Source organism: Fischerella sp. JS2, assembly GCF_032393985.1.
Classification (GTDB): domain Bacteria; phylum Cyanobacteriota; class Cyanobacteriia; order Cyanobacteriales; family Nostocaceae; genus Fischerella.
In genome coordinates this window covers 288,358-749,730 of sequence record NZ_CP135918.1, presented here as the reverse complement: position 1 = coordinate 749,730, position 461,373 = coordinate 288,358, and the positions used below count along the sequence as shown (strand labels likewise).

General features: G+C 40.6%; 377 protein-coding genes, 3 tRNA genes, 3 rRNA genes, 11 pseudogenes and 1 riboswitch (2 of these 395 cut by a window edge). Of the genes and pseudogenes, 190 read left to right on the top strand and 204 right to left on the bottom strand.

What is annotated here, in order from left to right; translation table 11 throughout:
* From RS893_RS03200 to RS893_RS03180, 5 genes are all read right to left on the bottom strand, one after another.
* Positions 1-186, bottom strand: partial view of a CHAT domain-containing protein gene (locus RS893_RS03200; RefSeq protein ID WP_315789832.1) — the 5' end (the start) only. Its footprint begins 2,634 nt before the window's first position; the window shows 186 of its 2,820 coding nt (coding positions 1-186); its start codon is at positions 184-186; its stop codon lies beyond the left edge, outside the window.
* Between the two features lie 235 nt (positions 187-421).
* Positions 422-4,771 carry a filamentous hemagglutinin N-terminal domain-containing protein gene (locus tag RS893_RS03195; RefSeq protein WP_315789831.1) on the bottom strand — a complete coding sequence of 1,450 codons (4,350 nt, stop codon included), beginning with the start codon at positions 4,769-4,771 and terminating at the stop codon, positions 422-424.
* An 81-nt stretch (positions 4,772-4,852) separates the two neighbouring features.
* Positions 4,853-7,345, bottom strand: a complete 2,493-nt coding sequence (locus RS893_RS03190; RefSeq protein ID WP_315789829.1) for a filamentous hemagglutinin N-terminal domain-containing protein — start codon at positions 7,343-7,345, stop codon at positions 4,853-4,855.
* Positions 7,346-7,614: 269 nt separating this feature from the next.
* Positions 7,615-10,671: a filamentous hemagglutinin N-terminal domain-containing protein gene (locus tag RS893_RS03185; protein ID WP_315789828.1), complete on the bottom strand. Its 3,057-nt coding sequence runs from the start codon at positions 10,669-10,671 to the stop codon at positions 7,615-7,617.
* A 233-nt stretch (positions 10,672-10,904) separates the two neighbouring features.
* Positions 10,905-12,890 (bottom strand): ShlB/FhaC/HecB family hemolysin secretion/activation protein, encoded by a 1,986-nt coding sequence (locus tag RS893_RS03180; protein ID WP_315789826.1) that lies wholly within the window; start codon positions 12,888-12,890, stop codon positions 10,905-10,907.
* Between the two features lie 158 nt (positions 12,891-13,048).
* Between RS893_RS03180 and RS893_RS03175 the strand changes: the two genes are divergently transcribed.
* The 8 genes from RS893_RS03175 to rrf all read left to right on the top strand — a co-directional run bounded on the left by RS893_RS03175 (position 13,049) and on the right by rrf (position 24,148).
* A complete protein-coding gene (locus RS893_RS03175; protein WP_315789823.1) occupies positions 13,049-15,073 on the top strand; it encodes a protein kinase domain-containing protein in 2,025 nt (674 codons plus the stop codon).
* A 221-nt stretch (positions 15,074-15,294) separates the two neighbouring features.
* Positions 15,295-16,443 (top strand): alanine--glyoxylate aminotransferase family protein, encoded by a 1,149-nt coding sequence (locus RS893_RS03170; RefSeq protein WP_315789821.1) that lies wholly within the window; start codon positions 15,295-15,297, stop codon positions 16,441-16,443.
* A 218-nt stretch (positions 16,444-16,661) separates the two neighbouring features.
* Positions 16,662-17,456: a DUF3891 family protein gene (locus tag RS893_RS03165; protein WP_315789820.1), complete on the top strand. Its 795-nt coding sequence runs from the start codon at positions 16,662-16,664 to the stop codon at positions 17,454-17,456.
* A gap of 311 nt (positions 17,457-17,767) precedes the next feature.
* Entirely contained in the window at positions 17,768-18,466 is a 699-nt protein-coding gene (locus RS893_RS03160) for a hypothetical protein (protein ID WP_315789818.1), read from the top strand.
* Positions 18,467-19,007: 541 nt separating this feature from the next.
* Positions 19,008-20,493 (top strand): 16S ribosomal RNA (locus RS893_RS03155).
* Positions 20,494-20,810: 317 nt separating this feature from the next.
* Positions 20,811-20,882 (top strand) — tRNA-Ala (locus tag RS893_RS03150).
* A 219-nt stretch (positions 20,883-21,101) separates the two neighbouring features.
* Positions 21,102-23,909: ribosomal RNA gene (locus tag RS893_RS03145) — 23S ribosomal RNA — on the top strand.
* 121 nt (positions 23,910-24,030) lie between these two features.
* Positions 24,031-24,148 (top strand): 5S ribosomal RNA (gene rrf, locus RS893_RS03140).
* The 16S, 23S and 5S rRNA genes sit together here with 1 tRNA gene alongside, the layout of an rRNA operon.
* Positions 24,149-24,283: 135 nt before the next feature.
* On the opposite strand, the gene leuA is transcribed toward rrf, so the two are convergent.
* Both leuA and aroF read right to left on the bottom strand, forming a co-directional pair.
* On the bottom strand, positions 24,284-25,984 hold the full coding sequence (leuA, locus tag RS893_RS03135) for a 2-isopropylmalate synthase (protein ID WP_315789816.1): 1,701 nt from the start codon (positions 25,982-25,984) through the stop codon (positions 24,284-24,286).
* 780 nt (positions 25,985-26,764) lie between these two features.
* Positions 26,765-27,639 (bottom strand): annotated as a pseudogene (aroF, locus tag RS893_RS03130) (3-deoxy-7-phosphoheptulonate synthase).
* Positions 27,640-28,517: 878 nt separating this feature from the next.
* Here aroF and RS893_RS03125 point away from each other — a divergent pair.
* Positions 28,518-29,009, top strand: a complete 492-nt coding sequence (locus RS893_RS03125; protein WP_315789814.1) for a hypothetical protein — start codon at positions 28,518-28,520, stop codon at positions 29,007-29,009.
* Here RS893_RS03125 and RS893_RS03120 read toward each other — a convergent pair.
* Positions 28,995-30,014, bottom strand: a complete 1,020-nt coding sequence (locus tag RS893_RS03120) for a nucleotidyltransferase domain-containing protein (RefSeq protein WP_315789812.1) — start codon at positions 30,012-30,014, stop codon at positions 28,995-28,997. The genes RS893_RS03125 and RS893_RS03120 overlap by 15 nt on opposite strands.
* Before the next feature lie 655 nt (positions 30,015-30,669).
* Between RS893_RS03120 and RS893_RS03115 the strand changes: the two genes are divergently transcribed.
* From RS893_RS03115 to RS893_RS03100, 4 genes are all read left to right on the top strand, one after another.
* Positions 30,670-31,482, top strand: coding sequence for a pentapeptide repeat-containing protein (locus RS893_RS03115; protein ID WP_315789810.1), 813 nt, complete (start codon positions 30,670-30,672; stop codon positions 31,480-31,482).
* A 119-nt stretch (positions 31,483-31,601) separates the two neighbouring features.
* Positions 31,602-32,429, top strand: a complete 828-nt coding sequence (locus RS893_RS03110; protein WP_315789808.1) for an SDR family oxidoreductase — start codon at positions 31,602-31,604, stop codon at positions 32,427-32,429.
* Between the two features lie 21 nt (positions 32,430-32,450).
* Positions 32,451-33,359 carry an alpha/beta fold hydrolase gene (locus RS893_RS03105; RefSeq protein ID WP_315789806.1) on the top strand — a complete coding sequence of 303 codons (909 nt, stop codon included), beginning with the start codon at positions 32,451-32,453 and terminating at the stop codon, positions 33,357-33,359.
* Positions 33,360-33,615: 256 nt separating this feature from the next.
* Positions 33,616-34,680 carry a DUF6765 family protein gene (locus tag RS893_RS03100; RefSeq protein ID WP_315789804.1) on the top strand — a complete coding sequence of 355 codons (1,065 nt, stop codon included), beginning with the start codon at positions 33,616-33,618 and terminating at the stop codon, positions 34,678-34,680.
* 86 nt (positions 34,681-34,766) lie between these two features.
* On the opposite strand, the gene RS893_RS03095 is transcribed toward RS893_RS03100, so the two are convergent.
* Complete coding sequence (locus RS893_RS03095) at positions 34,767-35,861, bottom strand: M28 family peptidase (RefSeq protein WP_315789803.1); 1,095 nt, start codon at positions 35,859-35,861, stop codon at positions 34,767-34,769.
* A gap of 214 nt (positions 35,862-36,075) precedes the next feature.
* Between RS893_RS03095 and RS893_RS03090 the strand changes: the two genes are divergently transcribed.
* The 4 genes from RS893_RS03090 (at position 36,076) to ftsH2 (ending at position 40,948) form a co-directional block, all read left to right on the top strand.
* Positions 36,076-36,149, top strand: a tRNA-Asp gene (locus tag RS893_RS03090).
* A 310-nt stretch (positions 36,150-36,459) separates the two neighbouring features.
* Positions 36,460-37,902: a glutamate--tRNA ligase gene (gene gltX, locus RS893_RS03085; protein ID WP_315789801.1), complete on the top strand. Its 1,443-nt coding sequence runs from the start codon at positions 36,460-36,462 to the stop codon at positions 37,900-37,902.
* A 313-nt stretch (positions 37,903-38,215) separates the two neighbouring features.
* Positions 38,216-38,719, top strand: a complete 504-nt coding sequence (locus RS893_RS03080) for a hypothetical protein (RefSeq protein WP_315789799.1) — start codon at positions 38,216-38,218, stop codon at positions 38,717-38,719.
* A gap of 342 nt (positions 38,720-39,061) precedes the next feature.
* Positions 39,062-40,948 (top strand): ATP-dependent zinc metalloprotease FtsH2, encoded by a 1,887-nt coding sequence (gene ftsH2, locus RS893_RS03075; RefSeq protein ID WP_315789797.1) that lies wholly within the window; start codon positions 39,062-39,064, stop codon positions 40,946-40,948.
* Positions 40,949-41,204: 256 nt separating this feature from the next.
* On the opposite strand, the gene RS893_RS03070 is transcribed toward ftsH2, so the two are convergent.
* Positions 41,205-42,257: a glycerol-3-phosphate dehydrogenase gene (locus RS893_RS03070; RefSeq protein ID WP_315789796.1), complete on the bottom strand. Its 1,053-nt coding sequence runs from the start codon at positions 42,255-42,257 to the stop codon at positions 41,205-41,207.
* A gap of 137 nt (positions 42,258-42,394) precedes the next feature.
* Here RS893_RS03070 and RS893_RS03065 point away from each other — a divergent pair.
* From RS893_RS03065 to RS893_RS03050, 4 genes and pseudogenes are all read left to right on the top strand, one after another.
* Positions 42,395-42,541: pseudogene (locus tag RS893_RS03065) on the top strand (transposase); the annotation flags it as partial.
* Between the two features lie 46 nt (positions 42,542-42,587).
* On the top strand, positions 42,588-43,454 hold the full coding sequence (nadC, locus tag RS893_RS03060) for a carboxylating nicotinate-nucleotide diphosphorylase (RefSeq protein ID WP_315789794.1): 867 nt from the start codon (positions 42,588-42,590) through the stop codon (positions 43,452-43,454).
* A 200-nt stretch (positions 43,455-43,654) separates the two neighbouring features.
* Positions 43,655-44,950 carry a sodium:proton antiporter gene (locus RS893_RS03055; RefSeq protein ID WP_315791852.1) on the top strand — a complete coding sequence of 432 codons (1,296 nt, stop codon included), beginning with the start codon at positions 43,655-43,657 and terminating at the stop codon, positions 44,948-44,950.
* Between the two features lie 663 nt (positions 44,951-45,613).
* Complete coding sequence (locus RS893_RS03050; protein ID WP_315789792.1) at positions 45,614-46,147, top strand: universal stress protein; 534 nt, start codon at positions 45,614-45,616, stop codon at positions 46,145-46,147.
* A 180-nt stretch (positions 46,148-46,327) separates the two neighbouring features.
* On the opposite strand, the gene RS893_RS03045 is transcribed toward RS893_RS03050, so the two are convergent.
* Complete coding sequence (locus tag RS893_RS03045; RefSeq protein ID WP_315789791.1) at positions 46,328-47,137, bottom strand: SDR family oxidoreductase; 810 nt, start codon at positions 47,135-47,137, stop codon at positions 46,328-46,330.
* A gap of 424 nt (positions 47,138-47,561) precedes the next feature.
* Here RS893_RS03045 and RS893_RS03040 point away from each other — a divergent pair, with 424 nt between their 5' ends.
* Positions 47,562-48,566: a sensor histidine kinase gene (locus tag RS893_RS03040; protein ID WP_315789790.1), complete on the top strand. Its 1,005-nt coding sequence runs from the start codon at positions 47,562-47,564 to the stop codon at positions 48,564-48,566.
* Between the two features lie 70 nt (positions 48,567-48,636).
* Here the strand turns inward: RS893_RS03040 and RS893_RS03035 are convergent, their stop codons facing one another.
* Complete coding sequence (locus RS893_RS03035) at positions 48,637-49,539, bottom strand: c-type heme family protein (RefSeq protein ID WP_315789789.1); 903 nt, start codon at positions 49,537-49,539, stop codon at positions 48,637-48,639.
* Positions 49,540-49,889: 350 nt separating this feature from the next.
* On the opposite strand from RS893_RS03035, the gene RS893_RS03030 reads away from it, so the two are divergent.
* The 4 genes from RS893_RS03030 (at position 49,890) to RS893_RS03015 (ending at position 59,792) form a co-directional block, all read left to right on the top strand.
* Positions 49,890-50,744, top strand: a complete 855-nt coding sequence (locus tag RS893_RS03030) for a phosphate/phosphite/phosphonate ABC transporter substrate-binding protein (RefSeq protein ID WP_315789788.1) — start codon at positions 49,890-49,892, stop codon at positions 50,742-50,744.
* Between the two features lie 342 nt (positions 50,745-51,086).
* Positions 51,087-52,178 carry a sensor histidine kinase gene (locus tag RS893_RS03025; RefSeq protein ID WP_315789787.1) on the top strand — a complete coding sequence of 364 codons (1,092 nt, stop codon included), beginning with the start codon at positions 51,087-51,089 and terminating at the stop codon, positions 52,176-52,178.
* Between the two features lie 352 nt (positions 52,179-52,530).
* A complete protein-coding gene (locus RS893_RS03020) occupies positions 52,531-57,156 on the top strand; it encodes a LamG-like jellyroll fold domain-containing protein (protein ID WP_315789785.1) in 4,626 nt (1,541 codons plus the stop codon).
* 83 nt (positions 57,157-57,239) lie between these two features.
* Positions 57,240-59,792, top strand: coding sequence for a LamG-like jellyroll fold domain-containing protein (locus RS893_RS03015; RefSeq protein ID WP_315789784.1), 2,553 nt, complete (start codon positions 57,240-57,242; stop codon positions 59,790-59,792).
* A 248-nt stretch (positions 59,793-60,040) separates the two neighbouring features.
* On the opposite strand, the gene RS893_RS03010 is transcribed toward RS893_RS03015, so the two are convergent.
* Complete coding sequence (locus RS893_RS03010) at positions 60,041-60,667, bottom strand: 2-phosphoglycerate kinase (protein ID WP_315789783.1); 627 nt, start codon at positions 60,665-60,667, stop codon at positions 60,041-60,043.
* A gap of 419 nt (positions 60,668-61,086) precedes the next feature.
* Between RS893_RS03010 and RS893_RS03005 the strand changes: the two genes are divergently transcribed.
* From RS893_RS03005 to RS893_RS02990, 4 genes and pseudogenes are all read left to right on the top strand, one after another.
* Positions 61,087-61,299: a UPF0175 family protein gene (locus RS893_RS03005; protein ID WP_315789782.1), complete on the top strand. Its 213-nt coding sequence runs from the start codon at positions 61,087-61,089 to the stop codon at positions 61,297-61,299.
* 218 nt (positions 61,300-61,517) lie between these two features.
* Positions 61,518-62,582: pseudogene (locus RS893_RS03000) on the top strand (transposase); the annotation flags it as partial.
* 114 nt (positions 62,583-62,696) lie between these two features.
* On the top strand, positions 62,697-63,029 hold the full coding sequence (locus RS893_RS02995) for a hypothetical protein (RefSeq protein WP_315789779.1): 333 nt from the start codon (positions 62,697-62,699) through the stop codon (positions 63,027-63,029).
* The gene (locus RS893_RS02990) at positions 63,026-63,190 is read left to right on the top strand and encodes a DUF3368 domain-containing protein (protein WP_315789777.1); all 165 of its coding nucleotides are present in this window, start codon (positions 63,026-63,028) and stop codon (positions 63,188-63,190) included. Before RS893_RS02995 ends, RS893_RS02990 begins: the two co-directional genes overlap by 4 nt.
* 106 nt (positions 63,191-63,296) lie before the next feature.
* Here RS893_RS02990 and RS893_RS02985 read toward each other — a convergent pair whose 3' ends face one another.
* The 6 genes from RS893_RS02985 to ilvD form a co-directional block, all read right to left on the bottom strand.
* On the bottom strand, positions 63,297-63,725 hold the full coding sequence (locus RS893_RS02985; RefSeq protein WP_315789776.1) for a type II toxin-antitoxin system VapC family toxin: 429 nt from the start codon (positions 63,723-63,725) through the stop codon (positions 63,297-63,299).
* Positions 63,718-63,972 (bottom strand): YlcI/YnfO family protein, encoded by a 255-nt coding sequence (locus RS893_RS02980; protein WP_315789774.1) that lies wholly within the window; start codon positions 63,970-63,972, stop codon positions 63,718-63,720. The genes RS893_RS02985 and RS893_RS02980 overlap by 8 nt, the downstream gene beginning before the upstream one ends.
* A 224-nt stretch (positions 63,973-64,196) precedes the next feature.
* A complete protein-coding gene (locus RS893_RS02975) occupies positions 64,197-64,946 on the bottom strand; it encodes an SDR family oxidoreductase (RefSeq protein ID WP_315789772.1) in 750 nt (249 codons plus the stop codon).
* A gap of 251 nt (positions 64,947-65,197) precedes the next feature.
* The gene (locus tag RS893_RS02970) at positions 65,198-65,788 is read right to left on the bottom strand and encodes a TetR/AcrR family transcriptional regulator (protein ID WP_315789770.1); all 591 of its coding nucleotides are present in this window, start codon (positions 65,786-65,788) and stop codon (positions 65,198-65,200) included.
* A gap of 263 nt (positions 65,789-66,051) precedes the next feature.
* On the bottom strand, positions 66,052-66,327 hold the full coding sequence (locus RS893_RS02965) for a GNAT family N-acetyltransferase (RefSeq protein ID WP_396336451.1): 276 nt from the start codon (positions 66,325-66,327) through the stop codon (positions 66,052-66,054).
* A gap of 240 nt (positions 66,328-66,567) precedes the next feature.
* The gene (gene ilvD / locus RS893_RS02960) at positions 66,568-68,253 is read right to left on the bottom strand and encodes a dihydroxy-acid dehydratase (protein WP_315789768.1); all 1,686 of its coding nucleotides are present in this window, start codon (positions 68,251-68,253) and stop codon (positions 66,568-66,570) included.
* 166 nt (positions 68,254-68,419) lie between these two features.
* On the opposite strand from ilvD, the gene RS893_RS02955 reads away from it, so the two are divergent.
* Positions 68,420-69,331 (top strand): LysR family transcriptional regulator, encoded by a 912-nt coding sequence (locus RS893_RS02955; protein ID WP_315789767.1) that lies wholly within the window; start codon positions 68,420-68,422, stop codon positions 69,329-69,331.
* A gap of 117 nt (positions 69,332-69,448) precedes the next feature.
* Here RS893_RS02955 and RS893_RS02950 read toward each other — a convergent pair whose 3' ends face one another.
* Complete coding sequence (locus RS893_RS02950) at positions 69,449-69,868, bottom strand: pentapeptide repeat-containing protein (protein WP_315789766.1); 420 nt, start codon at positions 69,866-69,868, stop codon at positions 69,449-69,451.
* Positions 69,869-70,441: 573 nt separating this feature from the next.
* Between RS893_RS02950 and RS893_RS02945 the strand changes: the two genes are divergently transcribed.
* Complete coding sequence (locus RS893_RS02945; protein ID WP_315789765.1) at positions 70,442-71,335, top strand: NF038130 family PEP-CTERM protein; 894 nt, start codon at positions 70,442-70,444, stop codon at positions 71,333-71,335.
* 563 nt (positions 71,336-71,898) lie between these two features.
* Complete coding sequence (locus RS893_RS02940) at positions 71,899-72,321, top strand: response regulator (RefSeq protein ID WP_315789764.1); 423 nt, start codon at positions 71,899-71,901, stop codon at positions 72,319-72,321.
* A gap of 23 nt (positions 72,322-72,344) precedes the next feature.
* Here the strand turns inward: RS893_RS02940 and RS893_RS02935 are convergent, their stop codons facing one another.
* Positions 72,345-72,524 carry a hypothetical protein gene (locus RS893_RS02935; protein WP_315789763.1) on the bottom strand — a complete coding sequence of 60 codons (180 nt, stop codon included), beginning with the start codon at positions 72,522-72,524 and terminating at the stop codon, positions 72,345-72,347.
* 487 nt (positions 72,525-73,011) lie between these two features.
* Between RS893_RS02935 and uvrC the strand changes: the two genes are divergently transcribed.
* Both uvrC and RS893_RS02925 read left to right on the top strand, forming a co-directional pair.
* Positions 73,012-74,916, top strand: coding sequence for an excinuclease ABC subunit UvrC (uvrC, locus tag RS893_RS02930; protein WP_315789762.1), 1,905 nt, complete (start codon positions 73,012-73,014; stop codon positions 74,914-74,916).
* Positions 74,917-75,755: 839 nt separating this feature from the next.
* The gene (locus RS893_RS02925; protein ID WP_315791851.1) at positions 75,756-75,944 is read left to right on the top strand and encodes a replication restart DNA helicase PriA; all 189 of its coding nucleotides are present in this window, start codon (positions 75,756-75,758) and stop codon (positions 75,942-75,944) included.
* Between the two features lie 108 nt (positions 75,945-76,052).
* Here RS893_RS02925 and rlmN read toward each other — a convergent pair whose 3' ends face one another.
* The 5 genes from rlmN to lgt form a co-directional block, all read right to left on the bottom strand.
* The gene (gene rlmN, locus RS893_RS02920; RefSeq protein WP_315789761.1) at positions 76,053-77,117 is read right to left on the bottom strand and encodes a 23S rRNA (adenine(2503)-C(2))-methyltransferase RlmN; all 1,065 of its coding nucleotides are present in this window, start codon (positions 77,115-77,117) and stop codon (positions 76,053-76,055) included.
* Between the two features lie 282 nt (positions 77,118-77,399).
* Positions 77,400-77,753, bottom strand: a complete 354-nt coding sequence (locus RS893_RS02915; RefSeq protein ID WP_315791850.1) for a phenylpyruvate tautomerase MIF-related protein — start codon at positions 77,751-77,753, stop codon at positions 77,400-77,402.
* Between the two features lie 149 nt (positions 77,754-77,902).
* Positions 77,903-78,382 (bottom strand): flavin reductase family protein, encoded by a 480-nt coding sequence (locus RS893_RS02910; RefSeq protein WP_315789759.1) that lies wholly within the window; start codon positions 78,380-78,382, stop codon positions 77,903-77,905.
* Positions 78,383-78,448: 66 nt separating this feature from the next.
* Positions 78,449-79,255, bottom strand: a complete 807-nt coding sequence (cobM, locus tag RS893_RS02905) for a precorrin-4 C(11)-methyltransferase (protein ID WP_315789758.1) — start codon at positions 79,253-79,255, stop codon at positions 78,449-78,451.
* Between the two features lie 306 nt (positions 79,256-79,561).
* On the bottom strand, positions 79,562-80,419 hold the full coding sequence (lgt, locus tag RS893_RS02900) for a prolipoprotein diacylglyceryl transferase (RefSeq protein ID WP_315789756.1): 858 nt from the start codon (positions 80,417-80,419) through the stop codon (positions 79,562-79,564).
* 679 nt (positions 80,420-81,098) lie between these two features.
* On the opposite strand from lgt, the gene coaD reads away from it, so the two are divergent.
* Entirely contained in the window at positions 81,099-81,614 is a 516-nt protein-coding gene (gene coaD, locus RS893_RS02895) for a pantetheine-phosphate adenylyltransferase (RefSeq protein ID WP_315789754.1), read from the top strand.
* Between the two features lie 65 nt (positions 81,615-81,679).
* Positions 81,680-82,249 (top strand): DivIVA domain-containing protein, encoded by a 570-nt coding sequence (locus RS893_RS02890; RefSeq protein ID WP_315791849.1) that lies wholly within the window; start codon positions 81,680-81,682, stop codon positions 82,247-82,249.
* 143 nt (positions 82,250-82,392) lie between these two features.
* Here the strand turns inward: RS893_RS02890 and RS893_RS02885 are convergent, their stop codons facing one another.
* Positions 82,393-83,205, bottom strand: a complete 813-nt coding sequence (locus tag RS893_RS02885; protein WP_315789752.1) for a carbon-nitrogen hydrolase family protein — start codon at positions 83,203-83,205, stop codon at positions 82,393-82,395.
* 348 nt (positions 83,206-83,553) lie between these two features.
* Between RS893_RS02885 and RS893_RS02880 the strand changes: the two genes are divergently transcribed.
* A complete protein-coding gene (locus RS893_RS02880) occupies positions 83,554-84,147 on the top strand; it encodes a MarC family protein (RefSeq protein ID WP_315789751.1) in 594 nt (197 codons plus the stop codon).
* 25 nt (positions 84,148-84,172) lie between these two features.
* Here RS893_RS02880 and RS893_RS02875 read toward each other — a convergent pair whose 3' ends face one another.
* The gene (locus tag RS893_RS02875; RefSeq protein WP_315789749.1) at positions 84,173-84,955 is read right to left on the bottom strand and encodes an ABC transporter permease; all 783 of its coding nucleotides are present in this window, start codon (positions 84,953-84,955) and stop codon (positions 84,173-84,175) included.
* Positions 84,956-85,239: 284 nt separating this feature from the next.
* Between RS893_RS02875 and RS893_RS02870 the strand changes: the two genes are divergently transcribed.
* Together RS893_RS02870 and RS893_RS02865 are read left to right on the top strand one after the other, a co-directional pair.
* Positions 85,240-85,845 carry a DedA family protein gene (locus RS893_RS02870; RefSeq protein WP_315789747.1) on the top strand — a complete coding sequence of 202 codons (606 nt, stop codon included), beginning with the start codon at positions 85,240-85,242 and terminating at the stop codon, positions 85,843-85,845.
* A gap of 141 nt (positions 85,846-85,986) precedes the next feature.
* Positions 85,987-87,069 (top strand): class I SAM-dependent methyltransferase, encoded by a 1,083-nt coding sequence (locus tag RS893_RS02865; RefSeq protein WP_315789746.1) that lies wholly within the window; start codon positions 85,987-85,989, stop codon positions 87,067-87,069.
* A gap of 642 nt (positions 87,070-87,711) precedes the next feature.
* On the opposite strand, the gene RS893_RS02860 is transcribed toward RS893_RS02865, so the two are convergent.
* The 4 genes and pseudogenes from RS893_RS02860 to RS893_RS02845 all read right to left on the bottom strand — a co-directional run bounded on the left by RS893_RS02860 (position 87,712) and on the right by RS893_RS02845 (position 92,961).
* Positions 87,712-88,911: a VCBS repeat-containing protein gene (locus tag RS893_RS02860; RefSeq protein WP_315791848.1), complete on the bottom strand. Its 1,200-nt coding sequence runs from the start codon at positions 88,909-88,911 to the stop codon at positions 87,712-87,714.
* A 745-nt stretch (positions 88,912-89,656) separates the two neighbouring features.
* Positions 89,657-90,841: a VCBS repeat-containing protein gene (locus RS893_RS02855; RefSeq protein ID WP_315789745.1), complete on the bottom strand. Its 1,185-nt coding sequence runs from the start codon at positions 90,839-90,841 to the stop codon at positions 89,657-89,659.
* Positions 90,842-91,171: 330 nt separating this feature from the next.
* Positions 91,172-92,434 (bottom strand): acyltransferase, encoded by a 1,263-nt coding sequence (locus RS893_RS02850; protein ID WP_315789744.1) that lies wholly within the window; start codon positions 92,432-92,434, stop codon positions 91,172-91,174.
* 143 nt (positions 92,435-92,577) lie between these two features.
* Positions 92,578-92,961, bottom strand: a pseudogene (locus RS893_RS02845) (Uma2 family endonuclease).
* A 252-nt stretch (positions 92,962-93,213) separates the two neighbouring features.
* Here RS893_RS02845 and RS893_RS02840 point away from each other — a divergent pair.
* Together RS893_RS02840 and RS893_RS02835 are read left to right on the top strand one after the other, a co-directional pair.
* A complete protein-coding gene (locus RS893_RS02840; protein ID WP_315789743.1) occupies positions 93,214-94,521 on the top strand; it encodes an aminopeptidase P N-terminal domain-containing protein in 1,308 nt (435 codons plus the stop codon).
* 236 nt (positions 94,522-94,757) lie between these two features.
* Positions 94,758-94,949 carry a hypothetical protein gene (locus tag RS893_RS02835; RefSeq protein ID WP_315789742.1) on the top strand — a complete coding sequence of 64 codons (192 nt, stop codon included), beginning with the start codon at positions 94,758-94,760 and terminating at the stop codon, positions 94,947-94,949.
* A gap of 104 nt (positions 94,950-95,053) precedes the next feature.
* Here the strand turns inward: RS893_RS02835 and RS893_RS02830 are convergent, their stop codons facing one another.
* Entirely contained in the window at positions 95,054-96,106 is a 1,053-nt protein-coding gene (locus RS893_RS02830; RefSeq protein ID WP_315789741.1) for a J domain-containing protein, read from the bottom strand.
* Positions 96,107-96,255: 149 nt separating this feature from the next.
* Positions 96,256-96,444, bottom strand: a pseudogene (locus RS893_RS02825) (TetR-like C-terminal domain-containing protein); the annotation flags it as partial.
* 200 nt (positions 96,445-96,644) lie between these two features.
* Here RS893_RS02825 and fabG (RS893_RS02820) point away from each other — a divergent pair.
* The gene (gene fabG, locus RS893_RS02820) at positions 96,645-97,343 is read left to right on the top strand and encodes a 3-oxoacyl-ACP reductase FabG (protein ID WP_315789740.1); all 699 of its coding nucleotides are present in this window, start codon (positions 96,645-96,647) and stop codon (positions 97,341-97,343) included.
* Positions 97,344-97,490: 147 nt separating this feature from the next.
* Here fabG (RS893_RS02820) and RS893_RS02815 read toward each other — a convergent pair whose 3' ends face one another.
* The 4 genes and pseudogenes from RS893_RS02815 to RS893_RS02800 all read right to left on the bottom strand — a co-directional run bounded on the left by RS893_RS02815 (position 97,491) and on the right by RS893_RS02800 (position 100,145).
* Positions 97,491-98,498 carry a zinc-binding dehydrogenase gene (locus RS893_RS02815; RefSeq protein WP_315789739.1) on the bottom strand — a complete coding sequence of 336 codons (1,008 nt, stop codon included), beginning with the start codon at positions 98,496-98,498 and terminating at the stop codon, positions 97,491-97,493.
* Positions 98,499-98,606: 108 nt separating this feature from the next.
* On the bottom strand, positions 98,607-99,413 hold the full coding sequence (locus RS893_RS02810) for an aspartyl/asparaginyl beta-hydroxylase domain-containing protein (RefSeq protein WP_315789738.1): 807 nt from the start codon (positions 99,411-99,413) through the stop codon (positions 98,607-98,609).
* A 313-nt stretch (positions 99,414-99,726) separates the two neighbouring features.
* Positions 99,727-99,873: pseudogene (locus tag RS893_RS02805) on the bottom strand (type II toxin-antitoxin system HicA family toxin); the annotation flags it as partial.
* A gap of 89 nt (positions 99,874-99,962) precedes the next feature.
* Positions 99,963-100,145 carry a type II toxin-antitoxin system HicB family antitoxin gene (locus RS893_RS02800; protein ID WP_315789737.1) on the bottom strand — a complete coding sequence of 61 codons (183 nt, stop codon included), beginning with the start codon at positions 100,143-100,145 and terminating at the stop codon, positions 99,963-99,965.
* A 270-nt stretch (positions 100,146-100,415) separates the two neighbouring features.
* On the opposite strand from RS893_RS02800, the gene RS893_RS02795 reads away from it, so the two are divergent.
* Positions 100,416-101,888: an amidohydrolase family protein gene (locus RS893_RS02795; protein ID WP_315789736.1), complete on the top strand. Its 1,473-nt coding sequence runs from the start codon at positions 100,416-100,418 to the stop codon at positions 101,886-101,888.
* Positions 101,889-102,108: 220 nt separating this feature from the next.
* On the top strand, positions 102,109-102,558 hold the full coding sequence (locus RS893_RS02790; protein ID WP_315789735.1) for a RidA family protein: 450 nt from the start codon (positions 102,109-102,111) through the stop codon (positions 102,556-102,558).
* Between the two features lie 60 nt (positions 102,559-102,618).
* Here RS893_RS02790 and RS893_RS02785 read toward each other — a convergent pair whose 3' ends face one another.
* The 7 genes from RS893_RS02785 to RS893_RS02755 all read right to left on the bottom strand — a co-directional run bounded on the left by RS893_RS02785 (position 102,619) and on the right by RS893_RS02755 (position 109,957).
* Positions 102,619-103,443: an alpha/beta hydrolase gene (locus RS893_RS02785; protein WP_315789734.1), complete on the bottom strand. Its 825-nt coding sequence runs from the start codon at positions 103,441-103,443 to the stop codon at positions 102,619-102,621.
* A 326-nt stretch (positions 103,444-103,769) separates the two neighbouring features.
* Complete coding sequence (locus tag RS893_RS02780) at positions 103,770-104,675, bottom strand: 3-keto-5-aminohexanoate cleavage protein (protein ID WP_315789733.1); 906 nt, start codon at positions 104,673-104,675, stop codon at positions 103,770-103,772.
* 178 nt (positions 104,676-104,853) lie between these two features.
* On the bottom strand, positions 104,854-106,251 hold the full coding sequence (gene hisS, locus RS893_RS02775; protein WP_315789732.1) for a histidine--tRNA ligase: 1,398 nt from the start codon (positions 106,249-106,251) through the stop codon (positions 104,854-104,856).
* Between the two features lie 77 nt (positions 106,252-106,328).
* On the bottom strand, positions 106,329-106,775 hold the full coding sequence (locus RS893_RS02770) for a DUF3598 family protein (protein WP_315789731.1): 447 nt from the start codon (positions 106,773-106,775) through the stop codon (positions 106,329-106,331).
* A 13-nt stretch (positions 106,776-106,788) separates the two neighbouring features.
* The gene (locus RS893_RS02765; RefSeq protein WP_315789730.1) at positions 106,789-107,379 is read right to left on the bottom strand and encodes a hypothetical protein; all 591 of its coding nucleotides are present in this window, start codon (positions 107,377-107,379) and stop codon (positions 106,789-106,791) included.
* Complete coding sequence (locus tag RS893_RS02760) at positions 107,372-108,787, bottom strand: aldehyde dehydrogenase family protein (RefSeq protein WP_315789729.1); 1,416 nt, start codon at positions 108,785-108,787, stop codon at positions 107,372-107,374. Before RS893_RS02760 ends, RS893_RS02765 begins: the two co-directional genes overlap by 8 nt.
* 126 nt (positions 108,788-108,913) lie before the next feature.
* Positions 108,914-109,957, bottom strand: coding sequence for a nitrilase-related carbon-nitrogen hydrolase (locus RS893_RS02755; protein WP_315789728.1), 1,044 nt, complete (start codon positions 109,955-109,957; stop codon positions 108,914-108,916).
* 294 nt (positions 109,958-110,251) lie between these two features.
* Between RS893_RS02755 and RS893_RS02750 the strand changes: the two genes are divergently transcribed.
* The 10 genes from RS893_RS02750 (at position 110,252) to RS893_RS02705 (ending at position 121,613) form a co-directional block, all read left to right on the top strand.
* On the top strand, positions 110,252-111,112 hold the full coding sequence (locus RS893_RS02750; RefSeq protein WP_315789727.1) for a nucleotidyltransferase domain-containing protein: 861 nt from the start codon (positions 110,252-110,254) through the stop codon (positions 111,110-111,112).
* Positions 111,113-111,350: 238 nt separating this feature from the next.
* Positions 111,351-112,145, top strand: a complete 795-nt coding sequence (locus RS893_RS02745; protein WP_315789726.1) for an alpha/beta hydrolase — start codon at positions 111,351-111,353, stop codon at positions 112,143-112,145.
* Positions 112,146-112,177: 32 nt separating this feature from the next.
* Positions 112,178-112,651 carry a lipocalin-like domain-containing protein gene (locus tag RS893_RS02740; protein WP_315789725.1) on the top strand — a complete coding sequence of 158 codons (474 nt, stop codon included), beginning with the start codon at positions 112,178-112,180 and terminating at the stop codon, positions 112,649-112,651.
* 702 nt (positions 112,652-113,353) lie between these two features.
* A complete protein-coding gene (locus RS893_RS02735; RefSeq protein WP_315789724.1) occupies positions 113,354-114,541 on the top strand; it encodes a tetratricopeptide repeat protein in 1,188 nt (395 codons plus the stop codon).
* Between the two features lie 230 nt (positions 114,542-114,771).
* On the top strand, positions 114,772-115,638 hold the full coding sequence (locus RS893_RS02730; RefSeq protein ID WP_315789723.1) for a Tab2/Atab2 family RNA-binding protein: 867 nt from the start codon (positions 114,772-114,774) through the stop codon (positions 115,636-115,638).
* A gap of 145 nt (positions 115,639-115,783) precedes the next feature.
* On the top strand, positions 115,784-117,094 hold the full coding sequence (locus RS893_RS02725; RefSeq protein ID WP_315789722.1) for a TldD/PmbA family protein: 1,311 nt from the start codon (positions 115,784-115,786) through the stop codon (positions 117,092-117,094).
* 219 nt (positions 117,095-117,313) lie between these two features.
* Positions 117,314-117,991 (top strand): carbonic anhydrase, encoded by a 678-nt coding sequence (locus tag RS893_RS02720; RefSeq protein ID WP_315789721.1) that lies wholly within the window; start codon positions 117,314-117,316, stop codon positions 117,989-117,991.
* Between the two features lie 458 nt (positions 117,992-118,449).
* Positions 118,450-119,319 carry a CemA family protein gene (locus RS893_RS02715; RefSeq protein ID WP_315789720.1) on the top strand — a complete coding sequence of 290 codons (870 nt, stop codon included), beginning with the start codon at positions 118,450-118,452 and terminating at the stop codon, positions 119,317-119,319.
* 9 nt (positions 119,320-119,328) lie between these two features.
* Entirely contained in the window at positions 119,329-120,315 is a 987-nt protein-coding gene (locus tag RS893_RS02710; RefSeq protein ID WP_315789719.1) for a zinc-dependent alcohol dehydrogenase family protein, read from the top strand.
* A gap of 200 nt (positions 120,316-120,515) precedes the next feature.
* Positions 120,516-121,613, top strand: coding sequence for a DNA topoisomerase IB (locus RS893_RS02705; RefSeq protein WP_315789718.1), 1,098 nt, complete (start codon positions 120,516-120,518; stop codon positions 121,611-121,613).
* Positions 121,614-121,662: 49 nt separating this feature from the next.
* Here the strand turns inward: RS893_RS02705 and RS893_RS02700 are convergent, their stop codons facing one another.
* The 4 genes from RS893_RS02700 to psaC form a co-directional block, all read right to left on the bottom strand.
* Positions 121,663-122,148, bottom strand: a complete 486-nt coding sequence (locus tag RS893_RS02700; RefSeq protein WP_315789717.1) for a DUF4383 domain-containing protein — start codon at positions 122,146-122,148, stop codon at positions 121,663-121,665.
* 439 nt (positions 122,149-122,587) lie between these two features.
* Complete coding sequence (locus RS893_RS02695) at positions 122,588-123,223, bottom strand: hypothetical protein (protein ID WP_315789716.1); 636 nt, start codon at positions 123,221-123,223, stop codon at positions 122,588-122,590.
* A 91-nt stretch (positions 123,224-123,314) separates the two neighbouring features.
* Complete coding sequence (glmS, locus tag RS893_RS02690; protein ID WP_315789715.1) at positions 123,315-125,216, bottom strand: glutamine--fructose-6-phosphate transaminase (isomerizing); 1,902 nt, start codon at positions 125,214-125,216, stop codon at positions 123,315-123,317.
* Between the two features lie 388 nt (positions 125,217-125,604).
* Positions 125,605-125,850 carry a photosystem I iron-sulfur center protein PsaC gene (gene psaC / locus RS893_RS02685; RefSeq protein ID WP_009458117.1) on the bottom strand — a complete coding sequence of 82 codons (246 nt, stop codon included), beginning with the start codon at positions 125,848-125,850 and terminating at the stop codon, positions 125,605-125,607.
* A gap of 520 nt (positions 125,851-126,370) precedes the next feature.
* Between psaC and RS893_RS02680 the strand changes: the two genes are divergently transcribed.
* Positions 126,371-126,817 (top strand): molybdopterin-binding protein, encoded by a 447-nt coding sequence (locus RS893_RS02680; protein WP_315789714.1) that lies wholly within the window; start codon positions 126,371-126,373, stop codon positions 126,815-126,817.
* Between the two features lie 29 nt (positions 126,818-126,846).
* On the opposite strand, the gene RS893_RS02675 is transcribed toward RS893_RS02680, so the two are convergent.
* From RS893_RS02675 to RS893_RS02665, 3 genes are all read right to left on the bottom strand, one after another.
* Positions 126,847-127,035 (bottom strand): hypothetical protein, encoded by a 189-nt coding sequence (locus RS893_RS02675; RefSeq protein ID WP_315789713.1) that lies wholly within the window; start codon positions 127,033-127,035, stop codon positions 126,847-126,849.
* Between the two features lie 107 nt (positions 127,036-127,142).
* Positions 127,143-127,292 carry a hypothetical protein gene (locus RS893_RS02670; RefSeq protein WP_396336417.1) on the bottom strand — a complete coding sequence of 50 codons (150 nt, stop codon included), beginning with the start codon at positions 127,290-127,292 and terminating at the stop codon, positions 127,143-127,145.
* A gap of 390 nt (positions 127,293-127,682) precedes the next feature.
* Positions 127,683-128,666, bottom strand: coding sequence for a Rieske 2Fe-2S domain-containing protein (locus tag RS893_RS02665; RefSeq protein WP_315791847.1), 984 nt, complete (start codon positions 128,664-128,666; stop codon positions 127,683-127,685).
* Positions 128,667-128,824: 158 nt separating this feature from the next.
* On the opposite strand from RS893_RS02665, the gene RS893_RS02660 reads away from it, so the two are divergent.
* Together RS893_RS02660 and proB are read left to right on the top strand one after the other, a co-directional pair.
* A complete protein-coding gene (locus RS893_RS02660; protein ID WP_315789711.1) occupies positions 128,825-129,547 on the top strand; it encodes a TetR/AcrR family transcriptional regulator in 723 nt (240 codons plus the stop codon).
* A gap of 57 nt (positions 129,548-129,604) precedes the next feature.
* On the top strand, positions 129,605-130,714 hold the full coding sequence (gene proB / locus RS893_RS02655; protein ID WP_315789710.1) for a glutamate 5-kinase: 1,110 nt from the start codon (positions 129,605-129,607) through the stop codon (positions 130,712-130,714).
* Positions 130,715-130,890: 176 nt separating this feature from the next.
* On the opposite strand, the gene RS893_RS02650 is transcribed toward proB, so the two are convergent.
* The 3 genes from RS893_RS02650 to glyA all read right to left on the bottom strand — a co-directional run bounded on the left by RS893_RS02650 (position 130,891) and on the right by glyA (position 133,910).
* Positions 130,891-131,076, bottom strand: coding sequence for a DUF4278 domain-containing protein (locus tag RS893_RS02650; RefSeq protein ID WP_315789709.1), 186 nt, complete (start codon positions 131,074-131,076; stop codon positions 130,891-130,893).
* Positions 131,077-131,260: 184 nt separating this feature from the next.
* Positions 131,261-132,511: a competence/damage-inducible protein A gene (locus tag RS893_RS02645; protein ID WP_315789708.1), complete on the bottom strand. Its 1,251-nt coding sequence runs from the start codon at positions 132,509-132,511 to the stop codon at positions 131,261-131,263.
* A gap of 115 nt (positions 132,512-132,626) precedes the next feature.
* Positions 132,627-133,910 carry a serine hydroxymethyltransferase gene (gene glyA, locus RS893_RS02640; RefSeq protein WP_315789707.1) on the bottom strand — a complete coding sequence of 428 codons (1,284 nt, stop codon included), beginning with the start codon at positions 133,908-133,910 and terminating at the stop codon, positions 132,627-132,629.
* A gap of 441 nt (positions 133,911-134,351) precedes the next feature.
* Here glyA and RS893_RS02635 point away from each other — a divergent pair, with 441 nt between their 5' ends.
* Positions 134,352-134,549, top strand: coding sequence for a hypothetical protein (locus RS893_RS02635; RefSeq protein WP_315789706.1), 198 nt, complete (start codon positions 134,352-134,354; stop codon positions 134,547-134,549).
* A gap of 87 nt (positions 134,550-134,636) precedes the next feature.
* On the top strand, positions 134,637-135,116 hold the full coding sequence (locus RS893_RS02630) for a Tic20 family protein (protein WP_315789705.1): 480 nt from the start codon (positions 134,637-134,639) through the stop codon (positions 135,114-135,116).
* Here RS893_RS02630 and RS893_RS02625 read toward each other — a convergent pair.
* Positions 135,113-135,892, bottom strand: a complete 780-nt coding sequence (locus RS893_RS02625; protein WP_315789704.1) for a fumarylacetoacetate hydrolase family protein — start codon at positions 135,890-135,892, stop codon at positions 135,113-135,115. The two genes, RS893_RS02630 and RS893_RS02625, sit on opposite strands and share 4 nt — an antisense overlap.
* Positions 135,893-136,325: 433 nt before the next feature.
* On the opposite strand from RS893_RS02625, the gene rpsF reads away from it, so the two are divergent.
* Both rpsF and RS893_RS02615 read left to right on the top strand, forming a co-directional pair.
* Complete coding sequence (rpsF, locus tag RS893_RS02620) at positions 136,326-136,646, top strand: 30S ribosomal protein S6 (RefSeq protein ID WP_016865724.1); 321 nt, start codon at positions 136,326-136,328, stop codon at positions 136,644-136,646.
* Positions 136,647-137,005: 359 nt separating this feature from the next.
* Positions 137,006-137,566 carry an Npun_F5560 family protein gene (locus RS893_RS02615; RefSeq protein WP_315789703.1) on the top strand — a complete coding sequence of 187 codons (561 nt, stop codon included), beginning with the start codon at positions 137,006-137,008 and terminating at the stop codon, positions 137,564-137,566.
* Between the two features lie 417 nt (positions 137,567-137,983).
* On the opposite strand, the gene RS893_RS02610 is transcribed toward RS893_RS02615, so the two are convergent.
* A complete protein-coding gene (locus tag RS893_RS02610; RefSeq protein WP_315789702.1) occupies positions 137,984-138,337 on the bottom strand; it encodes an STAS domain-containing protein in 354 nt (117 codons plus the stop codon).
* 637 nt (positions 138,338-138,974) lie between these two features.
* Between RS893_RS02610 and RS893_RS02605 the strand changes: the two genes are divergently transcribed.
* Positions 138,975-139,604: a DedA family protein gene (locus RS893_RS02605; RefSeq protein WP_315789701.1), complete on the top strand. Its 630-nt coding sequence runs from the start codon at positions 138,975-138,977 to the stop codon at positions 139,602-139,604.
* A gap of 126 nt (positions 139,605-139,730) precedes the next feature.
* Here the strand turns inward: RS893_RS02605 and RS893_RS02600 are convergent, their stop codons facing one another.
* The gene (locus RS893_RS02600; protein WP_315789700.1) at positions 139,731-140,933 is read right to left on the bottom strand and encodes an argininosuccinate synthase; all 1,203 of its coding nucleotides are present in this window, start codon (positions 140,931-140,933) and stop codon (positions 139,731-139,733) included.
* A 131-nt stretch (positions 140,934-141,064) separates the two neighbouring features.
* On the opposite strand from RS893_RS02600, the gene RS893_RS30195 reads away from it, so the two are divergent.
* Together RS893_RS30195 and RS893_RS02595 are read left to right on the top strand one after the other, a co-directional pair.
* Complete coding sequence (locus RS893_RS30195; protein WP_396336415.1) at positions 141,065-141,184, top strand: DUF6888 family protein; 120 nt, start codon at positions 141,065-141,067, stop codon at positions 141,182-141,184.
* 53 nt (positions 141,185-141,237) lie between these two features.
* On the top strand, positions 141,238-141,414 hold the full coding sequence (locus RS893_RS02595; protein ID WP_315789699.1) for a DUF6887 family protein: 177 nt from the start codon (positions 141,238-141,240) through the stop codon (positions 141,412-141,414).
* A gap of 18 nt (positions 141,415-141,432) precedes the next feature.
* Here RS893_RS02595 and RS893_RS02590 read toward each other — a convergent pair whose 3' ends face one another.
* Positions 141,433-142,227 carry a DUF2993 domain-containing protein gene (locus RS893_RS02590; RefSeq protein ID WP_315789698.1) on the bottom strand — a complete coding sequence of 265 codons (795 nt, stop codon included), beginning with the start codon at positions 142,225-142,227 and terminating at the stop codon, positions 141,433-141,435.
* A 555-nt stretch (positions 142,228-142,782) separates the two neighbouring features.
* Positions 142,783-142,995 carry a hypothetical protein gene (locus RS893_RS02585; protein WP_102173843.1) on the bottom strand — a complete coding sequence of 71 codons (213 nt, stop codon included), beginning with the start codon at positions 142,993-142,995 and terminating at the stop codon, positions 142,783-142,785.
* Between the two features lie 293 nt (positions 142,996-143,288).
* Here RS893_RS02585 and rsmA point away from each other — a divergent pair, with 293 nt between their 5' ends.
* From rsmA to RS893_RS02570, 3 genes are all read left to right on the top strand, one after another.
* On the top strand, positions 143,289-144,107 hold the full coding sequence (gene rsmA, locus RS893_RS02580; RefSeq protein WP_315789697.1) for a 16S rRNA (adenine(1518)-N(6)/adenine(1519)-N(6))-dimethyltransferase RsmA: 819 nt from the start codon (positions 143,289-143,291) through the stop codon (positions 144,105-144,107).
* 160 nt (positions 144,108-144,267) lie between these two features.
* On the top strand, positions 144,268-145,215 hold the full coding sequence (gene ispE / locus RS893_RS02575) for a 4-(cytidine 5'-diphospho)-2-C-methyl-D-erythritol kinase (RefSeq protein ID WP_315789696.1): 948 nt from the start codon (positions 144,268-144,270) through the stop codon (positions 145,213-145,215).
* A gap of 30 nt (positions 145,216-145,245) precedes the next feature.
* The gene (locus tag RS893_RS02570) at positions 145,246-145,551 is read left to right on the top strand and encodes a DUF3082 domain-containing protein (protein ID WP_315789695.1); all 306 of its coding nucleotides are present in this window, start codon (positions 145,246-145,248) and stop codon (positions 145,549-145,551) included.
* A gap of 161 nt (positions 145,552-145,712) precedes the next feature.
* Here the strand turns inward: RS893_RS02570 and RS893_RS02565 are convergent, their stop codons facing one another.
* The 5 genes from RS893_RS02565 to argF all read right to left on the bottom strand — a co-directional run bounded on the left by RS893_RS02565 (position 145,713) and on the right by argF (position 151,575).
* A complete protein-coding gene (locus RS893_RS02565; RefSeq protein ID WP_315789694.1) occupies positions 145,713-147,800 on the bottom strand; it encodes an AAA family ATPase in 2,088 nt (695 codons plus the stop codon).
* On the bottom strand, positions 147,797-147,970 hold the full coding sequence (locus tag RS893_RS02560) for a hypothetical protein (RefSeq protein ID WP_180974899.1): 174 nt from the start codon (positions 147,968-147,970) through the stop codon (positions 147,797-147,799). Before RS893_RS02560 ends, RS893_RS02565 begins: the two co-directional genes overlap by 4 nt.
* 269 nt (positions 147,971-148,239) lie before the next feature.
* Positions 148,240-149,754: a DNA phosphorothioation system restriction enzyme gene (locus RS893_RS02555; RefSeq protein WP_315789693.1), complete on the bottom strand. Its 1,515-nt coding sequence runs from the start codon at positions 149,752-149,754 to the stop codon at positions 148,240-148,242.
* 149 nt (positions 149,755-149,903) lie between these two features.
* The gene (lexA, locus tag RS893_RS02550; protein ID WP_315789692.1) at positions 149,904-150,509 is read right to left on the bottom strand and encodes a transcriptional repressor LexA; all 606 of its coding nucleotides are present in this window, start codon (positions 150,507-150,509) and stop codon (positions 149,904-149,906) included.
* 136 nt (positions 150,510-150,645) lie between these two features.
* Positions 150,646-151,575 (bottom strand): ornithine carbamoyltransferase, encoded by a 930-nt coding sequence (gene argF / locus RS893_RS02545; protein WP_315791846.1) that lies wholly within the window; start codon positions 151,573-151,575, stop codon positions 150,646-150,648.
* Between the two features lie 326 nt (positions 151,576-151,901).
* Here argF and RS893_RS02540 point away from each other — a divergent pair.
* A tRNA-Thr gene (locus RS893_RS02540) sits at positions 151,902-151,973 on the top strand.
* Between the two features lie 13 nt (positions 151,974-151,986).
* On the opposite strand, the gene RS893_RS02535 is transcribed toward RS893_RS02540, so the two are convergent.
* Positions 151,987-154,242 (bottom strand): recombinase family protein, encoded by a 2,256-nt coding sequence (locus RS893_RS02535; protein ID WP_315789690.1) that lies wholly within the window; start codon positions 154,240-154,242, stop codon positions 151,987-151,989.
* Between the two features lie 74 nt (positions 154,243-154,316).
* On the opposite strand from RS893_RS02535, the gene RS893_RS02530 reads away from it, so the two are divergent.
* The 3 genes from RS893_RS02530 (at position 154,317) to RS893_RS02520 (ending at position 157,770) form a co-directional block, all read left to right on the top strand.
* The gene (locus RS893_RS02530) at positions 154,317-155,627 is read left to right on the top strand and encodes a proton extrusion protein PcxA (RefSeq protein WP_315789689.1); all 1,311 of its coding nucleotides are present in this window, start codon (positions 154,317-154,319) and stop codon (positions 155,625-155,627) included.
* A 110-nt stretch (positions 155,628-155,737) separates the two neighbouring features.
* Positions 155,738-157,012 (top strand): murein transglycosylase A, encoded by a 1,275-nt coding sequence (locus tag RS893_RS02525; RefSeq protein WP_315789688.1) that lies wholly within the window; start codon positions 155,738-155,740, stop codon positions 157,010-157,012.
* Positions 157,013-157,320: 308 nt separating this feature from the next.
* Positions 157,321-157,770, top strand: a complete 450-nt coding sequence (locus tag RS893_RS02520; RefSeq protein ID WP_315789687.1) for a PIN domain-containing protein — start codon at positions 157,321-157,323, stop codon at positions 157,768-157,770.
* A 40-nt stretch (positions 157,771-157,810) separates the two neighbouring features.
* Here RS893_RS02520 and RS893_RS02515 read toward each other — a convergent pair whose 3' ends face one another.
* The 10 genes from RS893_RS02515 to RS893_RS02470 form a co-directional block, all read right to left on the bottom strand.
* Positions 157,811-158,362: a hypothetical protein gene (locus RS893_RS02515; protein ID WP_315789686.1), complete on the bottom strand. Its 552-nt coding sequence runs from the start codon at positions 158,360-158,362 to the stop codon at positions 157,811-157,813.
* A 147-nt stretch (positions 158,363-158,509) separates the two neighbouring features.
* Complete coding sequence (locus RS893_RS02510) at positions 158,510-158,998, bottom strand: hypothetical protein (protein WP_315789685.1); 489 nt, start codon at positions 158,996-158,998, stop codon at positions 158,510-158,512.
* A gap of 242 nt (positions 158,999-159,240) precedes the next feature.
* The gene (locus tag RS893_RS02505) at positions 159,241-159,648 is read right to left on the bottom strand and encodes a hypothetical protein (RefSeq protein WP_315789684.1); all 408 of its coding nucleotides are present in this window, start codon (positions 159,646-159,648) and stop codon (positions 159,241-159,243) included.
* A gap of 20 nt (positions 159,649-159,668) precedes the next feature.
* Positions 159,669-160,067, bottom strand: coding sequence for a hypothetical protein (locus RS893_RS02500; RefSeq protein WP_315789683.1), 399 nt, complete (start codon positions 160,065-160,067; stop codon positions 159,669-159,671).
* A 170-nt stretch (positions 160,068-160,237) separates the two neighbouring features.
* Positions 160,238-160,582, bottom strand: a complete 345-nt coding sequence (locus RS893_RS02495) for a hypothetical protein (RefSeq protein WP_016865466.1) — start codon at positions 160,580-160,582, stop codon at positions 160,238-160,240.
* Between the two features lie 152 nt (positions 160,583-160,734).
* Positions 160,735-161,085 carry a filamentous hemagglutinin gene (locus RS893_RS02490; RefSeq protein WP_315789682.1) on the bottom strand — a complete coding sequence of 117 codons (351 nt, stop codon included), beginning with the start codon at positions 161,083-161,085 and terminating at the stop codon, positions 160,735-160,737.
* 113 nt (positions 161,086-161,198) lie between these two features.
* Entirely contained in the window at positions 161,199-161,549 is a 351-nt protein-coding gene (locus RS893_RS02485; RefSeq protein ID WP_315789681.1) for a filamentous hemagglutinin, read from the bottom strand.
* A gap of 103 nt (positions 161,550-161,652) precedes the next feature.
* On the bottom strand, positions 161,653-162,003 hold the full coding sequence (locus RS893_RS02480; RefSeq protein ID WP_315789680.1) for a filamentous hemagglutinin: 351 nt from the start codon (positions 162,001-162,003) through the stop codon (positions 161,653-161,655).
* A 103-nt stretch (positions 162,004-162,106) separates the two neighbouring features.
* Positions 162,107-162,457, bottom strand: coding sequence for a filamentous hemagglutinin (locus RS893_RS02475; RefSeq protein WP_315789679.1), 351 nt, complete (start codon positions 162,455-162,457; stop codon positions 162,107-162,109).
* A 103-nt stretch (positions 162,458-162,560) separates the two neighbouring features.
* Positions 162,561-162,911, bottom strand: a complete 351-nt coding sequence (locus RS893_RS02470; RefSeq protein ID WP_315789678.1) for a filamentous hemagglutinin — start codon at positions 162,909-162,911, stop codon at positions 162,561-162,563.
* 524 nt (positions 162,912-163,435) lie between these two features.
* Here RS893_RS02470 and RS893_RS02465 point away from each other — a divergent pair.
* Positions 163,436-163,783 (top strand): helix-turn-helix transcriptional regulator, encoded by a 348-nt coding sequence (locus RS893_RS02465; protein WP_315789677.1) that lies wholly within the window; start codon positions 163,436-163,438, stop codon positions 163,781-163,783.
* 167 nt (positions 163,784-163,950) lie between these two features.
* Here RS893_RS02465 and RS893_RS02460 read toward each other — a convergent pair whose 3' ends face one another.
* Complete coding sequence (locus RS893_RS02460) at positions 163,951-164,628, bottom strand: polysaccharide deacetylase family protein (protein ID WP_315789676.1); 678 nt, start codon at positions 164,626-164,628, stop codon at positions 163,951-163,953.
* A 266-nt stretch (positions 164,629-164,894) separates the two neighbouring features.
* Between RS893_RS02460 and RS893_RS02455 the strand changes: the two genes are divergently transcribed.
* Entirely contained in the window at positions 164,895-165,770 is an 876-nt protein-coding gene (locus RS893_RS02455) for an RnfABCDGE type electron transport complex subunit D (RefSeq protein ID WP_315789675.1), read from the top strand.
* Between the two features lie 30 nt (positions 165,771-165,800).
* On the opposite strand, the gene RS893_RS02450 is transcribed toward RS893_RS02455, so the two are convergent.
* The 12 genes from RS893_RS02450 to RS893_RS02395 form a co-directional block, all read right to left on the bottom strand.
* Complete coding sequence (locus tag RS893_RS02450) at positions 165,801-168,164, bottom strand: hypothetical protein (RefSeq protein WP_315789674.1); 2,364 nt, start codon at positions 168,162-168,164, stop codon at positions 165,801-165,803.
* A 371-nt stretch (positions 168,165-168,535) separates the two neighbouring features.
* Positions 168,536-168,877, bottom strand: coding sequence for a hypothetical protein (locus RS893_RS02445; RefSeq protein WP_315789673.1), 342 nt, complete (start codon positions 168,875-168,877; stop codon positions 168,536-168,538).
* Between the two features lie 219 nt (positions 168,878-169,096).
* Entirely contained in the window at positions 169,097-170,356 is a 1,260-nt protein-coding gene (locus RS893_RS02440) for an FAD-dependent hydroxylase (RefSeq protein WP_315789672.1), read from the bottom strand.
* Positions 170,357-170,391: 35 nt separating this feature from the next.
* Positions 170,392-170,616: a hypothetical protein gene (locus RS893_RS02435; protein ID WP_315789671.1), complete on the bottom strand. Its 225-nt coding sequence runs from the start codon at positions 170,614-170,616 to the stop codon at positions 170,392-170,394.
* 243 nt (positions 170,617-170,859) lie between these two features.
* Positions 170,860-171,615, bottom strand: coding sequence for a YebC/PmpR family DNA-binding transcriptional regulator (locus RS893_RS02430; protein WP_315789670.1), 756 nt, complete (start codon positions 171,613-171,615; stop codon positions 170,860-170,862).
* A gap of 90 nt (positions 171,616-171,705) precedes the next feature.
* Entirely contained in the window at positions 171,706-173,526 is a 1,821-nt protein-coding gene (locus RS893_RS02425) for a CHAT domain-containing protein (RefSeq protein WP_315789669.1), read from the bottom strand.
* 12 nt (positions 173,527-173,538) lie between these two features.
* Complete coding sequence (locus RS893_RS02420) at positions 173,539-173,766, bottom strand: hypothetical protein (RefSeq protein ID WP_315789668.1); 228 nt, start codon at positions 173,764-173,766, stop codon at positions 173,539-173,541.
* Positions 173,767-174,337: 571 nt separating this feature from the next.
* Positions 174,338-175,324, bottom strand: a complete 987-nt coding sequence (locus RS893_RS02415; protein WP_315789667.1) for a tetratricopeptide repeat protein — start codon at positions 175,322-175,324, stop codon at positions 174,338-174,340.
* Positions 175,325-175,339: 15 nt separating this feature from the next.
* Positions 175,340-175,804, bottom strand: a complete 465-nt coding sequence (locus RS893_RS02410) for a hypothetical protein (protein ID WP_315789666.1) — start codon at positions 175,802-175,804, stop codon at positions 175,340-175,342.
* 52 nt (positions 175,805-175,856) lie between these two features.
* A complete protein-coding gene (locus RS893_RS02405; protein ID WP_315789665.1) occupies positions 175,857-176,558 on the bottom strand; it encodes a hypothetical protein in 702 nt (233 codons plus the stop codon).
* Positions 176,559-176,665: 107 nt separating this feature from the next.
* The gene (gene lysS, locus RS893_RS02400) at positions 176,666-178,192 is read right to left on the bottom strand and encodes a lysine--tRNA ligase (RefSeq protein WP_315789664.1); all 1,527 of its coding nucleotides are present in this window, start codon (positions 178,190-178,192) and stop codon (positions 176,666-176,668) included.
* 229 nt (positions 178,193-178,421) lie between these two features.
* Entirely contained in the window at positions 178,422-179,507 is a 1,086-nt protein-coding gene (locus RS893_RS02395) for a hypothetical protein (RefSeq protein ID WP_315789663.1), read from the bottom strand.
* A gap of 1,834 nt (positions 179,508-181,341) precedes the next feature.
* Here RS893_RS02395 and RS893_RS02390 point away from each other — a divergent pair.
* Complete coding sequence (locus tag RS893_RS02390; protein WP_315789662.1) at positions 181,342-182,781, top strand: glycoside hydrolase 100 family protein; 1,440 nt, start codon at positions 181,342-181,344, stop codon at positions 182,779-182,781.
* Between the two features lie 190 nt (positions 182,782-182,971).
* Here the strand turns inward: RS893_RS02390 and RS893_RS02385 are convergent, their stop codons facing one another.
* From RS893_RS02385 to RS893_RS02375, 3 genes are all read right to left on the bottom strand, one after another.
* A complete protein-coding gene (locus RS893_RS02385) occupies positions 182,972-183,574 on the bottom strand; it encodes a hypothetical protein (RefSeq protein WP_315789661.1) in 603 nt (200 codons plus the stop codon).
* Between the two features lie 120 nt (positions 183,575-183,694).
* Entirely contained in the window at positions 183,695-184,720 is a 1,026-nt protein-coding gene (locus RS893_RS02380) for a glucokinase (RefSeq protein ID WP_315789660.1), read from the bottom strand.
* A gap of 232 nt (positions 184,721-184,952) precedes the next feature.
* On the bottom strand, positions 184,953-185,600 hold the full coding sequence (locus tag RS893_RS02375) for a histidine phosphatase family protein (RefSeq protein WP_315789658.1): 648 nt from the start codon (positions 185,598-185,600) through the stop codon (positions 184,953-184,955).
* 515 nt (positions 185,601-186,115) lie between these two features.
* Between RS893_RS02375 and RS893_RS02370 the strand changes: the two genes are divergently transcribed.
* A complete protein-coding gene (locus RS893_RS02370) occupies positions 186,116-187,000 on the top strand; it encodes a prohibitin family protein (protein WP_315789657.1) in 885 nt (294 codons plus the stop codon).
* Between the two features lie 151 nt (positions 187,001-187,151).
* On the opposite strand, the gene RS893_RS02365 is transcribed toward RS893_RS02370, so the two are convergent.
* Entirely contained in the window at positions 187,152-187,820 is a 669-nt protein-coding gene (locus RS893_RS02365) for a phytochelatin synthase family protein (RefSeq protein ID WP_315789656.1), read from the bottom strand.
* 143 nt (positions 187,821-187,963) lie between these two features.
* Between RS893_RS02365 and RS893_RS02360 the strand changes: the two genes are divergently transcribed.
* Complete coding sequence (locus RS893_RS02360; protein WP_315789655.1) at positions 187,964-188,152, top strand: DDE transposase family protein; 189 nt, start codon at positions 187,964-187,966, stop codon at positions 188,150-188,152.
* Between the two features lie 21 nt (positions 188,153-188,173).
* Here the strand turns inward: RS893_RS02360 and ctpC are convergent, their stop codons facing one another.
* Together ctpC and ispG are read right to left on the bottom strand one after the other, a co-directional pair.
* On the bottom strand, positions 188,174-189,457 hold the full coding sequence (gene ctpC / locus RS893_RS02355) for a carboxyl-terminal processing protease CtpC (RefSeq protein WP_315789653.1): 1,284 nt from the start codon (positions 189,455-189,457) through the stop codon (positions 188,174-188,176).
* A gap of 302 nt (positions 189,458-189,759) precedes the next feature.
* Positions 189,760-190,986, bottom strand: a complete 1,227-nt coding sequence (ispG, locus tag RS893_RS02350; RefSeq protein WP_315789651.1) for a (E)-4-hydroxy-3-methylbut-2-enyl-diphosphate synthase — start codon at positions 190,984-190,986, stop codon at positions 189,760-189,762.
* A gap of 458 nt (positions 190,987-191,444) precedes the next feature.
* Between ispG and RS893_RS02345 the strand changes: the two genes are divergently transcribed.
* A complete protein-coding gene (locus RS893_RS02345) occupies positions 191,445-192,476 on the top strand; it encodes an isochorismatase (RefSeq protein WP_315789650.1) in 1,032 nt (343 codons plus the stop codon).
* 77 nt (positions 192,477-192,553) lie between these two features.
* Here the strand turns inward: RS893_RS02345 and RS893_RS02340 are convergent, their stop codons facing one another.
* Positions 192,554-193,438, bottom strand: a complete 885-nt coding sequence (locus RS893_RS02340) for a M23 family metallopeptidase (protein WP_315791845.1) — start codon at positions 193,436-193,438, stop codon at positions 192,554-192,556.
* Between the two features lie 287 nt (positions 193,439-193,725).
* On the opposite strand from RS893_RS02340, the gene RS893_RS02335 reads away from it, so the two are divergent.
* On the top strand, positions 193,726-194,943 hold the full coding sequence (locus tag RS893_RS02335; RefSeq protein WP_315789649.1) for an HhoA/HhoB/HtrA family serine endopeptidase: 1,218 nt from the start codon (positions 193,726-193,728) through the stop codon (positions 194,941-194,943).
* Between the two features lie 85 nt (positions 194,944-195,028).
* On the opposite strand, the gene RS893_RS02330 is transcribed toward RS893_RS02335, so the two are convergent.
* The 3 genes from RS893_RS02330 to ispD form a co-directional block, all read right to left on the bottom strand.
* Positions 195,029-195,376 (bottom strand): DUF760 domain-containing protein, encoded by a 348-nt coding sequence (locus RS893_RS02330; protein ID WP_016867028.1) that lies wholly within the window; start codon positions 195,374-195,376, stop codon positions 195,029-195,031.
* Between the two features lie 302 nt (positions 195,377-195,678).
* On the bottom strand, positions 195,679-196,209 hold the full coding sequence (scpB, locus tag RS893_RS02325; RefSeq protein WP_315789648.1) for an SMC-Scp complex subunit ScpB: 531 nt from the start codon (positions 196,207-196,209) through the stop codon (positions 195,679-195,681).
* Between the two features lie 251 nt (positions 196,210-196,460).
* A complete protein-coding gene (ispD, locus tag RS893_RS02320; RefSeq protein WP_315789647.1) occupies positions 196,461-197,144 on the bottom strand; it encodes a 2-C-methyl-D-erythritol 4-phosphate cytidylyltransferase in 684 nt (227 codons plus the stop codon).
* Between the two features lie 156 nt (positions 197,145-197,300).
* On the opposite strand from ispD, the gene RS893_RS02315 reads away from it, so the two are divergent.
* Positions 197,301-198,260 (top strand): glycosyltransferase family 9 protein, encoded by a 960-nt coding sequence (locus RS893_RS02315; RefSeq protein WP_315789646.1) that lies wholly within the window; start codon positions 197,301-197,303, stop codon positions 198,258-198,260.
* 971 nt (positions 198,261-199,231) lie between these two features.
* Entirely contained in the window at positions 199,232-199,996 is a 765-nt protein-coding gene (locus tag RS893_RS02310) for a hypothetical protein (RefSeq protein WP_315789645.1), read from the top strand.
* 91 nt (positions 199,997-200,087) lie between these two features.
* Here the strand turns inward: RS893_RS02310 and RS893_RS02305 are convergent, their stop codons facing one another.
* Positions 200,088-200,561 (bottom strand): CRR6 family NdhI maturation factor, encoded by a 474-nt coding sequence (locus RS893_RS02305; protein WP_315789644.1) that lies wholly within the window; start codon positions 200,559-200,561, stop codon positions 200,088-200,090.
* A 492-nt stretch (positions 200,562-201,053) separates the two neighbouring features.
* On the opposite strand from RS893_RS02305, the gene RS893_RS02300 reads away from it, so the two are divergent.
* Positions 201,054-201,674, top strand: a complete 621-nt coding sequence (locus RS893_RS02300) for a TMEM165/GDT1 family protein (protein WP_315789643.1) — start codon at positions 201,054-201,056, stop codon at positions 201,672-201,674.
* A gap of 62 nt (positions 201,675-201,736) precedes the next feature.
* On the opposite strand, the gene RS893_RS02295 is transcribed toward RS893_RS02300, so the two are convergent.
* Complete coding sequence (locus tag RS893_RS02295; protein WP_315789642.1) at positions 201,737-202,597, bottom strand: tetratricopeptide repeat protein; 861 nt, start codon at positions 202,595-202,597, stop codon at positions 201,737-201,739.
* A gap of 373 nt (positions 202,598-202,970) precedes the next feature.
* Here RS893_RS02295 and RS893_RS02290 point away from each other — a divergent pair, with 373 nt between their 5' ends.
* Positions 202,971-204,017: a hypothetical protein gene (locus tag RS893_RS02290; RefSeq protein ID WP_315789641.1), complete on the top strand. Its 1,047-nt coding sequence runs from the start codon at positions 202,971-202,973 to the stop codon at positions 204,015-204,017.
* A 73-nt stretch (positions 204,018-204,090) separates the two neighbouring features.
* On the opposite strand, the gene RS893_RS02285 is transcribed toward RS893_RS02290, so the two are convergent.
* Together RS893_RS02285 and malQ are read right to left on the bottom strand one after the other, a co-directional pair.
* Positions 204,091-205,260: a homocysteine biosynthesis protein gene (locus tag RS893_RS02285; RefSeq protein ID WP_315789640.1), complete on the bottom strand. Its 1,170-nt coding sequence runs from the start codon at positions 205,258-205,260 to the stop codon at positions 204,091-204,093.
* 216 nt (positions 205,261-205,476) lie between these two features.
* The gene (gene malQ / locus RS893_RS02280) at positions 205,477-206,982 is read right to left on the bottom strand and encodes a 4-alpha-glucanotransferase (RefSeq protein ID WP_315789639.1); all 1,506 of its coding nucleotides are present in this window, start codon (positions 206,980-206,982) and stop codon (positions 205,477-205,479) included.
* A gap of 108 nt (positions 206,983-207,090) precedes the next feature.
* Between malQ and RS893_RS02275 the strand changes: the two genes are divergently transcribed.
* Together RS893_RS02275 and RS893_RS02270 are read left to right on the top strand one after the other, a co-directional pair.
* On the top strand, positions 207,091-207,516 hold the full coding sequence (locus RS893_RS02275; protein ID WP_315789638.1) for an NUDIX hydrolase: 426 nt from the start codon (positions 207,091-207,093) through the stop codon (positions 207,514-207,516).
* A gap of 126 nt (positions 207,517-207,642) precedes the next feature.
* Positions 207,643-208,038 carry a RidA family protein gene (locus tag RS893_RS02270; RefSeq protein ID WP_315789637.1) on the top strand — a complete coding sequence of 132 codons (396 nt, stop codon included), beginning with the start codon at positions 207,643-207,645 and terminating at the stop codon, positions 208,036-208,038.
* 234 nt (positions 208,039-208,272) lie between these two features.
* Here RS893_RS02270 and RS893_RS02265 read toward each other — a convergent pair whose 3' ends face one another.
* Positions 208,273-208,719 (bottom strand): hypothetical protein, encoded by a 447-nt coding sequence (locus RS893_RS02265; RefSeq protein WP_315789636.1) that lies wholly within the window; start codon positions 208,717-208,719, stop codon positions 208,273-208,275.
* A 218-nt stretch (positions 208,720-208,937) separates the two neighbouring features.
* Between RS893_RS02265 and RS893_RS02260 the strand changes: the two genes are divergently transcribed.
* Positions 208,938-210,434, top strand: coding sequence for an aldehyde dehydrogenase family protein (locus RS893_RS02260; protein WP_315789635.1), 1,497 nt, complete (start codon positions 208,938-208,940; stop codon positions 210,432-210,434).
* A 112-nt stretch (positions 210,435-210,546) separates the two neighbouring features.
* Here RS893_RS02260 and RS893_RS02255 read toward each other — a convergent pair whose 3' ends face one another.
* Together RS893_RS02255 and sfsA are read right to left on the bottom strand one after the other, a co-directional pair.
* The gene (locus RS893_RS02255; protein ID WP_315789634.1) at positions 210,547-210,987 is read right to left on the bottom strand and encodes a hypothetical protein; all 441 of its coding nucleotides are present in this window, start codon (positions 210,985-210,987) and stop codon (positions 210,547-210,549) included.
* Between the two features lie 95 nt (positions 210,988-211,082).
* Entirely contained in the window at positions 211,083-211,943 is an 861-nt protein-coding gene (gene sfsA, locus RS893_RS02250; protein ID WP_315789633.1) for a DNA/RNA nuclease SfsA, read from the bottom strand.
* 35 nt (positions 211,944-211,978) lie between these two features.
* Between sfsA and RS893_RS02245 the strand changes: the two genes are divergently transcribed.
* Complete coding sequence (locus tag RS893_RS02245) at positions 211,979-213,247, top strand: tetratricopeptide repeat protein (RefSeq protein WP_315789632.1); 1,269 nt, start codon at positions 211,979-211,981, stop codon at positions 213,245-213,247.
* A 214-nt stretch (positions 213,248-213,461) separates the two neighbouring features.
* Here the strand turns inward: RS893_RS02245 and fdhD are convergent, their stop codons facing one another.
* The 5 genes from fdhD to RS893_RS02220 form a co-directional block, all read right to left on the bottom strand.
* Complete coding sequence (gene fdhD, locus RS893_RS02240) at positions 213,462-214,307, bottom strand: formate dehydrogenase accessory sulfurtransferase FdhD (RefSeq protein ID WP_315789631.1); 846 nt, start codon at positions 214,305-214,307, stop codon at positions 213,462-213,464.
* Between the two features lie 72 nt (positions 214,308-214,379).
* Positions 214,380-214,715: a DUF6745 domain-containing protein gene (locus RS893_RS02235; protein ID WP_315789630.1), complete on the bottom strand. Its 336-nt coding sequence runs from the start codon at positions 214,713-214,715 to the stop codon at positions 214,380-214,382.
* Positions 214,716-214,748: 33 nt separating this feature from the next.
* Positions 214,749-215,440, bottom strand: a protein-coding gene (locus tag RS893_RS02230) for an IS1 family transposase (RefSeq protein WP_315784082.1) whose coding sequence is annotated in 2 segments (ribosomal slippage) — positions 214,749-215,116 and positions 215,116-215,440 — 693 coding nt in all. Because the reading frame shifts where the segments join, the coding sequence is not laid out codon by codon here.
* Positions 215,441-215,547: 107 nt separating this feature from the next.
* Positions 215,548-216,261, bottom strand: a complete 714-nt coding sequence (locus RS893_RS02225) for an NAD(P)H-dependent oxidoreductase (RefSeq protein ID WP_315789629.1) — start codon at positions 216,259-216,261, stop codon at positions 215,548-215,550.
* Positions 216,262-216,274: 13 nt separating this feature from the next.
* Positions 216,275-217,072 (bottom strand): glucose 1-dehydrogenase, encoded by a 798-nt coding sequence (locus RS893_RS02220; protein ID WP_315789628.1) that lies wholly within the window; start codon positions 217,070-217,072, stop codon positions 216,275-216,277.
* A gap of 184 nt (positions 217,073-217,256) precedes the next feature.
* Here RS893_RS02220 and RS893_RS02215 point away from each other — a divergent pair, with 184 nt between their 5' ends.
* From RS893_RS02215 to RS893_RS02190, 6 genes are all read left to right on the top strand, one after another.
* On the top strand, positions 217,257-218,552 hold the full coding sequence (locus RS893_RS02215; RefSeq protein WP_315789627.1) for an ATP-binding protein: 1,296 nt from the start codon (positions 217,257-217,259) through the stop codon (positions 218,550-218,552).
* 588 nt (positions 218,553-219,140) lie between these two features.
* Positions 219,141-219,836 carry a DUF6875 domain-containing protein gene (locus tag RS893_RS02210; RefSeq protein WP_315789626.1) on the top strand — a complete coding sequence of 232 codons (696 nt, stop codon included), beginning with the start codon at positions 219,141-219,143 and terminating at the stop codon, positions 219,834-219,836.
* Between the two features lie 157 nt (positions 219,837-219,993).
* Positions 219,994-222,717 (top strand): amino acid adenylation domain-containing protein, encoded by a 2,724-nt coding sequence (locus tag RS893_RS02205; RefSeq protein ID WP_315789625.1) that lies wholly within the window; start codon positions 219,994-219,996, stop codon positions 222,715-222,717.
* A 500-nt stretch (positions 222,718-223,217) separates the two neighbouring features.
* Positions 223,218-223,943 (top strand): phosphoadenosine phosphosulfate reductase, encoded by a 726-nt coding sequence (cysH, locus tag RS893_RS02200; protein WP_315789623.1) that lies wholly within the window; start codon positions 223,218-223,220, stop codon positions 223,941-223,943.
* Positions 223,944-224,028: 85 nt separating this feature from the next.
* Positions 224,029-225,345: an exonuclease SbcCD subunit D gene (locus RS893_RS02195; protein WP_315791843.1), complete on the top strand. Its 1,317-nt coding sequence runs from the start codon at positions 224,029-224,031 to the stop codon at positions 225,343-225,345.
* Between the two features lie 188 nt (positions 225,346-225,533).
* Complete coding sequence (locus tag RS893_RS02190; RefSeq protein WP_315789622.1) at positions 225,534-227,015, top strand: pentapeptide repeat-containing protein; 1,482 nt, start codon at positions 225,534-225,536, stop codon at positions 227,013-227,015.
* A 68-nt stretch (positions 227,016-227,083) separates the two neighbouring features.
* On the opposite strand, the gene RS893_RS02185 is transcribed toward RS893_RS02190, so the two are convergent.
* Positions 227,084-229,150, bottom strand: coding sequence for a heavy metal translocating P-type ATPase (locus RS893_RS02185; RefSeq protein WP_315789621.1), 2,067 nt, complete (start codon positions 229,148-229,150; stop codon positions 227,084-227,086).
* 418 nt (positions 229,151-229,568) lie between these two features.
* A complete protein-coding gene (locus tag RS893_RS02180) occupies positions 229,569-230,465 on the bottom strand; it encodes an amino acid ABC transporter substrate-binding protein (protein WP_315789620.1) in 897 nt (298 codons plus the stop codon).
* A 240-nt stretch (positions 230,466-230,705) separates the two neighbouring features.
* Positions 230,706-230,929, top strand: a riboswitch (cyclic di-AMP (ydaO/yuaA leader).
* A gap of 98 nt (positions 230,930-231,027) precedes the next feature.
* Between RS893_RS02180 and RS893_RS02175 the strand changes: the two genes are divergently transcribed.
* From RS893_RS02175 to RS893_RS02135, 9 genes and pseudogenes are all read left to right on the top strand, one after another.
* Positions 231,028-231,387 (top strand): hypothetical protein, encoded by a 360-nt coding sequence (locus RS893_RS02175; RefSeq protein ID WP_315789619.1) that lies wholly within the window; start codon positions 231,028-231,030, stop codon positions 231,385-231,387.
* Between the two features lie 141 nt (positions 231,388-231,528).
* Positions 231,529-231,651: a hypothetical protein gene (locus RS893_RS02170; RefSeq protein ID WP_315789618.1), complete on the top strand. Its 123-nt coding sequence runs from the start codon at positions 231,529-231,531 to the stop codon at positions 231,649-231,651.
* A 3-nt stretch (positions 231,652-231,654) separates the two neighbouring features.
* Positions 231,655-231,789 (top strand): annotated as a pseudogene (locus RS893_RS02165) (ATP-binding cassette domain-containing protein); the annotation flags it as partial.
* 179 nt (positions 231,790-231,968) lie between these two features.
* Positions 231,969-232,598, top strand: coding sequence for a universal stress protein (locus tag RS893_RS02160; RefSeq protein WP_315791842.1), 630 nt, complete (start codon positions 231,969-231,971; stop codon positions 232,596-232,598).
* A gap of 472 nt (positions 232,599-233,070) precedes the next feature.
* On the top strand, positions 233,071-234,408 hold the full coding sequence (locus tag RS893_RS02155) for an ArsB/NhaD family transporter (protein WP_315789617.1): 1,338 nt from the start codon (positions 233,071-233,073) through the stop codon (positions 234,406-234,408).
* A gap of 406 nt (positions 234,409-234,814) precedes the next feature.
* Positions 234,815-235,417: a hypothetical protein gene (locus RS893_RS02150; RefSeq protein ID WP_315789616.1), complete on the top strand. Its 603-nt coding sequence runs from the start codon at positions 234,815-234,817 to the stop codon at positions 235,415-235,417.
* Positions 235,418-235,685: 268 nt separating this feature from the next.
* A complete protein-coding gene (locus tag RS893_RS02145) occupies positions 235,686-237,485 on the top strand; it encodes an OmpA family protein (protein WP_315791841.1) in 1,800 nt (599 codons plus the stop codon).
* Positions 237,486-237,497: 12 nt separating this feature from the next.
* Positions 237,498-238,001 carry a Rab family GTPase gene (locus RS893_RS02140; RefSeq protein WP_315789615.1) on the top strand — a complete coding sequence of 168 codons (504 nt, stop codon included), beginning with the start codon at positions 237,498-237,500 and terminating at the stop codon, positions 237,999-238,001.
* Between the two features lie 253 nt (positions 238,002-238,254).
* A complete protein-coding gene (locus RS893_RS02135; RefSeq protein ID WP_315789614.1) occupies positions 238,255-239,373 on the top strand; it encodes a HAMP domain-containing sensor histidine kinase in 1,119 nt (372 codons plus the stop codon).
* A gap of 204 nt (positions 239,374-239,577) precedes the next feature.
* Here the strand turns inward: RS893_RS02135 and RS893_RS02130 are convergent, their stop codons facing one another.
* On the bottom strand, positions 239,578-239,790 hold the full coding sequence (locus RS893_RS02130) for a chlorophyll a/b-binding protein (RefSeq protein ID WP_016860553.1): 213 nt from the start codon (positions 239,788-239,790) through the stop codon (positions 239,578-239,580).
* A gap of 60 nt (positions 239,791-239,850) precedes the next feature.
* Positions 239,851-240,054, bottom strand: coding sequence for a chlorophyll a/b-binding protein (locus RS893_RS02125; RefSeq protein WP_009457290.1), 204 nt, complete (start codon positions 240,052-240,054; stop codon positions 239,851-239,853).
* 508 nt (positions 240,055-240,562) lie between these two features.
* Between RS893_RS02125 and RS893_RS02120 the strand changes: the two genes are divergently transcribed.
* The gene (locus RS893_RS02120; protein ID WP_315789613.1) at positions 240,563-243,691 is read left to right on the top strand and encodes an MFS transporter; all 3,129 of its coding nucleotides are present in this window, start codon (positions 240,563-240,565) and stop codon (positions 243,689-243,691) included.
* Between the two features lie 574 nt (positions 243,692-244,265).
* On the opposite strand, the gene pstB is transcribed toward RS893_RS02120, so the two are convergent.
* From pstB to pstS, 4 genes are all read right to left on the bottom strand, one after another.
* Entirely contained in the window at positions 244,266-245,072 is an 807-nt protein-coding gene (pstB, locus tag RS893_RS02115) for a phosphate ABC transporter ATP-binding protein PstB (protein WP_102152749.1), read from the bottom strand.
* A gap of 56 nt (positions 245,073-245,128) precedes the next feature.
* Complete coding sequence (gene pstA, locus RS893_RS02110; protein ID WP_315791840.1) at positions 245,129-245,929, bottom strand: phosphate ABC transporter permease PstA; 801 nt, start codon at positions 245,927-245,929, stop codon at positions 245,129-245,131.
* 116 nt (positions 245,930-246,045) lie between these two features.
* On the bottom strand, positions 246,046-246,999 hold the full coding sequence (gene pstC, locus RS893_RS02105; RefSeq protein ID WP_315789612.1) for a phosphate ABC transporter permease subunit PstC: 954 nt from the start codon (positions 246,997-246,999) through the stop codon (positions 246,046-246,048).
* A gap of 185 nt (positions 247,000-247,184) precedes the next feature.
* Positions 247,185-248,396: a phosphate ABC transporter substrate-binding protein PstS gene (gene pstS, locus RS893_RS02100; protein WP_315789611.1), complete on the bottom strand. Its 1,212-nt coding sequence runs from the start codon at positions 248,394-248,396 to the stop codon at positions 247,185-247,187.
* Positions 248,397-249,030: 634 nt separating this feature from the next.
* On the opposite strand from pstS, the gene RS893_RS02095 reads away from it, so the two are divergent.
* From RS893_RS02095 to lspA, 3 genes are all read left to right on the top strand, one after another.
* Complete coding sequence (locus RS893_RS02095) at positions 249,031-249,222, top strand: hypothetical protein (protein ID WP_315789610.1); 192 nt, start codon at positions 249,031-249,033, stop codon at positions 249,220-249,222.
* A gap of 575 nt (positions 249,223-249,797) precedes the next feature.
* Positions 249,798-250,385, top strand: coding sequence for a biotin transporter BioY (locus RS893_RS02090; RefSeq protein WP_315789608.1), 588 nt, complete (start codon positions 249,798-249,800; stop codon positions 250,383-250,385).
* Positions 250,386-250,508: 123 nt separating this feature from the next.
* Positions 250,509-250,982 (top strand): signal peptidase II, encoded by a 474-nt coding sequence (gene lspA, locus RS893_RS02085; RefSeq protein WP_315791839.1) that lies wholly within the window; start codon positions 250,509-250,511, stop codon positions 250,980-250,982.
* A 283-nt stretch (positions 250,983-251,265) separates the two neighbouring features.
* Here lspA and RS893_RS02080 read toward each other — a convergent pair whose 3' ends face one another.
* Positions 251,266-251,985 (bottom strand): hypothetical protein, encoded by a 720-nt coding sequence (locus RS893_RS02080; RefSeq protein WP_315789607.1) that lies wholly within the window; start codon positions 251,983-251,985, stop codon positions 251,266-251,268.
* Positions 251,986-252,426: 441 nt separating this feature from the next.
* Here RS893_RS02080 and RS893_RS02075 point away from each other — a divergent pair, with 441 nt between their 5' ends.
* A complete protein-coding gene (locus tag RS893_RS02075; RefSeq protein WP_315789606.1) occupies positions 252,427-254,700 on the top strand; it encodes a transglycosylase domain-containing protein in 2,274 nt (757 codons plus the stop codon).
* Positions 254,701-254,880: 180 nt separating this feature from the next.
* Here RS893_RS02075 and RS893_RS02070 read toward each other — a convergent pair whose 3' ends face one another.
* Both RS893_RS02070 and RS893_RS02065 read right to left on the bottom strand, forming a co-directional pair.
* Entirely contained in the window at positions 254,881-256,464 is a 1,584-nt protein-coding gene (locus RS893_RS02070; protein WP_315789605.1) for a DUF4335 domain-containing protein, read from the bottom strand.
* The gene (locus tag RS893_RS02065) at positions 256,461-257,087 is read right to left on the bottom strand and encodes a DUF3038 domain-containing protein (RefSeq protein WP_315789604.1); all 627 of its coding nucleotides are present in this window, start codon (positions 257,085-257,087) and stop codon (positions 256,461-256,463) included. Before RS893_RS02065 ends, RS893_RS02070 begins: the two co-directional genes overlap by 4 nt.
* Positions 257,088-257,540: 453 nt before the next feature.
* Between RS893_RS02065 and RS893_RS02060 the strand changes: the two genes are divergently transcribed.
* The 3 genes from RS893_RS02060 to RS893_RS02050 all read left to right on the top strand — a co-directional run bounded on the left by RS893_RS02060 (position 257,541) and on the right by RS893_RS02050 (position 259,592).
* Positions 257,541-258,059: an adenine phosphoribosyltransferase gene (locus RS893_RS02060; protein WP_315789603.1), complete on the top strand. Its 519-nt coding sequence runs from the start codon at positions 257,541-257,543 to the stop codon at positions 258,057-258,059.
* A 114-nt stretch (positions 258,060-258,173) separates the two neighbouring features.
* Positions 258,174-259,220, top strand: coding sequence for an ABC transporter permease (locus RS893_RS02055; RefSeq protein ID WP_315789602.1), 1,047 nt, complete (start codon positions 258,174-258,176; stop codon positions 259,218-259,220).
* A gap of 90 nt (positions 259,221-259,310) precedes the next feature.
* Positions 259,311-259,592: a hypothetical protein gene (locus tag RS893_RS02050; RefSeq protein ID WP_315789601.1), complete on the top strand. Its 282-nt coding sequence runs from the start codon at positions 259,311-259,313 to the stop codon at positions 259,590-259,592.
* A gap of 66 nt (positions 259,593-259,658) precedes the next feature.
* Here RS893_RS02050 and RS893_RS02045 read toward each other — a convergent pair whose 3' ends face one another.
* From RS893_RS02045 to RS893_RS02035, 3 genes are all read right to left on the bottom strand, one after another.
* Entirely contained in the window at positions 259,659-260,648 is a 990-nt protein-coding gene (locus tag RS893_RS02045) for a CAP domain-containing protein (protein ID WP_315789600.1), read from the bottom strand.
* 78 nt (positions 260,649-260,726) lie between these two features.
* On the bottom strand, positions 260,727-262,808 hold the full coding sequence (locus RS893_RS02040) for a type I secretion C-terminal target domain-containing protein (RefSeq protein WP_315789599.1): 2,082 nt from the start codon (positions 262,806-262,808) through the stop codon (positions 260,727-260,729).
* An 85-nt stretch (positions 262,809-262,893) separates the two neighbouring features.
* Positions 262,894-264,777: a choice-of-anchor Q domain-containing protein gene (locus tag RS893_RS02035; protein WP_315789598.1), complete on the bottom strand. Its 1,884-nt coding sequence runs from the start codon at positions 264,775-264,777 to the stop codon at positions 262,894-262,896.
* 820 nt (positions 264,778-265,597) lie between these two features.
* On the opposite strand from RS893_RS02035, the gene RS893_RS02030 reads away from it, so the two are divergent.
* The 3 genes from RS893_RS02030 (at position 265,598) to RS893_RS02020 (ending at position 272,113) form a co-directional block, all read left to right on the top strand.
* Positions 265,598-266,350, top strand: a complete 753-nt coding sequence (locus RS893_RS02030; protein ID WP_315789597.1) for a peptidylprolyl isomerase — start codon at positions 265,598-265,600, stop codon at positions 266,348-266,350.
* A 395-nt stretch (positions 266,351-266,745) separates the two neighbouring features.
* Complete coding sequence (locus tag RS893_RS02025) at positions 266,746-269,685, top strand: peptidase domain-containing ABC transporter (RefSeq protein WP_315789596.1); 2,940 nt, start codon at positions 266,746-266,748, stop codon at positions 269,683-269,685.
* 229 nt (positions 269,686-269,914) lie between these two features.
* On the top strand, positions 269,915-272,113 hold the full coding sequence (locus RS893_RS02020) for an HlyD family efflux transporter periplasmic adaptor subunit (RefSeq protein WP_315789595.1): 2,199 nt from the start codon (positions 269,915-269,917) through the stop codon (positions 272,111-272,113).
* A gap of 104 nt (positions 272,114-272,217) precedes the next feature.
* Here RS893_RS02020 and RS893_RS02015 read toward each other — a convergent pair whose 3' ends face one another.
* The 3 genes from RS893_RS02015 to lpdA form a co-directional block, all read right to left on the bottom strand.
* Positions 272,218-272,469: a DUF5340 domain-containing protein gene (locus RS893_RS02015; protein ID WP_315789594.1), complete on the bottom strand. Its 252-nt coding sequence runs from the start codon at positions 272,467-272,469 to the stop codon at positions 272,218-272,220.
* Between the two features lie 298 nt (positions 272,470-272,767).
* Positions 272,768-273,655 carry an indole-3-glycerol phosphate synthase TrpC gene (trpC, locus tag RS893_RS02010; protein ID WP_315789593.1) on the bottom strand — a complete coding sequence of 296 codons (888 nt, stop codon included), beginning with the start codon at positions 273,653-273,655 and terminating at the stop codon, positions 272,768-272,770.
* A 73-nt stretch (positions 273,656-273,728) separates the two neighbouring features.
* The gene (lpdA, locus tag RS893_RS02005; protein ID WP_315789592.1) at positions 273,729-275,159 is read right to left on the bottom strand and encodes a dihydrolipoyl dehydrogenase; all 1,431 of its coding nucleotides are present in this window, start codon (positions 275,157-275,159) and stop codon (positions 273,729-273,731) included.
* A gap of 403 nt (positions 275,160-275,562) precedes the next feature.
* Between lpdA and RS893_RS02000 the strand changes: the two genes are divergently transcribed.
* Together RS893_RS02000 and RS893_RS01995 are read left to right on the top strand one after the other, a co-directional pair.
* A complete protein-coding gene (locus RS893_RS02000; protein WP_315789591.1) occupies positions 275,563-277,221 on the top strand; it encodes an alpha-amylase family glycosyl hydrolase in 1,659 nt (552 codons plus the stop codon).
* Between the two features lie 162 nt (positions 277,222-277,383).
* Positions 277,384-278,247 (top strand): bifunctional class I SAM-dependent methyltransferase/HIT family protein, encoded by an 864-nt coding sequence (locus RS893_RS01995; protein WP_315789590.1) that lies wholly within the window; start codon positions 277,384-277,386, stop codon positions 278,245-278,247.
* 30 nt (positions 278,248-278,277) lie between these two features.
* Here RS893_RS01995 and RS893_RS01990 read toward each other — a convergent pair whose 3' ends face one another.
* From RS893_RS01990 to RS893_RS01970, 5 genes are all read right to left on the bottom strand, one after another.
* Entirely contained in the window at positions 278,278-278,508 is a 231-nt protein-coding gene (locus tag RS893_RS01990; RefSeq protein WP_315789589.1) for a type II toxin-antitoxin system HicB family antitoxin, read from the bottom strand.
* A complete protein-coding gene (locus RS893_RS01985; RefSeq protein ID WP_315791838.1) occupies positions 278,505-278,726 on the bottom strand; it encodes a type II toxin-antitoxin system HicA family toxin in 222 nt (73 codons plus the stop codon). The genes RS893_RS01990 and RS893_RS01985 overlap by 4 nt, the downstream gene beginning before the upstream one ends.
* A gap of 603 nt (positions 278,727-279,329) precedes the next feature.
* The gene (locus tag RS893_RS01980) at positions 279,330-279,494 is read right to left on the bottom strand and encodes a tetratricopeptide repeat protein (protein ID WP_315789588.1); all 165 of its coding nucleotides are present in this window, start codon (positions 279,492-279,494) and stop codon (positions 279,330-279,332) included.
* Positions 279,495-279,518: 24 nt separating this feature from the next.
* The gene (locus RS893_RS01975; protein ID WP_315789587.1) at positions 279,519-279,920 is read right to left on the bottom strand and encodes a hypothetical protein; all 402 of its coding nucleotides are present in this window, start codon (positions 279,918-279,920) and stop codon (positions 279,519-279,521) included.
* A 257-nt stretch (positions 279,921-280,177) separates the two neighbouring features.
* A complete protein-coding gene (locus tag RS893_RS01970) occupies positions 280,178-280,618 on the bottom strand; it encodes a COP23 domain-containing protein (protein WP_315789586.1) in 441 nt (146 codons plus the stop codon).
* Between the two features lie 442 nt (positions 280,619-281,060).
* On the opposite strand from RS893_RS01970, the gene RS893_RS01965 reads away from it, so the two are divergent.
* Positions 281,061-281,372 carry a hypothetical protein gene (locus RS893_RS01965; RefSeq protein ID WP_315789585.1) on the top strand — a complete coding sequence of 104 codons (312 nt, stop codon included), beginning with the start codon at positions 281,061-281,063 and terminating at the stop codon, positions 281,370-281,372.
* Between the two features lie 67 nt (positions 281,373-281,439).
* Here the strand turns inward: RS893_RS01965 and tftA are convergent, their stop codons facing one another.
* Entirely contained in the window at positions 281,440-282,789 is a 1,350-nt protein-coding gene (gene tftA, locus RS893_RS01960) for a hormogonium tapered terminus morphoprotein TftA (protein WP_315789584.1), read from the bottom strand.
* A 178-nt stretch (positions 282,790-282,967) separates the two neighbouring features.
* Between tftA and dnaG the strand changes: the two genes are divergently transcribed.
* Entirely contained in the window at positions 282,968-284,899 is a 1,932-nt protein-coding gene (dnaG, locus tag RS893_RS01955) for a DNA primase (protein WP_315789583.1), read from the top strand.
* 126 nt (positions 284,900-285,025) lie between these two features.
* On the opposite strand, the pseudogene RS893_RS01950 reads toward dnaG, so the two are convergent.
* Together RS893_RS01950 and RS893_RS01945 are read right to left on the bottom strand one after the other, a co-directional pair.
* A pseudogene (locus tag RS893_RS01950) lies at positions 285,026-285,387 on the bottom strand (helix-turn-helix domain-containing protein).
* Positions 285,381-285,593: a helix-turn-helix domain-containing protein gene (locus tag RS893_RS01945; RefSeq protein ID WP_315789582.1), complete on the bottom strand. Its 213-nt coding sequence runs from the start codon at positions 285,591-285,593 to the stop codon at positions 285,381-285,383. Before RS893_RS01945 ends, RS893_RS01950 begins: the two are co-directional and overlap by 7 nt.
* Before the next feature lie 51 nt (positions 285,594-285,644).
* On the opposite strand from RS893_RS01945, the gene tnpA reads away from it, so the two are divergent.
* The gene (gene tnpA / locus RS893_RS01940) at positions 285,645-286,043 is read left to right on the top strand and encodes an IS200/IS605 family transposase (RefSeq protein WP_315789581.1); all 399 of its coding nucleotides are present in this window, start codon (positions 285,645-285,647) and stop codon (positions 286,041-286,043) included.
* 140 nt (positions 286,044-286,183) lie between these two features.
* Positions 286,184-287,011, top strand: coding sequence for a hypothetical protein (locus tag RS893_RS01935; protein WP_315789580.1), 828 nt, complete (start codon positions 286,184-286,186; stop codon positions 287,009-287,011).
* Between the two features lie 34 nt (positions 287,012-287,045).
* On the opposite strand, the gene RS893_RS01930 is transcribed toward RS893_RS01935, so the two are convergent.
* Positions 287,046-287,330 carry a hypothetical protein gene (locus tag RS893_RS01930; protein ID WP_315789579.1) on the bottom strand — a complete coding sequence of 95 codons (285 nt, stop codon included), beginning with the start codon at positions 287,328-287,330 and terminating at the stop codon, positions 287,046-287,048.
* 6 nt (positions 287,331-287,336) lie between these two features.
* Positions 287,337-287,639 carry a hypothetical protein gene (locus tag RS893_RS01925; RefSeq protein ID WP_315789578.1) on the bottom strand — a complete coding sequence of 101 codons (303 nt, stop codon included), beginning with the start codon at positions 287,637-287,639 and terminating at the stop codon, positions 287,337-287,339.
* 707 nt (positions 287,640-288,346) lie between these two features.
* Here RS893_RS01925 and RS893_RS01920 point away from each other — a divergent pair.
* Positions 288,347-293,914: a translocation/assembly module TamB domain-containing protein gene (locus RS893_RS01920; protein ID WP_315789576.1), complete on the top strand. Its 5,568-nt coding sequence runs from the start codon at positions 288,347-288,349 to the stop codon at positions 293,912-293,914.
* A 32-nt stretch (positions 293,915-293,946) separates the two neighbouring features.
* On the opposite strand, the gene RS893_RS01915 is transcribed toward RS893_RS01920, so the two are convergent.
* The 3 genes from RS893_RS01915 to fni all read right to left on the bottom strand — a co-directional run bounded on the left by RS893_RS01915 (position 293,947) and on the right by fni (position 297,491).
* Positions 293,947-294,198 carry a TIGR02450 family Trp-rich protein gene (locus tag RS893_RS01915; protein ID WP_009460140.1) on the bottom strand — a complete coding sequence of 84 codons (252 nt, stop codon included), beginning with the start codon at positions 294,196-294,198 and terminating at the stop codon, positions 293,947-293,949.
* Between the two features lie 193 nt (positions 294,199-294,391).
* Positions 294,392-296,224, bottom strand: a complete 1,833-nt coding sequence (gene sppA, locus RS893_RS01910; RefSeq protein WP_315789575.1) for a signal peptide peptidase SppA — start codon at positions 296,222-296,224, stop codon at positions 294,392-294,394.
* Positions 296,225-296,441: 217 nt separating this feature from the next.
* Positions 296,442-297,491: a type 2 isopentenyl-diphosphate Delta-isomerase gene (fni, locus tag RS893_RS01905; RefSeq protein WP_315789574.1), complete on the bottom strand. Its 1,050-nt coding sequence runs from the start codon at positions 297,489-297,491 to the stop codon at positions 296,442-296,444.
* Positions 297,492-297,687: 196 nt separating this feature from the next.
* Between fni and RS893_RS01900 the strand changes: the two genes are divergently transcribed.
* Both RS893_RS01900 and RS893_RS01895 read left to right on the top strand, forming a co-directional pair.
* Complete coding sequence (locus tag RS893_RS01900) at positions 297,688-299,127, top strand: 3' terminal RNA ribose 2'-O-methyltransferase Hen1 (protein WP_315789573.1); 1,440 nt, start codon at positions 297,688-297,690, stop codon at positions 299,125-299,127.
* A 477-nt stretch (positions 299,128-299,604) separates the two neighbouring features.
* Positions 299,605-302,256, top strand: coding sequence for a polynucleotide kinase-phosphatase (locus RS893_RS01895; RefSeq protein WP_315789572.1), 2,652 nt, complete (start codon positions 299,605-299,607; stop codon positions 302,254-302,256).
* Positions 302,257-302,459: 203 nt separating this feature from the next.
* On the opposite strand, the gene RS893_RS01890 is transcribed toward RS893_RS01895, so the two are convergent.
* Together RS893_RS01890 and RS893_RS01885 are read right to left on the bottom strand one after the other, a co-directional pair.
* On the bottom strand, positions 302,460-303,635 hold the full coding sequence (locus tag RS893_RS01890) for a serine/threonine-protein kinase (protein WP_315789571.1): 1,176 nt from the start codon (positions 303,633-303,635) through the stop codon (positions 302,460-302,462).
* A 186-nt stretch (positions 303,636-303,821) separates the two neighbouring features.
* Entirely contained in the window at positions 303,822-304,724 is a 903-nt protein-coding gene (locus RS893_RS01885) for a manganese catalase family protein (protein ID WP_315789570.1), read from the bottom strand.
* Between the two features lie 444 nt (positions 304,725-305,168).
* Here RS893_RS01885 and RS893_RS01880 point away from each other — a divergent pair, with 444 nt between their 5' ends.
* Positions 305,169-306,950 (top strand): serine/threonine-protein kinase, encoded by a 1,782-nt coding sequence (locus RS893_RS01880; protein ID WP_315789569.1) that lies wholly within the window; start codon positions 305,169-305,171, stop codon positions 306,948-306,950.
* Positions 306,951-307,240: 290 nt separating this feature from the next.
* On the opposite strand, the gene RS893_RS01875 is transcribed toward RS893_RS01880, so the two are convergent.
* The 7 genes from RS893_RS01875 to RS893_RS01845 form a co-directional block, all read right to left on the bottom strand.
* Entirely contained in the window at positions 307,241-307,978 is a 738-nt protein-coding gene (locus tag RS893_RS01875; protein WP_315789567.1) for a hypothetical protein, read from the bottom strand.
* Positions 307,979-308,427: 449 nt separating this feature from the next.
* Positions 308,428-309,519 (bottom strand): ABC transporter ATP-binding protein, encoded by a 1,092-nt coding sequence (locus RS893_RS01870; protein WP_315789566.1) that lies wholly within the window; start codon positions 309,517-309,519, stop codon positions 308,428-308,430.
* Positions 309,520-309,633: 114 nt separating this feature from the next.
* Positions 309,634-310,518 (bottom strand): carbohydrate ABC transporter permease, encoded by an 885-nt coding sequence (locus RS893_RS01865; protein WP_315789565.1) that lies wholly within the window; start codon positions 310,516-310,518, stop codon positions 309,634-309,636.
* 163 nt (positions 310,519-310,681) lie between these two features.
* On the bottom strand, positions 310,682-312,352 hold the full coding sequence (locus RS893_RS01860; protein WP_315789564.1) for a phosphatidylglycerol lysyltransferase domain-containing protein: 1,671 nt from the start codon (positions 312,350-312,352) through the stop codon (positions 310,682-310,684).
* A gap of 125 nt (positions 312,353-312,477) precedes the next feature.
* Entirely contained in the window at positions 312,478-313,383 is a 906-nt protein-coding gene (locus RS893_RS01855; protein WP_315789563.1) for an alpha/beta hydrolase, read from the bottom strand.
* Positions 313,380-314,333 carry an alpha/beta hydrolase gene (locus RS893_RS01850; RefSeq protein ID WP_315791837.1) on the bottom strand — a complete coding sequence of 318 codons (954 nt, stop codon included), beginning with the start codon at positions 314,331-314,333 and terminating at the stop codon, positions 313,380-313,382. The genes RS893_RS01855 and RS893_RS01850 overlap by 4 nt, the downstream gene beginning before the upstream one ends.
* A gap of 39 nt (positions 314,334-314,372) precedes the next feature.
* Entirely contained in the window at positions 314,373-315,200 is an 828-nt protein-coding gene (locus RS893_RS01845; RefSeq protein WP_315789562.1) for an alpha/beta hydrolase, read from the bottom strand.
* A gap of 177 nt (positions 315,201-315,377) precedes the next feature.
* On the opposite strand from RS893_RS01845, the gene RS893_RS01840 reads away from it, so the two are divergent.
* The 3 genes from RS893_RS01840 to RS893_RS01830 all read left to right on the top strand — a co-directional run bounded on the left by RS893_RS01840 (position 315,378) and on the right by RS893_RS01830 (position 321,507).
* Entirely contained in the window at positions 315,378-316,376 is a 999-nt protein-coding gene (locus RS893_RS01840) for a lysylphosphatidylglycerol synthase domain-containing protein (RefSeq protein WP_315789561.1), read from the top strand.
* Between the two features lie 337 nt (positions 316,377-316,713).
* On the top strand, positions 316,714-319,734 hold the full coding sequence (locus RS893_RS01835) for an alkaline phosphatase family protein (protein WP_315789560.1): 3,021 nt from the start codon (positions 316,714-316,716) through the stop codon (positions 319,732-319,734).
* Positions 319,735-319,893: 159 nt separating this feature from the next.
* A complete protein-coding gene (locus RS893_RS01830) occupies positions 319,894-321,507 on the top strand; it encodes an iron uptake porin (RefSeq protein WP_315789559.1) in 1,614 nt (537 codons plus the stop codon).
* A 188-nt stretch (positions 321,508-321,695) separates the two neighbouring features.
* Here the strand turns inward: RS893_RS01830 and RS893_RS01825 are convergent, their stop codons facing one another.
* Together RS893_RS01825 and RS893_RS01820 are read right to left on the bottom strand one after the other, a co-directional pair.
* On the bottom strand, positions 321,696-323,267 hold the full coding sequence (locus RS893_RS01825; RefSeq protein WP_315789558.1) for an alkaline phosphatase D family protein: 1,572 nt from the start codon (positions 323,265-323,267) through the stop codon (positions 321,696-321,698).
* Between the two features lie 88 nt (positions 323,268-323,355).
* Complete coding sequence (locus RS893_RS01820; RefSeq protein ID WP_315789557.1) at positions 323,356-324,795, bottom strand: alkaline phosphatase PhoX; 1,440 nt, start codon at positions 324,793-324,795, stop codon at positions 323,356-323,358.
* 682 nt (positions 324,796-325,477) lie between these two features.
* Between RS893_RS01820 and RS893_RS01815 the strand changes: the two genes are divergently transcribed.
* From RS893_RS01815 to RS893_RS01775, 9 genes are all read left to right on the top strand, one after another.
* Entirely contained in the window at positions 325,478-326,104 is a 627-nt protein-coding gene (locus tag RS893_RS01815; RefSeq protein WP_315789556.1) for a hypothetical protein, read from the top strand.
* 35 nt (positions 326,105-326,139) lie between these two features.
* On the top strand, positions 326,140-326,511 hold the full coding sequence (locus tag RS893_RS01810) for a hypothetical protein (RefSeq protein WP_315789555.1): 372 nt from the start codon (positions 326,140-326,142) through the stop codon (positions 326,509-326,511).
* Entirely contained in the window at positions 326,465-329,209 is a 2,745-nt protein-coding gene (locus tag RS893_RS01805) for a hypothetical protein (protein ID WP_315789553.1), read from the top strand. The genes RS893_RS01810 and RS893_RS01805 overlap by 47 nt, the downstream gene beginning before the upstream one ends.
* Before the next feature lie 148 nt (positions 329,210-329,357).
* Positions 329,358-330,161: a hypothetical protein gene (locus RS893_RS01800; protein ID WP_315789552.1), complete on the top strand. Its 804-nt coding sequence runs from the start codon at positions 329,358-329,360 to the stop codon at positions 330,159-330,161.
* Positions 330,162-330,221: 60 nt separating this feature from the next.
* On the top strand, positions 330,222-331,343 hold the full coding sequence (locus RS893_RS01795; RefSeq protein ID WP_315789551.1) for a hypothetical protein: 1,122 nt from the start codon (positions 330,222-330,224) through the stop codon (positions 331,341-331,343).
* Positions 331,344-332,168 (top strand): hypothetical protein, encoded by an 825-nt coding sequence (locus RS893_RS01790; protein WP_315789550.1) that lies wholly within the window; start codon positions 331,344-331,346, stop codon positions 332,166-332,168.
* Positions 332,169-332,386: 218 nt separating this feature from the next.
* Positions 332,387-333,064: a hypothetical protein gene (locus RS893_RS01785; protein ID WP_315789549.1), complete on the top strand. Its 678-nt coding sequence runs from the start codon at positions 332,387-332,389 to the stop codon at positions 333,062-333,064.
* 25 nt (positions 333,065-333,089) lie between these two features.
* Positions 333,090-334,724, top strand: coding sequence for a TrbI/VirB10 family protein (locus RS893_RS01780; RefSeq protein WP_315789548.1), 1,635 nt, complete (start codon positions 333,090-333,092; stop codon positions 334,722-334,724).
* On the top strand, positions 334,721-335,308 hold the full coding sequence (locus RS893_RS01775; RefSeq protein ID WP_315789547.1) for a hypothetical protein: 588 nt from the start codon (positions 334,721-334,723) through the stop codon (positions 335,306-335,308). The genes RS893_RS01780 and RS893_RS01775 overlap by 4 nt, the downstream gene beginning before the upstream one ends.
* Here the strand turns inward: RS893_RS01775 and lnt are convergent.
* From lnt to RS893_RS01750, 5 genes are all read right to left on the bottom strand, one after another.
* Positions 335,262-336,866, bottom strand: coding sequence for an apolipoprotein N-acyltransferase (lnt, locus tag RS893_RS01770; RefSeq protein ID WP_315789546.1), 1,605 nt, complete (start codon positions 336,864-336,866; stop codon positions 335,262-335,264). The two genes, RS893_RS01775 and lnt, sit on opposite strands and share 47 nt — an antisense overlap.
* A 61-nt stretch (positions 336,867-336,927) precedes the next feature.
* Positions 336,928-339,510 carry a DNA gyrase subunit A gene (gyrA, locus tag RS893_RS01765; RefSeq protein ID WP_315789545.1) on the bottom strand — a complete coding sequence of 861 codons (2,583 nt, stop codon included), beginning with the start codon at positions 339,508-339,510 and terminating at the stop codon, positions 336,928-336,930.
* A 292-nt stretch (positions 339,511-339,802) separates the two neighbouring features.
* Complete coding sequence (locus RS893_RS01760) at positions 339,803-344,317, bottom strand: ATP-binding protein (protein ID WP_315791836.1); 4,515 nt, start codon at positions 344,315-344,317, stop codon at positions 339,803-339,805.
* Between the two features lie 53 nt (positions 344,318-344,370).
* On the bottom strand, positions 344,371-344,622 hold the full coding sequence (locus tag RS893_RS01755; RefSeq protein WP_315789544.1) for a helix-turn-helix transcriptional regulator: 252 nt from the start codon (positions 344,620-344,622) through the stop codon (positions 344,371-344,373).
* 126 nt (positions 344,623-344,748) lie between these two features.
* Positions 344,749-346,038 carry a chloride channel protein gene (locus RS893_RS01750; protein WP_315789543.1) on the bottom strand — a complete coding sequence of 430 codons (1,290 nt, stop codon included), beginning with the start codon at positions 346,036-346,038 and terminating at the stop codon, positions 344,749-344,751.
* A 234-nt stretch (positions 346,039-346,272) separates the two neighbouring features.
* Between RS893_RS01750 and blaOXA the strand changes: the two genes are divergently transcribed.
* Entirely contained in the window at positions 346,273-347,139 is an 867-nt protein-coding gene (gene blaOXA, locus RS893_RS01745) for a class D beta-lactamase (protein ID WP_315789542.1), read from the top strand.
* 222 nt (positions 347,140-347,361) lie between these two features.
* Here blaOXA and RS893_RS01740 read toward each other — a convergent pair whose 3' ends face one another.
* Positions 347,362-348,378 carry a ribose-phosphate pyrophosphokinase gene (locus tag RS893_RS01740; RefSeq protein WP_009756683.1) on the bottom strand — a complete coding sequence of 339 codons (1,017 nt, stop codon included), beginning with the start codon at positions 348,376-348,378 and terminating at the stop codon, positions 347,362-347,364.
* A gap of 635 nt (positions 348,379-349,013) precedes the next feature.
* Between RS893_RS01740 and RS893_RS01735 the strand changes: the two genes are divergently transcribed.
* The 8 genes from RS893_RS01735 to RS893_RS01700 all read left to right on the top strand — a co-directional run bounded on the left by RS893_RS01735 (position 349,014) and on the right by RS893_RS01700 (position 356,562).
* Complete coding sequence (locus RS893_RS01735) at positions 349,014-350,774, top strand: protein kinase domain-containing protein (RefSeq protein WP_315789541.1); 1,761 nt, start codon at positions 349,014-349,016, stop codon at positions 350,772-350,774.
* A 491-nt stretch (positions 350,775-351,265) separates the two neighbouring features.
* The gene (bioD, locus tag RS893_RS01730) at positions 351,266-352,006 is read left to right on the top strand and encodes a dethiobiotin synthase (protein WP_315789540.1); all 741 of its coding nucleotides are present in this window, start codon (positions 351,266-351,268) and stop codon (positions 352,004-352,006) included.
* A gap of 53 nt (positions 352,007-352,059) precedes the next feature.
* A complete protein-coding gene (locus tag RS893_RS01725; protein WP_315789539.1) occupies positions 352,060-353,295 on the top strand; it encodes a M20 family metallopeptidase in 1,236 nt (411 codons plus the stop codon).
* Between the two features lie 234 nt (positions 353,296-353,529).
* Entirely contained in the window at positions 353,530-354,108 is a 579-nt protein-coding gene (locus RS893_RS01720) for a Crp/Fnr family transcriptional regulator (protein WP_315789538.1), read from the top strand.
* A gap of 259 nt (positions 354,109-354,367) precedes the next feature.
* Entirely contained in the window at positions 354,368-355,147 is a 780-nt protein-coding gene (locus tag RS893_RS01715; RefSeq protein ID WP_315789537.1) for a Coq4 family protein, read from the top strand.
* A gap of 125 nt (positions 355,148-355,272) precedes the next feature.
* On the top strand, positions 355,273-355,971 hold the full coding sequence (fabG, locus tag RS893_RS01710) for a 3-oxoacyl-ACP reductase FabG (protein ID WP_315791835.1): 699 nt from the start codon (positions 355,273-355,275) through the stop codon (positions 355,969-355,971).
* Between the two features lie 118 nt (positions 355,972-356,089).
* A complete protein-coding gene (locus RS893_RS01705; RefSeq protein ID WP_315789536.1) occupies positions 356,090-356,380 on the top strand; it encodes a 4a-hydroxytetrahydrobiopterin dehydratase in 291 nt (96 codons plus the stop codon).
* Between the two features lie 50 nt (positions 356,381-356,430).
* Positions 356,431-356,562 (top strand): hypothetical protein, encoded by a 132-nt coding sequence (locus RS893_RS01700; RefSeq protein WP_315789535.1) that lies wholly within the window; start codon positions 356,431-356,433, stop codon positions 356,560-356,562.
* A 287-nt stretch (positions 356,563-356,849) separates the two neighbouring features.
* On the opposite strand, the gene ilvN is transcribed toward RS893_RS01700, so the two are convergent.
* From ilvN to RS893_RS01680, 4 genes are all read right to left on the bottom strand, one after another.
* Positions 356,850-357,371: an acetolactate synthase small subunit gene (gene ilvN / locus RS893_RS01695; RefSeq protein ID WP_315789534.1), complete on the bottom strand. Its 522-nt coding sequence runs from the start codon at positions 357,369-357,371 to the stop codon at positions 356,850-356,852.
* Between the two features lie 237 nt (positions 357,372-357,608).
* Positions 357,609-358,199, bottom strand: coding sequence for a molybdenum cofactor guanylyltransferase (locus tag RS893_RS01690; protein WP_315789533.1), 591 nt, complete (start codon positions 358,197-358,199; stop codon positions 357,609-357,611).
* Between the two features lie 200 nt (positions 358,200-358,399).
* A complete protein-coding gene (locus RS893_RS01685) occupies positions 358,400-360,457 on the bottom strand; it encodes a thioredoxin domain-containing protein (RefSeq protein WP_315789532.1) in 2,058 nt (685 codons plus the stop codon).
* 314 nt (positions 360,458-360,771) lie between these two features.
* Complete coding sequence (locus RS893_RS01680; RefSeq protein ID WP_315789531.1) at positions 360,772-360,927, bottom strand: hypothetical protein; 156 nt, start codon at positions 360,925-360,927, stop codon at positions 360,772-360,774.
* Between the two features lie 284 nt (positions 360,928-361,211).
* Between RS893_RS01680 and clpP the strand changes: the two genes are divergently transcribed.
* Complete coding sequence (gene clpP / locus RS893_RS01675; RefSeq protein ID WP_315789530.1) at positions 361,212-361,817, top strand: ATP-dependent Clp endopeptidase proteolytic subunit ClpP; 606 nt, start codon at positions 361,212-361,214, stop codon at positions 361,815-361,817.
* A gap of 415 nt (positions 361,818-362,232) precedes the next feature.
* Here the strand turns inward: clpP and RS893_RS01670 are convergent, their stop codons facing one another.
* Positions 362,233-363,102: a hypothetical protein gene (locus tag RS893_RS01670; protein WP_315791834.1), complete on the bottom strand. Its 870-nt coding sequence runs from the start codon at positions 363,100-363,102 to the stop codon at positions 362,233-362,235.
* Positions 363,103-364,227: 1,125 nt separating this feature from the next.
* Here RS893_RS01670 and RS893_RS01665 point away from each other — a divergent pair.
* The 3 genes from RS893_RS01665 (at position 364,228) to RS893_RS01655 (ending at position 368,242) form a co-directional block, all read left to right on the top strand.
* Positions 364,228-366,576, top strand: coding sequence for a ribonuclease R (locus RS893_RS01665; RefSeq protein ID WP_315789529.1), 2,349 nt, complete (start codon positions 364,228-364,230; stop codon positions 366,574-366,576).
* Between the two features lie 92 nt (positions 366,577-366,668).
* Complete coding sequence (locus tag RS893_RS01660; RefSeq protein WP_315789528.1) at positions 366,669-367,331, top strand: flavin prenyltransferase UbiX; 663 nt, start codon at positions 366,669-366,671, stop codon at positions 367,329-367,331.
* 197 nt (positions 367,332-367,528) lie between these two features.
* Positions 367,529-368,242, top strand: coding sequence for a LapA family protein (locus RS893_RS01655; protein ID WP_315789527.1), 714 nt, complete (start codon positions 367,529-367,531; stop codon positions 368,240-368,242).
* Between the two features lie 27 nt (positions 368,243-368,269).
* Here RS893_RS01655 and RS893_RS01650 read toward each other — a convergent pair whose 3' ends face one another.
* Together RS893_RS01650 and RS893_RS01645 are read right to left on the bottom strand one after the other, a co-directional pair.
* On the bottom strand, positions 368,270-368,464 hold the full coding sequence (locus RS893_RS01650) for a hypothetical protein (protein ID WP_102172621.1): 195 nt from the start codon (positions 368,462-368,464) through the stop codon (positions 368,270-368,272).
* 945 nt (positions 368,465-369,409) lie between these two features.
* Positions 369,410-370,813: a TIGR03985 family CRISPR-associated protein gene (locus RS893_RS01645; RefSeq protein ID WP_315789526.1), complete on the bottom strand. Its 1,404-nt coding sequence runs from the start codon at positions 370,811-370,813 to the stop codon at positions 369,410-369,412.
* Positions 370,814-370,925: 112 nt separating this feature from the next.
* Between RS893_RS01645 and RS893_RS01640 the strand changes: the two genes are divergently transcribed.
* The 13 genes from RS893_RS01640 (at position 370,926) to RS893_RS01580 (ending at position 383,966) form a co-directional block, all read left to right on the top strand.
* The gene (locus RS893_RS01640; protein WP_315789525.1) at positions 370,926-371,177 is read left to right on the top strand and encodes a CRISPR-associated protein Csx3; all 252 of its coding nucleotides are present in this window, start codon (positions 370,926-370,928) and stop codon (positions 371,175-371,177) included.
* Positions 371,178-371,382: 205 nt separating this feature from the next.
* Entirely contained in the window at positions 371,383-371,559 is a 177-nt protein-coding gene (locus RS893_RS01635; RefSeq protein ID WP_315789524.1) for a hypothetical protein, read from the top strand.
* Positions 371,556-373,919, top strand: a complete 2,364-nt coding sequence (gene cas10 / locus RS893_RS01630) for a type III-A CRISPR-associated protein Cas10/Csm1 (protein WP_315789522.1) — start codon at positions 371,556-371,558, stop codon at positions 373,917-373,919. The genes RS893_RS01635 and cas10 overlap by 4 nt, the downstream gene beginning before the upstream one ends.
* A gap of 8 nt (positions 373,920-373,927) precedes the next feature.
* Positions 373,928-374,407: a type III-A CRISPR-associated protein Csm2 gene (gene csm2 / locus RS893_RS01625; RefSeq protein WP_315789521.1), complete on the top strand. Its 480-nt coding sequence runs from the start codon at positions 373,928-373,930 to the stop codon at positions 374,405-374,407.
* A gap of 2 nt (positions 374,408-374,409) precedes the next feature.
* Positions 374,410-375,387 (top strand): type III-A CRISPR-associated RAMP protein Csm3, encoded by a 978-nt coding sequence (csm3, locus tag RS893_RS01620; RefSeq protein ID WP_315789520.1) that lies wholly within the window; start codon positions 374,410-374,412, stop codon positions 375,385-375,387.
* Between the two features lies 1 nt (position 375,388).
* Positions 375,389-376,441, top strand: a complete 1,053-nt coding sequence (gene csm4 / locus RS893_RS01615; protein WP_315789519.1) for a type III-A CRISPR-associated RAMP protein Csm4 — start codon at positions 375,389-375,391, stop codon at positions 376,439-376,441.
* 4 nt (positions 376,442-376,445) lie between these two features.
* A complete protein-coding gene (gene csm5 / locus RS893_RS01610) occupies positions 376,446-377,735 on the top strand; it encodes a type III-A CRISPR-associated RAMP protein Csm5 (protein ID WP_315789518.1) in 1,290 nt (429 codons plus the stop codon).
* Positions 377,735-378,514, top strand: a complete 780-nt coding sequence (cas6, locus tag RS893_RS01605) for a CRISPR system precrRNA processing endoribonuclease RAMP protein Cas6 (protein WP_315789517.1) — start codon at positions 377,735-377,737, stop codon at positions 378,512-378,514. Before csm5 ends, cas6 begins: the two co-directional genes overlap by 1 nt.
* 23 nt (positions 378,515-378,537) lie before the next feature.
* The gene (csx2, locus tag RS893_RS01600; protein WP_315789516.1) at positions 378,538-379,800 is read left to right on the top strand and encodes a TIGR02221 family CRISPR-associated protein; all 1,263 of its coding nucleotides are present in this window, start codon (positions 378,538-378,540) and stop codon (positions 379,798-379,800) included.
* A 114-nt stretch (positions 379,801-379,914) separates the two neighbouring features.
* Positions 379,915-380,412 carry a hypothetical protein gene (locus RS893_RS01595; RefSeq protein WP_315789515.1) on the top strand — a complete coding sequence of 166 codons (498 nt, stop codon included), beginning with the start codon at positions 379,915-379,917 and terminating at the stop codon, positions 380,410-380,412.
* A gap of 269 nt (positions 380,413-380,681) precedes the next feature.
* On the top strand, positions 380,682-381,095 hold the full coding sequence (locus tag RS893_RS01590) for a DUF3110 domain-containing protein (protein ID WP_315789514.1): 414 nt from the start codon (positions 380,682-380,684) through the stop codon (positions 381,093-381,095).
* A 168-nt stretch (positions 381,096-381,263) separates the two neighbouring features.
* Positions 381,264-382,190 carry an N-acetylmuramic acid 6-phosphate etherase gene (gene murQ, locus RS893_RS01585; RefSeq protein WP_315791833.1) on the top strand — a complete coding sequence of 309 codons (927 nt, stop codon included), beginning with the start codon at positions 381,264-381,266 and terminating at the stop codon, positions 382,188-382,190.
* Positions 382,191-382,802: 612 nt separating this feature from the next.
* On the top strand, positions 382,803-383,966 hold the full coding sequence (locus tag RS893_RS01580) for a response regulator (protein WP_315789513.1): 1,164 nt from the start codon (positions 382,803-382,805) through the stop codon (positions 383,964-383,966).
* Positions 383,967-384,054: 88 nt separating this feature from the next.
* Here the strand turns inward: RS893_RS01580 and RS893_RS01575 are convergent, their stop codons facing one another.
* The 3 genes from RS893_RS01575 to RS893_RS01565 form a co-directional block, all read right to left on the bottom strand.
* Positions 384,055-384,426: a hypothetical protein gene (locus RS893_RS01575; RefSeq protein WP_315789512.1), complete on the bottom strand. Its 372-nt coding sequence runs from the start codon at positions 384,424-384,426 to the stop codon at positions 384,055-384,057.
* A 170-nt stretch (positions 384,427-384,596) separates the two neighbouring features.
* On the bottom strand, positions 384,597-386,201 hold the full coding sequence (locus tag RS893_RS01570) for a bifunctional pantoate--beta-alanine ligase/(d)CMP kinase (RefSeq protein ID WP_315789510.1): 1,605 nt from the start codon (positions 386,199-386,201) through the stop codon (positions 384,597-384,599).
* A gap of 264 nt (positions 386,202-386,465) precedes the next feature.
* Complete coding sequence (locus RS893_RS01565) at positions 386,466-387,572, bottom strand: septal ring lytic transglycosylase RlpA family protein (RefSeq protein ID WP_315789509.1); 1,107 nt, start codon at positions 387,570-387,572, stop codon at positions 386,466-386,468.
* A gap of 1,074 nt (positions 387,573-388,646) precedes the next feature.
* On the opposite strand from RS893_RS01565, the gene glsA reads away from it, so the two are divergent.
* Positions 388,647-389,615, top strand: a complete 969-nt coding sequence (gene glsA / locus RS893_RS01560) for a glutaminase A (protein ID WP_315789508.1) — start codon at positions 388,647-388,649, stop codon at positions 389,613-389,615.
* A gap of 262 nt (positions 389,616-389,877) precedes the next feature.
* Here glsA and RS893_RS01555 read toward each other — a convergent pair whose 3' ends face one another.
* A complete protein-coding gene (locus tag RS893_RS01555; protein ID WP_315789507.1) occupies positions 389,878-391,563 on the bottom strand; it encodes an ABC transporter ATP-binding protein in 1,686 nt (561 codons plus the stop codon).
* 269 nt (positions 391,564-391,832) lie between these two features.
* On the opposite strand from RS893_RS01555, the gene RS893_RS01550 reads away from it, so the two are divergent.
* The 3 genes from RS893_RS01550 (at position 391,833) to RS893_RS01540 (ending at position 394,318) form a co-directional block, all read left to right on the top strand.
* Positions 391,833-392,207, top strand: coding sequence for a cyclic nucleotide-binding domain-containing protein (locus tag RS893_RS01550; RefSeq protein ID WP_315789506.1), 375 nt, complete (start codon positions 391,833-391,835; stop codon positions 392,205-392,207).
* A 297-nt stretch (positions 392,208-392,504) separates the two neighbouring features.
* On the top strand, positions 392,505-393,035 hold the full coding sequence (locus RS893_RS01545; protein WP_315789505.1) for a hypothetical protein: 531 nt from the start codon (positions 392,505-392,507) through the stop codon (positions 393,033-393,035).
* A 323-nt stretch (positions 393,036-393,358) separates the two neighbouring features.
* Positions 393,359-394,318 carry a HEAT repeat domain-containing protein gene (locus RS893_RS01540; RefSeq protein WP_396336408.1) on the top strand — a complete coding sequence of 320 codons (960 nt, stop codon included), beginning with the start codon at positions 393,359-393,361 and terminating at the stop codon, positions 394,316-394,318.
* 287 nt (positions 394,319-394,605) lie between these two features.
* Here the strand turns inward: RS893_RS01540 and RS893_RS01535 are convergent, their stop codons facing one another.
* On the bottom strand, positions 394,606-394,860 hold the full coding sequence (locus RS893_RS01535) for a DUF4926 domain-containing protein (RefSeq protein ID WP_315789502.1): 255 nt from the start codon (positions 394,858-394,860) through the stop codon (positions 394,606-394,608).
* Positions 394,861-394,973: 113 nt separating this feature from the next.
* Entirely contained in the window at positions 394,974-395,192 is a 219-nt protein-coding gene (locus RS893_RS01530) for a DUF6883 domain-containing protein (RefSeq protein ID WP_396336407.1), read from the bottom strand.
* Positions 395,193-395,315: 123 nt separating this feature from the next.
* On the opposite strand from RS893_RS01530, the gene RS893_RS01525 reads away from it, so the two are divergent.
* The 4 genes from RS893_RS01525 to RS893_RS01510 all read left to right on the top strand — a co-directional run bounded on the left by RS893_RS01525 (position 395,316) and on the right by RS893_RS01510 (position 398,215).
* On the top strand, positions 395,316-396,038 hold the full coding sequence (locus tag RS893_RS01525) for a pyridoxine 5'-phosphate synthase (RefSeq protein ID WP_315789499.1): 723 nt from the start codon (positions 395,316-395,318) through the stop codon (positions 396,036-396,038).
* A 145-nt stretch (positions 396,039-396,183) separates the two neighbouring features.
* Positions 396,184-396,882, top strand: a complete 699-nt coding sequence (locus RS893_RS01520) for a SnoaL-like polyketide cyclase (RefSeq protein WP_315789498.1) — start codon at positions 396,184-396,186, stop codon at positions 396,880-396,882.
* 86 nt (positions 396,883-396,968) lie between these two features.
* Positions 396,969-397,298 (top strand): MgPME-cyclase complex family protein, encoded by a 330-nt coding sequence (locus tag RS893_RS01515; RefSeq protein ID WP_315789497.1) that lies wholly within the window; start codon positions 396,969-396,971, stop codon positions 397,296-397,298.
* Between the two features lie 230 nt (positions 397,299-397,528).
* A complete protein-coding gene (locus RS893_RS01510; RefSeq protein ID WP_315789495.1) occupies positions 397,529-398,215 on the top strand; it encodes a hypothetical protein in 687 nt (228 codons plus the stop codon).
* A gap of 100 nt (positions 398,216-398,315) precedes the next feature.
* Here the strand turns inward: RS893_RS01510 and RS893_RS01505 are convergent, their stop codons facing one another.
* The 3 genes from RS893_RS01505 to folD all read right to left on the bottom strand — a co-directional run bounded on the left by RS893_RS01505 (position 398,316) and on the right by folD (position 400,863).
* Positions 398,316-398,774 (bottom strand): divergent PAP2 family protein, encoded by a 459-nt coding sequence (locus RS893_RS01505; RefSeq protein ID WP_009460306.1) that lies wholly within the window; start codon positions 398,772-398,774, stop codon positions 398,316-398,318.
* A gap of 149 nt (positions 398,775-398,923) precedes the next feature.
* On the bottom strand, positions 398,924-399,850 hold the full coding sequence (gene crtE, locus RS893_RS01500; protein WP_315789491.1) for a geranylgeranyl diphosphate synthase CrtE: 927 nt from the start codon (positions 399,848-399,850) through the stop codon (positions 398,924-398,926).
* A 128-nt stretch (positions 399,851-399,978) separates the two neighbouring features.
* On the bottom strand, positions 399,979-400,863 hold the full coding sequence (gene folD / locus RS893_RS01495) for a bifunctional methylenetetrahydrofolate dehydrogenase/methenyltetrahydrofolate cyclohydrolase FolD (RefSeq protein ID WP_315791832.1): 885 nt from the start codon (positions 400,861-400,863) through the stop codon (positions 399,979-399,981).
* Positions 400,864-401,135: 272 nt separating this feature from the next.
* On the opposite strand from folD, the gene RS893_RS01490 reads away from it, so the two are divergent.
* The 3 genes from RS893_RS01490 (at position 401,136) to RS893_RS01480 (ending at position 403,331) form a co-directional block, all read left to right on the top strand.
* Entirely contained in the window at positions 401,136-401,669 is a 534-nt protein-coding gene (locus RS893_RS01490; protein ID WP_396336450.1) for a DNA-binding protein, read from the top strand.
* Positions 401,670-401,703: 34 nt separating this feature from the next.
* Positions 401,704-402,147 carry an NUDIX hydrolase gene (locus RS893_RS01485; RefSeq protein ID WP_315789488.1) on the top strand — a complete coding sequence of 148 codons (444 nt, stop codon included), beginning with the start codon at positions 401,704-401,706 and terminating at the stop codon, positions 402,145-402,147.
* Between the two features lie 92 nt (positions 402,148-402,239).
* Entirely contained in the window at positions 402,240-403,331 is a 1,092-nt protein-coding gene (locus RS893_RS01480; RefSeq protein ID WP_315789487.1) for an AI-2E family transporter, read from the top strand.
* Here RS893_RS01480 and urtE read toward each other — a convergent pair.
* The 5 genes from urtE to urtA form a co-directional block, all read right to left on the bottom strand.
* Complete coding sequence (urtE, locus tag RS893_RS01475) at positions 403,310-404,008, bottom strand: urea ABC transporter ATP-binding subunit UrtE (RefSeq protein ID WP_315789486.1); 699 nt, start codon at positions 404,006-404,008, stop codon at positions 403,310-403,312. The two genes, RS893_RS01480 and urtE, sit on opposite strands and share 22 nt — an antisense overlap.
* 143 nt (positions 404,009-404,151) lie before the next feature.
* The gene (gene urtD, locus RS893_RS01470; RefSeq protein WP_315789485.1) at positions 404,152-404,901 is read right to left on the bottom strand and encodes an urea ABC transporter ATP-binding protein UrtD; all 750 of its coding nucleotides are present in this window, start codon (positions 404,899-404,901) and stop codon (positions 404,152-404,154) included.
* Complete coding sequence (urtC, locus tag RS893_RS01465; RefSeq protein ID WP_315789484.1) at positions 404,876-405,997, bottom strand: urea ABC transporter permease subunit UrtC; 1,122 nt, start codon at positions 405,995-405,997, stop codon at positions 404,876-404,878. The genes urtD and urtC overlap by 26 nt, the downstream gene beginning before the upstream one ends.
* A gap of 60 nt (positions 405,998-406,057) precedes the next feature.
* Complete coding sequence (gene urtB / locus RS893_RS01460; RefSeq protein WP_315789483.1) at positions 406,058-407,218, bottom strand: urea ABC transporter permease subunit UrtB; 1,161 nt, start codon at positions 407,216-407,218, stop codon at positions 406,058-406,060.
* 70 nt (positions 407,219-407,288) lie between these two features.
* A complete protein-coding gene (urtA, locus tag RS893_RS01455; RefSeq protein WP_315789482.1) occupies positions 407,289-408,599 on the bottom strand; it encodes an urea ABC transporter substrate-binding protein in 1,311 nt (436 codons plus the stop codon).
* A gap of 139 nt (positions 408,600-408,738) precedes the next feature.
* Here urtA and RS893_RS01450 point away from each other — a divergent pair.
* Positions 408,739-408,994 (top strand): annotated as a pseudogene (locus RS893_RS01450) (IS1 family transposase); the annotation flags it as partial.
* A 151-nt stretch (positions 408,995-409,145) separates the two neighbouring features.
* On the opposite strand, the pseudogene RS893_RS01445 reads toward RS893_RS01450, so the two are convergent.
* Positions 409,146-410,168: pseudogene (locus RS893_RS01445) on the bottom strand (tetratricopeptide repeat protein); the annotation flags it as partial.
* Positions 410,169-410,308: 140 nt separating this feature from the next.
* Entirely contained in the window at positions 410,309-411,982 is a 1,674-nt protein-coding gene (locus RS893_RS01440; protein WP_315789481.1) for a fasciclin domain-containing protein, read from the bottom strand.
* 1,156 nt (positions 411,983-413,138) lie between these two features.
* Here RS893_RS01440 and RS893_RS01435 point away from each other — a divergent pair.
* The gene (locus RS893_RS01435) at positions 413,139-413,363 is read left to right on the top strand and encodes a DUF4327 family protein (RefSeq protein WP_315789480.1); all 225 of its coding nucleotides are present in this window, start codon (positions 413,139-413,141) and stop codon (positions 413,361-413,363) included.
* 428 nt (positions 413,364-413,791) lie between these two features.
* On the opposite strand, the gene RS893_RS01430 is transcribed toward RS893_RS01435, so the two are convergent.
* The 3 genes from RS893_RS01430 to RS893_RS01420 form a co-directional block, all read right to left on the bottom strand.
* Positions 413,792-413,974 carry a hypothetical protein gene (locus RS893_RS01430; RefSeq protein WP_315789479.1) on the bottom strand — a complete coding sequence of 61 codons (183 nt, stop codon included), beginning with the start codon at positions 413,972-413,974 and terminating at the stop codon, positions 413,792-413,794.
* A gap of 865 nt (positions 413,975-414,839) precedes the next feature.
* Complete coding sequence (locus RS893_RS01425; RefSeq protein ID WP_315789478.1) at positions 414,840-415,805, bottom strand: DUF362 domain-containing protein; 966 nt, start codon at positions 415,803-415,805, stop codon at positions 414,840-414,842.
* Positions 415,806-415,951: 146 nt separating this feature from the next.
* Positions 415,952-417,367, bottom strand: coding sequence for an aspartate ammonia-lyase (locus tag RS893_RS01420; protein WP_315789477.1), 1,416 nt, complete (start codon positions 417,365-417,367; stop codon positions 415,952-415,954).
* 153 nt (positions 417,368-417,520) lie between these two features.
* Between RS893_RS01420 and pgsA the strand changes: the two genes are divergently transcribed.
* Positions 417,521-418,033 (top strand): CDP-diacylglycerol--glycerol-3-phosphate 3-phosphatidyltransferase, encoded by a 513-nt coding sequence (gene pgsA, locus RS893_RS01415; protein ID WP_315789475.1) that lies wholly within the window; start codon positions 417,521-417,523, stop codon positions 418,031-418,033.
* Positions 418,034-418,306: 273 nt separating this feature from the next.
* On the opposite strand, the gene RS893_RS01410 is transcribed toward pgsA, so the two are convergent.
* Both RS893_RS01410 and RS893_RS01405 read right to left on the bottom strand, forming a co-directional pair.
* Positions 418,307-418,657 carry a DUF86 domain-containing protein gene (locus RS893_RS01410; protein WP_315789474.1) on the bottom strand — a complete coding sequence of 117 codons (351 nt, stop codon included), beginning with the start codon at positions 418,655-418,657 and terminating at the stop codon, positions 418,307-418,309.
* Complete coding sequence (locus tag RS893_RS01405) at positions 418,647-418,937, bottom strand: nucleotidyltransferase family protein (protein ID WP_315789473.1); 291 nt, start codon at positions 418,935-418,937, stop codon at positions 418,647-418,649. The genes RS893_RS01410 and RS893_RS01405 overlap by 11 nt, the downstream gene beginning before the upstream one ends.
* Before the next feature lie 335 nt (positions 418,938-419,272).
* On the opposite strand from RS893_RS01405, the gene RS893_RS01400 reads away from it, so the two are divergent.
* Positions 419,273-419,902 (top strand): ribonuclease H family protein, encoded by a 630-nt coding sequence (locus RS893_RS01400; protein WP_315789472.1) that lies wholly within the window; start codon positions 419,273-419,275, stop codon positions 419,900-419,902.
* Between the two features lie 86 nt (positions 419,903-419,988).
* Here RS893_RS01400 and RS893_RS01395 read toward each other — a convergent pair whose 3' ends face one another.
* Positions 419,989-420,924 (bottom strand): NAD-dependent epimerase/dehydratase family protein, encoded by a 936-nt coding sequence (locus RS893_RS01395; RefSeq protein ID WP_315789470.1) that lies wholly within the window; start codon positions 420,922-420,924, stop codon positions 419,989-419,991.
* A 301-nt stretch (positions 420,925-421,225) separates the two neighbouring features.
* Here RS893_RS01395 and RS893_RS01390 point away from each other — a divergent pair, with 301 nt between their 5' ends.
* From RS893_RS01390 to RS893_RS01370, 5 genes are all read left to right on the top strand, one after another.
* Positions 421,226-422,371: a glycosyltransferase gene (locus tag RS893_RS01390; RefSeq protein ID WP_315789469.1), complete on the top strand. Its 1,146-nt coding sequence runs from the start codon at positions 421,226-421,228 to the stop codon at positions 422,369-422,371.
* A 101-nt stretch (positions 422,372-422,472) separates the two neighbouring features.
* The gene (locus tag RS893_RS01385; protein WP_315791831.1) at positions 422,473-423,306 is read left to right on the top strand and encodes a sugar transferase; all 834 of its coding nucleotides are present in this window, start codon (positions 422,473-422,475) and stop codon (positions 423,304-423,306) included.
* Between the two features lie 612 nt (positions 423,307-423,918).
* Entirely contained in the window at positions 423,919-424,998 is a 1,080-nt protein-coding gene (gene gmd / locus RS893_RS01380) for a GDP-mannose 4,6-dehydratase (RefSeq protein WP_315789468.1), read from the top strand.
* A 22-nt stretch (positions 424,999-425,020) separates the two neighbouring features.
* Entirely contained in the window at positions 425,021-425,965 is a 945-nt protein-coding gene (locus RS893_RS01375) for a GDP-L-fucose synthase (RefSeq protein ID WP_315789467.1), read from the top strand.
* 101 nt (positions 425,966-426,066) lie between these two features.
* Positions 426,067-426,663, top strand: coding sequence for a 5-formyltetrahydrofolate cyclo-ligase (locus RS893_RS01370; RefSeq protein WP_315789466.1), 597 nt, complete (start codon positions 426,067-426,069; stop codon positions 426,661-426,663).
* Between the two features lie 300 nt (positions 426,664-426,963).
* Here the strand turns inward: RS893_RS01370 and RS893_RS01365 are convergent, their stop codons facing one another.
* From RS893_RS01365 to cofH, 3 genes are all read right to left on the bottom strand, one after another.
* The gene (locus RS893_RS01365; protein ID WP_315789465.1) at positions 426,964-428,499 is read right to left on the bottom strand and encodes a family 10 glycosylhydrolase; all 1,536 of its coding nucleotides are present in this window, start codon (positions 428,497-428,499) and stop codon (positions 426,964-426,966) included.
* Positions 428,500-429,052: 553 nt separating this feature from the next.
* Positions 429,053-429,451 carry a photosystem II protein Psb27 gene (psb27, locus tag RS893_RS01360; RefSeq protein ID WP_315789464.1) on the bottom strand — a complete coding sequence of 133 codons (399 nt, stop codon included), beginning with the start codon at positions 429,449-429,451 and terminating at the stop codon, positions 429,053-429,055.
* A gap of 160 nt (positions 429,452-429,611) precedes the next feature.
* Complete coding sequence (gene cofH / locus RS893_RS01355; protein ID WP_315789462.1) at positions 429,612-430,751, bottom strand: 7,8-didemethyl-8-hydroxy-5-deazariboflavin synthase subunit CofH; 1,140 nt, start codon at positions 430,749-430,751, stop codon at positions 429,612-429,614.
* A gap of 648 nt (positions 430,752-431,399) precedes the next feature.
* On the opposite strand from cofH, the gene RS893_RS01350 reads away from it, so the two are divergent.
* From RS893_RS01350 to RS893_RS01340, 3 genes are all read left to right on the top strand, one after another.
* Positions 431,400-432,620 carry a glycosyltransferase gene (locus tag RS893_RS01350; protein WP_315789461.1) on the top strand — a complete coding sequence of 407 codons (1,221 nt, stop codon included), beginning with the start codon at positions 431,400-431,402 and terminating at the stop codon, positions 432,618-432,620.
* 63 nt (positions 432,621-432,683) lie between these two features.
* Complete coding sequence (locus RS893_RS01345; RefSeq protein WP_315789460.1) at positions 432,684-433,430, top strand: class I SAM-dependent methyltransferase; 747 nt, start codon at positions 432,684-432,686, stop codon at positions 433,428-433,430.
* 92 nt (positions 433,431-433,522) lie between these two features.
* Positions 433,523-435,289 carry a glycosyltransferase gene (locus RS893_RS01340; RefSeq protein WP_315789459.1) on the top strand — a complete coding sequence of 589 codons (1,767 nt, stop codon included), beginning with the start codon at positions 433,523-433,525 and terminating at the stop codon, positions 435,287-435,289.
* A gap of 8 nt (positions 435,290-435,297) precedes the next feature.
* On the opposite strand, the gene RS893_RS01335 is transcribed toward RS893_RS01340, so the two are convergent.
* Positions 435,298-435,897: a DUF3318 domain-containing protein gene (locus tag RS893_RS01335; protein WP_315789458.1), complete on the bottom strand. Its 600-nt coding sequence runs from the start codon at positions 435,895-435,897 to the stop codon at positions 435,298-435,300.
* Positions 435,898-436,074: 177 nt separating this feature from the next.
* On the opposite strand from RS893_RS01335, the gene RS893_RS01330 reads away from it, so the two are divergent.
* Complete coding sequence (locus RS893_RS01330; protein WP_315789457.1) at positions 436,075-436,320, top strand: hypothetical protein; 246 nt, start codon at positions 436,075-436,077, stop codon at positions 436,318-436,320.
* A 128-nt stretch (positions 436,321-436,448) separates the two neighbouring features.
* On the opposite strand, the gene RS893_RS01325 is transcribed toward RS893_RS01330, so the two are convergent.
* The 8 genes from RS893_RS01325 to RS893_RS01290 form a co-directional block, all read right to left on the bottom strand.
* The gene (locus RS893_RS01325) at positions 436,449-438,077 is read right to left on the bottom strand and encodes an iron uptake porin (RefSeq protein ID WP_315789456.1); all 1,629 of its coding nucleotides are present in this window, start codon (positions 438,075-438,077) and stop codon (positions 436,449-436,451) included.
* Between the two features lie 152 nt (positions 438,078-438,229).
* A complete protein-coding gene (locus RS893_RS01320; protein ID WP_315789455.1) occupies positions 438,230-438,832 on the bottom strand; it encodes a Crp/Fnr family transcriptional regulator in 603 nt (200 codons plus the stop codon).
* Between the two features lie 544 nt (positions 438,833-439,376).
* Complete coding sequence (locus RS893_RS01315; protein WP_315789453.1) at positions 439,377-441,566, bottom strand: PhoX family protein; 2,190 nt, start codon at positions 441,564-441,566, stop codon at positions 439,377-439,379.
* 538 nt (positions 441,567-442,104) lie between these two features.
* The gene (phoU, locus tag RS893_RS01310; RefSeq protein ID WP_315789452.1) at positions 442,105-442,791 is read right to left on the bottom strand and encodes a phosphate signaling complex protein PhoU; all 687 of its coding nucleotides are present in this window, start codon (positions 442,789-442,791) and stop codon (positions 442,105-442,107) included.
* A gap of 10 nt (positions 442,792-442,801) precedes the next feature.
* Positions 442,802-444,136, bottom strand: a complete 1,335-nt coding sequence (locus RS893_RS01305; RefSeq protein WP_315789451.1) for a sensor histidine kinase — start codon at positions 444,134-444,136, stop codon at positions 442,802-442,804.
* A gap of 41 nt (positions 444,137-444,177) precedes the next feature.
* Positions 444,178-444,930, bottom strand: a complete 753-nt coding sequence (locus RS893_RS01300; protein WP_315789449.1) for a response regulator transcription factor — start codon at positions 444,928-444,930, stop codon at positions 444,178-444,180.
* A gap of 497 nt (positions 444,931-445,427) precedes the next feature.
* Positions 445,428-446,054 (bottom strand): class I SAM-dependent methyltransferase, encoded by a 627-nt coding sequence (locus RS893_RS01295; protein WP_315789448.1) that lies wholly within the window; start codon positions 446,052-446,054, stop codon positions 445,428-445,430.
* Between the two features lie 237 nt (positions 446,055-446,291).
* Positions 446,292-447,656 (bottom strand): APC family permease, encoded by a 1,365-nt coding sequence (locus RS893_RS01290; RefSeq protein ID WP_315789447.1) that lies wholly within the window; start codon positions 447,654-447,656, stop codon positions 446,292-446,294.
* Between the two features lie 328 nt (positions 447,657-447,984).
* On the opposite strand from RS893_RS01290, the pseudogene RS893_RS01285 reads away from it, so the two are divergent.
* Positions 447,985-448,380 (top strand): annotated as a pseudogene (locus tag RS893_RS01285) (hypothetical protein); the annotation flags it as partial.
* Positions 448,381-449,300: 920 nt separating this feature from the next.
* On the opposite strand, the gene hisA reads toward RS893_RS01285, so the two are convergent.
* The 3 genes from hisA to RS893_RS01270 all read right to left on the bottom strand — a co-directional run bounded on the left by hisA (position 449,301) and on the right by RS893_RS01270 (position 450,841).
* Positions 449,301-450,074: a 1-(5-phosphoribosyl)-5-[(5-phosphoribosylamino)methylideneamino]imidazole-4-carboxamide isomerase gene (gene hisA, locus RS893_RS01280; RefSeq protein WP_315789446.1), complete on the bottom strand. Its 774-nt coding sequence runs from the start codon at positions 450,072-450,074 to the stop codon at positions 449,301-449,303.
* A 132-nt stretch (positions 450,075-450,206) separates the two neighbouring features.
* On the bottom strand, positions 450,207-450,497 hold the full coding sequence (locus RS893_RS01275; RefSeq protein ID WP_009454030.1) for a DUF3593 domain-containing protein: 291 nt from the start codon (positions 450,495-450,497) through the stop codon (positions 450,207-450,209).
* A complete protein-coding gene (locus RS893_RS01270; protein WP_315789445.1) occupies positions 450,494-450,841 on the bottom strand; it encodes a DUF2499 domain-containing protein in 348 nt (115 codons plus the stop codon). Before RS893_RS01270 ends, RS893_RS01275 begins: the two co-directional genes overlap by 4 nt.
* A 541-nt stretch (positions 450,842-451,382) precedes the next feature.
* On the opposite strand from RS893_RS01270, the gene RS893_RS01265 reads away from it, so the two are divergent.
* Positions 451,383-451,844 (top strand): TspO/MBR family protein, encoded by a 462-nt coding sequence (locus RS893_RS01265; protein ID WP_315791830.1) that lies wholly within the window; start codon positions 451,383-451,385, stop codon positions 451,842-451,844.
* Between the two features lie 159 nt (positions 451,845-452,003).
* On the opposite strand, the gene RS893_RS01260 is transcribed toward RS893_RS01265, so the two are convergent.
* Positions 452,004-452,636 (bottom strand): pentapeptide repeat-containing protein, encoded by a 633-nt coding sequence (locus tag RS893_RS01260; protein ID WP_315791829.1) that lies wholly within the window; start codon positions 452,634-452,636, stop codon positions 452,004-452,006.
* 483 nt (positions 452,637-453,119) lie between these two features.
* Here RS893_RS01260 and RS893_RS30445 point away from each other — a divergent pair, with 483 nt between their 5' ends.
* The 3 genes from RS893_RS30445 (at position 453,120) to RS893_RS01245 (ending at position 460,344) form a co-directional block, all read left to right on the top strand.
* A complete protein-coding gene (locus RS893_RS30445) occupies positions 453,120-458,417 on the top strand; it encodes a translocation/assembly module TamB domain-containing protein (protein WP_315789444.1) in 5,298 nt (1,765 codons plus the stop codon).
* A gap of 255 nt (positions 458,418-458,672) precedes the next feature.
* Positions 458,673-459,350: a cob(I)yrinic acid a,c-diamide adenosyltransferase gene (gene cobO / locus RS893_RS01250; RefSeq protein ID WP_315789443.1), complete on the top strand. Its 678-nt coding sequence runs from the start codon at positions 458,673-458,675 to the stop codon at positions 459,348-459,350.
* A gap of 256 nt (positions 459,351-459,606) precedes the next feature.
* Complete coding sequence (locus RS893_RS01245) at positions 459,607-460,344, top strand: hypothetical protein (protein WP_315789442.1); 738 nt, start codon at positions 459,607-459,609, stop codon at positions 460,342-460,344.
* Between the two features lie 88 nt (positions 460,345-460,432).
* On the opposite strand, the gene RS893_RS01240 is transcribed toward RS893_RS01245, so the two are convergent.
* Positions 460,433-461,373, bottom strand: partial view of a quinone-dependent dihydroorotate dehydrogenase gene (locus RS893_RS01240; protein ID WP_315789441.1) — the 3' portion only. It continues 199 nt past the right edge of the window; 941 of the gene's 1,140 nt are visible here — the last part of the coding sequence; the start codon falls outside the window, past its right edge; its stop codon occupies positions 460,433-460,435.

Sequence of the window (461,373 nt, the reverse complement as noted above, 5' to 3'; positions counted from 1 at the left end):
AACTAGCTGTTGTGTATCTGGCTGAGTCTGCACAATTTGAGTTGCTTGTGAAACCTTAGCTATCACAGGTGGGGCTGTAGACGCAAAGATAAATAGTAAAACAGCCAGAAATAGCGATCGCTTATGATAAATTCTTTTTAGTTGATAAGTTAAATTACGGTTAAATACACTTCTATTTAGTTTCATCTTATACTCCCAATCGCGTTATTAGTTGTTTGTAGGTAGAGACGCGATGTTCCTCGCGTCTCTACAATAGTGGTTAGTGGCTGTTCACTACTCCACCCTTACCTTAAGCCGCTACGCGTCTTCACACTCCCCATCTCCCCACTCCTCACACTCCCCATACTCCTCACACTCCTCACACTCCACCCTTACCTTAAGCCGCTACGCGTCTACACACTCCTCACACTCCCCACCTTCTTCAAAATGGTGCAGGACAAGATGCACTTACTTTGGTTGTGCGCTGAGGATTGGAGGCATTAGGATCATAGGCTGTGAGAACCACCTGGCCTTTTTCATTAAATACCCATCCTTGGGCAGGAACAATTTGCTTGCTAGTGGATTGGTTCGTTGGTTGGTTAATAGTTGCACTCTGGGAATTGCTACTACTACCAACAGGCTGTAGCAAATCAACACGAATGTTGTCACTGCTGAAGTTGTTGTTCGGACTGGATGGCAAACCACCGCGTCCAGTGATGATAAATGAACTGCCAGAACCTTTCTGACAAGGATTTTGGGCGATTTGATTGCTTGGGTCTGTGAGGTTTTCTGGTAATTCGACTAATCCTTGACTAGGGTCTACATCTGCGGTGTCGATTTGGACTGTACCACTGAACTGTGGCCCCAAATCAGAAGAGGCTGTGATATCACTTTCTGGTGTAAGATTTTCCCGGAACTGAGTCCCAAAGATAGCATCAGCATTAATAATCACCCTTCCCCCAAAGCTTTCTTCTGCCCTAGCACTGATATCACTATTTTCTAAGGCGACGAGGTTGCCAGTATCAATGGTGATATTTCCACCTGTGGCTGTACCTGTGGCATCTGTTCTGATGTTACTATTGCGACGCATAATTAAGTCGCGGGAGTTGAGGATAATATTACCTTGACCGCCTTTAGTGGTAGCGCTAATTAATGCCTGATTGTCTAGCCGGATGTCTTTAGCTGTCGTAATTTCTATGTTACCTGCTTGGCGATTGTCTACTTCACTATTGGTAATCAATTGACCACGGTTCACAAACAGAGACTTAGCGTCAATTTTGATGCTACCTGCATTGCCCTCGCCAGAGGTGCTGGCAGTAATTTGACCGCCATCACTGACAAACAGTGAACCTTTATAAATTTCAATGTTGCCGCCGTTACCTGTTCCTCCAGCAAGCACATTGCTAAAAATACCACTATCAACTCCGGTGATATTAATCCTATCTCTAATATTTAACTTTACGTTTCCAGCATTACCCTTGCCACCACTACGGATAAAGGTATTCAGTTCACCGCTGTTAGTCAAAAATAGTGATCTAGCGGTTATGGTGATGTCTTTGCCATTACCCACACCTCCTGCTTCCACGGTGCTAAAGGCTGCACTGGGGAATCCTACAATATTATCTGTGCCATCAAAAGAGACAGTACCATTAGGAGCATTAATTGTAATACTGCCTGCATTTCCTTCTCCTCTGGTGCTGGCAAATATCTGTCCTCCACCACTGACAAAAAGCGACCCTGTGTCAATTTCGATGTTTCCAGCGTTGCCCTTGGCCTCGCTTTCCACACTGCTATAGATCCCACTGCGGTTAAACAAACCACTGGGTTCAGGTTTGTTACTTATTCCCGCAATTTTGATCGTGTCGCTAATGTTCAGTTTCACATTCCCGGCATTACCAGCACCACCTTCACGTATAAAAGTATTTAACTGACCACCATTGGTGAGTGAGAGTGACCTAGCTGTAATACTAATGTCTCCTCCTTTGCCGTTACCTCCTGCTTCAATGTTGGTGAAGGCTGCACTGGGAAATCCTAAGATGTTATCTGTGCCATCAAAAGAGACAATACCGTTGGGGGCATTAATTGTGATGCTGCCTGCATTTCCTGTGCTATAGGTGTTGGAATTTAGTTGTCCACCACCACTGACAAAAAGTGATCCTGTGGTGATATCAATATTGCCAGCATTGCCTGTGGAACCAGTCTCTACGTTGCTAAAGATAGCACTGCGAATGCCAAAGTCACCGACTCCTGCAATATCAATCTGATCGCTAATATTTAATTTCACATTGCCGGCATCACCTATACCACCAGGATTTATGCCATCTGTACCCCGAACCAAGGTATTCAGTTGACCTCCGTTAGTCAATGAGAGTGATCTGGCAGTAATATTAATATCTCCCCCCTTGCCTTGGCCTCCTGTTTCTACAGTACTGAAAGCTGCACTAGTGGTTAATCCTCGTTTTTCTGTACCATCAAAAGAGACAATACCATTAGGAGCATTAATTGTGATATTGCCTGCATCTCCTTTGCCAAAGGTGCTAGCAGACAATACTCCTCCATTCCTGAGAAAAAGTGATCCTGTGGTGATTTCAATATCGCCAGCATTACCTGTTGACCCAAGATCTACACTACTAAAAATACCACTGTTGGCGTAACGACCATTGGAGGCAAGTATGTCACTTGCTCCAGAAATCTTGATCGCATCACTGATATTCAGCTTGATATTTCCGGCGTTAGGTATATCAGTGGGATTGGTGCTACTTCCATTACGGATAAAGGTATTTAGTTCACCTCCATCTGTTAAGAAAAGTGATTTGGCAGTGATGTCGATGTTTCCACCATCACCATCGCCACCAGTTTCTATATTGCTAAAAATTGCGCTGGGTTTTCCTTGATTATCTGTACCTTGAAAAGAGACTGTACCATTTGGAGCTTTAATAATTACATCTCCTGCATTCCCCTGGCCAAAGGTACTTGAATTTAATTGCGAACCTTCAGTTGCAAAAAGTGAGCCTGTTGTAATGTTAATATTTCCGGCGTTGCCTTCTCCGAAAGTGCGAGACAAAAAATAAGAAGTACCTTGAAGGGTTATAGAATCAGAGATATTTAGTTCAATGTTGCCAGCATTAGGCAAACCTTTATCTCCTACAATCCCAGCAGTATCGGTAAATACTTGAGTACCATTTTGCAAAGAAAGCGATCGCGCATTAATGACAATATCGCCTCCCAATCCTGTACCAATTAAATCAACACCAAAGTTATCTGAGCGACCAGCAACAGAAGTACTGACTCTAGAAGCATTAAATATAACATCAGCGTTGACTGCATCAATGATGATGTCTCCTGCATTTCCAGATGCATAAGTAGCAGCTTGCATGAGGGAGCCGCTATTTACAGAGACAGACTCAGAAGCTTTAATACGGATGTTGCCAGCATTTCCTGACCCAGTTGTGGAAGTAGCTATTTGTGCAAAATTTTCTAAAGTCAGTGATGGTGTATCGATAACAACATCATTAGCACTTCCAGTCGCAAAAGGTCCCACTACACTACCAAAACCGCTCCCTAATTCTGGCAATCCTTGCAAGATTATTTTATCTGTAGCTGTAACATTTACTCTTCCAGCATTTCCTTGTCCAAAAGTTGCAGAACCAATTGCAAACCTACCAATACCTTCCAAGGTATTAGTGTTAATGATTACATTTCCTGCATTGCCAATAGCTGAATTTTGGACTAAATTGCTGATTTCTGTAGAAGAGTCAGCATTACCCGTGATTGTAAACTTATCTGTAGTATTAATGACAATATCACCCGCTTGAGCATTAGGATTGCCAAAACCCGATAAGATACCAGCAAACAGAGTACTACCCCCAGAAATAGCGAAATTACGGGCATTGATGGCTATGCTACCTCCCCCGTCACCAAGTACAGCTACTGTACTACCACTATTAATTGTGACATCTGCTCTCGTCACACCATTAGGAAAGCTGAAGCTACCATCAGGGTTCAATGCAACTGTTCCGGCTTGTCTTAGTCCCCCTAACTCAACTCTTGCGCTTGGTGCTAATACTGTACCGTTGTTGAAAACAACATCACCACCAAGCAAAGCGAAGGTTTTTGTGGGTGCTACTATCAGACCAAAAACGTTTCCGTTGATATTTTGAACTACAGATTGATTAGTAATACTGCCAGGATTATCCCGAAATCGCAAGCCGATAGGAATATTGATCGTTAACTGGGGAACTGATTGCAAGTTGCTGGCACTAAATTCAAAGTTGTCGAATAATACACTGTCGGCTGTAGTGCCAAAAAATGAACCACCACGCAAATCTAGAATCGCACGCGGGCCAAAAGAAATTCCATTTGGGTTAATTAAAAATAGATTGGCGTTACCTAAAACACCAAGAATGCCTTGAATATTTGAGGGATTACGACCTGTAACTCTGGTAAGAATATCGGTAATCCCAGTCGGATTGGAAAAATAAGCTCCCCTTCCTGCATCAACGTTAAAATCTTGGAAAGAATGAAATAAATTTGACCCGCGAGTCGCACCACCAGTAATTAAATCAATCCCTTCAACAACATTAGGATTCACAACAGAACTTTCCGCACCTAAACTGGTATCTGGGGTAAGTTGGGCTGTAGCTTTGTTTACAGGTGCAAAACTGCCCAAAGTAATCAAGGGCAAAGCGAACCAAATAAGCGATCGCCAATTGTATTTTGTTTGGTAGTTTTGATTACAGACAAGCGATCGCTTCTGATTTTTTAGGTAGAAACTATCTAAAATCGGTAGCATTGAAACACCTTAGTGATAATACTCTGGGCAATTAATATCAACAAACACTTATCAATTCACAACTGTTAACTGATAACTGATTTACAAATGTGCAGGACAAGCTACAGTTGTTGGGGAATTGCGTTGAGGAATATTACCTGTAGGGTCATAGGCTGTCAGAACCACCTCACCTTTTTTGTTAAATATCCATCCTTGCGCAGGTATAATATCACGCCTAGCAATGGGAAAAGTTTTTGGTTGATTAATGTTTGCACTCTGAGAATTTTCTCCAGAAATAGCAGGTTTGACTAAATCAACCTGGATATTGTTACCAGTTAGAGTTTCATTAGGACTAGCTGGTAAACCACCTCGTCCTGTGATAATAAATTTACTACCTATACCTCTTTGACAAGGATTTTGAGCGATTTGATCTCTGGGGTCTGGTAAATTATCTGGTAATTCGACTAATGCTTGACTAGGATCAACATCTATGGTGTTTAACTGCACAGTACCACTCAAGCTGGCATTTTGTCGGGAAATAGCTGTGATATCGCTGGTTGGTTGCTTTCTTGGGTCTAAATCTTGGGGGCGTAACCTCTCCCAATCTTGACGAGTGCGTACAAATAGCCCAAAGATACCATTAGAGTTAATGACAACTTTTCCTCCCTGACCTTGATCAGCATTAGCGATGATGTCGTTGTTACCGAAAGGTTGGGCAATTATAAAGCCTCGGTTCTTCGTGAGAGTGTTGATGTAAATATTGCCACCGTTGCCATTAATAGCGGTGGTAGAAATAAAACTTTCACCACTCATGAACAAATAATCTTGCGTATCTAAGTAGACATTACCACCATTACCAGATTCGGCGTTTGCTGTAATGTTGCCTTGATTTGCCATGCGGATAGTATCAGATCTGACTTTGACCTCACCAGCATTGCCACTACCTTGACCATCAACAATGATTTTTGCCCCATCTCGAATAATTAACTTGGGAGTTTTCAGAATCACAGTGCCACCGTTACCTGTTGCCCCATTGCCAACTACACTAGATATGGCACTGCCTTCCCCACTCAATTCTGTAGATTCAGAGGCTGTAATATCTAATGTGGCTGCTTGGCTTTGGCTAAACGTACCTGTAACTAGCTGTCCTCCATCTTTGATTTTTAATCGCCGTGTTTCCAGGGTTAACTTCGTACCTGGGCCTGTACTACTAGCTTGTGCGATCGTACCAATGGCACTGGGAATAGGTGGTAATGTTTCATCTATAACTACACTGCCTTGTATTTCTACTAAATCAGATGCTTTCGCCATAACATTCCCAGCAGCGCCTGTTCCATAAGTATCAGCACCAATTTGCGCTCCACCACTAGCGATGATTCGTTTGGCTTTAATGTTTAAATTGCTACCATTACCAGAACCTTCAGGCGAAACAGCAGTGTATATAGTACTGGGAACTGAATCATTGGTTGAAATTCCACTTACTTCCAAAGTGTCAGCAGCATTAACGCTGACAGTTCCTCCTGGTTGGGAACCCGTGAAAGCAACAATAGCAGACCCATCCGTAAGTTTGATATTTCTCCCTTGGACTTGGATCTCTCCAGCACCTGCTGTACTACTACTATCTATTGATGCTTTTTTGGTCAGGGAAATGTCTCGGAAGGCTGGCACATTTGTATATCCCAGTTGCCAGCCTTTATCTATAGGAGTGATACTGACGAAACTGGAACTATCGACACTTCCAACTTCAATTCTGCCGCCATCTGCAAGCAGATTTCCTCCTTCTAAATTTACATCACCCCCCACAAGGGCAAGGGTTTTACCGGGTTGCACTGCTAAACCTTGAGGAGTTGAGTTTCTGCTAAATTCTAAAAACTCCGGATTGAACTGGAGATTATTACCTGGCCCTTGAACAGTAATGCTTCCAGGATTGTCGCGAAAGCGTAAGCCAATGGGAATGTTGACAGTCAACTGTGGTGGTGCTTGCAGATTGCTGGCACTAAATTCAAAGTTATTGTCAAACACAAAACTATCGGCGGTAGTTGCCAAAAATGAACCATTCAGATCCAGACTGGCATTTGGCCCGAAGAAAATTCCCTTTGGGTTGAGTAGAAATAGATTGGCGTTACCTAAAACACCAAGTCTCCCTAGAATATTCGAGGGATTACCACCTGTGACTCGCGTGAGAATATTGGTAATACCATCCGGATTGGAAAAATAAGCTCCCCTACTTTCACCAACGTTAAAATCTTGGAAAGAATGAAACAAATTTGAGCCGCGTCTTGCACCACCTGAGATGCGATCGCTCACTACATTATTAATCACATCTGGATTGACTACAGAAGTTTCTGTACCTAAACTGCTATCTGGAATGATTTGTGCTGTAGCTTCACCCACAAACGCCAAAATGATGAAAGTGGGTAGAAATAAAGCTATGGCAACTAAAAATTGTGAACTGTTTCTATCCCCGTCCCTGTTAACAGCAGAGTTAATCCCCTTTTCTACTATCAAAAAGGGAGATGGGGAATTAGGTGTGTAATCTGTGCAATTTGGAAGAGCTATGTAATTGTCGAGTAAATTATGTTTTGTACATAGCATATTAAAAGCCCCCTTCTTTCAAGAGATTGATCAATCTCAATAAAAAGCGGTGTTGCACAAAGTAGAGATGTAGACATGTAGACGCGAAGCAGCTTCTCGTAGAGTAGTAGCCTCCCCCAGGGTAGAATGAATCGCTATGAAACCAAGAACACTAAGAGATTCGTTTTATCCTGAACAGAGAAAATAAAATCATCTCCTCAGTATGCAACGCCCAAAAAGCTATTCAGTTATTAGTTAAGTATTCACAAAATTGATAACTGATTCCTGATTCAAAAAGGTGCAGAACAAGTTGCAGTTGCTTGAGAAGTACGTCCCAAACTAGAAACCGTAGGATCATAGGCTGTGAGAACGACTTCACCTTTTTTGTTAAATACCCATCCTTGAGCAGGGACAATCTTTTTGGTGGTAGGATGAGTGACTTGCGACTGATTGATGGTCAGATTTGGGGAATTACTACTACTAGCTATCGGTTCTACTAAATCAACGTGAATATTATTACTGCTGAAGTTGTTGTTAGGGCTGGATGGCAAACCACCCCGTCCAGTTACAATAAATGAACTACCAGAACCTTTTTTACAAGGATTTTCGGCAATTTGATCTGTAGGATCTGTAAGATTTTCTGGGAATTCAACTAATCCCTGACTGGGGTCAACATCTGCGGTTTCAATTTGTACATTACCGCTAAAATCAGACCCAAGAGCAGAATTAGCTGTAATGTCACTTTCTGGGGTAAGTTGTTCTCGAAACTGTGTGCCAAAGATAGTTCCTGCATTAATTAATACATTTCCCCCATACCCCTTGTCAGCATTGGCAGTGATATCGCTGTTTTCTAAGGCTACCAAGTTATCAGTGTTGATAGCGATATCTCCACCCGTAGCCTCACCGTTCGCGTTAGTTCCAATGTTGCTATTGCGACGCAAGATTAGATCACGGGAGTTGAGGGTGATATTACCTTGACCACCTCTAGTTTCAGCGGTAATGAACGCACCGTTATTTAGCCGAATGTCTTTAGCTGCTGTAACTTCTATGTTACCTGCTTGTCCTGTACCTTGACTACCGACATTGATTGCTGCACTGTCGTTAACGAATAAGCGTCCGGTTTTAATGTTTAAGCTTCCCCCTTGGGCTGAAGAATTTGGTAATGTATATGCGTAAATGCCACTAGCAGCGGTATCATTACGGCCTAGCCTAAACTCTGTTGTTCCTCGTCCTATCCTTTTAACTTCTCGGTTGAATACTTGCTCAAAATTAGGATTAGTACCGGAAATGGTAATGCTGTCAGAAGTGTTGAGGGTAATTGTACCTGCATTCCCTGTGCGTGAGGCAGTGTTAAGAATTTTTCCACCACCAGTAAATTCAATTACACGAGCATTGACAGTGATATTCCCTCCCGGAAATGCTCCTTGAGTTGTCGCCTTTAAATTTCCTCCATCTCTTATACGCAAGGTATCAGCGTTAATAATAATGTCACCCGCAGGACCTTGGGCATTTCCTACAGAATTTGTTACCAATGTACTGTATATCCCTTGTGAGCGACTTTGGCTGAATAATTTCTGATCGTTAAATAATGGATGGAGACCAGAGATTTCGGCTGTATCTGTGGCATCAACTTGAATAGTGCCACCTAGCTTGCTATTTAGGTCTGTTGTTGCTGTTATTGTTGAACCGTCAGTAATAAAAACTGACTGTCCGGTTAAAAAGATATTTCCAGCATCGCTAGATTTTGTAACTGTGTTGCGAAGATCAGCAAAGATCACACTAGACTGCACTGATACTGAACCCTTAGATGATCGCAATGTAATATTGCCAGGATTTCCTTTACCATAGGTTGTGGCAGCAAGTTGACTGTTGTTGATTAACCTTACTGAGACATCGCCTTGCAATGATATATTTCCAGCAGCAGCAATATCGTTTTGGCTAATGCTAGTACTGACTAGATTAGCATTATCTAGTAAAATAGAGCCTTTTGCTACCAGTGAAATATTTCCGCCACCTAGTCCTCCATTTCCTGCATTATAAGTGGATATGACTTTATTCTCACGATCCACAATCCCAGGTAAACCTTCCCCAATCAAAGTGATATTACCATCGGCTGTGAGTGAAATGTTGCCACTACGTCCTCTACCAAAACCATTATTGTTATTGTCGTATTTGTAGTTACTAGCATCTAATGCAGGTTTATCTTCTAGACTCGGATTTCGACCTGGAAGTGTATACACAGGATTACTGACATTAATATCTGCCGCTACGATATTAATGTCACCAGCATCACTTTGCCTACCGATAGTACGGGTACGAATCCGTCCACCACCAGTCAGTTCCAAGTAATTGGCTTTGATATTAATGTCACCTGTGTTACCAATAGCATTAAGGTCAGCGATATTTTCTACCAAGCTTTGTCCATTGATTCTAATCGCCTCAGTTGCGTCAAGGATCACATTCCCAGGCACTGAAGTACTAGCTGTTAAGTCTGGTTTAATGCCAGCAGATACAATAGTTCCGGTTTCTAGATTTAAGTTGCGGGTAGTGATATTCACACTGCCCTTTCCTTGATCTGCAACATCAACCCTAGCGGCATTTTTCAGCAGTACATCTGCTCTGGTAATACCAACCGGAAAACTCAAATTACCATCAGGGTTTAATCCTATAGTTCCTGCTTGTGCCAATCCTCCTAACTCTACTTGTCCATCTGGTACTATGAGGCTTCCTCCATCTAAGCTGACATTACCGCCTATTAGTGCCAAAGTGTTTCCAGTTTGTACTTGCAGACGACCATTGTTGATGATATTGCCAGGATGATCTCGAAATCTCAAGCCGATGGGGATATTGATGCTTAACTGCGGTACTGGTTGCGGGTTACTGGCGCTGAATTCAAAGTTGTCAAATACTACACTATCGGCTGTACTAGCAAAAAATGAACCACTTAGGTCTAGACTGGCATTTGCTCCAAAGAAAACCCCTTTGGGATTAAGTAAGAAAAGATTAGCGTTACCTAAAACACCAAGCCTACCAAGAATATTCGAGGGATTACCACCTGTGACTCGCGTGAGGATATTGGCAATACCATTAGGATTGGAAAAATAAGCTCCCCTACTTTCCAACACATTGAATTCTTGAAAAGAGTGAAACAGATTTGCTCCACGAATCGCACCTCCATCAATGCGATCGCTCGGTATACCATTAATCACATCTGGATTCACAACAGAATTTTCTGTTCCACCCAGATTGCCATCGGGAACAATCTGTGCTGTGCTTCTACTTAAAGGTGCAAGACTGCTGCAAGTAACTAAGAGTAAGCTGAATAGCAGTGACCAACTTGATTTCATTCTCAGTTTATAAATCAATGACTTTTGACTAACTTGAAAATAGGAAACAGGGAACGGGGAACAGGGGACAAGGAACAGGGAAGAGGTATTTTTATACTTTGTTATGTGATAAATCACATGAGGGTCTAGCTTGAAAGTCACCTCACCCCGGCTACGCCACGCCTCTCCTTACTAAGGAGAGGGGCTTGGGGTGAGGTTTGTCGTACCTGGCGGTGAAACCTTTCTTTTGACCTTTAAAACGGACTGTAATTAATCGAGAAATACAATCCTTGTTCTTGCAACGTCCTATCTCTGTCATCTACATCGATGAGAGGAAAAGCGTAGTCAATACGGGCGCTAAGTGTATCACCCATCTGCCATTGCAAACCTAAGCCTGTACCAATCAAGGTATTGGGATCGGGAGTGGAATTAGAACTGTCAGAGTTATTCCAACCGACACCAAAGTTGATAAAGGGTACAACTTGCAAAAGCCCTTGAATTTGTCTTGCCCGCAGGACGGGAAATCTCACTTCGGCTGAGGCAAACACGCCGTTATCTGTTAAAAACTCATCCTGTCGATAACCCTTGACAGTTTGCAGACCTCCCAAGCGAATTTGTTCGATGGGTACAAGAGGTCTGGTTGCTAATTGCATTTCTGAACGCAATACCAGCAAGGTATCTGGGGCTAATAAGCGCACATATTGTCCTTGTCCTCGCCAAGCAAGATAGCGACTATCTGGGGGATCGCTGTTGACAGTAGCACCAAGCCACCCTACACCAAGACTAAATTGCGATCGCAAGGCAAAGACTTGTTGTGAGTTGCGTTGTGTGTATTCCTGAAAAAACCGGATTGTGGAGAGGCGTGTTCTGCCTTCCTCATCTGCACCTGCGGACAAGGGAAATTTTTCTCCCAATAATCTGCTTTCACTTTGCTGTCGGGAAAAAGTTAAGCCTAGTGCCAATTCTTGGCCAGGATTTTGGATGATGGGCTGCCGTAAATTCAAATCCAAGTAATAATAGTCACCAGTGATATCAATTCGATCAAAGGGTGGTTCAACTACCTCTACAGCTGTTCTGCCAGTAGCAAAGCCAACAGTACCATTGCGAGGATTAATCGGGAATGTATAACCTAAGTCAAAAGCGTTACTACCATCGCTGTTGATAAATTCAAAGGAAAAGCGATCGCCAAAGCCTAATAAATTACCTTCACTAAGGTTAACACCCCGACGAAAAGTGCCAACACTCGGATCACCAGCATTATCTGCAAAAATATCTACTCTAAAGGAATCTGCCTCTACAACTTTAACTTCTAACAAACTCTGATCTGGACGTGAACCCGTAGATAATTCCGCAGAAATATTGGCTATCAAGGGGTCAAGCTGTAATAATTGCAATGCTTCTAAGAGTTTTTCTCTATTTAAAGGTTTAGAGGTTGCTAAAGCTATGCGACTACGCACATACCCTGGTTTTAACCGCCTCGTACCTGTGACTCTAATATCTTCTACTCCACCTTCAACAATCCGCACCTTGACCACAGCGCCTTCTGGTGACAAAGTTTGTTCGGCTGGGATCACCGCGCCGGAATTAATGTACCCCTCCTTGATATATAAATTAGTGATGATGTTTTCAATTTCTAAAAGTTCAGCAAAAGTTATCGGTCGATTAAGAAATTCGGCTGTTTCTTTGCTTAATTGTTCATCACTAAATGCTGTGTTTCCTTCAAACTCGAATCTTTTAATAGTAATAGTTCCGGGAATTTCTGGACGCTGTGGAGATTCGGGTGGTGGAGATGGAGTTTCTTCTAAAGGAGGTGTAGGTGATGGTTGCGGCCTTGGAATTGGCTTTGGTGGCGGTGCAGGAGGAATAGGAGCAGTGGGGCCAGGAAGTTGCGATAAAATTAAATTTTTATCCAACTCTGTATTTTTCTTGCTTCCGACTAGTTCATGTGAATTATAAGCACCGGGAGGATATAATTTCAGCCCAAAATAAGGATTGAGAAAATAACCTTCGTTCCCAATTTCTGTTTCATGAACCTGGCTGATTTGGCTTTTTACAGCAGCTATGGTATTTTCTAGCTGTTGTGTGTTGATCTGTGTTTCGTGATTTTCTAAAGAAAAGCGCTCAGGATTAGGAGCCTTAGATGGTAAGTTTCCAGCCGAAGCTTTTACAGCCGAGAAAGCTATTAAAACTTCCAACAAGAAACAAACAGTTAAATTCAGTTTCAAAGTGTGGTGGTGCATTAAAACTTGATTAACTTTTATTAATTAAACTTAAATACCATAGAACATGGTTTGTAGCATAGAGAATTATAATAAAATTTAACGAGGTAGTTTAGGAAACTAAAAGGAAATATAGGTAGTTATAAAATATTGCTTTAAATGAAGGAATATATATTAAGATGACGGAAGGCAACAACAAGCTATTATGTGGCCGCTACCAAATCATCCAAGAATTAGGCAGGGGAGGCTTTGGAGTAACCTATCTGGCTACAGATACATTCTCTAATGTATTATGTGCAATCAAGAAACTCGACCCTCTTAATGCTGATCTCGAAACAGCTAAAAGATTCTTTCACAGAGAAGTTAATATTTTAAATACTTTGCAAACTAACCAGCAAGTTCCTAAGTTTTTTGATTATCTAGAAGAAAACAATAATTATTATATTGTTGAAGAATATATAGAAGGTACATCCCTAGCTGACCTAGTTGGTCAAAAATGGTCAGAACAGACAGTAGTTAATTTCTTGCAACAAATTTTATCAGTATTAGCATATTTACATGCAAAGAATATTATTCATCGTGATGTCAAACCTTCTAATTTGATTATTAGAAAGGGAGATAGGAGATTCGTCTTAATTGATTTTGGCTCTGTCAAAAAACTAGAGCAACAATATCCATCATTTCAATCCTCTGTCACACAAACAATGATTGGAACTCCTGGATATGCTCCTTCAGAACAAATGGCAGGCAGACCACGTTTTAATAGTGATATCTATGCATTAGGCTTGACAGCAATTCAACTATTAACTGGGATGCACCCAAGAGAATTAAGATGGAACGAAAAAGACTATATTCTCTTACCTAGCGATATTCAAATTGATGATTCTCTTGCTGTTGTTTTAACCAAAATGGTTCATAATAACCCAGATCAGCGCTATCAAACAGTAGAGGCTGTGATTGAAGATTTAAATAAGACTAAAATTAGTTCACCACCCACTCAACCACCAACTTACTACACATCTAATCATCGAGGGGTACTAGCTAATCTACGATTTCTAAGAATTTGGCAAATTCCAATTGTATTAATATTATTAGCAGGAATCATAACTTGCATAGAGTTTATTCATCCATTTATACGACCTGCATATTACTTATATGAAGCTAATAATTTGCTTGATGAACGCAAAGGAGATGCAGCTCTAGATAAATTTAACTACCTCAAAGAAATCCAGCCCAACTCCCCTGAAGTTTGGAAAGGAAGAGGGGATGCTTTATTCATTTTAGGACGGGATTTTGCCGCATTACAATCTTATAATAGAGCTATTTTTTTACAACCAAAAGACCAAAAACTTTTAGTTAAAATTTTAATTAATAAAGGAAAAGTTTTATATAAACAACAAAATTATCAAGAAGCCTTAAATATTTATGAAAAAGCACTAAAAATTGATAGTAATAATCCAGAAGCTTTGAGCGGAAAAAGTTTATCTTTATTAGCATTGGGTCAAAAACAAGAAGCTTTGCAGTATTTGGATCAGCTAAAACAAATTAGACCTGATGATCCGAGAATTTGGCAAGAAATAGGTTTTGCGATCGAACAATCGCAAGGACGACAAGCTGCTAAGGAATACTTTCAAGAAGCTCTTTCATCTTATGATGATATCCTCAAGGTTAAAAAAAATAATCCAATATATTGGACTGATAGAGGTTCAATATTACTTAAATTAAATCGTCCCCAGGATGCACTTGATTCTTATGAACAAGCACTTAAAATAGATAATAATTTTTATGAAGCTTTAATTGGAAAAGGTAACGCCTTAAACATATTAGGACAACCTAGTGAAGCTCTCTTTGCATTTAGACAGGCTAGTAAAGTCCGTCCACAAGATTATTTAGTTTGGTTTAATCAAGCAATTTTACTCACACAAACTTTAAGAAATCACGAAGAAGCTATTAAAGCTTTTGATCAAACAATCGCACTTAAAGACGATTTTCATCCAGCATGGGTGGGCAAAGCATTAGCATTATTGGAATTAAAACGCTATCAAGAAGCCTTTGAAGCTATTGAAAAAGCTAAAGATTTGCAACCAAAAGATCCAGATATTTGGGATATTCGAGGAGAAATTTTAAAGGAATTAGGAAAACAACAAGAAGCAAACAATTCTCATTACCAAGCAGAAAGACTAAGGAGTGGGATGATGCGTTAACTAAGTAATAGGGAAGATAAGGGGAGATTTGGAGCAATAATTTTGTGAAATAGTAGAAAAACTAATATTAAAGTAAGCGATCGCAATCTCTGCAATAATTCTAGAGAAGAAATATATTATGAATTTGGAGATGATCCAGAGGTAATTCCATGTTCCCTCTTCCTCGTTCCCTTTCAAAGGTATGATGCGTAATAAAGTATGATCTGGCCCAAATAGACATAATGACGCAGACAGTATCAATCAACAATAACCAGCGGTTGCAACTAGAACCTCTTTCCACACCAAAACGCTTGCTGTTAGGTCCTGGTCCCTCAAATGCTCATCCCGCAGTTCTGCAAGCAATGAATACTCCCCCACTTGGACATCTTGATCCAGCTTTTCTCGCAGTCATGGATGAGATTCAATCGTTACTGCGTTATGTATGGCAAACAGAAAATCAACTTACCATAGCTGTTAGTGGTACGGGAACAGCAGCAATGGAAGCAACTATTGCTAATGCTGTAGAACCTGGTGATGTAGTGTTAGTGGGTGTAATCGGTTACTTTGGTAATCGACTTGTAGATATGGCTGGACGCTATGGCGCAGATGTGCGAGCAATTACCAAGCCTTGGGGACAAGTATTTTCCTTAGAGGAATTGCGAACTGCTGTACAAACTCATCGTCCCACAATTTTAGCTTTAGTTCATGCTGAAACCTCCACCGGTGCCTGTCAACCTTTGGAAGGTGTTGGTGAATTGTGTCGTGAATTTGGCTGTTTGCTGCTCATAGATACAGTTACAAGTTTGGGTGGTGTTCCCATCTTTTTGGATGAGTGGGGAGTAGACTTAGCTTATAGCTGTAGCCAAAAAGGCTTGGGTTGTCCACCCGGCGCTTCTCCTTTTACGATGAGTCCCCGCGCAGTAGAGAAATTGCAACAGCGTCAAACAAAAGTGGCTAATTGGTATTTGGATATGACGCTGTTGAATAAATATTGGGGTAGTGAACGAGTTTATCATCACACCGCACCCATCAATATGTATTATGCACTCCGCGAAGCACTACGTCTAATTGCCGAAGAGGGAGTGGAAAACAGTTGGCGACGTCATCAAGAAAACGTAGAATATCTCTGGCAGTCATTAGAAGATATTGGGCTGTCACTACATGTACAGCGAGAGTATCGTCTACCCACTCTCACAACAGTCCGCATTCCTGAAGGAGTGGATGGTAAAGCGATCGCACGCCAGTTACTCTTAGAACATAACATTGAGATTGGTGGCGGTCTTGGCGAATTAGCAGGTCAAGTCTGGCGCGTTGGACTCATGGGTTTCAACAGCCGTAAAAAAAATGTAGACCGACTCATAGAAGCTCTGCAACAAGTATTGCCTAAATAGAATAGGCAGATATGATAAATTTTTGGGGAAAGGTTATACCAGTTCAAAATTAAGAAAGTCAAATCTCTTTTCCCCCTTACCCGTTAACCTTTCCCCCTTACTCTCCCCCTAAGCTAGACTGAAGATAGCAGTGTACCCAGAGACAGCGAGATCATGCTCTCAAGAGGCTGCATAGTTTAGCTCAGGATCGTTGAGCAAATAAACTTGAGTATTGATTCATGTTGCATCGCTTTTCCAAACAGGGACTGATTTGTATTACTCAACCAAATCATGCTTGGCTTTCAGGTCAAATAGCGCAAGTCTGGGGTAATAAACATTTTGGTGATTTTGTCCCTAGAAAAGAAGTTTGTTTTGGCGCAGAACAACATGATATCGGTTGGGTGGTTTGGGAACAAGCTCCTACACTTAATCCTCAAACTGGTTATCCGCATCATTTTACGGAACTTCCCACTCAAGAACATGTAAACATTTGGTCAAATGCTAAACACTTTGCATTCGTATTGGGTAGATATGTAGCATTGCTTGTCTCGCTACATGGAACAGGTCTATATGAAAGGTTTACAAGTTGGCAATACTCACCAACCTCTACTCAGATAGTGGAAAAGTTTCTCAAACAGGAGTATCTCTGGCAAGAACAACTTATCGCTCTTTTGAAAAATGATCCATATTATGCAACATACATTACACCAGAAGCAATTACACGCAACAGGAAGTTGGTAGCAACATGGGATGCGCTTTCAATCATCTTTTGCGAGGGAATGAGTTTACAACAACAATTAATTCACGATGTACCAATACTGAATGGTGAAGCCACACTAGAGTTAACTTTGGTTGACAATCAAGAGAATCACCAACAAATAGTAGTATCTCCCTGGCCTTTCCAGCTCAATGAAGTCACACTAATTTATGAAGGAAAGTTTCTACCCCATACCTTTAGCAATGAAATGGTAATGCGAGAAGCTTTAATGGGTGATTGCTGGGTGACTCTCACCACTACTCTAAAGCCAAATTAGAAGGTAGTGGTTACAGTTTTTTACGTATTTAGCCTCTTTTGCGTTGCTTGATTGGTTTTTTTGCGGTTTTTGATTTACCACGTGTTACCTTCAACTCAGTCTTTGACTGAGGCTGTGGAGGATGATCTTTTGGTGGCCGACACCGTTCACAAAACAAAGGTCTAGAAGGATAACAAGTGCGTTCAACTACCAAGTTGCATCCTTTACATACGAAACGATAGACTCTTTGCCTAATGACGCGAGTGTGAGCTTTAACAAAAACTTCCTTGCTGTCCACCTGTCTATATCCTTTCAAAAACAACGAAACTACTATGGCTGATTTATCTGAGATTCTTAGGTTACTAGAAGCAGAACGCGATCGCTACATCTTAGAAACTGCTGATTTAGAGCGTCGCCTATCTTTTATTCGCAACCAGATGAATGTTCTAGAAGCTCTTCTTTCAGGGTACGCTCTAGAAGAGAAAATGAGTCATCTCCACAAGCGTTTACCTGAATCATCTACACAAGCATATTTGGAGGATAGCCTTCATTCCCTTGAGGAAGAAGAACCAAAGACGCCTGAGCAAGAACAAGAATTAGATAATAAGACAAATTCACTTGTAACCACATTGGCATCGTCATCTACCTCAACGTTAAATTCCAAAGATTCTAAATCTACTACTCCTTTACCGGAACAACCAGATATTTCCGATATTCCCAAACTGACGACTCCTAGAAAACCTGGAACTCTACCTTTACTACCTGAATTTCAAGAATACTCTATACAAAATGCAATCTTGATTTTGATGCGCCGTCGACCAGACCTACATTTTCATATTGATGCTATTGTACGGGACTTATATGGTGACAAGTTAACACCAGAACAGTTAAAAACAGCAAAAACAAATGTTGGCAAGATGCTTTCCACAGGTGTACAGTCGGGAATGTGGTATCGAGTGTTACAAGGACATGGCGTTTACACATTGAAATATGAAAAAGGAGTGACTAGCAAACCGCTACACAAAAAATAATTGATTATTAACCCATACAATCATTCAACATACCTGTGTAAGCTATGAGCGATCACTCCATAAATTTGCATATAAATAAGCAATATAGTCTTTTTCGCTCAGAACCAGTTTGTGTTGCGTAAAATCTATAGACAAGTCACTCATTTTGCATAACTTACATAACTCATAAATTCAAAGAATCTAAGTAGCAAGCAAAAAAAGTAAATGCCAAAATGCCAAAAAAAGGGTAAGGGTAAGGAAAAAAAGAAAAAGAACTGCTATAGTAGTCAAGTGCTGTCGAGCAGTCGGCAGTCTCAAGCAAGTGAGTCAAAGAAAGCAGAAAAAGATTTCTGAAATAGTTGACAAACACAAAACGGATTGCTAAGCTAGATAAAGTGTCAAGTTAAAGCAAGACACCTGAACCTTGAAAAGCAATAGTTTGAAAGCCAAAGTTATATTAATCCTCGTCAAAATATTTGCTTTGGGTTAACAAACCCAGACATATAAGAAAGAAAAAGATTAAGGATTACGGAAGTTTTCTTCCGGAGCCAAAAACTCATTCAAAACGGAGAGTTTGATCCTGGCTCAGGATGAACGCTGGCGGTATGCTTAACACATGCAAGTCGAACGGGGCTTTTCGGAGCCTAGTGGCGGACGGGTGAGTAACGCGTGAGAATCTAGCTTCAGGTTCGGGACAACATTGGGAAACCGATGCTAATACCGGATGTGCCTGTGGGTGAAAGGTTTACTGCCTGAAGATGTTTCGCGTCTGATTAGCTAGTTGGTAGTGTAAGGGACTACCAAGGCGACGATCAGTAGCTGGTCTGAGAGGATGATCAGCCACACTGGAACTGAGACACGGTCCAGACTCCTACGGGAGGCAGCAGTGGGGAATTTTCCGCAATGGGCGAAAGCCTGACGGAGCAATACCGCGTGAGGGAGGAAGGCTCTTGGGTTGTAAACCTCTTTTCTCAAGGAAGAAGTTCTGACGGTACTTGAGGAATCAGCATCGGCTAACTCCGTGCCAGCAGCCGCGGTAATACGGAGGATGCAAGCGTTATCCGGAATGATTGGGCGTAAAGCGTCCGCAGGTGGTTGTGTGTGTCTATTGTCAAAGGGTCATGCTTAACATGATAAAGGCAGTGGAAACTACACGACTAGAGTGCGTTCGGGGCAGAGGGAATTCCTGGTGTAGCGGTGAAATGCGTAGAGATCAGGAAGAACATAGGTGGCGAAAGCGCTCTGCTAGGCGCAACTGACACTGAGGGACGAAAGCTAGGGGAGCGAATGGGATTAGATACCCCAGTAGTCCTAGCCGTAAACGATGGATACTAGGCGTTGAGAGTATCGACCCTCTCAGTGCCGTAGCTAACGCGTTAAGTATCCCGCCTGGGAGTACGCACGCAAGTGTGAAACTCAAAGGAATTGACGGGGGGCGCACAAGCGGTGGAGTATGTGGTTTAATTCGATGCAACGCGAAGAACCTTACCAGGGCTTGACATGTCTGGAACTTCTGTGAGAGCAGAAGGTGCCTTCGGGAGCCAGAACACAGGTGGTGCATGGCTGTCGTCAGCTCGTGTCGTGAGATGTTGGGTTAAGTCCCGCAACGAGCGCAACCCTCGTACTTAGTTGCCAGCACTTCGGGTGGGCACTCTAGGAGACTGCTTAGGTGACAAACCGGAGGAAGGTGGGGATGACGTCAAGTCAGCATGCCCCTTACGTCCTGGGCTACACACGTACTACAATGCTCGAGACAAAGGGCAGCAAGTCGGCGACGACAAGCAAATCTCATAAACTCGGGCTCAGTTCAGATCGCAGGCTGCAACTCGCCTGCGTGAAGTCGGAATCGCTAGTAATTGCAGGTCAGCATACTGCGGTGAATTCGTTCCCGGGCCTTGTACACACCGCCCGTCACACCATGGAAGCTGGTCACGCCCGAGTCGTTACCCTAACCGTTCGCGGAGGGGACGCCGAAGGTAGGACTGGTGACTGGGGTGAAGTCGTAACAAGGTAGCCGTACCGGAAGGTGTGGCTGGATCACCTCCTTTAAGGGAGACCCAACCGATTTTAGATTTAAGATTTTGGATTTGAGATTTGAAAGACAATCAATCCGAAATCGGCTGTTTTCAAAAATCTAAAATTGAGTCATCCTGAGGTCGGTCGCAGGATTGATAGATATATGGCTTTCAAACTATGAAAAGGTTCGGATGATGGGCTATTAGCTCAGGTGGTTAGAGCGCACCCTGATAAGGGTGAGGTCCCTGGTTCGAGTCAGGATACCACCTAAGAAAATGTTGAATGATGAATAATGAATGATGAAGTCAAAAATATCAGAATTCAGAATTCAGAATTTTTCATTTTTCAAGGGGTTTAGCTCAGTTGGTAGAGCGCCTGCTTTGCAAGCAGGATGTCAGGAGTTCGAGTCTCCTAACCTCCACCTGGACTCACAAACTGCACTCACAGATTTGGAGAGAAATCTAGCATCTGAACAAACAAATTCAGGCTGCTGGGTGTAAATCCAGCCAGAACCTTGAAAACTGCATAGAGAAGCGAAAGTAGGTAGTCAGTGAACAGTAATGTCAGTGAACACTAATCAGTAGAAAAACTGGTAAGGTGGGAACTGAAAACTGAAAACTGAACAAACACCAATGTAAGTGGTCAAGCAAATAAGGGCTTGCGGAGGATACCTAGGCACGCAGAGGCGAAGAAGGACGTGGTTACCAACGAAAAGCTCCGGGGAGTTGGAAGCAAGCATAGAGCCGGAGATGTCCGAATGGGGAACCCTAAAACTGCCTATTGAATATATAGATAGGTAAGAGCGAACCGGGCGAACTGAAACATCTAAGTAGCCCGAGGAAAAGAAATCAAACGAGATTCTCCAAGTAGTGGTGAGCGAACGGGGAAGAGCCTAAACCAACGAGTATAACTTGTTGGGGTAGTGGGACAGCGTGATGCGAATCGTAGAGTTAGACGAAGCATTGAAAAGATGCACCAGAGAAAGTGAAAGTCTTGTAGTCGAAAACTTGAAGATAGTAGCTGTATCCCGAGTAGCATGGGGCACGTGAAATCCCATGTGAATCAGCCGGGACCACCCGGTAAGGCTAAATACTCCTGTGTGACCGATAGCGAAACAGTACCGCGAGGGAAAGGTGAAAAGAACCCGATAAGGGAGTGAAAAAGAACATGAAACCGCAAGCCTACAAGCAGTGGGAGGACGATTGAACGTCTGACCGCGTGCCTGTTGAAGAATGAGCTTAGCGAGTTATAAGCACTGGTAGGTTAAGTGAAAAACACCAAGCCAAAGCGAAAGCGAGTCTGAAAAGGGCGGATATATCAGTGTTTATAGACCCGAACCCTGGTGATCTAACCATGACCAGGATGAAGCTTGGGTAACACCAAGTGGAGGTCCGCACCGACCGATGTTGAAAAATCGGCGGATGAGTTGTGGTTAGGGGTGAAATGCCAATCGAACCAGGAGCTAGCTGGTTCTCCCGAAATGTGTTGAGGCGCAGCGGTTGTGAACAACTCGGGGGTAAAGCACTATTTCGGTGCGGGCTGCGAGAGCGGTACCAAATCGAGATAAACTCAGAATACCCGAAGAAGACACAGCCAGTGAGACGGTGGGGATAAGCTTCATCGTCAAGAGGGAAACAGCCCAGACCACCAGCTAAGGTCCCGAAATCATCGCTAAGTGGCAAAGGAGGTGGGAGTGCATAGACAACCAGGAGGTTTGCCTAGAAGCAGCCACCCTTGAAAGAGTGCGTAATAGCTCACTGGTCAAGCGCTCCTGCGCCGAAAATGAATGGGACTAAGCGATGTACCGAAGCTGTGGGATTACATTGTAATCGGTAGGGGAGCGTTCTATACAGGAAGAAGCACTAGCGGCAAGCAGGTGTGGACAGTATAGAAGTGAGAATGTCGGCTTGAGTAGCGCAAACATTGGTGAGAATCCAATGCCCCGAAACCCCAAGGGTTCCAGCCAGGTTCGTCCACTCTGGGTTAGTCGGGACCTAAGGCGAGCCGAACGGCGTAGTCGATGGACACAGGGTCAACAATCCCTGACTAAAGTATGGGAGCATTGCTAGGGACGCATGAGTGGAGGCTACACCCTAACTGGATTGGGAGGAGTTTACGAACCCGAGTAGTCGAAATGAGTGTCAAGAAAAGCTAGTAATGTGTTGAGCATACTTTACCCGTACCCGAAACCGACACAGGTGGGGAGGTTGAGAATACCAAGGGGCGCGAGATAACTCTCTCTAAGGAACTCGGCAAAATGCCCCGTAACTTCGGAAGAAGGGGTACCTGAGAAGTCGGGTCGCAGTGAAGAGATCCAGGCGACTGTTTACCAAAAACACAGGTCTCCGCAAACTCGTAAGAGCATGTATGGGGGCTGACGCCTGCCCAGTGCCGGAAGGTTAAGGAAGTTGGTCAGGGGCAACCCTAAAGCTGACGACCGAAGCCCCGGTGAACGGCGGCGTAACTATAACGGTCCTAAGGTAGCGAAATTCCTTGTCGGGTAAGTTCCGACCCGCACGAAAGGCGTAACGATCTGGATGGTGTCTCGGAGAGAGACTCGGCGAAATAGGATTGTCTGTGAAGATACGGACTACCTGCACCTGGACAGAAAGACCCTATGAAGCTTTACTGTAACCTGGAATGGTGTCCGGGCTGAGCTTGCGCAGGATAGGTGGGAGGCGTAGAGGCATTCCTTGTGGGGGATGTGGAGCCAACGGTGAGATACCACTCTAGTTCAGCTAGGATTCTAACCCGCGACCGTGAGTAGGTCGGGAGACAGTTTCAGGCGGGCAGTTTGACTGGGGCGGTCGCCTCCTAAAAGATAACGGAGGCGCGCAAGGTTCCCTCAGCACGCTTGGAAACCGTGCGACGAGTGTAAAGGCATAAAGGGAGCTTGACTGCAACACCAACAAGTGGAGCAGGTAGGAAACTAGCCTTAGTGATCCGACGGCGCAGCGTGGAATGGCCGTCGCTCAACGGATAAAAGTTACTCTAGGGATAACAGGCTGATCTCCCCAAGAGTCCACATCGACGGGGAGGTTTGGCACCTCGATGTCGGCTCATCGCAACCTGGGGCGGAAGTACGTCCCAAGGGTTGGGCTGTTCGCCCATTAAAGCGGTACGTGAGCTGGGTTCAGAACGTCGTGAGACAGTTCGGTCCATATCCGGTGCAGGCGTAAGAGTATTGAGAGGAGCCTTCCTTAGTACGAGAGGACCGGGAAGGACGCACCGCTGGTGTACCAGTTATTGTGCCAACAGTAGACGCTGGGTAGCCATGTGCGGAGCGGATAACCGCTGAAAGCATCTAAGTGGGAAGCCCACCTCAAGATGAGTACTCTCATGGAGCAATCCAGTAAGGTCACAGGTAGAACACCTGTTTATAGGCTCTAAGTGGAAGTGCAGTAATGTATGAAGCTGAGGAGTACTAACAGACCGAGGGCTTGACCTCACCTTTAACATTGTTTCGCTTCAACATTCTATGCAGTCTTCAGGGTTTTGTTGATTGCTAATTGCTCATTGGTAATAGCTCCAACTAAATATTACCAATTACCAATTACCCATTAGCCTTTCCTGGTGTCTATGGCGCGGTGGAACCACTCTGAACCCTTCCCGAACTCAGTTGTGAAACGCTGCTGCGGCGACGATAGTTGGAGGGTTGCCTCCTGTCAAAATAGCTCGATGCCAGGACTTTTTTTCATACAAAAGCCTCCCCACACCACAAAGGGAGGCTTTTGATTTTGCTCTATTATGACGATATGAAAAAATTGAAAGCTCGATACCGCTCTTTTAGGCTAGAAAAACAAAAGAGCGATCGCCCCTCAATTACCTGTACAACTTTAGTATCTCTGCTTGCATTTCTATATTTACACGCTGTAATGCCCGATTAACTGCACTTAATATTGCCAATATCGAAGCAGTGACAATATTAGAATGGATACCTACACCGTGCAATGAACCTTGCAGCAAATCACCTGCAATTTCAACATAGGCGATCGCATCTGCGTTACTACCACAATTGCGCGATCGCTCTTCGTAATGATGAATTTGCACACCCAAACCCAAAGCATTGACAAATGCGTCAATAGGCCCATTACCTTGACCGTGAAGTGTGGTCATTTTCTCATGCAGTTGCAATCTAACTGAAATATTTTGCACTCCACTGTAATCACCACTTTCAGATAAGTGATGAGTCATATACTTCAGTGGCGTACAAGCTTGCAAATACTCTTGCTCAAATAGCTGCCAAATATCAGCAGAAGACATTTCCTTCCCAGAAGCATCCATTGCCTTTTGTACAACCTGACTAAACTCTATCTGCAAGCGGCGAGGCAACACTAAATCATAATCCCGTTCCAACAAGAAGGCGATCCCACCTTTTCCTGATTGGCTATTCACCCGTACCACAGATTCATAGGTGCGTCCTACATCTGCTGGATCGAGGGGTAGATATGGAACTTCCCACACTGCGTCTGGTTTTTGGACAGCAAAGCCTTTTTTAATAGCGTCTTGATGGGAACCGGAAAAAGCAGTAAATACCAAATCACCGACGTAGGGATGACGAGGATGAATAGGTAATTGCGTGCAATCTTCGATGATTCTCGCTACTTCGTTGATCTGGGAAAAATCTAACCCAGGATGGATGCCTTGAGTATAGAGATTCATTGCCAGGGTGACTAAATCTACATTGCCAGTACGTTCGCCATTGCCAAATAAACAGCCTTCAACTCTTTCTGCACCTGCCATTTGGGCAAGTTCTGCTGCTGCAATTGCACAACCGCGATCATTATGGGGATGAACACTGAGAATCACGCTATCTCTAGGAGTTAAATTGCGATGCATCCACTCTACTTGATCGGCAAATATATTTGGCGTGGCGACTTCGACACTTGCAGGTAGATTGACAATAGCTTTATGCTGTGGTGTGGGTTGCCAGACATCTAAAACAGCATTGCAGATTTCTTGAGCAAAGTCTAATTCTGTGGCTGTAAAGATTTCGGGTGAATATTGAAATTGCCAGTTTATATCTGGTTGTTCTGCTGCCAACTTTGTAAATAGTTTGGCTGCCGAAACAGCCAAATTAATTGTTCCTAGACGATCTAAACCAAAAACAACGCGACGAAATACAACAGAAGTAGCATTATACAAATGCACGATCGCTCGTTTTGCTCCCTTTAAAGCTGCAAAGGTGCGACGAATTAATTCTTCTCTAGCTGGTGTTAAAACTTGAATCGTAACATCATCAGGAATTAATTCCTGTTCTATCAAATATCGAACAAAATCAAACTCGGTTTGTGAAGCGGAAGGAAAAGCGACTTCTATTTCTTTACAACCAATGCTTACCAAAAGCTCAAACAGACGTAACTTGCGCTGAGTATTCATCGGTTCAATCAACGCCTGGTTCCCATCTCTTAAATCAGTACTTAACCAAATTGGGGGATGAGTAATTGTTTTACTTGGCCAGGTGCGATCGCTCAAACTAATTGGTGCAAATGGGCGATATTTTGTAGCAGGATTCTTTAACACGTTCGTTTTTTCCTTGGTTGTTGATCGTTGTTGTGAGGCTTTGTGGCAAAAGGTTTTGTAGAAAAAATAGGGTTATCAGGTTGCCACTTTGTCCAAACCTGAAAACCCATAGATAGTCGTAGTAATGCCTCAATTGTTAGATTTAGTTGCATAAAAATCTCCAAGTGAAAATTTCAAATAGTCTTAGGTACACAAACTCGTAACCCTTAGGCAGCTTTGGTACTACACATAAGAAAGTGCATAGTAGTGAGACTACCGTGCTTGTACAAACTGCAAGCTTCAATACTATCTAAATAGTGAATAACTATTAGCCGATTAAGCAACTAACTCTTATTTGTGTTAAAAAGTTAAATGCTGAGTCTAATTCTCCAGAAGCTTGATTTGAGAATATGTGAAATCTTATTTGCGCGCTAGTCGCAGTAGCAGCCCTAGCCCTAGTAGGAGGCTAGAAATTAGTTGTAGAGATAGCTGCTTGAAAAACATAGTTTTAAACAATTAACACTCACTACAGAGAATGATAAACCTTAGAGAAGAAATCGGTCAAGCTATACTATTTTGGATTTTAGATTTTGGATTGGGAATTGCTTTGTGCATCTAGCTTGGTATCAATCCATCTATCGCCCATTTTTGAAATTGGGATTCACAGCATCTGCTGAGTAGTACTCAACCAAATTGAATAGGCTGCCAGACCCCGACTTTTTTAAAAAGCCGGGGATATGACCTCTCGCAACCCCTCAGAACTTATGTATGTAGTCAAGTAGTACCTAATATTCTCCAATTCTAAGCAGCAGATAAACAAAGAGGGGTAGGTTTAGAACCTACCCCTACTTCTTCTAAAATACTGCGTCCAACTGCTGCTGCTACTGGCTTTAAACTATCAACTAAATCCACCATATCCTCTAAAGACAACGCTTGACGAGCATCGGAAACGGATTTTTCCGGTTCTGGGTGGCATTCAATGATTAAACCATCTGCACCACAGGCAACAGCAGCCCTCGCAACGGGTGCTACTAACTCTCGCTTACCAACTGCATGGGAAGGATCAACCATTACGGGTAAGTGGGTGATTTGCTTCAGTGCTGCTACTGCTCCTAAATCCAACACGTTGCGGGTATAGTTATCGAAACTACGGATACCCCGCTCACACAACACTACATCTGGGTTGCCGTGGCTTAAAATATATTCGGCTGCCATGACAAATTCTTCAATTGTCGCTGCTAAACCACGTTTAAGGAGGATAGGTTTACCAGCTTGTCCTAAAGCTTTGAGTAAATCGAAGTTTTGCATATTGCGACTACCTACTTGCAGCATATCAGCATGAGTAGCAACTACTTCGATTTGAGAGATTGTCATGACTTCAGTTACAACTGGCATATTATAGCGTGATCGCACTTGTGCCAAAATCTTCAATCCCTCCTCGCCCATTCCCTGAAAAGCGTAGGGAGAGGTACGGGGTTTATAAACACCACCACGCAAAGCATTTACTGATGCAGGAGATAGCTTTTGGGCGACAGTTTCCATTTGTTCGGTGCTTTCAACTGTGCAAGGTCCCCAATAATTACTACTTCTTTACCACCAAAAGCAACTGTTTGAGAAATTTTCACAGTGGTTTGATGGTGAGGATGAGGTTTGGCGGCTAATTTGGCATTGATCATCTTCAGGTTCTCCTTAAAAATAGAGTAATGGTTAGTAGTTAATGGTTAGTGGTTGATTGGTAGGGGTACAAAGCTTTGAGTCTGTCATTCCACACAACCAACAAAAAACAAAACCCGGAACCTTGGTGAAGTCCCGGGTGCTGGCGTTTCATCGACATGACACTTTATCCGGAACTTGTTCTGGGCCAAAAGTAAAAGTAAAACCAGCTACCGAAGTAAATCATGACGATGGTATTCTCCTTAAAAAACAAAAACCGCAGAGTTTGCTCTGCGGTTCACCGGGCTGTTTCCATTAGGAAACTAAATTCACTCCCGGTGAACCACCCTAAACCAGTAATAATAGTAGGAATTGCTGTTAAACATCTGCGAGGTGCTTTTTTGAAAAATTTAATTTAGACCTATATCCAAGAAGAATAACAGAGGGTCTGAATATCGTCAATACCCTCTCCGGAGATAGCAAGAAGGATAAGAAGATGAACATATTGAGAGTAGTAATAGAAAAGTATAGAATATTTGTTATTTTACCTACGTAAAATTTAGAGAATCAAGCACATGGCCTCACAATCTCAAAAAACGATAGACTCATTGCAATATTGGGGTTCAAAGTGATTTATATGCTTGCGTAGGTGCTAAGCAGCTTGTTGCTAAACATATCGCTCTCAGAAATTAAGATGCCTGTGTTAGTGTACTGACATAATTCAACAGCAAGTAGTTATTTAGATGGTTAATAGCTAGTAGATAGTGGTTAGTAGTATGTAAGAACACAAAGCTTTTCCTGCATACAGTAGCTAGTAGAGCCAAATAATAAACAACCAACAACTAACAACTACCAACTAACTATTTTGATTAATTCTCGGCTGAATTCTAGTGATTGTATTATGCCTAGCTCCAAATCCAACATTTTAGCCACATCATTTGACTATAAAGGAGTTTATCCCTGTCCAGTTTGTCATGTTGGCAAGATTAGTAATATGCCATTGATGGAGGCAATGTCTTGTGATTTTTGCCATCAGATTTTCACTGTTAATTTAGAACAGCAACAATTAGTTCTACCTTCTAGACAACCTCCTTTAATTTGGCGTTGGAATGGCTTTAACTGGACAGAAGCTCATTTAGAAGGAGTAGAATTTGGTTGGAGTTATGTGGTAGCAGCAATTGCTTTTATATTTCTGCCTACTGCTTTAATTGGGACAGTAGCTTATATTTTTCCGCCACATCCATATGCCCCTTTATCTTGGGTTCCATATATCTGGACAATATTAACTTTTTTGTCACATTTCGCAATTATTGTTTGGCTTTTGATTGAGATTTATCAGATTCCAGTAAGGGCGTACTTGCGAGCTATGCGACAACGTTTAATTGGTCGCTAAATTATAGTAGTGTTGTAATGTCTTTGCTACAGCAAAGCGTATCTCAGTATTGCTACTATTTTGAAGCATTTTTAAAGCAGCTGCGATCGCTTGCTCAGGATAAATTAATTGTCCCAGTTGTTTGACATAGCAAAGCTGTGCAAAAGGTTTTTTTTGAGGTAGCTGGGTAAGCACATACTCTTTGTATTTTGCTAGAAAGTGGTTCTTAAAGCCCAGCGCCTGCTCACACAAACCGCGTAACAGCTGTCGCTGATCTTTTTCTACTGGTACTATATAAGCCCAGCGTTTGCGACAGTAGTCATCAATGGCTTCTACTAATGTTGTCCATTCATCATTAATCCAGATGCGATACTGTGTACTAACCTGACTCTTTTTCCCTGTCACCACATACTGTCCAGCTTTAAGCAATATTAATGCCTGGTCTGGGGAAAGAATATTCAAAACTAAATCTTTAATCCCAGGGTGGCTTGTGCCATCAACAGTATATATCTGACGCCAGTCATAGCCATAAAATTCGCCCTTTGGATCAGGATAATCTAGAGGAAATGTAAGAATTTTGGGGTTTCCACGTACTCGTGCAAACAAAGAGTACTGAGCATACATACTATCCCGGATATGCTCTTGAATTGGCTTTATGGGAACTGCGGCGCGAATATCTTCTCCATACATTAGAAGACTATCACTTTGAAATCTAATTGCACCAACACGAAATAGCTTGGCTTCCCCCACCAAAATCATATCTACAGGTAATGGACTAAATTTTTGACACTCATCTTTAATAAGAGTAAATTTTTGTTTTTCTTCATCCTCAAGAATTTCTTTAAATACAATCACTATATCGATATCACTTGTTGAAACTGCTTCACCCACGGCATAACTACCAACTAAATAGTAACCACGAATGCGATCAGAAAAATATTGCTCAACCAAGCTGATGATTTTGCAAATAATCTGGTCTATTTTTGCAATGCCAGTCGTGTTGATCAGATGAACAGGAGTTTTCATATCTGGCGGTGATGAATTGTTTATAAAACTATGAAAAATTAATTATTCTTGAACTGTCAAATTATTTTTTACTTCAAATAAATACTTTTAAAAATCAATAATTACTTGCTAATTCTGTAGAGATTTTATTGACTTGAAATCAAGTCGATTGATGTAATAATTGCTATTTTCGATGATGACTAATCTCAGTCATAGCAAAATGTTATCCTAGAATTTATGACTAACTCAAGCAAGGTGTAATTTTAGTTTAAAAATTTCTTTTACTGAAATTATCCAAGGATGGCAGCTACTGGCAAAAAATTAACTGTAGGAAATTTTGTATCGTAAGGTACTGTAATTCATCCTAAGATTAAGTAATTTTACTACCAAAATCAAACTATTAAGCGTGTGACGCAGGTAAATCTGGCTTGATTTTTGATAATACAGGCATTACAAAAAATTGATAATCAAGTTGACTAGCTAAAGCAATTGTTACAATTTCTTAGACAATCCTATCAGAGCAGAGCAGTATGACATTGCTCTAACTGTCGCTAAAGCAACGGAAAAACTGCGAATTTTAGCTGAAATATTCCCAATAGCAGAAACACTAGACAAAGAATTTAGCTGATAGTTGGTTGCATCACTCATAATTAAGTTGATTATTACCAAAAGTCTTATGAGAGAGCTGGAGCGGTATTATCGGGTGTTAGAGTTAGAGCCTGGAGCAAGCCTAGAGGAGGTGAACCAGGCTTACAAAGATTTGGCTTTTATTTGGCATCCCGATCGCATCCCCCTAGAAAATCAGCGTCTAAGGGAAAAGGCACTAAAAAAGTTACAAGAAATTAACGAGGCTAGAGAAAAATTGCGCTCTCTCAAAACCAAGCATCAAATTCCCCATCATTCTCATCATTCCCATCACTCCTATCACTCTTATCAGCATCATTCGCCACCATCCCCACCCAAAAAACCGCAAACAAAAACTACCTATCAATCACCTAACCCTCAATCATCAAACTCTCGTTCACCTAACCCTCAATCATCAAACTCTCGTTCACCTAACCCTCAATCAGCAAACCCTTGCTCAACAAACCCTCAATCACCAAACTATGAACCACCCAAGCAAAACCCAGACTTGAGTGGCAAAGATTTTAGCCACGCCAATTTAAGTAATAAAGACTTATCTGGCAGAAACTTGAGTTATGCCAACTTGAGTGGTGCAAATCTCAGTGATGCTTTTATGCATAAAGTCGTCCTCAGAGGTGCGGATTTATCTGAAGCCAACTTGTTTAGAGCTAACTTACTTTTGGCAGATTTGCGAGAAGCTAATCTACGCAATACTAACTTAATTGGTGCTGACTTGAGTGGTGCTGATTTACGTGGTGCTGACTTGACAGGCGCACGTGTTCGTTCTGGCGATCGCTTACTCGTAAAACTGATTGGTGCTAACCTCAGTGGCGCTATCATGCCTGATGGCAATGTTCATGACTAATTATGAGTTAGTGGTTATTGGTTAGTGGTAAACTACATGTTTACTAACTACTAACTACTAATGTACAGACGCGAGGAACATCGCGTCTCTACTAACTACTATCTATTGACAAAAACTCCATGAATATAACAATCATTGGTTGTGGTTATGTAGGTTTTAGGGTTGCTCAATATTGGCAGCAAGAACGTGATTTTATCATCACTGCGACCACAACCACTCCTGAACGAATTGCAGAGCTAGAAACTATCGCCCAACGAGCTATAGTACTACAGGGCAATGACTTTGAAAAGCTAAAATCAGTTATAAAAAATCAAGATGTTGTACTTTTGAGTGTTGGGGCAAAAGGGCCTAATACTTATGAAGAAAGCTACTTACAAACTGCTCGTAATTTAGTTCCAGTTTTAAAACAAACTCCTAGTGTTCAACAACTAATATATACCAGTAGTTGTTCTGTATACGGTGAACAAAATGGTGCATTAGTAGATGAAGAAACACAAGTTGCACCAAAAACTCCTGGTAGTGAAATCCTCTATGCTACTGAGCAAGAATTACTTTCAGGATCTAGTGATCATCTCCGTATATGTATTTTACGTCTTGGAGGAATCTATGGTCCTGGTCGAGAACTAGTGAAAATATACAGCCGAATTGCTGGTACAACTCGTCCTGGTAATGGTGAAGAACCAGCAAATTGGATTCATGTTGATGATATTGTTGCTGCTATAGAGTTTGCCCGTCGTCATCGTTTGCAAGGGATTTACAATCTAGTTGATAATGAAGATATGACAACAAGAGAAGTATCTGATCGTGTATGTGAAATACACAATCTGCCCAAAGTTATTTGGGATTCTTCCTTAAGTAGCAAGCGTCCATATAATGCCAAGATATCAAATCAAAAAATAAAAGAAGCAGGATACAAATTCATTCATCCCCAAATGATTTTTAGCTGATAATCTCAGAAATCCTATCTCATGATTACTCAAAATAAAACAGCATCTTCCACCCAGTTTTACACTTGGCAAAAGTACCGTTGTGCTTACGTAGTTCATCAACCAATCAATACCACACCTACTGGTATACCCCTGCTATTAATTCATCCCATTGGTGTAGGTTTATCGCGGCAATTTTGGCAACGCTTTTGTGATGAATGGCATCAACAACACCAAAACTTAATTTATAACCCTGATTTACTCGGTTGTGGTGAAAGTGATCAGCCCCATATTGCTTATACCCCCAGTGATTGGGCAGAACAATTACAATACTTTTTAAAAACAGTTGTACAAAAACCTGTAATTGTGATAGTACAGGGTGCTTTATTTGCAGTTGCCATTGAATTAGTCAAAAAAGAACCAAATTTAGTCGCAGGGTTAGTATTAGCATCTCCTCCAGCTTGGCCTTTGCTCACAAAAGAATTACCAAAATGGCAACCAAAATTAATTTGGAATCTGTTAGATTCGCCTTTAGGTAATATTTTTTATCGCTACGCCCGCAGAGAAAAATTTTTACGTGATTTTTCAACTAAACAACTTTTTGATGCCAAAGAAGATGTTGATTCAGAATGGTTGAATACTTTGCGTGCAGGCGCACAGAATACTACTAGTCGCTATGCTGTTTTTTCATTTTTAGCTGGGTTCTGGTTACAAGATTATAGTCGTGCGATCGCTACTATTCATAAACCCACATTAGTAGTTTTGGGTGAACATATATCGAGTATTGCCAAAGAAGGTAAAAAACTCGAAGCAGATGCATGGTTATCTGATTATCTTGCAGCTTTACCTCAAGGTCGTGGGATAAAAATTCCTGGTCGCAATGTTTTACCATACGAATCTACGGCTGAATTTGTGAAAGCAATATCACCGTTTATAAATGAATTTTATTGAGACTACAACACTATTAAAACAGCTCGAAGCTAAAGAATCAGAGACTATTTATAAACTCTACTTAAGTAAATCTTAAGTAGAGGGAGGCAAAAAGCGGTGAGTAATTTTATTTTTACTTTATAAATAACCTCTTAGAAGCTTAACTGAAATTTAAATTTAACGAAACAAGAGTTAGTAGTTAATAGTTAGTAGTATTTGTTTTTTGTTGGTTGTTTGGAACCAACAATCAACAACTAACAATCAACAACTAACTGTTATGCAAATTGACTTTCATCATGGTGTCACCTACGTAGTCGCACGACTAGCCGGATTTGAACATAAAGCTGCTAGTATCATTGCATATTGCGCTCAATACGTAGATGATGCCACAAATGCAGGGCTCATCCGCTTTGATAACGGTGCGCTGTTTAGCCGCATCAGTTCCGCCCACAAAATGCTTGATTACCGAAACTTTCAAGAACTGGCAAATCATCGCGTTTGGATTCCCTTTCATTTTCTACCCGGAAATGGTGGCAAAAAACTAGGAGAATATCTGACGAGTAGCTTTATTGACAAGCTTATATGTCGTCCTAACAGCTACGTAGCCCAGGATATGGTGAATGAATGCATTCGTCGCCGTGATAATACTTATGCACTGCATCGGTTTGGGATTACTATGCATGTATATGTAGATACATGGGCACACCAGGGATTTGCTGGTGTAAATCATCGAGTTAATGAAGCTAAAAAGTTGGTTGATGAATACGGCAATCCTGATCGTAGTCTGATGGATCGTCTCAAAAATTACTTTGTCAGTGAAGCTTTACCTTTAGGACATGGGGCAGTTCTCAGTCACCCAGACAAACCCTACTTACGCTGGGGTTACACCAACGGACGGGGTGAGAAAATCACTAGAGATAATCCGAAAGATTTTCTGGAGGCATCTGAGTGTATGTGTCAAGCTATGCAGCGATATATATTAGGCAATCCAGATGCAGATGTACCAGGATTACCCAAATCTGACCGAGATACAATAGCTTTCATGCTCCAAAATATTACTGATAAAAAAGGTAGTATCAGACACCAAAAATGGTTACAAGCGATCGCCGAAGGTAAATTTAGTTTTGGCAAAGAATATGTTACTTATATTCCTAAAGGCAAAAACTCTTGGAAACACCTAGCTCTTGGCACAGAAGAATATATAGACCGAGATAACGAAATTTTTTCCTACCACTCCACCTTTTTAGCTAGCGATTGGAAACTATTTCACGATGCCTTAAAGACACATCATTTTTATATTATTCACGAGTTATTACCTAAGTACGATATCTGTGTTGCGTAACACTAATAAATTCTTTGTGTCTTCGTGCCTTGGTGTTCAAAAACTATTCTTTTTCACCACAAAGACACCAAGACACCAAGAAAAATTCATTTCAAGACTGACATGCTAACAGGAGTATCCAAATTATTATTATTGGCTAACAAAAGATTAGTAGCATTCACAACAACTTGTGCAGCTGCTGTGAAAAAGGAGCGTTCAATATTCAAGGGAGTATCGCTAGCTTGGTGGTAATGAGGAGTACGGAGATTAGCTGTATCTGTTACTAGTACAGCACCTACCCCTTGCAACCAGAAGGGAGCATGATCGCTACGTAGGGTATCTGGCATAAGCAAGCCTTTGAGAGGAACTGGCAATGTAAATATAGGTGGTAGATTTTTGCTCACCTTTGTTAGGGAAGAACGCGCGATCAAATGTGAGTTTTCAAAAGCCTTCAGCAGTGATAAATGTTCTGTATCACCTACTACTGCGAGAAAATCTCCTTTGTCGCTGGGTGGAGTTATTGGTAAATTGGCAGGATATTGCTGGCAACCAGCAGTGTAGCAAGCGTAACCAACCATATCCATAATGATTGCAGCGTGTAAGTTTTGTAAGTTTGCTACTTTGGCTGTAAAAGCTTGACTCCCTAGTAATCCTGCTTCTTCTTTATCAAAAAATGCTAGTTGTAATGTCCGGGGTGTGGGACGAGAACCCAGTAACCGAGCAATTTCCAAAGTTATAGCAATACCGCTAGCATTGTCATCAGCGCCAGGAGAGATAGCAACGGTGTCGTAATGTGCGCCTACTAAAATTGCTCCTGCTGTTTTATCAGTTCCTTGGCGTTCGGCAAAGATGTTAACACCTTCGGAGAAGATTTGCAGTTGGGGTTTCCAGCCAAATTTTTTCAGTTGGGAAATTATATAAGTGCGAGTACGCGATCGCTCTATATTGGTGTAGCGTTTAAAATTCAAGTTTTGAATGTGAGCAAATAGCTTTTGTCCTGACACTTTGAGGGGAGAAGACACAAAGACAACTGGATGCGGGGACGCTTTAAGCTTTTCAGTAACTTGCTTGGCTGGATCTGAATTTTCTGCGTTCACAGTTTCTATCACAGCTGGTTGTTGGTGCTGTTGCCATAACCCACTACTACCTATCGTCGCAAATGCTACCACTACTGCCAGCAGCAACCAAATCCATTTTTTCATCCTTCAACCTTAAATTTGACCGATGATTCCTCAATGGTACAAGCCCCCAGATTTATCTATGGAATTAATTCAAAATCCGTCTTGAAAAGCTTTGAAGTTCCCTCCGTGTCTACAAACTTTTCGCAAAATCCAAAATCCAAAATTGTTTGACTTTTCCAAAAAAAAGCTTGACAATTTCCAATGTATTGGGCATAATTAAAAAGTTGCAAATCAAGGGACTGTAGTTCAATTGGTTAGAGCACCGCCCTGTCACGGCGGAAGTTGCGGGTTCGAGCCCCGTCAGTCCCGTTAAAGCAAGATGCTAGCCACAAAACAGGACTTGAATATATTTATAGAATATTCTAGCTACAATTAGCCTAACAAAAGCACCAGGCGACTTCTAGTCGCGGCTACACACAAAACCTACCTACGTGGGTTTTATTTAAATCATTGGTTTTGGGTTAGTCCGCCTCGGCAGACGCATGTTTGTCTAGCCGTAGACGCGCAGTGACTCCTTTATGCCTGGAAAAGACCACTGCACTAGCTCCTCTGCCCTCTGCCTGCTGGAATAACCTACAATGATCATGCTTTGCCATAATCAATAATTAGCGAATTTGCTGTGACTGTTAAAGTACGTATTGCCCCCAGCCCAACTGGAAATTTACATATTGGTACAGCGAGAACAGCTGTATTTAACTGGTTGTTTGCCCGTCACCACGACGGAAAATTTATATTGCGGGTTGAAGACACAGATCAAGAGCGATCGCGTCCCGAATATACAGAAAATATTCTCCAGGGTCTGCGCTGGCTCGGATTAAACTGGGATGAAGGGCCTTTCTTCCAAACCCAACGTCTAGAGATTTATAAACAAGCGGTACAAAGTCTCTTAGATCAAGGACTAGCCTATCGCTGCTACACCACTGCTGAGGAACTAGAAGCACTACGAGAAGCCCAAAAAGCCAGAGGTGAGGCTCCTCGTTATGACAATCGTCATCGAAATTTGACACCAGAACAAGAAGCTGCATATAAAGCCGAAGGGCGTAGCTTTGTAATTCGTTTCAAAATTGATGATGACCGAGAAATTGTTTGGAATGACTTGGTAAGAGACAAAATGGTGTGGCGGGGTAATGATTTGGGTGGTGATATGGTCATTGCTCGCGCCGCAGCCGATGGTATTGGTCAGCCTTTGTATAACTTTGCTGTGGTGGTTGATGACATAGATATGCAAATTACACATGTCATTAGGGGAGAAGACCACATCGCCAACACTGCCAAGCAAATTCTACTTTATGAAGCCTTTGGCGCCAAAGTACCAGAGTTTGCCCATACACCCTTAATCTTAAATCAGGAAGGGCGTAAGCTTTCTAAACGAGATGGCGTTACCTCTATTTCTGACTTTAAACAAATGGGCTTCACTGCTGAAGCTTTGGTCAACTACATGACATTGTTGGGTTGGTCGCCTCCTGACTCGACCAAAGAAATTTTTACTTTGTCAGAAGCAGCCCAACAGTTTAGCTTTGAACGTGTGAATAAAGCAGGTGCAAAGTTTGATTGGGCAAAGTTAGATTGGATCAACAGTCAGTATATCCACGTAATGCCTGTAGACAAACTGACCGATTTATTGATTCCTTATTGGGAAGAAGCTGGGTATAAACTGACTAGAGGACGGGAAGAACGTTCTTGGTTAGAAAAACTAGTAGTTTTAATTCAGCCCAGTTTGACTCGGCTTGTGGATGCTGTAGCTATGAGCAAACTGTTTTTCACCGATGCAGTGGAATATAGTGAGGAAGCTACTGTGCAACTCAAACAAGAAGGTGTTGCTAGTGCGATTGAGGCGGTGATTGCTGCGCTACAGAACCAACAGGAATTTAACGAAGCCAGCGCCCAAGACATTATCAAGCAAGTAGTCAAACAGCAGAACGTCAAGAAAGGCTTGATCATGCGTAGTTTGCGAGCAGCTTTAACTGGAGACATGCATGGTCCTGATTTGATTCAATCGTGGTTGCTACTGCATGAGATTGGGTTAGATCAGCCGCGCTTGGTTCAAGCAACAGCAAAATAAAAAATTATGAATTCCAAACTCGGAATTTCTCAGCACAAATGCTGAACAGATTGATTCTTGAGTACATAATAAAGGCCTAAAGGGGGTGAATAATATTTCCTGATTAGGGAACATATATAGTAGGGGCGCACAGCCGTGCGCCCTTACCATTATTTAGTAAAAAAAACTTTTTATGACAAAACAGAACATAAAGATGCTATCTGTCGTCTATATTTTTGGTGTCTGGGCAATTTCCCTTAATTTAGGAACTTGGTATGTAAAATAAGTGTCACTAATAACACTGAGAAAATTTTAGACAATCATCTAAATTAAAATGCCAAGAAAATTAATAAATCTGGGAATAAAATTGTCAGTGACGATCACAATGCTGGCGATCGCATCAATAATTAAGACGGTAGCAGTTGCAGACGAAACACCAACACCACCACCCATCTTTGGCGATGTCAGCATCAATCCCAAGTTTCTTCCAGATCCTTTTGAGGTTCGTGGGATGAGTGGGGGTTCATTACCAGGAAATCAAGTTGTTGGTAAAAGCGAAACTTCCACAGGCGCATGTACAGGATTTGTTGATCAAAAACCAGACCATCATCTGGAGTTAGGAAAGAAATTTGACTACCTAAAACTGCAAGTAGACAGCCCTGAGGACACAACCTTGATAATCACTGGCCCTGGTGGCACTTGGTGCAATGACGATTTTGATGGTAAAAATCCTGGTATTGTTGGCGAGTGGCTACCCGGAACTTATCAAATTTGGGTAGGCTCCTACAATAAAGAAGAGTATTTTCCTTATACTCTCAAAGTTACGGAAGCAAAATGAAAATTGTTTGTGGTTAGTGGGTACAGACGCGATGTTCCTCGTGTCTGTACATTAGTAGTTAGTAGTTAATTGATCATTGACTCCCCATTGCCCCTAATCCCCACTCCCCCCATCTCCCACTCTCACTTTCTTTTTTAGTCCTTTGTATTAGAATTAAGTTAAATTTAATTAAGATTCATTTTGGCGACATGGCTATGCCATGTAGATCAGTTAGCTACATGGCAAACTGCGTCAAAATATCAGATAAAACAAAATGGATTTATAAATATCCGTTTTCCAGCGATATCGTGATCGAATGACATCGCTGATTAGTTGTATATCGGCATCTAGAGGCAAAACAAAATGAAATTCTCCTGGAGAGTCCTAGTTCTCTGGACATTGCCAGCTCTGGTAATTGGCTTTTTCTTCTGGCAGGGTGCATTTGCTGGTGCTCCTGCGGATGTGGGTAGAAATACAGCCAGTACACGTATGACCTATGGTCGCTTTCTGGAATATTTAGATGCTAATCGCGTCACAAATGTAGATTTCTATGAAGGCGGCAGAACAGCAATTGTGGAAGCTGTAGATCCGGAACTCGAGAATCGTGTCCAGCGAGTGCGGGTAGATCTGCCAATCAATGCTCCTGAGCTAATTACCAAGCTCAAAGACAAGGGAGTGAGTTTTGATGCCCACCCGATGCGAAATGACGGTGCTATCTGGGGACTTATAGGAAATCTAATTTTTCCAATCTTGTTGATTACTGGATTGTTCTTTTTGTTCCGTCGCTCCAGCAACTTACCTGGTGGCCCCGGTCAAGCTATGAGCTTTGGTAAATCTAGAGCTCGTTTTCAAATGGAGGCCAAGACAGGAGTTAAATTTGACGATGTTGCTGGTATTGAAGAAGCCAAAGAAGAACTCCAAGAAGTTGTTACCTTCCTCAAACAGCCAGAAAAGTTTACTGCTGTTGGCGCACGTATTCCTAAGGGAGTGCTATTAGTAGGGCCTCCAGGTACTGGTAAGACTTTATTGGCAAAAGCTATTGCCGGAGAAGCGGGGGTTCCCTTCTTCAGTATCTCTGGTTCAGAATTTGTAGAAATGTTCGTAGGTGTGGGTGCATCCCGTGTCCGTGACTTGTTCAAAAAAGCCAAAGACAATGCTCCCTGTATCATCTTTATCGATGAAATTGATGCCGTTGGTAGACAACGCGGTGCTGGTATTGGTGGTGGTAACGATGAACGGGAGCAAACCCTCAACCAACTACTGACAGAGATGGATGGTTTTGAAGGTAACACTGGCATCATTATTATTGCTGCCACCAACCGTCCCGACGTATTAGACGCAGCATTGTTGCGTCCTGGACGTTTTGACAGACAAGTAACCGTCGATGCACCAGATATTAAAGGGCGTTTGGAGATTTTAAAAGTTCACGCTCGCAATAAGAAATTAGACCCGAGTGTGTCGTTAGATGCGATCGCTCGTCGTACTCCTGGGTTCACCGGAGCCGATTTAGCCAATTTACTCAACGAAGCTGCCATTCTCACCGCTAGACGCCGTAAAGAAGGCATCACCCTGACAGAAATTGATGATGCTGTAGATCGGGTAGTTGCAGGTATGGAAGGTACACCCCTGGTAGATAGCAAGAGCAAGCGTTTAATTGCCTACCATGAAATTGGCCATGCTTTGGTGGGAACTGTTCTCAAAGACCATGACCCAGTCCAAAAAGTTACTTTGGTTCCACGGGGACAAGCACAAGGTTTGACTTGGTTTACTCCCTCTGAAGAGATGGGTTTAATTACTCGTTCTCAAATCAAAGCTAGAATTACAGGTGCTTTAGGTGGTCGTGCTGCCGAAGACGTGATTTTTGGTCGAGATGAAATTACTACTGGTGCTGGTAACGACCTGCAACAGGTAAGCAACATGGCCCGACAAATGGTAACTCGCTTTGGCATGTCTGACTTAGGCCCTCTTTCCTTAGAAAGCCAGACAGGTGAAGTGTTCTTGGGTCGGGACTGGATGACTCGTTCTGAATACTCAGAAGCGATCGCAGGCCGGATTGATGCACAAGTCCGCACGATTGTGGAAGAGTGTTATGAGAATGCCAAGCGGATTATGCGTGAAAATCGTACTCTCATGGATCGTTTGGTAGACTTGTTGATTGAGAAGGAAACTATCGACGGCGAAGAGTTCCGTCAAATTGTGGCTGAGTATACTGTTGTGCCTGAGAAGCCCCAGTTTACACCGATTCTTTAGGTTGGTTGGGTTTGTAACTTAATAATTTTTAGTTTCCCCACGTCTGTATTTATGGACGTGGGGATATTTATTTGAAAATTGCTGTCAGCAGCGACAGGAATTATGTTTTTTAGGTATCGAACACAGATGTAGACGCGTTCATAGGCTTAAGGCAGGGTACACAGATGCACACAGATGGACACTGATAGATTATTCGTGTGTATTTACGGTGGCTGTGGGTGTTTGCTAGTGGTATAAGCATCAGATTGGGTATTTGTCAACCAACAAAGAATTTGTCCCAGGGAATGTCTACAGGGGCATCATGGTAGACAATATCAATCATCGTCAGCAGTAAAGGCAGGGCTTTAGCGTCTAAACTGCCTTGCTGTATCATATTTTCTACTGTTGGGGCGATCACTAAAGCTAAGGAAGCACCTTCTATAGTATCGTTGGGCATATACTGGGCTTTCGCTTGACTGTAGGGCATACCTAAACCTAAAAGGCGACCCATGCGGCTATTGCGTCCACCCTGACAGGTAACGTACAAATCACCAGCACCAGGAAGGGTATAGATGTTGTGGAGTTTTCCTCCCATCTTTTCTACTAAATAAGCTGTTTCTAACATGCCTTGGGCAAAGATAGCCGCAGCGAGGTTGTGCATTTCGGCGCTGTTCTCTGCTTTGCCTGCTTTTTCGAGGAGTCCAATCACCAATCCGACTGCGAGAGCATAGACATTTTTCATGGCGACACACACTTCTGTGCCAATTATGTCGGTATTTGTCCAAACATGATAGTAAGGTGTACGTGCTAACCCAACCAGCCAGTCTAGTAAGGCTTGATTCTGATTTGTAAATACTACACAAGTATGACGACGAGCAGCTAATTCTTGAGCAATGGAAGGGCCGCCAATAGCAGCAATTTGTACTTGATCCCGATACTCAACAGGCAACCCAACCCGAAGAACATCAGGTAATATAGATAACTTCTTACCATCACCTGCTAATCCTTTTGTTACCATTAAAATAGGGATTTCTGGTGACAAAACATTGCTAAGAACTTCGGCTGCCCATTTGATACCGTGGGAGTTAACGCCAATGATCACTAAATCCGCACCTGTTATTACTTCACCCAATTGCTTATAGGTATAAGCTTTAACGCTTTCAGCAACACGGATGCCCAAGCGCGGATGGGGATAACCAGCCTGAAGCTTAGTAATAATGTCATTATCTAAATGTGTACCTACCAGATGCACGATATGTCCGTTATCTATCAAGGGGACACTGACAGCAGTTCCCATGACCCCAGCACCCAAAATTACTATTTTCGCCATCTTGTTCTATTACTCCACAGTTGCGATTCACAAATGCAACAGCCAGACTAATGTCAGAATACCATCTGATAAATTACTCAATATACAGCTAGTTTGGACATCTTGCCTGCCCTATTCTACGTAAGCTGAGATCAGGGTCAGGTATCGGTTTTATCGATTCAACCAGCTTGAAAGTCTGCCATAATCGTCGTATTTCACGTCATCGGGTATTTAAAGGTTTAGCCAATCGTGGCAAGACTTCTGTGGATTGGTTTTTGGGATTTAAGCTGCATCTTGTTGCCAATGTGCAAAATAATTTAAAGTTTTGATTGTTTGTGTTTAGGATGAATTATGATGTCTTCGACTGCTGTACTACCTCCGTTTATCCTGCTAGATCAACTGCTGCAAAGCTGGTTATTAGAAGATATCGGTAGGGGCGATCGCACAACTCAATCTCTATTAACTCAAGGTAAAATTCAAGGGCAGGCTGAGTGGATAGCTAAAACACCTGGGGTGATAGCTGGTTTGCCAATAGCAGCGAGGGTATTCCAGCTTTTGGATGAAAAAATTAGTTTTCAGATACATACAAATGAAGGTGAATATTGTCAGCAAGGACAAGTAGTAGCGCATATGCATGGGTCTTTAGATGCATTGTTGATCGGAGAAAGAGTAGCGCTAAATTTAGCGATGCACTTGAGTGGAATTGCGACACTGACTCGTCAATATGCAGAAAAAATTGCAGATTTACCTACTAAATTTGTAGATACACGCAAAACGACACCAGGTTTAAGAATTTTAGAAAAATACGCAACTCAAGTAGGAGGAGCAATTAATCACCGCATGGGACTGGATGATGCGGTCATGATCAAAGATAATCATATTGCAGCAGCCGGAGGAATTACAGAAGCGATTTCTCGTATTCGGGAACGGATACCTTATCCATTGACAATTGAGGTAGAGACAGAAAATTTGGAACAGGTGCAAGCAGCTATTGATCATAAAGCTGACGTTATCATGTTGGACAATATGCCTCTAGATATGATGCAAAAAGCGGTGCAAATGATTCGTTCGGTTGATATGAAAGTCAAAATAGAGGCTTCTGGCAATATTACCTTAGAAACTATTCGTGCTGTAGCCCAAACAGGTGTGGACTATATTTCTAGTAGTGCGCCAGTTACACAATCGAAGTGGTTAGATTTGAGTATGAATATTCAATGATGTAACTAGAATATAAGTCTAATTATTTATAGTTATCATCACAGACTAGTTTACTTAGCTAGATATAAAGACGCATATAAAATATATTTCCAAGTAACTATAACTATTGATGAATTTGAAATCTATCCCTAGAGGATTTGATGTCAAAGCGATCGCAAGTAAGCTTGCAAAGCGATGTATTATTTTACTTGCTAGCTTTTATGATAGATATTTATATCAGCGCTTTATTGATTATTGGTCTACTGTTGTTGTTTGTAACTCTAGGTTCAGGTTGGATTGTACGTTTACCTCTTTCTTTTGCCCTCATCTATTTAGTGGTTGGTATTCTGCTGGGTCCTTACGGAATTGGACTGATTCAATTACGTCGTGAGGGAATATTTAATGCTGAAGTACTCGAACGTATAACTGAATTTGTAGTAATTATTTCTGTTTTTAGTTGTGGTTTAAAAATTGTTCGTCCAATAGGTTGGAAAACTTGGAATCTTACGATACGCTTAATTGCATTTTTAATGCCAATTTCCATTTTTGGGTTAGCTGTTGTAGGTAAGTTGTTTTTAGGCATGAATTGGGGAGAAGCAATTTTATTAGGAGCAATTCTTGCGCCCACTGACCCAGTTTTAGCTTCAGAAGTTCAGCTAAATGATACACATGATCAAGATGAATTACGTTTTGGCTTAACTTCCGAAGGTGGCTTAAATGATGCTTTAGCCTTTCCCTTTGTTTACTTCGGATTATATGCTTTAAAAGATAGTAATTGGAATAATTGGTTGAAATCTTGGGTCAGTATTGATTTAATTTGGGCTATTGCAGCTGGCATTATTATGGGATTTGTTGTTGCTAAAGCAGTAGTCTGGATTGATAAAAAAGTCCAAAAGCATCGTCGTCCTGATGAATTAATGGAAGATTTTATTGCTATTAGTACTATTTTAATAACTTATTCATTAACAGAAATAGTTAATGGTTATGGTTTTCTCGCTGTATTTGTAGCTGGACTGGTTGTACAAAGGAGTTACAATAATTCCGAAAAAACTTTAGCAAAATTAGAATTCATAGAAAGGCTAGAAAAGCTGCTAGAAGTAGGAACAATCTTATTACTAGGTTCAATATTATTATTCCGGCCGATACTCAATTACGCTACTCAATCTCTGTTAGTAATAGTACTACTATTCTTGATCATCCGACCTTTGGGGGTCTGGCTCAGTACGACTGGTCAAAGTTCACCTTCTAGACGCCGCTTTCTACATCCAGGAAGTCGCTGGCTAATTGGTTGGTTTGGGATTCGTGGTGTTGGTTCTTTGTATTATCTTGCTTACGCTTTTGGTAAGGGTTTAGAAGGCGAAGTTGGCGAGAAGATTTCCTGGATTACCTACACTACTATTGTGGTTTCTGTGATAGTTCATGGCGTTAGTGCTACTCCGTTAATGAATATATATGAACGTCGGATCGCAAGACATCAAGAAGTTCATGAATCCTCAACAATTGATAAATTTGAGTAATATAAAACACAACCAAATTTCGCATCTTCAATCGCTTCTGTTTGTGTCCTGATCGCATTGGCAAGATAAACGATCCCAGGTACAAATAAAGCAACAAAGACCTGAGCGATCGCAACACGTCTGCACCATACTTAAATTATAAGTTGATCCACACTTTGGATATTACATAGCGATCGCTCGAATCCATACTTCAATTATGCAACTCCGGAAATGGTAATAAGGGTTAGAGGGGTCTGATACTATTGGTGTGTTCCATTCTTTTTTCAAATTGATATAAAATCAGCGCGATCGCTGTTAAATTATTAAAGCTTCTAATTTGCCTATCAACTAACAGCAACCATGCTAACTATTCCCAAGCATTAGTTAACAAATTTGAGGTTTGAAAATTTGAAAATTAGTGTATATCTGACTTCAAGGATGATTTAGATGAGTTAAGAAAACTTCTCTGGCAACGTCTTGAGAAATTAAACACTAATTGTTGCTTCTATTACAGGTGGTTAGAGTTTTATTCTTGATGCTTTATATTGTGCTTTGCTTACCGTAGTGTGCGTGTAATAATCGAGCGGCTCTTTTGTATTCCTCACAAGTTTCTCAAATTATTTCTCTATATATAGGACAAGGATCTTTGAAAAAACTTACCTAGCATCAGTATTAGAGGTTTGTATGTTTAAAAAGATTTTGATTGCATTAGATAGCTCTGAAATGGGTAAACATGTTTTTGAACAAGGCTTTGCTTTGGCAAAGATGACAGGAGCTAGTTTATTGCTACTACACGTTTTATCGAGTGAAGAAGAAGGTAGTCCTTATATACCAGTGTCCACTTTTGATTACTATTCCGGAATGTGGGAGCAAGTCTGTGAGTTTCATCAACAGGAGTGGGACAAGTGGAAACATCAAGGTGTAGAGATGTTACAATCATTCTGCGCTCAAGCAAACACAGCCAATGTGAACGCTGAATTTAGACAAATCTCTGGTACTCCTAGTCGAGTCATTTGTGATTTAGCTGCGAGTTGGGGTGCTGATCTCATTGTCATCGGGCGTCGAGGTCACTCTGGTCTGGCGGAACTCTTCCTCGGTAGCGTCAGTAATTATGTCCTTCACCATGCTCCTTGTTCAGTTCATGTTGTGCAAATTTCCATTGATGATAAAGAAACTGAAGTTGTAAAAGAAGGTGCAAGTGCTTCCACCTCTAGATAATTTTCATAACAATTTTAGTTCTATTGGAAATTAGGCGATCACACTTTGGCGATCGCCTAACTATTCAACTACAAAAACGGGCAATTCAATCTTATCGACCAGAATGGAAGCAAATTTATGAAACATCTCATTATTTTGGATAACGGATCATTCAGCAACACCTAATTTTTTACTTACGTCTCACGCAGACCAAGCTTCCCGGAAGTCAGCGTACAGTGTCAGCCCACCGTCAATAAACAATGTTTGTCCTGTGATGTATGCGGCTTCATCAGATGCTAAAAAAGCTACAGCCGCTGCCATTTCTTCTGAAGTTCCCACACGACCCATAGGTATGTGACTTTCTACAACTGCTTTCTTTTCGGGATCATCTGTCCAAGCTTCATTGATGGGGGTGATAGTTGCTCCCGGCGCGATCGCGTTCACACGGATACCTCGGTTTGCATATTCTAGTGCCAGAGTTTTGGTCATATTTTCCATCCCACCTTTGCTAATGGAGTAGCTGATATACATCGGTCGGGGAATAATTTCGTGAACGCTAGAAACATTTATGATGATTCCGGGACGGTTTTGCGAGAGGAAGTATTTGATAGTTTCACGCGCACATAGATAAGCACCCCGCAAATTTACCCCAATCACTCGGTCAAAGTCTTCGGTCTTCACTTCGTGAGATGGACATTCGGTTTGAATTCCGGCATTGTTGACCAAAATATCAAGGCTACCCAACTTGTCAACTACGTTTTTGACTATTTCCATAATGTCTTCTTCCTTAGAGACATCGCCTTGTACTAGCAGTGACTTCACACCACAATTTTCAATACCTCCACAGGCTTTTTGCATTGCCATTTCTTCGGTATCTTCCGCACCTTCAGGACTTTTGCGGTAATTGATAGCAATATTGCAGCCTTCTTGGGCGAGGCGAATGGCGATCGCTTGTCCAATACCAGAACTTGCACCCGTAATTAAAGCATTTTTACCTTTTAATCCTTTCATTTGACTTGGACTCCTTGCAGAACTTGGTTGACTTGTCCGCATATTTTTCATTTATTGATGGTTTCTGCTGCTTCCGTTTGCCTTCTTGCTTATTGTTATTCGTGGGGAAGAAGTTAGAAAATATTTCTCTGGTTAGAAAGCGATCGCGCCTTTGAGAAGTGACAGTAGATTACACCATCAAACTGCTATTTGTAACTTGCCCAAAAATTGTTGAATTGTCGCGTAAATTCCTAATCTTCTCCAGATAAGTACACAAAGGTTCAATCAAAGTCCCACGGTCATATCTGGATTTTAGGGTGCGTATCCGGAAATCAACCAATTACTCTTGTGGGGTAAGGATAGGACTTTTATCTCAAGGATAAATTCAATTACAAGTAAGCAAGGCAATGTGTGGTGTGAAATAGTCCGTTAGTACTACATGAACATGGTTAATATCGTGGCATCTAGGCATTACACCGAGTTATTAGCGACCCATGAGGAATTACGACAGCATCTTCTGCAAATTGAAGAATTTGCCGCAGTGCAGGAACGCAGACGTATTGCTCGTGAAATACATGATTCTTTAGGTAACGCGCTAACTAGTCTTAACATTCAGCTACAAACTGCTCTCAAGCTTTGGCGTATCGATCCTTCTGAAGCAGAACGGTTTTTAACAGAAGCTCAAAAACTAGGAGCCGTTGCGATTCGTGAAGTTCGTGAATCTGTCTATGCTTTACGTGCAAAAGAAGGTCAACAGCAATCACTAGAAGAACTTATCACTTGTGTTGTTGAAAATTTTCATCAAACCACTGGCATTTTACCTTCTACCAGTATCAGCTTATCTGTTTCGTTACCGAGCAAGGTAGTCACAACTATCTATCGGATTGTGCAAGAATCTTTAACAAATATTTGTAAATATGCACAAGCAACAAATGTACAGATTATAGTGGATACCAATTTAAACAATGTACTGCTTGTTATTAAAGATAATGGTAAAGGTTTTAGCCTATCGCAAAGCAAATCAGGCTTTGGTATCCAAGGCATAAAAGAAAGGGTGACAGCCTTACAAGGAAATTTCAATATTGAAACTGAACCAGGAATTGGTTGCAAAATAACTGTTGAAATCCCCTTAGAAGAACTTCCTCTTTTGGAGACAAAAACACGAAAAACTTTTCAAGAATCTACCATAATACAGGAGAACCAACAAGTTAATTCACCTCAAAAAGAGATATTTATACGCCAATGCGAGCGAAAATTAGCTGAATTAATTGGTCCGATAGCATCATTTCTCGTCCAAAAAGCTATCAAAAATAACCCTCATGTATCCTGTACAGAACTTGTAAAAATCTTGGCAGCAGAAATTCCCAATTTACAAAAATCTCAGAACTTTCAGCAATATTTATTTTCTGATTTAAATCAAGTAGCTTTTGCTGAACTTGGTGATGGGTAATAGGTAATTTGAAGTTGGAATTGAAATAATACTTTATAGATTTTCCTTCTATCTCATAACTAAATTCTACTTAATTATCCTCTTTATGAAGCAGATTGAGAGCTATCTCTAAACTAGATTTCATTCGATTAAAAGCTACTGCCAATCCACCAATTTCATCATTAGATTTTTCCTCAAAATCAGCACTCATATCACCAATGCTGACTTTTTGAGCTAGTTTTTCCATTTTTCTAATTCGCTGAATAATAATTTTTTTGATTAAAAAATTCAGTAAGAAGATTACAGTAGCAAAGATCATAATTAAAAGTCCCATTATTAAAGACCAACTATGAGCAGCATCTTCTAATACATCTTGGGAGGGAACGGAAATGATTTGAGCAGCAACAATTTCATTGAGTTGCCAACCAAAACCATGTTCTGTACCATAACTGGCTAACAAACTCTTAGGAGCATTTTCTATTGTTGAATGACACTTAAGACAACTCTGTTGTTTAATAGCTAATGGTCGTGCTATGTAAAAGACTTCTCCTTGAGGAAGGCTACGAAAACCAGTAATTTCTTTAAGCGTTTGATTGTTACGAAAACTTTCTACGATTTTAGTTTCAAAACGGTCAGCTTTATCTCTTAAATTAGTAGGATTCAGTGTTGCTTCTCTATATATAAAATTTTTATATTCTTCGTCATTGCGAAATTTTTCAAAGATTTTGATGGCAGAGAAAGCAGGAACTGTTTCTGGAATGAATTGTGCTTCGGTTTCCAATCTAGATTCAAGCAGAGGATTTATGCGGTCTTGTGTATATTGTCTAACTGAATTCATTGTACGCATAAGAATGAGAGCTTTAGAGGTCACTTCTTTTTGCGCTCTCTGTTGTAGTAAATGCGACAGTGCAGTACTCGTCATGAAGATACTAATTATAAAAACTAGTATCAAAAGTAAATTTACTTTAGCACCAATTTTTAAGTTTTTTAACATTATTTTTTCTTGTTAAATTGACACATTATTTTAAGATATGGTGATGATTTGATTCATGAGCTTACTTGTGTATACAGGCAATTAGTAATTAGTAAGAAAAGTATTCGAGGTATATCTAGGTTCACAAAAATCAAATAAATACAAATTATATTTTAACTGCTGATTATTTGTGTTTTAAAAATACTTCATACTATTTATTAAATAACATATTGTTTTTGACAAAAATAATTATATCTACTGAATTAAATAACATGAATTCTGATTGGATATAAATCTTGAAATTCATGCAATGAATCTATTAAGCATGTTTTAATCATGAACCTCTATTATTTATTTAATCGTAATTAATAATGTTTAAACTATTTTATCGTCGGAATTTTATCTTATTTCTAGTATCTTTAATAGTGAGTGCTTGTAAAACAAAATCGACACTTGGTGGTGAATTAACTGTTGGTGTCATCAACTATAGCGGTGGAGAAGAGATTATTAGCCAATACGCTAAATTTAATAGCTACTTGGGTGAAAAAATGAAAGCGTACATTCAACTAGAACCTGTTTTCAATGAGAATCAAGCGATCGCACGTTTAAAAGAAGGTGCTTGGTCAATAGCATTTACCCCACCAGGTTTGACCGCTCTTGCAATCTCTCGCTATCAATACACCCCACTTTTTCCTTTAGTTGGTGAAACTAATTTGCGCTCAATTATTGTTATAAGCCAAGATAGCCCACTCAGCGATTTAAAAATGCTAGAAGGTCAAACTCTTGTATTAGGTCAACCAGGTTCAGCAACAGGATATTATTTACCCCTTTACAACCTTTATGGTCTGACATTAGCTGAGATATTATTTGCACCTACACCCAAAACAGTTTTAGAATGGGTAGCCCAAGGAAAAGCTAATGCCGGTGCGATTTCAGTTGCAGAGTTGGAGATTTACGCCTCTGGGTTCAATTCTAGCCAGTTTCGCATCCTCTTCAAAGATCCTCATTCAATACCACCTGGTGTAGTTTTGGTAGGGCCGAATGTAGAACGCAAAAATCAAGAATATATTCGGCGAGTCTTAAATGAATTTCCTGCAAGTTTGGCTCAAGATGTAGGGTATGTACCTAATGGAAAAGTCCCAGATTACGGATATATGATTGAGGTGGTAGAACGGGTAAAGGCGATCGCTTCTCAATTACAAAAAAAACCTGTTCGTTTATTTTGAGTCTAGTTGCAACTTTCGTTGAATAGTTAAGTAAATGTCTCTACTACTTTCGTTGAGTAGAAACTACATACTCTAACAAAAGTCTTGAATTTGTTCTCTGTTGCTGCAATTAGATGAAAAAGATTCAAAATAGGTAGGTAACGAGGTCAGTGTTGGCAGCAGTTGCCATTTCCTATGAGTCTTTCATTTCCTATCCGCTCAAATCCATTTCGCTTTCTACTTTATATTGAATGGGGGTTAGTGGCAACCTGCGCTGTAGCTGACTCCTTAGTGTCAATCGTTTTCTCTCAAACCCCTCATTTATCAATTCCATTCATTGTCATTTTGATTGTCTTCGGTCTCATGGGATCTATGTTACCTGGTGGCAACACATTCTCCAAAGTCGTCTATACAAGCATTGAAATTGGGTTAATCTTGTTTGGGGCTACATTTGGATATCTACAATTTTGGCCTTTGCTGTTGATTGTAGTGTTAATTCGCAGTTGCTTCTTGTTTGAGGAGTCGGGACGTTACTTGTTAGCTACTTTGGTTTTTTTCCTATTTTTGATTTTAAAAGCTAAATCTGTCAGCAGTATTGCTTTTTCCTCATCATTCTCAGAGCAAGGAATATTTTGGTTGAACCAATTGAACCATACATTTCTGTTTGGTGTGGGGTTATTGTTTTTGCTGTCACTAGTGAATACAGTATTTACCGAGCGCCAAGTTCAAGAACAACTGACTATTGCTCACAAGCAACTACAGCAATACGTTGTGCAAGTTGAAGACTTGGCTGTCGTGCGGGAACGCAATCATATTGCCCATAATATTCATGATTCTCTTGGACACGCTTTAGCTGTTCTGAATATTCAACTCCAAAGCGCTCTAAAATTTTGGCAAGTTGACCTAGATCAAGCTCATCGGTATATTTTAGAGTCCAAACAACTCGGTTCTTTTGCCATGCAAGAGATTCGCCGTTCAGTCAATACCTTGCGTGTAGACGTACCAAAAGAGCGATCGCTCCAGATGGCGATCGCTTTCCTCGTGCGAGAATTTCATCATGTTACAGGCATTTTGCCTACCACTCAATTGAATTTAACTTCTGCATTACCTCTAGAGGTGAGCAAAACAATTTACCGTATCATTCAAGAAGCACTAACAAATATTTACAAACATGCAGAAGCAACAGCAGTTCATATTCAGTTAAGTGCAATTCCAGAGCAGGTGTATCTGACTATAGAAGACAATGGCAAAGGCTTTCAATTAGATCAGCAGTCAATGGGGTTTGGACTGCAAGAAATACAACAAAGAGTTACCCTCTCAAAGGGTCAATTCCAGATAGAAAGTGAGCTAGGGACAGGCTGCTGTATTACTGTGAGACTACCTTTATCAGAATTCCCCAGCAATACACCACAGCCACTAGGTTCAAATAGGAAAAATCTCACTCGATTGATATAAAGACAGTGCTGCTGTACATGATATTCATTCGCAGTAATAGTTAAGTCTTAAGTTAAGTGAGTTTCTACTTTGAATTCCTTAACTTTCCTGTATCGACTTTTATCGTTGTCAATTTTATAAAGATAACAGAACACCTGAAATCAAGGATTTGAACTGATGAATCAAGGTTAATCTGTCAGTAAAAGCTTCTGAATATTTGAATCTCTCGATTAATTTGTCAAATTTGATAGAACTTACACATATAAACTTTGTGTAAGTTTTTTCCTTCATGCTGTTTTACTACCCAACAAAACAGAAAACTCATCTAAGTGAAAAGTTTTACATCACATCAACTAGTAACTAGGAAAAAAATATGCAACCACAATGGGATAACTATTTGCAGACATACACTAACAAAGCTTATCAATATACAACACTAGTAGAACATACAGGGGTATTGATATCCTTTGCAATGGGTAGCGATCGCCGAATATATTACACTGTTCTTGACCAACAAGATGAACCTAACCCAATTGATGCGCGAAATTGGTCATCTACACCCCAAGAGTTGATATTTCCTAATGAAATTACCCAAGTTGGGTTTGCGATTCTGCCTAACAAAGTTTTACCAACGGTGAGAAGTAATGGTCAACCTGCAATTAATCGTTTGGAAATCGATTTCTTTCGTTCTACAACCGCTAGACTGACAGCCGATGCGCCATTCCAAGCCTTGAGTGATGGACAATATATTTACATCTTCCGTCAGTCTATTGATGGTAATCATCCTGATAATATTACCGTCACTAATTCAGATAGCTCAACACCGATTCCGATTGTCGATCGCACACTTTTAGTAGATAGATTTATCCTTTCCGGTACACAACTCAAAACAGCTAGAGAAGTTCGCTATCGTCGCAGTCGCCATAAAATTCTCAAAAATGGTGCAAAGGATACTCTCGGCGCTACAGATATGGATAATCGTCCATTTTATGAGCCAACTATGGAGTTAAATTTTATCAGAAATTTGGTTGATGGACGGTTTACAGTTTTACAACTCCCAACGGGTATTCCAGATATTAAACGTTGGCAGATATTTGCCCATAATCAACAGACTAACAGAATTGATGCGTACAATATCGAACGTTCTGCTGATGGCTTTTTCAATACTCAAGGTACAGAAAGTCCAGATGCGTTTGCGAAAATGGGTTATGCAGAAACAGCTATAAAACTGGATGCAGATACCTATATTGCAGGTAAAGCGCAAGTCCTCAACAAACAAGAGTTTAATATTTCCGCTTGGATTAAACCAGAAACTACTGGTGTAATCTACTCAGAAGGAACACCAGCAGCAGTTTTCCAAATTAGGTTGGTAGAAACTCAGTTAAATACTGATGGACAATTTCTTCCTGGTTACGGTATTCAGGTAACTGCTAACTCTAAAACCGTGACTTCTGCTGCCAATGCGATCAAAATGGGGCAATGGAATCATATTAGTATTTCTCTGGCTCCGGCTCCAGATAATATCAATGCACCTGCAAATTCTGGTATGGTGAAAATTCAAGTAGGGGATGCAGTTGTTAATGGTGAAGGGGAAGACAATCAATATTTATTGTTTCCTACCACTGCTGAAACGACAACTTACATGGTTGTGGGGAGAAATGTCGGTTCTTTATACGGTGGTTCCCAACCTGCTTTACCTATTGTTGCAACTGTTGACGAATTATCGATTTGGGAACGGGAACGTTCAGAACTGGAAGTTAGAGAAACGAAAAAGTTCCGCAAGGCGGGGAATGAACCAGGTTTACTTACCTATTGGCAATTTGACGAAGGTAATGGCACAACTGTTTACGATCGCACTGACACACTCAATAATGGTATTGTCGAAGGACAAGCCGAGTGGGTACAATCTGACGCACCTGTAGGCGATAATCCTGGTATCCAACGGACAAGTTTTGGATTTGGCGATCGCACTGTGGCAGGTAAAGGTATCTCGGCTGTGTTGTATTATCAGCAAGAGGAAGTACCTTCAGGACATGATGGCACACCCGCACCCATCAAGCAAAATGCCCGTGTGTTAGTTGCGGTAGCCACAGCACAGGAAAATGATGACAATAAAAAAATAGCTGTTCTGGACTTTGCTGTGAGTAAACGGGGTCGATTATCGCAAATTCCCGATAATATCAATCTACCGTTGATAGACACAAAGACAAAAGACCCGAATACCTTTATCAACCAAATCATTCAATTAGAACAAACAGAAATTCCCAATACCCAACGAGAAATTGATTCTCTCAATAGAGAAATTGCTACGCAACAAGCAACAATTCAAAGATTAATTATAGATAGGACAAACAGTGAACGACTGAGAGCAAATCTCGAAAACGGTACAGGTGTTACAGGATATTCCCAGCCTCAATTTACAGGTGCTAGTCAAAGATTAGGCATCGGCGAACATCCAACATTACGGATTGCGATTAACTCTGTAAAACCAGATCCAGGTTTGTATGTCATCCTCTATGAACAACCAAACTTCCAAGGTGCTTCTCGCGCCCAATATGAGGACGAAAATAGATTAGGTGGCACTTATTTCCTGAGTAATTACATGAGTGCGAGGGTGCGTACTACTGCAAGTTTTCAAAATCAACTGAATACTTACAACTCGCAAATCGACGACTACAACCAACAAATTACCAACATTCAAACGGTAATTATTCCTAACTTAAATAAGCAGCTGATAGCACAAACAGAACATCTGCAAAACCTCAGAGCCAGACTAGCAGATTTACGCGCCCAACTGCAAGGTAAATTTGCTTTCCCCATGCGCTTAATTCATATTGACCCCAATGGGTTGAATTTGGTGGGGGGATTGCTAGATTTTGCTTGGACAAATGATGCACCGCAATTATTTGAAAGTGCTAACGGAATGCTGCGGTTGTATTTCCGAGGTGATGCAGACCAATTTTTTGCTGTTAGTTACAACACCAATGTTGCCCGTGCTAGCATTTTACTTTCTAATAGTGTGCAATTGCGGGAACGTTCTCCAGGATTGGGACGCAGTGAAGTTAAAGTGATTATGGCTAGTGATGCCAATCCTGATACTACTACGGTGAAGATTACCGATGGGGAAGATGCTAATACTTGCAATGTCACTTTAGAAAATAGCTTGCTGCAAATTACCGAAACTTGGCAACGAGTCCCCCGCAACCCGATGGGATTGGCAAGAGTGCTGAGTGGACAGGCGCGGGATGTGGTTTATCTCGGTCGTTTGGGTGCTGCTGTCACAGGCAAAGTTGATACAATTACTCTGGCGGAACCTGCGACTCAACGCTACGAACAAGGTGCAACCCTGGTAATTGGTGTAGGAACTCTCACCTTAAGAAAAGCGATCGCACCAGGGGACAAAGAAGTTAGCATTAGCGAAATTACCTTTACAGATACCTTACCTGCTGGGACAACCATCAACTTGCTGGAATACGATTATGACAGTTACAGCAGCTTCAGCAATACAGGCACGCTGATGAATGCTCCTTATAATCTCAAATTTGGTTCGGTTTTGGTAGAAGTGGCTGGGGTATCCAACACAGGTAACATTGAAAATATTGCTACCCGTCCTCTGACTGGCTTATCTCAACCCAACGCTTGGATTTCTGACACTCCCGGAAATGCGTTGCAAATTCGCAGTGGACATTTAAGCGGCGATACGAACGAGTTATCAAACCAAGGCGACATTTCCCTAGAAGCTTGGATTCGTCCCGATAAAGACATCTCTCGTAACATCACTTGGATTGTCTCCCAAAATTCGCCCACATCTAGATATTCCTTGGGAGTTCAAGGAAAGCCTGTAAATTCTGCCTTCCGATTCAACGGACAAAGTGACTACATCCAAGCCGCTAACCTGAACTTGGCGAATCAATCCTTCACTATCGAATTTTGGGCTAGACGAGATTCCGCCAACCTCAATGCTTTCTTTTCCACAGTTCTCACCCAAGGTAGACCTACCAATAATAACCAACTACACTTCGGTTTCCGCCAAAATGGAGTCTTTACCTTCGCCTTCTATAACAACGATTTAAACACTCAGCCTAATGTAGCAAACGATACTAATTGGCATCACTGGGCTTGTACTTATGATGCCCAAAGCCGCAAACGGATTATTTACAAAGATGGAGAAATGGTAGTAGAAGATATCGCTACCGCCGCTTACCAAGGTACAGGGGCATTACTAATTGGCGTAATTGAGAATCCCAACAAGCAGTTTTACTTCCAAGGTGCAGTTGATGAAATCCGGGTTTGGGGGAAAGTACGTAGTCAAAGAGAAATTAATGACACCAAAAATTGTCGTTTAGATGGCAATGAAGCAGGATTGCGGGCATACTATCACTTTGAAGATGGAACAGCAAGCGATCGCACTGGTAACACTGCCAATGATGGGCAAATTTTCGGCAGTCTCCCCAGAGTCGAATCAGGACTGACAGCTTATAACGTTGTCGCCGGCGTGAGAAACCGCTACCTCAGCACCACTGAACCCATGTGGACAACTACCTGGGAACACATCGCCGCCACCTACGCCGAAGCTTATGCTTTAAGATTTAATGGTGTAGATAATTACCTTGACTGTGGCAATCAAGTGGGCTTGGGTGTAGACAACGAACTAACAATTGAACTGACTGTAACTCTGCCTAACAACAATCAAATGTTCCACCCCTTGTTGCAAAAAGGTAGAATTGGCAGAGACAACCCCGAACTCACTGCTTGGCTATACGTCAGACGAGATTCGGCGACAAACTACAGCCTGTGCTTTGGTTATGAAGATAATCAACAACCACGCCTCATCATTGCTTCTGTTAACGCACCTACCCCTGGTACTCCGGTGAACATCGCCGTCACAGGCAGACAGAGTGATAATGGCTACACAGTTAATTTATACTGGAACGGACAATTAAAGGGAACTGGCTCTAGTAGCGGCAAACCAGTTACCAGTTTACAATCCTGGAAGTAGGCAGGTGTAATGGTATACCTCAAGGGGCAAGCATTGTTAATGGTTATCCCCGTTATCTGTTGGGAACCATCAGCAGCTTGCGGGTGTGGAACCGTGCTTTAAGTATGAGCGAATTGCACCAAAATAATAGCGATCGCGATAAATTAGCAGGTGAGTGGCGCATTAATGAAGGTTCCGGTAACACTACCGCCAATTTAATCGGTAACGATGAAGCCAGAATCATCGGTGCGACTTGGGTTGCTGACCCTGCACCCACAGCTACCAGGCTGGAATTATACATCAACGGTATCCCAGCCCAGGTTAACCCCATCAATGCTGTCACCCTCCCAGAGAATCAGTTTACCTTGGGTCGAGATTTTCGGGGCGCAATTGATGAAGTCCGCATTTGGAAACAATTCCGCACCCAAGAACAAATTCTTGATAACCTGTTTGGACAACTCAAAGGCGAACGAGAAAACCTGCTAGCTTACTACGAATTTGCATCCGATCCCACAACCGCAGGTAGAGTCACTACCGTCAATGACAGCAGCTTACGCGGTCATCACCTCACAGCTAGCAATAATGCCGATATTCAACATATCTTCTCCCGCGCACCTTTGTCTGATGATATTCCTTTAGTCAGGAATGCACTAGGTAGTTTAAGGAACAGATACCAAAGTCAGATTACCAGCCGTCCTGCGATCGCCGAATACGCAGACATCCAAACCGCCAACAACGGCGAAATCACCGGAGTTCATAAACGCTGTTACAGCTTCATTCAAAATAATCATTGGTATCTGTTGACAGGTTACAAAGTCGGCAATTTAATTACCGAATGGATTAGTCAAGTCCAATTTGACCCCCAAATCAAAGGTTTCATCGAAGGTGCGCCCCCCGTTCCCTCGGAAAACTTAACAGCCGGGCCGATTGATGATTCTTCCAGTACCTACATTAATACCACTTCTGTCGAATTTGTCGAGGCTGATAGTGTTTCTTATACCATTTCTGCCAGTAAAGATAGTAGTTTCACCTCCTCCTTTGAAGCATCCATAACTGGCGAAGTTAGTCAAAACATCGATGGTGTAGTTGCTCCTTTGGGTTTTGGATTTATCACCAGAGATGTGATTGCTGGTGGTGTGAAATTAGGTGCTGCAACCAAATTAGATACCGAGTTGAAATGGTCGAGTAACCAGCAACAAAGTAACATCACCAATGTCAGCAAAATGACCACCGTCGGCTTAGGTGGCGCTTGGGAAGATCCAAATATTGACCGACGGCTCAATAAAGCGATGCCTCGCCGTTACCAACCCTCTAACGTTGGTTTTGCCTTAGTAGAATCGGAAACTGCCGATATGTATGCCATCCGCTTGGCATACAACCGCGCCCTAGTCGCCTTCCGCATGGTTCCCAATCCCAATATTCCCAAAGATACCAATATCATTCCTTTCCCCATCAGACCTGGTTACACCAAGCAAGGCACACTCGATGGTGCTGTGGGTTATGACCAAAACGGCAAGGTACTAGATCCAGATTATTCCGAAGCTACTACCTACGGCGAGTACAGCTACTTCAAACCCAGCGAAGCTTACGCCCTGCGCCAACGCATTCAAGAGGAAGAAACCCGCTTGCGTACCTACTACGAAGACTTCCGCACCACACCCCCCGGTGCAACTGGTGTCTTAGCTGGAGGACTCACAGGCGCGATCGCCGGAGCCTCAGTTGCAGGCGCAGCTGCCCCCTTTGTAGCAGCTGCGGGAATTGCCGCCGGTGGTTTAATCGATGCTTTGTCTTCCAACAACGGTTTACCAGAGCAATACAGCAAACGTAACTTAGTCAACAGCTACATCTGGACAGCCGATGGTGGACTGTTTGCCGAATCAACAGAAACCACAGATATACAGCAAGAATCTACCAGTGGAGCTTATAATTTCACCGGTAACGCCACCTTCAGTGCTGCCGCCACTGGAGAAGTAGTTGGTGTCAGTTTAAACGTAGAAACTAAAGCATCCTTTGGTGGTAGCCTCAACCTCACTAAATCCAAAACCAAAGAAGCCAGCCAATCTTTTAGAATTGATCTGAGAAATAACACCCCAGGCGATTTACAGAGATTTAGGCTGGATGAACGGGGTAACTTGGTGCGAGATGAAGCCAGTCGTCCCATCCGCGAATATGATGCCAATGGTAATCCTTTGGATACTCCCGGTAAAGTCAACGCTTATCGCTTCTTGAGCTTCTACCTCACCCCAGATATACAAAATTACGACGCTTTCTTTAATAATGTCGTCGATCCCATCTGGTTAGAGCAGAATAATTCCCCCAATGCTCAAGCACTCCGCCAAGCACAACAACCCGAAGGCGGCCCCGCTTGCTGGCGCATCTTCCATCGCGTTACCTTCGTCAGCCGCATCCTTCCAGAATTCCCCGACCCCACAGCCCCACCTCTAGATCGGGCAATTCAGAATACTGACTTGAGCAGCAGTTACGAATTAATCAAGTTAATTGAGCCATTTCTCCGTAATACTACGGCTAATGCTGGCGAATTTGATGCTGCTGTCAGGAATGCCATCCGAGTTCATTTGCCAGAGTTATCTGAGGGTTTAACTCAGGAGGTGGTGTTGGCGTTAGCTAATTACTTCAATGTGGAGGGAGTGAATTAGTTAACCTAGACAGTAACTATCTTCATATGCTATTGTCTCAGGGCGGTTGAGAGAGCTGCATTTGCGGTTCGTTGAGGTAAAACTCACTCGGCTGCCATTTTTTTGTTCACTTCTATGCCATAGTGACCTAGAAAAGTATATAGCTAGCTTGTTTTGAATATCGTCAAATAGCGACAGCAGAAGAATCTACTATGTTAAATTGAAAACCTGCAAAACGTTAATTTACTGTTAATGAGATTCTTTGTGATTTACGAAATCTCCATCAATTCCATACATTTGTTTGAAAGTTCGTCTGTCATTGACACAAATTCTACATCAATACATATAAATCCAAGAAGCTCAATCTTCTCCCTCATGCGTTGATTGTAGAATAGGGTACGGTCTATAAACTTTTGAATTAGGTGTTTTTCATCCTCACCTACATTATAAAAATTACTTTCACGCTTGATTCGGTTTTGGAAAAGTTGGTCGCTAGCCGTAAGCCAAATTGCTTTAACACCATTAGAGCCAACTAAATTCGCTACAAATTCTGGCCATAACGCAGAGCCTTCAAGTATAAGGTATTCCCTTGATAATTGAAACGCATAAGAATGAACAATAGCTTCGACAATAGGCAACACATTTTTCTCATAATGCGATAATACATCTAAAAAAAGAGCGTCAACAGACCGAATCCTATAATATTCTGCTACATACTCTGGAATCGCCTTTCCATTTGCACCCACCCAAGGACGACCGGGATGCCGAGCAAGTTTATCCATGGAACGATAACTCCAACCAAGCTTCGCAGCCAAAGATAGGCCCAGGGTTGATTTGCCTGCATGAGAGGAGCCGCCAATTAAAATTACTCGTGTTTCATTGATTGATTTATTCATAAACCCTTATCTAATGTTTGTGTTGCAAGAAATTACAAGCACACTAGATATAGTAGGTTAAAGGTTAAAATTTTCCCGTTAAATCGGGAATTCCTGAATAAGTATTTAGGATTAAGTTACGTTAGGTTGCAGTGGTCAAAGTTGAGTTAGGGAACTCTAAAAAATAAATTGTTCCAATTTCTGGACTCAACACAACTGTTTTTTCCCCTGCCCCCTGCTTACACAACGATGGAATATTTTTTGACTTAGAAGTCCCTTATTATTTGGAGTGATCGCGAGCGTAAAAATCCAACAAATTTTTCAATTATTCAGGGATGTACAGCCTCATAACAAAGGCGATCGCGAATTATATATAGCTCGTGAGTTAGTAAACGAGCAATGAGCTACCCTAAAAATATGACTGGTGAGGCAATCCTGCTATGAGTGTCATAATCTCAGACGAAATCCTGCAAGCATCTAGGTTTACTAAGAGTGAGTTTCGCCAAGAAATTGCATTATATCTGTTCCAAACAGGTCGCTTAAGCTTGGGCTATGCCAGCCAACTAGCAGATATGCAAGCAAACGACTTTCGTCAACTGCTGAAGCAGCGAAATATCCCTCTCTATTCTTATATCTTGCACCTCTCTGGATAAACCACTAATACACGAATAGAGGGTGTAAGAAAGTGACACCAGAAGCGAAAATGAGCTTACGTGATACTGAGAAATTAATATAACTGTATTATTTAGGAAATTACGCAAACAAGTAAGGGTGCAGGTGATCGCCAACTTGGAAGACTGCCTGGATTTGCACATCAGATCCGAAATATGAGAAAAAAGGGCGTGAATAGCATTATGGAAAAGCAAGAACAATGAAATCAATTCTTGCCCACGCCCAAGGGTTAGTTTACACCTTAGTGTCGTTGATGCCGTCTACATACCAACAACAAAACCTAGAAGCGATGTTGGGGTTATTTTTGGAGGCGCAAGGATATCCCTTACCTGAACATAGTAGAAGTAAGTCTGCCAGTGCCTTAAGTCGATTTCTCAATATTTACGACTGGTCAACCAAGAGTGTAATTCGCACAATTCGTGCGCGCATCATGCAGGAGATATTGTCCGAGTGCCCAAAGGGGCGCAAACCGTTTTTACAGGTGATGATCGACCTCACAACTGTGGAAAAATTTGGGAAATTCAAGTCTTTTAAGAATTTAATCAGTGTCTATAACGGAAAACGAGGGTTGCATTTGGTTGTGGTGTATTTGGTCGTTGGTCAGTGGCGAGTACCTTGGAATTTTCGTGTTTGGAGAGGCAAGGGAACTACTTCACCCGCACAGTTAGGATTAAAGCTAATCAAGTCATTACCCAAAGCTTTAACCAAACATTTTAAGGTGATGATTTTAGCAGATACTGCCTTCGGAAGTATTGAGTTTCTCCACGGGTTACGTAAGCTTAAATATCACGCCGTTGTTGGAGTACGGATTGACCGTAAATTACTCGATGGGCGTATTTTACGACATTTACATAAACGCGGACAGCAAGTACGATTCGTGGGTTTAAAGTTTCCTGTTACAGTGTCTTGGTATTATCTCAAACGTGATGATGGCAAGTTGGAGAAAAGGTTTATTCTATCTACTAGACCTCTCAAGGCGAGTACTATTAACTGGTGGGGTAAGCGTCGCTGGCAAATTGAGGGTTGGTTTAAAATTGCAAAGCATCGTTTTGGGTTAAACCGCTTCGGTCAAGGAAAACTTTTGGGCGTTTATCGCTGGTTAGTACTTTCGCTAATTGCTTATATTTTGGCGCATTGGGCTTATTTATCGCTTGCCACTACAGATCTACCTGATTGGGGACAAGCTGCACAAATTGCTATTCAAGCTTGCTTGCCAGGATTTCTTGTGTTTTCAATTTTACTGAATCTTGAACGAATGCGTTCTTTCTTACTTAGTCAAGATATTAACATTCATATTTCCAGATGCAAGATATAAGTATTCCTACGACGTTGAAGACTTTGAACTTGACTTGAAGAATCTGCGGGAGTTGGGACGGCTTTGATTGTAATTAGCGATACATCTGCGCTCACGAATTTAGCAGCAATTCAGCACTTGCACCTTTTGCCCCAACTCTACAAACAAGTCATCATTCCCGAAGCGGTATATCGTGAACTTGCAGACATTGATCCTCCCGTTCCAGGAACCCTCGAAGTACAAGCCACTTCTTGGCTAGAAGTCAGACAAGTTGTGAATCGTAATGCTGTTAAACAGCTTCAGCACGAAGTCAGGCTAGATCCTAGAGAATCTGAAGCGATCGCCCTTGCCCTAGAACTCAATGCCGATTTACTGTTGATTGATGAGCGTCGTGGTAGAGCACAAGCCAATGTTTGAGGTTAAGGATTACTGGGTTGTTGGGTATTTTGGTTGAGGCCAAATACCAAAATTTAATTGTTGCTATTAAGCCGTTAATGGATGCCCTAATTACTACGTCGGAGTTTAGAGTATCTTCATCTCTATACAATCAGATTCTAGAGATGGTGGATGAAGCTTGATGTTCAAGGGGATTTTGGACAGTATGGTGATCGCTTCCGTGGTCAAGGTTGAGTTATTCTTTGCTGTGAGCGATCGCACATTAGTATAGACTGTAAGGCGCGATCATTAATCTCCAAGCCTGTAGACGTAAGCGGGTCGGGGTGAAAATAGATTGAGCATCGCATCATCTGCTGTCCAGAAGTTTGCAGACTCTGCCTTGGCACAGGCTAAGAAAACAGCATCATACAGCGTGGGCATTCCATGTTGTTCAGCGAGTTGCCAAGCGTTGAGTCGCAGAGTTTCGGTATCGATGTAGTCAATCGGTAGGCTGATGTAGGCGGTGTAGAGTTGGTCGGCTTCAGTGGAGGTCAGTAGCTTAACTCTCACTTTTTTGCGAAGAACCGAACCCACCTCCACCCAAGCAAAGCATGGTGCTACAAGTCTGGTTTGCTGAGTTAAGGCATTGGCGATCAGTGCGATCGCTTCTGATGTTTGTTCATCTGGGCAGAGGTACTTCATCATCACACTGGTATCGATACACAGTGCCTCAGTCACGTCTACCTTCTCCTTCGCGCAGTTGACGAATTAGTGGTACTGGATCGGGATGAACCCCGGTGCGCTGTTTGACCTGCTCTCGAATGGTTTGAATTTGTTTATGGGCTGCCCAAGCACTACGCCACTTCATTTCTTTTTCCAGCGCTTGAACGACTAGATCGTTGAGAGATTCATCGTCTCGCTTCAATGCCCGGATTTTTTGAAGCAATTGTGCTGGGAAGCGAATTGTTAAGGTTTCACGTTCCATGATTACACCTCATGCAACCAAATTATGATACCATCTTATATAACCTTAATGGATGCCCTGATTGCGATGTCAGAGTTTGGAGTATCTTCATCTCTATACAACTAGATTTTAGAGATGGTGGATGAAGCGTAATTTCCAAGGGGATTGGGGACAGTATAGTGATCGCTTCCAAACTGATTCTGAAAGCGATCGCATTGAAACTTCAGCAACAGTTAAGGACAAGTTTAGACATTCATATAACCACCATCTACAACCACATCTGCTGCTGTCATGTAGGATGACTCATCACTAGCTAGGAATACAACAGCTGAGGCAATTTCTTCAGCTGTGCCAAAGCGTCCTAATGGTGCTGACTGTTTGATATACTCCCCAAAACCGTTGAGTGCTTCTTGGGATAGTCCCATCTTGCCCTGAAAATTGGTTGGGACAAAACCAGGACTAACGGCGTTGACTCTAATTTTGCGATTCCCTAGTTCAGCTGCAAACGAACGGGCAAAAGAACGAACAGCCGCTTTAGTAGCAAAGTATACGCTACCCATTGCTGCACCTTTTTCATTCACGGCTGACGCATTTAAAATCACGCTAGCACCTTCTGTTAGCAATCCCGAAAGCTTCTGCACGGTGAAAAAGACACCCTTCACGTTTACATCAAATTGATCGTCATAGAATGCTTCGTCAATTGTTTCTAGAGGGGCAAATAATCCAATGCCGGCATTGGCAAAGAGAATATCAAGGCTCTCGAATTCTGATTTGACTCGCTCTGCTAAAGTATCGAGATCGTTGAGCGATCGCACATCTGCCTGTACTGGAATCACATTGGAGCCAAGCTTTTGGACTGCTGATTGCAAACGTTCTGCATTTTGCCCAGTAATGATAATTTTTGCTCCTTCTGCGATAAACTGTTTGGCAACCTCAAACCCAATACCTGTACTACCGCCTGTAATCACAGCTGTTTTGCCATTTAAGCGTGCCATAGGGGTAAATCCTTATTGGTGTATTAGGTGAAACTTTAACCGATTGGTATAAGTTTTGTCAAAAAAATTATACCAATTTGAAAAAAGAATGCGACAGATAGACTAACAGAACTCTTATGCACCAAAGAGTTTCCCAATCCGTCTTGAAAAGCTTTAAAGTTCCCTCCGGGACGCTGCTTTGTAGACGCACCCAAGCGGGAAGCCACTCCGTGTCTACAAACTTTTCGCAAAATCCAAAATCCAAAATGGTATTAGCTTACTTTGAGTTGTGCCATTGTTACAGCAACAGCACTTTGCAAAAGTGTTTCATTATCTAATACTCGACTCAAGAGCGCCATGCCTTGGGTCATACAAAGCAACATCCGAGCAAGATCATGTGGCTGTGCTGTAGCACTAAGTTCACCTACTGATTGAGCGCGCATGAGTGCAGTGCAGTAAGCATCTTCTACGAATTGCAGATAACGACGTAAAGTTGCTGCAATCTCGATCTCACTGGTATCAAAGTCTGCAATATTATTACCCAACATACAACCTTTACTTTCTGCTAAGGAATGGTAGTGTTGTAGATTGAGTAAGAATCTTTCAATATTGGCTAGAGGAGAACCAGGAGCTAGAAGCTGATCTCGAATTGATTTCACTTCCGTCTGAAAGTAGTACTCTAAAGCTTTGAGAAAAAGTGATCGCTTGTTGCCAAATGTATCATACAGGCTCTTTTTACCAATTTCCATATGTTCAAGCAATTCAGAGAGGCTCGCCGCCTTATAGCCTCGCGCCCAAAACACTTCCATCGCCTTGGAAAGGGCAATTTCAGGATCAAATTGTTTTTCAGGTCCTCTACTCATAAAATGAGTGTAACACAACTTAAACCAATCAGTCAAAGTTTTGTGAGTTCCTTTAACGTATAGTAGTTTGGAGAAGTAGGACTTACGCAAAAAACTCTCAAACTCATATTTCTCCATGTACTCTGCGTCCTCTGCGGTTTGTTTTTTCGTTAGTTGTGCGTAAGTCCACAGAAGGCTAACAGTTATACCATTTTGAATTTTAGATTTTAGATTGGGAAACTCTTTGTGCCTAAGATTGCTGATCGTTTTCAAACTCTCCATACCTACAACTTCTTGAAGTACCTGGCGATCGCTAACAGCCCAAAACCCAGCTTTTCATAGGTACAACGTGCCGGGGCATGGCCAGGATCGCCTCCGGTCTCAACCATAGCAACGGACATCCCAGCAGCTTTCATCCAATCAAGAGCGAATTCTATTAGAGTGCTGCCAATGCCTTGACGTTGATAGTCTGGATCGACGGCGATCATGTAGATTTCTCCCAAGCTGCTTTGGGAGTGGAGTTTCACGGCTACAAAGCCCACAGTTGAACCAGAGTTGATCGCGACCTACACCTTTGTATCCTCGGCAATACAGACTTCTTCGACAGCATGAAGCTGGCTGACATGCCAACCGTCAGGATAGAATGAGTGGTACACCTCAAAGTCCATCGCTTTCTGAATCGAATCAAAGACCGGAGTCCATGCCCGAAGCGAGAGACTCTTGATGACATCAAGTTGACTCCTGTCGTATGGTTCAATTCGCATTTCGGTATGAACTCCACTTATACGCGGTATCAGCAATTAAAACAAATCCAAATCAGTCACTGCACCAAGACTGCTAGAAGATACCAACTTGGCATACTTGGCTAACACACCCTTAGTATAACGAGGTGGGCGAGGTTGCCAGTTTTGACGACGACGAGCTAATTCTTCATCAGATAGGTGCAGTTGCAATAAACGAGCTTGGGCATCAATGGTAATGGTATCACCTTCTTCTACTAAGGCGATCGCACCGCCCACAGCTGCTTCTGGTGCAACATGTCCGACAACCATGCCGTAAGTACCGCCAGAGAATCTGCCATCGGTGATTAATCCCACAGAGTCACCCAAACCAGCCCCGATAATTGCTGAGGTGGGAGCAAGCATTTCCCGCATTCCTGGGCCGCCTTTGGGCCCTTCGTAGCGAATCACAATCACATCACCAGCATTGATTTTTTTGGCAAGAATAGCATCTAAGCAAGATTCTTCCGATTCAAAAACTCGTGCTGGCCCAGTAATTTTCGGGACTTTGACACCAGTAATTTTTGCTACTGCTCCTTCTGTGGCTAAATTACCTTTCAGCACAGCTAAGTGTCCCTGAGTATACATCGGGTTGTGCCAAGGACGAATCACATCTTGGTTAGCTGGTGGTTCTTCTGGTACTTCTGCTAATACTTCTGCAATAGTTTGACCAGTGATAGTTAAGCAATCACCGTGCAGTAAATCATGTACAAGTAACATTTTCATGACCTGGGGAATACCACCAGCTTGATGTAAATCCGTAGCTACATATCTACCACTCGGTTTCAAATCGCACAACACCGGAACACGGGCGCGGATAGTTTCAAAGTCGTCAAGACAAAGTTCAACGCCAGCAGCACGGGCAATTGCCAAAAAATGCAGCACGGCATTTGTAGAACCTCCCACTGCCATAATCACAGAAATCGCATTTTCAATTGATTTACGAGTGATAATCTGATGGGGTAAAATTTGCTTACGAATTGCTTCTACTAGGACAAATGCCGATTTTTCTGTACTGTCGGCTTTTTCTTCATCTTCTGCTGCCATTGTTGAAGAGTACGGCAAACTCATGCCCATCGCTTCAAAGGCAGAAGACATGGTGTTTGCTGTATACATGCCACCGCAGGAACCAGCACCAGGACAGGCGCGACGCTCAACTTCCAATAATTCACTCTCGTCTATTTTGCCAGCGCTGTATTCGCCTACCGCTTCAAAAGAACTGACTACGGTTAAATCGCGTCCATTATAGTGTCCGGGTTTAATTGTACCGCCATAAACAAAGATAGCAGGTATGTTCATCCGAGCGATCGCAATCATTGCTCCTGGCATGTTTTTATCACAACCGCCAATCGCCAGCACTCCATCCATTGTTTGCCCATTGCAAGCAGTTTCGATGGAATCGGCAATTACTTCTCGCGATACCAAAGAGTATTTCATCCCCTCGGTTCCCATCGAAATGCCATCGCTAATGGTAATTGTGCCGAATACTTGTGGCATTGCTGAGGCATTCTTGATGCCATTTTCTGCCCGTTGCGCCAGTTTGTTGATCCCCATATTGCAAGGGGTAATGGTACTGTAACCATTAGCAATGCCAACAATGGCTTTAGTAAAATCCTGATCTTGAAAACCCACAGCACGCAGCATGGCACGGTTAGGTGATCGCTGTACTCCTTGGGTGACAACCTTGCTTCTCAAGTTTTCTGACATTTTGATATTTCCTTAGGGTTCCTGAATTATTAGATAGCAGAAATCGGAAAAGTATAAAAACTTTCCTTTCTCTTTATCCATTTGTTATGGGAGTATCGTACGTGGATATTTTTCAGATGTCCAATATATATTTGTTGAAAATTAAAACTTTTAAAATATTAAAACTATGGAATTACGACACCTGCGCTATTTTGTTACTGTGGCGGAGGAACTACATTTCAGCCGTGCTGCTGAACGATTACACATAGCGCAACCGCCTTTAAGTCAGCAAATTCAACAACTAGAAACGGAGTTAGGAGTAGAGTTATTTCACCGCAAAACTAAGCGACAGGTGCAGTTGACGGAAGCAGGAAGGGTATTTTTACAGGAGGCTTATCGACTGTTAGCGCAACTTGAACAGGTGATCGAGTTAACGCGGCGCACAGGTAGGGGTGAAACAGGACAATTGCGTGTAGGGTTTATTAGTTCTGTCACCTATGATGTGTTACCTGCCATCTTGCAAGCTTTTCGCCAGCAGTTTCCAGGGGTGGAATTAATATTGCAGGAGTTAACGACAACAGAACAAGAAAAAGCTTTGCAAAATCATCGTATCCAAGTTGGTTTTGTGCATTTACCTTTAGAAGATGACAGCTTTGCGAGTGAGTGCATTCAGCAAGAAAATCTGGTTGTGGCTTTACCTGCAAATCATCCTTTAGCGAAACAAGAAAAAATTGCAGTGCGATCGCTTGGGGATGAATTGTTTATTTTATTTCCGCGTCATTTGGGAATTGGACTTTACGACAAAATTATGGCTTTGTGTGAGCAAGGTAATTTCACACCAAAAGTTGCTCAACAAGCTATTCAAATGCAAACAATTATCGGGTTAGTTTCGGCTGGGATGGGTATTGCCATTGTGCCTGCTTCGTTGCAAAATCTCCAGCGTATGGGAGTTGTGTATCGAGCGATCGCCCAAACAACACCGTTGGTAGAAACAGCTGTGGTGTGGAAAGCAGAAGAAATCACACCTGTACTGTGGCAATTTCTTACTGTTGTTAGGAAAATCACAAGCCGTAAACTAAAGTTCCACCTTAAAACTTAAACTCATTCAATAATGATTTCCATGCCCCAGATTCCATCAGTCGAATCAATCCAAAATCCATAGGCGCGCCTGCTTCGGCTTCAAGGGAGAGTCATCGAAAATCCAAAATTGGATGACTCACGCATGAATTGTGCCATCTGGCATAATCGCACCCTGTAACAAAGTTCCAGTCAGATAAGCCCCATACAGATTAGCTTTTTCTAGATTGGCGGCGGTAAAGTCCGCATCTGTTAAGTCTGCCATTTTCAGATGCGCTCCATGCAGTGTAGCTCCTGTCAGCTTAGCTTCAAACAGATTTGCTCCATTGAGGTTAGCTTCTTTAAGGTTGGCTCCTGTGAGGTTGGCTCTAACCAGAGATGCTTCTCTGAAGTTTACTCCTGTCAAGTTGGCTTCGCTTAAATCAACTTCACTCAGAGATGCTCCTTGGAAATTCGCGCCACTCAGATTTGCTCCATACAAGTAACCACCGATGAGGTTGACACCTTTGAAATTTCTTTCTCCCGACTGATAACGTCTGAGAAGTTCATCTATGTGCATTGCGATCGCTTTAAAACTCCTTTACTTTAATATATAGTGTGGCTCGCATCACAATATGTATCAGTTATTTGTGTTACTTAATATTTCTGCTAGAGAAAATATGATTGTTAGTTAGCAACTGCTTGATGATTCGGTAATGGGTAATTGGGATATATTGCGATCATCAAAAGAGCGCTCCTAAGCTGCGCAAAACTGACGTAACGGAGCATTGTAGTGGGAACATGGAGTGATTATCGGAAGTTGACATTATAAATTAGACCAAATAAATGTGCTATTTGTTACTCTTAAAATATATTTTTAAGTATATATATTTAAAAAATTAACTAAAATAGTTATATTTTTTTGTCAGAAATTAATTGTAAATCTACGGCAGCTTTACCCAATTAGGTCTTCTGGTTTCTTAAACTGTGCTTATAGAAACACGTGGTTGTATTTAGACAAGGCGTAACCAGGGATAGCATCTAGTGAAATTTTGATTACCAGAACCCTACACCTGCAATCAAACCAACTCAAATAAAACATAAAAGGTGTATCTGTATAAAGTTACACTAAAAGCTAATGGAGATTACAGCAGTGAAAAATACAGTAAAAAGACTTTTAATAGGCATTTCTATAGTTGCTGGTATGAGTGCGATCGCTACTTCTCCAGCACATGCGGTTGATTTTACTTTTAATAACTCCAACGAAACCAACACCTATACCGGTGGATCAGATGGAGTATTTATCGGCAAAGACACAACAGCAGCAGCTAAAGCCCTGAGTGATGGTGATGCTTCTTCTAACGTTGAACTTTGGTATAGTAGCGAAACTCCAACTGCTAACGTTGGTTTTACTGCTACAGAAGGAAACTATAGCGCAACTGTTAGTAGTGTCACTGCTGCTGACTGGAATGACTTTAGTTCCCAATGGCTAAATGATCTATTAAATGCCTATCAACCATTTCAGTCTGTCTGGAATGCGTTTTCCGGTACTACCAAATCACTCATTACAAGTTATCTTCCTTCATTAGGGATGGGAGATCCTAACATTGGTGGTTTCCAATTCGGTGAAAATGGCGGTGTCCAATTACAATTGATCGGTCACTTGGATTTGAAGACCAAACTGTTAGATCAAATTAACGCTCTTTTAAAATTACCATCAGCACTGCTTCCACAGTCTCAACGTGCTGATCTCACAAATTTTAAAAATGCCTTAAATGCCTATCAAGGACAAATTGCAGCCAGTGAAATTGCTAAGGTTGTGACTAGTGGTAAAACTTATTATGCTTATAGCTTTAGTGCTGTTGCATCTGGAATTACAGCCTCTGACGATGGCAAATCCTACAGTGCTATTTATAACTGGAGTACACCTGATTACGTTGCTAAAGTGCCTCCGAAATCAGTACCTGAACCCTCTGTCATGCTTGGTTTACTAAGTATTGCTGGTGTTTTTGTGACCCAACGACAGCTAAAAAAAGCACAGACATAATTAAAGCTACCGTTCTTACAACAGAAATTTCTAACAGGAGCAACTAGCTCCTTTTTTTATTTATATCCTTATCATAGCTTGTTTTAGCTTACCATACTCCTATTTTTGCAACCTCTCCTGCCATTTGTGAGTTTATAGTCTATGCTAGTGGAATCTGCTTAGTATCAGGGTGTAAAAAATAGTTATGAGCATTGTTAGTAGTTGGTAGTCTTAACTACTGAAAACAGAGACAAAGTTGCATAGGAAAGGAAAAGCTTTTATCATCCTTCCTGACTAGCTTCAGTCCATGATGGTTGTTAGTACTAGCATTTAGAACACCTATCATGATAAGTTTTAAAAAAATGATAAGATACCACATATTTCTAAATTTTTGCTTAAAATTTTTTATTGCATATTTAAATTGATGTTTTAAGTTAATATCTAGTAAGCATTAGTAATCATGCAGCTAAAGTAATTCGTATAGTATTTGTATCTGCTTTATACTTAAAATCTTCTATTTTAGATATGAAATTATTTAATATGGCAAAATTTATTTACTTTTAACCTACTATCATTAGGTGAAAATGACAGATCAATTAATTAATATTAAACAGCAGTTCCCATCACATAGAGATAAAAGAATATTACTAATCGAAGACAATGACATCAATAGAATGCTACTTAGTGATTATCTTAGTTACTGTAGATATGAAGTCCAAAGTTTGCCTGAAGGATCACAGTTTTTCTCGATCATAGAAAAATTTCAACCTAATTTAATTTTATTAGACCTGAAACTACCAGATATTGATGGTTATTCTCTGCTAGAAAAAATTCAGCAGCGCTCTGATTTACAATACATACCTATATTTATAGTTTCAGCCTTTGCTTTTAAAACAGATCAGGAAAAAGCCATGAAATTAGGCGCTCGTCGCTACTTCGTTAAACCTGTAAACTTAACTGAGTTGATTCTGGCAATTGAAGAAGAGTTAGCTTGCCAGTGTATATAAAAATTTATGTTAAAAATGGTTCCCTACTCATTTTTTTGTCTTGCCATAAATTCTTCAAAATTTTGGCTAAGATTTTGTACAGAGTTACCAATTTGTGATATCTTTAATTGTACTTGTGTTAACATGAGCATTGCCGATTGTAATTCGTTAAGCGTTTCAGCAATAGCATCGCGATATTGATTCTCAAAGTCGTCTATATTCATTTTTGCTCCTAATACAATCAATAAAGAATTAAGGTTAAATATTCACTACGTTTATAAGAGTTATCTCGTCGTTACAATCATTGTCATGGCTAGAGAAATAAGGAAATAAAGCTTATCATTACGAGCTTTTTACCTGATTAAAATAGCATAACTATTTCATTTCACTGCACTAATTTTCAGCTATGAGTGCATATTTTAGATAATACAAATTCTAATTTAATTAGAGATTTTAAAAATCCGTTATTTTGCTTAATGTTTTGTGAAATAACAATATAAAAAATATTCAATATTAAAAGTTTTAGATAATTGTCACTTTATAAAAAATCAGTTTTTACTTTTACTATATCGATCTTTACTTATTATTTAAAAACTCACTGAAATCGAAAATAAAAATTTAATGCTCAGAAAAGCATAATATTCACAGCTAAAAATAGTAATTTTACTTAAAATAAATATAGGTAAATTGTAAAGTTACCAATCTCTGATTGTGACAACATCTACTCAAATACTACCACTACTTAAAGATCCACAACGCCTAGAAAATCGTCTAGCCGAAATTCCACCAGAACCAGGAGTTTATTTGATGCGAGACGGGAGCGATCGCATCATATATATAGGTAAATCACGAAAGCTGCGATCGCGTGTCCGTTCCTATTTTCGGGAATCACAAAAACTCACTGAACGTATTGCCACAATGGTAAGACAGGTGACAGAAATTGAATTTATCGTCACCGATACTGAAGCTGAAGCCTTAGCACTGGAAGCTAACTTAATCAAGCAACACCTGCCATACTTCAACGTACTTCTAAAAGACGATAAAAAGTATCCCTACGTTTGCATCACTTGGTCAGAAGACTACCCACGTATTTATATCACCCGCAAGCGCCAACTTAGTAACCAAAAAGATAAATACTATGGCCCCTATACAGATTCTCACTTATTGCGGGAGATTTTGCGCCTCTGCAAACGGATATTTCCCTTGCGTCAACGTCCCCAACCACTATTTAAAGATCGTCCTTGCTTAAATTTCGATTTGGGACGCTGTCCGGGTGTGTGTCAGTCGCTGATTTCCCCAGAAGAATACCGCAAAATTGTGCAAAAAGTGGCGATGGTGTTCCAAGGAAGAAGCAGTGAACTCATCGACATCCTCACGGAACAAATGCACAAGCAAGCAGAATTGTTAAATTTTGAAGCTGCGGCGCGGTTTCGTGATCAAATTAACGGGCTAAAGTCTTTAAGTGCAGAGCAAAAAGTATCCTTACCAGATGATACTGTTTCTCGTGATGCGATCGCTCTTGCAGCCGACAATCAGCACGCCTGTATTCAATTATTTCAAATTCGCGCTGGAAAATTAGTTGGACGTTTGGCTTTTGTTGCAGAAGTACCCACCCTTTCCTCCCCCTCGAAAGAAGGGGGGTTGATGGGAGCAATTTTACAACGTGTCTTGGAAGAACACTACCAAACTGCCGAAGCGGTAGAAATTCCCACAGAAATTTTAGTGCAACACGAATTGCCAGAACCGGATATTTTGGCTGATGTGCTAACACAGCGTAAAGGTAGAAAAGTGACGATTGTAGCTCCCCAACGTCAAACTAAGGCAGAATTGATTGAGATGGTAGAGCGAAACGCTCAGTACGAATTGCAAAGAATGCAAAAATTGAGCGATCGCAACCAACAGGCGATGGAAGATTTAGCTGCTATCCTTGACTTACCCGAATTACCTCATCGTATCGAAGGTTATGATATTTCCCATATCCAAGGTTCAAATGCTGTAGCTTCTCAAGTTGTATTTATTGATGGCTTACCTGCAAAACAGCACTACCGTCATTACAAGATTAAAAATCCCACAGTTACTGTTGGACACTCGGATGATTTTGCTAGTTTAGCCGAAGTTATAGGACGTCGCTTTCGCAAGTATGCTGAAGATCCGCAACTACAACGGATTGGGAATCCTGACTGGCCTGATTTAATTATGATTGATGGGGGCAAAGGTCAGCTATCATCAGTTGTAGAAGTCTTGCAAGAAATGAATTTATTGGAAGACTTACGTGTGATTAGTTTGGCGAAAAAGCGAGAAGAAATCTTTTTACCGGGAGAGGCTGAACCACTCACCACTGATGCTGAACAACCAGGAGTCCAACTTTTACGACGGTTGCGAGATGAGGCGCATCGTTTTGCTGTCAGTTTTCATCGTCAACAACGCAGTGATAAATTGAAGCGATCGCGTTTAGATGAAATTCCTGGTTTAGGACACCATCGTCAAAAGCAACTTTTGGGACATTTTCGTTCTGTTGATTATATTCGCCAAGCTACACCTGCACAACTAGCTGAAGTTGCTGGAATTGGCCCACGCTTAGCCCAAGAAATTTATGATTATTTTCATCCTGCTTGAGTTGCAGATATTTCTATATAAGTGTGGAAGAAAAGTGATTTTCTCTTACACCCTCACACTTTTAAGTTCATTAAGGAAATAAGAAATGATGGGTAATTGACAATTGGGGAAACCCATTATCCATTACCCATTACCCATTACCCATTACTATTCATTAGATTAGCAAACGCTGCTAATGGCGTTCATCTATTAATCGAAATATTTCCTTAAATTTTCTCACGGAAGTTTAATCACAACTCCCCTAGCAACAAAAAATAGGCACTAGCTATAAATTAACACTTTGTTACTATAACCAATAAAGTGTTAATTTTTTGTCTTTTTGTTACTCACGCTACTTTTTATAAAAGCATTTCATGGAGATATCTATAATATATAGACTATTTTTTGGGTAACAAAGTCTAGACAAACATATAAAGTCAGAAACATCAGGACTATTATCATTTAGTGCCAAATAGATAAGTCACAGTTCAGTGTGAACTGGCTGAATTATACAAATTTTTATTTTTTTTCGCTTTATCCAAGTTTTCACTGAATCTATAAGAAACATCACTACTATAAAGCTATAGTTCTCAAGCCAGAACACTCAGGGATCACCGAATCTATAAGCAGCAGGGATATAAAGAATAATTTTTATATCCAAAGTGGGATGGTTATAGAGTATAAATATTAAGATAATAAAAAAAATACCAAACATCAAAGCTTTATAGTTTAGCTTGATATTGAGCGCAGAAAGAAAATTTGATTTTTGTCAAAAATGTAAAACTAAAAAATTAGTGAATTTGATTATAGACACAGCTTTTACAAACAACCAAGTTATGAGCATAGTTAGGGGTTCTCAAATGCAGACAGTACAAAAAATTCACTGTCCAAATTGTGGAAGTGAAGGTGAAAGACATTATATTTTGGATAGCCAATTAACACGAACGCAATGCCAAAACTGCGACTACTTAATGGTATGTTGCACGCTTACAGGGAAAGTAATTGAAGCTTATGCCCCTGGAATTTATGCACGTCGATCATTAAGTTAGTAGATAGTGGATAGTGTTTAGTGGTTAGTAGTAAAAAACAATCAACAACTAACTACTAATTACAGACGCGAGGAACATCGCGTCTCTACCCACTAACTACTAACAAACCTACTCTTTATTTGCCCGTAATTGTCCGCAAGCAGCATCAGCTTCTAAACCACGAGAATAGCGTACGCTTACAGCGATATGATGTTGTTTGAGGACTTTGACAAAGGCTTGAATACGATCGCGATTCGGGCGTTGATAGTCAACTTCAGAAATCGGGTTATAGGGGATTAAATTGACATGAGTTTGGAATCCCCGCAGTCTTTTTGCTAACTCAACAGCATGTTCTGATAAATCATTAACACCAGCAAGCAGAATATATTCAAAAGATACTCGCCGCCCTGTAATCTCGACATATTCGCGACATTCAGCGAGTAGATGGTCTATTTTGTAGGGGCGGGCGCTAGGAATGAGTTTTTCCCGCAGTGTTTGATTAGGTGCGTGTAGACTCACCGCCAGAGTCACTTGCAATTGATTTTGGGCAAGCTGACGGATGCGATCGCGTATTCCCACAGTCGAAACAGTGATGTTACGCTGTCCAATTCCCACATCTTGATTTAGAGATTGGATTGCAGCCAGGACATTATCTGTATTTAGTAAGGGTTCACCCATACCCATAAATACAATATTGCTAACCCGTTGCTGAAAATCTTCTTGAACACTTAGCACTTGATCGACAATTTCATGACGTGCCAAATTGCGCTTGTAACCACCTTTACCAGTGGCACAGAAATCACACGCCATTGGGCAACCTACTTGCGTAGAAACACAAACCGTCAGACGCTTTTCTGTAGGAATACCGACAGTCTCAATAATAAATCCATCAGCAAGTTTTAAAAGATACTTAACAGTGCCATCAGGGGCTACTGAACGATAATGTATAGTAGAACGTCCTATGGGAATTTCTGTAACTTCTGCACGCCATTGTTTAGGGAAGACAGAAATATCAGTAAGCGATCGCACTCCCTTGTTATAAATCCAATCATGTAGCTGCTTGCCTCGATAACCTGGTTGTCCTTGTTGTTGCACCCAAGCAGTTAACTCCGTTACAGAAGCACCCAGCAACGGTGGAATAGTTATTTTTTGAGTGGGTGACTCAACCTGAGACAAAACAGACGTAGCAGACATAATTAATCACAATTTGACGCTGGCATATATATGCTATCTCAAGCTAAAAGTAAAATGTCTGTAGAGACGCGTCATGGTGCGTCTCTACAATAGATTGTGGACTTATCTGAACCGTATTGACTTAACTAAAGACAAAAACTAAATTTTGGAGAAATCACTTGAAAAACCCGGTTCATCTGATATCTTGTAGCAATTTCAATTAGCCCAAAATCCGAGACAAAATAAGCTTTGGGCTAATATCCTAAGCAGGACTTAGAAGACAAATCAGCAGATAAGAAAAAACTAGCCAAAAGTTGTACTATTCCAGCCCCACAGATAACCTTTGGCATCGTTAAATTCAATGTAAATGCGATTTTTAGATACACCAAGTGCCTGATTAATCTCTTGGCAAAAATCTTGACTCATCGCTTGAGTTTGCTCTGGTTTCATTGTACCCACACTTTTAATTTCTATGTAGCAAACTGGTTCTGTACTACCTGCAAATGTCATCGGAATTCCAGATTCAAAAGCTGTCATCACATAAGACTCTGGCTTGCCAGTGTGCTTAGCTAACTTTGCTGAAAGATTTTTGAGCATTTCTTCAATTTCTGCTTTTTCAGGTGCAGAGACAGAAGTTTGAACTTTAATCAAAGGCATAACTTTTTTAGTTAATTGTTGATTATTGATTGTTGGTTGTTGGTTGTTGGTTGTTGGTTGTTGATTTTTTCTATAAACCACTAACTACTAACTACTAACCACTATTGTACAGACGCGATGTTCCTCGCGTTTCTACTAACCCCTAACCCCTAACCACCATACTGCCAACCAGTCGTTTCCAGTCGTAGCTGTTTACCTTCACGGTGAACACCAGCAGCTATTACTTCACCCACAAATACGGTGTGATCACCTTTCATCACTGCATCAACAACTTGGCACTCTACATATCCCAAAGACTCAGAAATAATCGGACAACCTGTTTCGCCAAGATAAAATTCTACATCTTCAAATTTATTTCCAACGCGACGCATTTGCTTGAAGAACTTTTGTGCTATGTCTTTTTGTCCTTCTTCCAAGAAGCTAATAGTAAATACTCCACTGTTTTTAATCATGTGATGAGAAATAGAATTTTGATTCACACAATTTACAATCAAGGGGGGTTTAAATGAAGCCTGCATTAACCAGCTAGCTGTGAAACCGTTAATTTCTTCCCCATCTTTAACACCACAGATATAGAGTCCGTGGGGTATTTTCAACAGCATCGTTTTTTTTGCCTGTTCGTCAAGCATGAGTTAATCTACCTAATATTTTTTCTACATTGCTAAGTGTAACGAACAGGAGTAACTGTAGTACAGTCATCCTTTGGGACGAAATAAATGAGTATGTTCAGGATGATAGAGGCGCGATCGCCCTATACTTTCTTTGAGTGCAGGGCTGATCACATACAGTGTGGTACGGGTTAAATTTTCTTGATGAGTACAATTAGCCATTTTGTCAAGGGTAACTACCAAAATTTTCTCATCAGCCCAGCCCAAACGATAACAAATTGCTACAGGTGTGTCAGGTGGGTAATGTTCTAGTAATTTGGCTTGGGCTAATTCGATATGACGCGCGCTTAGATAAAGGCACAAACTAGCTTGATGAGAAGCGAGGGAAGCTAATTCTTCTGTTGCAGGAACTTCTGTGCGTCCACTGATGCGCGTCAGGATGATTGTTTGTACTAAACCAGGAACAGTAAGTTCTACTTTGAGTTTGGCAGCAGCAGCTTGAAAAGCGCTAATACCCGGTACAACTTCAAAAGGGATTTCCGCCTCTGCCAAAAGCTGCATTTGTTCGTGGATCGCACTATAGAGACTGGGATCACCAGAATGAAGACGGACAACAGACTGGTGCGATCGCACTCGTTGTATCATCAGTGGCAGAATTTCTTCTAAAGTCTTGTTTGCAGTTGGAATAATTTCTGCATCTTGACGACAAAATTGTAAAATTTGTGGAGGCACTAAAGAATCGGCAAATAAAATTACATCAGCAGCCATCAAGATTTTTTGCGCCTTAATAGTCAGTAAATCAGGATCACCAGGTCCTGCTCCTACTATATATACATATGAATTTAATGAATTTAAGTAATTTTTATTATCTAAACTACTAGAATTATTACGCATAAAAAAATTAGATAATTAACAAAAGAAATTTTTTTTGAGATTTTCTCAGTATCTTTCCGGATCGACTCTCCCTATCTAGTAGAGGTGAATGGTAGATGCACCCTGGTTAAGCCCTAGAGAAAACTCTGGGGCATTTTTTATTTTTTAGTAATTGGTCGTTTGTCATTAGTCATTAGTCATTGGTCATTGGTCATTGGTCATTGGTCAATAGTCAATAGTCAATAGTTATTCACTCCCCCCACTCCTCATACTCCTCACACCTCTCCCCACCTCCCCATCTCCCCATCTCCCCACTCCCCCCACTCCTCAATCTTGAGAAGGCGAAACAACATCTGGTAATGGCCGTTTAGCGATGTATAGCCATGCTAAGCCACTCAATCCCAAAATAATGCCGATTAAACTTACCACTTGTGCGATTCGTAATGGCCCAAGCATCAAGCTATCAGTCCGCAAACCTTCAATCCACAGGCGTCCTAGACTATAAGTTGCCAAGTAAACCATAAATAATGTGCCTGTTTTTAAACGTGGTTTACCCCGCAGCCCTCTAAAAAACAATGTCATCAACAAGGTAAATACCATTAAATTCCACACTGATTCATACAGAAAAGTGGGATGAAAATATTCAAAACTAGCTAATTCTGGTGGACGACGCTCTGGGGGAATATAAAGCTTCCAGGGTAAATTCGTAGGAGCCCCAAAAGCTTCCGAATTGAAAAAATTGCCCCAACGTCCGATTGCTTGCCCTAAAATCAATGAAGGAGCAACTAAGTCTGCCAACTGCCAAAAAGAAACCCGCTTGAGTTTGGCAAAGATTAAAGCTGCCAGAAGACCTCCTAGAATCGCCCCATGAATAGCAATACCACCTTGCCAAATAGCGATAATCCGCTCTGGATGCTGGGCATATTCTGGCCACTCAAACAAAACATAATATAGTCTTGCTGCTGGAATTGCCCCAATCACAAGCCAAATTGACAAATCACTCAGTAACTCTGGATTTACACTACGACGTTTTGCCAGGTATTGCGAAAGAGTCACACCAATTAAGACTGCTGACGCAATTAACAAACCATACCAACGAATAGTAATCGGCCCTATTTTCACAAAAATCGGACCAGGAGATGTAAACAGAAACGCCAAGGGCAAGGCGGAAAAATCCAATGCCATGCAGAAGTACCTAAAAAACTTTGAATATTTAAAGTGTTAAGTTTTTAATTGTTAGTAGTTGATGGATATAGGTTAGTGGTTAATGGATAGTGGTCAACAACCATAAGCTAACTACTAACTACGTAACTACTAACAACTAAAACTACAGCTTAGATTCTAAGTTGTATTAGCTCGATTACAAAGGAAAAAGTTGTCAATCAGACTCACCTATTAAGGTAAAAGCAGCCCATTCTCGAGGACTGGGATACTGCTTCATAGTTGTTAGCAGTGATCGCACCCGGTATACCTAACCCATTTACATCTTCCAGTAAACCGTGAGTTGTCAAATGAATCAACTCGGCTTGAGGCATTTTTTGCTGGATAGTAGGTTCGGTGCGGTGGTGAAGAGTCTCAGCTAGTACGAGAAGGCAAGAGGTAGAAAAAATGTGGGTTGTTATTTCTGCTACACTCCACTAATTTCCGTGATTTTGGATTTTAGGAGTTTTTGGAAAATTTTTTACCATTGAGTAAAAAATAAATTATCTAGCTAATAAGCTGATAAATGCAATCTCTAAGTATTCCCAGCTTTTGGCGTTTTTGGAGGCTATTGTGAGAATTGCTAAAACAAAAAATTACCTCTGTTAATAATGAACTCTGATTAGATATAATCACCTAAACAACTGTGAGGCATCGTTAAATCGTGATTGCCATTTATCCAGGAAGTTTCGACCCCATTACCTTGGGACACCTAGATATCATTCAACGTGGTAGTCGTCTATTTACAAAGGTGATTGTTGCTGTACTGCGAAATCCTAATAAAACACCACTGTTTAGTGTCCAAAAAAGGTTAGAACAGATTCGTTACTCTGTTCAGCATTTACCGAATGTGGAAGCTGATGCTTTTGATGGTTTAACTGTTAATTATGCCCACATGCGGGGAGCTGCTGTCTTACTACGGGGGCTAAGAGCAATTTCAGACTTTGAAATTGAGTTACAGATGGCTCACATCAATAAAACTCTGTCTATAGATATAGAGACTGTTTTTCTGGCAACATCTAATGAGTATAGTTTTTTAAGTAGTAGTGTGGTAAAAGAGATTGCAAGATTTGGTGGCTCCGTTGATCATCTTGTTCCCCCGCACATTGCCCTGGATATTTACCAATGCTACGCCCAAAACCATCCCGTATCGAACCAAGTCAAAACGGAAGTAATTTAGTCCCGCCAGAATTCAGCGATGGAGTACCTGAAGAAGCTATGCGAACGGGAAGCATAGATATTCAAATGGAACTCAATCGTCTAGAAGAAATGATTCTCGCTAGCTTTCACATTCCACTGACGCGGCGCACGTTAGTGGATGAAGAAAAACTACTCGATCAGCTTGATTTTATCCGAATGTATTTACCAACTGCTTTTGCCCAAGCAGCAGATATGTTGCAACAAAAAGAAGAAATTTTGCTACAGGCAGAAGAATATGGACAGCAAATAGTAGAAGCCGCACAAGCTAAAAGAGCGCAAATATTGGATGATAACGATATTCTCAGACAGGCAGAAAGAGAAGCCGCAGAACTACGACGACAAGTGCAACAACAATGTGAATCAATGTTACAAGAGACTCTCGAAGAAATTGACCGTAAACGCCGCCAGTGTCAGCAAGAATTAGAGGAAATGCGACAAGCAGCGATCGCAGAAGCAGAAGCTATCGAACAGGGTGCAGATGAATATGCTGATAGTGTTCTTGAGAATATTGAAGAACAACTTCACGATATGTTGCGAATAGTTCACAACGGCAGACAGCAGTTGCAACCAAATTTACCACCGCCACGAAATTCTCAATTTCCGAAAAATGGGTAATGAAGAAGGCAGGAGGCACCAGGGCAGATGGCAGATGGCAGATGGCAGATGGCAGAAGGATAAATACTAAAATTCATCCTTCTGCCTTTCCCCTACTCTACCTTGAAGCCTATGAGCGCGTCTACACCCTTCATCCTTCCCCCTTAAAATATCCGATGTTGCAGACTAGGCATTTGACGACGAACCTGTTCTAGCCGTGATGGCTTAATTTCTGCGATCGCAACTCCTGGTTTTTCTCCAGCATCAGCTAAAATCACTCCCCACGGATCGATAATCATTGCATGACCGTGGGTTTGACGGCGGTTATAGTTGAGTCCTGTTTGGGCTGGGGCGATGACATAACTAGTATTTTCAATTGCACGGGCTTGCAGTAGCACCTGCCAGTGATCTTTGCCTGTAAAAGCAGTAAAAGCCGCAGGTACAAAAATTACATCTACTCCCTTGGATGACATATAGCGATAAAGTTCAGGAAAACGAACATCGTAACAAACAGAAAGTCCGATATTACCTAGTAATTCATCAGCATAAACTGAAGGTAGTTCTGTGCCAGCCATCACTGTGGTGGATTCTCTGTAAGTATTTCCATCAGGAACATTAACATCAAATAAGTGTACCTTGCGGTAACGCGACAATTCCTGCCCGTTAGGAGCAATAAGTAAAGCAGTGTTATAAACTTTGCCTATGCCTTCTACAGGAATGGGAAAGCCACCACCTAAAATGGTAATTTGATAACGTTGGGCCATCGTTTTCAAAAATGCTTCTGTTTTATATGCGATCGCCTCAGCTTGAGCAAGTTTGTCCTTCTCTTCTCCCATATAAGGAAAATTTTCTGGCAAACCCACTAACTCAGCACCCTGACGCACAGCTAAATCAATTAATTCCTCTGCTTGTGCCAAGTTTTTTTCTAGTTCAGGCACACTTGTCATTTGAATAGCAGCAGCTAAATAAGATTTCATAGATTTAACAAGAATTTAATAGTTAATAGTTAATAGTCAAGGGTCAACAGTCAACAGTCAAGAGTTGGTTGTTGGTTGTTGGTAGTTAGTTGTTAGTGGTTAGTAGAGACGCGATGTTCCTCGCGTCTGTACAATAGTGGTTAGTGGTTAGTAGTTAGTAGTTACTTATTCTTTAAACTACTTACTCCACCCTACGGGAAGCCACTTGCGTGTCTACACACTCCCCACACCCCCACACTCCCCACACCCCCACACTCCCCACACCCCACCTCCTCTTCCCCTAGATGCTTGGAAAAAAACCTACATTCGGGTTAGGTTGTTATAAAATCTTAATAATTTCTGTCTATTGTGGATGCGTCTGTTCTAATTAAAACTTTTGTTGCTGTTTTTGTGCTTGCTGATGCGATCGGCAATGTGCCAGTAGTTTTAGTTCTCACTAAAGGTATGGAACCAGAACAAAGAAATAAGGTGATAGACAAAGCTATTTTGGTAGCAATAGCGGTACTCTTAATCTTTGCTTTTGGTGGTCAATTTATTTTGAGTTACTTGGATATCAGTATGGGGTCATTAAGAGTAGCTGGGGGACTACTACTGTTGTTAATTTCTTTACAAATGCTCCAAGGCGACCTAGATACTCCAGTAATTGACAAAGAACGGGATGTAGCAATTACTCCTTTGGCTTTACCCCTACTGGCAGGGCCTGGTACACTTACTACCGTAATGTTACTAGTGTCAGAGTCTCCCAATCCGCATATTAGCGTGATTGTGGGTATTGTTGCAGCAATGTTCGTCAGTTGGTTAATTTTGCGGCAGGCAAACTTTATTGATCAATGGTTTGGTGCTGAAGGAGAAATAATTGTTACTCAGCTTTTAGGCTTTTTACTGGCAGCATTGGCAGTGGAAATTGGTAGTACAGGGATAAAAGAATTATTTTTGAGTTAAGTGTTGAGTAGCGATCGCTGTATTGCTAACTTGAAGCACTAGTATAAAATCGTAATGCAAATTGCCAAAACTTATTAGCAACAAAAAATAGCAGCAAAGCCAAGACTCCTGCACCAAGCATCCAACTAATTTCGCTACGACCTAGCATAGCTTCTGCTGGTACTGTAGTTAAAAACGCCACAGGTACTACAAAAGTAAAGAAGAAGCGATAAGCCGTGGGATAGGCTACCATTGGATACCTACCAGCTTCCAACAAACCACGCAGTACCTCGGTAACATTATAAATTTTGACAAACCAGATACTGGTAGCTCCCAGCATAAACCAGAGGCTGTAAAGTATGATTAAGCCAAAACACAACGGTACAGTACTTAAGAGGTAGTCACCTATCCTTAGATTCAACTGTGTACCTGCGTAGACAAGCAATATGGAACCAAAAACTAAATCTGGTAGTCCCCAGGGTGAAAGAGTATGGCTAGAAAGCCAAAATTGACTGGGGATTGGTTTTAATAAAACAAAGTCGAGTGTTCCCTCTTGGACATGACGGACAATGCGATTGAGGTTAGGGGCCAGGAAAGTTGCCGAAAAGCCTTGTAACAGAGTAAAAATTCCCAGTACAAGCAAAGCTGCTTCCCATGACCAACCAGCAAAGGTGTAGCCTTGTCCGTAAAATAAAAATAACCCAAATAAGCTGCCTGCTAAATTGCCCAGGCTGCTGAGGGCAGCTAAAAGGAAGTTTACACGATACTCCATCTCAGCTGCGATCGCTGTACTCCAAAATATTCTTAGTAATTTTAGGTATTTTGACATTACTTATACCTGCTTGGGAAAAAGAGTGTGAAGAGTGGGGGGAGTGTAGTTCAGTTATCAAATTCTATTACTCACTGTTAACTGTTAACTGTAGCCTGCGGCAAGCCGCTACGCATCTACACTAATTCCTACCCACTAACAAACAACAACCAACTACTAACCAGTAGCTTCTTTTATTTTTAAAATACAAAATAATATTACTTAAACTTCATACTATTTTTTACTTATAGCAGATCAATCCCCCGTAAAATGTGGATTTAATATTGTTAGCTTTGTGAGCTTATATGAATTTTGATCTGCTCAACCTAATTAAATCACTAGGATACTTTGGAGTCTGGGGAATTATTTTTGCTGAATCTGGTTTATTGGTTGGTTTTTTTCTGCCTGGAGATAGCTTGCTATTTACGGCTGGATTTGTCGCTTCACAAAATTTGCTTAATATCTGGATTTTAATTATTGGTGCTTTTCTGTTTGCAGTACTAGGTGATAACGTAGGCTATGCTACCGGATACAGATTTGGTCGAAGATTATTTCAAAAAGAAGATTCTTGGTTGTTTCATAAGAAACATTTAGTCAAAACTCAAAAATTTTATCAACAGCATGGGAAAAAAACTATTGTTTTAGCTCGCTTTTTACCAATTATCAGAACTTTTGCGCCGATTGTGGCAGGCATTGGTGTTATGCACTATCGGACATTTATGGTCTATAACTTAATTGGTGGTTTAATTTGGACTTTTGGCATTACCTTGCTTGGTTTTTTCTTAGGTAAATCTCTGCCAGCAGAACAGATAGATAAGTATTTATTACCGCTCATTGGTTTAATTATTATTGTTTCGCTGGTTCCATCAGTGCTTCATGTGATTAAAGAAAATAGAGCAGACCGACATTAATCTTTTATCAATTTTACATTGAGCAAACCGTGGGGAAGCCGTAAAAAAGTACAGTAAAGAAAATATAAATTCTTTTAGTGACTGCGTAAATATCTAATTTAAGCAAGATAAATACACAAAGACCTAAATGAAGAGAAAATTATGACTGTACAAACATTACAGCAAATAGATCAAGGTAAAGCAGAAGCCTTTGCTCAAGGAATGTTGGGTATTCTCAACAGTAGCGCGATCGCACTCATGACTTCCATCGGTCATCGTACAGGACTGTTTGACACTTTAGCACAGTTGCCAGCATCAACGAGTGAGCAGATAGCAGACACTACTGGATTGAATGAAAGGTATGTACGCGAATGGTTAGGAGCAATGGTAACAGGTAGGATTTTGGAATATGATCCGAGCGATCGCACTTACTTGTTACCTCCAGAACATGCTTTATTCTTAACACGTTCTGGTGACATCAACATGGCAGCAACGATGCAATTTATCCCCATCTTGGCAACAGTTGAAGACCAAATTATAGAATGTTTTTACAAAGGTGGAGGAGTTCCCTATTCAGCTTATAAGCGCTTCCATCAAGTGATGGCAGAAGAAAGCAACCAAACAGTGGTAGAGGCTTTGATCGATTTTATTCTTCCCCTTGTCCCAGGTTCAATAGAGGCACTACAAACGGGCATTGATGTACTCGATGTTGGTTGTGGTAGTGGTCATGCTATAAATACCCTAGCCCAAGTATTTCCCCAAAGCCGATTTACAGGCTATGACTTTTCCACAGAAGCGATCGCTACAGCCAAAACAGAAGCCCAAAATATTGGTTTAACCAACGTTCAGTTTCAGGTAAAAGACGCTGCTACCATAGACGAAATTGCTCAATACGATTTAATTACAACCTTTGATGCCATCCACGATCAGGCCAAACCTGATGTAGTACTATACAATATTGCCCAAGCATTACGTCCTGATGGTACATACCTCATGCAGGATATTCGCGCTTCTAGTTATGTGGACGGCAATCTTGAGCATCCTGCTGGCCCCTATCTTTATACTGTCTCTTGTATGCACTGTATGACAGTTTCTCTGGCTATGAATGGGGCTGGACTCGGTACTGTCTGGGGTGAGGAAAAAGCACTAGAAATGTTGAAAGCAGCAGGCTTTAACAGCGTTGAAGTTAAACGCCTGGAACACGACATGCTAAATAACTACTACATCGTTAAAAAAATTAGTTAGTAGCTGTAGTGAGGTATCTCAGGCAATATGTGTAAACTATGTGCGCTAACTTTGCGTTATCAACAACCCAATTCGAGTAATATCAAGTTCGCATGATTACTTACAATTCCCTTTTACCTCACCCCGCCTTCGGCACCCCTCTCCTTAGCAAGGAGAGGGGATGGGGGTGAGGTTTTTTATTCTAAGTGATTAACCGAACTTGATATAACTCCCAGATCCCAAATATCAAGCAATTTTCCTCCTTGATCTCTGCGAAGCAATCAAAACCCCAACCAAACAAGACATCTCGTATCGTGTCTGGTTAAACACTTACAGCACTTACTATTTAAACAAAGTACATTTCTCCCTACCCCTCTCCTTAATAAGCCGTGTATACACAACTTGAATTTACCCCCCTTAATCCCCCCGATATTCGGGGGGAAATAAAAGATCCAGTTCCCTCCCCTTTACAAGGCTGAAAGTAGCCGTCATGGCGGGCGGTACCAGGTTGGGAAATAAAAGATCCAGTTCCCTCCCCTTTACAAGGGGAGGGTTAGGGTGGGGTAAAACCAGGATTCATCAGCTATTTCAGACTTATGTGTACATGTAGCTTAGATCAGGCGAGAGTGCGCTGTCTTCGGAGGTTTTTAAACTGAATAACTATTAAAAAACGCTCCATTCAGTACCAACCTGTGGTAGAAAGACACCATTAGCAGTTGTGCCATTCATAAACCAAACTGCAACTTCACCGGTTTCACCATTGCGCCAGAAGACATCTGTCTTGCCATCACCATCATAGTCGCCGATGTTCGGTTGCCAAGATGCACCAGTTGCAGGTAAGAAAGCCGCAGTCCCAATTGATGTGCCATCCATTAACCAAGCGGTGTTTTCACCTGTCGTTTGATTGTGCCAAAAGACATCTGTCTTGCCATCACCATTGAAGTCACCAATATACGATTTCCAAGCCGAATCTTGTTTCGACAAATTACCCTCATTGATGAAGATACCGCTCATCAGCCAAACTTTATTCTCGCCTGTTTCGTAGTTACGCCAAAGGATATCACTGTTGCCATCGTTGTTGAAATCACCAACATTAGCCTCCCAGTTACCTTCCAATTTGCTTAGAGCATATTCTGATGTATTTGTGCTATCCATAAACCAGACTTTATTTTCACCAGTGATGTTGTTGCGCCAAAAGATATCGTTTTTGCCATCACCGTTAAAATCAACCACACTAGAAGTCCAGGTTGTATCAGTGGTAGGTAAAAAAGCGGCAGTTGTGACATTTGTACCATCCATTATCCAGGTGGCATTTTCTCCAGTTTGACTATTACGCCACAAAACGTCACTTTTACCATCACCGTTGAAATCCGCAATGTTGTAAGTCCAAGCTGGGTTTATTGTTTGAACATTAGCTTGAGCAGCAATGTTTGTGCCATCCATCAGCCAAATCACATTTTCACCGCTGTTTTTATTACGCCAAAAGATATCTGTTTTGCCGTCGCGGTTAAAATCGGCATAACTTAAGTCCCAAGATGCATCTACTGTAGTTATAGTAGATGCTCTAGGGTTGCTGCCATCCATCAACCAAATAGCAGTTTCACCAGTTTGAGAGTTACGCCAGAATTTGTCAGCTTTGCCATCTCCATTGAAATCTGCAACAACGGCCGCGTTGCTGAAACTAGGATTAGGATTTGGATTTTTTGCTGCAATTGAAGACTGATTTTCATCATTTATACTTGAAGAACGTCCCAGCTTAAAACTAAGATTGGGAATGGTATTGTTATCAAAAAGATTTGTGGAAGCATATTTTGATGCACTAGTTTCTATAGACAAATTCAAGGAAGAATTGGAGTTAGACATCATATTTGTTTATGGCTAGTACAAGGAGGTAATTCTAGTTAAGAATTTAGAATCTGGAATACCAAATTGTGAATTGTGAATGCACAATTGTTCATCAAATTTTTACTTATATTTAATAATTTTTTTGTCAAAAAATAACATCTAACACTTTTAACAATGTTGTTTATGATTAACATTTTTAAATTCAATAGAAAGTCAAAAATACGTAGATGTGGAACTGTTTTCTATCAGGAAAACCTGATAAAATTTTTAAATTTCTGCCTTCTGCCTTCATTCGACAATTCAGATAAGAAGCGGGTGGTAGATGCCTTTATACTTGCACAAAATTGCGATCGCTCTATCTAGTGGTTAGTCTCAGAACTTTATTCCTGAAATTTTCAAGCACTAAAGTGCTGACTACAAACTTTGAGCTAGTCATTGAAGATATTTTTATCACACATATCTTGCACTTTGTTTTGAAGTACGCCTAGAACTTTAGTTCTAGGCTAATAGCAAAAGTCATCTAAAGATGACTGAGTAGTAGAGTTAAGCTAAAAGCCCTGGAATTTCATTTCTTGACGTTCAAAAATAGGTGCAAGAGTGATTCTCCAAGAAAATAACCCGCTATGAATGAAAATTTTTTGGCAGTGTAGATATTTATTTCGGCGCTTACTGTCAACGAGCAGGTATCAGTTATCAGTTATCAGTTATCAGTTATTAAATTCAATTCTCACTGTTGACTGTTAACTGTTCACTGTTTACTGGACTAAAAGGTATACCATTCTTTGCCAAGGGTAGGTAGAGCTGTAGGAGTAGAGTCAGTACCAGTCACAACTACAACGGCGTTTTCACCTGTTTCGTAATTCCGCCAGAAGATGTCGGTTTTACCATCACCATTGGTATCACTGATACTAGGTGTCCAAGCCCCACTGGGTGCATCGGCAGCAACTGTAGTGAGAACATTGCTACCATCCATGATCCATATCTGGTTTTTGCCAGTTTCCTGGTTGTACCATAAGATATCAGTCTTACCATTACCGTCAAAGTCACCAATTAATGGTTTCCAACTAGAACCTTCGAGCGTAGGTAGAGCAGTATCACTAGCAACGGTTGTACCGTTCATTAACCAAACTTTGTTCTCACCTGTGGCTGTATTGCGCCAGAGAATGTCGGTTTGGTAATTGAGGTCAAAATCACCCAGGGTCGGTTGCCATTCAGTGCCTAGTGTGGGCAAAGATGCACCAGTGGCGTTTGTACCATCCATCGTCCAGACGGCGTTTTCACCTGTGGCTTTGTTGCGCCAGAAGATATCTGTCTTACCGTCGCTGTTGAGATCAACAATGTTGGCTGTCCAGTTGGAATCGACAGTCTGGAGAAAAGACGGAGTGGTTACTTGTGTACCATCCATTAACCAAGCGGCGTTCTCACCGGTTGTTGTGTTCCGCCAGAGGATATCGGTTTTGCGATCGCCATTAAAATCTGCAATCACTGGTGTCCAATCTGGACTTAATGTTGCTAACGATGCTTCAGAGACAACAGCTGTACCATCCATCAGCCAAACCTGGTTTTCACCTGTAGCTTTGTTGAACCAGAGTAAGTCTGTCTTGTCATCACCGTTGAAATCGCCGATTTTAACATCCCACTCTGTACCCATTGTCTTGACAAAATCCGCAGAGGCGACATTTGTGCCATCCATTAACCAAATAGCATTTTCACCAGTCTGAGAGTTACGCCAGAACTTGTCGTTCTTACCATCACCGTTGAAATCCGATACAATTGCCGCACTCGTGAATACAGGATTAGGATTCTGTAGATTTGGAAGATCAAGCTGAGAGTTTGCATCTGAAGAACTCCTATAGCTTGAGTAAGTCTCTGTTTCTAATTGACTTTTGCTTGTGTATTTGTCTGTTGAGATTGGAGCGCTACTAGAAGTAGAAATCTGATCGGACATGGCGTGTGTTTGAGACAAGTGGTCATAAACCTTTTAACTGTTTTTTTCTCTTTGATTCAAGTGTTAGTTAATAACAAATTTATCTTTTTAATATTTTCTTAATAAATGTCATAACCTGCCTAAAATACAAGATTTTACTATCTAATTTTCAAAAAAAATAAGTTCAAAATAATAACTTTTTTAGATTTTAGTACTAATTATAAATAAATTGTCAACTAAATAAACATCTACAAATTATCAACTGTTTTTTTATGGAACCGAATAGTTAAATAATAGACATGTACAAAAATATACTGAGTATTTATAATTTTTATACACTTAATCATCTACTTAATTAGAAGACGAATGATAAATTTTCCATTTTGTTGCTGGTAATTCTACTAAGTAGTATGTGACAGTAGCTAGTATGACTGATATAAACAGTGTTGCTACTAGTCTATGATAAAAAGCTTCTATAGGAGTATTCGATGTAAATATTGAATAAATTTTTCCTAAAATTGGCATATGCCAAATATAAACACCATAAGATAAATTTCCAAAAACTTCTAATAACCGGAGAGGATTTTTCAATACAGAAGCAAATGATAGTTTTTCATTTTTACTGTAAATATGATAATTATCTAATTCAAACTTAAAAATAAAAAAAGATGTGATAATTGCGGTTAATGGCTGAAAAATAAAGATAGTTGTGATTGTTCTCCAGCCACCAGGACGATTAGTTAATTCCCATAATTCTTGATGATATAAGTGATTAGCAGTAAATAGATACAGTAAAATCATCAAGATGATGGCTACATATTTTTGATTCCAAAGTAGCCTGTAATTAAATCTAGATTCTATGTTGTGAGATTTAGGCTTTTGATATTTAATTAGTGTATTTACTAAAAAACCACATAAAAATACATCAAGATTATTAAAGATGGGAGTATACCAATATTTAAATGCATATCCCATTTGGTGGTTTATTTGATGAGAGAAGCTAAGCCAAGATAACGTTTTGATGCAAAAGACTACTAATATAATTAAGATTGCTGTTACAATTACATGCTTTTGTTTGACGACTAAAGATTTGCTCAAATTATATATAAAAGGAACAAGTATATAAAATTGTACTTCTGTAGAGAGAGACCAAAAAACATCATTGAATGCTATAGGTTGAGATGCAATATAAGGATTATATGTAAAAGTACAAACCCGCAGTAGATATCCCCAATTCTCAAATTTCAGAACATCAGGATAAACAAATATAGATAAAATCAAAACAGCAAAATAATAAAGAGGTAAAATTCTAATAGCACGATTACGCCAAAAATTAATTACTCCTGTGACATCGCTAAGATAACGCTCAGTGTAAAAAGCTTTTCCCATTAAATAGCCAGACAAACAAAAGAAAATCCAAACTGCTACTGCACCATGACTAAAGATGAGCCAACTAAAATCATAATGTTGATAAATAAGTGCATTTCTAGGAGGCGCGCAATGGATAATTACTACCATTAAACAGGCAAAGCCGCGTAGAGCCAACAGAGCATCTAATCGATTGTGATTTTGAATAATCTTTGGTAAATACGAGTAATTTATTGATTTTTCCATTGATGCTTTTAAATCGGTGAACAGTTACCAGTGAATAATTTAATTTGATAACTGATAACTGATAACTGACTTAGCATGTTGCCAATTTGGCAAAAATATAGTTTTAAGTTTGTTGGTAGTTAGTGGTTAGCGGTTAGTAGTTTTTAGTATCTTCTACATAACCATACCTGACTTAAATCCAAAGCAAATCCTGGTAGTAAATTTTCTCCATTCAGTGTTTGAGGATTATCTAATTCCTCAATAATATTGCCAGGAGGGTAAATAAAAACCTTGTATTGTTTTATGTCAATCAACCAGCCTAATTGTGTTCCATTTTCGATGTATTCTTGCATCTTTTATTGTAAAATCTGCAAACTATCACTATCAGAATGTAATTCGATGACAAACTCAGGACAAATCGGTGCAAATTTTTTCCGCAACTCTACTGCTATAGCTTGCCAACGTGTAATTTTTATCCAGGCTGCATCTGGCGATCGCACTGCACCATTTGATACAATTTCTGTAGCTACGGGTGAGTTAGTCATCATAAGTATGCAAGTACGCTACCTGTCTTTACAATATCTCTTATGCGATCTAAGTTGCAAAATGGGTGCAAAAGCTTCACTCAATTAAAAATGAAAAGTGTAAAATTTATAATTTAATCCCCTAAATTTTTAATCTTGAATCTTTAATTTTTCAATCCGTAAGGTCATGACGGTGTCAGTAAAAAATACTAACGTGGTTGTAGATAACTAGTATTAAATTTAGACAAAATTAGATAAGTTCTTGATAGTGGAATCATGCAGACAGAATATAAACAGCGTCGGGAAGCATTAATGTCTAAGATTGGTAATGGTACTGCCATCTTTCGCAGTGCGCCAATGGCAGTAATGCACAACGATGTCGAATATAACTTTCGTCAAGATAGCGATTTCTTTTATCTAACTGGGTTTAACGAACCGCAAGCAGTAGCAATTCTAGCACCCCATCACCCACAACATCAGTTTGTGTTGTTTGTGCAACCCAAGGATAGGGAACAGGAAGTTTGGAGTGGTTATCGCTGTGGGGTAGAAGCAGCAAAGGAAAGATACGGCGCGGATGAAGCTTATCCAATTGCGGAACTAGATGAAAAACTACCGCAGTATCTTGAAAAAGCCGATCGCATTTATTATCGCTTAGGACGCGATCGCGCTTTTAACGATAAAATCCTCAATCATTGGCAACGCTTAATGCGGACTTATCCAAAGCGCGGTACAGGACCGATCGCGATCGAAGATACTAGTCCCATTCTCCACAGTATGCGTTTGATTAAAAGCCAAGCAGAATTGGAGTTGATGCACAAAGCAGCTGATATTGCAGTGGAAGCACATAACCACGCTATGCAATTTACTGCACCAGGACGTTATGAGTACGAGGTGCAGGCAGAAATTGAATATATCTTCCGCAAGCGAGGCGCAATGGGACCTGCTTATCCTTCGATTGTTGCCTCTGGTGTCAACGCTTGTGTACTACATTATGTAGAGAATGATCGGCAGATGCAGGATAACGAGTTACTGCTGATTGATGCTGGCTGTGCCTACGAATATTACAACTCAGATATTACCAGGACATTTCCTGTGGGAGGTAAATTTACCCCAGAACAAAAAATCTTATATGAGATTGTTTTGGCAGCCCAAAAACAAGCGATCGCTCAAGTGCAACCAGGTAATCCTTATAATCTATTTCATGATACTGCCGTCCGTGTTCTCACAGAAGGTTTAGTAGAAATCGGCATCCTTAAAGGTGAAATTGACAAATTAATAGAGGAAGAAAAATACAAACCATTTTACATGCACCGCACTGGTCACTGGTTAGGCTTAGATGTGCATGATGTGGGAGTTTACCAGCATGGCGACAACCCGCAAATTCTGCAACCAGGTCAAGTGGTGACGGTGGAACCAGGACTTTATATAGTACCAGATACCAAGCCAGCAGAAGACCAACCAGAAATAGATCAACGTTGGGTTGGTATTGGCATTCGGATTGAGGATGATGTCTTGGTGACTCCGACGGGAAATGAAGTTTTGACTGCTGGCGTACCCAAAGAAATCGAAGACTTGGAGAGTTAAAACTCTACTCACTAACGGGTAATCTATCTGTGTACCCTACGAGAAGCCACCTTTTGGGGCGTCTACATCGGTGTGTATCGGTGGTCGATTTCTAAAACTAACTCAGAAATATAAAGAAAATATTAAGTACATTTACTTATCTACCTTGGGAACGAAGGAGATCAGCAGGGGGCTTTGTCACAATTTAAGTAAAATTAAGATTTTTAAACTTTATTTACTTTAACAAACACCTAATTATGGTCTCACCTTTGAAAAATCCCTTGCCATCGGGAGAGTATGCGGCTAGTAAAGTCCTAATCTCTTTTTATAAGGACAGATGGATTCCCATTACCTTTTGTCGTTTCGTAGATGCGATCGCTTTACATCGTAAGGCAGTACAGTCAGGAAGCGAAATTTTTATTTTTCCACCGGATTGTAAACTTACTTAATGAAAAGAAAACTTTTAATGAAATGCAAGTGAACATAATTTATGGTATTGTCTTGGTTCTACCTTAGCAGGTCACTGAAGACAGCCTTGAGAACTGAATAACTGTTAAAACACTATTCTTGCGCCAAGTTCTTCCAACATCTGTTCCAGCAAATCTTCCATAACTTCCTGTTTCATCTGTTGCAAAATTGTTGGTCCACAGAGAAACTCTTTAATTGTAATTTTCTGCTCTCGAAAATCCCTGACAAAATCGCGGATATGAGAAATAACTTGAATTTCAGATTCAACTTGTCCTAACATCTGATCTATAGGATCAATTCCCTCTTTGGCGATTTTGCGACAATCAGCAACTATCATTCCTTCTGGGGTATTTTTGACTAAACGCAGTTCTCTTTTGATCGTCTCATATTGGGTTTTGAGGAATTCAGTTTCCTGTGCTAAACGATTACATTTGCGGGTTAAATCATCTTCATTGTTGCTATCTACAGATTCTCCCGCTTGATGTTGTCGTTCAATTTCTAAAAGTCGGGCTAAATCTCCTTCTTGGTAAGCTTTATTAATTTCCTTCATAATTTCTGTATGACGCATTTGCGTTTCATCATCAGTCACCTTATCAGGGTGAAATATTTCCGCTAACCTCAAAAATGTATTTCTAATCTTTCTCGATTCATCAGATTTACTTGTAGTGGTAAATTCTGAATGTTGTTGACGCTGATAATTGTTTTTTTGAGAAGAACCAAAAAACTCTTGCTCTTGATCATCTGTTTCAAACAGTTCATCTAATTCTGTGTCTGAATCATCGCGATCGCGTTTTGGACTAATAATTCCCGCCATCTGAAGATTTCGGTAAATTCCTTCAATACTTTTCTTGGTTTGTTTACCAAAATTTCTGGTGGCAAATATTTCATCAAATAATCTATGAATTTCTTCGTCAATTTCTGCAAGTTTTTTAAAGCTGGGAGTACCTCTATGAAATATTTCTGTAGCGAAAGAACGCATCTGTTCAACAAAATTATTCAGTTCCTTCTGTTTTCTCTTAATCTGTTTCAGCAGCCATTGGTGTTCTTTTTCTAGCGATTCTAGACGAATATGAACAGATGAAAGAGCTAGTGTAGTTGTGGCAGTAACAGGAGATCGGGAAGAGGTACGTCTAGCCATAGAATCAATAGGTTAAATTCAAGTTAAAGACTACAACCAAAAGTTATATTTAATAGTTATTAATTTATAATTCCTAATTATTAAACTCGTTTTTCTACCTTACTACTTTATGGCACTATGTAATTTCTGAAAAGTACAATCTTTTATTTTTATTTCAGAATCAGGTTAATAGCACGGCGAATATAGGCTGAAACGGGTTCACTTGTAGGTGAAAACACCATTGCATAAAGCATAATGCCGCTAATCAAATCAAAGACTAAATCACTATCTATATCAGTTTGAATTTCTTGTCTGGCTTTGGCACACTCAATTACAATATGAAAACCTGCTCGTCGTGGTTGTAAGTATTTTGTTTACGATGGTTGTATACTTCAATATTGGCAGTATTGCCAAGATTTTTACCAGCACTAGCTGTCATGTGGTTCAAAAACCGTGGTAGAAAAAAATTCTGGCCCTATTTTAATTACGAACCATTTTTTGAGCGTTCTTTATTAGACATTCGCCGAGAATTTGATATATTGCAGAACTAAACAAACTCATGAAAGGCAAGCACATTTTACTCACAGGTGGGACTGGTGGATTAGGTTTAGGCGTGACACCAGCAGTTTTAGCACAAGGTGCAGCAGCAATCACAATTCCCTATTACAACCCTAAAGAAGTCGAACGTCTCAAGGAAATTATCTCACCTGCTGAGATTGCCAGCATCAATTTTGTCTCTGCAAATTTAGCAGAAGAAGCTTCAGTAGAAAATATCATCAACCAGATGCAAAGGGTAGATGTGTTAATTCATCTGGTAGGTGGGTTTGCGATGGGGAAAACCCATGAATACAGCTTGGAGAATTGGCAACGGGATTTTGATTTAAACTTGACTACAACTTTCTTGGTTTGCAAACATAGTCTCAGGAGAATGTTAGAAAATGGCTATGGACGGATTGTAACTGTTGGTTCTAGAGGTGCTGTGGAACCAACGGGACAACTCGCGGCTTATTGTGCTTCTAAAGCTGGTGTGGTTGCACTAACGAAAGCGATCGCAGACGAAACTAAAGGTACTAATATTACTGCAAATGTAGTTCTTCCTAGTGTTATTGATACTCCTAGTAACCGGGAAGCAATGGGTGCGGAAAATGCTGATAAGTGGGTAAAAGCTGAGTCTTTGGCGCAGGTGATTTGCTTCTTAGCGTCAGAAGCTGCTAAGGATATTCGAGGTGCGGCGGTTCCTGTTTACGGGAATGTTTAAAACCCTTTGTGTCTTGGAGTCTTGGTGTTTCAATATTTTTTCACCACTAAGGCACAAAGACACGAAGTACGATTTTGTAATTATAGGGTTTTTCAACGCAGAGGGGCGCGGAGGGAACGCAGAGGTACGCAGAGTTTTTGGTAATTGTTAAAATTTCACAATGACTTTGCCGGAATTTTTACCACTGAGTAAATATTCAACTGCATTCGGGATGGATTCTATACCGTGAAATTGGGTTGGATCAATGGCTACTTTGAGTTGATTGCTATAGAACAGATTTAACAAGCGATCGCGTGCTTCGTTAGCGTATTCTTGATAAAGAGGCATGAGAAAACCGCGTACAGAGGCAGCTTTCCAAAAGAGTTTATGATAAATACGAGGTTGTGTGACTTGTTCTGAATCTTTGCCATATTCGGAAATAAAACCAACTACAACTAAACGTCCTCGGATTGCGAGATTTTCTACACAAGTATCAAAAACTTGTTTTCCGACACAATCGAAAATTAGGTTAATGCCATTGGGATATTTATTTTTGAGGACTTGATTGAGATTTTCGCTACGGTAGTTGATGATGCGATCGCAACCCAATTTTTGTAACAACTCTGCTTTTGCTTGTGATCCACAAGTACCGATCACATGATTACCTGCTAACTTTGCTACCTGTACCGCAATATGCCCGGTTCCTCCTGCTGCTGCTGTCACTAAAACCACTTCATTACTTTTCATTTTTCCTACTTGTTCTAATGCCACCAAAGCTGATGTTCCGGTAGGCATGAGAGTTAGTACTTCTGGTGTTGCTTGGCGAACTTTGACTACAAGATTGGCATCTATAACTTGGTACTCGCGATAACCTCCTCCCCGTACAGTAGTTACAACAGCATCACCTATTTGAAAATCTTGAATATTATCTCCTACAGCTACGATTTCACCGACAGCTTCTACACCTAAATCAAAAGGAGGAGTTAAGTTCACATAGGGAACTTTACCTTGGCAAAGTAAGGTATCAAAACCAGCATTGATACCAGCAAATTTATTTTGAATTAAAAGTTGATCACTATCAGGTTTGGGAACAGGAGTTTCAACAATTTCAACCGCAGATTTAAAATCTTGGCTAATTTGCTTTGCTATTAACCTTTTGTAGGTTTTTGCCTTCATTTCCAAATCTTAAGTTTAGCTTTTATTTCTATTATAGGTGCGTTACGGTAGATTATTGATTTCGGCTATCTTTTAATTTCTTGATGCCGTAACACACCCGATTTATTGTTAACTGTTCATTGATAAGGCTTTATCCCACTCTAATTGATGAGCTAAACCATACTTGATAAAATCTTCTTCTTTGGCTTTATCACTTTTACCAAAAACACCTAAACTGTAAGGATTATCTTGCATCCTTTGTGTCACTTGCTCTTTTTCAAACTGAATCGCTTCTTCTGTTGACCAATCCGGTTTAAAAAAGTCAACAACCAAGACGGTTCTATCATAATTAGTGTAATTATGCGGACAGTGGGGATAGCTATGATCTAAAACCATGAATTCCCCTTCATGCCAATAAAGCTGATCGTGACATATTTTCATCGCCACATCCCCTTGTGGCACAATCAATCCTAGATAACCACGATTCATGTGAGGATTATAGTTCACATGCAGCTTAATATCTAGGCCTGGATGGAATGTACCAAAATACACATTTCTGAGAATATTATCTTCGCTAAAGTTTACTTTTTCTATGACTTTAGCCAAGTTGGGAAAATATTTCTGTCTTAATGCCAGTGCTTTTTCTGATGCCTCATATAATTCATAATCAGGATATTTTATTTGATGTACTTGAATATATTCTTCAATAAACAAACCTTGAAATAAAATCCCAAAAGCACTATATTTTGCATCACCTTTAGTTTTAATCGTTTTACTTTTAGGGCCCAGAACATCATAAGTGAACTTTAATTCTTCATCAGATGCATTGTGAATAAAGTGTGTAAACTCATCTCTAATCACTTGCCAATTTTCTTGAAGACTTTTGAGAAAAGGAAATTGCTTTGGATTTAAATGATATTCATTAAAAGTTTTCATTTTATTTTCTCCTGAATATTCTTAAATAAGAGAGCATCTATATAGTAAGTATAAAAAATATTTTTAACGATAGAGTTAAGCGGCTGTAAATAACCTCGGCAATGCACTAAGATGTCTTGGTAGTCCGCTACAAGGGGCTTTAACTCAACTGCTATCTAGGGTGAGTCCTGTTAAGATGTAAGTCTCGAAATATAATTTTTCTTGGTATCTTAGAGTCTTGGTAGTGAAAAAAATTTTTTTAAAACATCAAAACACAAAGACACAAAGAAGAAAATAGTCTTGTTTTGTCTCAATGTTTCGCTAATTTTAGACCTCACAGGCTCTCAATGAACTCTTCGACTGTGACTTGCGCTTGCTTAAGAATGCTGCTCAATGTACCAACCTTAAATTCTTGATGCACAGGGACAACGCAACCAATCTCCCCTTCCTCGGTTGCTTTCTTCATTACCACATGACTACCAGTTTGAGGAACTTATTCGAATCCTAAACGTTCAAGAACCCGAATCGCCTCTTTACTTGAGATTCGTGGCAATTTAGGCATAGCTAACTTCAATACTTGTTATATACTTCAGGTAAAGGAAATTCCTCAAGATAAAGTCGTGTCGCCTCTCTCACTCCCTCAACCGCCTGTTCAATAGTTTCTCCCTGATCCACAGTGCCGACTTCTGGACACTCAGCTATGTACATATCCTCTTGTTTGTAGACAATCACTGTAAAGCTGCGGGTTTTCATAATTAACGTCAGCAGTAATTGAGCTTTAGTTAAAACAATGCACCAACTCCATCATGATAAAGCAGGTGTTGTTGAAATTAATCTTGCAACAGCGCATTCTTCTAAATTTTCTCACCCTTATAAAAAATAATTACATATTGATGGAATTGACCTGCGTTTCGATACGATGTTGAAAGTCCTAGCTAAACCAGGATATTTATTCATTACTAGTTAAAATACCAGCACCCGAAGTTCTGGATCTGAATTTTTACAAGGGTTGAGAAGTCTACTGTGTCTGAAGCCCCCCTATTAGATCAAATTGTCAAAAATGTACGGGTAGTTCGTCCCAATTACGATAGTGTCGAACTGCTGGATTTAGGTATTAAGGATGGGAAGTTTGCCCAAATTGCGCCTCATATTAGACCAGATGAAGGCAAAGAAATATTTGATGCCCAAAACTTGCTGGGGTTTCCTGGGGTTGTGGATGCACACATGCATATCGGTATTTATCAACCCCTTGACAAAGATGCAGTGACGGAAACCAAAGCAGCAGCAACCGGAGGCGTGACTACCAGCCTCAATTACATCCGCACAGGTCAGTATTATCTCAACAAAGGCGGCTCTTACAAAGATTTTTTCCCAGAAGTTTTGGCACTATCACAAGGGAATTTTTTTGTTGATTACGGTTATCATATTGCCCCAATTAGCGCCATTCATATCGATGAGATGCAAATGCTATTTGAGGAATATGGGATTGGATCGTTTAAAATCTTTATGTTCTACGGTGGCTATGGTTTGCATGGTCTTTCCGATCAACAAAATCTGTTTTTAATGATTAATAAACAGGAAAGGTATGACTTTGCTCACTTTGAATTTATTATGCGTGGTCTGACCAAATTGAGGGAATTATATCCCGAAGCAAGCGATCGCCTGAGTCTGAGTCTTCATTGCGAAGTCGCCGAAATCCTTAATGCTTACACTAAAATTGTCCAGCAAGACTCCAGCCTCACTGGTTTAAAAGCATACAGTGCAGCGCGTCCACCACATTCTGAAGGGTTAGCCATCTGCATTGCTTCTTACTTAGCGCACGAAACTAATTGTCTTAATATCAATTTATTACACCTCAGTTCTCGCAAAGCAGTGGAAGCTGCTTTAATGATGCAAACAATCTTTCCTCACATCAATTTCCGTCGGGAAGTAACTGTGGGACATCTTTTATTAGATGTAGATACACCTACGGGTAAATGGGCAAAGGTGAACCCCCCCATTCGTTCCCGTGCAGATGTAGAATATCTGTGGCAAGCTGTACTCAATCGTCAAGTTGATTGGATCGTCAGCGATCACGCCTGTTGTTCAGCCGAGAAAAAAGCCTCTCAGAAAGATCCGAATAATATTTGGTTAGCTAAATCTGGCTTTGGTGGCACAGAATACTTGCTTTCCGGTGTTTTTAGTGAAGGTAGCAAGCGTGGCATGTCCTACAATCATATGGCTGAGTTATTAAGCTGGAATCCTGCCCAAAGATTTGGATTGGGTTCAAAAGGTGATATTGCAGTTGGTTATGATGCAGATTTAGTACTATTAGATCCTAGCGAAACCTTTGTTGTCCGTGCTGCTGAGTCCGAGTCACAGCAAGGCTATACGCCGTTTGAAGGGATAGAGTTGACGGGAAAAGTCAAAACAACCTTTTTGCGAGGAAACAAAATTTATGATCGAGGACAGGTTACAGGTACGCCTACTGGACGTTATATCAACTTGAAAAAATAATGCGACACATATATTGCAGGTCGATACATTCACAATGTAAAGCGATGCATTCACAATGTAAGTCGATACATTAACATTGCAGACGGTGTATGTAAAAATTCATCAGCTTCTTCTTCAGGTGCGCGATCGCTTTTATTTTTACCTTTTAAATTGATCTAAACTAGGCTTTACTGCTAAACCTCATACTCTTTCTCAATCAAACATCATAAAGGAATTCGTGATGTCTACTCGCGAAGTGATTATTCCCAAAGGCATGGAAATTCTCTATGAAAAATTTCATTATTGCCCTGGTGTGAAAATTGGTAATACTTTGTATATTTCTGGACAGGTAGGCAGAGACGAAAATTTGCAAATTGTTAAAGGCGTAGAAGCCCAGTTTCTTCAGGCTTTTGAAAACGTCAAAAAGGTGCTGGATACAGCAGGAGTTACCTTTGATGATGTGGTAGAAATGATTACTTACCATGTCACTGGTGATGGCTTAGGAGAATTCCAAGCTGAAGCAGCTGCCTCTGGTAAACCATTACATATCATTCCATTTTTACAATTGTTTATGCAAGTCAAAGACCGCTATTTTACTAATAATTACCCTACCTGGACTGGCATTGGTGTTACTGGTTTATCTACACCAGGATTGATAGTTGAGATTAAGTGTACAGCTGTTTTGTCTTAATAGAAGATTGGCAGTGTGTAATTTTTAAACAGCTTTTGACGTACTGCCCTTTTACTGTATTTAAACATTCACACTATCCAAAAATTCGAGTACTACCTTGGCAATTTCTTCTGGTATTTGGTTCATCATGCAAATAGTTCCGTTTGAGAACTCGACAACTTGACCATGAGGAATTGCTTGAGAGAGAAAATATCTATCTTTTGCTAATGCTAAACCTAATCGCTCAAATTCTTCCATATCATCAATTCCCCAAAGAATAAGAGTTGGATTTTTAATTAAACTAAATCTTTCTGCTGCCTCCATGCAATAATTTCCCACAGCCCAAACTGCATATAAAGGATAGCCAAAACATTTTAAATCATCTAGAACCCATCGATGATTTAACTCAGCAGAACCTATGTACCTTGCACGAGCTAACCATCTTTCCATCAAGTGCGAACCATCTTCTTTAATGACGAAACCTTTATTAAATCTCCTCATTAAATTGGCTTTTCCAACTTCACCAAAGCCAGCCACATTACATATAATTAATTTATTAACACGTTCTGGGTAAGCTACTGCTACTTCTCCAGAAACAAAAGCACCCGTATGGTTTCCTAGAATGTTTGCTTTTTCAATTCCTAGTTCATCAAATAACGCAATTACTGTTTTAGCGTAGTCTGCTATTGAATACAATCTCGGTGGTTTATCGGAATCACCAAATCCCATAAAATCCATCGCTATCACACGGTACTTTTGTGCCAAGATGGGCATTAATTCCCGATATTCGTCACTGCTGCGGGGATTCATATGCAGTAGTAAAAGGGCTTCTCCCTCACCACCAATTCTGTAGTGTATCTGTCCATCTTCAGTATCTAAAAATGCTCTTTTAATACGTTGGTTCATGTTTTACCTACAGTTTTACCTGTAGAGTGAGCATTGCCCACCCTAATTAACTACTTAAGTTTTTATAGCGATTTTAAATCGGATGCAATATATACCTCACCCCCAGCCCCTCTCCTTAGCAAGGAGAGGGGTGGCTGATAGGGTGGGTGAGGTTCCGTTGGTTGTACCACACTCAAACGGTAAACGCTATATTTAACTTTAGTAGAACTTACGCAAAATCTCTCTGAAAGCTTCTTTCTTCGTGTTCTTTGTGTCCTATGTCCTACCCTACGGGAAGCCTATGAGCGCGTCTACGTGGTTCGTTTTTCCGTTACTACTGCGTAGTCCTATTTAGATAATTGAGGTTGTGGTGTCATTTTCAATATTTCCCGCGCCTGTGTTGGCGTTGCTACCTCGCGATCAAGCGTATGTGCCATCTTGACAACCATTTCCACTAATTCGCCATTGTGCGGCTTGCCAAAGCGGCTATAGGGATCGTCTCCTAATCCAATACCAACGTGTCCTCCCATAGTAATTGCCCAGGCTGCCAAACGCATGACATCTCCATTCCAGCACATCACCAACCATTGATCACCTGCGGGAATAGAATCTACAACCGCCTGTAAATTGGGGAGTGTTGGCAGAATGCCACTTGGCATTATTTCTCCTGTGAAGACAAACTCCCAAAAAGTATTCCGTGACAGGAGTCCCATTTCCTGAAAGCAGCGTGCTGTACGAATTTGTCCTACATCCCAACAGACTGTACCCACAAAGATGTTATTTTCTTTTAGTATTTTCAGAACTTCCTGCATATAAGCACGAGAACTTATATGTACTTGATCGTAGGTTTGAAATTGCTTTGTCTGTGGGTTCCAAAAGTCTATATTCAGCGACCCAAACTCTATAGGAACCATATCAACTCCCAGGGTTGGGTCAATTTTCGCTGCTAATATGTGCTTGACGCGATCGCTGACCTGGCTTTGTTTTGTAACATAATTAAGTGTTGGATTGATAATCAAATCAGTCTTTTCTCGAATTCCTTGAATGGCTTCAAGATACACTTCAACATTACTAATCCACTCACCGTTAACTGGATCACGCCCATGCCAATGAAAAATAGAGGCCCCCGCTTCCCAAGCACGAACAGCTTCCCTGATGATTTCCTTTGGACTGTAAGGGCAATTAGGATTATCCTGGCGGTAATCTGAATCATTGCAGCGACATTCGATAATCAACGGTATTTCCCTATTCATCCTCTTTTTCCCCTCAAGTGCATATTTTTTCTAGTTAAGCTTGACAACCACAAGGGTTATCCGGTTTTCTTTGTGTATTTGTGCCTTGGTGGTGAAAGAATCTTTTTTGAAACACTAAGACACTAAGACACAAAGAGGAAAATAGCCATCTTTACTAAGATTAGGGATTCCTTTAAAATTAGCTTCCACCTTGTAGTCTCTGCTTTACTTCGTCTGCTAAATTCGCCAGCGAAACTTCCACTTGTTCCCCACTTTTTAAATCTTTTAGCGAAGATTTTTGCGCTGCTGCTTCATCAGCACCAATAATTACGCAAAACTGAATTCCTTGTTTATCAGCTAGTTGGAATTGTTTACCTAATCCCCGCTTATCAAAGCTGGTGATGACATTAATTCCTGCCTTGCGTAAATCTTGTGATACTTTGAGGTAAAGTGGCATTAATTCTTCTTGCAAATTTACCACCATTACCTGTGCGGTTGTCGGAGCTAAAGTATTTAAAATCCCAGCTTTGATTAAGCGACTCATTAACCGGGTTAAGCCTATAGAGATGCCCACACCAGGCATTTTCTCGCCTAAAAATACTCTCACTAATTCTTCGTATCTACCACCAGAACAAATACTTCCCAAGGCTTCATGTCCTAGCAGAGTTGTTTCGTAAACTGTTCCGGTGTAGTAATCTAAGCCACGAGCAATTGATAAATCAATACAGAAACGATTTTCAGGAACTCCTAAGTTACGAACCCCTGTAATTACTGTTTCTAGTTCGGTAACTCCCAGGTTAAATTGCTCGGCTTCTGGCATGATTTGAGCTAGATGTTTGAGTTTATCTAGCATATCGTTTACTGTGCCTTTAATATTAATAAACTCAATAATTTTCTGGGTTTGTACTGGTGAAATTCCTTCTTTTTCTAACTCCTGTTTGACTTTAGCTTCACCGATTTTTTCTAGGTTATCAATGATGCCGATGCAAGATTTAATTTTGCTTTCTTCAATTTCTACAGATTGAAAGAAACCTGTAAGAATTTTACGGTTGTTGATGCGAATTAAAAAATCACCAATATTGATAGCTGTAAATATTTCAGTGATTATAGCAGGCATTTGAGCATCATAGAGTAAACTCAATTCTCGACGACCTACTACATCAATATCACACTGACGAAATTGACGGAAGCGCCCATCTTTTGCCCGTTCGCCGCGAAACACCACATCCATTTGGTAACGAGCAAAAGGAAAATTTAAATCATTAAGGTGACGAGCAATATATGCTGCTAAAGGAACTGTTTGATCAAATTTTAATGCCCGTGCTTCTGAACCACTTTCTCCTGCTTTCTCTTTTTCTGCTTGGCGATTAGGTGGCAAGATTGGCTCAATACCATAAATAATATTGTCGCCTTGATTACCTTTAGCTTGCAGAACTTCTAACCTTTCAACTGCGGGAGTTTCAATAGGAGTAAATCCGTAACTTTCAAAAACTCTACGGATAGTATCAATTAAATATACTTCCAGGCGTTTTTCGCCGGGAAGAAATTCTGGAAAACCACTAGGAGTAGAAAAGTTAATTTTTTCGCTTTTTGCCATAGATTCAATTTTGTTAGTGGTTAGTGATTGGTGGATAGTAGTTACAAATCAGTTAACTGATAACTGATAAATGATAATCAACGCATCCGTTCCTCTTGAATCAGGGTGCGTTGAAATATTCGATTATCTTTAAACCATTGCCAAGTACGGGCGCGGTAGTTATTGCAAGGACTAATTTGAATCATTTCATACAAGTATGTTCCTGGCATTCCCTTATATGAAAACCACAAAATAATCGTATGATCATCTACTTCCCAAGCTTTGCCTGCAATGCGTTCTGTATCAAACCAAATTGCTCGATCTCGGTAAGTTGCAGGAAATTTATGTTCTTCTTTTCTACCATCAGCCCAGTTATAGCGATTAGTTTGGTAGTAGGAATAAGGGCTATCTACTGGAAATTCACAGGTTAAGTGAGATTGATGCTGATCAAGAATTTTTCCTTGTGTATCAACTAGTATATACGTACCTGTCCAATCTCCTTCATGACGGGCCAAAACGGGCATTTCTTCTCGAATGGAAGACACGATCACCCTCCTTTTATTTATAGCGATTTGGCAATAACCATACAAGCATGATACCTGTGACTAACCCACTTCCAGTCCAACCACTACCATAGGCGATCGCACCTGCCATTTGTGCATTTATTTTCATTGCTATAGTTTGAAATCCCAAAGTAAATAGCGCTGCTAAAGCCCCATTGACGAATCCTCCGACGCTACTACCCAGAATCCACCACCATGCTTGTTGGCAATGACGGCTTAAAACCAGCCACTGGGCTGCTCCCAATATCGCGAAGGTAATAAACTGATTTACAATATTGAACCAGAAAGCTTCCCAAAATTTGCTGACTGCCAATAACATCTCTAAAAGGATGGGATTGAGAATTTCTCTTGTCACAAGCGTTACTGGAATACCCAAGTACCAACCTACAGTAGTAACTAAAACCCACCAGCCTGCTTGTCTTATGTAACGCCGTAAGACAAACCATTGGGCAACTCCAAGAATAGGGCCAGTTAAAACTAAGGTTGCAAAAAACTGGAATCCACCCTCTTCAAAAGCACCAACAACAGCGCCACCTACAGCATTAGCCAGTACCCACCACAACAATAGTTTTCTCTTGTTAACCATCAAACCACCAAGGATCAGAAGCGGAATTTGTTTTAATTAAGAAGGCTTTTTTCCGCACAAACCGCATCAATGCAGCAGTTCCCATGCGCGAACCACCTAAACCGGAGTATTTGAAAGAATTTTTTTCTCCCTCATATATAAGTGCAGTCAGACCTGCATCATTAATACAAATAGCACCTGCATCTATATGTTCGGCAACTGCTAATGCTTCTGCTTCGTCTGCTGCAAATACTGCTGCACTTAGCCCATAAATCGTATCGTTTGCCAAGTTAATTGCTTGTGCTGGTGTCGAAAAAGCCATGACTGGCATGATCGGGCCAAATGTCTCCTCTGTCATTATTTTCATTGTGTGATTAACTTGCGTGAGAACTGTCGGACGACACCACCATCCTCCCCCACTGTCTTCTACTTTACCCCCGCAGTGTACAACTGCTCCTTTTTCTATAGCGTCTAGCAAATGCTCACTAATAATTGCGGCTTGTCTCTCGGCAATGATGGGGCCAATTTCACCACTTTCTAATTTAGGGTAAGCTAATTCCAAACGTTGGGCTTTAGTGACGAGTTGTTCAACAAAAGGTTTAAAGATAGATTCTGCAACATAGATGCGTTCAATGGAAAGGCACGACTGACCGGTGTTGACGACGGAACCCCACAAAAGCGCTGAGGTAGCTAATTCTAAATCAGCCGATTCCAAAACGATCGCTGCATCTTTGCCTCCTAATTCTAAAAAAGCTGGGATAAAGCGTCTTGCAGCAGCTTCTGCAACTTTTCGCCCTGTGGCTACACTGCCTGTAAAGCAAACTAAGTCTACATTTTCGATCAAGTTAGCACCTGTTTGACCTGCTCCTTCTACAAAAGTGAATACCTCCCGTAATGCAGGAACAGCATTAATAGCATTTAATAGCGGTGTCATAAACCGGGGCGCAATTTCGCTGGGTTTCACAACTACAGCACAACCTGCTAGCAGTGCTGGAATCACATCCATAGTTGACAGCAACAATGGCAAGTTCCACGGACTAATTACCCCCACCAGAGGATAAGCAACTGACCTTTGTTGCAGTTTGATAAATGGTACTGCTGTCTGTTTTTCTGTTTCTTCTAGTAACTTTGGTGCTAATTTACACCACTTATCAATATTAGAAAGAAACGAGTCTATTTCTAGTACTGAAATTGACAATCTACCTGTATCAGCAACTAAGGCTTCAGTGAGTTTATCCCGCCCTGCAATAATAGCTTGCTTCCACTGTTGCAAAGCAGTAATTCGCCCTTCTATACCGAGTTGCTGCCAGCCTTTTTGCGCTCTCCGCAAACGATTGCATAGTTGTGCCAAAAGTTTTGGTGGCGGCGGTATGATTACGTAATCATATTTCCCCGTACGGGGATTACGAACATCTATTGGTTTGGTCATTTGTTATTGGTTAGTAGGTACAGACGCGAGGAACATCGCGTCTGTACATTAGTAGTTAGTAGTTATTTCCCGCTCCTCACACCCCCCACACCCCCCACACTCCTCATACTCCCCACCTCCCCATCCTCAAATAACTCCCAATTTGGCTAAACGCTCAATAGTTTGTTGCTGAGTTTGGATGAAGTGTTTGCGGTCTACTTCTTTACCCAGCATGGTGTTTGCAGGATAAAAATTTGACTGACGGTAGCTGTCTGCGTATAGTTCAAAGCGCTGGCGGGAAAGTAAATTATTTAACCCTGGACGACGGCGATCGCTACGCAAAGCTGCTAGGTTGATTTCTGCAAAAGCTGCCATGCTTTCCCCTGCTCCTGTTTCAGCTAGAACTAATCCCCGGTAATCGATAATTTTAGAACCACCATCTGTGGAAGCTTGCGGAATAGGAGTATTGACGATACCAGCAGTATTTGCTGAGACAACGTAGGCTATGTTTTCCACTGCCCGGCAAATTTTAGCAGCTTCTTTAGGCGCACGCTCTTTCCCATAGACTTCTGATGTTGAATGCAGAAAAATCTCTGCGCCTCGCATTGCTAAACATCGCGCTACCTCCGGGTACAAAATTTCTTCTGATGCCAAAGCAGCCAAATTACCTATTTCTGTTTTCGCTACGGGAAAAACACCATCCAAACCATAACAGTCAAGATACTTATCCCAAACATCATGGGGTGTCGGTGCAAACATGGAATTTAAGCGCCGATAACGCAAAACCACTTCACCGGATGGGTTAATTACAAAGCATGTTTGAAAGTACAGGTCTTGAAAATTAGGATCAAGTTCGTAGGCATTACCAGCAATAAAAATTCTTAGCTTCTGAGCAATTTTACTGAGGCTTTCATACTCTGCACCCCTTATTTCTAAACAAGCTTTTTCCGCCCAAACAACAAACGTCTCTCCCATAGGAAAACCTGTGAGAAAGTACTCTGGTAGGACAATTAAACGACAGTCAGAGCCAATAAAAGCGATACTAGCAGCAATTTGTTGTCCTAAGCGCTCAATAGTCTTTTGCATTAAACAACGAGCTTCTTGACGATCGCCTGCTTGGTTAACTGCATAACATGTCACTTGGAGGGCCAAAGCGCGGTATGAGTTGAGTGTACTAGTATTTGCTGCCATAAGATTAATTCTGTGATTTCAACAGATGCCTTTAACCACCCCACAAGAAAAATAGTATCCTTACGGATAACTGAGAGCTTAGCAGTAATGGTTTTATTATGAATGCGATCGCTTTTTTGTCGCTGAGTTTGCTGCAAAACTTTATCAACTTAATGTATTGTAAGGTTTTAGTAAGTCGCTCATTGTACAATAAATTGTTGTGCAGCTAAGGTATGGGTAGGCGTGTGATTTCAAGCTTGTCTGTTAGCACTTCATGTCACATTGTTTTGAATTGGTGGTGAAGATAGAGTCAATATGAACCAGCAATTGCCTCAGTTCATCCACCGCGTTGTTGATCGTTTGCAGTCAGTTCAGGGAGTTACAGCGATCGCTTTAGGTGGTTCAAGGGCGCGAGGCAACCATACACAAAAGTCGGATGTGGATCTAGGAATTTATTATCACCCAGAGAATCCGCTTGATGTGATTGCTCTAAATCACCTCGCCTTTGAAGTTGACGACAACCACCGCGCAAATTTAATCACCCCAATTGGTGAATGGGGGAAGTGGATTAATGGCGGTGGTTGGCTAAAAATAGAGGGTGTCTCTGTAGATTTTCTCTATCGTGATCTGGTTCAGGTTAATCGTGTCATTGGTGATTGTAAACTCGGGCAAATCACAATTGATTACCAACCAGGACATCCCCACGGCTTTGTGTCCTCTATTTATATGGGTGAAGTTGCCAATTGTCTGCCACTTTACGATCCGGATGGCGTTTTAAAGGCTTTAAAGGCTAAGACAACTCCCTATCCGATTCAGCTTAAACAAGCAACTATTAATACTTTTGCCTGGGAGATTAGTTTTTCACTATTCATTGCACAAAAGGCAGTTGCACGCGGTGATGTTGCCTATGCAGCAGGTTGTTGTTTCCGCAGTGTGGCTTGTATGAATCAGGTATTGTTTGCACTTAATGAACAGTACTTATTGAATGAGAAAGGTGCGGTGGCAATTGCCAACAGCTTTGCGCTATGTCCACCGAACTATCAACAACGTGTTGAGTCAGTGTTTGCTGCCTTAGCAGTTGATGCAAAATCAATAATGGATGCGATCGCAATCCTTGATGGTATTGAGCATGATTTGAGTCAATGGTATGGTAATCGTCGGTTAGAGGTGGGGTAGAAATCAAAGCAGGATTTGTCTAACTGAGGTTGAATAAATTTAAGTATGGGCGAGAATATTTGGTGCGATCGCATGGCTGAATATAAGTAATACCAATTTGGAATAAAGAATGCAACACACCAATAGCATCAAACCCCTCCCCAAGATCGGGAAGGTTTAGGGAGGAGGGTAGAGTTATCTATGTCCTTAAACATTTTTTGAATTGGTATAAGTTCTTGTCTGAATGGAGGTTTTTATTTTGCCCAAAGCTCTAGTTAATGAGATTGAATTGTTTTATGACATTTATGGAACAGGTGAACCATTACTATTAATTGCCGGATTTGACTCTGACAGTTCAAGTTGGTCAGTGCTAATGCCATTTTTGGTCAAACATTATCAAGTGATTAGGTTTGATAATCGTGGAGTGGGGCAAAGTTCTGCACCCAAGAGTCTCTACAGCATTCAGCAAATGTCTGTTGATACTATTGCTTTGCTTGACTACCTGGAAATTTCTCAAGTACATGTAGCTGGTCATTCGATGGGTGGCCAAATTGCCCAAGAACTGACACTAGCACAGCCAGAAAAAGTTAAAAGTCTTATCCTGCTATCATCTTGGGCAAAAGGAGACAGTAAGTTTCATGCAATCATAGAATTGTTTGGTGATTTGCCCTCTAAATTAGATGCGGTGCTTTATCAAACTAGCTTATTGCCCTGGTTATTTAGTGACAGATTTTATGCAACTCCAGGGGTAATCGAACAAATTATTAACCAAATCCGGAAGTACCCATTTTTACCAAAACCCCACGCGCTTTATCATCAAAGCCGAGCTATTCTCAACAGCGACACTTCCAAACGTCTTGCCAGTATTTATGCTCCTACCTTAGTGATGGTAGGTCAACAAGATATTATCACACCGATAAAATTTTCTGAACACCTGGCTCAGGGTATCCCGAATGCTGAACTTGTTATGCTTGAACAAGTAGGACATGCTTGTTTTATAGAGTCTCCAGAGATCGTGGCTCAGAAAATGCTCAAATTTTTAACAAAGCACTAGGATGAGTGATGTTACCAATGTTGAGGTATACCATGTCTAGTCTGTCGTCTGTTGAACATAATCCGTTGCTAGGAACTTGGAAACTGATCTCAGCAACAGCCATTAACCCGGACGGAACGATTGATTCTGAGGTATATGGTTCTCATCCAACTGGCTACATCACTTATACTCCTGAGAGGCGGATGATGGTAATTTTTTCTCAACGCGATCGCTTAGCGCTTACTGGAGACATTCGTTCACCCTTTAGCAAAGAAATCAAATCTTTACCACCACAAGAGTGCCTACAGGCATTTTCCACATTCAATGCTTACGCTGGAATGTATACAATAGAGGGCAACACGGTGACGCATCATGTCGAGATAGCTTCTATTCCCAATCGGGTTGGTACAGACTTAGTTCGTACTTTTACATTGAATGGGAATCAAGTTACGCTGCAAACACCACCAACTAAAACTGCTGGGGTCGAAAAAGTCTTTGAACTGGTGTGGGAAAAAGTGGAGTCTTAATCAGGTAGGATTGGGATCAATGTAGTTATTGAGGTTTTGTGTCGTAACGACAGGAGTTTGTGATCTAACGACAGGAGTTTGTGATCTAACGACAGGAGTTTGTGATCTAACGACAGGAGAGTTTGTGATCTAACGACAGGAGTTTGTGATCTAACGACAGGAGTTTGTGATCTAACGACAGGAGTTTGTGATCTAACGACAGGAGTTTGTGATCTAACGACAGGAGTTTGTGATCTAACGACAGGAGTTTGTGATCTAACGACAGCTAAGTAAGTCGTGGGAATAAACATAACTATATTACGAAAAGTAAACACGCTTGTAAGGGCAAAGCATTTGTATGTATATCTTGACATCAAAATAGAATTTACTATTACAAATGCTTTGCCCCTACCCAATGACCAATGACTTTGGACAAATGACGATCCCAACGAGTTAGCTTTATTTGTGCTGACTTACTTATACCAATTAAAAAAAGAATGCAACACATGAATAATTGTGAAACCCCTGCCCAACCCTAAACAAGACCGCTTAGGGTATTGTTAGACGAGTGGGGTTATCTGCCCTTAAATATTTATTGAATTAGTATTAATTGTGAAACAACTATCTTTTAGTTGATCTTGATTTTCGCACAGACTTAAAATTGCTTATATTTACATAATTTTTAAATAAATATACGCTCATCCTATGAAGCTTAGCCTGTGCATGATTGTTAAAGATGAAGAAAAAGCACTACCCAAATGTCTGGGCAGCGTCAGAAATGTGGTAGATGAAATAATAGTACTAGATACAGGTTCAACAGATAGCACCGTGCATCTAGCCAAAAAATTCGGTGCAAAGGTACATGAATTTCAATGGTGCAATGACTTTAGTGCAGCCCGAAATGAAGCTTTAAAATACGTCACAGGTGATTGGGTTCTAGTTTTAGATGCAGATGAAAGTCTGGCACAAAAAGTTGTACCCCAACTGCAAGAGGCGATTCATAGAGAAGAATATTTATTGATTAATCTAGTTCGTCAAGAAGTAGGGGCAGTACAATCTCCGTATTCCCTAGTTTCTCGTTTATTTCGTAATCATCCAGATATTTATTTTTCTCGCCCTTACCATGCTTTAGTTGATGATAGCGTCACCAAGATTTTATCCAAAGAACCACAATGGCAAGTAGGTTATTTGCAAGGTGTGGCAATTCTCCATTCTGGTTATCAAAAAGATACTATTAACCAAAACAATAAATATGCCAAAGCCCAAGCAGCAATGGAAGAGTTTTTAGCCACTCATCCTGATGATCCTTATGTTTGTAGTAAATTGGGGGCATTATATGTGGAAACTGGGAAAATTTCAGAAGGTGTAGAGTTATTGGCCAGAGGAGTAACTACCGCAGAAGACAACTATGATATTTTATATGAACTCTACTATCATTTAGGCATTGCTTACAGTCGAGTACAAAATTTAAAACAGGCTGTTGCCCATTATCAAGCAGCAATTAAATTACCTATTTATCCCATGCTTAAGCTAGGCGCATACAACAATTTAGGTAATTTATTTAAAATAGCTGGAGATTTAAATCATGCCAAAATTGCTTACGAAAATGCTTTGAAGATTGACCCTAATTTTGCCACAGGACATTACAATTTAGGGATGACTTTTAAAGCAATGGGTTTATATACTGATGCGATCGCTTGCTATCAAAAAGCTATAGGGATCAATCCTAACTACGCTGATGCATATCAAAATTTAGGAGTTGTGCTACTAAAATTAGGTAACTTGCAGGCTAGTTTAGCAGCCTTTGGAAGAGCGATCGCTTTACATGAAAAGAATAATCCCCAAGAAGCACTGCGGCTGCGGCAAGGATTGCAAGAAATGGGGTTGATTTCGAGTCAAACTTTCAACTAATAATTTATAAATAAAAAAAATCCTAAGCCTCTACAGGAAGCTTAGGACACTCAATAAATGGATTGCTTCTAAAATAGCAAATTTCAGGAAAAATGTAATTTTTTTTTCCTTATGTGTAGTATTTCTAGACTTCTTCCGTAGTCACAACATCTTAGCCTTTGCCCCGGCACTACACATAGGCTCGTATGATGAAGATATAGAAAAAAGTAGCCAAATTTTAACGGCATCACATGGGCAGTATTTGGGAACTTGATTTTTACTCCCGTCCAATTTTGGACGAAAATCAGAAAAAAGTTTGGGAAGTTCTAGTGTGCGAAAGCCCTTTGGATACGCGCACAAAAGTTGATTCTTTGTTTCGCTATGCTCAGTATTGTCCCAGTACCCAGGTAAACTCCGTATGGCTGCGGACGGCTTTACAAGAGGCAATAGACAAAGCAGGAGAAGCGCCAATTAAAATTCGCTTTTTCCGTCGCCAAATGAATAATATGATTACCAAAGCCTGTAGTGATATTGGAATTCCCGCACAGCCAAGCCGTCGGACTTTGGTACTGAATCAATGGTTGCAGCAGCGAATGGAACAAGTGTATCCCCAAGAACCAGGGTATCAGGGTGGGGTAAATCCCTCGGTACGTTTGGAAGCACCTTTACCTCAACGCTTACCAGATGCATTGGAATGGCAACAGTGGGGATTTGTGACTTTGCCAGGTTCGGAATTTGCGGATATGTCTGAGTGGGAAATTGATTTTGGTGAAGGATTTCCCTTGGAATTAGCACAAGTTTCTCCTGAAACTAGCATTCCTGGAATTTTAATTTTCTCACCCAGAGCGCTACCTCTAGCGGGCTGGATGTCTGGGTTGGATTTAGCTTGGTTAAGATTTGACGACAGTCCACAGGGAGGAAGATTGCTTTTAGAAACAGGTGCTACAGAAAGTTGGGTTTTAGCGAATCTCAAAAATCCTCAAATTTTAGCAGAAGCCAGAAAATTTGAACAAGCCAAGCAAAAAGCCAACGGAGTACATTTTATCGGGGTGCAGTCTGATCCCCAATCAGAATCTTTTGCAGGGTTTTGGCTGTTGTGTGAGATCAATCTGTCCTAAAGTGAATTGGGGAATGGTTAATGTTGGTGGTTGCTGGTTAGTTGTTGGTGGTTAGTGGTTATTTCCCACCCCTCATACCCCTCACACTCCTCATACTCCCCCTATCTCCCCACCTCCCACTCCTAACTCACTGCCAGTACAAGTTATGGTGTCTAAAAAGTTACCAAAAGATACACTTCCAGAACAGCTGCTGGAATTAGCCTTAAAATCCGGAGCAGAAACTGCTGAAGTGTATCAGTCGCGATCGCTGTCTCGCCCAGTATTTTTTGAGGCCAACCGTCTCAAGCAGCTAGAAACTAGCCAAGCTGAAGGTACAGCGTTAAGGCTGTGGTACAACGGGCGTCCAGGACTGGCAGTAGCCTATGGGATTGTGGAACCACAAGCTTTAGTAGAACGTGCTTTGTCTCTGAGTCAGCTAAATCAACCCGAAACCTTGGAATTAAACAGTAACTTCCAGCCCTTTTACCCAGACTTAGGTCAAGATGTACCAGTAGAAAAGTTAGTTGAGTGGGGCAAAGAAACGATCGCCCTCATTCGTGACGTTTACCCAGAAGTTCTTTGCAATGGCGACTGGGAATGTGATGTGGAAACTACTAGACTTGTGAATACTAAAGGTCTAGATTGCTACTACACTGACACTACTCTCAGTTGCTATATCTCCGCTGAATGGGTACGGGGAGATGACATTTTAAGTGTTTCTGATGGTGAAACCGAACGCGGCAACCTGCAACCGCAAAAACTGGCTCAGCAAATTTTACAGCGTTTAGCTTGGGCAAAAGAAAATGTTCCACCACCTCATGGTCGTGTCCCAGTTTTGTTTACTTCTAAAGCTGCTGATATGCTTTGGGGTACTGTGCAAGCTGCCTTAAATGCTAAACGTGTTTTGGAAGGGGCTTCCCCTTGGGCAGAACGCATTGGTAAGTTAGTAGTTTCTCCCTCCCTTACTCTTTACCAAGATCCCCTAGCGGGACCCTACAGCTGCCCTTTTGACGATGAAGGCACTCCGACTCAGCCTATAGTATTTATCCAAAACGGAGAATTACAAAATTTTTACTGCGATCGCACCACTGCTAGTCAGCTTGGTACTTTTTCCACAGGTAATGGTTTTCGTCCTGGTTTGGGTAGTTACCCCACCCCTGGTTTATTTAATTTTCTTATTCAACCCGGTTCGGGATCACTCCCAGAATTGATTGAATTACTTGATGATGGCTTAGTTGTGGATCAAATGTTGGGTGGTAGTGGGATTTCTGGTGATTTTTCGATCAACGTAGACTTAGGCTACCGTGTGCAAAATGGTCAGGTAATAGGACGGGTAAAGGATACGATGGTGGCAGGTAATGTTTATACTGCACTCAAACAATTAGCGAAATTAGGTGGCGATACTGATTGGAATGGTTCTTGTTATACTCCTTCTTTAATTGTGGAAGGATTATCTACAACTGGTAGAAGTAATTGAATTTTTTAATCCAAGCATAGACGTTCAAATTCTCAACCAGTATTGTTTCTGATGCCAAGTTGATTGCACATTAAATAAACTCACTAGAGACACTTGTATAGGAATAGGGGAAAGGAAGGAGAAACGATATTTCAAGTAGTGTCAGCTTTCTATGCGGAAAAGTGGTTAAGAATTGTGAAGCTATAGACTAAGCATGTTTTTGGTGAGAGGAATCTAACTGTGCCAATCAAACGCATCATTGCAGGTTTAAATGAGTTTCATGACAACTATTTCATTACACACCGTGAATTGTTTGAACAGTTGTCTCATGGTCAAAGCCCCGAAGTTCTATTCATCACTTGTTCTGACTCGCGGATTGATCCTTGTTTAATTACTCAAAGTCAGCCAGGAGAACTGTTTGTCATTCGTAATGTTGGTAATATTATTCCTGCCTATGGAACACCCAAAAGTGGGGAAGCAGCAGGCATAGAATATGCTATTGAAGCTTTGGCAATTAAAGATATTGTTGTTTGTGGTCATTCCCATTGTGGAGCCATGAAAGGACTTTTGCAAATAGGCAATTTAGCTCAACAAATGCCTTTAGTTTATGACTGGTTAAAGCAATATGCTGAGCCGACTCGCCGTCTAGTTTTAGACAATTATCCAGATTACCCAAATGAGAAGCTATTGAAAATTGCTATTGAGCAAAACGTTTTAACTCAAATAGAAAATTTAGAAACATATCCAGCAATTCGCTCAAAGTTGCATAGTGGTCAACTGACTCTTCACGCTTGGATTTATGAAATAGAAAGTGGAGAGGTGTTTGCGTACGATGCTCATACTGGTAAATTTAAACTTTTAGACAATCGACCCTTTCCTGTACCAAATCCTCTAATTGGTGTATATTCAGAATCGTAAATTTATTGAAAAAATAATGGCTGATGGGTATTATATTTATAATATCTATTAGCCATTTTAGTTTGAGATATAGGACTTTGATTTTGGAAAAAACTCAGCACATGTTTATTCCTTATTGTCCTCTGTTAACAATCCTCTGTCTCTACGATAATAGTAAAGATTAAGTAGGGTATGTTACGGCTGTGTAAGAATTTGAGCGTCCCAGAGAGTAAAAATTAGCCGTAACGCACCACTGGTCTGGCGGTGCGTGACGCGGTGTTCTAACGCACCCTACAACTTTCTTCGTGTTCTTTGTGTCCTTTGTGAGTCCAGCCCCCTAAAAAGGCAGTTTCCGTTATGTAGACGCGCTTTGCGCGGCTTAAGGTAAGGGTAGGGGGACTAGCGAACCCGAAGGGTGGTTAGTTTTTCCGTTACTACTGTGTAAGTCCTAATTAATTTAAAAACAATGAATCCTGACAATGAAAAGTAAAGACAACCAAAATAAAAAATCTAATTCTTCAAATATAGATGAAATGAGAGTGAGGCCAGCCTCTCAAAAAACAGGAGTTTTACCAAGGTCAATTGGTAGAACATTTAATAAAATTAAAACTGATTTTTCTCCACAGGCAGAAGAGCAGTATCGTAGAAACTTTCGTATTTCTCAACAAAGAACAAGAACAGCAATACGATTTTTAATCATACTTATTGTTGTACCACTTTTAACTCAATATTTATCTAAACAATTATTGATCAGCCCTATTGTTGAACGTGTAAGAGGTGAAAATATATCTCAAATTTTCCTCAATGAGGAGATGGAAGAAAAAGCCCTACAAGAACTAAAATTTTATGAAGAAGAACTGAGATTTGAAAGTTTATTGCGTCAATCTCCTGCACTTTCTTCAGAAGCTATGGAAGCAAAGGTGAAAGACAAAGCCAAAGAAATTGCTGAAAATTCTCGGCAGCAAACTAGGAATGCTATTAGTAATGTGTTTGCTGATTTGGTATCACTAATCGCTTTTGCTTTGATAGTAGCTACAAGCAAAAGAGAAATTGTCATTGTTAAATCATTTATGGATGAGATTGTTTATGGTCTGAGCGATAGTGCTAAGGCTTTTTTAATTATTTTATTTACAGATATATTTGTAGGATTTCACTCCCCACATGGTTGGGAGGTGATTCTAGAAGGAGTGGCAGAACATTTAGGATTACCAGCTAGCAGAAATGCGATATTCTTATTTATTGCTACCTTCCCGGTGATTTTGGACACAATATTTAAATACTGGATATTTCGTTATCTCAGTCGTTTATCACCTTCAGCACTAGCTACATTAAAAGAAATGAATGAGTGATTATTGCTTATGCGTGCAATGCTGTTAGAAGCGCCGCGTCAACCTCTGCGGTTAGTTAATTTACCTGTGCCAAAACCTCATCCCGAACAGGTACTGATTCGCATTCATGCTTGCGCTGTTTGTCGTACAGATTTGCATATTGTAGATGGAGAACTAACACACCCAAAACTACCTTTAATACCTGGACATCAAATTGTGGGTGTTGTAGAAGCAGTGGGAGAACAAGTAGAAAAATTTCATGTCGGCGATCGCGTTGGTGTTCCTTGGTTAGGTTACACTTGCGATCGCTGTCGTTACTGTGTCTCTGGACGAGAAAATCTTTGTGATTATGCCGAGTTCACAGGTTACAACTTAGATGGCGGCTATGCTGAGTATACTGTTGCCGACCACCGCTTTTGCTTTGCCATTCCCGAAGGATATCCCGACTTGCAAGCCGCACCATTATTATGTGGTGGGTTAATTGGCTACCGTGCCTATAGAATGACTGGCGATAGCGAAAAACTCGGTTTTTATGGTTTCGGTTCTGCTGCCCATATGTTAATTCAACTGGCGCGTTATCAAGGGCGTCAAGTCTTTGCTTTTACTCGTTCTGGCGATACTCAGGGACAAGAATTTGCCCGTCAGTTGGGTGCTGTTTGGGCGGGTGGTTCTGACGAGTTACCCCCAGAACCATTAGATGCAGCAATTATTTTTGCTCCTATAGGTAAGTTAGTACCAGCTGCTTTGCGTGCAGTTACTAAAGGCGGTGTGGTAGTTTGTGCTGGTATTCACATGAGTGATATTCCTGCTTTTCCCTACGAAATTCTTTGGGAAGAAAGAGTTTTACGTTCAGTTGCTAACTTGACTCGTCAAGACGGAGAAAAATTTCTCGCCTTAGCACCCAAAGTTCCCATTCACACAGAGGTCAATTTATTTAATTTAAGTGAAGCGAATGAGGCTCTAGATGCTCTTCGTAGTGGTAAAATCGAAGGCTCGGCTGTGTTGGTAATTGATTAGGTGGGTGTAGAAAAATTTCATGTGGGCGATCGCATTGGTGTTTTTTGATTAACCTGAGTTCAACATGCACAGAGAATACTATCGCCTACCAGTCTTAGAGAAGACTATCATATATACGTATCTCTACTTTTATGCTGATTTTATTGAAGTAGGAATTAGCTACAGTTACAGATAAGTAACTGTTTTATATTTTCCCATCTATGCAGCTGAAGCTTCACAAGAAAGTAGTTAAAGAAGTTGAAGCCGCGCTCGTTATTGATCCGGTTGAATCAGCTAAACTGGTAGGACTGCGTTACGTTAGCGACACTACCCCAGGTATTCAACGACAGCGTGTAGGTAAAGAATTTTGCTATTTTGATGCTAAAGGTAAAAAAATCTCTGATCAGGCAGAACTAAGTAGAATTAAAGCTCTTGTGATTCCACCTGCTTGGAGTGATGTTTGGATTTGTCCGCATCCCCAAGGACATTTACAAGCGACGGGAAGAGATGACAAAGGACGCAAGCAGTACCGTTATCATACCCAATGGCGGCAAGTCCGCAGTCAAACGAAGTTTACACGTATGATTGCCTTTGGCCAAGCACTACCTAAGATTCGCCAGCGTATACAACAAGATTTAGCACTGCGAAGTTTGCCAAGAGAAAAAGTATTGGCAACAGTAGTCAAGCTTTTAGAAATTACTAAAATTCGGGTAGGTAATCAAGAGTATGCCCAAACAAATAAATCTTTTGGTTTAACAACCATGAGAGACCGCCATGTTGATATCTCTGGTTCTAAATTAAGATTTAAATTCCGGGGTAAAAGTGGCGTAGATCATGAAATTGATCTGAGCGATCGCCGTTTAGCAAAAATTGTCAAAAGCTGTCAGGAAATCCCTGGACAAGAATTATTTCAGTATCTTGACAGTGAGGGGAATCACCAACCGATTGACTCTGGTGATGTCAATGATTACTTGCGTGAAATAACTGGTATGGACTTTACTGCTAAGGATTTTCGTACCTGGTTTGGCACTGTTCTGGCAGCGCAGGAGTTATATGATTTAGGAACATTTGAATCACAAACAGCAGCCAAAAAAAACGTTACCCAGGCAATTAAAAATGTAGCTCAAGAATTAGGTAATCGTCCTGCAACTTGTCGGAAATATTATGTACATCCAGGCGTAATTGAAGCATATATGGATGGCTCGCTTTTGCCAACTATGGAGCAAAAATTGCAGCAAAAGCAAGCCATCTCATCAACAGAATTAAATCCACAAGAGCAAGCAGTAATTGAAATTCTCTCGCAGGCAGTCTTGGTATAGCTTGAGCAATAACCAAAAACCTGGCTGACTCTAATAGAGTAGGAAAATGTTAAACATTAACATTATGCGATGCACTAGCACCTGCTGCTTTTCTAGGGATAAGCAACCCATAGTAACCAGCAGCGATCGCAGCTAAGGCATTGAGCCAAACATTGTTACCGAACAGAGGCATTAAGCCAAACATCGTTTTACCAAAAGGCAGTAATCCCATGATGGCGATGATGATATAGGCAACTGCAAAAGTCGCGTTGAAAAGTCGCGCACTAGTGGCACTGGTATAGGAAGCAATTCCTAACAAACCCACTGCACAGTGTACAAGGTTATGCAAGAAGTTAGTGGGAAAAAGTCCAAATACGTAGCCAAATCCCGCAGAATAGGCTCCAGGAGCAACATCAGCAGGAATATAAGATGCTGTTGTTCCTGGTAGTGAAACAAAAGCTGGTATAAATCCAGCCAGACCTAGAATGAGATAGAGAATTCCGATAGTTAAAGCACAGTAACGCTCTGTCATTTTTGCCGCGTTAATGTTTTCCATTGTATTACCCCTAATTTGTGGAATAGACCTTTGGTATGAATCTTTAAAAAGAAGGCAGAAGGCAGGAGGCAGAGGGGGTAAGGTTTTTTCATACTTGGTGGTGAAATTTTTTATCGAGACTTCCCTCTTTGTGCCTACCTACAGAAGCTGCTTTGCGTCTACGTACTTCTGCCTTGCTTTTGTAATACTTTCCATTCAACTCAAATACATTTTATTTATCTCTATCAAAAGGAAGGATTGAAAATTACCAATCGGTATCTTTATTTCTATGCCAGACTCAGGTTTTAGGAGTTGCAAAGTTAATTTACTGTGCAACTGTTACGCTACTACTTCACAAGCAGCCGCGATCACTTTTTTAGCTGGATTTTGCCGCCGATGCTCAAAGCCTAAAGTTTTTCTGTTCGGTTTTTTCTGACACGAGCCACTAATAACTACTTTTTTAGGTCAAATCTCTTCTAATCTGAGTTAACGCCTGTTGTAAACCTTCACTGTGAATCCAACCAACAAACCCGCCGTAAATCATTCTGTCACTGCGATCGCCTAAAAAAACATGGTCAACGCCAAGGAGGTTTTGCCAAGTCCTCACCACTGTCCCATCCCTGAGCCTCATAATTGGATGAGAACTCTTAAAATCTCTGTGGTGGGCGCGAGTCATACCAGGGACATTTTCTAAAATAGCGATCGCTTCTTTAGCATCATCTGTTGTACTAAAGTTAACCACCGTTGTACAACCGCATCCGTCAGTGACAGTCGTCTTGAGTCTATCTTTCATGTCACCATCAAACAGCGACAAAGACTCTATCTCTTCTAGCAATTTGCCATGTGGTTCATTCTGTCGGCGCTGGCAATAAATTGCTGTGAGAAAATCCTCAAGACTGACTTTTGCCAAAGCATCGGTAATCAAACCTGTCAGTCCCAAAACTGCAATTCCACCCAATATACCCGCAGGCCCACCCAGAAAAGCTAAAGCTGCTGTAATGGCTGCTGCACCTGTTAAACCTGTAGCTGCCATTGTGATGACTAATATCACACCAGGTAAACCTAAAGCTGCTACTTTTTTGACAATTTCATCCATCAGTATATAACCTCTAGTAAAATGACTTCATAGAAGCGATCGCACTTCTTCAGAAGCCATTTTACTATCAAATATCAAGTATATTTTTACACTATTCTACAGTTACGCTCTTCGCAAGATTACGGGGTTGGTCGACATCTAAACCACGCCGGGCGGCGATATGATAAGCCAGTAATTGTAAGGGAATCACCGTCAGGATGGGAGAAAGTAATTCATCTACAAAGGAGACAGGAATTAAATCATTAAAAATTTCTCCTGCTTCTCCATCTTTAACGGGGGTAACGCCAATTAAGCGAGAATCACGGGCTTTGGCTTCTTGGGCGTTGGAGATCACTTTTTCATAGACACTACCAGGCATAGCGATCGCTACTACTGGCACTTTTGCATCTAGTAAAGCAATGGGGCCATGCTTCATTTCTCCGGCTGGGTATCCTTCCGCATGAATGTAGCTGATTTCTTTTAATTTCAATGCCCCTTCCAAAGCAATCGGGAAGTTTATCCCCCTACCCAAAAAGATAAAATCTGTGGTTTCAGCAAATTCATGTGCTAATTGTTCAGTTAATTTTTCCTGACTTTCCAAAGTTGCTTCTATTTCTTTGGGAATCTGTCGTAATCCTTTGAGGATATCTTCTAAGCTGTCATGGGGGAGGGTTTGGCGACTATAAGCCAAATCCAAAGCTAAAGCGTAAAACGCCATCAATTGAGCAATAAAAGTTTTGGTCGCTGCTACTCCAATTTCAATACCAGCAAGGGTATTAATAATATGGGGAACTATATGCCCCAAACTACTTTCGGGACGATTAGTGATGCCTAACAGTCGCGCTTGATACTTTGGTTCTCGACCCTGGCGACGTTCCTGTTCCATTGCCAAGGCTGCTAGTGTATCAGCAGTTTCACCTGATTGAGTAACGCCAATAGTTAGGGTATTGGGTGTCAGGGGTGAGGGAGCGTAGCGAAATTCAGAGGCATACTGTACCTGAGTAGGAATTTGTGCTAGTTGTTCGAGTAAGTATTTACCGACTAAGGCAGCGTGCCAACTAGTACCACAAGCTACAATTTGAATTTGTTCTATATCTGCGTAAAATTCACTTGGTAAACCAATATTAATTGGAGAATTTCTACTGTTTTCTGGATGCCAATCAGTGTTAAAGTACGCTTCTAAAGTTGCCCGCACTACTCCTGGTTGCTCATAGATTTCCTTGAGCATGAAGTGCTTGAATCCTTGTTTTTCGACCATCATTGGATTCAAACTGAGTAAGCGGGGGTGTTTTTTTAACCTCTGACCAGCAAAGTTGTAAATTTCTACGCCCAAAGGAGTAAGACGGGCCAATTCGCCATTTTCTAGGGGTAGTACTGCCCTAGTATAGGAAATAATCGCTGGAGTATCGGAGGCGCAGAAAAACTCTCCTTGCCCAAAACCAATGACTAGAGGAGCCTGTTGACGAACGACAATTAATTCATCAGGGTAGTCAGCACTGATAATCGCGATCGCAAACGCACCTTGTAATTCGTTAACAGCTTTTCGCACAGCCTCCAAAAACAGAGAATCAGAATCAATCTGTCCCAAGGCCATTTCTTCCTTGAGAAATTGAGCGAGAAGGTGGGGTATAACTTCTGTATCTGTATCTGAGCCAAACTGATGTCCTTGGTTTTTAAGCTGTTCGCGTAGTTCGCGGTAGTTTTCCACAATGCCATTTTGTACCACAGCTACGCGCATTGCTGTATCCATATGGGGATGAGCATTATACTCTTCTGGTTTGCCGTGGGTAGCCCAGCGAGTATGACCAATGCCAATTTGGGCAGGAGTTTGTAAATGTTCTAACTTGGAACGTAGGTTAGATAGTTTGCCTTTAGCTCGGACACAATGAACTTCTTCTTCCCAAATCGTAGCAACTCCAGCAGAATCGTAACCTCGATACTCCAGTTTTTCCAGCCCAGATAAGAGAATTTCTGTCGCCGCTTGAGTTCCTACATAACCGACGATACCGCACATTACTCACACCACTACAATTTTCAGGATGATTAAATCCAGTATAGATGCTAAGTAGGGGGGAGTGAGGAGGTGGGGAGATAGGGAGGTGGGGGGAGTAGAGAAATAATTATTAACTACTAACCACTAACTACTAATGTACAGACGCGAGGAACCTCGCGTCTCTAACTACTAGCCAATGATAAATGACCAATGACAGTTAATATAAATGCTAAGATTTTTTAATATTTATAAAATACTATAAATTTATAGGATAGACATTTTTCACCCATCTGAATAGAGAGGCGATGTAATGTCTACCCTACCCTTTAAAAAAGTTTGCTAATTAATAAAGTGACTGCTCCCACACCGACCTGACACAATTAGGTATGGTGTGGGCTTTTTCTGGCTTTTAATAAGCCAGACCCATGCTGCGAGTTGTTTCCGCTCCTAGATAAACCCGGATGCTCAAGAAGTCAGTGGGACAAGCAGTTTCACACCGCTTGCAACCCACACAATCTTCTGTACGGGGGGAAGAAGCTATTTGTCCAGCTCTACAGCCGTCCCAGGGAACCATCTCCAACACATCTGTTGGGCAAGCGCGGACACACTGGGTGCAGCCAATGCAGGTATCGTAGATTTTTACGGTATGAGACATTAAAAAACTCCTAAATGAGGTGTTCTTCTGGGCGAAAGAATCATATATCAAGGCTTAGTTTACCGCAGTGGCTTAGCTGTCGTAATCAAAAGGCTACATAACTTTAAACAACGTAATAGGATTGGGGAACTCGGGGTCGCCACGACCGTAGGGAGTGGGGATTAGGGGCAACGGGGATTGGGGTGATCGGGAATCTGGAGGATTCCCCGAGTTTTATCGGAACTTGTTCTGGCGATAGGTATAAAGCCTGACGGTATTCTTGCTCAGCCTCTTTCACCTTAGATAAGACACAGAAGCTAGCACAAACAAGTTAACTTGGTGTTTGATTATGCTAGTAATGTAAAGGAAGTAAATGATAGCAAGCAAATTGCCAGCAGTAAATTAATAAATGCTGCAAAAATTAAAATCAAAAAGCTTTTTCCTTTCATAGGATAACAGCTAAGAGATTTTTTATAAAATCAACGGTTGGTAGGATACTACCAAAAATTACCAACAAGATACCAACTGATTTGGTAAAGCTATGCCAAGAAAAGAACAAGGATGGATTACATTTCAAACCTCTGAGGAGGAGCGAAAAATGCTGGAGGAGTTTTGCCAGCAATCTCAACGCACAAAAACAGAGGTTCTACGGGAATTTGTACGCAGTTTGAACAAAGAGTCTCCAGTATCTTCAGTTTCTCTAGCCCCATTACCAACTCTGCCCAAAGAAGAAGATGCTAGCACTCATTCATCAGAAGTTACTACTCAAAAGAAACCATTAAAAGTTAGTTCCCGAAATGTTCTCAAAGGGGTTGTCACCAAAATTGTGAATGGGCCAGTCAATAGTGAAGTAACACTAGAGATTGTTCACAAAGTCCAGCTAACCTCTGTGATCACCAAAGTCTCAAGTGAAGAATTAGAGCTGGTTGTCGGAGGAGAAGCCTATGCTGTAATTAAATCTACAGACATAGTAGTTGCCAAAGATTGATACTCTCCTGAGTATATTTCAGGTAATTCTTAGTTCGCAATTAAAATTACGGCGTTGCATATTTGTGGGATGATTTTATTTTCTCTTTTAATTGAAAAATTCTTGGCGTTCTTGGCGTCTTGGTGAGTCCACTTGCCGTCTTGGCGGTCTCCGTCAGGTAGACGCAAAGCGGCTTCCCGTAAGGGTTGGCAAGGTGGCGAACCCGAAGGGCAGTTCATTATTCATCCTCATTTTATGCAAGCCAAAATTAATGTTAGAGATTGTTTATAAAGTAAATCTTAAGTTTATAGCATCTGTTGAGTTAAACGTCGTAGCATCAAGCGTGTCATAGCTGCACAAATAACAGCCTCATTGATTTCAGGTAACTGCCCATAATCGATGACCAATCGTCGTTGTTGATAAACCAAGCGAAAGTACGTTCAACTACCCAACGATGAGGTAACACCTCAAAGGTTTGACTTTGGCGTTTGACCACTTCTACCTTAGTGCCAAGTAAATTCTCAACTGCCTGAGCAAATCGCTGATCACTGTAACCTTGATCAACTCAAATCAGAACTAAACGAGGTAGAAGCTCGACCAGTTTAATGATTGTCTACTCGGCATCCGTTAAGTCGCTCAGATAACTTTCACCACCCCGCATTGCTCTGTCAGTAATAGTATTATTTATGACTCTTAATCCTTTTGCCTTACACCCTGGTTTTCTTTAACTTCTTTTTATAAACAATCTCTTAGCCTAGCAGTGTTTACTAATTTTTGACTCTATAATCCTTGGTGTCTTTGTGCCTTGGTGGTTAAATATCTCGAACCAAAAGTCACCAAAACACAAAGCTTTTTCGGACTTGAGTGTAGATTCACTTTATAAAAATTATTTAGAAAAGTTAGGTTCTTTGATTTCAGGCCAATTCTCAAAATTTCGTCTTACCCAATCCATCCCAACTTCGTTATTAAGCTTAATTTTCTGAGGAGTATTTGGATAAATTTTTTGCAAAATATCTGTATCTTGTTCGACAACAACTTTGGCAAAGTTAAGAATACTTTTACTAAATATTTTAAATACTGGATGTTTAGGTTTTCCAAACATTAATATATATGTACGTGTTCGCATTTGTGATTCTGGGATAAATAAATGGCATTGGGCTACTTTACCAATCGCTGTTTCACCATGAAAAATGACTAAAGACGGAAAGTGATTTTCTAAATGCGCTTTCAGTTCTTTTGGTAATAACAGCAAATCTGGCTTTTTAATTTTTGCACCTAAGTTTGTCGGTGCTGTTGGCATATTATAAAAAGCGTGAGATTCATGCCCGTTATCGATAAATTGATCAAAGTTTACTTCTGTGATCCGAAAAAGAGGACGATGAGTACCATTTTGATGGTTATAGTCATGCATATTCAGCAGCATAGACAGTAAATCTGTCTTGACGCTTGTGTCTGCTGTATAACCGATAAAGTCATACTCAACAGCAATTTTATTTAAAATATTAGGAATTTGTGCTTTTGGTTCTTGTCCACCATAAGACCAAATAAAATCTCCTTGAATAATTAACTCCAATGGTTGCAGTTGTGATAAGGTTTTCTTTTTTGAACCAGGCAAAATAGTGCAACCTTCACTGTCAAATTCTAAGGCGTGAAACGGACAAACTACTACGCTACTTTTATCTTTTTTTTGCTCACACCAACCTTCTGATAACATTGCTCCCATATGGGGACAGGCGTTTGGTAAGGCGTTAATTTTACCTGTTGCATCTTTCCACAGGACATAGTCTGAGCCGTAGAGAGAAAATTTTTTCGGCTTATTAATCTCCAACATTGATTTATGTGCCATTAACCAGGGAGCGCCAGACAGCATAGATTTCATTTGATTATCCTTTTATTAATTAATTTTTTAATTAGTATGTATCAGTATAGTTTATAGTGTCAAGTATTAATTAATTTTTTAATTAAATCTATAATACCAATGTATCAGGATAGGCTATAAAAGCACGTTCGTAGAGAGTTTTGATAGTAGTGGTTCGTTCAGCTAAAATAAGACACTCGTCTAACAACAGTCGTTCAGTCCGAGATCCGGAGGCGACAAAAAAACATATTTTGGATGCAGCCGAAGCAGAGTTTGCTAAGCGTGGGTTGAGTGGCGCGCGCATAGAGGCGATCGCTAAAGGTGCTGGCGTAACTACAGCGATGATCCACTATTATTTTGAGAATAAAGAAGGGTTGTATAAAACAGTGTTGCAACGTCCGGCAACGGAAATGCATGATATGCTTGAGCAACTTGATCTCGAAAAATTACCACCCCAAGAAGCACTGAAGACTGTAGTGAGGGTAGCGATCGCTTACGAAGCGGCTCATCCTTTTCGGGGAATGCTCTGGTTTCAAGAAGCAAATCAAAATCAAGGCAAATATTTTAAATTAGGCAACTGGCAAAAAACCTTTGCCTTCATTACTAAAGTATTAGAACGGGGTATGGCAGAGGGGATTTTTCGTCAATTCGATCCGTTTCTCATTTGTTTACAAATTGCTGGTATCTGTACTTTTTACTTTAATGCTCATGAGAATATTAAACATCTCACACCAGATGTTGATAGGCTGAGTTCAGAAATGGTTGAAAAATATACTCAAGAAGCAATTAATTTAATTTTGGCAGGAGTGGGAGTTGAGATGGGAGATGGGGGAGTCAGAGGAGTGTGTAGACGCGCAAGCGACTTCCCGCAGGGTGGAGTGGGGGGAGTGTGAGGAGTGGGGGGAGAATAACTTAATGACAATTGACTCTTGACCCTTGACTATTGACCAATGAGCAAAACCATCGTTGTGAAAATCGGCACTTCTAGTCTGACTCAACCAGAAACTGGACAATTAGCAATTTCCACTATTGCAACTTTAGCGGAAACTCTCTCGCATCTGCGGCGACAGGGACATCAGGTAATTTTGGTTTCTTCTGGGGCTGTAGGAGTGGGTTGTGCGCGCTTGGGTTTAACAGAAAGACCAAAAGCGATCGCACTTAAACAAGCAGTAGCAGCAGTGGGACAAGGACGGTTGATCCGCGTCTATGATGATTTATTTACCACCCTGCAACAGCCAATAGCTCAAGTATTGCTGACTCGTAGTGACTTGGTACAGCGTAGTCGCTATCTGAACGTTTACAACACCTTTAAGGAATTGCTGGAACTAGGTGTAATTCCTGTGGTCAACGAAAATGACACCGTAGCAGTAGAGGAACTAAAATTTGGTGATAATGATACTCTATCTGCTTTAGTTGCTAGCTTAGTACATGCAGATTGGCTATTTTTGCTCACTGATGTAGATCGACTTTACTCTGCCGATCCTCGTTTTGTACCTGATGCTCAGCCAATTGCCCTAGTTAGTAGTATCAAAGAATTAGAAGAACTACAAGTGCAAACAGGCACTCAAGGTTCTCAATGGGGTACAGGTGGTATGGTAACGAAAATTTCCGCAGCACGAATTGCCACTGCTGCTGGTGTTCGTACCGTAATTACCGAAGGTAAGTGTCCCCAAAATATAGAAAAAATCTTACAAGGTGAACCAATAGGAACTCATTTTCAACCCCACTTAGAACCAACATCTGCCCGTAAACGCTGGATTGCCTACGGTCTAGTGCCTTCTGGAAAATTGTATTTAGACGAAGGCGCTGTAGTCGCAATTTCCCAAGCAGGCAAATCTCTATTAGCTGCTGGTGTTACTGCCTTAGCAGGCGAATTTGATGCTCAAGATGCTGTAGTGTTATGTGACTCTAAAGGTAACGAAATTGCAAGAGGAATTGTCAATTACAGCAAAGCAGAACTACAACAGATTTGCGGGCGGCACTCCAGTGAAATTCCGGCAATTTTAGGGTATGAAGGTGCAGAAACTGTAGTCCACCGGGATAATTTGGTTTTGACTTAGTACGAAATTGGATAAATCTATAGCGGAATTCTGCTATCTGGTGCGCCAAATTTTGCGTACCTAAAAAACATCATAGCTTTTTTAAACGCAGAGGTACGTAGAGTTAGCGCACCAGGTAGCAGAGTGTAACCGGATTTTTTCGCTACGAATTTATGATATTTTGTACTTGGATATAGTTAACCTATGCAACTTTTATAATTAACACCACGATATTTAAGTTGAAAACATTGTTGGTTTATGGTATTTTTAGCCTGATGAATTTCGTAAGGAACTCCTCGATAATTATATTTTTGACTATTATTTGATACTGGTAATTGAGTAGCTTGAGATTGATAACGAATACCACGATAAGATAGATGCATATTTCCTCTAGAAATTAGTGATTTTTTGATTAGTTGCTATATAACTAATCAAGCTCTTCTGAGGATTTTACGAAAAAATTTTATGAATTTATGTAAACTAATAGAGGACAAAAGATTAGTTATTAGTTGATAACTAATAACTGTATAGACGCGATGTTCCTCGCGTCTCTAACTGATAACTGTCTTACCTTGTCAGCAACTTTCGTCGCAGTTGATCCAAAGCACTACAAGCACTGAGATGACGAATTAAAGATCTACTCCGCCCTGCACCCCAACGATATTCAAAACTCTCCACTTCGCCGTTTGGTTTTGCCAAACCAATGTAAACTAAACCTACTGGCTTAGTCTCAGTCCCACCAGTCGGTCCAGCAATACCAGTAATACTCAGTCCCCAATTAGTGCTAAGACGCGATCGCACACCCAGCGCCATTTGTTCTGCTACAGTAGCACTAACCGCCCCAAATTTTGCTAAATCTTCAACATTGACACCTAAGAGATTAATTTTGACTGAGTTATCGTAGGATATTACTCCACCCCAGAAGTAATCAGAACTACCAGAAATTTCTGTTAACATCTGCCCTAGTCCCCCACCAGTACAGGATTCTGCTACAGCAAGGGTTTCTTGGTCTCTACGCAGTAAATCACCAACAACGGAAGCAAGGGTGTCATCATCAGCACCGTAATAATCCAGTCCAGCAATATCTTGGAGTTGTTTCTGTACAGGGGCAATTAATTCTTGTGCGGCGGTTTCAGAAGCGGCTTTTGCTGAAATCCGTAACTTGACTTCTCCCTTGCTAGCATAAGGGGCTACAGTTGGATTGGTTAAATTAAGATAAGCAGCGACTTTTTCTGCTAAAGCAGATTCAGCAATGCCCCAAAACTTTAACATCCGACTGTAAATAGTTTCCTTACCCCAACCAAGGTTTTGCAAATAGGGTACTGCGGTTTCTTCCCACATCCGTTGCATTTCGCTTGGTACACCAGGGAAGGTAAATATTGTTAATCCTGGTTGGGGTTGCCAGATGATACCTGGTGCTGTACCAGTATGATTAGGTAATATCTCTGCTCCTTTAGGTATCAAAGCTTGCTTGCGATTGCTGGGTGACATTTGCCGACCGCGTTGAGCGTATTTACGGGCAATATCTTCGATAATTTCAGGGTGTTCTACTAAAGGAGTGTTAAAAAAATCGGCAATAGTTTCGCAGGTAAGGTCATCTGGTGTCGGGCCAAGACCGCCTGTAAAAATTAATATTTCTGCTCTTTGAGTTGCTATTTCAATAACATGCTTGAGTCTTTCGGGGTTATCTCCTACGACTGTTTGATAGTAGTGAGGAATCCCTAATTTTGCTAATTGTATTGCCAAATATTGAGCATTGCTGTTAAGGATATTTCCCAACAGCATTTCAGTACCAACACAAATAATTTCTGCACTCATGAGAGGAATTAGGGATTGGGACTAGGAATTGGGGATTAGGAGGACAAGGAGGACAAGGGAGAATGATTTAACAAGTCTCTTCCCAATCCCCGATCCTGATCCCCAATCCCCTATTTTAGGCTAACGCTGGTACAGGAATTATCAAGTGCGGGTACAAGGGGAAGCGATCGCACAGTGCTGCTACCCTTCGCCGACAATCAACAGCAACACTTTCGGAATCTGGGTTTAATAGGCGATCAGCAATAATATTACCAATCTCTGTAAAGTCTGCCACTTCCAGACCCCGTGTGGTCATAGCTGGAGAACCTAATCTCAAACCACTGGTAACAAATGGTGACTCTGGATCAAAAGGAACTGTATTTTTGTTAGTAGTGACATTTACCACACTTAGATACTGTTCCGCTTGTTTACCAGTCATGCCTATGCTACGTAAATCTACGAGAATAAGATGATTGTCTGTTCCATTAGATACTAACTTTAAGCCACGATTTTGGAGTTGCATAGCCAAGGCGCGGGCATTGTCAATAACTTGAGCAGAATAAGTTTTAAATTCTGGTTTTAGTGCTTCTCCAAAAGCTACTGCTTTAGCAGCGATAACGTGTTCTAATGGTCCACCTTGAGTACCAGGGAAAACAGCTTTATCTAGTTTTTTACCCAATTCCGAATCATGGGTCATAATCAAACCACCTCTAGGCCCCCGTAGGGTTTTGTGGGTAGTTGTTGTTACGACATCACAATAAGGGATGGGGTTGGGGTGTAAGCCAGTAGCAACTAAACCGGCAATATGGGCAATATCTGCTAGTAAGTATGCACCAACTTCATCAGCAATACTGCGGAACTTTTCAAAATCAATGACACGAGGATAGGCAGAATAACCACAAATCAAGAGCTTTGGACGCTCCCTTAGCGCCAGCTCTCGAACTTGGTCATAGTCTAGTTGTTCTGTTTGTTGACTAACACCATAATGAACAACCTTAAACCATTTGCCCGACACATTCACAGGTGAACCGTGGGTGAGGTGTCCGCCGTGAGACAAGTCCATCCCCATGATCGTGTCTCCTGGTTCTAGCAGACTTAGAAAGACGGCAAAATTTGCTTGTGCGCCAGAGTGGGGTTGTACGTTTGCATGAGCAGCACTAAACAGTTGTTTAGCGCGATCAATCGCTATTTGCTCTATTTGGTCTATAAATTCACAACCGCCATAGTAACGTTTACCTGGCAAACCTTCAGCATATTTATTTGTCAGTACTGAACCTTGTGCAGCCAGTACAGCCGCAGAGGTAAAGTTTTCACTTGCAATCAACTCCAAATGGTCACGTTGACGTTGTAGTTCTTTGTTGATTAAATCCGCAACAGCAGGATCATAGGAGGAAAGAAAATCTGAATTAGTCAGAGTCACTTTTAGCTGTCCTTAATGGCAATTTGTATCCAAGTAGGTTGTTGGTTATTACTAGTTACTAGTTAGTAGTTAGTAGTTGACCACTAACCACTAACGACATGTTTATTTACGCCAACCTATTTATCAAGTATGAACCATTGCTGGTATTTATTGGTTCTCATGAATTTATGTATTAGTTTTTACTACAAAAAAGATTATCCAACATACAATTAACTTAAAACCTACTAAAACTAGTTTTCTTGGGTTGTTATTAACTGCATATTTTCAAACTAAGTTTGGAAACTGAGCAATAGATATCTGATGGATTTAACAGATAAGTGATCTCGCAAGTGTAGGAGATAGATTGTTAAATACAACTGCTACTAAATTAGAATCTACAATCCACAATATCAACTTTAGAGGAAATACAGGGAACTATTGAGGAGTTTCAGGAGGGATTGGATGCTAGTAATTTTAATGGAGGATCAGATCCTTGCCCCTCAGCAAGTTTGTCAATCTTGTTTACTCGCTGATAGTAGTGGTCAACCTCGTTGGCGTCAAGGTCAACTACGCTGTGGTCATACAGTTAGTAAAATATCTGAGCGTCAACCAGTTCAGTATGAGTGTATGATGGGTTTTCGCATTGTTAATATAGAATGAAGCTAATTTAGTGGAAATAATCAACTACTCAACTGCGTTATTCTAGGTTCATGTGACTATTGAATTTTAACCATAGGAGAGCGCAGTATGACTTGGCGTGGGTCTACAACAGTTAAAGACAGGATTTTTGCTTGTTTGCCTTATTTGCTTCCTGTTGTTGAAGTTTTTGCATATGGTCAATTTTTTCTCACCCAGTTTCCACCTGTGCAATTTTTATTTTTGCCCTTGCTGCCATTATTGAGAATTTATTATGGCGTTCGTTATGCTGGATTGATTATTTTCTTTGCTTTATTTATCTTTGTAGTGCGAAACGAAAAAATCAGTCATTTTATTCGTTTCAACACTATGCAGGCAATTCTGCTGGACATTATAGTTTTCTTGTTTGGTATCCTAACTGATGTTGTTGGATTGCTTCCTGCTGGAGATTTTGCCGTCCAGACTTTATACACTACTGTTTTTCTAGGCATAGTGGCAGCATGTGTATATTCTATGATCCAGTCGCTGTTAGGGCGTTACGCAGAAATTCCCGCCATTTCTGATGCAGTATACATGCAACTACCACGCTAGCTATCAACTACCGCTACTGTGTTTTCCAAGCGACCAATGCCTTCTATTTCTACACGGACGCGATCGCCTATATTTAGAGATCCAACTCCCACAGGCGTACCTGTCAGCACAACGTCCCCCGGTAATAGTGTCATGATCTGACTGATGTAAGACACAAGGTAGTCTGGGGGAAAGACCATTTGGTCTATAGTGGCAGATTGTACAGGAGTAGGCTCTTCATTTAAGAAAGTCTGTAATCTGGCTCCTGGGCTTAATTCACGGACAATCCACGGGCCAAGGGGACAAAACGTATCAAAACTTTTTGCTCGTGTCCATTGACTATCTTTCTTTTGTAAATCTCGCGCTGTAACATCATTGGCGATGGTATAACCCCAAATTTTCATCTGGGCTTCTTTAGGTGTGCAATTAAAAGTGCGATCGCCAATAACTAATGCTAATTCTCCTTCATAGTCTACTCGTTGTGACTGTGATGGATATTGAATTTTTGCTAACGAAGCAATTACAGATGTGGGCGGTTTGAGAAAAATTAGTGGTTCAGCAGGTACCTCAGTTCCCATTTCCGCCGCATGTTCCGCATAATTTTTGCCGACAGCTATGATTTTTGAAGGTGCACAGGGAGCCAATATCTCATAATCATCTGGTTCTAAAATCAAATCCGTAGGTTGACCTTGTAACCAGGGTGGAGCATCCAGCACCTGCACTTTCATGGAAAGTTGTAGCAAACCATAGTAAATCTGCCCTTCTGGATTTTGAACTCGCACAAAGCGCTGCGCCATAACCTTGATTAATACCTCTATTTGTAATCAAATCGCTTCTCAAGTCAATTGTCTACAGTCCAAAGTCTATAAACTCATGACTAACTTTTACCAGTATCAGAAGTGGTGTGCCGAATTACCTAATTAGCAAGGGCAAAAGACATGAGGCGAGTTGAAACTGTATGCAGTTTCAGCTTGATCTCTCGCACATAAAATCCAAAATTGTTATTACTCACCTCCTTGTTGAATCATATTTTAATTTCAGTCTTAAAAAACGCTACACTCAGAAATTGTGTAAAACTCCCAAATATTAAAAATGGGATTTCACACTGCACAACTTTCCTGTATGATCGTAGTTCCTTGTTGCTGTATATACAAATAGGTAATTGTATAAATTAATACGATAAATTCCTATTGAATCAGCAGCCACATAGTCCATAAGGAGATGGAAAACATGCAAACTGTTTATGAAACAATGTACATCCTGCGTCCTGATTTGGGGGATGAACAGGTAGAGCAAATCATTTCTAAGTATGAGAACTTGCTACGGGAACAAGGAGCTGACAATATCCAAAGTCAAAATCGAGGCAAGCGTCGTTTAGCTTATGAAATTAAAAAGCAAAGAGATGGCATCTATATCCAGCTGAACTATACTGGTCCAGGCAAAATGATTGCGGTGTTAGAACGTGCCATGCGTCTGAGCGAGGAAGTGATTCGCTACCTAACAATCAACCAACAGGTACAAGAGCCAAAAGCCTCTACAGAAGCAGCATAGGTGGTTAGTGGTTAGTTATTAGTGGTTAGTGGGTATAGACGCTATGTTCCTCGCCTCTGTACATTAGTGGTTAGTGGTTAGTTGTTGATAGATTATATTGTTTGCTAGAACACAGTAACTAATTACCACTATCCACTATCCAGTACAGATGCAATGTTCCTCCCCTCTCTACCTACTAAGCACTATCTACTAACGACTAACTATTTATTTTCAAAAAAGTAAAAAAAAATTCGTTTTTCCACTTGCCGATTTCTCCGGGAATGCTAAATTAACTAGTACTTGGAAGTACTAGCTAAAAGCAGTACAACCGCGTTTATACCTAAAAGGGGAAAGATTATTCACTGGAGCTAGTTGCCACTGTGAGCCAAACTGATAACTCCAATATTCAAGCTCTCTCTACAGAAGTATCGAAGTTGCGTCAAGAATTGCAACTTCGTGATCAATTAGTGCAACAGCTGTCTCAAGAACTGTTCCGACTGGTGAAGGGTAACACTAACTTTATGCCCCAGCCAGAAATGTCTGAGCGTTATCAAAGTCAGCTTCAAACATTGCGAGAACAATTACAAGCAGTTGAACAACAAGTAACTTTTTATCAAGAACAAATTGCAACTCGAGACGCCGAAATCTATCAGTTGCGTCAGTCGGTGCAAGAACTAACCGATCGCAGCCGGATGTTAGAGCAAGTAGTACAGGAGTTACCACAAATTTATCGTCGTAAGTTTGAAGAGCGTATGGCTCCTGTCAGAGAAAAAGTAGCAATGCTACAACGAGAAAATCGCCAGTTACAAGCTGAACTGCAAAGCGTGAGTTATCGTTTGGCGCTAAAAACCCGTACAACTTCTCACAGTGGTATAGATCTACCAAATTTTCCGCCGATGGCATCCGATGCAAGTAATATTTCTACTGTGCAAAATGCCTAAACTTTAATTTTGGCTACATCAGCATGTGGCAGGGCAATTTTTATGAATATTAGATAATGGTTGTTTTTGGTTATTTAGTAGTACTGATAGCCAAAATACCAATTACTAAGAGAATCAACAGCTCTAGCCAAAAAGTTTACAGGAAAATTTATTCCCACGCTAGCTATTTCGGGTAGTTTATGAGGTGCGAAAGCCAATACTGCAAAGCCACTGCTTGACTGTGCCAATTTTAAATTTTGGATTTTGGATTAAGGTTTTTCGGTTCATACCCCTTTGTAAGGTGGTACAAATCTAAAATCGCAAATCTAAAATCTCCAAGCTGCATTCCTTCATGAATGCAGTAAATCTAAAATCGCAAATTTAAAATCCAAAGTTGATTGACTTAACCATTAGTTTTCATTTTGTGGAGTGGCACTTTTAACGTACCAGCAACATACTGCTTTTGTTCACAAAACCCGATATTTCTTCTTGATTATCAACAATTTCAAATACTAAATCCAGTTTAGTTATTTCTAAAACTAACCTCACAGGTGTTTGTACATTGCACAGTACCAGACGACAACCATTTTGTCGTGCAGCTTTAAAACCATTAACCAAAGCCACTAAGCCAGAACTATCCATAAAATCCACCTCAGCTAAATCAATTACCCAGAGTTGATCACGTTCTGGTAATAATTCAGCCATCTTTTTGCTTAAAGCCATACCACCCTCTAGATCCATACGTCCTTGAGGTTTAAACAAGACAACTTGGCGTTCTGATATGAGAGTCATAAATGTTCTTTGGGTAATTGAATCAATAAGAAAACAAAAAACAGGCATAAAAACTGCTTTCTTGACAACCGTAAAAATATTGTTTATCCAAAAATTTGGTAACTTACAGCAGTACGGTTGAGACGATTTTTTTCAGTATTCATGCCGTATAATTTTGTCTTAACTTTCCCAATATAGGCATAAGCATCTGAGAATTTCAGTAGTATTCGTATCTTTTACAAAATTTTTATATTTAACCTGGTTGTTTATAAATTTTTAATAAAAAGTTTTCGCTGAATTTCAGTAGGTGTACTGATGTGGTATATAGTTAATCTACAGAAATTATGTCTATTTGCGTCAAAACAAATACTAATATATTTCTAGGTAAAAAATAAATTTTTAAAAAACTCCTAATAATTCAAGCTTTTAAGCAGACTTGATCAGAAAATATCATAATTATTTTGTAGCATTTCTATCCTGTGATTTTATTAAGATTTGGATATTATCTATGTCTTGACTGATGAGTTTGATAAAAATTTTTAAGTTTTACAGATACTTGACTAAAGTTTATGTGATTCTTAAAGGCTCGATTGACACAGCATCAAAAAACAAGCCAATATATAGTAAAAGTAAACATTTGTAAAGGCTGCGGTGCTGAATGTCTTTGGAATTTATCTCGTTAGAAAATATCCAAAGGATTGCTCATGAATATGGATACTGGGCAATTTTTTTCGGAATATTGTTAGAGAACTTGGGCATTCCCATTCCTGGTGAAACCGTAACCCTAGTCGGTGGGTTCCTAGCTGGTAGTCATGAATTAAGTTACTGGCTAGTTCTAGGTGATGCTGTTACGGGAGCAGTGATTGGTGGTATTTGCGGTTATTGGATTGGTAGAACTGGCGGTTGGCCAATGCTAGTGCGGCTTGGCAGCCTGTTTCGATTCTCTGAAGCCCGACTATTGAGTATAAAAGAGCAGTTTAGTGAAAATGCAGCAAAAGCAGTCTTTTTTGGGCGTTTCTTAGCCTTATTGAGAATTTTTGCTGCACCTATGGCTGGTATAGCTGAAATGCCTTTTGGAAAATTCTGTTTTTATAACATATTAGGGGCAACTGCATGGGCTAGTGTGATGGTGACACTATCATTCTTTGCTGGTACAGTCGTCTCTTTAGAACAGTTAGTTGCTTGGGTAAGTAAATTCGCGATCGCTGCCTTACTAATTCTTGCAGCTTTTATCATTATTCCCTTGTGGTTAGAGGCTAGACAAGCTAATAACCCAGCAGGAGAGTGATGGAGTGATGGGGAGTGTGAGGAGTGTGAGGAGTGTGAGGAGTGTGAGGAGAATAATATATATATAACAGTAACTAATTCCCCTTGTCCTCCTTGTCCTCCTTATCCCCTTTCTTTCCCCGATCCCCTATCCCCGAATGTGCTGTGCCCAAATCCGAGTTGGCAGACCCCAAACGTAAATGAAGCCTTCCGCTGCCTTATGATCAAATTTGTCATCGGCTCCGTAAGTTGCCAGGTCAGGAGTGTACAAAGAATTTTCCGAATGACGCCCAACGATGGTAGCGTTACCCTTAAATAACTTCACCCGAATTGTTCCAGACACTTGCTCTTGGGTTTTTTGAATAAAAGCATCTAGGGCTGCTTTCAGGGGGCTGTACCACAAGCCGTTGTAAATCATTTGGCTGTAAGTTTCTTCAATACCCCGCTTGTAATGGGTAACATCTGCTGTGAGAGTCAGACTTTCTAAATCACGATGGGCTTGAATTAATATCACCATTGCGGGAGATTCGTAGATTTCCCGTGATTTAATTCCTACCAAACGATTTTCGATCATGTCGATGCGCCCAACACCGTGATTTCCTGCAACTTGGTTGAGTTGTTCGATTAATTCAATGGGTCTTTTTGTTTCACCGTTGAGGCTGGTAGGAATACCTCTAGTAAAACCAATTTCAATATATTCTGGTTCGTTAGAAGTATCAGCGATCGCTTTTGTCAATAAATAAATTTCTTCTGGTGGTTCCATTATGGGATCTTCCAGAATACCTGCTTCGATACTCCGACCAAGTAAATTGCGGTCAATACTGTAAGGAGAAGACTTTTTCACAGGTGCAGGAATGCCAAACTTTTCTCCGTAGGCAATAGTTTCTTCACGACTCATACCCCATTCTCGTGCAGGTGCAAGAATTTTCAGATTGGGGTTAAGGGCTGCAACAGATACATCAAAACGCACCTGATCGTTACCTTTACCAGTACAGCCGTGAGCGATCGCATCAGCACCGTATATTTCTGCTGTTTCTACCAAAACCTTAGCAATTAAGGGACGGGCTAAGGCTGTTGCCAGAGGATAACGATTTTCGTAAAGCGCATTGGCTTGAATGGCAGGAAATGCATAATCTTTTACAAAAGTGTCTTTGACATCTGCCACTAATGACTCACTCGCACCTGATTTTAGGGCTTTTTCTCGGACTGGTTCTAATTCATCTCCCTGGCCCAAGTCTGCTGCGAGGGCAATTACTTCTTCTACGCCCCACTCATGCTTGAGGTAGGGAATGCACACCGATGTATCTACTCCGCCAGAATATGCCAGGACAACCTTTTTGGCACGACTCATCAGCTTCTCCAGTCAAAAACAAATAATCGAGTCAATATTATATCCAATTGACACTCACCTGGCTAAAGCTAGAGTGATTCTTAAGTTTACAAGTACACTAAAACATCAAAAACATAAGTTTTTAGGAAATAATGGAACCGACCATCGACCAACTTAAAGCTTTTTTCCGATTATGCGTTCGCACAAGCAACCTGCTACGGAATATAGAATTAGTTAGATTTGATCAAAGAACAGGCAGAATCGTAGTTTGAATTGGGGAAACCATCCAAGTAGAAATTCTTAGTAATGGAGAGGAGATCATAGGATGAACGACTATTTAAATTTGTCAGAGAAAGAACTACGGGAATATGTCAAAGCCAATCCTCAAGATGAAGAAGCATTTCAGCATTTCCTCAGCATCATAAGAGCCAAGCCAGGGCGGGTAGTGGTCAGTACTGATGAACAACTAGAGGCAGAGCTTAGAAAAAGACTAGCTCCATAAAATAAAAATTCAAAATCATTATCCACTCCGAGGTATACGCTCAATCTCCGCATATCCACTGAAAATTAATCTTTTTCCTTCGGTTTCTAAGCGATTCAACCGCATCTTGACTCCATCCAAGTCAAAGCGATCCAAATCAACCATGTTATCCAGAATTTCGACTAAGGCCATACTCAAGTTTTGGGAAAGTTCTCGCTGTGCTTCTGGTACGTGTTCAAGCTCAATTTCTGGATTGGTAAAAGAAATACGCCGTCGCCTTTCAATACCCACAGCTACAGTCATACTCATGGGTACGAGTTCACCGTTGTTTAAATCTGCTTTTGCCAAAATTCGCAGGCGATTTTCCGGCAATAGTTCTACTTGAACTTCATTGAAAGAGACTGGCTTACCACCAGATAATGCAGTCAAAGCAGGTAAGGATTGGTTCAACAATCGCTTTGTGACTAGTTCTGCTTTGAATGCTTGGTTGATACCTGCTTGTGTCAATACAACTTGAGCGATCGCTTGTGTCGGTTGTCTCAAACGCAGTTTGCCACTTAAAACAGAGCTAAAGTCAATAGCGACAGCATCGGTTTCTATAAAAATTTCTTCAGCAGCAAAATCTCTACGGATAACCAAGCCCCGGCCTTTCATTGTGAAGCTATCAATACTGCCTTGCAATAGCTTGCTGGAAGGGTGACAGCGGACAAAGACTTCTACTGACTCGCTTTTGGTGAACAGGTGGCGAATTGTTTGGGTAGCAACAGTATTGAGCATCTGTTCTCCCCAGTCTGTGCCTTTTGGATTTGTTAAACCAGTAAGTCCGCCGAACATTGGGTTGATGTCTCTAGAAGTTCTTTGTATTTTTGTAACAAATTGTGAAGATAACAGCAACCATCTAGTGATTGATTGTGCTGATGGTTATGTGTGAGATAGTCGCTTGCATTAGATGCCTGTGAGTCAGAATGATAGACAGTTAATACCTTTGCGTGGTAGCTGGAGCAGTTTGTAGTATTCAATTTAGCGTCATTTCCATGCATTAATTATTCTGTAATTATTTATTTAAATAATCATGAATATAGATTTTTTATATAAAAAGTGATGAATTGTTAGTTTTATCAATGTATGATTTTTACTAGGGTAATTATACTGAAAGTAAAATAGTATTTTCAAGTTTTCTCTGGGAAAATATATAGCCAAATTAATTGTAGTGTTGATTTTTCAATATCAGAAGTCAGGGATGTGGACACCGTGAATTTTCACAACTCAAATAGTATTGCGATCTTTACATCTTTATACACTAATAATATTGCGTTACGTTAGTGCTAACGTAACGCATCTTCATAAATGCTAATTTTCTCAAAATGTTAAGGTATCTCCTCACAATAATTAACTCATCTGTTGCTGTAATTTGTCATGCTCTTGCTGCTCAATCTCATAATTCTTACCATCAATCATGTTGACTTGATATTTGGCATCATGCCCTCCAAATATTCCTAAAAAACCTGGGTCTTCTTTTTCTATTTCTACGATTTCAGAAATTGAATCAGGATTAATTTCAACGCTATGGCCATCTGTTGTTTCTACTTTGATTGTTTTCATAGTGCTACACCCCTGTATTGAGACAGATGAAATAGTAATTTATTCCTAATTTTAGGCTAGCTCATGTATAATTTTGCAGAGAAAATCAGCAGAGTATATTTACAATTAAAATATTGGTCAATCTAATATCAATTCAATAAATATTTATTACAATTCACCAATCTGAAACAATACTGGCAAATCTTTAATAGCTTTTGCTACAAGTGCGATCGCTAAGCATAATTGGTGTAGGTGCGTTACGCTGTTGCTAACACGCCTATCGAATCAAAAATACGGTACAAAGAGTAAAATAAATGGTACGACCGCGCAAAGTATTTGCTCAACATTGGCTCAAAAGTGAAAAGGCACTTGCAGAAATTATTCAAGCCGCAAAATTAAAACAGGGCGATCGTATCTTAGAAATAGGCCCCGGTACTGGCATTTTGACTCGCCGTGTATTACCCTTAGTACAATCTTTAGTTGCAGTAGAAATTGACCGCGACTTGTGCGAGCATTTGGCTAAAGAATTGGGTAAGCGCGAAAATTTCTTGCTTCTACAAGGAGATTTTTTAGAGTTGGATGTACCATCTTTACTAGAAGGCTATTCAGCTTTCCAAAACCCCAATAAAGTTGTTGCTAATATTCCCTACAATATCACCGGGCCAATTATCGAAAAACTTCTGGGTACAATTGCTAACCCCAATCCAGAACCATATGATTTAATTGTTCTGTTGGTACAAAAAGAAGTAGCAGAAAGACTCATAGCTAAACCAGGGTCAAAAGCATGTGGGGCGTTAACAGTGCGGGTACAATATTTAGCCGAGTGTGAATTGATTAGTATTGTGCCAGCAAAGGCATTTTACCCACCGCCGAAGGTAGACTCTGCGGTAGTGCGATTAATACCCAGAAAAATTGAACCCGCAGCCCAAGATCCTCGAAAACTAGAGAGTTTGGTAAAATTGGGTTTTGGAGCAAAGCGTAAAATGTTACGAAATAATTTGCAATCAATAGTAGAACGCGATCGCTTGACTCAATTACTGGAACAATTAGAAGTAAATCCTCAAGCTCGTGCTGAAGAACTTAGCATAAGGCAATGGGTTGCCTTAAGTAATCAATTAGAGGTTAATAGTTAGAGACGTGAGGAACATCGCGTCTGTACATTAATAGTTAGTGGTTAATAGTTAGTAGTTAGTTGTCAATGGTCAATGGTCATTGGTCATTAGCTTTTTCCCTTTCCCTTGTCCCCCTTGTCCCCCCACTCCCCCTACTCTCCCCGTCTCCCCATCTCCGAAAATGCGTAGCTATACTCTCATTGCTCCTGCCAAAATAAATTTATATTTGGAAATCATAGGCGATCGTCCTGATGGTTATCATGAGTTAGCAATGATACTGCAAAGTATTGACCTTGCTGACCAAATTGATATCCATGCAGGTAGTACCGATGCTATTTGCCTTCGCTGTGAGCATCCGCAAGTACCAATAGACAAGAGTAATTTAGCTTACCGTGCTGCGGAACTGATGCTAACAGAATTTCCCGATGCTTATGCTAAGTATGGTGGTGTAGATATTACCATTACTAAACGTATTCCTGTTGCTGCTGGGTTGGCTGGAGGTTCAACTAATGCAGCAGCCGTTTTGGTTGGTATAGACTTGTTGTGGAACTTGGGACTCACTCAGTCAGAATTAGAAGATCTGGGAGCGATTTTAGGTTCTGATGTACCGTTTTGTGTGGCTGGTGGTACTGCGATCGCTACAGGTAGAGGTGAACAACTTTCTACTCTGGCTGGTTTAAACAATATATATATAGTATTAGCAAAGTACCGTAGTTTAGAAGTATCGACAGCTTGGGCATATAAAACCTACCGGGCTTCGTTTGGTAGTTCGTACATCAAAGATAAAGCAAGTTTGACAGCGCGTGCTGAGGCTGTGCATTCTGGAGGAATGGTGAAAGCGATTTTGCATCAAGATGTCAAAGAAATCGCCGAAAGACTGCACAATGATTTAGAAAAAGTAGTATTGCCAGCTTATCCGCAAGTTCTGCAACTGCGTGAGATATTTGCTAGTCAGGAAGATGTTTTAGGTACAATGATGTCTGGATCTGGACCGAGTGTGTTTGCACTGTGCGAGTCTAAGCAGCAAGCAGAACAAGTCCAGCAGCGTGTTAGGGAAGCAATACCTGATGAAGATTTAGAATTGTTTGTGACTGAGTTTGTTACACACGGCATTAAGATAGCATCGTAACAGTTATCAGTTATCAGTCGGGTAATTTTTATGAGTGAACCAGAAGAGACTCAAACGCAAGCTAAAGCCACTCCCTTACGTAGTTTAATTGGTGCTGTGATTTCAGGCGCTTTGGCATTTGCTGCTTATTCTCTCATGAGTGCGATCGCGACTAGTTTTGCTGCTAAGCCGCTTCATTCTGATAATGTAATTGTGCTGAGAATTTCCTCTGCTGTGCGTACTTTAGTTTTGGGTATAGCTGCTTTGGGTTCTGGAGTCTTTGCACTTGTTGCTATTGGTTTGGTAGCTTTGGCTATTCAGTTATTTTTCCAACAACTAGCAAAGCATGAGTCCTAAATTTTAAAAATCGAACACCGTGCAAGGCGATGAACACAGATTTACATTTACTTAATTCATAATTCATAGCGACTTCTCTTTAGCAAACACTCTGCGTTCCTCTGCGTTGACTTAGCGTTCCTCTGCGTTTAAAAATATCATATACCGCTTTGTTGTTTAGTTCAGGGTGACGCAACACTGTTACGACTCACCTCAATTACTTCTGTATACTCAAATTCATTGGGGCTTTGTTTAACAAGAGGATATCTTTCTCCTCCCAATTCTATATAATCTTGTTCGCAATCAGGTTTAGAAGAATAGTAAACCAAGATGTATTCTCTACCAATTCTCTGGGCTATTTCTGCTTCTACCTCACCTCGCCATTGAGTTTTAGTTACTAACACTACTAATTGATTGGCTAATTTAGGAATTATCTTCGCAATCTGGCGGCGATTAATCACATCCAAACTACCAAAAGGTGAATCCATGACTATCGGTAAGGTGCTAGTATCTGGAACCATTAACATTTTTCTTTGACTCCACTCCCTTACCCTGTCGATAATACCGCCGATAAAAGATAAGCTGAGAATTTGATTTTCGCCAGTGGAAGCAGCGACGGGTGCTTCTGTACCTGCTGTCTTTTCCACTAGCATCAGTTCGTATTTGTCGCTGATTTTAGGAATGTAAGGTGTAAATGAGATTTCGCTAAATATTTCTTGAACTCGCTTTTCCAATTGCAAGCGAAATTGTTGTTCTTGACGTGCTTTGACTAAATTTAATCTATCAATTGCATCTTGTGTAGCAGCAATCCGGCGCTGGGCTAGGGCTTGACGTTCTTCATTAAATTTTTGTCTAGTAATTTGTTTATTGAAGCTTTCAATTTCGGTTTTGTAGTTGGCTATTTGCTGTTGATTAGCACCTTGTTCTAAGGTTAAATCAGTAATTTTTTCTTCTATTTCATCTAAGCGTTTTTGTAAGTTACGAATTTCTTCACTAGGATCTTTTCGCAACCTTTCTTGGATGTTATCTAAATCTGCTTCGATTTGAGATATAGTTTGTCGTAACTGATTAATTCCTGCTTGTTCTCTATCAACTTCTTCCCAAAATCCTGTTGCTTGTTTATCTATTTCATCAACTTGAGCATTCATCCGAATCGCAGTTTCTTCTACCACTGATGAACCTGCTTTTTCTAGCAAGTTTTTAACATTTGTGTGTGCGTGAGTTCCTTGATGCAATGGAGTACCACAAATACAATGTTGAGAATCGAGTAAATCATGGATGAATTCCCGCGATATGCCAGAAGTTAATTCACCTCGTTGCTTAAAATCTTCAATGATTTCTCGGAAATGAGATGTAGTTTCTGAGAGTAAGACTGTATAACCACGTGTGGAAATCGTTTTTTTCAGCGCATTCCACTTTTTTTTTAGTTCTTCTTGATTTAAAGCTTTTTGTGATTCTAAATCCTGTCGTCTTTCTTGTAATTCTTTGGCAGCGCTAAGTTCTCGCAAACGATTATTAGTTTCTTTTTTAATAGTTTGTTGATATTCTAATTCTTGTTTAATCTCTGTTTGCCGTTTATTAATTCGCTCAATTTCTTGCTCAATTTTAGCTTGCTGTTTGAGAAGCTGTTTAGTTTCGGAATCACCAATAACTTTTAACTCACTTTCGAGAGTTTTTTTAGCTTCGCCTAAATGTCTAATTGAGCGATTAATTACCTCAACTCCCAGTAGAATTTTTGTAGCTTCGGCAATTTCAGCCTTTTTATCAGAACGGACAATATGTTCTATACGCTCTCCATCAAAAAAGAAATATTGATGTAAGCTGTTAGGTAAAATTTGATTAATAATATCTTCTAAGTTTTGATTGGGTGGGACAAAATACCAAGAGCCATCATCTCTGCCTACCCACATACTCAATTCTGTTTTACCAGGTTCCAAGTCACTTTCATTTTTATAAACCCGACAAGCACGTTTAATACGGTAACGTTTATTATCATGTTCCCAGACAATTTCTACCCAACATTCTACAGGTTGCCCAATTTTTGCCTCAGCGATCGCTCGCTTATTTACTAACTGTTCTGCTGAAGCAAAAGCAGCACTAAATTTTTCGTATAATACCCAAGTAAATGCGTTCAAAAAATTAGTTTTACCTGCGCCATTATTACCATGAATTACTGTCGTGTTGCAAATATCTCCATGAGCAAATATGATTTCTGGGGTTTTTCCATAGAAGGAGCGAAAGTTACACAGCTTAATGGAAATGAGCTTCATCGCACAGCATCCTTCACAATCCTTAAAATATCATCATTGATGTGGCTGTTACTTTTTTTATCTAACCTGGTTTTTTCTAATTGCCATACTTGTTCGATGATTTGCCGTACTTCTGGAGGAGCTGTTACTATTGGTTCTTGAACATCATCTATATTGGGCTGATGATTCATTACTTGCTTATTTAGATGACAATGTAATTTTTTATATTTTAATCACGGATAATCTAGCGATCGCATCCGTAGAGGTACTGTCTCTTTTACATCATTGTTAGTGGTTTTTGGTTCGTAGTTAGTAGTTAGTAGTTAGTAGTTGCTTGGTTATTTACCACTCCTCACACCCCACCCTTACCTTAAGCCGCGCAGGGCGCGTCTACACACTCCCACCTCCCTACCTCCCCATCACCCCATCACCCCATCACCCCCTCACCCCATCTCTTCCTTCAAACATCCAATAACCCATATCGCTTTTGCAAATCAAGTAACTTAATTCTTGCTTCACCAGCATTGTCTGCTAAATCAGCAAATTCTACAAAGCGTCGCAATTCTTTTCTTAACAAATTGCGTTCCACTTCTAAAGTTTTTCTGTCTAAATCTGGTGGTAAAACAATCATGTCAAAAATTGTCGCTCGTTCTTTGCCTGGATGAGGACGCAAAACTCGTCCACGTCTCTGGATAAATTGCCGAGGATTACCAGAACTTGCCAAAATCACAGCTGTTTGAATTGCAGGGATATCTACACCTTCATCCAAACAGCGAATTGCCACTAAACCTTGTAATTCACCACTTTCAAATTGGCGGCGTAAAATCTCTCTTTCTTCTAAAGAAGTCTGGGCAGTGTAGGTACTAATTCTGTAACCTAATTCTACTCCTAATATTTTGGCAACTTCTTTAAGTTGGTGCAAATTAGAACGCTGTCCTACTTCTTGAGAACCATCACCACAATAAAAAAGCGTATGACTTGTTTCGCGACGAGTTGCCATTAATTCACGCAACGCTTTTAGTTTATTTGCTGCTGCACCAATTAACCTGGATCTTTGTATCAATAATGGTTTTAAATCTTCAATATCTTCAAAATAATTTGATTCTCCAATTTCTTTTTCTTTGTATAGTAAAGCCTTGCCAATTTTTTGGGTGATTTTTGCATAAGCACGGCTTTCTACTTCAGTTAATTCGACTAAAATCGGATAATAAAGATAATGTACTAAAGCGCCTTGACGAATAGCATCTTTTAAAGTAAATTCTGGTTGGAGAAGCGAACCAAAATAATTAAAAATAGATTGAGTCCCAGTTTCATCAAAATATCTTTCTGGTGTTGCAGATAAAGCTAAGCGCAAACCTACACGACGTGGCAAACTTTCTTCTAATTTGGATGCGCCTAAATTATGAGCTTCATCACCAACAATTAAAGTTTTTTCAGGAAAATATTTGAGTTGAGATTGGAAACCTTCACTAATTAAGGTGGAGTTAGTGGTAATTACTGTGATGAATGGTTGTGAACCAGAATGTACGTTGTAGAGTTGACTAGAAAGTTGACTCTGCCAACTGCGTAAATTTTCAAAAGCCAAGATGGGTTGCAAATTAAATTTTTCACATTCTCGTGCCCATTGAGTGACAAGATGACGATAAGGACACACCACCAATAATGCTTGTAAGTGAATTTGTTTATATAACTCGCAAGCAACAGCAAGTGCAGTAATTGTTTTACCACTACCCGTTGCCATTTTTAGTGTACCTCTGCCGTTATTGGCAAACCAGTTAATGATGGCTTGACGTTGATATTGCCGCAATTGTAAGGATACTGGCATTTGCGGACATCCTGGTAATGGTTGTTGAGTTTGATAATTACCCTTACTTTCACCCACAAATGGTAATTTCAGGCGGTAGTTTCCCGAAGGTTTACTAACTGTGGTTGAAAAAGTAAGTAGTGGGTGGACTTTTGGCTGTGTCAGATACATTGATTCAGATACATTGATGGGGAATTGGAAATTGGGGATTTGAGATTGCGGATTGGGGATTGGGGATTGGGGATTAGGAGGTGGGGTGGTGGGGTGATGAGGTGAAATCTTTCTCCCAATCTCCCCACCATCAAGTTTTCCCTTTCCCCTTAACTATAAATACGCCAGATACCAACAAGGGAACCTTGTACTTGTACCTGCATAGCTGAGACTTCGATGGGATTGTATTTAGGATTGGCGGGTTTGAGAATAACGCGATCGCCGTTTCTGTAAAACCGTTTTAATGTCGTACCGTATCCGTCTACTCTAGCAGCTATGATTGTGCCATTTTTAAGTTGGTCTGGTTCTGGTACGGGACGTAAAAAAACCAAATCTCCATCAACGATAGAATCTTCTATCATGCTGTCGCCCGCTACCCGCAAAGCATAGGTTTGGGGTGGTAAAGGCATATCTGAAAAGTCGAAATGTTCGACAGCATCGGTGAAGGGTTCTATTAAACCACCAGCAGCAATTGTGCCTAAAACCGGTACACCTTGCTTTAATGGATGCAAAATTCTAATTGTTCTTGCTTTACCTTCACTCCATTCAATGTATCCTTTGGCGCGCAGATGTTCTAAACGACTTTGAATTGGTGCTGGCGATTTTAAATTCATCGCTTCCATCATCTGTCGAATAGAAGGAGAATGCTGGTGTTCTCGGATAAATTCTGCTAACCAATCGTAAAGTTCTCGTTGCGCTTCCGTTAGTCTTTCCATAAATTTGTAGGGAGGTAAAAATAAATGTTCCTTAGAACATTAGTACTACAAAAAACCCCCCTACGGGAAGGTAAAAACAACAAAGTTAAAAGTAAAAAGATCTAAATTTTGAATTTTGAATTTGAAGCGGTGACTTTTAACTTGTTGACTCTGCTCCTAAAATACTGGCAAGTAAAGCTTTTTGCACGTGCATACGATTTTCGGCCTGATCCCAAACTCTTGATTGTGAACCTTCAATCACTGCATCAGTAATTTCTTCGCCACGATGGGCTGGTAAACAGTGTAAAACGATCGCTTGTGGATCGGCAAGGCTCAATAGCTGCTCGTTAATTTGGTAGGGTTGAAAAATGGGCAGACGGTCATCTGCTTCTGATTCTTGACCCATACTTGCCCAAACATCGGTGTAAAGTACATGGGCTCCTTTGGTTGCTGTTTCAGGATCGTTGGAAAGAATTACTTGAGTTTTATTATTAGCGATCGCTCGTGCTTTTTCAATAATTGTTGCATTTGGTTCAAATCCATTCGGTGTGGCAACTCTCACATTCATCCCTACCAAAGCACAACCGAGTATTAAAGAATTGGCGACATTATTACCGTCACCGACATAAGTCAAGGTTAGCCCAGATAAACTGCCAAAACACTCTTGAATTGTTAATAAATCTGCTAAAACCTGACATGGATGTTCCAAATCAGTCAAAGCATTAATCACAGGAATTTTGGCATAATGGGCAAAAATATCTAATTCCTGCTGTGCAAAAGTGCGAATTGCTAAAATATCCAAATATCTATCCAAAACTCTAGCAGTATCTTGCACAGGCTCACCGCGACTCACTTGCGTGACATTTGGATTTAAATCTATTACCTGTCCACCCAGTTGATACATCGCCACGGAAAAACTTACCCGTGTGCGAGTAGAAGCTTTGGAAAATAACAGTCCTAAAACTTTATTACATCGTAAATTTAACTGTTGAGATTTCAAATGGATTGCCATTTGCAGGAGTTCTTGAACCTCCTGGGAAGTGAGGTCTGCCAGACTTAATAAATCTCGTCCGCTCAACAATGCCATGCTTCTCGTTTGTAAAGAAAAACTACATTTTTCCGGTTCCATGCACTGCTGTGCAAAAAGTAGCGCTCTAAAACTCTACCAAATATTTTTCTATCTAACCTATAGTTTGAGGCGACCGTGATGGTTAGATTTGTTTATCAATTTTATTAGTGATAAGCACCACTATTTTCGGAAAATTTCATCATCCTTTGGGCGTAAAGTTTGGACAACCTAGTTAAGTTTATCATCATCCTACCCCCATAAAGTTGATAGTTGACAGTTAAGCAGCTTATGGTATAATCAAAAATTAGTGCGATGCTTGAGGTAAATTACCTTAGTAAGGCCATGCCAGCATAGCACAGTGGTAGTGCATCCGACTTGTAATCGGAAGGTCGTCGGTTCAAATCCGACTGCTGGCTTTAGGAAATGGTGTTATGTCACCACTGACTCAGAAACTACCGCTACACAAGCATTTACCAACGGCAACAACGGGCCTAGTTGCTCTTGTCCATTTACAGCTAAATCACTGTGACACAAATAAACTGTCTGGGACACACGGGAGAGCAAATCTGCCAAAATCCTGCGTAGGCGTTGTTCTTCAGCTAATTGTTCATCTTCTGCTGTCCAAGGTTCACCTAACCTCTCTCGCAGAAAGAAAGGCGCACCAAACAAAGTTGCTGCACCACCCTTTGCCCACAGTGGTGAACTCGCATCTAACCAGAAATGCCAGCGATGAGAACGCCGACTTGATCGATATTGGAAGATAGTAGCTAAAGTTACAGCCTTAGCTGCTGCTCCCATCGGACGCATAGGGTAAGGGTTAGCGGTAATTGTGCCACGCTGGAGTAATTGAATAAATTCGGCAATTGTAGCTTGAGGAGACGATGCAGTGAGGGTGAGCTGCGATGTTTTATTTTTCCCTACGTCCTCTGCTTGAGGAATCTGCCGCAGCCTTGTATCAATTTCCCAGTAATGTTGAGTAGTTTCCAGTAATTCCCGCAGTGCTGCCAGTTGGTCGTAGGCTAGATTGCTGCCATCCCACAAAAAGCGCTGAATAGCCCTATCTAATAAAGAAATCGGACTAGGAATTAAACGTAATTCCTGTTGCGATCGCTGTTCCTCTAGCCACTTTAAAATCTCACTGTAGGCTGTAGTCGCTGCATAACCAAGTCGATCCCAACGATCAAACGCTGTCACAGGCAATAAATTTGGGTATTCTGGATGGGGTTGAAAACAGTAATCTGCAATTAAACCAGCACGTACCGGATCAATTTTTGATTGATGGGTTGATGGGGCGAAATCTTTCTCCCCATCTCCGGTTCTCCCCATCTCCCCATCTCCTCTACTCAACACTACTAACATTTCCGCCACAGCATCTCGATCCACTAAGCGTCCCAAACCTGGATATACTAGTGCGAGGACGGTCAGTAAAGCCCGGATGACAGGGGAAGCAATGAGAGGGCGTTGGTCGTTGAGTGATTCTACTGCAATGCCTTGTTTGATGAGAATTTCTGTGAGAGTATAGCGAGCGATCGCATCCAAACCGGGGGCAATTACTGCTACTTGATCTGGTTCTACTTGCTCTTGTTTAATTGCCTGCACAATCACTTCTGCTGTTTGTCGCAACAATTGAGCGCGGGATGTAGCTTGAATCGATTGCACTACTTCCGGTAAGCTCAATAGCGTCATTGGTTCTGTGAGGATTTCTAGCATTGGTGTTGTCAGCCTCTCAGACAGGCTATTGTCAGGTAAGCCAGTTAAGGTTTCTTGCTGACAGTATGCTGACAACTCTTGCATATAATTGGGATCTGCTCCCAAACCCAGACGTACCACCCCATCAGGATTGTAGGTAAACGCTCCTACTGCCCCATCATCTAAGAGCAACTCAAACAGGTGACGTGCTACAGCTGGGTAATCTTGCACGTCATCGGCCAATACTCCCTGATAGCGTTGTCTGAGTCTTTGCTGGTAATTTGGGTCTGTTAACAAGTATTGATTGTAAAGTTCTGTGATGATTCCGTAGGAAAGTAAGCCTCGTTCTAAACACCAGTTACGCCAATCTAGCAGCAAAGCTGACAAAAATTCTGGTTCTAAATTGATAGCACTATCCTCTGGTGCTAGGGCTACTGCTAAAACCCTGCCAATGTCTTCTACTGGTGTGCCACTGTAAGCTGCCAATTGTAATAAGTCGAGAATACGACGTACCAAACGGTACTCATTAGTGCCTGCACGGCGCAAAATTTCCTCATCTAACTGGGGACGCCAGAGTCTAGTTGCTAATTCCTGTTCGGTTTCTGGACGCAATCTCACAGGAAATTGTGCCTTTAGCTTTAAGGATTGAACTAATAAAGGCCAAAATAAAATTACTTCATCCTGAAAAAAACCCAAAGGAGTTTTACATCGTACTGGATATTGTCCTCTGGTTGCTGTAACAATTCTATCTGCTAATTCTCGCCGATTATCGTCATTAGCAGCCAAAATCAAAACCGCTCCTTCTTTTTGATAAGGATACACACGTTTTGGTAAGCGATCATCACTTTTGACTCTACTTTTTTTAGTATAAAATGATTCCTGGTCGCAATTTTCATCTTGCATCCAGCGAGCAAACTGTTCTACCAACCGAGCAGTTTTGCCACTGCGACTCATACCAACAATCCAAACAGAATGAGAAAACACAACTGTCTTCATGTGAATTTGTTTAAGATACCTCTTACGTTAAATTAAGGTTAAAAACACCAAAACAGGCTGGATGATTGCCTAAGATGAATAACTCAGGTTTCGGTCAAAAAATATACTCTTATTTACTGGCGGCATACGAATTATACTTGCGGACACCAGAACGTTCATTGAATAAAGCGTATGAGGCTGCCCTGAAAATTCAAAAAATAGAAAATGAGCATTTTAATGGTAACAAAATAGACTCTAATTCAACTACATACAGCAGCAATGTTATTGATTATTTTGAGGCAGATCTCAAAAAAGAATTAAAAATCATTAGGATGCGGCTAACAGAGTTTAAAGCCAGCCGTTATTTCTTAAGTGATTCAAATCAAAAGGCATTTAGAAAATTAGGTATCGAGCCTCTCAATCCTTCAGTAATTTTAGACAAGCTCAGATTTATCGATGAAATCATAGGAAAATACACCTTTGTTGAGGAAGAACTTAGCCCCCAAAATCGTATTTCCAAACCTATCGATGTCCCAGTTGAATCTCTTGTGCTTCAACCAAAACAAGAAAATATTTCTCGAAAAAACTTAGATAAAGAACCACGGAGTAAAACCGATACAACTGGTGTATTGCCTCGTTCAATATTTAATACTATCAATCGTCTGCAAGCAGAATTAGATCCGCAAGCAGAGCAGAACGTTGTGCAAAATTTTCGTACTGCTCAAAAAAGAACTATCATCTCTGTTAGATTTATATTACTGTTAATAATCGTACCGATTCTAACTCATCAACTATCAAAAGCTTTTGTCGTTGGGCCAATTATTGACCATTTTAGAAACCCTGAGCAAGCGGTTATCTTCCTTAATGAAGAAATGGAAGAAGAAGCACTTCTAGAGTTACAGAGATTTGAAGAAAAAATTAAGTTTGAAAATTTGCTGAGTAATGTTAGTGTTCCTATAGAAAAGATGGAATCTCAGATCAGGGAAAAGGCAGAAGAAATTGCCGGAGAGTTTCGTCAAGAAAGTGCCAATGCTGTTAAAAATGTTTTTGCAGATATTTTATCTGTAATTGCATTTGTCTTTCTTTTACTAACCAGTAAAAGAGAAATCGCTGTTCTCAAAGGTTTTTTTGATAATATTGTTTATGGTCTCAGTGATAGCGCCAAAGCATTTATCATCATTTTGTTTACAGACATTTTTGTTGGATTTCACTCTCCTCATGGTTGGGAAGTGATTTTAGAAGGAGTATCACGTCATTGGGGATTGCCAGCAAATCATGATTTTATCTTCTTATTTATTGCTACCTTTCCAGTTATCTTAGATACTATCTTCAAATACTGGATTTTCCGCTACTTGAATCGTATTTCACCTTCAGCAGTTGCTACCTACCGCAATATGAACGAGTAGAAGAAGTTAGTAGCTAGTAGTTAGTGGATAGTGGTTAATTGTGAAATTCTAATGATTAATTGGTAATGGAAGATAGGAAACAGACGAACTACTAACTACTAACATTTACTATGCACAAAAAACTTGTTGCTATCTGTCTTAGTTTCCCCGTCGTACCATTAATTTTTTTTGTATCCATACAATCTTTAACTTATAGGGAACTCAGTCCACCAGAATGCCGACTAACAAAGTGGGAACTACCTATTTCCCTTAAGACTTCTGATATTCAAAAACAAACATCACCACTACCTTTGTTATCCTTGCAACAACCTTTGTTTCCTTGTTGCGAGGATGATAAGTCTTGTCTAGATGAACAAATATGGGGTGAAAACGGTAAATCACCAGACAAAAAAGGACTTTTAATGGCTGTTGATCGCAGTTTGCAATACTTGCAAACCAAATCTGCTGCTAGTGCATATCAAGGGTATAAAGTACCTGGTATTACCCATGAACGCGTCATCAAAAGTTTGAGACGCTTCCGCCAACTGTTGTTGACATATAAATCTGCTGCTGAATTAAATGCAGCGATCGCTAAGGAATTTATTTTTTACCAGTCTATAGGCAAAGACACACAAGGCACGGTTTTATTTACCGCTTACTACGAACCGCTTTATGCTGCTAGTCGCACTCCTACACCAGAATATCGCTATCCCATTTATCGCTTGCCTCCAAATTTAAAATCCTGGCAAAAACCTCATCCTACACGTTTAGAACTAGAGGGAACAGATGGTTTACAAGGTGCAAAAGGAAAACTACGGGGATTGGAATTATTTTGGTTTCGCGATCGCCTCGAACCATATATCATCCAAATCCAAGGTTCGGCACGGTTGCAACTTCCCGACGGTAGACAAACAACAGTTGGCTATGCTGGTAACACTGCCTACGAATATAAAAGTATCGGTCGTGAACTAGCAAATGATGGCAAACTACCCTTAGAGGGTATGACAATGCCAAAAATTCTTAACTATTTTCAAAAACATCCCCAAGAGTTAAACGTTTACATTCCTCGCGATCCTAGCTTTGTATTTTTCCAAGAAAATCACGGTGCGCCAGCTACAGGTTCCATTAGTGTACCACTTGTCGCTGAGCGTTCAATAGCTACAGATAAATCCCTTATGCCTCCTGGTGCTTTAGCCTTAATTCGTGCTGATTTTCCCTTGATAGAAACCAACGGCAAAATTGAACGTCGTATTGTGAGTCGTTACGTTCTCGATCAAGATACTGGAGGCGCTATTAAAGGAACAGGTAGAGTGGACTATTTTTTGGGTACAGGGAAACAAGCAGGCGATCGCGCAGGTCTTACCGTCAGCAATGGACAACTATATTATTTGTTGCTGAAACCGTAGTTTGGGAGTGTGGGGAGTGTATAGACACGCTCATAGGCTTAAGGTAAGGGTGGAGTTGTGAACAACTAACCACTAACTACTAACAACTAATGTACAGACGCGAGGAACATCGCGTCTCTACCCACTAACAACTAACAACTAACTATTAACTATTGACTATTGACTATTGACCAATGACTAATGAGGAGTTTTGCAAAAATCGGAAATATCATCCTTTCAATTTGTATATAAATATATTCCTAAATAAGTGGGATTAACTATAAAAATCTCACCATCGGCTACATTGGTCGATCAATCGGGGGTTGAAAGTGATCAAGATTATATTTGATGCTGACCTAATACTAGAAGCTTTAATGAATCGTAACGGTTTTGGAGAAGAAGTTAGTAAATTATTAGATAAAGTACATCCATTGATTCAGATGTATATCACAGATATTGGATGGCAAAAAATATACACTTATGTCAGTCGTTTACGAGATAACCAAATAGCAGAAGTAGTAGTTGATTGGTTAAAAGAAAAAATTAAAATTTGTCATGTAGATCAGACCGTTCTCCAGCAGGCACGCACTTCATCTCTTCAGGATTTTGAATCTGCTGTTGAACTGTGTTGTGTTAATTATGAAGAACTAGATGCAGTCGTTACCCATAAGCCAAGTGATTTTATGGAAGCTCCTTATAAATATTGCGTCTGGTCAGTAGCACAATTGTGGATAAGAGCAAACTTAGAAAGTCAACTACAAGCCACTAGGTTTAGCTAAGAAAATTGCAAATTCCCCTTATCTTTCTTAACGTCCCTAACTACTTTTGAGGGGATGATTGCTGTAAGCGTTGTAGTCGAATCGTTGCTTCTTCGATTTGCTTTTGCAATAAAGTTAGATTTGCTTCCATTGTTTTTTTGTGGACTTCCAGTAACTCCGTTTCTTTGCGTATACGAGCCATTCTTGCCTTATGGTCTTCCGTTCGTCCTGGTTGATAGATAATACCAAGATAAATTGTGACATTAGAAGCGTCTAAAGTATTCACACCTGCCGAAAGATTAAAACCAAAGTCATTCTCAGTATTGACGTAGGCATTGGGAAGATAGTTGAGAGGATAAATATTAGGATAATTAATAGTATTGGAGTTATTGTTATTTGAGGAGGTATTGGAGTTAGTTACAGGAACCTGTGGACTCGACTGCAATATTTGATTGAAAGATGATTCATTACCCACAGTAGCTGATTGATTGCTATTGGCTGTTTGAGAATAAACAGGATGAAGGCTTAAAGCTTCTAGCAGCAGTATAAATAAATAACCAAAAATAAATTTTAAATAATTATTTAATACAAACGGCAGCAAACCCTTGTTCATTTTTTTGCGTAATTTTTTACTAAGTAAAGCGTGGCAGAAATCAATACAAGTCAAGAATACGCTTAAATACTAAACGTAATCAGCATTATTCTCTTCTGCTTTCTGCCTTTATGCAATAGGCTTGCTATATTAATTTACCGTGTAGTACTAGCGTACACTTAAGTTGAGAGTGTAATTTAAAAGACCATTTCCACTTGTTTGTTGGGAGGAACTGATACCAGGGCCACTCAGTTCTACACTAACTCCAGATGATGCAGGAGCATAGCGTCCGGAAATCTCAACTATATGCTCTCCAGGCGATAGTAAAGGTGATAGATTAATTTCCGCTTGGCTACTGCTAAGTCGTTTCACAACTTTACCATCTAGAATAATGTCACCACTCAATTGGCTACCAGAAGTACTAATCCGCAAAATATGGGGTTGACGAAGATCAGTAGCACTTAAACTGACTGAGCTTGTTTGGTATCCGGAAGAATAGCTAGACTGCTGACTAAAAGTACTGGAGTTTCTCATATCATCACTATTGCTGTCCACATGAACAGAAGAAGTTTGGATGCTAATGAAATTCTGAGCCAAAGCTGCGGAAATGGTAGTGATAAAAACTAAGCAGCAGGTGATAAATAATAGCTTTTTCATAGCTCAATACGGGTAACAGCAGGTATGGAACTCACCCACCTGCTTGAATGCTTATAGAAAAATTGGGTCTGAACGAACCTGCAAAAAAACCGGGTCTTTAACAATAAAGCGATCGCGCTCAATTCAAAACTATCGCAAAAAACCCAGTTTAGACTTTAGTCAAAACATTAATTAATCCGAAGCTCTTGAACTAGAAGACTTCGGAAAATTTAATATTTAAATTTGTATCTTCTTGATCAGCTTTAACGTGGAACACCAACACCATTAAGAAAGTTGGGATCAGCAGCAGGGTTATATACCTTCACTGGAACGTGAACATCCACACCTACATCTCCTTTACCAGGAATGTTGCTGGTAGCACCTCCACCTACAACTGAATTACTATTTACATTTTGTTGAGCAGAGTTAGGACCAGTATTGACTTGGGTAGATGTATTGGTAACACTGTTACCAACACAATCTTCTCCAAACTGCTGATTTGGATTATGTGTTTGCTGAGCTGGTGCTTTAGAACCGCTAACATCTACTTGTACTGCTACATCAGTGATGACACAACCTAATGCCGATGCAGGACGAGTAAAAGAAGGAGCGAAAAGGGGAGAAACAACAGTCAGTGAGAACAAACCCAGAGAAAGAAACTTAAATTTCATGATGATCGTAACCTCTTGAACTATTTACAGGTAGATGTGGTTGTAGAACTGTAAGTACGGTTAGAGCCGTTAATGGAATTTTGCACAGTTTGTTGTGACCAAGTTCTGCCGGTACAGTAGCTGCGTGTGTTTTTAGGAACCTTAACAGTTTGAGGAACAACAACAGTTTGAGGGATTTTTACAGTCGGAACAGTATAGATACCATTTTTTTGGATACGTACTCCAGAATTAGGCAAGCGGAGAGGATATATGCTTGTTGTTGATCTGGGATTGTTTCTAATCGTAATACCGTTGTTTGAATCGACTATTACCCTACTATTGCCGTTTTGAATGTCAATGTCGCCTGCTGTGGCTATTCCGGCAGGTAATACCATCAGCGCAGAGAGTGCAAGTATGGAAATTGAAAGTTTAGCAGGCATGGCGTGAATACCTCACATATCAGAAAAAACCGATTTTTTGTTTTACCAGGAAAGTCGGTTAACCTTGGTCTTAACTGAGTTGGCGTTGCTGGAATGAGGAAATGGTTTTGTCGCTCTTAGAGAAGACAACGCCTCATCACTTAAGCTTGTCTAGACTTGTATAGCTAAATTTAGCGGCAGTAGCCGTTAGCTATCTTCAGTGCATCTTGAACAGAAAGCTGGTTGGCTTGATTTACAACTGTGTTGAACTCACCAACAGCAACCCCAGTTTGTTGGATATTTTGGTTGGAAACCTGTACATTACCACCTGGTTTGCAGTAACCATTACCAACGCTGGTTGAGTTTTGGATGCTCTGCTGATTAGCATTATTAACAACTGTATTACCGCGACCAGTTGCAACACCTACTTGATCGATGTTTTGCTGGTTTCCCTGAAAATCTTGAGCAAAAGCAGTAGAAGGAGCTATAATCAGGGCAGTAATTACAAAACCAAAAGTTTTAACTTTACTAAACATATTTGTTGACCTCTTGTGTTGTTGTATGTTGTTGATTTAGATTTGGCGTTACTGGCCTTAGGGTTAGTAACGCCTCTTGATTTCTGGCAGTTTTGATTTTTTGATTGGGAGATGCACCTATCAAATCATCTCGCTTCCCAACTTAGTTAACTTTAGTTACAGTTGGTTATGCCGTTAGCAATCTCAGTAGCGGTTTGTTGAGCCAGTTGACCACCAACGTTTGCTACAGTATTAACTACACCAACAGCAGCTCCATTTTGGGAAAGGTTCTGATCAGATATTTGACCGTTGAAGGTAGCTTGGCAAGAAATACCATTCTTAATTTTAGTGATGCCTTGGACAGCTGTTTGTGTAGCTTCGTTAACAATGGTATTAGCAGTACCAACAGCAGCTCCATTTTGAGTTGTGCTTTGTTGGCTGCTTTGAACATCAGCTAAAGCAGCACCAGGAGCAATCATCAAACCAGCAGCTAGTAAACCGAAAGCAAAAGACTTCTTCAACATTGTTTTTAACCTGTATCTACTGTGTACTGTGTGTTATTACTGAGAGAAAGGTTGTGATTTTGTTGTTTGGGGATGGGCTGTGTGCAGCATCATCCCTTCAGCTTCAGTAGAACTTAGTAGCAGTTGTGGAAACCGTTAGCAATCTCGGTAGCGTTTTGTAGAGCAGCTTGGCTACCAACGTTAGCAACGGTGTTAGCAGTACCAACAGCAGCACCGTTTTGTTGCAAGTTTTGACCAGAAATTTGAGCATTGTAGCTACCGTGACAGGAAACACCATTCTTAATCTTGGTGATATCTTGGATAGCTGTTTGGTCAGCTTGGTTAACTACTGTGTTACCAAAACCGGCAGCAGCACCATTTTGAGTCGCGTTTTGTTGGTTGCTTTGAACATCTGCTAGAGCCGCACCAGGAGCAACCATCAAACCAGCAGCGAGTAAACCGAAAGCAAAAGACTTCTTCAACATTGTTTTAGACCTGTGTGTATTGTGTGTTGTGTGTACGTATTGTGTGTTGTTTTGATTTGGGGATGGGCTGTGTGTAGCATCATCCCTTCAGCTTCAGTAGAACTTAGTAGCAGTTGTGGAAACCGTTAGCAATCTCGGTAGCGTTTTGTAGAGCAGCTTGGCTACCAACGTTAGCAACGGTGTTAGCAGTACCAACAGCAGCACCGTTTTGTTGCAAGTTTTGACCAGAAATTTGAGCATTGTAGCTACCAGAGCAGGAAGCACCATTCTTAATCTTGGTGATATCTTGGATAGCTGTTTGGTCAGCTTGGTTAACTACTGTGTTACCAAAACCAGCAGCAGCACCATTTTGAGTCGCGTTTTGTTGGTTGCTTTGAACATCTGCTAGAGCCGCACCAGGAGCAACCATCAAACCAGCAGCGAGTAAACCGAACGCGAAAGACTTCTTCAACATTGTTTTAGACCTGTGTGTATTGTGTGTTGTGTGTACGTATTGTGTGTTGTTTTGATTTGGGGATGGGCTGTGTGTAGCATCATCCCTTCAGCTTCAGTAGAACTTAGTAGCAGTTGTGGAAACCGTTAGCAATCTCGGTAGCGTTTTGTAGAGCAGCTTGGCTACCAACGTTAGCAACGGTGTTAGCAGTACCAACAGCAGCACCGTTTTGTTGCAAGTTTTGACCAGAAATTTGAGCATTGTAGCTACCGTGACAGGAAGCACCATTCTTAATCTTGGTGATATCTTGGATAGCTGTTTGGTCAGCTTGGTTAACTACTGTGTTACCAAAACCAGCAGCAGCACCATTTTGAGTCGCGTTTTGTTGGTTGCTTTGAACATCTGCTAGAGCCGCACCAGGAGCAACCATCAAACCAGCAGCGAGTAAACCGAACGCGAAAGACTTCTTCAACATTGTTTTAGACCTGTGTGTATTGTGTGTTGTGTGTACGTATTGTGTGTTGTTTTGATTTGGGGATGGGCTGTGTGTAGCATCATCCCTTCAGCTTCAGTAGAACTTAGTAGCAGTTGTGGAAACCGTTAGCAATCTCGGTAGCGTTTTGTAGAGCAGCTTGGCTACCAACGTTAGCAACGGTGTTAGCAGTACCAACAGCAGCACCGTTTTGTTCTAAGTTTTGACCAGAGAATTGAGCGTTGTAGCTACCGTGACAGGAAACACCATTCTTAATCTTGGTGATATCTTGGATAGCTGTTTGGTCAGCTTGGTTAACTACTGTGTTACCAACTCCAACAGCAGCACCATTTTGAGTCACGTTTTGTTGGTTGCTTTGAACATCTGCTAGAGCCGCACCAGGAGCAACCATCAAACCAGCAGCGAGTAAACCGAACGCGAAAGACTTCTTCAACATTGTTTTAGACCTCATTTAGTTTTGTGTTGTTTGTGTGTTTTTTTTGGCTAGAGGGTTACACCTTTGACTCCTTAAGCATGTTATTGATTTTTGACCTTGAGGAGTTCTTTTCGGTGTCTCTGTTGTGTTTTTGTTTTGTTAATGAGAGCTACAAAGTCCAATTTATTCATTCCGGATTAGTCTGAAAGATTTTTGGAAAAACTTTGTTTGTGCTTTGTCTACCCTCAGATATAAGGAAATAAAAGACTAAGGATTAAAGACTTAAGTGAATTTGAAAAAGAGCTTTTCAAATTCCTAACGACCTCCTAACGACCTAGTTACCGAAGCTTTTGTCCTTGAACCTCTACCTCATCTCTTGTAGAAATTACTTTTGCAAGAGATTTTAAGATGTTAGTACATCTCATACTTAATAGTTTTAACCAAAGTTATTAGGTGTAGTCAAGAGCTGAGTTAAGTTTTTTAGGCGCTATATTTTTTTTGATGCTACGATCTACGACTATAGGTAAATCAAAAGTGCTGTAGCTGTGAAACGGAAAGCAAAACCAAACATCGCTTTTCTGCGTGAAAAAGCAGGGCTAACTCAGCTGGAGTTATCGCGCCTTGTAGGCGTGACAGAAAGCACTATTCAAAATTGGGAAAGCGGTAGGACTGGGACAGAACAAATAGAAAGAATCATTCGGTTTTGCAAAGCACTGAATTGTCAAGTAGAAGACTTAATTGAGTATGTAAATATGCCCCAAGAGCCAGCTACAAAACCTAGTTCTCTTAGCGATATACATAATATGTTGGGGACAGACGAACCTTCATCAACTTCTAGCCCGAATACGCAAGCTGACCCAACACCACAAGAGTCAAGATTCAAGGGTCAATAGTTAATTGTTAGTGGTTAATGGGTACAAACGCGATGTTCCTCGCGTCTGTACATTAGTAGTTAGTTGTTTACTCCTCACACCCCATCTCCCCATTGCCCGTAATCCCCACTCCCTTGGGGGAGTGGGGGCCGGTGAGTTCCCCATCTCCCTACCTCTCCGCCCTCCCCTTATCTCCTTAGACTTTGCTGCCACAGTGTATCTATGGTTACAAAGTAATAGCCGCGTTTAAGTAATTGGGGGATGAGTATGTTAGTGATTTCAGCTACATCTTCTCCACCGCAAGCACCATCATGCAAAACGATAATAGAGCCGTTTTTTACGTGTTGTAGGACTCGCTGCACAACGGTGGTCACTCCCGGTCTTACCCAATCTTCTGGTACAACACTCCACATTACAGAACGATAATTCCACTGTTGTAATAGGTTTAAAGTTTGAGGTGTAAATAAACCGTTAGGAGGTCTGACATCACGTACTTGTTCTGGTTGCAGTTCGCAGGCATCGTAAATAACAGCTTGGGTTCTTTCTAGGCTGTCTCTGAGTTCACCAGGGGAAAGCAGAGGGAAATTATGATGATAGTAACCGTGCAGTCCAATCCAATGTCCACGATCGCATACTTCTTTCGCTAAGCTGGGTGAACGGTTGACACAAGCACCTAACCAAAAGAAATTTGCTGTAATTTGATAACGATCTAAAACTTTTAATAATCTCGGTGTGTGTTGCGGATGGGGGCCATCGTCAAACGATAAAGCGATCACTTTAGAATTGCAGTCGCCTCCCCACAAACATGTGGGAAAAGTTGGTTTGAGAATTGGGTGTAAAACCGGAAATAAAGGATAAAGCTGCATTATTAATAGACATGCTGTTAATTTCTATTTTACAAAAATTAATTTATCAATAGATGATAATGCGCGCATATTTGTCATTGGTCATTGGTCATTGGTCATTTGTTAGTAGTTAGTGGTTAGTAGTTGTTTGTCTACCTTGTCTGGTTTGTCCTCCTGTCCCTGCATCCCACCTGTTTCTGTAACAAATTCTGTAACAACGACACAGTTCTAGCCTTTACCCGTCTAAATTAGAACAAACTTAAGGGTAGTCCCTTAATTAACGGGTAATGAAGTTCAAAGGTATACGCGATATCCGCGATTATCAAATTCTTTTTCTCTGTTTGTTCCTAGTATTAGGAATTGGTACAAGAGACTGGACATTAAGACCAGAGTTGATTGTACTCATAATAGTCACCTGTTTATCAACACAATGGTTGTTATCATTGGTCATTCGTCATTGGTCATTGGTCATTCGTCAGTCAACAGAATTGATTGATCAAGAACAAAGGACAAATGACAAAGGACAAATCACTAATCTTCGCAGTCCCTTAATTACTGCTTTGGGGCTTAGTTTACTATTGCGGGCTGATCACTGGACGACAATGGTGTTGGCAGCAGTAATAGCGATCGCCAGTAAATTTGTCTTCAAAATTGGCGACAAACATTTCTTCAATCCTGCCAATTTTGGGATTATCTCTGCTTTAATACTTACCCCTGATGCTTGGGTTTCTCCGGGACAGTGGGGTGAGGACTGGTGGTATGGGCTGTTATTTGCTGGAACTGGTGGCATGATTCTCAAGCGAGTCGGACGTTGGGATACCACAGCTGCTTTTTTGGGGGCATATGCTGCCTTAGAAGCCATGCGTAATTTTTATTTGGGTTGGACTTGGGATGTTTACTGGCATCGTTTGATGAGTGGATCTTTGCTACTGTTTGCTTTGTTCATGGTGACTGACCCCCGGTCAATTCCCAATGCCCACATCGCCCGTGTAGTTTGGGCAGTGTGCATCGCTATATTGACTTTTATTTTGCGGAATTATTTCTTTGTTTCCACCGCCGTTTTCTGGGCATTATTTGCTTTGGCCCCATTGACTGTGCTGCTGGATGTGATTTGGCAAGCATCTCGGTTTGGGTGGGAGTTTGGAGAGGTGGGGGATGGGTAACTCGAAGACCCCACTCCTCAGCTTTGCCTTCTAAATATCCAACAGTTCATCTAGTTGCAAAGTTGGTAAATCTTCTGGAATTACACTTCTAACAACAGTGGCTTTGCGGCTTTCTTGTTGGTTGGCTGTGTCTACAGCGATCGCTTCTATGCGGACTTCTAAACAACCTAGAGGAATATGGATTTGAGTAGTCACCTCTAATCCTGAGGCTGTAGGTAGTAGATTGGTAAGTAAACATGGGCCGTCTAGTATCCGGCGCGTTTGGCAATCTTCAACCCATAGTTTGATCGCAATTTTAGGACGTACACAATCTAACTCCACACGTACTCTCACAAATTTTCCACAGATGAGTTCGCCTTCTGGTACATATAGTTGCGGAGTCGGTAAGGGTTCAGGAATTGCGGGTGCGATCGCCATAGAAATTTCTTCTTGCTGTAAGGAACTACCGACTTCTTCTTGCCCATCAGTGTCATCTACGACAATTTCTTTGGCTAACCAAGCTGGTTTTTTAAATTGTCGAATTGGTAATAGGGGAGGTGGGGGAGGAAGGGGGAGTGAGAATTCTTCTGTGGTTTCTTGTTCTTCAGCAGCTTCTAATTCTCTGTTTAATTCTAGAGTTTCAGTATCAACGAGGGACACAGACTGTTGTTGTGATATCTCTTCGTGAGTGGGTAAAGAGGTTTCGTAGTCCTCATACTCAACATCAATGGGTTCAGGCAAAGAGTAGCCATGACTATGCATCCACTTCCTAATCAAAGGTGACATGTTGGAAGTTTCTACTGTTAACAATTCCGAACTGCGTTGAACAACAACTACTACAGAGTCATTAAAAGAACCATCTGGATGTTGTTTATCATCATTTGTTATTAGTTGAGGCTGATCGCCTTCTGCAATCAAAGACGGTTCTAATTTTTCTGGTAGACTGCTTGTGATATTTTTGCGATCGCCTGGTAAACTTTTGATTGGTTTCAGGAATGGAAAAATACTGTCATTCCTGCCTCTTTGCTTGACAATGGCAAAAGAAATTTCTTTGGGCGATGGCTGCAACTGTGTGGGAGTTGCACAAGCAAGGACAATAGCAGTAGTATCCATAGTTGCCGTTTGCTCAAGATGAGCAACAGGATCTGCTTTTTCCAAAGACTCTATTTGTGTTGGGAGTTCACAAACAGCAACAGGAGTTTGCTTTTGGGGAAGCTTGGGCAGTTGTGGTGAACGCAGATGAGATGATTTCTGAGAGTGTGTAACTAATGGTGGCAGAATATTTGCAGCAGTCTGAGTAAATGAAGACTGAGCTATTTTTTTAGATTTAACAATATTAAAAAGTTCTAAATCCAGCTTTACAGATGGTTCTGGTGTGATATTGGTTGGTGGTATTGGTGCTGGTTCTGGTTCTCTGGCTGCTTGAGGAGTACTAGTTGCCAGTAATTGAGTAATGTCGGCTGTGATTGTGAAAGATTGGCTAGCTAACAGTGTAGTTTCACTAGCAGGGGCGAGTGTACCATGCAAACTAATCTCACCCAAAATTAGTTTCGATTCACATTGGGCAGGAATTTCGATTGAAGATTTGATCGCAAATGGCAGTAACTTTTCTGGTAAGGGTTGGCATGTTTGGGCTAATATTTCTAAGCTTTGAGGCGATCGCAATTCAAGGCGTAGTTCTCCAGTAACTAATTTGTGGAGAGTGGATGTTTCTGGAGACTGCACACATCCATCAATACTGATAATTTGTCCCCAACGGGCGATATAGATTTGTTGTTCTAAACTCAGCAGCAGTGGCAATTCTGGGATATCTAGAGGAGAATCTTCTACAACTTCATCTTCTGTAAAAGGTTCACAAGCAGGTAAAGTTAACTCTACTATATGTTGTAATATTTGCTCTGCTGTCTCGCCTTGTAACCAAACTGGGCTGACAGGCTGATTAATAATTGCATCTTCATCGTCAATCGTAGTTATTTCGGCGATTGTGGAGATTTCTTCGTATTCACTCTCCTCATCCCCAAATCTCCGCATCACCCCAGGCAAAACTTGCAATTGCAAACTACGCTGCCAGGGTTTACCGAAAAGATCCGACATTAAATCGCCAGAACATTTTAACTCCCAAAGTCCAGGTTTGAGGTAGGTGAAAGGAATTACCGCCATTAAGCCTTCAGCATTAGTACGGCGCGATCGCTTATAAACACGTCGCTTTGGTGGCACTTCCAGAGTTGAGTAGTGAGTTACCCGCACTTCCACATCAATATTAGCAAGGTTGGAGCGAGCGACAACTCTATACCTACCTTCCGATATTTCTACGTTTGGCGATTCTAGGGTGTGCCACGAGCGATCGCCCTGTTTCTGTATCAGAAATTGCCAGTGTTCCATTGTCAGAGATGCCGAGAACGCAGAGCTACGCATGTAATCATAGCTTTAGTTTGTTTGCCAGTTTACACGATTCTAAGGAGATATTCACATGTTCTGGTTGTGGGTAAAGAAAGTATTTTAGCTCCAAATTAATAAATAGCCACATTTTCTAACTAGACCTTTGCAGGCAGTTGCCCACAGTGGGGACAAGAAAAATCAATCACCTATACACACAGATACACATAGATAAGTTATGGGTGTGCTGCTTGTGTTATTTTCCTCTTGCCACTATTTTCAACACATAAATATTCAATTTTTTATTCAAATTGGATAGATAAAATATATATGGCATTCCTAAATCATTCGTAAACAACAAGCTACCCGGCTTCTTCAAGAAGTCGGGTAGCTGGCTCTCTCAATGTTCACTATTCAAAATTAGACATATAATCTTCATAACTTATGTGAGAATATCCTATATTATTAAAATCTTCAGACTCGATGAATTCTTGTATATATAAAAACGATTCTAATTCTTCCTCTGTTTCAAATCCTAGCTCTTTATAATCTTCTACATCTAATGCTTTAGGAATTAAAAAAGGTTTTTTCTGCTGTTGTTTAAACATTTGAAAAAGCGCAAAGCACATATCATAGCTACCGCTAGTGGTTACTGTGAAGCGGGAGTTATGTTGATTAGGTTCAATTTTAAATACAGGTTCTTCTTTTGGCAAATCTATATCATGTTCACAAGAGAAAAAACTTCTTGCCAACTTAATATGTAATCTTTTTCAACTATAAATTTAGCAATACAATATCCCTTTTTAGGGATAATCTCAAATAGAACACCAATGATAATTACAAAGGCTCAGGTTATAAAAATAAGCTCATATTTAACCTATCCTTGTAATTTAATTTTGAGCATCAGTATTTCTATCGATAAATTCAGAATTTGTAGCAAACACAAAGTGTACTTGCTACAAAGCAAAATTTCAACGTTGCGCTAATTCGGGAGTACGCCCTTTCAAACCAATCATCAATTTGAGAGTGTATATTTTCAGGATTGGTACTCGCTGCATTACCCATAAACCTAAGCGACGAACTAGCATCACGGGTAAGAATGTATTAGAAAACATCCTATCTAACAAATCAGTAAAACCCAAGATAGTCAGGTTTTCCCGTTTCCGCCAACGTTCGTAGCGTTTAAGTATTTTGATATCGCCAATATCTTCACCAGCTTGATATGCTTGTTGGATCACCTGTGCTAGGGCTGCTGCATCCCGGATACCCAAATTTAAACCTTGTCCGCCGACAGGGTGACAATTGTGTGCTGCATCACCTACCAAAGCAAGTCGGTGTTTGACATAGCGATCGCTTTGCATAAGTTGTACCTGAAAAATAAAGCGATCACCTAGCAATTCTAACTTACCCATCTGATTGCCAAAACGACGAGTTAACTCTTTTAAAAATTGCTCATCATCCAAAGCACATAAAGCTTTTGCTTCTTCATGGGGGGCAGTCCAGACAATTCTGCAACGATTTCCCGGCAAAGGTAAAATTGCAAACGGGCCGCTAGACCAAAATTTTTCGTAGGCAGTGTGATTATGTGGTTGCTCTGGTTTGACAAATGCGACAATACAAGATTGCCAGTACTTCCATCCATGAGTTTTAATGCCAGCAGCTTGGCGAATAGGCGATCGCGAACCATCAGCAGCTACTAATAATTTGCTACGGACTGTCCGCATTTCCCCTGCTACTTTTATATCGATTGTGACTATATCTTGGTGAGAACAAGTACTTACCACTTCTGCTGGACATATATAAGTCACATTCTGACAATCTTTGACGAATTCCCGCAGAGGATACAACAGTGCTTGGTGTTCCGCTACATAACCCAAATCCTGCTTGTTAATATCTGCTGTTGTAAATTCCACCACATCTGGGTGATCAGCATCAGAAAGACGGACGCGACGGTAAACTTCAATTTGAGGTAAGATTTTGTCCCAAACTCCAATACCTTGGTAAATTAGCGCCGACAGCATATGTACGGCGTAAGCTTGTCCCTTAGCTACTGCTGCGGATTCTGCTTTTGCTTCAATCAGCAGTACACTCAATTCTGAGTCTTTGAAAGCAGAGGCTAGGGTGAGGCCGATAATTCCGCCGCCGACAATAATTAAATCATAGTCGTATCCCCGTTTGTCTGTGGCTACCTGGTTGGGGGAAAAAGTTTGTGGAAGCTGTGCTTGCGCCATTGTTAAGACAGATTACAGCATTTTAATTCTTATTTTTACGCGATCGCGCCTTGGAGGGCAAGCGGGAGTGTGGGAGGTGGGAGGTGGGGTGTGAGGGGTGTGAGGAGATGGGGAGATGGGGAGATGGGGAGATGGGGAGATGGGGAGATGGGGAGATGGGGTGTGAGGGGTGTGAGGAGATGGGGTGTGAGGAGGAAACAACTAACTACTAATGTACAGACGCGAGGAACATCGCGTTTGTACCCACTAACCACTAACAAAATAAAGAAAAACCCTACTGGTGCATGAGAAACGCAGTAGGGTAAAAACCGTGTTTATGTGTGTTGAAAAGTAAGATAAAGTTACTTGTTATTGATTGTTAATGGTTAGCTATTGGTTGGTTGGCACTACCCAGTTACTAGCATTTGGTCATCAACAATATCAATTTCTCAAACGCATATGACATTGTTGTGTAATTGAGATGAATTTTGTGTTTCAGTTTAGGCAGCAAAAAAAGTTTTTTACTAAACCATAACAATCATTAAGTTTTCTGGCATTTCAAAATTAGCGGTGATGTTTTGGACATCATCCAAGCCTTCTAAAGTATCTATTAATTTCAGTAGCGATCGCGCCTGTTCTATATTATCAATTTCCACGTTATTACTGGGAATCCAACGCAATTCAGCGTCTGTTACCTGAAAATTCTTTTCTTGAAGAGTTTGGTTGAGGTTTTCTAAATTTGTTACCTCGGTAAAAACCTCAGCAGTTTTCTCATCAGTCATTTCGTAAGATTCTGCACCACCTTCTAGGGATGCTTCTAAAAGTTTTTCTTCGTCTTCTACTCTCTCAACAATACAAACGCCTTTTTGGTCAAACATCCAGCTGACACATCCTGTTTCACCGAGATTACCACCATTTTTGCTGAAGGCGGCACGCAAGTCAGCTGCGGTACGATTGCGATTGTCTGTCAAGGCTTCAATTAAAATAGCAACACCTCCAGGCCCATAACCTTCGTAACGAATAGCTTCTAAAGAAGAACCATCACCTGTAAAAGTTCCTGCACCTTTAGCGATCGCCCTTTCAATATTTTCGTTGGGAATACCTGCTGCTTTAGCTTTGTCGATTGCTGTTCGCAGTTGAAAGTTACCTGCTGGATCTGGGATACCACTTCTCGCAGCAATGATAATTGCCCGAGAAAGTTGAGTGAATGTCTTACCCTTTTTAGCGTCTACTACAGCTTTTTGGCGTTTAATATTTGCCCATTTACTATGTCCTGCCATACGTTAAAACAGTTATCAGTTATCAGTTTTAATTATCTCTTGGGTTTGAGTTCATGGATATCAAAAGGCAGAAGCCCATTTGTGTTTACGTTACCTCAATCCTTGGCAAGTAAAAGCTGCCCAAAAGTGAGGATATGCAAAGGGAAATTTTTCAGTATTATTTTTCAGTTTAGTAATCTCAAGCATTACTCCAGCGTACTTTCTATATTCGCGATCGCATTCCAGATATTCAGGTGAATCTACAGGGTATTGTTTTCGCTGATTTCTGGCTTCCTTGCGCTTATATTCTGCTTGTTTGGATAATTTTATCAATTCATCTATCAAATACTCTTTTTTGCTTTCACGCAGTTTAATTTGCGCTTGCCTTAATGCTTCTGGGTGGCTTTTCCCTTCTTTTCGCTGCTGGTAGTAAAATATGGAAAACAGTGCTGTTGCTAAATCATTTACTGACCAAAGAGTACTGACAACGCTTCTTGCCCCTGTACATAAAAAGCCTGTAGAAAGGGTGAGAATATCATCAGTAAGGGAAGGATTACCCAGGTTGGTTTCACAGCAGGAAAGAAACACATCAAAGAGGTTTGGTAGACGCCAGCTTGGTGACATCAATTGCCCCAAAGTAATACTGCCATCACCTAATTTTAATTGAGATTCCAGAGGATGATCGAGACGAGATTGGGCATGATGACAAGAGTGGAGTACCTGGACTTGTTGTGCTAATTGACGATAGTTGTGAAGGGTAGCCTGAGTTTTCCCTTTTAAGCGGCGTTGATCAGGAATAAGGTGTAAACTAGCAATTTGTTCACCTTCAAAACTGGCAAAGGGAAGGTCATTAGTTGCATCCTCTACAGTTCCGTATTGCAGAGAATTTGTATGTAAAGTCTCTAGTTTACCTCGTTGTTGACAAAATTCCAAAATTTGGCAGCTAGGAATGTGGCGAAGCAAGAATTTGTCACTTAAATATTTATTTTCTTCTATAGGTAAAGCTGCAAAAGGAATCTGATGCAACAACAGGTGAGGTACTAAGATAAGTTCTGCTATTCCTTGTAAATGTTGAGATATGAAATTTGATAGTTGCAGACGCTTAGCCAGTTCGCTCAAGATGCTTGTAATTTGACTTTCCCATGTTTGGCGATCGCTTACATAAGACATCAACCATTTTTCACGAATCCAAGCTTGTAAATTCTCCTGTCCTTCTCCTCCACAGGTATGGAGGCTTATTTGGTTCTGACGTAGGACAAATATATGGGTATCTTCCTCAGTGCTGTAAAAACTGAGAATAGCAGTGGTAGGCTGGTCGATTAACTGTTGCATAGCAGTCAACTTTGGCGGACTGACTTGGATTTCTCCTGCTACTACGGGGTCTAATTGCCGTAATTTCTCCCAGACTTGCTGTTTTTCTGCTTCTAGGGCAGCGATAATTTCGTTATCTGCTTCCAAGGCAGCGCGGTTGCGATTACCGACTCCTAACAATTCTCGGTCACTACCAAAATTCTTCTGAGAACGGAAATTATCGATTTGCTTTTGTAGGCTTTCGTACTGTTGCAAAAACTCCTGGACTGCTTGGGGAATTTCGCTGCTTTGGTATAGATCCTTACTTGCCATTAAGTCTACTAGGCGTTTGGAACGGGAACGTTCGACGTATTCCAGGGCTTTATCTATTTGTCCTGCATTGATACAGGCTTGCACCATTTTGTGGTATATATCAATGGATTCTTCTAAAATTTCTTGGCGACGGGTTTCGGAAGTTGCCCAAGTGCGACTGGTTTCTACTGCTGCAATGGCTTGAGCATAGCCAAAGATTGCTTGATCCCATATTTTTTCTATAAAGGCAATATTACCAAGTAATAGTCCAGCTTCATAGCATTGATCTGGAAACGCATTAGGCGTATATATTTGCAACTGTTCTGTCAAACAGTGGATGGCTTAAGCAATATTCTCTGGGCTATTTCCTTGAATTCTTATTAGGTAAGCCGCAGCGAGATTATGTTGAATATCTGCCCATCGTTCAGGAAAATGATCGTGTGTGCATATTTGTAATGCTTGTTGGTAGTGGTAGATTGCTTGTTCAATATTTTCGCTTTTCTCTGGTAGGACGAAATCATCAAGTGTTTCTACCGAATATCCCAAATTACGAGAGCGCGATGATACCAAGCTACCGCCACTTATATCGAGTTCGGTTAATCACTTAATAATAAAACTTCACCCCAACCCCTCTCCTTAGTAAGGAGAGGGGTGCCGAAGGTGGGGTGAGGTTAAACGGGAATTATAAGTAATCATGCGAACTTGATATTACAAAAGAACCTTGGGTTCTAATGCTTCTATAGTAAGCAATCCCCAGTTCCATGTGAGTCCATATCCACATTTGTGGGTTTTCTTCAGGAGTATACTCTTGTAATGCCTGCTGTAAACAGCAAATAGCCTGTTTCGTATTCTCAGCTATATCACCTTCAAGCCGATCAACGTAAACTGTAGCAAGGTATATTTGAATTTCTGCCCATAGCTGTGGATTTTCTTTGCGGATATTTGCTTGTGATGCCTCTATACAATGTTTAAGAGCAAGTTCGAGGTTTTCAGATTTATCACCAAAAATGCGATCACGTAAGGCAACGCCTAAATAGCTTTTAGCTTTTGCCCATTGTTGTGGTTCGCCTTCTGGTGTAAAAACTTGTAATGCTTGCGTAAAGCAATTGATCGCAATTTCAATATTTTCTACTCTATCCCCTCAAATACGACGTAGGTAGGAATTACCCTGATGTTGTTGGATTGTTGCCCACCCTTCGGGACATTTTTCTTGAGTGAATACTTGCAAAGCTTTAGCATAAAAATAGATCGCTTGCTCTAAGTTTTTAGCTCTATCTCCTTGGTGATTAGCATCGTAAAAATCCCCAAGGTGTCTTTGGATATTTGCCCATTTTTCTGGTTCACACTTTTGGATAAATTCTTGTAAATCCTCTGTAAAATTACAGATGAGCTGCTGAGTACCCTCCGGCAGATAGTTTCCTTTGCTAAAAATTTCTTCCCTTAAAACAAAAGTAAGATTATGTGATAGCCTGCCCAAATGTTCGGGAAAACTATCATGAGGAAATGCTTGTAATGCTTCTGTAAAGTGATGAAGGGCTTGTTTAATATTCTCAGAGTGCTTGCCTTGGATGCGATCGCTATAAGCAACACCGAGGTCATTTTTAACTTTTAGCCATTCTTGGGGATGATGATTTTGTGTGTGTATTTCTAATTCTTTCTTCAAACAGTTAATAGCCTTTTCAAGATTCTCTTCTCGTTCACCTTGGATGCGCTTCATGTAGCAGTTACCAAGATTATGTTGAATGTTTGCCCATATTGTTTTAGAAAAGCAAGGGCTTCTAACAAAAACCAATACAACTTCATTTCCAGCAATTGAAATCTCTATACAACTAGCTGTGTCTACCTGCCTAAAGTTTTTCAGCAGGTTAATAAATCCTAAAATGGCATCTGCTGTGTTATATGCCTGTTTAAAATCTTCAGATAATTTAACCTTTGCCCAGCGCCGCAAAACTTCTGCAAAGTAATCATTCAGTTTGTCTAAATTACCTTCTAATAGTGGATAGACAGCTTTCTCAAGATTATTTGGATGTTGTGAAATTATTTTTAATATTTTACACAGTAAATCTACATAAGCTTTGTAATCTTTTTCGCCATGCTTTTGCTTTTTAATACCAAATCCTTTTCCCATATTTATTGAATCAAATTAATCGTCTCCCAAAATCTCTGCCAACTTCTCTAACAATTCCTCTGCTAAATCTAACAAGTCAATTTCATCATCTTCATCACTGATATCACGGTAACTACTACCACTCGTAACGCTTTCTGCTAAAATATTCTTCAATGCAAAAATCTGCTCTTCTTCTTCGCCAAAACTCAAACATTTTTCTAACTCACTAGCAATCTCTGGCAGCGATTTATCCTTTAACTGCTTTCTCACTCTCACAGCCACTAAGTCATCACTTTCTAAGAAGCTAACAACAGATTCTAAAAAAGTGTTTTCTTCATCTCCCCAGGTTTCTAACCAATCGCCATCCACATCTTCACAATACAAATCCGCAGCTGCAAGCCCATATTTAAGTATGTCATCTTGTAATTTGCGTGCCTCTCCTAAATGTCGAAGAAACTTTTCAAATCTACTTGGACGGTCATTTTTAATTTCTCTAACCATGATGACCAAATTTTAGTGAAATATTAATCTTGATAAACACCAGAATTTGTAACTATAAACTGAATTTTAAATATATATTGGTTTTGAGATTATCACTGTTATGTAGGGACAAATTTACTATCTGATTAATAAATTCATTTTTACTAGGATTGTAACTTAAAAATAAACCTCTTTCGACTGCCCAGAAACGCAAAGTTTTTTCCCATGTATCCGATTTTTCTTGAGAATATTTATTAGCGAGGCTAGTAAGTTGAATACACAGTGCCTTCTCTTGCCTACTGCTAACAATTATATCAGTTGCCATTGATAGGTCTGCTATATAGCGCTTGATAACTGTACCGCCACGAACTTCAATACTATTTACAACAGAATTAAGTAAATCAGCATCTTGCTGACAGAACTTTCCAGCCTTTAATTTCCCTCGCCAAACAACAAATTTTGGATCGTTTTCCTTTAACCATTTAGCAAATAATTCTCTAAACCAGTATTTTTCTGTGGCTGTCATTTTTGCATAATAAACTTCTTGCTCCTCTTGGGAACCTAAAGCTTGAATATCAAGCCATATTTGAGAGTCTTTGATAATTTGTTCTAGAAACAGTCTTAAAAATCTTTTAGTGTTACCATTGAGTGAACCAGACTTGACATCTTTCACCCAGCGATTAATTTGTTCTAACCTTTTAGCTAAACTTGGGTCTATCGCAGACGCTTCCTGAATCAGAGATTTTAATGTTTGTTTAATATCTTGTGCTTGCAAAAGATACCAACCTTCGACTTAGATTTTAAATTGGTAAATTCACACTCACCTGGTTTTAAAATTATGACATATTTTGTGGGACAGGTATCTTTACCTGTCCCTCTATTTTAAGTATTTTCCTTAGTTGCTTCTTCTGATTTCTCTGGCTTGAGTAAAGGGAAAGCGATCGCATCCCGAATACTAGCACAGTCAGTCAGCAACATCACCAACCTGTCAATACCAATACCCAAGCCTCCTGTAGGTGGCATTCCGTATTCTAAAGCCGTCAAGAAGTCTTCATCTACTCCTTGGGCTTCTAAATCGCCTGCTGCTTTGCGGGCTGCTTGTTCTTCCAAGCGTTGCCGTTGATCAATAGGATCAGTAAGTTCTGAGAAACTGTTGGCTGTCTCTCGCCCAACAATAAATAACTCAAAACGTTCCACCAAACCAGGCTGAGAACGGTGTGGTTTTGCCAAGGGCGATATTTCTACAGGATAGTCAATCACAAAAGTAGGTTGAACAAGCTTCGCCTCGACTTTTTGTTCAAAGGCTTCATTCAGCAACTTGCCAATTGAATAGCAATTTTTTATACCTTCTAATCCAGCATTTTTACATACTGCTTGTGCCTCTTCCAGAGTTTGGAAAGAATTGAAATCCAAGCCGGTGTATTCTTTTACCAAATCGTGCATAGTTACACGCCGCCAAGGTAGTGTTAAATCAACTGCTTGCCCTTGGTAAGTAATTTGCAACGTGCCGAGTGTTTCTTTGGCGACGGTGGCAATAATTCCTTCCGTGAGCGCCATCATGTCGTTATAGTCGGCATAGGCTTGGTAAATCTCAATCGTAGTAAATTCTGGGTTGTGCCTGGTAGAAATTCCTTCGTTGCGGAAAATCCGTCCCAGTTCAAATACTTTTTCAAATCCCCCAACAATCAACCGCTTGAGATGGAGTTCTGTGGCAATCCGCAAATACAACTCCATGTCTAAAGTATTGTGGTATGTAATAAACGGACGCGCCTCAGCACCTCCTGCTTCTGCTTGTAAAACAGGGGTTTCAATTTCCAAGAAATCACGCTCCTCCAAGTATCTACGGATACCAGCCGTAATTTGAGCGCGACGCCGAAAAGTTTGTCTAACCTCAGGGTTAACAATTAAATCTACATAGCGCTGACGATAACGTTTAGCTACATCCGTTAAACCGTGCCACTTATCAGGCAAGGGCAACAAAGATTTAGTCAGAATTGTATATTGTTTAACGTAAACTGATAACTCGCCCTTTTCAGTCCGTTTGATTGTTCCTCTAGCACCCAGAATATCGCCGACATCTGTAAGTTGTTTGAGATGGTTAAAAGCATCGGCATCAATGTCTGCCATGCCTTCTTGAATGCGATTTTTCTCTAAATAAAGCTGAATTTTGCCGGTTTCATCTTGTAAAGTGAAGAAAGCAAGTTTACCCATGACGCGACGCGCCATGATGCGTCCAGCGATCGCCACATCGATATCTACTTCTTCTCCATTGGCTAAATCAGCAAATTTTTCCTGCAATTGTGCTGCGTAATGGGTAGATTCCCAACGATAGGCGTAGGGATTCATCCCTAATTGTCTCAACTGTTCTACTTTCTCTAGCCGTGTAGTACGGATTTCTTCTTCCGACATAGTTAACGAACTTTCAGGGGGCAAGAATTAATTATAGATGCTGCTAAAGTAGCCAACAGCTGGTGTTGAAAATAGCGATCAGGGATGAACTTAACAGCAAACGCATGATCCATCTGTGTTAATCTGTGTGCATCGGTGTTCGTTCAAATTTTTATCCCCTCTTTTTGGGTGTGATCGCCCTTGGGGTTCTCGCTTGAGAACAATAATATTTGGTGGTCACTGATAACTGTTAAATAATACCCTCAGCTAATTCTTCTTTATAACCCAAGCGCGATCGCTCCTGCAAAAATAAATGCTGCATTTGTTGCAGATAAGGACATAACAACGTCTTCTGTTCTGTATTCAAGTGGCTGATGATTGTTTCTGTCAAAAGTTGACACCATTTTTCTGTCATTTCCCATTGAATGCCTACACCCTCAACAACCATGACACACAACGGTAATAGTTCCGTTTCTATAGATGCCATACTCTTTTCTAAAAAACACAGCCACAGGTAAGCTTGAAACATGTTCAAATCGCGTAGACAAGAGTGTTTAATATCAGGCTTACTCAATTCTCCTCGGCGGCTATGATGATTAGGCAACAACTCCACCAGTTGCTGATAAACAGATTCAGCAATTTTTGGTGTAGCTAATATCATCTGTTCTACAAGATTTAATTCTGGGGAATCTATCTCATATTTGACAGCAGCTGCACAAACTCGTTGCCAAGGTATAGCAACTTGTTCTTCGACAAATTTCAAGTAGGGAGTTAGTAATATTTTTTCTGTTGGTGTAAGTTTTTTCAGGATTAATTGATTAGTAAAATTTAATTGTGTAGTCATAAAGCCAAGGGAACGCCAATCCTTAGAGACTACATGCTGTTCTTGAAATACTAATAATATTGGTTCTAATGAATATGCTAATTCTGTAATTTCCGGTATTCCCAATATAAAAATTCTCTTATTTTCCAATGTCGTTTTTGTAGATATATTAATTTCAACCGAGTGTTTTTCGTAAATGTCAAGTATTTTTTTATAAACACGAAAAGCAAATTGAGTTATGAGCATTGCTTCATTCAAATCTATGATATTAGAAATATAACTGTAAAATGTCTTCGCTTGTATACATCCCATTTGGCAATTAATATTTAATATATTATTCTTCAATTTAGCATAAGTTAAAGCTCGTCCCTCTGGTGAAGCGGTTGTCATCAAATTAGTATGAAGAGATTTTTCTAATGATACATCGGAAAAATTAAGCGTGTAACGCCTTGCCCAAAGCTTAAGCAATCGTTCTACTGAAGGATTTTTAATGATTTCTACTGATTTAAGCATCAATTTTTCCTTATTACATTTATTTTTTATCTTTCCGTAAAATTAATTAAAGTAATGTAGTTAATTGGGAGTATTTTTCTGCAAGATAAGAAATTTGTACTAAATAAATATTGGCAATAAAATATATTAAGTTAAATAGATCGCTAGTATAGGAAAATTATGTAATTTTTTTTTATAACAACTATCAAAATTAATGATGCCACAGGATATTTGTTAAAACTGAGATCTTGCAATAATTACAATAGACCTTTGCACAAATATTTTTGACCCCACCCTAACCCTAAGCGAGATCGTTTAGGGAACTAAATTTTTCCCCCGTTCACGGGGGGATTGAGGGGGTTTTTAGAATTCATGCAAGAGGTCTAATTAGTCGTAAAATAAATTTCACTGCAATAAGACCAATTCATATCTTGCACTTAAGAGATTTTCAGGTGTGAGAATAAATTAGGGTAATTGATTTTAGGGCTAAATTTTAGGCTTGTTATAAATAGTGCAAAATCTTAATTGAAATGGGTCAATTACCAACACTGTTATAGGTTTTTAAAAACATGATCAGAGGCTCATAGCCTACCTCAGAAAACTTTAGGTTTTTTTTAAACAGCTAATATTAGGATGGTTTTGCTTAATAAGCCTTATCTCGTAACATTACAGGAACTTTAAAAAGAATCCGGAAGATTTTCATAAATTTTTCTGAGCAATTGTTTTTTCCTTTACTTCATGTATGTGTAAATTTTTATATGATTATAGTAACAATAGCTACAAAAAAATCTGATATTTTCAGATAATTTAGTTTATTTAATCCAGGTGAGACCGAAAATAGCTATTTGTATAGCTGATAATAAATTTTTGCCTTCCAGATTTGTTGCGATCGCATTCTAAGGATTTGAATAGTATGCCTTATTAAATTGTTGCACTCTCCGCGTCAACAAATCTTTTTCCTTTTCCATAAATTAAGAGGGCTGACATTATTTATCTTCGGGACGTGAGTTTTTTTCACCTCCGGTTAGCTTAGCCTTTGCGTAGAGTAGGGGATTGGTTAGTAAACTTGCTGATTCAGGAGGAATTATTACACCACTGTTTAGCAGATGTAGCAATAGATAATAGCAATGAATAATTAACTCAATAGTTATAATCATCAAAAATCTTTGAAATCTCTCTTAAAGAAGATTTTTGATGAGATTATACTTATAATTGTTTTAAAATAGTTGTTTTAAAACTAGCTAATTTTGCTATTATGTATGTATTTTTTTATGCAATGTCTTGATTTTTCTTGCTTCTTTAGCAAAAGTAGATTATAGCTTCTCAAGTAAAATTGAATACTAATTATTCTAAACATAGAAAAATGATTTTTAAAATTCATATTGCATATTGTAAAAATTCGTTATAATTTTCTATTATGTCGATCTCAGCAAATCGTTTCATTATAGTCAAAGTCACTTCTACATCAAATTAAGTATTTTGCTGAAACAGTATTTAAATTTACAAAATATTTAAATACTACTGGATATATGTTTTTATATAGTAAAAAGTAATTTCTTACTTATAAATTCAAAAAATTAAAAAGTAGATTTAGCTTATATAAAAGAATAAAAGTCTTTGCTATTGATAGTTAATTAGCAAAAATAATTTACTTTCATCCATAAAAGCAATTCAAAAAGCACATGTAAATGCATAAAACTGCTACATATAGCAGTAAGATAACTGTTCTTATTTACGATTTATCCTTATTTTTTATGAAAAAATGTGCTTGTTATGATGAGGATATTGGGAAGAATAAATTAGGGTGTATTTATTATCTAATCAAAAGTACAATTTACATGGAGAATTTGTGGCGATGCAATTAGAAGACAGGGTAACAATTGAAAATGTAGAACAAGAAGCATGGGAAGTTTTAGAAAAATCAATTATGTACTATAACGGTCGTCCAGTAGGAACGATCGCAGCCATTGATAGTACAGTAGATGCGCTCAATTATGACCAATGCTTTATTAGAGATTTTGTCTCTTCCGCTCTACTATTTCTCATTAAAGGTAAAACAGAAATTGTTCGTAACTTTCTAGAAGAAACTTTAAAGTTACAACCAAAAGAGAATCAGTTGGATGCCTATAAACCCGGTCGAGGCTTGATTCCAGCGAGCTTCAAAGTAGTTGTATCTCCAAGTGGTGAAGAATATTTAGAAGCTGATTTTGGAGAACATGCGATCGCCAGAGTCACACCAGTAGATTCGTGTTTTTGGTGGGTAATACTACTACGTGCTTATGTAGTAGCTACAAAAGATTATTCATTAGCATATCAAAGCGATTTTCAACACGGCATCAAGTTAATTATGGAGCTATCTTTAGGGACACGTTTTGATATGTATCCTACCCTGTTGGTTCCAGACGGTGCTTGTATGATTGACCGTCGTCTAGGTATCTACGGGCATCCTTTAGAAATTCAATCTCTATTTTATGCTGCATTGTGTGCTGGGCGAGAACTGCTAGTTTGCCAAGGCAATCAAGATATTGTTACAGCCATTGATAACCGCCTACCTCTTTTACGCGCTCATATTCGTAAACATTATTGGATAGACTTAAATCGCCTCAATGCTATTTATCGCTACAAAGGTGAAGAGTATGGTAAAGGGGCTGTCAATCAATTCAATATATATGTAGATTCGCTTCCTTATTGTGAATTAGATCGGTGGCTACCAAGAACAGGTGGTTATCTAGCAGGAAATGTCGGTCCATCACAGATGGATACCCGCTTTTTCGCATTAGGAAACTTGGTTGCGGTTATTTCTGATCTTGCAAGCGAAGAACAATCGCAAGCCATTATGACTTTAATCGAGAAACGCTGGGAAGATTTAGTCGGAGATATGCCGATGAAAATTACTTTCCCTGCCTTAGAAAATGAAGAATATAGAATTATTACTGGCTGCGATCCGAAAAATATACCTTGGTCTTATCACAACGGCGGCAATTGGCCCGTTTTAATGTGGATGTTGGCAGCAGCCGCAATTAAAACTAATAGAGTGTGTCTAGCAGAAAGAGCAATTGAAATTGCCCAAACCCGCCTCAAGGATGATGAATGGCCAGAATATTACGATGGTAGAAGAGGGCGACTACAAGGCAAACAAGCTAGAAAATATCAAATATGGACTGTTGCAGGCTTCTTATTAGCAAAAGAATTGATTAATAATCCTTCTTGGTTGCCATTAGTCAGCTTTGAACCATTTACAGCAGAACAGATTTCTAGGGCTTGTGAATTTGAACTCAACAGCTTTGACACTTGAATCTACTGAGTAGTTGTTAGTTGTTGGTTATTAGTGGTTGGGAATTAGTAAAAAGTTAACAGTTAACAGTGAGTAATAGAATTTGATAACTGAATAACTGAATCACACTTCCCCCACTCCACCCTGCGGGAAGTCGCTTGCGCGTCTACACACTCCTCATACCCCCCACTCTCTGCGTCAATCCTCATCCTCATTTTCTCAAAACTAATTGGAAAGAATTCAAATATCCATTAATAGTTTTAGATAAAGTCTTGTGTTGCTTTTTGGTTGCGATCGCCATGACTTGATACAAGCGTCCATCAGCAACATACATGCGGTTTTTAGTGATTTTTCCACCAGAGTTGACATACTCGATTTCTTTGCCAGGATGACCGTTGGAACTACGGATGCTACGCTGACCAATTAAATTACTTTGCGTAGTTTTTACAGCCATAGTTTGGGCATTGTTGAGTATGATTTGGGGATTGGTCATTTGACCATAGCTATAGGGAAAGTCGTTGTATGCTACTACATAAGCCACTTCTTGGTTAGCCTGTTGCCCAACAAACAGTTGTAAGTTAATTTCCCCCATGTAGGTTTTTTGAGTCTGAGTCATGGCTTTAGGTCTCCCTGGCATTAAGACAGCGAAGCTACCATCTGGAGCAGTGAATAAATTCCATTCTGACTTAATCGGTTTATTAGGGGCTGGTTTGGTAGGAGACATTGGGCGCTGGGGAGGACGTGCCTCAACGCGTGTAAATCCGCTACATACTAAAGCCACAGTAATTAGGGACAACAACACTCTTTTTGTCATAGTTTTTGCTTTTATACGTGCTAATATTACGTAGGCTGATAGTTTGTTATAACTTAGTAAAATGTCTAAAAGCACCCGTAAAATTGTGTAAAAAGAGCATTGTAGTCCTACGCATATTTACTATAACCTAGCAGCGTAAATAGCAGCACCTATCAAACCAACTTGTTGATTTGTTACAACATGTACTGGTATTTCTTCTAGCAGAGGGCGCATTCTACCTTTATGGGTGAAATTAAATAGGAAATCACCTTTTTGAATTAAAGACAGAATTTTTGGGGCAATACCACCAGCAACATATAAACCACCGTAAGGGAGGAGTTTGAGAGCAAGGTTGCCTGCTTCCGCGCCGTAAGCTTCTATAAATAACTGCATTGTTTGTTCACAAAGGCGATCGCTTCCTTGTAAGGCAGCATTACCAATAGCAGCACCCGGATCGACGCTTTTTTCTTGTTTTCCAGCCTCTTGTTCCCAAGTTCTGACTATTTGGGCAATCTCCGGTGATTCGTCGTCAATTTTGCGATCGCGTAAAAATTGGTAAATAGAAACAATTCCTAACCCAGAAACTACTCGTTCCACAGAAACGCGCTGGATACTATGTTTATCCAGCAAATATTTCAACAGTTGAAACTCTAACTCAGTCCGAGGGGCAAAATCAGCATGTCCACCTTCAGAAGGAAAAGCTTGATAAAAATTTCCCTGTTTGATTAGAAATCCTTGTCCTAAACCAGTACCAGCACCAATAATCCCAATCGGTGCGTTTGGATTGGATTTCCCAGTTTGAAGTGTATAAAAGTCTTGTGCTTCCAAGCCTAAAATCCCATAGGCAACAGCAGTAAAATCATTAATTAAAGAAACATGAGTAATACCAAGTTGTTGTTGCAGACGTTCGGCATCGAGAAACCAGGCTAAATTAGTGAGCTTGGCAGTATTGTGAACTATAGGCCCAGCGATCGCAAAACAAGCTTTTTGGGGTGTCGGCGTATTAGCTGCGACCAAAAACTGTTGTACTATTGGCACTAAATCGAGAAAATCACCACTGCGGTAACGTTGCTCATAGACTGTACGTAAAAGAGGTGCTTCTGTTTCCTCCATCAGTCGTAGAATGGTTTTCGTCCCGCCGATGTCTCCTGCTAGTAGTAAACTCATAAATATAAAGTTAGTAGTTAGTAGTTGGTGGGTACAGACGCGAGGAACATCGTGTCTGTACATTAATAATGGGTAGTTAATAGTTGATTTTTTATCATTAACCACTATCGGTTTTCAATTACCTACAGATTGTTGACTGTTTGTCCATATACGACTATTAACCACTAACCACTATCTACTATCCACCAGCAGTCAGCACGAGAAATTGGTTTAGCTATAATCCTTAACATCCTTAATTAAACCGAACGAATTCCTCTACTTGAGTTAAGTGAGAAGTATCTCCCTTAAGTTCGAGAAACCATTCAGGATGTTGACGCACAACTTTTACTAAACTACACAAAGAAGCTTTAACTTCTGTTACAGCAATTTCCCCAACAAGTCCCATAGCTGCCCCGAGTACGGATGCACCGTGTCCCACCAGTAAAATATTGTCTGGAGAGTATTCTGTAGCTAGACATCTAGCAGTTTGTCCAGAACGCGCCCGCACTTGTTGTTGAGTTTCTGGGTAATTAGCAGCAATGCGGGGTGTGTAGCTAATATCTATTCTAGGAAATAATTTAGTTAGGGCAGGGATAGAGAGTTTTTGTGGGTTCTCTGTCATCCAAGCAGGATTAAGCCATTCACTCAAACCAGTTTCTAGTTTAATTGGTAAATCTAGAACTTCTGCAACAGCGTTTGCAGTTTGTACTGTTCGCAAGAAAGGCGAAGCGAAAATATGGGCAATTTTTTCTCGCTTGAGGCGATTAGCTAGCTGCTTTGCTTGGATGAAGCCATCTTCAGACAAAGGCGGATCGTAACGTCGTTCGGCGGTAAGAAACCAATCAGGGTTAACAAAATCAAGGCGGTTAGCGTGTCTTGCTATCCAAATGATTTGACTCATGGATGGATTACCAAGCTGATATACTTTGCAGGCTGCAAATTAACTATCATCTCATGTTGGGAAATGTCAGGATTGAAAATTTTTGACAAAATGTGATTTTGTTCGAGTATGAAGCAGTAGTTCTTCGTTAAGTTTGAATTTATAGGTTTGTAGTCAGCGCTTTAGCGCTAAAGCGCTGATTACGAGCTAATAAGCATTATTCGTAACAAAATTGACATAGTAGTAGAAGTGTTAATAGACCTCTTGCACAAATATTTTTTACCCCAGCCTCACCCTAAGCGTTTACGGGGAGGAAATTCAATCTTCCCCCCGTTCACGGGAAGATTGAGGGGGCTTGAGGATTCATGCAAGAGGTCTAATCATCTAAGTTTGTCTGAAGAAAAATTTTTACCTAGTTTTGTTGTACATATGTAGCTTGTATTAGCTAGCAAAAGCCTCTTGATGATGTTGCTTACCTAGTGCATATACTGTAGTAGTTAAGTATTGATTGCTTCTTAACTCTACAGGTAATATTTATGGGTTTTATATTTTCTCTTTTAACAAGCCTGATTGCAATTTTTATCTATTTAAACTCTGGCAAAATATATAATGAACGATCGCGCTGGATAATTCGCGGAGTGAGTATTTTAATTGGTGCGATCGCTCTACTCGCTTCTGTTTCCAGACTTTTAGTCATCGTACCACCAGGTAATGTTGGAGTCGCCAGTCTATTTGGTCAAGTCCCTAATGATACATTTAATCCAGGTGTGCATTTGATGAATCCTTTTGCTAAGGTAATCAATTTTTCTACACGCCTCAAAGATATCAAGGAAAATGTCGACGCCACATCTCAGGAAGGGTTGAGTCTCAATCTTGACGTTAGTCTGCAATACAAGCTTGACTCCCAAAAAGCAGCAACAGTATATAAAAATATTGGTACAGACGAAACACAATTAGTCATTTCTCGATTTCGCTCGACAATCCGCGCTATTACAGCTAACTACTCAGCAGCAGCTATTTATTCTAGCAAGCGTCAAGAAATTGTTCAGCAACTCAATCAACAGCTGACTCAACAGTTACTTCCTTTAGGTTTCATTGTAGAAGAAGCTTTATTAAGAAATGTCAAAATGCCTGACAGCTTACAAGCAGCAATTCAAGAGAAACTCAAAGCAGAACAAGAAAATCAGCGCATGAAATTTATTTTAGAAAAAGAACGTCAAGAAGGAGAACGCAAACGCATTGAAGCTAGGGGTATAGCTGATTCCCAAAAAATTATTTCTGATGGACTTAGCAATTCTGTATTGCAATTGCGAGCCATAGAAGCCACTGAAAAATTAGCACAATCATCCAACTCTAAAATTGTCGTGATTGGTTCTGAAAAAGGCACAATACCAATTTTACTTCAACAAGAAACGAAGTAAAATATGGAAACTAAAGAAGTGCTACTAACAGACGAGTTATAAAGTAAACCTTAAATTGTAGGGTGCGTTAAGCGTTGCTATAACTCACCGAGAAAGATGGTGCCCTGCGGCTAATCCTAACTCTCTCAAACTCCAAAATCCTAACTATAAATCATTGTTTCCGGATTACTATCATTCCACGAGAGCGGGTAGCAGATAAATCTTTGTCTACACAAGCTTTGTACATTCTGTCGATGGGACATTTCCAAAAGCGCGTATATTTTTTGGGGTTAGTGTCAGCTATAGTAATCTCCTGGGTTGTTGAATCATAATCGGCTACTAGAGAAAAATGACCGCCTGCAAAGTTAACTTCATGGGCAATGCCAACATTAAAATTTAAAATATGAATGTCTTTGTCATCCTGCACAGCGTTTTCAATTTCTTTGATAAAGGCATCCAAACTTATTGAAACTTTGTCAAAATGTTCGAGTCTCACACTCAAGTCTAATTTTGCTCCATTGACGTAACTGACACAAGTGTCATAAGTCTCAGCAAGAGTCATACCATCGTCTAAAACAGTAGCGATCGGTAATCTAGTAATATAGAAAATATCATCCACAGTTGTGGGATACCCGAGTGCTGTGAGTGCATAAGCAATTGAAGTGATGTTACAGCAATTTATAGGCTGTTGAAATTCACATAGCTTAATACCATTTAAATCTTTTGTAACAACCTTTGTGACAACTTTACCTAAAACTTGGTCAGATGGTTCAAAACCAGATTGCTTAATTGCATCCAAATCTGTTGTGCTATCGGTGGCTATTTGCTGGGAATAAGTCATTGAAAAGATCCTTATATTCAAGCAAGTTTTTGACTCGAGAGCATTACTGTAGTGCTTGCTACTATTAACCATTAACTCATCAAGTCCAACTGATGGCCTAAAGCTTTAAAATTTCTTCAGCAAGCAAATATCTAGTCACAAAAATGAGCAATACACAAAATTTCTATATTGTCAAGCGTCCTGCTGGAAACTGCGAAATCATCCCCAGCAACTTCGTTGCTGGGGATGACAATCCAGAGATTATAGAAAAGTGGGGGCCTTTTGAATCGCAAGGAGAAGCGATCGCTCGCCGTGTAGGACTGATTCGGGCGGGTAAATGCCAACCAGTCTAAAGGCAAAAGTGAAACAACTTTCTAATTTCTTTGTGCGTTTGTGCCTTTAGCTGCAATTTCTTTACCTAACACTTCCACTGCTTTAGCAAACTGCGGGTCTGCAAGAGTAGCAACTTTTTCTCGTTCTTTGATCCACAAGTCTTGTCGCTGTTTATCACTTAAGTCCACTACTATGTTTGGGTCAATCCCATGTTTGTTAATATCTCTGCCCAGGGGGGTATGGTATTTAGCGATCGTGACTGCTAATCCTGAACCATCATCCAAGGGGCGCACAGACTGTACTAGACCCTTGCCAAAAGTCTGACTTCCTACTACGACTGCACGCTTGTTGTCCTGCAATGCTCCTGAAAGAATTTCACTAGCACTAGCACTACCTTTATCTACCAGTACCACCAAGGGTTTGTTCGTTAAAGCCCGTCCATTGGCAATTTCTCGTTCTACCTCACCCTGACGGTCAATTGTAGAAACAATCGTGCCTCTATCCATCCACATCCGGGCAATGTCCACACTTGAGTACAACAGACCACCTGGGTTATTACGCAAATCTAAGACGTATCCAGATACCTGCTTGCTTTCTAAATTCTTGATTGCATCCCGCATTTCTTTGGCAGCATTGGCACTGAACTGTTTCAAGCGGATATAGCCAATATTACCCGCAGGCGTTTGCTTTTGAGAAAAGTCTACCGGATGAATTTCAATTCGCGCTCGTGTAATTGTAAATTCTTTTCTTTGACCCTCACGCAAGATTGTTAAGTTAACTTTACTGCCTGGTTCACCTCGGATTAAGGATACTGCTTCATTAGTATCCATGCCCTCTGTGCTTTTACCATTGATGTAGATAATGGTATCTTTTGCCAGAATCCCAGCCTTAAATGCAGGTGTATCCTCAATTGGAGCAATTACAGTTAACTTTTTCGTTTTTTCATCCAAACCTATTTGGATACCAATACCTGTTAATTCGCCAGAGGTATCAACTTGCATATTTTTGAATTCCTCTGGATCCATAAACCGGGTGTATGGATCGTCTAGCTTCTTCAGCATTTCCCGGATGGACTTATATGCTTCCTCATTGTTTTTGTAGGACTTATTCAGGTACTCACTCCGAACAGCTTTCCAATCTACCTGATTAAAAGTACCGTCTACGTATTGTTTATTAATAATTTGCCAAACTTCATCTACTAATTCCTTAGGACTTTCTTTAAAAAGAGCTTGTCCTTGCGAGTGAATGCCAAGGCTTGTAACTGCAATTGTGGAAAGCGTCACCGCCGTAGCACCCAAAACAAGTCCATTTCTTGTAATTACCATAATGACAGCTGCGTGGCTAGGGACAAAATTTTATATGTCAGTATGCTCAATCTAACACAAGCAAATGGTGTACAGAATGAACATATCTTGTTATTTCTACAAATTTATTTAAGGATTGGGGAAGTGGGGAACTTGGGGCCCCTGGTGGGGATTAGGGGAGGTGGGGAGATGGGGAGATGGGGGAAGTATGAGGAGTGTGTAGACGCGTAGCGGCTTAAGGTAAGGGTGGAGTGTAAGGAGTGTAAGGAGTGTATGATCCTTGTCCTCCTCGTCTCCTTCCCGATCCCCGATCCCTAATTTCTTCACGGTTCTACCCAGCGTCCATCTGCTTTAATCAAATTGATTAACTCCTCTACACCCTGAACTTCTGGGACTTTTTTGATTTCTTCTCTACCACGATAAAGAGAAATATAACCTGGAGTCTTACCGACATAACCATAGTCGGCATCTGCCATCTCTCCAGGGCCATTTACAATGCAACCCATGACTGCAATGTCAAGCCCAGTGAGATGCTTAGTAGCTTCACGGACTTTATGCAATACTTCTTCTAGGTTAAATAAAGTACGTCCGCAGGAAGGACAAGCGACATACTCGACCATTGTTTTCCGCAATCCTAAGGCTTGCAGAATACTGTAGCAGACTGGAATTTCTTTTTCTGGAGATTCAGTCAGCGATACCCGAATTGTATCGCCAATGCCATCAGCTAACAAAGTAGCAATCCCAGCAGTGGATTTAATTCTTCCGTATTCACCATCTCCAGCTTCTGTTACACCCAAGTGTAAGGGGTAATCCATACCCAACTCATCCATTCGCTGTACCATAAGACGATAAGCAGCAACCATCACTGGTACTCGTGAGGCTTTCAGAGAAATCACTAGGTTACGGAAGTCTAAAGATTCACAAATCCGGATAAATTCTATGGCAGATTGCACCATCCCTTCTGGTGTGTCGCCGTAAGTAAACAGCATTCTTTCAGCAAGAGAACCATGATTTACCCCAATTCGCATGGCTTTGCCTTGATCGCGCAAAGAAATTACTAATGGTTCTAGAGTTTCGCGGATTTTTTCACCTATTTCGTCAAATTCGACTTTGGTGTATTCGGTTCTGGTGGGATTTGGTTTTTCAAATACATACAGTCCTGGATTTATCCGTACTTTCTCTATGTGCTTAGCAACTTCTAAAGCAATTTTCATGCCATTGTGATGCACATCAGCAACAATCGGCACATCTTGATAAGTTTTGATTAATTTTTGTTTAATTTCTGCCAAAGCTTTGGCATGAGCCATACTTGGTACTGTAACACGAACAATTTCACAACCTATCTCATGTAGACCCCGAATTGCGGCAACAGAACCATCAATATCAAGAGTATCCTCGTTGATCATAGATTGCACCACTACGGGATGTCCCCCCCCAATGGTGACATTTCCTACTTTTACTGGACGGGTTTTTCGTCTTTTAATTGTTGTGTCAAAAGTAGGTTGACTGGATAAAGTATTTGCAGTAATGGGTGTAGGCAGAGTTTGCATAATCTTTTAGGTAATTTTGCCGTAGCGAAAATATCGGATTTGAAAACGTTCTGTTTCCCAGATTGCCACAGTTCGTGCTTTTTTGGACAAATAATTAGCAAAAAAATGATATCGGGAAATAATGAAAGAAAAAAGCAGATATTGACGATTTTTCTCAATGGTAAAAATATATGTTCTCCATTGTTTTGGCAAAATCGCGATCGCTTGATTTCTGACTTACTAATACTGATTTATAAATGTCATAAGTAGTAACAATAGTTGTTGGTTATCCATCCTGCTTTTATTCCCAAAATTAATTCCGTTTCTCAAGGTGCGACTGTAATTGCTACTGTCTTTTGTAAATGTAAAAAAGAACATGTATTGCTATAAAAAGCACGTGCTTAACCGAGATAATACGTGTTAATTAGATGAAAATGGGAGCCAAAACCCAAATTTTAGCTGCGAATTGTAATTTTTGTATGAATAATCAAACATCCACCCAACTACCCATACCCCTACACTTCAACCCCAAAACCGTGGGCGCAGTCTGGCGCGTATCTTATCAAGAACGCGCCGCAGATGCACAAGCATTGATAAGACAACACAAAATCAAACCCGCATCTGAAGATAAAACTCGGATTTGCTTACTTCTAATTGACGTGCAAAACACTTTTTGCATCCCCCACTTTGAATTATTTGTGGGAGGAAAATCTGGCAATGGTGCAGTAGATGATAATATTCGTTTGTGTGAATTTATCTATCGTAACTTGGGGATAATTACAAAAATTATACCAACTCTAGATACTCATACAGCAATGCAAATTTTTCATCCTATTTTTTGGGTGAATGCTGCTGGTGAACATCCTATTCCTGCTGCAACTAACATGACATCAGCAGATATTGAAAAAAGAATTTGGCAGGTAAATCCTGATGTTGCTTTTAGTCTAGGATTGGATTATGAATTTTTAGAAAAATACGCTTACCACTACGTTAAACAGTTAACTCAAAATGGTAAATATCCTTTAACTGTGTGGCCTTATCATTCTATGTTGGGTGGTATTGGTCATGCTTTAGTTTCTGCTGTGGAAGAAGCAATATTTTTCCACTGTATTGCGCGTAATAGTCAAACGCAATTTGAGATTAAAGGTAATAATCCTTTAACAGAAAACTATTCTGCTTTAAGCCCAGAAGTTTTGCAAGATTTTGATTCTCGTCCTATTGCTCAAATTAATAAAAGGTTAATTCAGCAGTTATTAGACTTTGATGCTGTGATTATAGCTGGACAAGCAAAAAGTCACTGTGTCGCCTGGACAATTGATGATTTGTTAACAGAAATTCAGCAGGTAGATATTAAATTGGCGACCAAAGTTTATCTACTGGAAGATTGTACTTCTGCTGTTGTTGTTCCGGGTGTGGTCGATTACACAGAAGCAGCAGATAAGGCGTTTAAACGATTTGCTGATGCAGGAATGAAAATAGTTAAATCTACCCAATTAATTAATTTTTTCTAACGCAAAGGAACGCAGAGGAAAGCGCAGAGTAGCGCAGAGGAAATCTCTGTGTTCTCTGCGTGGAAAAACTACTCTAATTACTTCAAATATTCTCCTGGATCTTGAGCAACCCAACCCAAAGAAGAGTTAGAACGGATTTCAAAATGAAGATGGGGTTGAGTTATGGTTGGTTGTCCTGTTTTACCGACGGTTCCTAGCAAGTCTCCCTGTTTAACTTGCTGACCAACGCTAACTTTGATACTTTCTAACTGGGCGTAACGACTTTGCAATCCGTTGCTGTGATTAATTATGACTAAGTTACCGTATGTACCACGATCGCCTGCAAAAACGACTGTCCCCGGTGCGATCGCTTTTACTGGTGTTCCGATAGCAGCTAACAAATCAATACCACTGTGAAAGAAAACTTCACTGTTATTTGGGTTAAGCTGCCAACCATAGGGAAATCCTACCTGAACAGCTGATGGTAAGGGATAGCCGCTTATTTGAGTAGAAGTAGAATTTCCACTAGAAGTTGGGGAGGCGGATACATTCGCACGACTTAATGATTGATGAGGTGTAGGGATAAATGCAATTTGAGATGGTGGTTTACAGCCATTTAACTCAAAAAGAGCATCAGCACGAACTTTGTATCTTTGTGCTAATTCTCGCCAAGTTTCACCACGAGCTACTTCCACTACAATACCATTATAGGGAGGGATAAGAATATTGTTACCCGTACTCACCCTACCGTTTTTTAAATCCGGATTCATGGTGATAATAGTATCAGGAGCTAAATTGTAGAGCTGGGCGATGCTCTGCAAGGTTTCGCCACGGGCAACTCGATGGCGCTGGAAGCGTTCCAGGGCTGGAGTTGGGCATTTAGCTACCTGTGCTAGTGCAGGATTTGGGCGTGTGGATACGAGTCCCAAAGCAGAAATCAAGCTAGAGAAAATTATTAGAAGTAGGCGATCGCGAACAGTCATGTATGTTAAGTGGAGCGAAATTAAAGTACTCAACGTCAACAGTTCGGGTATGGTGAGAGCATTCTTGCGATTCTAACTAAATTTTATATTTTGTTGACAGTTAGTTGGTTGTTGATTATTGATTGTTGATTGTTGATTGGTATTAACCAGCAACTACCAACCAGAAAGAATTAACAAAAATCTACAATTTTATCGCTTTGATGATCAAAATTAATCTGTCCACTTGTCTTTTGCTTGACTACACTTAGAAATTAGCATCTGCATTGCTGTCCTTGAGTATAGTGATTATGAAGTTATCAAAGAAACAACTGGCCGTTTATTTTTCATTAGTTGTGGGCGGCGGCGTATTCGGCGGTAGTGCAGTTTTGCTAGCCAGTCCCTTTCTCCTGACACAAAGGCGTACATTTCAGGAACTTAGGAATGTGACAATGGGCGTGCCGTCAGAAACAGTAGTTACCAATGCTTGGGGAAAAAGCATAGAAGCAACTGGGGCTGAAAGTGTTAATTTTATTGCTACAGCCGTGCAAAAAACAGGGCCAGCAGTAGTACGAATTAATGCGACACGCAAAGTAGCAAATCCCATTTCAGAAGCTTTTAAAAATCCTCTCTTGCGGCGATTTTTTGGCGAAGATGAAGAACCAATTCCACAGGAGAGAATTGAGCGTGGTACGGGTTCTGGTTTTATCCTCAGTACGAATGGAGAAATTCTTACCAACGCTCATGTAGTAGCAAATACAGATACAGTTCAAGTTACCCTCAAAGATGGCAGAACTTTTGAAGGAAAGGTAATGGGAGTTGATCCCATGACAGATGTAGCAGTGGTGAAAATTCCTGCCAAGCAATTACCAAGGGTAAAATTGGGCAATTCACAAAATTTGATCCCTGGACAGTGGGCGATCGCGATTGGTAATCCTTTAGGTTTAGATAACACTGTCACTATCGGCATCATCAGCGCCACAGATCGCACCAGTTCCCAAGTTGGTGTACCAGATAAACGAGTAAGCTTTATCCAAACTGACGCCGCTATTAATCCTGGTAACTCTGGGGGCCCTTTATTAAATTCCCAAGGTGAGGTAATAGGAGTAAATACTGCTATTCGTGCTGATGCTCAAGGACTCGGTTTTGCTATTCCGATAGAAACTGCTGCCCGCATTGCTAACGAACTTTTTACTAAAGGGCGTGTAGAACATCCCTTTTTGGGGATTGAAATGATAGACCTTTCTCCTACCAAAAAACAGCAAATCAACCAAGAAAACAGTCTTAACATCCAGCAAAATACTGGTATTGCCATCAAGGGAGTTCTAGAAAAATCACCTGCACAGCGAGCAGGACTGCGCCCTGGAGATGTAATCCAAAAATTTAACGGCAAACCAGTTAAAACTGCTGCTCAAGTACAGAAATTGGTTGAGTCTAGCAGTGTTGGAGACACTCTGCAAATTGAAGTTAACCGTGACGGTAAAATTCAAACCTTTCAAGTACAGTTAGGGGCCTATCCCCAGAAATAGTCATTAGTCCAGAGTCTGAAGTCTAGAGTCAAGAGTTTTTAACTACTGACCATTTGACAATTAACTCTTGACAATTGACTCTTGACTAATGATTATTAGCCAAATGATCTAAGTGCATCCGTTGTTCCATCTGGCGCAGGAAATAGCCAGTCATCATTGCTGATGCTAAAAGACCAGCAAGATTATCCCGGTCTGTTGTAATTTGGACGTTGAAGTTTTCAGCAGGCAGCATCCCAACAAGCCCCTGGACATTTTGCGAAATGATTTGCTTGATTTCGGGGCTGACGGACTGAGCGACGCTGGCCAAAACTTCCGGAGGCTGATGCTGCAAGTATTTGAGTAACTGATTAGACTGTTCCTCAAAATTGTCACTCAGATGCTGGCGAGGGTGTTGTTCAAAATTGTCATTCAAAAAGTCAGGATCAAACACCATTGGCAATTTAAGTTTAGCGGAGTTGCTAATTCTACTCTAAACCATTGTATAGAGTTAAGACATATTTCCTCAGCTTAGTAGTTAGTAGTTAGTAGAGACGCGAGGAACATCGCGTCTGTACAATAGTAGTTAGTAGTTAGTAGTTAGTAGTTAGTAGTTGGTGGTTAGTTATTTCTAATAGCCAATGCCCAATGCACACTCCACCCTTACCTTAAGCCGCTACGCGTCTACACACTCCTCACACTCCCCATACTCCTCCCCATCACCCCACCTCCCCATCTCCCCGCTCCCCAATCCCCAACCTACTCTACTTCCGAGGTCGATTCTAGTTTTAGCTCTAATTGTCGCTGCTGTTGTGGACTAGAAAATGGTGAGGGAAGTTGTTCGATCTGGAAATACTGATGAAACTTGGGTGTCACTTGTAATGAGTAGGAGCGAGAGTCACTATCTCGACGTTTCTTGACAAAACCAAGCTCAACTAATTCTTGTACGTGTTGATATGCTCCTGAGCCACGCAGGTTAATGAGGTCAGTTTGGAGCATGGGACTATTTAAGGCGATCGCTGCTAGAGTCCGCAATGCGCCTACTCCCAATTCTACTGGTATCAGGGTTTGTACTAAATCTTGAAAATCAGACCGCAGTTGCAGGCAGTAGCCGTTTGGGGTTTCTACGACTTCGAGGGCTGTGTCTCGACGAGCATAATCGTCAATTAGGTCAATAATACCTTCTTCGGCAGTAGCGCGATCACACGCGGCATACTCAGCAATTTCGCTGATTGATAGGGGTTTGCCCTTCAAATAAAGAATTGCTTCTATTTTTGTCGCTGCATTCATTGATCAATAGTCACTAGTCAATAGCCAATAGTCAATAGTCAACAGCAAAGGACAACTGACAATTGACAACCGAACAAGGAAACAATAATAAGTGTAAGGACTCTCTTATCACATTTTGAAACGAAAGTCAAGAGAACATTGTTGTTGGGTAGAGACGCGAGGAACATCGCGTCTGTACATTAAGAGTTGGTGGTTGGTGGTCAGTTATTTCCAATACCCAATGCCCAATGCCCGCTCCCTGAGCTTTACTTCTAATCAAATCTAGTTTTGAGGATAAATTCAGCGATCGCTAAATCTTGTGGAGTCGTTACCTTTAAGTTTGTTTCTTCTCCTTGGACAATTTGCACTTGATAACCGCATTTTTCAAACAAAGCAGCATCGTCAGTGACCTCCCAACCCTGAGCGACACCTTCGCCGTGACACTGTTTTAGCAGCTTAACATCAAAACCTTGGGGAGTCTGTGCCGCCCAAAGCTGGCTTCGTTCTGGTGTACTCTGAATTATGCCATTTTCATCTACGACTTTGATAGTGTCTTTGACTGGCACAGCCGCTATTAAACCAAGACAATGACAAATTGCTTCGGCACATCTGTTCAGTAAATCTGGTGTGGCTAGACATCTAGCTCCATCATGGATCAAAACTTGTTCAGCATTAGGTGGTAAGGAGAGTAAGCCATTGTAAACAGATTCTTGGCGGGTGGAACCACCCCTAATTAATTCCACAGGTTTAGTTAACTGTAAATCAGCAATAATTTCCTTAAATTCTTGCCAGTCATGGGGTTGGGAGATAATTCCTACCCAACTAATCTGATCTGATGCTTGTGCAGCTAACAGCGTCCAGGCAATAATTGGTCGCGATCGCACTTGTAAGAGGAGTTTATTGCGATGACTCCCCATCCTTCGTCCGGTTCCGGCAGCTGGAATTAATAAATGCACAGAGTTCCTTAATCTTTAAAAAATGATGAATTATAAATGATGAATAATGAATTATAAATTATGAAATTTTCAGCATTCAGCATTCAGTATTCATAATTCTTACTTAGTCCCTATCTTCCCCTAAAATAGGGAGCGAGTAGGCGTACATTAAATAATATGCGAATAGTAGCCCTTGTCCCTGGTGGAATAAGCGACCAAATTTTATTCTTTCCGACACTAGACGACCTGAAGCGTAATTATCCTGACGCTCAGATAGATGTCGTTGTGGAACCCCGGTCAAAGGCTGCTTACCGGGTGAGCAAGTCAGTGAACGATGTACTGATGTTTGATTATAAAGACCGTAACAGTTTGGCTGATTGGGCTAACTTAGTAGGCATACTTCGCGATCGCGAATACGATGTTGCTATTGCCTTGACGCAAAGCTTGTTAATGGGTCTTTTACTATGGTTGACTGGAATCCCCACACGTATTGGTTACAGAGGCAAGGGAGCAGCTTTTCTCACTAACACCATACCTCTCAAGCAAGAACAATACGCTGCTAATGTGTATCACACTTTGCTGCAAGAGTTGGGCATTAAGTCCCCTTGTCCACAGTTAGCTGTAAATGTACCGAAATTAGATATTGATTGGGCAGACAAAGAGCAGCTAAGGTTGGGAGTTAAAGAAACTGGTTATATTTTGATTCACAATGGTGTAAATGAGTTGCCACCAAATCAAGGTCAAGATAGAACATATCCTGCTGAGAATTGGCTGGACATCATCCAAGATTGCCAGCAGAAGCAACCAGATATACCTGTGGTAGTAGTTCAAGAACCAGGTCAACAAGAGTTTATCGCTAAGCTCAAACAGTCTATACCCGACATAAAAATTACTTCCCCAGATAATATGGGCAAGTTAGCGGCAATGATTGCAGGAGCAAACTTATTGTTGTGTACAGATGGCGCGGCTATGCAGCTAGCTGTTGCTGTTCAGACTTACACTATTGCCTTATTTAGTTCCACAGATCCAGCTAAGTTATTACCCAAAAGTGAGAAAATTATCGCAATCAAATCTCCCACAGGCAAAATAGCAGATATTTCGCCCAAAACCATTTTGGAAAAAATCTGGGGTGATTAGTACTGCTTGGGGTAAAGTCAAAAGTACACTCTTGAGTAGACGCACAGAGTGCGGTTTCCTGGAGGTTTGTTCTGATGAAAAAATTTCACCTTTTGCCCTTGAAAACTCGACTCTTCTGTTCAAATAAAGAGAGGGGTATCTGATAAAATCGGGTGACATCTTGATATTAATATTTTGCTTCATCATTGCGGGGATTTGAACCCCCTTTCTGCTTGTAAGAATAAATCAACAGGCGGAAAGGGGGTTCCATATTCTTTACCCTTCTCTACTGTTGCAAAAGTTACTTTTGTAATACGTGTGTTTAACTGCGTCCATTCTATTTACGTAAAATCACCTTAAAAAAAGTATTTTGTAATACTTGTAAATTTTAGACTTTACGGTATAAGAGTTAAATAAACAACTGTTTTTTCTATAAGCTGATATGTTAAATGAATTGTAGGGAAATATAGATTTAGATTCGTTTGTTAATGTGTATCTCATTCATATAGTTTGTAAACACTTAACATACAGGTTCTTAAATAATTTCCCTATTTTGATATTAAGTAACAATCGTGACTAGAAAAATTTTTATGTCCTAAAGTTTATATATTTAATATTTAACAGAAATATAGAATTAAATTAATTATTGACTAAAAATATTTTGCTATTACTGTATGGTTAAAAATATTAAAAATAATGTTTTTATTAGCTATTTAATTACTTCAAAAAATCTTAAAAACAGCTTGTTTTCATCAAGTGACTATATGAGGTATCTTAATATAAAGAAATTAAGTCATTAGAAATAAAGATTTGCACTAGAACAAAAATTAGTTTCTATTAATTGAGTTCAGTAAAACAGAAGATCCCCAGCTATTTAAAGATTATAGTTACCAAAATTACTTATTGTGATTAGCTTTTCGGTGGATCTAATGCACCATTAACTAGCAAGAGCATCCACCAAGAAAATCATAAAATTTTCAAAGGGAAAACAAATGACGATTCAATTACATGGCTTTACTAGTAGTGCTAAACGTTACATTCAAGTGCAAAGTCAGCCGCATCATATTATAGGCATTTTTAGAAAATTGCTCTGCTTATGTGGGAGTAAGTATGAAAGTGAAATGATGAATACAGAAAGTGCTTATTTTGAGTGTGAAGAAGATGGAACAATTACTTTTTACCAAGCACTAAGTACTGATGAAGTGGAATTAGGGATTTGGACTTATCTAGTATACGAATGTGCAGAAAGTGAAGAAAATGTATTCCGAGATAAATTTATTGATACAAGTATTGATTCTTTACAAAAATTGTTAGCTGGTCAAAAATTGGTTCAAGATGCTGTAGGTATTTATGAATATCTGAAATATAAGTTTTACGAAAATGAATATTTGGATGTTATTCTCCCTTCTGATTGGAATAATTTCACAGGTAAAGCAATAGCTAATATACTTTTGGAAGAATTTAAAGCGTTTAATTCTTCATCTCTGTTTGCAGAAAATGTCGGTAAAAAATATATGAAGACAGTTATAAATAAATTTATTCAACTAGGACGAGAGATTTTAGAAACAGGTAGCACAATAATTGATTTTGAATTACGTCAAAATGATGTATTGAAAAATATTAGAATTGGCGAAATTGCAAATTTAATTATAGAACATAACGATTATCTTCTATGGCAAGAAGCCTTACCTAGTAAATCTAAAGCTGTGGAATACGCTTTCAGTGCTGCTCTAGATTTAATATGTCGAATTCACTAGTTCCAATTTTACTAATGTTGATTTTTTACTTTTAATTTTTACTTAATAAATAACTCTTATTCTGAAATTGATTTTATTTCCAGTCTTATAATTAAAACATTGCAAAAAAACTCTCGTCTAACTCATATCCTAGCATTTGAGCCATCGATTGCAGACGTGATTGACTAGGTATATTATGTTGTTGAAGCCAGTCACTCAAAATAAAAATTTTATGCATCAAAAAGATTTCCAGTGCCTCAGGATTGTACTGAATTCCCTCTTTAGAACTGAACTGATGCGGTACTAGCATAGCTGTGTAACGAGCGAATTCTCCTGTTTTCCAGTCTAGTAAAAATGGTAACCAAGGATAACGGGCGTCGAGGCGAACAAACCACAGCCGCACCTCTGGAATTTCTGGAAGTTCTCGCGGATCGCCCTCTTGTTGGGAATAATTAATATCAAAGCGTAACTGCTGTTCATGGGATGCGATCGCCCCTTCTTGCAGTAATTGCTCAATTAACGTTGCTACAGGAGATAGATCCAAGCGATTAATGGAGTCAGAATTGAGAGCGATAGTAATAGTCATAATTGAAAATGTGAGAACTTTGACTCAAAAGTAACCTCGACAATTCAGACTAGCAGCTTTGTGAGTTTAACGCTAGCAGGAAAAGGGGAACAGGGGAGATAGGGTGTAGACGCGCTCATAGGCTTCCCGTAGGGTAGGGGTGATGGGGAGACAAGGGGACGACTTGGAGGACAAGGAAGAATTTCTTTCTTCTCCCAATCCCTTATCCCCGATCCCCAATCACTAAAAAATTCCTTTACTACAACCTGGGATAGATGTATAATTACTCATACAATCAAGAAGGGGAGTAGCTGCTGGCAAAGTATTAGCCAGCCCATCTAAATCAACATACTGGTGATGAGCCTGGTTTAGATGACAATCAAGCAATAAGCTAGTTGGAAGCGAGACCTTCACTGAGTTCACACAAAAGATTAAAGTGTGAAGTTCAGTGAGGTTTCGCTAGTCTCATTGAGCTTCACACACAGGTAAACGATTTGTCTGGAGCTTGAGAGAGTGCTAACAGCTTTCACCGCCGGTTTATTACTAATTACAGTTTCTGAATTAGGTGATAAAACCTTTTTTATCGCCGTAATTTTGTCCATGCAGCATTCGCGGCGACTTGTATTTGCGGGTGTTGTAGCAGCTTTAGCGGCGATGACAATACTGTCTGTAGGAGTTGGGCAGGCGGTGTCTTTGCTGCCAAAGCTTTACATTTATTATGCTGAAATTGTTTTGTTTATTGCCTTCGGTATTAAGCTGTTGTATGAGGGAAGTAAAACGCCTGCTGCTAACTGCGATACTGAAATTGTAGAAGAAGCAAAAACAGCAGTTGCTGAGGCAGAAAAGCAACTAAAAAATCAAAAAAGTATTTGGGCAATTGTATTAGAAGCTTTTTTATTGACATTTATGGCAGAGTGGGGCGATCGTACACAATTTGCCACCATTACCCTAGCAGCAGCGAATAATCCTGTGGGGGTGACAACAGGTGCAATTTTAGGACATGCCATTTGTGCAGCGATCGCTGTGATTGGTGGAAGAATTTTAGCAGGACGAATTTCGGAAAAAACACTCACCATCGCAGGCGGATTCCTGTTTATTTTATTTGGTATCGTCGCTGCTGTGGAAGGAGCGTGAAAGTAGGGGAACGGGAGGACACGGAGGACACGGGAGTTGTCTCCCTTGTCTCCTCCTCTTCTCTACGGTGTCGGTGTTGACGTTGCAGCAGGAGTGGGAGTTACAGACTCAGAACTTCTTTTATTGATTTCGTCTTTGTACTGAGCTGGTGCTAAAGCTGCGGCTTTATCAAACAGAGATTTTGCTTCATCAGCTTTTCCTTGTTCTTTGACAACCATCGCTTTTGCCAAAACAGGTCGAAAATCATTAGGAGCGCTATTAACTGCCTGATCATACACAGATAAAGCTTGGGGATAGCGTTTTTGGCTAGCGTAAATATTACCCAACATCACTTGTACAGCGACAGTATCCACGCTACCGGGTTCTATTTTATTTGCTTGATCTGATTTAGCAAGGGTATCTTGTAATAACCCGATGGCTGCTTCCGGCCGTTTTTGCGTGAGCAACAAAGCTACCATTCCTTGCAAAGCCTCAAGATTGCCTGGCTTGGTTTCCAAAATAGAACGATAAGCCTGAGCAGCACCTTCCTTATCGCCGATTTGTTGTTTAGCTTGTGCCAACAGCACGCCATACTTAGTTTGCTCTGGATTGAGCTTTGCTAATTTTTCTAAAGGTTCAATTACTGCTTGAATGTTACCTACACCCAAACTTAGCAATTGCAAACGAGTTTCTAACAAGCCTCGTAGTGCTGTTTGATTTTCCGGTTCTCGCTGTAAAACTTGTTCATAACCTCTTGCTGCATCTTCCAATTTTGCTTTTTGATCTGAGGAAGACGAATTTCCTCGGCCGCTAGCGGAATTTCGGCTGGACTGTTGCGTATCATTAAATGCGGCTATGATGGGAACCATAGATACCCCAACAAAAGCTATCACTGCCAACACTAAAACTACTTTGACTAACCAACGATTACGCGGCTGAGACACAAAACCGTCCTTAACTCTAATAAAACTATTATTTACACAAATTGAGAAAATTAAAAAATTGGAAAAGTTTGCGGAATACCGCTAACAAACTGTGAACTTTATAACAAATAGCCATTTGTGATGCTTAAGCAAGAGATGACTTTAAGAGGAGACGCCTAAATTGTAGCTATGGTATGCTTCCGAAACTAGTGTAAAGACGCTAAATTACACATTTAGTATGTATGCGAAAAATCGCGTCTTTCAGTATCATAACAGGGCAAACGATGATGGTTGTTTTGAAAGTAAATATACTTTAAGCAGCCGCACAAACGCTCTTCCCTGTTGCGTTAATAAAATCCCACAATGGGATGTGTCTCCGCCGCAAGGAGTTTTTATGAATTCCGACTTGATGCCGTCCCCTGAATCGTCAAATTCAACAGCTTCTGATGAAGCTAAACCTAGTCAAGAAGCAACTACTACTGATGTAGTAGCAGTCGAAGCATCTCAAAGCGAGACTTCGTCTGTAACGCCAAGCGAAACTGCTAATGATGGGAACTTAGGGAGTCGACAGCAACCGATTCCACCTCCCAGCGAACCGATGCAGTATCGAGCAATTGGCTTAGTCCGAGGTCGTTACATTGCTAGCAGCGAACAATTTACCCAAGGTGTAATGTTGACCGCAGATGGCACCAAATTAGATACTGTGCTACTTGGTCGAATCATGAGTTTAGTCAAAAACCACCTCGATTTAGAGCAAGAGCATCTGTGGGTTGTTTATCCGCGCACACGTCAAGAAAATGACCAATTGCATCTTCAAATTGTAGGAGTATGGGAGCCAGAAAAACTAGCTAAAAGTTCCACAACCGAACAACAGCAAGAGTTGACATTACCAGAGGAGGAAACAGCAAATCCTGATTCACCCGAGAATTTAGAGGAAACATCTCAACAGACCTCACTAGAACCGACACCATCATCAGAAATTTCAGACGGTGGTTTTTCTGTTCGTGGCGAAATAGTTTACCAGTCATACGATACAGAGAACTTGGTAATCAAGATTAAGCAATCTGCCCGTAAGCCAAATGATAAACCCAAGTATTTCAAATTGAAACTCAAGGGTAAGCTAGAAACCAAAGCAGTAGGAAAATTTTGGGACTTGCAAGTCCAGCGACAAGGTGAATCTTTGGTTATAGAAAAGGCGAGTGTGATCGCAGAATTGCCCAGAAAACGCAGCAGTAAACCACCGTTTAAACGTAAAGGTGGAGGCGGGGTAAGCCGCCGTCCTAGTGGTAGAAAGCCATATCCCCCAAGACGAAACGGAGAAGGCTCACCACGTCCAGTCAAAAAAGTGGGTGAATCTCCATCAGCATCGCCACCTCCAAGACCTATACCCAAAGGTTCTGTTCCCAAACCTGTGAAGCGACCGAAACCATCACAGGAGTAAACAGATGGGGAGATAAGGAGATGGGGTGTAATTTTCTCCCCATCTCCCCAAAGCCCCACCACCCTACCTTTTGTTAAAACTCCGTCCACCGATCCTGGGGGAGAAAAGAGCGTTCCATCGAGATTTGGGCGACTGGTTCGGTAAGAGTAAAAGTACCTGCTTGAATCCATTGTTTTAACTCTTGGGCGACTTGCCGAGAGAGGAGTATGCTTACAACGGGTGCAACACGTACTGTTTTGCCTTCAATGATTATGCGTCCTGTTTTTAGTTGAGCGTAACTCACCAAGCCAAAGGTAGGACGTACCCGCCGGGGAATGGAAAAGTCTACGATGGGTGCAACTAAGTCTTGATCACTAACTGCACATCTGGCTACCACTTCCTTACTTAACACGGGAAGGGGTACGCCTACACCCAACATTAAAGAAGGACCATAATTTTTGAAGTAACAACCCCGTACCCAACGAGTATCCATTTGTTTGGCATCACCGATTAAGGCTAAAGTTGCAGCCGGGCCAATAGGTGTACGATTGGGCAAGCGTTTTTGTAAGGGAAAATGCTGCGTTCCTTCCCATGCTACATAGCCAATACCCCCACCCAGGAAAATTCGTGTACCAATACCGACTAGTTGGAGATCAGGGTCGTTGAAGAGAGGGGAAATAGCACCAGGGTTAGAATAAACTGCATTACTCAAACGCGGCTGTAGAGGGCCTAAATAAGTAAAAAGTGGGCGATCGCCTCCATTCACCCCTACAATAAAATTTTGATAAAGATTTCTAGGATTAAATAAATAAAACTGATTGATAGTATCACGGGTGATAGTTGTTTCAAAAGTAGCTCTGGGGTAACAATCTGTGACTTGTCCTTGAGCGCGTACATGTACAGGTTTACCAGCAATCAAATCTTCAATTACATGACCACCGCCTCGTTCTCGGACTTCTTCCCCCTCCATCACCTCTACAGCAGAACTTGCACCCAAGTATAAATCTACAGCACCAAAGCCTGAATAGACTGGCACACCATCCAACCAACAGCGACGAATTTTGATTGGCGGATCAGTATGTCCTAGGTTAATAATTGCACCACTAGATTCCATTGGCTCAAAAGTCCCAGTAGTGATTACATCGACTTCCTGGGCAACTTTTGTGACACCGACTTCTGCAACTCTGGTTTTTAATTCTTCCGCAGTTAATACCACTGCACGTTTACTGCTAATTTTTTCATTAATTTCCGCAATTGTTCGCATATTTCAAGGCACTAGAGACTAGAGGCTAGGAGAAGAAGTCGTGATCGCTTCCACTCCTCGTCTAAGTGAAATTAGGTGGGTTTTACCCACCCTAACTAACCAAAACGATTCCAAAAGGGCAGTACTTGTCTTATACCATTTCACAAAATAATTGATACAAGTTCTCCTCCTTGTCTTCGTACTTGCCAAATGTATCAGACTTGTAGTGAAACGGTATTACCCCTTGTAGCGCCCATAAATCATTACCATCTCCCTAAGACGGTTGCTGTATTCCTCAGTTAAGGCTTCACTTCGATAGCGCCAATCCCAATTGCCATCAGCTTTACTAGGGGTGTTCATGCGAGCATCAGACCCCAAATTGAAGACATCTTGGAGAGGAATAATTGCCTGATGAGCAACAGAACTCATTGCTAGTCGAATCATATCCCAAGCTATTCCGTGGGGACCATTACAGCCAAGGTATTTTTGGACGCGATCGCGTTCATAATCAGAAGCATCATGATAATACCAGCCAATGGTTGTATTGTTATCATGGGTTCCGGTATAGATTACGCTATTATGAACCACATTAAATGGTAAGTAAGTATTGTTAGCATCGCTACCAAAGGCAAAGTGAAGAATCTTCATTCCCGGAAATTCAAAATGATCTCTGAGATCCAATACTGGCTGATCGATGTAGCCTAAGTCTTCAGCAATGATCGGTAGAGTGCCTAACTCTTCACGAATTGTCTCAAACAGAGCGTAGCCTGGAGCTTTTACCCATTTGCCATTGATCGCCGTTTCCTCTCCTGCTGGAACCGACCAATAAGATTCTAAACCTCGGAAATGGTCAATACGAATTAAATCTGCATGAGCGAGGTTTTCACGTACACGTCTGACCCACCAATGAAAACGAGTGGATTGCAAGTAATCCCAGTTGTAGATCGGATTTCCCCAAAGTTGACCCGTTGCTGAGAAATAATCTGGTGGAACCCCTGCGACTTCAGTAGCCTCTCCCGTTTCCGGATCGAGCATAAAATTCTCCGGATGCGCCCAGACATCTGCGCTATTATGGGCAACGTATATGGGAATATCGCCAAGAATCTGAATATTTTGTTCGTTAGCGTAGAGTTTAAGCTCAGACCACTGTCGGAAAAACTCGAACTGTAGGAATTTATGGTAAAATATCTCGTCTGTCAATTGCAGACGCCAATGTTCTAGTATCTCTGGTTTGCGCTTACGCAGTTCTTCAGGCCACTCAGTCCAGGTTGTCGTTCCTTGCGTATCTAGCAATGCCATAAAAAGGGTATAATCTTCTAGCCAACTTGCTTTACCCCGACAAAAACCCTCAAACTCTTTCTGCTGCATAGGACTAGCCTTGTGTTTAAAGTTTTCACAAGCTTTCCGTAACACAGGTATTTTCCAAGCAATGACTTGCTCAAAGTCTATATGATCCAACGGGAAATCTGGAATATCGCGCAGATCATCTTCACTCAACAAGCCTTGATCTTTCAATACATCCGGACTAATCAGCAGGGGATTGCCTGCCATAGCAGAAAAACACATATAGGGTGAATTGCCAAAGCCCGTAGGTCCCAAGGGTAGTACTTGCCACAACTGCTGCCCACTGCGAGCCAAAAAATCTACGAACTTATACGCCTCCAACCCCAAATCTCCGATACCATAGCGACCGGGAAAACTGGTTGGATGTAGCAGAATGCCACTGGATCTAGGAAAAGGCATAAATATCCTGAACTATAGAGAGCAAAGATATCCACTGAATTTAACATGGAACAGTTGTTGACTTTCAGTTATCTGGAAGACCAGATTTGCTGTCACAATTAATGTTTTATGAGTTATCAAAATCCTGTTCCAACTGTTGATATCATCATCGAATTGCTTGACCGACCTCATCGACCCATAGTGTTAATTGAGAGACATAATCCGCCATTAGGCTGGGCCATACCCGGTGGATTTGTTGATTATGGGGAAACTGTGGAAGCGGCGGCGCGGCGTGAAGCGTTAGAAGAGACTGGCTTACAGGTGGAGTTGATTGAACAATTTCATGTTTACTCTGATCCAGCACGCGATCGCCGTAAGCACACGATCAGTATAGTGTTTTTAGCAACGGCAAAAGGGGAACCAAAGGCAGGAGATGATGCCAAAGGGATAAAAATTTTTGAATCTTGGCGTGTACCAGAGAATTTGTGTTTCGATCACGATATAATTTTGCGAGATTATTGGCGGTATCGGCATTATGGGATACGTCCGAGGTAGGGATTGGAGGGATGGGGGGATGGGGAGATGGGGAGTGTGAGGGGTGTGAGGAGTAAGTATTAAATAACAACTAACAACTAACAACCAACAATCAACAATCAACAACCAACAAACAACAGAAGAACTATGAGTAAAAAGATTATTCGTACTGAGAAAGCACCAGCGCCAGTAGGATCGTATAATCAGGCGATCGCTGCTGCTGGGAAGATGATGTTTGTGGCTGGACAGATTGCCCTTGATCCAAATACTGGTGCTATTGTCGGTGAAGGAGATGTCAAAAAACAAACTGAGCAGGTAATGGCTAATTTGGAAGCGATTTTGGTAGCTGGAGGAGCTAGTTTCGCTGATGTGGTGAGAACAACTATATTTTTAGCTGATATGAATGATTTTGCGGCTGTGAATGCCGTGTATGCAAAATATTTTGATGAGGCGACAGCGCCAGCACGGGCATGTGTACAGGTATCGCGTTTACCTAAGGATGTGTTGGTAGAAATTGATTGTATTGCGGTGGTTAGTAGTTAGTTGTTGATGCTTAGGAATCAGTGACAGTTAACAATGAGTAATATAATTTGATAACTGATAACTGATCACTGAACTATACTCTCCCCACACTCCCTAATCCCTAATGCCTTCTACTGATATGATTCGCCCGTAAACCTCGAAAAGCCTAGAATCAAACCTCACGTATAAAAACAAAGCCCGCTTGTGCGGGCTATAGAAAAACAAACAGCTAACAATTAGATATAGTCTCAGTTATTACCTTTGTTGCTGTTGCTGCTGGCGTCTTACATTCTCCCGATATTGGTCTAGTTGTTTCTTTTGTTGGGGAGTTAAAACAGCTTCCATTTGCTGTTGTGAAGACACCAAAATTTGCTGCAATTGGGTTTTTTGTTGTGGGGTAAAATCTAATGCAGCAAAAGCTTGTTGAGGAGGCTGACCTGATTGCATCGCAGTCTTGATTTGATCGCGTTGCTTCTGTGTCAGCACCTTCTCAATACTATTGCGAGCGTTAGCACGAATTTGAGCAATCTTTTGTTGTTGTTGCTGTGATAATTGTATACGGGGTGGTTGTAGTTGTTGGTTTGCTTGTGCAAGTTGTAATGGAACTTTTGGAGCGCTTTCTGCTTGCACAGAGCGCTGGGGCATGACTGTAAAACTGAGGGCAGCTGCTGTGGCTATCAGTGACAGATTTTTGAGTTTCATTTATTGCCTCGTGGATTTCTCCCTTTCGTTTTATTAATTATAGAAACTGATTGTCCCTAACTACGTCCGTAATATTCGCGCCTTCAGTAGAATGAGCGCGTCTACGTTTAGATTTTATCTCCTCGTTGTGGGCAATTGCCCGTGGGGGTATAAGAAAAGGGTAAAAGCCCCCAGATTTATCAGTAGAACTCAATCTAAAATCCAAAATCTAAAATCGAATGGACACTCCACTAACTTGTCGTAATTATATTGATGGTCAATGGTTAAACGCGATTGCGGGAGCTACTTTAGAAAGCCGCAATCCTGCTAACAAGCGTGAAGTCATTGCTACTTTTCCCCATTCCGGCGCAACTGACGTAGAAGCAGCAGTGGTTGCTGCGCGCCAAGCTTACCAAACTTGGCGATTAATCCCCGCCCCAACGAGAGCAGAATATATTTTTAAAGTCGGGGAACTTTTAAGTAAGTACAAAGAAGAACTGGCACAATTAATCTGTCAGGAAATGGGTAAACCCCTAGCAGAAGCACGAGGAGATGTACAAGAAGGTATTGACTGTGCTTTTTATAGTGCAGCCGAAGGGAGACGCTTGTTTGGGCAAACTACACCATCAGAAATGCCTAACAAATTCGCGATGACAGTACGGATGCCCATCGGAGTCTGCGCCCTCATTACTCCCTGGAACTTCCCTATCGCTATTCCCTGCTGGAAAGCCATGCCGGCTTTAGTGTGCGGTAACACTGTTATTTTTAAACCAGCAGAAGATACCCCCGCCTGTGCTACAAAACTAGTAGAAATTTTTGCCGAAGCAGGTTTACCACCAGGAGTCATTAACCTAGTGCATGGGGTAGGCGAAGAGGTTGGAAAAGCCCTAGTTGCTCATCCTCATGTAGATTTGGTATCTTTTACAGGTTCTTCCGAAACGGGTGCAGAAGTTGGTTCCATTTGTGGACACACCCACAAACGCGTCTGTTTGGAAATGGGTGGTAAAAATGCTCAAATAGTCATGGAAGACGCAGATTTAGAACTAGCCCTAGATGGTGCAATCTGGGGGGCATTTGGTACAGCCGGTCAACGCTGCACTGCTACTAGTCGTTTAATTCTGCATCGAGACATCAAAGAAAAATTTACCACTATGCTTAAAGAGCGTACCAGCAAATTACGTCTGGGTACTGGTAGTGATCCAAACACAGAAGTCGGGCCAATCATCAACGAAAGACAACTGCAACGAGTCAACCAATATCTAGATATTGCCCGTGCAGAAGGGGCAAAGGTATTAATAGGTGGAGAAATCACAACAGAGGGAAAACTAAAAAACGGCTACTTCTTTCAACCAACTATCCTTGACGAAGTAACGCCGCAAATGCGAGTTGCTCAAGAAGAAATATTTGGGCCAGTGGTAGCATTAATAGAAGTGAATAGCTTTGAGGAGGCAATATCAATCCTCAACAACACCAAATACGGTCTTTCTTCCTCAATTTATACCCGTGACATCAATCGTGCCTTTACAGCCATGCGCGATATCGAAGCAGGAATCACCTATATCAATGGCCCTACCATCGGTGCAGAGGTACATTTGCCTTTTGGCGGTGTCAAACAAACAGGCAATGGACACCGGGAAGCTGGAACTACCGCCTTAGATATTTTCACAGAATGGAAGACAGTTTATGTAGATTTTTCTGGTAGCTTGCAAAGAGCGCAGATTGACAATCGGGAATAGTACTAACTTGAAAAAGGGTGTGGGGGTGTAAGGGTGTAGGAGGAGTCAAATTTTCAGAGAGTGCAGGGAAAAAACATAGATGTTGTCTACAAAATTTTTTCGGAAGATGGCTTCAACTACGAAAACGAGCAGCGCTCAGCATTAGGGGTGCTGTGAGTAACATCCAAAACATGGGCAATCCAAAGTAAATTGCTGCGTAAATGGCGTTAGTAGTGCGTGTCTTAATAGGCTCAACAGAGAGCCAAGCGTTCATGATGCCTATATTAATTACTCCCAGCAGGAAATGGAGGGCTAGCACAAGAATAGTAAGAATGACAATCCAGTGGGTAGCTAAGTTCAGGCGTTGTCCGCAAACGATAACGACAAGAGCAAGGGTTGTGGCGAGAGTCAGCCAGCGTATACCCATGATGGGGAAGAAGATAATGACTGCCTCATTAGCATTGATTCCAGGATGTTTAAATGGGGAGAGGGGTAATGACCAAAAAAATAGCAGGGCAGTAGTAGCAAGTGAAGTGAACCAGCAACCCCAGAATAAAGTTTGTTTTATAACCATTAGATATTAAAGTTGAAATTGTGCAAAAATTTTTTATCGAACACTGATGCACACTGATACACACAGATGATCACAGATAGATTATTGGTATGCTTTTATATCTTAATGTTAGGTGAGTTCGATGCAACAGAGAATTTAGGTTTCGCTAAACCTAAGTAGCGGATACCTATTGGTGAGATTTCAAAACGACAAGGTAGAACTTCCAAACCTAAGGATATTGCTTGCCGTAATAATTTTCCATATACGGGATCGGCACTATCACCAGGGGCAAATTCTTCACAATCTCCCCGATTAATAAAGTAAAGCATCACTGCCCGGCTTTGGGGAAGGAGTGCCATTAATTCTCGCAAATGTTTTTGTCCTCGTGTTGTTTCTGTATCGGGAAATAAGGCGAGTTTGTCTTGCGCCCAAGTAGTGTTTTTTACTTCTAAATAAATCGGACGATGATGATCTGTGATTAGCAATGTACTATCTTCTTGTGATGATGCTTCTGATAAAGTTGTCCTATCTACGTCGATTAGCAGTGGATTCGCTTGTTGGGCTAGTGTTGCACTTACAGATAGAAAAAAATCTACTCGGCTTTTTTTATCTTGTCCGTAGACGACTTCACTACGAATTTGACTATATTTACCCAACTGAGGGAAAAGATTTTTTTCTAATGCTAATTTAATGATGCGATTAGGCAAACTTGTATTAACACCTACCCAAGTTGGTTCATTATCATGCACTTGAATTAATTCCCAAGTGTAAGCTAATTTACGATTGGGATTATCACTTTTAGAAAGCTGCACTGCATTACCAGGGATACATACTCCTGTCATTGGCCCTGTATTTGGACAATGTGCTGTCACTACCTCCCCAGAAGCAAGTTCAATATCAGCAAAAAAGCGTTTATAGCGTCTGAGTAAGATACCAGGGTATAAAGTTGGGTAATAGTAAAGGTAGTCGGCTGTCATTATTTAGTGGTTAGTAGTTAGCTGTTAGTAGTTATATGAATAATGATTTTTACAATAGGGGATTGGCTAAAGCAAAGCAAAAAGATTATGCTGGAGCGATCGCAGAATTTACAAGTGCTATTGAGATCAACCCTTACTTTGCTGATACTTTCTGCCAACGGGGTTTAGCATACTATGATTCTGGCGAAATTCTTTTGGCTGTTTCTGATTATACGGAAGCTCTGCAACTAAATCCTGAATGTGTCGAGGCTTATTATTGTCGCGCTTTGGCAAGAGTAGCGCTGAAAAATTTGCCGGGGGCGCTTGCTGATGCAGACCAAGTTATTCGTTTCAATCGCGATCACGCTGCGGCTTATAATTTACGGGGAATTATATACCGCAAAATGGGACGTGTTCATGATGCGATCGCTAATTTTAAGTTAGCTGCGGATTTATATCTACAACAAAAGGATAAAGATAACTGTCGTCTGTGTTTGGAAAAAATTAAACAACTGCAACCCAAACAAAATCTTACTGTGGTTCACCAACGCCCTACCCCAACTATACCGATTATGTCACCGCAGGAATATTTCACCCAGTTGTTGGAAAAGGCAGAAAAAGGGGATACTCGCCAAGCATTAGAAGATTTAAACTGGGCGTTACAAGTCGATCCGCAAGATGCACAAGCTTATTGCTGTCGTGGGGTGGTACGTTATAAACAGGGAAACTATCGTGAAGCGATCGCAGACTTTAACCAAGCCCTACAACTCAATTTTCAAGATGCGATTGTCTATCGCAACCGAGGAAAGGCGCGTTTTCAGCTAGGAGATCATCAAGGCGCGATCATCGATTTTAACCAAGCACTGCAAATACAACCAGAGGATGCCTTGCTTTATATTGCCAGAGGCAATGTTTACCGGGCAATGGGTAACTATTTTGGTGCGGTAACTGACTATACTCAAGCTCTAGAAATTCACCCTGGTGATCCTCAAGCTTACTACAATCGCGGTCTTGCTTATGCCCACATGGAAGAAATGCAACGTGCCATAGCCGATTATCAGCAAGCAGCAAGTATATTTTGTGAAAAAGAAGACTGGAAAAATTACGAACACGTCCTTGAAAGTCTCAATAAAATTCAGTCTCCAAGTATTGAATCGAAGCAAATTAAGTATAACCTGCTACAACAACGCTTATTAAGACTAGTCGGGGGATATTGGGAAATAGCCCAACGGTTAATAGATCAAACCAAGAGATACTATCCTGGGATGTCAGAAGAATGGTACATGGAAAAAGTGATTGATGATTTGGAACGCGATCGCGGTTAATACCAATTTGAAAAAAGAATACAACACATGGATTATATAACACCCCAACCTAACCCTCCCCTTTCTAAGGGGAGGGTGGGGTTAGGCGGGTGAAGTTATCTGTAGCAAACATTATTTGAATTGGTATAACTCAAAGTTGCATTCAAAAATAGTAACTGAGACATGGGGTAATTAAGGAGAAGTTTTCTCCCCATCTCCCCACCTCCCTATCTCCCTATCTCCCCACCATCCAGATTCTTTCCCAACCAGAATAAACATTGAATTTTTGTCCCCGCAAAAATCCTATTAAGGTAACTTCAAATTCTCTAGCTACAGAAACCGCTAAACTACTAGGAGCAGAAACAGCACAAATAATCGGAATCCCAGCAACTATACACTTTTGTAAAATCTCAAAGCTAGAGCGTCCACTTACCATAACAATGTGGTTATGCAAAGGTAAGCGATCGCTCAATAAAGCCGAACCGATGAGTTTATCCAAGGCATTATGACGTCCTACATCTTCTCTTACTGCTAACAACTGCCCTTGAACATCAAATAAAGCAGCAGCATGTAGACCGCCTGTTGCTTTAAATATACCCTGAGCTGCTCTAAGTTGGTCTGGCAGACTATAGAGAATTTCTGGTGTCACTTGGGGTTCTGGGGGTATCGGCGTTACACCCCGCAAATGTAAACTTTCCAGACTAGCTTTACCACACACTCCACAGGCGCTGGAGGTGTAGAAGTGACGTTCCAAAGGCTGTAAATTGGGATGTAAGTCTTCTCGTAGTTCTACATTGACAATATTGAAGCGTTGTTCACCATCTATTTCTGCATCTACGCAATAACTCAGACGTTGGATATCTTGGCGGTTGCTAATTACTCCTTCTGTGTACAGAAAACCAGCAGCTAGTTCAAAATCTGCTCCTGGAGTTCGCATGGTGACAGCAATTGTCCGACGTGGAGATAGCAGACGAATTTCTAAAGGTTCTTCTGTGGTGATATAGTCAGAACGCGATCGCATTTTGCCATTTTCCACCACCCAAACTCTAGCTTGAGTTTTACTGCCTTTAGGTTCGCTCATGAGAATTTTTAATTGTTAATTGCTAATTGCTCATTGAGGCAAAAATGTTTTTTTATTCCTATTCATTATTAATTATTGGCCTGAAGTGTGAGAGCGAATGACTTGCTCTAGCACTTGTCGTACTTTATCACTGGGTTCTTCTGGTATCCATTGTGCTTGCCATTGTTCTGGGGAAACTGTACCGTATTTTTCTGGCAAGGGGACATTTTGATAAAAATACAGTTTATTCCCATCGGCAAATTCAACTGCTGCTTCTCCTTCAGCATGAAGACGATTTTCGCTGTCTAGAGAAAGTTTAATAGGGCGATCGCAGATAAAACAAGTTTTCTCGAAGGGGAAAACCAAACCACACTCAGTAACCAGAGATTGCAACACATTCCATCGACTTTCATCATGTTCACAATGCAACTCATTAATGGCGTTGCTGAATAAAGGTATGTTTTAGGCAGGTAAGGGAACAGAACGATATTTGAGGTAGTGCAATAACAATCGAACAGAGTATCTCAGCATTTCCTCGGTTTTGGAATAACATAAAGTTTTACGATGAAGACGAGCCAAATAATGTCTAAGCCTTGTGTTTTCATTTTCGACTCGTGTCATGTAGGTCTTACTCACAATTTGGTCACCATCAGGAACAAAACAAGGGTAAACAGGGTATCCATCTGTGACGTAAAAATAACTCTGCCAACACTGGACAATGTTCCATAACTGTTGGAAAGTAGTCGAACTACGATCACCTAAAACCCAAGCAAGAATACCTTGAGTAAAGTGATTTACCGCCGTCCACAACCAGATTTTATTTTTTTTGAACCAATAAATGTTTCTAATTCATCTAGTTCTCCCACCTGCGGAATTTCCTTTGAATTTGGTGTATCCGCCAATTGTGTACCCACTCGTTTAACCCAATGAATAATGGTAGTATGATGAACGTTTTTCACCCTTTCAATTCCACGAAATCCCATACCATTGACGTACATTTTTAGGCATTCTTGTTTGATTTCATCCGAGTAGCCCCTGGGTGGTTTATAGACATCAATGAATTGACGACCACAATCACAGCAAATGTGATTCTGTTTACCTCTTTTCTTTCCATTCTTACGGTTATGACAAGATCCACAGCGTGGACATTCCATGATTAATTGACCTCAATTCATACCGCTATTATGCAACGCCAAAAAGAGAGAATAATTCTTTTGATGGTTTTAGTTGATTGCTGATCCATAATTTGGTGTTGGGCGACTTAAGTAACCGGGGTAGCTTCCACTTCTCCGGTTTCAGTATTAGTACTAACTTTCAAGACTGTATCCATCGCATCTGTACCCATCCTAGCAGCTATTTCTGGACAGGGCTTGTTGGCATGAATGTTAACTTGGATACTCTCTTGCTTCTCTAGGCTGACTTCTTGTCGCCCATATTTGAGGACAGTTGACATCCAAACTAACTCGTCCATAAACCTTTCCATGCGGCGAATGTAGGTTGGTTTGTCAATCAAATTCCCCGACTGATCAAATAATGTTTGAACGTTGCTAAAGTTGAGGTCATAAAAAATAGTTACCAGCCCCAACTCTCGCATCACAGGTAAGAGATTTTGAATTACTCTTGTACCACCAAAAGGGCCTGAGGAAACACCGCACAATCCAACGGCTTTATGAATATATTCTTTGAGGCAAGTATCAAGTACGTGTTTAAGCAAACCGGGATAACCGTGATTATACTCCGGTGCAACGATAATTAATCCATCTGCTCGCTCCATAGTTGCAGAAAATTCAGGATCTTTGAGCGATTCGCCTGCATCATCAACAGCGATCGCCATATTTCTAATATCAATCAGTTCTGTCTCTAGGCGATCGCGTGCGGCTACTTGCTCAACGATAAATTTAGCAACATGTTCACTTTGGCGACCTTGACGTGGAGTACCAAGGATAACTGGAATAAATAGGGATGAATCTAGCATAGTTTTGTTTCCTCTACTGTTCTTGATAGTTCCAAAGTAGCCCACCATCGACAAAGAAAGTGCTACCTGTAATGTAGTCAGCCTCAGAGGAAGCTAGAAAGGCTACTAAGGAAGCAATATCTTGTGGCTGACCCAAGCGACCAAGAGGAATATTTTGTAATAACGCACCCAACTTTTGCGGGTCATTCAATAGCTTAGTATTAATAGGAGTTTCTATTGCTCCGGGTGCAACATTATTAATAGTAATTCCTAAGGCTCCTAATTCAACTGCCAAGTTGCGGGTCAGCATTTTCATTCCACCTTTACTAGCACAGTAAGCAGTAAAATTAGGAAATGGTAGTTCCTCATGTACCGAACTAATATTAATAATTTTACCAGTGCGCTTAGTTGCAATTAGATGTTTGACAAAAGCTTGGGTGGCAAAGAAGACTCCTTTTAAATTGACATTCATCACAGCATCATAATCTGCTTCTGTAACTTCCCAAAAAGGCGCATGTTTTTCAATGCCAGCATTATTTACCAAAATATCCAACTTGCCAAAATGATTAATACTTTCTGCTATTAGTTGACGTACTTCCTCAACACTACCCAGGTCTGCTTTCAAAGTATAACCATGTGATTTAGGACGAAAAGCCATGTGGCAGCTACCACCAATCTTCTCTACCTTTGCCAAGGTTTCTTCTGCTCCTTCTGGGTGAGAGCGATAGTTAATGACAACATTTGCCCCTGCTTGAGCAAGACGTACAACAATTTCTTGCCCAATTCCTTGACTACTACCAGTAACTAAAGCAACTTTACCTTCTAAACTCATAATTTTCTCCTTAGCTTGAAATTGATTATTGCTCAAATAACTAGTTAAAATTTTATGAATATCTAAGGAAATATATATAAAAGGATGATATTTTTGTTAGAAAATTCTTAGTATTTCCTCAGCAAATTTTCAAATTACTATTTGATTTTAAAAAATAATTTTCTTAATACTGCAATCTGTATTTATGATCAAAGCCCTTGATAATAAAAACTTACAAATCCAAATGTGGCAACGTGAGCGACGAGCGATCGCACTTTTATCCTCTTTAAACTATCGAACTGGAGAACTAACTAGCTATCTGCATGATATAGCCTGTGGAGTTAGTGAGTTGCTAGAGGTAGATTGGTCAGTCGTCACTTTATGTCAGCAAGGTTTTGAGAGGGTACTGGCCAGTAGTATTGACATGGGCGAGGGCGAACACATTTATTCACTGCATGGTTCACTCACCGGCACTGTTATAGAAAGTGGTCATTCCCTAGTAGTGGAAGATGCGAATCAACACCCGGAGTATGGCCAGGCCCCAGAAGGTTATTGTGCTTATTTAGGAATACCGTTGCGGATTGCTACAGGGGAAGTGATTGGCACTATCTGCTCTTTTCATCACCAGCCACGGGAATTTTCCCAAGAAGAAATTCAACTGGGAGAATTGTTTGCTGAACGTGCCGCTACAGCAATTTATAATTATCATTTGTACCAGCAGCAGTGCCAATTCAATCATATTCTAGAGGCTGAAGTAGAAAAACGCACCGCCCAATTACAAGCAGCACAAGCCAGGCTGGTAGAACAGGAACGATTAGCAGCCATTGGTGAATTTGCAGCCATGATTGTGCATGAAATTCGCAATCCCTTGACTACCATGAACATGGGATTAAAGTATGCGAAAAAAAACCTTGTGACTGAAGCGGCGCAAGAGCGATTATCATTAGCACTAAGCGAAGCCAGTCGATTAGAAAATTTGCTCAGTGAAATTTTACTTTACGCCAAGCCCCAAGTGTTGCAACTGTGTGAATTAGATGTGAATGAATTCATTAGTGAGTTACTTATGGCAATATGCGAAATGCCAGAAGCACTCTCACGCCAAATTGAATTTATTCCGGCTTTATCTACACCTCATATCTTGGTTGACAAAGATAAGCTCAAACAAGTGTTTATCAATATTGTCCGCAATGCTTGCGAAGCAGTCTTACCAGGAGATGTCATTAAATGGGAAGTGGATACTTCGTCTCAAGATCAAGTTTGCATCAATGTTTGCAATGGTGGTGAACCTATTCCCCCAGAAGTTTTGTCAAAACTAACTCAGCCATTCTTCTCCACAAAACCTAATGGCACTGGGCTAGGACTTGCCATCACTAAACGCATAGTCAATGCTCATGGTGGGGAATTATCTATTCATTCTGATACTACAAGTGGTACTACAGTGAATGTTCAATTACCCGTGGCTAATCTTGGGGATATTGTTACAGATGGGTTGAAAAGCTAAAAAAACGCTTGGCAAAAAGAGTTTGAGAACTAAATCAACACGTCTAATTACATCCTTTATTAAAAATTTACTATATCTTAATTTAAAAAAATAAAAAATGGCAATTTATGTGTATCAAATCATCACGGTTTCAAAATTAGGACTGCTCGTGCAATTTAAACAATAAATTCACAATATAGATATTTATAAAAACGATTTCTTTACAATTTATTAGGTAAAATTATTTAAGAATAATTCAGTTACATAACTTATTATTTATTTTTCTCATAGAAAAATTTTAGTCTAAAAAAGAAAAAAGAATGGTCATTAAGCCTCTATTTTTTCTGTTTTCTAGAATAAATAAATCTATAAGTTTAGATGTAACTGTAAATCGCAAAACCTAATTTTGTAATGAAAAACAATAACCAAAAAATTGATTTGTAATGACATTTAGTGAATCCTCACTAATTTGAATTAATCAAATCAAATAGTGAGTATAAATATTCATAATGAATAAGTTGAAAAGACTTATTACAGTATTTTTGATGTCTATTTTCTCTTCGGTCTTATAAATTTAATCCACACTTATTATTTGATAACCAAGGAATTATGCAGCTTTATACACCAATTGAAATTGATACAATTCAGCAAGACATTCAGTATTTAGTTGAAGTTAAAGAGTGGGTGAAAAATTTTTTGGCAAAACCCCATCCTGATTTAGGTAGGCGGGGTGCAGTTTGCCCATTTGTTCCTCAATCACTCAAGTCAAATAGCATTCGAATTGCAGTTATTCACGCTAAAAATTTACAGCCCCAACAAATAGAAGAGATTGTGAAAAACTATCGAGATAAGTTCTTAGAGATGGAACCGCGAGATAGAGAAGCTGCCATCAATAAAGCTTTTTTACTTATCTTTCCTGACATTGCTCTAGAAGATGCCGCCACACTAATCGATGGTGTTCAACAAAAACTTAAGCCTGTTTTTGTTGAGCAAGGATTGATGATTGGAGAATTTCATAAGCTTACAGAAACGAGAGGTTTACATAATCCAAACTTCTATCCACTTCGTAGCCCTGTTCCCCTACTAGCTATACGTTTTATGGTTGAATCCGATTTACCTTTTCTGGTTAATGCAGACAATTTACATTTACGTATTAGATATTTGGAAGCTTATTTAAGGCACTTTGAAACACAGATGAAAGACGAAACAAAGTTAAAAACTGCTTATCAAGCATTGATTTTGGCAAGAGAAGCACTAGCAAAAGAAAATTTGGCGGATTTAGACTCCGAGTTTCTCGTAGTCTAGTACAAAATTGCAGAAATTCATAACGAAATTCCTGTAACCAAACTCTGCGACCCTTTGCGCTCTCCTTTGCGATCCTTTGCGTTTAAAAACACTACGAATTAAAGCAAAGACTTAAGATTATTCCAATCAATTTATCTGTATATTAATTTTTGACATTATGAAAATTGAAAGCCAGCAATTATTCCCAAGTTCTAAATTTAATCCATATACTCTGAATTATGACAAAAAGCATCACAGCCAAATAGATGACACCAAATATTTGTGTATTCATCAAATGTTTGAAGCACAGGTAGAAAAATCTCCAGATATGGTTGCAGTGGCGTTAGCAGACACTCCTAGCCTAGACAAACTAACTTACAGGCAATTAAATCAACGAGCAAATCAGCTAGGTCATCACCTACGTAATTTAGGAGTTGGGCCTGAGGTTTTAGTAGGTGTTTGTATGGATCGTTCCTTGGAGATGATAGTGGCATTACTGGGAGTTCTCAAAGCTGGTGGGGCTTATGTACCCTTAGATCCGGCATATCCTCCAGAACGGTTAGCTTTTATTTTGGAAGATACCAAAACACCAGTGATGCTAACGCAGACAAAATTGTTAGGGGACCTACCAGCTAGTGAAGCGCAGGTAATTTGTTTGGACTCAGAATGGGAACTCATTGCTCAGAATAACCCAGACAATCTTGAGAATTGGACAACGCCAGAGAATCTGATCTACGTTATTTACACCTCTGGTTCTGCAGGACAACCAAAGGGTGTAATGATTCCCCATCGTGGTATTAGTAATCAATTACACTGGCGACAAACAAGTTTTGGACTAACCGATACAGATAAGGTTTTGCAAACTATATCTTTTAGCTTTGACCCTTCTGTTTGGCAAATATTCTGGCCGTTATGCTTTGGAGCCAAGTTGATATTACCTCGTCCGGGTGGACACCAGGATAGTGCTTATTTGATCAAAACTATTGGCGAACAACAGATAACTGTTTTAGCAATGGTTCCTTCGATGCTGCGTATATTGCTGGAAGAGAAAGGAATTGAAAGTTGTCAATGTCTGAAGCACATTACCTGTGGTGGTGAAGCTTTACCAGTCGAACTCATAGAACGCTTCTTTGCCCGTCTGAACTTAGATAATGTTCTGTATAACTGCTATGGGCCTACAGAAGCTTCTATTGATGCTACCTACTGGAAGTGTCAACGCAACACTATTTATGTGACTGCTCCCATTGGTTGTGCGATCGCCAACACCAATATTTACATCCTAGACTCTGATTTGCAACCTGTACCTGTTGGGGAACCTGGCGAACTTTATATCGGTGGTATGGGTTTGGCGCGGGGTTATCTCAACCGTCCGGAACTAACAGCACAGAAGTTTATTCTCAACCCTCTGAATTCATCTGAACGCCTTTACAAAACAGGAGACTTGGCGCGTTACTTAAGTGACGGTAACATCGAATTCCTTGGTCGCATTGACCACCAAGTCAAGATTCGCGGCTTCCGCATTGAGTTACCAGAAATCGAGACAAAGCTTTCGCAACACCCTGGTGTACAAACAAGCGTAGTTATGGCCCGTGAGGATATTCCGGGTGCTCAGCGCTTAGTTGCTTACATTGTCCCTAGTGGGGAACAAGCAGTCACTATTGGTGAACTCCGCAACTTCCTCAAACAAACACTACCAGATTACATGCTGCCATCGGCGTTTATGATCCTAGATTCCCTACCTCTAACACCGAATGGTAAAGTAGACCGTCGTGCCTTACCAGCACCAGATCAGAATCGCTCCCAGATGGTAAAAAACTTTGCCACACCACGAGATAATGTAGAATCGCAGCTAGCAGAGATTTGGGAAGAAGTTTTAGGCATTCAGCCTGTAGGTGTTACAGACAATTTCTTCGATTTGGGCGGTCATTCGTTGGTTGCTTTGCGCTTGTTAGGAAAAATCGAACAGAAATTTGTCAAAAGTCTGCCTTTATCAGTATTCTTGCAAGCACCAACAATAGAACAACTAGCTAAAATTCTCCAGCAGGAAGAATCACAAGCCCTTTGGCAACCACTTATCCCAATTCAAACTCATGGTGATAAGCCACCCCTATTCTGCGTACACGGTGCTGATGGTAATGTTCTTGTCTTCCACAACTTAGCCCGTTATTTAGATGTAGACCAGCCAGTTTATGCATTACAACCCCACGGACTAGATGGTAAAAAACCTTTGCAAACCAAAATAGAGGATATGGCATCTGAATACATTAAAGGTATTCGTACTGTCCAACCAAAGGGGCCTTATTTGCTAGCTGGCTTTTCTGCTGGAGGTGTGATCACCTTTGAAATGGCACAACAACTGTTAGCCCAAGGGGAGAAAGTGGCGTTTTTAGGGTTATTTGACACCTCTAGCCCTACATATTTTCATAAATTGTCATTCCATCAATGGATTTCTCGTCATTGGAATAATTTTTTACAAATCGAACCAAAACAGAAATTTAACTACTTATTTATGGGGGTGCAGCAGCGCCTGCAAAAGATTGGGGAGATAGGCAATAGCTTCAGCGTAGGTAGTGTTGAAGAAAAATCACCACCTGTTGTACCTCTAGAACAAAAGATAAATTCAACAGAAGTTGCTTTTTTTGAAACTCAACGACGAGCTGTCAGAGACTATCACCCACAACCATACTCAGGCAAGATCACCCTTTTCCGGAGCCAAGAACAGATTTGGTGGGTTGGAAGCGATCGCAATTTAGGTTGGGGGGGAATAGCTGAAGTGGAGATTCATTCCATCCCTGGTGGTCATGACAATATTGTCAGAGCTAATGTAAAGTTTTTGGGGGAAAAATTGAGCGGCTGTTTGCATTCATGCTGTCAAGAATGTAAAAAGCCCACTCATAACTGAACGGGCTTTTGTAAACTTTGTTTACTAAAATTTTAATCTTTGTCTTAAAACAAACTCATCAACGTAATAACGCTAGCACTAGTTAGTACCACTAATGCTCCCATCACCAGAGACTGATTTAGTTGATTTGGAGTTTTTGAGTCATTCATTTTAAATGATGCCTTATTTTTAAGGATTCTATTTACAATATCAAACTCAGCATATTTATCTACCAAAGTATGGTAAAACTTAAAATAGCTTTACCTATCTTAGTAAATATAACTGTGATTACTAACTATTTAGTGGTTAGTAGTTGTTTACTACTCCACCCTACGGGAAGCCACTTGCGTGTCTACACACCCCACCCTTACCTTAAGCCACTTACGTGTCTACACACCCCTTACACTCCCCACCTCCCAAATCCGCGTAGCAATTACCGAATATCCGACCAAAATATGCGTCTTTTTTAGTGTAAAATCATGGTTACGAAAGCTACGGAACAGTTTGACTAGAAAATAACCATGACCATTTCCACAGTATCTAGGAACCAAACCGCCAATTTAGACTTGGATCAATTGAATCAGAAGTATGAGAATGCTCATCCAAGCGAAATATTGGCATGGTCTGTCGAGAATATTCCCACAGGATTGGTACAAACCAGTGCTTTTAATGTTGATGACATGCTGATCACAGATATTTTATACCGTGAACTCAAGCATCCAGTACCTGTGATATTTCTCGACACCCTGTTTCACTTCCGGGAATCTTTGGAATTGGTGGAAAAAGCCAAACTAGTTTACGACCTAGATTTGAAAGTTTACAAAATCCTTGATGTAGATTCTCGTGAAGCTTTTGCAGCCAAATATGGTGATGAACTCTGGGATAAAGATATTGCTAAATTTCACCACCTCACCAAAATTGAACCTTTGCAAAGAGGTTTAGCAGAACTGAATACTGTTGCTTGGATTACCGGACGCCGTCGTGACCAGGCTGTGACTCGTGCAAATATGCCCATATTTGAAATTGACGGTAATGGTCGGGTGAAAATCAATCCCCTAGCCAATTGGACACGTAAACAAACTTGGGGTTACGTTGCTGAACATGGGGTAATTTACAATCCTCTCCATGACAAAGGTTATCCCAGTATTGGCGATGAACCAATCACAACCCCAGTCGGTGAAGGTGAAGACGAACGCGCTGGACGCTGGCGTGGTTTTGGTAAGACTGAGTGTGGAATTCATATTTAATTATTTGTCATTTGTCATTAGTTATTAGTCATTTGTAATTAGAGTATTAAACAAAGGACAAATGACTAATGACCAAGGACAAGTTATGATTAAAATCCTCCATCTTTCAGACATCCACATGGGAAGCGGTTTCTCCCACGGACGTATTAATCCAGATACAGGTTTAAATACACGGTTGGAGGATTTTGTCAAGACTTTATCTCATTGTATAAACCAAGCGCTAACACAGGGTGTGGATTTGGTCATTTTCGGTGGTGATGCTTTTCCTGATGCGACACCACCGCCTTATGTGCAAGAGGCTTTTGCTGGTCAGTTTCGTCGTCTTGTCGATGCCCAGATTCCCACTGTCTTGTTAGTAGGTAATCATGACCAACATTCCCAAGGGCAGGGGGGAGCAAGTTTATGTATTTACCGCACATTAGGTGTGCCAGGAATTGTAGTAGGTGATACTTTAACTACTCACCGTATTCAAACCCGTAATGGGCTTGTACAAGTCATTACTTTACCTTGGTTGACTCGTTCTACGTTGATGACTCGCCAGGAAACTGAAGGTTTATCTTTAAGCGAAGTCCATCAACTCCTCATTGAACGTCTGCAAGTTGTTTTAGAAGCAGAAATTCGCCGTCTTGACCCGAATATACCAACAATTCTTTTGGGTCACTTGATGGCAGATAATGCTAGTTTGGGAGCTGAGCGCTTTTTGGCAGTTGGTAAAGGCTTTCTCATTCCTTTATCCATGCTGGTGCGACCTTGCTTTGATTATGTAGGTTTAGGACATGTCCACCGCCACCAGAACTTGAATAAATCAAATAATCCACCAGTGGTTTACCCAGGAAGTATTGAACGGGTGGACTTTAGTGAAGAAAAAGAAGATAAAGGCTACGTAATGGTTGAGTTAGAACGTGGTAGTGTTAAGTGGGAATTTTGCCCTTTACCTGCACGGATTTTCCACACTATTGAGGTGGATGTATCAAAGGCAGAAGATCCACAAGCCGCAATTATGAAAGTGATCGCCAAGTATAATATTGAAGATGCAGTCATCAGACTAATTTACAAACTTCGTTCCGAACAGTTAGATTTAATTGATAACGCTGCACTCCACAAAATATTAACTCTAGCTCACACCTACACTATTCAACCAGAATTAGTGAGTCAATTAGCTAGACCGCGCGTCCCGGAATTAAGCGCTAGTAGTAGCATTGATCCTATAGAAGCACTAAAAACCTATCTAAACAATCGTGAAGATTTAAAAGATATAGCAACATCTATGCTGGAAGCAGCGCATAAATTACTAGCTGCGGACGAAGAAAACTGGGTAGAACCCAATTCAGTGGAAGAAAACACCAAGCAAATAAATCAGATAAAACTAGACAACGCACAGCATCAGTTACGATTACTTTGACTACTGTTCTGTGTCATTGCTTCTGAGAGGTTGGGAGGGGGAAGATCCCCGACTTTTTTTAAAAGTCGGGGATCTCGCAAATTATAGGAAGTTTCCTAAGCCGCAATTACATTAACCTAAGTATATGATCATCTGCCGATGGTGTGATTCAATCTACTAATACACAAAAAATATTTAAGTGATTAGCAATGACTTCTAGGCAAATATCCTTAAAGACTATAGCGCCAATAGTAGTTGCAGTAGTTGCGATCGTAGCTGGGTTGTATCTGTTTAAATTGCAACCATCATCAAAAACAGACACAACGGCAGGTTCTAATTCCAAAACTCTTGTACCGCCAGAACTTTGGCGCGATACTCAACTGCAAACTACTCTTGCACAAGCTTCTAGTCGCACTGAGTGGGTTAGTTCTTTGGCACTCAGCACAGATGGCAAAACCCTGATTAGCGGTAGCGATGATAAAACTATTAAAATCTGGAATTTAGAAACTGGTAAGCTACAAAATACTCTTTCTGGTCATAATGCTGCTGTTAATTCTGTAGCAATTAGTCCTGATGGCAAACAAATTGTTAGTGGTAGTGATGATAAAACTGTTAAACTTTGGGATTTAAGTTCAGCTAAAGAGTTACATTCTTTTGCTGAGAATTCTGGTGAAATCAAGTTTGTTGGTTTTAGTGCAGATGGTAAAACTCTCATCAGTGTTAGTGATGAGAAAAAATCTGACAAAGATGACAAAACTAATAAAACTATTAAAATTTGGGATGTTAATTCTTTTAAAAAACTTGAGACTTTCAGTGGTGGTACAGGGACAGTAAATGCTGTTGCTTTTAACCCTAAAACCCAAATTCTGGCTATTGGTAGTAATAATGCTAATACTATCGATTTGTGGTATTTAGCAAATAAAAAGTTAGTAAATACTGTGACAACACAATCACCTAAAGTTGTGGCTGTGGCACTCAGTCCAGATGGTACAACCTTAGCAGCTAGCGGTAATTACGGTGTGGTTGAACTTTGGAATCTTGACTTGGAAAAATTAAAGTTACCTATTGCTAGTTTAGATCCTCAACAAAGGAAAAGTCTTTCTGGCAATTCTGGTACTGTGGAAGCGATCGCCTTTAGTCCAGATGGTAAGACATTATTTACTGGTTCGCGGGATCTCACCGTCAAAACATGGAATGTCAACAATGGTGAGTTAGTTCGGATTCTTAAAAATAGTGCTTGGGTAGAAGCTGTTAACGTCACACCTGATGGCAAAACTCTTATCACTGCTACAGCGCTAGGTGAAATTAATTTATGGCGTCCTTCTAGTCAAGTATATGCACTTAGAAAAGAAGTTGCAGAAAATATAAGTAAATTGTTGTCGACTAGAAGCTGTAAAGAATGCGATCTGAGCGGTGCGGATCTAAGTAATTTAAGTTTAAATGATGTAGATTTACGTTGGGCAAATCTGAGCGGTGCTAACTTAAGTAATACAAATCTCAGTGGTGCGAATTTAGAAAATAGTATTCTGTTTGCAGCTAATTTAGAGCGTACAAATTTAACTAAAGCTAAACTTGAAGGTGCAAATTTAGCAAAAGCAAAATTAACTGCTACTATTATGCCTGATGGCAAAGTTACCCAGGAGCAAACCAAGCAGGAAAATAGTGCATCTGCTGAGGCAGTTAAACAGTAAATTTGTTGTTTGTTGATTATTGGTTGTTAGTTGAAATAAACACCAAACAACAAACAACGAACAACTAGTCAATTTTTCAACAATCGTAAACCACTCAGGGTAACTAACACAGTAGATCCTTCGTGTCCTACAACGCCGATAGGTAAGTTAATTCCACCTAAGAAATTAGCAATCAACAATAAAATAATAAATCCTAAAGCAATAGTGATATTCTGCTTTACTATTGCTTGTGTTCTTTTACCTAAGAGTATAGCTGCTGCGATTTTTTCTAATCTATCTGCCATTAAAACAATATCAGCAGTTTCTAATGCTACATCACTTCCTGCTGTACCCATTGCAATACCTACAGATGCTTGGGCTAGGGCTGGTGCATCATTAATACCATCACCTATCATTGCCACTGTTTTATACTCTTGCTGCAAACGGCGAATTACATGCAGTTTATCTTCTGGTAGTAACTCTGCATATACTCGATCTACTCCCAACTCCCGCGCTACACTTTCAGCAGTCTTTTGGTTATCTCCAGTCAACATGACTATTTGCTCAATTCCCAATTTTTTCAGACCAGAAATAGTTTCTGCTGCTTGCGATCGCACTGTATCGGCAATAGCAATTATACCTAGTACTTGATATTGCTGTAGTGGGATAGTGGGGTGAAATCTTTCTCCCAATCTCCCAATCTCCCCATCTCCCCATCTCTCCATTGCCCCTAATCCCCACTCCCCCAAGGGAGTGGGGGCCCCGAGTTCCCCATCTCCCCATCTCCCAATCTCCCCATCTCCCCATCTTTTTTGTGCTATCCAAACAACTGTTTTCCCTTGTAACTCTAAATTTGTAGCAATCTCAATTAAATTTTTCGGTAAATCTGTAACATATTTTTTGACAAAATCATCTTTTCCAGCTATTACTTCCTGGTTATTAACAATACCTACAATTCCCTGTCCAGGGAAAGCTTGTACCTCTATTGCCGCTTGCCAATCTACGTTTGTTGCTGCTTTCACAATTGCCTGTCCTAGAGGATGTTCGGAACGTGATTCTACAGAAGCAGCAGCTTTTAATACATCATCTTTTGTATATTCACTAGTAGGAATTACTTCACATACTTCTAAGAGTCCTGTTGTGAGAGTACCTGTTTTATCAAAAGCGATCGCTCGTACTTTCCCTATCATTTCCAATTGCGCGCCATTTTTAAACAAGATCCCCTGTTTTGCACCATTGGCAATTCCCGAAAGCAGTGTTGGCATAATTGCAGCCATCAACGCGCAGGGAGAAGCCACCACCAAAAAAGTTAAAGCCCGATAAATCGCCGTTTCCCAATCCCAATTCCCAAGTAAAGGCGGCAAAACTAACAGCAGTACTCCAGCTACCACAATTACCAGCGCGTAGCCTCGTTCAAATCGTTCAATAAATTGTTGAGAAGGAGGCGTTTCTGTTTGGGCTTGCTGTACCAAACGAATTACGCGTTGAATCAAACTACTTTCTGGTTGTTGATGCAGCTTTAACTTCAACGCCCCATACCCGTTTAACGTACCTGCAAATACTTCATCACCCACCGTCTTCTCCACAGGTAAAGACTCGCCCGTAATTGCAGCTTGGTTGAGAGTGCTGTAACCTTCCACAATCACTGCATCTGTGGGAATTAATTCTCCTGGCTTGACAATGATTTCATCTCCTACTTGCAACTGTTTAACGGGAATAACCTCTTCTTTTTCCCAACGCACAACCCTAGCTGTGTCTTGCGTTAAACTCATCAAACTGCGGATACTCCGTTCAGTTCGCTGCATAGCATAACCTTCTAAAGCACCACTAATTGCAAAGATGAGAATCAAAATAGCCCCATCAATAATTAAGTAATACTCTCTACGCCATAAACCAAGCCCAGCAGCACCAAGTGCCGCCACAATCATCAGCAAATCTACATCCAGTTCTTTTTCTTCGATCAGGGTTGTCAATCCCTCGCGGGCGCTTTCGTAGCCACCAATCACATAAGCTATGGGTAGCAGCAGCAACGCCCATCCCAAAAAGCCAAGGTGCAAAGCAAACCATCCACAAAATAAAAACAACCCACACACAAGGGCTGCTACCGCATCTGCATGTTCTTTGGTCAATTGATGCAACCGTTCTGGATAAAGCATGAGAGTCGAATTAGTACTGACTCTCTTACGCTAAACCTTGACATTAATGTTAATGTCAAGGTTTTGTTGGTAGTTAGTTGTTAGTTGTTAGTGGGTAGAGACGCGGTGTTCCTCGCGTCTGTACATTAGTAATTAGTAGTTAGTTGTTAGTTGTGATTTTTGACCAATAATTCCTCTCAGGGTACAAGAAAGCAGATTTATCTGTGGGGTCAATCCAAAATCCAAAATCCCATGACCACTAACCACTAACCCTACTCTTGTAAGAAGACGCTTGCGCGTCTACGGCAAGCGGCTTCTGTAAAGTAAGGGTCCCCCGGCATAAAGAAAGAGGCGTTGGGGATTGGGGGAATGGGGTCCCCTTTGGGGTTGGGGGAGGAACCCCCTGCGTAAGAGTCGCTGACTCACCACTAACCACTAACTATTGAGAAATCTCTTCGCGAGATTCAATCACTATTTGCATGGTTTCAATTGCTAAATCGCGTAAATCATTGTTCAGAAAAACCACACCATTGGAACCAAACCAGCGATCAAAGATAGTGGTATATCGTTTCTCACCATCCACAAATCCTTGCATGAATTTGTAGAGAGTATAGTTAACTGAGTCGAGGAATCTGGAATTATTCTCAGGAACCATACATGCAATCCCTTCTCTAGAGTAAGGGCGATCGGGTACTACTTGAAAAGTATCTGGGTTTTTCGTTGTTCCTAACCACCCTTCTAACAAGATGCTATCTGCTGCAAAAGCATCTATTTTCCCCTGTTGCAATGCAGTATATCCTTCTGCCCGATCTTTTAAGAAGACTAGCTTAGCTTGGGGTTGTACTCGCTTGAGTGCTAATTCGTTGGTAGTTTGACTAAGTACACCAATACGTTTACCAATTAAAGACTCAGGAGAACCTAAATTGCTTCCCTTTTTGACTAATAATTGAGTACCTGTAGCACCATAACTAAGTGAAAAATCTACTTTTTTATCCCGTTCCCAAGTAAAACTACTCGCATCACAAACAATATCAAGTTGTCCATTCAGAATTTTTGGAATCCGTTCTCCTGGTGTCACTGTTACCAATTGCAATCGAATTTTCCTTCCCAGTTCTTTTTCTAATTGTTCTTTAATCAGATTCAACATATCTACGGAATAACCAACCAATTGTCCCTGATTATTGGTATAGGCAAAAGGTATCGCATCTTTGCTTGTGCCTGCTGTCAGTACTCCTGTCCGTGCTAATTTTCCCATCACCGTTTCTGCTTTGGCAACGGCAGGTGTGAATGTTGTTAATAAGAGACTCAAGGTAGTTATTGCCAGTTTTTTATACATATTCCATCTGGGAAATATTGCTTTTTGTCGGCATATTGTACAAGGATGTTCAAAAGTAGTAAAGTCGCTTTATTTTTTTACCTTGGCTTTGTCAATGCCAAAATTACGGATTAAATTTTTGCTTGTCGATTTGAATTATAAATTACGTTTTGTTACACTAAACTTAATAATCAATAATCATATTTACCTTGAGATAGGTATACAATATTAAGAAATTCATGTTACTTTATTGTTTTAAGTAGAGTAAGTCAGCCTAATCTAGCAAATGACAACGCTATCGCTGGAGCGGAGGAACCATATTTTGGGGCGTATCATTACGAAAGGCAAAAGGCAGAAGACAGAAGACAGAAGGATAGGAATTTAGACTTCTTCAGACTTCATACTTCACACTTCATCCTTTCTCAGAAGGGCATCTCTCAGCCCTAGCCCGTCAGCTAACTTCGTAGGCATTGAGAGGAGACTGAAGAGGCAGCATTTTTAATGTTTAAACCTCATCAGCTTCCTTGGCTGGTACTGCTCAGGTTTTTTGTACCTGCACTTGACTCTGTTGAGGTTGCATCTGATGATATTTCAACTGAATTTGGCTGCAAGATTTGCAGTTGCTGGGCAAATAGCTGGGAAAAAAGGTTTTTTCCGTAAATATGGATTGAATGTCAGACTCAACCGGGAAGCAACATCCCGTGACGGGTTAATTTTTGGTCAAGCCATGTGGAATTTTGGGCTGTGTCCTTGGTACGAATACAAACAACAATATGGCGATCGCGCTTTGGAAATTTTTGGTCGTGATTTAAAAGAGGATTACAAAGTCGAATCACCAGAGGTATTTATCGAGAATAAGGGTTTTGACCCCAGTGACCCTATAGGATATCTCAACAGTTTTGAAATTAGAGCCAACACTCCAACTCGTTTTTATATGTCTTAATTGTTGGGATAAAAAATTTATAGCGATCGCAATCTTGATCACTACAACTAATTAACGCCTATAGAGGCTTTAGGTTTGACGAAAAAATCTGCTCATTCACTCTTCAAACTATAAAGAATTCTTCTCAACCAGGAGCATCCCATGATTAAATCTACCTCTTTTGCTACAGATGATAGACATCAATTAAATGTCTCTGCATTTTTGGAAATAGAAAATTTAGTCAAGTCTTATCCAAAAAATTATGGTGGCGAGTTTGTCGCTTGATAAGTTTTAATGACAAATGGCCCAGCTGCTAAAATAGGAGAAATTTTAGAAGTTCCCTTTTCCCATCCACGCGATCGCTCCTATATGCGAAACTCAAAACAATACTACGAACTCCGTAATTATGCGCTAAATTTCTGAGAGCGAAATTTTACGACTGATGAATAGTTTTTTGTTAGTAGATAGTAAATAGTAATTTCTTGTTTGATGTTTGTTGTTTGGTGTTTGGGAAAAACAACTACCAAAAATCAACCATCAACCAGCAACTACCAATATCCAAATTTGATTGCAAAGAAGTGAATGCTGTGAATATCAAGCCAATGTTAATGCGTTTGCAAGACGCGCTCAATAGAGATGAGTTAATTGAGCAAATGTTATTGCACTGTAACCCAATCACATCTTTTTCAGAACAAGTTCAATTCACAAAACCAATCAACTTCATAGTTGGTTATAACAGTTCTCCCAACAGTCATACTGCGTTGGATATTAGTTTATTGATTGCTCATCAAACACGCTTAGCAACAAAATCACATGTTATAGTTCAAGCTGTCTACGTGTTAGAAGAATACCAAACCAATGATTTTTTTGATGTTTTGCCAACACAGGATTTTCAAACTAGTGAATTATGTGAGCAGATTCCAGCATATTGCCCGATCAGTTTACCATCAAAAAATGTTCAAACTCCCGTCTTAACTCAAACAAATAAGTTTGCACAAGCAGAACGTATATTATGGCAAGCACGTTGTCTGGCTGAAGAATGGCAGAGTTATTTTAAAGCTCACCTGCGGTTTGGTTGTGTTGCTGATGAACTAGAGAAAGTAGTTGCATCAGAAGCCGCAACTGTGCTGTTTCTAGGTTGTAAATCAGCCAAACATCCGATTGTGCAAAAACTTGGTTCCAATTTTCCTTGTGCGATCATAGGCATACCTACTAGTATTGATGAAGAATGAAAATAACAGCTTGTAATGAGTACTAATTGACAATAAACTACTACACCTCTACTGCGCTCACTACAAGCTTTTACAATTTTGGATTTAAAATTTTGGATTGGACACCTTATCCGGGTATAGATTCTGTAAATCTATCTGTTACAATCATTTTTCCAATTCATGTTACATATAATTATTAATGAATTGATTCTTATCTACACCTAAAATTACTAAAAACACCTATCTATTTATATTTTTATAATTGCAAATAAAACTTATTTTTTATAATTTGTATTTATATATTTGGCATGAAAAAGTATTCATCATACTATATAAAATTCATCTATATTAGGTAGCTTTTTCGCTGAATATGCTAATTATTAATCAGTTAAAGTAGATGATAATCCGCTTTCAACTTTGACTTAGGTATTCCAGCCACCAGCAAAAAAATAACTGATAACTGATAACTGATAATTTTATCCAGGTGTAGTCTGTGGAAAACTGGCAAACTATTCTGAGTATTTTTACTTTTATCACTGTCATTATTTTAATAATGACAGAGTGGATTCATCTAACAATAGCAGCATTATTAGGCGCTTTGTTATTGGTATTTACTAATGTCATGACTTTACAAGAAGCTATTAGCTATATAGGCAAAAGTCACGGCACACTAGGCTTATTTTTTGGCGTGATGGTACTAGTACGAGCATTTGAGCCAACAAAAATATTTGAGTATTTAGCAACTCAAATTGTACTACTAGCCAAAGGAGAAGGTAAACGTCTTTTACTCGGAATTGTGGCGATTACTACTCCTATTTGTGCAGTTTTACCTAATGCCACAACAGTAATGTTATTAGCACCTTTAATTCCGCCAATAGCTCAAGAAGTCGGAGTTAATTTTGTACCATTACTTATTCTAATGGTATTCATTGCTAATAGCGCTGGATTACTCACAATAGTTGGTGATCCGGCAACATTTATTGTGGGTGATGCTATCAATCTTAGCTTTACAGATTATCTATGGCGCTTAAGTTTAGGTGGAGCGATCGCTGTTATTACTGTAATAGCTACTTTACCATTTTTATTCCGCAAAATTTGGCATACAAAGCTAGAGAATCTAGAACAGTTGCCACATCCGCAAATTAATCATCCACGTATTTTATCAATAGGAGCATTTATAGTAGCTTTTGTACTACTATTTTTTGTCATTGGAGAATCCCTACCAGTGCCGATTTCACCAGCTGCTGTAGCTTTACTAGGAGCAGCTTTAGCAATGCTTTTGTCACATCATAGCAAAATAGATTCTGTTAATAATATTTTACGAGACGTTGATTGGAGTACATTGATATTTTTTATGAGTATCTTTGTGCTAATTGGAGGACTAGAAAAAACTGGTGTCATCCACAATTTATCAGGAATTTTAGGAATTGTTTTGGGAAAAAATATTTTTATAGGTTCACTGGTTTTACTCTTTTTGATAGGAATATTGTCTAGCGTAGTTCCTAATATTCCTTTAGTAGTGGCGATGGTTCCTTTACTCCAACAGTACGTTGTCAATGTTGGATTAGCGCCAACAGAAGTTCTAGCGCCAAACTTTCAAGGACAGTTTCCACCAGAGGTATTACCACTGTTTTATGCAATGATGTTTGGTGCTACTTTAGGAGGTAATGGAACTTTAGTAGGAGCATCGTCTAATATCGTAGCAGCCGGAATTTCTGAACAACACGGACGCCGCATTTCCTTCAAAACCTTTCTGCACTACGGTATCCCTGTTATGTTATTGCAACTATTTACCGCGTCAGTGTACGTGTTGGTTCGCTTTTTACTCTAAACTAGATAGAAAACTAGACAAAAGTCCACGCGAAGAGGATTTTCATCTTGTTTGTGTATTTACAAGTAGGGTTCTACGTAATCACATGCAGATAGGAAGACACGTAGAGACGATTTCAGGAACTCTGTACATAGATGTGTCAATAAACCTCTTGCAAAAATAAAAATAACCCCACACCCATTTTCAAAATAGGTGTAATCTACCTCTTTGTCCTCTTCTTTATTCAGAAACGATATTACGTTAATATATATTTCCAGCTTTTAGAAATACTATATATTGCTGGATTATAGGGTGGTACTCTAGAAAGTGATACTTTAAATCAACTGTAGGGCAATAAAAACAAATTGTCTTCAGGGGTAAAAAAGCTAAAAGCGAAACTAATTTACAACCCAAAAAGGATTAAAATATGAGTTCGATAGAAGGAGAAAATTTTCATTATAATTTTGCAGATTCTGCACCAGGTGGTTTAGTTCCAAGCATAAATCAGCCTACATTAAGTAATAACTTTGGCGACATTAGCAGTTTAGATAAAGTCAGAGATATTCTTTTTGGCGGGCAAATGCGAGAATTAGAAAAAAAATTTACACGCCTAGAAGAGCGTCTCTTAAAAGAATGTAATAGCTTAAGAGATGAAACGAAAAAACGTTTAGATTATTTAGAAAGCTACATTAAAAATGAAATTGAAGCTGTAAATGAGCAAGTAAAAAGTGAACAATTAAAACGAGAGGAAGCTATCACAACACTCAGTGAAGAGCAAAAGAATATCAATAATTCTTTAGAAAGAAAGCTTTCTCAATTTGATGAGCAAACAGCGACAAAAACACGAGAATTACGCGAACAAATTCTCAATCAATCTCAAAGCTTACAGGATGACATTCGGCAAAAATACGAAGAGATTTTAGCGCTGCTGCAACGTGAATCTCAAGAAATACGTGCCGAAAAAACAGACCGTTCCACCCTCGCGGCCATGTTTACAGAATTAGCAATACGGCTGAATTCTCGACAGTAGAAGAAGGACAAGGAGGACAAGGGAGGAGACAGTGGGAAGATTTGTATCAAGAATTTTGTGAAATGGTATGAGTAATTGAATTAAACTATCAGCCAAGAAATAAATTTCTTGGCTCTCAAAAAAATAGGTATAATATCAAGACAAGTGCCTCCCCTGGTAGTGAATACCCACTCAATACCTTCTCACTTCTAGTTGCTAACCCCTATTTATAAAGAAATTTTCACAAAGATGCAACTCAATATAAAATATGAGTTGGGCAATTTTGGCAATGAAAGAATATTCTGGCAATGAATTCATATATCAATCACCTAAAGTTTCTAATGGTAGTAATCCCAAGGAAACTCACAATCGTGTGGAACCTACTGATGAACTAAGCGAACTCCGTAGTTTGCTTTTAGGGGTGGAAACCACACAACTTAGTAAACTATATGAAAGATTAGAAAATCCTCAAATTCAAGCAGAAGATCTTAGTCGTCTGCTTCCAGAAGCTGTAATTCTGCGAACAATGCAAGATAAACAGTTAGCTGAAGCAATAGTTCCCACAGTTGAACAAGCAATTCAGTCTTCTGTTAAGCAAGATTTAAATGTTCTTTCTGAAGCATTTTTTCCCATAATTGGCCCTGCTACTCGTAAGGCAATTAGCACAGTTCTAGGCGAAATGATTCAATCTTTAAATCAAACACTAGAACACAGCATGTCTCCACAAAGTTTTAAGTGGAGACTAGAAGCGCGACAGACAGGAAAGACATTTGCTGAAGTTGTTTTGCTACGTACTCTGATTTATCGAGTAGAACAAGTATTTTTAATTCACAAAGAAACTGGATTATTGCTGCAACATATTTTCGCGCCACAAGTAGCTGCTCAAGATCCTGATTTAGTTTCAGCTATGCTGACGGCTATTCAAGATTTTGTCAAAGACTCTTTTAATGTGGAAAAAGGTGAGGCGTTACAAAGTTTGCAGTTTGGAGAACTCACCATCTGGATTGAGGAAGGACCACAAGCAGTATTAGCAGGTATCATCCGAGGGAATGCTCCCCAAGAACTACGATTAATCTTTCAAAAAGCTATTGAAAATATTCACCTGAAATTGCATAGAGAATTTCATGCTTTTACAGGTGAAACAAAACTATTTACAGCTAGCAAACCATATTTAGAAGAATGTTTAGAAGCTAGGTATAAAGTTCCATCTCAGAAAAATTATATCTATGCATGGAGTTTCTTCAGTGCGATCGCGATCGCACTGGGAATGTGGAGCTTTTTTAGCTTTAGAGAACAATTACGCTGGAATGCGTATCTAGAAAAGCTTAACTCTCAACCTGGTATTGTTGTGGTTAAAGCCAACAAAGGGTATGGAAAAAATTTCATATTTGGAATGCGTGATCCTTTAGCTACAGATCCATATTTATTAATGAACCAAGCTAAAATTAATCCCCAAACAGTGATCAGCCAATGGGAACCTTATCTGTCCTTAGAGCCACAAATCATAGTCAAAAGAGCCACAAAATTACTACAACCTCCCAAAACTATATCACTTAAAGCTGACGAAAATCGCATTCTTTATGCTACAGGAACAGCACCACGTCAATGGATTTTAGAAGCAAGAAAAACTTGGCGTTTTCTTCCTGGTGTAACTCAATATATTGATAAAGATATAGTTGAATCAGAACTACAACAATTAAAATTATATAAACAACAAATTGAGCAAGAAAATTTTTTATTTCTTGAAGGTACTACTGAATTTGTTCCCGGTGGAATTGAGAAATTACAAAATATAGTATTAGCAATCAAAAATTTATCTAGTGTGGCCAAGTCTTTAGGAAAAGATGTGCGTTTTGAAATCATAGGACACACAAATACCACAGGAACAGAGCAAAGAAATATGGTACTCAGTCAAGCTCGTGCTAGTAAAATTCTCGCTTATCTAAATTCCCAGGGCATCAATACTAGGAATTTTACTACTGTAGGTGTAGGTTCAACTGAACCCTTACAAACAGGTCTTACAGAACAAATTCAGCAAGTTAACCGTAGGGTATCTTTTAAGGTATTCTTAATTGATGCCCGTAACTGAAGGACAATACTCATGCTCCAAAAAAAAATTTGCATGGTAGGTGCGTTTGCTACTGGTAAAACTAGTTTAGTAGGGAGGTTTGTTCACAGTATTTTTTCGGAGAAATACCAAACTACTGTAGGTGTAAAAATTGATAAAAAGACTGTAAATGTTCAAGGTCAAGATATAAACTTTATCCTTTGGGATTTATATGGAGAAGATGAATTTCAAAAAGTGCGGATGTCATATCTACGTGGTGCATCAGGTTATTTTTTAGTAGTAGATGGAACTAGAAAGAATACTCTGGAAAAAGCTTTTAACTTACAAATTAAAGTAGAAAATACTATTGGAACTGTGCCATTTATACTTGTACTTAATAAGTGGGATTTGACAGATGAATGGGAAATTAGTGATGTTGAAATTAACGAAGTAGTGCAAAGGAATTGGATTGTGATGAAAACCAGCGCTAAAACAGGTTTAGGCGTAGAAGAATCTTTCCAAATTCTTGCTAATAATATATTAGAAAATCATAGATAAGTAGTTAAGTAAAAGTATAATCTAATAACACAAGTAATAAACCAAATCTGTGTTGATTCGGTTTATTTTTCAAGTAAATATAAAAGTTTGCAGTTGGGTGCATTATAGAAATAAACGAACACAGATATAGACGCGCTCATAGGCTTCCTGTAGGGTACACTCATGGAACACAGATGCAGACCGATAAAATTGTAATTAATCCAAGCAATAAGTGCTATATCAAATCAACAATATTTAATCACAACTACCTATTATGAGTGACTCCATTACGGCAGATGTGTTTGCTGCTTTGAATATTCTAGTCTTGGAACGATTAGACTTTGGCCGCTTTAGAATTACTGGAACTCCACCAGATTGGTTACAACTATTTTGTCGCCATCAAGTCAAATCTGGTATGCAAATTCTCATACCGCAACAAGAGTTTCCCTTTTTAGAAAATTTTCTGATAGACGCAGAAGAGTTATGGAATAGAAATGATAAAAATCAGTTGAAGTCAGGTATATGGTATCAGTTAGATTTATCTGGTAAAGAATATCATTTTGAAGCCACAGCAATTTGTGTTCAAGATACTAAAATTTTATTAATAAAATTATTACATGAAGAATTTGATGAAAAAATAAACCTCATCCAAAAAGCTAGAGAAAATCAACTCAACTACCAATATATTACGAAAGAGAATCAAAAAAAAGATATTTTGATTCACTGTATTATACATGATATTGCTGGGCAATTGAGTGGGATAAATTGCTGTTTAATGTTGTTAGAAACTGAAAACTTAACACCAAAAGCTAGAGAATATTTAGAAATTGGTAAAAAACAAGCATTCCAAGAAGAAATCTTAATTAGAGATATTTTAAATGCATTTTCTGCTGAAGTTAATTCTCTAGAATCTTTTACTGTAGATGCTGATACGGCTCCAAATGTACTAACTTCTGCACAAGAAGTCATCCAACTTTTATCACCTACTTTTATACTGAATAAAGTACAGTTACAGCTTGCCGATAACATTGATCAAACAGCAGATTGGCGGGTAATTGGTGATCAATCACGTTTAAATCGGATTATTGCCAATTTGGCAGAGAATGCTTTTCGTCACAGTCCTATGGGTTCTACAGTTACAATTGGTTTACAGCAAGAAGAAGATTCTATTCTTGTTACTGTAGATGATCAAGGTTCTGGTATACCAGCAGAAAGTGCTAAGTATATATTTGAAAAGTTTTCTCAAGCTGGCAAGTCAGGTAGAGTTGGACTCGGATTATATTTTTGCCGGATGACAGTAGAACGTTGGGGTGGACAAATTGGTTATCTTCCCCTACTTCAAAGAGGTTCTCGGTTTTGGGTTCGGCTATTAAAACCTAAACCAAAGACTTAAGTTCTTAGTAACGGGCTTTAGCCCTTTTTTGAGGATTAAAATCCTTACTACAAACCTTTAAATTGTATAAAATTTAGGATGCGTTAGCTACAGCGTAATGTACCAAGATTTGGCAAAAATGGTACTTTACCAATAGCATTAACACATCCTAAAGTTGGACTCAAGTCCTTAATTTCAATTCAAGGTTAACAGACTACTAGCCTTCTAGTAACCAACAAAGTGTAAAACATCGCGTAAAACACTGTAACCAGCTAAATCCCAAAGCAAATAAGCAAGAAAACCAATCATTGCCAAACGACCGTTCCATAATTCGGCTTGGGGATTTAAGCCAAAGATAAAAGCATTACGATCAATGCCATTGTAAGCATTAGCTACTGGTGGTAAATCTGTAGAAGGACGTTTTTCACGAGTTTCCATTTTTTGTCTCCTTAAAACCAATACTGTTCAATTAAATTGCGTTATTACAAAGAGTTGGTGTTAGTATCCAACAATATGTAATACGTCACGCAACACGCTATAACCAGCTAAATCCCAAAGCAAATAAGCAAGAAAGCCAATCATTGCCAAACGACCATTCCATAATTCTGCTTGGGGATTCCAGCCAAACAAAAAGGCGTTACGATCTTTGCCGTTATATTCTGTAGCAATTGGTGGTAAATCTGTAGAAGGACGAGTTTCCATTTTGCCTCCGAGTTAAATTCTATTGATTGCTTATTTTTTTTAACTATTAGCTATTAGTTATTGGTGTTGATTTAAAGCTGAATAACTAATAACTAATTTGTACTTCCGAACGATTTGTTACATATGTTTACTTTAGCTAGGAATTATTAGCTTGCTGTATTCCTATGGTTACAAAGTCTAGGCACTCCTTATGGACGATAATTCAACCTGTTTTTGAACGCAGGAATATGTCTTAAGAGGATGAAAAATTTTTATTTCTAAATAATTTTTAAAATAAACTTTATTCTAAGTAATATTACTGAAAAGGCTATAATAATGTCAAGCTGAAGTATTAGTGATAAAAACTTATATCTAATGCAGTATATAGTATCAGACCTGAGGCGGATGCTGTAATAGCCTAAATTCCACGATTCTGAGCTAAGGAATTGGGTATGGCGAATGATATAGGAGTAAAATTAGTCAGCAACTTTTTATACCACATAGTTAAAATATAGAGGAAGGAAATAGAATGTTTCAGAGTACGGTAACAATGCTGGAACTCCCCCAGTCCCTATTTTGGATAGCGCAGGTGATAGTACAGCCACAGGATATATCACCAGCACAGGCATCGGTTGCTGTTTCCGGGCCGCGTTTTTTTACAGCTTTAATCTCTGGTGTGATCCTAGCTTTTGCGTTTCAGTTAGTACTAACTAACCTTTCAGTTGCCGCAGGTATTTCCTACTTAGGACGTCCATCTGATTCACATTCAGATCACGAGGAAGTCAGCAGTTTAGGGGGAACGATCCGTAAGATTGGTACAGCAGTAGGAATTTGGACTTTAATCACAGTCACGATCGCATTGGCGATCGCTTGCTTTTTGGCTGTGAAAATGAGTCTAATGATTTTTAGTCCCGGACTAGGGGCAATTCTTGGTTTAGTAATTTGGGGTGCATACTTCCTATTGTTGGTGTGGGTGAGTTCCACCACGGTAGGTTCTTTAGTCGGTAATGTAGTTAACAGTGCCACTTCTGGTTTTCAGGCAATTATGGGAACAGCCACCGCCGCCTTGGGTGCAAAGGCTGTTAACCAGCAGGTAGTAGCCACCGCCGAAGCCGCAGCCGCAGCAGTTCGCCGGGAAATAGGTAGTGCGATCGACCCTACCAGCGTCCGCGAAAAGGTGGAAGATTACCTAGAAATGGTACGTCCTCCAGAGCTAGACTTAAACAAGATTCGCGGTGATTTTGAAAGATTGTTGAGTGATCCGCAAATCAGAGAAATGGCTAAAAGTGGCGATATTCGCAATATAGATCGCCAGAAGTTTATTGATTTAGTCAGCAGTCGCACTGATCTCTCAAAGCGCGATGCTAAGCGGATCGCTGATACCTTGTATAGTGTTTGGCAACAGGTAGTAGGTCAAACTCAGCCCCAAGACCAAATGGCTGAGTTAGTTAATTATCTGAAGTCACTCCAACCAGGACAAGCGAACACAGACGAACTCAACCGCAAACTAGATCAGCTAATTGCAGAAATGCGTTCTGCCAAAGAAGCTGACCAAAAAGCAGCCCAAGAAGCAACTCCAGGCCCGATTCAGCGGACATTACAACAGGGAATCACAGCTTTGAGTGGGATTGTGTTGGGACGGACTGATCTGTCAGATTTAGATGTCGAAAAAATCTTAGGTGCTTTAACCACAGCCAAAGATAAAGTTACTGAAAAAGCAGATCAATTAGGACTACCGACACCAAAACAACCTTACAGTCCGATTCGTGCGGACGTAGAAAACTACCTACTCAACACTTATGCTTGGCAGTTGAGTCAGGAGAAAATTGCCCAGGATTTCCGCGATGTGATCTACGATCCTGCTGCTGACCCCGGAACAGTGCGTCGGGAATTAGAACAACTGTCTCGCAGCGATTTTGTTAACATACTGCAACAGCGTGGTCTTTTGACCCAGACAGAAATTCAGCGCATTGCTGACCAATTAGAAGCTGTGCGGCAAAATGTATTGGTGACAGTCACTGCTGAGGAAGAAAGAGAAATAGTACAGGACTTGCAACGGCGAGTTGAAAGTTATTTACTCGTCACTCCCAAATCAGAATTAACGCCAGAGGGAATTGAACAGAACTTTAAACCACTGTTGCAAGACTCCGACGCAGATTATGAGACCCTGTCGCGTCGTTTAGCATTGTTAGACCGTCAAGAACTGCGGGAGATACTGCTACAACGCAATGATATTAATCCAGAAGAAGCAGACACAATTCTCAACGAACTGGAGAGACAACGCGATCGCGTTTTACTTGAATCTAAAGGACTAGCAGATCAAGCTAAATACCAAGCCGAAACGCTATGGTTGAATTTAGAGTCATATCTGCGTAACACTGGCAAAGAAGAACTCAATCCCAACGCTATTAGAACCGAGTTAAGAAGACTCTTAGAAGACCCGCAGGCTGGAATGGCAGCGATTCGCGCGCGTCTATCTCGTTTTGATCGCGATACTTTAGTCAAATTGTTGAGTCAGCGCCAAGACTTGAGCGAAGACCAAGCTAATCAAATCATCGGCACAGTTGAAGAATCTTGGCATAGCGTTCGCCATGCACCCCAAGCCGTAGCTGATAAAGCTAAACAACAGTACGACTTAGTGACAACTACCATCGCTGATTATCTGCGAAACACTGGTAAACAAGAACTCAACCCCGAAGGCATTCAACGGGATTTGAATCGACTGTTGCAAAATCCCAAAGAAGGAGCGATCGCTCTCCGTCGACGTTTGTCTCAAGTAGATAGAGATACTCTCGTAAAATTACTGAGTCAACGTCAAGATTTATCTGAAGAACAAGTCAATCAAGTTATTGATTCTGTTCAAGAAACAATTCGCAATATCGTGCGCTCACCCCGTCGTTTGGCTGCTCGGACACAACAAAGAGTAGAGACATTCCAGACTTATTTGGAAGAGTACTTGCGGCGGAGTGGTAAGGATGAGCTAAATCCAGAAGGTATTAAACGCGACTTGTATCTGTTATTACATGATCCGCGTGTGGGTATGGAAAGTTTGAGCGATCGCTTAGCTCAATTTGACCGCTCTACAATTATTACCTTGCTGAAATTGCGTGAAGACCTCAGCGATGATGAAGCAGCGCGGATTGCAGATACAATCATCTCTGTCCGGGATTCATTTGTAGAGCAAGTACGGGCAATCCAACGCCGAATTCAAGACGCTATCGACTCAATTTTTGAGCGTATCCGTAACTACCTCAACTCCTTAGAGCGTCCCGAACTGAATTATGATGGTATTAAGCGGGATATTCGCACATTGTTTGATGATCCCCAAGCCGGGTTTGAAGCCTTACGCGATCGCCTGTCTTCTTTCAACCGCGACACCTTAGTAGCAGTCATGAGTTCCCGTGAAGACATCTCCGAAGAAGATGCTAATCGGATCATCGACCAAGTAGAACGAGCGCGTCAAACCGTCTTGCAAAGAGCAGAACGCTTGCAACAAGAAGCACAGCGACGCCTAGAAGAGGTGAAGCACCAAGCCCAAAAGCAAGCTGAAGAAACCCGCAAAGCCGCCGCATCAGCAGCTTGGTGGTTGTTTGCCACAGCCCTAGTATCGGCGATATTCTCTGCAATTGCTGGGGCAGTGGCAGCGATCGCTCCATAATGGATGGATTAACAAAAGAATTACAAGTTGTCTCCGCTAAACCTACTGTAGCCTCTCATAAATGAGAGGCTTTTTTAGGACTTACGCAGCAGTAACGAAAAACAAACTACAAAGAACACAAAGAAATAAGAGTTTGAGAGAGTTTTTGCGTAATACCAATTTGAAAAAAGAATGCGACAGATAAATTCTGTAGAGACGCGATAAATCGCGTCTCATATTCTGAATTTGTCGCAAACATTTTTTGAATCGGTATAAGTTCTGTTTTCAAAAAAACTAACACCGATAAAATCTATATCCATCTGTGTGCATCTGCGAAAAGTTTGTAGACGCTTTGCGGCTTCCCGTAGGGTGCTAGGGCTTGGTCGTACTCTAACGAGAAGCCGCCCTGTGGGCGTCTACGCGAAGCGTCCCGGAGGGAACCTCAAAGCTTTTCAAGACAGTGTTCGTAATTAAGAATTCTCTTGATTCTTGCAAGATATCTATTGAAAAAGCCAGCCCCCTATTTTTACGAGAGAACCAGCTTTGTAACTTAATGATATGCATCCTAATTGCTGTCCTGCTCAAGGTACAGTCCTTAACCAAACTTACCACTTACATATTCTTTGGTAGCTTCTTGTTGAGGATTTTGGAAAATTGCTTCGGTGCGGTCATATTCCACTAAGTAACCAGTACGACCACCTTTTTCTGAGGTCTGGACATTGAAAAAGGCTGTCATATCAGACACACGCGAAGCTTGTTGCATGTTGTGAGTCACAATCACCACAGTATAGCGTTGTTTGAGTTCGTGGATCAGTTCTTCAACTTGCAGAGTAGAAATGGGGTCAAGGGCAGAACAAGGTTCATCCATTAAAATCACATCTGGCTGAACTGCGATCGCTCGAGCAATACACAAACGCTGTTGCTGACCACCAGACAAAGATAAACCACTTTGTTTGAGTTTGTCTTTAACATCGTCCCACAAAGCAGCCTGTTTGAGCGATCGCTCTACTAATTCATCCATATCCCCTTTGTAGCCGTTGAGTCTAGGTCCAAAAGCGATATTGTCATAAACTGATTTGGGGAAAGGGTTGGGTCTTTGAAACACCATCCCAATTTTCCGCCGCACTTCTACCGGGTCGACTTGGGGTGCATAGAGATTTTCATCATAGTAAAAAACCTTACCCTCTGCCCGAAATGATTCAATAAGATCGTTGAGGCGGTTGTAGCATCTTAGCAATGTACTTTTACCACATCCAGATGGTCCAATGAAGGCTGTAACGCGATTTTTTGGGATATCCATCCAGACATCACGTACTGCTAAGAAATTACCGTAGTAGATGTTCAGAGCTTCAGTCCGTAGGACAGTGTCTGTTTGATTGGCGGTGCTTATGTTTGTTACCATAAAATGCTATGATTGCTGACTTAACTTTGGATTGGAGATGTGGAAATAAGCGGAAATCATGTGTATTTTTTGCGACTAGTTGCCAAACGAGCAATGATACTAGTAAGTAGAACCATCAACACCAAAATTAGAGAAGCTGCCCAAGCCATTGATTGCCAGTTTTTGTAGGGAGAGATCGCGAAGTTGTAAACTAAAACTGCTAGGGAAGCTGTGGGTTGAAATAAACCTTCAAACCAGTACTGAGAAAATAACGCGGTGAACAACAGAGGTGCGGTTTCACCTGCGGCTCTAGCGATCGCGAGTGTAGAGCCTGTAACAATCGCTGGTAGAGCTGCTGGTAAAACTACCCACATCACTGTTTGAAAGTTTGTTGCCCCTAAACCAACTGCGGCTTGTCGCAAATCGTCTGATACCAGCTGTAAAGCCTCGTCTGTGGTTCGCACAATAATCGGTAGCATCAATACTGACAGCGCTACTCCCCCAGCAAAAGCTGAATAAGAGCCAATCACCACCACTACAATACCGTAGGCAAATACCCCAGCAATAATCGAGGGAACACCACTGAGAATATTGGTAGCAAAGCGTACCCAGCGAGCTATTTTCCCAGAGCTAAACTCAGTTAAATAAACAGCAGCCAAAACACCTATAGGGATACTGATCAAAGCCCCTATTCCTACCATGATGATCGTACCAATGATGGCATTACCAAAACCCCCTCCTGGGGCCAATGGAGGTGGCGGTAATTCAGTAAACAAACTTGGCCGCAAACTGCTAAAGCCTTGAATAATGACGTAAGAAAGCACTGCAATTAAAGGCACAAGTGCCAAAACTCCACAGATAAATGCTATGACTGTCATCACAATGTTAATGAGCGTCCGGGGTGATGACGAGCGAGCTAAGCTACTAGGGAGTGATGTACCTTGAGATTTGTCTGTATAAGCCATATTTCAACACGCTTCAAAAATGCTACATTCTACAGTCGCTTCACTCGCAAGACTATATACTCAGCCAAAACATTTACTATGAGGGTTAAAACAAACAAAATCAAAGCAGCGTACATTAGAGCAGATATTTGCAGACCACTTGCTTCGGCAAACTGGTTTGCTAGCAAAGAAGAAATGGTATTAGCTGGTGCAAACAATGAAGGGCTGATTCTGTTGGAGTTACCAATTAACATCGTGACAGCCATTGTTTCTCCCATTGCCCGACCTAAAGCCAGCATCACGGCGCTGACGATTCCCGAGAAAGCAGTAGGTAAAATAACTTTGAAAATGGTTTCCCAACGGGTTGCTCCCAGTCCCACAGCTGCTTGACGCAAACTAGAAGGCACAGAAATTAAAGCATCGCGAGAAATTGCTGTAATGATTGGCAAGGTCATAATACTTAAGATGATTCCCGCAGCAAACATTGATGGTCCTGTGGGAACGGTACTAAAAATTGGCAGCCAACCAAAAGAACCGTTCAACGATCTACCAAGGGGTGTAAGCAAAGGAATCAAAACAAAAATTCCCCAAATGCCATAGACTACGCTGGGAATTGCTGCTAGCAGTTCTACCAAAAACACCAGTACTGTCCGTACGGGTAACGGTAGCCAATTTTCGCTTAATAGAATAGCAGTGCCAACACCAATCGGTACAGCTATTAGTAAACCAATAAAAGCACTAACCAGTGTACCGTAAACTTGCGGTAGCACACCGTATATATTGTTAACAGGGTTCCAATTACTTTCACTCAAAAAGCGGAATAAGCCAAATTTTTGGATAGCAGGTAAAGACTCGATACCAACCTCTATGGCTATCCACAATAAAATACCAGCGATCGCCAGAGCCAGTACCCGTGTTACCCAAATAAAGCCTTTATCTAAAGACTTTTCAAACTCAGAGCGTGGTTTAACTGTAAATTTGTTACCTTGGGCAGATGTATTCATGAATGACTTTATCCGTCAACGGTTCAAAAAATGAGAGCGAACCAGACTAATCATAAATTCGGAATTGATGAATTCGGAAATTGGAATAAACCTGTGTTAATCCACGCTAGTTCTTGAAATTTAATAGCTTTAAAATTCAAAGGTTTATATCTCAAAATTCCGAATTCTGAATTCATAACTTGTTGTTATTGTTTATTTCCACCTTGTTGTGGCGTACCTGCACTGGTATTGTCACCTGAACCTACAGCAATTTTGTAGTCAGAACTAATTGCATCCGCAGCCGTAGCTACTTTCTGAACTACGTTTGCAGGTAGAGGAACATAACCTAGTTCAGCAGCATTTTTCTGACCTTCTGTCAAGCCGTACTCAATCATCGCTTCCATGGCTTTGGCTTTTGCTGGATCAGAGTATTTTTTGGCAGTTAAAAGCCAAGTGTAGGTAACGATGGGATAAGATTCGTCTCCTTCTGGATCTGTGATGAAGGCACGGAAATTTTCCGGTAGAGTCACAGCTTCTAGAGTTTTAGATGCCGATTCTTCGGTTGGTACAACAAACTTACCTGCTTTATTTTCCAAAGAAGCATATTTGAGGTTATTTTGTTTGGCGTAGCCGTATTCTACATAACCGATTGAGCCTGGCGTTTGGTTAATTTGGGCAGTCACACCTTCATTACCCTTGGCACCAACTCCCACAGGCCAGTTAACAGTTTTGCCTTCACCTACTTTACTCTTCCATTCTGGACTAATGGCACTCAGGTGTTTTGTAAACACACCTGTAGTTCCGCTACCGTCAGAACGATAAATTACTGTAATTGGTTCGTTGGGAAGTTTAGCGCCTGGGTTAGCAGCAGCAATTTTCGGGTCGTTCCAAGACTTGATCTTACCCAGAAGAATATCGGTATAAACTTGCCGTGGAAGCTTTAACTCTGGAACATCCGGCAAGTTGTAAGCTAACACGATACTACCAGCAGTCATCGGCAACATGAGTACACCCTTATCTGCTGGTACTTTTTGGATTTCTTCATCCTTCATGGCCACATCACTGGCGCCAAAGTCTACAGTACCTTGGATAAATTGCTCAACTCCAGCACCGCTACCAACAGATTGATAGTTAATTTGTAGGTTGGGATACTTTTTGTTTAAGTCAAAAAACCAACGACTGTACAGTGGTGCTGGAAAAGATGCACCAGCTCCAGTTAACGATACTTTGCCACCAAGATCCAATTTGGCAGGACCAGAGGCTGTGGTATCAGTAGCTGCACCAGGAGTCGCGTCGCCAGTGGAAGTGTTATTTTGGGCTTCCTGTCCACCGCAAGCAGCTAGGCTAAATGCCAGTGCTAAGACTGAAATAGTTTTCGTTAGGCGAGATTTATTGATTACTGACGTACGGGAAAGCATGGATTGTAATATTTGGTGTTATTTTTCCAGCTAAGCCCCTACAATATATAACTTTTTGGTAAAGGGAAGGTTAAAGGTACGAGGATTATTATTCTTTTAAGTAGTATTTTTATGAATTTTTTATTTTCTTTACTTAATGGAAGTTATTGCTTGCAATCTATTTTCATTTCAGAACGAATAGTGAATTGGTACTCTTGTATTATTATTGAATATAATTGAATGATTATACAAAGTCAAAAAAGTCATCTTTTTCTAGGATTTATTGAAGACTTAGAAAAAATAAAAATAAGTAAAAATAAATCAAATTTTTCATAAATTACTCTAAAAAATAAAATTTTTGCTGAACAATTATCTTGAATAATATTTATTTTTAGATGATTTTTAATCTATTTTTAGATATTGAATTTAAGTTAATTCTCATTTTAATTTGATTGTTCTCTGTTGATAAAATAGTATTATTTGACAAAAATATGATAGATGTCGCATATTTTGTTTAATTTAACATTAAATAAAAATCAGAACATTAAGATATAAGTTAATATCTAAGCTAAAATTTAGGGAAACGTTTAATCAAAACTTTTATTAAGCAAATAAATTAAAAAAGCAGGTAATAAAACTTGATTGCAATCAACCAATGGAAAAACTTGAGCAAAATGCGATCGCAAAAAAATTAAAATCTCAACAACAAACAAATATTGTGGTCAAGCTAATCACAATTAATAGTATTACTTTACTAAATCAATACTTTCTCTATTTAGAGCTTGCACTAACTTTTGGTTTTACCAAGCAATTTATTTCACTGCAAGAAGTTCAAGTTTGCGATTAGCTGAATAGGTAAATCTTGGAGTCCATTTCCACGCACTTAAGCTATGGGCAAGTGCAAGATATCAACTCCGATTAGCGGCGTTCGCACAGCGTGCCGGAGGCATTTGCCACTAGTAACAGATGAAGGAAACACAATTTTTTTCCTACACCCTTACACTCTTATACCCCCATATCCCCTGTGTTTATTAAGAGCAAACTTTTGCAAAAAGTTTGCTGATTATACAGAAGGCAATCAGACAAAACTGATTTGAAGATCACGCCTGTTGCAGCCAACAGCAGTTAAACTATAATGATATTTCTCAAAAAAAGGATAAAATATAGCATTTATAGAACAATGGTAACACTTTTATTTGAGGCAGTTATGAGTGAGTCATTGCGGTTTTGGCATTGTCTCCATAAACAACTAACTTGCTCCTTGGGTTATTGGTTAGCAGGTTTTTGGTGTGGTGAATATACATCAACTAACAAAGAACAAAGGCTCAAGCTGAATATCTCACAAATCAAGTTTTACTGACGCATTATTGAATTAGTTATGTTTGCTTTTACATCAGAATCTTTTGCACGAGTGTATTGTAAATGCTAGCCGCGTCAAATCAATTGTTATGGTCTATGATTGGCTTACTGCTAACTATGGGTGGAACCTTCTTAGAAGCAAATATTACCACCTTACCTTGGAGTTGGAGTAAGCATGGAATTCACACCTTTTCCCTGGGTGTCACTTTTCAAATTGGTGGGGTCTTACTTGTAGGATGTTTAGGAGGCAAAAATGCTGGTGCCATTTCACAGATAGCTTATTTAGTTATGGGGTTAACTTTGTTACCCGTATTTGCGGCTGGTGGTGGTCCTGGCTATGTTAAGCTATCACAGTTTGGCTATTTACTAGGTTTTATTCCAGGAGCTTGGGTTTGTGGCTTTTTTGCTTTTAAAGCTAGACCTAGACTAGAAGCACTAGCGTTTAGTTGTATTTGTGGCTTGTTAACTGTTCACGTCTGCGGTATTAGTTATTTGATTCTCAGCTATGTTTTGCAGTTGCATAGTACAGAAACTCTGACCTTGATGCAAGCAATCCTTAAATATTCTTGGTTTGCACTACCAGGTCAACTAGCTGTCATCTGTGCTGTCACTGTCATAGCGTATGTGCTACGGCACTTGATGTTTTATTAGTCTTTCGTCATTTGTTATTTGTCATTTGTTATTCGTCATTTGACCAATCACCAATGACCAATGACCAATGACCAATGACTAATGACTAATGACTAATGACTAATGACTAATAACTACTTTGCCATGCGTTTAAAAAATAAATTCTTCTGGATTATTGCCTTTGTTGCTTTTTTTTTAGACCAAATCACAAAATTTTGGGTAGTGCAAACCTTTAGCTTGCAACAAACATTGCCATTATTACCTGGTATATTTCACCTAACTTATGTGACTAATACTGGTGCAGCTTTTAGTTTGCTATCAGGAAAGGTAGAGTGGTTACGCTGGCTATCATTGGGAGTGAGTTTAGCGCTAATAGCTTTGGCATGGTTTGGCCCGCTCTTAAACCATTGGGAGCAGTTAGGGTATGGTTTAATCTTAGGCGGCGCTATGGGTAATGGTATAGACCGCTTTGCTTTAGGCTATGTTGTTGATTTCCTGGACTTTCGACTAATTAACTTCCCAGTATTTAATTTGGCAGATGTGTTTATTAATATTGGCATTATCTGTCTGCTGATTGGCACTTTTCAAAAAACACCAACCTCCAGTCGTAGGAATTAAAAGGGAAAGGGAAAGAGACTGGGGATCAGGAATCGGGCACAAGGGAGACAAAGAGGACAAGGAAGACACGGATATAGATTTCTCCAACACTCCTCACACTCCCCTCACTCCTCACACCTCCTCACCTCCCAATACCCGATCCCCAATTCCTATAAAGATACAAGAGGCCATTTAACATAGCCTCTTGTCGTTCTAAAAAAGCCGCAAATTGTTAAACACGTCAAAGACTAATAAATTTGTATCAGAGTCATCTCATAAACAATGGGAAGCCTGATTTCTGTAACTAGTTACCAGTGCCACTACCACTACCAGGAGTCATTTGAGTTGGACTCGTTGAGTCGGGTGCAGGAGTGATCTGAGTTGGACTCGTTGAGTCGGGTGCAGGAGTAATCTGAGTTGGACTCGTTGAGTCGGGTGCAGGAGTTGTGCTATCCGGAGCTGGAACTGTGCTGTCTGGTGCAGGAGTAATCTGAGTTGGACTCGTTGAGTCGGGTGCAGGAGTTGTGCTATCCGGAGCTGGAACTGTGCTGTCTGGTGCAGGAGTAATCTGAGTTGGACTCGTTGAGTCGGGTGCAGGAGTTGTGCTATCCGGAGCTGGAGTTGTACTATCCGGAGCCGGAGTAATGTTCTCTGGAGTTGTACTGTCAGGAGCCGGAGTTGTGCTATCCGGAGCTGGAGTTGTACTGTCAGGAGCTGGAGTTGTGCTATCCGGAGCTGGAGTTGTGCTATCCGGAGCTGGAGTTGTGCTATCCGGAGCTGGAGTAGTTGTACTGTCTGGTGTTGTAGTGTTGCTGGATGTTCCCTGACAACGGGAATTCAATGGAAAATACTCACACAGAATTTTCATGCCTTCTGGTGAAAGCTTGATTTCTGGAGGTGTATTAGTTGTTTCTGTTTGTTGTTGACTTAGTTCAGGAAATTTGGTGATTTGGGCAGCAGCAATATTGCTGGTTAATGCCAGAGTCAGGGCTGTACCTGTTAGGGTAAGAAATTTCCCCTTCATATTACTTAACCTCAACACCTTCAAAGAATACTCGGCCCATTAAATCAAACAATAGGTTTTATAAAATCTGCCTAAAAGTAGATGTATTTTTTAACATTTACATGTTTCGGTTATTGAGATTGTAAAAATTAAATCATTCTATAATAAACTTTTAGTATAAATAAATATTCTAAATTTAAGCTTTAACTACCGTCATGCAAGCAATTCACGTATTTAAAGGATAAAACTAACAGAAACAAGATCAAATTTTGATACTTCATCCATATGTAAAAAATTTAACGCCCAAAGTCATATTGATATATATTATCTTGATGTCAAGAAAAATCGGGAACAACTCTGTGCTGCCGACGTCTTCATAGCGTTATGAGTACAATGGTGGAATACTAACATCAAGATGGCAATTCGCCGATTTTTCAGTAATATCCGTGGTTTCTATAGCCGATGAGTTCCCCCAAGCCCCCTCAAAAGCCACAAACATTGCTTGGTCAGATAACGCAAGCAGTACAGACAATTCAAGCTCGGGTTGATTTTTCTAAACTAGCACTTAAGCCTAATGCCAGAGTACCAGAACTTTGGGTACAGGATGCGGGGGCGGATAAAGCAGAAGTATATCCGCTGTTGGGCGATCGCTATATGCTGGGTCGCAGTTCCAAATCCTGCGATATTGTTGTCCGCAACCCGGTTGTCAGCCAAATTCACCTGTCACTGTCGCGCGATTCTACTCAACGGCAACCTGTTTTTGTGATCAAAGATGAAAATTCCACCAATGGCATTTATCGCGGTAAGCGTCGGCTCACATCCCTAGAATTACGTCATGGTGATGTTCTCACCTTAGGACCACCAGAATTAGCTGCCTCAGTCAGGCTACAATACGTCGACCCACCCCCTTGGTACGTCAAAGCAGCAACTTGGACTACTTACGGTATTGGCGGTGTAAGCGCCCTGATGGTGCTAGTAATTGGTGCTGAATGGCTAAAATTTTCCGTTAGACCCCTACCTAACCCGACTCGCGCTCCTGTGGTTGTGTATGCAGGTGATGGGGAAACACCATTACGTGAGCCAAGGAACACTGCTCACGTAGACATGAAGCGATTGCAAGATTTTGGTCCGTTTTTACCTGCGGCTGTAGTCGCTTCTGAAGATAGCCGTTACTACTGGCACTTTGGAGTTGACCCCTATGGTATTCTACGAGCTGTGCTGATCAATACCCGTAGTGGTGATGTCCAACAAGGTGCTAGTACAATTACCCAGCAAGTTGCCCGTAGTTTGTTCCGTGATTATGTGGGTAGACAAGATTCTTTAGGGCGCAAAGTACGAGAGGCGATTGTCTCTTTGAAATTAGAAACTTTTTACAGCAAAGACACAATTTTACTGACTTATTTAAACCGAGTATTTTTAGGAGCAGATACTTCTGGATTTGAAGATGCAGCACGGTATTACTTTGACAAGTCAGCTAAAGAATTAACTTTGGCAGAATCTGCGACATTGGTGGGTATTTTACCTGGTCCTAATAGTTTTAATTTCTGCGGCGATAACCAGAGTAGAACACGCATTATAGAGTATCGTAACCGCGTACTGCGGCGGATGCTAGAGGCGGGCAAAATCAAGCAGGATGATTATAATCGAGCCAGGCGATCGCCTGTAGATGTCAACTCCAAAGTTTGTGAACAGCAGGCAAAAACGATCGCTCCCTATTTCTACAGTTATATTTTCCAAGAACTGGAATCGATCTTGGGAAAAGATTTAGCGGGTGAAGGTAACTTTATCATTGAGACTCAGCTTGATATTAGTATGCAACAACAGGCAGAAGCCTCATTACGCAACTATGTAAACAATGCTGGGGCAAATTTTCGCTTTTCAGAAGGAGCAATAGTTACCCTAGATTCCAGTACTGGCGCTATCCGAGCAATGGTAGGTGGTACAGACTACAGAACGAGTCAGTTCAATCGAGCATATCAAGCCAAAAGACAGCCTGGTTCCACTTTTAAAGTATTTGCTTACACTGCCGCCATTGAACAGGGAATTTCACCCGCTACAAGTTATTCCTGCGCTCCTTTAACCTGGCAGGGTTTTACCTATAAACCTTGTCGGGCAGGTTCTGATGTAAGTTTAAGTATTGCTACTGGACTTGCCCAGTCTGAAAACCCCATTGCCTTAAGAGTTGCTAGGCAAGTAGGGCTAAATAAAGTGGTAGAGATGGCAAAGCGTTTGGGAGTCAAATCAAATTTAGATCCAGTACCAGGATTAGTGCTAGGACAAAGCGAAGTCAATGTTTTAGAAATGACTGGTGCTTTTGGCGCTATTAGTAATCGCGGCGTCTGGAACCGTCCCCATGCTATTAGCCGCATTTTAGATAGTAGTGATTGCCGCGATCGCAAGGATTTAAAAACTTGCCGTGTAATTTACTCTTTTGATCAGGATGCCGAAGCCAACAAACGCGTACTGCGAAAAGATATCGCCGATACTATGACTCGCTTACTCCGAGGAGTAGTCACAAATGGTACTGGTGGACGCGCTGCGATCGGTGATTTCGCTGTATCTGGTAAGACTGGTACAACCAACAACAACGTTGACTTATGGTTTATTGGTTATATTCCTAGCCGTCAACTGGTAACTGGCATCTGGCTTGGCAACGACAACAACTCTCCTACATCTGGTAGTAGCGCTCAAGCTGCTCAACTGTGGGGGAGTTATATGGGTAGAGTGATTAGGTAGGAATCGGGGCTTGAGGACACGGGGACAATTAATTCAGTTATCAGTTATCAGTTAGAGACGCGAGGAACATCGCGTCTGTACAGTTATCAGTTATCAAATTATATTACTCACTGTTCACTGTAGCCTGCGGCAAGCCGCTACGCGTCTACACTGATTCATACCTGCTCCCCGATCCCCTCTTTACTGATACCCCTGCCAGGGAGTAATTTCTAGTTTGCCATTGGGCTGAAAGATAACTTGGAAATGAGCCAAAGGTTCTTTGCTAATTGGCACTGATGGATCTGAGGCATTAGATGATTGAAACATTTGTGGCAGGGGTGTTTCTCGAAAGTAATCAAATGCCACTTGGTTGAGTGGTTCATAATCTGCAATGATGCCATCTTTGTTAACTGCTACACGATATTTTAAATCGATTGTATAGCTGGGTTTGCCACGCCAATTTTGACGGATACCATCATACAGTTTTTGGTTTAACTGTTTAACTTGATTGCTATCAGTAATTTTTGCTCCGACAACATCAGGTTTTGTTGTATAACCCCGCCAAGGGCTAACTTGCAGTACGCCATCTCTAGTGAATACGACTCGATATTGAGCGATCGGTTCATTGGTAATGGGAGGGCGAACAGCAGGATTATAAATTAGATTTGGTAAAGGAGTTTGGTTGACAGCTTCATTTGCTCCTGGATTAACAGCTTTGTAACCAACAATCGCACCATCTGCCGCTACACCTACACGAAAGATTAAATCCTCTTTCAGACCTTGGCGATTTTTCCAGTTGGGATGAATTTGGTTATAAACTTGACGGTTTAAAGCACGTAACTGGGATGCATCTGTAATTTCTGGAACAGTAGTTAAAAGTGCTTCTAAATCTTGATTTCCTACAGACGATGAAGTCGGTATAGGGTTAGCAACAGTTGTAGAAGTGGGTGTAGGAGTAAATTCGGGTGTTGCTGCTATCTGTTCATTAACAGTGGGAGTGGGAGTAAATGCTGGAGTCGCAGCTATTTGTGCATTGACACTTGGAGTAGGATTTGTAGCTATAAGTTGGTTAGTAGACTTTGAAGGAGTGGTTGTAGCGGCTGGAGTGGTTGTAGCTGGGGTTGTAGGAGTAACACTTGAGGTTGTAGAGTTAGTTTGTTGCTGTGTCGCTGGTTGTGGTGGAGGGGGAGGTGGTATCATCGCAAAAGCGATCGCTGCTGCTGCCAAACTAGTCACCCCCACAGTAGCTGGTACTGCTTGCTTGAGCAAAACCTCACTAGTCGAGCCATAGCGTTTGGAAACCGGTTGTAATTCCAGTGATAGCTCTGGTAAAGTTTGAGTATCAGCAAAAAATTGATCAACCGCTTCTACCAAATCAAATAATTGCACAGTATTTAAATCTATTTGAATTGGCTGCTTGCCATCATGAGTATGACTAGGCTGTGAAGCTTCCCAATTGGGAACTTCTGAATTTACAAGCAATCGATGTCGATTGTTTTCAACTTTCTGCATTTGCACCAATTCTGAATCGAAATTGTGTGCTTGGGGGTGGGAAACACCACTCAAAAATTCTTGAGCATAGGCACTAACTGTCCTAACCAAACTTTCAAAAAATTCCCTGCCACCCGATAGTGGTTGAGTATAACCTGAAAGATAACATTCTGCATTTACCAATATAGATAATGCTGGACGCAGTTCCTGAAACTGTGCAGCCCTTGTAGCATCACTTAAACCCTCTAGAACTAGCGTACAATTCGGTAGACTATATTTACGTTGAATATTCATTCCACTTCACCGTCAAAAAGACTTATCCAAAACCGCTGCATACCAGCCGTACCGGTACAAAATAGTAATTTACCCAGCAAATCTATAGCCAATTCATCTAATTTTTCATCTGAAGTTAATGCCATTATCCCTGAACGTCGTGGATTCATCCGGCTTTTGAAATGCGCTCTAAATCGTTCTAGGTAATTAGATAATCGCAAATTTTGTTCCAGGGGAATCTGCTTTTCATCCAGTTGTTGGTATATCATAAGCAACTGACGAATCACAACTGTTAAGCGTCGTGCTAAATAGCAAGCAATTACCACCAAGGCTTTGGCTTCCATAATTGTTAAAGAGCGGCGATTATGCGCTCTTCTGAGGGGATTAGTGCTACGCATTCGCCACAAATTTACCCTGTCTTTAATAATTCCTTTCAATTCCAACTCTTGTGCAAATGACAAAATGGCTTCTGAACCACCAAGTTCCAAAGCTTCAATTGCCAGTAAAATTAAGTCAATTTGCACCCTAGTTTTACGAGGGCAGACCTGTCCTTCAATAGCAGGATCAGGTAAAGTATCCAAAATCATCGGCGGTGACTGGGGAATTGGACTGTTATAAGGCGATAAACTAGCGGAGACATTCATTATAAATACCTTGTACGGCTGCGACAGAGTCGGTAAAACTAATTTAAGATATATAGCCTAGTTGGCGTGGCATGTGTTTAGTTGTGATCAGGGCATAGTTGCCCGATATATACATTAACTTACCCGTTCTACCTAAAGTTTTCCGCATACACAAATGCAAGTTTTCCAAGCACAGTTGTTTCTTATAGTTTACTTAGTATCATTTCATTCTTACCTTGGTGTAATTTCCGGTAATCGTCAATGGATGGTATTTATTGCTAATTCAAAGCGTACGACATAATAGTGTACGATTTGTCAGGTATCTGCCCGCCACTGCCCGATGTATTTCCGTCGGGAGAATTGGGTAGTTAAGAAGGTAAAGGATATTCAGTAAAAAAAGGCTGTCATTTTATGACTACAAGCATTTTTGCCCTCTGCCTTCTTGCTCCACCTTCATCTACGCTATCTTTACTTATGAACCTAAAATCTCTGATTCGTGATATTCCAGATTTTCCTAAACCCGGAATTTTATTTCGAGATATTACTACACTACTGCGCGACCCCCAAGGGCTGCGCTACACCATAGATTTGTTTACACAAAAAATTTTAGATGCTGGACTCAAAGCAGATTACGTGATTGGAATGGAGTCGCGGGGCTTTATGTTTGGCACACCTCTGGCTTATCAATTAGGAGCTGGTTTTATCCCTGTCCGTAAACCAGGTAAACTACCCGCAGCAGTACATTCGATTGAATATGAACTAGAGTACGGTACAGATTGCTTGGAAGTACATCAAGATGCTTTGCACCCCCAAAGCCGAGTTTTGATTGTAGACGATTTGATTGCCACAGGTGGAACCGCAGGCGCAACTGCAAAATTGGTAGAAAAAATAGGCTGCGAACTGGTAGGATTTGGGTTTATTATCGAGCTACAAGAATTACAAGGGCGTAAAAATCTGCCAGATGTGCCGATTGTCAGCCTTGTTGAATATTAGTCATTGGTCATTGGTCATTGATTAATAGTTACTACTTGTTACAAATAGCAAAGGACAAAGAACAAATGGCAAATGACTAATGACAAAGGACTAATGACAAAGGACTAATGACAAATGACAACCACAAGAATTTCCCCGGAAGTATTTTGGGATTGGCTAGTAAGGATATTTACTAGCGAAACTTTTCTTTATGTGATCAAAAGATTATTGCAGGCGCTGTTAACTTTGTTTTTAGCGTCAGCGTTGTCGTTTTTTATTATTCAACTTGCTCCTGGAGATTTTTTATCCACACTACAGCAAAATCCAAAAATCGATCCAGCGAGAATTGAACAACTCAGGCGACAATTTGGTTTGGATAAGTCATGGCCAGAGCAATTCTTTCTGTGGCTATGGCGTATTATCACTCAAGGGGATTTTGGCACAAGTTTTGTTTACCAACGTTCTGTAGCGTCACTGATTTGGGAGCGAGTTCCAGCAACTCTATTATTGGCTATCTCTTCTTTGATTGTGACTTGGGTGATCGCTATTCCGTTGGGTATCGTGGCTGCTGTGAAGCAAAATCGCTTTACAGACCGAATTTTACAAGTGATTAGCTATGCTGGACAAGGATTTCCCAGTTTCATCACTGCTTTGTTATTGCTGATTTTTGCTCAATTGACTACTCCCCTATTTCCTGTAGGTGGAATGACCAGCATCAATTACACTGATTTGACATGGTTTGGTAAAATTCTCGATGTCGGCTGGCACATGATTTTACCTACCATCGCCCTCAGCATCACTAGCTTTGCTGGGTTGCAGCGCATTACTCGTGGTGAACTACTAGATGTACTGCGTCAAGATTACATCCAAACGGCTCGCGCTAAGGGGCTACCAGAAAATCGAGTCATTTACGTTCATGCTCTACGGAACGCCATCAACCCCTTAATTACTTTGTTGGGTTTTGAGTTGGCGGGTTTATTAAGTGGTGCATTTATTGCTGAATTTTTCTTCAATTGGCCTGGTTTAGGAAGATTGACGTTGCAAGCAGTACAAAATCAAGATTTATATTTACTGATGGCAAGCTTAGTAATGGGTGCAGTGCTATTAATAGTTGGTAACTTGATAGCAGATTTGTTGCTTAAAGCCGCTGACCCTCGTATTCGTTTAGAAAATTTAAATTAGTTATTTGTTAGTAGTTAGTGGTTAGTAGTTAGTAGTTGGCTATTAACCACTAACCACTATCTATTAACCACTAACCATTAACCAATAACTATGTTTTCCGAAATTTATTATTTGGTAAGGTCACAAACTGACGGTCGTTATCTCACAGCCCATCCCACCTCAGAGGGTGTGAGTTACCTATTAATGTTTCGTGAACACTCTGATGCTCTTAGTTATCTCAACACCCACGCGGGAGAACTAGCGAATCGTTTTGGTGTGGAATCTATTCCTGGTTCCCAGCTAAAAGCTTTGCTCAAACGTTGGGGTTTTGGTGGTGTGGCTATGGTTACTGATCCGTTATTACCAAAAGTTGAATTTTTACAACAAGGTTAAAAGCCAAAAACAGCCAAGAATTAAAGTCCTTGGCTGATAGCATCAATTTATTCCTATTTCCCTGGATTACTTCATGAAGTTACCACTAGTTAATTTAGACACATCTAAGTTTGGCATTACAGAAGAATTATCAAACCCACCAAGTTTTGTATTGTCAAATACGTCAGAACAACTAGTGGTATCACCACCAATATTTATGGGTTTCAGGTAATCAGAGAATTGATTTTGACCGCTATTAACCTGGCCAGTCAGAATTTGACGTAGGTCGCTTCCGTTGTGATTAGTATCAGAACTAGCAATCACGTCTTTGTCTTGTACAGCGCCATATACTAGGCGATCGCGTCCAGCACTAAAAAGAGTATCAAGGATGCTGTTCTTATCACCAACCTTAAAGACATTGTTATCTTTTTCTCCGGGTGATACATTTTTGCCTTGATCACCAGTCAGCATATCGACATCAGCATCACCCATGAGGGGATTTTTTTTATTTCCTCCATTCAATTGATCATTTGTTGGGCTACCCTCGATGACATTATTATCTTGGGTGTCTTGTGGTGGCTGACCCGTTTCGCCACTCACGGTATCAGTATCATCACCAGGTTGAGGTGTTGGTTCAGAAGATCCAGAAGCATCAGAAGATGAGGAATTTGGGATGTAGCTATTAGGATTGAGATCACCACTACCAAAATCCTGAACCCAAAAATTGTCATCAAAACCAACGCCAATTTCAGTATATTTGGAATTGAGAATATTAGCCCGGTGTCCAGGACTGTTCATCCAAGCTGCTACAACCTCTTCAGGAGTTTTTTGACCACGAGCAATGTTCTCGCCCATAGTTTGCGCTTCATAACCAACAGTCTTTGCCCGATCCCACGGTTGAGAACCATCTGGTCCTGTATGACTCAAAACGCCAGTTTCTGACATCTGTTCCGCATATTCGTCAGCAGCATAGTTGAGTTCAGCATTCTCTTTGAGAGGTGCAAGACCATTCTTAGCTCGTTCTTCGTTTGTTAGTTTTACAACTTGTTGTTCAAATGTCATATTGTTTGTTGCCATTTCACTATCCTCACGTATTTCCAAATAGAACTAGCCATGCACCACTGTCAGGGCGCACACCGTGCGCCCTACAAACTATTAACTGAGAACAAAGTTACTGGGGCTTAAACTTGATGCATCAACGTTTGACAACATCATCAAATTCTCAAAACCACCGGATTTTTGACTTCCATCCATATCTAGGCGAACGGCTGTATCACTACCAATCTGTTGAAATTCCAGGTAGTCAGAGAATTTATTTGAGCCGTTATAAGCCGGACCAGACATAATTTGACGCAAGTCGATCGCATCTTGATTGTGGTCAAAATCAGTAATGGTATCTCCTTGGCTTTGCACATCCTGATAGATAAAGCGATCGCGCCCAGCACCACCAGTTAATTCATCTTCTCCTAAGCTAGCGATGATTTGATCGTCACCATCGCCGCCATTGAGAGAATCTTTGCCTTTACCCCCTGATAGTTCATCATTGTTTGAACTACCCATGAGGATATCAACGCCCTGATCGCGCATATATCCCTTGACTTCGGTATTACTCTGGTCATCTTTGCTGTGTGCATTACTTTGACCATTCTTGAGGGTATCACTCCCGTTACCAACAGCTTGTGTGACGGGAGTAGTTGATTGAGAGTTATCACCATTGTTGATAAAATCCTGTATCACCTCCCATTTCGGAGAAGTAGATTGATTAACGTGTTCTAAAGCACCCCAGGCACCCCATTTAGTCGGTGTAACAATGTCAGAGTAGGCGACAAGTTCACTATCGCCACTTAGCTTGTCCCAACCTTTGAGGTATTCTTTATACACTTGCCCCATACGTGGGTCACGGTTAGCCTTGATAAATAAATCAGTGATTGCCTGATTATTCTCTGACCCACTCAGCCCTGTTAGATGCTGTCCACCTTCATAGCCAACCAGATCCAGACCATATTTTTTCGCCTGTTCTGAGTGCTTACTAATGTTGTCTAGTTGTTGGGGTAGTTGTGTTTTGTTCAAGTAGTCAAAGACTTTGTTCAGACCTCCGTCTGATTCCTTAGTCCAGCTTTCTACTTCTGATTGTGCGACCGTCCAATCTTGCTTGTTTGGAGTCACAAATATCCCCAGGTAAGGAGCAATACCGATCGCATCCACTGTAGAATTTGGATCGTACGCTTTCACCTTCTGCATCAGTTGGTCAGTCAACTGTAAGTTACCATTCTGAGCGCCGAGAACCGTGACTACGCGATCGCTATCGTTGCCAAAGACTTTATCCCAGATATCACCCATCTGTTCTGTACGGCGACTGTGCCAGTCTGTCCAATCACCACCCAACTTTTGCCCTTGCTCTTGCGCCCATTGATGTTGACCAAAAACACCATTCCACACTTCGTTGGAATATTCTACATAAACTTTTAGGTTGGGATTGAGCTTTTCTTTGACAACTTTGGCAAAGTTAGCCATGTATTCATCCGAGGCTTGGTGGGGCATATTAAACCAAGGATTAGCCCCGGTACGATTGGCTAAATCAACCATTACTTCTACAGGCACACCCTTATTAAAGTAGGTGTAGGTAGAACTGTCAACTGTCGGTCGATTTTTCCAATCACCCTGTTTAGAGTTGTTGGTACCCATCCAATCCATAAATCGGAGGGTAGAGTAATTGTCAGTTTTATCGACAAAGGTAGGATTAAATACCTGTTTCTGGTAATTTTTTTCCTCGGGTTCAGGTACAAGGCGGATATTGCGAAGATAGTTTCCTGTACCTTTAGGGTCGGTTTCGGTAAGTGATAAGGTTATCCCCTTACTAGAGGGTGTGACATTAATCACATCACGACCAGGTTTAGAAGCATTTGTATCGAGCTTGGCATCTGAGCCATACTCTAACTTGCCCTCGCCATCGTACAAAACTACATATTTACCACTAGGGTAATTTTCTTTAACTCCTGGTGTGGGAGAGATGAGATTGATCAGAGTTTGGACGCTATCATAATTGCCACTGCCTGATTTAGGTAAGGATTTTACCCAACCATTTTCATCTAAATCTAGTTGAATTCCTTGCGGCTTATCTCCTGTTTTGAAATTTTGAGGCATCCAGTCACTGGCCGTTTTGAAGTGATCCAAAAATGGTAATTGGCTAGACCAGTAAGAGACTCCATTCAGGTTTATGCCTAAAGTATTCGCCATGATTATCCCTTTGATTAACGCCAAACGGTTTTATCCCCTACACACCACACTCCTATACCAAAACACTCAAGCACGAAGGTTTTACCTAAGACTGGAACTCATAAGCACCTATATCAACGCCCTTACCTTGACCGCGTTGTTTGCCGTTGTGATCCAGCTTTGCGTAATCAGTGATCGCAGCCGAACCAGTATCAATTGCTGGTGAATTTGCTGTGAGATTGAAATTATTGCCTGCTAAATCGGCAAATCCAACCGAATCCGCCTGAGTATTGTTCTCAGCTTGCAAATTACTCACTCCATTGCCAGTTTCATAGGCTTTTGCAAACTTATTCGTAAATAAGTTATGGTCTAGGGTCACATTCTCAGCATCTTCAACTAAGCCATTACGAAAACTGCTATTCGCGAAGATATTGTTGCGAACCAGAATGTTCTTAGGTTTATAACCACCATAGTTGTCAGAACCATCGATTAAGAAACCTTGAACATTGCCATCAATGGTATTGTTGACAATTTCAACATTACTCACATTACTGCTGACACCAATTCCTTGACCACTATTCACGCCGTCCTTGCCGTTATCAAGAACAATGTTGTTGTAGACACGGATATCAGATACATCCCCTTGATTGGGAACTTCATCTGTAATCACAAGTCCACCAGCAGTATTATTAGCAACAACATTGTTGTAAACATCAATGTTGAACATGTCAGCACGGTTGCCTTCAATATAGAGGGCAGGGCCACCGCTATAACCATCGGGTGTACCGCTAACTATGGCTTGACCAGTAACAGTATTGTCGTGGACAGAACCATTGCGGGAGCCAGTTTTGATATCAATACCTTCGCGATTACCTTCTTTGACAGTGTTATTAGCCACCTCGAAACCATCAACACCCCAGATACTTAGTGATTCTTGTGTACTAGTTGTGAGGTCGAAACCGTCGTTGATATTGCCTTGTTTAGCAGCGTTACCCTTCCATATCCAGCTTGCTCGTTCTACAGTGTTATTTAACACCTTGATATTTTTACTCGTCACCTCGCCTTCGCCACCGTTGTAGTAGGTATCTGGCATGACGATGATCCCAGAAGCACCAGTCTCGTAGGTGTGATTATTTTGCACTGTCATGTTGTAGGCATCACGTAAAGAGATTCCCGCCCAGGATGTGTTCTCAATCCGGAAGCCATCAATTACCCAATTACCTTTGCCAGCTGACTGAATTACTCCTTCCCGGAAAAAGCCACTATTTGGGTCAGGGTCACGCAAGGTAACATCCCCATTGGCTTTAAGTGTGATGTCACCCAACTTACTATCACCAGATTTACCGAGGGTGATGATTTCTGTGTAAGTCCCAGGCTGAACTAGAATTGTGTCACCTGCCTTCACAGGAGATTTTTCATTCACTGCATGGTTTACAGTTTTCCAGGGTTTATCAAGTGTACCTGGATTATCATCGCTGCCATTGGGTGAAACGTAGTAGACATCCCCAGAGTTATGAGACTGACTCGAGTCTGTAGTTGCTGCTAGAACAGCCGGTTTGTGAGTAGAGTCACTAATGATACTCGTGCCTAGAATATCTGAAGTTGTAGTTTCTGGTCGAGTATCAGAAGTGGGCTTGTCTTTGATGCCAGTTAGAACATCTCTATCTATGTTGCCCCTGAGTTTATCATTGTCATCATTGCTTAGGAGTTGTCTATCTTCTGTACCAGAAAATAGATTGCTGTTGTTGCTACTATGTAATCCGTTGTCTTTTATACCCAAGTCTTTGTGCAGCCAAGTACTAACTCCTGAGTTAGGTAAGGATTTTTCCCAACCAGTTTTATCTAAATCCAGTTGAATTCCTTGCGGCTTTTCCCCTATTTTGGAATTTTGAGACATCCAGTCACTAGCAGTTTTGAAGTGATCCAAAAATGGTAATCCGCTAGAGTGGTCAGAAACTCCACTTAGGTTTGTGCCTAAAGTATTCGCCATGATTATCCCTTTAATGAACGCCAAATGGTAGATTCCCTGGGATACCTACGGGAAATTTATCAACAGAGCCAAAGTGAGAATGACTTGCAATTGCTTTCCCCTTATGTACGGAGAAGCTAGTAATCCATCTGTTTTGCTATTAGTCATTTGTATTTACGCACGTATATAAGAACAAGTGACTAATGCAATGCTTGCAGCAATTCTTGAACAAGAAATGGCGTATACGCTCTAAGAGCAGCTTTCCGTAGGATACTTGAACTCACAATATTGTTGCGACAACAGCAAAAAAGCGGTGACTACGAATTTGTTCATTCACTCAGAATAAAAGCTACTGTAGCTTTTTTCGCGCTTGCCTTGTGACGGTCATTCAACTGTCACAAGGCGTCTAAAATACAATTTATACATATATTTTGCATGTTCTTTTATATGGGAATATTGATGTTATTCGACCATTTTGCATAATTAGCTTTTGATATATCTGCCTACCTGGGAACCAAAAACTACTTTAGCAAGTACTTTTAATTACAAAAAAAATATTTTTAATAAAGTTTTTACCGCAAAAAGAGGAACAAGCCTTTGTCAAAAAAATCGCAAATCAGTATAGAATGTAATATTTTGGTAAAGTTTAGCGAGAGTCACGATAAAAAATTGACAAAGTCTTATTAAAAAATTTCCTGATGCAATCAAAAACTCGATGTAAATCAATAGAGACAGGGTCTAACTATAACTATTTATAGATTGACTTTCTGACTAGTCTCGCCTTGGTGAGATGTTTCAGATTTTCAAACATGAGAAAGCCGAATCGCGCAAGCTAGGAATTATGACGATACAAACCTTGCAAGTGGGTAACGAAGTACTTCAGGCAGATCAATTATTGTCTTTGCTACATCGTTATCAGTTGTTGCCGCAGGTATTACGCGCCAAAGTCATAGACGAGGCGATCGCACTTTTGAGTTGCACACAAGCAGACAAGCAAGCAGCGATCGCTAGCTTTATGGCGCGTCATCAACTCACCTCACCAGAGGAACAACAAGCATGGTTGCAACAGCACCAGCTAACAGAAGCAGAAATGCAAGAATTGGCAATCCGTCCGGTGCTGATCCAAAAATTTCAACTTGCAATGTGGGGCAATAAGTTGGAGTCTTACTTTCTGCAACGAAAAGCCAACCTAGATCAGGTTGTATATTCTCTAATTCGCACCAAAGACGAAGGACTAGCCCAGGAATTGTATTTTCGGATTTGTGAAGGAGAACAATCTTTTGCTAGTGCAGCCCAGAAATATTCCCAAGGGCCAGAAGCCCAAACAGGAGGAGTTTTGGGGCCAGTTCCCTTATCTCAACCCCATCCAATCATTCAACAAATTTTATCAGTGAGCCAACCTGGTCAACTTTGGGAACCACGGGCAATAGCTGATTGGTTTGTCATCATTCGCCTAGAAAAATTAATGCCTGCACAGTTAAATGACGCTATGCAGCAGCAGTTATTAGATGAACTCTTTGAAATCTGGATACAAAAACAAGTTCAAACGCGCCTACAATCCTCTAACCATAATATGGAGGCTATGGCAGCGTAAATTATCGATATTACACCTCTTGAAAAGTACCCTTTGCAAGAGTAGGAAAAAGGTTAAAGGGGAAAGGATTTTTCATTCCTTTAACCCTTCCCCCGACTTCTGTAAGAAGTCTATTAACCCAGGTTTATGAAAACCCAAATTACCCATTCCGTGGAGATTTGGAACATTAAATTCAGTGAACATTACTAGCCGCAGTTATCAAGGCGTATGGATAACTGTACAGACGCGATGTTCCTCGCGTCTCTAACTGATAACTGATAACTGTGAAGTGAGGTTGTGAGGAAAGGAGACAAAAAAAATTGCATATGTTCTTCCCATTACCTAATGCGCCACCGACCCCTAAAAGTTAGTGGATAGACCACTAGGTTGTGTGGGAGTTTCTAGGAGAAATTTAGATGAAGCCAGCTATTACCCAAACCGACATCATAAAATTCTTAGCCGATACTCCCCCTTTCAGCAAACTACCGCCAGTTACCTTAGAAACAATTGCAGCGAAATGCCAACTGTTGCAATATCGTACTGGACAGTGGATGTTGGTGAGGGAAAGAATGCCAGCGCAAGTGATGGTAATTTATCAAGGACAAGCGCGGCTATTGGGCTACGACCAACGTAGGGCTGCTCAGGTGAGTTTGACGGTGGTAGAGCCAGGAGAGTTCCTGGGTTGGCTAGGATTATTACGTGGGGTAAGTTGCGAAGCAGCGATCGCTTCTAGTGAAGTCATTGCTATTACTCTGGAAGCAGAAGAATTTCTGCAATTGCTGGGCAAAGAACCAGAGTTTGCCGAAGCAGTGCGATCGCGTCCACAGATCATAGAAGTATTTGATCTCCTGAGTTTGGAACTCCAACGACAAGCAGATGCAGCTACCGATTTAAAAGACTTAGTCCGTCAGCATTGGCAACAAATAACGGTGGTGAATCTGCCACCAGGGAAAGTAGATTCCCAGAAATTTAATGATGACCACATTTGGCTAATCAGCGCTGGTATGTTCGATGGAATGAGCGTTGGTAGCCGATTATTGATAGATAACAACCATCCAGATATTTGGCACAGTGACACCGAAGTCCGTTTAATTGGTATTCCCTGGAAGTCTAATACCAAGAAATCTAGCAAGGACAATACTTCCAGTCTGGCAATTTCCCCCGCCCCAGAATACCCACCTAATCCTGCTGTCGAACATATCGCATCAGCTGACAGCATATTCGTATCAGGACAAGGCCCCCTTGATGTTTCCTTAGCGTGTTTCCAGATGTTACATCGCATCTTAGGGGGTTCTTTTCGCCGGGATTTAATTCGCAAAGTCTTGACAAATCAACTTAAATCGAACAAGCAGATTTCCCTACAAGTAGCAGGGGCCGTTGTGGAAATGATGGGTTTGCAAGCCCAGTTAGTCAAAGTTCCTGCTAACGTCATCAATCGTTTGAGTGCGCCAGCCATCATCTATTGGCAAGAAAGTTTAGCCTTACTGTACAAAATCACAGAACATGAAATCGTTGTCGCTGCCCCAGAAACAGGCATTTCTTATTATTCTCTGGGAGAGTTTGGCAACATCTGGGGACAATCAGGACAAGTCTTGGTTATCGAAAAACCAGAAGAGGAACGTCCAGAAAAATTTAGTCTGCGTTGGTTTTTACCTTCCATCTACAAATACCGCTTGGTATTGATTGAGGTTCTGGTTGCTTCATTTTTTGTCCAAGTATTTGGCTTGGCAAACCCAATCATTACCCAGATCATCATCGATAATGTCTTGATGCAAAAAAGCCTCGATACTCTCGATATTTTGGGGATTTTCTTACTTGTCATTGCAGTATTTGAGGCCATCTTGACGAGTCTGCGTACCTATTTATTTGCCGATACTACCAACCGGATTGATATCCGCCTGGGTTCAGAAGTCATTGAACATCTGTTGCGATTGCCCTTAAGTTACTTTGAACGTCGCCGCGTCGGTGAATTGGCAGGGCGGATTAATGAACTCGAGAATATTCGTTCTTTCTTGACCGGAACAGCATTGACAGTGGTGCTAGATGCGGTGTTTTCGGTGATTTATATCGCCGTCATGCTGTTTTATAGTTGGGTGCTGACACTCGTTGCACTAGCTTGTGTCCCATTGTTTGCCCTGTTGACAACTTTGGTGGTTCCCGTCGTCCAGCGACAATTACGCAAAAAAGCCGAACGCTATGCTGATACCCAATCTTATTTGGTAGAGGTACTCACCGGCATTCAAACAGTCAAAGCCCAGAATATTGAATTGAAATCCCGTTGGCAATGGCGCGATCGCTATACCCGCTACATCAGCGCTGGATTCAAGAACGTATTAACTTCCAGCACCGCCAACTCCATCAGTGGATTTTTAAATCAATTCTCTAGTTTTGTATTGTTGTGGGTAGGCGCTCATTTAGTCATCTCTAATCAACTCACCCTTGGTCAATTAATCGCCTTTCGCATCATTGCTGGTTATGTTACCAGTCCTCTGTTACGTCTGATTCAACTTTCACAAAACTTTCAAGAAGTGGCATTATCCATCGAACGTCTTGGTGATGTCTTAGATACCGCCCCAGAAGTACAGCCAAGCGATCGCCACAATATCCCCTTACCGGAAATTGAAGGCGCAGTCAAATACACAAGCGTTTCCTTTGGTTTCAATCCTGATGATGCTTTGCAACTGCTCAACATTAATCTTGACATTGCCCCTGGTACTTTCGTCGGCATTGTCGGACAAAGTGGTTCCGGTAAAAGTACAATGACAAAATTATTACCCAGACTCTATGAACCATTAACAGGGCAAATCCAGATAGATGGCTATGACATTAGAAAAGTAGAGTTAAATTCCCTGCGCCGTCAAATTGGCATGGTGCTACAAGATACCCTATTATTTGAAGGGACGATTCAAGAAAACATTGCCCTCATTCGCCCAGAAGCAACTACCGAAGAAATCATTGCTGCTGCCAAAGCTGCTGCTGCACACGATTTCATCATGGCACTACCCAACGGCTACAACACAAGCGTAGGGGAACGGGGTTCTGCCCTTTCCGGTGGACAAAGGCAACGCATCGCCATCGCCCGTACAGTTTTGCAAAATCCGCGACTACTGATTTTAGACGAAGCTACCAGCGCTTTAGATTACCAATCGGAACAACAAGTATGTCGCAACCTCATGGAAGTCTTTGGTGGTCGCACCGTTTTCTTCATCACCCACCGTCTGAACACAGTCAAAAATGCCGATGTCATCATCATCATGGATCGGGGTGCGATCGCTGAACAAGGAACCCATGACGAACTCATGGCCATGAAAGGACGATATTACTGTCTCTATCAACAACAAGGACAACAAGAGTAATCAATTGTCAATGGTCAATGGTCAATGGTCAATTGTCATTTGTTAGTGGTTAGTAGAGACGCGATTAATTGCGTCTGTACATTAGTAGTTAATAGTTGGTTATTACTCACACTCCCCACACTCCCTACACCTCCCCATCCCCCTTCCCTTGTCCTCCTTGTCCCCCGTGTCCCCACTGCCCCTAATCCCCACTCCCACTTCCTACACCTCCTCTACATAGAAAAAAACCATGCTTGATCCATCTTTATTGCTGCTAGCTTGTACAAACTGTTCAGAAACGTCACTCAACACCCCTGAAACACCCGCTAATCATTGCGAGCAAATTCTGGTTGATGAAACAACAACTCAATTAAACCCAGATTTGCATACCTGTGTGACTGAACCGGAAGCCACTAAGGTAAGTTTCTCATCATCACAACAACCGAGATTGAAATTTGGTAGTCAAGGCACAGCTGTTTCCCAACTGCAAACTCAGCTGCAAAAATTGGGACATTATCACGGTGCAATTGATGGTAAATTCGGTGTACTTACTCAAGCAGCAGTTATTGAATTTCAGAAAGAGAAAGTATTAGACTCTGCTGAAGGTGTAGTTGATGCTGCAACTTGGCACTCCCTCCAACCATCCCCGCCCAAGGTTACAACTACTAAAACTGACCCTAGAGATAGTTTTGTAGCTCAGAGCAGTCAAGATAGCATAAATTCAAGCGCAAGTCAAGAAGATAATTTTGTAGATCAGAGCGATCGCCAAAACACCAGTCAAAACTCAAATCAAAACAACAATTACCATGTAAATTACTTAGAAGCTGCCCCAAGTCAAACATCTATTTTCTTGCCTTTGGGTGGTTTCATGTTTTTGCTGACAGCTGGGGGATTAGTATTTATTTGGAAGCGTCTGCCAAAAACCCAACGTCAATGGCAATTGCTGTTGCAAGGAAGTACAGCAATTTTCAGTTCGGGAATTACTATACCTCGTGATACACCTGCTGAGACAAACGACTTTGATCAGCCAGTCATTTTAAAACAATCCCGTGTCTGGTCACATGCTATTGTTTGGAGCATTGTCGGTGTGACGAGTTTTGCAGTGGTTTGGGCTTCTACTGCCAAAATTGACGAATCTGTTCCTGTGCAAGGAAAACTCGAACCCAAAGGTTTAGTGAAAGAAATTCAAGCGCCAGTGGGGGGAGTGATCAACAAGATTCATGTTCAGGAAGGACAACGAGTCGAAAAAGGCGATCTATTGGTTAGCTTTGACCCTACAGTTGCCCAAGCAAAATTACGCTCACTGCAAGAAGTTCGAGTCAGCCTAGTACGAGAAAATAATTTTTACCGTACTCAGATGCGAACTTCCACAGCTAATTCTACTAAAAGAGAGTTCCAGATATCACCAGAGTTAGCATCACTCACAGAGAACCGTGTTGCTTTGGTACGGGAAAATGAACTTTATCGTGCAGAATTGCTTGGTGAGACAGCAATACGTAACCTTGATCCAGACTTGCGAGAACGTTTGATTAACAGACAAACAGAAAGAGACTCGCGCATTGCCACAGCACGGCTAGATGTAGAACAATTATCCAAGCAGTTAAATCAAGTGCAAGTCCAATTAACAAGTGCGAGGGGTAGCCTGGCAACAAATTTGGAAATTGCCGATAATTTAGACATGTTGGTGAAAAAAGGAGCCTTTGCTCGTTTACCTTATCTAGAAAAGCGCCAAACAGCAGACGCTAGCAAAGCCGAAGTGAATCGGCTTGTGCAAGAAGAACAACGCCTGCGGCTGGCGATCGCACAATCACAAAAGAAATTAGAAAATGCGATCGCTCTATCTAAAGAAGACTTACTCAGTAAAATTGCTGAGAACGACAAGCGCATTGCTGAAATAGATAGTCAACTTACCAAAGTGATGGTCGAAAATAAAAAACGTATCCAAGAAATTGATGGCGAAATTAGCGAAATTTTTTCGACCTTAAAATATCAAGAAATCCGGGCCACAACTAGTGGAATTGTTTTTGACCTTAAGCCTCGTAGTTCTGGTTACGTCTACAATACCAGCGAATCTATTCTCAAAATCGTGCCGCCAGAAAATCTTGTTGCTCAAGTTTTTATCACCAACAATGATATTGGCTTTGTCAAAAATGGAATGCCTGTTGATGTGCGAATTGATTCTTTCCCCTACACAGAATTTAGTGATATTCGAGGCGAGGTAGTTCGGATTGGTTCTGATGCTTTACCACCTGATCAAAACACTCCCTACTACCGTTTTCCGGCTGAAATTCGCTTATCAAAACAATCGATTAATGTTAACGGCAAAGAAATCCCTCTCCAATCTGGTATGTCTTTGAACGCTAATATTAATGTCCGTAAACGGACTGTAATGAGTATTTTCACAGAAAAATTCTTAGGCAAGATAGAGAGCCTAAAATATACTCGTTAGTCTGGAGTTGTACTAATTCAGCTTACACAGAGTTGGTACAACTTGGTGAAGTTTGCGTTGGTGGGGGTTCACCCCCTACCATACACAGTCTTTGTTGCTTTTACTTATTCAACTGAAGATACGTGTTCGCTACTCAGATGATTAAGTGACCAACGGTGATCAACAGTCATTGATGAACCTTGACAAATTTCTTCTAGATGCTTTTGTTGAACAGCAGCTTTGCGGAGAGTAATAATTAGCTGATTGACTTGATTTCGCAGTTCTGGATTATTACTTACTGCTAACATTGTTTGTCTTTCTAGTAATTGCAGTATGAGTTCGTAGTGGATGGGTGAAGGCAGAGGAATTTGCTCCATGAAGTTTATTTTTTATTTGATCTTTTGATTTCAAATCCAAGACTGTCTGTTAATCAGCGAATTGTTACATAATACCAATTTGCCAAAAGAATGCGACAGATAGGCCATCTTGTAGAGACGCGATTCATCGCGTCTTTATCCAAGGATGTGTTGCAATCATTAATTGAATTGGTATAAGTAGAAGGCAGAAGGAGAAAGACTGAACCTATCTAATTTTGGGCAGAAGCATTTTACGCTTAATTATGTCCACCTACATAAACAATAAATATTTGCTTGAATACTGGCTTGACTCAAGTAATCAATATTTGGTGAAAAGATTAGCGATCGCTAATTTTGGATCTGGTTGTTTAACTAATGATTCACCAATAAGAACAGCAGAAGCGCCTGCTTTTTCTACTACATTCAAGTCATTAGGTGTATGTAATCCTGACTCACTTACAACAAGAATGTTCCGTTCCTGCAAATTTTTACCTCTTGCTGATAAAAGCTCACAAGTGGTTTGTAAATCAACAGAAAAATCTTCGAGGTTACGGTTATTAATACCTACTAAAGAAACACCATCTATAGCTAACACACGGTCAAGTTCTGCTAAAGTATGGACTTCAATTAATGCTGCCATTTTGAGAGCATTGGCAATCTTGACAAAGTATTGTAAATCCTGATCGCTGAGAATAGCTGCAATGAGCAGAATCGCATCTGCACCAAGAACGCGGGCTAGATACATTTGATAGGGATAGATAATAAATTCTTTACACAGCAAAGGTAAATCGACAGCAGTGCGGATTTTAGCTAAATTATCAAAGCTGCCTTGAAAGAATTTTTCATCCGTTAACACAGAAATACAACTAGCGCCACCTTGTTGATATTGCAAAGCGATCGCCACAGGATCAAAATCTTCTCTGATCAAACCTTTGCTAGGAGAAGCTTTTTTGACTTCAGCAATTAAAGCTGGTTTAGTCTTTGCGTCTCGCAGCGCCGCTACAAAATCACGGGTTGGAGGTGCAGTTAAAGCTTGCTTTTGCAACTCTTGTAAGGGTTGCTTTTCCCGCATTTGGTCTACTTCTTCTTCTTTTTGCCAAACAATTTTTTCGAGGATGTTTCTTGGTTCAGCCTCAGGAGTGGCAACTTGATATCTTAAATTAGACACTGCAACAGTTGGATTGGGTGGACGGCGACGGATTTGCATGGGAAATTATGAATTATGAATTATGAATGATGAGTGATGAAGGTTTTATAATTCATCATTCATCATTCAGCATTTAGAGGGCGGCTGCGCGTTTATAAGCTTCGTCTAGCACTTCTGAGAGTGTGGGGTGGGCGTGAACCAAATGGGCGAGGGTGTGGACAGACTGACGATTGGCGATCGCGGCTGAAGCTTCGTGGATGAGGTCGGAGGCGTGCATTCCAAAAATATGGACTCCTAAAACTTCACCGGTGTCTTTACGATAAATTACTTTTGCCATACCATCGGCTTCGCCTTCTGCCAAGGCTTTGGAATTACCTTTGAAGTAACTCTTTGCCACTGCGATTTCAAAACCTTCGTTTGTGGCTTTTTCCTTGGCTTGTAATTCGGTCATCCCGACATAGCTGACTTCTGGGTGAGTAAAGGCGGCTGCGGGGATACTAAGGTAGTCTACTTCTTTGTATTTACCACAGATATTTTCTACTGCCACAATACCCTGAGCAGAGGCAGCATGGGCTAGCATCATTTTGCCAGTGGCATCGCCAATTGCCCACAAATGTGGCACAGGTTCACCCCCACTTAACACAGCCATAGTGTCATTGACGGGAATAAAATTCCTGCGGTCTAATTCTACACCTACTGATTCTAAACCGAGGTTTTGGGTAGCTGGAATGCGCCCGGTTGCCACTAAACAAGCATCGACTTCTAGCACGTCTACATCTTCTTTGGTTTTGAAGTCGGCTAATTCTATTACCACTGGGGAACCCGGGATGACTCTTTTGGCGTATATTCCTACATAAGTTTCAATATCGCGGGGAGTGATTAGCACCCGTTCGGCAAGTTTGGCAATATCACGATCAAATCCAGGCATTAGTTGATCGAGTGCCTCGATCATAGTGATTTCGCAACCCAAAGCCGAGTAAACATCAGAAAATTCCAAACCAATGTAACCACTACCAATAATTGCGACCCAATTTGGTAATGATTCTAATTTTACCCCTTGGTCACTGGTAAAGACTGTTTTGCCGTCTACTTCAATACCAGGAGGGACAAAGGGAACTGAACCAGGAGAAAGAATAATATCTTTGGCGGTGATTGTTTTTTCACCACTGTCTGTTACTATACTCACTTTTTGAGTGCCGACGATTTTGCCCCAACCCCGAATAATATCAACCCCTAAACGCTTGAGGCTGTTGGTTAGGTCTCCTTGAATTTTCGCGACAAGATTGTTAGCGTGGTCGGCGATCGCTTGCCGCTCAAATTTTACACCTGCGACTTGAATTCCCAACGTTTTCAAATGATGGGCGTCTCTGAGTTCCCGTACGCGTCCAGAGGCTGCTAGCAATGCCTTAGAAGGAATGCAGCCTCGGTTGACACAGGTTCCCCCCATATCAGCCGCTTCAATGATTGCTGTCTTCAAACCACAGCTAACGGCGTGCAAGGCAGCTCCATGTCCGCCCACTCCAGCGCCGATAATCACTAAATCATAATCAAATCCTTGACTCACGTTAGTTTCCCCGCGTGCATAGCCCTATATATTCTTAAACTGACCAAGCAATCAGTGCAAGTCTATTTAATTTTAGGCTGTTGGAGCGAATTGGGGAGATGGGGTGGGGAGTAATGTAGAGACGCGATTCATCGCGTCTGGGAGTGTGGGGAGTGTGGGGAGAATAACCAACCACTAACAACTAATGTACAGACGCGATTAATCGCGTCTCTACTAACTACTAACCATTAACGGTGAGATATTAGTAATTATTTATAATTAATTTTGGTTATTTTTTAAATATTTATTTCTGAAGATAGAGGTAATTACTGTTTATTTATTTCTAGGGAAAGATTGGCTATTTTTTTTGAAAATCAGAGAATACTTATGCCAGGATTCACTAATCAAAATAAACTGAAAAATTATGGCGAAGCCAATCGAATTTAATCTATTTGCACCTTATAACAAAGCAGCAGCTTTAATTGGTTCTTTTTGTGATTGGCAAGAGATTCCAATGGAAAAAGGTGATGATGGTTATTTCCGTACAACAGTTGAATTAGAAGATGGAGATTACCAATATAAATTCCGTGTACAGTCAAAATCTTGGTTTTTTGAAGAAGACCAATGGGTTGATGTTACAGATCCATATGCTGTAGATATAGATGAATTAAGTGGTCAAGATAATGGTATCGTACGTATCAAAGATGGACAAAGAATAGTTGATACTTATGTTTGGCAGCATGACGATAAGCCTTTACCTGCTGACCATGAATTAGTGATTTACGAATTGCATGTCGGGGACTTTTCCGGTGGTGAAGATGATCCTTATGCACGCGGTAAGTATAAGCATGTAGTTGAAAAATTAGATTATCTCTGTGAATTGGGTATTAATGCTATTGAGTTAATGCCTGTTAAAGAGTATCCAGGTGATCATAGCTGGGGATACAACCCCCGCTATTTTTTTGCCCCAGAATCAAGCTATGGTTCTACAGCTGGGTTAAAAAATCTGATTGATGAGTGCCACGGTAGAGGAATTCGCGTCATTATGGACGGGATTTATAATCACTCAGAAGCATCAAGTCCATTAACTCAAATTGACCATGATTATTGGTATCATCATTCTCCACGTGACCCTGATAATAGTTGGGGCCCTGAGTTTAATTACGAATTCTATGATGAAAATTTAGAGACTTACCCAGCTCGGAGATTTATTGGTGATACAGTCCGTTTCTGGATTGAAGAATATCATATTGATGGTATTCGCTACGATGCAGCACGGCAAATTGCGAATTATGACTTCATGCACTGGATTGTACAAGAAGCGAAAAAAACTGCTGGTGCAAAACCTTTTTATAATGTTGCTGAACACATTCCTGAAACTCCCAGCATCACTAATGTTGATGGACCGATGGATGGTTGCTGGCATGATAGTTTCTATCACTGTATTAAAGAACATATCTGTGGTGAAACATTTGATATAGAACGACTCAAAGATGTCATTGACTGTAAACGTCAAGGCTTCATGGGTGCTACAAATGTTGTCAATTACGTCACAAATCATGACCATAATCATTTGATGGTTGATTTAGGCGATCGCAACATTTTTGATGAGGAAGCTTTCAGAAGAATCAAACTAGGTGTGGCGATTTTAATGACTGCTGTTGGTGTACCCTTAGTTTGGATGGGTGAAGAGTTTGGTGAGTATAAACCAAAGACTCCAGAATCAGCAAAAATTGATTGGACGCTACTAGGTCATGATTTGAATCGCGGTTTATTTGAGTACTATAAAGGATTAATTAACCTGCGTAAAGAAAATCATGCACTTTACACAGAAAATATCGACTTTATCCACGAAAATCCAGAGGCAAAAGTATTAGCTTATAGTCGCTGGAATGATGAAGGTTCCCGTGTGGTTGTTGTCGCTAATTTCTCAGAAAACTTCCTTGCTGGCTATCATGTGCCTAATTTCCCTAACGGTGGTACATGGCACGAATGGACAGGAAATTATGATGTTGAAGCTGGCGATGATGGCATCATGATTGATATTGGGCCTTACGAAGCAAAAGTGTTTGTTTGGTACTAGGATATTGCTTGCTGTCAATCTCTCAGATCCCCGACTTTTCAGAGAAGTCGGGGATCTTGTTTTTTGTGGACGTGAGGGCGATCGCTTCCTAAAATTGATCAGAACACGTAGTTATAATTAGCGATCGCTTCTTGCAAGTCTTCTTAGAAGCTTTATTTTTTCATGAAAAAGCAAACAAATCAATTTAGCCACCTCACAGCAATCGAAAGAGTTTATCTATCAGTTCCGACAAGTTTTTTATTAGAGAAAAATTTGCTTCAAGGTAAAGTCCTAGATTTTGGTTGTGGCTTTGGCAATGATGTTAAATTATTGCGACAAAAAGGATTTGATATTACAGGTTATGACCCTTATTATTTTCCCCAATACCCAAAGTCAAAATTTGACACTATAATTTGTGTTTATGTTTTAAATGTTTTATTTCCTGAAGAACAAGCAAATGTTCTCATGGAAGTATCGCATCTATTAAAACCAGGAGGGAAAGCTTATTATGCAGTGAGAAGGGATATAAAAAGAGAAGGCTTTCGCGAACATTATGTTCATAAAAAACCTACGTATCAATGTATTGTTAAGCTTCCTTTTCAATCTATATCATTAGATGAATCTTACGAAATTTACGAGTATAGACATTATAATTTCCAGAGAAATTCTTCTAATTATTGCTTATTTTGTAACCCGAATAAACACCTAAAGATACTCACAGAATCAGCAACAGCTTATGCTATATTTGATGGCTATCCCGTCAGTAAAGGTCATGTTTTGGTTATCCCTAAACGTCATGTGAGTAATTATTTTGAGCTACCTTTTCAAGAGCAATCTGCTTGTTGGCTAATGGTTAATAAAGTGCAAGAAATTCTCAGCCAAGAATTTACACCTGATGGGTTTAATGTAGGGATGAACATCAATCGAGATGCAGGTCAAAATATGATGCACGCCAGTATTCATATTATTCCACGTTACAAAGGTGATACTTTTGGTGCTAAAGGTGGCATCAGAAATGTGATTCCCAAAAAAATAGTTTGTAGTTAGCGATCGCTTTCTAATCGATATACTCAAAGTTTATGCAACTTTCAAGGGTTTCTCAGGTAAAACAATTGCTTCTGGTAAAGGCTTCCCCTGCTCTTGATACCATTCAATTAAAGACTCAATCACTTCGTGTCCGTGTTTTGCAGCTTCTTCGTAAGTTTTGCCATGAGTATGAAATTGCTGCCAAGGAAATTCGGGTAAGTGTACTAAGTAGCAATCATCCTCGTCTGACCATTGAATTACCATGCTATAGCGATGGTTCATTGTTCCTCCTCAATTTCTTTTTGGTTTTCTATCTCCTTTAGCTTTTCCAACACCCGATTTACTTGCTTCTCTAAGTATCTTCGCGCATCATCTCCATCTTTGCCAGCAATAGTGACAGGTTCGTCAGGGATGAGTGGATGAGTCCAAAAAGTGTGACTACCTTTGCCAAGACGGTAGACGAACCCAGCTTTCTGTAATATTGCCTTTAACTCTCTAATTTTCTTGGGCCTCTACCTTTAATGTAAATCACTTGATTAATTCTTAATTAAATTAACCTATCACTACTCTTACTAGTAAATCTGAAAGCGATCGCTTGTATTTACCTAAACCAAAAATGGCGATCGCACAATTACACCAAAAATACAGATTCCCGACTTCTCAACAGAAGTCGGGAATCTTGTTTTTCGTCATACACAAAGTTACTAAGACAAATCAAACCTAGAGTTTCAGGTTCTAAACTCGAAGTTTCTCGTTTCAACCTTGGAATTTCATGTTCCAAACAAGAAGTTTCTCATTTCAAGCTTGGAGTTTCATGTTCCAAACAAGAAGTTTCTCATTTCAAGCTTGGAGTTTCAAATTCCAAACAAGAAGTTTCTCATTTCAAGCTTGGAGTTTCAAATTCCAAACAAGAAGTTTCTCACTTCAAGCTTGGAGTTTCAAATTCCAAACAAGAAGTTTCTCATTTCAACCTTGAACCTACATTCTTTGGGAACTGATCGCATAATCAAACGAACATTAATTAAGCCACCTCCCCATCCTCCTGCCTATTGCTGGTACTTTCTAATCAATTCCAACGCTTTTTGATAATCAGCTGTTTTTCCTTATTGTCGAAACAGATCGGCAGCTTTGTGCAAATCAGCAATTCCACCCTGCTTATCTCCTGTTTCAGCACGGGCTATACCTCGGTTTCCGTAAGCTTGGGCATAGTTGGGATTAATTTTGATGGCAGAGTTGAAATCAGCGATCGCCCCTTGCTTATCTCCCAAATAGTAGCGGGCAAAATCCCGATTCTAGTAGGCTTGGGCATAGTTAGGATTGAGGCGAATTGCCTCTGTGTAATCCGCAATAGCACCTTTATAGTCTTTCTTACCAATCTTGTTATAACCTCTGATATAAAAGTCATCCGCTTTCGGCGCAGCAGCAACTACATCTGGCGTAAATATTTGATACTTTTTATTGTTATTGTCTTTCACCACATGATAGGCAGTCAGGACTGTGTAAGTATTACCAGAACGCTTAACAATGATTCTCGAACCGGCAATAGTGGGATTTTGGCTGTCAACAATCCGCACAGTGATTTCTCTACCTATCTTTTCTACCTCTTGTGGGGATATTGCTACTGCTACTTGTGACTGCACCAGTACCATTGACACACCAATCAGCACGGGTGGAAGTGCGTGGTAGTATTTCATTTCCTTACTTTATTTTCTGAGCAAACTTTTTCTGTAATCGAATTACCCAAAAAATCTTCAAAACCTCACGCTGCCCTAGCGGACATCCCTCTCCTTACCAAGGAGAGGGAAAGATTTTTGCTATGCAAAAAGCGAGGGTGAGGTTTAGTCTTATGGTTCCTCTGGTACGCTGTTCAGGTACGTGGAAAAATCAATAGAAATTTGTGTATCGTCGTTATTTTGATCTTGTATTTTTCCAGCCGCTAAAGCACTGCGATCTAAAAGTTTCTCGACAGCCTGTTTAGCATTAGTACCACGCTTGAGGTGAATAACAGAGTATGAGTTGTGCAAGCATCACCTGTATTAATGGCAGCACAAATTACCGGATAACCATTGAGTGTCCCACTAATAATTTTTTTGAGAGTACCGTTGTCATAACTTCTTTGAAATCTTTGTGCTACCTGCTGGCAACGTACTAGAGGAGCCAAATTAGAAGAAAAGTATGTGCTGCTAACCCAACGAATCATCGGTGTGTTTCTACCATCCCAGGTTTTCGCAAATGTTACAGGATAACCCTTGGTCTTGGCACAAAAAAAGGTTGTGCTACTGGCATAACTATGCTGATAGATAATTGCAGTTGTGGTAAATGTAGTCAGCAAAGCGATACCACAAACTCTTGCAACTTTTGTCAACATGGGACTGAGTAACCTGCTGCTCATAAAAAGAGAAGTGCGTGACTAGCTAAAAAAGCGTAGCTCTTACTGTTTTCGGAATATAAACACCTACAAATCATCTTTGCAGCATTTCGGAATTATACTTAAATATAATAGTAAAAATACGAATTATGAACAAAGAAAGTTTGAAGTTGCCTTTTCTAGTTCTGATTAACTGCTTGTCCTTTATCAGTTAGATTGATCGGAGAATCATAGGTACAGGTTTAGTAAATATGACGAGTAAAATAAACCTCACCCCGTCCTATCGGACACCCCTCTCCTTAGAAAGGAGAGGGGGCGGGGGGTGAGGTTTTGTATCTGATTGAGTTGAAAATCACTATAAACTTAAACTCAGTTAAGTTATACCAATCCTAGTTGATTTGTAAAAATTTTCTGGGTAGACAAAACCACCCCAAAAGTTTTATTTGCACTATCTATAACTTACATCATGCGAATTAAATATTTATCAGCTTATATCATTTATTTTCTTGTATTAGTACTCTTTTTCTCTCTTGTATCTTCTGCTGAAGCTTCTGTTTGTCGAGATTTACAAGGACATCAAATTTGCATTATAAGTATTAAACGCAGTGCAAAAAATTATTGGGAATATCGGGCAGTTGTGAGTGTAGATGGAGTCAAAAGACCCCTGGAAATTTACAATTGTCGTCAGCAAAATAAAGTTGAAGAAGATGGAACTATTGTGCCATTTGATGAAGTTGATCCTGGGAAATTAATATGCAGTTATTTTCAAAAAAACTAGTACCAATGACAAATGAAAAATGACAAATGACGATCCTTACGAATTAACTTTATTCGTGTCGATCTACTTACATCAATCCTGCTGATTCATACAGGCGTTTGAGCATTGCCATGATCTTGTCACCATAATTTGAATCTGCTGACCACCGCCCTGATAACTGACTGACCAAGGGGGCGATACCGCGTGTGACGAAGCGAAATCTTGGATCTACTACTTCTTGTACTAGGGGTTCTAAACTAGCGTAAGCTTTTAAGTGTTGGACATGCGCCCTCACTCCAATTCTGGCACTTTCAAAACTTGCTGCCTCTCTGCCTCCACCAATTGTACCTAAACCTGCAAAGTTATTTTGCTCTGGTTTGATATCATCGCCAAAGCGTAAAAAACCAGTTTCTACACACATTTGACAGAAAGCAATGTCATAGTTAACTCCTTCGATCGCGGCTTCTTCCCGATAGAGTTTGGCGATGTCAGGAAACCGCACTAAAGCATTTTCATTATTATTTTTTAAAAATATCTGTAACTGTACTTCTGAGGCATTACCATGAGACATGATTTTGTCAATTTGTCCAGAGCAAATTACTAAATTGGAACGTAAAGATACAGTACGACTCGCACTATCCCAACTGACAGAAACATTAAATTCTCGCAGTTCAATAGCTTTAACATAAACAACTCGACGATAGGTTATACGGCGGACATTGGGTGCTTTGGACAGATCAATCTGCAAGCGATCTACTAAGTCAACTGGGATGTAAGCATTACCGTCAACTAATATCCCTTGCTCGGAATATTTTTGTCCGTTAATGTTAATATTAATTGCTGGATATGTTGCTTCCTCCCCTTCTGAACCGGGGTCAACAGCACGACTCCAAGCAGCAAGTCCATCAGCTATTCCTAAGGCAAAATCACGACGACGGTTTTGTAGCAAAGCCCGATCTTCTGGATTACTCAAAAAACCAACTTGCATTAACAAAGCGGGTGCTTTTGTTTGGCGACAAAATGCTAAACTACCTAAACCCGAATTTGTGTCTGGTTTCACACCTCGGTTAGGTAATTGCGTCACACGGCGTAGCAACCCCATTAATACCAATTCTGCATTGCTTTTGCGTTCATCATTGTTGGCAATGTAAAAAACACTAGCCCCACGCACAATAGGACTGCTAGCAGCATCGGCATGAATTTCTAGTGCTACATCACCCCGACGAACACGAGAATTGATCCAGTCGATAGTTTGCTTGGCACTCAAGTCATCGGGAACCGCTAAAACTTCAAAACTCCGCGCCCTCAGTTCTGTCACAATTAAATCGCGCAATAAAATCATTTCTCTGGCTTCTGTCGTCCCACCAGCAATCGAACCTGGATCAATTCCACCTGTTTCTTTGCCTCCGTGGGCTGCGGAAAGAAAAATACGTCCCATTTTCAGTATTTCCTCTGATAATATTTAAGTGTAAGTAATTGAATACATTATTATTGGCTTGGAAACAAGAATATAATAGCTATCAGGAGTTAGTAGTTAGTAGTTAGTAGTTAGTTGTGGGTTGATAGCCATTAAACTACTATCCACTAACCACTATCCACTAACCTAATGACTAAATATGTACACTCCGCGCCTACACCCAGATACTATAGAGGAAATTAAACAACGGGCTGACATTTACGATGTCATATCGGAATACGTTGTTTTACGCAGGCGTGGTAAAGATTTTGTGGGTTTGTGTCCTTTCCACGATGAAAAATCCCCCAGTTTTACCGTTAGCCCCACCAAGCAAATGTATTACTGTTTTGGCTGCCAAGCGGGGGGGAATGCGATCAAGTTTCTGATGGACTTGCACAAGCATTCTTTTGTGGAAGTGGTGCTAGATTTGGCACGGCGTTACCAAGTTCCTGTGCAAACTTTAGAACCAGAACAAAGACAGGAGTTACAACGGCAATTATCGGAACGATCGCAACTTTACGAAATTCTCGCTTCTGCTGCCCAATTTTATCAACATGCCCTCAGGCAACCCCAAGGACAAGTTGCCCTTGAGTATCTGCAACAAAAGCGGCAATTGCAAGATGAGACTATTGTGCAGTTTAACTTGGGTTATGCTCCTGCGGCTTGGGAAACTCTCTACCGTTATTTAGTTGAAGATAAACGCTACCCGGTGCAGTTGGTGGAGAAAGCCGGGTTAATTAAACCCCGCAAAGAAAGCAGTGGGTATTATGATGTGTTTCGCGATCGCTTAATGATTCCGATCCACGATGTCATGGGACGGGTAATTGGTTTTGGCGGTAGAACTTTAGGAGATGAGCAACCGAAGTATCTGAATTCACCGGAAACTGAGTTATTTAATAAGGGTAAAACTTTATTTGCACTTGATCAAGCCAAAGCTGGTATTTCGCAAATCGATCAAGCCGTAGTGGTGGAGGGATATTTTGATGCGATCACCCTCCATGCGGCTGGAATTAATAATGCTGTTGCCTCTTTGGGTACTGCCCTCAGTATAGACCAAGTACGGATACTATTACGCTACACTGACTCTAAACAACTAATACTGAATTTTGACGCCGACAAAGCCGGTAATATCGCCGCCGAAAGGGCGATCAGAGAAATTGCGGAACTCGCGTATAAGGGCGAAGTACAACTTAAAATTCTCAACTTGCCTGATGGCAAAGATGCCGATGAATACTTGCATACCCATACATCAGCAGATTATCAACAACTGTTAGCGAATGCACCTCTGTGGCTAAATTGGCAGATTCAACAAATTATTAAAGATCGAGACTTGAAGCAGGCTACAGATTTTCAACAAGTCTCACAACAACTAGTAAAATTACTGAAAAATATTAGTAATATTGATACGCTTAACTATTACGTTTCTTATTGTGCAGAAATCTTAGCTTTAGGAGACGCTAGGCTAGTACCTTTGCGAGTCGAAAATCTTTTGACTCAAGTTGCACCTCAAAATAATATTAGGGGTATAGCGCGTCCCCAGTATAGACCAACTCCAGAATTACCTACACAGACAAGTACGAAAACTCCTGCAACTTCAGAAAAAAGTCTACTAGAACAAGCAGAAGCTTTGTTACTGCGAATATATCTGCATTGTCCGGAACACCGCCAAGCCATCAATGAGGCTTTAGAAGAACGAGATTTGCAGTTTAGTCTTTCTCACCATCGCTTTTTGTGGCGACAAATTTTAGAACTTGCATCTGATAGTTTAGAGGATGATTTAATTTCAACGGTGCAAGATAGATGTTTGGAATTTCCTGAGGAAATGGCGTTGGTTTCCCATCTGTTTCAACTCAACGAAAGAAGTAAAAAAGAGATATTACGTACTCCCCAAGTTGTGCAAGCAACTACTGCTTGTATGGAAAGGGTTTTGAGAGAGAAACGCTATCGTCATTTTTTGGAGTTGTGGGAACAAACTGATCCCAAGAAGGAACCCCAGAGATGGCAATCTTATTATCAAGCTTTTTATGCAGAGAAGTTGCGGTTGCAGGAGTTAGATAAACAACGGCAGTTTTCTTTGACTGATTTGTTTTAATGTTGTAGGAAAGCTAGAAATAATCACCTAAAGATGCTTTTTTAACGCAGAGGGACGCGGAGTCAACGCAGAGGTTCGCAGAGTTTGGACGAATTTTATTCGCTACGAATTAGTGAAATGTTGTAATTAGATGAACAGGCTAGGTATACTTTGAAATAATCACCAAAAGCTTTGGCTTGTGCTTTGCTGATCGAAGGTTTACCATTCACAACTTCCGACACTACACCACTTGAGCCAATAATGCTTACTAAGTCAGCTTGGCGGGTTCCACTGGCTTCCATAATATGTTGGAGAATTTCATGAGGTGTAGATTGATCTATCGGGTAATTTTGCGTTTCATATGCTTCAATCAATATCACAAGTAACTTGTGTAGAACTTGCTCTTTAATTGTGCGTTTCTTCTTAAAAGTTAGTTTTTCTACTACTTGCAAAACACGTTCGTACTCTTGTTCTGTCTCAATTGCTATAGGAGTAACCTCAGCTAACAAATTGCAATAAGCATTTTGATCACCAACTTTTGCAAGTCGTTAATAAACCCCACTCTTAAGGGCGAGGTCTCAATTGGTAGCTTCTCGGACTGCTTACAAATAGCCAATGCATCATTCCAAACTACGCGCACACAGCCAAACAACTGAGCTAAAAGCTTTTGTTGTTGGTCTGTTGGGTAGAAACGGAATTGATATCTGGCTTTCATGAGCAATGTTATAATTGGTCTGTTAAAGTATTATACATTGGTCTACAAGAAGTGACAACCCAGTTTCGCAGAGAAAGATACTCTGTTACAGACTTAAAAATTCATTTGGTCTGCGTTACTAAGTATCGTAGGTCTGTGTTCACAAAAGAAAGCCTTGAATTAATTGATAAAACGTTTAGAGAAGTAGCCAAAAAAATGGATTTTCAAGTAATTGAATTTAACGGCGAGGACAATCATGTTCACGCACTTATTGAATATCCGCCCAAGTTGTCCATATCTCAAATAGTTAATGCTTTGAAAGGGGTTTCCAGTCGTAGATATGGACAAGCCGGATACAAAAAACCCCACAAAGAAGCTTTATGGAGTCCTAGTTATTTTGCTGTTTCTGTTGGAGGTGCGCCATTACATATCCTAAAGGAGTACATGAGAAATCAAGAAAAGCCGTCCTAGAAGGACGGGGCTTGTATCCCATTCTTTTGGTCAAAAGTAAGGGTCATTTTTCCATTTACCTTTAACGTAGTCGCGATCGCTGCTGCAAAAGATACTTTTGTAGTATTAGAATTCTAAATAAAGTAAGGAATTTAAACTGTATGCAGAAGGGACGTGTGCTGATAGTTGGTTTAGATGAACCGGAAGTTAGTGCTATTCGCGATCGCCTTGACTGCATGACAGTAGCTTATGAATATCTGCCTAATATTAAACTTGTGGAAGGTAAGTTACTGGTGGAGAGTCGCACACACGCGTCGCGTTTTTTGCCAGTTGATCGGGTGGTTTATCACGGCATTTTCGACAATGATTTTGATTTTTTGACTTTGTTAGCACTGTGGGGTGGCCCTTGTTTACCTGATGCTAACGGTATGATGGATTGTCGGTTACGCCATTCGGGATTAGTTAGGGCGTTACGTGTGACGAAGTTCGGTAATATGCTGCGTGGTATGTCAATCAATGGAGAGACTTGGTATGCTGAATATACTACGGTTGCAAAATGGGGCAACTGGCATTGTGGAGAAAATAAAGCTAAGTTTGCTGGCAGTTGGACACCTCCAGAAACCACTGTTTTTGAGCCTTTTATTGCTGGTGAAGCTGTGCGGGTAGTTTTGATTGGTTCACGTTTTTGGCAAATTCGCTTAACAGGGGATGATTGGCTGAAGTCAATTCATCATCCTGATGCCGCAGAGATGCCTGTAGACGAGGAATTATTGGCAGATACCCGTGAGTTGGCTAAGTATTTTAATTTAGCTACAGTGGGTGTAGATTACATGATCAACACCCAAGGTAACAAATATTTATTGGAAGTTAATCACATTCCCAATGTTACGGTATTTCCTTTTATACGCGAGGCATTTATTGACTTAGTTTCTCAGTGGTGTACTAGTGTAAGTGATGAGAAATTCAGTGAACAGTACCAGCCGCAGTGACTAATAAAATTTGATAACTGACGCCTAATGTGAATTAAAGAGGTTGAGATTGGAAAGTGAGAACATTAATGCCAAAACGTCGGCGAAGCAAAAAACGTAGTGTGTCAGATGCAATCTTGGCAGCAATATGTACACAAAAACCATCAACGGTTTTGTTGAGTAGGCGGTCGGGATTACGGGCAGCGTTTCCGGCAAAGTCACTATATCGCTTGTCACGCTTGAGTCCTAATACTGGTAATGGTTTAGTGTCAACAATGAAATATTTTTTACTTTCCCCAAGCAATTGCTTTACCCAACTGCGACGTAATTTTTCTAACATTCCATCTCATTTGCGTAACCGACGATGAAATTGAGTTTGGTCAAGTAAATTTGGAAACCATTCTTTGTAATTACCTCGGATAAAACCCAGAAACTGTGTTTCTCCTGGAAATGGTAGATAATCCATGACTAGTGCCAGTGTCATGATTTCACTTTCGCTCATACTTGCTTTCACTCCTGGCTTTAGGAGAGTTGTATTTTTTACTTGCTTTTCATAGCAATCATCTACTACAAAGATTGTCGTTAATAGTGTTCTAAAGTCTATGCTAGTCATGGGGGGAGTCTGAAGTGAAAAGCTGGTAACTTTCATCTTCTTACTTCTCCCGCCTTTTTTCTAATTCACATTAGACGTGAATTATGAAAGTTTTAGGATTCATAATTTATTATTTATATTCTCACCTGACAACCAGCCTCTAGTCCCTTGTTTTCTAAGTAGATGTAATTTTATGTATTTATATTAATTTATACAAATACTGTGTCTCAGATTTTATTGAATATACCAGTATTAATATGTATACCGTTTTTACATTTTAGAGATTAAATTGGGTGTAGACAGAGTCGTATAGTTTAATACGCTTTTTCTTGACTTTCTGGTACTAATTTACATGACTTTGTTAACCACTAACGGATTCTTGTTGGAATCTGTATTTGTCAACAATTCCCAACAATTCCAGCTTTAAATCTAAAATTATCATTGATAACTCAAATATCAAAGAATATTAACTATTTTGCTAGCAATCACTAATTGCTGCTCCTAAATTCCACGAAAATGCTTCTTTTTTCTTTACTTAAATCATCGCCATTATTATACTCCAAAGCCAAAATAGGTTTGTATCCTGGTAATGGCATTGCCAGCTAAATGGTGTACCAAATAAACTTTGTTAGATGGGAAAAGGGGAAAGGGTAAGGGAGAAAGAATGATTTTCTATAACCTTTCTGGGAAACAAAACCCGTCTATTATGCGTTGGTGAAACTATTGTGCCTCTCTAACTCGGCTAACAATAAAAGTAAAATCCCATGAGTAAATCTCTTGAGCAAAATTATAAATCTCCAATTAACAACAAGCGTGTATGGTTGCTGATACTGGGTCGTAGTGGCATCGCTTTAGGTGGAATTTTACTAATAGGACTTATTGGTGGTGCTTGGCGATTGTGGAGTTTTATCCAGAAAGATTTAACACCACTAGCACAAAAAAGTCTGACCACTACACTCAATCGTCCAGTTAAGCTAGGAGAAGTTAAGGGATTATCGCTCACGGGAGTAAAGTTTGGGGCTTCAGCTATTCCAGCAACACCCACTGATCCGGATAGTGTTACAGTCGATGCCGTGGAGGTTGGTTTTGAACCGTTACAGTTACTTTTTAAGCGTCAACTGAAGTTGGATGTAACTTTAGTTAATCCAGATGTTTACGTTGAACAGGATCAACAAGGACGTTGGATTACCACTACCATCCAAAGACAAGGTCAAGGTCAACCAATTCAAACAGATTTGGATAAAATAAGGTTCCGCAATGCCCAATTAGTCTTAGTGGCACGCAAGAGGAATCTAGAGGACACGGTGACAGAGGGACAGGGGGACAAGGGTAACACAAATCAAATACTCCCCACGTCTCCTACTCCTAGCGTCACCGCTTCTTCTCCCCTCTCTTCCCCAGTGATATTTTCACAAGTAAACGGAACTGCCCAGTTATTAGAAAACAACCAAGTGATTAGGTTGGATTTGACAGGAAAACCAAACAGTGGTGGCGATGTTGCTTTAAAGGGAGATATCCGCCCAAAGACATGGGCAACGAATTTACAAATACGTGGGCAAGAGTTGCTAGCCTCTGATGTGACGCGCTTGGTCAAGTTACCACTCCTGCTGGAAGCTGGTCGAGTCAATGGTGACTTACAGATGCAGTTTCAAATTGGGCAAACTCAGCCGCCTGTTTTATTTGGTAATGTTGATTTGCAAGCAGTTCAGTTTCAAGTTCCGAAAGTTCCCCAACAATTTTTAAATTCCCAAGGAAAGCTGCACTTTCAAGGCACAGAAATTAAGCTTGACAATGTCATCGGCAGCTACGGCAAAATTCCATTAATTGCCAACGGTATTATTGACACCGAAACTGGTTACAAGTTGGTAGGGCATGTAAATGGCGTCAATGTCGCTGATGTGCAAGAAACTCTCAAACTCAAATTGCCTGTACCTGTAACTGGGGAAGTACAAGCAGATTTGCAGTTTACAGGAAAAACGACCGAACCAATTCTTACAGGTATCGTTACCACTAACAAGTCTGCCCAGATTGATAAAGTTGATTTTGATTCTGCCAGTGGCAAGTTTGAGTTTGCACCAAAAAATGAAGTGATTGTCTTCAAAGATATTCAAGGCAAAGCCAAAGTTGGCGGTGAACTCAAGGGTACTGGTAAGGTTGAGTTGGGTACAGTTCCCCGTTTGAATTTTAATTTATCTGCCAAGAATGTTTCTGGTGATGCGATCGCTCTTCTTTACAATTCTCAACCCGGGTTGAAAGTCGGTACTGTCTCTGCTACAGCCCAAATGACTGGTACTGCTGACAATGTGCAAACAACAGTTCAATTCCAAGCCCCCCAGGCTCAGTATCCTACCACAGGTGAAGTTGTTGTCAATAGCGATCGCACTCTCAATTTCCGTAATGTTGCTCTCAGTGTAGCTGGTGGCAAAGTCCAGGCTGTCGGCAGTTGGAATAACCAGAACTGGCAAGCAGTTGCTGATGCCACTGCTGTACAAGTAGAACGTTTTGTCAACCCCCAACAACTAGAAAATATAAATCTTAATGATGCCCGCTTCAATGGTCGCCTCCTTCTCTCTGGCAGTTCCGCACCTTTTAAACTGGCTAATATTCGTACTGAGAACGCTAAAGTTAAAGTTGCAGATGGCACGGTGGCAATTTCTCAGATCCAGCTAGGGGAAAACAGCTTTTCTGCTAAACTTGTGGCGAATGGTGTGAGGTTGGCGCGGTTGTTGAAACAGCCTGCCCCTGCATTACAACCAGCATTACAAGCTGCGATGGCAGGTACATTCCAAGTATCAGGTAATACAAATAATTTTGACCTGAAAACTTTACGGGGAAATGGCTCAGCCAGTTTAGCTGTCAACACTGGTACAGTTACTGCTACGAATATTCAAGTAGCTAACGGTGTTTATCAGGCACAACTGCAAGCAAAGAACGCACCACTACAACAATTAACACCAATTCCTCAGCAATTACACGGTCAATTCACTGGTCAGTTTAATGTCACTGGTTCTGTAGAGTCCTTCCAACCAGAGACAATCCAAGCTAACGGTCAAGCAAAACTTAATATTGGTGGTGGCAGTTTTACAGCCACAAATGTCCAAGTAGTTAACGGTCGCTATCAGGCTGTAGTTAATGCTGCTGGGGTGGAATTAAATCGGTTTCAGGAGCAGTTAGAAGGTAAATTGGGTGGTAAAGCCCAAGTTGCTGGGAATTTAGGAAGCTCTAAGTTAGCAGATATCCGGGCAACAGGTCAGGTAAACTTTTCCCAAGGGCTAGCTGGTATTGAGCGACCACTGAATGCGGTTGTCGGCTGGGATGGAGAAAAGTTGCTCGTTGAACGAGCAACAGCCCCTGGTTTAAATGCCAGTGGTTATATATTAGCCAATAGCAATCAGGCTGGCATACCGGAAATTACGGAGTTAAATCTTGATGTTCAAGCCCAAAATTACAATCTGCAACAGTTGCCATTAAAGTTGCCTCAGAATGTAGATTTAGCTGGAAAAGCTGATTTTAACGGGAAAGTTACTGGCAATCTGCCTGTACCAAACTTGGTAGGAAAACTGGCACTGCGAGACTTGAATGTTAACAACTTGGCTTTTGAGTCGGTGTTAAATGGTAACATCCAATCAGTGCGAGGACGTGGTTTAAATTTGGATGTCACTGGCAAACGTGACAAAATTGCTCTCAATCTTAATGCGAATAATCGTCCCAATTCCTTTATAGTGCAATGGCAGCAAGCTTCGGCAACTGGTCAAGCACAAGGCGATAATTTGGCGACAAAAGTAGAAAACTTTCCCTTAAAAGTATTGAATTTGCCAGTACCTGCAAATACTTACTTGGGTCAAGGTGAAGTAACAGGTTCACTGAGTGGAGATTTTCTCATTAATCAAAATACATTAGCAGTAGCCGGGGATGTAGCGATCGCTCAGCCGCAAGTAGGTAGAATTAAAGGCGATCGCTTACAAGCTCAGTTCCGCTACAAAGATGGTAGGACAACCCTGACCGATAGCGCCTTCATCAAAGGCAATAGTCGCTATGCTTTTACTGGTGACTTTATACCCACAGCTACAACTCCCCAAATCAAAGGCAAACTAAACATCAGCCAAGGTGAAATCCAAGATATATTAACGACACTCCAGTTTTTTGAACTACAGGATTTTCAACGGGGAACAGCTACCCCAACCTACGGTAAAGCTAGTGACCTCAACACCGTAGCAGTCGGTTCCGCAGGTCAGCCTATACTAGATCAAATTCGCCGCTTTTCCGAAATTAAAGCACTGATAGCACAACAGCAACAACAACGGCGTGACGCTTCTTTAGTACCAGACTTAGCAGATTTAAAAGGGACTTTTAACGGCGAAATTGATTTTGATACTGCCACAGAAAAAGGACTAGCAGCAGATTTTAAATTAAATGGTCAAAACTTTGTCTGGGGACGAAAAAGCGAACCCAACCGCCTATACACAATACAACAAGTGATTGCTCACGGTAGCTTTGAAAATGGTGTTCTCAGGTTACTACCTTTGCGAATTGAATCTCAAGATAAGCTGATCGCTTTCACTGGTAATGTAGGTGGTACAGAACAATCTGGTCAGCTACGAGTGAAAAATTTCCCTCTGGAGGTGTTGAGTAATTATGTCAAGTTGCCAATGGGTGCAACAGGTAATATCAACGCTACAGCAACTTTAGCAGGCAGTGTCAATAATCCCCAGGCGAAAGGAGAATTGCAAGTTACACAAGGAACGCTCAACCAAAAAGGCATAGAATCGGCGACTGCTAGTTTTAGTTATCACGATGGACGTTTAAATTTTGGCAGTAACGTCACGGTTGCTGGCTCTGAACCTGTTACGATTACTGGCAGTGTTCCTGCTAAATTGCCTTTTGCGACTGCTGCACCAAATAACGATCAAATCAATCTGGATGTGCAGGTGAAAAACGAAGGCTTAGCAATTTTAAACTTGTTGACAGATCAGGTGGCTTTTGAGGAGGGAGAAGGGGAAGTCAATCTCACTGTACGCGGCACAAAAGAACAGCCAATCGTGAATGGTATTGTTGCTGTCAAAGACGCTACATTTTCAGCTCAGGCGTTACCAGGAAAATTGACTGATGTCACAGGAAAGGCCCAGTTTGATTTTGACCGTATTAAAATTGAAAGTCTCCAAGGCAATTTTAGTCAGGGCAATGTCATAGCTCAAGGAGAAATTCCGATTTTCACTAACTCACAAAAACAAATAGATAATCCCCTGACTGTGTCTTTGAATAAATTAGCAGTGAATTTAAAGGGACGGTATCAAGGAGGAGTGAGTGGTAATTTGCAGATTACTGGTTCTGCTCTTAGTCCAGCTATTGGTGGTAATCTCAAGTTAGCTAATGGTCAGGTTTTAATCACAGAATCAGCTAACAACGCCGTGAATACTGGCAATAATGACCAAGAAATTAGTTATGCCAAAACAAACAAAACAGAAAAATCTGAAAATAACACTACAGCCACACGATTTAATGATCTCAAATTGGAATTAGACAAAAATGTAGAAGTTGCTTTACCACCAATTCTAAGTTTCCGCGCTACTGGTTCGCTGAATGTCAATGGTTCATTAAATAATCCCGAACCTGAAGGAACTATTCGCCTTCAAGGTGGAGATGTAAATTTATTTACTACTCAATTTAACCTGGCGCGTGGTTATAAAAACAGAGCGGTTTTTAGAGGAGATCAAAACCCTGACTTGGATATCCGCTTGTTTGCTAACGTATTGGATGTCAATCCTTCCCAAGTGACCACCACTCCTTTCTCTTCTGAAATCAGCGATGAAAATATTACGTCCTTTCAACCTGTAAATACTGTGCGTGTCGAAGCCAGAATCGATGGCCCAGCTAGCCAGCTTAACCAAAATCTTGAACTTACCAGCAATCCTCCCCGCAATCAAACAGAAATAGTAGCTTTACTTGGGGGTGGTTTTGTACAAACATTGGGACGTGGCGATAGCACCTTAGGACTTGTAAATTTAGCAGGTTCAGCTTTAAATGTTCAACGAGCTTTTAACCAAATTGGTAATGCTTTTGGTTTAAGTGAACTGCGTATATTTCCTACTGTTGCTTCCGATGATCCAGAGAATCCACAAGTAACAAGAAGAAATTTTTCGATGGATTTGGCGGCGGAAGCTGGGATTGATGTTTCCCGTAATATTTCTTTTTCTGCTCTCAAAGTTTTGACAAGTGATGAAGCGCCACAATTTGGCTTTAATTATCGGATTAATTCTGAGTTTCGCCTGCGTACTTCCACTGATTTATCTGGCGATAACCAGGCGGTGCTGGAGTATGAAGATAGGTTTTAATGCGGTCAAACAATTTGGGATTTTATCTCAAATTAGCTTTGCGACAACTCTTTTTCTAATTCATCCAAAGATTGCCATCCAGGATGCCATTGAGAACGATCTTGTAATAGCTTGGCATTCAGCCAAAAACGAACATTGGGATCACAAGAAGCAACCATTTCAGCATATACCCACTTACCTTGATTTTTACGATTGACAACTTGAAAATGTCGCCAACCATCTACTTTTTTTTGTGCAGTCCACTTAGAACCAACTAAATAAGGAAACTTTTGTTTTTTGGTCATTGATCATGTGTTAGTAGTTATTAGTTAGTAGTTAGTAGTTAGTAGTCAATTTGATTCACCTAACTAAGTATAAAATTGCATAAATTCATAGCAAAATCCCTCTAACCAAACTCTGCGTTTCTTTGTGTTTTCCTTTGCGAACCTTTGCCTTTAAAAACACTACGAATCTGCAAATTCTTACTACGCAAAAAACTTACTCAATTTTCAAATTAAAAGGTAAACGAGCATAGACACCCTGCGGATCATTCATCTTTTGCAGAGTTGCAAGTTCTGCTTTGAGTTTTTGTAATTCACCTGTTAACTGACCCGGTAATTGGAGTTTTTGCTCATGCAAATGCAATGCAGCTTTTGTTTGTTCTGGAACTTTTCCTAAAATACGTTCTTCCAAAGTGCCATATTGGGGATACTCTTGTAATTCCCAGTTATTGCCGAGTTTTGCTTGTGTAGCAGCGTATTCAATAGCAGCATCCAAACCGCCAATTTCATCTACTAAACCAATGCTTTTTGCTGCTGTACCTGACCAAACACGACCTTGAGCAATTTCTGCTACCTTTGTTTCTGGAATTTTGCGACCTTGAGCAACTTTACCAAGAAAAATATTGTAGATTTTGTTGACACTGCGTTGGTAAATTGCCAATTCTTCAGCAGTTTTAGGACGAGAAATAGTTTGACTATCAGCATAACGTCCAGTTTTGACTGTATCCCAAGTGATGCCGTTATTATTAGCTAGTTCTTGAGCATTAAATAGCAGTCCAAACACACCTATTGAACCTGTAATTGTATTTGGTTCAGCAAAAATACGGTTAGAGTCGCTAGCTATCCAATAGCCACCAGAAGCAGCAACATCACCCATCGATACAACAACTGGTTTTTTCTCACGAGTTAAGCGTACTTCCCGTTGCATGACTTCTGCTGCTGTTGCACTACCACCAGGACTGTTGATCCTCAAGACGATCGCTTTGACATCTTTGTCTTGTCGTAGCTTGCGGAAAATTCTAGCAAAGCTATCACCGCCTATTTCCCCTTCGCTACCTTGACCATCAACAATATCTCCCTCAGCATAAACAACAGCAATTTTGTTTTTAGAATTACGTTCTGTACCTAAAGATTTACCTGAGACTTGCGCGTATTCACTTAGGGAAATTTGCCGGAAGGTTTTGTCATCTTTGTCGCTGTCTGTCAACTGTTTGAGATCAGCAACTACTTGATCAAAATAGCCGAGTTTATCCACTAAACCATTGCTTTTAGCTTGTTCCGCCTGTAAGAAGGCTTGGTTATCTGCGATCGCCTGCAATTTCCCGGGAGTAATTTTACGACTGTATCCAACTGCATTACGCCACTCTGTCCAGACATCATTCAATAATTGCTGAGTTTGTTGACGGTTCTCTGGACTAAGCTTATCAAGTACAAAGGGTTCAACTGCTCCCTTGAACTTTCCTACCCGCACTACTTGTACACCAATACCATATTTTTGCAACGCGCCTGCCAAAAACATCGGTTGAGAACTCAAGCCATTGATTTCCATCGCCCCCAACGGGTTCAACACAATAGTATCGGCTACTGAACTTAAATAATATTCCCGTTCTCCCCAGTCCATGCCGTAGGCTATTACCTTCTTACCAGCAGCACGAAACTTTGCTAATGCTTGGCGAATTTCTTTAAAGGTAGCAAAACCTGCTGTGTTGTCACTTCCAGAAATACGAGTCGCATCTAAATAGATCCCAACAATACGCTGATCGCGCCGTGCTTTTTCGATTGCATCCAGAATACTGCGGAGAGACATTTGTTTTTGTTCTTCACCAGATAATACTTGTTGGAGTAGTTCGCTAGAACTTGGTTCTCCATCGGTAATTTTCATGGATAAATCAAAAACTACCATTGATTTATTTTTGACTACTGGTTCTGGATTTTGAGATGCAGCAAACAACAACAACAACAATCCTGTAGTTCCTAAACCAAAAAAAATAAATAATCCCAGGATACTTCCAACCAAACTAGCAAAAGTTTGTTTAATAAAATTCTGCATATAGTCTTTACTCAGTCATTGATCATTAGTTATTGGTCATTGGTCATTAGTCATTAGTTATTGGTCATTAATTATTAGAGATGATCAAAAAACAATCAACCACTAACAACCAACTATCAACCATTCATAACTAATGACTTTATTTTTTAGTTTGATATTTACACCCAATACCCCACACCTATCACTTAAGCTAGCAAATCATAGATGAGTTTTATACTTATTTTATACGCTCTAAACTCCCCGAACACTGTAGTTGCTTGATAGTAGAATTGCCAGTGCAGAATAGCACTGTAGTTATTTCAGCAATTAACACCTCGCCTAAGTCGTAGACAGCAGCTTCTGAGGAAGCGGCTGCTTGCAAAAATGGCATTGCTAAACCAGCTATATCTGCTCCCAGTGCCAAAGCTTTCGCCACATCCAGTCCATGACGTAATCCCCCAGAAGCAATCAAAGGTACTGTTGGTGCAACTGCACGAATGCAGGTTATGCACTCCGCAGTTGGTAAACCCCAATCTGCAAAGGTTCGACCCAAACGCCGTTGTAAGGGATTTTCGGCTCTTTCACTTTCTACTTTTGCCCAAGAAGTGCCACCTGCGCCAGCTACATCAATCGCCTTTACCCCTGCCGCAATCAGCTTTTGTGCCATTGTTGCTGAGATACCATTGCCTACTTCTTTGGCAATTACAGGGACTCTTATTTGATTGCACAAATCAGATATTTTGTCAAGCAATCCTCTGAAATTTTTATCACCTCGAGGTTGAATGCACTCTTGCAGTGGGTTGAGATGTAAAATTAGGGCATCAGCTTCCAAAATCTCAACAACTCGCAAGCATTCATCTAAGCCGTAATCGTAGTTGAGCTGGACAGCACCGAGATTGGCAAACAGGAGAACATCTGGGGCATATTTGCGAACAGCGAAGGTATCAGCCACAGAAGGTTTTTCTACAGCAATACGCTGAGAACCGACACCCATAGCAAATTTATAATGTTGGGCAACTTCTGCTAGACGACGGTTAATCATGCCTGCTTCTGGGGTTCCTCCAGTCATGGAAGAAATTAAAAATGGTGCACCTAACTGCTTTCCTAAAAAAGTAGTACTGAGATCAATATCATTGTGATCAAGTTCCGGCAAACAACAATGGCTAAAACGATAGTCTTCTAATCCATTAGTAGTTTGTTGGAATTGCACATCTTCTTCTAAGCAAATGCGGATGTGATCAGCTTTACGAATTTGAGTAGCGGCGGATGGACTGATAGGCGTGTTCACGAGTAGGTAATTTTCAAGGATGAGGATATTGTAATTTCTATTGTGTCAAGAAATAGAGGTGTAGGGGGGAATAAGGGTGTAGGGGAAAGACCAAGCGAATAAAATTGCCAACAAATAGAAGAATTTTTGTGTAATCGGAGATTTTACAGTAGTAGTAATCATTAAACCTTCTCATGTTCACCTTGACGCAAAGTGAATGCTGTTGACAATTTCCACTACACATCAGCCTGCAACAGAGTTAGGCTACCTACTACATAAACACCCAGATCGTTGCCAGTCCTTTACTCTTGCCTTTGGACAGGCACATGTATTCTATCCAGAAGCAGACCTCCAGCGTTGTACTGCGGCGCTGTTGCTGGAAATAGACCCTGTGAGATTGGTGCGGGGACATGGTTCAACTATCAAGCAATACGTAAGCGATCGCCCATACGTTGCTTCTTCGTTTTTAAGTGTAGCGATCGCCCAAGTTTTCAGTACAGCTCTTGCTGGTCGTTGTCAACACAGACAAGAACTAGCACAAACTCCAATTCCCTTAGTCGCAAGATTACCTGTTTTACCCTGTCGGGGTGGTGAAGCATTTCTGCGGCAATTATTTGAACCTTTAGGCTACTCTGTTAGCGCCACAGGCCATCTCCTTGATGAAAAATTTCCAGAGTGGGGGCAAAGCCAATATTATACAGTTGAGCTACAGCACACCCTCATCCTTAGTGAATTTATCAATCATATCTACGTACTTCTACCAGTACTTGACGATGATAAACACTACTGGGTAGGCGATGAAGAAGTCGAAAAGCTACTGTGTCATGGTGAAGGTTGGCTGCATACCCATCCGGTGCGAGAACAAATTACCAGACGCTACCTCAAACGCCAAAAATATCTAACTCGTGCGGCTTTAGCGCAATTGACCCAGGAAGAAATTCTTGATCCAGACCAGGCACAAGAAAGACACACTCAGGAAGAAGCAGCTGTCGAAAAAGCACTTAGCCTCAACCAACAAAGAATGAATGCTGTAGTCGCTGCCCTCAAGGATCATGGTGCAAAACGGGTGATTGATTTAGGGTGTGGTCAGGGCAATTTACTAAAAATATTGATCAAAGATAGCTTTTTTGAGCAAGTTACGGGTGTTGATGTTTCCTATCGTTCCTTAGAGGTGGCTAAAGAAAAGCTAGATCGTCTGTGCCTACCCCGTAATCAATGGAACCGTTTGCAACTAATTCAAGGCGCACTCACTTACCAAGATAAACGTTTCAATGGTTACGATGCAGCTACAGTCATTGAGGTGATCGAACATCTAGATTTGCCGCGCTTAGAAGCATTTGAGCGGGTTTTGTTCGAGTTTGCCAAACCCATAATTGTAATTGTAACTACACCAAACATTGAGTACAACATCAAATTTGAGAGACTACCTGCTGGGAAACTGCGACATAAAGATCACCGTTTTGAATGGACACGAACACAGTTTCAAACTTGGGCAAAGGGCATCACACAACGCTTTGGTTATAGCGTGGAATTTCAATCGGTAGGAGAAGAAGATGCAGAACTTGGTTCTCCAACACAGATGGCAATATTCAAGCAATACCTAAAAGAAGGCAGAAGCCAGGAGGCAATTAGGGGGATAAAGACCTCTTCTAATTGAAGACCACGCTCATCGTAGATAAGTGTGGAAGTCACCTAACCCAGCTTGTGGCGGCTGTTGGGCATTACCTTAAAATTTCTTCTTCCCTTCTTTCTGCCGTCTGCCATCTGCCTTCTGCCTTCTGCCTTTCTTGATAAAAATTAAGCAAATAACCTGCATAAATTGGTTTACTTGCACCCATATTAAATCTGGAAGAGTAGTTCTTAAAAAACTAACTGTCTTGGAAACTTCCACAAATTAGACCTCTTGCATGAATTCTCAAAACCCCCCTCAATCCCCCCGTGAACGAGGGGAAGATTTAGTTCCCTCCCCGAGATCGACGAGGAGGGTTAGGGTGGGGTAAAAAATCTTTGTGCAAGAGGTCTATTAGAGGGAATGAGGAACAGAGAGTGGAACAGTGGAGGAAAACCACCAACCACTGTAGGGGCGTACAGCTAGCTGTACGCCCCTATTAACCATAAATCAGCAACACGAACTATGAAACTAACTATTCCCGAACTTTCTTTAGTTGTTCTCATCGGTGCTTCTGGTGCTGGTAAATCGACCTTTGCACGCAGATTTTTTCAACCTTTTGAAGTGTTATCCTCAGATTTCTGCCGGGGATTGGTGTCAGATGATGAGAATAATCAGTTTGCAACCAAAGATGCTTTTGATGTCCTGCATTTTATCACTACCAAACGACTTGCAGCCGGAAAATTGACCGTTATTGATGCGACTAATGTCCAACCAGAAGACCGAAAAATTTTTGTTCAGTTAGCACGAAAATACCATTTTTTTCCGGTAGCGATCGCTCTTAATCTACCAGAAGAAGTTTGTCAACAACGTAACCAACAACGCCCCAACCGTCAGTTTGGTTCCCATGTAGTGCGGCGTCATACCCAAATGTTGCGGCGTTCACTGCGGGGGTTAGAACGAGAAGGCTTTCGCTACGTATATATTCTTAACTCAATAGTAGAAATTGATACTGTAGAAATTGAGCGTCAACCCCTGTGGAACAATCGCAAGTATGAACACGGGCCCTTTGACATCATCGGTGACATCCACGGCTGTTGTGATGAACTAGAAACTCTGTTGGAAAAATTAGGGTACGTCAAAGGGGGACAAGGAGGACAAAAAGGACACGGGGGAGAAATTGCTTCCTTATCTTCTCCCACTCCTCATACTTCCCCCACCTCCTCAATCCCCACCCTCTGGGACGCTCTCACCTACTACCATCCCCAAGGGCGCAAAGCTGTTTTTCTGGGTGATTTAATAGACCGAGGTCCACGTATTCTTGATACGGTCAAATTAGTACGAAATATGGTGTTAGCAGGGACAGCTATTTGCGTTCCAGGTAATCATGAAAACAAATTTTTGCGGAAATTACGGGGTAAGAATGTCAAGATAAATCATGGTTTAGAGAAAACTTTAGCAGAGATAGAAGCTTTACCAGCAGAATGGCGTGAACACCATACTAAAGAACTGAAAGAATTTTTAGATACTTTGGTGAGCCATTATGTTCTTGATGATGGTCGATTAGTAGTTGCCCACGCAGGAATGAAGCAGGAATATCAAGGACGAGGCTCAGCTCAAGTGCGAGAGTTTGCTTTGTATGGTGAAACAACAGGAGAAATCGATGAGTTTGGCTTACCTATCCGTTACAACTGGGCAGCAGAGTACCGGGGTCAAGCAATGGTCGTCTATGGACACACGCCTGTACTTGCCGCAGAATGGCTCAACAACACTATTAACATTGACACAGGTTGCGTTTTTGGAGGCAAACTCACAGCCTTGCGCTATCCAGAAAAGGAATTAGTGAGTGTCTCTGCTGTCTGTGCTTACAGTCAACCTGCTAAACCCATTGAAAAGAGTGTGACAGAAGCAATGACAGTCCAGCAGCAACTGGATGATGTGCTAAATATTGATGACGTATTGGGTAAGCGCATTATTAATACCCGCTTAGTACCTCATATAAAAATTCGTGAAGAAAATGCGATCGCAGCTTTAGAGGTAGTTAGCCGTTTTGCAGCCAATCCCAAATGGCTGATTTATTTACCACCTACAATGTCTCCAGTGGAAACATCCCAACAACTGGGATATCTGGAACACCCCCAACAGGCCTTTGCTTACTATCGTCACCAGGGAATTACACAAATTATGTGTGAAGAAAAGCACATGGGTTCCCGGACAGTAGTAATTATATGCCGAGATGAAACAGTAGCTAAAAAGCGCTTTGGTATTGTGAATGAGGGTATTGGTATTTGCTATACCCGCACAGGCAGACGATTTTTTGATCACCCAAATCTAGAAACAGAACTGTTAGCCAGGTTAAATACCTCCCTTACCAACAGTGGCTTCTGGGAAAATTTTCATACTGACTGGGTATGTCTAGACTGTGAACTAATGCCTTGGTCAGCTAAAGCTCAAGGACTATTACGAGAACAATATGCTCCCGTTGGCGTAGCATCACGCCTAGCACTAGGTGACGCTGTAAGCTTGCTGGAGAGGGCAGAACAACGTGGTATAGATGTAACTGTGCAATTGAGCAATTATCAACAAAAAGCCGAGATGGCTGAAAAGTATGTCACAGCTTACCGTCGCTACTGCTGGCCAGTTGAGCATATTTGTGACTATAAACTTGCACCTTTTCACATCTTGGCAACAGAAACAGCCATCCATACCGACAAAGACCATCAATGGCACATGCAGGAAGTAGCAAAAATTGCTCTGTATGACCCCGACCTACTGTTACCAACAGCATATAAGGTAATAGATTTGACAGACCCAAGCAGTGAAGCAGAAGGTGTACATTGGTGGGAAGAATTAACAGCTATGGGAGGTGAAGGTATAGTTGTGAAACCGATGCAATTTATTGTCAAAAGCAATCGAGGAATTATTCAACCTGCGGTAAAATGTCGCGGACAAGAGTATTTGCGAATGATTTATGGTTTAGAGTACTCAGCACCTGAAAATATGCAACGTCTACGTCAACGAGGATTAACACTCAAGCGTTCCTTGGCAAAGCGAGAGTTTGCTTTGGGTGTGGAAGCATTGGAACGTTTCATTACTTATGCACCTCTACGCTGTGTCCATGAATGTATCGTGGGAATTTTGGCGCTAGAGAGTGAACCTGTAGATCCGAGGTTGTGAGGGAGAAGGTGGGGAGTGTGAGGAGTGTGGGGAGTGTGGGGAGTGTGGGGAGTATGGGGAGTATGTAGAGACGCGATTCATCGCGTCTGGGAGTGTGGGGAGTGTGGAAATAACCACTAACTACTAACCACTAACCAATGTACAGACGTGCCATGGCACGTCTGGTACAACCACTAACCACTAACTACTAACAACTAACTAAATTAATCTGGAGAATTATTACCAAGATATTTAGTTCTTAATTCCTCTAACTCCTCGTCAATTTTACTGTGAGGAGTCGGTTGATTTGCTGATGGTTGAGGCGATCGCATTGCTTTGTTATTTGCAGATTGATTACCACCCAAAAACGTAGTCCTGATTTCCTCTAATTCTTTTTCGATGGGATTATGACTAGGAGTGGATATAGAAGTAGGAGTTGATGGAGGTGAACTCACAACTGGTTTGCTGGGTATGGTGAGGGTAGTAGCAACAGACGACTTTTTATTTAAGTCTGTGAGAACTTCATCAGTGGTTTGGTAACGCCGGGCGGGAATGCTTTGGAGCATTTTGTCTAAAATAGAGTTTAACTCTTCGCTGACTGGACTTTTAACGTAACGTTGCCAAATCCAAGTATCGTTATTAATATCGTACAAATCAAAAGGCGATCGCTCGGTTAATAAGCGCACACAGGTAGCACCCAAGCTGTAAATATCACTGGCAAATATTGCTTGTCCCCGTATTTGTTCTGGTGCAACATATTCTGGACTACCAATACTTGTACCAGTGCGGTTAAGGGCTGTGTGGGTAACAAATTTAGAAGCACCAAAGTCTACCAGAACTAAATCCCTCTGCTGTTGATTTTCTTCCCCTTCTAAGGGAAATCGGCGACGAATAATATTTTCTGGCTTGATATCTCGATGAATGACTTGTCTGCTATGACAAAATTGCAAAACTGTTAATAAATTATTAAGCAGTTGCCGAATCTGCGTTTCGTTAAAAGCCCCTTTAACTGCCAATTCTTCTGCTAGATTTTGCCCATCAATAAATTCTTGAACTAGATATTGCCTGTCATCTTGGGTAAAATATGCTAGCAGTTCTGGAATTTGCGGATGTTTCCCTAACTCATCCAGCCGCATTGCTTCCTGATTAAATAACTCTACTGCTTTTTGTACAGTACTAGTGCCTTGGGCTTGGGGATAAAATTGCTTAATCACACAACGCGGTTTCGAGGGTTTATCCTCATCCACTGCTAGGAAAGTTCTGCCAAAACCGCCTTGTCCTATAGGTTTAATGGCGCGGTAACGTTCTTTGAGAAGTAGCTTAGCACCACAAGTTTGGCAAAACTTGCCATTATTCGTGTTTTGGGGTTGGGGACAGCTGGGGTTAAGGCAATAGCTCATACTGAGAACTTGGGGACACCTGTCTTTATTTTGCCTGCTCTAGCCAAACTGTGGTTGGAAAAATCGCAGCTATATTGGACTTGTTACAGAAGGTGGGAAAAGGTAAAGGGGAAAAGGGAAGAAAAATTCCTTTTCCCTAACCTCTATTCGCGGCAACTAACCAGACCTATTGTATGATTGTGAGGATTAGCCAATTATCATGCGATCGCTCTTGTGTTGCCCCTGAGATTCTTTGTTGATAGGCGTACCGTGCAGTCGGGGATCAGGTTGGGGTGGTTGGGGTTCTGGTCCCAAGGGCTGAGGATTTTGGACATATTGGAATTCACCCTTTCCGTCCATTGAAGGCCCTTTTGCCCAACGACCTTCAGCGCTTTCCTTACCTTCAGAATGGTTCCAGAATTGATAAGCAAACTCGCGCTTCTCTAGTTCTAAGGGGAAAGAACTGGGAACAGGAGTATCTTCTAATCCTTCTGATTTTAGATCCTCAATCGCTGCCAGCCACTGATTTTGATGCATTGTGTCACGGGCAATCATAAAACTTAGGGTATCTTTAACTCCCGGATCGTCGCTCATCTCATACATCCGTACTGCCTGCAAGCGTCCTTGGGACTCAGCATGGAGATTAGAACGGAAATCTGCCATTAAGTTACCACTGGCGACGATAAAGCGGCCATTCCAAGGAAAACCTACACTATCAGCAGGCATTGCACCTAAACCGGAAACGATCGCGTGCTGAGGATTCATCGCTGCTGCCATGATTACATCCCGTGGATTAGTACCGCCCATGACTGCGCCCACAACTGCATCTTTAGCACCTTCTTCTTGTACCTTCAGTGGTGCTTTATCCAGCAGGTGAGCAATCATTGTAGCTAGCATCTCGACATGACCGATTTCCTCAGTACCAATGTCGAGAAGCATATCTCTATATTTTACAGGGCCTCGACAGTTCCAGCCTTGAAACAGGTACTGCATCATTACGGTCATTTCCCCAAAGGTACCACCGATGAGTTCTTGAATCTTCATCGCGTAGACTGGGTCAGATTTTTCGGGCGGTTTAAAGTACTGTAGCTTCTTAGTGTGGTAAAACATTATTATTCCTTGTGAATGAATAGGGGTTGACACAAATTTCGGATGTTTCTGGTTTCTTCTGAGTATTTGTATTGCCCCTCTTCACTAGGAAACCGACTATATGCTTTCTCTACATCATCCTATGGTGGAATAAAAAGAATACTCATTTTTATAGGTGTATTTCTTAATTCATCCTCCTATCGTCTTTGAAAAATGCAGAAAGCCGGAGCTAAATGAAGTGTAAAGAAAGGATGGATATCTTACCACAAGAAATCATACTGATAATGTATAATACCTATATTATTTTGTAGGACGTAGTATATTATATATTCAAGCGCCCGTATATTTTCTGAAACAAAGTGTTATAAAATAACAACACTTTATACTATCTACCGACCAATAAATCCGGAGACAGGGAGCATTTACCGAAAATGTAAATATAAATAGTGACTTAGTAAGCAGCTCATGGCCCATCACATGATCGGTAAAGTACTACAAGGACAGTATCAAATCGTCCAAAGTTTGGGTGCTGGTGTGTTTGGACAAACATATATTGCAATCAATGTTGAACAACCAAATCACCCTAAATGTGTAATCAAACAACTCAAGGTTTCTAGCTCCCAACCTGCCTATTTACAATCACTGAGATTACACTTTCTCACAGAGACTGAAACTCTGAGATATTTGGGACACCACGATCAAATTCCACAACTGATTGCTTGTTTTGAAGAAAACGAGCGTTTTTACTTAGTGCAGGAGTTTATTGAGGGACATGCACTCACAACAGAATTGCCCATTAATCAACGCGCGGGTTATCTTTGGACTGAAAGCGAAATTATTCAATTTTTACAAGATGTTTTAGGTATTCTAAATTTTATTCACTCTCAAGGAGTAATTCACTGCGACGTTAAGCCGGAAAATTTAATTAGACGTACGTGTGATGGGAAATTAGTTCTGATAGATTTTGGTTCTATTCAACCAATTAATTTTGGTGTAGATACAGTATTACCAATTTATAGAGTTCCTGTCACTTCATTAGGTTATATTCCCCCAGAACAATTTATCGATCAAACACAGCCCAATAGTGATATTTATGCTGTGGGTATGATTGCGATCCAGGCTTTAACTGGTTTATCTCCATTGCAATTAAAAATTGATCCTCGAAGTAATGAATTTATTTGGCGTTCTCATCAGACTCCAGTCAGTGATTATCTTGCTGTAATTCTCAGCCAGATGATCCGTTATAACTACAAAGATCGTTTTCAGTCAGCAGCTGAGATATTGCGGGCGCTTGAGCAAATGTCTCTCGAATATTCCCCACCGCAAACGATTCAGCTGCAGTCTAATATATTACTAGATTCTACGGACGCAGAAGATCATTTTGTTCGCCCTGATGCATCTGTTAAGTCACCTCCTTTGTTGACAGGAATGCGAGTAGGACTGGTAGCCAATTCTTTGGTAGTGGGATTCGGGGTCTATTCTTTAATGAATTCTCCAGCCTATTCTGAAACGGAAACTTTATATAAAGCAACAGAAGAATTTCAATCAGGAGATTTAGAAAAAGCGATCGCTCTCGCAAAATCTATTCCTACAAATAGTAATGTTTATCCAGAGGCACAAACTACGATTGAAGAATGGCAAAACCAGTGGCAACTTGCTACTGAACAATATTTATTAGCTAAAAAAGCATTAGACGAGGGACAATGGTCAGAGGCCATACATGCTGCTTCTCAAGTACCCGATATTTTATATTGGCAGTCAAAAACAGATCAAATCATTGAGCAAGCCAAAGCCAAAATCGAAACACAAACAAATAATTTATTAGCTAGAGCTTATGAAAAAGCTGCTGTGAAAGATTTCAGTACTGCTTTAACTTATCTACAGCAAGTTCCTAAAGAAACTTCTGCTACTGATTTAGTCAAACAAAAATTAACTGAGTACCATCAAAAGCAACAAATAAGAGCTATCTTTTTGTTACAACAAGCTTATAACAAAGCAGAAATAGGTGAGTTTGAGACGGCTGTAAAATTCCTCCAGCAAGTCCCTCAAAATTCTTCTGTATATGCAACTGCTAAAGCCAAATTGGAAGAATATACACAAAAGCAACGTTTGCAAGCAAAGAATCAAAAGGTAGCCCCATCTAAAGTAATAGCTGCATTATCAAAAGAAACATCAACGCGGGAATCTTTTGACCCCAGCACTTTGCTACAGGAGGTTAACATTGCACCAAATGCAACATCCTTATAACTACTGGATAACTAAATTTTTGTCTGATATCATGTTCGCTTGAATACTTATACTGTTGCGTAGGCTGGTAATAGGTAATTGGTAATCGGTAATGGGAAAAACCAATGACCAACGGCGAAGCATAAGATTATAAGCAATTAGCTAAACTTGATATTAGTTAATTTTAATTATTACAATTGTTCAATCAGAATGAGGACACAGGCTAATGTGTCCTCAATAATTTTATTAAGGGCAAAAATTAGCTAAGTTGCCCATACATAGAAGCTTTTTTAAACAGTAAAATTGCAAGTTTAAATTGAACTTGGCAAGCGTAAATTAAAGGCGATCGCATCTAGATATGGTTCAAAAACAGCCAAATTTTCTAATTTATTGAACTTACCTGTTTGCGAAGCCGGGTTAAAAGCAGTAGCTATCACATAAAGTGCTTTGCCATCAAAAGTAACATAACCTAGATGTTGTTCTTGCACTCCACCTTGGCGCTGTAAACCGACAAAACCATAACGGAGTCCAGGAAGTTTACCAACCTGTACTTGTTGAGACGGATAGCTGGAAAAAGTGATGCGATCGCCATAACTACCTTGACGATCTTTCTCTAATCCAGCGTAGTATTCATTAACCCAAGTATTGAGTGCTGATAATAGCTGAGTTTGGTATTGGGGATTTTGGTAATCTATTTTTTTACTGGGATCTATACCAGCTTGAGTGAGCATCTTTTGAAAATTCGGCTGTTTTTCCAGTGGGTAAATCAGCATCTCTACCGTACCAACACGTTCTCCATTTGCAGAGATACATAGTAGAGGTGCATTACCATCACAAGGTGCAACTTGCCAATCTTTAGGGCTAGCAGTTTTCTGAGCAAGATTTTTCCAAATATTGTTGCCTTTAGGGCTAGAAGTCGTAGTTGGAGATGTTTGCACCACTGCTGGAGAATCACTATTTTTAGAAGAGCCAGAACCAGTAACCTTGAATCCTAAAGGTACTAAAACCAACAAAGCTACACCGATTATTACATGATAAAGTCGCAGCATTTTGACACAAGGAGTATATTAATAGTTACAAAATAAAAGTAACAATAAAATATTGAGATCGGTAAGGGATAATCAAAAAAAGCTAACGAATACAAATGATGAGAATGTACAGAGATTAAATAAACACAATATAAGAAAGTTTGTAGTGAGGACTGTAGCCATAACTACAAACTTTCCAAAGGGCTGAAACCCTTGCTAGAAAATGAAAATCACAGATTGTATATAATTTTAGTTCATATACAAAATACTGTTGTCGAAAACAGTGAATTGAATTTGATTTGTATGATTATTCATCTGATAAAATCTTTGAAATTCAAAAATTCACTAATTTAGCGTAGATATCGATGATGTGGATGTGGGTGAAGAGAATATTAATAATTTGATAGTGGTTAATTGTTTACTCCTCACACTCCTCATACTCCTCATACTCCCCACCTCCTCCCTAATTGTCACTCACTTTTCCTAACCAACGAATCTCCTGACTCTACATCAAACCAATGAATATTTTCATGTGGCAATGTTAACATCATCTCCTCGTTACTTATATTTTGGTCTGGGGGTAACAAAGCACGTACTGTCAAAGGTTCTGCTTGGGAAGCAATACTGACACTCACCAAATTGTGCATTCCCAAGTTTTCTACTAAAAACACACGACCTTTAATAATGTTTGTATCTCCATCTTGAGGAATACGAACGTGTTCTGGACGAATTCCTAAGACTATTTGTGGTGGAATTGTGGGAATATCAGGTAAGGGAATTTGAAAATCACCCAAATCACCCAGTATTGCATGGTGTCCCCGGCAAGGTAGGGTAAGCAAATTCATTTGTGGACTGCCCACAAAACCAGCTACAAATAAATTCGCTGGATGATTATATATGCGTGCGGGTGAATCTAGTTGCTGCACATAGCCGTTATTCAGGACTGCAACTTTGGTTGAAAGCGTCATCGCTTCTGTTTGGTCATGGGTGACATAAACCACTGGCACTTGTTGGGCAGCAAATATTTGCTTGATATCAGCGCGGACTCGTTCTCTTAATAGTGCATCTAGGTTACTCAAGGGTTCATCTAATAAATATACCTGGGCATTACGTACTAATGCTCGACCAACTGCAACCCGCTGTCTTTGTCCACCAGATAATTGCCCAGGTTTACGCTGCAATAATTCTTCTAAGCCGAGAATTTCTGCGACTTCAGCAACTCGGTGTTTAATTTTGGCATGAGGAACTTTTTTCAATTTCATTCCAGAGGCGAGGTTATCGTACACCGTCATGTGGGGATAAAGGGCGTAGCTTTGAAATACCATCGCCATATTGCGATCGCCTGGGCGCTTAAAGGTGATATTTTCGTTCCCAAGGATGATGTGACCGCGAGTGACTTCTTCCAATCCTGCAATCATCCTCAAAGTCGTCGACTTACCACACCCACTTGGCCCAAGCAAAGTCAGAAATTCATTATCATCTACGGTTAAACTAATGTCTTTGACTGGAACAACTTTAGGTGAGTAGGTTTTATTGAGGTTTTTTAATTCTAGAGTTGCCATGATACAGGGGATTGGGGATCGGGGATTGGGCATGAATTAGTGAACAGTTTGATTTGATAACTGATAACTGATAACTGATAACTGGTTAGTTGTCCTCCTTGTCTGCAATCTCCATTAACCCTTGACTGCACCAGCCGTTAAACCTTGGACAATTTTGCGCTGGAAAAACAAAACTAGTAAAACTAAGGGAAGTGTGCCAACCACAGTAGCAGCAGCAATTGGGCCGTAGGGAATTTCAAAGGTTGACGCCCCGCTAAGTTGGGCAGCTGCTACAGGAATTGTTTTCATGTCTTCACGAGTAATGAAGGTCAGGGCAAAGATAAACTCATTCCAAGCAAAAATAAATGTCAAAATTCCAGTAGTCACTAGGGCTGGAATAGTCATAGGCAATAAAATTTGGATGAGCATCTGCCAAGTGCTATAACCATCTATTTTGGCAGAATCTTCTAAATCTTTTGGTAGTTGTAAGAAAAAGCTACGTAACACCAAAATAGTTAACGGTAAATTAATAGCTGTATAAGGAATAATCAATGCTAGATAATTATTACCCAAATGCAACACTTGAACTATTTCTAACAGCCCTTGGAATAATAAAATACCAGGAAATAAAGTCACAATTAAAACACTTGCCAAGATAAATTGATTACCTCGAGGGCGTAACCTTGCCAAAGCATAGGCAGCAGGCGCACCAATGGTTAAAGCAAAAGCTGTAGAGATAAAAGATACAAAAGCACTGTTTAATATATAACGCCAAAAAGGACGACGGCTAAATAAATTTATGTAATGATTCAGTGTTATGCGTGTAGGAAAATAAACTGTAGGCACTTGGGAAATATCCTGATTCACCTTGAAAGAAGTCAGAATTTGCCACATGATAGGTGCTAAACAGAAAATCACCACAAAAGCGATCGCAACCCAAAGTAAAATGCGTTTTCCAGAATTCTTTGTCCTAGCTTTGTGTTGGGGATTAGTAGTAAATTCTTCGCGAATAGCACTCATAAAAGTAGTTAGTAGTTAGTGGGTAGAGACACGAGGAACATCGCGTCTGTACATTAATAGTTAGTAGTTAATAGTTATTTCCCACTCCTCACACTCCACCCTTACCTTAAGCCGCTACGCGTCTACACCCCATCACCCCATCACCCCATCACCCCATTCCCTCCTATGCTCCTGGTTTAAAATAATCGAGGAGGCGATCGCCAGAATCGGCTCGAATTAATGCCACAATAACATCAGGTAAAGCTGCCAAGCTAGGATAAACAAGATAACGGGATTGCCAAATGGGGTGAAACTTATCTTTGTAGGCGTGCAAACCCTGGAAATTATAGAATCGCTCAAGATGCTGATAAAGATAGTGTAATGTCTTCTCCAGACGTCTTGACTGTTGAGTTTCACCAACTCCTGCTAAAGCAGACAGACCCAGATTAAAACTATCGTAACCCTGTTCCTTATAGTGTTGGAACATAGAAATAAATAAGAAATCCATTGTACCGTTTTCTATCGACTTGCGGTGTCGCATTAAGTCATTAGTGATTTCATTGAGTTGGTACTCAGATACAATGTTGGCAAAAGCAATAATTTCACCGTGAGAAGACTGTACCACAGCAATTTCACACTCCTTCAGGTAAGTTTCGTCAAACCAACCTAAAGAAAAATGCTTTTCTGAACCTTGCACCATTTGCAACCACTCGTCACTGACTATTTTTAACTGGCGCAACAAGTCATCAGCAATAGGTGGTTGGTAGAATCTGACCTCATACCCTAGCTTCGTCATGCGATTTAGGGCGCTACGGAGGTTTTTACCTGCTTTTCCTTGTAAGGTAAAGCTTTTGAGGTCAACAATCGCTTCTTCTCCAATTTTTAAAGCTTGAAATCCCAAAGACATGTATAGGTTAATGTCATCAGGTAAAGTTTGGTAAAAAGCAGGATACCAATCGTTACGTTGGCAAAATTGCTGAAAGGCAATTATTGTCTCTCTGCGGTCTGCAATCGGCCCGATGGGATCTCCTAAAGCGATCGCACCTCTTCCTTTAGGAACATAAGCAATTACACTCTGATCAGAAGGACTAAAAAAGTAACTTTTATCACTTAATAAAGCAAATGCGGCTAAAGAAGAACATCCGTAATTTTTGACAATTTCTCTGGCTTTTTGTCGTTGATTAAGGGTAGTTAAATCACGTAAAAATACTGGACGCAATAGCATAATTAATGCATAAATAAAAGTACTGGCTGCAATTATGTATATAGAATTGGCAAAGAACTCACCAAATCGCGTTCTTGGTTGCAGTCCAGCATTATCTTCAGTAAAGAACATTGCTAGAGTTTGAAGTATGGCATCTCTCAAACTAAAATTCACTGAAAATTTGTTGTCTAACAAGTAAAATCCGATAGTTCCATATGCCAAAGTAAACAGTAAAGCAACAATTAATACCCGTACTCCTTTAGCAATTGAAGGACGGTCTGACTGGGCTGTAAAAACATGACGCATCATAATTAATTGCACCAGCAGTAACCCAGACAGCAGGCTTTCTTCATAGTCCAAACCCTTGAGTAAATGGCTGACAATCGAAATAACCAACAAGCCAATGGTCAGTAACCAAGCAACACGTTTGCGACGCAACAAGTTAGTAGCAAGTGTGAATAAAACAAATCCAGTCAAAGCTGCAAATATGTGACCACCAGCACGAATTTCAAAAGGTAAAAATTCCTTCAATAAAAAATTCCGACCATAGAGATTGGGTGTCACTGCTGATACTAAGTTCACCACTGCGACCAAACCCGTAAGCAGTGCTGCACTCCACAGTCCAATTCGAGTTTTTAAGTCATTTGTCATTTGTCAATGGTCATTTGTCAATGGTCATTGCTTTTTCCCCGCATCCCCGCCGCCCCTAGTCCCTAATCCCCACCAGGGGCCGGTGAGTTCCCCGCGTCTTCCACTCTTCCTTGTCTGGTTTGTCCCTATCTCCCCATCTGCTTCTTAAACTGTTCTCCTACATAGGTAAGCGAATCCTTAAGATGCTTATGAAAATAGTTCCAACCGATATCGGGCCCAGATAAACCATGTCCTCCAGGGAAAGCATAAAACACATTTTGTATACCCAACTTGTTTAAGGTTTGATGGAAGGTTTGAGTAGAAGCTAGTAAATCCCTATCATTTTTCCCAGCATCTAAATATACGCGGAGTTGCTTTCTATCTGCGGCTGATAATTGTTGCACAATTTGTTGGGGACTATTTTGTGAACCACTGTCATCAGTAAAGTAACCACTGTGGCTAAACAAAATGTTGAAGTTTTTCAGATAGCGTAATCCAATATTAAATGCTCCCCATCCCCCAGAAGATATACCGCCCATCGCCCAAAATTGTGGTTCTTCTAGAGTACGATAGCGTGACTTGACATGTTGGACTAATTCTGAGCCGATCAAAGTCCCTACTTTTCCATTAGGCCCATCATAATAGTTGGGGTCATATAAAGGGCTAGAACCACGATTATCGTTACCATCTGGTGTAATTACAATTGATGATGGTAATTTCCCACTTTGATAAAGTTCATGTAATATGTCTAAAATGGCATATTTGTCAACATAAGCACGGGCATCATCATGACCGCCGTGCAGTAGAAAGATAACTGGATAACGTTGGCGAGGATTTTTTTCATAGCCTGGAGGTAAAATCACGCCGTATTGACGGGCTTTACCCATTGCTTGGCTGTTGAATGTTTTTAATTGAAACTTTAGCCCAGTATTTGTTTGTTGTTGAGGTGGATCTAGCTGTGGCGCACCCAAAATGAATACATACCAGTAGCCACCTACTGTAAGAATTGCGATCGCGCTGATCATGCCGATGACAATCTTAGATAATTTCATTTTTTTAAAGTTAAATTATCAGCAGTATGTGCTGTTTGTGCTATCCGAAATTGTTCTCCTACAAAAGTCAACGAATCTGCCAAATGTTGACGCCAATAATTCCACGTGTGACCGCCAGGAAACTCATGAAACATGTTATGAATTTTCAGTTGGCTTAATACTTGAGTAAACTGTTTAGCTTCTTCTATCTCTTCGATATCTGATCTCCCGGTATCCAGATAAATTCGCAATCTTTGTTGTGCTTGAGGAGAAATATTTCTGATATGAATTATCGGGCTATTTTGGGGACCGCTTTGATCTTTAAAATAGCCGCTATGACTAAATAAAATTGAAAAATTATTTACATTATGTAATCCTACATTTATTGCACCCCATCCACCAGAAGATAGTCCTCCAATTGCCCAAAAATCGGGATTAGGTAACGTGCGATAGCGTCTTTGGATAATCTTCACCAGTTCAGACCCAATCGCAGTAGAAACATTACCATGAGGACCATCAATATATTGGGGGTCCCAGTAGGGACTAGAACCACGTTTGTCGTTACCGTCTGGTGTAATGACAATACTAGGTGGTAGTTTGCCTGTGGCATATAATTTTTGCAGGGTCATAAGTGCGTTTCCCTTTTGCTCTAACCACCAATCCTTAGGATTACCGTGTCCGCCATGAAGAAGAAAAATTACGGGATAGCGCTGGTTTGAGTTTTTTTCATAACCAAGAGGTAAAGATATGCCATAGGTGCGACTTCCTCCCATCACCTGGCTGTTGTAAGTTTCAATTTTGTAGGTGAGGGGAACAGCCAAATCACTGGCACTTGGTTGTGGTGGTAAAATAGAGAGATTTTTTACTGGTGCAACTGGCGACGGTTTGGCTTGTACGCTTTGCGAGTAATTGCAGCTGAGTAAAGTTAGGGCCGAAATCAATAGCAGAATTTGCGATCGTAAGTATTTCATCAAGCTAGTTTGAGTTTTAATAAAATTTAATTTTGTAAACTAATGTCTATCAGCAATTGAAATCATCCACTTAGCGATCGCATCATTTACTAAGTCCGCCTGTTCTGCCATCACTAAATGTCCCGCATTCGCAAAGTGTAAATGAGTACTGTTAACAAAGTGTCTCGCTAAATCATCTCCCATCTGGCGAGTAAACATTGGGTCTTTGCCTGCGGTAATCACTAAAACAGGAATGTGTAAATTTTTTAGCAAAGGGTGACGGGCAAAAAAGTTATAGTCCCAAAATATTTCTAAGGCTTTGTAGGAACTGAAATCTTTAGGAACTGGATTTTCAGCAAAAAACAGTTCCATGACGTGATTACGGTAAGAGGTAGAGAAAAAATTGGTTATTTGCTGCACACCAGGCAGATAGTAAAGATACCTTCCCCCAAACGCCATAAACTTCATCAAGGGAATTTCCCACCAAGGTGCTAAGTCATGAGTACCACCAGCAATAGCAATTAGACCACTGACTGGATAGTGCTGGGTAAACTCTAAGCCAATCGGAACTCCATAACTGTGGCAGCACAGTATGGGCGAATCAATGTCAAAATAGTGCAATAATCGCTGCAAATCTCGACAATGCCGCCCTATGGAGTAGTGTCTGTAAGGACTAGACTGGCCGTGTCCTGCTAAGTCGTAAGCTAGAACTTGCCAACCTTGATTCTGGACAAATTCGTATTGAGAACGGAAATTAAAGCGGTTTCCTGTACCTCCGTGAATAAAAACCACAGCAGGAGTTGCACCTGGACTATGGCAGACTTGTAAATTTACCCATTGGCGTAGATGAATTATTGAACCGTCTAAGGCATCTTCAATCATAGTCATCAGACTACTTAACCTAACGACTTGCTTATTGGTAAATATTTCTTGCAATTCAAAGCTTACGCAAATGATGTGTCAATAGCGTGTCAATGCAATGGAAAATTTGCGACTGGTTGTAAGGTAAAAGGCAGAAGATAGAAGCACTAATTTTCTTGTCTTTCTCCTCACTCTCTTTTACTTATGTCCAAAAAACCTAAACTCAACCTCAGTTCTCTATTTGGCTTGTTGCTGCTTGTGCTTTCTCTATGGGCTATTAGTAACGAACTGCGCGAGTATAACTACCATGATGTATTGAAGAATTTAGCAGCAATTCCAAAAAATCTCTTAGTTGTGAGTATCGGGTTGACGGCCCTTGGCTATTGTGCGATCGCATTCTACGATATTTTGGGGTTTAAATATATTGGCTTTTCCCTGAGTTGGAAAAAGATTGCATTGACTAACTTTATAAGTTCTGTATTTAGCAATACAATTGGCTTTGCCCTGCTAACTGGTAGTGCAATCCGTTATCGTTTTTACTCAACTTGGGGCATATCATCGTTAGCGATCGCCCAAATCATTGCTTTTGTCAATTTTACCTTCTGGTTGGGAATGTTTGCTTTAGCTGGGTTTATATTTCTTGCTAATCCTTTAACTATTCCCACTCAACTGCATTTACCTTTTGCTACCGTGCGTCCTATTGGTATCATTTTTCTGCTATTAATCATCACTTATTTATTAGGAAGTCTGTTTATTAAACAACCTTTAAGGATTCACTCTCATGAGTTTAAATTTCCTAGTTTTAAAATATCTCTTGCTCAAATAGTTGTTTCTAGTTGTGACTGGGTATTTGCAGCAGCTGTTCTTTATATTCTATTGCCTGCAAATACATCTTTGTCCTATCTTGACTTTTTGGGAATCTATTTACTGGCGATGTTTGCTGGTGTTATCAGCAATGTTCCTGGAGGATTAGGAGTATTTGAAACTGTAATTTTACTGATTCTTTCTTCTCGAGTTTCGGCGGCGGCAATTTTGGGGTCATTACTGGCATATAGGGGGGTTTACTACTTTTTACCTTTTATCGTTGCAGCAGCTTTATTAGGACTATACGAACTACCTCTATTAAGATGGAGTACCTTTAGGAGGTTCTTCCACCACATGATTATAAAAATAAGGATTAGACCAAATTCCAAGAGAAAGTGAGGTTAATAAAAATAGCGATCGCCCACACTTATGTAACGCTTAAAAATGAACAAAATCAATGTAAATAAATACAAAAATTTGTAGCTTTTTTAGTAATTTATTGACTCATTCAGCAACTAAATAACAATATTTAGAATCTAAATTCATAAAATTTATAATTTATTAATTTATAACTTTTTTTATAACTAAAACATAACCGAACAATATCTATGGTTTAACCATTAGCTGTAAATATCTATATCTATAGATTCTGATTTGGAAAGAGATTTCCGTTTGTACTGGTGAGCGATCACCTACGATGACTATTGCGATAATATTTAAAGTATAATTAAACACAATGAAAGTTAGCAAAAATCAAGAATATCTACTAGGTCTGATACTAGCAACAGCCTTGAGTGCAAATATACAATCAGCTAGTGCTAGGACTACCAATCCAGTTGGTAACTTAAAAGATGGTGCAGCTTTATTACCTACAGGCCAGATCATCACACCCGCAGCAGCACCAGGTTCAACTTTTGCTCCTTTAGGCACAGAATTACGTGCAGATGATAATGCTGATGCTGCTGAAGCTGTAACCACTGCCCTCAGTCCTGATGGTAAAACTCTACTGATACTGACAAGTGGTTACAATCAAAATTTCAAGAATGAAAAAACAGGTGATACTTTTACTTATCCTGTGCTAGACCCCTTAACAGGGAAACCAACTGCTGTCAAAACACCAAAGGCAGAATGGGTGTTTGTCTATGACGTCAGTAGTGGTAGCTTAATAAAAAGACAGCAACTCAATATTCCCAATACATACAATGGTTTAGCTTGGGCCCCAGACGGTAAACGCTTCTACGTATCAGGTGGAATAGACGATCGCATCTATGTTTATGCGTTCAATGGTAAAGAATACGCACCAGATGCTCCTTTTATTTTACTGGGTCATAATTCTAACCAAAATGATCCTTTTCCTAAATACGATGGTGGTCTGTTAAAAGATACACCAGCAAAATCCATAGCGACAGGAGCAGTTGTAGCTGGTATTGCTGTTAGTAAAGACGGTAAAACTTTAGTAGCTGCTAATTTCGAGAACGACTCAATCTCAATTATTGAGACTACTACTCGTCAGGTAAGTCAGGAAATTAAGTTTTTTGTGCCTGGTAGTAAAGAAGCTACAGGGGAATTTCCTTTTGATGTAGCTCTTCAGAATACGAAAAGTGGTGCAGTTGCTAAGGTATTCGTCACCAGCCAACGCGATAATGAAGTACTTGCTGTTGATATTGCTTCTGGGACAATTACCCGTATCCCTGTAGGTGATCAGCCTAATAAAATGCAGCTTTCGCCTGACCAAAGTCGCCTGTACGTAGCTAACGGCAACAGTGATTCGATTTCTGTCATCAATACCAGTAACAATAAAGTTATTAAGAATATCTCCCTATCTCGTGCTGGTGACAAATACAAAGGTGCAAATCCTAACTCCCTAGCCCTCAGTCGAGATGGAAATAGGCTTTATGTTACCTTAGGTGGAGAAAATGCTGTTGCTGTCGTAGAATTGCGAAATGGTCGGGTGATTGGACGCATTCCCACTGGCTGGTATCCTAACTCTGTGAGCGTCAGTCAAGATAGTGGCAAACTTTATATTGTCAATGCTAAGAGTAGTAGTGGCCCTAACCCTTCAAATAGCCGGACAACACCAGCAGGACAAGCACGTAATACCACCTTTAGAAATGAGTATAATTGGGCCTTGGAAAAAGCTGGTATTTCAGTGATTCCAATTCCTCATCGGGCAATTTTAGCTACTCTTTCGGTACAGGTATACAAAAACAACGGTTTTAACAATCGTCGGTCAGACCCGATGATGAACTTTCTTCAGAATAAGATCAAGCACGTCATTTATATAGTTAAAGAAAATCGTACCTACGACCAAGTACTTGGTGACTTACCAATTGGTAATGGTGATCCAGAACTTACCCTATTTCCACAACGTATTTCGCCCAATCATCACAAACTTGCTCTTGAGTTTGTTACCTTTGATAATTTTTATGACAGTGGTGAATCTAGTGGTGTTGGTTGGAACTGGTCTACCTACGCTCGTACAACAGACTATACTGAAAAAACCCAGTCAGTTCTCTACGGTAACGCTGGATTTAATGGTTTAACTTACGATTACGAAGGAACTAATCGTAATACCATCCTTAACTTAGAGCAGACTTCACCTCAACCATCACCAGTAACTACCCGCGTTACCGGAGTGATAGATCCGTCTGGTAGTTCTTCCATCTTGCCTGGAAACACAGATGTAAATGCTCCAGAAGGCGATGGTGAACTAGAATCTAATGCTATTGGTGGTTACCTTTGGGATGCTGCATTACGTGCTGGGAAGAAGGTACGCAATTATGGTTTCTTTGTTGATAGTATCTACTACAACACTGACCAAACCGATCCTACAAAACCCATTGCTAACCCCGATCCTAACCAACCACCTTACATTCCCATCTCAGCAAAACCTGCTGCTGATAAAATTCCCCAAGCTCCAGTTGGCAAGGCTGTATTGCAAGATAAAACTGATATTTATTATCGGGGATATGATCAAAAGAACTCTGACATCTATCTATATAACGAATGGGCAAGGGATGTTGAAGAGCATGGTTTACCAGACTTGATGCTAGTGCGTCTGCCTCATGACCACTTTGGTGAGTTTGATAAGGCAGTAGCGGGACTAAATACTCCAGAACTGCAAATGGCAGATAATGACTATGCAGTAGGCTTGCTAGTAGAAAAAATTTCCCGTATGCCAGAGTGGAAAGAAACAGCCATCTTTGTGATTGAAGATGACTCCCAAAATGGTCCTGATCACGTTGATTCTCACCGCTCTCTAGCCTACATTATCTCACCCTACACCAAGCGGGGTGCGCTCGTTAGCACTAATTACAACACCGTTAGCATGTTGCGGACAATGGAGGACTTGTTAGGTATTGGTTATCTTGGTATGAATGATGCCAATGCGGAACCGATGTCAGATGCCTTCACCAAAAATCCCAATTTTGCTCCTTATGTAGCGGTTGTGCCAGGTAACTTATGTGCTGATCCTGTAGACCCAAACTTAGTACCAGCTTGTAAAGATCCAAATGCACAGAAGACAGCAGCCATGCCTATTCTTCGTGATCGAAAGTGGTGGGCCCAGAAAACTAAAGACTTCAATTTTAGAGTTGAAGACAAGCTAGATCCGGAAGAGTTCAACGAAATTCTCTGGACAGGAATTAAGGGAGATGATGTTCCCTATCCAGAGGAACGCAGTCGTGCAAACTTGCGGACAAACCGTGCTCAACTTTTGAAGCGCTGGCAATTAAGTGAAAGTGAAAATCACAAGTAAGTCTTCTGAAAACAAGTAAGAAGGATGAATTTTTCATCCTTCTTTTTTGTAAATGCTGATATAGCTTCAGGTTGTAAAAGTGTGAGGAGATCAAGTTAATAAATGAAAATTAATGTGAGGATATTTATACTCGCTAGCTCTGCTATTGGTATAGTCTTAATGACTGCAAATACAGCTTTTGCAGCAGCTCAGCAAGTAAAAATAAATAACCAAAGAGAAGAAATTCAGAAAAAAGACTTCCCTTTAGTTTCTAATCAAAAATTAGAAATCACGAATAATTTTGAAAATAGTGGCAATCACCCGATGGCTCAGGTGACATCAGTTTCTCAGTTTTCTGATGTCCAACCGACAGACTGGGCATTTGGCGCATTGCAATCTTTGGTAGAACGCTACAGCTGTATTGCTGGCTATCCTAATGGAACTTATCGCGGTAATCATACGTTGACACGTTATGAATTTGCTGCTGGTTTAAATGCTTGTCTTGATCGAATCAATGAATTGATTGCTACTAATACGGAAAGTTTAATAACCAAAGAAGATTTAGCAACCCTACAAAAGTTACAGGAAGAATTTGCTGCGGAACTGTCAACTCTGCGGGGTCGTGTGGATACAGTGGAAGCACACACTGCTGAATTGGAAGCGAATCAATTTTCTACCACAACCAAACTGCAAGGACAAGTTGTTGTTGCTTTAACTGATGTTTTGGCAGGGAATAAAATAAATGGGGAAGAAATTGAAGATAAAAATACAGCTTTAGGAGCGCGATCGCGTTTAGAATTTGTAACTAGCTTTTCTGGTAAAGACACACTCTTCACAAGAATTCAAGCTTCTAATATCAAAGATTCGGAACTTGGCACACCAGAAGGAAAATTCTTTTTTACAGAAGGAGAAGAAGAAGGTACAAATGATGCCTTACTTGATTCCTTGTGGTACAAATTTCCTTTAGGAGAAAATACTTCTGTGATCGCTATTGCCAATGAGGGTGATGCAGAAGATATTACCGAGACCATTAACCTTTTTGATGGAGATGGTGCATTTGGTGCTTTGTCAAGGTTTGGCACTCGCAACCCAATTTATTATCAGGTAAATGGGGCAGGAGTGGGAATCTCCCATAAATTCACTGAAGCTTTGGAACTGAGTCTAGGCTATTTAGCAGAAGATGCTAATGATCCAGAATCAGGAGATGGTTTGTTTAACGGGCCTTATGGTTTGCTAGCGCAGCTAACAATTGAACCAAGCGAAAACTTGGAAATTGGCTTGACGTATATCAATTCTTACAAAAGAACAACAGATACGGGGAGTAATGCAGCTAATTTGAATGTGGAATCTCCTTCAGGAGTGAACTTTACTGAGGTACCATTCTCTAGCAATTCCTATGGTGTAGAAGCATCCTTCCGTGTTGCTCCCAAAATTACCTTGGGTGGTTGGGTTGGCTATACTAGCAATCGTACCTTATCTACATTGGGAGGTAGAGTTGACCGGGGAGATTTCCAAACCTGGAATTATGCTGTTACTCTCGGAATTTCCGACTTAGGCAAGCAAGGAAACTTGATAGGATTGATTTTTGGTATGGAGCCGAAAGTCACTAGTTCCAGCATCAGTGAATTGCCTGAAGACCAAGATACTTCCTATCACATTGAAGGTTTTTATCAGTATCAATTGACAAATAATATCACGATTACACCAGGCATAATCTGGCTAACAGCACCTGATCATAACTCTAATAACAACGATATAGTAATTGGTGCTGTGAGAACCACCTTAAGTTTCTAAATAATTTCAGCTAACCTTATAAGGTCGCATCATAATGATGATGCGATCGCCACCTATTCAGAACGTGTATCCCAACAGAAAAACTGAGAAAATCGATAGATTCTCTCAGTAACGAGGTAGAGGCTTTTGAGTAAGGTAGAGTCTAATTTGTTGGAAATCCCAATTGTGATACCAAATTTCCTTTGTGATTAACTCTGGGGATTTAGTAATTTTTCGTACAAAACCTTACCTGTAATATCGTGAATACGTACTAGTAATTGACCTTGAGAATTCACCTCTGCCAAGCCAAAGGAATGCAGGTTTGGCGGTGGTAAATTTTGGGGAAGTTGAGATGTTGCGGTTTGCGGCGCTCTTACGTATTCATACTTGGGACCAAAACTAGGATCGAGTTCATTTTGACCAAAAGCACCTGCGTGGATTGGACCAACTACAAACTCCCAGAAAGGATTAAAGTCTTTAAATACAGCCCGTTCTGGTTCATAGGAAATAGCTGCTGCATAGTGTACATCTGCCGTAATCACAACGACATTTTTGATCCCTTCATTTTTGATAAATTGCAGCAATTGACTAAGTTGGACTTCCCGACCTAAAACTTCTGGTGAACCTTGACCCCAAGCATCGCGATCGCTCGTTGAGCCTGTGACAATAGAAAAAGGATCATCTGATGAAATGACTTTCCAAGTTGCTTGGGAAGCCTTTAAACTTTTTTTCAGCCATTCAAATTGTTCTTGTCCCAGCATCTCTATGCCATTGGGATTACTGTTCTCAGTGTTGGGTCCTCTATAAGACCGCTCATCTAACAAAAACAGTTCGAGATGCTTACCATATCTATACTTGCGGTAAATCTTGTCACCACGAATCGGACTATATTCAAACAATGCTTGCTTGGCCCTTTCTGCGAGAACATCAGCAGATAGTCCATTGTAAGGTGCTTCTGTTAAAATCTCGCCCGGATACCAGTTATTGACAGCTTCGTGGTCATCCCACTGGATATAAATAGGAGTTTGTGCCAAAAAGCGTCGTAATTTATCGTCCTCTAGGTTATATTTCCAGTTTTCTCGAAATTCTGCCAAAGAGACTGCTTGAAAATCTTTTGGAGGATTATTCACCCAAGTACCGCCCCCAACTTCCACAGGGATGCCTTTTTGGCTGGGAATCTCGTTATCAGCGTAGATGTTGTCACCAAGGAACACGGCAAAGTCTAGCTCAAACCTACGCATCACCTCAAAGGCGACATATCCTCCCTTGATGACATCACCTTCAGTAGTAGTAATTTCTAAGTCGGGGTTACGGCCCCAGCCTTGACCAGCTAAATCTGCTAGCCAGACAAACCGGACTGGACGCGTTTGCACGGGAGTAGGTGCGGTGCGAAAAACGCCAACTCCACCTTGTCGGGCTTTGTTCTGACTATCTTCCCAAAGCACCCGGTAGTAGTAAGTTTGGTTAGGACGTAATCGGGAAATGTCAACTTTGCCAGTATAGTCAGTGTTCTGGCTTACTTGTGGGCCTTTCACAGTCTGCACTAATTTTCGGAACCTACGCAATGTAGTTATTTCCACCACAAGACGAGCATTAGTTTCAGCATTGTTACGCGCCCAGATGATCGCACTGGTGTCAGTTACATCTCCTGATTGTACTGTGTCGCCTTCCTCAGTAGTAAATTTTGCCAGAGCTGGTTTAAGCCATTTAGACCCTATAACGAGACTGGCAGTGATCGTACTGAAAGCTAAAAATAAACGTCGACTGAGGCGAGTTTTCATATTTTTAATCAGTAGCTAAGTATGCGATCGCCCAAACTTTGAAAAGGAAGAAACAGTTTACAGATGCACCCAAAACCGTATGAAGAATTTAGCTTTTACCTAGCCAAGGTCCCCAAATACAATACGTAATGCCAGGATTTTGCATGTTGACAAACAATGTCTGACCATCTGGAGAAAAACAGGCCCCAGCAAATTCGCTTTCGTTGTAGGCATTACGTGCAAACTGATAAAGTTCTCCCTTGGTGTCCACACCAACAACAAATTGTTCACCACCGCCATCTTCGCAAAGGAAAAGGTCTCCGAAGGGAGCTACAGTAATGTTGTCAGGCTCATCAAGTAATTCTCCACTCGGTGCAGCTTCGACTAGCAATGTAACTGTTTCTGCTTTCGGGTCATAAACCCAAACCTGACCGTTACCTACCGTACTATCTACAGCAGGAGGGCCACCTTGAGTAGCAACAAAATAAATTAAACCCTTAGCATACCAGGCTCCCTCACCACGGTAGAAAATTGCCGCGCCTTTAGATTGGGCTTCGTAGCGGACTCCTAATCCCTGGGCTTTGTCCTCGACGTCTGGATCAGGATTCTCAATGGGAACCCACTCTACTTTTAGTGGTACACCAACAGGAACCAACCCAATAGTACCGGCACTATTAGGATTATTTGTCGTGTTGAGGGTAGGCTTGTCTACAACTTTTAGGGCATAAAGCTTGCCACCTTGGACTAACTGTCCAGGTGCATTTGGCTTACCTACAGCAGGAACGAAACGATAAAAACAACTATCTCCACGGTCTTCTGTTTCGTAAATATACCCAGTTGCTGGATCTACAGCCACAGCTTCATGACTAAAGCGTCCCATAGCTTTCAGAGGTATGGGGTCTGCCAAACCAATTTCTGCATTAGCGGGAACTTCAAAGTTGTAACCATGCCGTACAACACCCACATCACCTTTGTTGAAGGTTTCTTCACAACTGATCCAGGTTCCCCAAGGTGTTGGGCCTCCAGCACAGTTACGAATTGTGCCAGCCAAAGAAGCATAATCTCTGACCAATCGCCGGGCTGGCCCAACTACCAAGGTAGTAGTACCACCTGCATTAATTTGGTCATATTTCTTCTCAGATGGTGCAATCACTCCACTGGTATTACCAAACTTATCCTCATCTGGACTTAGTTCGTGGTTCCGAACCAGGATAGTAGTTCCTCTGGGGCCAACAAAAGTTGCCATGCCATCATGGTCTCCTGGAACAGGATTACCATCGCTCATGGTTTGACCAACAATTGAGATCGCAGTGTAATTAAACCCTGGAGGGAGTTCCAACAGTGGAATCCGACTGAGATCACCGATGACGGTACTGGTTAATTCTCTGTAGTTTACAGGCAGCTTGGGTTTAAGCGTACCATAACCGATACCAGTTCTTGCTTGACCACGGGCAACTCTGGCATAGAAAGCTTCTAGGGGAGAAACCACTGTCACACCAGCAGCAGTTACACCAGCCAGAGATAGAAACCTACGTCGTGAAAAAGACACTTGCTCTGAATCCTTGTGATTTCACTCTTTTGAGGTGAAATCTATCAATCCCTGGTTAAATTCAAGTGAAGCGATAGTTAAATAACCCACTATTTTTACATTGCGAGAATTTACATAGTTTAAAAAAAAATTAATAAGCGACAATATGAATGAAGACCCCACGCTCTTTAGCTTCATGAATGCAACCTAATTCTCTGTAAACGATAAAATACTTAGCTGATACCCTAGTTTTGGATAGTCAAGCATGGTATACAGCAAAAGGGAAAAAGAAAAACTCTTTCCTTGAATTTCTTTCCCTATCCTTTTTCCAACTTCTATATGAAGTCTGTTAAACTTCTCAAATGCTAAGTTCCAGCTATGAGTATTGCTAAATTATTCGTGAAAGACAAGATCCCCGACATCTCAAAGAAGTTGGGGATTTGGGCTTTGCAATGATCACAAATCATATAGGATTGCTATATTAATTGCTGAAGTAGAAAACTATTTTGTGGAACCCTGATAGTTCTGAGTCTGTTTGCAAAAATCAATTAACAAAAATTGTGTTTATTTACTATAAATTGAAATTGCGTGTATAATAATTTACATTATTTTAATAATTTAGTTTAAGTTAAACGTTTATTCATGTTAAATTGTGATACCGAAGCCAACAAGTTGTTGTAATGCACAAAAAGGAAATTTACAGATGTTTAGGCAAATTTCTCATCAGAGAAAATTTTTGAAAGCTTTTGATCAAAGGGTAATAAATATACTCTATAAATTGGGTACTATTTTGGAAATATGGCGGATGAGATTGTTAGAGTCTATCCCCTTTTTAATTGCTTGTGCTGTATTTTTAAGTGTAATAAGTCTGAAAAGCCCTATTCTGCTTTTTTGTTTAGTTTTTGGTAGTTTAATCGCAGTTGTCATGCATACAATAGGACAACAAGTCAATCTACCAAAACGATATATTATCTCGTTACAAATGTTAGGGGTAGCTATTATTTTCAGTGCATTTTGGTTAGACTATTTTGCAGACCCAGCACAAGCGCAGTTTTTTAAAAAAGCTGAAGATTTTTTCAAAAATACCCTAACCCAAGGTGCGACGACAGGCAGCAATACTCAAGCAGCAGTTGGTCTAGTATTTAATGTACTACGCGCTCTTTACTTACTATATATAGCTGTTTCTCTAATTGGTGTGATTAATGCAGTTCGGAAAGATGAAGACTGGCAAAGTGTTGCTAGAACTCCCTTATTAGTTGTTGTTGCGGTCACTATTGCTGATGTACTTACTGGCTTCGTTATTGGTGATTCAAACAGTAATAATCAATAAATTATGAAAATATGAATCAAATCTAGAAATTCGCCATGTCTCAAGAATCAGATAAAGAATTTCGACCAGTAAATCAAATTTTAGGGACTCAACCTTCACTAGGTCCAATTCCTGCTGATCAAGTCTTGCCTTGGACAGTAATAGCCTTAACTTCCTACTTTATCATCAATGGAATTTTTGGCGGCATCTTTAGAGATGAGTTTCAAAAATGGTTGTGGACGTTGCTTATTACTGCTTGGGGAATGGCGACTTGGTGGATCTTAACTGGTGGTAGGAGTTGGCGCTTTTTAAGTAAATTTATTGGGGTTCCCACTTGGACTAGAGGCTTTGCTCGTTATCAAAGCTTACTGGAAATTAACCATGAAGCAAAAAATCGGAAAACAAAGCGTCGGCGGCGCCGGAAGTGAAACACGATTCACACCCTTTGAAGACGCTTTACATCTAGCAACAATGCTGCGTATATCGCTTGAGGGACGCGATATCGGTGCTTATACTTTGACAAAAGGAAACCAAAAAGATAGGTTTTGTTTCGTTTTTGGTTTTGACTGTCAAGGAATTCATACGACGTTAAGACCAGAACAAATCAATACAATTCTGAATAATATTGAAGCTGGCTTAAAAGATATTCCTGAAGGTGAAAGAATGACTTTACACTTAGGGTCTTTTAGTTCAGATAAACAGCGACAAAAAGAGTTAGCATCTCTTGTTAAAAAATCTCCATCGCCAGATATTAAATATTTATTGCTTTCCGAAAGAGCAAGGGTTCAAGAATTAACTCGTTCCGGTATCCGTAAACCAAAGTTTTTGCGAATTTATGTAACCTATACAATTGAACCAGATGCTGCCAATACAGATGATTGGATAGAAAAATTATTAGCTAAAGGTGAAACTTGGTGGTTGAAATTTAAAGGTGATTTAGCAGAAGTAGAAAACCAACGCATTGAAACGATTATTACTAACGCTTATAAAAATGGTTTTTGTCGTTGGGAACAACTTTTATCGAACAAAATGGGGTTAGAGATCAAACCTCTAAATACAGAAGAATTATGGGGAGAGATTTGGAGAAGATTTAATGATACCCAACCAATAGATGTTCCCCAATTGTTGACTTTAGATGAAAATGGTCTACATGAACAAGCTAACTCAGACTTAGCTAGTACTAGATTACTAATTGAGAATATACACAGTACGACTTTGCTAATTGAGTCTGATGTACCTAGTGCCGATCGCCGTTGGGTTCATGTTAACAATCACTATATTGGTGTCATGACTTTTCTCGAAAAACCTGGTGGTTGGCCGAGTAAAACTGCTCAATTACGTTATCTTTGGGAATTTTTAGCGAGAGAAAATGTCATAGACACAGAAATTTTTTGTCAGTTGAGTGCAGCGAATCCAGCAATAGTCAAAACTACACTGCAACGGGTACTAAAGCAGTCAAATATGACGGCTTTGTTAGCACAGGAAAAAAGTAGAACTATCGATGTCAACGCTCAATTAAAGTTAAGAAAATCCGTAGCAGCACAAGAGCAATTATACGAGGGAGCAGTACCGATTTATGCAGGTATAGCTATTTTAGTGCATCGTCCGAGTGTAGAGAGATTGGATGAAGCTACAAGATATATCGAAAACTGTTTTCAACGTCCAGCAAGGGTAATTAGAGAAACAGAATATGCTTGGAAAATCTGGTTGCAGACTCTGCCGATTGTGTGGGAGACTCTACTCGCTAGACCTTTTAATCGACGTCAGTTGTATTTAACAAGTGAAGTCCCAGGATTAATGCCTTTGGTGCTAACTAAAGCAGGCGATCGCGAAGGTTTTGAATTAATTGCCGAAGAAGGTGGAACACCAGTTCATTTAGATTTATTCAACCAACATAAAAACTTAGCACTATTTGCTACCACTCGTGCTGGTAAATCAGTATTGGTTTCAGGGATTTTAACACAGGCTTTAGCTCATAAAATTCCTGTAGTAGCATTAGATTTTCCCAAACCCGATGGTACGTCTACCTTCACCGACTACACATATTTTATGGAGGGAAAGGGAGCGTATTTTGATATTTCCAAACAATCAAATAACTTATTTGAACAGCCGGATCTGCGCTTGTTGAATCCAGAAGAACAACGCGATCGCATGTTAGATTATGTCGCTTTCCTCGAATCCGCTTTGATGACAATGGTTTTGGGATCATCTAGCGAGAATCAGCTACTATCGCAAACAGTGCGATCACTCTTAAACCTAGCATTAGGAGCCTTCTTTACTAATGAAAGTATTAAAGCACGATATCAAGAAGCGATCGCAGGTGGATTTGGCAGTTTAGCTTGGCAGAAAACCCCAACATTAAGAGATTTTCTCTATTTTTGTTCGCCAGAACATTTGCAACTAGAATCGATCGCAGGTAGAGTTGAAGACGCCTTAAATCAAATTCAGCTGCGCCTGCGATTTTGGCTTTCTAGTCGCGTAGGTAAAGCAATTTCCGCACCTTCTAGTTTTCCTACCGATGCCCAACTTTTAGTTTTCGCCTTGCGGAACCTTGCAGATAATGAAGATGCAGCAGTGCTATCTTTAAGTGCTTATTCCGCAGCATTACGCCGCGCCTTAAGTAGTCCTGCTTCCATATTCTTCATCGATGAAGCACCAATTCTTTTTGAATTCGACCAAATTTCTGATTTAGTAGGAAGAATTTGTGCCAACGGTGCCAAAGCTGGTATTAGAGTCATCCTCTCAGCCCAAGACCCTGATACAATTGCCAAATCTAAAGCATCATCCAAAATTTTACAAAACCTAACTACACGATTAATAGGTCGAATTCAGCCAGTCGCTGTTGATAGTTTTACCAACATTCTCAAATATCCTCGCGAAATAATTGCCCGCAACGCAACTGAAAGCTTTTTCCCTCGTAAAGAAGGAATTTATAGCCAATGGTTATTAGATGATAACGGGATTTATACCTTCTGCCGCTATTACCCAGGTTACGAACAATTAGCAGTAGTAGCTAACAATCCCCAAGAACAAACTGCACGTCAAAAAGCCATGCAGACCCACAAAGATAAATATGAAGCGGTTTCTGTATTTGCACGTCAATTAGTAGCATTACTACGAGGTTAACTGGACTTATTTGTAGTAAAAGCTAAACCCCTGACTACAAACCTAAACGCAAACAGACAATCCATCTGTGTCCATCGGTGTGCATCTGTGTTCGTATTAAAAAAAATCTACTTCACCCAATAAAAAACCTAAATTATCCAAAGTAATTATGAAAAAAATAATCTTGCTTGCAATACCTCTTTCATTCTTAACAATCCTACCAGCAATGGCAGACCTTGGTCAAGTTTGGACAGACTTTCAATCTTATGCAACTGATTTACAAAACTACCTGAGAAATAACCTTACAGAAACACTACAACCAATAGAATCAGAAGCTCAAATTGCTATTGATAGTTCCACCGGAGAATTAAACATACCCAACCCCAACGCAGCGGTCGAAATCATTCGTGATGGGACAATTTGGTACTACACTTCCGCAGATAAATTTGATAATAATTCGACGGTGAGAGCAAATTTAGTTAGCAATGAACTTAATCGCTTAATTACCCGTGGTGCAGCATCTGGGCTACTTGGTACAAATGGACAACTGAGGTTAAAAACAAAACTAGAATCAACCGAACAAACAATCCAAACAATTGCAGGTTTTAACGAGGAAAATGAAAAACTTCAAGAAGATATAAATAATCAACTTGAAAGTTTTAAAAATGCAATACCTGATCCTGTTCAAAACGCATTAGCTAATATCACTTCACTTTTGGGTATTGGTCAACTGAACTTTTTACTACAAAATAATAAAATGCAAGAGGAAGAAGTCAAAATAACAGGCGAACATTTAGCGCAAACAATGCAAACAAATCAATTTTTACAATACTCCAATTTAAATTTAGCAAATATTTCCCAACAAGTAGAAGAAAATAACCGCGCGCGGAGAGTAGATAATGCTACTGAAGCATCTAGATTATTAAGAAATTCTTCACAAGTAGATTTATTTGGTAGGCAGTTTGAGCAATAACTAAAAACAGAATTTTGTCAAAGCTTAATCTCACCTGTGAGATAAATTAAAAGTAAAAAAATGAAAATTATTTTTTCCCACCTTCATTTTTCATCCTACTCTACGAGAAGCCGCTTACACGTCTACATCTTTCATCCTTCAAAAATTTTTGCCCAATCTAATATCCCTGATATTCCCGATATTCTCAGCAGTGGCTTCACAACTGCCAAAAGTATTTCAGAAAGTTGGGAAAATCAATGGCTAGACTTATTACAAAATAATACTAGCGAGAATTTATATGGAGCATTAACAAATCTAGGCGTATTTTTCGCAGTCGGCACGCTATTGTTTTTCATGATACAATGGCTCAGAGATGTTATCTATAGTGAATATTCCCGTCCAATTTCTGCTTTGATTTGGCCTTTTGTAGTGGTAATACTATTAACCAATACAGGAAGCGGTAGTGTATTATCTAATCTCACACTGGGAATTAGAAATTTCATCAACACAGTAAATCAGCAAGTAATCACCACAGCAGATGTTAATAGAAATTATCAGCAAGCATTAAGTATGGGTGTTGCTGAGGAAGTAGCTGGATCTGTGCTGCGTCCTTGCCAGTCATTAACAGGCGAACAACAAAATCAATGTTTTCAAAGAGCCAGAGAAAAAATAGAGATTCTCTGGCAAACTTATAGAGACTTATATGGTGATAAAGTTTGGATTAATCGCCTAGAAAGTAAGATTAATCAGATCGCATTTAGCACAAATAGCGTACCAGAAAATACATTTAATTCTTTCTTAGGTTCCACAGTCCAGACTAGTATTAAAAATTTTCTCATTTCCTTACAATACGCATTTCAAAATTTAATCGAAGCTACGATGTTGTTAGTAGCGACTTTAGGACCATTAGCTGTGGGGGGTTCTTTGTTACCTGTAGCTGGTAAGCCGATTTTTGCTTGGATGACAGGATTTTTATCGTTAGGAATTGCCAAAATTTCTTTCACAATTATTGCCATATTAACCGCCACGGTAATTGTCAATGGCCCTGGTGAAGATGCTAGTGCTGACCCCGATTTAATGTGGTTTATGATTTTTTTGGGAGTCTTAGCACCGATAGTATCTTTGCTTTTAGCTGGTGCAGGAGGATTTGCAGTATTCAATGCAATTAGTAATACAGCGACGTGGGCAAAAGAGAGGGTATAAATGGTACGCCTATTAGAGAAAAAACAAAGAACAGTAAATCTTTTAACGACATTTGCGATCGCAACTTTAGGTTTGCAGATATTAGCCCTATTTTTATTGACATTACAAGGTTTAAAAATTCGTCAACTTAGTCTTAGAAAACCCGCTGCTTTTATACAATTAATAGCTGGTCAACCGATAACAGTTACTGATGACTTGGCAAGAGATCCTGAGGTAATTCGCCAATTTGTCAGTAAAAGCATGACCTCAATGTTTAACTGGTCTGGTAAACTACCAGCACAAAATGTTGAAGAAGTATCAAAACCCAAACCAGATTTAGGCATACTTATTCCCACATCCCAAGGAATTAGCAAAAAAGTTACCACTAGCAGTTGGATTGCTAGCTTTGCTATATCAGAAGACTTTCGCAAAGGTTTTTTGCGTGAAATAGCAGCGATGACACCGCCAGAAGTTTTCACTAATAATTCCAGTCAAGCAATAACCGCACAAATAGCTATTAAGCGGGTTTACCCTCCGCAAAAAATTTCACCAGGTAAATGGCGAGTGGGTTTAGTAGCTGATTTGATTCAGACAAAAAAATCAGATGGAAGAAAAATTATTACTCCCTTTAATAAAGATTTATTGGTGCGGGCTGTCGATTATTTTCCTTATCCGTTAGATGATACTACTAGTGTTCTGCAAAAGGCAATTTATGGTATCCGTTCGGAGAAGTTAGAAATTTATGAAATTCGGAATTTGTGTTTGTTGGATCAGTATAACAATTTAAGTCAGGAGCAGTTACAGCAATGTGGAATTCAAAATCCGTCTGATAGTTTTGTGAGGTAAGTCAGCACAAATAAAGCTAACTAGTTGGGGCTGTCATTTGTCATTCGTCATTGGTGAGGGTTTGGTACATGTTTACTTTTCGTAACTCGCGTTATGTTTATTCCTACCGACTTACTTAGATAATTGGCAATTATGTCTTTAAAACCTGTGCCAGATCACAAAAAATATCTTGTCTTCCTTCTGCCCTCTGCCTTTCTTCAGTATAGAGTTAATTATCAATGCAGTTACTTAAACAAGAAAATAAAAAGAAAAGTAGTATCTTGCCATTGTTTGCTGTTGTAACCTTTGGTTTAAATATTTTCACATTATTAATACTGATGTTCCACGGTTCCATGTTGCAGCAGCTAAGTAAGCAATTAACACCCCGCAGTTTAGTGCAACTTGCTGATGGTAGTGCTATTACGGTAGATCCGACGCAAAATTTAGAACGGTATCCAGATACTATCCGGCGCTTTGTAGGTGAAACAATAACCTTGATGTTAACCTGGTCTCAGGAGCAGCCACCAGAAACAATATGGGCAATTAGTTCGGAACTGTTAACTAGTGATGTAAAACAAAAATTTCAATCAGAAATTATTAATGCGAATACAGCTAATCAATTTGAAAACCGAGGTGCTGAAAGTGTTTTTGTCATCCAAAGAATTTCCCAACCAGTAAAAATTGCTGATGGGAAATGGAAAGTGGAGTTACAAGGTCATCAATTAATATTTAGCAATTCTGACAGGTTAGGCAGAGCGATCGCCTTTAATAAACAAATCTTAATCCAAGCAATAGATAATCAAAAAATCACATTACCTGATGTACCACTTTCTTGGCATTTAGCAGCTTACCGCCTCGGTGAAGCCAGACTAGAAATTTACAATATATGTGAAATCAAAGATAACAAATGTTCCTGATTAAACTATAGACTAAAGCTTAACTATGACTCGATATTCTATTCCTTCAGAAACTCATCCAGAAAATGTAGAAACTCCCATCAGTGATCATTATCAACCAGAACTAGGATTATCTGATTGGGAACTGCGAATGGCAAAATTGGTTGGCTTTGAACAAGAATCTCCAGTCACCGAAACACAAACAGAAGTAGGAGAAGATACAGCCAACTTACCACAATCATCTTCACCTTCTCCAGAACCGAAAGTTTCTACCAAGCAGTCCTTCTCATCCAATCCTTTTGCGAAGTTAGCCTTAGTAGGGACTACCACTTTCGCCTTAGTTTTAGTAGCTGGCGCTTTTTTGTCCCAATTGATGAGTGCTAGCAATCAAAAACCCAGAAAAACTAATATAGTTGCACCAAAAACGCCCCAAACATCCACTGAAACACGCTTGCAACAACTAGAAGGAGAATTAGAGACTTTAAAAACCAAATTAGCTTTAGCTGAACAAGCACAAGCTGTAAAATTAGCTCAGCAACAATTACGAGTTGGAAAAGTCAAATCGCCACAACCAACTTCTGGGGTGGAGACTGCAAGAGATAATAGACTTAGAGTAGCCCTGCAAAGAACACCTACACCTACAAAAACAGTTTACATGCCGCCACGGGTAATAACGCGTGTCGTCACAGTACCTCAAACTCCACCAAAGTCTACTATCTCAGAAGCAAGAGTTTCACCTTTACCTGTAGTTCCCACACCAGAAACACAACCAACAGTTCAATTTACTCCCGAACCCACACCAGATCCATTGCAGGAATGGGCAAGACTATCGAAATTGGGTAGTTATGGTCAAGTATTAGCGACTGCCACACCCAATAATACCCCCAACAATACTAATACAAGTCCTACTCCTTTAGCTGTCAATAATCCCAAAATCCCACCACGGGTAAATAATTCTCAACCTGAGGATAATACCCCAGAACAATCAACTTCTGTTGTTAGCCAAGCACAAACAAAAAGTCCAAAATCAGTACGAGTCGGAACGAGTGTGAAAGCAGTATTAGCTACTGCTGTTTTTGGAGAAACTACTAGATCAACTAATAATAGAAATAATCAAGATGATGGTGCGAAAAACGTATTTGTAGTCCGCTTACAAGAACCATTAAAATCTATAGATGGTGAGGTAGTATTACCAGCAAAAACTGAGTTATTAACTCAAGTTAACTCTATTTCTGACCAAGGTTTAGTGCAGTTAGATGTAGTCAAATTAGTAAGAGAAAATAATGGCAATTTGACAGAACAAAGTCTACCACAAAACGCCATACTAATTCGGGCCTCGGCAGGTAAACCTCTTGTTGCCAACCAATATAAAAGAGGGACATCCACCACGATGATTGATGCTAGCCAATTCGTATTAGGAGGTATTGGTAAAGCCGCAGAATTGTTTAATCGTACAGAATCGCAAGTCACGACAACTGCTACAGGTACTGTTGTAACGAACAGTAATCCCCGACGCAATCTCTTAGCTGGAATTTTGGAAGGTGGTGTGAGAACAGTGGTTCCGCAAATTACCCAACGTAATCAACAGGCAATTTCCCAAGCGATGCAACGCACTAACATTTGGTTTTTGCCAGCAGGCAAAGAAGTAGAAATATATATCAATCAAACTATGCAGCTATGAAAAATAACATCAACCTGCAATTCAAACCCCCAAATAACCCTCATCTCCTAACTCTAACTTCCTTGATTTTTGCAGGTGCAATCTTAATCATAGCAGGTCGTGCCTTAGCAAATAATGCTGTTCTCCGTTCCATGTTTTCTTGCCAAGCGCAAGGTTTAGGAGGAGTAATACCTACAATCAACGTCTGGTTTCAGCAAGGTACAAATTTAAGTTTTATTCCGGCGGGAGAAACAATTAAAAAAGTTTGGTTAAACGACCCATCCCAGGTAACAATGGATTTTGATGGGCCAATGTGTATGCAGTTTGGCCCAGACCGTAATAATAATGTCGGAGATTGTAAAAATTCAGCAGCAAATGTTATTCAACTCAGACGAATTAAAAAAATCAATATTCCTGGTCTACCCACCACTGATAAAACACTTTTAACAGTAGTTACTGAACAAGGCGGTAAAAACAAGCTATACACCTTTAACATTGTTTATGATACAGGGTCTCCAGAGTATCATACTTTAGCTATTTATCCTGACCCTCCTTCTCCTAGTTCAGCCCCTGCTTGCGTGAGAGTTGGACAGTCAAGAAATTGAACAGCCATACTCCTGTTGCTGATATTAGTAACAACGGCGTTAACCAATCACCCCAACGCACATATAAAGTCTGCGTCTGGCGACGATAAATTGTTTCAGCGTGAACCTCGTAGGTATTATGTTGCGATATCCATACTGTTCTACCGTGGGGATCTACAAAAGCTGAATATCCTGTATTTGTAGCCCGTACTGCCCATCTATCTGTTTCAATTGCCCGCATGATATCCTGGGCATGATGCTGTGCTGGCATGGATGCACTGTAATGAGCATCATTAGATGAGCTGAGGATAAACTGTCCCCCTGCTTGGGCTTGATAGCGAAATACTTCCGGAAAAGCAGACTCATAACAAATGCCTGCGATCGCACGACCGAAAGGCGTGTTAAAAATTTGATTTGGTGAACCAGGAACTTGGTGTTCATCCAAAGGTGACAAGCGACTAATAATACCCCCTAAAAGTTCTTCAAAGGGGACGTACTCACCAATCGGTACTAACTTTACCTTGTCGTAACGACTAAAAACCTCACCGTCACCTGTGACAGTCAGCAAACTATTTGTATAACTTTTTCCCTTTTCGCCAAAACCACCAATCCAAGCCACAACTCCTTGGGAACGCACTGCTGCCACTAAGGAACTACTTATAATGTGACGCTGGAAGAAAGGTAAAGCCCCTTCCGGTGTTAGTACTGCATCAACTCCTTGAGTCACTAAGCTTAGATACCCACTGGTGTATCCTTCTAAAGCGCGACGTAAGCCTTCTTGATAAAGTTTAATGTGGTTAGGAATATTACCTTGAATTATTCCAATCTTGAGGGCTGTGGCTGGTGGTTGAATTAGGGGGCGGGTGTATAAGCTAAGACCGAGTAGGTGTAGGGAGATTAGTAATGCTGTGGCGGTGATGAGATATTTATTAATGAACCGCGAAGACACGAAGGACGCGAAGAAAATTCCCTTTGCGTCCTTCGCGCCTTTGTGGTTTAAACACGCTTCTGCAATCAAGCCATTGACGGCGACGATCGCAGCTGTTACGGCATAAGGCCCTGAAAGTTGCCCAAGATGGATAATTACGAGATTATACGGGCTTTGTGTGTAGGAAAGAGAACTCCAAAATAAAGCTCCCCAACTCCATATAGCCTCGATGCCACACCACAGGGCTGTACCAATCAGAACACGAGCGTAGGGTTTTTGGATAGACTTACAAATTATCCTTATCCCTGTTGCCCACAACGCTACGGATGCAGCGCCCCAAAGGGTGATAAATATCCAGCAAAAAATAGCTATTGCTAGGCTTGCTAACCAAGGAACCCCCATCCATGTCATGGGGTGAATCCCTGTAATCCAGGATAGGGCTATACCGTGATAACCGATACCCCAGATTAAGGCCAAAAGAGGGGGAGATTGCTTTGGGCTGGATGTAGCATTAACTACCAAATACCAGAGAGGTGCTAAGGCTACCCATGCCAAAAACCAGGCATTGACTGGGGCGACGGTAAGCCCCATGAAAATACCACTTAATAAACAGGAACTGTAAAGGATAAAGTTTTTTCTTGGATACTTCATACTTCACCCTACTCTACCTTGAAGCCGAAGAAAGCGCGTCTACACCCTTCATCCTTTATCCTTACTCTGTTTCTGTCGCATCACCAGTATCGGGAGGAACTATCGCTACCCCTGTAATGACATCGTCTTCGTCCAGACGTTGTACACGGACGCCTGTAGCAGAACGAGACTGGACGGAAATCGCATTTACTGCCTGTCTAATGATGATACCGCGACTTGTGACCATCATAATTTCATCGTCGTTGTTGACAATGTGTAAGTTGGCTAGTTGGTCTTTGATTTTGCGACTCTTGAATTTGGTGGCCATTAAACCTTGCCCAGCCCGGTTTTGCAAGCGGAACTGAGCAACGGGTACGCGTTTACCGTAGCCTCCGATTGTAATTACTAATACCCAAGGACCATGATGACCGTTGCCTGGTACTTCTGCGGATTCTTCTATTTCGATATCTTCGGTTTCGATCTCTTCGATTTCTGCCTCTGAGACTGGGGTCAAATTATCTAGAATCGCGGCGGGTAGAATATCCATACCAACCAATTCATCACCATTCTTGAGTTTCATAGCTTTCACGCCACGGGTGGCACGACCCAGAGGACGCAGTTGTTCATGATCGCAGCGGAAGTGAATGGCCATACCTTGACGGGAACCAATGATCACGCTGTCTTCGACTTTTGCCCGTCTTACCCAGCGCAGTTGATCGCCTTCTTCTAGGGTAATGGCTATTAAGCCGTTGGCACGAATATGACTAAAGGCTTCCAATACGGTTTTCTTGATATTGCCACCTTTGGTGAGCATGACCAAATATTCATCGCTGGTAAACTCACTGACAGGTACGATGGAAGTAATTTTTTCTTCTTTGGGAATGGGCAGCATCTGTACAATTGGTGTGCCGCGACTGGTACGGGAACCTACAGGAATTTGGTAGGCTTTGAGGCAGTAAACTACACCGCGATCGCTAAAGAATAACAAGCTATCGTGGTCACAGCAAGTCAAGAAATGTTCGACACCATCATCGTCTTTGACTTTGGCAGCAGCTTTACCTCTAGTGGCGCGGTTTTGGGCTTCAAAGGTGTTGACGGGCATCCGTTTGATATAGCCTTGTTCGGTGATTAAAATGACAGCTTTTTCGTTGGCGATCAGGTCTATATCTTCTAAATCGCCTTCGCCGTGAGTAATGATCGTACGCCGTGGTGTAGCGAATTTATTTTTAAGATACTGAATTTCGGTTTCAATAATGTGCAGTATCCGTTCCCGCTTTGCCAGAATATCTTGCAAGTCGGCGATTTGGACTTGCAATTGTTCATGTTCGTGGCGGATTTTATCTGCTTCTAAGGCTGTTAATCGCCGCAGTTGCATTTGTAAAATTGCATCTGCTTGTGCTTCTGACAACCCATAAGTTGTGATTAACTCTCCTTTTGCTGTCGGTGTATCAGCAGCGTGGCGAATTAAAGCAATAATTGCATCTAGATGAGATAAGGCAATCAACAACCCTTGCAAAATATGGTCGCGTTCTTCTGCTTTGCGCAGTTCATATTGGGTGCGTCTGGTGATCGCTTCTACACGAAAATCCAGAAATACTTGTAAAAACTGCTTGATGGTGAGGATCTGGGGTTCTCCGTTCACCAACGCCAGCATATTTGCCCCAAAATTAGCTTGCAGAGGCGTTTGCTTGTAGAGATTGTTCAGAACTACACGGGGATAAGCATCGCGCTTGAGTTCGATCACAATTCGCATTCCATCGCGATCGCTTTCATCCCGGATATCAGCTATTCCCTCAATGCGTTTTTCATTTACCAACTCAGCGATTTTCTCAATTAACGCTGCTTTGTTGGTTTGGTAGGGCAACTCGGTAATAATAATCGCTTCCCTTTCCGGTCGCCCCCGCATTTCGATGGTTTCAATATTTGCTACACCCCGCATCGTTATCGAACCACGTCCGGTGGTGTAGGCTTCTTTAATTGCCGCAGTACCAAGAATGTGACCACCAGTCGGAAAGTCGGGTCCGTGGATATACTGCATTAAATGGGTATTAGTTATTTCTGGGTTATGAATTAGTGCTACTAACCCATCAATCAATTCACCCAAGTTATGAGGTGGGATGTTAGTTGCCATCCCTACAGCGATTCCGGAGGAACCATTCAATAACAACTGCGGTACTCGTGCGGGTAAGACCGTCGGTTCTTGCTGAGAACCGTCGAAGTTGTTGACAAAATCTACAGTTTCCGATTCGATGTCTTGCAGCAGAGCATCGCTGGTTAAAGCTTGTAAGCGGCATTCGGTGTAACGCATTGCCGCCGGTGGGTCGTTATCTACAGAGCCAAAATTACCATGCCCTTCAATTAAAGGCGATCGCATCGAAAAATCCTGCGCCATCCGCACTAAGGCGTCATACACTGCTGTGTCGCCGTGGGGGTGATATTTACCCAAAACTTCCCCCACAACACGCGCGCATTTACGGAAGGGACGGTCTGAGGTCAACCCCAACTCATGCATGGCGTAAAGGATACGCCGATGGACAGGTTTCAGACCATCCCTGGCATCTGGCAGCGCCCGCCCAACGATGACGCTCATGGCATATTCCAGGTAAGACCTGGACATTTCGTTTCGCAGATCCGTGGGGATAATCCTCTCCTGAGAGGTTGTCATAACCTAAAAAACTCCAATAATGGCTAGTTTTAGCGATTAAAGCGAAAATAAGCAAAATTATTACAAACTAAGCTTGAATAATTGCCATAATTTGTTACAATTTTAGCACATATTGTCTATTTTTGGCTGACAAGCAAGGTCAGCCGTACTTTTAAACTCATGTTTAAACTAGACCCTTACGAGCAATTGCCCACAGCAAGGGGATAAAAAGTCTAACGAACACAGATGCACACCGATGCACGCCGATTGATTATGAGTTTGCTGCAAAGTTAATCCTGTTCCCCGTTCCCAGTTAAAAGTTCCCTATTCCTAAGTAATTTTTACCAATTAATTTGGTAATTACTTCAATTAGTTTGACTGGATCTACTGGCTTAGAAACATGCCTTTGAAAGCCGACTTTGAGCGCCTGCTGGTGGTCAATTTCTGCGGCATAAGCGGTCAGGGCGATCGCCAGAATTTCTCCTCCCTGTTCTGGCGGCAGGGTTCTCACCTGTTCCATTAACATATAACCATCAACGTCTGGCATGCCAATATCGCTCAATAGCACATCTGGTTGAAACTGGGTAAAAGTAACGAGTGCTTCGGTGGCTGATGGGACAGCTGTCACATTTGCTCCATATTCCTCTAGTAGGAAGGCAATAAATTCCCGTGTATCTGCATCATCATCGACTACTAAAATCTTGACACCATTTAAATCTAGGGATTGCCCAGACGGTGGCGTATCATGAAGCGTTGTGTTTTGAGTCAGCATGAGCGGCAGTCTGACTGTAAAAGTTGCTCCTTGGCCTTCACCCGGGCTTTCTGCCTGAACTGTCCCGCCATGTAGTTCAACTAAATGACGGACAATCGCCAGCCCTAACCCTAATCCGCCAAATTTCCTGGTTGTAGCGGCATCTGCTTGGCGGAAGTGATCAAACACGTAAGGGAGGAACTCAGGGGAAATGCCTTTACCTGTATCAGTAACGACAATCTGGGCTTGAGAGCCAAGGCGTCCTAGTCGAAGGTCTACTTGTCCCCCTTGTGGCGTGAACTTGACAGCGTTGGAAAGGAGATTCCAAATCACTTGCTGCAATCGATTTGAGTCACCCATCACTTGGAATTTTGGATTTTGGATTTTGAGTTTAAGATTGTTCGATTGTTCATAGGTTGCGTTAGATTCTAAAACCTTCTGATTATTTCCCAACTCAAAATCTAAAACTGTTAAACGCAAATCAATTGACTTGGCTTGGGCTGCTAGTCGTACTGTTTCCATCGCTGCTTGAATTGTCGAAGCTAAATCGACTTGATCGACCTGAAGGCTGAGCTTGCCCCGCAGAATCCGAGAAACATCGAGCAAGTCTTCAATTAGCCCAGCCTGTAATTTGGCATTGCGTTCGATGACGTTCAAGGCTTGAGCGGTTTTGGCAGCATCAACCTTCTGAGTTTGGAGTAACTTAGACCAGCCCAAAATTGGGTTCAGGGGCGATCGCAATTCGTGAGACAATACCGCCAGAAATTCATCCTTGATCCGATTGGCCCGTTGAGATTCTTCGTAAAGTCGAGCATTGTCTATAGCTGTCGATGCCATCTGAGCCAGTTGTACCAAAATGGCTTCGTCTTCTGTGTCAAACTCTCCCTCGTATTTATCAGAAAGCTGAATTAAACCAAGGTTATTGCCGTTACGACTTGTCAGAGGTGCAGCTAGCCAACCACGCATCGGGGGATGTGCATCCTTTTGTTTACCAAAATTGTGCCAAGCGGGATGTGCCTCTAGTTCTGCCTGGGTCATGCGTATCGGGCTTTGTGTACGGCAAATCAATGTATAAATACCAGAACCATTTGGCTTCTCGTTATAATTACGCCACTGGGCGTATTTGTCTGAAAGGGACACCGTATGAATCGCCTGCGCCCAATTGTTGTCAACCGTCATGCTAGTGACAGATTGGTGTGCTTCAATGAGATCGCGGGCTAGCTCTGTGATCAATTGCAATCTCTCATTTAATGAAAGCGTCGAGTTAATCGTGAGGGATGCCTCAGCCAGCTTTTGTAAACGCCGTGTTTGTTGCTGCTCACGCTCAAGTAGTCTTGCCCGTTCCGCCTCGACGCATTTGCGATCTGTAATGTCTCGAAAATAAACAGCAATACCATCCGGGGAAGGGTAGGCGTGAACTTCCAACCACTTACCTATAGACTGACTAAATTCTTCAAAGATGACGGAAACTTGCTCGTTAATAGCACGATGAAGTTCTTGGTATCCCAGAGTTCCTACTTGCTGTGGAAATACTTCCTCCCAGACTTGCTTTCCAAGTAGTTCTTCGCGAGTTTTGTGTAAAAGCCTTATAGCTTGCTCATTTACGTAGGTATACTGCCATTGGCGATCAAAGGCTACAAAAGCATCAGTAATACTTTCTAGAATCTTGCTGATTTGGTTGTGGGCTGCCTCTGTCTGAATTCGTAGTTCTTGTTCTTGCCGTAATACTTCCTGACGCATTTGAGCCATCTTCAGGTTGGCCTCGACGCGAGCCAACAGTTCTCGGGCCGAGAATGGCTTGATCAGATAGTCGTCAGCTCCAGTTTCTAGACCTTCGATGCGAGATTCTTCTCCAGCACGGGCAGAAAGCAGGATAATGGGGATTTCTCTGGTATTTGGCTTCGCTCGTAGCTCCTGCAACAAGCCCAAACCATCTAGTTTCGGCATCATGATATCAGTGAGGACGAGATCGGGCATCTGCTGATGTACAGTAGCCAAAGCTGCTACCCCATCCGTCACTGCCTCTACTTCATACCCTTGACTTAACAGTAAACGCTTTACATAGTCACGCATGTCAGCGTTATCGTCAGCCAAGAGGATATGGGCTTTTTGTGGTGGGGTGGTGGGGTGGTGGGGTGGTGGGGTGAAATCTTTCTCCCCATTGCCCCTAATCCCTACTCTCTTGGGGAAGTGGGGGTGCCGAGTTCCCCATCCCCCCATTGCCCCTAATCCCCACTCCCTTGGGGGAGTGGGGGTGCCGAGTTCCCCATCTTCTTTCTTCCCATCTCCCAATCTCCCAATCTCCCCATCTTCTTCTGGTAACCAACGTATGGCTTCTTCAACGTAGGAAGCAGCGCTGATTGTTGTTAATACTGATGAACTGCTAGCTTTGATGCATTCCCTGGGCAAGTGAGCATAGCCAGTAGGAATTGATACTGTGAAGCTAGTACCCTGGTCAACAACACTAGTGACATCGATAGTGCCACCGTGCAGTCGCACCAGTTCTTGAACTAATGATAGACCAATCCCCGATCCCTCATAGGTTCGTCCGCGTGCCCCTTGCACGCGATGAAACCGTTCAAACAAATGGGGTATCTCCTCTGCTGGAATACCTGTACCTGTATCTTGCACCTCTAGCTCAATATGATCACGACAATAGCGCAGAGCAACGACGATTTCTCCCTCAAAGGTGAACTTAAAGGCGTTGGAGAGCAGGTTTAGCACAATCTTCTCCCACATCTGCTGGTCTACATACACTTTTTCCGGCAATGGGGGACAGTCTACCACTAGGCGCATCCCTGCTCGTTCAATGGCTGAGCGAAACACAGCCGCTAGGTCTGTAGTTAACATCGCCAGGTCTGTTGGCTCATAGGCTGCCTGGACGCGTCCTGCTTCAATACGGGAGAAGTCCAGCAGAGTGTTAACTAGTTTAAGTAAGCGTAGACTATTGCGATGTACAATCTCCAATTGTTCGCGATCGCAAGGCAGGGGCCCAGAAGGATTAGCCAGTGTCTCCTCCAAGGGGCCAAGCATCAATGTCAGTGGTGTACGAAACTCATGGCTGACGTTGCTAAAGAAAACGGTTTTTGCCCGATCAATTTCTGCTAAAGCTTCAGCACGTTTACGCTCTTCCTCGTAAGCTTGAGCATTGGCAATACTAGCGGCGATTTGAGCTGCAACCAAATCAATGAATCTTTGATAGTTGTCGTCGAAGAGCCTAAATGGATTTAAACCTGCAACTAAGATACCAGCTCTTCCTGTATTTCCAGATGCTGCAATTGGTACAGCCACTGCCTGATGCGGTGGCTGTTGCCAAGCGCCTGTTGGTAGGCTACTAAAAGTTGCTGCCAAATGAGAAACCAGACAGGCTTTTTGCGTTTTGATCACTTCCGCAAACGGCCAAACTGAATCAGAATCAATATCGACTGTCTGTGGAACTGCTGCGTGATCCCGCTCGATACCGCATGTTCCAGCCAAAAAAACGTGCTGTTTATCTGGATCGACCAGATAAATCATCGCAAAAGGTAGGTCATAAGGATTGGTTTCGAGACAAATTGCACTCACCGTACAGGCTTCATCGAATGTCCGCGCATCTGCCGTTTTGGCCGCGAGTTCCCGCAACAGCGCCAATTGGCGTTCGCTGATCATGCGTTGCGTGTCATCTGTGTTGGCACAAATAATACCACCTGTGCCACCTTGATCATTGGGAACTGGACTATAGGAGAATGTATAATAAGTTTCCTCTGGGTAGCCGTTGCGCTCCATTATTAGTAAAAGGGCTTCGTCGTAAGTGCCTTCATTATTCAACATCGCTGATTCTGCCCGAGGCCCAACCTGATCCCAAATCTCTCGCCACACATGGGAAGCCGGCTGTCCAAGGGCTTCTGGATGTTTGCCACCGACGATCGCCTTATAGGCGTCATTATAAAGGTTAATTAGCTCTTCACCCCACCAGACAAACATGGCTTGGCGGGAAGTTAACATAATCCGCACACAAGTCTTGAGGCTCTGTGTCCATTGGGATACAGCACCTAAAGGTGTTTGTGACCAGTCGAGCGATCGCATGAGCATTCCCATTTCGCCACCACCAGCAAAAATTTCTTCGGTGGTAATTGCTCTTCCTTTTTCAGTCACAAGTCTCTGTTCCTTAGTTTTCCAAAGTATTTAACGAGCAAATCCTTACCGTGATTGCCCATTGGCTGCAATAGCTCTTCTATCTGTTTTAACGCAACTGCTAAAGGTTTTGTTCGTCCATTTTCCCATCTATTGACGCTCTGTAACGAAACCCCTAGCTTAGCTGCAAACTTAACCTGTGAGAGTTCAATGCTTACTCTTGTCTTGCAAACTAACTTTACTGAGTTTTGTTGTTCTATTGCAGACATAGAGCCTAAGTAATTTTGTTAACTTTTATGCTCGAAACATACTATGTATTACAGCAGTCCTGCATCTGTCATTAGACACAAAAAAACACTAAAATAATTCACGGCAGTTAACTTTACTCCCATTCACTAAGTATTTTGCCCAGACTTGATTTGAGATGTAATCAAAGGAACTTTAGGAGCAAAAAAGAAACCGAGTAAACTCGCAAACAGAATTGGTGTTAAGGGAGCGAAATTAGTGAGTTTTGACAGCAGTAAGGTTGTGCTAATTGGTGTGCGCGTAACTGCGGCGTTAATAGCAGCCATTACACAAATCATTGATAGAGAAGGATTAATTCCAGGAACAAAAACTGTTATGGCTTTGCCAAGACAAGCACCAATAAAAAATAGGGGGATAATAAATCCACCAGGCCATCCACCTGTGACAGTGACGCCAATGGCTGCCATTTTACCCAAGGCTAAACCCACCAGCAAAACACCAGAAAAGCTACTAGTAACGATAACTGCTAACTGATCGTGGCCAAAATAACGAGTTAGCGGCAATGAGAATGCTAAGATTCCTAGTCCCAGTCCTGCTAAGGCTGTGCGAAGATAAATTGGACCGGGAATACGGGCAAATAAGCGATCGCATCCGTGAAAAATCCCCATAAATATCCATCCTGCCAATGCCCCGATCATCCCAAAGAGGATCGCAAACCAGATATCATTTATACTTTCTAAAGTGTATTGAGGTAAATACCAAGTCGGTGCAATTCCTAAACGTGTAATTAGCGCAAACACCAAGTAGCTAGCACAACTAGAAACAATGGCTGGCATCAGGGCTTGATAGTACTCCACCACATACTGATGGTGCAATATCTCTAAAGCAAACATCGCGCCGCCAAGAGGTGCGCCAAATAAAGCAGTAAAACCTGCTGCCATCCCCGCTAAACTCATATTGCGCACATCTTCACCTTGAAGTTTGAAGCGATCGCTCACCCAAGTGCCAAACGAACCTGTTACCTGTACTAATGGTGCTTCAGGCCCAGCACTACCACCTGCGGAGATTCCGACTAAAGAAGCAAGAATCATTGCAGGATTTTTGTTAATATCCAAACGTCCACTGCGAAAATGAATGTTATCGATAATAACGCCGATTTCTCCGGGATTACCAAGGAAGTGAATCACTAAACCGACAATCAAGCCGGCTAGTGGCATGATTACCAATACACCCCAACCAGGTAATTTTTGTAGTGCGTGAGTTAGTAGTTCTAAAATATTCCAATACAACGCAGCAAATAAGCCCCCTACAATCCCCACTAATACCCAACGCAAAACCCAACGGGAAATCATAAAAGGATTACGCCTTGTGAGTCCGAAGAGTTGCGAAAATGCCCAACGTTGAGTTTGATCTAATCTTTGACGCTGCTTTGGTTGCACTATACTAATTACCGTAGTAAAAGACGAGATAGGAAATTTTGTCGCTTTTTGGGGCAATTGTCATCTACTTAGTGAAGAAAATTTAATTTATCTTTGTCAAAAGGCAGTCCTGACGAAAAAATTTCACCAACAAGCATGAAAAACCTTATCTCCTACCCCTATTCCTGGAGTTGGGTACAGATGGCTTGGTGGCAACAGTGATCATTGATAAGACGCAATTTGTGAGGGGAAAAAATGTTGTTTCATATGTGGCGATCGCGTTCTGTTTTTGTTACTGTGATTGGATGTTTTGTCTTACTGCTGACGATCAGTTTTGGTTTTCGTGTTCTCGCTCAAAATCATTTTACATCACCTGAACATCTAAATACGGTTACGGCTCAAGCACCAAATTTAGGAAGACACTTTCAGGAATTAGGGCTAGAAGGCTCAATCTTAATTTACGACTTGAACAAAAACCGCACTTATGAACACAATCCTCAGCGTAACGCTACAGCAATGCTTCCTGGTTCGACGTTCAAAATTTTCAATGCAATGGTGGCGTTAGAAACAGGTGTTATTCCGGATGATGTAACTGTTTTTACCTGGGATGGAATTAAACGTCCTATTGAGGCATGGAATCACGATACAAATTTACGTCAAGCCTTTAAAGATTCTACTGTCTGGTTTTATCAAGTGTTGGCACGTCGAGCCGGACATCAACGGATGCAAAAATTTATTGATCAAGTAGGCTATGGTAATCGTCAGATTGGTACTGCTGAAGATATTGATCGCTTCTGGTTGCAGGGGCCATTAGAAATTTCACCGAAAGCACAGATTCAATTTTTACAAAGATTATATCGAAACAATCTGCCCTTCTCGCAACGCACAATGGATCTAGTTAAAGACATTATGGTGCGCGAACAAACGCCAGAATATACATTGCGAGGTAAAACAGGATGGCTAAACAGTACTAAACCAGAATTAGGCTGGTTTGTAGGTTATCTAGAACAGAACAAAAATGTCTATTTTTTTGCAACGACAATAGACATGGGTAAACCTTCAGACGCACCTCTGCGGATTGAGATCACACGACGCAGCCTCAAGGATTTGGGCTTACTCTAGTCAAGCCATCACTCTCGACAAAATTTGGTAAAAAAGATAACACCCTGAAAATATATAAATTCATACCAATTTACAAAATGATTGTGAATGGATTGACATAATTCACACACAAAAAGGAATTCCCAATCCAAAATCAAAAATGGTATCAGTTAGTGCAGGCAAAAAAAAGCCTGCGGCATTCTCTTCTGTACAATCGTAACGGTGATGACAGTATTTTTGATGCTAGCGGAACATACTACTTACTGAGCTATCTTCATGAATCCGCCAAATCGTTTCTCCTAAGAGATTTGCCACTGACAAGACCTGTAATTGCGGGAAGCGATCGCCTTCGGGAATAGGAATTGTGTTGGTGACAATCACCTCTTCAAACAAACCGCTTGACAACCGTTCAATTGCAGGAGGGGAGAACACCGCATGGGTAGCACAGGCGTATACTTGACGCGCTCCTTCTTCCCGGAGTAGCTTGGCTCCTTCTGTGATTGTGCCGCCAGTATCAATCATGTCATCTACTAGCACTGCTGTTTTACCCTTGACATCACCGATGACATTCAACACTTCAGCGACGTTGTGAGCTTGACGACGTTTATCAATAATGGCCAAGGGAGCATCATTCAGCTTTTTTGCAAATGCTCTTGCTCTTGCCACACCACCAACATCTGGGGAAACTACCACAATGTCAGACAGTTCTTTACTAACTAGATAATCCAGGATTACTGGTGAACCGTAAACATGATCTAAGGGGATATCAAAATATCCCTGGATTTGGGCTGAATGTAAATCCATTGCCAGAATGCGGTTAGCACCTGCTTGGGTGATCAGGTTAGCAACTAGCTTGGCAGTAATTGATTCTCTGCCTGCGGTTTTTCTGTCAGCACGGGCATAGCCATAATAAGGAATTACTGCTGTGACTTGTCGGGCTGATGCTCGACGACAGGCATCGATCATTATGAGTAATTCCATCAAATGATCGTTTACAGGTTGACAGCAGGGTTGAATTAAATAAACATCACAGCCCCGAATCGATTCCTGAATTTGAATGTAAAGCTCTCCATCCGCAAATCGTTTACGGATCATTGGTCCCAAGTCCATGCCCAAATAACGAGCTACTTCTTGAGACAGGGGTACATTAGCAGAACCAGAGAACAGCCGTAGGCGATGGTTTTCAGCTATTCCTGTTGTAGTTGATGGCAGTTTGAAAGTTGCGGTACTTAGCACAGCAGATCCTCGATGTGCATTCATGGCAATATTATCATCAGATATTTAGATTGTTTAAGAGCAATAGTCCGAAAAAACATCTGTGAGTTTTATTGAAGCTTTCATAAAAACTTGATACATACCTCCATGAAACTACAAGGTTCTAATTTTTTTGTTTTTGTGGTAAACACACTCTTACTAGCTCACACCTGTAGTCGGGATTTTTAGTTGGCTCAAAAAAACCCCAAGTCTTAATAGATTTGTTTAATGAACTACTTAACTTTTATGCACCCTATTCACAGAGATAGAGAAGACTATTCTAGTTTACTTAGTAATCGTTAAGAACACCTATAAATGAATTAATTATGAAAGGCTGAATCTTCTATGATACTAGCTGCAAATTAATACATTAGCAGACTTGCTGGATACTTTTCCATTACCAAGGAAAAAGAAACGAGCAACAAGTCCAGAAAGCAACGGGAACTAAAATAGCAATTTTTTTATCTTTTTTACTATTTTGTACTGGAAAATGAGTGTGAAAATAGACTATAAGCAAGTTTGTTAGGAATTTACTTTAATATTACGTACAAATACAGCAGTTGACAAACTGCTACTGTTGGGTATGATTTTTTGCGGGTGAGTTCCTCCGAGTAGTGCCGTTACACTCAATTAACTAAAAGATGCAACCACCAATTTCAGCTGGTACTGTTCTGCAAAACCGTTATAAGATTGTTCAAATTCTTGGTCAGGGGGGATTCGGTAGAACCTATCTGGCTGAAGACCAGAGGCGCTTTAACGAATTTTGCGCCATCAAAGAATTAATTCCTAACACAATAGACCCTGTCGCTTGGCAGAAAGCACAAGAGCTTTTCCTGCGAGAAGCAGCAATTTTGTATCAAATACAACATCCACAAGTACCCCAGTTCCGGGAAAGATTTGAACAAGATCAGCGATTGTTTTTGGTGCAAGACTATGTAGCCGGGAAAACCTACCGTACTTTGCTGGATGAACGTAAGGCTGTCGGTGGTGCGTTCACGGAAGAAGAAGTATTGCAGTTGGTGCGCTCTTTATTACCTGTTTTAGAACATATTCACACTCGAGGCATTATTCACCGCGATATCTCACCAGACAATATTATTTTACGCGATCTTGACAATAAGCCAGTTTTAATTGACTTTGGGGTAGTAAAAGAACTAGCGACACGATTGCAAGCTGGTAATCCGACAGCACCAGCAACCTATGTTGGCAAATTGGGTTATTCGCCTAGTGAGCAAATGCAAACAGGACAAGCTTATCCCAGTAGTGACCTATATGCACTGGCAGTTACCGCAATCGTATTGCTAACTGGCAAAGAACCTCAGGAATTATTTGATGAAAATCTCCTGAGTTGGAATTGGCAACGTTGGGTAACAGTAAGTCCACACTTTGCCCAAGTTTTAAATCGGATGTTGAGTTTTAGACCAGGCGATCGCTTCCCAAGCGCAACAGAAGTAGCCCAAGCATTGGACTCTCCAGGACAACAAACACCCCTAGTTCCGGCTTCTATCCCAGTTGCATCCAAGCCTGGGTTATCCAATGTACAAACAGTCCCAGTTGGCCGTCGTCCTGAACCAGCATCACCATCTGCACCTGGTACACCAAGTCACACAATTTCAGAACCTAGCACTAGGTCATTTTTGGACAACCCGTTGGCAATTGGATTAATTACTATTGCGGTAGTGAGTATAACAGGATTTGGTTCTTGGGCGCTGGTACGTACTCTTCGTGGTACACCATCATCACAACCAACCGAAGTCCCAACACAAACTTTCCCTTCTCCAGTAGTTCCTGACAATTCTACAACTTCACCCACACCGACAGTTACACCCACCACCAACGAGCCGACAATTATAAGTAGACCCCTGAGTTTAGATGCATCTGGCACAACTCAAGTTGAGGGTACAATCCCAAGCAATCAAACTATCCGCTACACTTTCCGGGGTAAAGAAGGGCAAACTTTAACTGCGGTGCTGGCGCAAGAAAGAGGTGTTGTGTTAACAGTTTTAGGCCCAAATGAAGAACCAGTAGAAACTTCTGCTCAGAATACCACTTTCTACCAAGGCACTTTACCTGTTAGTGGAAAATATGCGATCGATTTAACTTTACCTCCAGGAACTTCCGAAAGCAACTATAACCTCAATATCCAATTAGAAAACCCACCTCAGCCGACACCTACTGAAACCCCCACAGAAACACCAATAGAAACACCCACCGAAATCCCGACAGAGATACCAACACAAACACCTACTGAAACCCCAACACAAACACCCACCGACATCCCAACAACGACACCCACCGATACTCCATTGATACCTATTCCCGATCAAAATCAAAATAATCAGTCTACTGATGACACATCTAACCAAGATGTCAATCCCACAGACATTTTGCCAAGAAGGTAAGTTAGTGGTTAGTAGTTAGTGGTTGGTTTGTAATTACTGTTCATTCGACAAGTCAACTTAATAGACATCTCCGAAAACTAATATCAAACCCTTGTACTGTCTGGGTTAATGCTCATTTTCTGGAGAGATCTAATGATCGTGTATATTGACATTATCAAGAAAGGCTTCGGGCAGATGGCAGATGGCAGCTATGCGAAGATCTAAAGTTTTCGTTCGTGATTGAGACATCTGTACCCTCTGTCAAATAGGTTTAAGACCCCCAGTAAATCTTCGATTTACTGGTCTGCAATGTTCCTGGGGGTCACAAGACGCAAAGCGGCTTGGTGTAGGTATCCCCCTTTAATTCCCTTCTGCCACGGCGTTCTTTGTTCGCCCGCAGCTTTGCAACCCACGCCTCCTCTGCCTCCGTACTTCTGCCTTCTTCAATAAAGGGCTAGCAATAATTCAAATTCAACCTTCCCCTACTAACCACTATCCACTAACTATTACAATTGAACGCACTACTAATTACTGGAACAGACACAGAAGCAGGCAAAACTGTTTTAACCACAGCATTAGCAGCCTATTGGCAAAAATATTGTTCGACCCATAGTTTGGGTATTATGAAACCCGTACAATCAGGAGTGGGCGATCGCGAATGGTATCAACAGCTATTTAGCTTGGAACAATCTCCAGAGGAAATCACTCCACTGTATTTTCAAGCACCTTTAGCCCCCCCAATTGCCGCAGTTAAAGAAAATCGCCACGTAGATTTAGCAGTAGTCTGGCAAGCTTACACAGCCTTGTGTCAGCGTCGAGATTTTGTTTTAGTAGAAGCTTTGGGTGGGTTGGGATCACCTGTAACAGAGGAATTGACAGTAGCAGATTTAGCAGGAGAATGGCGTTTACCTACGGTGTTAGTAGTACCAGTCAGATTAGGTGCGATCGCTCAAGCTGTAGCGAATGTAGCATTAGCAAGACAAACACGAGTCCAACTCGTAGGAATTGTTCTAAATTGCATCCAACCCCGCACAGATGAGGAAATCGCCAACTGGACACCAGCAGATTTAATTCAGTCTTTGACAAATACCCCTGTTTTAGGCTGTTTGCCTTATTTGGAAAACCCAGCAGATATAGACAAACTTGCACAAGTAGCTTCAGATTTAGATTTAGAGCGTTTGTTAGTCAATCCAAAATCACGCCACGTGCTACAACGGAGAGAACCTCCGCAACGCAATGGCTCCAAAATCTAAAATCCAAAATTGTTAGATTCACAATATAAATAACCGACAGCAATTTCAAGAAAATGGTTTCGACCTTTCCCGACTCCACCAATATTGACTTATCTCGTGTTCGCCTGTCAATTCGCTCATTGCAACCGCAATTAGTGGAGTGGCGACGCAGGTTACACCAAAAACCAGAACTCGGTTTTCAAGAAAAACTCACTGCTGAATTTGTCTCCCAGAAGTTGCAAGCATGGGGAATTGAGCATCAAACTGGTATTGCTGAGACTGGTATAGTTGCGATTATCCGGGGTGAAAAACAACCAAAAGCATCCAATCCAAAATCGAAAGTCTTAGCAATTCGGGCGGATATGGATGCTTTACCAATACTCGAACAGAACGAAGTACCCTACCGTTCTCAGCATGATGGGATCATGCACGCTTGTGGACACGATGGACATACTGCGATCGCTCTTGGTACAGCTTATTATCTTCAGCAGCATCGTCAAGACTTTGCTGGGACTGTGAAAATGATCTTCCAGCCAGCAGAAGAAGGGCCAGGAGGGGCAAAACCAATGATTGATGCTGGGGTGTTGAAAAATCCTGATGTCGATGCCATTATCGGTTTGCACCTGTGGAATAATTTGCCTTTGGGAACCCTGGGTGTACGTGCAGGTGCTTTAATGGCGGCTGTAGAAACCTTTAATTGCACCATTTTTGGTAAAGGCGGACACGGCGCTATGCCCCATCAAACTGTAGACTCAGTAGTAGTTGCAGCCCAAATCGTCAATGCTCTACAAACAATAGTGGCTCGTAACGTCAATCCGATTGATTCAGCAGTGGTGACAGTCGGTGAACTTCATGCTGGTACAAAGTGCAATGTGATTGCAGATACAGCGAGGATGAGTGGCACTGTTAGGTATTTTAATCCAGCATTGCGCGGCTTTTTCTCGCAAAGAATCGAGCAAATTATTGCCGGAGTTTGCCAAAGTTTTGGTGCTAATTATGACTTCCAGCAATGGGAACTTTACCCAGCTACAATTAATGATGCAGGGATAGCGGAATTAGTGCGATCGGTTGCAGAGGAAGTCGTAGAAACGCCCGTGGGTATCGTACCAGAATGTCAAACAATGGGCGGTGAGGATATGTCCTACTTTTTGCAGGAAGTTCCCGGTTGTTATTTCTTCTTAGGTTCTGCTAATCAAGAGAAGAATTTAGCCTATCCTCATCATCATCCCCGTTTTGATTTTGATGAAACAGCGTTGGTGATGGGTGTAGAAATGTTTGTGCGTTGTGTGGATAGATTTTTGCATCAATGAAGTCCTGGCGATATTCGTCATCGCGGTTACACAGACGAAACCCGCGCAGGCGGGTTTCAATGATTTGATTCCCAAGTAGAAATTAGACAATTGTGTTGATATTGTGTTGATAATGAGGCTAAAGATCGCTGCATTCCCCTATTTACTCTTGCTTTGCAAAACAACAGGAAAAAGGGAAAATAATTCCAAATCACCACCTATTTTGATGCTACCAGTCCCAAAATGTACGAAAAAATGTTTCAAGCGATAGATCGGCTCGTTGTCCTTAGTGAACAGCAGCGTGAAGACCTCAAAAGGGTGACAACGCCACAAGAACTTCCCAAAGATTCAATATTACTAGAACAAGGGCATATCTGTAATCACCTACATTTTCTTGTCGAAGGGGCAGTTAGATATTATTATCACCAAGATGACAAAGAAATCACTTCCGGTTTTAGATTTGAGGGTGATTTTATTAATTCTTTTTATAGCTTTATTTCTAGAAAACCCAGTAAAGAAAGTATTATTTTAATGTCTGACTGCAAGTTAGTAACGATTAGTTATGACAGTCTACAATATCTTTATAACAAAGATTCAGTGTGGAATAGGCTGGGTCGGTTGTCCATCGAAAGTTATTATATTCAATTAGAAGAGCATTTCTTTTCATTGCAATCTCAGACAGCATCAGAGCGTTACGCTCATTTACTGCAACAATATCCAGATATTCTCAATCGAGTCAAACTAGGACATCTAGCATCGTATTTAGGTGTAACTCAAGAAACACTAAGCCGTATTCGTGCCAAATATCGTAATCGTCAAAGCTGGCGAAATTAATTCTCACTCAGATATCAGCAAAAACATAAATAATTACTCAGAATCTGGCAGTCTTAATTCAGAATATTTTTTTAGCTTAGTTTGATGATTGATATGCTAACCATTATGATTTCAGAATTTACTCTAATTTGAATAACCGCTATTTTTGATATTTGTCAAATTTGATTTATATCAAGAAAATACCCTAGATTTAACCCAATTAGCCAACCTAAGATGAAACTATCAACCAAAGACAAGCAAACGCAAGGAGATAGTCATCATGGGTTTCAAATATATCAGCGAATTGGCAACTCAAGAAAACGTCAATCAACTCTTGACGATGGTAGATATGGTGGTTGGTGGACTCACTGATACAGAAAATGTTTTCGATATTGAAGATGCACTACGTGATAGTGAGCAAATGCAAAAATGTTTGCAAGTTGTGCGCCAACATCCTGCTTCTGCACAAATGCTAGAAGAGCGTTATGTGGGAGCAGAATTTGATTTAGATACCTTGTTGCAAATGCCTAAAGATTCTCTAGGATGGACTTATGCAAAAGTTTTGAGTGCGCTTAATTATGACCCAGATTTTTATCGCAAACGGGAGATTAAATCTGATATTGATTACATCATTCAGCGCGTTCGTAAAACCCACGACTTGCATCATATTTTGACAGGTTTTAGTTTCGATGACTATGGCGAATTAGGCGTAATTGCTGTCACTGTGGGTCAAATTGGTTATCCAGGCTTTGCCTTCATTGATATTGTCGCATTACTGTTAAGTTTCCTCTCAGACAAGCATCAACGTCAAGGTATTGATGTCCCTCTAGAATACGATTTTGACCTGATTTCTCAAGGGATAAAAATTGCTCGGCAAGCACAACCACTGTTCCCGGTGAAGTTTGAAGAAGGACTAGAGCAACCTTTGGCTGAATGGCGTAAAGAGTTGAATATTGTGCCTGTTACTGAAGGACATTGGAGTTGGTATAGCCGTCCTCATTTACGAAATGCAATTGAATTACCCTCGATTACCCAAGAATCTCAACTTGTTGGTGTTTGAACTAACAATAATTAGCTGAAGTTGAGAATTTTGCAACATAGATGGACACGCCTCATCATCAAGCGTGTCCTCAATTAAAGATTGAATGTTAGGGGCATATAATGAGCAATAAACTTTCTTCAATTTTGCAAGATAATCATGTTTTATTAACTGGTGGAACGGGTGGATTAGGGCTTGGTGTTACGCCAACTGTTCTGGCTCACAAACCTGCTTTGGTAACAATTCCTTATACTAACGCGGGAAACGTTGAGCGATTGAAAAGTATTTTGTCTGTTACTGATTTAGATAGCATTAGATTTATTACAGGCAATCTTACAGATGAATCGGCTGTGGAAAATTTAGTCAACGAGATGGAACGGGTAGATGTCCTGATTCATCTCGTTGGTGGTTTTTCAATAGGAAAAACTCATGAATATCCTTATGAAAAGTGGAAAGCTGACCTAGAACTGAATTTGGATCTTGCTTTCCTGGTGCTGAAACATAGTTTAAGACGGATGTTAGAACATGGCTATGGACGAATTGTCACAGTAGGTTCGCGGGGAGCCGTACAACCAGGGGGACAGTTAGCAGCCTATTGTGCCGCCAAAGCTGGATTAGTAGCATTGACACAAGCGATCGCTGATGAAACGAAAGGAACAAACATCACTGCTAATATCGTTTTACCTAGTGTGATTGATACTCCTAGTAATCGAGTAGCAATGAATACAGAGAATGTTGCTCAATGGGTTAAACCCGATTCTCTGGCACAGGTCATCTGTTTCTTGGCTTCAGAAGCTGCTCTTGATATGAGGGGGGCAGTTGTTCCTGTGTATGGCAATATTTAAACTCAATTCTTTACACGAATGTGACTATCCAAATCTGGAATTGGCATTCGTGTAAAAGACAGCATCAACACGAGAGATGTTTTGATAATTTCACCTTTTGATAACCTCAACTCAGACTATGAGCGACTTATCCGTTTTATCCGCAAGTGAACTTGATATTGCTTTGCAAGAACTGAAAGGTTGGAGTGTTGAACAAGGGAAACTCCATTGTCAGTTTCAGTTTCCATCCTTTGTTGAAGCTTTTGGATTCATAACCAGTGTGGCACTGGTGGCAGAAACAATGGGACATCATCCAGAGTGGTGCAACGTATATAACTGTATATCAGTTGATTTGATAACTCACGATGCAGGCGGAATTACGATCAACGATATACATCTGGCTCGCAAAATGAATGAGCTAGCGCAGTAATACGTTATCTATGATTGAGGCTAACTCAGCACAAGCGAGTTTTAATCCCTATGAGTATGTCAGATAATCCTCCAGAAAATCCAATAGTGGAGAAATTGGAGCCGCCAGAAGTCAAACTGACGGCTCCTGCATTATTTGAGATAGAAAGCACTTGGTTGGTAGTAGCAAAAATCGTCGGGTAAATCGGGATTAGGAAGCTTTAATGCAGCGCCATCCAGAAAACACTCTTCGCTGTTATGAGGATTTATGTACTGCACCAACCACAACCACTAGATAGCCAAGGCCTGTTTTCCCTTTGAAGGGGAAACTCTACAAGGGGGCATGGGAATACGAGGTGACAAAAGGGGACAGAGTATTTTACGTTCCTGATGAGCAACAGTTGAAAGTCGTTGTGTACTATGCAGGAAAACACCCTTCCCCTGCACCCACACCTTAATAATTATATTTTGGTAGCTATAGCTACCCCTTGCTATGAAGCCTTGGCTTCCAAAGATTTGAGCAACTCTGTATTCACTCCCGATTCACGAGTTAAGGAAATTTTGCCAGTACGGGCAATTTCCTTCAAGCCAAATTTTTGTAATACCTGGACGATCGCGACCATTTTACCTGGATCGCCGACAACTTCTAAAGTTAGGGAATCTTCGGCGACATCTACCACTCGCGCCCGGAAAATTTGGGCTAACTCGACTATCTCGGAACGGGTATTGCTGTTTGCATTCACTTTGAGTAGCATTAACTCGCGTTCTACACAGGGAGTTTCAGTAATATCCTGCACTTTGAGAACGTTGATCAGCTTGTATAGTTGCTTGGTAAGTTGTTCAATTACACGATCATCACCTGGTACAACCATTGTGATTCGAGAAACTCCTGACTGTTCTGCTGGCCCTACAGCAAGGCTTTCGATGTTAAAGCCACGACGGGCAAATAAACCAGAAATGCGGGAAAGAACACCCGCTTCATCTTCTACAAGTACTGATAGGGTATGTTTCATGTCGCCAAGAGAGGCTAGGGAGAGGATTGTATAGATTTTAGATGCCAAGCCTGGATCATATATTTTAAACTTAAATGCTCCTTTCAAGAAATAAGGCAGAGGGCAGAAGGCAGAGGAGGCGTGGGTTGCAAAGCTGCGGGCGAACAAAGAACGCCGTGGCAGAAGGTAAGAGGATTTGACAGATTTGCCTTGTTGGTTCCATTCATAACAGGTGGCGCTTTGCCAGTGGGGCTGCTCTCAAATTACACTGTTGAAGTTAAAAAGCATCTCCTGATCAACCAAAGGTAATACTTGCACGGGATATTGCTTCAGCCACTCTTGAAACGATCGCCCACCCTGCTGAATATACTTATTTAATTCTGGTAAACAGCGACGGCGATAGAAACCACACAATGGTTCCCATCTATTATTTCTATAAACTAGAGCTGCGATCGCTTCTTCTGGTACTTGCTCTAGTCCAGCTATCCAATGTTGCAAAACTTCTACCCGCAATTTGGGTAAATCACAAGCTAACAGCAACACCCAATCTGTTGTTACCTGCGTGAGTCCTTGGGCAAAACCCACAAGTGGCCCGTGGGTTTTGAGTTCATTACCAGTTTCATCTGGTAAAGGTAATTCTTGAATAAACTGACTTTTGGGTAGTAATAAATGCTGATAACGTTCTGGCCAAGGAGTTACTACGTAAACTTGCTCTGTACAAGTCTCAGCAATTTGACAGATTCGTTGCAACATCGGGACATCTTCAATCGGGATCAAAGCTTTATCCCTACCCATACGCGTACTTTTACCACCCGCTAAGACGATAGCACTCAATTGGTCATTAGTCATTTGTCAGTGGTTAATGGTTAGTAGTTAGTGGTTAGTGGGTAGAGACGCGAGGAACATCGCGTCTGTACATTAGTAGTTATTAGTTGTTTAATACTTACTCCACCCTACGGGAAGCCGCTACGCGTCTACACACTCCTCACACTCCACCCTACGGGAAGCCACTTGCGTGTCTACACACTCCCCACCTCCCCACCTCCAACTCACCCTCTGACCTGACTCTGCTGGACTTGTTGTAACATCTGTTCTACACTTGCTGCTGCTGGTAGGCATTTCAATCCTTGACAAACTAAACCCACACTGCCTTCTGGTAGTTTTGATGCAACTGCAAACACAACACTTGGTAGATACTGAGACATGAGTGAGTGTATTTGCTCAGTTGTAGTGCGAATCAGAGTACTATTGCGATACCAATCCAAGGCTGTAAACAAACTTGGACAGGCTTGTGGACTGCTATTCATTACAGAGCGAAAAGCATTTAAACCTTGCTCTGCTAAATCTAAATAATGTAGGTTATCCGTAAACAGGGCAAGACGTACAAGATTGGCGATCGCTACTCCATTTGCTGATGATGTAGCATTGTCTACATAACTACGTTCGCGCACAATTAAATCTTGACTTGAATCGCTTGATGTGTTATGGTAACCTCCTAACTCCACACTCCAAAGATATTCGTCGAATTCTTCTTGGAGAGCGATCGCTCTTTCTAACCATTTGTTTTGTTCAGGGCTGGAAGTTTGCAAATCTAGCAGTGCTTTGATAAAAAAGGCGTAATCTTCTGATTGAGCTAATACGGTTGGTTGATTTTCATAATTCAGTCGGTGGAAACGTCCATCCACAAACTGATGATCCAGAATGAAATCTGCGGCTGTGGTTGCTAGTTCCAAATAGTCAGGTTCTTGGAAAACAGCATACGCCCTTGCCAAGCCAGAAATCATCAAGCTATTCCAAGCAACTATCATCTTAGTATCTGTCACCGCCGGAATCCGACCAGGCCAAGGATGAGATTTAGCTTCTTGGTTGTTACGTGCTGGAGGAAATGTTGCGAGTGATTCGGGGATGATACCGTAACGCACGACAAATAATTTTTTGAGGACTGTTTCTACAGTTTCGCTTAGTTCCCCACAACGGCGTCTTTGTAAGACATTTCTACCTTCAAAGTTACCATTAGCGGTGACTGTAAATTGTTGTTGTAATTGGGTGAGTTCTTCAGCACTCAGCAGTTGTTCTAGTTCGCTAAAAGTCCAGACGTAAAAGGCTCCTTCTTCTGGTTCTGACTCTCCTGGGGAGGTGAAACTATCAGCATCTTGAGCTGCATAGAAATAACCTTCTGGTGCGGTCATTTCTCTTTTCAGCCATTGAACAGTACCAGCGATCGCTCTTTTAAAAGCAGGCTCTTCTATATCTGCACTCCAAAGATTTGCCAGATACTCCACAATTTGACCATTATCGTAGAGCATCTTTTCAAAATGCGGTACTGTCCAGGTGGGATCAACTGTGTAGCGATGGAAGCCTCCGCCTACATGGTCATAAATACCACCTAATGCTAGGTCTAATCCTCGTTGGGTACAAACTTGTTTACCATCATATTTTGATGCCACTTCAAATCGTGTTCCGCGTAATGCTAATTCTGCATAGGGGATCATGGGGAAACTATTACCATATTGATTAGGAGTAATGATCCCCGTGCTAGTTTCCCAGCCTTTACGTAATAACTCGTTGTCTTGAGTTGCGGTAGTACCTTGTTGCTGCAAGACTGCGGAGGTTAGGAGTGATTCGAGAATTACTGCTTTGCGATCGCGTAGGTCTTGTTTTTCTGTATCGTAGTAGTGGCGAATCGCTTGTAAAACTTGTAAAAAGCCAGGACGACCGTAGCGTGGTTCCACTGGGAAGTAAGTACCTGCGTAAAATGGTACTAAATCATCTGGAGATAAAAAAGCATTTAAAGGCCAACCCCCTTGACCACTCATCATTTGCAAAGCTTGCATGTAAATGCTGTCGATGTCAGGTCTTTCTTCCCTGTCTACTTTGATCGGGATAAAATTGGCATTCATGTACTCGGCAATGCCTGGGTCAGAAAATGCTTCTCCTTCCATGACTGTACACCAGTGGCAGCTCGAGTAACCAATAGAGAGAAATATAGGTTTATTCTGTGCTTTCGCAGTGGAGAGTGCTTCCTCGCACCAAGGCCACCAATCAATCGGATTTTCAGCGTGTTTACGGAGGTAGAGACTCTTAGCTTCAGCAAGGCGGTTAGTCATGATTAGACACTAGTATTTGCCTTTTTTGTTCAGTCTACCTCGAAAGATTTTAGATTTTAGATTTTAGATTAAAAAATGGTAATTAATAATTTTTTGGTAGTTAACAGTTGTTTATTCTCAACAATCACCAACCAATAACTGACCAATCATTCTGAACAAGATACAAGAAAGCAGTATAGACCGTGGAATCAATTCGTATTCCAAAATTCAAAATTCCCAATAAAGCGAACTGATCCGTAGGATCAATCCAAAATCTAAAATCCAAAATTGTCTAACAACCAAATTAACATAAATTTAATGCAACCAGTGATGTTTTACTCTAAAGAACGCAAAAATGAACTAGCCACTGGTATTGACACCGTACCAGAAGGGGGTACAACTTCGCTACTAATTTTAGTGTTGGGGTTGAGTCCGACGATCAGGTGCAGTAAGAAGGTAATGATAGCGGCTTGTACAAATTTTTCTAGCATGGCGGTTTCCTCTGTTTCAGTGGATGTCTTCTACATTAGGGATCGAAGTCTTCTAGATACACCTTGTAGTAAGGATCTACCCCATTAGGTAGATATATCCGGATTTTTCTAAGTAAAATTATGGGATTTTTACAAAATTACGAAAAAATAATACCAATAAATTGCCGAGTCAATAGGTAAGCACCATCTGCCTTATATGACTACACAGTGGCTAAGATGGTTTCGGAAAACAATCAGCCTTTGTAATCGATAGAATGTATCTACACTAGTTACAAGCTGGCTACATGATTCCTATCGTTATTGAACAATCAGGTCGTGGCGAACGCGCCTTTGATATTTACTCACGCCTGTTGCGTGAGCGTATTATCTTTTTAGGACAAGCGATTGATGACAACGTTGCTAACTTGATTGTTGCCCAACTACTGTTTTTAGATGCCGAAGACCCAGAGAAAGACATATATATGTACATCAATTCTCCTGGCGGTTCGGTAACAGCAGGAATGGGTATTTTTGATACTATGAAGCACATCCGCCCAGATGTGTGTACCATCTGTACTGGATTAGCAGCAAGTATGGGTGCTTTTCTCCTTAGTGCAGGTACTAAGGGTAAAAGAATGAGTCTTCCTCATTCTCGGATCATGATTCACCAACCTTTGGGCGGCGCTCGTGGGCAAGCAACTGATATTGAAATCCAAGCCCGCGAAATTCTTTACCACAAGCGACGGCTAAACGAATATTTAGCCGAACATACAGGTCAGCCCTTGGATAAAATCGCTGAAGACACAGAAAGAGACTTCTTTATGTCACCAGAAGAAGCCAGAGACTATGGCTTAATTGACCAAGTGATTGACCGTCATGCAGCTGGTAGCCGTCCAATGGCGGTTGTGTAGTCATAAATGAGGGTAAAAGGTAAGAGTGAAAGGAAATAACAATTTCTTTATCCTTTAACTTTTGCCCTTTCCCCAGACAAGGCTCTTTTATTTTTTGTTTACAAGAGTCTAGACGCCCCTGAAGGCTGGTGAATTTGAAGCTGGGATTCTAAGCAATTAAGCAACCAGAATTCCAGCAGCTACTTTTCAGTAAGTAAAGAGTAATGTAACTGGGATAATTACTTTATAGATATCGCAGCCTTTACTTTACTGGTAAGTCTAAGGATGGTTATTGTATTAATTTTTCTTATTATATACCAGTCTCGTCTGAGATTCCATATTTTTAGTTACAGTTTTAAGTAGTTGTTTGTTATTTGTCATTTGTGATAGTTAGTAACTATTAATCAATAACCAATGATCATTGACCATTGACTAATCAAAATCCCGCTAGCGGGTCTATAGGTGTAGGCTGGGATTCTAAATATTTGAGGAAATCACGTAATTCTTCTGAATCGAGTAAATGGCGCGATCGCTTGCCGTAGGTTTGAATTAAATAGTCTCTACCCTGTTCTGTTGTCCAACCCAAGCGCTGCATTTCCACACCAATTTTGGCGATATCATCTGATTGATCCACAGGTTCACTTTTCTTCTTTTTCCTCGTTGTGGGTGCTGGCGTCGCTACAACTTCTTCGGTTGGGGTATTTTTATTATGACTGCGTTGGGGAAATGGTGTGACGTTACTAGAACTAATCTCTGGTAAAGGTTGATTTTCACTTTGGCTGCTAGAAATTACCCCGAAGTCTTCTGGTTGAATATCCAAGTGCAATTGTGGGTTTGCACTCACAGCTAAGTTCTGCTCAAATTCTTGGCTGTTGGTATCAATTGTGGGCGTTGCAGAAACAGTTGGTGTAATGGGTGTACTTGCTTGTGTTTCCAGATTGGGGGTATCTATGGGAGTTGGGGTGAAAGCAGAGACAGAGACACGCGGATGTAGTGATGTGGGGACATTTTCCTCAGTCTCAGCCACATCACTATTTCTAGTCGTCTTCGCCTCAGTCACACTCTTCGCCTCACTCAAACTTTCCATCTGTACTTGTGGCGTAGTAGTGATTCCCAAAACCATCAAAGCCCTACTTCTGGCTTGATCTTCTGCTTCCTCTACTGTTGAGGCTGCTGCCATACCAGTAGCACGGGTGATACCTTCGATTTGCACGCTTGCCCGAACAATATATTTGCCGTGATCAATTTGCACTAATTCAGAGATTAAACTAGCTGTAGGATACAAGCTCTGAAGTTGAGCTAACATCATAGTTTCACCAAATCTACGTTTGAATTATTAAAGAAACAAGCAGCAGGGAAGAACAAAGAAGCTAAGATACGTAATCAGCAGGATTATTTTACCCAAGTGATAAAGCTGATAACTGGTAACTGTTAATTATTGCTTTTGAATTGCCCACCCATTTTTGTTTGATTATGTTGTGGATTCACTTTTGGGTATGGCTCTATTTTACCGAAGAAAGGCAGAGGGCAGAAGGTACAAGGAAAGAAAGTATATTTTAATACAAAAATTCAGTCCTCTGTTCTCTGCTATATAGTTTAAAGAAAGCGAATTTATTTATGGAAAATCAATAAACCCCTAGTAACTTTATTAAATTCCCTGAATTTATTCGTGAGAATGCCCTTGTGCCATCTGAGGAGAGTACTTCTGTTTTATTTATACTCATCATAGTCAAACCCCGAGTTACCAAAATGCTATTTAAAACTTAAGTACACTGATTGTAAAATTAAGATTTTTGAGTAAATATTGGTTACAACTAACTAAATTTAAGTGTTATTGCTAGTAATGCTATACTATTTAACCAATTTAATATCCAGAAATCTTTTCTGGAAGTACGACTAAATTTACAATAATGAAGTAATGGTTCGTCCTCACAGCTTGTTAAGCTGCTAACCTATTTGTTACTGATTCTACATATGGAACATTTAGGTTGCTCAGCAGTTTCTCCTAGTTAACGATCAGAGTCTAATCGCGGAAAGTACCTTTCAACTAGGCAATCGAACACCTGCGGTTTAAGGTGCGTAGCGCGTTCGGGCAGTTCTACTGAGAGCGATCCAAACACAGCCTCTCAAAAACCCGTTGCCTAAAAACCTAGTACTTCACCAACCCAACTTGGCAGGTGTTGGTTGGGAAAAGGTATGTCGGCTTGACTAAGTGAAAGGACTTGAACGAACTAGTACTCAAAAGATGATTGTGTAGCGCCCTACCTGTTGGGAAGTTCGTTTACCGCTAGTGTCTGTGGGTCGTGAGGTAATCAACCAAGAACCAGATTCAAACAATGGACACTTTGCAAGGGCGGGGGGGAACCCCCACACGCAAATGTTCTTAACTCTCAACAAAAAAAGATGTTTTGACCAAAGGTCGGTTCACTGCATGGAATTTTCAATCGCTACACTCCTTGCCAATTTCACTGATGATAAATTGGTAGCTCGTAAACTTCTAGAAAAGAAACTTGGTTGTGAAGATGAAGATAGTTTACAGAAACTTCACATCATCTTAGAGGTATTAGAGAAAATTGGCATTTTAGTGAAGGAACGCGGTAAATATCGCCGTATTACTGAAGAAGGATTAATAGAAGCTAAGTTGCGTTGTTCCAGCAAGGGCTTTTGTTTTGCAATTCAAGATGTAGAGGGAACTGAAGACATTTACATTCGAGAAAGCCATTTAAGTAATGCTTGGAATGGCGATCGCGTTTTGGTAAGAGTTCTTAAAGAAGGTAGTCGGCGTCGTTCTCCAGAAGGAGAGGTGAAATTAATTTTAGAACGTTCCAACCACACCTTGTTGGCACGGATCAAACAAGTAGAAGGGGGCTATCGTGCCGTTCCTTTAGATGATCGCCTACTATTTGAACTGAAACTGCACGCCAATGGTCTAAAATTGCAAGAAGCGATCGACCATCTCGCCCATGTAGAAGTTCTACGTTACCCACTAGCCCAATATCCCCCCTTAGGGCGAGTTGTACAAATCCTTGGTAGCGATGCAGAAGCAGCAGCTGATATAGATTTAGTCACCTGCAAGCATGACCTTTCCCGTAGTTTTAGCGAAAACGTTCAAGAAGCAGCCACCAAACTACCAAAGAGGATTTTAAAGGCAGATTTAAAAGATCGGCTAGATTTACGTAACAAGTTTACTATTACGATACTGGGTAATAATGTTGACACCAAAACATTAGAAAATGCCTTCTCCTTAGAAACAACTAGCGCTGGCAATTTGCAGCTAGGCTTTCACATCCCTGATGTTTCGCACTATGTGCAGCCAGATGAAGCACTTGATCGGGAAGCACTCAGACGGGGTAGATCAGTGTACCTGGGAGATTTAGTTCTACCAATGTTACCAGAAAATGTGGTAGATCGTTGTTCTCTAGTAGCGGGAAGCGATCGCCTCAGTATCTCTTGTTTAATTACCTTTGATCCAAAATCAAAAGAAGTACTGGAGTGGGAACTTCAACCCAGTGTAGTGAAAGTAGACGCTTCAGTGAATGCTCAGCAAGCAGAAACTATTCTTCTGGGTAAAAAAGTTACTAAAGTGCCTGCCGAAGCAGTAGAAATACTGCAACAGTTGAAAAAGTTACAGATTGCTCTGAAACAACAACGCACTGCGCGCGGCAGTTTGCAGTTAAATCTGCCCACGAATAAAAACCCCTTCTATGATGAAGGCATTCTCGGATGCGTAGTAGAAAAAGATTCACCTGTGCGATCGCTGCTGACAGAGTTTGTGTTGCTGGTGAATCAAATCATGGCCAATCACATGAGTGCTTTAGGTGTTCCCAGCATTTGGCGAGTCCAAGGCGCACCTGATCCCGAAGATGTGCAAGAGATGCTGAAACTGGCGATCAATTTGGGCATTGAATTGTCACTCGAACCAGATATTGAGATCCAACCTCTGGATTATCAACAATTGACAAGGGTGTTTGCCGAGTCGTCCTCGGAACAAGTTTTGACTTATCTGTTGCAAGATACCCTCAAACAAGCAGTTTACAGCACCAATAAAGCACCCCACTTCGGTTTGGCACTGCCAGAATATGTCCACTTCACCGCACCCTTACGACGTTACCCAGATTTGCTGATGCAGAGGGTATATCACTCGCTGCTTGAACACGGACGCGATCGCCGCAACACTCGTGTGAAAGAGCGTGTGAACTTGCGTTCTTCTACCAGCCACGGAGAAATTAACTGGAACGTCCTACCACCAGAATTGCAACAAGAGTTGCAAAGCGAACTGACAAGAGTAATTACCCAAATCAACGACAGAGAAAAAGAAGTCCAAGAAGCCGAAACTGACTTAGAAGGCTTGCAAAGAGCCTCTTTAATGAAACAGCGCATCGGCGAGGTTTTCAATGGTGTAATTACAGGTGTCCAATCCTACGGGTTCTTTGTCGAAATTGAAGTACCACCAAAAGATGGAACTGGTGATCATAACGTACCTTTACGAGTAGAAGGATTAGTACACGTCAGTTCCCTCAAAGACGATTGGTACGAATATCGCGCCAGACAACAAGCCTTGTTTGGACGGAAAAATCGCGCTTCCTATCGATTAGGCGATCGCGTCGCCGTACAAGTTAAAAGCGTCGATTACTACCGTCAACAAATTGATCTAGTTACAGTTGGCAGCGACGGTATTCCCTATCGCCAGGATATCAACGCCAATGGTGAAGAACCAGATATGTATTTACCTGGTGACATGGAACCAGACGATTTAGAATCCTATGAAGAGGATGAATAAAAAGCTGATTAGTGGTTAGTGGATAGTAGTTAGTAGTAAAAAACCACTAACTACTAACTACTAACTACTAACTCTTCTCCAAGAATAGAAACGTGTCAAACAATAACAAGCCACTCATTTTAGGAATTACTGGTGCATCTGGTTTAATCTACGCAGTTCGCGCTTTGAAATATTTGCTGGCGGCCGACTATGAAATTGAATTAGTTGCTTCTAAGTCAACCTACATGGTTTGGCAATCTGAGCAAAATATTCGTATGCCCGTAGAACCTGTTCAACAGGAACAATTTTGGCGACAAAAAGCAGAAGTTGAAACGAGGGGAAAGCTACACTGTCATCCTTGGGGAAATGTGGGGGCTAATATCGCTAGTGGTTCGTTTCGTACTCTAGGAATGATTGTAATTCCCTGTAGTATGAGTACGGTAGCTAAGTTAGCAGCAGGGTTAAGTTCCGACTTGTTAGAACGGGCAGCAGATGTGCAGCTAAAAGAAGGTCGAAAGCTAGTCCTAGTTCCCCGTGAAACTCCTTTTAGTCTGATTCACTTGCGAAACTTGACCACCCTTGCAGAAACCGGAGTGAGAATCGTACCTGCAATTCCTGCTTGGTATCACAATCCTCAAACTATTGAGGATTTAGTTGATTTTGTAGTTGCCCGTGCTTTGGATCAATTCGATATTGATTGTATTCCTATTCAACGTTGGCAAGGTTCTGAAGAAAGGCAGAAGGCAGGAGGCAGAGGGAATATTAGAGAATATTAGATAAGTTGATTGTTAATAATATTAAGAGGCTAGGGTTACGGACTGGAGAATAGAAGCTAGGGGTGAGAGGGTAAGAGCTAGTATAAAACTAATTTCTTAATTCTTTATCTAAATATCTCAATGTCTAATTCTCAATTCTCAGTCTCCAGTTCCTATTGCCCTGATCCCCAGTTCCTAGTCCCCAGTCGCTAATCTCTATGGCTCTTTTCCGATTAATTTTATTAGTAGCAATTATGGGAGGACTAGCGCTGTTATTAGTGCAAAATTGGTCTCCTATCCTCCCATTAGTCTTTTTCGGTATGCAAAGTAAACCATTGCCTTTGGCAATATGGATTTTGTTCAGCACTGCTGCTGGTGCTGCAACTTCTTTGCTGATCTCTGGCTTATTTCAATTGTCGTCTTTGGCAGCACCACAAAAACCAACCTCTTCTGCATCCAAGTCTCGCAGAACTTCAGCGAGTGGTAGTCGTCCCCCACAAGAAAAATATGCTGACAGCTATACCAGCAGCCCTCCACCATCGTCAGCTAAAACTTCATCTCAATCCAATCCAGACGATGATTGGGACATCGACAACAGTGAAAAATGGGATTTTGAGGAGAAATCAGACGCAACAAAAGCTCAAGATACGGAAGTTAGAGACTCGAAAAACTATGAACGCCGACAAGAACCTACAGACAGCTTTCGTTCAGGTTCTTCATATTCCTATAGCTACCGCGAACCTAAAAATTCTGGAGTCGGAAAAACTGAATCAGTTTATGATGCTGACTATCGGGTAATTATTCCCCCATATCAACCACCGAGCGATGATCTATCTGATGAAGATAATCCAAGCGAGAAAAAGAATCAAGCTGATGAAGATGATTGGGGGTTTCTAGAGGATTTTGAGGATGACGATCAGCGTAAGCGTTAATAAATAGAGACATCATCAAGCAAATCTCTACTTGATCCCACAACGCTCACGAGACTCCTGCTTCACCCTACCTGTCATGGCAGCTTCTTGTAAAGTCATAAAAGCATTAAAATCTTCTAGGTCATAGCGTGTACTCAGTAATTGCCGTAGCTGATTTTCAGCTTCTACAGTCAAGTACCCTGTTGATAAAGCCTTTTGCACAACATCTCTAATCCTAATCATGCTTGAATCCTCAAACGACCACACTTAATGTATTTGGCTTATTCAAACCAGATATGCAGGATCTTGGTATTTTTCCAGCATTAAGTTGGCCAGGCTTTTTTCAACTGAAGGAAAAAATAAGTCATTTTTTACACCTTGTATTTAAAAATTGCTGTTTGTGCTAATCACGAAACTCACTAAATATTAAGAATAAGTAGAGCAGTTTATATGTAAGTACCGAGAAAGGCGCATTGTGCTGGTAGAAACACAGTGCTGTATAAAGCTCTATTACTAGTGAGTTTGAGCCACTTAGGTAGACGCACAAAGCTTCGATAAAGTTTCAATTAAGCTCAATCAAATCTTATTAAATTTACCCTAACATAAACCAGATTGATTGATTTATGTGAATTTACTGCAAAGATTGTCATCACTTAAGCAGCCGTAGAGGAACTGCATGAAATAATTGAGAGTGCGATCGCACGCTGTTCGCCAAAATTAATGCAGGAATCTCAAACCTGACACAGTTCCTCAATCACCCGTGAAAACTCCTCAGTCATCAAGTCTGAACTATTTCCACGGTAAACTCGTAAAAGTTTTTGGAAAAACCACAAAGTTATCCGCCAAAGACACCGGCCGGATAGAGGGTAAAGTATGACGCAAGTTATGCAAGTATCTTTTTTTGCGTTCTTGCCAAGTGGTTTTGGGTAAATATTGCATTCAGTACAGCCATTAATGATTGCTACTACTGTATCTCCAAATTTCTGGCAAATTTCTCCACGGGTTTGACTTCCATCTTAATCTTCTATCGCATCGTGTAATAAAGCTGCGATCGCTTCTGCTTCAGTCCCTCATGCTTCTAGCACTAGTGCTGTGACACTTAATAAGTGTGTGACACAAGGAACACCGCTAATTTTGTGGCTTTGATTAGCATAGAGACGGGTTGCATAAACTAGTGCCTCTGCAAATTTATCTGTTAGTTTCAATGTATTCATCACAACGGGAATTTTGATGGTAAAACAGGAATTCTTTTGCTACCTCAGCAGCAATACTTTGTCGTAAATCAAAGGGAAGCAGGACTTCGCATTTAGGATGCCAGGCTCGCAGGCGCATAATGACATTATTATCTCTGTGTTTATAATCTTGGTATCGGATACTTACTTGATAATAGGCATCATTCGGTGAACGATTCGCCAAAATGTTTAGTAATGCCTGCTGTGGTTCCGCTTGTTTAACCTCGCGCCGAATTAGATGTTGTGCTTGCTGGTAAGTAATTTCCTCAAAAGTATCGTGGCGTTCAGTACCTTGAACGTAGCGATCGTGAAATTCTCGCTCAAATCTTAACAGCATCAGTTGAGCAGGCAAATAGAAATCAAAACCCCAGGCTTTGCTCATTGCGACTGCAATATCATCTGGAGTGGGTAAAGATGTCTGTTGATAACGTTGTAGCAAAATATCGGGAAGCTGAGGATTTGTCCAGTCTAAGGGGATCATATTTTGAATGCGATCAAGGCGAAAATTATACCAATTACCTTGTCGTAGGGGACTTTCACCGTAGGCACACAGATAAACTGCTCTCTGCACGTAGTAGATGCATACCGGATAAACGATGCAATCAACGATATCTCCCACCTTAGCGCTGTTGTAGGTTAGCTTGATCGGTGGAACTGGAGTTTTTGTCCAAAGTTGCCTTAACTCGTATTGCCAGTCTTCAACTAAATCAATTGTGCTACGGGGAATGACGTAATCAAGTTTCAGGAAAAAGCGTTGTACACCGTTGATTTTTTGGGAATGGTTTTCAGCGATCGTACTTAAATCTTCCTGAAGAAAATTTAATTCGTAAGTACCAAGTTTTGACAGGTTGACTTCATTATTTATAGTTGTAGGGCGTAACGGTAATTCAGCGACGCGATAATATTGTTGGTTTTTATATACTAACCATCCCAACTCAGCTAAAGTTTCCAAATCAGCTTGGAGGGAACGGCGAGTTACACCAAACAGACGTGCTTTGAGCAATTCATCTAGTTGAGATTTATTTATACCTGCGTGGGAAACAACTGATTCCTTCCACTCAGTTTCCGAAATTCCTGTTCTTGGATCAAATAGCCATTGTGCCATAGTTCTGGCACAGGGACAGTTTTTATCGTGTAGTTTGGGAACAGTTTCACCTTTGGGGTGCGTGGAAGTAAAAAACACATCCCGCCATTGAGCATAGGTAAAAGCGTCATTTAAAGCCAAGCAGTTTTCACCATACAGCGAAGTCAACCACACCCATAAACGAACTGCTCGCTGTAAATTTTGTTTAAGAGAACCGCGTGCTAACCACTGCAACAGTTCTACGCTGGGAATATCTTGAAAAACTTGCTCAAGCACTATTTTAACCTGTCACATCTTGCGTAAATCCTGATTACCTCTAGGTTAATGCTTATTGGAAGTAGCCTCTTCCAGCAAGATATATGATGTATCCATGCAATTAGGCAAGGTAATGACTACTTACAACGTTGAGTTAAGCGAAGATACTTTACGGCTAAATTTTGGTGAACTCACCCAAAATGACCAAATAGTGAAAGATGCGGCGGTACGGTTAGAAGCAATGGTAGGTTCTGGTGAACTCAGAGGTGGACAATTACTTAAGATTAATGGCTCCGTATCAATACCTGTAGCGTTTGTTTTAGCACACAAGATTAGTCATCTTTACGGTGCAATTGGCTATTTTGACCCCAAATTAGGAAAATAAGTGATTTGTATCACACATAATCCTACGTATAATTTGGGAGACTTAACTGATTGATATTTGATTAATAAAAATTTAAGTATAAATACTGTTAATTTCTATGACTTCATATCAGATCAACCTTGAAGGTGACGTTTTAAAAGTCAGGTTTGGTCAACCTGCAAATGGCGACCAAGTAGTGCGAGATGCGGCGGCACGTTGAGAGGGGTTGCGGATAGTTGCAATCATCCACAGCGATCTTGAGGATAAAGAGGATGTGATTGAATTTGAGTCGCCTGTGTTAACTGGTAAAATTCACCGTCTTATGCGAGGAGAGGATGTTTCTGGAAGGGAGATGGTGCAGATGTTGGCAAAAGTTTTAGTAAGGTTGGGTAGTAAACAATGAAACAATTACGTGTTGCTGAAAAAGCTGCTTTGCAAGTCATCCAAGAAGCCATTAGGGTTCTAGCGGTTTGGACAAACTCGAAACTAAAAGAGAAATTATCAAGGTTAATAGCAGCAGGTGATAATGATGATGTAATTAAAAAAGCTGTTGCACAAGCACAGAAATTACTTTCTTGGAATAGCAAAGGCGAACCAAAAGCTTTGCGTCTGCTGTTTGACTCGATAAACTTGGAAAAAGACAAAGAGAAAAAGAGTCAAAATCAGCATCAACATTATTGTCAGCCAGATGTTATTGCCGAGAGAAATCCTAAAATACCTTACCCCCTAGAAAAAGAACCTTCATTAGAAGATTTCATAAAACTGAAATATGAAATTAAACAAGAATTAGATAAACTCGACGACGATAGAGATAGAGATTTAAATAACCTATCTTTGCTGACTTTGATTCTAGAAAAATATGGTTCTTTCATCAGCTTTGGTGATTCGGATGTTGCATTAATAGACATAGCCAGAAGTACTGCTGGGGTTGCTGCTGCATTAGCAAATAATCCTGAAAGCAATAACCTAACTTTAATTGCAGGTGATTTATCAGGTATTCAAAAATTTATTTACACTATATCTTCTGATGGTGCGCTGAAATCTCTGCGTGCGCGCAGCTTTTATTTGGAACTAGTCACAGAAGAAGTAGTACAGCAACTTTTGGAAGCATTAGAATTACCGCGTACAAATGTTATTTATGCAGGTGGTGGTAATTTATATATATTAGCTCCTGCAATAGAATCAGTTAAAATCAATGTTGCAGAAGTTCGTCAACAATTTAATGAATGGCTTTTGGGTGAGTTTCAAGGCAAAAATTTTCTCGCACTTGATTGTTTAGACTTCCCCATCACAGATATTACCACTGAAAAATTTGCCGATTATTGGTCAGAACTGACAAGTAAAAAACTAGCTGTACACAAGTCTCGTAAGTTTGCTGAAAATATTAGCAAATTTCTTCAAGAAAGTGATAGTTACGAGCCTTGTAAAGTTTGTCATCGTGATGATGTGGAATCAGCAGAATTAAAGCAACTTAATAAGAACGAACCTGATTCGGTGCTTGCTTGCGAAACTTGTTGCAGAATGTTTGAGTTGGGAGGACAGTTATTAAAAGTTGAAGTGATAGTGCGATCGCAAAGCGAAAACTTTGAGGATAAGTTTGACACGCTTACCTTTGAACTTCCTGCTACTGATAAACGTGATGCTAAAAATGTTTACTATCATTTATTTCACAGGTGGAAACAAATAGTTCCAGATAATGACACGGCTTTGTTGGTAAATGACTGGAATATAGAGCATTATAAATTCTCCCAGTTTAAGAAATCTTTTCCTTTACTGCTGGGAAACTATGCTCAAGAAAGTAGTGAAGAAAAAGGTTTGATTATCCGTGCTAACGAAATGGCGAAAAAAGCCAAAGGTGTAAATAGACTTGGATACCTGCGAATGGATGTAGACAATTTGGGGAGAATCTTTGCTGAGGGTTTAGGAGAAAATAAAACTTTGCCAAGAATTGCTGGACTTTCGCGTCAGATGAGTTATTTTTTTAAAGTTTATCTCAACAGTTTAGCTGAATTTAGGCAAGAAAATTTCCTTAATAAAAATAAATTAATTGCAGATATTTTACATAAAAAAGCAGAATTTTTAACTCCAAAAAAGCGAGATAATTTACTATTTATCTATGCTGGTGGTGATGATTTATTTGTTAGTGGTACGTGGAATGAAGTGGTTGAATTTGCCTTTGATATCTACCAATGCTTTCGTGCTTATACAGGAAATAATCCAGATATTACGTTATCAGGTGGTATTAGTATTAATGATATTAAATTTCCCCTTTACAAAGCAGCTGAGGAATCAGGAGAAGCGGAAGAAAAAGCTAAAGGTAATGGTAAAGATAGTTTAAGTCTATTTAGCCAAGTATTTAAGTGGAATGAATGGCTGGGAATAGAAGATAACAAGATTATTGATTCGGAAATTCAAAAATATTTACATTCAGAAACTAGACCAAAGCTACTAGGTATATTACCATTTGTCGAGAGATTAGAACAGCAAGATATAGGAGTTAATTATTCCCGTAATTTTGTGCGTAACTTACTCATCACCGCAGAAATACAAGAAAAAGCATTAGAAAAGTTTGAAGACAATAAAAAATCAGAGGAGGCTTTAGGAACTCGCTATTATTTGCATCTACCCAAGATTGCTTATACTTTAGCGAGATTACCCAAAAATGTACTAGATGACACTGAGTTTCGGACTTCCTTAAAAAGTCCATATAATGCGCCTTATTTTCGGGCGATCGCTACTTGGATTGAACTTTTAAACCGCTAGTAATTTATATGCCAGAACCAACTAAATCAAAAGTAACTATTCCACCTCTAAATTCTAGGCAATCAATTCCTCAAACTAACGTCAATAAAACACAAAATATCGTTGAGGAAATTGTTAAAACTATTAACGGCTTACCTGATGGGTTAAAAACATATCCCATTAGAGACTTAGTTAAACATGCTGAAGAATTTGGCCCTTATCTCAAGCAGCAACGATTAGAAACGAACCAAGTTCGCAAATTTTTAGATGCTGTAAATCGCTTAAAAGCCAACTTAGTGGAAACAGGTGAATTTGCAAAAATTAAAACAGAAGTTGTTCTGCTGAAACCAAAATTAGCATATGCCGCAGCTAGACAAAAAGCAGCAAAACCATTAGGAGAGGTGATGTCAGCCGCTATTGACGAAGTTCACAGCAAAGAAGATTTTGAACGGCTAGTTCAATTACTTGAATCAATTATTGCTTATCACAAAGCTGAAGGTGGAAAGTAAATATGCCAGTATCATACGCACAAAAACCCCTTCTTGGTAAATTAACCCTCACCAGTCAAATTTGTGTGGAAACAGGATTGCATATTGGTGGTGGTGGCGAAAATTTGGATATCGGTGGACTGGATAAACCTGTAATTCGCGATCCTCTCACAAAATATCCTTACTTACCTGGTTCTTCCCTTAAAGGTAAACTGCGTTCTATCTTAGAAAGGTTATTAAATAAACCCCTAAATCGTCCAGGAGGAAGCGGTACTTGGCGCTACGAAAGTGACGATTTAAAAGATGGTTTTACTGAAGTAGAAGCAGGTAGATTTATTGCCTACGAAGGTGCTAACACCTGTCAAATTAGTCGTCTATTTGGTTCTACCGGGGGTTCCAAATTTTGGATGCCAATTGAAACTACTAGGGAAGAAGGATTATATGAAGAAAATAAAAATAATCCTACTTCTACAATCAACAATCAAAATTGTATTAGAATCAATCGCGGACGTAACGCACCAGCTCGATTGATTATTCGAGATTGCCATTTAGTACCAGAATCAGCAGAAAAACTCAAGCAAGTTGACACTGGTTTATACATGACCGAGTGGAAATTTGAAAACGGTATTGACCGAGTGACAGCCGCAGCAAATCCCAGACAGCTAGAACGTGTACCTGCTGGCTCAAAATTTCATTTTGAATTAGTTTACACCGTTGAAAATAAAGATCAAGCCATTGAAGATTTGCAAAATATTGCGATCGCACTCGCCATTTTAGAAGATGATGCACTTGGCGGACATGGTTCCAGAGGGTATGGGAAAGTCAGATTTCAGAACTTTCAGTTTTCCTATCGTAGCTTGGCACAGTATCGCCAAATCACCAGCACTCCTCCTGGTACATCAGGTTTACAACCATTAGAAACCATTCCCAACACCCAAGCACTCTTAGATAACTTTGGAAGTTTAAGCGAGTACGTAAATCGATTATTGCCAGGAGATTGATATGAGTGTCTGGAAATTAGTTAAACTCAACTTTGGCTGTAGCCCCGCACATTTTGGGGAAGTGGGAATAGGGATGGAACAAACGAGCGATCGCGTCCGTTCCGATGCTTTATTTAGTGCATGGGTTAGTGTCTATGCGCGGTTATTTGGTAAAAATGCAGTTGAGGAATTATTGCAGATATTTCCTTCAAAAGAGCAACCTGAATTAACTCCCCCTTTCCGTATCAGTTCCACCTTTATTTACCGAGAAGTTGGACAAGAAACAATTTACTATCTTCCCCGTCCCCTGAAGTTCCCCATCAACTATCCTGATAAGGATCTAGCTTTTTTCAAAACCTACAAAAAGCTTAATTATTTGCCTTTAGAAATATGGCAAAGATGGTATCAAAAGGAAGGGTTTCAAGAGAGCGATCGCCAAGAATTAATTGCTCAAACTACTGGTAAATCGGAGGAAAAACTTAAAGAAGCAGGAACCTTTGACTACAAAAAAGCCTTTAAAATTGAAAAATTCCCAAAAATTGCTGTAGACCGTGTTACGAGAGCAACAAACTTTTATCATACTGGTTTTGTGCAATTTGAGTGGGAGAAAAATCCGGCTGGTTTATATTTTCTAGTGCAATTCTCTCCTTCTGGAGAGAAATTAGTAGACAAGCTAAAAGCTGCTTTGTATCTATTAGGAGAAGAAGGACTGGGAGGAGAGCGTTCGAGTGGTGCAGGAAGATTTCAAGTTGAGTGGTTAGAATTACCAGAAACCTGGAAAAAGGTAGTAAATTTTTCTGATGGAAATCATCATGCGTTGATGAGTTTGTTTTGGGATACACCCATAACAACTGACTTTTTAAATCAAGCTAGCTACGACATTCAACAACGCGGTGGTTGGATAGCAGAAAATCAACTCCGACGTAAAATGGTGCGCATGTTTAGCGAAGGTTCGGTTTTTCTTGTACCACCACAAGGAAAGCTAGTAGATGTTACACCCAACGGTTTCAAAAAATATCGAATTTACCGTAGTGGTATTAGCTTAAGTTTGCCAATTAAAGCACAGGATAAATAAGATTATGGTGGTTTCTCTCGAATCTGCTCTCAAGAAACCTGATTTTTATCAATCAAAAAAGATACTAATGACAAGTCCAATTTTACATATTGGCTCATCAGTATCAAGATTATATCCCTTTGAATATGTACAGACAGATAAAAAAGTCTATCTCCCCAATCTAGAAGCTTTAGCAAAGGGTTTATTAGCAAAAGGAAAACGATTTTTCGATGACTATATTCAAGCAATTGAAAAACGCCAAGATATCACAAAACTTTTAAAACAAGCCTTTGGTTCCGAGTGGTGGAAAGCTAAAGATGCAGAAGATTGTCCAATTTTTCCCAAAGAAGCCGTCAGCCAAAAGTTGACATCTGAGAGAATTACAGATTTGCGTCCCATGATTCGGAATGGGATGGGACAATTATTTATTCCTGGTTCTTCGATTAAAGGAGCAATTAGAACTGCGATCGCATATTATCTATTGAAACACGCAGATCGTTTTCAACTACCTTCGTCAAAGCGGGTGAGCGAAATCGAGAAAAAATTGAGAGAAAAATTAGGAAAACTTAATCAACATCAGCAGAAATTTCTCGATGATGAGCTATTCATGGATAGTTTCTTCTCAGAATTCCACCTCACATATCAAGCGATAAACTTTCCTGGTAAAGGGCCAAATACAGACTTTTTCAGAGCTATCAAAATTACAGATTCAGCACCACTCTTAGAAAGCACAATCAAAACTAAGAAAGGTCAAGAAATACCTGTTAACATACCTGTTGTAGCTGAGGTAGTAGTTTCTAGCAGATTTTCGGATTACTTAGCTAAATATAAAGCGTCTATCTATGCTGAAATGGTGCGAAATGTCCAAACAGAGTTCACCATTACATTAGATACAGAAATGCTTTCATGGTTCACACATAAACAGGGGATGAAGTTACCCTTTAGTAACCTGGATGAACTCTTACAAATATGTCAAGAATTTACTCAAGAACAATGGGACTATGAGCATGATTACTGGCAAGAAATTAAGAACAATCCTCAAGCATCAGGTAAAAATTTAGATTTTAATTATATCCGCGAATTTTACGAACCAGAAAAATGTCCCTATAGTTTGAGACTGGGTTGGGGTAGTGGAATGAATGGAACTACGATCGGGTTGTGTCTTGATGATGAACTACGGGAAGATATTCGCGATACGTGTGGTTTAAAAGCACCTGGTTTTGAAGCACCGAAATCTAGGCGAACTGTGAGCAATCGTAATGGAGAAATTAAGTTTGTACCAGGATGGGTTAAATTCAAAAATCTACAAGACTAATGCTAATTCGTTCTACCTGGATATTAAGCGTATCCGAACCGACAATTTTACCCCGTTCCTATAGCTTGGAACTGGTAAAGCAACTGCATCAACAGCTAGGTTTAGAAATGGGAAACGAAGCAATTTCTTCTGTTTCATACTCAGGAATCATCGGTTCATGCTCAACTTCTAGAGACTTTTTCACCTTCCATCCAGAGGAATTTTACAAATTATCTCTGTCTGGATTGCAGGAAGTTTCAGCAAAAACAATTTCTCATCTTAATCTCTCAGATTCATTAGAATTCCTTGGAACAAAATTTAACATCCTCAACCGCGAAGATGAAATCACCAGCTATGAAGAATTGTACACAACTTTAGTAGCGAATGAACCAGAACCAATCCGACGGTTTGAGTTGCAGTTTGTCACTCCCACAGCTTTTTCTCAGGTTGGAACAAATCTACCTCTACCTGTACCAAATTTAATGTTTCGCAGTTGGTTAGAACGCTGGAATAATTTTGCACCTGTTTATTTGGGAGGCGATGAATTAATTGCTTACTTCAGCAATGCGATTTTGCTTAAAAATCACAAAATTCAAACCAAAAGTTGGCAATTACATAGAGGTTATGTGAATGGATTTGTGGGTGATGTAACGCTACAGATGTTTAACCGTGCTGACTCTTTATTGGCAAATGTGGCTAATTTATTAGTTCAATATGCGCGGTTTACTGGTACGGGGATGAAGACACGATTGGGGATGGGACAGACTCAAATTCCAACTTTGACTAATCAGGAAAATTAACTCAATAAAAGGAATTAAGCACAATGGCCAAAATATTAATTTCTCCTATTGGTGTTGGTGGAAGATTTAAAAGTCAAGTTAATTATGACAGAGAGTACCAAGAAGCTTATTACAAAATTGGCGATATATCATATCCTCAAAGTCGATTTATGGCAGCTGTACTATACGAACACTTTAAGTTAGATGGAATTGTTTTCATCGGTACAGTGAAGTCAATGTGGGAAGAAGTATATCGTTTTTTCTGTGAAACAAATGGTGTGCAGAAAAATGATGATTATTGGCTAGATTTAGCTTGCAAAATTGATGAGTTGAAATATGATAGTCCTCTAAATTCTTTAGATTTATCACCAATAGAAGAAATTTTGGGGCAACATTCTAAATGTATATTAATCAAATATGGCATTACTCAAGATGAATTATGGGAAAATTTTGACAGAATTTTTCAAATTGTAGAATGGCTAAACACAGGAGATGAAATATATATTGATATTACTCATTCATTCCGTTCTTTATCCCTATTCCTGTTTTTAACTGTTACCTTTATAAAGGATTTAGCTAGCGAAAAGCAAATTAAAATTTCTGGTGTTTACTATGGAATGCTGGATGTTACAAGGGAACTAAAATATACACCAGTTGTTGACTTAAACCCATTGTTTGAAATGACTTCTTGGATTAAAGGTGCCTATAGTTTACAAAGTTATGGCAATGGTAATTTTATAGCAGAGCTTTTGAAAGCTCAAAATGAAAATCAATTGGCAAATCAGATAGAAGAACTTTCTCAGTCTTTAAATATTAATAATGTCAACGCTATTAAACAAAAAAGTTCTATCCTAAGAAATTCTCTACAAAAATCAGTTCCTAAAACTCCTTTCCAATATTTAAGAAAAACTCTCGAAAGTTTTGTCAAAAAATTTGCACGTTCCTCTGTTGTCAAAGAATCAGAATATCATTTAGAACTAGCTGGTTGGTATTTTGAAAATCAACGATATGCTACTGGATATATTACTCTAGCTGAGGCAATCATTACTTATTTATGCGAAATTGAAAACAAAGATATTAGAAATAAGAATGCGCGAGAAGAAATGAAAAGTTTACTGCATAAAAGAGATATAGAAAATAGTAAATTAGCTCAGTTATATTTTAAAGTTAATCCAATTCGTAAAAGTATCGCTCATGCTTTATTAGAAGAAGGAAACCATGCGCATGATGTCCGTGATGCAATCAATAATTCTAAACACTATTATCAAGAATTGAAAAAAATATTTCAAACAGGGAGAATTGAATAATATATCAGTAGTTAACATTAACTACGTCACATTTTCAAAATAAAATAACTTTTTTAAACAGTGGTTTTATAAAATCATGAGCATAATTTTGAGAGACACTAAACAACAACTACTATGTCCAAAATTCTCCTTGTCACTGTAGGTGGTTCCTTCCAACCTATCATCACCGCTATCCGCAGCCTACAACCCGATCGCGTTATCTTTATCGCTTCTGATGGTGAAAAAGGAAGTAAATCACAAGTTATCGGCGAAGGAACCCCCTGCGAAGTGCGTCGAGGTGCAGAGGTGGTCGAAAGACTACCCAATATTCCCACACAGGTAAATTTAGGAGAAAACTTTCAACCAGAACGAGATTTGATTTTAGTGCAAAATCCCGATAATTTAGCCGAATCCTATGCCAAAATTTCCAGTTGTATCCGCAACTTACAACAAGAAAGCGGACACCAAATCATGGCTGACTACACTGGTGGAACCAAAACTTTGTCCGCAGCATTGGTAATGGCTGCTGTTGACTGCGGAATTTCTCTGTATATTACCATTGCAGCAAGGGATAATCTCGTGAAAGTGGAACGGGGAGAGTTAACCCAAAAGGTAGACACCAGCTTTAAATGATATTTTGTAGTATTGATTCAGAAGGCTGAGGGCTGAGGGCAGTCCCGATGAAAAAAATTCACCACTAAGTATGAAATAACCTCACCCCCTACCCCTCTCCTTACCAAGGAGAGGGGTGTCCGACAGGACGGGGTGAGGTTGCTTTCAACTCAGAAGCCACGAAACCGCGATCGCTACACACCCTAACCAGCTCTCAGGTTAGCTCATAATCTTTTCTTTGGACACCAGCTAGAACTTTAATTAAGAATAGACCCCAAAAAAAAGGAAAGATGATTACACCCATGCGTGTTTTTGTGTTAATCTTCAATGCTGGCACAGATAACGAAGGAATCCACACAGTTCGAGAAGGCGATCGCAATAAAATTCTCATGTTTGAGTCAGAAGACGACGCTACCCGCTTTGCTTTGATGCTAGAAGCCCAAGATTTTCCTACACCCATAGTTGAGTCAATTGATGCTGAAGAGATCAAAGAGTTTTGTCAAAGTGCTGGCTATGATTGGGAAATCGTCACAGAAAATAGTGGTTTGGTGGTTCCCCCAGAAATCAACGTAGAAGAAACCGACTGGAAACCAGACACTGAAACCGAGCAACCACAGACTGATACTCAAGAATCACCATCAGAAGCAGAATTGTCTGATTCGGAACTAGATAGTATTCGTCGCCGATTAGAAGGATTACTATAAATAGTCATTAGTCAATGGTCAATGGTCAATTGTCAATTGTCAATGGTCAAGCGCTCTGCACAGTGTCCCGTAATACCATTTCACTGTTAACTGTTAACTTGTTAACTGATTTATGACCAATGCCCAATGACTAATGACCAATGACCAATGACCAAGGACAACCAACAAATGACTGATTTACAGGAACGCGGACATCTGCTCACAGAACAAGTTAACCCTAATACTCAGAACCTAGATCAACTTAGTTGTTTAGAGTTGGTGGAAATTTTTAATCGCGAGGACGAAAAAGCAGTGGCTGCGGTTGCTGCTGCAAAAATCAAGTTAGCTCAAGCAATTGAACGTACCGCCGAGTGTTTGCAAAAGGGAGGACGGCTGTTTTATATTGGTGCAGGAACAAGTGGGAGGTTGGGAGTATTAGATGCTGCTGAGTGTCCACCAACTTTTTGTACCCCTCCAGAACTCGTACAAGGAATTATTGCTGGTGGTGCTGGGGCGCTACTACGCAGTTCCGAAGATTTAGAAGATCGCTTTCAAGATGGAGAAGCGGCGATACAACAGCGACAAGTAACGCAACTAGATGTAGTAGTTGGTATTACTGCTGGTGGGACAACACCTTATGTTCATGGTGCTATCAATGCTGCTCGTCAAAGGGGAGCAACTACAATTTTTATCGCTTGTGTACCTGCTGAGCAAGTGAGTGTAGAAGCAGATATTGATATTCGCCTATTAACAGGCCCAGAAGTGCTTGCTGGTTCTACTCGCCTCAAAGCTGGAACCGCAACTAAGCTAGCTTTGAATATCCTGTCTACAGGTGTGATGGTGCGCTTGGGCAAAGTCTACGGAAATCGTATGGTAGATGTAGCGGTAACTAATAACAAATTACGCGATCGCGCTTTAAGAATCTTGCAAGACTTGACGGGTTTGAGCCGTGAAGCATCAGATTTTTTATTAGAACGCAGTGGTAAATGGGTAAAATTGGCACTCCTAATGCACTGGACTGGCTTGGATAAACAGCAAGGTCTACAACTACTTTCAGAAAACCAAGGTAATCTCAGAGCAGCGATCGCTAGCGGTAAAACTTACAACAAGTCCTAGAAGTCGGAGTATAGACTTTTAGCTTTTCCTTTAAGTAGTGTTTTGGTATCAATTATTTGATTGGGTGTAAAAATAGATTTTGAGATGCCGTGTTAGTTTGGTCGACTTTGTAGTGAGCGCACGTATGCTCAAGGAAACTGAATTGCTTACTACAAAGCTGTTTATCTATATAATTTTCAGCGACAAACTACCTGTATCTACAAATTAACATAACAACAAAATCAGAATTAATACGGTTATAAACCAAAATATAAAAGTATAATATGATATATATCTTCAGAATAGTTTGATTTTGAACTGAGGAAATCTGTATACCAACACATCAAAATACAGCTGTTTTCAAACTAATCAACCATCCTCATCTTTCTCTAAACCTTTCTTTGTGTGGGAGAAAGACTCACTATTTCTGTTTCCTAAAACAGAGAAGTTGAATTGTTAGGTCTGGTTGTTTAGTGAATTGAAAATTGCTACAACTAGCAAAATCAGTCCAGCAATAGTTATTTTGCTAATTCATTTGATTTGAACTCTAAAAATATAGTTAATTAATACTGTGTAGATAAAAACTTTCTAAAATCAAAATAATTTACCAATGATATTAATCAAGGAAAAAATATGAACCATCCGCTCATGATGGTAGTAGATAAATTAATTAATGAATTGAAACTTTGTAATCAATTACATTATAGTGGCAGATTAAATATTAAAAGTGCCAATGGTCAGAAATGGGTTTTATATTATTATTTTGGCAGAATAATTTGGGCAACCGGAGGTACTCATCCCTTTCGACGTTGGCGACGACAAATTGCTCAACACTGTCCTAGTATTGATGTCGATAAATTATCTTTGCACTCTCAAGAAGTATCTATCGATTACTGGGATTATCATCTGCTAGTTTCTCTATACAAGCAACAAAAAGTTAAGCGCGAACAAATAATATCTGTTATAGAAAACACAATTGCAGAGTTATTATTTGATATCATTCAACAAGCAAATTTTTACTCTATAAGTTGCGATCGCAACCAAGAAATCATCTTAGAAGCACCAATCAGTATCGCAGGTGCAGATATGTCTTTCAAACTGATGCAAGAGTCTTGGAAACATTGGTTAGAAGCTGGTTTGAAGAATATATCACCTAATTTAGCCCCAACAGTACGAAAACCAGATCAACTCCATAAACAGGTAAGTTCAGCAGTATACAAGAATTTTGTGACTTTAATCAATGGCAAATATACTCTATGGGATTTAAGCGCAAAAATGAAGCAAAGCGTACTTACAGTTACCCATTCTTTGCTTCCTTATATATCCAAAGGAACAGTTGAATTAGTAGAAGTTTTTGATTTACCTTTACGAGTTGTTGAAGTTAATAATAACTCTTTAATAAAAAAACTCACAACTGACAATAGTCCACTTATTGCTTATGTCAATAACAACCCTGCGGTTAGTCAAACACTAGAGGATATTCTCATTTCTAATGGATTTAGATTTATTAATATTCAAGATACCATTCATGCGCTATCAATCCTAATTGAGCATAGACCAAACCTGATTTTTTTGAATTTGATGTCGCCAGTTACCAGTGGTTACGAAATCTGCGCTCAAATCAGGCGTGTTTCCCTATTTGCTAATACACCTATAGTTATTTTGACAGACAGCGATAGTCTTTTAGACCGAGTTCGAGCTAAAGTAGTAGGTTCTACAGATTTACTCGCCAAACCTGTATCATCTGACAAAATAATGGGTATAGTACGTAAATACACACAAACCAATTCAAAATAAGTCAATACTAATAGTCATTAGTCCTTTGTCATCTGTCATTTGTTACTTATTTACTAATGACTAATGACTAATAACCAATGACCATTGACTAATCTTCAAGTGATTGTGCTGGTACTTCCACGGCTGTCACATCAATTGTCCCATCGGGTGTAATGCGCTGAAAATGGCCCTGTTGCACTGACAACAGTTCTCCACAATTAGGACATTGTAACTGAGTTTGGTTCAAACCCGTAAATTCGTATCTACAGACGGGACAGCGATCAGTAACTAGGTTACGTTGTAACCACCAACGAAACCCAAAAAAGGCCAGAATAGGCGTGAGCAAAAGTAGCCCAACGATTATCAGCAACGAATTTACCAACCAGCCCAAGCCTAATGATCCTAGTAACCACGCAATTACTATGAGGGTAAGCCAAGGGCGGAGTTGATACAGACTTAACTGAAAGTTTTTAAAGCTCATTTGTTAAAGTATCGTCTTGCTCTTCCTCTAGGATAGCGAGTTTATTCTCAGATTCATTGACTTAATGTAAATTAACTTCTGCTTTGTGGAGTCAATTGTCCAGAGTCAAGTGTCAATTGTCCAGAGTTTTTACAAATGACTATTGACCATTGACTATTGACTAATGACTACTAAAACTGCGATAAGCGTTGCTGATAATAGTCAACAATTTTTTCTGTGACTTCGGTTACTGACAAACCATCTGTGCTAATTTCAACTGCATCTGGCGCTTTCTTCAAAGGAGAAACTTTACGGGTGCTATCTTTCCAGTCACGTTCGGCAATATCTTTTTCTAGCTGTTCCAAAGATATTTCGCTTTGACCTTGTTTTTGATAGTCGTGTAGGCGGCGACGGGCGCGTTCTTGCACAGAAGCGGTTAAAAAGATTTTCACTTCTGCATCGGGGAAAACGTGGGAACCGATATCCCGTCCTTCTGCAACTAAACCACCTTTTTTACCCCACCTTTGTTGTTGTTTGACTAATGCTTGACGCACAGCACTTTGTGCAGCTATAGCCGAAACATTGGATGTCACCGTAATTGAGCGAATTGCTTGGGTAACATCATGATGGTTAATCCACACTTGTACTGGAGATTGTAAGTCTTGCCCCGGAGCCAGTTCAATCACACACCTGCTGGCTAATTCTGCGATCGCACACTCATCATCTAGGGCAATTCCTTCATGCAGTACCAGCCAGGTGACGGCACGATACATAGCTCCTGTATCCAGATATACCAGACCTATTTTTGCTGCTACCTGCCGGGCAACAGTGGATTTACCAGCTCCGGCTGGCCCGTCAATAGCAATAATTGGCTGGCGATCGCGCAAAATGGTGTTATCAATCAAACGTGTAGAACCAAGACGAGCAGCGATCGCGAGCATTCCTTCCTCCTGAACTGTTTCTATTGGCATTAAAGTATTTGGTTCAACCAATTCAATATATTCCACAGATACAGAACTGACCATTGCTATTTCTTGCTGCGCTGCTGCAATGAGCTTGTTGGCATTGCGTTCTCCAGCGCGAAAAGCTGCTTGCGCTTTTTGCAAGCTGCCATACAACACAACTGCTTGCTGTTTTTCTGTAGTAGTCAAATATTGGTTACGAGAACTTATGGCTAAACCAGATGTTTCCCGCACCGTTGCACAAGCAACAATTTCGATCAAAAAATTCAAATCAACTACCAGCTGCTTAATAATAGCTAGCTGCTGACCATCCTTTTGACCAAAATAAGCTCGGTCAGGCTGTACCAAATTGAAAAGTTTAGTCACGATCGTAGCCACACCCTGAAAGTGACCAGGCCGATAACGACCACACAAGCCAGATATCATAGCAGATGACGGGTTGACTTGTGTAACTTTTGATTCTTGTATATTTTTCAGGTCAACTCCCATTTCTTCCGGAGTTGGCGCAAAAACTATATCTACCCCTGCTTGTTCACACAGTTGTAGATCTTGGTCTAAAGTGCGGGGATAGCGGTGAAAATCCTCATTGGGGCCAAATTGCAAAGGATTGACGAAAATACTGACAATAACCGTAGCATTTTCTTGCCGCGCCCGTTGAATTAAACTTAAATGACCTTTGTGTAAGGCTCCCATAGTGGGAACTAGACCAACAGCCGTTAAAGGTCTGCCAGTCACCTCAAATTCTGATGGCCGTTCTTGCTCTATAAGCTGATTTTGCAAACGGCGCTGATCTAAATAGCAGCGTAGTGCCACAATAGTTGTCAACAGGCGCACAAAAATACCCCTAGTCTTGATCTAGCTCTTCCCCGTTAGTTTATATCCGAAAGTGAGGCAAGAGGCTAGTCTAGGGGAACAAAGGAAATGGTAGTTGTTTGTTGGTAGTTGATTGTTGTTAGTTGGTGGTTGTTTGTTGGTAATTGGCATTTGATTGTTGGTAGTTAATTGTTGATGGTGTTACGACATCCAAACATCAAACAACAAACACCAGACAAAAAATACCAAACAACAAACAACAAACAACACCTAACACTAAACAAACTACCTTCCCAGAACTTCAATTCGTACAGGTGCAATACCGCTACCCATCATACCTAAAACGCGCGCTGCGCCTAAAGAGAGGTCAATAACCCGACCACGAATGTATGGACCTCTGTCATTGATTCGCACAACTACAGACCGACCATTGCGGGTATTGGTCACACGTACTCTTGTTCCAAAAGGTAAGCTGCGGTGAGCAGCTGTCATTCCATTGGGATTGAACCTCTCACCAGTGGCGGTTTTATTACCAGAAAAGTCATGGCCGTAGTAGGAGGCTATGCCTTTGAAAGTGTCTTTCACTTTGACGGCAATCTGATGTGGTAGCTTAGCTGGTAGTGATTCTGGTAAACGCGTAGGTAAGTTAGCGATCTGGTTTATAGGCGATGCGTTGCCTATGAGTCGGCGCAAGCGGTTGGTCACTTGCAATGCATCTTGAGCTGGATCGTTGGTTGTATCCGCTAGTTTTGTATTTTGATCAATCTCTACCAGTTCTTGATTGTTAACCTTGATGACGAAGCGATCGCCAGCTTTTTGTTGACCATTTAGTCTTTTGTTCTGGTCTTGCTTGGATGTTGTAGATGCGTTTGGTGCTTTCCAACTGACGATGATTTTACTAGCGTCTACTTTATTTAAAACTAGCTGGTTAATTTTTGCTGCTACTAAACTTGCCCTTTGAATTGGGTCTTCTGTTTTTGAGCTAGTCTGAGTCGCCAAACTTATGCCTGTCCCATTGGTTGCTGCTATTTGAGTGGGACTGCTGGTATCAAGAGCTTTGGATACCCCGTTGACGTTACCAATTTCACCAACTTTTGTTTCTTGATTGGCAACTGATTTCTGCCCTAAAAAGCTGAGAACGGGAATATCGCGGATATAGAGCGTTGCCACTGGGCGACCCGCTACTTGGTGTGTGTGAATCTTGGCGATCACAGCACCTGAAGCAGGGTTCGCTGTTGGGGATTGGTATTCTCCTACCTTTTCCACATCACCTGAAGGCAGAAGTGGTGAGCTTGGAGCAGTTTTCTTAGCTGTTTCTGTACGTCCAACTAAGGGCATCCCCAAAACTGTGCTACACACAGCGACAACAGTCCACAAATGTTTTTGATTCATGCGTCCGAATATTAAAGCTACTGAAGAACGGATACTTTACAGCTCGTGGGTTAGGCATTTAATGAAAATTACCTTCTCCAACAATCGAACTCGTTCCGCTTTCACTTTTTGCTATTAACTGCAACAGATTAACACGAACCTTTGAACTTGGGGATCAGGGTTTTAGCGTAAGACTAGGTAAATTTATCAGAATTAAATTAGTATTTCAAGGTCAAAACCTTTCTCAAAAGCGGATTTTAGCGATGTAACAGTTTTTTTTATTGTTTAGAAATTTTATTAAGAAAACTTGACACGATTTGGTATTCAAATCAATTAAATTGCATATGGGCTTGCCTAAAAAGCTCATTAATGTTATTTAGTTTCTCAAAAATCTGCTTCTCCCATAAATATACTTACAATAAGTAGATATACTTAAGATAAAAAATTATAATTTTTTATAAACTTTAAGTTATCTTTATAACATTTTTTCAGTAGTATTTGCCAATAGCTCATCAAAGGGTAACAATTAGGGGATCGCTGATAATAAAGTCGATATATAGAAGAAGTATTACAGTTATTTTGATATTGACTATCTTTTAATAAATGTGATTTTTGCAACAAGTATCTGGATACACTGAATTATTCAAACGCGGCAGATATGTAGTAAATTAATTTACATATATAGTGGAATATAGAACTGGAAAGTAGTTCCAGTTGCATGAAATATTTTTTACAATAAAAGAAAAAATAATTTTTGAAAAAATTAACCAGATTTGCTGGTGGTATACGAATAATTTGTAACTGCGGCAAAGAAACTTAATATCTTGCTTTGGGTAGTTGAGAACGAGTTATTTTTCAAACTGAGTTGTTAATGGAACAGTGAAGGGTGTAGACACCCTTTGGACTGCTTCTCCAAGGATAGAGTGAAAAATAGCCCACAGATAAACCTAACTGCTTGGCGTAAAAGACGCAGCAAACGCCTAACAATAAACAGTTTTGATCTATATACCTTCTATCTATATGTCCATCAAAAAATAAAAGTGTTTGATCTGATTTTCTTCTAATTTCATCCTTCAGACTTTTGTACTTAGCTTCATGACAAACCAAGAAGAACTAGCAAAAAATCCATCTTCACTACAAGCTTTTATTGATGATTTGTATTCTAAATACGAGTCATTACAGGATGGAGCAGTTGCGAACTACATCCCAGAATTAGCCAAGGTAGACCCGGAGTTGTTCGCCATCAGCATCGTTAATGTGAACGGTGAAATTTACGAAGTTGGGGATTATCAGCAGCTGTTTACGATTCAATCGATATCAAAGGTGTTTGCATACGGACTCGCTCTTATGGATCATGGGCGAGATTATATATTGACCAGGGTAGGTGTAGAGCCAACAGGAGATGCATTTAACGCCATTGTCCTTGACGAACAATCCAAACGACCCTACAACCCAATGGTTAATGCAGGAGCGATCGCTACTACTAGTTTGATCAAAGGGTCGGACGCAACCGAACGTTTAAACCGGATGTTGAATATGTTCCAGAAATACATCGGACATGACGTATTTGTTGATATCTCAGTATTCACCTCAGAACGCACCACCGGACACCGTAACCGGGCGATGGCGCATCTGATGCTCAACTTTGGCATGATTGACAAACCTATTGATGAAGCGTTGGATCTGTACTTCCAGCAGTGTGCTGTGATGGTCAATTGCCATGATTTAGCGGTAATGGCGGCGACATTAGCTCACAAGGGTGTCAATCCCATCACCAATGAACAAGCGATAAAAAGCTGTTATGTCAAAGACATTCTGAGTGTCATGTACACCTGTGGGATGTATAACTTTGCTGGGGAATGGGCATACAAAGTTGGTATTCCTGCTAAAAGTGGTATCTCTGGTGGAATTATTGCCGTAGTACCCAACAAGATGGGAATTGCAGTATTTTCACCACGCCTAGATGCACGCGGTAACAGCGTCCGGGGAGTCAAAGTGTGCGAGGAACTGTCTCAACGTTTAGGTTTGCATTTGTTTGAGTGTTCGCCGTTTGTCAATAGTTAATAGTCAATTGTCAATTGTCATTAGTCAATTGTTGGTTGTTAGTGGGTAGAGACGCGAGGAACATCACGTCTGTACATTAGTAGTTAGTAGTTAGTAGTTAGTGGTTATTTACTCCACCCTTACCTTAAGCCGCTACGCGTCTACACACCCCACCCTTACCTTAAGCCGCGCAGGGCGCATGGCAGGTGACGCCTCTTTCTTTATGCCGGGAGAAGAGTCCACCGCAGTGGCTCGTCTACACACTCCCCCACTCCTTATTCCCTTATGCTCTCGCCAACAAAGGCGCAGCAGCAAGAAGAGTTTGCGTATAGGGGTGTTGCGGGTTGGCAAAAATTTCTTTAGTGGGGCCCATTTCAACAATCTTGCCACTATTCATAACAGCAATACGATCGCACAAGAATCTCGCCAACCATAAATCATGAGTAATAAATAAATACGTTAAATCAAATTCTTCTTTCAACTCCAGCATCAAATCCAATACTTGTGACTGTACGCTAGCATCTAACATGCTCACGGGTTCATCACAAATTAAAAGTTTAGGATGAGTGATTAAAGCACGAGCAATTGCGACTCGTTGCTGCTGTCCTCCTGATAAATCCGAGGGATAACGCTGATAATAAACTTCCGGTGGTTGTAACCCAACTTTTGCCAACATCTGCAAAACCTGCTGTTTTGCTGCTTCAGGAGTTACCAGCTGGTGAATTAATAACGGGTCAGCGATGCTCTGTCCTACAGTCATTGCTGGATTGAGACAAGCATGGGGGTCTTGAAAGACCATTTGCATTTGCCGCCGTTGCAGACGAATTTCTTGCCGAGATAGGTTAGTAATGTCTTTGCCAAGAAACTCAACTTTGCCAGCACTAGGACGAATTAGTTGCAAAATAGTTCGCGATAACGTACTTTTACCACAACCAGACTCCCCGACTAATCCTAAAATCTCTCCTGGATAGAGTTCTAGGTTAATGCCATCAACTGCTTTGATAGTTTGACCTGGCCCTTTAAATATGCGTTCGACAAAATTAGGCTCGATTGTATAGTGCTGCTTTAGGTCTACAACACGTAGAATCGGGGATTGGTCTTTCGAGATGGGCGATTGGGAATCAGGAAAAGACAAAGGAGAAATTTCCCCTTGTCCCCAGTCTTCAGTCCCTTCCACTGCCTGAATATGCAAAGCTGCTTGGAGGAGCGATCGCGTGTATTCGTGTTGGGGATGCCGAAATACGGATTCTGTAGCACCCATTTCTACTATTTTGCCGTTATACATAACGCCAATGCGATCGCAATACTCTGCCACCATTGCTAAATCATGGGAAATAAGCAATAGGGCCATGTTTTCTTCGGCACACAATCGAGTGAGTTCCTGCAAAATCTGGGCTGAGACAGTGACATCTAAGCTGGTGGTGGGTTCATCGGCAACTATCAGCTTTGGTTGCAACAATAAAGCTAAGGCAATTGCTACCCGTTGCCGCATTCCACCGCTAAACTCATGAGGATACTGATTCCAGCGAGTAGCTGGTATATTAACCTTTTCTAAAGTGGCGATCGCTTTTTCTTTCGCTGCTTTGGCTGATAATTGGGGTGAGTGTGCCTTGAGCGTTTCAATACAGTGGTTGCCAATCGTCATTAGTGGATCGAGGCGCGTCATTGGGTCTTGAAAGATTAACGCCACTGCCTCTCCTCGGAATTTTTGCATCTGCAATGGTGTTAAATCAAACACAGACTGTCCTTGAAATGTTACTTGTCCCTCAATCCGAGTAGATGGTGGTAGCAATCGCATTGCAGCCCTTCCCAAAGTTGACTTACCACACCCAGACTCTCCTACCAATCCCATTTTTTCACCTGGTTGAAGGCTGAAAGATACATCATCAACAGCCCATTGAGTCTTTTCGTCACTACGGTGAGGATAGGCAACCCGCAAATTTTCAATAGAGAATAGGGTATCACTCATATGATTTAGCTATCACCAATTCTATCAAGTTCAGATAATTGTTTACAGAGAAAGGCAGAAGGCAGAAGGTTTTGGACATCGGGCATGGGAAAAAACATCAGTATCTTAATTACCAATTACCAATTACCCATTTTTATTTGTTAATGTCTACCGACCTGATTGCAGACAATGTATCAAAATTATTATTAGAGTGTGAAATTTTATTTATAAAATCTATCAAATAAAGCACACTATAATTTAAATTTCTTTGGAAGTGGGGTGACAAAACTATGTTAGAGCCTGTACAAACTATTACAATTTTTCAAAAACAACCTGGTCCCGTCATATTTTCACCCGGTCAAGTCATCTTCCAGGAAGGACAAACAGGAGATTGTATGTATGGTGTCGTAGAAGGAGAAGTAGATTTATTAGTTAATGGTAGGGTTGTAGAGACTATAGAAGCAGGAAATGTTTTTGGTACGGGAGTGCTGATTGGTATTAAAAACAGAACTTATACAGCGATCGCGAAAACAGACTGTAAGCTAGCTTTTTTAGATCAGGCAAGGTTTCTGTTCGCTGTTCAGGAAACCCCTGTGTTTGCAATTGAGGTAATCAGGAATTACTCGGAGCGTTTGAATCGTTTACGGCAACAAGAGATACAGTAAGTGAATAACTCTAGGGCATGAGTGCAACTCGCGCTAGCAATACAAACTCAGTTTTCTTGATATAGTGTTTGTTTTTCATGTCAAGACGAATACTGTAGGCAATGCTCGATAATTAAATCTGCTTCATCTTCATCTAATAGTTTTGGTGCTTTTTGCCAGTTACGGAAATTTCTACATCCAACAGGGCGATCACACATCCAGCTAAGATAACTTTCCAGTCATATTGATAATATGAAAGTCTCAGTTAACTTTAAAACTGTCTTTTATTCAAAATCTCAATCCAGAATTGATTAAAAAATGCTCATATCTGCTGATACGCGGATTTCTTTTCCACTCTCCCTTGTCTACGCTACCTATCGGGATAAGCTAATTGAACTTGTTCCCTACATGCCAAACGTGCGTCAAATTGAGGTGAAATCTCGTCGAGAGGAAGATAAACGAGTTTACAGTATTAACGAATGGCATGGAGGCGGAGACATTCCATTGGCAGCAAGAGCTATACTCAGTGAAGATATGCTCTCTTGGACAGAATACAATACCTGGAACGAAGCTGAGTTTTTGGTGGAGTGGCAAATTAAAACTCACGCTTTTACCGAAGCGGTTCACTGTGCAGGTAAGAACCGCTTTATTGCAGATGGGAATGCCACAGTTATTAAGAGTCGTGGCGAACTTATAATTGACTCCAAGCAAATCAAAGGTGTACCCTGGTTCATCGCGACTAAAGTCGCCAATATAGTTGAAGATTTTCTCAGCAAAAAGGTTGAACCGAATCTATTGCAAATGAGTGAAGGAGTGCGTCAGTATCTGGAAAAACAGACAAAAGGCTAAAAATATTAATTGAGGTAGGGGGGAGGTGGGGAGATGGGGAGATGGGGAGAAATATTTTACCCTATTTCCTGAGTACATAAGCCCATCTACAGAGGCTGTTAAAGGTAATAAATAATACATCTATATTCTATTATTTAATTCTGTGAGGATCATCGCTAAACCCTCTTGGAAAAAGGTTATTTTCAAAAACAGATCACCCTTGCCAACTATATTGAAAATACTGATGTAAAAATTTTTCTCAAAATAATAATTAACATTTTGTTCTGTCTGAAGTTATCGTGGTATCCATGAATTCCACATATATTCTGACTGAAATTTAGTATATGAGGCTATGCCGTTATTCAATTGTGCTGAGTATCTGTTTTACTTACCCGAGTTTGGGCTATGGTTCCCCAAGTACAGCAACACAAAACCTTGAAAGATGGGGCAATGGGGTGATGGCAAGAAAGATTTCATCTCACCACCCCACTCCATCGCTCAAAGTGTTACATTTGAACACAACTTGGTATAAAAATATTTTTGCCAGCCCTAACCCAGAATCCACTACAAATAACAAGCAATCAAAAGAGTACGACTTAATGTGGTGGTTTGTAGTGGCGAGCGCGATTTTGGGAGCTACTGGTGCATTGTTATTTTTAATAAAATTATTGGGCAGCAGCAAAAAAGTTATACCTAGCAAAAGCGATATTTTGTCTTTGGAAGGCTCCACTGATATAGATTCCCAACAACAGATACAGCCCCCACAAGAATTAAATACCACTCTACAAGTATCTACCACATCACAAACAGTAAAATTACTGCCACCATCTCCAATAGAAAACACTTCCCGCCTAGCCAAAGCCAATATTGTTGAAGAATTAATTCAAGATTTAAGCAGTCGTGATCCTATTAAGCGACGCAAAGCGATTTGGGGTTTAGGGCAACAAGGAGACTCCCGAGCGATTCAACCGTTGGTAGATTTAATGATTGATGCCGATTCACAACAGCGGAGTCTAATTTTGGCTGCCTTAGCAGAAATTGGCATCAGCACACTTAAACCGATGAATAACGCTTTGGCTATTTCTCTACGAGATCAAAGCCCACAGGTACGGCAAAATGCTATTCGTGACCTGACTCGTGTTTATGACATGATGGCTCAAATTAGCCAGATTTTATGTCATGCAGTGCAAGATTCCGATCCTGATGTTCAAGCAACAGCACGATACGCCCTTGCACAAATGAATCGCATTCGGGGTTTGCCATCTCAGGATGGCATGTCGGATAATTCGTCGTCAATTAAATAACATAGTTAGTAGTGATGGCTTTAGACCTTGTAGGAAAGTTGTTGAGGTCTAAAGCCGTTATTGATGGATCTACGTTTTGATTAAATGATTTAGAAAAAGCTTCAAAAATAATTAATCGAAGTTCAAGTTTTGCAGTCGAAGGTGCAACAGGAAAAATTTAGTTTTCATCAGGCGATCACAGTGACAATCCCATCTTCTTAGTCAAAGTTCAACCAAAACCTGGCACTGATCAATATGAGTTTGTACGTGCTGATTAAACCTTAAATTGTTCTGTTGCACTAAAAAACTTAGGCAACTGCCAAATCATAGTGCAAAACAAAAAGTTCATCTGCTTTCAATATAGCCATTGCATATTCACACCCTTGAGTGTCAGCAAATTCAACTAAATAATGACAATCTTCTTCATACACTTCTACAATTGTTCCCACTTGTCCTCTTGGCAGACTTTCAATAGCAGTGTCATCTGCTTCCACTAAGGTTAATTGCTCAATAGAAACAGGGTTTAGAGTAGCGACAGTATCCAAAAGTTTAAGTTTTGTCATTATAATTTGAGAAATGCAGTGAGCAAGCGTGGATTTGGATTTTTCGAGGTAATTTCCCAGATTGTACGCAGTCGTATTCCATCTGTATTGGGTACTATCCGATCTACCTTAAACTATTGATCGAATGCAGTGCTATTTTGCTGGATAACTTCACCTTCAATAGCTGCTGTTTGCACAAACTGTCGTAAAATTTCAGCATTTTCACCTGTAATTCCTAAAACCGAAGCGAAAACTCTAGCTTTAGACTTTCCACTAGGATGTTCAGGGTTTAAACAGTAATCTGTTAACTTTTGCATAAAGATTTCTGCTTGCTCCCCATTCAGTAATTTCATTGTTTACAAGATGTCTGAATTACAGAATAGAGATTTTATCAGGCGATCGCATCCTCGACTAACTACCGAACCAGTATTTCCGCTAGAATCATCTCTGGACTGTGGATTAGGGAGAGACTAGGGTTGCCGACACTTGGTGTAAATATTGACCATATTGCCACTATCCGGCAAGCGCGACGGACGGTGGAACCAGACCCAATCGCAGGGGCAGTATTGGCAGAGTTAGGTGGTGCAGATGGCATTACTGTCCATCTGCGAGAAGACAGACGACATATCCAAGAACGGGATGTGCGTTTATTGCGACAGATAGTCAGAACACATTTGAATTTGGAAATGGCGGCTACAGATGAAATGGTAGCTATAGCCCTCGATATCAAACCAGACTATGTGACTTTAGTTCCTGAACGACGGGAAGAAGTGACTACAGAAGGTGGATTGGATGTCGCAGGTCAGATTAATAGAATTGGAGAGGTTGTTGATCAACTACAGAGTGCTGACATTCCAGTAAGTCTGTTTATTGATGCAGAATCAGCACAAATAGAAGCATCTCGGACGCTGCAAGCAAAATTTATTGAATTGCACACTGGTCGATATGCTGAGGCGAAAAATGAAACTAGTCGTCAACAAGAATTAGACCTGTTGGCAGCTGGCTGTGAACAAGCAATCAAAGCCGGATTGCGAATCAACGCTGGTCATGGACTCACCTACTGGAACGTCCACCCCGTTGCTTGTCTTCCTGGTATGGAAGAACTGAATATAGGTCATACCATCATCAGTCGGGCTGTATTGGTAGGTATGGAAAGAGCAGTTCAGGAAATGAAATTAGCTATGCGCGGGAATCAGTAAACAGTGAACTGTTATTAGTTATCATTTACTCTTGACTGATTAACTGGTAACTGGTAATTGAATAAATAGGAAAAGTTTCTGCGAAATCTAAAAATTTAATGGTATTTGCGGTTACAGCAAGTCAACTTTGAAACCAAGGAATTTTATGAGCGCAACACAACCTCAAGACCTTCCGCTTTGGGTACAAGACCGGGATACAGTAATTGCACAAAGCAAAAATGCCCAATGGCGTTACGGTGCCCCTCCTGATTATTCTGATTCAAAAGCAGGCTTAGCCCAGGAGAGCAAGTGCCGCCATTTAGAAGGTTCTCTGGAAGCGATCGTGCAAAACTTAGTCCGAACTTTTGAGATGGAGGTTTCGTTTAAAAGTAATCCCCAAGAGTGGTTATCTGTTGTACAAGACAAGTTTCGCATGAGTAGTAACGGAGGTCAGGCCTACACTGCCGAAGATGTGTTTGCGTCTGGAACTTATAATCTATTCATCGGTGATATAGATAATTACAAAGCTTCTGAGGAAACCTTTGAATCTTCAGGTCAGCTTTTTAAGACTGCGTTTCCAAAAGGATTTTTGTGGGAAGTGCTGGAGGTTTATTCAGGACCACCTAACGTTACATTTAAGTGGCGTCATTGGGGAACTTTCAATGGTCCATACAAAGACCATGCACCCACAGGGGAAACAGTGGAGATAGTGGGCATGAGTGTTGCTCGTGTTACTGATGAGTTGAAAATTCTCTCTGTTGAACATTATTTTGATAATAGCGAATTTTTTAATAGGCTCACAAGTGGCAGTAAACAGACTCATGATGAACAAACAGGCAATACTTCTTGTCCTTTTGCGTCGTAGTTAAAGAGGCTAAAACTGAGATAATTTTCAAGGACATAGTAGATAATACTATGTCCTCATCTTAGCTACTTAAGTAAAGAAAGAAAATGAAAACATACTATTACGTTTTGGCAAGTCAACACTTTTTGTTAGAAGAAGAACCAATGGAAGAAGTGTTGCGAGAACGTACTCGTCACTACCACGAACAAGAAAAGGAAATTGATTTTTGGGTAGTGAAACAACCTGCTTTTCTGGAATCTCCTCAGATGGCACAAGTAAAGGCAAAGTGTCCGCAACCAGCAGTGGCAATCATTTCTACCAATCCTCAATTTATTACTTGGTTAAAACTGCGCCTAGAATACGTCCTCACAGGAGAATTTCAAGCCCCTAGTGAAAGTATCCCCAATCCTTTGGCATCTCTTGCCAGTGTATCTTAGGGTCGGGGATCGGGGAGTGTGAGGTGAGGGGGAACTCACCGGCCCCTGGTGGGGATTAGGGGCAGTGGGGAGTATGAGGAGTATGAGGAGTGGGCATTGAGTATTGAAAATTACCAACCACTAACTACTAACTCTTTACCCATTACCTAACTCCTCTATCTAGAAAATATATGGAACAAATATATGTATTTTTTATCAAAGATGGTGGATAATACTGTGAATTTATTTTTATGTCTAAACCAGTGGTGTATAAATTTCAGAATTCACCAAATATTTTACTAAGTAGTTTCACACTAGCGATCGCCTCGTTTGCTTCCTTCACCTGTTTGGTCGCTGGGATCAATACTGCTTTTGCCCAACAGCAAAAAACTCCCGTTTGTCAACCTCCCAATCCTGGCGAATATGTATTGTTGATAATCAGTCCAACCCAAGATAGTCGAAATCAACTACATCGGGCCTTACCTTCTGAACTTAAGACTACAAACTGTAGATATCTCAACGATATAGTCACTAGAATCGGCGGATTTACTAGAATTGATGATGCCAACCGTTGGGCTAGGTATGTCAACAGCATCGCGGGTTTGTCTGCTATTATTACCACTCGACCAGCAGACGTAGCAGTAGCACCGACTCAAACACTTAGGTTTCAACCTCAACGTTTGGGAAATGGTTTCGCCGTCTTAGTAGATTATTTCAACCGTCCAGAACTGGCAAATCAAGTTAAACAAGCAGTGGGAGGCGATGTGGGTTTTGCAGCTTATGGACAACGCCATTACTTATTAGCGTCCTATACAACTAATCAAAAAGATGCATACAGCACATTAAAAAAACTCTCAGAACGAGGTTTTTTTGCTGTGATTGTGGACAGTAGTAAAGTGATGCTGTTGCGATCGGCAGTGAACATACCACAAAATTAAATTGGTCAATAGTCATTGGTCATTGGTTAACAACTACTAACCACTAACTACTAATGTACAGACGCGAGGAACATCGCGTCTCTACCCACTAACCAACAACTCAATTATAGGCATAACTAGCTAACCAAGAGATGGTGATACCTAATGCTGAGCCTGCTATCACCTGAAATGGTGTATGTCCTAACAATTCCTTGAGGCGATCGCCTGTAAACTCTGGGTGTTCGTGAAACAATTCATCAATCATTTGGTTGAGAATACGAGCTTGTTTGCCAGCAGCTTGACGGACTCCAGCTGCATCGTACATGACAATAATCGCAAATACTGTGGCAAGGGCAAATTCAGCAGAAGCCCAGCCATGAGTTTGCCCCACGCCAACTGCTAAAGCCGTAACCAGAGCTGAATGAGCGCTGGGCATACCTCCAGTTGTGACTAAGACACTTACATTTAATTTCCGATTCTTGACTAGTTCAATGATAAGCTTCAAAGCTTGAGCCATTAAACAAGCTACTAGAGCAACCACCAGCACCCGGTTGTCTAAAATGTTACCTATATCCTGCATGGTATTTTGGTCAGGTTAATAACAGTGAGCAGCAGTTGTGTATGAGGAAGTAATAGATGCAACCAAAAATCCACAATTAACCCAGTGCTGTTTAGCAGAAAATCAGTAAACAGTCAACCAATAACTGATAACTGTTAACTGATAACTGCTTAATGACTACGACTGGTAATAAAGTGAGCTAGTGCCACCAATGGTTCTGCCGCTTTCCCAAACGGTTCTAATTCTGCACAAGCAGACTCAATTAGCTGTTGGGCTTGTTTTTGAGATTTTTCAATTCCCCAGAGGCTTGGATAAGTTACTTTTTTGGCTTTTTGATCTTTGCCCACAGTTTTTCCTAGCTGCTCTTGTGTAGAGGTGATATCTAAGATGTCATCAATAATCTGGAAGGCTAGCCCAATATTCTTGGCGTAGCGAGAGAGTCTTTTTAAATTGTCTTGTGATGTCCCTGCCAAAATTCCACCACAAACTACACTAGCTTCTAAAAGCGCTCCTGTTTTATGGTTATGAATAAAATCCAATGTTTCTGAAGAAATATCTAATTTTCCTTCTGATTCTAAATCGAGTACTTGACCACCCACCAAACCAGCAGCGCCTACTGCACGCCCTAGATGAGCGACTACTCGCAATAATCGCTCTGCTGGCACGTCTTTAGTGTTCTCCGCTACATATTCAAAAGCGTAAGCTAACAAGCCATCTCCAGCCAAAATAGCGATATCTTCGCCATATACCTTGTGATTGGTGAGTTTACCACGACGATAATCATCATTATCCATTGCTGGCAAGTCATCGTGAATCAAAGACATGGTGTGAATCATCTCTAATGCACACGCGGTTGGCATAGCCATGATGATGTTTCCACCAGTCATTTCACAAGTAGCAAGGCAAATAATGGGGCGCAAGCGCTTACCTCCAGCTAAAAGCGAGTAGCGCATTGCTTCATAAATTTTTTCTGGATAACGTACGGAAATAGCCTGTTCCAAAGCTACTTCACATAGCTTTTGTCGTTCTTTTAAATAGGTAATGAGGTCAAAATTTGCTTTTCCTGGAGTTTGTTTCAGGTTATCCGTTGTTACCATCCTTAATTTCCTTAAATTTCTGTTATTTAAGTAACAATTTTAAGGGAAAGAGTCATTGGTCAATGGTCATTAGTCAATGGTCAATAGTTTTTCACAAATGACAATAGACAAATGACAATGGACAATCATCACTCTTTAGTTTTCAAGCGTTGGCTATAGCTATTCACTGTATTTTGCAACAACATAGCTACAGTCATAGGGCCAACACCGCCAGGTACTGGGGTGAGGAATTCTGCCACATGGGCAACTGATTCAAATTGGACATCTCCGACTAAGCGGCTGTTGCCACTGTCATCGGTGACACGATTTATCCCCACATCTACCACAACAGCGCCTGGTTTAACCATCTCGGCCGTAATTATTTCTGGACGACCAACAGCCGCTATTAAAATATCAGCGTTTTTGGTTATCGCTGGGAGATCCTGTGATCGCGAATGGGCAATTGTCACTGTTGCATCAGCCTCTAAGAGCATCAATGCCAATGGTTTACCCACCAAAATACTACGTCCTACCACTACCGCTTGTTTAGAGCGCAAGGAAATTTCATATTCTTGCAACAGACGCATAACTCCTGCTGGTGTACAGCTACGCAAACCAGGTTCACCCCGCACTAATTTTCCTAAATTTACTGGGTGTAATCCATCGGCGTCTTTATCGGGATCAATTTGGTGTAATAAAGAAATAGCATCTAGATGATTGGGTAGGGGCAATTGCACGAGAATACCATCTACCCGTTCATCTTGGTTAAGGTAATGAATAACTTCTTCTAGTTCGGCTTGAGTGGTTTGTGTGGGAAAATGCTTACCAAAAGAAGCCATACCGATTTTTGCACAGGCTCTTTCTTTCCCGCGCACATAGGCAGCAGAGGCTGGGTTATCTCCCACCATTAGTACTGCTAAACCAGGCGGGCGTTCTATGTGGGGTTGTAATCTGGTAATAGTAGCAGACAATTCTTGCTGAATTTTTGTAGCTAGGGCTTTACCATCAAGCAGTTTAGCAGTGTTTGTTTCCATCAGAAAATTAACAGAAATACGCTCTTTTTGGGTGTCGCTGTCTGATGCTGTAGCGCTTTTCAAACAGCATTTGCCATAGGGAACGGGGAACAGGAAGGAGATGAATATCTGTTTTAATCTTTTACCCATTACCCATTTTCTCAGATTGGTTGCTTCAATTGAGAGTGTATTTTGAGTAGTGAAGAACATAGGTAGACTGAAGGGGAACTGACTCTTTGCAAATAGCGACAGATCAACCACTGATGCCAAAATTTCCCCAAAAGGTATCTTTTATGCTACAAGCACATAGATTTTACATTAATTTCAAAAAAGAATGTAATAAATGGATTGACAAAACTCAGGTTTACAAATTGATTTCCAATCCAAAGTCACGCTACATGCTACAACTTTGGGAACCGAAGCAACGCAGTGGTTCTAATATCCAAAATTCAAAATCTTATTACCTTCCTTCCACAGTTTTTTATTTGTGCTTAACTTACTTTCTCATGGCGGGATTAGTAAGTTGTAGTAATTTCAGCTTTTCTGGGATCAACGCTCTTGGTGCAAATGTGACTCCAATTCGAGAACTGCGATCGCAACCAGATAGCAATATAACAGTATACATCCAAGGCAAGGTTGAAAAAATTGCTCCCCTCTTGCAACGACGAGCATATCTAGTAAAAGACGATACTGGTAAAATTTGGGCTATAACTAATCAAACTAATTTACTAGTTGGAGATCAAGTAGTCATTAAAGGTCAAATTCGCTACCGAAGCATTCCGATTGCAGGCAAAGAATATGGGGAAGTGTATTTAGAAGAAAAGTAATAATAATAACGTCACACTATCCCAAGCAAAATTTATGAGTAAGCAACCAATGCATGTAGCGATCGCGATTCTCTACCAAAAAGACAAATTTCTCATGCAACTGCGCGATAACATCCCCAATATTCTCTACCCTGGTTACTGGGGACTGTTTGGCGGACATATCGAACTTGGTGAAACCCCAGACGTAGCAGTGAAGCGAGAAATTTTAGAAGAAATTGGCTACAATCTACCACCAACAGTGTCTGAGTTTGGTTGTTACGACGATAACTCTGTTGTACGTCATGTTTTCCAAGCACCACTATTAGTGGAATTAAATCAACTTGTTCTCAATGAAGGTTGGGATATGGGTTTAGTAACACCGGATGAAATTCACCAAGGACAATGTTATTCCAAAATCGCAAGGGAAGTCCGTCCTCTTGGACCAGTGCATCAGCGAATTTTGTTAGATTTTATAGGACATAGAATGGTTAATGGTTAGTGCTTAGTGGATAGTGGGGAGATGGGGAGTAGTAAGTCATGAGCCACTAACAACTAACAACCAACAACCAACAACTAATATAACAATTCCCAATGTCAGCAAATCAACTTCCGCGATGGTTAACCTTAGCTTTAGCATTTCCTTTGCTCATCTTAAATGCTTGGGTATTGCTTCAGGTAATTAATTATTTTCAACCGTTGGTCAGCATTGTTGTCGCTGCTATTTTATTAGCTTTTATTCTGGATTATCCAATCCGATTTCTGCAAGGAAGAGGAGTACAACGTAATCTTGCCATTGCCGGAGTACTTCTTTTGGCTGTACTAATATTGGTAGCTGTAGGTATTACTTTAGTACCACTCATCATACAACAACTCAATGAACTTGCTAATATTTTACCCACATGGATAGATTCGGGTAGCCAACAACTACAAGCTTTACAAAATTGGGCAACAACTGAACAACTACCAGTTAATTTAAGTGGTTTAATACCCCAATTTCTCGATAGAATATCCAATCAAATTCAAAATTTTACGGGTAGGATATTAGGCTTTGCTTTAGATACTATTGGTAGCTTAGTTAATGTTCTGCTAACAGTGGTACTAACTTTCTATTTAGTTTTAAATGGAGAACACCTGTGGGATGGCATGTTTTTGTGGTTTCCATCTCGTGTCGGCTTACAAGTGCGTCACTCATTACGGGAAGATTTTCAAAATTACTTTATAGGTCAGGTGACATTAGCTACTATTTTGGCATCAGGTATTACCCTAGCTTTTTTGGCGCTGCGAGTTCCTTTGAGTCTACTTTTTGGATTGGTAATTGGTTTTTTTGCTTTGTTCCCTTTTGGAACAGGAATAGGTATTACTATAGTAAGTTCTTTAGTGGCATTAAGTAATTTTTGGTTAGGAGTAGAAGTTTTAATTGTAGCAGTAGCGATCGACCAATTTAACTACAATTTTGTTGCTCCTCGCATTCTGAGTAACTTAACTGGTTTGAACCCTGTTTGGGTAGTAATTTCTTTATTAATAGGTGCAAAATTAGGAGGATTACTAGGACTTTTAGTTGCTATTCCTTTAGCAAGCTTTATCAAAAGTGTTGGCGATAATTGGCGTGAAGGAAAATTCAGTACTGCAACCGATGAAGATGTTAAATACAGTTCCGAAATTCAGACAGCCAAAAACCTTTGAATCACTTCCTGACTTAGTTCGCTGGTAGAACCAGAGGCGACAATACCACCTTTTTGCATAGCGTAATAGTAATCGGCTTGGCGGACAAAGTGTAGGTGTTGTTCTACTAATAAAACAGAAATACCTGTAGTGGCAACAATACGGCGGATTGCGGCTTCAATTTCGAGAATAATCGAGGGTTGAATTCCTTCTGTGGGTTCGTCTAATAAAAGTAATTGAGGTTGTCCCATTAAAGCACGAGCGATCGCTAATTGTTGTTGTTGTCCCCCACTTAAATCACCACCCATACGGGAAAGCATTGTTTTCAAAACTGGAAATAGCGTCAAAATTTCTTCGGGAATTTCTTGATTTTTCGCTGGCTTTTTTCTCGCTTCTAAACCCAATAACAGATTTTCCTTGACCGTCAAACGTGGTATAATTTCTCGTCCTTGGGGGACATAACCAATTCCCATTTTTGCTCTTTGGTCGGGAGATTTGGAATTTATTATTGTTTCAGCCAAGGTAATTGTACCACTACGAGGTTTGAGTAAACCTACAATTGTTTTGAGGAGAGTAGTTTTCCCTACACCATTGCGTCCGATGAGACAAACCATTTGTCCATTTGGAACATTTAAATCGACATTACGAAGAATATGACTTTCGCCGTAGTAAACATCAAGATTAGATATTTGCAACATAATTTTGTATTTATTAGGAAGAAGAAACGAACACAGATGCACACAGATGAACACGGATAGCTTATCGGTGTTCATCTGTGTGTATTGGTGTTCACTTTTAAAAACACAACTGTTGTCAACGCTTACATTTATATCAAACCCTATCATCCATCTTGCGGTTGTCCCAAATAAACTTCAATCACGCGGGGATCGTTTTGCACTTCTTCGATACTACCTTCACACAACACTGAACCTTGATGGAGAACTGTAACTTTTCTGGCTATTTGGCGCACAAACTCCATATCATGTTCAATCACTAAAATTGAATGATTCTGTGCTAACGCTAAAAGCAATTCTCCGACATTATAAGTTTCTTCATCAGTTAACCCAGCCACAGGTTCATCAACAAGTAATAAATCAGGAGACTGTGCTACCAACATCCCAATTTCTAAACGTTGCTTTTCGCCGTGAGAAAGTAAACCTGCTGGAGTATCTGTCTTATTCCTTAAACCAATTGTTTCTAGTAATCCTTTAATGCTATTTTTTTCAGCAGTACTAGGACGAGCAAACAAAGTAGAAAATACATTTTTATTACGATTACTAGTCAGTTCTAGATTTTCGCGAGGTGTTAAATTAAGGTATATTCGAGGAGTTTGGAATTTGCGACCAATTCCTAAACGCGCAATTTGATGTTCTTTAAGGAAACGGAGATTTTTACCTTTAAATAAAACTCGTCCTTTTGTTGGTTGGACTTTACCTGTGAGTACATCGAGAAATGTTGTTTTACCAGCACCATTTGGGCCAATTACTACTCGTAATTCTCCCACATCCATGCTAAAGTTCAACTGATTTAATGCCTGAAACCCATCAAAAGTAACAGTGAGGTTTTCAGTTTCCAAGATTTTGGCGTTCATTCTGCACTTCGGGGTCTTGTTCTAAGCTGGGATAAGTGGCAATTTGAGAAGGACGTTGTAAAAGAGAAATTTTTTGCTTACGCAACCATCCAACTATGCCATCTGGTAGGACTGTGACGACTATTAAAAATAGCGCTCCTTGGAAAAATAGCCAAATTTCATAAAATTGTTCACTTAAAAAAACACGAGCATAATTAACAAGTAAAGCGCCTAATATTGCTCCTACTAAAGTAGCGCGTCCCCCCACTGCAACCCAAATTACCATTTCAATCGAAAAGGCAATATCCATTGCTCTTGGTGATACAGAACCACTTTGCAAAGTGTAAAATGCTCCTGCAATTCCTGCTATTGTTCCTGAAATAGCAAAAACCAACACTTTAAACTCTGTAGGATTGTAACCAGAAAAACGCACCCGACTTTCATCATCACGAATTGCTATGAGTAACCGACCAAAACGTCCACTTGTCAACCAGCGACAAAGAGCATAGGTAGCAACAAGAAAAAATATTGTGAGAATGTAGAAAACAAACTGCGTTTTGGTATCGCTAACTGTTGCCCCAAATAAAGTCGTAAAATCTATTAACCCATTTGTACCATTAAATAGTTTTTGTTGACCGTTAAAGAAATTGAAAAAAACAATTGTCGCAGCTTGCGTCAAAATCGAAAAATATACTCCCTTGATGCGGTTACGAAACACTAAATATCCTAATAATCCCGCCAAGACTGCGGGAATAACTACCACAGCAACAACCGCAACAGGAAACGAATAAAAAGGTCGCCAAAACCAGGGTAATTCCGTTACTCCGTACAAACCCATAAAATCAGGTAACTCACCTTGGGGAACCTGTAACTTTAGGTGCATTGCGATCGCATATCCACCCAAGCCAAAGAAAATCCCATGTCCCAAACTCAACAATCCCGTATAACCCCAAATTAAATCTATACCTAGAGCCACAATTGCTAGCGATAAAAATCGTCCCAACAAATTCAGCCGAAAGCTAGACAAAACTACAGGCATAATCAAAATCAAGATGAGTGCGATCGCCACCACCACCCCCACCTCAAAAAAAATTAACCTTCTCCCCTTCCTTCTCATAACTTCGCGTCCTTCGCGCCTACCCTTCGGGAACCCGCTTCGCGTGTATCGCGGTTCATTCTAAACATCAACAGTACGACCCTTCTGTGGAAAAATACTAGCAGGCTTCCACTGTAAAAATGCAATAATCAACGCAAACACCATCACCCTCGCCATACTCGTCGTCGCAAAAAACGTAAACAAATCTGCCAAAGGCTGAACAGGAGTCAACAACAAAGCCAAAGTCCCAGAACCAATCAAAAAATTTACCGTCCCAATTGCCAACGCTGCCACAATACTACCTACTAGGTTTCCCACACCACCTACAACCACAACCATAAAAGTATCAATAATGTAGTTTTGCCCTGTATTTGGCCCCACAGAACCGAGTAAACTAATCGCACATCCAGCTACACCAGCTAATCCCGAACCCAGCGCAAAAGTCATCGCATCAACTTTTTGGGTTGGAATACCCAAACAAGCACTCATACTGCGATTTTGGGTGACGGCGCGAATCCTTAATCCCCAATTAGAACGCTGCAAAAATAGGTAAATACCCACCACACAAATCACAGTCAAAGCAATAATAAATAACCTAGCAAAAGGCAACTGCACACCACCCAAAGACATACCTCCTCGTAACCAACTGGGTGCAGTCACATCGACATTTTGAGCGCCAAACCAAGGTTGAGTAACAGCTAATTTATAAGTTGCACTTAAAAAATTACTGACTGCCATTGTCACCCCTAAAGAAAGTAACAAGATTACAGTCATAATCCAATTCCGCACTCGTCCAAAGTTGGTGCGGGAATTCAAAACCCATAAACCACCAAAAAATAATAAACAAAACAGAACAATGCTAATTACTAAAACCCAATTTACGCTGCGAACAAACTGTTGCAAAATTAAACTTACACCCCAAGTTGCCAACAGAGTTTCTAGGGGACGATTGTAGAGATAACGCACTACACCTCGTTCTAGAATTAATCCCACGATTGCTGTTAGTAAAAAAGCAAAAATCAGAGCAAAAAATATATAACTTTCAAACCATAATCCACCGAATTGTTTACTAACATTTTGCACCACAAATGTTGTGTATGCTCCCAACATCATCAACTCGCCATGTGCCATATTAATGACACCCATCAGTCCAAAAACAATGGCAAGACCTAGCGCTGCAATTAGCAATACAGCACCGATACTAATGCCATTAAATATGGCATCTAAAAATCCTGCTAGCACATTTCCCCCAAGAACATCAGTTATCAGTTATCAGTTTTACTGTTCACTGATAACTGTTACCTATTAACTGTTAAACCTTGTATTTACCACCTTTATTCGGATCTGACCAATCACAACCATATCCCTTAGTTTCTTTCACAAATTGATTCCAAGGAATTGGCTCAACTGGTGTAGGAGTAGCATAGACAATATTAAACAAACCATCATCTCTTACTTCACCAATCCGCACAATTTTAGATATGTGATGATTTGCTTCCATTGTGACTTTGCCTTCGGGTGCATTTAGGGTTTGACCGTAGGCTGCGGTGCGTACTTTTGCGATATCAGTAGACTTGGCTTTTTCTACTGCTTGTTTCCATAAATAAACTCCGATATATGCTGCTTCCATGGGGTCATTTGTGACTCGCTCATTACCATATTCTTTTTTAAAAGCTTCGACAAATTTCTTATTTTCTGGAGTATCAACTGTCATGAAGTAGTTCCAAGCAGCGTAGTGTCCTTTAAGGTAATCAACACCGATCGCTTTGACTTCTTCTTCAGCAATACTTACAGACATGCTGGGATATTTATCAGGTGTCAATCCTGCACCTTGCAGTTGTTTGAAGAAAGCGACGTTGCTATCTCCATTCAGAGTATTGAAAATTACGCCACCGTTAGGTAAAGTTTGTTTAATTTTAGTAATAATTGGCGTCACTTCTGTGTTACCCAACGGTAGGTAATCTTCGCCGACTGTCTTACCACCTTGAGCTTGCAATTGCGCCTTAATAATTGTATTAGCTGTGCGGGGAAAAACGTAGTCGGAACCTACCAAGAAGAATTCTTTGCCTTTATTTTTAAGTAGCCAATCAACAGCAGGTTCTATTTGTTGATTGGGAGCAGCACCAGTGTAGAAAATACTATTAGAACATTCTTGACCTTCGTACTGCACCGGATACCAAAGCATATGATTTTTGCTTTCAAATACCGGCTTGACATTCTTGCGGCTAGCAGAAGTCCAACAACCAAAAACGACAGCAACTTTATCTTGATCAATTAGTTTGGTGGCTTTTTCCCTAAAAGTATCCCAGTTGGAAGCACCATCTTCGACAATTGCTTCTATTTTCTTGCCTAAGACTCCTCCAGCAGCGTTTATTTCTTTAATTGCTAGCTTTTCAGCATCAACAACGCTTTTTTCACTGATAGCCATTGTGCCGCTTAAGGAATGTAAAATTCCTACTTTTATTGTGTTTCCATCAGCAGCACTGACAGGAGAAGCCGCAGGTGATGTGCCTGAAGCTGGATTTTCTGCGGTATTATTTGAAGAATTGTTGACACAACCCTTTAATACTAAACTTCCTCCCAAGGAGGCGGAACCGTAGACTATAAACTTACGCCGTCTCATATCTAAATTGTTTTGCCCAAATGAATTAGCTAAAAACTTTTCCAAGCATGTTAGTGTTACATTTAACTAGGAAACAGTCTATTTTGATACTGTTTGTTATCAAAGGTTAATAATCGGTTAAAGTTCCTCGAAGCCTACGCGCTGTTTCTTCTACTTTACGGATGGTTGGAAAGTTATCCGAATCTTCATTGAAGCAGGCGACCATATTGTTAGCAAAACATATTTGACTCGTGTTGAGTGAGAAAATACTCGTCTTCAGCACTACCTGACACGGCTATACCCTAAAACCCTGTGCTACTCCAAGTCAGTCAATAGAGATGTTGATGTTGAAGTGTTCACTTCGCTTGCTGTTCCACTTCAGCAACGCCGAAATTTTTTTTATCGGGACTGTGTGAAAAAATTTATTATTTAGTGACTGATAAATAATATAAAAAAATTAATATCCAAAACTTAGAATTTAAAAATATCCAAAGACTCTTCTATTTCTAAATCTAGAATACTCTCTTTGACTTTTTTATATTTTGCTAAATTACCTTCTGTATAATAAATTGATATAGCTTTCTGAAAATCTGCGATCGCTCCTTGTTTGTCTCCTAAACAACAATGAGCGTTACCACGATTATAATAGGCATCAGCATCATTGGTGTTAATTTTGAGCGTTTCTGTATAATCTGCGATCGCTTTTTCATAAATTCCTAATTGATAATGCACTAAGCCACGTTTATAGTATATATCTGCATCATAAGGATAAAGTTCCAAGGCTTGAGTGTAATTAATGAGCGCAGCATAGTACTGTCCTTTGGCACTGCATTCATCACCCAGTTTTATATAAATTAAGTTTAATTCTTCAGTGGGAGAACTTATATTTTCATTTTTTACTGAATATAAAGAAGATTTTTTTAATAAATGATCGGGTAGTTTGTAAATTGATTCTGACTTCAATGTCTGTTTATCATGATCATTTGTAGAGGATTGCAAATGTTCTAAATACCCACGCAAACCACCACCATAGAGAAATTGTTCTATTCCAAAAGAAATCCTCCCAGTTTTGAGCTTAATCATTTGAGTAGGCAGAAAACCAGCTAAAAACAGGTGATACTCGGATTGCGCCTCATTCACTTCCTCTTAAATCAAAACGCAGACTATTGCTGAATTTTTTTCAACTTCTTCTGCACTAATAGACCATCTGACTTTATCCAAGCTACCGTAACGAGATTTCACTTCGATGCCAATTCCTGGATTACTAGTGATCGTAAAATCTGTTTTACCATCTCCGCCAATTCTTTTTTCGTAATCTACTTCTGTAAGTAAATCAGCTAAGCGTTCTTTAACAACTTCCTCTCCTAATTTTCCTTTTAGGTAGCTGACAAAAACATCACGGACTGGGGATACACGTTTATATTTTTCTGCCATCTGCCAACAAAATTCTCTAAGAATTTTTAATCTTTCTCCAGATATTATTGTTATTTCACTATATTGTCCTTCTGTTTGACAATGCAGCAGACAAACAGATGTTAACCTTTTGATGAAGTCTGATTGAAGCGATCGCAGTAAGTTTATCCCATCCATTGAGATTTCTGTGAATCTTTTGGTCAGGTGATTTTATCTAAGATATCAAAATTAGACTCAATTTCATCAATAAAACCCCGCCCCTAAAATTGAGATTAGGGGCGGGGTTATTTAATCATGGGCAATTCGACAATGATTAATTAGAATCTATAACCGATTCCTAACATAATCCCTACATCTGTATCATCTACAAAAGTAGCATTTACAGCACCTGTCACCATAAATTGGGAAGATAAGGGATAATCTACTCCACCAGTGAGTAGTAAACCAAAATCAGTGTCATCACCAGTACCAATAGCTACACCAGCACCCAGATAAGGAGATATAACAGCATCACTTCCACCTATATCAGTTGGTCGGAAAGCAAAGTCATAGGTAATGGGAACTAGAAAGACAGTATCATCCCCAATTACTGCCCCTGGTCGTACTGAGAAATTGTTTGTGAGACCAAATTTGCTAGTTACTGCAAAGTTACCACTGCCAAGAGCCGTATTACCACCTAAACCAATGTTACCAGCAACAGCAATATAGTTTCTTTTCACTCTAGCAGCAGCACCTTCACCTTCTTTTTGCTCACCTTGTGCCAATTCTGGAGGAATCAAAACTTGGTTGATGACGTGAATAACACCATTGGTAGCTTTAACATTCGGTTGAATAACACTTGCATTGTTGACTGCAATCTGATTATTTGCAGTATCAACTTTTACATTTACTGCTTCATCCTCCAAAGTTTTTACTTCACCAGATGTCAGCTTGTCAGCAGGTAGATCACCAGAAACTACGTGGTATCTCAAAATCTTGATTAATGTTTCTCTGTTTTCTGGTTGCTGTAACTGCTGTAGAACATCTGGAGGTAAAGCTGCAAATGCTTGGTCTGTTGGGGCAAAAATTGTATATGGACCTGGCTGTTTCAAAGCATCTGCTAAACCTGCTGTCCTCAGCAAAGAAGTCAGAGTATTGAAACTACCACTAGCTTCAGCTATAGAAACAATATCACCTGTAGTTTGAGGAGTACCACCTACAATATAATTTGCCGCCGCCACATTGCTAGGTAATGGTTGCACCTGTCCAAGTCTCACCAAAGCTTGATACAAAAGTGCAGCCGCATCCGCCCGCGTTAAGCCTCCTTGTGGATTGAGCGTTCTCACATCAGGATAGTTGACGACAAGATTAGCTTGGGTTGCTGCTGCCACTTGATTAACAGCATAGGACGGGATCTGCCCAGCATCTACGTAGGTGTTAGCAAGAGTTTGTTCTACAGAACCACTGGGAGTTAAATTGAGTCCACTGGCTACAGCAGTAATTGCATCTGCTTTGGAAACCGTTTGATTCGGCCCAAACAAGTTATTGGGATAACCTGACAAAAATCCAGCTTCATAAGCAGCCCTAATTGCAGGTGCTGCCCAATAGTTAGCAGGCACATCTCGAAAGCCTTCTGCTGGTAGCTGCCTCACTGGATTGAGCGTAAAAGCTTTCTGGAACATGGCAGCCAGTTCAGCGCGGGTTACAGGTTGGTCTGGTTTGTATGTACCATCCGGATAACCAACAATTACATTTCTTGCAGCTAAGGCTTGAATAAATGGCACTGCCCAATAATCTGCTGGCACATCAGCAAAGCTAGGAGCCGTAGTAGCTGGTGCAGGTGTCGCATTTGGAACCGCAGGTGTCGAATTTGGGACTGTAGGCGTTGGAGTTGGGGTTGTAACCTGAGCTAATACAGGAGCGGAAATCATCATTGGAGTAGCTGTAGTAGCCGAGACTCCCAAAGCTACTAACGCGCTACTTGTTAATGACCAACCAGATAAACTACGCATGAACACTTCCTCCTCAACAACACATCTCGAAAGTTTATCAAACGGGACTTTTACATTGACTTACATAGAAAAAATACAATCATTCTTGTTTTATTTGTGATGATATCAGTTGATTTTGTAAATGAAAACAGAACTTTTTGTTTTGACTTCTTTCAAAAGTTTTTTACCTCTAATTTCAAACATATCCATCAAAAATAATACTATTATTAGGTATAAATTTTTTCTGGTATTTGTTTGCAAGTATTAAGATGCCTAGCCAATAAGTAGTTTCTTTGTTAGATCAGTTACAAACCATATCATCGATTAATAATGATAAAACTAGAAAGTGATAATGGATTACACCTTCTGTACTAGGCAGTTTGTCTAGTCAATACTTATCCATTTACTAATGATACCTGTTTTTGCGTGTCTGCGTCATATATCAAAAGCTAGGAGTAGATATCTACCCAAAGCGAGGGATGATAGGCTCTAAATGTCTGTTATGCTCCTATATATAAAGCAAATTTATCTTTCTTCCACTAACCACAGTAGAACAGTGGAAAAAATTTGCTGTCTAATTCTAAATTTCTTTTCTATAAGTTCTCAGGCATTCAAAATTTAAGTTAAGTAAAGTTTATTAAGCAATAAGTATATTTTGAATGGCATAATTTTAACCAATAGTGACTCGTTAGTTGAAAAATAAACATATAATAAATTCAACTGCTTTCCAAGTATTTAGTAGGCTGATAGTAGTCTTAGCAGAAGGTAGTATTCATAACAATTTAAGATTTGGTACATGTAAGTTAACAGTATTAAGCAGATACAAGGTAAGCTAACTGCTATGTTTCCCTAGTGTCTTTTATATCACTGAATCCCTTAAGCTTTTTAATTTTTATACCTAAGAGGAATACCCTCTGACAAAGGTAATATAACTAAGATACATAACTTATCTGTCCTAAGAGGTAGAAGAAGTATTATCAAATACAAATTTTCTTAGTTAAGTGCAACTAAACTTAGCAAAAAGTAAAAACTAATTTTCATATTTTTATTGATTTTATTGATAACGCTGCTGAGTTCATAATTAAAACAAAAGTTATAATTTTTTTAGCAATCGTTACCCAATTTTAACTAGTAACGTTAATTACTTTGATTTTATAGATAAATAAGGAGATAATTTATGGTAAATACAGCTGTTATATACAATATAGAGTATATTAGGGAAAAAGCGCTTCAGCTTGTTAACCAGGGACTAATTCAACGTAACCAAACTATTTACGTGTTATGTAAATATATTCCTTACCGTGATTGGTTATTTGTAGAGCTTGAGTTGGAAAGAAACGAATTTTTGCTCAGAGACTGCATCATTGATTTGCTAAGTCGTGAAAAGTGGTCAGAAGGCTAAATAATTGATTAAAATATAATTTTTATCAGCGAATGAAAACGTAAAAGCATTTAGAACTGATATTTAGTAAACATAACTCTCTTTGATTTTGCGATCGCCTTGATTTATTAAAAAATCTGATCATTTAATTCCAGTTAGAAATTAGAGAATTTGGACTATTGCTAAATAGTCCAGATTCTTTGCTATCAACTAACCTAAGTAAGTCGGCACAAATTAAAGCTAACTAGTTGGGGTCGTCATTTGTCATTGATCATTAGTAAGGATTTTAGGCTTGTTTACTTTCCGTAACATAGTTAGGTTTATTCCCGCCGATCTACTTACTAGCTGTAACTCACAAAGTAAACATCATCTATGCTTAATCTAAGCTTAATCTAGTAGCTATGTATCTGAGTTGTTCAAAATTGTTTCTAATTCATTTCCAGTATTTTCTACTTCTGTTTGAGGTTGTAAGTGAGAGATGGCTGGGTATTGGGAATATTAGCGGAAGAGTAATTAGCAATAACTAACAAAGGTAAGGTCAGGGTTACCAAACCAATCACAGTTCCGATAATGTCTGCCAAACGATGGGGGGGTACGTTGGTTGAACTGGCAGACTCGCTGTTTGAATTCATAAAAAGTTTGTTTGATTACCTGATTTTGCATTTAGACTCTTTTGTCTAAGTCTAACTACTATTTTAGCTACTTTTTAACCGTAATTTTTTTAATCGTCAAGCACTGCATTTATTTGAGCAACTCCTTGCTCATCTTCTGTATATGCAAAACATGATACTAAATTTTAGATGAGCAGAAATTTGCATAATTGTGTAATTATTATTGCTTGACTTGGTTGTTAAATTATATCATTTTTATATTGGGTATTTGGTAAAATTATAGCATAAAAAAGTACATTTATCAATATTATTAAAGTAAAACTCCGTAACAAAAAATACATTTTGGGGTAAGTTTAGCCCTACAAAAGGATAAAAAATCTAACTTTTTATATTTTCTTTATAGATTTTTATTTTGTAACATTTACTGATATTTATACCGTAGCAACACTGAATATATATTTCAATTTTTTAGATTAGTAAGTACTAGTACTGAAGACTTTCGACAAGTGAGAAGCGTTTTTGAGAGCAAACACTTTAATCCACAAATTTACGCTCAATATATATGAGGATAATGTTTAATATTTAGTAACTTCAATCAGTGATTGTACTCAAAAAATTTAATCTCATCGAAAGTTCCAAACGTTTATTTTTTCTTGTCTATTTTGTCAATCTATAAATAGGTAGATAATAAGTATTTCATGCTCAAGCAACTAAATATATCTCAAGCACAAGTTAGCATGATTGTTAGCAATTAGATTAGGAAAAACATGAAATTAAAAAAACCGCCACTAGTAGAGTAGGGCGGTCTGGTTAAGCAATCGGAGGGTATTTTCAGCTTACTGTGTCAGTTTTGAAATTGCTGTAGCAGAGTTTGCACTTGCTGTAGTTAACATCTAACGTAAGCGCTGATTGGTTCTTTAATAAACTTGATGTAGAGGTGTTTGAACGTAGACTTAATTACGCGAGGCATTCCAAAATCAATGGGAACAAACTTATCTGGTAATCGCCAATCATCTATCCGTAGTGATTCAGGATCTAAATGAGGATAGTGGATAGCGTTAAGGTTTGGACACACTCCCAGACGCATAGATGCAGCAACAGTAGGTACTTCTCTGGCTGGGACATCAAGTATCTCTACCATCGCTCGATCTAAAGCAAATACATCTGGTGATGCGCCTAAAATACCCAAAGAACGAGGTTCACCGCCACTAGGACCATTGCCTTCATGACCGATAATACCGTCTAATATAGTTAAATTCGGGTTAATTGCTCTAGCAGTTTCTACTAACATTTCCCCGAACCTATTAGCATCTTTTCCTGCTTCCATATGCCACCAAGCTTTCATTTTGCCAGGAACGCAACCAAACAAGTTTTTTACACCCAAGGTAAGCACTAATTGAACATGAGATTTGACTTTGGGTAGATTAATTACTACATCTGCTTCCATTGCTTCTTTGGAGAGTAGCAGATGGTTAAACTGCTGACTAACTGTTTGATAACGAACCCCATGAAAATCAATGATTGGAAGATTAAGTTGTTCTAAAATCTGTTGATAGCCATTAGCAACGGCAACTCCCCTGGCGCTACCAAAAGCAGGACTATCACCTAAAAATGCTTTACCGCCAGCTTCAATCACCATCTGTGCTACTACATAAACTAATTGCGATCGCGTGGTACACTCTTTGCCAGGACGTGCGCCTGTGAGCAAATTGGGTTTAAGTAAAACGCGATTCCCTGGTTTCACAAACGCCGCCATTCCTCCGAATGGTTCTAGCAGTGTTTCTAAAGAATCTCTTAAAATATCTGGTTCGTAAGAATTAGCTCGAATGAAACTAACGGTTGGTGTTTGCATATTTGTTAGTGGTTAGTGGTTAGTGGGTACAGACGCGATGTTCCTCGCGTCTGTACATTAGTGGTTAGTGGTTGATGGATTGGTTAATCGCTAATTCTCAAGCAACTACTAACTACTATCTACTATCTACTAACTACTAACAATTGCTATTCAAGGGGTACAATTTGGCTCATTTGTTCCAGATTTAGAACTTTAGCTAACTCTGCTTCACTCATTAGTCCTTTTTCTAAAACAATTTGTCGTAAGGATTTGCCTGTTTCTAAAGATTCTTTTGCCACAGCTGCGGCATTCAAATAACCAATGTGGGTATTTAAAGCTGTTACTAAAGCTAAACTACTTTCTGCATATGCCAAACAACGTTCCCGGTTGGCAGTAATTCCTTGAATGCAGCGTTGTGTGAGTGCAACAATGGTGTTACCGAGAATTTCGATACTATGAATCAAGTTATAGGCAATCAGTGGCATCATCACATTCAATTCTAATTGTCCTGCTTGGGCCGCCAGTGCGATCGCACTGTCGTAACCCATCACCTGAAAACATACCATTGATGTCATCTCTGCCATCACAGGGTTATACTTGCCTGGCATAATCGAAGAACCAGGTTGTACTGGTGGGAGTTGAATTTCTTTTAAACCAGTTTTTGGCCCAGAGTCCATCAATCGCAAGTCATGAGAGATTTTTACTAAATCTTGCGCTAAGTTACGTAATGCACCAGAAACATTGACAAATGATGCCATACTCTGCATTGCCGCCATCAGATGAGAGGCAGGTTGTAGTGGGGTATTAATCAGTTCTGCCAAAGTAGATACTACAAGGGCGCGATATTGGGGATGGGTGTTCAACCCCGTACCCGCCGCACTACCACCCAAACCCAGCACCATCAAATCCCCACTAGCAGTGTAAATTCGGTTTTGATGTTCTGTTAGAATGTGCGCCCAAGCGCGGAAATTTTCACCCAACCGCACTGGTACAGCATCTTGCATGTGAGTTCTACCAGAACGAACGATATCTTGAAACTCTACTGCTTTTGCCTCCAAAGTTGCTATAGCCCCCTCCAAAGCTGGGTGCAGTGTTCTAGACAACGCCAATAAACCACCAATCCGAATTGCTGTGGGAATCACATCATTAGTAGACTGCCCGTAGTTAACATGATCATTAGGGCTGATACGCTTGTAGTTTCCTTTCTCATCGCCAAGAATTTCTAAAGCCCGATTTGCTAATACTTCATTCACATTCATGTGATGGGAAGTACCAGCACCCGCTTGATAAACATCTACCACAAACTGATCACGGAATCTGCCAGCTAAAACTTCATCCGCAGCTTGGACTATTGCCTGAGTAATGTCTTGGGGAATACAACCCAGTTCACCATTCACTATCGCAGTAGCTTTTTTTATTAAAATACAAGCATCTACGTAAGTAGATAAAGGCTTAATGCCGCTAATGGGGAAGTTTTCTGTAGCGCGTACGGTTTGAATGCCGTAGTAAACGCTACTATAAATTTCGCGATCGCCCATTGAATCGCGTTCTATTCTAGATTGAGAATTTTTTTGTTGAGTCATAGTAATTTTGGATTTTAGATTTTAGATTGACTATAGTTGCTTGCAAACTAGTTAATCTAACAATTAACAACCTAAAATTAAATATTATTTATTGGTCTCACCACAAACTAATTAATCTATCAAATAAATCTAAAATCCAAAATCTAAAATTTCATGACTTTACCTAATTGGATTACCTTTTCCCGCCTTTTAGGCTTGCCATTCCTACTTTACGGCTTACATAACCCCACACCAACAGCTAGGTGGGTGTGTTTAGCAATTTTCCTGGTCGCAGCCGGTACTGATTGGCTAGATGGCTACTTAGCACGCAAACTCAACCAAATTAGCGACTTAGGTAAATTTCTTGACCCCCTAGTCGATAAATTGTTGGTACTTGCTCCACTACTAGTATTAATTGAATTAGGACAGGTTCCAGCTTGGGGAGTATTTTTGATACTAGCACGGGAGTTAGCGATCGCTGGTTGGCGTGTCAATCAAACTACAATTACCGGAGCAAATATTTGGGGTAAACTTAAAACTGTTAGCCAAATAATTGCGATCGCTCTTTTAATAGCACCTTTACCAGAAATTTGGCAAATTCCCTCCCTAATTGCTTTTTGGATTTCTGTTACCCTCACTATAATTTCTGGGACAATTTATCTTTTACCGCAAACAAATAGTCATTAAAAGTCAATATGCTTTCTACTTTAATATCTGCGGAATGTGAGTTTGAAAAATAGTTATACAGTAATTAAGGCAAAAAGCCTACAACTGCGACCCCCAAAATCTTGCACCGTATTTAACAACCCTACGTTTCATTTAATTCTTGAAAATAAGAGCGATCCCTACAAACAGATCCCCCAGATCCCCGACTTCTTTGCAAAGTTTGCTTTGCAAAGCCAGATGATTGGCTAGAAGTCGGGGATCTTAAACGCCATGCGATCGCCCTTGTTTTTCTCCTCAATTAAAATCCAAATCTGTATCTAACAACTGCTTTACTTGTAGCTGTAAAGATGGTATTTTACTTTGCACAATATCCCAAATAATCTCGTCTTCCACTTGGAAATAGGTATGAGCAAGAATATCCCGTAAACCAGCAATTTTACGCCACTCTATTTCAGGATAATGATTACGCATATCTTGGGGAACATTTTTCACAGCTTCCCCAATCACTAAAAGATTAAAAATTACAGCATCAAAAGTACGTTCATCTGCAATAAAATCTTCAAAAGTCATACCTTGAGCATAATGCAGTATTTTCGTACAACTTGAAACAATATCTTCTAAATACAATCTGATATTACGTGACATAGATTGCTTCTTGCTCTATAGTTTCACGAATTTGTGGCTTGAGAGCTTTCCAAGTCACCAAATCTACACGAGTTCCCAACTGCTCCTCTAAATATAATTTCACATCCATATAGCGGTCAAAAGTTATCGGTGGTTCTAAATCAACCAAAATATCTACATCGCTATCACCTTGAGCTTCATCTCTAGCTACAGAACCAAATAAAGCTAGGGAATGAACACCTAAATCTTTCAAATTTGTCTGGAGATTTCTGAGAGTAGAAATTACCTGATCTCTTTTCATACAACTACACGCAAAATTGTATTTTCACTAATTATTCTCTCAGTAGCTAGTTACAATAATAATTATACAGTAATTAAAGCAAAAAACCTACAACAGCGACCTGACATAATCTCGCACCGTATTTAACAACCCTACGTTTCATTTAATCCTTGAAAATAAGAGCGTTCACTTAATATCTTGACTCAGAAACTATTTATAAAGTAAATCTTAACTTTGTAGTATCATGACTTGTTGAGAATGGAGCAAGATTTTAGTTCAGCCATATTGTTTAAAAAGTAGAGAATTTAGGAAAACCTGTTCTTGGAAGTGCAAGGTGAAATAATAGGTGAAAAGATATGTATTATATAGTCTTAAAAGGCAGGAAGACAGGGATATTTACAAGTTGGACAGAATGCGAAGAGCAAATCAAAGGTTACAGTAGCGCAGTATATAAGTCTTTCAAAACTATAGTCGAAGCGGAAGCAGCATTAAAACTCACTGATCAGGCTTTAATTTTCCCAACTGAACAAAAGGGGGTAAAGTGGCAGGAAGCAAAAGAAAAAATTGCGCCTGCGAGTGAATTAATCATGGACAGTGTTTGCGTTGATGCCTCATGTATTGGTAATCCTGGCGATGTTGAATACAGAGGTCTGTATACAGCAACACGTGAATTAATTTTTCACAAGCGCTCAATGCCAAATGGTACGAATAATCTTGGAGAATTTCTGGCTATTGTTCATGCTCTTGCATATCTCAAGAATCAAGGAACAGGTATACCTGTTTATTCGGATTCAAAGACAGCTATTCTTTGGGTCAAAAACAAAAAAGTGCGGACGAAATTGGAACGAGGTGAAGATAATCAAGAGATATTCAACCTAACTGAAAGAGCATTAAAGTGGTTAGAAAATAACGAATACAGCAATCTTGTTTTGAAGTGGAATACCCCATGTTGGGGTGAGATTCCCGCAGATTTTGGTCGAAAGTAGAACTTAGTGTCTTGCTATCTTGGTGGTTCAAAATAGAGTGTTATTGAACCACAAAGACACAAAGACACTAAGCTTTTACAACTGTGCTAAACAGATTGGAGTATTTCTTCATCCACAGAAAAATCAATTTCTGCCTTGTTTCGTCCTGACATCAAATAATCATTCTCGAAGGAGTCTTGCAGTCCAGAAATTAGATCATATTCAGGTTGCCAATCTAATTCTGCCATCGCTTTATTTACTGAAGCAAAAAAGTGCTGTGTTCTTAAAGGAAAAGCTTTACGCTTGCCAAAATCAAACTTTTTCGGATCGTAATGGATAATTTTAATTTCATCCGGCGATTTGCCAGCCGCCACAGCACAAGCACAGGCTAAACCATCAAAAGTGACAAAGCGATCGCCTGAAACATTATAAATTTGTCTGAGTGCTTGAGAATTGCCCAAAACTTTGGTCATTGCCGTTGCTAAGTCTTTGACATGACCTAGTTGGGTAATATGTAAACCATTTCCAGGAATAGGAATTGGGCGATCGCGCACAATCCTATCAAAAAACCAAGCTTCCAAATCGTTATAGTTCTTTGGCCCATAAATATAGGTGGGACGAATAGAGGTAAAGGGAATTCCTTGTTGTGTCAGGTAAGCTTCTGTTTCATGCTTACCTTTGTGGCGACTTTTCGGATCAACTGCATCACCTTCAATATGAGGCATTTGGTCTGATTTGAGGTATACTCCAGCAGAACTCATGTAGATAAATTTTTGCACGCGGTCTTGAAAAATTTCTACAAGTGGTTGAGTATCAGTAAGTTCCCGCCCGTTATTATCAAAAATGGCATCAAAATTCTCTTTAGAAAGTTTTTCTTTTAATTGGGTGGCGTCAGTGCGATCGCCTGTAATTTGTCCTACACCCTCAACTGGTAGCGGACGATTCCCACGATTGAAAAGTACTACCTCCTGTCCTTGCTGTACCAGCACTTGAGTCAGGTAGACGCCAATGAATCGAGTACCACCCACAATTAGAATTCGCATAAATCCCCAATTTTTATGTCAGTTGTCATTCTGGGGGCTAGGAACTAGGGATAAGGAGGAGAAGGGAGACAAGGAAGACAAGGAAGAATTTCTCCCTTGTCTCCCCCTTCCCCCTTGTCTGCCTTGTCTTCTCACAATTCCTATCCCCAATTTGAGGTTATCAGCTTGTGGAACCTATTTTGAGAAGATAACATCTTTAATTGAATATGGGGCATTTCCCATTTTCAATTACAACGGGAAACTTTTCAGTTAACCTCATAATTTACGTGTGTTGTTTTCTACCTACTAATTAAAGTTAGCTGTGCCCTTGAAATATGCTTTAGTGCATGAGTGGCTAACACCCAAAGCCACAGGCGGTTCAGAACTGGTTGTGCAGGAAATTCTGAACTTTATTGATGCGGACTTATATGCCCTCATCGATTTTGAATCTCGTAACCCAGAAAGTTATTTATATAAACGTCAGATTGGCACGACGTTTCTCCAAAACTTCCCTTTTGCCCAAAAAGGTATACAAAAATACCTACCTTTTTTGCCTTTAGCAATTGAACAACTCGATTTACGCGGGTATGATGTTGTTCTTTCTTCATCCCATGCTGTTGCTAAAGGAGTTCTAACTTCTCCTGAACAATTACATATTTGCTATTGCCATAGTCCCATGCGCTACGCTTGGGACTTAACGTTTGATTATCTGCGTCAAAGCAAACTCGGTAATGGTTTACCCGGTTGGATGACGCGATATTTATTACATAGATTACGTATGTGGGACGTGCTGAGTGCGAATCGTGTTGATTATTTTATTGCTAATTCTCAACATACAGCTCGCCGAATTTGGCGTTGCTACCGACGGGAAGCAACTGTTATTTATCCACCTGTGAATATTGAAAATTTTTCTTTTTCTCCTGACAAACAAGACTTCTATGTAACTGTTTCCCGATTGGTTAGTTATAAACAAGTATCTCTAATAGTCAGGGCTTTCAACCAAATGCAAAAAAAATTAGTAGTAATAGGCACAGGTCCAGAAATGAAAAAAATTCGTAAAACAGCAAATTCAAATATAGAAATTCTTGGATGGCAGCCTGATGAGGTTGTCAAAAAATATATGGCTCATGCTAAAGGTTTTGTATATGCAGCTTGTGAAGATTTTGGCATTGCCTTATTAGAAGCACAAGCTTGTGGTACACCAGTGATTGCCTATGGCGCTGGTGGCGCTCAAGAAACAGTACGGGATATCCGCATCTGGGGAGAAACAGGAACGGGTATATTGTTTGAGGAACAAAAAGAAGCATCCTTAATTGGAGCTATAGATACTTTAGAAGCCTCTTACAGCAAATTTAATCCCGAATATGTTCACTCACACGCCGCTCAGTTTAAAAGGCAAATATTTGCCCAGCGTTACTTAGAATTTTTACAGACGTGCATCGAAAAAAAATTCTCCAAATGTATGTGAGGTTTGATTTTTGCAGAAGCTTTTGGAAAATTGCTCCCAGAAGCACCTGCGTTTAGCTTTAAGATTGGGACTATGTGTGGTGTGGATTATTAAGGAGTATGATGACTGCCCAGAGCTCACTCCTCTCCGGTAAGCGCTCACGTAGCGCATCCGGGACGGGGCGTTCTTTCACAGACAGCCCCTCTTTGCCTGAAAGACGTTCACCATCTGGTGAAACCAGATTAACGTTGATTGGGCGATCGCGTACGTTCTTAAAACGCGGTCAACCAGTAAAGACGCCTAGAGTTAAACCTAGAGGTCTGTCTTTTCAGGCTCTAAACGGAGAGTTTGCTAAACGACTATTTGATATTGTCTTTTCGCTTTCTGTATTAATTTTGTTCTCTCCCGTTTATTTAATCTTGGCCTTATTGATTGCTTTAAGCTCAGAAGGCCCCATTTTTTATGTCCAAGAACGGGTTGGTAAAAATTACAAGCCTTTCAATTGTATAAAATTCCGCACAATGGTGACAAATGCTGACGAAATTCTCATGCAAATAATGGATACATCGCCAGAGTTGCGGCAAGAGTTTGAAAACAATTTCAAGCTCAAACATGACCCTCGAATTACAACGATCGGTAAATTTTTACGAATTACCAGTTTGGACGAATTTCCTCAATTTTGGAACGTTCTCAAAGGGGATATGAGCGTTGTTGGGCCACGACCATTAGTCGCGGAAGAATTACCAAAATATGGTTATTACATTGATCAGATTTTAACTATTCGACCCGGAATAACTGGATTATGGCAAGTCTCTGGTCGCAATGACATCCCTTACCCTCGACGAGTCCAAATAGACCTGCATTATGTGAAATTTAGGAACTTTTGGCTCGATCTATGGATAGTTTTGAAAACGATTCGTGTGGTAATCATGCCCAAAGATAACGGAGCTTACTGAAAAATTAGCACACCCTGATTTTGTGGGGCAGTTAATGCCCCAAATGCAAAATAAAGTTTACTCATACCAATTTTTGATTTGAGATTTTGCGAAAAGTTTGTAGACGCGCTTTGCGCATCTACAAAGCAGCGTCACGGAGGGAACTTCAAAGCTTTTAAAGACGGATTTTAGATTGGGAGTCTTTGATAAAAGGCTATTCCCGGAATTTCAAACAATAGTAACTGTCACAATTTGATTTTAGAGAAAAACTTGGATTTAAAAATAGGATAGTTTATATTTATAATTGGAAATAAATATTCCATCATAAAATCAATGTAGTTTTTACTTGGAATTGTCTCTATTATTTCCACTTTATAAATTCTTCACAATTGCAAAAATATATAAATTTTTAGTAAAAAATTTTAGAAAAAATAGATATGATCAAGGAATTTTATCAGTTTTGATTACAAAAGTACCTGAAAATAATTTAGAATCAGCATATTTACTGAGGTTAACTAACATAGAAGCAAGGAAACTCGTAGGTTTCCCATTGGGCAATTAAGCAAATTATTGCTAAGTTGTACCAGGTCGCCTGTATCAATAATCATCAGAAACGACAAGGGATAATTGAGCATGACGCAACAAAAGCGAGCGTTGATTACTGGTATTACCGGTCAAGATGGTTCCTACCTAAGTGAATTTTTACTCGAACAAGGTTATGAAGTTCATGGCATTATTCGCCGGACTTCCACCTTCAACACAGACCGCATCGATCATATTTATGAAGACCCTCATAAAGAGGGAGTGCGGCTATTTCTTCACTACGGGGATCTCACAGACGGTACTACACTACGCCGCATCCTAGAAGAAGTCCAGCCAACAGAAATTTATAATTTGGGCGCTCAATCCCATGTAAGGGTCAGCTTTGATGCACCAGAGTATACAGTTGATGCAGTGGGAATGGGAACACTGCGTCTTTTGGAAGCAATCCGCGACTACCAAGGCCGTACAGGTATTCAGGTGCGCTTCTACCAGGCTGGCTCTTCAGAAATGTTTGGTTTGGTACAAGAAGTACCCCAAAAGGAAACTACGCCTTTTTACCCCCGCAGTCCCTATGCCTGTGCCAAGGTTTATGCCCACTGGCAAACGGTAAACTACCGGGAATCTTACGGCTTATTTGCATGTAATGGTATTCTTTTTAACCATGAGTCACCTAGAAGGGGTGAAACCTTTGTCACACGTAAAATAACAATGGCAGTGGCCCGCATTTTTGCTGGTAGACAGAAAAAATTATATATGGGTAATCTAGATGCCAAGCGGGATTGGGGTTATGCCAAAGATTACGTCAAAGCAATGTGGATGATGTTGCAGCAAGACGAACCTGACGACTATGTAATTGCCACTGGTGAAACTCACACAGTACGGGAGTTCCTGGAACTGGCGTTTGGTTATGTAAATCTCAATTGGCAAGATTATGTGGAATTTGATCCACGCTATCTCCGCCCAGCAGAAGTAGACTTGTTGATAGGTGATCCGACAAAAGCGCAACAAAAATTGGGCTGGAAACCTTCAGTAACATTCGATGAACTAGTTTCCTTAATGGTGGAAGCAGACTTACAAGCTTTAGGTTTAACTTCTCCCAACGGGAAATTAGCAAACGCAATTATGGATAATGCCATGATTCGGCAAGAAGTAGGGGTGCTGCATCTGTGAACAAGATCCACGAGGACAAAAGATGAATGCCTTGGAACTCAAAGATAAACGCATTCTTGTAACTGGAGGTACTGGTTTTCTAGGACGTCAGGTAGTAAACCAGTTATATAAAGCTGGAGCTAATCCAGAAAAAATTACATTACCGCGATCGCGTGATTGTGATTTACGCCTGATGGAAAACTGCCAGCGTGCAGTTGATCAACAAGATATTGTCATTCACTTAGCAGCCCATGTCGGCGGTATTGGTCTTAACCGAGAAAAACCTGCCGAGTTATTTTACGACAACTTGATGATGGGAACCCAGCTCATTCATGCTGCCTATCAAGCTGGCGTAGAAAAATTCGTTTGCGTGGGTACTATTTGTGCCTATCCCAAATTTACTCCAGTACCATTCAAAGAAGATGACCTATGGAATGGCTATCCAGAGGAAACTAATGCCCCCTATGGCGTAGCCAAAAAAGCCCTTTTAGTCCAACTGCAAGCTTATCGCCAACAGTATGGCTTTAACGGCATTTATCTTTTGCCTGTGAATTTGTATGGCCCAGAAGATAACTTTGATCCCAGAAGTTCCCATGTTATCCCAGCCTTAATTCGTAAAGTTTACGAAGCCCAAATTAAGGGAGAAAAGCAAATCCCCGTTTGGGGTGATGGTAGTCCTACCCGCGAGTTTCTCTATTCGGAAGATGCAGCGCGGGGTATTGTTATGGGTACGCAATACTATAACGACTCAGAACCCGTGAACCTGGGAACTGGTTACGAAATCTCGATTAGTGACTTGATTAACTTAATTTGTGAATTGATGGGGTACGAGGGTGAAATTGTTTGGGAAACCGACAAACCTAACGGTCAACCCCGCCGTTGTTTAGATACCGAAAGGGCAAAACAAGCCTTTGGTTTTACTGCCCAGGTGGACTTTAAGCAAGGGTTGAAAAATACTATTGAATGGTGGCGTCAAAACGCGGCGTAAGTTAAGTCTGAGTTGAATTAAGCATAATAGAACCACAAAGACACCAAGACACAAAGAACGTTATTTGGTGTCTTTATGGTTATTTTTTTAGAAATTATTTGATGGAAAAACCACAGCTACGCCGATCGCTTCTCAAACAACGTCAATCAATGTCAGTTGCACAATGGAAACAAAAAAGCGATCGCATTTGCACTAATCTTTTCAGTTTACCGCAGTTTATCCAGGCAAAAACAGTACTTGCTTATTTCAGTTTTCGTCAAGAACCTGATTTAAGTCTCTTATTTGAAAATACTCTTGCCAAAATATGGGGAATGCCTCGCTGTGTCGGCGATTCATTATTGTGGCATCAATGGACACATTATGAAGCAGTACAAATTGGGGATTATGGTATTCCCGAACCTGCTCCCAATGCCCCAATTATAAGTTATGAGCAAGTAGATTTAATACTTGTGCCTTGTGTTGCATGTGACCACAAAGGCTATCGCTTGGGTTATGGTGGAGGATATTATGATCGCTTGCTTGCTGCACCTGAGTGGGCAAATAAATCCACTATTGGCATTGTCTTTGATTTTGCTTACTTACCCCAATTACCAATTGACCCGTGGGACAAACCTTTACATGCTGTTTGTACAGAAACAAAGTTGGTTGTTAGTTGTTATACCAATTTGAAAAAAGAATACAACACATGGATTATATAAGACCCCACCCCAACCCTCCCCTTTCCAAGGGGAGGGTGCTGTTAGGCGGGTGGGGTTATCCGTCGCAAACATTATTTGAATTGGTATTAGTAGTCAATTGTCATTTGTCATTGGTTAGTAGGTACAGACGCGAGGAACATCGCGTCTGTACAATAGTAGTTAGTAGTTGGTTATTCCTCACACTCCACCCTTACCTTAAGCTGTGCAGGGCGCGTCTACACACTCCCCGCATCTCCTCACTCCTCACACTCCTCGATCTCCCTTGTCCTCCTTGCCTCCCTTGTCTCCCCATCTCCCCAATCACTTCACTCGACAGAATTTCCGTTGTTGGTCATGTTCCGGATCTTGCCAAGAGTAAGCAAAATGGCTTACCCCTGTTATTTGGGAAGCGAATGGTCTCATTGCTTGCATTTGCGCTTCTAGTGATGGGCGACCATTAACATTCTTACCCCATTGACCAGCGATCGCAGGAATCACTTTAGTACCTGGTTTAGCCATGCTTAAAACTTGCTGTACTTGTGCTGCGATACAAGTGGCATTGCCGCAGTTAGCATAGGACATCGGATGCCATTCTAAGGAACTGGGAAACCTGTCCCAAGGCTGTAAGCGGGAATCATAACCTTTTCCAACAGTTTGGTTGCCATCTGGAAAAAACACTACCCCCGCAGGAATACCAAGCTTTTGGGCAGGATAAGCAGCTAGATTGACAAAATCCAGAATACCCTGCATGGCATGAGCAACAGAGAGTTGCCATAATTCTGATTGGAGGATTGGTTGTCTTTGTATGGGAGGAATTACCGCAGCGATCGCTTTTTGTGCTATGGGTGATGGTGGTTCTATTGGTGGCGGTGGTGTACGCCCTTGCCACATTGGTTCTCCTTCTTGGGGGTAAAGTTTATCAATTTCACTGATATCTCCTGCTGTCACGTATCCTTTACTCAAAAAGCGGCGAATTAATTCTAAGCCTTTATTATTTTGCGCTCGTTGAAACAATGCTTGTTGGGTAGCTTCACTATATAGCCACAAATCTGTAACTTTAGTGGCTATAGAATCAGCCCCTGCTTGTCGTGGATAACGTACATAATCAAACAGTATGCCATCAGGACGACGACGTAAGATTTCCTGTACCATCTGGTAATAGTCACGCTTTGCTTGTAAGTTGTAGGGGTCAATAAATACTTGAGAACCATCATCAACAACATACAAGCTGGTTTGACCCTTGCCATTGCGAGCGATCACTCCTTCTCTGTCACGACGCTGGGCATACGTATAACCAAAATTAGTCGTAAACATCCAGGCGTAGACTTTTAAACCCCGTTCTTGTCCTTTTTGAATTGCCCTCAACAGTAAATCAGTATTTTCTGCTCCTGGTGTGCGAATTACAGAAGGCCATACTGTAGAATTACTTGCTGCTGGTAATAATACCTGTCCATCGTAAAATGCTTCCAAATAAACTTGGTTATAGCCCCGATTGACAATTCGATCCATAATTCTGTCGATTTCACCCGGCTGAATGTCGCAGGGATATACACGCAACCAGATTGCTTGCACTTGTGGCCAGTTGCGATTTCGGCATTCTTGTACAGTTTGTTTATGTTGGCGCACAAGTTCCTGGTACTGGTTTTGCGCTTGTTGATCACCTTGCAGGGCTGACAAACGTAATTTTTCTTTTGCTTGCGCTTGTGCTGCTGATATTTGGCAATATTGATTGACTTCCTGTGCTTGCGCAGGCTGATTCACAAAATATGGCGTCAGCAAACTGCTGCTGACAATTGCAGCGAAAAGACGCCGCCAAAAGAATATTGATTTTGCAATATTCAGGGGACGGTTAAACATACTTAGCAATAAAATGACAAAAGGAGCATCTGTCCCAAATTATCTGAAATTTGGGAAGAAATGTATAAAATTCCGAGCTTAGTGCTGAGGCTTTACAGCCTTGTTTTGACTGACTCTCAAAACCTCATTTCTGTTGCCGCATTTTTGATTTAGTTGAGTGATAAAAAACTATCACATTACGTCATAATTATGTTGCTAATAGCTTGATTATTAATATCAATACAGTGGTTAATACAGTGATATTCCAATATTTCTTGGATAAGCACGCTTCATCTGTGTCTAGGAAAAGGTGAAGGAGTAGGGGTGTTCCTTCCATCCCTTGCCCTTTTCCCTGTTTCCTGTAATCGAGAAGTACTAAGTGGCATTCCAGAGAACACTATGCATCAAGTTTAACAATAGGTAACTTTCAAGAGTCAATTGTCGATGGACACCAATAAAAACTCTTGACTCTTGAACAGCAGTCGTTACCTTGACAAACCTCTGTATCGCAACTCGTTTTCATCTCCTGGCAAAAACCCAGAGACTCTCAACGGTTTTCTCTGTAAGCAGACAATTATGCACCACGCTGTAATGACATCTCGACCTGTTTAAACTCCATTTCTAGACGATCCTTAAGCTTTTTCGGTACAGGACGATTGGGATAAGAACTGTAGTGTCCAGCAAGGGAATTGAGGGCAGTTCGCATGGTTGTAAAAGAACCCAAACCTGTTACAGAATTATCCCGTTGATAACGAGCTGCAAAAGTATTTATTTGTTGACGCGCTTGTGCTTGCGCTGCTGCTTTTTCTGGTGAATCGTCTGGTAACTCTAGGGTATGTCTTAAAGTATTGAGTACAGTCAATGTGTCCTGGCGATAGTCGCCAGACAAACCATCTGGACTACCGGAACAACCCATTAGGCCAATAGCTACAACTAAGACCAGAGCAAGCAGACGTGACCAATAGCGCTTCATAATCATTGATGTGAAATTATACGTAAATCAACGTCCATCCTATCCTGGATTGGTATCGTGGGGATCATTCTTGAGATGGGGAGTCTAGTTCAGTTATCAGTTATCAGTTATCAAATTTTATTACTCACTGTGGTTGCTACTGTTTACTGATTCCTAACAACTAACAACTAACTTTATGATAAAGAGTATCGCGTTGTTGGTAAGGTCTACCTAGAGAAGCGATCGCACTTTGCAAGGTTTCAACTTCCATGCATGTACCCCCAATCGCTCCTGCCATTGTGGTTATGTGTTCTTCCATTAATGTACCACCAATATCGTTACAACCCCAATTTAGAGCTGCAATTGCTCCTGAAAGTCCTAATTTGACCCAACTTGGTTGATGGTTGGGAATCCAGTTTCCTAAAAAAATTCTAGCGACGGCGGTAAGTAGAAGTGCGTCTTTTAACACAGGCTGGTTGCGACCAACGCGGCGTCGTAGGGGTTTGGGTGCTTCTTGCCCGACAAATGGTAGTAGAATAAACTCAGTAAAATGAGCTGGATATTCTTGGTTAATGGCAGTTTTTTGGAGCGATCGCAATTTTTCTAAATGCTGAATCTGTTGTATTGGGTTCTCTATATGTCCTGACAGCATAGTGCTAGTAGTATGTAAACCCAATTTATGAGCTGTACTGACAATTTCTAACCAAGTTGCTGTGTCAATTTTTTCAGGACACAGGATGCGCCGTACTTCATCATCTAATACTTCAGCTGCTGTTCCTGGCATTGAACCCACACCAGCATCTCGTAAAGCAGCGATTACCTCAGCATAACTAAGTCCATCGATTCTAGCGATGAATTGTACTTCTTGGGGAGAAAAAGCGTGTAGGTGCAGATGAGGAAATTCTTGTTTGATAGTTTTTACTAATTTGAGGTAATAAAACAAAGATTTACCGTTAATTTGTGCTGCTGGATTTAACCCACCTTGCATACAAATTTCTGTTGCACCTCGCTTGACAGCATCTTTTGTTTTTGCCAAAATTGTTGTCCAATCTAACCAATAAGCACCTTCGTCACCTGCATCTCGTCGAAAAGCGCAGAAACTACAGTGCTGTTCGCAAATATTAGTAAAGTTGATATTACGATTAATAACGTAGGTAACTGTGTCGCCTGCTTGATGGTGGCGCAGTTTGTCTGCTGTCGCGCAAATCGCAGCAATTGAGCTTGCATCAGATTGTTGTAACAATACCAATCCTTGTTCAGGAAGTAAGTCGTACCCCATCAAGGCACGATCAAGAATCATTTCTACTGTACTATCTATCACCTTATGTGCCGTTTTTCTCAAAGACTGGATTGATTGGAAATTGACTATACTAATAAAATTCTACTTTCTGATAAAAACAGCCATACCAGTAGAAGACTATAATGGCGAATGAAAATTTTATCTTTAACTAAATCGCCGTAATACCAATTTTATGTATTACCGATAAAAAAATTACCTAAGTTTATTTAAATATACTTAGTTTAGATTCTCCCAAATATTATAAGTTTCATTGCTAAAAAATTTGGCAAGTATTGTTTTGAATGCAAAAACTCAACTGTTTTTTTTAGAAAGCTATTGATAATATTTTGTATTATCTATATTCTTAGAAAATCTGTATTTTATAAATTATTAGTACCAACGCACAGTCTACGAACTCTTGGCGTTTTTGGCGTCTTGGCAGTTTAATATATTAAGCTTTTTGTCAATTTTTGCGTAAGTCCTGATTATCAATAACTCAAAGCTTAAATTTTTAAAATCTGATTAAATATTATATAATAGCTGCTGTTCATAATTGTATAAATTGACTTAGATTAGAATTTAAATAAATATAAACAATCTTAATTTATATAAGAAAGAGTAATATAAACAACATAAGCTCTCTCACCCAATGCTAATGTTGCTACTTTTTAATAATCTCTCTTTTGCTTAATGAATATAAATCAACCCAATTCATTGTTACCAGTTCCATCAGGGACATTACAGATATCAGAATCACCTTCTCAAGAATTAGTATGGTTTTCGTTGATTATTCCAACTTACAACGAAGCTGCTAACATCGAAAAAATCATCCAAAGATTAACTCAATTGTTGGATGAGCGGATTCCTGGAAACTACGAATTGATAGTAGTAGACGATAATAGTCCTGATGATACATGGGTAATAGCACAATCTTTGATGCAACAATACCCGCAATTACAAGTTATGCGGCGTCAGGATGAAAGAGGTCTTTCCTCAGCAGTGATTCGGGGTTGGCAAGTAGCAAAAGGAACTATTTTAGGGGTGATAGATGGCGACTTACAACATCCACCCCATGTGCTTTTACAACTATTAGATGCAATTGCCAAAGGGTCAGATTTAGCAGTCGCCAGTAGGCACATAGATGGTGGGGGAGTCTCCAGTTGGAGTTTGATTAGGCGTTTTTTGTCTCGTGGCGCTCAAGTGTTAGGATTAGTTATTCTGCCCAGTGTAGTTGGTCGAGTTTCAGACCCAATGAGCGGTTATTTTCTAGTGCGTCGCCACAGCATAGCAAATGTCACTCTCAATCCCGTAGGATACAAAATATTGCTGGAGGTGATCGGGCGTGGTCAAATTAAGCAAATAGCTGAAGTTGGTTACGTTTTTTGCGAGCGCAAACAGGGTGAGAGTAAAGTTACTTGGAAGCAATATCTAGAATACATTCATCATTTATTGCGGTTACGGCTTTCCACTGGATACATCGGGAGATTTAGTCAAAACTTCCCAGTTGGTCGATTTGTCCGTTTTGGTTTGGTGGGACTGAGTGGAGTGTTTGTAGATATGGCGGTACTTTACTTACTCAGCGACCCAACTACCTTAGGATTACCCCTAACTCGCAGTAAAATTCTTGCTGGTGAAATTGCGATTTTTAATAATTTCTTGTGGAATGATGCTTGGACTTTTGCAGATGTGGCGATGCAACAGAACTCATGGCGTCAGCGCTGCAAGCGGTTTTTCAAATTCAACATTATTTGTTTGGCGGGGTTGGTGTTGAATGTGTTGGTGTTAAATTTAGTGTTTAATTTCATGATTCACAACCGCTATGTTGCTAACTTGATTGCGATCGCTATTGCTACTGTTTGGAATTTTTGGGTAAACCTCAAACTCAGTTGGCGTGTTACCCAAGTTAAATAAATGTTTTGGGAATTTAGGCAACTAAGTGTGTATGACCAGTAGTATGTACTTGGTCATGTATTTATGCTTGCAGGTTATCAAGAGGATCTTGCTTACATTCACGATGTCGGTTTTGGTGCTTTCTCAAGTGAATCTACACCAGGGTTATTGGAAATATTGCATCAAAAAGGTATAAATAAGGGTTTAGTAGTTGATTTAGGGTGTGGTAGTGGTATATGGGCAAAAGCACTCACTCAAGCTAGTTATGATGTTTTAGGCATAGATATTTCTGATGCATTTATAGACTTAGCCAGAAAAAAAGCACCAAGAGCTAATTTCCAAAAAGCGTCTTTTCTGAGAGTCACGCTGCCAAAATGTGATGCTGTAACCTCAATCGGAGAATGCTTAAATTATCAATTTGATCAGCATAGTTTAGGAGAAATCCAAGAGCTATTCGCTCACATCTACGAAAGCTTAAAACCAGGTGGCGTATTTATTTTTGATATTGCTGAGCTGGGATATGTTAGTGGTATGAATCCACAAAAAACCTATTGTCAAGGAGAAGATTGGGCAATCCTGCTAGAAAAAGAGGAAGATCAAAAAACTCATCAGTTAACTCGTAAAATGACCATCTTCCGTAAACTAGGAAATCTTTATCGCAGAAGTGAAGAACTACATTGTGTTCAACTATACAAGGGTTCTGAAATTTTACAAGAACTGCAAAGAGTTGGCTTTCAAGTCAGAGTTATTCATGGATATAGAGTTATTCATGGATATGGAGAATTCAGATTCACTCAGACCCAAGTCGGCTTTATCGCAACAAAAGAATAAATTTGGTTTAGGTGATGTTGAATTTAGTAGGATGTTCAGTTGAACTTTAATTTAAAATTTTACGTCTGATACTTAAATTCAATACTAATGTGATGGCGGCTCCAGCATACCCCCGTTGGTTTCACCCCTGTTTGCTCTTGCTTTGGCTGTTGATCGGTATGGGTTTACGCTTAACCAATTTGACGGCAAAACCTCCTTGGACAGATGAATTTTCTACTTTAGTATTCAGTCTGGGAAATAGTTTTTTGCCAGTACCGTTAAATCAACCGATCACAATCGATGTTTTATTACAACCACTGCAACCCCAAAGCGATGCAACAATTCAAGATGTCCTAACACATTTATTCAGTGAAAGCAATCATCCACCTTTGTACTTTGTACTAACTCACCTGTGGCTGAAGTTGTTTCCGACACAAGCAGAGCTAGTGTCATTATGGGGAGCGCGATCGCTTGCTGCTATTTTCGGAGCAATATCTATTCCTGCAATTTATGCTTTAAGCTGGCTGGCTTTTCGTTCCCGTTCGGTGAGTCATTTAGCTGCTGCGATCATGGCAATATCACCCTATGGTATCTTTTTGGCTCAAGAAGCCCGTCATTATACTTTAGCTATTTTATGGGTAATTGCTTCTCTAGCTTGCCTAGTAGTTGCCACAGGTCACATCCAAAAGCACACTCAGTTACCCATTTGGTTAGTCTTTGCTTGGATTGGAATTAATGCTTTAGGTGTTGCAACTCATTATTTTTTTGCACTCACTCTGGTTACTGAAGCTGTTGTGCTAATTTTTCTTGCGTGGAAACAGTGGAAACAAAGGGAAAGATCGCTATACACACAGATCGCCAATAAAGATTACATAAGGAAGTCTCCCCCATCTTTTTATCTCCCCACCTCCCTCTTCTCCACCCCCTGGAGACGCATCTATGCTGTTGCTATTGGCACTTTTGTAGCAGGTATAGTCTGGATACCAGCATTTTTACATAATGCTTATGGTGACAAATTAACAGGTTGGATTCAGGGTGATCGCATTGGTATTGCTTGGATTAGTCCGATTTTTCAAGCTATGGCAGCATGGATTACAATGATTTCTTTGCTACCAGTGGAATCACCAGAAATTCCAGTAGTAATTGCTGCTGGGTTAGTAATGATTATTTTCTTTGTTTGGGTAATACCAATTTTAGCTAATGGCTTTAAAACTCAGCTAGAAAAACCACAAAGCCGTATGATCACGCAAGTGTTTGCTGGTGTTGTTGTGGCAGCGATCGCTTTGTTCTTTTGCTTCACTTATTTTCTTGGTATTGATCTGACCAGAGGCGCTCGTTATAACTTTGTATACTTTCCTGCGCTAGTAGTATTAATTGGGGCAAGTCTAGCAATTAGTTGGAATACTCTTCCAGAAAAAATAGTCAGATGGGGAGTAACGGGAAAAATGTCTGTGATCATTATTTGGATAATGGGTTTTCTCAGTGCTATTACAGTTGTTTTTAATTTAGGTTATCAGAAATATTACCGTCCAGACTTGTTTGTAGAACTGATTCAAAATACATCTAAAGTACCAGTACTGATCGCTACTACTCAAAAAACTCATGTACAAATTGGTGAAATGATGGGAGTCGCTAGAGAATTTAAGTTTCATAATTCTCTTTCCCTGTCTCCACAATTTCTTTTGGCCCATAAAGACAAAAAAAATAATGCTTCTAATACTCTCCAAAATGTCTTAAAAACATTACCTCGTCCCCTTGACTTATGGTTAGTAAACTTTCATACTGCTGAACCAGAAGCAATCAAAAATTGTGTTGCCGATACTCAAAATTTCCCAGCAGTAAATGGTTACAAATATAAAATTTATCACTGTAATTCATAATTAATAATTCATAATTTATTCGGTATACTCACCGAAGACAAACCAGCGATCGCCCGTAAGTTTTGGCAACGAATTAATTCATTAAAAGTTAAGATACTACGTCCTTCTACTTTGGCGACAGTCTCAATCGCAGATAATAAATGTTGTGCTGCTTCTACTTCTGAGTAACCACGACGTTGCGCTATGTTAATAGCAACTTCATCAGCGTTTAACTCGGAATGTTGAGAACGGTTGCTAGCTGTAATCCGATATATAGCCAAAGTAGTCAGTCCACCAGCAACAACAACACCTACTGGATCTGTTTGCGAGAATTCTACCAATGCGCCTAACATTCCAGCTACGGCTAGACCTTGATAAATATCTGCTTTAAACCACCTTACCCCTGTTAACCAGCAAACTGTCCGTAATAGCATCAAATCCCGTTGCTGTTTCGGCAACCGACGCCACAAATCGAAGTTAATATATATTGGTCGCTCGCGCTTCCAAGGTAAAGGAAAGGAAACATCAATTACTTTTGACTGCTCGGGTTTACTCAGAATTTTGGTCATGATACGACCAGAAGCAGGCATAATATCAAACAAACGGCGAATTTCGGCGGTTGGCTCCATAAGACTAGGGATCAGAGATCGGGAATCGGGAATTAGGGATTGGGGATTGGGTTTACAAAGCCGTGAGCTACTGTCAGCTTGTATGATTTTTTTGATATATGCTTAGGATATTTACATACCTAGTCTATTAAAAGTTTATTACCTGACTCTTGACCAATGATCAATAACGAATGACAAATGACCATAGATGCTTTTGCTCCCATCCCACCTGAATGGACTAATAAAGCAATACACGCTCGTGAGTTTTGCTGTCCTACATGTCACTCTAGCAGTCTCGAAGCTGCACAAGTGTGGATTAATCGCCGTTCGCCCGTAATTACAGAAGAATACCGTCGCAAATGGCAAGAATTCTACCACTGTCACTGTGGTTGTGTCTGGTGGGCTTGGAGTAGCGATCGCCCACCATCCAATTTTACTAGTTAATAGTCTTTGGTTAATTGTCATTAAAAAACCCCGCACTCTGGCGGGGATAAATTTTTTTAGTGTTAATAACAGTTGATTGGTGTTAGTTATTTGATACAACCAACAAACAACAACTAACTAACAACTAACTAAAAAGTGAAGGTGGTACGAAGGGTACCAACGTATACAGTGTCGTTATTGTCGTTATGCTCAGGGTTAAAGATAGCTAGGAAACCAGGAGTAATAGAGATGTTATCAGTGAGTTGGTATCTGTAGAGAGCTTCTAGATGATAAGAAGTGTCATCATCTTCACGCGCCCCGATATCATTATCGGTAATTTTAGGTGGTTGACCAAACTGAAAACCGAGTAAGCTACCCTCTGATCCAAAGTCTTTAAAAGCTACGTTAGCCATCCAATAGAAAGCATCTGCATTATCACCTTCATTTGGGCCATTCTTAGCTTCCGCGTTGCTGAAGCCTACCCAACCGCCAACAGTAAGCTTAGAACTGGGCTTGAAGTTGACTTCTGCACCATAGTGGTTAGCAGCAGTAGCAACACCATTACCAAATGGTTGGCTGGCATTTGCGCTACCTGTAGATTCAAACAGGTTAACACCACCAACACTATTTTGGTAGCTACGGACGTAAGTCAGACCAATGTTGAAGGCTTGAGCTGGCTGGAAACCAATCTGAGCAAGTGCAGCAAAGTTACCATCAAATAGACCTGCTCCATCTACAGGGTTATTAGCTACGTTATTACGACCACCAGCAAGATAACCTATAGCTGCATTAAAAGCTGATCCCTGAGGTTGGTAGCTAACAGTTATACCTGCACCACCAGAACCTTGGCGATAGATGGGGCTGAAGCGACCATAGCGAGAAATAGAACCTCTTCCTGAACTAGCAAATTCCGAGAAGTTAGGAACGTTTTCCCAAAATTCACCATTATTAGCATCTACCTTGACGCGAATCGCATCACTGAGGTTGAAAGCGTAGTTGATTTTATCGATTTCAACATCATTACCAGTATTATTGTCATAAGCAAGGCGGGCCATGTTAGTGCCGGTTGCTGTTCCAAAGTTAGGTATATTGCCAGCTTGTAAACGGATTTGCAACTGGTCTGTACCGACGAAACTGCTATTCAAGCTCAAACGAACTCGGTCTGAGAAAGTAATATTTTCATCTATATCATTTCCACTACCGTCAGCTCTTTCATCTCCAAAAGCTCCAGCAGCGTTGAAAATTGCTTCCCCAACTAGCTTAGTTGTTGTAGAAAACTGATTGGCTTCCAACTCAGCAGTGCGGGCTTCCAAAGCATCTACACGACCACGTAAAGTCGCTAGTTCCGCAGAAAATTCTTCTTGCAAACGCTGTAGGGTAGCCAAGTCTTCCTTAGTTACCAATTCAGCTGTTGCTGTGGCAATTAGTTCATTAACCCGGTCTAGACAAGCATTCAAACCTGCGGCGAATTCATAGCGGGTCATAGGGCGGTTACCGCGATAAGTACCATTGGGGTAACCTGCAATACAACCATACCGCTCAACTAGAGACTGTAAAGCTTGGAATGCCCAGTCTGTAGGCTGTACGTCAGAAAACTGGGAAACAGATGTAACCTGTCCCATGCTGTCAGTAGATCCTTGGGACAACTGAGCTACAGAAGTCACGTCTTGATTAATTTCCTGCTTTACTTCTGCTGCGAAAGCATTGTTTGCTGCAAATAATGTAGCAGCAAAAACAAGCGGACTCAACTTCAGGGCGTTCCAGAATGGTTTTGTCATTTTGTTTTAGTCTCACTCACACCTACTGGGTTAATCATGGTACATTTCTTCAAGGCGTTTTTTACTTGAATTATCACCATGATTTTCAGTAATAATTGTACCAAAAGAAGCGGTGATTAACGCAAGTACTCGCCGCCTTTTTTAATTGTTATTTAATTACTATAATTTGATAAACACAAAATAATTCTGCGTTTGTGGCGTAACAAGTTACCTTCATCCTCGAATTGTTGGAGAAGGCGAGTTACTGTTACTCTTGTTGTATTTAAAACTTCTGCCATCTCTTGATGAGTAACATTGAGTTCAATTAACTTGCCTTGTTCTACATCCCGACCAAATTTTTCACTTAGCCAAACCAAAAATTGCCACAAACGTAAAGAGATTGGTTTTCTATGGACAATACTTAACAGTTCCTCTGCTTGTTGAATATGAGTCATGAGAGCATTGACATCTTGATTCCAATGATGTGGTGGTACTACACTTACTTCAACACTAGTCAAGCATTCTATTTGGTAAGGCTTAACTCTAGAAAGAGGATAACCAATTAAATCTCCTGGTCCCCAATATCCCAGAGTAATGAATGTTCCATCTTCGCTCCAAGTTAAGGTACGTACTGCCCCACGCTCGATTCGCCACAATACGTCGTTACGTGCTGGAATAACCTCTCTGCGAGTAAAGATGCGTTGAGGTAGATTGGGTGATAAGCTACTCTTATGTGATGCAATTGAGTTTTGTATGTGACTGCTAGAATAGATCATTGGTGTTGTTGGGTTAGGATTTTAATCAGTTCAAATAGATAGCAAATTTCATTGTGGTATCATAAGTTACTTGCCAAATTTGTGAAGTTTTGGCTAAAGTCATCTAGAGAAAAACTAGGTTAGACTTGCATGACCATTAGTTCAACCAAAAGATAGATGTCTGGTGTAGAAAAATTTTGTAGATTGAAAAATATTTGTTTGACTTGAAAAACACAAAGTATGTTAGATGAGCCTAAGAGTTGTTCTCTGGACTCAGCTTTACACTGAATGTAGCTAATTCACAAGTGGTGAACTTAACTTTGGTGTAGCAAGAGGATTTTTATGACTTTTAAGGCATATTAAAAATTAATGAAAATAGGTTAATAAGTGGGCATTTCACTTTGGTAGCTATTTTTAGGTATTTTTGATACTTCCAAAGCAAGACGTTACTAAAAAGCTTACTTGCAAGTATGCAGTAATACTAATCCAAATGTGCTGTTATTTGCTTAATTCTTAGTGAATTATTATTGCAGTCTAGATTAGTTGATAATTATTGTCAATTATTTTAGAGCTTGGTAACGACAACAACTGCTGGTTTGGGGGGTGCATCAGGGGTTTTTGTAGGCCAGTTGGAGCCAATAGGGACTCGACGAGTTTGCAAAAATTCTTCACCTGTTGTGGTCGTTAATAGGAATTCTCTACTTTCTAGGATTTGATTTTTACGAATACCATTTGCTTCTCCAGGATGCTGTATAGAAATAAACATTGATTTTTCGTCTATAGTAAAGCAAGGGCCTGTGATTTCACACTCGATAGGGCCAATACCAAATAGAAAAGCCTTGCCTGCATCATCTCCCTGAGTAGGTATCAACCAAATGGCATTATTACCAAACAAACCAGAATTTATGGTGAGTTTCCCACCACTATCAGTACGATTTTTGACGGACTGATTCATTTTTCCTGTGGAAATGTCTGTCACCATCCAGACATTGCCATTTTTATCCAATAATAAATTATCAGGATTAGCAAAACCCATGCCACCAGCAGCCGGTTCACCACCAGTAGCTAACATCTGCCATCGAAAGGTAACTGCTGCGGGATCATTGCTGTCTTCTGTAAGACGCATCACCCAGCCATATTCATAGGGAGTTTCAGCTTTGGGGCCCTGGAAAACTCTGGTATCTGGACCACCCTCTTGATCAGGAGAACCAGAGGTAAAGCTAATATACAAATCTCCATTTGCGGCAACTTCTCTATCCTCTGGACGACCAGTACAGGTCGCACCGATAGCACTAGCCGCGTAATGAGCATCAATTAAGATAGCGCCTTGTTGTTCTTCAGCGTTACCACTGTAGAGATTACCTAAATTCTTAAAGTTTTGTTTATATTGAGCGATTTCTTGATCTTTGGTGATCGCTAAGTAATCACCTTTTGTTTCCTTGGTGGTTTTTGCTTGGGGACTTTTTGGTAATAAAATTAGGTTGCCTACGATGTTGCTAGGAAGATCTGGATCTACTGGTGTATCTGTTGTTAACGGTATCCAACGACCAGTACCATCAGAGTTGAACTTGGCAGCATAGAGTATGCCTTTAGTCAATAGCTGAGAATTAGCTTTATTCTTGGGGTCTTGAACCTTGTCGCGGCTGACAAATTTGTAAATGTGTCCTCCTCTGCGATCGCATCCCGAATAAAATGCCAATGGTTTGCCTGCTTCCACTCGCACACCCACAGCTTCATGGCGATAGCGTCCCAACCACGTATGTTTTGTGCCGTAGTCCTTAGGATTGGCAGGATCTATTTCTACAATCCAACCGTATTTGTTTCCAGCTAACCCAAAAACATTACCCTGTCCGTACAGTTCCTCGTCACCCAAAGCAAAAGGACGTTTGCTGGGATCTAAAGAAGTACCATCAGAGTATACAGGTTCCGGGACTTGAGCTTGAAAATTTTCTTCTGCACTAAGGACTGTTCCCCAAGGAGTTGTGCCACCAGCACAGTTGGCAAAAGTACCAATAATGCGATCGCCTAACTGATCAATATATCCCTGTCCCTGTTGTTTGCGAAATACAGCTACCGCAGGTCCAGTTGCTTTTAAGTATTTGCCATCACTTAAACCGGAGATACCAGAAATTCTTCTATCTGCTGGAGAATTAGTACGTTCCCATTTGCCATCCGCTGTTTTCCGCACGGAAATAACACCAAGTCCTTGATCTAGAAGTGCTTCCTGGCAAATCTCTGTAATTTTAGCTTTGATTGAGACATTATCCGGTAAAGCAAAAGCATTAATTTCATTCTTGCCGGATGAGTTATTTTGTAGCGCTGTTTTCACTTGTGCAAACGGTAACGGTTTACCAATGACTTGTTCGTAAGTTTGCATCCAAGGAATGGCACTAATGTATTCAAAGTTAACCGAGAGAAATCCTTTGTTTTCGCCTGTAGAGATCAAAGAAAGATAGTCGTTATTGTAACCAAAGCGAGAATCCCCAACTTTATCACCCCAAGCAGCAATAATCTGGTACTGATAGCCTTCTGGTAGGACTAAATCATCTACTACTTCGTAGGTGCTATATTGTTCTTTTTGCTGTTCTGTTTTGAAGCCATCGGTCAGTAGGGGTATCGGCCCTTTAATGGGTTGAAATGTAAATTCAAGCTTCTGTAACGGTAATTTTGGCTTGCATCCCCACAAATAATTTAGTGCTACTGCACCTGCACTCCCTCCCATTAACAGCAAAAAATCTCTGCGTATGATACTCATCAGTTTAGTTAATTACACATAAGCCACTGTTAGATGGCAAACATTTTAAGTGGTCATTGGTTAATTTAGTAGTCAAAGTTTAAGAACAGGTAAGCTTTTTGTGAAATGTTAGTTAGATCACAAATCGTTCACCATAATATAAAAGTTGTTTTAGGTTACTATTTTGGTTTCGCTAACTTTAGGAGTGTATTGAAGAAGGCAGCAGGAGGCGGGATAAACGCAAATAGATTATTCATGGGTGGCTTGAGAAAATCTCTGCGTCCCTTTGCGTTCTCCTCTGTGTTCCTTTGCGTTTCAAAACTCTACAGGCTTGTCACAAAAGACCATTGAAAGTCAGTTAATATGTAAAATTTGGTCTATTTTCATTAAGAAACTAGTTAAACATAATAATTTCTTATCTAAACAATTGACTTTTGCTTGTTGACTGATGGTAAATTATTAATTGTCAATATCAAAAAATCTTAGCTAATAAGCGAAATATCAATAAACAAGCAGCAGAGGCAAAGCCTCTTGCCTGTTTCCTATCTTTTTGCATTCCCTAGTTACGCTGACCTGTGACAATATATGCCACTCGTTGACCAATATTGGTTGCATGGTCTGCCATACGTTCTAAATGGCGTATTACTAGTACCAGCAACAAAATAGGTTCAACTACACCTGGAACATCTCTTTGATAAGCTAAAGTTTGATAAAGATGTTCGTAGGCACTATCTACAGCATCATCTAGCTGTTTAATACTGCGTCCACCAGCTTCATCTAAATCTGCTAAAGCGACTAAACTAGTTGCTAGCATTGCCTGAGCGTGATGTGACATCATGGCAATTTCAGGTAACGAAGGGTGGGGCGGATAAGGAAAAATTTTAACTGCAATCTCAGCTAAATCTTTAGCATAGTCCCCAATTCGTTCTAAGTCACGCACCAATTGCATAAAAGCACTCAAACAGCGCAAATCTTGAGCAACAGGAGCTTGCATTGTCATAATCGCCGCACAGTCTGACTCTATTTGCTTGTAGAAGTGATCAATTTGTTTATCTATATGGGGAAGTTCCTCAGCTGCTTTTAAATCACGGGCAAATAACGCTTGGTGGCTGAGGCGAAAGGATTGTTCTACCAAAGCTCCCATGCGTAAGATATCTCGCTCTATGCGCCTGATTTCGCGCGTTATCTGGGTTGTTCCAGAGTTAGGATCATATATAATGGCTTTCACGCTTGCATTCTCAAACATGAAGATATCTTCAAATATAGTCTTGGCTTTCAGAATTTGCCATGACTTCAGGTAGTACAAACTGTATCCATGCACCACCTGTAATAGGGTGATTCATGGCTTTGATGGAACCGCTATGAGCTAGAATGATTTGACGGACGATCGCCAAACCTAAACCACTACCCACTAATGTTGTTGTAGAAAAAGTTTCTACTGTTTTGTCACGAGTTCGTGCTTGATCTCCCCGATAAAATCGTTCAAAAACATGGGGTAAATCTGCCTCAGCAAAACCCACTCCAGAGTCAACAATATTTACTTCAAGATTGGCTGATGTAGTTGGTTTAGCACTACTATTATTTTCTACATTTAAAATTTTTGTTTCAACAGTAATAGTACCGCCAGGGGGACTGTACTTGATGCTATTGTCCAACAAATTCAGGAAAACTTGGTAAAGACGGGAAGCATCTGCATTAATCAAAATATTTTCCGGTCCTTTATAGATAAGCTGGACTTGATAGCGTGCTGCTAGGGGTTCAAGACTTTCCCAGACTTTGCTTATTAGCGATCGCACTTCTGTAGATTGACGGTTGAGTTTGAGGGTGGGATCGGTTTCCAGTTGGGTAAGTTCCAACCAGCTTTGCACCAAAAAAATCAATCGGTCAACTTCCTGCATGAGGCGATTAACCCAGCGATCTAAAGGTGCTTCAATGCGGTCTTGCAAAGTTTCTACTACCAAACGAATAGAGGTTAATGGCGTTCTCAGTTCGTGGGCTAGGTCGGAGAAAGCGCGGTCACGTGCTTGGTTAATTTCTAGTAGTATTTGGCGATTTTCCAAGAATACGCCAACTTCTCCCTGGGATAATGGCAAGCTAGTAGCTCGTAATACTACAGGCTTCTGTTCTAACATTGCTGCTGCATTTTCACAAGAGGGGTGAAATACCCATTCTTTGACTTGAGATTGCTGGCGATCGCGAGTTTGTTCAATCAACTGGTCTAGTTCATAAGATCGCACTAACTCTAATAACAATCGTATTTGTCCCGGTTGCCACCTTTGCACATACAACATCTCTCGCGCCTGTTGATTACACCACAGCATTTGATTTTCTTCATCTACCTGCAAGTATCCTACAGGCGCTGACTCTAACAGTGCTTGATAATTATTAATAATTTGTTGCAAATATAACTGCTGCTGTTTCAACTCGGCAATTTCGTGCCGCAAGCGTGGAATCAGCGGTAGTGCAATATCACTAGGTTGTGATTTTAATGAGGGCGGTATTTTTCCTATAAGGCGGCGCAGTTGCACCATTTGGCAAATCCAAACCCCGAGTCCAATTGTCAGACCGAAAAGAAAACTAAATACTAACATCACAAGTTGTTAGTTGCTTTCGCACAGATCATACTAACAACTTAGCCAAATCTATAACCAAAACCACGTACAGTCACAATATATTCAGGACGGCTAGGATCTTGCTCTAATTTTTCCCGTAACCAACGGATGTGAACATCAACTGTTTTACTGTCTCCGACAAAATCTGGTCCCCAAACCTGATCTAGTAACTGTTCCCGTGACCATACTCTGCGGGCGTAACTCATAAACAGTTCTAACAAGCGGAATTCCTTTGGTGAGAGACTTACCTCCTGACCACGAACTAAGACGCGGCATTCTTGTGGATATAGAGTAATTTCTTTATACTGTAGTGCTGGTAGTTGTGGTAAACTGCTTAGACGCTGGCGACGTAGCAAAGCACGACACCTGGCAACTAATTCCCTCATACTAAAAGGTTTGGTTAAATAGTCATCAGCTCCCACTTCCAGACCTAAAACACGATCAGTTTCACTACCTTTTGCACTGAGCATGAGAATAGGTACTGGGTTGCCTTGATAGCGCAGCAAGCGGCAGACATCTAAACCATTAATGTGAGGCAGCATCAAATCTAGGATGACTAAATCAAAAGTAGATTCCCCTGAGTTGGCTTCAAAACTTTTTAACTGTTCTACGGCTGAGCGCCCATCTGCCGCTGTTACTACTCCATAGCCCTCCTCCTCCAAAGCCAGAACTATCATTTCTCGGATTAGTTCTTCATCTTCGACAACTAAAATACGACTTCTTTGACCGATGTCAGTCGTTGGAGAATACTTAGTTGATTCACTAGTATGCATTGATGCTCACGAAATTCTGTAATTGTGGCTGTATCAATATATTTATCAAACAACCGTACTTTTGCGCTTGTTTGATCGTAAAACTATGATTTTTGGTAATTAATATGACAATATGCCATTTATTATAAACTATCTAAGCAACAAAAATATAGAATATTTTCATAGAAGATAATTGGTAATTAATGGTTGATAGTAATTTTTTTGTAGAAAGACTTAAACCAAATATCCCGAATAATTGCTGATTTTTGGGAATTTTGGCATTAATTCATAGAATTTGTGATCGCTATTTTTTGATCTAAATATTCAATCTCAACATTAAACCTCTCCCAACTTCTAGTTGGAGAGAGGCATTATACAGTCATCCAATTTTGGATTTTAGATTTTAGATTTTGGAAAAATATCAAATCAGCCATTTACGGTAAAATGCCAAAATCAAGCATGATAGATACCTCTTGCTTTTTCCCCGATCCCTAATCCCCGATCCCTGTTCCCTATTTTTATTGAAGCAAATTATTCGGAACCTGCTCGGGAACAACCCATAGATAAAGAGTTGAGTTTTGTACCTGCACCGTCTTCTGTGGTTTCCAATCACCCATATCAAAGGCATGGGAAACAATACGAGTGCCTGGTTTGAGTTCTTGTAAAAGTTTGGGTCGGAGTCTCAAATTCACATCAGGCAGCAAGTATAGTGTTACTACCGTTGCATCATCAAACTGGGTTTGAAATAAATCTTGTTGTTGGAATGTAACGCGATCGCTTACTCCTGCTTTTTGGGCATTGGCTTTGCTTTCCTGCACAAGTTCGGGATTGATTTCTACACCTACGGCACGACGAACACCATATTTTTGGGCTGCGGTGATTGGAATACGTCCGTCTCCACTCCCAAGATCGTAAACCACATCATTTTTATTAACTTGTGCCAGTTGCAACATTGCATTTACTACTTCTTGTGAAGTTGGTACATAGGGTACATCAGCTTTTGGAGTCTCTTGGAACTGAGTTTTTATAGCTGGTGTTTGTGCATCTGCTTGCACATTACCCTGCTGATTCGTACAACCAGCCACACTTAAACTTGCAGCACTAATTCCAGTCACAAGTAAAATTAGCATTCGTTGTAATTGCATGATTTTTCTCCTTTGACTGATAGAGTTGGTTGTTAGTTGTTGGTTGTTGATTGTTATTAGTAGTGGGTAGTGGTTAGGAATCAGTGTAGACGCGTGGCGGCAAGCCGCAGGCTACAGTTAACAGTTAACAGTGAGTAATAGAATTTGATAACTGATAACTGAACTACACCTCTCACACTCCTCACACCCTCTTCCTAATGCGTAAATTTTGAATTTCTCCCCACCTCCTAATCTGCTTCACCTATTCCTAAACAAGTAGCGATCCAAGTACAGCAACGGGATTGCACAAATCACCGCCACCACACCAACTAGCGCCCCCACTCCGGTATAAGCCAAGCTGGAGTAGAGTAAGTAGCTACAGACAAGACAAAATAGCAAAGGCAACCAAGGATAAAGTGGGACTTGAAATGGGCGACTGATATAGGGTTCTCGCATTCGCAATATAAATAGCGATATGCCAGAAAGCAGGAAGAAAAACCAAAATACAGGGGCTGTGTAGTCTACCATTGTTTCAAAGCCGTTGCGGGTGATACTGCCTAGCCCCACCAAAGCCAGGGAAATCGCACTCTGCAACAGAAAAGCCATAGCAGGAGTACTTTTTTGATACTGCCAATTTCCCATAAATCGAAACAGTGAAAAGTCCTGTGCTAAGGCGTAGTTGGTACGTGCCCCAGTTAAGATAGTGGCGTTAATTGCCCCTAAAGCAGAAACTGCAACCAGCAAACTGATAAATAATGCTCCCACTTCACCTAAAGCCTGACGCATCAAAGTAGCTGCGACTGCTTGTGACTGGGCCATTTCCACCAATCCCAATCCCCGTAAGTAAGCTAGATTAATCAACAGGTAAATGCTGGTGATAATGCCAATACTCCAAAGTAGTGAACGGGCTATATTTCGCTGTTTATTTTTGATTTCTGCTGAGATATAAGCTGCCTCGTTCCATCCACCATAGGATAGTAAGACAAACACCATTGCTAATCCCCAAGTGCCTTCAGAAGTAGAGGAATAGCCTGAGGTTTTAACCCCAGGAGGAGTTGCAAAGGAAAGTCCAATGATCACCACTAACAGCAAGCCAAGGACTTTTGCCAGCGTTAGTAAGTTTTGTGTCCATTTACCCTGCTGCAAACCGAAAATGTTTAATGCTGTTAATACAGCGATCGCACTTGCTGCATAAATGGCAGAGGAAAAGGCTCCAAGTGGCAAAATTTGGGAGATATAATCACCAAAAACAAATGCTAACAGAGCAATTGAACCTGTTTGAATGACTATCATCCGCGCCCAGGCAAATAAAAAGGCGACTTTCTGCCCAAAGGCGCGCTTGAGATAATGGTAATTACCTCCCACATGGGGATAAGTCGTCGCTAACTCGGCGTAACATAAAGCCCCAATGAAAGATATCGCACCTCCTGTTAACCACAACAGCAGTACAGCAACATTACTACCTGCATTAGCCGCAACCAAAGCAGGGCTTTCAAAAATGCCCGCCCCGATGACAATACCGACTATTAAAGCTACAGCATCGCCAAATGCCAGTGAAGGCTTCGGTGCTGCAACTTCAGTTGTTCCTGTCTGCTTTGATAAAGCATGATTTTCACGTTTCATATTTTGGTAGAGAAAGGGAAAAGGTACAAAGGTGAGTATCAGAACTTTTTCTGCTTACCCTCTAGCCTTGCCCCAGATTGTGATAGTTAATGTGGTGAACCTTATGAAGAGGGAGTAGTGACTAAATTTCCCTATCTCTAGGGTTAAAAATAAATGTGACTTAAAAATGACAGCAGGCAATTAAGAAGCTGATGCATATGTATTAATACAATGCAGTAGTGGCGATCGCTTCTTACTTGACAACAACAGATGAGCTTGAATGTATTTAGTACATCAGTACTAAATTTCAAATATTCAACTTGCGTTCCTTGGCTTTAGTCTTTGACTGGAAACAGAGAAAGCGATCGCTGAAAAAGAAAAACAATTTGAAGAGTATAAAGCTAAAGTCGAAGCTTTCCCCAAAGAAAAAGAAGCCGCAATCAAAAAAGCAACAGAAGAAGGTAGAGGTATCGGCCATTATCAAGCTAAAGTTAAAGCAGATTTATTTGCCAAAAAAGTAGAAGGATAAAAGCATTTTTATGAGCAAAGATTGCAATCTTTAGAACAGACTATTAATAATCAAGAAACACGTATTCAAAACTTCTCTAAACAGCTAGAATCTACCTTAAAACAAGTTCAAGATTTGGCAGTAAAACCTATTGAAGGGTCTGCAAATATAAACTCTAATCAAGCGATCAAAGAAATAGCTTTAGAACAAGCTAAAAGTCAAGTGAAGAATAAGTAGTTTTGGCGACCAGTTCAGTAGGGTGTGTTACGGCACTAGTTAAATAAAGATAGCAAGCATAAATATTTTTGCCGTAACGCACCGTAATAAATGGTGCGTTGCGCTTCGCTATAATGCACCCTAACAAGTAAATATTTACTTGATAAATACTATTTCATTCTTTTCTCTATTTATTATTAGTATTAGTTTTAGGAGTTAAACCACGTTCTCTTCTAAGGGGTCTATCCTTAATTGGTGGTTGAGGTAGCTTTGGTTTCTTACTAGCCATAATTTTTACCCTTTCATTTAATTCCTATATTAATTACACAATTGTTGTTATCATTTCCAGAAATATAGCGATTATTTGTTGCGTGAACTGTATAAACCTCACCCCGCCCTATCGGGTACTCCTCTCCGAACCCGCGGAGAGGGGCTATTCTTGTGAGGTAAAAGTGTATTGCATCGAATTAAAAATTGGTGTATTCAAAATCAAATCCAAATTTAATAACTTATGATCATTATCAAGTTCTATAAATAAGAAAATAGAGACGCAAAAAAGCGCCTCTAAAAGAGAGGAAACCCATTATGAAAATTTAAAAACTCAAAATTAGAACTTCAAATTTGTCATGAAAAAGCTAATTATAATCAGTAAATAAATTTACTTACTTCAGCATTGAATTTAATACATATACTCAAGCTGTCTTGGGTTTGGAGTTGTTGGTTTGGGCTTGAAGCTTATTGCTACCAGATTCAGTTTTAGGTTTATTTGTGACAGGAGGTTTTGGGCGAGTCATAGTAACTAAGTCATTTTTAACTCTCTACAACTTGAACTACACCGTAGTAAATTCGGAATCCGGAAAATAAAAAAATAACTGACTTGATAGTCAGTTAAAAAATATTAAGCTCAAGAAAAGTCTTTACTCTTTGTGCGACATAATATGCTAAGCAAAAGCTGAAAAACCTAAATCTGGCGGTATATCTTGAATACGCCCCGGACCAATAGCCCGAACTGCTTCTGAGACAGAGATATCACCTGTGTATAAGGCACGCCCAATAATAACACCTGTGACACCTTGAGGTTCTAATGCTAACAAACTAAGGAGATCCGTGAGCGAACTAACTCCACCAGAAGCAATTACAGGAATATTGATTGCAGCAGCTAGTTCGCGTAAAGCATCTAAGTTTGGCCCTGCAAGAGTACCGTCTCGATGGATATCTGTGTAAATTACTGCTGCTGCTCCTAATTCTTGCATTTGCACAGCCAGTTGTGTGGCAAGTACTTCTGAAGTTTCCAACCAACCACGAGTCGCTACTTTGCCATTACGAGCATCAATGCCGATGATAATCTGTTGGGGAAATTCTTGACAAAGTTGTTGCACTAACTGCGGTTGTTCTACAGCCACAGTTCCCACAATAGCCCATTGTACGCCTAAATTAAACAGCTGCTGTACGCTGTCTCGTGTCCGCAAACCTCCACCCACTTCAATCGGTACAGACACTGCTTGAGCGATCGCTTCTATTGCCTTTAAGTTTACTAATTTACCAGCTTTCGCTCCATCCAAATCAACTAAATGAAGTCTTGTTGCACCCTCCTCAACCCATTGTTTAGCAACATCCACCGGATTTTCGCTAAAAACTTGTGAGCGATCGTAGTCTCCCTGATAAAGTCGCACACAACGACCTTCTAGTAAATCTATCGCTGGAATAACTTCCATAATTATCCTTAAAGTAGTTAGTGGTTAGTAGTTAGTAGTAATTCCTCTACTCCTCACACTCCCCCCACTCCACCCTTACCTTAAGCCGCTACGCGTCTACACACTCCCCACACCTCCCCACCTCCCCATCTCCTACTCCCTAGTCTCTTTAATCACTGCTTGCCGAAAACCCAGCACAATCAAGATATTAGCAAGCGTCAAAAAAAATTCTGCACTTCCATGCAACCAATCAACATTTGCCAAAGATTGATTATAGTGCAGTTGAGCATAAATCCCAGCTGGGATAGTGACACCGACAAACACCAGGGTGCAGTAAAACCCGTATAATGCCAAGCGTGGCATCTGCTTGACTCTACTAATAAACCACAAGAAACCCAAGTAGGGAAACAGTGAGAGGATAAACAGGGTTTCTTTTGAAATCATTGCTTCGATTTAATACCTTCTGTAGAAGTGACTTGAGTAGCTATAGTTGTAGATTTAGCATTGCGCCAAATCCACGCCGCAGCTGCCCAAAGCGTAATATTACCAACTAAAGTCATGGTAGCTTGAAGCGTGACCAACCATTCTAGTGATGCTGCATTCTCAAAATAGTGCCAGGTGCAGGCACACATTGCACTCACTAAAGCTGGTAACATAGCCAAAGATAATGTCCACCAAGCACGGTTGCCAGTCACTTCACCGTATTGCCAAATTAGCCAAATGGCAGCAATCCACTCGATAACGCTAGAAACGTGAATAATCCAGGTGGGAATTGAAAGAACGTGCATGTTAGTCGATAGTCAATATTCAGTGAAGATGAAGCATGTGATGGTTAATCATCAGACTCATAAATTATAGTTCGACAAAGCACTGAGTTTTGCCACAATATCGTCTGGTTTAACAGTTTATCAGTGATCAGTTATCAGTTACTGATCACTGTGTCTGTAATAGTGCTAGGTATAGATTGGGAAGTAACGGAAGTAGTAGGTTGGTTGTTATTTACTTAATTACTAGATACTTGTTTACAAGCAATGGATGTACCAAAAATAAGTATGATTGCTAATGAATATAAAATTCCCTTCATCATCTTTAATCTTGCTTTTGTTCACCTATAATCAGCACTAAAACTGACAACATAGTTTTCTAGTCCTGATTCTAAGAAAAGATAGAAGCAAGTATCCTCATGTAATTGGTTCACCAACTCAGGTGATATCTGGTCGAATGTAGCGAGTGAAAGAGTTACAAATTGTTTGTACAAGGGTATGTGCAATAATTTTCTTCAAAAATCTACACTGCTAGTAAAATCGTATTTCTATGGGTTCTGATATTATGAAAGCTCGATGGATGATTACTGTGGTCTCAGCAGCGTTATTTTTTGGCGGTAGCTTATTTACATCTTTACGCGATCCCTGGTTTCAGAGTTTGCGACGTCCTGAATGGCTAACTTTTGAGTTTTTAATTCCATTTATTTGGATATTTATTTGGATTTGCACCACAATCTCTGCAATTCTAGTATGGGAGAGAAGCTCCAAAAGGTTTCGTCCTTGGTTATTGATGGGGATGTATGCAGCGATCGCCATTCTGACTTCAGCTTACAGTCCTATCGTAGTAGAATTTCGCAGCTTGATTGGTGGAATGATTGTAGGCGGCTTAGCAACAGTTCTCGTTTATATTTTGGCTTTGCTAGTAAAGCCAATTTCTCAGACTGCTTCCTGGCTATTTTTACCTTACGCTCTTTGGGGTCCTATAGGCACTTACCTGACATGGGTTTTGATTCAACTTAATTTTTAATCACACTCACAAGACTGCATACAAAATTGTATAAGCCCGTACCCACAATATTGACACCAAAACTCTATTTTCTTTACCATTGCAAATTCCCGTTCTTTTACACCTGTATTAGCTTGTGACCAGCATTGCTTCTATCAAAAATTTGAAATTTTCCTATTTTTAATTTGTTAATTCTAAAGCATAGGAAAATAATGATTCAGGCAAACAAGCGCCACTCAAATTCACATCACATAGATCAATATCATCCATATTTGTACAACTTATATCCGCATCACGCAAATCTGTTCTTGATAAAACAGCTTTAGACATATTCGCATTATACAAGTCTACTTTACTCAAATTAGCACCAGTTAAATTTGTCTTGCTCAGATTTGCGCCTGCCAAATTAGCACCAGTTAGGTCGGCATAGCGTAGATCCGCACCTTCTAGATTTGTATTACTTAGGTCAGCATAGCGTAAATCAGCTAGCCGCAGGTCTGCTCTAGTTAACATGGCGTTGTGCAAATCGGCTTTTGTGAGCATTGCTCGAATTAGGCAACCTTTGCTCAAATCAGCCCAAATCAATAGACAATCCCTTAAATCAGTCCTCCATAGAGTTGCTTCTACCAATTTTGCTTCATTTAAATTTGCTCCACGCAAACAAGCTCCTGATAGATTAGCCCCACTCAAATTACTCTGACCAAAGTTAATTCCAATTAAACAAATATCATTCAAGTTAACTCGTTGCAAGCTCACTTGCAAAAAATGTCTGTTGCCCGCAGCATAGCGTTTGAGAATGTCATTAGCATCCATGATTTCAACACTTTTGCATAATTGCATATTATTTTGTAAACTTATGTAAATAAATATAACAAAAATTAAAAAATAATCAATACTAAATTGCGAAAAGGGTGAAGGTAAAAGGATATTCACTCACGAAAACTGAGAGTATCTCCTTCATATGCAATAACTCCTTGCAGGGTAAAAACCTTCAGACGGCATAAGTGGGGACGGCACTCGATGTGGCGGCAACGCTTCTTCCCCACCCGTGCCTCATCAATCCAAAATCCAAATTTGTTTGACCCTATTTTTGACTTCCCTTGCTTTTGGTAGATGTTTTAGATAGCGATAAAAAGTTATCCCTATTGCAAAAAAGCAAATATAACTCGTAAATCAAAACACCATAAAAAAGGGAGTTGAGAATCTACATACCTTTGCCCTATGCCCCTTGTGCTTTCTGCCTTTTTGTACTAACTATGTTTTAGCGTCACCTCCAGCAGTATTTTTTAAACCAAAATGACAGGCTCTCCTAACCCAGATAATCAACCTCAGTCTCATGACAATAGACGCTTCTGGTTCCTGCTGTTAAGCCGTACTGGTATGACTATAGGTGTGATTTTGCTAGTTGGAATTGCAGGAGGTGCGTGGTGGGCTTGGACTTTTATCAACAATAAGTTAGCACCATTAGTACAAACAAATCTTCAGCAATTACTCGGACGACCTGTGCAAGTGGGCAAAGTTGAGGATTTTTCTTGGAATAGCCTGCGATTTGGCCCATCATCAGTGCCTGCAACCCCCACAGACCCAGATAATCTTAAAACTAAAGCTGTCCAAGTACAATTTGACCCTTGGCAACTCATCACAAATCGAACTTTAAAGCTCAATGTAACTTTAGTCCAGCCTGATATTTATATAGAACAGGATCAACAAGGTCGTTGGGTAACAACAACAATTAAGCCTAGTGCAGAAGAACAGACAGGTTTTATTCAAACGGAATTGGAGGGTATTGAGGTTAAAAGTGGAGATGTCACTCTACAACCAACTTCCCAAACACAAAAACCTAAAGCTACTGTAGGATTTAATCAGGTCAATGGTGCAGCTCGTTTTCTGGAACGAAATCAACTAATTACCTTTAAACTCAATAGTCAACCCGCTAACGGTGGTGATTTACAAATTGTTGGCAATACACGCCCCAGAATTGGACAAACTAACCTCAAGATCAATGCCTCCCAATTGCTAGCATCTGATCTTTCTCGATTAGTAGAGACACCAGTAGACATCCAAGCAGGTCGTGTGAGTGGTGACTTAACAGTTCAATTACAACCTAAGCAGCCAGAAATTGCTCTTTTTGGAACCGTGGGATTAAATCAAATTACTGCACAAGTTGCTAACCTTCCCACAAAAATTTCTAACACCACAGGTCAACTCAACTTCCAAAATCAACAAATTGCCCTGGAAAACGTGACTACGCTCTACGGTAGCGTACCAGTGCAAGCACAAGGAACGATCAATACCCAGACTGGTTATAATCTCACAGCACAGGTAAAACCAGTTCAACTCAAGAATGTTTTAAACTCTTTGAATGTGAAGTTACCTGTACCTGTAGCCGGAACGGTGCAAGCCAATATCAAAGTGCAGGGGGCGCTACAAAAACCCATCGCTACAGGAACTGTTAGTACTGTCCAAGCTGCTCAAATTGATCGCCTCATTTTTAATCAAATTAGCACTGGTTTGCGGCTGACTCCCAATGAACTAGTTTTTGCTAACATCCAAGCTACTCCTAAGGTCGGAGGCAAAATTACTGGTAGTGGTCGAGTCGGTTTAGGCAATCAAAATAGAGTTGCTTTTAACTTGCAGGGGCAGAATTTACCAGGAGATGCGATCGCTAAAACCTACGAAGCATCACCCCAAATCCAAATTGGCAATATATCGGCAAACACGCAAGTTTCTGGTACTTTAGGTAACTTGCAAACAGTAGTAGAAGTGCAAGCACCTGCTGCTACCTACCCTGCACAACTGGAAGTAGCCATTGATAATTCTGGAGTTGTGCGGTTACAGGATGCTGTTGCCAAAGTGGCGGGGGGTACAATTACAGCAACAGGAAAACTGGTAGATAATCGTTGGCAAGGTGTGGTAGATGCGAATGGCATTGAGTTGAGTAGTTTTCCCCAAGTGCCACCGCAGTATCAACAAGGAACTGTCAATGGTAAATTTAATTTAGCTGGCACTACTGATTCCTTCCAACTAGCAGATATTCAAGCTACTGGGCAGGCTAGACTCAATTTAGCAGAAAGTAGCGTAAATCTTAGGGATATTCAGCTTAATAACGGTCGTTGGCAGGCAGTAGCAAATGCTTCCCGAATTCCACTGAGTCGGATTGCTGAAAATATACAAGGACAAGTCACCAATGCTAACTTGCGCCTGTCGGGAAAGACTGATTCCTTCCAACTAGCAGATATTCAGGCCGTAGGCCAGGCAAGTGTAAATGTAGCATCAGGCACATTAAACCTGAATAATATTCGCCTCAATAATGGTCGCTGGCAAGCAGTTGCGAATGCTTCCCAAATTCAACTTAATACTTTATCCGAAAATTTACGTGGTCGTCTCAGTGGCCGCGTCGGCTTAACGGGAACTGTAGCATCGTTTCAACCATCCGCCATTCAAGCAGCTGGACAAGTGCGCCTTTCTCAAGGTTTAGCCCAACTCCAACAACCACTAACAGCCCAATTCCAATGGAACGGTGAGCAGTTACGAATTGTACAGGCAACTACACCAGGTTTAAAGGCTGCGGGTACGGTGGCGATTTCCTTTGCAGACACAACCACGCCACAAGTGCAAAACTTCAATTTGGATCTATTGGCACAGAATTACAACTTGCAAAACCTGCCCTTTGATTTGCCTGGTAATTTAGCGATCGCAGGTACACTTGATTTCGATGGCACAGTCACAGGCACTCCTAGCACTCCCGTTGCCTCTGGTAATATCCAATTAGAGAACTTTAAGGTTAATGATTTAGCATTTGATCCAGTGTTAACTGGTCAGGTTAGTTACCAACCAGAACAAGGAAGCCAACTGCAACTGCGAGGTCAACAAGACCAAATTGCCTTAAACCTTAGCCCTGACAATCGCCCGATATCATTTTTAATTAGACGTGATGGCACTGTCGCCACTGGTAGAACTCAAGGAGACAATCTCCTAGTCAACCTGCGAGACTTTCCCTTATCTGTAGCGCAAAGTTTAATTCCTGGTGGTACGAGAAATATCGGGCCAGTTGCAGGAGATTTATCTGGAAATTTTGTCGTTAATTTAAGCGAATCCTCCGTTATAGGTGATGTGGCTATTACTCAACCCAAGATCGGCAGATTCACCGCCGATGAATTTCGGGGACGCATTGGTTTTGCTAATGGGATCGCCAGTCTCTCAGAAGGCGAATTGCGCCAAGGTCAAGGTCGTTACCAACTCAGTGGTAAATTCCCGACTACAGGTAATCAACCCTTAAATTTTCAACTTAGCTTCGACCAAGCCAGAGTAGAGAACATATTATCTGCACTCAATATCTATAACTTTTCAGACATTGCCACTGGTTTTGAACCTCCAGACTTTGTTGGTGCAGAAGCACTTGCTACCGTCCCTGTCGGTCGACCTAATGCATCTTTGGCAACTCAATTGCAGTTGTTTAATAAAATTTCAAATTTGGTAACACAACAACAGCAGCAACAGCAACAAGCGCGAATACCAACCCTAGCAGAATTAAGCGGTCTAATAAATGGACAAATTGAAGTTACAGGCACTTTACAAACAGGGTTGAATACCAGCTTTAACCTCACAGGTTCCAACTGGGTGTGGGGTGATTATAAAATTAACGAAGTTGTTGCCAATGGCAGTTTTGCAGATGGTGTTGTGAGGTTACAACCCCTACGGGTCAATTTAGATGGATCACTCCTAGCTTTTAGTGGACAGTTGAGTCAGGAACAACTATCTGGACAAGCCCGAGTCCAAGCATTGCCTGTGGAACTAGTCGAGGCTTTTTTGCCAAACCTACCTGTAGAAGTTACGGGTAATTTGAATGCTCTTGTAACTCTAGCAGGCAGTTTAAATAATCCTACTGCCATTGGGGAGATCGCGTTGGTAGATGGCAGTATAAATAACCAATCCATCCAGACAGCACAGGTAAGTTTAAACTATAACAATGCTCGCTTAAATTTTGGTAGCACTATTTCAGTAAAGGGAACAGGTACAGAACCAGTAGAAATTACAGGTAATGTTCCATTAGAATTACCTTTTGCCACCGTCAAACCAGATAGCGACCAAATCAGCTTGAATGCAAATGTTAAAAATGAAGGCTTAGCAGTATTAAACGCGTTGACAAACCAAGTTAGTTGGGTTGGAGGTGAGGGAAACGTCAATCTGCAAGTTGATGGTACATTCAGCCAGCCCAATACTACTGGTATCGCCACAGTTAGAAACGCTACACTGAAATCTCCCAACCTCTCCCAACCGTTGACAGATGTTACAGGAACAATTCGATTTGCAGGCGATCGCTTCAACGTTGAAGGTCTACAAGGAAGATATAGTCGGGGACAATTAATAGCATCGGGTATTCTACCAATTTTTGCCACTCAGAATGCCCTCCAGCAAGCCGCGACTAATCCTCTCACTGTTGTGTTAGATAACCTCAGGCTGAATTTACCACAATTATATGCAGGAGGAGTGAGTGGGAATGTAGTAATTAGAGGCACAGCGCGATCTCCCCAACTGAGTGGAAATGTGCGACTCCAAGACGGTGAGATATCTTTAAACCAAAATGGTAAAGCTTCTCCAAGCACAGGTACAACACCTGTAAATAATTCTGTAACAAATAGCGAGATATTTCTACAAAAACCTGCGACTACAACTACAAATACTCCTCCGAAGCAGACACAAAACACAGCCAATTCTTCACCTTCTCCCAGTCCAACACCCATTAATCTACCTATAGAATTTGCAGATTTTCGGGTGATTCTAGATGATGATGTGCGCGTTACTCAAGAACCACTTTTCAGCTTTGTCACAGAAGGAGATATTACCCTCAACGGTACTTTAGCTAATCCTCGTCCGCAAGGAGTAATAAATCTCAAACAAGGTCAAGTCAATTTATTTGTGACTCGATTTACCCTAGCGCGTGGGTACGAACAAACCGCCACATTCACTCCCAGGCTGGGACTTGACCCGATTTTAGATGTGCGACTAGTCACATTGGTTCCACAATATAACAGGAGTCGTTTACCGACCACACCTACATCGACCGAGATTAACGATTCTTCTGCCAATGCCTTGGGTACTTTCAACACTGTTCGCATTCAAGCTAGTGTGCAAGGGCCTGCCAGTAAATTATCTGAGAATTTGGAATTAACTAGTGAACCTACTCGTACAGAAGCAGAAATTGTTGCCTTATTGGGAGGTTCTTTTATCAACGTCTTTGGTCAGCCTGATGCAACCAGTATCGGCATTGCTACTCTAACTAACTCTCAGATATTTTCTGACTTTCAAGGCAGAATTAGTCAACTGGCTGAGACAATTGGTTTAAGAGAATTCCAAATTTTTCCGACTATTGAACCTACAGCCAGTGGAGAAAGTTCAGTACTGAGTTTAGCAGCGGAGGCAGCAATTGGTATTTCTAACGATATTTCTTTTTCAGTATCACGGGTTTTTTATGGCAACGAATCCTTCCGTTACAACTTGCTTTATGAACTCAGCGATCAACTAGTTATCAGAGGTTCCACCAATTTAACTGATGAAAGTCGAGCAGAAATTCAGTACGAAACAAGATTTTAAATCATTGAGAACTCAAATAACACCACTCAATAACCATTCGTGTACCCTTCGGGAAGCTGCCCTTAGGGGCGTCTAGATCGGTGTGTATCGGTGTTCGTCTTCCCAAAAAAGATTGGACGATCAAGATAACTTGCAGCCACAAAAAAATCAATGAATAGCGAACACAGATGTACACAGATGTACACAGATAAATCAAAACCTTAATTTACATCAGAACTTAACATTAACTTATATATTACTTTCAAAAAATCATAGATGAATACCGATAAATCTGCTGACCTTAACTCAGACACAGAAGCTGATCGCTTAATGGAGGAAGCGTCATCTTCATCCCTTACAGAGGAACAGTATCGCCAAAAAATGCAGCGACGCAAGCAAGTACAAGATCAACGCATAGCACAGGCAATACCAGAAAAAGGATTAATTATAGTTCACACTGGCAATGGCAAAGGAAAAACAACTGCGGCCTTAGGAATGATATTACGCTCGCTCGGTCATGGGTATAAAGTGGCGATCATCCAATTTATCAAAGGTGCTTGGGAACCATCAGAAAAAAAGGTTTTTAGTCTTTGGCCAGATCAATTAGAATTTCACGCTATGGGCGAAGGCTTTACCTGGGAAACCCAAGATCGCGATCGCGATTTGGAAAAAGCACAAGCCGCTTGGCAAAAAGGATTAGAATACATCCGCAACCCAGAATTTAAGCTGGTGTTATTAGATGAAATAAATATTGCTATTAAGCTTGGATATTTGCGTGTAGAAGAAATTTTGCTGGGTTTAGAGCAAAAACCAGTTGATAATCACGTTATTCTCACAGGCAGAGGCGCAACTCCAGCCTTGATTGAACATGCTGATTTAGTCACAGAAATGAAATTGATAAAGCACCCTTTCTGTGACCAAGGTGTAAAAGCTCAACCAGGAATTGAATTTTAATGGTCAACTGTCAATTGTCAATAGTTGGTAGTTAGTGGTTAGTGGTTGATTGTTGGTTGGTAGTAGTTAATTTATTATTGACTCCCCACTGCCCCTAATCCCCACCAGGGATCGGTGAGTTCCCCATCTCTCCACCTCGTGGAAAATTCGGTTTTGCCAGGAAAACTTTTGGCAAAAATACAAAAACTACAAATTTTTGTCCAGATTTTTGCCAAGATAATATTATTTCCCTAAGAGTCATTTGGCAAAAATGGGCATGAGTGAAAACAAAATAGAAGACTATGGCAGAGGATACCTAGTTCTGCTTTTGCCGATATCGTTTTTAATTATTTTCCTAGTCGCAACCTGGCGACTTTGGTTGGCATTAATCTTTGTGGGGTTGGGTTTCAATATTTGGCAGCGCTATCAATGGCAAAGGTGGTGTTTGCAGGTTAACCCGATGTTTAATCAATTGATTCGGGAAAATCAAGGCAAAATTACACCAATGGATTTGGCAATTAAAGGGAATTTTTCTGGAGAAGCGGCAAAACGATATCTGGATGGAAAATTAGCAGAATTTGCCGGCAGTATTGTTAACTCAGAAGATGGTGGTAAGGTGTATTACTTTATCACTGCCAGTACTCTCGGCAGCATCTTTGATAGTAGCGAACCAGTGAAAGAACTTCCTCATCAAAGGTCTAGCACAATGATGGAATTGCTGGCTCCGCCGTCGAAGCAAGTAGAACAAGAAGAACCAGAAACACAAACAACAGAAACTCCATCACATACCCATCAAGAGGAAGTCAAAAAACCATTAGAACAACAACTAATTTTTGGTTCGCTTATTCAATCAGAACTAGCGAAACGTCTCAATGTGTATTCTAGTACTGTATACAAAAGAAGAGACGATCCAGAATTTCCTGAGTGGAGTCGTAGCAAAGATCCAGATGGCATCGCCTGGAGGTATTCACCAAAAACTAAGGAGTTTTTTCCTATAGAAGAAGAGAAGAGTTGAAGGGTGAAAGGTGAAATCAGTGAACAGCTACCACTGATAACTGATAACTGAATTACCTCATTTGTGGAGTCAATCCAAAATCCAAAATCTAAAATCGAATGACTTTCAAACCCACTGCTTGGGAGATGGAATTTAATCCTGTTTGTTCTAACTTAGCAAGCAACCCTTCGAGAATACCACGTATCATCAATGGGCCAGAATAAATCCAGCCTGTATAAACTTGGATCAGACAAGCACCAGCAGTAATTTTCTCCCAGGCGTCCTCCGGGGTAAAAATACCACCAACGCCGATTATTGGTATTTTTCCTTGGGTTTGTTGCCAAATAAACCTAATTATCTCTGTAGAGCGATCGCGCACTGGCAAACCACTAATTCCACCAGCTTCTTGTTGTGGTGATTTGCCTGTTTTGGCAATCACCTGTGTTTTTAATCCATCGCGACGAATGGTAGTGTTAGTGGCAATAATTCCCGCCAATTGATAAGTTTGAGCCAGGGAAATAATGTCAGCGATCGCTTCCCATTCTAAATCCGGTGCTATCTTGACAAAAATAGGTTTTTGTGTATTATTTTCTGTTTGTAATGCTGCTAAGATTGAACTCAGCATGGTTGCATCTTGGAGCGATCGTAAACCAGGTGTATTGGGAGACGAAACATTCACCACAAAGTAGTCTCCCAGTTCTTTGAGTAAGCGAAAACTATTGAGATAATCTTCAGCAGCAGCTTCTAATGGTGTTATCTTAGATTTGCCTAAATTTATACCAATAGGTATGGTAGGAGGAAACTGCTGTTTAGATGCTGCCAACCGCGCCGCCATTGCAGCAACACCACTATTATTAAAGCCCATACGATTGAGAGCAGCTTTGTCTAAAGGCAAGCGAAATAAGCGGGGACGGGGATTACCCGGTTGGGCAACAAAAGTTACAGTTCCTACTTCTGCAAAACCAAAACCAAAATTCGACCAAATATTAGTAGCAACCCCATCTTTATCAAATCCAGCTGCTAAACCTATGGGGTTGGGGAAGTTTAGCC

Bases quoted from the DNA above. Each gene is read 5' to 3' on its own strand.
- RS893_RS03195 (WP_315789831.1), bottom strand. From the start codon at position 4,771: ATGCTACCGATTTTAGATAGTTTCTACCTAAAAAATCAGAAGCGATCG.
- RS893_RS03190 (WP_315789829.1), bottom strand. From the start codon at position 7,345: ATGCTATGTACAAAACATAATTTACTCGACAATTACATAGCTCTTCCA.
- RS893_RS03185 (WP_315789828.1), bottom strand. From the start codon at position 10,671: ATGAAATCAAGTTGGTCACTGCTATTCAGCTTACTCTTAGTTACTTGC.
- RS893_RS03180 (WP_315789826.1), bottom strand. From the start codon at position 12,890: ATGCACCACCACACTTTGAAACTGAATTTAACTGTTTGTTTCTTGTTG.
- RS893_RS03175 (WP_315789823.1), top strand. From the start codon at position 13,049: ATGACGGAAGGCAACAACAAGCTATTATGTGGCCGCTACCAAATCATC.
- RS893_RS03170 (WP_315789821.1), top strand. From the start codon at position 15,295: ATGACGCAGACAGTATCAATCAACAATAACCAGCGGTTGCAACTAGAA.
- RS893_RS03165 (WP_315789820.1), top strand. From the start codon at position 16,662: ATGTTGCATCGCTTTTCCAAACAGGGACTGATTTGTATTACTCAACCA.
- RS893_RS03160 (WP_315789818.1), top strand. From the start codon at position 17,768: ATGGCTGATTTATCTGAGATTCTTAGGTTACTAGAAGCAGAACGCGAT.
- RS893_RS03125 (WP_315789814.1), top strand. From the start codon at position 28,518: ATGCCTAGCTCCAAATCCAACATTTTAGCCACATCATTTGACTATAAA.
- RS893_RS03120 (WP_315789812.1), bottom strand. From the start codon at position 30,014: ATGAAAACTCCTGTTCATCTGATCAACACGACTGGCATTGCAAAAATA.
- RS893_RS03115 (WP_315789810.1), top strand. From the start codon at position 30,670: ATGAGAGAGCTGGAGCGGTATTATCGGGTGTTAGAGTTAGAGCCTGGA.
- RS893_RS03110 (WP_315789808.1), top strand. From the start codon at position 31,602: ATGAATATAACAATCATTGGTTGTGGTTATGTAGGTTTTAGGGTTGCT.
- RS893_RS03105 (WP_315789806.1), top strand. From the start codon at position 32,451: ATGATTACTCAAAATAAAACAGCATCTTCCACCCAGTTTTACACTTGG.
- RS893_RS03100 (WP_315789804.1), top strand. From the start codon at position 33,616: ATGCAAATTGACTTTCATCATGGTGTCACCTACGTAGTCGCACGACTA.
- RS893_RS03095 (WP_315789803.1), bottom strand. From the start codon at position 35,861: ATGAAAAAATGGATTTGGTTGCTGCTGGCAGTAGTGGTAGCATTTGCG.
- RS893_RS03080 (WP_315789799.1), top strand. From the start codon at position 38,216: ATGCCAAGAAAATTAATAAATCTGGGAATAAAATTGTCAGTGACGATC.
- ftsH2 (WP_315789797.1), top strand. From the start codon at position 39,062: ATGAAATTCTCCTGGAGAGTCCTAGTTCTCTGGACATTGCCAGCTCTG.
- RS893_RS03070 (WP_315789796.1), bottom strand. From the start codon at position 42,257: ATGGCGAAAATAGTAATTTTGGGTGCTGGGGTCATGGGAACTGCTGTC.
- nadC (WP_315789794.1), top strand. From the start codon at position 42,588: ATGATGTCTTCGACTGCTGTACTACCTCCGTTTATCCTGCTAGATCAA.
- RS893_RS03055 (WP_315791852.1), top strand. From the start codon at position 43,655: ATGATAGATATTTATATCAGCGCTTTATTGATTATTGGTCTACTGTTG.
- RS893_RS03050 (WP_315789792.1), top strand. From the start codon at position 45,614: ATGTTTAAAAAGATTTTGATTGCATTAGATAGCTCTGAAATGGGTAAA.
- RS893_RS03045 (WP_315789791.1), bottom strand. From the start codon at position 47,137: ATGAAAGGATTAAAAGGTAAAAATGCTTTAATTACGGGTGCAAGTTCT.
- RS893_RS03040 (WP_315789790.1), top strand. From the start codon at position 47,562: ATGGTTAATATCGTGGCATCTAGGCATTACACCGAGTTATTAGCGACC.
- RS893_RS03035 (WP_315789789.1), bottom strand. From the start codon at position 49,539: ATGTTAAAAAACTTAAAAATTGGTGCTAAAGTAAATTTACTTTTGATA.
- RS893_RS03030 (WP_315789788.1), top strand. From the start codon at position 49,890: ATGTTTAAACTATTTTATCGTCGGAATTTTATCTTATTTCTAGTATCT.
- RS893_RS03025 (WP_315789787.1), top strand. From the start codon at position 51,087: ATGGGATCTATGTTACCTGGTGGCAACACATTCTCCAAAGTCGTCTAT.
- RS893_RS03020 (WP_315789785.1), top strand. From the start codon at position 52,531: ATGCAACCACAATGGGATAACTATTTGCAGACATACACTAACAAAGCT.
- RS893_RS03010 (WP_315789783.1), bottom strand. From the start codon at position 60,667: ATGAATAAATCAATCAATGAAACACGAGTAATTTTAATTGGCGGCTCC.
- RS893_RS03005 (WP_315789782.1), top strand. From the start codon at position 61,087: ATGAGTGTCATAATCTCAGACGAAATCCTGCAAGCATCTAGGTTTACT.
- RS893_RS02980 (WP_315789774.1), bottom strand. From the start codon at position 63,972: ATGGAACGTGAAACCTTAACAATTCGCTTCCCAGCACAATTGCTTCAA.
- RS893_RS02975 (WP_315789772.1), bottom strand. From the start codon at position 64,946: ATGGCACGCTTAAATGGCAAAACAGCTGTGATTACAGGCGGTAGTACA.
- RS893_RS02970 (WP_315789770.1), bottom strand. From the start codon at position 65,788: ATGAGTAGAGGACCTGAAAAACAATTTGATCCTGAAATTGCCCTTTCC.
- ilvD (WP_315789768.1), bottom strand. From the start codon at position 68,253: ATGTCAGAAAACTTGAGAAGCAAGGTTGTCACCCAAGGAGTACAGCGA.
- RS893_RS02955 (WP_315789767.1), top strand. From the start codon at position 68,420: ATGGAATTACGACACCTGCGCTATTTTGTTACTGTGGCGGAGGAACTA.
- RS893_RS02950 (WP_315789766.1), bottom strand. From the start codon at position 69,868: ATGCACATAGATGAACTTCTCAGACGTTATCAGTCGGGAGAAAGAAAT.
- RS893_RS02940 (WP_315789764.1), top strand. From the start codon at position 71,899: ATGACAGATCAATTAATTAATATTAAACAGCAGTTCCCATCACATAGA.
- RS893_RS02935 (WP_315789763.1), bottom strand. From the start codon at position 72,524: ATGAATATAGACGACTTTGAGAATCAATATCGCGATGCTATTGCTGAA.
- RS893_RS02925 (WP_315791851.1), top strand. From the start codon at position 75,756: ATGCAGACAGTACAAAAAATTCACTGTCCAAATTGTGGAAGTGAAGGT.
- rlmN (WP_315789761.1), bottom strand. From the start codon at position 77,117: ATGTCTGCTACGTCTGTTTTGTCTCAGGTTGAGTCACCCACTCAAAAA.
- RS893_RS02915 (WP_315791850.1), bottom strand. From the start codon at position 77,753: ATGCCTTTGATTAAAGTTCAAACTTCTGTCTCTGCACCTGAAAAAGCA.
- RS893_RS02910 (WP_315789759.1), bottom strand. From the start codon at position 78,382: ATGCTTGACGAACAGGCAAAAAAAACGATGCTGTTGAAAATACCCCAC.
- cobM (WP_315789758.1), bottom strand. From the start codon at position 79,255: ATGCGTAATAATTCTAGTAGTTTAGATAATAAAAATTACTTAAATTCA.
- lgt (WP_315789756.1), bottom strand. From the start codon at position 80,419: ATGGCATTGGATTTTTCCGCCTTGCCCTTGGCGTTTCTGTTTACATCT.
- RS893_RS02890 (WP_315791849.1), top strand. From the start codon at position 81,680: ATGGAACTCAATCGTCTAGAAGAAATGATTCTCGCTAGCTTTCACATT.
- RS893_RS02885 (WP_315789752.1), bottom strand. From the start codon at position 83,205: ATGAAATCTTATTTAGCTGCTGCTATTCAAATGACAAGTGTGCCTGAA.
- RS893_RS02875 (WP_315789749.1), bottom strand. From the start codon at position 84,955: ATGTCAAAATACCTAAAATTACTAAGAATATTTTGGAGTACAGCGATC.
- RS893_RS02870 (WP_315789747.1), top strand. From the start codon at position 85,240: ATGAATTTTGATCTGCTCAACCTAATTAAATCACTAGGATACTTTGGA.
- RS893_RS02865 (WP_315789746.1), top strand. From the start codon at position 85,987: ATGACTGTACAAACATTACAGCAAATAGATCAAGGTAAAGCAGAAGCC.
- RS893_RS02860 (WP_315791848.1), bottom strand. From the start codon at position 88,911: ATGTCTAACTCCAATTCTTCCTTGAATTTGTCTATAGAAACTAGTGCA.
- RS893_RS02855 (WP_315789745.1), bottom strand. From the start codon at position 90,841: ATGTCCGATCAGATTTCTACTTCTAGTAGCGCTCCAATCTCAACAGAC.
- RS893_RS02850 (WP_315789744.1), bottom strand. From the start codon at position 92,434: ATGGAAAAATCAATAAATTACTCGTATTTACCAAAGATTATTCAAAAT.
- RS893_RS02840 (WP_315789743.1), top strand. From the start codon at position 93,214: ATGCAGACAGAATATAAACAGCGTCGGGAAGCATTAATGTCTAAGATT.
- RS893_RS02835 (WP_315789742.1), top strand. From the start codon at position 94,758: ATGGTCTCACCTTTGAAAAATCCCTTGCCATCGGGAGAGTATGCGGCT.
- RS893_RS02830 (WP_315789741.1), bottom strand. From the start codon at position 96,106: ATGGCTAGACGTACCTCTTCCCGATCTCCTGTTACTGCCACAACTACA.
- fabG (WP_315789740.1), top strand. From the start codon at position 96,645: ATGAAAGGCAAGCACATTTTACTCACAGGTGGGACTGGTGGATTAGGT.
- RS893_RS02815 (WP_315789739.1), bottom strand. From the start codon at position 98,498: ATGAAGGCAAAAACCTACAAAAGGTTAATAGCAAAGCAAATTAGCCAA.
- RS893_RS02810 (WP_315789738.1), bottom strand. From the start codon at position 99,413: ATGAAAACTTTTAATGAATATCATTTAAATCCAAAGCAATTTCCTTTT.
- RS893_RS02800 (WP_315789737.1), bottom strand. From the start codon at position 100,145: ATGAAAACCCGCAGCTTTACAGTGATTGTCTACAAACAAGAGGATATG.
- RS893_RS02790 (WP_315789735.1), top strand. From the start codon at position 102,109: ATGTCTACTCGCGAAGTGATTATTCCCAAAGGCATGGAAATTCTCTAT.
- RS893_RS02785 (WP_315789734.1), bottom strand. From the start codon at position 103,443: ATGAACCAACGTATTAAAAGAGCATTTTTAGATACTGAAGATGGACAG.
- RS893_RS02780 (WP_315789733.1), bottom strand. From the start codon at position 104,675: ATGAATAGGGAAATACCGTTGATTATCGAATGTCGCTGCAATGATTCA.
- hisS (WP_315789732.1), bottom strand. From the start codon at position 106,251: ATGGCAAAAAGCGAAAAAATTAACTTTTCTACTCCTAGTGGTTTTCCA.
- RS893_RS02765 (WP_315789730.1), bottom strand. From the start codon at position 107,379: ATGGTTAACAAGAGAAAACTATTGTTGTGGTGGGTACTGGCTAATGCT.
- RS893_RS02760 (WP_315789729.1), bottom strand. From the start codon at position 108,787: ATGACCAAACCAATAGATGTTCGTAATCCCCGTACGGGGAAATATGAT.
- RS893_RS02755 (WP_315789728.1), bottom strand. From the start codon at position 109,957: ATGGCAGCAAATACTAGTACACTCAACTCATACCGCGCTTTGGCCCTC.
- RS893_RS02750 (WP_315789727.1), top strand. From the start codon at position 110,252: ATGAACCAGCAATTGCCTCAGTTCATCCACCGCGTTGTTGATCGTTTG.
- RS893_RS02740 (WP_315789725.1), top strand. From the start codon at position 112,178: ATGTCTAGTCTGTCGTCTGTTGAACATAATCCGTTGCTAGGAACTTGG.
- RS893_RS02735 (WP_315789724.1), top strand. From the start codon at position 113,354: ATGATTGTTAAAGATGAAGAAAAAGCACTACCCAAATGTCTGGGCAGC.
- RS893_RS02730 (WP_315789723.1), top strand. From the start codon at position 114,772: ATGGGCAGTATTTGGGAACTTGATTTTTACTCCCGTCCAATTTTGGAC.
- RS893_RS02725 (WP_315789722.1), top strand. From the start codon at position 115,784: ATGGTGTCTAAAAAGTTACCAAAAGATACACTTCCAGAACAGCTGCTG.
- RS893_RS02715 (WP_315789720.1), top strand. From the start codon at position 118,450: ATGAAAAGTAAAGACAACCAAAATAAAAAATCTAATTCTTCAAATATA.
- RS893_RS02710 (WP_315789719.1), top strand. From the start codon at position 119,329: ATGCGTGCAATGCTGTTAGAAGCGCCGCGTCAACCTCTGCGGTTAGTT.
- RS893_RS02705 (WP_315789718.1), top strand. From the start codon at position 120,516: ATGCAGCTGAAGCTTCACAAGAAAGTAGTTAAAGAAGTTGAAGCCGCG.
- RS893_RS02700 (WP_315789717.1), bottom strand. From the start codon at position 122,148: ATGGAAAACATTAACGCGGCAAAAATGACAGAGCGTTACTGTGCTTTA.
- RS893_RS02695 (WP_315789716.1), bottom strand. From the start codon at position 123,223: ATGGATGAAATTGTCAAAAAAGTAGCAGCTTTAGGTTTACCTGGTGTG.
- glmS (WP_315789715.1), bottom strand. From the start codon at position 125,216: ATGTGCGGTATCGTCGGTTATGTAGGAACTCAAGCGGCGACAGAAATT.
- psaC (WP_009458117.1), bottom strand. From the start codon at position 125,850: ATGTCTCATACCGTAAAAATCTACGATACCTGCATTGGCTGCACCCAG.
- RS893_RS02680 (WP_315789714.1), top strand. From the start codon at position 126,371: ATGCCAAGAAAAGAACAAGGATGGATTACATTTCAAACCTCTGAGGAG.
- RS893_RS02675 (WP_315789713.1), bottom strand. From the start codon at position 127,035: ATGAACTGCCCTTCGGGTTCGCCACCTTGCCAACCCTTACGGGAAGCC.
- RS893_RS02665 (WP_315791847.1), bottom strand. From the start codon at position 128,666: ATGCTGTCTGGCGCTCCCTGGTTAATGGCACATAAATCAATGTTGGAG.
- proB (WP_315789710.1), top strand. From the start codon at position 129,605: ATGAGCAAAACCATCGTTGTGAAAATCGGCACTTCTAGTCTGACTCAA.
- RS893_RS02650 (WP_315789709.1), bottom strand. From the start codon at position 131,076: ATGCATCTATCTTATCGTGGTATTCGTTATCAATCTCAAGCTACTCAA.
- RS893_RS02645 (WP_315789708.1), bottom strand. From the start codon at position 132,511: ATGAGTGCAGAAATTATTTGTGTTGGTACTGAAATGCTGTTGGGAAAT.
- RS893_RS02635 (WP_315789706.1), top strand. From the start codon at position 134,352: ATGCTAGTAATTTTAATGGAGGATCAGATCCTTGCCCCTCAGCAAGTT.
- RS893_RS02630 (WP_315789705.1), top strand. From the start codon at position 134,637: ATGACTTGGCGTGGGTCTACAACAGTTAAAGACAGGATTTTTGCTTGT.
- RS893_RS02625 (WP_315789704.1), bottom strand. From the start codon at position 135,892: ATGGCGCAGCGCTTTGTGCGAGTTCAAAATCCAGAAGGGCAGATTTAC.
- rpsF (WP_016865724.1), top strand. From the start codon at position 136,326: ATGCAAACTGTTTATGAAACAATGTACATCCTGCGTCCTGATTTGGGG.
- RS893_RS02610 (WP_315789702.1), bottom strand. From the start codon at position 138,337: ATGACTCTCATATCAGAACGCCAAGTTGTCTTGTTTAAACCTCAAGGA.
- RS893_RS02605 (WP_315789701.1), top strand. From the start codon at position 138,975: ATGTCTTTGGAATTTATCTCGTTAGAAAATATCCAAAGGATTGCTCAT.
- RS893_RS02600 (WP_315789700.1), bottom strand. From the start codon at position 140,933: ATGAGTCGTGCCAAAAAGGTTGTCCTGGCATATTCTGGCGGAGTAGAT.
- RS893_RS30195 (WP_396336415.1), top strand. From the start codon at position 141,065: ATGGAACCGACCATCGACCAACTTAAAGCTTTTTTCCGATTATGCGTT.
- RS893_RS02595 (WP_315789699.1), top strand. From the start codon at position 141,238: ATGAACGACTATTTAAATTTGTCAGAGAAAGAACTACGGGAATATGTC.
- RS893_RS02590 (WP_315789698.1), bottom strand. From the start codon at position 142,227: ATGTTCGGCGGACTTACTGGTTTAACAAATCCAAAAGGCACAGACTGG.
- RS893_RS02585 (WP_102173843.1), bottom strand. From the start codon at position 142,995: ATGAAAACAATCAAAGTAGAAACAACAGATGGCCATAGCGTTGAAATT.
- rsmA (WP_315789697.1), top strand. From the start codon at position 143,289: ATGGTACGACCGCGCAAAGTATTTGCTCAACATTGGCTCAAAAGTGAA.
- ispE (WP_315789696.1), top strand. From the start codon at position 144,268: ATGCGTAGCTATACTCTCATTGCTCCTGCCAAAATAAATTTATATTTG.
- RS893_RS02570 (WP_315789695.1), top strand. From the start codon at position 145,246: ATGAGTGAACCAGAAGAGACTCAAACGCAAGCTAAAGCCACTCCCTTA.
- RS893_RS02565 (WP_315789694.1), bottom strand. From the start codon at position 147,800: ATGAAGCTCATTTCCATTAAGCTGTGTAACTTTCGCTCCTTCTATGGA.
- RS893_RS02560 (WP_180974899.1), bottom strand. From the start codon at position 147,970: ATGAATCATCAGCCCAATATAGATGATGTTCAAGAACCAATAGTAACA.
- RS893_RS02555 (WP_315789693.1), bottom strand. From the start codon at position 149,754: ATGTATCTGACACAGCCAAAAGTCCACCCACTACTTACTTTTTCAACC.
- lexA (WP_315789692.1), bottom strand. From the start codon at position 150,509: ATGGAAAGACTAACGGAAGCGCAACGAGAACTTTACGATTGGTTAGCA.
- argF (WP_315791846.1), bottom strand. From the start codon at position 151,575: ATGGCATTGTTGAGCGGACGAGATTTATTAAGTCTGGCAGACCTCACT.
- RS893_RS02535 (WP_315789690.1), bottom strand. From the start codon at position 154,242: ATGAAGACAGTTGTGTTTTCTCATTCTGTTTGGATTGTTGGTATGAGT.
- RS893_RS02530 (WP_315789689.1), top strand. From the start codon at position 154,317: ATGAATAACTCAGGTTTCGGTCAAAAAATATACTCTTATTTACTGGCG.
- RS893_RS02525 (WP_315789688.1), top strand. From the start codon at position 155,738: ATGCACAAAAAACTTGTTGCTATCTGTCTTAGTTTCCCCGTCGTACCA.
- RS893_RS02515 (WP_315789686.1), bottom strand. From the start codon at position 158,362: ATGAACAAGGGTTTGCTGCCGTTTGTATTAAATAATTATTTAAAATTT.
- RS893_RS02510 (WP_315789685.1), bottom strand. From the start codon at position 158,998: ATGAAAAAGCTATTATTTATCACCTGCTGCTTAGTTTTTATCACTACC.
- RS893_RS02505 (WP_315789684.1), bottom strand. From the start codon at position 159,648: ATGAAATTTAAGTTTCTTTCTCTGGGTTTGTTCTCACTGACTGTTGTT.
- RS893_RS02500 (WP_315789683.1), bottom strand. From the start codon at position 160,067: ATGCCTGCTAAACTTTCAATTTCCATACTTGCACTCTCTGCGCTGATG.
- RS893_RS02495 (WP_016865466.1), bottom strand. From the start codon at position 160,582: ATGTTTAGTAAAGTTAAAACTTTTGGTTTTGTAATTACTGCCCTGATT.
- RS893_RS02490 (WP_315789682.1), bottom strand. From the start codon at position 161,085: ATGTTGAAGAAGTCTTTTGCTTTCGGTTTACTAGCTGCTGGTTTGATG.
- RS893_RS02485 (WP_315789681.1), bottom strand. From the start codon at position 161,549: ATGTTGAAGAAGTCTTTTGCTTTCGGTTTACTCGCTGCTGGTTTGATG.
- RS893_RS02480 (WP_315789680.1), bottom strand. From the start codon at position 162,003: ATGTTGAAGAAGTCTTTCGCGTTCGGTTTACTCGCTGCTGGTTTGATG.
- RS893_RS02475 (WP_315789679.1), bottom strand. From the start codon at position 162,457: ATGTTGAAGAAGTCTTTCGCGTTCGGTTTACTCGCTGCTGGTTTGATG.
- RS893_RS02470 (WP_315789678.1), bottom strand. From the start codon at position 162,911: ATGTTGAAGAAGTCTTTCGCGTTCGGTTTACTCGCTGCTGGTTTGATG.
- RS893_RS02460 (WP_315789676.1), bottom strand. From the start codon at position 164,628: ATGCAGCTTTATCCTTTATTTCCGGTTTTACACCCAATTCTCAAACCA.
- RS893_RS02455 (WP_315789675.1), top strand. From the start codon at position 164,895: ATGAAGTTCAAAGGTATACGCGATATCCGCGATTATCAAATTCTTTTT.
- RS893_RS02450 (WP_315789674.1), bottom strand. From the start codon at position 168,164: ATGCGTAGCTCTGCGTTCTCGGCATCTCTGACAATGGAACACTGGCAA.
- RS893_RS02440 (WP_315789672.1), bottom strand. From the start codon at position 170,356: ATGGCGCAAGCACAGCTTCCACAAACTTTTTCCCCCAACCAGGTAGCC.
- RS893_RS02430 (WP_315789670.1), bottom strand. From the start codon at position 171,615: ATGGCAGGACATAGTAAATGGGCAAATATTAAACGCCAAAAAGCTGTA.
- RS893_RS02415 (WP_315789667.1), bottom strand. From the start codon at position 175,324: ATGGGAAAAGGATTTGGTATTAAAAAGCAAAAGCATGGCGAAAAAGAT.
- RS893_RS02410 (WP_315789666.1), bottom strand. From the start codon at position 175,804: ATGGTTAGAGAAATTAAAAATGACCGTCCAAGTAGATTTGAAAAGTTT.
- lysS (WP_315789664.1), bottom strand. From the start codon at position 178,192: ATGTCGGAAGAAGAAATCCGTACTACACGGCTAGAGAAAGTAGAACAG.
- RS893_RS02395 (WP_315789663.1), bottom strand. From the start codon at position 179,507: ATGCTTAAATCAGTAGAAATCATTAAAAATCCTTCAGTAGAACGATTG.
- RS893_RS02390 (WP_315789662.1), top strand. From the start codon at position 181,342: ATGCAATTAGAAGACAGGGTAACAATTGAAAATGTAGAACAAGAAGCA.
- RS893_RS02385 (WP_315789661.1), bottom strand. From the start codon at position 183,574: ATGACAAAAAGAGTGTTGTTGTCCCTAATTACTGTGGCTTTAGTATGT.
- RS893_RS02380 (WP_315789660.1), bottom strand. From the start codon at position 184,720: ATGAGTTTACTACTAGCAGGAGACATCGGCGGGACGAAAACCATTCTA.
- RS893_RS02375 (WP_315789658.1), bottom strand. From the start codon at position 185,600: ATGAGTCAAATCATTTGGATAGCAAGACACGCTAACCGCCTTGATTTT.
- RS893_RS02370 (WP_315789657.1), top strand. From the start codon at position 186,116: ATGGGTTTTATATTTTCTCTTTTAACAAGCCTGATTGCAATTTTTATC.
- RS893_RS02365 (WP_315789656.1), bottom strand. From the start codon at position 187,820: ATGACTTATTCCCAGCAAATAGCCACCGATAGCACAACAGATTTGGAT.
- RS893_RS02360 (WP_315789655.1), top strand. From the start codon at position 187,964: ATGAGCAATACACAAAATTTCTATATTGTCAAGCGTCCTGCTGGAAAC.
- ctpC (WP_315789653.1), bottom strand. From the start codon at position 189,457: ATGGTAATTACAAGAAATGGACTTGTTTTGGGTGCTACGGCGGTGACG.
- ispG (WP_315789651.1), bottom strand. From the start codon at position 190,986: ATGCAAACTCTGCCTACACCCATTACTGCAAATACTTTATCCAGTCAA.
- RS893_RS02345 (WP_315789650.1), top strand. From the start codon at position 191,445: ATGAATAATCAAACATCCACCCAACTACCCATACCCCTACACTTCAAC.
- RS893_RS02340 (WP_315791845.1), bottom strand. From the start codon at position 193,438: ATGACTGTTCGCGATCGCCTACTTCTAATAATTTTCTCTAGCTTGATT.
- RS893_RS02335 (WP_315789649.1), top strand. From the start codon at position 193,726: ATGAAGTTATCAAAGAAACAACTGGCCGTTTATTTTTCATTAGTTGTG.
- RS893_RS02330 (WP_016867028.1), bottom strand. From the start codon at position 195,376: ATGGTGTTTGATCCTGACTTTTTGAATGACAATTTTGAACAACACCCT.
- scpB (WP_315789648.1), bottom strand. From the start codon at position 196,209: ATGAATGCAGCGACAAAAATAGAAGCAATTCTTTATTTGAAGGGCAAA.
- RS893_RS02315 (WP_315789646.1), top strand. From the start codon at position 197,301: ATGCGAATAGTAGCCCTTGTCCCTGGTGGAATAAGCGACCAAATTTTA.
- RS893_RS02310 (WP_315789645.1), top strand. From the start codon at position 199,232: ATGACGATTCAATTACATGGCTTTACTAGTAGTGCTAAACGTTACATT.
- RS893_RS02305 (WP_315789644.1), bottom strand. From the start codon at position 200,561: ATGACTATTACTATCGCTCTCAATTCTGACTCCATTAATCGCTTGGAT.
- RS893_RS02290 (WP_315789641.1), top strand. From the start codon at position 202,971: ATGAATTCCGACTTGATGCCGTCCCCTGAATCGTCAAATTCAACAGCT.
- RS893_RS02285 (WP_315789640.1), bottom strand. From the start codon at position 205,260: ATGCGAACAATTGCGGAAATTAATGAAAAAATTAGCAGTAAACGTGCA.
- malQ (WP_315789639.1), bottom strand. From the start codon at position 206,982: ATGCCTTTTCCTAGATCCAGTGGCATTCTGCTACATCCAACCAGTTTT.
- RS893_RS02275 (WP_315789638.1), top strand. From the start codon at position 207,091: ATGAGTTATCAAAATCCTGTTCCAACTGTTGATATCATCATCGAATTG.
- RS893_RS02270 (WP_315789637.1), top strand. From the start codon at position 207,643: ATGAGTAAAAAGATTATTCGTACTGAGAAAGCACCAGCGCCAGTAGGA.
- RS893_RS02265 (WP_315789636.1), bottom strand. From the start codon at position 208,719: ATGAAACTCAAAAATCTGTCACTGATAGCCACAGCAGCTGCCCTCAGT.
- RS893_RS02260 (WP_315789635.1), top strand. From the start codon at position 208,938: ATGGACACTCCACTAACTTGTCGTAATTATATTGATGGTCAATGGTTA.
- RS893_RS02255 (WP_315789634.1), bottom strand. From the start codon at position 210,987: ATGGTTATAAAACAAACTTTATTCTGGGGTTGCTGGTTCACTTCACTT.
- sfsA (WP_315789633.1), bottom strand. From the start codon at position 211,943: ATGACAGCCGACTACCTTTACTATTACCCAACTTTATACCCTGGTATC.
- RS893_RS02245 (WP_315789632.1), top strand. From the start codon at position 211,979: ATGAATAATGATTTTTACAATAGGGGATTGGCTAAAGCAAAGCAAAAA.
- fdhD (WP_315789631.1), bottom strand. From the start codon at position 214,307: ATGAGCGAACCTAAAGGCAGTAAAACTCAAGCTAGAGTTTGGGTGGTG.
- RS893_RS02225 (WP_315789629.1), bottom strand. From the start codon at position 216,261: ATGCTAGATTCATCCCTATTTATTCCAGTTATCCTTGGTACTCCACGT.
- RS893_RS02220 (WP_315789628.1), bottom strand. From the start codon at position 217,072: ATGAGTTTAGAAGGTAAAGTTGCTTTAGTTACTGGTAGTAGTCAAGGA.
- RS893_RS02215 (WP_315789627.1), top strand. From the start codon at position 217,257: ATGATCAAAGCCCTTGATAATAAAAACTTACAAATCCAAATGTGGCAA.
- RS893_RS02210 (WP_315789626.1), top strand. From the start codon at position 219,141: ATGCAGCTTTATACACCAATTGAAATTGATACAATTCAGCAAGACATT.
- RS893_RS02205 (WP_315789625.1), top strand. From the start codon at position 219,994: ATGAAAATTGAAAGCCAGCAATTATTCCCAAGTTCTAAATTTAATCCA.
- cysH (WP_315789623.1), top strand. From the start codon at position 223,218: ATGACCATTTCCACAGTATCTAGGAACCAAACCGCCAATTTAGACTTG.
- RS893_RS02195 (WP_315791843.1), top strand. From the start codon at position 224,029: ATGATTAAAATCCTCCATCTTTCAGACATCCACATGGGAAGCGGTTTC.
- RS893_RS02190 (WP_315789622.1), top strand. From the start codon at position 225,534: ATGACTTCTAGGCAAATATCCTTAAAGACTATAGCGCCAATAGTAGTT.
- RS893_RS02185 (WP_315789621.1), bottom strand. From the start codon at position 229,150: ATGCTTTATCCAGAACGGTTGCATCAATTGACCAAAGAACATGCAGAT.
- RS893_RS02180 (WP_315789620.1), bottom strand. From the start codon at position 230,465: ATGTATAAAAAACTGGCAATAACTACCTTGAGTCTCTTATTAACAACA.
- RS893_RS02175 (WP_315789619.1), top strand. From the start codon at position 231,028: ATGATATTTCAACTGAATTTGGCTGCAAGATTTGCAGTTGCTGGGCAA.
- RS893_RS02170 (WP_315789618.1), top strand. From the start codon at position 231,529: ATGATTAAATCTACCTCTTTTGCTACAGATGATAGACATCAATTAAAT.
- RS893_RS02160 (WP_315791842.1), top strand. From the start codon at position 231,969: ATGTTAATGCGTTTGCAAGACGCGCTCAATAGAGATGAGTTAATTGAG.
- RS893_RS02150 (WP_315789616.1), top strand. From the start codon at position 234,815: ATGAGTTCGATAGAAGGAGAAAATTTTCATTATAATTTTGCAGATTCT.
- RS893_RS02145 (WP_315791841.1), top strand. From the start codon at position 235,686: ATGAAAGAATATTCTGGCAATGAATTCATATATCAATCACCTAAAGTT.
- RS893_RS02140 (WP_315789615.1), top strand. From the start codon at position 237,498: ATGCTCCAAAAAAAAATTTGCATGGTAGGTGCGTTTGCTACTGGTAAA.
- RS893_RS02135 (WP_315789614.1), top strand. From the start codon at position 238,255: ATGAGTGACTCCATTACGGCAGATGTGTTTGCTGCTTTGAATATTCTA.
- RS893_RS02130 (WP_016860553.1), bottom strand. From the start codon at position 239,790: ATGGAAACTCGTGAAAAACGTCCTTCTACAGATTTACCACCAGTAGCT.
- RS893_RS02125 (WP_009457290.1), bottom strand. From the start codon at position 240,054: ATGGAAACTCGTCCTTCTACAGATTTACCACCAATTGCTACAGAATAT.
- RS893_RS02120 (WP_315789613.1), top strand. From the start codon at position 240,563: ATGTTTCAGAGTACGGTAACAATGCTGGAACTCCCCCAGTCCCTATTT.
- pstB (WP_102152749.1), bottom strand. From the start codon at position 245,072: ATGGTAACAAACATAAGCACCGCCAATCAAACAGACACTGTCCTACGG.
- pstA (WP_315791840.1), bottom strand. From the start codon at position 245,929: ATGACAGTCATAGCATTTATCTGTGGAGTTTTGGCACTTGTGCCTTTA.
- pstC (WP_315789612.1), bottom strand. From the start codon at position 246,999: ATGAATACATCTGCCCAAGGTAACAAATTTACAGTTAAACCACGCTCT.
- pstS (WP_315789611.1), bottom strand. From the start codon at position 248,396: ATGCTTTCCCGTACGTCAGTAATCAATAAATCTCGCCTAACGAAAACT.
- RS893_RS02095 (WP_315789610.1), top strand. From the start codon at position 249,031: ATGGAAAAACTTGAGCAAAATGCGATCGCAAAAAAATTAAAATCTCAA.
- RS893_RS02090 (WP_315789608.1), top strand. From the start codon at position 249,798: ATGCTAGCCGCGTCAAATCAATTGTTATGGTCTATGATTGGCTTACTG.
- lspA (WP_315791839.1), top strand. From the start codon at position 250,509: ATGCGTTTAAAAAATAAATTCTTCTGGATTATTGCCTTTGTTGCTTTT.
- RS893_RS02080 (WP_315789607.1), bottom strand. From the start codon at position 251,985: ATGAAGGGGAAATTTCTTACCCTAACAGGTACAGCCCTGACTCTGGCA.
- RS893_RS02075 (WP_315789606.1), top strand. From the start codon at position 252,427: ATGAGTTCCCCCAAGCCCCCTCAAAAGCCACAAACATTGCTTGGTCAG.
- RS893_RS02070 (WP_315789605.1), bottom strand. From the start codon at position 256,464: ATGAATATTCAACGTAAATATAGTCTACCGAATTGTACGCTAGTTCTA.
- RS893_RS02065 (WP_315789604.1), bottom strand. From the start codon at position 257,087: ATGAATGTCTCCGCTAGTTTATCGCCTTATAACAGTCCAATTCCCCAG.
- RS893_RS02060 (WP_315789603.1), top strand. From the start codon at position 257,541: ATGAACCTAAAATCTCTGATTCGTGATATTCCAGATTTTCCTAAACCC.
- RS893_RS02055 (WP_315789602.1), top strand. From the start codon at position 258,174: ATGACAACCACAAGAATTTCCCCGGAAGTATTTTGGGATTGGCTAGTA.
- RS893_RS02050 (WP_315789601.1), top strand. From the start codon at position 259,311: ATGTTTTCCGAAATTTATTATTTGGTAAGGTCACAAACTGACGGTCGT.
- RS893_RS02045 (WP_315789600.1), bottom strand. From the start codon at position 260,648: ATGGCAACAAACAATATGACATTTGAACAACAAGTTGTAAAACTAACA.
- RS893_RS02040 (WP_315789599.1), bottom strand. From the start codon at position 262,808: ATGGCGAATACTTTAGGCATAAACCTGAATGGAGTCTCTTACTGGTCT.
- RS893_RS02035 (WP_315789598.1), bottom strand. From the start codon at position 264,777: ATGGCGAATACTTTAGGCACAAACCTAAGTGGAGTTTCTGACCACTCT.
- RS893_RS02030 (WP_315789597.1), top strand. From the start codon at position 265,598: ATGACGATACAAACCTTGCAAGTGGGTAACGAAGTACTTCAGGCAGAT.
- RS893_RS02025 (WP_315789596.1), top strand. From the start codon at position 266,746: ATGAAGCCAGCTATTACCCAAACCGACATCATAAAATTCTTAGCCGAT.
- RS893_RS02020 (WP_315789595.1), top strand. From the start codon at position 269,915: ATGCTTGATCCATCTTTATTGCTGCTAGCTTGTACAAACTGTTCAGAA.
- RS893_RS02015 (WP_315789594.1), bottom strand. From the start codon at position 272,469: ATGGAGCAAATTCCTCTGCCTTCACCCATCCACTACGAACTCATACTG.
- trpC (WP_315789593.1), bottom strand. From the start codon at position 273,655: ATGCAAATCCGTCGCCGTCCACCCAATCCAACTGTTGCAGTGTCTAAT.
- RS893_RS02000 (WP_315789591.1), top strand. From the start codon at position 275,563: ATGGCGAAGCCAATCGAATTTAATCTATTTGCACCTTATAACAAAGCA.
- RS893_RS01995 (WP_315789590.1), top strand. From the start codon at position 277,384: ATGAAAAAGCAAACAAATCAATTTAGCCACCTCACAGCAATCGAAAGA.
- RS893_RS01990 (WP_315789589.1), bottom strand. From the start codon at position 278,508: ATGAACCATCGCTATAGCATGGTAATTCAATGGTCAGACGAGGATGAT.
- RS893_RS01975 (WP_315789587.1), bottom strand. From the start codon at position 279,920: ATGAAATACTACCACGCACTTCCACCCGTGCTGATTGGTGTGTCAATG.
- RS893_RS01970 (WP_315789586.1), bottom strand. From the start codon at position 280,618: ATGAGCAGCAGGTTACTCAGTCCCATGTTGACAAAAGTTGCAAGAGTT.
- RS893_RS01965 (WP_315789585.1), top strand. From the start codon at position 281,061: ATGCGAATTAAATATTTATCAGCTTATATCATTTATTTTCTTGTATTA.
- tftA (WP_315789584.1), bottom strand. From the start codon at position 282,789: ATGGGACGTATTTTTCTTTCCGCAGCCCACGGAGGCAAAGAAACAGGT.
- dnaG (WP_315789583.1), top strand. From the start codon at position 282,968: ATGTACACTCCGCGCCTACACCCAGATACTATAGAGGAAATTAAACAA.
- RS893_RS01945 (WP_315789582.1), bottom strand. From the start codon at position 285,593: ATGAAAGCCAGATATCAATTCCGTTTCTACCCAACAGACCAACAACAA.
- RS893_RS01935 (WP_315789580.1), top strand. From the start codon at position 286,184: ATGCAGAAGGGACGTGTGCTGATAGTTGGTTTAGATGAACCGGAAGTT.
- RS893_RS01930 (WP_315789579.1), bottom strand. From the start codon at position 287,330: ATGTTAGAAAAATTACGTCGCAGTTGGGTAAAGCAATTGCTTGGGGAA.
- RS893_RS01925 (WP_315789578.1), bottom strand. From the start codon at position 287,639: ATGAAAGTTACCAGCTTTTCACTTCAGACTCCCCCCATGACTAGCATA.
- RS893_RS01920 (WP_315789576.1), top strand. From the start codon at position 288,347: ATGAGTAAATCTCTTGAGCAAAATTATAAATCTCCAATTAACAACAAG.
- RS893_RS01915 (WP_009460140.1), bottom strand. From the start codon at position 294,198: ATGACCAAAAAACAAAAGTTTCCTTATTTAGTTGGTTCTAAGTGGACT.
- sppA (WP_315789575.1), bottom strand. From the start codon at position 296,224: ATGCAGAATTTTATTAAACAAACTTTTGCTAGTTTGGTTGGAAGTATC.
- RS893_RS01900 (WP_315789573.1), top strand. From the start codon at position 297,688: ATGCTGTTGACAATTTCCACTACACATCAGCCTGCAACAGAGTTAGGC.
- RS893_RS01895 (WP_315789572.1), top strand. From the start codon at position 299,605: ATGAAACTAACTATTCCCGAACTTTCTTTAGTTGTTCTCATCGGTGCT.
- RS893_RS01890 (WP_315789571.1), bottom strand. From the start codon at position 303,635: ATGAGCTATTGCCTTAACCCCAGCTGTCCCCAACCCCAAAACACGAAT.
- RS893_RS01885 (WP_315789570.1), bottom strand. From the start codon at position 304,724: ATGTTTTACCACACTAAGAAGCTACAGTACTTTAAACCGCCCGAAAAA.
- RS893_RS01880 (WP_315789569.1), top strand. From the start codon at position 305,169: ATGGCCCATCACATGATCGGTAAAGTACTACAAGGACAGTATCAAATC.
- RS893_RS01875 (WP_315789567.1), bottom strand. From the start codon at position 307,978: ATGCTGCGACTTTATCATGTAATAATCGGTGTAGCTTTGTTGGTTTTA.
- RS893_RS01870 (WP_315789566.1), bottom strand. From the start codon at position 309,519: ATGGCAACTCTAGAATTAAAAAACCTCAATAAAACCTACTCACCTAAA.
- RS893_RS01865 (WP_315789565.1), bottom strand. From the start codon at position 310,518: ATGAGTGCTATTCGCGAAGAATTTACTACTAATCCCCAACACAAAGCT.
- RS893_RS01860 (WP_315789564.1), bottom strand. From the start codon at position 312,352: ATGACAAATGACTTAAAAACTCGAATTGGACTGTGGAGTGCAGCACTG.
- RS893_RS01855 (WP_315789563.1), bottom strand. From the start codon at position 313,383: ATGAAATTATCTAAGATTGTCATCGGCATGATCAGCGCGATCGCAATT.
- RS893_RS01850 (WP_315791837.1), bottom strand. From the start codon at position 314,333: ATGAAATACTTACGATCGCAAATTCTGCTATTGATTTCGGCCCTAACT.
- RS893_RS01845 (WP_315789562.1), bottom strand. From the start codon at position 315,200: ATGACTATGATTGAAGATGCCTTAGACGGTTCAATAATTCATCTACGC.
- RS893_RS01840 (WP_315789561.1), top strand. From the start codon at position 315,378: ATGTCCAAAAAACCTAAACTCAACCTCAGTTCTCTATTTGGCTTGTTG.
- RS893_RS01835 (WP_315789560.1), top strand. From the start codon at position 316,714: ATGAAAGTTAGCAAAAATCAAGAATATCTACTAGGTCTGATACTAGCA.
- RS893_RS01830 (WP_315789559.1), top strand. From the start codon at position 319,894: ATGACTGCAAATACAGCTTTTGCAGCAGCTCAGCAAGTAAAAATAAAT.
- RS893_RS01825 (WP_315789558.1), bottom strand. From the start codon at position 323,267: ATGAAAACTCGCCTCAGTCGACGTTTATTTTTAGCTTTCAGTACGATC.
- RS893_RS01815 (WP_315789556.1), top strand. From the start codon at position 325,478: ATGTTTAGGCAAATTTCTCATCAGAGAAAATTTTTGAAAGCTTTTGAT.
- RS893_RS01810 (WP_315789555.1), top strand. From the start codon at position 326,140: ATGTCTCAAGAATCAGATAAAGAATTTCGACCAGTAAATCAAATTTTA.
- RS893_RS01805 (WP_315789553.1), top strand. From the start codon at position 326,465: ATGAAGCAAAAAATCGGAAAACAAAGCGTCGGCGGCGCCGGAAGTGAA.
- RS893_RS01800 (WP_315789552.1), top strand. From the start codon at position 329,358: ATGAAAAAAATAATCTTGCTTGCAATACCTCTTTCATTCTTAACAATC.
- RS893_RS01795 (WP_315789551.1), top strand. From the start codon at position 330,222: ATGAAAATTATTTTTTCCCACCTTCATTTTTCATCCTACTCTACGAGA.
- RS893_RS01790 (WP_315789550.1), top strand. From the start codon at position 331,344: ATGGTACGCCTATTAGAGAAAAAACAAAGAACAGTAAATCTTTTAACG.
- RS893_RS01785 (WP_315789549.1), top strand. From the start codon at position 332,387: ATGCAGTTACTTAAACAAGAAAATAAAAAGAAAAGTAGTATCTTGCCA.
- RS893_RS01780 (WP_315789548.1), top strand. From the start codon at position 333,090: ATGACTCGATATTCTATTCCTTCAGAAACTCATCCAGAAAATGTAGAA.
- RS893_RS01775 (WP_315789547.1), top strand. From the start codon at position 334,721: ATGAAAAATAACATCAACCTGCAATTCAAACCCCCAAATAACCCTCAT.
- lnt (WP_315789546.1), bottom strand. From the start codon at position 336,866: ATGAAGTATCCAAGAAAAAACTTTATCCTTTACAGTTCCTGTTTATTA.
- gyrA (WP_315789545.1), bottom strand. From the start codon at position 339,510: ATGACAACCTCTCAGGAGAGGATTATCCCCACGGATCTGCGAAACGAA.
- RS893_RS01760 (WP_315791836.1), bottom strand. From the start codon at position 344,317: ATGGGAATGCTCATGCGATCGCTCGACTGGTCACAAACACCTTTAGGT.
- RS893_RS01755 (WP_315789544.1), bottom strand. From the start codon at position 344,622: ATGTCTGCAATAGAACAACAAAACTCAGTAAAGTTAGTTTGCAAGACA.
- blaOXA (WP_315789542.1), top strand. From the start codon at position 346,273: ATGTTGTTTCATATGTGGCGATCGCGTTCTGTTTTTGTTACTGTGATT.
- RS893_RS01740 (WP_009756683.1), bottom strand. From the start codon at position 348,378: ATGAATGCACATCGAGGATCTGCTGTGCTAAGTACCGCAACTTTCAAA.
- RS893_RS01735 (WP_315789541.1), top strand. From the start codon at position 349,014: ATGCAACCACCAATTTCAGCTGGTACTGTTCTGCAAAACCGTTATAAG.
- RS893_RS01725 (WP_315789539.1), top strand. From the start codon at position 352,060: ATGGTTTCGACCTTTCCCGACTCCACCAATATTGACTTATCTCGTGTT.
- RS893_RS01720 (WP_315789538.1), top strand. From the start codon at position 353,530: ATGTTTCAAGCGATAGATCGGCTCGTTGTCCTTAGTGAACAGCAGCGT.
- RS893_RS01715 (WP_315789537.1), top strand. From the start codon at position 354,368: ATGGGTTTCAAATATATCAGCGAATTGGCAACTCAAGAAAACGTCAAT.
- RS893_RS01705 (WP_315789536.1), top strand. From the start codon at position 356,090: ATGAGCGACTTATCCGTTTTATCCGCAAGTGAACTTGATATTGCTTTG.
- RS893_RS01700 (WP_315789535.1), top strand. From the start codon at position 356,431: ATGAGTATGTCAGATAATCCTCCAGAAAATCCAATAGTGGAGAAATTG.
- ilvN (WP_315789534.1), bottom strand. From the start codon at position 357,371: ATGAAACATACCCTATCAGTACTTGTAGAAGATGAAGCGGGTGTTCTT.
- RS893_RS01690 (WP_315789533.1), bottom strand. From the start codon at position 358,199: ATGACTAATGACCAATTGAGTGCTATCGTCTTAGCGGGTGGTAAAAGT.
- RS893_RS01685 (WP_315789532.1), bottom strand. From the start codon at position 360,457: ATGACTAACCGCCTTGCTGAAGCTAAGAGTCTCTACCTCCGTAAACAC.
- RS893_RS01680 (WP_315789531.1), bottom strand. From the start codon at position 360,927: ATGCTAGAAAAATTTGTACAAGCCGCTATCATTACCTTCTTACTGCAC.
- clpP (WP_315789530.1), top strand. From the start codon at position 361,212: ATGATTCCTATCGTTATTGAACAATCAGGTCGTGGCGAACGCGCCTTT.
- RS893_RS01670 (WP_315791834.1), bottom strand. From the start codon at position 363,102: ATGTTAGCTCAACTTCAGAGCTTGTATCCTACAGCTAGTTTAATCTCT.
- RS893_RS01665 (WP_315789529.1), top strand. From the start codon at position 364,228: ATGGAATTTTCAATCGCTACACTCCTTGCCAATTTCACTGATGATAAA.
- RS893_RS01655 (WP_315789527.1), top strand. From the start codon at position 367,529: ATGGCTCTTTTCCGATTAATTTTATTAGTAGCAATTATGGGAGGACTA.
- RS893_RS01650 (WP_102172621.1), bottom strand. From the start codon at position 368,464: ATGATTAGGATTAGAGATGTTGTGCAAAAGGCTTTATCAACAGGGTAC.
- RS893_RS01640 (WP_315789525.1), top strand. From the start codon at position 370,926: ATGACTACTTACAACGTTGAGTTAAGCGAAGATACTTTACGGCTAAAT.
- cas10 (WP_315789522.1), top strand. From the start codon at position 371,556: ATGAAACAATTACGTGTTGCTGAAAAAGCTGCTTTGCAAGTCATCCAA.
- csm2 (WP_315789521.1), top strand. From the start codon at position 373,928: ATGCCAGAACCAACTAAATCAAAAGTAACTATTCCACCTCTAAATTCT.
- csm3 (WP_315789520.1), top strand. From the start codon at position 374,410: ATGCCAGTATCATACGCACAAAAACCCCTTCTTGGTAAATTAACCCTC.
- csm4 (WP_315789519.1), top strand. From the start codon at position 375,389: ATGAGTGTCTGGAAATTAGTTAAACTCAACTTTGGCTGTAGCCCCGCA.
- csm5 (WP_315789518.1), top strand. From the start codon at position 376,446: ATGGTGGTTTCTCTCGAATCTGCTCTCAAGAAACCTGATTTTTATCAA.
- cas6 (WP_315789517.1), top strand. From the start codon at position 377,735: ATGCTAATTCGTTCTACCTGGATATTAAGCGTATCCGAACCGACAATT.
- csx2 (WP_315789516.1), top strand. From the start codon at position 378,538: ATGGCCAAAATATTAATTTCTCCTATTGGTGTTGGTGGAAGATTTAAA.
- RS893_RS01595 (WP_315789515.1), top strand. From the start codon at position 379,915: ATGTCCAAAATTCTCCTTGTCACTGTAGGTGGTTCCTTCCAACCTATC.
- RS893_RS01590 (WP_315789514.1), top strand. From the start codon at position 380,682: ATGATTACACCCATGCGTGTTTTTGTGTTAATCTTCAATGCTGGCACA.
- murQ (WP_315791833.1), top strand. From the start codon at position 381,264: ATGACTGATTTACAGGAACGCGGACATCTGCTCACAGAACAAGTTAAC.
- RS893_RS01580 (WP_315789513.1), top strand. From the start codon at position 382,803: ATGAACCATCCGCTCATGATGGTAGTAGATAAATTAATTAATGAATTG.
- RS893_RS01575 (WP_315789512.1), bottom strand. From the start codon at position 384,426: ATGAGCTTTAAAAACTTTCAGTTAAGTCTGTATCAACTCCGCCCTTGG.
- RS893_RS01565 (WP_315789509.1), bottom strand. From the start codon at position 387,572: ATGAATCAAAAACATTTGTGGACTGTTGTCGCTGTGTGTAGCACAGTT.
- glsA (WP_315789508.1), top strand. From the start codon at position 388,647: ATGACAAACCAAGAAGAACTAGCAAAAAATCCATCTTCACTACAAGCT.
- RS893_RS01555 (WP_315789507.1), bottom strand. From the start codon at position 391,563: ATGAGTGATACCCTATTCTCTATTGAAAATTTGCGGGTTGCCTATCCT.
- RS893_RS01550 (WP_315789506.1), top strand. From the start codon at position 391,833: ATGTTAGAGCCTGTACAAACTATTACAATTTTTCAAAAACAACCTGGT.
- RS893_RS01545 (WP_315789505.1), top strand. From the start codon at position 392,505: ATGCTCATATCTGCTGATACGCGGATTTCTTTTCCACTCTCCCTTGTC.
- RS893_RS01540 (WP_396336408.1), top strand. From the start codon at position 393,359: ATGAGGCTATGCCGTTATTCAATTGTGCTGAGTATCTGTTTTACTTAC.
- RS893_RS01535 (WP_315789502.1), bottom strand. From the start codon at position 394,860: ATGACAAAACTTAAACTTTTGGATACTGTCGCTACTCTAAACCCTGTT.
- RS893_RS01530 (WP_396336407.1), bottom strand. From the start codon at position 395,192: ATGAAATTACTGAATGGGGAGCAAGCAGAAATCTTTATGCAAAAGTTA.
- RS893_RS01520 (WP_315789498.1), top strand. From the start codon at position 396,184: ATGAGCGCAACACAACCTCAAGACCTTCCGCTTTGGGTACAAGACCGG.
- RS893_RS01515 (WP_315789497.1), top strand. From the start codon at position 396,969: ATGAAAACATACTATTACGTTTTGGCAAGTCAACACTTTTTGTTAGAA.
- RS893_RS01510 (WP_315789495.1), top strand. From the start codon at position 397,529: ATGTCTAAACCAGTGGTGTATAAATTTCAGAATTCACCAAATATTTTA.
- RS893_RS01505 (WP_009460306.1), bottom strand. From the start codon at position 398,774: ATGCAGGATATAGGTAACATTTTAGACAACCGGGTGCTGGTGGTTGCT.
- crtE (WP_315789491.1), bottom strand. From the start codon at position 399,850: ATGGTAACAACGGATAACCTGAAACAAACTCCAGGAAAAGCAAATTTT.
- folD (WP_315791832.1), bottom strand. From the start codon at position 400,863: ATGGAAACAAACACTGCTAAACTGCTTGATGGTAAAGCCCTAGCTACA.
- RS893_RS01490 (WP_396336450.1), top strand. From the start codon at position 401,136: ATGCTACAAGCACATAGATTTTACATTAATTTCAAAAAAGAATGTAAT.
- RS893_RS01485 (WP_315789488.1), top strand. From the start codon at position 401,704: ATGAGTAAGCAACCAATGCATGTAGCGATCGCGATTCTCTACCAAAAA.
- RS893_RS01480 (WP_315789487.1), top strand. From the start codon at position 402,240: ATGTCAGCAAATCAACTTCCGCGATGGTTAACCTTAGCTTTAGCATTT.
- urtE (WP_315789486.1), bottom strand. From the start codon at position 404,008: ATGTTGCAAATATCTAATCTTGATGTTTACTACGGCGAAAGTCATATT.
- urtD (WP_315789485.1), bottom strand. From the start codon at position 404,901: ATGAACGCCAAAATCTTGGAAACTGAAAACCTCACTGTTACTTTTGAT.
- urtC (WP_315789484.1), bottom strand. From the start codon at position 405,997: ATGAGAAGGAAGGGGAGAAGGTTAATTTTTTTTGAGGTGGGGGTGGTG.
- urtA (WP_315789482.1), bottom strand. From the start codon at position 408,599: ATGAGACGGCGTAAGTTTATAGTCTACGGTTCCGCCTCCTTGGGAGGA.
- RS893_RS01440 (WP_315789481.1), bottom strand. From the start codon at position 411,982: ATGCGTAGTTTATCTGGTTGGTCATTAACAAGTAGCGCGTTAGTAGCT.
- RS893_RS01435 (WP_315789480.1), top strand. From the start codon at position 413,139: ATGGTAAATACAGCTGTTATATACAATATAGAGTATATTAGGGAAAAA.
- RS893_RS01430 (WP_315789479.1), bottom strand. From the start codon at position 413,974: ATGAATTCAAACAGCGAGTCTGCCAGTTCAACCAACGTACCCCCCCAT.
- RS893_RS01425 (WP_315789478.1), bottom strand. From the start codon at position 415,805: ATGCAAACACCAACCGTTAGTTTCATTCGAGCTAATTCTTACGAACCA.
- RS893_RS01420 (WP_315789477.1), bottom strand. From the start codon at position 417,367: ATGACTCAACAAAAAAATTCTCAATCTAGAATAGAACGCGATTCAATG.
- pgsA (WP_315789475.1), top strand. From the start codon at position 417,521: ATGACTTTACCTAATTGGATTACCTTTTCCCGCCTTTTAGGCTTGCCA.
- RS893_RS01410 (WP_315789474.1), bottom strand. From the start codon at position 418,657: ATGTCACGTAATATCAGATTGTATTTAGAAGATATTGTTTCAAGTTGT.
- RS893_RS01405 (WP_315789473.1), bottom strand. From the start codon at position 418,937: ATGAAAAGAGATCAGGTAATTTCTACTCTCAGAAATCTCCAGACAAAT.
- RS893_RS01400 (WP_315789472.1), top strand. From the start codon at position 419,273: ATGTATTATATAGTCTTAAAAGGCAGGAAGACAGGGATATTTACAAGT.
- RS893_RS01395 (WP_315789470.1), bottom strand. From the start codon at position 420,924: ATGCGAATTCTAATTGTGGGTGGTACTCGATTCATTGGCGTCTACCTG.
- RS893_RS01385 (WP_315791831.1), top strand. From the start codon at position 422,473: ATGACTGCCCAGAGCTCACTCCTCTCCGGTAAGCGCTCACGTAGCGCA.
- gmd (WP_315789468.1), top strand. From the start codon at position 423,919: ATGACGCAACAAAAGCGAGCGTTGATTACTGGTATTACCGGTCAAGAT.
- RS893_RS01375 (WP_315789467.1), top strand. From the start codon at position 425,021: ATGAATGCCTTGGAACTCAAAGATAAACGCATTCTTGTAACTGGAGGT.
- RS893_RS01370 (WP_315789466.1), top strand. From the start codon at position 426,067: ATGGAAAAACCACAGCTACGCCGATCGCTTCTCAAACAACGTCAATCA.
- RS893_RS01365 (WP_315789465.1), bottom strand. From the start codon at position 428,499: ATGTTTAACCGTCCCCTGAATATTGCAAAATCAATATTCTTTTGGCGG.
- psb27 (WP_315789464.1), bottom strand. From the start codon at position 429,451: ATGAAGCGCTATTGGTCACGTCTGCTTGCTCTGGTCTTAGTTGTAGCT.
- RS893_RS01350 (WP_315789461.1), top strand. From the start codon at position 431,400: ATGAATATAAATCAACCCAATTCATTGTTACCAGTTCCATCAGGGACA.
- RS893_RS01345 (WP_315789460.1), top strand. From the start codon at position 432,684: ATGCTTGCAGGTTATCAAGAGGATCTTGCTTACATTCACGATGTCGGT.
- RS893_RS01340 (WP_315789459.1), top strand. From the start codon at position 433,523: ATGGCGGCTCCAGCATACCCCCGTTGGTTTCACCCCTGTTTGCTCTTG.
- RS893_RS01335 (WP_315789458.1), bottom strand. From the start codon at position 435,897: ATGGAGCCAACCGCCGAAATTCGCCGTTTGTTTGATATTATGCCTGCT.
- RS893_RS01330 (WP_315789457.1), top strand. From the start codon at position 436,075: ATGACCATAGATGCTTTTGCTCCCATCCCACCTGAATGGACTAATAAA.
- RS893_RS01325 (WP_315789456.1), bottom strand. From the start codon at position 438,077: ATGACAAAACCATTCTGGAACGCCCTGAAGTTGAGTCCGCTTGTTTTT.
- RS893_RS01320 (WP_315789455.1), bottom strand. From the start codon at position 438,832: ATGATCTATTCTAGCAGTCACATACAAAACTCAATTGCATCACATAAG.
- RS893_RS01315 (WP_315789453.1), bottom strand. From the start codon at position 441,566: ATGAGTATCATACGCAGAGATTTTTTGCTGTTAATGGGAGGGAGTGCA.
- phoU (WP_315789452.1), bottom strand. From the start codon at position 442,791: ATGTTTGAGAATGCAAGCGTGAAAGCCATTATATATGATCCTAACTCT.
- RS893_RS01305 (WP_315789451.1), bottom strand. From the start codon at position 444,136: ATGTTAGTATTTAGTTTTCTTTTCGGTCTGACAATTGGACTCGGGGTT.
- RS893_RS01300 (WP_315789449.1), bottom strand. From the start codon at position 444,930: ATGCATACTAGTGAATCAACTAAGTATTCTCCAACGACTGACATCGGT.
- RS893_RS01295 (WP_315789448.1), bottom strand. From the start codon at position 446,054: ATGCAATTACAACGAATGCTAATTTTACTTGTGACTGGAATTAGTGCT.
- RS893_RS01290 (WP_315789447.1), bottom strand. From the start codon at position 447,656: ATGAAACGTGAAAATCATGCTTTATCAAAGCAGACAGGAACAACTGAA.
- hisA (WP_315789446.1), bottom strand. From the start codon at position 450,074: ATGGAAGTTATTCCAGCGATAGATTTACTAGAAGGTCGTTGTGTGCGA.
- RS893_RS01275 (WP_009454030.1), bottom strand. From the start codon at position 450,497: ATGATTTCAAAAGAAACCCTGTTTATCCTCTCACTGTTTCCCTACTTG.
- RS893_RS01270 (WP_315789445.1), bottom strand. From the start codon at position 450,841: ATGCACGTTCTTTCAATTCCCACCTGGATTATTCACGTTTCTAGCGTT.
- RS893_RS01265 (WP_315791830.1), top strand. From the start codon at position 451,383: ATGAAAGCTCGATGGATGATTACTGTGGTCTCAGCAGCGTTATTTTTT.
- RS893_RS01260 (WP_315791829.1), bottom strand. From the start codon at position 452,636: ATGGATGCTAATGACATTCTCAAACGCTATGCTGCGGGCAACAGACAT.
- RS893_RS30445 (WP_315789444.1), top strand. From the start codon at position 453,120: ATGACAGGCTCTCCTAACCCAGATAATCAACCTCAGTCTCATGACAAT.
- cobO (WP_315789443.1), top strand. From the start codon at position 458,673: ATGAATACCGATAAATCTGCTGACCTTAACTCAGACACAGAAGCTGAT.
- RS893_RS01245 (WP_315789442.1), top strand. From the start codon at position 459,607: ATGAGTGAAAACAAAATAGAAGACTATGGCAGAGGATACCTAGTTCTG.